This window comes from Sorangium sp. So ce1153, assembly GCF_051521595.1.
In the GTDB taxonomy this organism is placed as follows: domain Bacteria; phylum Myxococcota_A; class Polyangia; order Polyangiales; family Polyangiaceae; genus Sorangium.
This window is the reverse complement of the sequence record NZ_CP150361.1, coordinates 2,998,923-3,460,295: the sequence shown is the minus strand read 5'-3', so window position 1 is coordinate 3,460,295 and position 461,373 is coordinate 2,998,923. Positions and strand designations below refer to the sequence as shown.

General features: G+C 72.1%; 348 protein-coding genes, 1 tRNA gene and 2 pseudogenes (2 of these 351 running past the window's edge). 141 read left to right on the top strand and 210 right to left on the bottom strand.

The genetic code is table 11. The features are described from left to right. The 3 genes from WME85_RS12360 to WME85_RS12350 form a co-directional block, all read left to right on the top strand. A protein-coding gene (locus tag WME85_RS12360) for a DUF3540 domain-containing protein (RefSeq protein WP_437837917.1) crosses the window boundary here: on the top strand, window positions 1-518 show its 3' portion. The gene continues 145 nt to the left of window position 1, outside the view; only the last 518 of its 663 coding nucleotides appear in the window; its start codon lies off the left edge, out of view; its stop codon occupies window positions 516-518. Between the two features lie 12 nt (window positions 519-530). Further along, on the top strand, window positions 531-1,628 hold the full coding sequence (locus WME85_RS12355; protein ID WP_437837915.1) for a S41 family peptidase: 1,098 nt from the start codon (window positions 531-533) through the stop codon (window positions 1,626-1,628). Window positions 1,629-1,809: 181 nt separating this feature from the next. Continuing rightward, window positions 1,810-3,132: a formylglycine-generating enzyme family protein gene (locus WME85_RS12350; protein WP_437837913.1), complete on the top strand. Its 1,323-nt coding sequence runs from the start codon at window positions 1,810-1,812 to the stop codon at window positions 3,130-3,132. Here WME85_RS12350 and WME85_RS12345 read toward each other — a convergent pair. The 4 genes from WME85_RS12345 to WME85_RS12330 all read right to left on the bottom strand — a co-directional run bounded on the left by WME85_RS12345 (window position 3,121) and on the right by WME85_RS12330 (window position 8,348). After that, on the bottom strand, window positions 3,121-4,203 hold the full coding sequence (locus tag WME85_RS12345; protein WP_437837911.1) for a S1 family peptidase: 1,083 nt from the start codon (window positions 4,201-4,203) through the stop codon (window positions 3,121-3,123). The genes WME85_RS12350 and WME85_RS12345 overlap by 12 nt on opposite strands. A gap of 108 nt (window positions 4,204-4,311) precedes the next feature. Then, complete coding sequence (locus WME85_RS12340; protein ID WP_437837909.1) at window positions 4,312-4,887, bottom strand: toxin-antitoxin system YwqK family antitoxin; 576 nt, start codon at window positions 4,885-4,887, stop codon at window positions 4,312-4,314. A gap of 20 nt (window positions 4,888-4,907) precedes the next feature. Then, on the bottom strand, window positions 4,908-5,657 hold the full coding sequence (locus WME85_RS12335) for a hypothetical protein (RefSeq protein WP_437837908.1): 750 nt from the start codon (window positions 5,655-5,657) through the stop codon (window positions 4,908-4,910). Window positions 5,658-6,224: 567 nt separating this feature from the next. After that, the gene (locus WME85_RS12330; RefSeq protein ID WP_437837906.1) at window positions 6,225-8,348 is read right to left on the bottom strand and encodes a hypothetical protein; all 2,124 of its coding nucleotides are present in this window, start codon (window positions 8,346-8,348) and stop codon (window positions 6,225-6,227) included. A gap of 319 nt (window positions 8,349-8,667) precedes the next feature. Here WME85_RS12330 and WME85_RS12325 point away from each other — a divergent pair, with 319 nt between their 5' ends. After that, window positions 8,668-9,096, top strand: a complete 429-nt coding sequence (locus WME85_RS12325; RefSeq protein WP_437837904.1) for a hypothetical protein — start codon at window positions 8,668-8,670, stop codon at window positions 9,094-9,096. On the opposite strand, the gene WME85_RS12320 is transcribed toward WME85_RS12325, so the two are convergent. Together WME85_RS12320 and WME85_RS12315 are read right to left on the bottom strand one after the other, a co-directional pair. Next, entirely contained in the window at window positions 9,080-10,870 is a 1,791-nt protein-coding gene (locus WME85_RS12320; protein ID WP_437837902.1) for an ABC transporter ATP-binding protein, read from the bottom strand. The genes WME85_RS12325 and WME85_RS12320 overlap by 17 nt on opposite strands. 47 nt (window positions 10,871-10,917) lie before the next feature. Then, on the bottom strand, window positions 10,918-13,008 hold the full coding sequence (locus tag WME85_RS12315; RefSeq protein WP_437837900.1) for a hypothetical protein: 2,091 nt from the start codon (window positions 13,006-13,008) through the stop codon (window positions 10,918-10,920). Window positions 13,009-13,187: 179 nt separating this feature from the next. On the opposite strand from WME85_RS12315, the gene WME85_RS12310 reads away from it, so the two are divergent. Next, window positions 13,188-14,078, top strand: coding sequence for a sulfite exporter TauE/SafE family protein (locus tag WME85_RS12310; RefSeq protein ID WP_437837898.1), 891 nt, complete (start codon window positions 13,188-13,190; stop codon window positions 14,076-14,078). Here the strand turns inward: WME85_RS12310 and aqpZ are convergent. The 4 genes from aqpZ to WME85_RS12290 form a co-directional block, all read right to left on the bottom strand. After that, window positions 14,015-14,746 carry an aquaporin Z gene (aqpZ, locus tag WME85_RS12305; RefSeq protein WP_437842277.1) on the bottom strand — a complete coding sequence of 244 codons (732 nt, stop codon included), beginning with the start codon at window positions 14,744-14,746 and terminating at the stop codon, window positions 14,015-14,017. The two genes, WME85_RS12310 and aqpZ, sit on opposite strands and share 64 nt — an antisense overlap. Window positions 14,747-14,993: 247 nt before the next feature. Beyond that, window positions 14,994-15,386, bottom strand: a complete 393-nt coding sequence (locus tag WME85_RS12300) for a DUF4156 domain-containing protein (protein WP_437837896.1) — start codon at window positions 15,384-15,386, stop codon at window positions 14,994-14,996. A 339-nt stretch (window positions 15,387-15,725) separates the two neighbouring features. Next, window positions 15,726-17,672 (bottom strand): GNAT family N-acetyltransferase, encoded by a 1,947-nt coding sequence (locus WME85_RS12295; RefSeq protein ID WP_437837894.1) that lies wholly within the window; start codon window positions 17,670-17,672, stop codon window positions 15,726-15,728. A 243-nt stretch (window positions 17,673-17,915) separates the two neighbouring features. Next, the gene (locus WME85_RS12290; RefSeq protein ID WP_437837892.1) at window positions 17,916-18,719 is read right to left on the bottom strand and encodes a class I SAM-dependent methyltransferase; all 804 of its coding nucleotides are present in this window, start codon (window positions 18,717-18,719) and stop codon (window positions 17,916-17,918) included. A 316-nt stretch (window positions 18,720-19,035) separates the two neighbouring features. On the opposite strand from WME85_RS12290, the gene WME85_RS12285 reads away from it, so the two are divergent. Further along, window positions 19,036-19,584 carry a DinB family protein gene (locus WME85_RS12285; RefSeq protein WP_437837890.1) on the top strand — a complete coding sequence of 183 codons (549 nt, stop codon included), beginning with the start codon at window positions 19,036-19,038 and terminating at the stop codon, window positions 19,582-19,584. 161 nt (window positions 19,585-19,745) lie between these two features. Then, a complete protein-coding gene (locus WME85_RS12280; protein WP_437837888.1) occupies window positions 19,746-21,065 on the top strand; it encodes a glycosyl hydrolase family 18 protein in 1,320 nt (439 codons plus the stop codon). Between the two features lie 88 nt (window positions 21,066-21,153). On the opposite strand, the gene WME85_RS12275 is transcribed toward WME85_RS12280, so the two are convergent. Next, window positions 21,154-22,260, bottom strand: coding sequence for a hypothetical protein (locus WME85_RS12275; protein ID WP_437837886.1), 1,107 nt, complete (start codon window positions 22,258-22,260; stop codon window positions 21,154-21,156). Here WME85_RS12275 and WME85_RS12270 point away from each other — a divergent pair. Next, window positions 22,253-22,915 (top strand): hypothetical protein, encoded by a 663-nt coding sequence (locus tag WME85_RS12270; RefSeq protein WP_437837884.1) that lies wholly within the window; start codon window positions 22,253-22,255, stop codon window positions 22,913-22,915. The genes WME85_RS12275 and WME85_RS12270 overlap by 8 nt on opposite strands. Window positions 22,916-23,666: 751 nt before the next feature. Next, the gene (locus WME85_RS12265) at window positions 23,667-24,671 is read left to right on the top strand and encodes a hypothetical protein (RefSeq protein ID WP_437837882.1); all 1,005 of its coding nucleotides are present in this window, start codon (window positions 23,667-23,669) and stop codon (window positions 24,669-24,671) included. 14 nt (window positions 24,672-24,685) lie between these two features. Here the strand turns inward: WME85_RS12265 and WME85_RS12260 are convergent, their stop codons facing one another. Then, complete coding sequence (locus tag WME85_RS12260) at window positions 24,686-25,663, bottom strand: LysR family transcriptional regulator (protein ID WP_437837880.1); 978 nt, start codon at window positions 25,661-25,663, stop codon at window positions 24,686-24,688. A 214-nt stretch (window positions 25,664-25,877) separates the two neighbouring features. Here WME85_RS12260 and WME85_RS12255 point away from each other — a divergent pair, with 214 nt between their 5' ends. Continuing rightward, window positions 25,878-26,483 carry an RNA 2'-phosphotransferase gene (locus WME85_RS12255; RefSeq protein WP_437842276.1) on the top strand — a complete coding sequence of 202 codons (606 nt, stop codon included), beginning with the start codon at window positions 25,878-25,880 and terminating at the stop codon, window positions 26,481-26,483. 216 nt (window positions 26,484-26,699) lie between these two features. On the opposite strand, the gene WME85_RS12250 is transcribed toward WME85_RS12255, so the two are convergent. The 3 genes from WME85_RS12250 to WME85_RS12240 form a co-directional block, all read right to left on the bottom strand. Next, complete coding sequence (locus tag WME85_RS12250; protein WP_437837878.1) at window positions 26,700-27,812, bottom strand: lipase family protein; 1,113 nt, start codon at window positions 27,810-27,812, stop codon at window positions 26,700-26,702. A 147-nt stretch (window positions 27,813-27,959) separates the two neighbouring features. Continuing rightward, the gene (locus WME85_RS12245; protein ID WP_437837876.1) at window positions 27,960-28,220 is read right to left on the bottom strand and encodes a hypothetical protein; all 261 of its coding nucleotides are present in this window, start codon (window positions 28,218-28,220) and stop codon (window positions 27,960-27,962) included. A gap of 128 nt (window positions 28,221-28,348) precedes the next feature. Then, a complete protein-coding gene (locus WME85_RS12240) occupies window positions 28,349-29,788 on the bottom strand; it encodes a S8 family peptidase (RefSeq protein WP_437837874.1) in 1,440 nt (479 codons plus the stop codon). A 324-nt stretch (window positions 29,789-30,112) separates the two neighbouring features. Between WME85_RS12240 and WME85_RS12235 the strand changes: the two genes are divergently transcribed. The 3 genes from WME85_RS12235 (at window position 30,113) to WME85_RS12225 (ending at window position 33,788) form a co-directional block, all read left to right on the top strand. After that, a complete protein-coding gene (locus WME85_RS12235) occupies window positions 30,113-30,760 on the top strand; it encodes a hypothetical protein (RefSeq protein ID WP_437837872.1) in 648 nt (215 codons plus the stop codon). Window positions 30,761-30,857: 97 nt separating this feature from the next. Next, window positions 30,858-31,424, top strand: coding sequence for a hypothetical protein (locus WME85_RS12230; protein WP_437837870.1), 567 nt, complete (start codon window positions 30,858-30,860; stop codon window positions 31,422-31,424). A 756-nt stretch (window positions 31,425-32,180) separates the two neighbouring features. Beyond that, window positions 32,181-33,788 (top strand): response regulator, encoded by a 1,608-nt coding sequence (locus WME85_RS12225; RefSeq protein WP_437837868.1) that lies wholly within the window; start codon window positions 32,181-32,183, stop codon window positions 33,786-33,788. A 102-nt stretch (window positions 33,789-33,890) separates the two neighbouring features. On the opposite strand, the gene WME85_RS12220 is transcribed toward WME85_RS12225, so the two are convergent. After that, a complete protein-coding gene (locus WME85_RS12220) occupies window positions 33,891-35,669 on the bottom strand; it encodes a hypothetical protein (protein WP_437837866.1) in 1,779 nt (592 codons plus the stop codon). A gap of 304 nt (window positions 35,670-35,973) precedes the next feature. Between WME85_RS12220 and WME85_RS12215 the strand changes: the two genes are divergently transcribed. Genes WME85_RS12215 through mnhG form a run of 7 tightly spaced genes read left to right on the top strand, consistent with a single transcriptional unit; the run spans window position 35,974 to window position 41,842 of the window. Next, window positions 35,974-38,262 carry a putative monovalent cation/H+ antiporter subunit A gene (locus tag WME85_RS12215; RefSeq protein WP_437837864.1) on the top strand — a complete coding sequence of 763 codons (2,289 nt, stop codon included), beginning with the start codon at window positions 35,974-35,976 and terminating at the stop codon, window positions 38,260-38,262. A 3-nt stretch (window positions 38,263-38,265) separates the two neighbouring features. Beyond that, a complete protein-coding gene (locus WME85_RS12210) occupies window positions 38,266-38,685 on the top strand; it encodes a Na+/H+ antiporter subunit B (protein ID WP_437837862.1) in 420 nt (139 codons plus the stop codon). Continuing rightward, window positions 38,682-39,029 carry a Na+/H+ antiporter subunit C gene (locus WME85_RS12205; protein ID WP_437837860.1) on the top strand — a complete coding sequence of 116 codons (348 nt, stop codon included), beginning with the start codon at window positions 38,682-38,684 and terminating at the stop codon, window positions 39,027-39,029. The genes WME85_RS12210 and WME85_RS12205 overlap by 4 nt, the downstream gene beginning before the upstream one ends. Further along, complete coding sequence (locus WME85_RS12200) at window positions 39,026-40,537, top strand: proton-conducting transporter transmembrane domain-containing protein (RefSeq protein ID WP_437837858.1); 1,512 nt, start codon at window positions 39,026-39,028, stop codon at window positions 40,535-40,537. Before WME85_RS12205 ends, WME85_RS12200 begins: the two co-directional genes overlap by 4 nt. Beyond that, window positions 40,534-41,007, top strand: a complete 474-nt coding sequence (locus tag WME85_RS12195) for a Na+/H+ antiporter subunit E (RefSeq protein WP_437837857.1) — start codon at window positions 40,534-40,536, stop codon at window positions 41,005-41,007. The genes WME85_RS12200 and WME85_RS12195 overlap by 4 nt, the downstream gene beginning before the upstream one ends. Next, window positions 41,004-41,270, top strand: coding sequence for a monovalent cation/H+ antiporter complex subunit F (locus tag WME85_RS12190; RefSeq protein WP_437837855.1), 267 nt, complete (start codon window positions 41,004-41,006; stop codon window positions 41,268-41,270). The genes WME85_RS12195 and WME85_RS12190 overlap by 4 nt, the downstream gene beginning before the upstream one ends. Next, the gene (gene mnhG / locus WME85_RS12185) at window positions 41,267-41,842 is read left to right on the top strand and encodes a monovalent cation/H(+) antiporter subunit G (RefSeq protein ID WP_437837853.1); all 576 of its coding nucleotides are present in this window, start codon (window positions 41,267-41,269) and stop codon (window positions 41,840-41,842) included. The genes WME85_RS12190 and mnhG overlap by 4 nt, the downstream gene beginning before the upstream one ends. Before the next feature lie 129 nt (window positions 41,843-41,971). Here mnhG and WME85_RS12180 read toward each other — a convergent pair whose 3' ends face one another. After that, window positions 41,972-43,315: a hypothetical protein gene (locus WME85_RS12180; RefSeq protein WP_437837851.1), complete on the bottom strand. Its 1,344-nt coding sequence runs from the start codon at window positions 43,313-43,315 to the stop codon at window positions 41,972-41,974. A 315-nt stretch (window positions 43,316-43,630) separates the two neighbouring features. On the opposite strand from WME85_RS12180, the gene WME85_RS12175 reads away from it, so the two are divergent. The 10 genes from WME85_RS12175 to WME85_RS12130 all read left to right on the top strand — a co-directional run bounded on the left by WME85_RS12175 (window position 43,631) and on the right by WME85_RS12130 (window position 55,244). Continuing rightward, window positions 43,631-44,146 carry a hypothetical protein gene (locus tag WME85_RS12175; RefSeq protein WP_437837849.1) on the top strand — a complete coding sequence of 172 codons (516 nt, stop codon included), beginning with the start codon at window positions 43,631-43,633 and terminating at the stop codon, window positions 44,144-44,146. Window positions 44,147-44,162: 16 nt separating this feature from the next. After that, window positions 44,163-45,047 (top strand): hypothetical protein, encoded by an 885-nt coding sequence (locus WME85_RS12170; RefSeq protein WP_437837847.1) that lies wholly within the window; start codon window positions 44,163-44,165, stop codon window positions 45,045-45,047. Between the two features lie 197 nt (window positions 45,048-45,244). Further along, window positions 45,245-45,706, top strand: coding sequence for a macro domain-containing protein (locus WME85_RS12165; protein WP_437837845.1), 462 nt, complete (start codon window positions 45,245-45,247; stop codon window positions 45,704-45,706). Between the two features lie 182 nt (window positions 45,707-45,888). Further along, entirely contained in the window at window positions 45,889-47,406 is a 1,518-nt protein-coding gene (locus WME85_RS12160; RefSeq protein WP_437837843.1) for a hypothetical protein, read from the top strand. Window positions 47,407-47,677: 271 nt separating this feature from the next. After that, window positions 47,678-47,941 carry an MbtH family protein gene (locus WME85_RS12155; RefSeq protein WP_437837841.1) on the top strand — a complete coding sequence of 88 codons (264 nt, stop codon included), beginning with the start codon at window positions 47,678-47,680 and terminating at the stop codon, window positions 47,939-47,941. A 147-nt stretch (window positions 47,942-48,088) separates the two neighbouring features. Continuing rightward, window positions 48,089-50,659, top strand: a complete 2,571-nt coding sequence (locus tag WME85_RS12150; RefSeq protein WP_437837840.1) for a hypothetical protein — start codon at window positions 48,089-48,091, stop codon at window positions 50,657-50,659. Further along, complete coding sequence (locus WME85_RS12145) at window positions 50,656-51,156, top strand: hypothetical protein (RefSeq protein WP_437837838.1); 501 nt, start codon at window positions 50,656-50,658, stop codon at window positions 51,154-51,156. Before WME85_RS12150 ends, WME85_RS12145 begins: the two co-directional genes overlap by 4 nt. Continuing rightward, complete coding sequence (locus tag WME85_RS12140) at window positions 51,153-52,073, top strand: HTTM domain-containing protein (protein WP_437837837.1); 921 nt, start codon at window positions 51,153-51,155, stop codon at window positions 52,071-52,073. Before WME85_RS12145 ends, WME85_RS12140 begins: the two co-directional genes overlap by 4 nt. Before the next feature lie 593 nt (window positions 52,074-52,666). Then, window positions 52,667-54,037, top strand: coding sequence for an ABC transporter substrate-binding protein (locus WME85_RS12135; protein ID WP_437837835.1), 1,371 nt, complete (start codon window positions 52,667-52,669; stop codon window positions 54,035-54,037). Between the two features lie 76 nt (window positions 54,038-54,113). Continuing rightward, a complete protein-coding gene (locus WME85_RS12130) occupies window positions 54,114-55,244 on the top strand; it encodes a substrate-binding domain-containing protein (RefSeq protein WP_437837833.1) in 1,131 nt (376 codons plus the stop codon). Between the two features lie 246 nt (window positions 55,245-55,490). Here the strand turns inward: WME85_RS12130 and WME85_RS12125 are convergent, their stop codons facing one another. Continuing rightward, window positions 55,491-56,108, bottom strand: coding sequence for a helix-turn-helix domain-containing protein (locus WME85_RS12125; RefSeq protein ID WP_437837831.1), 618 nt, complete (start codon window positions 56,106-56,108; stop codon window positions 55,491-55,493). Between the two features lie 756 nt (window positions 56,109-56,864). Between WME85_RS12125 and WME85_RS12120 the strand changes: the two genes are divergently transcribed. Then, window positions 56,865-57,749: an NAD(P)-dependent oxidoreductase gene (locus WME85_RS12120; protein ID WP_437837829.1), complete on the top strand. Its 885-nt coding sequence runs from the start codon at window positions 56,865-56,867 to the stop codon at window positions 57,747-57,749. 78 nt (window positions 57,750-57,827) lie between these two features. Here the strand turns inward: WME85_RS12120 and WME85_RS12115 are convergent, their stop codons facing one another. Further along, window positions 57,828-57,950 (bottom strand): hypothetical protein, encoded by a 123-nt coding sequence (locus WME85_RS12115; RefSeq protein WP_437309278.1) that lies wholly within the window; start codon window positions 57,948-57,950, stop codon window positions 57,828-57,830. Between the two features lie 361 nt (window positions 57,951-58,311). On the opposite strand from WME85_RS12115, the gene WME85_RS12110 reads away from it, so the two are divergent. Next, window positions 58,312-58,722, top strand: coding sequence for a hypothetical protein (locus tag WME85_RS12110; RefSeq protein WP_437837826.1), 411 nt, complete (start codon window positions 58,312-58,314; stop codon window positions 58,720-58,722). A 120-nt stretch (window positions 58,723-58,842) separates the two neighbouring features. Here the strand turns inward: WME85_RS12110 and fbaA are convergent, their stop codons facing one another. Next, window positions 58,843-59,916 (bottom strand): class II fructose-bisphosphate aldolase, encoded by a 1,074-nt coding sequence (fbaA, locus tag WME85_RS12105; RefSeq protein WP_437309276.1) that lies wholly within the window; start codon window positions 59,914-59,916, stop codon window positions 58,843-58,845. Window positions 59,917-60,270: 354 nt separating this feature from the next. On the opposite strand from fbaA, the gene WME85_RS12100 reads away from it, so the two are divergent. Together WME85_RS12100 and WME85_RS12095 are read left to right on the top strand one after the other, a co-directional pair. Further along, complete coding sequence (locus tag WME85_RS12100) at window positions 60,271-63,999, top strand: glycoside hydrolase family 97 catalytic domain-containing protein (RefSeq protein WP_437837824.1); 3,729 nt, start codon at window positions 60,271-60,273, stop codon at window positions 63,997-63,999. Between the two features lie 51 nt (window positions 64,000-64,050). Further along, window positions 64,051-64,461 carry a nuclease A inhibitor family protein gene (locus tag WME85_RS12095; protein ID WP_437837823.1) on the top strand — a complete coding sequence of 137 codons (411 nt, stop codon included), beginning with the start codon at window positions 64,051-64,053 and terminating at the stop codon, window positions 64,459-64,461. 19 nt (window positions 64,462-64,480) lie between these two features. Here the strand turns inward: WME85_RS12095 and WME85_RS12090 are convergent, their stop codons facing one another. After that, complete coding sequence (locus WME85_RS12090) at window positions 64,481-65,503, bottom strand: DNA/RNA non-specific endonuclease (RefSeq protein ID WP_437837821.1); 1,023 nt, start codon at window positions 65,501-65,503, stop codon at window positions 64,481-64,483. 177 nt (window positions 65,504-65,680) lie between these two features. Here WME85_RS12090 and WME85_RS12085 point away from each other — a divergent pair, with 177 nt between their 5' ends. The 9 genes from WME85_RS12085 (at window position 65,681) to WME85_RS12045 (ending at window position 86,158) form a co-directional block, all read left to right on the top strand. After that, window positions 65,681-68,191, top strand: coding sequence for a TonB-dependent receptor domain-containing protein (locus WME85_RS12085; protein ID WP_437837819.1), 2,511 nt, complete (start codon window positions 65,681-65,683; stop codon window positions 68,189-68,191). Window positions 68,192-68,872: 681 nt separating this feature from the next. Continuing rightward, window positions 68,873-69,874 carry an alpha/beta hydrolase gene (locus tag WME85_RS12080; RefSeq protein ID WP_437837817.1) on the top strand — a complete coding sequence of 334 codons (1,002 nt, stop codon included), beginning with the start codon at window positions 68,873-68,875 and terminating at the stop codon, window positions 69,872-69,874. Between the two features lie 294 nt (window positions 69,875-70,168). Then, window positions 70,169-70,465, top strand: coding sequence for a DUF2288 domain-containing protein (locus tag WME85_RS12075; protein WP_437625280.1), 297 nt, complete (start codon window positions 70,169-70,171; stop codon window positions 70,463-70,465). Between the two features lie 86 nt (window positions 70,466-70,551). After that, a complete protein-coding gene (locus WME85_RS12070) occupies window positions 70,552-71,397 on the top strand; it encodes a DUF6544 family protein (RefSeq protein ID WP_437837815.1) in 846 nt (281 codons plus the stop codon). A gap of 261 nt (window positions 71,398-71,658) precedes the next feature. After that, complete coding sequence (locus tag WME85_RS12065) at window positions 71,659-72,555, top strand: WGR domain-containing protein (protein WP_437837813.1); 897 nt, start codon at window positions 71,659-71,661, stop codon at window positions 72,553-72,555. Window positions 72,556-72,775: 220 nt separating this feature from the next. After that, window positions 72,776-75,571, top strand: a complete 2,796-nt coding sequence (locus WME85_RS12060) for a hypothetical protein (protein ID WP_437837811.1) — start codon at window positions 72,776-72,778, stop codon at window positions 75,569-75,571. Next, window positions 75,568-82,383 (top strand): HEAT repeat domain-containing protein, encoded by a 6,816-nt coding sequence (locus WME85_RS12055; RefSeq protein WP_437837810.1) that lies wholly within the window; start codon window positions 75,568-75,570, stop codon window positions 82,381-82,383. The genes WME85_RS12060 and WME85_RS12055 overlap by 4 nt, the downstream gene beginning before the upstream one ends. After that, window positions 82,380-84,245 (top strand): SWIM zinc finger family protein, encoded by a 1,866-nt coding sequence (locus WME85_RS12050; protein ID WP_437837808.1) that lies wholly within the window; start codon window positions 82,380-82,382, stop codon window positions 84,243-84,245. The genes WME85_RS12055 and WME85_RS12050 overlap by 4 nt, the downstream gene beginning before the upstream one ends. 404 nt (window positions 84,246-84,649) lie before the next feature. Beyond that, window positions 84,650-86,158 (top strand): reverse transcriptase family protein, encoded by a 1,509-nt coding sequence (locus tag WME85_RS12045; protein ID WP_437837806.1) that lies wholly within the window; start codon window positions 84,650-84,652, stop codon window positions 86,156-86,158. 35 nt (window positions 86,159-86,193) lie between these two features. Here the strand turns inward: WME85_RS12045 and WME85_RS12040 are convergent, their stop codons facing one another. Continuing rightward, entirely contained in the window at window positions 86,194-86,643 is a 450-nt protein-coding gene (locus tag WME85_RS12040) for a hypothetical protein (protein ID WP_437837804.1), read from the bottom strand. A 260-nt stretch (window positions 86,644-86,903) separates the two neighbouring features. On the opposite strand from WME85_RS12040, the gene WME85_RS12035 reads away from it, so the two are divergent. Further along, window positions 86,904-87,146 carry a hypothetical protein gene (locus tag WME85_RS12035; protein WP_437837802.1) on the top strand — a complete coding sequence of 81 codons (243 nt, stop codon included), beginning with the start codon at window positions 86,904-86,906 and terminating at the stop codon, window positions 87,144-87,146. A gap of 122 nt (window positions 87,147-87,268) precedes the next feature. Continuing rightward, window positions 87,269-88,393 (top strand): hypothetical protein, encoded by a 1,125-nt coding sequence (locus WME85_RS12030; protein WP_437837800.1) that lies wholly within the window; start codon window positions 87,269-87,271, stop codon window positions 88,391-88,393. A gap of 337 nt (window positions 88,394-88,730) precedes the next feature. Here WME85_RS12030 and WME85_RS12025 read toward each other — a convergent pair whose 3' ends face one another. The 10 genes from WME85_RS12025 to WME85_RS11980 all read right to left on the bottom strand — a co-directional run bounded on the left by WME85_RS12025 (window position 88,731) and on the right by WME85_RS11980 (window position 101,581). Beyond that, window positions 88,731-90,125 (bottom strand): DUF2252 domain-containing protein, encoded by a 1,395-nt coding sequence (locus tag WME85_RS12025; protein ID WP_437837798.1) that lies wholly within the window; start codon window positions 90,123-90,125, stop codon window positions 88,731-88,733. Between the two features lie 289 nt (window positions 90,126-90,414). Further along, window positions 90,415-91,029 carry a hypothetical protein gene (locus WME85_RS12020; protein WP_437837797.1) on the bottom strand — a complete coding sequence of 205 codons (615 nt, stop codon included), beginning with the start codon at window positions 91,027-91,029 and terminating at the stop codon, window positions 90,415-90,417. Window positions 91,030-91,193: 164 nt separating this feature from the next. After that, the gene (locus WME85_RS12015) at window positions 91,194-93,302 is read right to left on the bottom strand and encodes a radical SAM protein (protein ID WP_437837795.1); all 2,109 of its coding nucleotides are present in this window, start codon (window positions 93,300-93,302) and stop codon (window positions 91,194-91,196) included. 83 nt (window positions 93,303-93,385) lie between these two features. After that, entirely contained in the window at window positions 93,386-93,994 is a 609-nt protein-coding gene (locus WME85_RS12010; protein ID WP_437837793.1) for a hypothetical protein, read from the bottom strand. Further along, complete coding sequence (locus WME85_RS12005; RefSeq protein ID WP_437837791.1) at window positions 93,994-95,337, bottom strand: AAA family ATPase; 1,344 nt, start codon at window positions 95,335-95,337, stop codon at window positions 93,994-93,996. The genes WME85_RS12010 and WME85_RS12005 overlap by 1 nt, the downstream gene beginning before the upstream one ends. A gap of 154 nt (window positions 95,338-95,491) precedes the next feature. After that, window positions 95,492-96,523 (bottom strand): TauD/TfdA family dioxygenase, encoded by a 1,032-nt coding sequence (locus tag WME85_RS12000; RefSeq protein ID WP_437837789.1) that lies wholly within the window; start codon window positions 96,521-96,523, stop codon window positions 95,492-95,494. Between the two features lie 363 nt (window positions 96,524-96,886). Beyond that, complete coding sequence (locus WME85_RS11995; protein ID WP_437837787.1) at window positions 96,887-98,413, bottom strand: hypothetical protein; 1,527 nt, start codon at window positions 98,411-98,413, stop codon at window positions 96,887-96,889. Then, window positions 98,355-99,422, bottom strand: a complete 1,068-nt coding sequence (locus WME85_RS11990) for a TIGR04222 domain-containing membrane protein (RefSeq protein WP_437837785.1) — start codon at window positions 99,420-99,422, stop codon at window positions 98,355-98,357. Before WME85_RS11990 ends, WME85_RS11995 begins: the two co-directional genes overlap by 59 nt. Then, window positions 99,419-100,165 (bottom strand): nucleotidyltransferase domain-containing protein, encoded by a 747-nt coding sequence (locus WME85_RS11985; RefSeq protein WP_437837783.1) that lies wholly within the window; start codon window positions 100,163-100,165, stop codon window positions 99,419-99,421. The genes WME85_RS11990 and WME85_RS11985 overlap by 4 nt, the downstream gene beginning before the upstream one ends. Before the next feature lie 3 nt (window positions 100,166-100,168). Then, window positions 100,169-101,581 carry a DUF692 domain-containing protein gene (locus tag WME85_RS11980; protein WP_437837781.1) on the bottom strand — a complete coding sequence of 471 codons (1,413 nt, stop codon included), beginning with the start codon at window positions 101,579-101,581 and terminating at the stop codon, window positions 100,169-100,171. A gap of 167 nt (window positions 101,582-101,748) precedes the next feature. Between WME85_RS11980 and WME85_RS11975 the strand changes: the two genes are divergently transcribed. After that, a complete protein-coding gene (locus WME85_RS11975; RefSeq protein ID WP_437837779.1) occupies window positions 101,749-102,936 on the top strand; it encodes a glycosyltransferase in 1,188 nt (395 codons plus the stop codon). Between the two features lie 27 nt (window positions 102,937-102,963). Here the strand turns inward: WME85_RS11975 and WME85_RS11970 are convergent, their stop codons facing one another. From WME85_RS11970 to WME85_RS11935, 8 genes are all read right to left on the bottom strand, one after another. Beyond that, window positions 102,964-103,698: an NTP transferase domain-containing protein gene (locus tag WME85_RS11970; RefSeq protein WP_437837777.1), complete on the bottom strand. Its 735-nt coding sequence runs from the start codon at window positions 103,696-103,698 to the stop codon at window positions 102,964-102,966. An 11-nt stretch (window positions 103,699-103,709) separates the two neighbouring features. Further along, complete coding sequence (locus WME85_RS11965) at window positions 103,710-105,296, bottom strand: YcaO-like family protein (protein WP_437837775.1); 1,587 nt, start codon at window positions 105,294-105,296, stop codon at window positions 103,710-103,712. Between the two features lie 3 nt (window positions 105,297-105,299). Next, window positions 105,300-107,459: a S8 family serine peptidase gene (locus tag WME85_RS11960; protein ID WP_437837773.1), complete on the bottom strand. Its 2,160-nt coding sequence runs from the start codon at window positions 107,457-107,459 to the stop codon at window positions 105,300-105,302. Continuing rightward, window positions 107,437-108,981 carry a radical SAM protein gene (locus WME85_RS11955; RefSeq protein WP_437837772.1) on the bottom strand — a complete coding sequence of 515 codons (1,545 nt, stop codon included), beginning with the start codon at window positions 108,979-108,981 and terminating at the stop codon, window positions 107,437-107,439. The genes WME85_RS11960 and WME85_RS11955 overlap by 23 nt, the downstream gene beginning before the upstream one ends. Window positions 108,982-108,988: 7 nt before the next feature. Next, window positions 108,989-110,815 carry a RiPP maturation radical SAM C-methyltransferase gene (locus tag WME85_RS11950; RefSeq protein WP_437837770.1) on the bottom strand — a complete coding sequence of 609 codons (1,827 nt, stop codon included), beginning with the start codon at window positions 110,813-110,815 and terminating at the stop codon, window positions 108,989-108,991. Between the two features lie 189 nt (window positions 110,816-111,004). After that, the gene (locus WME85_RS11945) at window positions 111,005-111,313 is read right to left on the bottom strand and encodes a hypothetical protein (RefSeq protein ID WP_437309246.1); all 309 of its coding nucleotides are present in this window, start codon (window positions 111,311-111,313) and stop codon (window positions 111,005-111,007) included. Window positions 111,314-112,099: 786 nt separating this feature from the next. After that, complete coding sequence (locus tag WME85_RS11940; protein WP_437837767.1) at window positions 112,100-113,023, bottom strand: Rieske 2Fe-2S domain-containing protein; 924 nt, start codon at window positions 113,021-113,023, stop codon at window positions 112,100-112,102. A 211-nt stretch (window positions 113,024-113,234) separates the two neighbouring features. Next, a complete protein-coding gene (locus WME85_RS11935) occupies window positions 113,235-113,435 on the bottom strand; it encodes a hypothetical protein (protein WP_437837765.1) in 201 nt (66 codons plus the stop codon). 434 nt (window positions 113,436-113,869) lie between these two features. Between WME85_RS11935 and WME85_RS11930 the strand changes: the two genes are divergently transcribed. Beyond that, window positions 113,870-114,559, top strand: coding sequence for an SGNH/GDSL hydrolase family protein (locus tag WME85_RS11930; RefSeq protein ID WP_437309243.1), 690 nt, complete (start codon window positions 113,870-113,872; stop codon window positions 114,557-114,559). A gap of 83 nt (window positions 114,560-114,642) precedes the next feature. Here the strand turns inward: WME85_RS11930 and WME85_RS11925 are convergent, their stop codons facing one another. The 3 genes from WME85_RS11925 to WME85_RS11915 form a co-directional block, all read right to left on the bottom strand. Further along, window positions 114,643-115,557 (bottom strand): alpha/beta fold hydrolase, encoded by a 915-nt coding sequence (locus tag WME85_RS11925; RefSeq protein ID WP_437837763.1) that lies wholly within the window; start codon window positions 115,555-115,557, stop codon window positions 114,643-114,645. 567 nt (window positions 115,558-116,124) lie between these two features. Beyond that, a complete protein-coding gene (locus WME85_RS11920; protein WP_437837761.1) occupies window positions 116,125-117,231 on the bottom strand; it encodes a WD40/YVTN/BNR-like repeat-containing protein in 1,107 nt (368 codons plus the stop codon). Window positions 117,232-117,240: 9 nt separating this feature from the next. Then, entirely contained in the window at window positions 117,241-117,510 is a 270-nt protein-coding gene (locus WME85_RS11915; protein WP_437837759.1) for a MoaD/ThiS family protein, read from the bottom strand. A 640-nt stretch (window positions 117,511-118,150) separates the two neighbouring features. On the opposite strand from WME85_RS11915, the gene WME85_RS11910 reads away from it, so the two are divergent. From WME85_RS11910 to WME85_RS11900, 3 genes are all read left to right on the top strand, one after another. Continuing rightward, window positions 118,151-119,161 (top strand): hypothetical protein, encoded by a 1,011-nt coding sequence (locus tag WME85_RS11910; RefSeq protein WP_437837757.1) that lies wholly within the window; start codon window positions 118,151-118,153, stop codon window positions 119,159-119,161. Between the two features lie 135 nt (window positions 119,162-119,296). Continuing rightward, window positions 119,297-120,142, top strand: a complete 846-nt coding sequence (locus tag WME85_RS11905; protein ID WP_437837755.1) for a GFA family protein — start codon at window positions 119,297-119,299, stop codon at window positions 120,140-120,142. Window positions 120,143-120,278: 136 nt separating this feature from the next. After that, window positions 120,279-121,451 carry a PAS domain-containing protein gene (locus WME85_RS11900; protein ID WP_437837753.1) on the top strand — a complete coding sequence of 391 codons (1,173 nt, stop codon included), beginning with the start codon at window positions 120,279-120,281 and terminating at the stop codon, window positions 121,449-121,451. Window positions 121,452-121,576: 125 nt separating this feature from the next. On the opposite strand, the gene WME85_RS11895 is transcribed toward WME85_RS11900, so the two are convergent. After that, a complete protein-coding gene (locus tag WME85_RS11895; protein WP_437837751.1) occupies window positions 121,577-122,989 on the bottom strand; it encodes an L-serine ammonia-lyase in 1,413 nt (470 codons plus the stop codon). A 284-nt stretch (window positions 122,990-123,273) separates the two neighbouring features. Here WME85_RS11895 and WME85_RS11890 point away from each other — a divergent pair, with 284 nt between their 5' ends. The 6 genes from WME85_RS11890 to WME85_RS11865 all read left to right on the top strand — a co-directional run bounded on the left by WME85_RS11890 (window position 123,274) and on the right by WME85_RS11865 (window position 130,060). Further along, window positions 123,274-124,065, top strand: a complete 792-nt coding sequence (locus WME85_RS11890) for an OmpA family protein (RefSeq protein WP_437837750.1) — start codon at window positions 123,274-123,276, stop codon at window positions 124,063-124,065. A gap of 16 nt (window positions 124,066-124,081) precedes the next feature. Further along, window positions 124,082-125,356 (top strand): glycosyltransferase, encoded by a 1,275-nt coding sequence (locus tag WME85_RS11885; RefSeq protein ID WP_437837748.1) that lies wholly within the window; start codon window positions 124,082-124,084, stop codon window positions 125,354-125,356. Window positions 125,357-125,516: 160 nt separating this feature from the next. Further along, a complete protein-coding gene (locus WME85_RS11880; protein ID WP_437837746.1) occupies window positions 125,517-126,059 on the top strand; it encodes a 2'-5' RNA ligase family protein in 543 nt (180 codons plus the stop codon). A gap of 154 nt (window positions 126,060-126,213) precedes the next feature. Next, on the top strand, window positions 126,214-127,776 hold the full coding sequence (locus WME85_RS11875) for a serine/threonine-protein kinase (RefSeq protein ID WP_437837744.1): 1,563 nt from the start codon (window positions 126,214-126,216) through the stop codon (window positions 127,774-127,776). An 80-nt stretch (window positions 127,777-127,856) separates the two neighbouring features. Next, the gene (locus WME85_RS11870; protein WP_437837742.1) at window positions 127,857-128,915 is read left to right on the top strand and encodes a tetratricopeptide repeat protein; all 1,059 of its coding nucleotides are present in this window, start codon (window positions 127,857-127,859) and stop codon (window positions 128,913-128,915) included. Beyond that, complete coding sequence (locus WME85_RS11865; RefSeq protein WP_437837740.1) at window positions 128,912-130,060, top strand: hypothetical protein; 1,149 nt, start codon at window positions 128,912-128,914, stop codon at window positions 130,058-130,060. The genes WME85_RS11870 and WME85_RS11865 overlap by 4 nt, the downstream gene beginning before the upstream one ends. A 55-nt stretch (window positions 130,061-130,115) precedes the next feature. Here the strand turns inward: WME85_RS11865 and WME85_RS11860 are convergent, their stop codons facing one another. Beyond that, window positions 130,116-133,475 carry a hypothetical protein gene (locus WME85_RS11860; RefSeq protein WP_437837738.1) on the bottom strand — a complete coding sequence of 1,120 codons (3,360 nt, stop codon included), beginning with the start codon at window positions 133,473-133,475 and terminating at the stop codon, window positions 130,116-130,118. Window positions 133,476-133,747: 272 nt separating this feature from the next. Here WME85_RS11860 and WME85_RS11855 point away from each other — a divergent pair, with 272 nt between their 5' ends. The 8 genes from WME85_RS11855 (at window position 133,748) to WME85_RS11820 (ending at window position 145,266) form a co-directional block, all read left to right on the top strand. Then, window positions 133,748-138,130 (top strand): NACHT domain-containing protein, encoded by a 4,383-nt coding sequence (locus tag WME85_RS11855; RefSeq protein ID WP_437837736.1) that lies wholly within the window; start codon window positions 133,748-133,750, stop codon window positions 138,128-138,130. Between the two features lie 506 nt (window positions 138,131-138,636). Next, window positions 138,637-139,422 carry a hypothetical protein gene (locus WME85_RS11850; RefSeq protein WP_437309224.1) on the top strand — a complete coding sequence of 262 codons (786 nt, stop codon included), beginning with the start codon at window positions 138,637-138,639 and terminating at the stop codon, window positions 139,420-139,422. Between the two features lie 243 nt (window positions 139,423-139,665). Beyond that, window positions 139,666-140,388, top strand: coding sequence for a hypothetical protein (locus WME85_RS11845; protein WP_437837734.1), 723 nt, complete (start codon window positions 139,666-139,668; stop codon window positions 140,386-140,388). Between the two features lie 9 nt (window positions 140,389-140,397). Continuing rightward, the gene (locus WME85_RS11840; protein ID WP_437837732.1) at window positions 140,398-140,901 is read left to right on the top strand and encodes a hypothetical protein; all 504 of its coding nucleotides are present in this window, start codon (window positions 140,398-140,400) and stop codon (window positions 140,899-140,901) included. Window positions 140,902-140,921: 20 nt separating this feature from the next. Beyond that, on the top strand, window positions 140,922-141,542 hold the full coding sequence (locus tag WME85_RS11835) for a hypothetical protein (protein ID WP_437837731.1): 621 nt from the start codon (window positions 140,922-140,924) through the stop codon (window positions 141,540-141,542). Window positions 141,543-141,839: 297 nt separating this feature from the next. Next, window positions 141,840-142,832, top strand: coding sequence for a hypothetical protein (locus tag WME85_RS11830; protein ID WP_437837729.1), 993 nt, complete (start codon window positions 141,840-141,842; stop codon window positions 142,830-142,832). Window positions 142,833-142,885: 53 nt separating this feature from the next. After that, window positions 142,886-144,334: a protein kinase domain-containing protein gene (locus tag WME85_RS11825; RefSeq protein ID WP_437837727.1), complete on the top strand. Its 1,449-nt coding sequence runs from the start codon at window positions 142,886-142,888 to the stop codon at window positions 144,332-144,334. A 467-nt stretch (window positions 144,335-144,801) separates the two neighbouring features. Further along, window positions 144,802-145,266: a hypothetical protein gene (locus WME85_RS11820; RefSeq protein WP_437837725.1), complete on the top strand. Its 465-nt coding sequence runs from the start codon at window positions 144,802-144,804 to the stop codon at window positions 145,264-145,266. A 51-nt stretch (window positions 145,267-145,317) separates the two neighbouring features. On the opposite strand, the gene WME85_RS11815 is transcribed toward WME85_RS11820, so the two are convergent. Both WME85_RS11815 and WME85_RS11810 read right to left on the bottom strand, forming a co-directional pair. Next, window positions 145,318-146,058, bottom strand: coding sequence for an integrase (locus WME85_RS11815; RefSeq protein WP_437837724.1), 741 nt, complete (start codon window positions 146,056-146,058; stop codon window positions 145,318-145,320). A 586-nt stretch (window positions 146,059-146,644) separates the two neighbouring features. Next, window positions 146,645-147,496 (bottom strand): hypothetical protein, encoded by an 852-nt coding sequence (locus WME85_RS11810; RefSeq protein WP_437837722.1) that lies wholly within the window; start codon window positions 147,494-147,496, stop codon window positions 146,645-146,647. Between the two features lie 557 nt (window positions 147,497-148,053). Between WME85_RS11810 and WME85_RS11805 the strand changes: the two genes are divergently transcribed. Genes WME85_RS11805 through WME85_RS11795 form a run of 3 tightly spaced genes read left to right on the top strand, consistent with a single transcriptional unit; the run spans window position 148,054 to window position 155,896 of the window. Further along, window positions 148,054-154,782 (top strand): RHS repeat-associated core domain-containing protein, encoded by a 6,729-nt coding sequence (locus WME85_RS11805; RefSeq protein ID WP_437837720.1) that lies wholly within the window; start codon window positions 148,054-148,056, stop codon window positions 154,780-154,782. A gap of 9 nt (window positions 154,783-154,791) precedes the next feature. Continuing rightward, window positions 154,792-155,172 carry an Imm1 family immunity protein gene (locus tag WME85_RS11800; RefSeq protein ID WP_437837718.1) on the top strand — a complete coding sequence of 127 codons (381 nt, stop codon included), beginning with the start codon at window positions 154,792-154,794 and terminating at the stop codon, window positions 155,170-155,172. Window positions 155,173-155,215: 43 nt separating this feature from the next. Beyond that, window positions 155,216-155,896, top strand: coding sequence for an SMI1/KNR4 family protein (locus WME85_RS11795; protein WP_437837716.1), 681 nt, complete (start codon window positions 155,216-155,218; stop codon window positions 155,894-155,896). A 259-nt stretch (window positions 155,897-156,155) separates the two neighbouring features. Here the strand turns inward: WME85_RS11795 and WME85_RS11790 are convergent, their stop codons facing one another. From WME85_RS11790 to WME85_RS11735, 12 genes are all read right to left on the bottom strand, one after another. Beyond that, window positions 156,156-158,570, bottom strand: a complete 2,415-nt coding sequence (locus WME85_RS11790) for an ATP-binding cassette domain-containing protein (protein ID WP_437837714.1) — start codon at window positions 158,568-158,570, stop codon at window positions 156,156-156,158. A 57-nt stretch (window positions 158,571-158,627) separates the two neighbouring features. Beyond that, on the bottom strand, window positions 158,628-158,957 hold the full coding sequence (locus WME85_RS11785) for an ArsR/SmtB family transcription factor (protein WP_437758124.1): 330 nt from the start codon (window positions 158,955-158,957) through the stop codon (window positions 158,628-158,630). 71 nt (window positions 158,958-159,028) lie between these two features. After that, window positions 159,029-159,532, bottom strand: a complete 504-nt coding sequence (locus WME85_RS11780; protein ID WP_437837712.1) for a hypothetical protein — start codon at window positions 159,530-159,532, stop codon at window positions 159,029-159,031. Between the two features lie 103 nt (window positions 159,533-159,635). After that, window positions 159,636-160,616, bottom strand: coding sequence for a hypothetical protein (locus WME85_RS11775; RefSeq protein WP_437837710.1), 981 nt, complete (start codon window positions 160,614-160,616; stop codon window positions 159,636-159,638). Between the two features lie 151 nt (window positions 160,617-160,767). Further along, window positions 160,768-161,835 carry a hypothetical protein gene (locus tag WME85_RS11770; RefSeq protein ID WP_437837709.1) on the bottom strand — a complete coding sequence of 356 codons (1,068 nt, stop codon included), beginning with the start codon at window positions 161,833-161,835 and terminating at the stop codon, window positions 160,768-160,770. Beyond that, a complete protein-coding gene (locus tag WME85_RS11765) occupies window positions 161,832-162,545 on the bottom strand; it encodes a hypothetical protein (RefSeq protein WP_437837707.1) in 714 nt (237 codons plus the stop codon). The genes WME85_RS11770 and WME85_RS11765 overlap by 4 nt, the downstream gene beginning before the upstream one ends. 93 nt (window positions 162,546-162,638) lie before the next feature. After that, window positions 162,639-164,051, bottom strand: a complete 1,413-nt coding sequence (locus WME85_RS11760; protein WP_437837705.1) for a DUF5050 domain-containing protein — start codon at window positions 164,049-164,051, stop codon at window positions 162,639-162,641. Window positions 164,052-164,692: 641 nt separating this feature from the next. After that, the gene (purK, locus tag WME85_RS11755; RefSeq protein ID WP_437837703.1) at window positions 164,693-165,889 is read right to left on the bottom strand and encodes a 5-(carboxyamino)imidazole ribonucleotide synthase; all 1,197 of its coding nucleotides are present in this window, start codon (window positions 165,887-165,889) and stop codon (window positions 164,693-164,695) included. 10 nt (window positions 165,890-165,899) lie between these two features. Continuing rightward, window positions 165,900-166,445, bottom strand: coding sequence for a 5-(carboxyamino)imidazole ribonucleotide mutase (purE, locus tag WME85_RS11750; RefSeq protein WP_437842274.1), 546 nt, complete (start codon window positions 166,443-166,445; stop codon window positions 165,900-165,902). An 86-nt stretch (window positions 166,446-166,531) separates the two neighbouring features. Then, a complete protein-coding gene (locus WME85_RS11745; RefSeq protein ID WP_437309208.1) occupies window positions 166,532-166,819 on the bottom strand; it encodes a TerB family tellurite resistance protein in 288 nt (95 codons plus the stop codon). A 266-nt stretch (window positions 166,820-167,085) separates the two neighbouring features. Then, a complete protein-coding gene (locus WME85_RS11740; RefSeq protein WP_437837701.1) occupies window positions 167,086-168,843 on the bottom strand; it encodes a hypothetical protein in 1,758 nt (585 codons plus the stop codon). 24 nt (window positions 168,844-168,867) lie between these two features. Further along, window positions 168,868-171,531 carry a HEAT repeat domain-containing protein gene (locus tag WME85_RS11735; protein ID WP_437837699.1) on the bottom strand — a complete coding sequence of 888 codons (2,664 nt, stop codon included), beginning with the start codon at window positions 171,529-171,531 and terminating at the stop codon, window positions 168,868-168,870. Window positions 171,532-171,719: 188 nt separating this feature from the next. Between WME85_RS11735 and WME85_RS11730 the strand changes: the two genes are divergently transcribed. From WME85_RS11730 to WME85_RS11720, 3 genes are all read left to right on the top strand, one after another. Then, window positions 171,720-172,721 carry an LLM class flavin-dependent oxidoreductase gene (locus tag WME85_RS11730; protein WP_437837697.1) on the top strand — a complete coding sequence of 334 codons (1,002 nt, stop codon included), beginning with the start codon at window positions 171,720-171,722 and terminating at the stop codon, window positions 172,719-172,721. A gap of 140 nt (window positions 172,722-172,861) precedes the next feature. After that, a complete protein-coding gene (locus WME85_RS11725; RefSeq protein ID WP_437837695.1) occupies window positions 172,862-173,752 on the top strand; it encodes an AraC family transcriptional regulator in 891 nt (296 codons plus the stop codon). 55 nt (window positions 173,753-173,807) lie between these two features. Further along, window positions 173,808-174,731, top strand: a complete 924-nt coding sequence (locus tag WME85_RS11720; RefSeq protein ID WP_437837693.1) for an alpha/beta hydrolase family protein — start codon at window positions 173,808-173,810, stop codon at window positions 174,729-174,731. A gap of 41 nt (window positions 174,732-174,772) precedes the next feature. On the opposite strand, the gene WME85_RS11715 is transcribed toward WME85_RS11720, so the two are convergent. Both WME85_RS11715 and WME85_RS11710 read right to left on the bottom strand, forming a co-directional pair. After that, window positions 174,773-175,561 carry an SDR family NAD(P)-dependent oxidoreductase gene (locus WME85_RS11715; protein WP_437837691.1) on the bottom strand — a complete coding sequence of 263 codons (789 nt, stop codon included), beginning with the start codon at window positions 175,559-175,561 and terminating at the stop codon, window positions 174,773-174,775. 128 nt (window positions 175,562-175,689) lie between these two features. Then, complete coding sequence (locus tag WME85_RS11710) at window positions 175,690-176,958, bottom strand: PQQ-dependent sugar dehydrogenase (RefSeq protein ID WP_437837689.1); 1,269 nt, start codon at window positions 176,956-176,958, stop codon at window positions 175,690-175,692. Window positions 176,959-177,012: 54 nt separating this feature from the next. Here WME85_RS11710 and WME85_RS11705 point away from each other — a divergent pair, with 54 nt between their 5' ends. Both WME85_RS11705 and WME85_RS11700 read left to right on the top strand, forming a co-directional pair. Next, a complete protein-coding gene (locus WME85_RS11705; RefSeq protein ID WP_437837687.1) occupies window positions 177,013-178,311 on the top strand; it encodes a hypothetical protein in 1,299 nt (432 codons plus the stop codon). Window positions 178,312-178,664: 353 nt separating this feature from the next. Further along, entirely contained in the window at window positions 178,665-179,978 is a 1,314-nt protein-coding gene (locus WME85_RS11700; protein WP_437837686.1) for an inositol-3-phosphate synthase, read from the top strand. Between the two features lie 52 nt (window positions 179,979-180,030). On the opposite strand, the gene WME85_RS11695 is transcribed toward WME85_RS11700, so the two are convergent. The 3 genes from WME85_RS11695 to WME85_RS11685 form a co-directional block, all read right to left on the bottom strand. Beyond that, on the bottom strand, window positions 180,031-181,848 hold the full coding sequence (locus tag WME85_RS11695) for a DUF4215 domain-containing protein (RefSeq protein WP_437837684.1): 1,818 nt from the start codon (window positions 181,846-181,848) through the stop codon (window positions 180,031-180,033). Between the two features lie 351 nt (window positions 181,849-182,199). After that, window positions 182,200-182,979, bottom strand: coding sequence for a calcium-binding protein (locus WME85_RS11690; protein WP_437837682.1), 780 nt, complete (start codon window positions 182,977-182,979; stop codon window positions 182,200-182,202). Window positions 182,980-183,221: 242 nt separating this feature from the next. Beyond that, the gene (locus WME85_RS11685; RefSeq protein WP_437837681.1) at window positions 183,222-184,337 is read right to left on the bottom strand and encodes a diacylglycerol/lipid kinase family protein; all 1,116 of its coding nucleotides are present in this window, start codon (window positions 184,335-184,337) and stop codon (window positions 183,222-183,224) included. A 490-nt stretch (window positions 184,338-184,827) separates the two neighbouring features. Here WME85_RS11685 and WME85_RS11680 point away from each other — a divergent pair, with 490 nt between their 5' ends. Further along, window positions 184,828-185,514, top strand: a complete 687-nt coding sequence (locus WME85_RS11680) for a hypothetical protein (RefSeq protein WP_437309194.1) — start codon at window positions 184,828-184,830, stop codon at window positions 185,512-185,514. 167 nt (window positions 185,515-185,681) lie between these two features. Here the strand turns inward: WME85_RS11680 and WME85_RS11675 are convergent, their stop codons facing one another. Beyond that, entirely contained in the window at window positions 185,682-187,196 is a 1,515-nt protein-coding gene (locus WME85_RS11675; RefSeq protein WP_437837679.1) for an ATP-binding protein, read from the bottom strand. 99 nt (window positions 187,197-187,295) lie between these two features. Between WME85_RS11675 and obgE the strand changes: the two genes are divergently transcribed. Further along, window positions 187,296-188,318: a GTPase ObgE gene (obgE, locus tag WME85_RS11670; RefSeq protein WP_437837677.1), complete on the top strand. Its 1,023-nt coding sequence runs from the start codon at window positions 187,296-187,298 to the stop codon at window positions 188,316-188,318. Window positions 188,319-188,700: 382 nt separating this feature from the next. Further along, window positions 188,701-190,428 (top strand): hypothetical protein, encoded by a 1,728-nt coding sequence (locus WME85_RS11665; RefSeq protein ID WP_437837675.1) that lies wholly within the window; start codon window positions 188,701-188,703, stop codon window positions 190,426-190,428. Here WME85_RS11665 and WME85_RS11660 read toward each other — a convergent pair. Further along, a complete protein-coding gene (locus WME85_RS11660) occupies window positions 190,420-192,483 on the bottom strand; it encodes a CotH kinase family protein (protein ID WP_437837673.1) in 2,064 nt (687 codons plus the stop codon). The genes WME85_RS11665 and WME85_RS11660 overlap by 9 nt on opposite strands. Before the next feature lie 412 nt (window positions 192,484-192,895). Between WME85_RS11660 and WME85_RS11655 the strand changes: the two genes are divergently transcribed. Next, entirely contained in the window at window positions 192,896-193,654 is a 759-nt protein-coding gene (locus tag WME85_RS11655; RefSeq protein ID WP_437837671.1) for a hypothetical protein, read from the top strand. 47 nt (window positions 193,655-193,701) lie between these two features. Here the strand turns inward: WME85_RS11655 and WME85_RS11650 are convergent, their stop codons facing one another. Continuing rightward, on the bottom strand, window positions 193,702-194,583 hold the full coding sequence (locus WME85_RS11650; RefSeq protein ID WP_437837669.1) for an NAD-dependent epimerase/dehydratase family protein: 882 nt from the start codon (window positions 194,581-194,583) through the stop codon (window positions 193,702-193,704). Window positions 194,584-195,278: 695 nt separating this feature from the next. Here WME85_RS11650 and WME85_RS11645 point away from each other — a divergent pair. Together WME85_RS11645 and WME85_RS11640 are read left to right on the top strand one after the other, a co-directional pair. Next, a complete protein-coding gene (locus tag WME85_RS11645) occupies window positions 195,279-196,664 on the top strand; it encodes a YecA family protein (protein WP_437837667.1) in 1,386 nt (461 codons plus the stop codon). 98 nt (window positions 196,665-196,762) lie between these two features. Further along, entirely contained in the window at window positions 196,763-199,426 is a 2,664-nt protein-coding gene (locus tag WME85_RS11640) for an SUMF1/EgtB/PvdO family nonheme iron enzyme (protein ID WP_437837665.1), read from the top strand. A 17-nt stretch (window positions 199,427-199,443) separates the two neighbouring features. Here WME85_RS11640 and WME85_RS11635 read toward each other — a convergent pair whose 3' ends face one another. Next, the gene (locus WME85_RS11635) at window positions 199,444-200,952 is read right to left on the bottom strand and encodes a phenylacetate--CoA ligase family protein (RefSeq protein ID WP_437837663.1); all 1,509 of its coding nucleotides are present in this window, start codon (window positions 200,950-200,952) and stop codon (window positions 199,444-199,446) included. 93 nt (window positions 200,953-201,045) lie between these two features. Beyond that, window positions 201,046-202,089 (bottom strand): NAD-dependent epimerase/dehydratase family protein, encoded by a 1,044-nt coding sequence (locus WME85_RS11630; protein ID WP_437837661.1) that lies wholly within the window; start codon window positions 202,087-202,089, stop codon window positions 201,046-201,048. Between the two features lie 134 nt (window positions 202,090-202,223). Here WME85_RS11630 and WME85_RS11625 point away from each other — a divergent pair, with 134 nt between their 5' ends. Continuing rightward, window positions 202,224-203,219, top strand: coding sequence for an ATP-binding protein (locus WME85_RS11625; RefSeq protein WP_437837659.1), 996 nt, complete (start codon window positions 202,224-202,226; stop codon window positions 203,217-203,219). A gap of 114 nt (window positions 203,220-203,333) precedes the next feature. Here WME85_RS11625 and WME85_RS11620 read toward each other — a convergent pair whose 3' ends face one another. Beyond that, on the bottom strand, window positions 203,334-203,936 hold the full coding sequence (locus tag WME85_RS11620; RefSeq protein ID WP_437837657.1) for a hypothetical protein: 603 nt from the start codon (window positions 203,934-203,936) through the stop codon (window positions 203,334-203,336). After that, entirely contained in the window at window positions 203,933-204,649 is a 717-nt protein-coding gene (locus WME85_RS11615; protein WP_437837655.1) for a thiamine phosphate synthase, read from the bottom strand. Before WME85_RS11615 ends, WME85_RS11620 begins: the two co-directional genes overlap by 4 nt. 121 nt (window positions 204,650-204,770) lie before the next feature. Here WME85_RS11615 and WME85_RS11610 point away from each other — a divergent pair, with 121 nt between their 5' ends. Beyond that, window positions 204,771-206,279, top strand: coding sequence for a hypothetical protein (locus WME85_RS11610; protein WP_437837653.1), 1,509 nt, complete (start codon window positions 204,771-204,773; stop codon window positions 206,277-206,279). 318 nt (window positions 206,280-206,597) lie between these two features. Here WME85_RS11610 and WME85_RS11605 read toward each other — a convergent pair whose 3' ends face one another. The 15 genes from WME85_RS11605 to WME85_RS11535 form a co-directional block, all read right to left on the bottom strand. Next, window positions 206,598-208,160: an acyl-CoA carboxylase subunit beta gene (locus WME85_RS11605; protein ID WP_437842273.1), complete on the bottom strand. Its 1,563-nt coding sequence runs from the start codon at window positions 208,158-208,160 to the stop codon at window positions 206,598-206,600. 158 nt (window positions 208,161-208,318) lie between these two features. Continuing rightward, window positions 208,319-209,104, bottom strand: coding sequence for an enoyl-CoA hydratase/isomerase family protein (locus WME85_RS11600; protein WP_437837651.1), 786 nt, complete (start codon window positions 209,102-209,104; stop codon window positions 208,319-208,321). Next, on the bottom strand, window positions 209,101-210,039 hold the full coding sequence (locus tag WME85_RS11595; protein ID WP_437837649.1) for a 3-keto-5-aminohexanoate cleavage protein: 939 nt from the start codon (window positions 210,037-210,039) through the stop codon (window positions 209,101-209,103). The genes WME85_RS11600 and WME85_RS11595 overlap by 4 nt, the downstream gene beginning before the upstream one ends. A 17-nt stretch (window positions 210,040-210,056) precedes the next feature. Beyond that, a complete protein-coding gene (locus WME85_RS11590) occupies window positions 210,057-210,551 on the bottom strand; it encodes a MarR family winged helix-turn-helix transcriptional regulator (protein ID WP_437837647.1) in 495 nt (164 codons plus the stop codon). 527 nt (window positions 210,552-211,078) lie between these two features. Further along, window positions 211,079-212,449 carry an STAS domain-containing protein gene (locus tag WME85_RS11585; protein WP_437837645.1) on the bottom strand — a complete coding sequence of 457 codons (1,371 nt, stop codon included), beginning with the start codon at window positions 212,447-212,449 and terminating at the stop codon, window positions 211,079-211,081. A 33-nt stretch (window positions 212,450-212,482) separates the two neighbouring features. After that, the gene (locus WME85_RS11580; protein WP_020734190.1) at window positions 212,483-212,893 is read right to left on the bottom strand and encodes a hypothetical protein; all 411 of its coding nucleotides are present in this window, start codon (window positions 212,891-212,893) and stop codon (window positions 212,483-212,485) included. Window positions 212,894-212,927: 34 nt separating this feature from the next. Then, window positions 212,928-213,419, bottom strand: a complete 492-nt coding sequence (locus tag WME85_RS11575) for an ATP-binding protein (protein WP_233561296.1) — start codon at window positions 213,417-213,419, stop codon at window positions 212,928-212,930. After that, window positions 213,419-214,408 carry a PP2C family protein-serine/threonine phosphatase gene (locus WME85_RS11570; protein ID WP_437289759.1) on the bottom strand — a complete coding sequence of 330 codons (990 nt, stop codon included), beginning with the start codon at window positions 214,406-214,408 and terminating at the stop codon, window positions 213,419-213,421. Before WME85_RS11570 ends, WME85_RS11575 begins: the two co-directional genes overlap by 1 nt. Window positions 214,409-214,456: 48 nt before the next feature. After that, window positions 214,457-215,374 carry a slr1658 superfamily regulator gene (locus tag WME85_RS11565; protein WP_012234413.1) on the bottom strand — a complete coding sequence of 306 codons (918 nt, stop codon included), beginning with the start codon at window positions 215,372-215,374 and terminating at the stop codon, window positions 214,457-214,459. Between the two features lie 24 nt (window positions 215,375-215,398). Continuing rightward, window positions 215,399-217,792, bottom strand: a complete 2,394-nt coding sequence (locus tag WME85_RS11560) for a SpoIIE family protein phosphatase (RefSeq protein WP_437837643.1) — start codon at window positions 217,790-217,792, stop codon at window positions 215,399-215,401. Beyond that, on the bottom strand, window positions 217,789-219,030 hold the full coding sequence (locus tag WME85_RS11555) for a methyltransferase domain-containing protein (protein WP_437309174.1): 1,242 nt from the start codon (window positions 219,028-219,030) through the stop codon (window positions 217,789-217,791). The genes WME85_RS11560 and WME85_RS11555 overlap by 4 nt, the downstream gene beginning before the upstream one ends. A 62-nt stretch (window positions 219,031-219,092) precedes the next feature. Further along, on the bottom strand, window positions 219,093-219,659 hold the full coding sequence (locus WME85_RS11550; RefSeq protein ID WP_436626593.1) for a hypothetical protein: 567 nt from the start codon (window positions 219,657-219,659) through the stop codon (window positions 219,093-219,095). A gap of 1,374 nt (window positions 219,660-221,033) precedes the next feature. Then, window positions 221,034-222,254: a tetratricopeptide repeat protein gene (locus WME85_RS11545; RefSeq protein ID WP_437837641.1), complete on the bottom strand. Its 1,221-nt coding sequence runs from the start codon at window positions 222,252-222,254 to the stop codon at window positions 221,034-221,036. After that, entirely contained in the window at window positions 222,251-223,813 is a 1,563-nt protein-coding gene (locus WME85_RS11540; RefSeq protein WP_437837639.1) for a SpoVR family protein, read from the bottom strand. Before WME85_RS11540 ends, WME85_RS11545 begins: the two co-directional genes overlap by 4 nt. Before the next feature lie 6 nt (window positions 223,814-223,819). Continuing rightward, window positions 223,820-224,929 (bottom strand): DUF444 family protein, encoded by a 1,110-nt coding sequence (locus WME85_RS11535; RefSeq protein WP_437309171.1) that lies wholly within the window; start codon window positions 224,927-224,929, stop codon window positions 223,820-223,822. 131 nt (window positions 224,930-225,060) lie between these two features. Here WME85_RS11535 and WME85_RS11530 point away from each other — a divergent pair, with 131 nt between their 5' ends. Together WME85_RS11530 and WME85_RS11525 are read left to right on the top strand one after the other, a co-directional pair. Then, on the top strand, window positions 225,061-226,320 hold the full coding sequence (locus tag WME85_RS11530) for a hypothetical protein (RefSeq protein ID WP_437837637.1): 1,260 nt from the start codon (window positions 225,061-225,063) through the stop codon (window positions 226,318-226,320). Window positions 226,321-226,341: 21 nt separating this feature from the next. Next, entirely contained in the window at window positions 226,342-227,346 is a 1,005-nt protein-coding gene (locus WME85_RS11525) for a hypothetical protein (protein ID WP_437837635.1), read from the top strand. A gap of 379 nt (window positions 227,347-227,725) precedes the next feature. On the opposite strand, the gene WME85_RS11520 is transcribed toward WME85_RS11525, so the two are convergent. From WME85_RS11520 to glnE, 5 genes are all read right to left on the bottom strand, one after another. Next, complete coding sequence (locus WME85_RS11520) at window positions 227,726-228,232, bottom strand: hypothetical protein (protein ID WP_437837633.1); 507 nt, start codon at window positions 228,230-228,232, stop codon at window positions 227,726-227,728. A 100-nt stretch (window positions 228,233-228,332) separates the two neighbouring features. Then, window positions 228,333-228,554 carry a hypothetical protein gene (locus tag WME85_RS11515; RefSeq protein ID WP_437309167.1) on the bottom strand — a complete coding sequence of 74 codons (222 nt, stop codon included), beginning with the start codon at window positions 228,552-228,554 and terminating at the stop codon, window positions 228,333-228,335. A 713-nt stretch (window positions 228,555-229,267) separates the two neighbouring features. Next, complete coding sequence (locus WME85_RS11510) at window positions 229,268-230,722, bottom strand: carboxypeptidase-like regulatory domain-containing protein (protein ID WP_437837631.1); 1,455 nt, start codon at window positions 230,720-230,722, stop codon at window positions 229,268-229,270. A gap of 404 nt (window positions 230,723-231,126) precedes the next feature. After that, the gene (locus WME85_RS11505; protein WP_437837629.1) at window positions 231,127-231,666 is read right to left on the bottom strand and encodes a hypothetical protein; all 540 of its coding nucleotides are present in this window, start codon (window positions 231,664-231,666) and stop codon (window positions 231,127-231,129) included. Between the two features lie 102 nt (window positions 231,667-231,768). Beyond that, window positions 231,769-234,933 (bottom strand): bifunctional [glutamate--ammonia ligase]-adenylyl-L-tyrosine phosphorylase/[glutamate--ammonia-ligase] adenylyltransferase, encoded by a 3,165-nt coding sequence (gene glnE / locus WME85_RS11500; RefSeq protein WP_437837627.1) that lies wholly within the window; start codon window positions 234,931-234,933, stop codon window positions 231,769-231,771. Window positions 234,934-235,058: 125 nt separating this feature from the next. Between glnE and WME85_RS11495 the strand changes: the two genes are divergently transcribed. Both WME85_RS11495 and WME85_RS11490 read left to right on the top strand, forming a co-directional pair. After that, window positions 235,059-235,808 carry a metallophosphoesterase family protein gene (locus WME85_RS11495; protein ID WP_437837625.1) on the top strand — a complete coding sequence of 250 codons (750 nt, stop codon included), beginning with the start codon at window positions 235,059-235,061 and terminating at the stop codon, window positions 235,806-235,808. Between the two features lie 159 nt (window positions 235,809-235,967). After that, a complete protein-coding gene (locus WME85_RS11490; protein ID WP_437309162.1) occupies window positions 235,968-236,900 on the top strand; it encodes a GGDEF domain-containing protein in 933 nt (310 codons plus the stop codon). A gap of 142 nt (window positions 236,901-237,042) precedes the next feature. Here the strand turns inward: WME85_RS11490 and WME85_RS11485 are convergent, their stop codons facing one another. The 3 genes from WME85_RS11485 to fni all read right to left on the bottom strand — a co-directional run bounded on the left by WME85_RS11485 (window position 237,043) and on the right by fni (window position 239,602). Next, window positions 237,043-237,420 carry a response regulator gene (locus WME85_RS11485; RefSeq protein ID WP_012234398.1) on the bottom strand — a complete coding sequence of 126 codons (378 nt, stop codon included), beginning with the start codon at window positions 237,418-237,420 and terminating at the stop codon, window positions 237,043-237,045. A gap of 2 nt (window positions 237,421-237,422) precedes the next feature. After that, window positions 237,423-238,268, bottom strand: a complete 846-nt coding sequence (locus tag WME85_RS11480; protein WP_437309161.1) for a GAF domain-containing protein — start codon at window positions 238,266-238,268, stop codon at window positions 237,423-237,425. Window positions 238,269-238,522: 254 nt separating this feature from the next. Continuing rightward, window positions 238,523-239,602, bottom strand: a complete 1,080-nt coding sequence (fni, locus tag WME85_RS11475) for a type 2 isopentenyl-diphosphate Delta-isomerase (protein WP_437837622.1) — start codon at window positions 239,600-239,602, stop codon at window positions 238,523-238,525. A 193-nt stretch (window positions 239,603-239,795) separates the two neighbouring features. Between fni and WME85_RS11470 the strand changes: the two genes are divergently transcribed. Both WME85_RS11470 and argH read left to right on the top strand, forming a co-directional pair. Further along, a complete protein-coding gene (locus tag WME85_RS11470; RefSeq protein WP_437837621.1) occupies window positions 239,796-240,755 on the top strand; it encodes a hypothetical protein in 960 nt (319 codons plus the stop codon). A gap of 18 nt (window positions 240,756-240,773) precedes the next feature. After that, window positions 240,774-242,066, top strand: coding sequence for an argininosuccinate lyase (gene argH / locus WME85_RS11465; RefSeq protein WP_437837619.1), 1,293 nt, complete (start codon window positions 240,774-240,776; stop codon window positions 242,064-242,066). A gap of 85 nt (window positions 242,067-242,151) precedes the next feature. On the opposite strand, the gene rpiA is transcribed toward argH, so the two are convergent. From rpiA to WME85_RS11430, 7 genes are all read right to left on the bottom strand, one after another. Beyond that, entirely contained in the window at window positions 242,152-242,850 is a 699-nt protein-coding gene (gene rpiA / locus WME85_RS11460) for a ribose-5-phosphate isomerase RpiA (RefSeq protein ID WP_437837617.1), read from the bottom strand. A gap of 7 nt (window positions 242,851-242,857) precedes the next feature. Beyond that, window positions 242,858-243,535 carry a phospholipase D family protein gene (locus WME85_RS11455; protein WP_437837615.1) on the bottom strand — a complete coding sequence of 226 codons (678 nt, stop codon included), beginning with the start codon at window positions 243,533-243,535 and terminating at the stop codon, window positions 242,858-242,860. Continuing rightward, a complete protein-coding gene (locus tag WME85_RS11450) occupies window positions 243,532-243,975 on the bottom strand; it encodes an acyl-CoA thioesterase (RefSeq protein WP_437837613.1) in 444 nt (147 codons plus the stop codon). Before WME85_RS11450 ends, WME85_RS11455 begins: the two co-directional genes overlap by 4 nt. A gap of 5 nt (window positions 243,976-243,980) precedes the next feature. Next, entirely contained in the window at window positions 243,981-244,556 is a 576-nt protein-coding gene (locus WME85_RS11445; RefSeq protein WP_437837611.1) for a DUF3501 family protein, read from the bottom strand. A gap of 29 nt (window positions 244,557-244,585) precedes the next feature. Continuing rightward, complete coding sequence (locus WME85_RS11440; RefSeq protein ID WP_437837610.1) at window positions 244,586-245,962, bottom strand: hypothetical protein; 1,377 nt, start codon at window positions 245,960-245,962, stop codon at window positions 244,586-244,588. A gap of 216 nt (window positions 245,963-246,178) precedes the next feature. Beyond that, on the bottom strand, window positions 246,179-246,607 hold the full coding sequence (locus tag WME85_RS11435; RefSeq protein ID WP_436626570.1) for a rubrerythrin family protein: 429 nt from the start codon (window positions 246,605-246,607) through the stop codon (window positions 246,179-246,181). Between the two features lie 82 nt (window positions 246,608-246,689). Continuing rightward, a complete protein-coding gene (locus tag WME85_RS11430; protein ID WP_437837608.1) occupies window positions 246,690-247,208 on the bottom strand; it encodes a Fur family transcriptional regulator in 519 nt (172 codons plus the stop codon). Between the two features lie 502 nt (window positions 247,209-247,710). Here WME85_RS11430 and rpsU point away from each other — a divergent pair. From rpsU to WME85_RS11415, 3 genes are all read left to right on the top strand, one after another. After that, complete coding sequence (gene rpsU / locus WME85_RS11425; RefSeq protein ID WP_012234386.1) at window positions 247,711-247,935, top strand: 30S ribosomal protein S21; 225 nt, start codon at window positions 247,711-247,713, stop codon at window positions 247,933-247,935. Between the two features lie 194 nt (window positions 247,936-248,129). Next, window positions 248,130-249,251 (top strand): glycosyltransferase family 4 protein, encoded by a 1,122-nt coding sequence (locus WME85_RS11420; RefSeq protein ID WP_437837606.1) that lies wholly within the window; start codon window positions 248,130-248,132, stop codon window positions 249,249-249,251. Window positions 249,252-249,441: 190 nt separating this feature from the next. After that, window positions 249,442-249,516 (top strand) — tRNA-Pro (locus WME85_RS11415). A 173-nt stretch (window positions 249,517-249,689) separates the two neighbouring features. On the opposite strand, the gene WME85_RS11410 is transcribed toward WME85_RS11415, so the two are convergent. Next, the gene (locus tag WME85_RS11410; RefSeq protein WP_437837604.1) at window positions 249,690-251,282 is read right to left on the bottom strand and encodes an amidase family protein; all 1,593 of its coding nucleotides are present in this window, start codon (window positions 251,280-251,282) and stop codon (window positions 249,690-249,692) included. An 86-nt stretch (window positions 251,283-251,368) separates the two neighbouring features. Here WME85_RS11410 and WME85_RS11405 point away from each other — a divergent pair, with 86 nt between their 5' ends. Next, on the top strand, window positions 251,369-254,104 hold the full coding sequence (locus tag WME85_RS11405; protein WP_437837603.1) for an ATP-dependent RNA helicase: 2,736 nt from the start codon (window positions 251,369-251,371) through the stop codon (window positions 254,102-254,104). Between the two features lies 1 nt (window position 254,105). Here the strand turns inward: WME85_RS11405 and WME85_RS11400 are convergent, their stop codons facing one another. From WME85_RS11400 to WME85_RS11390, 3 genes are all read right to left on the bottom strand, one after another. After that, window positions 254,106-255,143 (bottom strand): hypothetical protein, encoded by a 1,038-nt coding sequence (locus tag WME85_RS11400; RefSeq protein WP_437837602.1) that lies wholly within the window; start codon window positions 255,141-255,143, stop codon window positions 254,106-254,108. Then, window positions 255,143-256,237, bottom strand: a complete 1,095-nt coding sequence (locus WME85_RS11395) for a bifunctional chorismate mutase/prephenate dehydratase (RefSeq protein WP_437309148.1) — start codon at window positions 256,235-256,237, stop codon at window positions 255,143-255,145. The genes WME85_RS11400 and WME85_RS11395 overlap by 1 nt, the downstream gene beginning before the upstream one ends. A 132-nt stretch (window positions 256,238-256,369) precedes the next feature. Further along, window positions 256,370-256,717 carry an FmdB family zinc ribbon protein gene (locus WME85_RS11390; protein WP_437837601.1) on the bottom strand — a complete coding sequence of 116 codons (348 nt, stop codon included), beginning with the start codon at window positions 256,715-256,717 and terminating at the stop codon, window positions 256,370-256,372. Window positions 256,718-256,992: 275 nt separating this feature from the next. Here WME85_RS11390 and smc point away from each other — a divergent pair, with 275 nt between their 5' ends. From smc to WME85_RS11375, 3 genes are all read left to right on the top strand, one after another. Then, window positions 256,993-260,598 (top strand): chromosome segregation protein SMC, encoded by a 3,606-nt coding sequence (smc, locus tag WME85_RS11385; protein WP_437837600.1) that lies wholly within the window; start codon window positions 256,993-256,995, stop codon window positions 260,596-260,598. Continuing rightward, on the top strand, window positions 260,595-261,167 hold the full coding sequence (locus WME85_RS11380; RefSeq protein WP_437837599.1) for a hypothetical protein: 573 nt from the start codon (window positions 260,595-260,597) through the stop codon (window positions 261,165-261,167). Before smc ends, WME85_RS11380 begins: the two co-directional genes overlap by 4 nt. Window positions 261,168-261,324: 157 nt before the next feature. Next, window positions 261,325-262,974, top strand: a complete 1,650-nt coding sequence (locus WME85_RS11375; RefSeq protein ID WP_437837598.1) for an ATP-binding protein — start codon at window positions 261,325-261,327, stop codon at window positions 262,972-262,974. A gap of 67 nt (window positions 262,975-263,041) precedes the next feature. Here the strand turns inward: WME85_RS11375 and dnaE are convergent, their stop codons facing one another. The 4 genes from dnaE to WME85_RS11355 all read right to left on the bottom strand — a co-directional run bounded on the left by dnaE (window position 263,042) and on the right by WME85_RS11355 (window position 270,638). Further along, window positions 263,042-266,401: a DNA polymerase III subunit alpha gene (gene dnaE / locus WME85_RS11370; protein ID WP_437842272.1), complete on the bottom strand. Its 3,360-nt coding sequence runs from the start codon at window positions 266,399-266,401 to the stop codon at window positions 263,042-263,044. After that, on the bottom strand, window positions 266,398-268,275 hold the full coding sequence (locus WME85_RS11365; RefSeq protein WP_437837597.1) for a DNA polymerase Y family protein: 1,878 nt from the start codon (window positions 268,273-268,275) through the stop codon (window positions 266,398-266,400). Before WME85_RS11365 ends, dnaE begins: the two co-directional genes overlap by 4 nt. A gap of 13 nt (window positions 268,276-268,288) precedes the next feature. Next, a complete protein-coding gene (locus WME85_RS11360; RefSeq protein WP_437309141.1) occupies window positions 268,289-269,086 on the bottom strand; it encodes a recombinase A in 798 nt (265 codons plus the stop codon). Between the two features lie 355 nt (window positions 269,087-269,441). After that, window positions 269,442-270,638, bottom strand: coding sequence for a citrate synthase (locus WME85_RS11355; RefSeq protein WP_437842270.1), 1,197 nt, complete (start codon window positions 270,636-270,638; stop codon window positions 269,442-269,444). A 277-nt stretch (window positions 270,639-270,915) separates the two neighbouring features. On the opposite strand from WME85_RS11355, the gene WME85_RS11350 reads away from it, so the two are divergent. After that, entirely contained in the window at window positions 270,916-272,205 is a 1,290-nt protein-coding gene (locus WME85_RS11350) for a citrate synthase family protein (RefSeq protein WP_437837596.1), read from the top strand. An 18-nt stretch (window positions 272,206-272,223) separates the two neighbouring features. On the opposite strand, the gene WME85_RS11345 is transcribed toward WME85_RS11350, so the two are convergent. Together WME85_RS11345 and WME85_RS11340 are read right to left on the bottom strand one after the other, a co-directional pair. Continuing rightward, window positions 272,224-274,161, bottom strand: a complete 1,938-nt coding sequence (locus WME85_RS11345) for a potassium transporter Kup (RefSeq protein ID WP_437837595.1) — start codon at window positions 274,159-274,161, stop codon at window positions 272,224-272,226. A 68-nt stretch (window positions 274,162-274,229) separates the two neighbouring features. Next, window positions 274,230-274,919, bottom strand: a pseudogene (locus WME85_RS11340) (UdgX family uracil-DNA binding protein); the annotation flags it as partial. A 149-nt stretch (window positions 274,920-275,068) separates the two neighbouring features. Here WME85_RS11340 and WME85_RS11335 point away from each other — a divergent pair. The 4 genes from WME85_RS11335 to WME85_RS11320 all read left to right on the top strand — a co-directional run bounded on the left by WME85_RS11335 (window position 275,069) and on the right by WME85_RS11320 (window position 280,748). Then, window positions 275,069-275,800: a TetR/AcrR family transcriptional regulator gene (locus WME85_RS11335; protein ID WP_437309139.1), complete on the top strand. Its 732-nt coding sequence runs from the start codon at window positions 275,069-275,071 to the stop codon at window positions 275,798-275,800. 403 nt (window positions 275,801-276,203) lie between these two features. After that, complete coding sequence (locus WME85_RS11330; RefSeq protein ID WP_437837594.1) at window positions 276,204-276,587, top strand: hypothetical protein; 384 nt, start codon at window positions 276,204-276,206, stop codon at window positions 276,585-276,587. A gap of 181 nt (window positions 276,588-276,768) precedes the next feature. Continuing rightward, on the top strand, window positions 276,769-277,440 hold the full coding sequence (locus WME85_RS11325; RefSeq protein ID WP_437837593.1) for a hypothetical protein: 672 nt from the start codon (window positions 276,769-276,771) through the stop codon (window positions 277,438-277,440). Window positions 277,441-277,667: 227 nt separating this feature from the next. After that, on the top strand, window positions 277,668-280,748 hold the full coding sequence (locus WME85_RS11320; protein WP_437837592.1) for a CheR family methyltransferase: 3,081 nt from the start codon (window positions 277,668-277,670) through the stop codon (window positions 280,746-280,748). A gap of 5 nt (window positions 280,749-280,753) precedes the next feature. Here the strand turns inward: WME85_RS11320 and WME85_RS11315 are convergent, their stop codons facing one another. From WME85_RS11315 to WME85_RS11305, 3 genes are all read right to left on the bottom strand, one after another. Further along, window positions 280,754-281,107 (bottom strand): gamma-glutamylcyclotransferase family protein, encoded by a 354-nt coding sequence (locus WME85_RS11315; RefSeq protein WP_437837591.1) that lies wholly within the window; start codon window positions 281,105-281,107, stop codon window positions 280,754-280,756. 6 nt (window positions 281,108-281,113) lie between these two features. After that, complete coding sequence (locus tag WME85_RS11310; protein WP_437309134.1) at window positions 281,114-281,485, bottom strand: response regulator; 372 nt, start codon at window positions 281,483-281,485, stop codon at window positions 281,114-281,116. Window positions 281,486-281,981: 496 nt separating this feature from the next. Continuing rightward, the gene (locus WME85_RS11305; RefSeq protein ID WP_436626547.1) at window positions 281,982-282,368 is read right to left on the bottom strand and encodes a response regulator; all 387 of its coding nucleotides are present in this window, start codon (window positions 282,366-282,368) and stop codon (window positions 281,982-281,984) included. Between the two features lie 549 nt (window positions 282,369-282,917). On the opposite strand from WME85_RS11305, the gene WME85_RS11300 reads away from it, so the two are divergent. Next, window positions 282,918-284,570: a B12-binding domain-containing radical SAM protein gene (locus tag WME85_RS11300; RefSeq protein ID WP_437837590.1), complete on the top strand. Its 1,653-nt coding sequence runs from the start codon at window positions 282,918-282,920 to the stop codon at window positions 284,568-284,570. A 188-nt stretch (window positions 284,571-284,758) separates the two neighbouring features. Here the strand turns inward: WME85_RS11300 and WME85_RS11295 are convergent, their stop codons facing one another. The 4 genes from WME85_RS11295 to WME85_RS11280 form a co-directional block, all read right to left on the bottom strand. Next, window positions 284,759-286,198, bottom strand: coding sequence for an adenylate/guanylate cyclase domain-containing protein (locus tag WME85_RS11295; protein WP_437837589.1), 1,440 nt, complete (start codon window positions 286,196-286,198; stop codon window positions 284,759-284,761). After that, window positions 286,195-288,204 (bottom strand): hypothetical protein, encoded by a 2,010-nt coding sequence (locus WME85_RS11290; protein WP_437837588.1) that lies wholly within the window; start codon window positions 288,202-288,204, stop codon window positions 286,195-286,197. The genes WME85_RS11295 and WME85_RS11290 overlap by 4 nt, the downstream gene beginning before the upstream one ends. Further along, window positions 288,201-288,422, bottom strand: coding sequence for a Franean1_4349 family RiPP (locus WME85_RS11285; RefSeq protein ID WP_437837587.1), 222 nt, complete (start codon window positions 288,420-288,422; stop codon window positions 288,201-288,203). Before WME85_RS11285 ends, WME85_RS11290 begins: the two co-directional genes overlap by 4 nt. Window positions 288,423-288,535: 113 nt before the next feature. Continuing rightward, window positions 288,536-289,645, bottom strand: a complete 1,110-nt coding sequence (locus tag WME85_RS11280) for a geranylgeranyl pyrophosphate synthase (RefSeq protein WP_437837586.1) — start codon at window positions 289,643-289,645, stop codon at window positions 288,536-288,538. 154 nt (window positions 289,646-289,799) lie between these two features. Here WME85_RS11280 and WME85_RS11275 point away from each other — a divergent pair, with 154 nt between their 5' ends. Continuing rightward, window positions 289,800-291,803, top strand: coding sequence for a C1 family peptidase (locus WME85_RS11275; protein ID WP_437837585.1), 2,004 nt, complete (start codon window positions 289,800-289,802; stop codon window positions 291,801-291,803). 9 nt (window positions 291,804-291,812) lie between these two features. Here the strand turns inward: WME85_RS11275 and WME85_RS11270 are convergent, their stop codons facing one another. The 6 genes from WME85_RS11270 to WME85_RS11245 form a co-directional block, all read right to left on the bottom strand. Then, on the bottom strand, window positions 291,813-292,607 hold the full coding sequence (locus tag WME85_RS11270; RefSeq protein ID WP_437837584.1) for a TetR/AcrR family transcriptional regulator: 795 nt from the start codon (window positions 292,605-292,607) through the stop codon (window positions 291,813-291,815). A gap of 152 nt (window positions 292,608-292,759) precedes the next feature. Next, the gene (locus tag WME85_RS11265) at window positions 292,760-293,110 is read right to left on the bottom strand and encodes a hypothetical protein (protein WP_437837583.1); all 351 of its coding nucleotides are present in this window, start codon (window positions 293,108-293,110) and stop codon (window positions 292,760-292,762) included. 121 nt (window positions 293,111-293,231) lie between these two features. Next, a complete protein-coding gene (locus tag WME85_RS11260) occupies window positions 293,232-293,678 on the bottom strand; it encodes an NUDIX hydrolase (RefSeq protein WP_437837582.1) in 447 nt (148 codons plus the stop codon). Continuing rightward, window positions 293,675-295,279: a transglutaminase-like domain-containing protein gene (locus WME85_RS11255; protein WP_437837581.1), complete on the bottom strand. Its 1,605-nt coding sequence runs from the start codon at window positions 295,277-295,279 to the stop codon at window positions 293,675-293,677. Before WME85_RS11255 ends, WME85_RS11260 begins: the two co-directional genes overlap by 4 nt. Window positions 295,280-295,440: 161 nt before the next feature. Continuing rightward, complete coding sequence (pcnB, locus tag WME85_RS11250; protein WP_437309122.1) at window positions 295,441-296,691, bottom strand: polynucleotide adenylyltransferase PcnB; 1,251 nt, start codon at window positions 296,689-296,691, stop codon at window positions 295,441-295,443. 405 nt (window positions 296,692-297,096) lie between these two features. Next, on the bottom strand, window positions 297,097-298,056 hold the full coding sequence (locus WME85_RS11245) for a serine/threonine-protein kinase (protein WP_437837580.1): 960 nt from the start codon (window positions 298,054-298,056) through the stop codon (window positions 297,097-297,099). 367 nt (window positions 298,057-298,423) lie between these two features. On the opposite strand from WME85_RS11245, the gene WME85_RS11240 reads away from it, so the two are divergent. Beyond that, on the top strand, window positions 298,424-299,455 hold the full coding sequence (locus tag WME85_RS11240) for a site-2 protease family protein (RefSeq protein ID WP_437837579.1): 1,032 nt from the start codon (window positions 298,424-298,426) through the stop codon (window positions 299,453-299,455). A 12-nt stretch (window positions 299,456-299,467) separates the two neighbouring features. On the opposite strand, the gene coaD is transcribed toward WME85_RS11240, so the two are convergent. From coaD to WME85_RS11225, 3 genes are all read right to left on the bottom strand, one after another. Next, a complete protein-coding gene (gene coaD, locus WME85_RS11235; protein WP_436626533.1) occupies window positions 299,468-299,965 on the bottom strand; it encodes a pantetheine-phosphate adenylyltransferase in 498 nt (165 codons plus the stop codon). Window positions 299,966-299,970: 5 nt separating this feature from the next. After that, window positions 299,971-301,350, bottom strand: a complete 1,380-nt coding sequence (locus tag WME85_RS11230; RefSeq protein WP_437837578.1) for a tetratricopeptide repeat protein — start codon at window positions 301,348-301,350, stop codon at window positions 299,971-299,973. Between the two features lie 106 nt (window positions 301,351-301,456). Continuing rightward, complete coding sequence (locus WME85_RS11225) at window positions 301,457-302,353, bottom strand: 3'-5' exonuclease (protein WP_437837577.1); 897 nt, start codon at window positions 302,351-302,353, stop codon at window positions 301,457-301,459. A gap of 342 nt (window positions 302,354-302,695) precedes the next feature. Between WME85_RS11225 and WME85_RS11220 the strand changes: the two genes are divergently transcribed. Next, the gene (locus WME85_RS11220) at window positions 302,696-303,397 is read left to right on the top strand and encodes an HNH endonuclease (RefSeq protein ID WP_437837576.1); all 702 of its coding nucleotides are present in this window, start codon (window positions 302,696-302,698) and stop codon (window positions 303,395-303,397) included. Window positions 303,398-303,466: 69 nt separating this feature from the next. Here WME85_RS11220 and WME85_RS11215 read toward each other — a convergent pair whose 3' ends face one another. Continuing rightward, window positions 303,467-303,934: a hypothetical protein gene (locus WME85_RS11215; RefSeq protein ID WP_437837575.1), complete on the bottom strand. Its 468-nt coding sequence runs from the start codon at window positions 303,932-303,934 to the stop codon at window positions 303,467-303,469. Window positions 303,935-304,029: 95 nt separating this feature from the next. Here WME85_RS11215 and WME85_RS11210 point away from each other — a divergent pair, with 95 nt between their 5' ends. Together WME85_RS11210 and WME85_RS11205 are read left to right on the top strand one after the other, a co-directional pair. Further along, window positions 304,030-304,701, top strand: a complete 672-nt coding sequence (locus WME85_RS11210; RefSeq protein ID WP_437837574.1) for an AgmX/PglI C-terminal domain-containing protein — start codon at window positions 304,030-304,032, stop codon at window positions 304,699-304,701. Between the two features lie 28 nt (window positions 304,702-304,729). Further along, entirely contained in the window at window positions 304,730-306,340 is a 1,611-nt protein-coding gene (locus WME85_RS11205) for a hypothetical protein (protein ID WP_437309114.1), read from the top strand. A 394-nt stretch (window positions 306,341-306,734) separates the two neighbouring features. On the opposite strand, the gene WME85_RS11200 is transcribed toward WME85_RS11205, so the two are convergent. Further along, window positions 306,735-307,115, bottom strand: coding sequence for a histone H1 (locus WME85_RS11200; RefSeq protein WP_437309113.1), 381 nt, complete (start codon window positions 307,113-307,115; stop codon window positions 306,735-306,737). Window positions 307,116-307,597: 482 nt separating this feature from the next. Between WME85_RS11200 and WME85_RS11195 the strand changes: the two genes are divergently transcribed. The 3 genes from WME85_RS11195 to WME85_RS11185 all read left to right on the top strand — a co-directional run bounded on the left by WME85_RS11195 (window position 307,598) and on the right by WME85_RS11185 (window position 310,520). Further along, entirely contained in the window at window positions 307,598-308,422 is an 825-nt protein-coding gene (locus tag WME85_RS11195) for an OmpA family protein (protein ID WP_436626525.1), read from the top strand. Window positions 308,423-308,432: 10 nt separating this feature from the next. Further along, complete coding sequence (locus tag WME85_RS11190; protein ID WP_437837573.1) at window positions 308,433-309,368, top strand: Ppx/GppA phosphatase family protein; 936 nt, start codon at window positions 308,433-308,435, stop codon at window positions 309,366-309,368. Between the two features lie 645 nt (window positions 309,369-310,013). Continuing rightward, window positions 310,014-310,520 carry a CarD family transcriptional regulator gene (locus WME85_RS11185; RefSeq protein ID WP_012234339.1) on the top strand — a complete coding sequence of 169 codons (507 nt, stop codon included), beginning with the start codon at window positions 310,014-310,016 and terminating at the stop codon, window positions 310,518-310,520. Window positions 310,521-310,707: 187 nt separating this feature from the next. Here the strand turns inward: WME85_RS11185 and WME85_RS11180 are convergent, their stop codons facing one another. Both WME85_RS11180 and WME85_RS11175 read right to left on the bottom strand, forming a co-directional pair. Then, complete coding sequence (locus WME85_RS11180; protein ID WP_437837572.1) at window positions 310,708-311,220, bottom strand: hypothetical protein; 513 nt, start codon at window positions 311,218-311,220, stop codon at window positions 310,708-310,710. 80 nt (window positions 311,221-311,300) lie between these two features. Beyond that, window positions 311,301-311,819 (bottom strand): tRNA (cytidine(34)-2'-O)-methyltransferase, encoded by a 519-nt coding sequence (locus WME85_RS11175; RefSeq protein WP_436626522.1) that lies wholly within the window; start codon window positions 311,817-311,819, stop codon window positions 311,301-311,303. A gap of 208 nt (window positions 311,820-312,027) precedes the next feature. On the opposite strand from WME85_RS11175, the gene WME85_RS11170 reads away from it, so the two are divergent. Continuing rightward, window positions 312,028-313,164: a hypothetical protein gene (locus WME85_RS11170; RefSeq protein WP_437837571.1), complete on the top strand. Its 1,137-nt coding sequence runs from the start codon at window positions 312,028-312,030 to the stop codon at window positions 313,162-313,164. Window positions 313,165-313,261: 97 nt separating this feature from the next. Here WME85_RS11170 and WME85_RS11165 read toward each other — a convergent pair whose 3' ends face one another. Genes WME85_RS11165 through WME85_RS11155 form a run of 3 tightly spaced genes read right to left on the bottom strand, consistent with a single transcriptional unit; the run spans window position 313,262 to window position 314,822 of the window. After that, a complete protein-coding gene (locus WME85_RS11165) occupies window positions 313,262-313,681 on the bottom strand; it encodes a hypothetical protein (RefSeq protein WP_437837570.1) in 420 nt (139 codons plus the stop codon). Next, window positions 313,678-314,502, bottom strand: coding sequence for a ribonuclease III (rnc, locus tag WME85_RS11160; RefSeq protein WP_437837569.1), 825 nt, complete (start codon window positions 314,500-314,502; stop codon window positions 313,678-313,680). Before rnc ends, WME85_RS11165 begins: the two co-directional genes overlap by 4 nt. Before the next feature lie 26 nt (window positions 314,503-314,528). Next, a complete protein-coding gene (locus tag WME85_RS11155) occupies window positions 314,529-314,822 on the bottom strand; it encodes a 4a-hydroxytetrahydrobiopterin dehydratase (RefSeq protein WP_437837568.1) in 294 nt (97 codons plus the stop codon). 138 nt (window positions 314,823-314,960) lie between these two features. On the opposite strand from WME85_RS11155, the gene WME85_RS11150 reads away from it, so the two are divergent. Then, the gene (locus tag WME85_RS11150) at window positions 314,961-315,590 is read left to right on the top strand and encodes a hypothetical protein (protein ID WP_437837567.1); all 630 of its coding nucleotides are present in this window, start codon (window positions 314,961-314,963) and stop codon (window positions 315,588-315,590) included. A gap of 288 nt (window positions 315,591-315,878) precedes the next feature. Next, window positions 315,879-316,685: a hypothetical protein gene (locus WME85_RS11145; protein ID WP_437837566.1), complete on the top strand. Its 807-nt coding sequence runs from the start codon at window positions 315,879-315,881 to the stop codon at window positions 316,683-316,685. Between the two features lie 150 nt (window positions 316,686-316,835). On the opposite strand, the gene WME85_RS11140 is transcribed toward WME85_RS11145, so the two are convergent. From WME85_RS11140 to WME85_RS11125, 4 genes are all read right to left on the bottom strand, one after another. Next, window positions 316,836-317,870, bottom strand: coding sequence for a peptidyl-prolyl cis-trans isomerase (locus WME85_RS11140; RefSeq protein ID WP_437837565.1), 1,035 nt, complete (start codon window positions 317,868-317,870; stop codon window positions 316,836-316,838). A 33-nt stretch (window positions 317,871-317,903) separates the two neighbouring features. Continuing rightward, entirely contained in the window at window positions 317,904-318,437 is a 534-nt protein-coding gene (locus WME85_RS11135) for a hypothetical protein (RefSeq protein WP_437837564.1), read from the bottom strand. 140 nt (window positions 318,438-318,577) lie between these two features. Beyond that, window positions 318,578-319,945, bottom strand: coding sequence for a metallopeptidase family protein (locus tag WME85_RS11130; RefSeq protein ID WP_437837563.1), 1,368 nt, complete (start codon window positions 319,943-319,945; stop codon window positions 318,578-318,580). A gap of 88 nt (window positions 319,946-320,033) precedes the next feature. Continuing rightward, the gene (locus tag WME85_RS11125) at window positions 320,034-321,164 is read right to left on the bottom strand and encodes a hypothetical protein (protein ID WP_437837562.1); all 1,131 of its coding nucleotides are present in this window, start codon (window positions 321,162-321,164) and stop codon (window positions 320,034-320,036) included. A gap of 303 nt (window positions 321,165-321,467) precedes the next feature. Here WME85_RS11125 and WME85_RS11120 point away from each other — a divergent pair, with 303 nt between their 5' ends. Next, window positions 321,468-322,850 carry a sigma-54-dependent transcriptional regulator gene (locus tag WME85_RS11120; protein ID WP_437837561.1) on the top strand — a complete coding sequence of 461 codons (1,383 nt, stop codon included), beginning with the start codon at window positions 321,468-321,470 and terminating at the stop codon, window positions 322,848-322,850. A 986-nt stretch (window positions 322,851-323,836) separates the two neighbouring features. Here WME85_RS11120 and WME85_RS11115 read toward each other — a convergent pair. Beyond that, window positions 323,837-326,650: a tetratricopeptide repeat protein gene (locus WME85_RS11115; protein WP_437837560.1), complete on the bottom strand. Its 2,814-nt coding sequence runs from the start codon at window positions 326,648-326,650 to the stop codon at window positions 323,837-323,839. Between the two features lie 187 nt (window positions 326,651-326,837). Here WME85_RS11115 and WME85_RS11110 point away from each other — a divergent pair, with 187 nt between their 5' ends. Further along, complete coding sequence (locus WME85_RS11110; RefSeq protein WP_437837559.1) at window positions 326,838-327,653, top strand: SDR family oxidoreductase; 816 nt, start codon at window positions 326,838-326,840, stop codon at window positions 327,651-327,653. Between the two features lie 69 nt (window positions 327,654-327,722). On the opposite strand, the gene hemH is transcribed toward WME85_RS11110, so the two are convergent. Next, the gene (gene hemH / locus WME85_RS11105; protein WP_437837558.1) at window positions 327,723-328,625 is read right to left on the bottom strand and encodes a ferrochelatase; all 903 of its coding nucleotides are present in this window, start codon (window positions 328,623-328,625) and stop codon (window positions 327,723-327,725) included. 68 nt (window positions 328,626-328,693) lie between these two features. After that, complete coding sequence (locus tag WME85_RS11100) at window positions 328,694-329,086, bottom strand: hypothetical protein (RefSeq protein WP_437837557.1); 393 nt, start codon at window positions 329,084-329,086, stop codon at window positions 328,694-328,696. Between the two features lie 224 nt (window positions 329,087-329,310). Here WME85_RS11100 and WME85_RS11095 point away from each other — a divergent pair, with 224 nt between their 5' ends. After that, window positions 329,311-330,483: a hypothetical protein gene (locus WME85_RS11095; protein ID WP_437837556.1), complete on the top strand. Its 1,173-nt coding sequence runs from the start codon at window positions 329,311-329,313 to the stop codon at window positions 330,481-330,483. Between the two features lie 22 nt (window positions 330,484-330,505). Here the strand turns inward: WME85_RS11095 and recO are convergent, their stop codons facing one another. From recO to tsaB, 5 genes are all read right to left on the bottom strand, one after another. Next, a complete protein-coding gene (recO, locus tag WME85_RS11090) occupies window positions 330,506-331,228 on the bottom strand; it encodes a DNA repair protein RecO (protein WP_437837555.1) in 723 nt (240 codons plus the stop codon). A gap of 58 nt (window positions 331,229-331,286) precedes the next feature. After that, window positions 331,287-331,724, bottom strand: a complete 438-nt coding sequence (locus tag WME85_RS11085) for a helix-turn-helix domain-containing protein (protein ID WP_437625106.1) — start codon at window positions 331,722-331,724, stop codon at window positions 331,287-331,289. A 107-nt stretch (window positions 331,725-331,831) separates the two neighbouring features. Further along, window positions 331,832-332,671, bottom strand: coding sequence for a tetratricopeptide repeat protein (locus WME85_RS11080; protein ID WP_437309091.1), 840 nt, complete (start codon window positions 332,669-332,671; stop codon window positions 331,832-331,834). 234 nt (window positions 332,672-332,905) lie between these two features. After that, on the bottom strand, window positions 332,906-333,754 hold the full coding sequence (locus WME85_RS11075; protein ID WP_437837554.1) for a Crp/Fnr family transcriptional regulator: 849 nt from the start codon (window positions 333,752-333,754) through the stop codon (window positions 332,906-332,908). Then, entirely contained in the window at window positions 333,751-334,551 is an 801-nt protein-coding gene (tsaB, locus tag WME85_RS11070) for a tRNA (adenosine(37)-N6)-threonylcarbamoyltransferase complex dimerization subunit type 1 TsaB (RefSeq protein WP_437837553.1), read from the bottom strand. The genes WME85_RS11075 and tsaB overlap by 4 nt, the downstream gene beginning before the upstream one ends. A gap of 501 nt (window positions 334,552-335,052) precedes the next feature. On the opposite strand from tsaB, the gene WME85_RS11065 reads away from it, so the two are divergent. The 5 genes from WME85_RS11065 (at window position 335,053) to WME85_RS11045 (ending at window position 339,624) form a co-directional block, all read left to right on the top strand. Then, window positions 335,053-335,661, top strand: a complete 609-nt coding sequence (locus tag WME85_RS11065) for a hypothetical protein (protein ID WP_437837552.1) — start codon at window positions 335,053-335,055, stop codon at window positions 335,659-335,661. 70 nt (window positions 335,662-335,731) lie between these two features. Next, a complete protein-coding gene (locus WME85_RS11060; RefSeq protein WP_437837551.1) occupies window positions 335,732-337,213 on the top strand; it encodes a trypsin-like peptidase domain-containing protein in 1,482 nt (493 codons plus the stop codon). A 101-nt stretch (window positions 337,214-337,314) separates the two neighbouring features. Continuing rightward, complete coding sequence (locus WME85_RS11055) at window positions 337,315-337,551, top strand: DNA gyrase inhibitor YacG (protein WP_437309086.1); 237 nt, start codon at window positions 337,315-337,317, stop codon at window positions 337,549-337,551. After that, window positions 337,548-338,417 carry a hypothetical protein gene (locus WME85_RS11050; RefSeq protein ID WP_437837550.1) on the top strand — a complete coding sequence of 290 codons (870 nt, stop codon included), beginning with the start codon at window positions 337,548-337,550 and terminating at the stop codon, window positions 338,415-338,417. Before WME85_RS11055 ends, WME85_RS11050 begins: the two co-directional genes overlap by 4 nt. Before the next feature lie 40 nt (window positions 338,418-338,457). Continuing rightward, window positions 338,458-339,624 carry a PrsW family intramembrane metalloprotease gene (locus tag WME85_RS11045; RefSeq protein ID WP_437837549.1) on the top strand — a complete coding sequence of 389 codons (1,167 nt, stop codon included), beginning with the start codon at window positions 338,458-338,460 and terminating at the stop codon, window positions 339,622-339,624. 72 nt (window positions 339,625-339,696) lie between these two features. Here the strand turns inward: WME85_RS11045 and dnaJ are convergent, their stop codons facing one another. The 16 genes from dnaJ to WME85_RS10965 form a co-directional block, all read right to left on the bottom strand. Further along, window positions 339,697-340,782 carry a molecular chaperone DnaJ gene (gene dnaJ / locus WME85_RS11040; RefSeq protein ID WP_437837548.1) on the bottom strand — a complete coding sequence of 362 codons (1,086 nt, stop codon included), beginning with the start codon at window positions 340,780-340,782 and terminating at the stop codon, window positions 339,697-339,699. A 160-nt stretch (window positions 340,783-340,942) separates the two neighbouring features. After that, a complete protein-coding gene (gene ftsZ, locus WME85_RS11035; protein ID WP_436626493.1) occupies window positions 340,943-342,211 on the bottom strand; it encodes a cell division protein FtsZ in 1,269 nt (422 codons plus the stop codon). Window positions 342,212-342,456: 245 nt separating this feature from the next. Continuing rightward, window positions 342,457-343,779 (bottom strand): cell division protein FtsA, encoded by a 1,323-nt coding sequence (gene ftsA / locus WME85_RS11030; RefSeq protein WP_437837547.1) that lies wholly within the window; start codon window positions 343,777-343,779, stop codon window positions 342,457-342,459. A gap of 129 nt (window positions 343,780-343,908) precedes the next feature. Continuing rightward, a complete protein-coding gene (locus WME85_RS11025; protein ID WP_437837546.1) occupies window positions 343,909-344,925 on the bottom strand; it encodes an FtsQ-type POTRA domain-containing protein in 1,017 nt (338 codons plus the stop codon). Then, window positions 344,922-346,334: a UDP-N-acetylmuramate--L-alanine ligase gene (gene murC, locus WME85_RS11020; RefSeq protein ID WP_437837545.1), complete on the bottom strand. Its 1,413-nt coding sequence runs from the start codon at window positions 346,332-346,334 to the stop codon at window positions 344,922-344,924. Before murC ends, WME85_RS11025 begins: the two co-directional genes overlap by 4 nt. Then, window positions 346,334-347,560: an undecaprenyldiphospho-muramoylpentapeptide beta-N-acetylglucosaminyltransferase gene (gene murG / locus WME85_RS11015; RefSeq protein ID WP_437837544.1), complete on the bottom strand. Its 1,227-nt coding sequence runs from the start codon at window positions 347,558-347,560 to the stop codon at window positions 346,334-346,336. The genes murC and murG overlap by 1 nt, the downstream gene beginning before the upstream one ends. After that, on the bottom strand, window positions 347,554-348,876 hold the full coding sequence (ftsW, locus tag WME85_RS11010; RefSeq protein WP_437837543.1) for a putative lipid II flippase FtsW: 1,323 nt from the start codon (window positions 348,874-348,876) through the stop codon (window positions 347,554-347,556). The genes murG and ftsW overlap by 7 nt, the downstream gene beginning before the upstream one ends. Next, window positions 348,876-350,222 (bottom strand): UDP-N-acetylmuramoyl-L-alanine--D-glutamate ligase, encoded by a 1,347-nt coding sequence (gene murD / locus WME85_RS11005; RefSeq protein ID WP_437837542.1) that lies wholly within the window; start codon window positions 350,220-350,222, stop codon window positions 348,876-348,878. The genes ftsW and murD overlap by 1 nt, the downstream gene beginning before the upstream one ends. Before the next feature lie 28 nt (window positions 350,223-350,250). Continuing rightward, entirely contained in the window at window positions 350,251-351,381 is a 1,131-nt protein-coding gene (mraY, locus tag WME85_RS11000) for a phospho-N-acetylmuramoyl-pentapeptide-transferase (protein WP_437309076.1), read from the bottom strand. Further along, window positions 351,378-352,982, bottom strand: coding sequence for a UDP-N-acetylmuramoyl-L-alanyl-D-glutamate--2,6-diaminopimelate ligase (locus WME85_RS10995; protein ID WP_437837541.1), 1,605 nt, complete (start codon window positions 352,980-352,982; stop codon window positions 351,378-351,380). The genes mraY and WME85_RS10995 overlap by 4 nt, the downstream gene beginning before the upstream one ends. Further along, window positions 352,979-355,066, bottom strand: coding sequence for a penicillin-binding protein (locus WME85_RS10990; RefSeq protein ID WP_437837540.1), 2,088 nt, complete (start codon window positions 355,064-355,066; stop codon window positions 352,979-352,981). The genes WME85_RS10995 and WME85_RS10990 overlap by 4 nt, the downstream gene beginning before the upstream one ends. Next, complete coding sequence (locus tag WME85_RS10985) at window positions 355,063-355,416, bottom strand: hypothetical protein (protein WP_437837539.1); 354 nt, start codon at window positions 355,414-355,416, stop codon at window positions 355,063-355,065. The genes WME85_RS10990 and WME85_RS10985 overlap by 4 nt, the downstream gene beginning before the upstream one ends. Continuing rightward, entirely contained in the window at window positions 355,413-356,336 is a 924-nt protein-coding gene (gene rsmH / locus WME85_RS10980) for a 16S rRNA (cytosine(1402)-N(4))-methyltransferase RsmH (protein ID WP_437837538.1), read from the bottom strand. The genes WME85_RS10985 and rsmH overlap by 4 nt, the downstream gene beginning before the upstream one ends. A 20-nt stretch (window positions 356,337-356,356) precedes the next feature. After that, window positions 356,357-356,815 (bottom strand): division/cell wall cluster transcriptional repressor MraZ, encoded by a 459-nt coding sequence (mraZ, locus tag WME85_RS10975; RefSeq protein WP_436626482.1) that lies wholly within the window; start codon window positions 356,813-356,815, stop codon window positions 356,357-356,359. A 569-nt stretch (window positions 356,816-357,384) separates the two neighbouring features. Beyond that, window positions 357,385-357,789, bottom strand: coding sequence for a cobalamin B12-binding domain-containing protein (locus WME85_RS10970; RefSeq protein WP_061615710.1), 405 nt, complete (start codon window positions 357,787-357,789; stop codon window positions 357,385-357,387). Window positions 357,790-357,877: 88 nt separating this feature from the next. Beyond that, window positions 357,878-359,467: a GYF domain-containing protein gene (locus WME85_RS10965; RefSeq protein WP_437842269.1), complete on the bottom strand. Its 1,590-nt coding sequence runs from the start codon at window positions 359,465-359,467 to the stop codon at window positions 357,878-357,880. 7 nt (window positions 359,468-359,474) lie between these two features. On the opposite strand from WME85_RS10965, the gene WME85_RS10960 reads away from it, so the two are divergent. Next, on the top strand, window positions 359,475-360,068 hold the full coding sequence (locus tag WME85_RS10960; RefSeq protein WP_437842652.1) for a hypothetical protein: 594 nt from the start codon (window positions 359,475-359,477) through the stop codon (window positions 360,066-360,068). Window positions 360,069-360,079: 11 nt separating this feature from the next. Here the strand turns inward: WME85_RS10960 and WME85_RS10955 are convergent. The 9 genes and pseudogenes from WME85_RS10955 to WME85_RS10915 form a co-directional block, all read right to left on the bottom strand. Further along, a pseudogene (locus WME85_RS10955) lies at window positions 360,080-360,172 on the bottom strand (zinc-ribbon domain-containing protein); the annotation flags it as partial. A gap of 87 nt (window positions 360,173-360,259) precedes the next feature. Further along, window positions 360,260-361,960: a response regulator gene (locus tag WME85_RS10950; protein ID WP_437837537.1), complete on the bottom strand. Its 1,701-nt coding sequence runs from the start codon at window positions 361,958-361,960 to the stop codon at window positions 360,260-360,262. Between the two features lie 352 nt (window positions 361,961-362,312). Then, window positions 362,313-363,434: a tRNA guanosine(34) transglycosylase Tgt gene (gene tgt / locus WME85_RS10945; RefSeq protein WP_437309068.1), complete on the bottom strand. Its 1,122-nt coding sequence runs from the start codon at window positions 363,432-363,434 to the stop codon at window positions 362,313-362,315. Next, complete coding sequence (gene queA / locus WME85_RS10940; protein WP_437837536.1) at window positions 363,431-364,555, bottom strand: tRNA preQ1(34) S-adenosylmethionine ribosyltransferase-isomerase QueA; 1,125 nt, start codon at window positions 364,553-364,555, stop codon at window positions 363,431-363,433. Before queA ends, tgt begins: the two co-directional genes overlap by 4 nt. A gap of 9 nt (window positions 364,556-364,564) precedes the next feature. Then, window positions 364,565-364,972 carry a response regulator gene (locus tag WME85_RS10935; protein WP_437309066.1) on the bottom strand — a complete coding sequence of 136 codons (408 nt, stop codon included), beginning with the start codon at window positions 364,970-364,972 and terminating at the stop codon, window positions 364,565-364,567. 424 nt (window positions 364,973-365,396) lie between these two features. Then, window positions 365,397-366,752, bottom strand: a complete 1,356-nt coding sequence (locus tag WME85_RS10930; RefSeq protein ID WP_437837535.1) for a sigma-54-dependent transcriptional regulator — start codon at window positions 366,750-366,752, stop codon at window positions 365,397-365,399. 223 nt (window positions 366,753-366,975) lie between these two features. Beyond that, on the bottom strand, window positions 366,976-367,446 hold the full coding sequence (bfr, locus tag WME85_RS10925; RefSeq protein ID WP_437309064.1) for a bacterioferritin: 471 nt from the start codon (window positions 367,444-367,446) through the stop codon (window positions 366,976-366,978). Between the two features lie 192 nt (window positions 367,447-367,638). After that, on the bottom strand, window positions 367,639-367,851 hold the full coding sequence (locus WME85_RS10920) for a (2Fe-2S)-binding protein (RefSeq protein WP_437309063.1): 213 nt from the start codon (window positions 367,849-367,851) through the stop codon (window positions 367,639-367,641). A gap of 340 nt (window positions 367,852-368,191) precedes the next feature. Beyond that, window positions 368,192-368,956 carry an SDR family oxidoreductase gene (locus WME85_RS10915; protein WP_437837534.1) on the bottom strand — a complete coding sequence of 255 codons (765 nt, stop codon included), beginning with the start codon at window positions 368,954-368,956 and terminating at the stop codon, window positions 368,192-368,194. 164 nt (window positions 368,957-369,120) lie between these two features. On the opposite strand from WME85_RS10915, the gene WME85_RS10910 reads away from it, so the two are divergent. Further along, window positions 369,121-369,543, top strand: a complete 423-nt coding sequence (locus WME85_RS10910; protein ID WP_437837533.1) for a hypothetical protein — start codon at window positions 369,121-369,123, stop codon at window positions 369,541-369,543. 63 nt (window positions 369,544-369,606) lie between these two features. Here the strand turns inward: WME85_RS10910 and WME85_RS10905 are convergent, their stop codons facing one another. The 3 genes from WME85_RS10905 to WME85_RS10895 form a co-directional block, all read right to left on the bottom strand. Next, window positions 369,607-370,275 (bottom strand): sigma-70 family RNA polymerase sigma factor, encoded by a 669-nt coding sequence (locus WME85_RS10905; RefSeq protein ID WP_437837532.1) that lies wholly within the window; start codon window positions 370,273-370,275, stop codon window positions 369,607-369,609. Window positions 370,276-370,277: 2 nt separating this feature from the next. Continuing rightward, window positions 370,278-370,520, bottom strand: a complete 243-nt coding sequence (locus WME85_RS10900; RefSeq protein ID WP_437837531.1) for a hypothetical protein — start codon at window positions 370,518-370,520, stop codon at window positions 370,278-370,280. Window positions 370,521-370,583: 63 nt separating this feature from the next. Next, the gene (locus tag WME85_RS10895; RefSeq protein ID WP_437837530.1) at window positions 370,584-371,108 is read right to left on the bottom strand and encodes a hypothetical protein; all 525 of its coding nucleotides are present in this window, start codon (window positions 371,106-371,108) and stop codon (window positions 370,584-370,586) included. A 231-nt stretch (window positions 371,109-371,339) separates the two neighbouring features. Here WME85_RS10895 and ftsH point away from each other — a divergent pair, with 231 nt between their 5' ends. Then, entirely contained in the window at window positions 371,340-373,190 is a 1,851-nt protein-coding gene (gene ftsH, locus WME85_RS10890; RefSeq protein ID WP_437837529.1) for an ATP-dependent zinc metalloprotease FtsH, read from the top strand. On the opposite strand, the gene lepB is transcribed toward ftsH, so the two are convergent. After that, window positions 373,173-373,907, bottom strand: a complete 735-nt coding sequence (gene lepB, locus WME85_RS10885) for a signal peptidase I (RefSeq protein WP_437837528.1) — start codon at window positions 373,905-373,907, stop codon at window positions 373,173-373,175. The genes ftsH and lepB overlap by 18 nt on opposite strands. A 47-nt stretch (window positions 373,908-373,954) precedes the next feature. Between lepB and WME85_RS10880 the strand changes: the two genes are divergently transcribed. The 3 genes from WME85_RS10880 to WME85_RS10870 all read left to right on the top strand — a co-directional run bounded on the left by WME85_RS10880 (window position 373,955) and on the right by WME85_RS10870 (window position 378,223). Further along, window positions 373,955-374,815: a shikimate dehydrogenase gene (locus WME85_RS10880; RefSeq protein WP_437837527.1), complete on the top strand. Its 861-nt coding sequence runs from the start codon at window positions 373,955-373,957 to the stop codon at window positions 374,813-374,815. A gap of 154 nt (window positions 374,816-374,969) precedes the next feature. Continuing rightward, window positions 374,970-376,013 (top strand): arginine N-succinyltransferase, encoded by a 1,044-nt coding sequence (locus WME85_RS10875; protein WP_437837526.1) that lies wholly within the window; start codon window positions 374,970-374,972, stop codon window positions 376,011-376,013. A 125-nt stretch (window positions 376,014-376,138) separates the two neighbouring features. After that, the gene (locus WME85_RS10870; protein ID WP_437837525.1) at window positions 376,139-378,223 is read left to right on the top strand and encodes an FAD-dependent oxidoreductase; all 2,085 of its coding nucleotides are present in this window, start codon (window positions 376,139-376,141) and stop codon (window positions 378,221-378,223) included. Here WME85_RS10870 and WME85_RS10865 read toward each other — a convergent pair. From WME85_RS10865 to WME85_RS10830, 8 genes are all read right to left on the bottom strand, one after another. After that, window positions 378,212-378,946, bottom strand: coding sequence for an ABC transporter ATP-binding protein (locus WME85_RS10865; protein WP_437309052.1), 735 nt, complete (start codon window positions 378,944-378,946; stop codon window positions 378,212-378,214). The two genes, WME85_RS10870 and WME85_RS10865, sit on opposite strands and share 12 nt — an antisense overlap. Window positions 378,947-378,953: 7 nt before the next feature. Then, the gene (locus WME85_RS10860; protein ID WP_437837524.1) at window positions 378,954-381,110 is read right to left on the bottom strand and encodes an FtsX-like permease family protein; all 2,157 of its coding nucleotides are present in this window, start codon (window positions 381,108-381,110) and stop codon (window positions 378,954-378,956) included. Beyond that, a complete protein-coding gene (gene lysS / locus WME85_RS10855) occupies window positions 381,107-382,819 on the bottom strand; it encodes a lysine--tRNA ligase (protein WP_437837523.1) in 1,713 nt (570 codons plus the stop codon). Before lysS ends, WME85_RS10860 begins: the two co-directional genes overlap by 4 nt. Beyond that, window positions 382,816-383,959, bottom strand: a protein-coding gene (gene prfB, locus WME85_RS10850) for a peptide chain release factor 2 (protein ID WP_437837522.1) whose coding sequence is annotated in 2 segments (ribosomal slippage) — window positions 382,816-383,889 and window positions 383,891-383,959 — 1,143 coding nt in all. Because the reading frame shifts where the segments join, the coding sequence is not laid out codon by codon here. Before prfB ends, lysS begins: the two co-directional genes overlap by 4 nt. 187 nt (window positions 383,960-384,146) lie before the next feature. After that, window positions 384,147-384,521, bottom strand: a complete 375-nt coding sequence (locus WME85_RS10845; RefSeq protein ID WP_437837521.1) for a hypothetical protein — start codon at window positions 384,519-384,521, stop codon at window positions 384,147-384,149. A gap of 410 nt (window positions 384,522-384,931) precedes the next feature. After that, window positions 384,932-385,459 (bottom strand): hypothetical protein, encoded by a 528-nt coding sequence (locus WME85_RS10840; RefSeq protein ID WP_437837520.1) that lies wholly within the window; start codon window positions 385,457-385,459, stop codon window positions 384,932-384,934. A gap of 112 nt (window positions 385,460-385,571) precedes the next feature. Next, window positions 385,572-386,384 carry a hypothetical protein gene (locus WME85_RS10835; RefSeq protein WP_437837519.1) on the bottom strand — a complete coding sequence of 271 codons (813 nt, stop codon included), beginning with the start codon at window positions 386,382-386,384 and terminating at the stop codon, window positions 385,572-385,574. Between the two features lie 187 nt (window positions 386,385-386,571). Further along, on the bottom strand, window positions 386,572-388,293 hold the full coding sequence (locus WME85_RS10830) for a DUF885 domain-containing protein (protein ID WP_437837518.1): 1,722 nt from the start codon (window positions 388,291-388,293) through the stop codon (window positions 386,572-386,574). A gap of 116 nt (window positions 388,294-388,409) precedes the next feature. On the opposite strand from WME85_RS10830, the gene WME85_RS10825 reads away from it, so the two are divergent. After that, on the top strand, window positions 388,410-389,567 hold the full coding sequence (locus WME85_RS10825) for a S1C family serine protease (protein WP_437837517.1): 1,158 nt from the start codon (window positions 388,410-388,412) through the stop codon (window positions 389,565-389,567). A gap of 140 nt (window positions 389,568-389,707) precedes the next feature. Here WME85_RS10825 and WME85_RS10820 read toward each other — a convergent pair whose 3' ends face one another. From WME85_RS10820 to WME85_RS10760, 13 genes are all read right to left on the bottom strand, one after another. Beyond that, window positions 389,708-392,944 (bottom strand): efflux RND transporter permease subunit, encoded by a 3,237-nt coding sequence (locus tag WME85_RS10820; protein WP_437837516.1) that lies wholly within the window; start codon window positions 392,942-392,944, stop codon window positions 389,708-389,710. A gap of 43 nt (window positions 392,945-392,987) precedes the next feature. After that, window positions 392,988-394,289, bottom strand: a complete 1,302-nt coding sequence (locus WME85_RS10815) for an efflux RND transporter periplasmic adaptor subunit (protein ID WP_437837515.1) — start codon at window positions 394,287-394,289, stop codon at window positions 392,988-392,990. A 446-nt stretch (window positions 394,290-394,735) separates the two neighbouring features. Continuing rightward, window positions 394,736-396,334 carry a glycoside hydrolase family 57 protein gene (locus tag WME85_RS10810; protein ID WP_437837514.1) on the bottom strand — a complete coding sequence of 533 codons (1,599 nt, stop codon included), beginning with the start codon at window positions 396,332-396,334 and terminating at the stop codon, window positions 394,736-394,738. Between the two features lie 130 nt (window positions 396,335-396,464). Then, the gene (gene hemC, locus WME85_RS10805) at window positions 396,465-397,361 is read right to left on the bottom strand and encodes a hydroxymethylbilane synthase (protein WP_437837513.1); all 897 of its coding nucleotides are present in this window, start codon (window positions 397,359-397,361) and stop codon (window positions 396,465-396,467) included. 5 nt (window positions 397,362-397,366) lie between these two features. Continuing rightward, window positions 397,367-398,938 (bottom strand): glutamyl-tRNA reductase, encoded by a 1,572-nt coding sequence (gene hemA, locus WME85_RS10800; protein ID WP_437837512.1) that lies wholly within the window; start codon window positions 398,936-398,938, stop codon window positions 397,367-397,369. A 5-nt stretch (window positions 398,939-398,943) separates the two neighbouring features. Continuing rightward, complete coding sequence (locus WME85_RS10795) at window positions 398,944-399,849, bottom strand: cytochrome C assembly family protein (RefSeq protein ID WP_437837511.1); 906 nt, start codon at window positions 399,847-399,849, stop codon at window positions 398,944-398,946. A 196-nt stretch (window positions 399,850-400,045) separates the two neighbouring features. After that, window positions 400,046-400,447 carry a hypothetical protein gene (locus tag WME85_RS10790; RefSeq protein ID WP_436626447.1) on the bottom strand — a complete coding sequence of 134 codons (402 nt, stop codon included), beginning with the start codon at window positions 400,445-400,447 and terminating at the stop codon, window positions 400,046-400,048. 87 nt (window positions 400,448-400,534) lie between these two features. Continuing rightward, entirely contained in the window at window positions 400,535-401,353 is an 819-nt protein-coding gene (pssA, locus tag WME85_RS10785) for a CDP-diacylglycerol--serine O-phosphatidyltransferase (protein WP_437309037.1), read from the bottom strand. A gap of 266 nt (window positions 401,354-401,619) precedes the next feature. Then, window positions 401,620-405,153 (bottom strand): hypothetical protein, encoded by a 3,534-nt coding sequence (locus WME85_RS10780; protein WP_437837510.1) that lies wholly within the window; start codon window positions 405,151-405,153, stop codon window positions 401,620-401,622. Further along, complete coding sequence (locus WME85_RS10775) at window positions 405,150-406,322, bottom strand: hypothetical protein (RefSeq protein ID WP_437837509.1); 1,173 nt, start codon at window positions 406,320-406,322, stop codon at window positions 405,150-405,152. Before WME85_RS10775 ends, WME85_RS10780 begins: the two co-directional genes overlap by 4 nt. Before the next feature lie 60 nt (window positions 406,323-406,382). Beyond that, window positions 406,383-407,177 carry a hypothetical protein gene (locus tag WME85_RS10770; RefSeq protein ID WP_437837508.1) on the bottom strand — a complete coding sequence of 265 codons (795 nt, stop codon included), beginning with the start codon at window positions 407,175-407,177 and terminating at the stop codon, window positions 406,383-406,385. 317 nt (window positions 407,178-407,494) lie between these two features. Further along, window positions 407,495-411,511, bottom strand: a complete 4,017-nt coding sequence (locus WME85_RS10765) for a protein kinase domain-containing protein (protein WP_437837507.1) — start codon at window positions 411,509-411,511, stop codon at window positions 407,495-407,497. A 226-nt stretch (window positions 411,512-411,737) separates the two neighbouring features. Then, window positions 411,738-413,495, bottom strand: coding sequence for an AAA family ATPase (locus WME85_RS10760; protein WP_437837506.1), 1,758 nt, complete (start codon window positions 413,493-413,495; stop codon window positions 411,738-411,740). A gap of 197 nt (window positions 413,496-413,692) precedes the next feature. Between WME85_RS10760 and WME85_RS10755 the strand changes: the two genes are divergently transcribed. The 14 genes from WME85_RS10755 to WME85_RS10690 all read left to right on the top strand — a co-directional run bounded on the left by WME85_RS10755 (window position 413,693) and on the right by WME85_RS10690 (window position 436,581). Further along, window positions 413,693-418,027, top strand: coding sequence for a tetratricopeptide repeat protein (locus WME85_RS10755; protein ID WP_437837505.1), 4,335 nt, complete (start codon window positions 413,693-413,695; stop codon window positions 418,025-418,027). Continuing rightward, the gene (locus tag WME85_RS10750) at window positions 418,024-418,647 is read left to right on the top strand and encodes a hypothetical protein (RefSeq protein ID WP_437837504.1); all 624 of its coding nucleotides are present in this window, start codon (window positions 418,024-418,026) and stop codon (window positions 418,645-418,647) included. Before WME85_RS10755 ends, WME85_RS10750 begins: the two co-directional genes overlap by 4 nt. Continuing rightward, on the top strand, window positions 418,635-419,753 hold the full coding sequence (tsaD, locus tag WME85_RS10745; RefSeq protein ID WP_437837503.1) for a tRNA (adenosine(37)-N6)-threonylcarbamoyltransferase complex transferase subunit TsaD: 1,119 nt from the start codon (window positions 418,635-418,637) through the stop codon (window positions 419,751-419,753). The genes WME85_RS10750 and tsaD overlap by 13 nt, the downstream gene beginning before the upstream one ends. A gap of 298 nt (window positions 419,754-420,051) precedes the next feature. Then, a complete protein-coding gene (locus tag WME85_RS10740) occupies window positions 420,052-421,071 on the top strand; it encodes a hypothetical protein (protein WP_437837502.1) in 1,020 nt (339 codons plus the stop codon). After that, complete coding sequence (locus WME85_RS10735) at window positions 421,061-422,821, top strand: hypothetical protein (RefSeq protein WP_437837501.1); 1,761 nt, start codon at window positions 421,061-421,063, stop codon at window positions 422,819-422,821. Before WME85_RS10740 ends, WME85_RS10735 begins: the two co-directional genes overlap by 11 nt. Next, window positions 422,821-423,885 (top strand): PEGA domain-containing protein, encoded by a 1,065-nt coding sequence (locus WME85_RS10730; protein WP_437837500.1) that lies wholly within the window; start codon window positions 422,821-422,823, stop codon window positions 423,883-423,885. Before WME85_RS10735 ends, WME85_RS10730 begins: the two co-directional genes overlap by 1 nt. A gap of 384 nt (window positions 423,886-424,269) precedes the next feature. Further along, complete coding sequence (locus WME85_RS10725; protein WP_437837499.1) at window positions 424,270-425,589, top strand: PGRS family protein; 1,320 nt, start codon at window positions 424,270-424,272, stop codon at window positions 425,587-425,589. Between the two features lie 284 nt (window positions 425,590-425,873). Next, window positions 425,874-426,968: a hypothetical protein gene (locus WME85_RS10720; RefSeq protein WP_437837498.1), complete on the top strand. Its 1,095-nt coding sequence runs from the start codon at window positions 425,874-425,876 to the stop codon at window positions 426,966-426,968. Window positions 426,969-427,274: 306 nt separating this feature from the next. Further along, complete coding sequence (locus WME85_RS10715) at window positions 427,275-428,660, top strand: hypothetical protein (RefSeq protein ID WP_437837497.1); 1,386 nt, start codon at window positions 427,275-427,277, stop codon at window positions 428,658-428,660. Window positions 428,661-428,945: 285 nt separating this feature from the next. Continuing rightward, window positions 428,946-430,040 carry a tetratricopeptide repeat protein gene (locus WME85_RS10710; protein ID WP_437837496.1) on the top strand — a complete coding sequence of 365 codons (1,095 nt, stop codon included), beginning with the start codon at window positions 428,946-428,948 and terminating at the stop codon, window positions 430,038-430,040. Window positions 430,041-430,227: 187 nt separating this feature from the next. Then, window positions 430,228-431,706: a hypothetical protein gene (locus WME85_RS10705; protein ID WP_437837495.1), complete on the top strand. Its 1,479-nt coding sequence runs from the start codon at window positions 430,228-430,230 to the stop codon at window positions 431,704-431,706. A gap of 250 nt (window positions 431,707-431,956) precedes the next feature. Next, window positions 431,957-433,570, top strand: a complete 1,614-nt coding sequence (locus tag WME85_RS10700; RefSeq protein WP_437837494.1) for a protein kinase domain-containing protein — start codon at window positions 431,957-431,959, stop codon at window positions 433,568-433,570. Window positions 433,571-433,840: 270 nt separating this feature from the next. Continuing rightward, complete coding sequence (locus WME85_RS10695; protein WP_437837493.1) at window positions 433,841-434,884, top strand: PEGA domain-containing protein; 1,044 nt, start codon at window positions 433,841-433,843, stop codon at window positions 434,882-434,884. 29 nt (window positions 434,885-434,913) lie between these two features. Then, window positions 434,914-436,581, top strand: coding sequence for a hypothetical protein (locus WME85_RS10690; RefSeq protein WP_437837492.1), 1,668 nt, complete (start codon window positions 434,914-434,916; stop codon window positions 436,579-436,581). Window positions 436,582-437,190: 609 nt separating this feature from the next. Here the strand turns inward: WME85_RS10690 and WME85_RS10685 are convergent. The 4 genes from WME85_RS10685 to WME85_RS10670 all read right to left on the bottom strand — a co-directional run bounded on the left by WME85_RS10685 (window position 437,191) and on the right by WME85_RS10670 (window position 445,994). Next, window positions 437,191-439,341, bottom strand: a complete 2,151-nt coding sequence (locus WME85_RS10685) for a protein kinase domain-containing protein (protein ID WP_437837491.1) — start codon at window positions 439,339-439,341, stop codon at window positions 437,191-437,193. 117 nt (window positions 439,342-439,458) lie between these two features. Next, window positions 439,459-441,654, bottom strand: a complete 2,196-nt coding sequence (locus WME85_RS10680) for a protein kinase domain-containing protein (protein ID WP_437837490.1) — start codon at window positions 441,652-441,654, stop codon at window positions 439,459-439,461. A gap of 5 nt (window positions 441,655-441,659) precedes the next feature. Continuing rightward, on the bottom strand, window positions 441,660-443,261 hold the full coding sequence (locus WME85_RS10675) for a protein kinase domain-containing protein (protein ID WP_437837489.1): 1,602 nt from the start codon (window positions 443,259-443,261) through the stop codon (window positions 441,660-441,662). Between the two features lie 258 nt (window positions 443,262-443,519). Then, a complete protein-coding gene (locus tag WME85_RS10670; RefSeq protein ID WP_437837488.1) occupies window positions 443,520-445,994 on the bottom strand; it encodes a protein kinase domain-containing protein in 2,475 nt (824 codons plus the stop codon). Between the two features lie 399 nt (window positions 445,995-446,393). Here WME85_RS10670 and WME85_RS10665 point away from each other — a divergent pair, with 399 nt between their 5' ends. Next, on the top strand, window positions 446,394-446,735 hold the full coding sequence (locus WME85_RS10665; RefSeq protein WP_437837487.1) for a cupin domain-containing protein: 342 nt from the start codon (window positions 446,394-446,396) through the stop codon (window positions 446,733-446,735). Window positions 446,736-446,843: 108 nt separating this feature from the next. Here WME85_RS10665 and WME85_RS10660 read toward each other — a convergent pair whose 3' ends face one another. The 8 genes from WME85_RS10660 to WME85_RS10625 all read right to left on the bottom strand — a co-directional run bounded on the left by WME85_RS10660 (window position 446,844) and on the right by WME85_RS10625 (window position 458,300). Beyond that, window positions 446,844-449,753, bottom strand: a complete 2,910-nt coding sequence (locus WME85_RS10660) for a transglycosylase SLT domain-containing protein (protein WP_437837486.1) — start codon at window positions 449,751-449,753, stop codon at window positions 446,844-446,846. Window positions 449,754-450,118: 365 nt separating this feature from the next. Next, window positions 450,119-451,201: a chemotaxis-specific protein-glutamate methyltransferase CheB gene (gene cheB, locus WME85_RS10655; RefSeq protein WP_437309013.1), complete on the bottom strand. Its 1,083-nt coding sequence runs from the start codon at window positions 451,199-451,201 to the stop codon at window positions 450,119-450,121. A gap of 199 nt (window positions 451,202-451,400) precedes the next feature. Beyond that, a complete protein-coding gene (locus tag WME85_RS10650) occupies window positions 451,401-452,279 on the bottom strand; it encodes a CheR family methyltransferase (RefSeq protein ID WP_437837485.1) in 879 nt (292 codons plus the stop codon). A gap of 29 nt (window positions 452,280-452,308) precedes the next feature. Then, entirely contained in the window at window positions 452,309-454,438 is a 2,130-nt protein-coding gene (locus WME85_RS10645) for a HEAT repeat domain-containing protein (protein ID WP_437837484.1), read from the bottom strand. After that, window positions 454,435-454,926, bottom strand: coding sequence for a chemotaxis protein CheW (locus tag WME85_RS10640; RefSeq protein ID WP_437309010.1), 492 nt, complete (start codon window positions 454,924-454,926; stop codon window positions 454,435-454,437). The genes WME85_RS10645 and WME85_RS10640 overlap by 4 nt, the downstream gene beginning before the upstream one ends. Before the next feature lie 56 nt (window positions 454,927-454,982). Continuing rightward, entirely contained in the window at window positions 454,983-455,519 is a 537-nt protein-coding gene (locus WME85_RS10635; RefSeq protein WP_437309009.1) for a chemotaxis protein CheW, read from the bottom strand. Beyond that, window positions 455,512-457,776: a chemotaxis protein CheA gene (locus tag WME85_RS10630; protein WP_437309008.1), complete on the bottom strand. Its 2,265-nt coding sequence runs from the start codon at window positions 457,774-457,776 to the stop codon at window positions 455,512-455,514. Before WME85_RS10630 ends, WME85_RS10635 begins: the two co-directional genes overlap by 8 nt. Continuing rightward, window positions 457,776-458,300, bottom strand: coding sequence for a response regulator (locus tag WME85_RS10625; RefSeq protein ID WP_437837483.1), 525 nt, complete (start codon window positions 458,298-458,300; stop codon window positions 457,776-457,778). The genes WME85_RS10630 and WME85_RS10625 overlap by 1 nt, the downstream gene beginning before the upstream one ends. Window positions 458,301-458,654: 354 nt before the next feature. Between WME85_RS10625 and WME85_RS10620 the strand changes: the two genes are divergently transcribed. Further along, window positions 458,655-459,767, top strand: coding sequence for a VWA domain-containing protein (locus WME85_RS10620; protein WP_437837482.1), 1,113 nt, complete (start codon window positions 458,655-458,657; stop codon window positions 459,765-459,767). A gap of 79 nt (window positions 459,768-459,846) precedes the next feature. Here WME85_RS10620 and WME85_RS10615 read toward each other — a convergent pair whose 3' ends face one another. Together WME85_RS10615 and WME85_RS10610 are read right to left on the bottom strand one after the other, a co-directional pair. Then, a complete protein-coding gene (locus WME85_RS10615) occupies window positions 459,847-460,698 on the bottom strand; it encodes a hypothetical protein (protein ID WP_437837481.1) in 852 nt (283 codons plus the stop codon). A gap of 117 nt (window positions 460,699-460,815) precedes the next feature. After that, window positions 460,816-461,373: the 3' portion of a hypothetical protein gene (locus WME85_RS10610; protein WP_437837480.1), read on the bottom strand. The gene runs 471 nt beyond the window's last position; 558 of the gene's 1,029 nt are visible here — the last part of the coding sequence; its start codon lies beyond the right edge, outside the window; it ends in the stop codon at window positions 460,816-460,818.

Sequence of the window (461,373 nt, the reverse complement as noted above, 5' to 3'; positions counted from 1 at the left end):
GCGCGGCGCTGCCGGCGGAGTACCTCGGCCCGGCCCGGGTCACCGCGGCGGAGGGGGGCGCTGTCGCGGTGGAGCTGCCGGGCGGCCAGGCGGTCGCCGTCGAGATGGCGCTCGCGCTGCCGTACGAGCCGGCGCTGGGGGACACGCTGCTCGTGATCGGGCGGGCGGAGCGGTACTACGCCATCGGCGTGCTCCACGGGCGAGGGCGGACGGTGCTGTCGCTCCAGGGCGACGTGGCGGTACACGCGAGGGAGGGCGCGCTCTCGCTGTCCGGCGACCGGGGCGTCGAGATCCGGGGGCCGGAGCTCGACGTGCACACGGGCACGATCCGGATGGTGGCCGACGCCGTGGTCCAGAAGTTCACCTCGGTCTACCAGCGGGTGAGCGCGCTCCTGAGCGTGCAAGCGAGCGAGTCGCACACGGTCGTGGAGAAGACGTCGTTCACGAAGGCGAAGAACGCCACGATCCTGACCGAGGAGACGGTCACGGTGAACGGCAAGCAGATCCTCTTGGGCTAGGAGGCCAGCGCGATGCTCCCTGCGAACAACAAGGGTGCCGGCATGAGCGCCGGCTTCCCGGACGTGTGCCTGTCTCCTGTGTTCGGGCTGTTCCCCTTCCCGAACATGAGCCCGAACGGGATGAAGTTCCCTTTCTCGTTCAACGTGTCGTTCTCGATGATGCCCGCGCTGGCCATGGCGGCGTTCGCTATCCTGACGGTGGGCGATCAGCTGGGCACGCTGCACCCGACGTTCATGGGGCAAGCGCGGTACACGTTCGGCAACATCCGGGTCTTCATCAACTTCCTCCCGTCGACATCGCTCCTCAGCCCGAGGGCGGGCAACAACTTCAACTGCTTCATCGGCATCCAGGTGCTGCCGAGCGTGACCAACGTCTTCATCACGTACAACGCGGGGAGCGGCGAGAGCGCCCGACCGCCCGGCGCGCCGCTCCTGGCCGATCTCGACGCGCTCGTCGCGTCGCTCCACCCGTGCGCGAGCGCGTCGCCGGTCGAGAGCGCCTGGCTCGGGCCCGGGGTCGGGTACGTGCGCATTCGCCATTTCTCGCTGGACGTGCCGGCCCGGGTCCACACGGCGGTGAGCGCGCTCGAGGCGGAAGGGCTGGAGACGCTCGTGCTGGATCTGCGCGACAACCCCGGAGGGGAGCTCACGGCGTTCCTCGAGCTCGCGGGCGACTTCCTGGAGCCGGGGAGCGTGCTCGCGCGGGCGATCGACGCGGACGGGGATGAGGTGGTGTATCGCTCGAGCCACCGCGATCCGCGCCGCGCGCCGCTGTGGGTCCTCGTGGACCGCGGGACGGCGTCGGCGGCGGAGCTCTTCGCCGGCTGCCTGCAATGGCACGGGCGCGCGATCGTCGCGGGGGAGCGCACGTACGGCAAGGGGACGGCGCTGAAGGTCGCGGCGGACCCGGATCTCACGCCGGTGCTCGCCCCGGCGGCGATGGTCGTCCTGCCGGGCGGAGAGTCGATCCAGGCGACGGGCGTGCGGCCTGACGTCGAGCTGGCGGGGAGCGAGGCGAGCGAGGCGGAGGGGAAGCAGGCGTCGCTGGCGCAGTTCTTCACCAGAGACATCGCCGAGGTGCGGCGCTCCTCGCGGAGCGCGCCTGTGTGAAGGGCTGAAGCGTATCGCCTCCGGCCGCGCCCCCGGACCTCGCGCCCGGTTCCATGATGGGCGCGATACGCTATCAGCGAAAGCTGAGCGATACCCTGTAGACGCGGCGAACACCCCTCCTTCGCTCCACCGCCGGCCAGGCCGAGTTGACGCGCTGGCGCGGGTCCCTTACGCACGTGCCGTGTCATCCCGCCGGCCCTCTCCCCTCCTCCTCGCTGCCGCGCTCGCCGCATGCTCCTGCCGGTCGCAGGACCACGCGCCGCCCGCAGGCAGCGCCGCGCCTGGCCAGGCCGCCGCGGCGTCTTCGTCGACCGCCGACGCGGCGCCGCCCGCCGCGCCAGCTGCCGCCTCCGCGGGCAGCGCGGGCCCGATGGTGACCATTCCGGCCGGCGAGCTCGTCGCCGGCGCGGCCTGCGGCGACCACCCCCGCCTCCCCGCGGAGGAGCTCGCAGGCGTTTCCATCGGCGTCGGCGAGTTCACCATCGATACGTACCCTTACCCCAACGACGCTGCCCAACCTCCGCTCACCGGCGTCACCCAGGAGAAGGCGAAGCAGCTCTGCGAGGCCCGCGGGCGACGGCTGTGCACCGAGCTGGAGTGGGAACGCGCGTGCAAGGGGCCGTCGAATGGCCGCTATGAATACGGCGACAAGTTCGACGCCAAGGCCTGCCCGAGCGGGCTGGGCGCCATGCCTGCCTACGCCGCTCACGAGCGCTGCGCGAGCGGCTTCGGGGTGCGAGCGATGCACGGATTCGTCTGGGAGTGGACCTCGAGCGCGTGGAAGCGCGGGAAGGAGGAGGGCAAAGCCGTGCTCCGGGGCGGTCACGGCAACCAGCCTTACGCCCACATGCGTTGCAGCGCCGTCCGGGCGGCCGATCCGGCGACCTCGGAGGCGAACGTGGGCTTTCGCTGCTGCGGCGGGGCCGTGAACCCGGCGGAGGTGGTGATCCCCGCGCCCGAGGAGGAGCCGCCGGCGCTCGCGCTCGAGGTGGCGCCGGACGAGGCGCTGCTCGGGCGGCTCAAGCGGGCCCTCGTCAATGCCCAGCTCAAGGACGCCGCGGGCGTGACCTCTGCGTTCGCGAAGGTGTGGCGCTGGCACCCGACGCCGAACGAGGAGCTCATCGTGGCGAGCTACGAGAGCAAGAAGGAAGGCGGCGCGGACTTCGTGCAACCGCTGGTCATCCGGCTCTGCGACAAGACAGCGCAGCTGATCGGGCGGCTCGCCGGGCCGGTCGCCGACATGCAGGAGCCCTCGGTGGCGGACGACGCGCCAGGAACGGTGAGCTTCACGGTGAAGACCGGAGAGGACGCGGGCGAGGCGCGCTTCGTCTACCAGTTCGCCCAGGTGGTGACGCAGGCGCCGTCCTGGATCAAGGCGGACACGACGCTGGACGCGCCGGCCACGAGCGCAGCGCCGAGCGCGTCCGCGCCTGACGCTGCGCCGCCCGCATCCGCGCCGCCCGCAGCCGCGTCGAGCCCAGCGCCGCGCGCATCAGGGCCGTGAGGCGAACGCACTGCCAGGACCGTGCTCGTGTACCTCGCGTGTGGCGCGGTGCTCACGGCGCGACCGCCGGCACCTCAGATACGCCGCCAGCGCGAGCAGCGCGGCCAAGGTCCCCTTTCCGCTCCTTCCCCCCGCGCCACCGCGCCACCGTGTGACCGCGCAACCGACCTCCTCCGTCCGCCCTCCGGCACAGGGCAGCCAGAGCCGACACGCCTCGCCCGCCTTCACGCAGAGCCGCTCGCCGCCGGGCCCGGAGCAGGCCTCGCCGAAGCGACCGGACTCAAGGCCAGCCGCAGCGCAGCTCTTCCCCCCTCCAGGCCGGGGTGCGCAGGCCATCGCAGCGGGGCAGTCCGCGTGGACCTCGCAGGGCACCGTGCACGCGTCCACGGCCGGATCGATCGGCGGTCGCGCGGGCGGAGGCGCCTCGTCGAGGATCGCTTGCAGGAAGGCCGCGTGCACGTCGACGCGCGTGTTGGTCCCCGTCGTGCACTCCGGATCGCCGAATGAAATGACACCGATGAGGCGCTCGGCGCCGTCATCCTTCAGGAAAACCGGACCGCCGCTGTCGCCACCGCACGACATCCCCGGTTCGGCCGCAATGGTAAAGGTCCCCGCCTCGACCGCGGTCACCCGGGCAGCGCCGCTGCGCCGGCTGCCTGTCTGGCCCTCCTCGTCGATACCGAACCCCACGACGCGCGTGGGCCGCCCCAGGATGCCCGGCGGCAGCGCCGACAGGTCCAGCCGCACCGGCGCGACGGGCGCGTCCTCGGCCAGGATCAGCGCCCCGATGTCATTCTCTCCAGCGCTCCAGCCGGGATGCAGCCGGCCCGCGACGGTACGCACGCGCTCGGCCGGGGACGCCAGCGCCACCTCGGGCGCGAAGACCACCGAGAGCACCTGCGGGGCGTCTGCATTCTCCACGCAATGCGCCGCCGTCAGGACGACCCGCGGAGCGATCAGCGTGCCCGAGCAGATGACCAGCGAGGCGTCCTCCGCGTCGCCGCAGGTCGGCGCCACCGGGACGACGGCCCCCACGGCCGGAGAGCCGGGCTCGAGCGCTCCGCCGGTCACGGCTCGCCGACCCTCCCCAACGGAGGGATCGAGGGCCCCACCGCAACCGCCCGCCGCCGCGAGGAGCAGCACGACGGCAACCCCGCGCGGCCGAGGGAACGTCACACCTCATTCCTGCGAGAAATCGCCCTGCGGAACGTCCGATGGCGCGCCGTCGCTGCTCCAGTACCTCCACTCCCCGACCTTCTGGCCCTTGTCGTACTGGCCCTGCACCGCCAGCACGCCGTCCGGGTGCCACTCCGAGTAAGGGCCGTGTGCGTGGTGCTCGAGGAGCGTCCCTTCGGCCCATTTCGTCCCATCGGAGCGCCACGCGGTCCACTTCGTCTCGCGCGAGCCGCTGGAATGGATCTCCTCGCGGTTCTTCGTGCCCTCCTCGTGATAGAGGGTCCACAGGCCCTGCTTGAGGCCGCCACGGTAAGCGCCCTCGAGCTGCTTCACGCCGGTCTCGAAGTAGCTCACCCAGCGGCCCTCCATCTTGCCGTCGACGTAGTTCCCCTCGGTCTTGACCTTGCCACTCGGGTGCCACTCCACCCAGCGGCCGTGCTTCTTGCCGTCGGGCTTCGCGCACCACTGCAGGTCTCCCGCCGGCGGAGCGCGGCCATGGAGCTGCGCCCCATCAGGACAGGGGCCGGGGGACTGATCGCAGCCGAGGGCGGCGACGCCCGCGACGACAGCCAGGGTCACGATGGGCCTGCCGTGAGATCCTAGTAGCAGGTGCCGACCCCGCTACAGCTACAGTTGTTGCTCGCGAAGGTGTAGTCGTCGGAGGCTGCCTGGAAGGTCCCGAGACCGTAGTCGTGCTTCGCGCAGTCCTGAGTGTACGCCGTCGTGCCCACGCACGCGGGGGTGCTGGTGATACCGCACCCCTGACCGCAGCGGCCCTTGCAGCCGTTGCCACCGCCGCCGTTGCAGCTGCAGCCCCTGCCAGCCTGGCGATAGTAGCCGGACCCGATGTACTGATTACCACAGGCGCAGGAGATGTGCGTCCAGCCGCGCTCCGAGACGTAGTGGTAAGGCGTGAGGACCTCACCGACCGGCACGATCTGCATGAAGCTCGTCTGGCGCACCGACGCCTCCTCGACCCGCGTGCGCTGCCCGTCCGGCGGCACGGACCGCGTGATCCCCTCGAGGAGAGGGCCAAGGAGCTGGGCCTGCGCAGCGTCGAGCGGGCTGCCGCCTGGCATGAAGTCGCCGGTGCCCTGGTCGTAGTCGACATGGAAGGCAACGAGCGAATCACCGAAATCGTACGTCACATCGACGACGCCGGCTTCGGCCTCGTCCACGAGCACGCGCATGGATGCCGCGCCCGACCGGTACGTCGCTTCCAGCGTATGCGCGTCGTGCTGGATCAGCGCGAAGCCTTCCTCCCCCGGGGCCTGCTCCAGCGGCTCGCTCTCGCAGCCCATCACCATCGACAACGCCAGCGTGACTCCGCAAAAGAATAGCTTCTTCATCTGCTCTCGCTCCCGCGCTGATCGGATGAGCGACCACGCCCGGAGATGTTAAAACGGCCGCTCGTACCGGCTCAAGCTGAAATCGGGCTGTTCGACAGCGGCCCCGGCCTCGGACGTGCAAGGACGCTGCGGGTGTCCGCCGCTGGCGCGCACCACGGGCTCCCGTGCAGAGCTCACGCCCGAAGACGACAGGACCGCAATGACCACCCAAGGTGAACGGCTGTAAGATGAGGTGTGGGGGCGCCCGCCGCCATGAGCCTTGCTCCTCGGGACCCAGGTGCCGTGCGCTGCGCATGGGCGCCTGGACCCCGCAAGTGGAATCATGGTCTGTCACGCAGACGTCGCAGCACGCCCGCGATCGCGCGAAGCAGGGAGTCCAGGCGCCTCGACGGCGCAGCGCGGCGAAGACGCCGCGGGCCTCGACATCATCACGTGGACGCTCGATCGCTCGGCCCTCTTTGGGGCGGCGGCGGCTATCAATCTTAGTCGGTCGTCGACGCCATCGACAACGTCGCGCACGCCTCCACTATCCGGGGCGGCCGATCGGCCGACGCCGCCTCGCGCCGCTCAGGGGCGCACCGCGAGGTACACCGTGCTCCACAGCTGCACCGCGTTCGCCTCGTCCTGGTGCAGCCTCTCGGCCCCGAACGGGACCAGCCGGTAACGCCCTCCCTCGACGGCCCAGCTCCAGAGCTCCCACGTGCTCGCCTCGCGCGAGGCCCGGATCACCTCCCAGAGCGCGCTCCGCGCCCGCTCCAGCGCGCCCCGCGCAGCGGCCGGCAGATCGCCGCGGCCGAGCTGCCGGTCGAGGCCGGCGGCGAGCATCGCCTGCTGCCACGACCAGGTGACCGTGCCGTGGTAATGGCCCGCCGTGAACAGCCCACGCACCGCCGGGTCCGGCGCGAAAGCCGGGTTCGCGACAACGATGCCCACCGGCGTCCGGAGGCCGGCCGGGAAGGGGCGAATCAGGCGGCCCGCGATCTCCTCGAGCGCTCCCGGCGGCGGCTCCGTGAACAGGAGGACGAAGCTGTCGTCGGAGTGCATGACGGGAATGGGCCGGCCCTCGCCGTCGAGCGCGATCGCCGGGAACGAGAGCGTCCCCGAGAGCGACGCGACCACCGGCGCAGGATCGATGCCCAGCGACTCCGCATAGGCCCTGGCGCGCCGCCTCGCCTCGGCCTCCGGCAGCTCCACCCGGAAGAAACCGCCGGCGTCCCTCCACGCGCGCGCGTACCGCTCCGCCCGGGCGGCGCCTTCCTGGTCCGGCTCCGCGCCGAGCAGCGGGCTCGCGAGGAGCCGCGCCGAGGCGCGGAGGGCGGCAGGCGCGAGCGCGACGTTCACGTCGTACGGGATCCGGCCGAACGCGAGCCCCTCCTCGCTGTCGCGCCACTCGCCCACCGACGCGCCCTCCTTGAGCGCGATCAACGCCCGCGGATCCCGCGTCTCGGCGAACGGGGCGGCGAGGCGGAGCACGAGCGCCACGTTCCGCGCGAGCGCCCGCGCGTACGTCTCGCCGCCCGGCGTCCGGCGCGCCAGGAACGCCGCCGCGCGCGCCCGGCCCGGCGCGCTGCCGAGCAGGTACTCGGCGGCCAGCGGCGCGAGGAGGAAGTCGTCGTCGATCATCTTGTAGTCGAGGACGGGCTCGCGCAGCGCGTGGCCAGCCTCGCGCTGCGCGTCGATGGACTCGCGCGGCGCGCCGGCGCGGCCCGCCGCGAGGCGCAGGAACGATGCGTATTCGCCGATCGCCTCCTCGTGCGCTACCTCGCCCTCCTGGTTGAGCCGGTCGAGCACCGAGCCGATGCCCGCCTCGACCACCGCCGGCTCGAGGACCGGCAGGAGCATCCTCACCGCGAGCAGGGTGTCCCGGCCGAAGTACGTGAGGAAGCGCCACGACCCGGCCAGCAGCTTCTCCCGGTACGTGAGAAAGGCGAGCGCCTGCCGGTGGCGCGCGTCGTCGCCGGCGCGCTCGTTCACGATCTCGTCGAGGGGCACCGGCGTGAGCGGCGCCTCGTCCGAGAGCGCCGTCACGCGGACGCGGAGCCCGCGCGGCCCCGCCGCGAGCTCGACGCGCCCGTCGAGCCCGAGCGCGGCCGTCGTGCCGTCCAGCGGCTCGACAAGGAGCTCGAGGTGGTGCTCGCCGTCCAGCGTGGCGCGCCGCACGGCGATCGACACGCCGCAAGGCGCCGCGCACGCCTCGACGTCGGCGCGGAGCCAGGCCGGGAGCTCGCCGTCGCGGCCCACCTCACGGATGGTGCGGATGCTCCCGAGGACCAGCCGGTGCACGCGCAGCGCCGGGGCCGCGCTCACGAGGAGCGCCGAGACGCCGCGCATCCCGCCCGGCCGCTCCACCCCCGAGATGGGCCCCTCGACCGAGAGCTCAACCGGCGCCGGCGGCGCCTCGAACCACGCCGCGATCCCCATGTTCCCCGCCGGGAAAGCGACGATGAGCCGCGGCGACACACCCGAGGTCACGAGGAGATGGGCAGCGATATGACCACGACGGAAGAAGTGGTTGTGAATCGCGCCTTCCTGCACCGCGAAGGCCAGGAGCTCGGGAGCTCGCGGCGCGGGCGCGCCTGCGTCGAGCGCGCTGGATGCGCCGGAAGCGCAGGAGGCGGCCAGGAGCGTTGACAAGGTCGTTCCCATCATGAAGCGATCGATCTTCGTGGGGCTCGTGGGCCTCGTGGGCACCGCGAGACCCTAGCTAGCCGGGACCGTCCTGCCAAGGACTAAGGATCTTCCTGCGGCAGCTAGCTTACCTCACCTATGCGAAGGCCACATATCGTGCGTTCCGCTGGAAGTTCACAGACTGATCAGGACGCCCGGCCGGATACCGCCCAACGGCCCTCGCCGCGCCTCGCGGAGAGCCGGTGAAAGCGAGGCGAACACAAAAGAAAGAGTTCACGCTTTTGTTGCCCTGTGATAACCCATCCGAGACGTCCGTTGTTGATAGTGAGTTCACAGCAGGCGATTGGCCTGCCAGCAACGATGGCAAGGAAGGGGGTTCGAGATGGACGAGAGCATCTCCGGCCAGGGCGCGGCCGGCAGCAACGGTTCCGATCGATCGCAGCTCAGCGACCCGCGAGAGGGCCTGATCTATACATGGGTCGACGGCAGCCTCGGCGTGGTCGAGGAGGTCGTGCGCGCGGGGTTCGGCTTCCTCGAGGACGTGCGCACCGAGACGCAGGAGCGGCTCGGCGCGACGCTCGACCTGATCGAGGGCATCGATCGCAGCGTGTTCCGGGTCGCGCGCAAGGCGCTCGGGCGCATCGACGGCATCAGCGCGCGCGCCATCACGAACAGCGAGCACGGCTGGGTCGCGCTGCTCGGCGCGCTCCGCCGCACGTCGCAGGGCGCCGCGGGGCTCGCCTCGGAGACGGCTGTCTCCATCGTGGGCCAGCGCCGGGCGACACAGCAGCTCATCATGCCGTCGTCCTGAGCTCGGCGCTCACGAACTGACGCTCGACGAGCCGGCGATAGAGACCGTCCTGGGCGACGAGCGCCGCGTGCGCGCCGCTCTGCACGATCGTACCCCCATCCATCACGAGCACGCGGTCGGCGCCCATCACCGTCGAGAGCCGGTGGGCGATGATCAAGGTCGTTCGCCCCTTCATCAGCACCTCGAGCGCCCCCTTCACGAGGTGCTCGCTCTCGGCGTCGAGCGCGCTCGTGGCCTCGTCGAGCACGAGCAGCCGAGGGTCCTTGAGCATGGCGCGCGCGATCGCCACGCGCTGCTTCTGCCCGCCGGACAGCTGCACGCCGCGCTCGCCGACGAGCGTGCGATATCCCTCCGGGAACCGCTGGATGAAGTCGTGCGCGTTCGCCGCGCGCGCGGCGGCCTCGACCTCCGCGTCAGAGGCAGTCTCCCGTCCATAACGGATGTTGTCGGCCACGCTGGTGGCGAAGAGGAGAGGCTCCTGCGCGACGATGCCTATCTGCCGGCGGAGCCAGCTCGGCGACAGATCGCGGAGGTCGCGCCCGTCGAGGAGAATCCGCCCCTCGTCGGGATCATAGAGCCGCAGGAGCAGCGCGGAGATCGTCGATTTCCCCGCCCCGGACGGCCCGACCAGCGCAATCACCTCTCCGGGGCGAACCGAGAGATCGATGCCCTTGAGCACCGGCACGTCCCGGCGCGTCGGGTAGCTGAACCGCACGCGCTGGAGCTCGAGGCCCCCCTGGACGGAGGCAGGCTGGAGGCCGCCGGTGTCCGCCATGGCCGGCTGGCGGTCGAGGAGCTCGAAGATGCGCTCGGCGGCGCCGGTGGCCTTCATGAAGTCGGCCCAGAGGTCGCTGAGGCCGCCGAGCGCGAAGGCGACGACGATCGTGTAGACGAGGAACGACGTGAGCCCGCCGAGGGTGAGGCGGCCGGCGACGACGAGGTGGCCGCCGTACCAGAGCACGAGCGCGGCCGCGCTGTACCCGGCGAACATCACCACCCCCATGAAGCTGCCCGAGGCGCGGATGCGCTTCCTCGCGAGCTCGAACGACCCGGCGACGCGGCCGGCATAGCGGTCCACCTCGCGCTTCTCGGCGGCGAATGCCCGCACCGTGCGGATGCCCGAGAGCGCCTCCTCGGCGACCTCGCTGGCGCGGGCGAGCGCGTCCTGGACGCTGCGGGAGAGCCGGCGGACCCGGCGGCCATAGGCCACCGAGCCGAGCGCCACGACGGGCACCACGGCGAGCATGAGGAGCGTGAGCCGCGGGGAGGTGTAGAAGAGGAACGCGACGCCGCCGATCACCGACGCGACGAAGCGCAGGGCCATCGAGACATTGAGGCTGACGGCGCTCTGGAGGACCGTGGTGTCCGACGCGAGGCGGTTCGTCAGCTCGCCCGTCCTGTGGTCGTCGAAGAACGCCACCTCCTGCCGGAGGAGGTGCTGGAAGAGCTGCGACCGCAGCCGGGCCACGACGCGCTCGCCGGCGGTCGTGAAGAGGACGAACCGCAGCGCCATGGCGGCCGCCTGGACGACGATGAGCAGCGCCAGCCAGAGCGCCGCGTCGTCGATGGCCTGGACGCTGTTGGCGGCGTTGCCCGGGCCGAGCGCGTCGTCGATGATCTTCCGGATCGCCTGGGGGAGCAGGAGGCTGATGCCGCTGCCGATGGCCAGGAACAGGGTGCCGAGCGCGAGCGTCCCGAGCTCGGGGCGCGCGAGGAGGAGGAGGCGTCGGAGGTGCGCGCGGCCGGGGCGCCGGTCGTTGCCTGGGCTCTGCATGGCGGGCGCGAGCGTAGCAGGCGCGGCAGAGGCGGTGATCCCGCGGCTCAGCGCTCCCGGGCGCCGCGCCCCTCGGCGCCGCGCCTCGATCGGCGGTGGAGCAGGACGACCAGCGCGACCAGCGCGGCGCCCAGCCCGGCGGCGGCGAGGAGCAGCCCCCTCCCGCGCCACGGACGCAGCGGCCCCGGCGCGGCCGGCCCCGGGCGATCTGCCTCCGCTGGCCGCTCGCCCGCGCGCGCGAGCGGGACGAGCGCGCGCCGCGCCGCCGCCGCGCCGGCGAGCGCGCGGCGGGCGCCGGCGGCGTCGAGCGCCGCGTCCGCCGGGATGAGCGCGCGCAGCGCGGCCCGCGCCCTGAAGAACGGGGCGCCCTCGCTGCTCCACGCGGCGGGCGAGGTGTCGAGCGCCTCGTCGAGCGCGGCCGGGATCACCTCCTTCACGATCGCGTCCACGGCGCCGGGCGACGCCGGCCTCGCCAGCGCGATGTAACCGGCGTCCTGGATGCCGCGGCGCAGGCTCTTCAGGCGCATCGAGGGGAGCACGCCGGCGAAGCCGAGCGAGCGCGACGCGAACGCCCCGCGCTGCGTGCCGGGATAGAGCAGCATGCCGTCGCCGAGGCAGGCGTCGCCGTCCCGGTTGTGGAAGTTCTCGGCGACCGTGAACGGGTCGACCGGGCCTTTGCCGCCGCGGTTGCCGTCGTGCCAGAACGCCGTCTCCCAGAGGAACCAGCGGTCCACCTCGTGCGAGGCCGCGATCCAGCCGTCGGCCATGAGCCCGGTGAGCGGCGCGTCGATCATGAAGGTGCCGGTCCGCGGGAGCGCGCCGTTGTACACCCAGAGCCGCTTGCCGGCCTCGCGCGCGGCCCGCGCCCACGTCGAGTCGAAGCGGTTGGCGGGCGTGAGCACGAGGTCGACGTCCTGCTTCACGGGGTCGACCTCGCCGCACGAGTGCCCCACGAGGATGCGCGACGAGAGGCGCGAGCCGCGGATGAGCCGGCGCCACCCGGGCCCGCGGGGGCTCTCGCACTGCTCGTCGACCGCGTACAGCATCACGTCGTCCACGGCCGGCGGGAGGAGCTCCGCGACGGCCTCGACGCGGCGGAGCGTCTCCTCCCCGGGATCGCCGAAGCCGCCGTAGGCGCCGAGCGCCACCGCGGCGGGCGGGACGCCCGCGCCGGGCCCGCGGTAGCCGCGCTCCTTCGTGTAGAGCGAGCCGTCGATCGCCGCGCGCAGCCGCTCCACCTCGGCGGGGCTCCGGACCGACGCGAAGCCGTCCACGTGGTGCTCGTGGAGCAGCTGCCAGAGCTGCTGCTCGACGGCGGGTCCGTCGCCGACCCGCGCGGCGACCTCGTCGGCCTCATAGAACGCGATGAAGTCGACCGCGCTGTACGGCAGCGTCGCCGGGGCGACGTCGAGCCGGAGATCGAGCGACGCGAGCTCGCCGTGCGACGCCGAGCTGACCACCACCTTGCCCTCGTACGCGCCGGGGGCGGCGCCCTCCGGGACGTGGAGGTCGATCCAGACGGCCCTCGTCTCGCGCGCGCCCACCTCGAGCGGGTACGGCGCCCAGGGCGGCGCGAGCCCGACGGGGATGAGCGCGTCGGGGAGGAAGCCGAGGTGCCTGTCGTCGGGCGGCCGCGCCGCCGGGCTCCACCCGAGCGACTCCGCGGGCCGCCGCTCGTTGCGCGATCGCCGCGTGATCTCGACGTAGTGCTCGACGAAGCGGTCGATCGCGATGGCCGGCGCGGGCGCCGCGCCCGGGACCGGCGCCTGCTGCTGCGGCGCCGTCGGCGCCTGCCGCTGCGGCGCCGCCGCGGGCGCGCCTCCGCTGGCCGCGGGCCCGAGCCCCGAGAGCTCGACCTTGACGCCGCGCACGGGCTCCGCGCCGGCCTCGACGATCACCTGGAGCGCGACGACCTCAGCGCGCAGGGCGCCGAGCCGGATCGGCTCGCCGGGCCGGAAGAGCGCGTTGCCCTCGCCGCGCGAGAGCGGCAGGCCGACGTCCTCACGGCGGACGCGCGTGCCGTCGTCGGCCACCCAGACATGCGCGCGCTCCTCGGCGGCGGCCGCCGTCGGAGGCAGCGCGGCGCACAGGAGCGCGGAGAGCAGCGCGGCGGGGAGGAGCGGAACGGATCGCGGCATGGCGCTCGGCTTTCCTGAGGAGAAGCGGCCGCCTGGATCGGCGGAAGCGCCATCGTAGGAGCGCGGCCGCGCGCCCCTCAAGCGCCGCGTGGCGCTCGGCACGAGCGCGACACGTGCGACACGTCAGCTCGCGCCGGGCGGCGGTTGACAGGGCCGCCTGGCTCGGGCCATGTCGCGCCGTGGATCTCACGAGAGCCGCACTCCTCGCCGGCGGCGCCGCCGTGGCCGGCGTCATCAACGCGGTGGCCGGCGGCGGCACGCTCGTGTCGTTCCCCGCGGCGATCGCGGCCGGGCTGGCCCCGCTCCCCGCGAACGCGACCAACGCCGTGGCGCTCACGCCCGCGTCGCTCGCGTCCGCGTGGGCGTACCGCCGCGAGCTCTCCCGGGACTACCGCGTCCTGCGCGTCCTCTTGCTGCCGTCGCTGCTCGGCGGCATCGTCGGCTCGGCGCTCCTGCTCGTGACGCCGCAGCGCGTCTTCGACGCCGCGGTGCCCGGGCTCGTGCTGCTCGCGACGCTGCTCCTCTTCTGGCAGAACCTGCGCCCGGCGCGGCCCTCCGCGAAGGGTAGCGCGGACGCGGTAGAGGAGTTCGCCCTGCCCTCGCGGCCGTGGCTCGTGTTCCTGCTCCAGTTCCTCGTGAGCGTCTACGGCGGCTACTTCGGCGCGGGCATCGGCATCATGATGCTGGCGCTCCTGTCGTCGTTCGCGGGCAACGTGGACATCCACCGGATGAACGCGATCAAGACGGTGCTCGCGAGCCTGATCAACGGCGTCGCCGCGATCGCCTTCGTCTTCGCGGGCGCGGTCGACGCGGTGGCCACGCCGATCATGATGGCGGCGGCGGTGGTCGGCTCGTTCGCCGGCGCCGCGGTCGCGCGGCGCATCGAGCCGAGGAAGGTGCGCTGGTTCGTGGTGGTGCTCGGGCTGGTGCTCACGGCCAAGCTCGCGTGGGACCGGTTCGGCCCGGCGGCCGAGCCCTCTCGCGCGGCCTGCCCGGGCTCGCCCCCTCAGACCGTGGAGCGCGGCGCGACGGCGGCGCGGACAGGCCTCGCGCCGACCAGCAGCGGATAGAGCACCCCCGCGAGCGCGCCGCCGGCGATCGGGGCGAGCCAGAACAGCCACAGCTGCGAGAGCGCCCGCCCGCCGACGAACAGCGCGGGACCGGTCGAGCGCGCCGGGTTCACCGAGACGTTCGTCACGGGGATCCCGATGAGGTGAACGAGCGTGAGCGCGAGCCCGATGGGGATCGGCGCGAACCCGATCGGGGCGCGGAGATCCGTCGCGCCGAGGAACACCATCACGAAGCCGAACGTGAGGACGATCTCGGCCACGAGGCTCGCGAAGAGCGAGTAACCGCCGGGCGAGTGCGCGCCGTAGCCGTTCGAGGCGAACCCGGCGCTCAGGGAGAAGCCGGCAGAGCCGCTGGCGATGATGTAGAGGACGCCGGCGGCGACGATGGCGCCGGCGACCTGGGCGAGGAGGTACGGCAGGAGATCCCTCGCGGGGAAGCGCCCGCCGACGATCAGGCCGATCGTGACGGCGGGGTTGAAGTGAGCGCCCGAGATGTGGCCCACCGCGAAGGCCATCGTCAGCACGGAGAGCCCGAACGCGAGCGCCACGCCCAGGAAGCCGATCCCCAGCCAGGGATACGCGGCCGCCAGCACGGCGCTCCCGCAGCCGCCGAGCACGAGCCAGAACGTCCCGAGAAACTCCGCGGCCGTACGCCTGGACAACGACATCTCCATCTTTCTTCTCTCCCTGTGACCGGCTCTCTCCGACGCGGCGCGAAGCGCGGCGGCGTCCGGGCCCAGCCGCGGAGCCGCCCCGACGGGCCGGGCAGGCCGAGCGCTCGGCCGGCGGGCTGCCGCCGGGACGACGCTCCACCTGCGCTCTGTCGATGTTGGATGAGCGCCGGTGCGCCGCGTTGCTGCGCGGCGGCTCGGCGTGGAGACCATCGACCGAGCGCGGTCAGGGGATCAGACGCTCTTACAGGCCGACGAGCTGGGGCGGGCAGCTGTAGGTGTTGCCCATGTGGGTGACGTCGGTCTGCTCGCCGGAGATGCTGTCCCGGTCTCCGGAGATCGTGTTCCCTGCATTGGTGTTCTCCAGGACCACGTAGTTGCCGCCGAGGTCATGGGCCTTGTTCTTCATGTCGTTCACCGCGCCCTCCTGCAGGTTCGCGTTGCTGGTGAACTTCCCGGAGAGCGAGCCGCCCTGCTCTCCGATCACGGTCCCGACGAAGCGGCACCCCTGCGGGGCCGGCTGCTTGGTGACGATGACCCGCTCCGCGCCCGGGTTGAGCTCCACGGCGGCGCAGGCAGGCAGGATCGAGCAGGACAGGAGGAAGAGGGCAAACGCGCGGTAGATCGGGGTTTTCATGACTGGTACCTTCTGCCGATTGCTACGGGCGCGCGTCGGCGCTTCTTCCTCGCCGCGCCGAGGCGGCGGCAGGATCCCGACGCCGCGGGTTGCGGACGGCCCCGGTGTGCCGGCGGGGTGCTCCAGGCTGGTGCGCTGCCGCTTACGCCAGGCCTGTGCCCATCAGAAGAGAAGAAGATGAACCACAGAGGCACAGAGGACACAGAGGAGAGAGGAAGGGAGATCGGGAAGGAAGAGAGGGCCTCATCCTCCATCTCTCTCTTTCTCCCCTCTGTGCCCTCTGTGCCTCTGTGGTTCGTCCTCTTCTTCTCGTGACGTCAGGTCACGGCCGAGGCGAGCTCACAGGTGCTCGAGCCTCCGGAGCCGGTACGCCCGCCCGTCCCACAGCGAGAACGGCCGCTCGCCGCTCGCCAGCACGTCAAAGCCGTGGCGGGCCGCGAGCCGCGCGACGTCGGCCGCGTCGCGCGCGAGGTCGCCTCGGTACGAGTAGTTCAGGACGACGAGCTCCCCGCCCGGCCGCAGCACCCGGCGCGCCTCCGCGACGTGCCCGTCCACGACCGCCTCGCCCGCCGCGACGAGGTAAGGGAACGAGTCGACGGCGTACACGAGATCGAAGCGGGCGGGCGGCACGTCGCCGAGATCGACGCCCGACGAGACCGCGAGCACGACGTTGGCCAGCCCCGCGCAGCGGCGCCGCGCGGCCTCGACCATGCGCGGCGCGACGTCGAGCCCCCAGGCCTCGCGCACCCGCGGCGCGAGCGCCGCCTCGAAGCGGCCGATCCCGCAGCCGATCTGGAGGATCGCGCGGTCCTCCCCGAGGAGGCCCCACCGCTCGAGGAGCTCGACCACCTCCCGCGTCGCGCGCTCGAGCAGCGCCGGATCGCCGAGCGAGTACGCCGCGACGCTCGCCTCCTCCGAGCGCGCGCAGAGCTCGTCGAACAGCTGCGCGGTGCGCGCCGGCGCGTCCGCCCCGGCGCCGCCGCCCGCGTGCCGGTGCGCGCCGAGGATCTCCGCCACGGTCGCGCAAGCGGCGCGCCGCTCGTCTAGGCAGCGGCGCAGCGCCTCGAGGCGCGCCGCCGGCTCGCCCTCTCCGCCGCCCCCGCCCTGCCCCGCCGCCGCCCGCGCCGCCTCGATCGCGCGCTCGGCGGCCGCGAGGTCCCCCGCGGCGCCGAGCAGCCGCACGAGGCCGACCTCCGGCGACACATCGCCGGACATCACGGCCTCCACCGCGCCGTCGAGCTCGCCGCGCCCGGCCTCTCGCCCGCTGTCCCGGCCGACCTCGCCCGCGCCGCGGGGCCGCAGCCGCCGGCGGTACGTCCAGCGATCGACGGCGCCCCACTCGTACTTGTACGGCTCGCGGCCGCGGAGGAAGTCCACGGTCCGCGCGCCCTCGCTCGCCGCGCGCTCGATCGCGCTCGCGAACATCGCGAGCCCGGGGCTCAGGACGGCGAACTCCGGATCGAAGCCGCTGAGGTACCACGCGAGCCTGTCCCGCTCGGCGAACCCGTAGAACGAAGCGATGATCCGCCCGTCGAGCCGCAGCCCGTACAGCCGCAGCGCGCCCCGGGCGCACATCCCCGCCGCGACGGCGCGGTGGAACGGCCAGAGCGACTCGTCCAGCACCCCGCCCTCGCCGCGGGACGTCCAGCGCGCCCGGTGCGTCGCGAACAGCGCGTCGAGCAGCTCGTCCACGGTCGCCGCGTCGGCCATGTCGACGCGCACCTCGCCGGCCTTCGCGAGCCGCTTCCGCGCCCGGGCGACGCGCGCGCGGATCCCCGGGAAGAGCAGGGCGTCCGGCCCGGCGTCGTCCGGGATCGTCAGCCGCGGACACGCCTCGTGCTTCTCGACCTCGTCCGACCAGCCCGGGGGCGCCTCGACGGCGAGCAGGGGCGACGACCGGCGCAGGTCGCCGAGCTCCGCGACGTCCCAGGAGCCTTCGCGTTCGCGCAGGCACGCGAGCACCGCCTCCGCGACGGCGCGCTCGTACCCGGGCGCGGCGAGGACGTCGAGGTAGTCGGTGATGCCGGCGCCGAGCAGCGCGACGAGGCGCTCTCCGCGGTAGTGGTGGATCGCGAGGGGCGCCAGGCCGACGAGCCCCTGCTCGGACCAGAAGGCCAGGGCGAGCACCTCCTCGGGGCCGAGCTCGCGGCACCACGGGAGCAGCCACTCGGGCCGCTGGAACGTCGTCGCCGCCGGACAGCGCTCCCACAGCGCGCTCCACGGCTCCCGCAGCGCCTCGAGCTCGCCGCGGCGGTGCAGCACCTTGATGTCGAGTCGTTCGCTCACCTGGCCTCCGAGAGGCGGGCTCTCCCCGGCCAGCGCCGCGCGAGCGCGCTCGCCGGGCTCCCGGCTCCTCTCGGCGCCGTATCCTCGCAGAGGCGACCGGCCACGCAACCGCCGCGCGCTACCCGCGCTACCCCGGAGACGGCTCGCCGAGCACGCGATGGAGGCCGCCGTCCGCGTCCTCGGCGACCAGCTCGACGCCCGAGCACGAGAGGGACGAGCCGCTCGGGACGATCACCGACGGGGTCAGCCTTCCGCGCGCGCCACGGCGAAGACCAGGTGACGCAGCAGCCGGATCCCCTCCGGCGCGCGGCGGCGCTCGAGCTCGGCATCGAGCGCTCTCCTGACCCGCTCGACGTCCGCGGGGGCGAGATTGGAAAGGAAGTTGCCAAAGGAGCTGGCGAGGAAGAACGCGACGATGTCCTCCGTGCCGGCGAAGTGGTCGGTGAAGGTGCGGATCTGGAGCTTCGGATCCGGGAAGCCAGCGAGGACGAGGGTGCTCTTCAGCTCGTCGGAGGTCACCTTGTGCACGGTGCTGCCGGCCGTCTCCGCGGTGTCCGTCAGGCCGAGAGAGGCCAGCACGCCGGTCAGCACCCCCTCGAACTCGTGCGGGCGCTCCCGGACGGCCGAGCTGATCCCGAGGCGCCCTCCCCGCTTGAGCACGCGGCGCGCCTCGCGCAGCGGGCCGAGCTTCTCGGGGAGCCAGTGGAGCACGCTGTTCAGGAACACGACATCGAAGCTCCCGGCGGCGAACTGCGAGAGATCCTCGGCCTGGCCGACGCTGGCGCGGAAGCCAGGGCTGCGCTTCCCGTTCGCCAGCTCGACCCGGAGCGGCAGCGGATCGACGCCGACCACCTCGCCGGACGGACCGACGAGCTCGGCGACGTGCGCGCCGAGGCGGCCGGTCCCGCACCCGACGTCGAGGACGCGCTCGCCCGGGGAGATCTGCAGATCCTCGATGAGCAGCTTTCCATGGTTGAATTGCAGATCGCTGACGCGATCGTACGTCTCCGCCAGAGCGGCTGAATCGAGCGCAAAGCTGACCATCATGGCTCCTTCTGTCGGTGAGAGGAGGCGGCGTCCGGCGAGGGCGGCTCCGGAAGGGAGGTCTCCCCTGCGAGCACCACGCGTCTGCTATCGAGGACAATAGTCCGCCATAGCGGCACGATCAAGGGCGATCTTGGCCGATGCGCGCGATGGTGGCGAGCCGTCGGAGGCATCCGGAGAGCGCCGGTCCGTCGCGGCGCGCGGCGCGAGCGCGCCCGTGCCCCGGACGCCACCCGGCGCTCACGGGCGGATCGGGATCGTCTCGACGTTGCCGTGAGCGTGGTAGGGTGCGCGCCTACCATCAACGGAGGACCGACGCATGACCTGGCTCGAGCAATACCGCGCTCTGGCTCGCTACAATCAATGGATGAACGACAAGCTCTTTGTCGTTGTCGGCAAGCTCGACGACGTCGAGCGCAAGCGCGATCGAGGCGCCTTCTTCAAATCGATCCACGGCACGCTGAACCACATCCTGCTCGGCGACCGCCGGTGGATGGGGCGCTTCACCGGCGACGCGGACCGCTTCGCCCCTCGCGACGCGAGCGGCAGGGTCGTCGAGATCACCTCGATGGCGCAGGAGCTCTACGCCGATTTCGACGATCTCGCCCGTGAGCGCGCCAGGACGGACGCAGACATCCTCGCCTGGGTGCACCAGGTCGACGAGCGCGCGCTCCTGGGCACTCTGAACTTCAAGCCGGCCGGGGCGGCGAAGGCCCACTCGATTCCGCTCTGGTGGGCCGTGGGCCATTTCTTCAACCATCAGACCCATCACCGCGGCCAGGTGACCACACTGCTCTCGCAGATGGGGATCGACCCCGGCGTGACGGATCTTGTCGCGATGCAGGTGATCGAGGCCAGCGCGACGTGACGAGCGCGCGGGCGTAGATCGCGGCGAAATAATCCGAAGGGGTGCTCCCCATGGCGGCATCAAGTTCGGTGAGCTGCCCGGATGCGGGCGTCGTTCTTGAACTTGTGCTCTGGGTCGAGGCGCGCCGACTGGCGTCTGCCGTCGACCGGGGGAGGTCTACCATGTTGCTCAATTCTACTGTCATTGCTCCCAGGCTGTCGCTCGTCCTTGTCGCCGTCGCCGCGAGCGCGCTCGGGTGCCTCGGCGCTGGCTCGTCGCAGGGTGAAATCGACGTCGGGCGCACCGAAGCTGCCGCTTGCGCGGGCTCTCCGGAGTGGCAGGAGGGTCAGTGGTACGACGAGGGTGCAATCGTGAACTATGAGGGGGTGGCCTACATCGCCGAGCATGGCAATCCGGGCTACATCCCGACCGTCAGCACGTACTTCTGGGAGCCGTACTCCGGCTGCAGCGAGAGCCCCGACCCCGGCGGCGAGTCGTGCAGCTATCCGCAATGGCAGGAGGGCCAGTGGTACGACGAGGGTGCAATCGTGAACTATGAAGGGGCGGCCTATGTCGCCGAGCACGGCAATCCTGGCTATATCCCGACCGTCAGCACGTACTTCTGGGAGCCGCACCCTGGCTGCAGCGAGAGCCCCGATCCTGGCCCTGGTCCTGGCCCCGCCCCCGGCGGTGGGCTTCCAGCAAAGGTCGTCGCTGGCTACTACCCCAACTGGACGCCTTCGCCCATCCGCATCCGGGACATCAACAGCAATTACAACGTGATCTACCTCTTCGCCGCGACGCCCGTCGGAGGCTCGCCGGGCACGACGGGCGCCGTCGAGTGGAGGCTGCCGGACGATGGGCGGGACGCGGCAAAGAACTTCAACGCGGACGTCCAGTACGCGCGGACGGCGCAGGGTCGCAAGATCATCCTCTCCATCGGCGGCGCCCGCAATGGCATGAGCTTCCCGGACCGCCAGAAGTCACAGACGTTCGTCGACAGCGTGGTCGACATCTACAACGACCTGGGCGGGTTCGATGGCATCGACTGGAACACCTTCGAGGCCGACCAGAATCCCGACACCGCCGAGATGATCTGGATCAGCCTGGAGCTGAAACGGCGCTTCCCCGGCTTCATCATCACCGCGCCTCCCGCGCCCTGGAACGAGCGCGACAAGAAGTTCTGCGAGGACATGGTGAACGCCGGCGCCATGGATTACGCGGCCCCGCAGTACTACGACGGCCCGGATCTGGACCAGCAGTCGTACATCGTGGAGAACGTGAACGATTGGGTCAGGCGGCTCGGTCCGACGCACGTCGCCGTGGGGTTCGGGATCTGGGACGAGACGAACTACATGTCGATCGACGAGGCGATCCCCACGTGGAATGAGATCGAGGCCAACCACCCGACGCTGCGCGGGGCGTTCGACTGGCAGATCCACATCGATGAGAGCCAGGGGTGGCCGTTCGCCGACCGCCTCGGGCCCCTCGTCAAGGACTGAGGCGGACTCTCGATCTGAGCGCGGCCGCCGGCGACGGGGCCAGCGCGGCGCGGCGCGCGTCGACCGGATCGGCGGTGATCCCAGGGCGTCACCGGGCGGCGCGCCGTCGCCCGTCCTGCCGCGCCTGGGCCGCTGCTTTCGCCTCGAGGAGCGGGTTGCGCGCCTCCGCGGCGCGCAGCCGCTCGAAGCGCTCGACGCGCGCGCGGTCGCCGCTCTGCCGGAGCGTCCTCGCGAGCACGACGCTCTTGGCGAGCCGGATGAACCGCAGGCGGTGCGCTGACGTCACGTCCTCGACATCCCTCCTGCCCGCCCCGGGCCCGAACTCGAGGTCGTACGCCGCGCGCAGCCGGTGCTCGCCGTGGAGGCCGAGCGCGTCCGAGAGCCCCTCCAGCGCGGCGCGCTCCGCCGGGGTGGCCCAGGAGAGGACCCTGGAATAGGGCGTCGCCATGGTCTCGTGATCCGGCTTGTTCACGAACCGCCGCAGGAACACATCGGACGTCGCGACCGGCACGTCGCTCGTCGCCTGGTGAAGGAGGGCGTACGCGAACGCCTCGTTCATGCCCACGAACCGGTTCTGGTCGTAATCGGCGCCGTCCACGCGCTTGCCCAGCCTGTCGACGCCCGAGAGGGCAGCGAAGAAGAAGCTGCTGAAGTCGGTGTAGTCCGCCTCGTTGATCTCGGGCGTGCAGCCGGACGCGGGGCGGTCCCTCGTCGCCGCGAAGAAGCCGACGACGTCGCGCTCGACCAGCTCGCCGTCGGGCCTGCCGCCCTCGAAGAGGAGGTTCGCGAACGACCCCGAGAAGCACTGGGCCATCACGAGGACGACGGGCGTCTGGTCAGGCAGCTCGTCCATGCGCGCGGCGAGGTCGCGCACCGACAGCCCGCCGCCGCCCCAGAGGTCGAACACGTTGTTGTCGAGATCGCGCCGCGGATCCGGGCTCCCGTGGCCGGCGAAGTAGAGCAGCAGCGGGTCCCCGCGGCGCGAGGCGGCGAACCTGCGCCAGAGCGCGTCGAAGCCGGCGCGGGTGGTCGCCCCGTCGATGCGCGGCAGCCTGGGCGCGCGGTAGCGCATGCGGAGGCCGTCGAGGAACTGGACGCTCCGCGTGCCGTGGCGCCCGTCGGCGAAGAGGACGCGCCGCTCCACCGCGGCCGGGAGCAGCGACTGGAAGTACCGGATGTGGCCTTCGATGGCCACCTGGTTCATCGCCGGCCGCGGGCCGCCGCCCACGACGAGCGTGCGCCAGGACGCGGGCTCGGGCAAGGGCGCGGCCGGCGGGACGAGCAGCGGGGCGGCCGGCAGCGCCGGCAGCGGGGCGGCAGTGGCGGCCGGCAGCGCCGGCAGCGGGGCGGCAGATGCGGCCGGCGCGGGCGAGGCAGACGCGGCCGGCGCGGGCGCCGGCCGGGGCGGGCGCCGGGAAGAGGCGGAAGCACCGGCGGGCGCCGGCCGAGACGAGCGCGCCGAAGGGACCGCGGACGCGGGCCGAGGTGAACGCGCGGAAGAGGCTACCGGCGCGGGCGCCTCCGATGCAGCCGGCGCGGGCCGGGGCGAGCGCGCGGCCGCCGCCGTCGTGGTCGCCGTGGCGGCGGCGAGCACAGCAACTCGGAGGAGCAGAGGGTACGCGGCGGTCACTTCTCGGCCTCGGCAGCGAACATCGCTGCGCTCGATTCTAGGTAGCACCCGCCCGGCGATCGCGCAGCGGATGGCCGCCGTGGCGCGCTGCGGCGCGGCCATCCGCTTCGCCCGGCGGCGTCGCGCCGCGAGAGGGACCGGCCCTGCCGAGCACGTCATCGGTCCTCTCCAGCGCTCGCCGCGCGCCTACTTGACGAGCTTCATCACGACGCCGCGCTGATCCGTCCAGTAGACGCTGGTGCTGTCGACCGCCAGATCGTTCGGCGCGACGCCCGAGATACCACGGCCGACTCGCCGCCGCCGACAGGCACTCTCCGGATCTCGCCTGCGCCCACGTTGACCCAGTACACATGGGTCCTGTCGAGCGCGATGTGATACGGGGACGGCTGGTCCGTCGCGAGCGCGACCGGGGTGCCCCCCTCCTTTGGCACCTTGTTCACGGAGCCGAAGTGCCCGAGGCGAGGGCCGCACACGCGACCGCCGTCGCAGCGACTCCCCGCCCGCGGCGCGGCGAACGAGCGTACCTCCGTGCGAGGGTGGCCTGTGGTCTGTCTGATTGCATGTTCATCGCGCCCTGCGCACCGCGCAGCCTCCCGCGGAATAGCCAGGGCCCGGCCGGCGAGCTGGTCAAGCGAGCTCCCCGTGTAGACAGGCCGGCAGCATTTCGCCGCAGACGAGGCAGATTGCCTCAGCACGCCTGTGCGCGACCGCAGCTGAGCTCCCTTGTCGTCGCCTCGGTCATGGACCTGCCGCCGGCGTTCGCGCGCGCAGGTCGCGCGCAGATCGCGCGCTGTCGCGTTGCACGGCGACGGAATGGGCTCATCCAGCGCTGTAGTCGTCGTCCGTGAAAGACCCCTCAAAGGCGTCTCACGGCTGAGCTCGACCATCTCCTGCCCGGATCGTCTCATGGTCCGCTGGCACGCGGGTTGCCGCTCCCGGCGAAAACGACGTACGAGCACAGGAGAGTGACCATGTCGGCCAGTTCATCGAAGACGACCATCGATCATGACGAGATCCGCCAGTGGGCCGAGTCGCGCGGAGGCCGCCCGGCGACGGTGAAGAGCACCGAGAAGGACGGGGAGCCCGGGATCCTCCGCATCGACTTCCCCGGGTACAGCGGCGAGGGCACCCTCGAGGAGATCGCGTGGGACGACTTCTTCGACAAGTTCGAGGAGTCGAACCTCGCCTTCGTGTACCAGGAGAAGACGGCGGACGGGCAGCCGAGCAACTTCTCCAAGCTGGTGAGCCGCCCCGACGATATGGTCCAGAAGGCCAGGCCGAAGTCGGGATCGGCGAAGGGCAGCAAGGCCAAGGCGAGCAGCGCCAAGGGCGCGAAGGCGAAGGGCGGCGAGGGCGAGCTGGACGTCGAGATCGAGGTCCAGATGGATCTCGACAAGGAGCCCGGCGGCGCCGAGCAGCCGACCCGCGGCAAGCAGGCCCGCGCCAGGGGCGCCGGGCAGTCCAACGAGGGCGAGCAGGACATCGAGGTGGAGGCCCAGATTGATCTCGACGACGAGGAGTCGGGCGAGTCCGGCGGGGCCGAGCGGAAGAAGTCCCGCGGAAAGCAGGCCAGCGCCAAGGGCGCCGAGGCGAAGGGCGCCGAGGCGAAGGGCGCCGAGGCGAAGGGCGCCGGGGAGGACGACCACTCGTCCCATATGACGATCGATCACGACGAGATCCGCGAGTGGGTGGAGGCGCGCGGCGGCCATCCGGCGACGGTGACGCGCACCGAGAAGAACGGGGAGCCCGGCGTCCTCCGGATCGATTTCCCGGGGTTCAGCGGGGAGGACTCCCTCGAGGAGATCTCGTGGGACGACTTCTTCGCGAAGTTCGAGGAGTCGAACCTCGCCTTCGTGTACCAGCAGGCCAAGGCGAGCGGCGAGCCGAGCTACTTCTCCAGGCTGGTGAGCCGGCCTGACGACATGGGCGGCAGCAAGGCGAAGCAGGGCAAGTCGAAGTCCAAGAAGGCGGCCTGACGACCGCTGCCAGGTCAGCGCTGGCGTGACGGCGCTCCGGCGCTGCGTCGCGGCGTGGAGCGCGCCGGAGCGCTTCTTTCGACCGAGACGCCGACCGAGACGCCGACCGAGGCGCTCCTCCGCTGCCACGCCGCGCCGTGCGCGAGCAGCGTGTCGCGGAGCTCCGCCGCAGCGCCCTGGAGCTCGCCCGCGCGGCGGTGGACCACGTAGAAGACCTTGCGCGGCAGCTCGGGTATCGGGCGCGCGACGAGGCCGCGCGGGAGGCGGCAGCAGGCGTTGACCACCGCGACGCCGACGCCGAGCCGGACGAAGTGGAGCATCAGCTCCCAGCCGTTCGCCTCGACCGCCGGCTCCCAGCGGACGCCCGCCGAGAGCAGCGCCTGCGCGAGCAGCGCCCGGTGAGGCCGCGAGGGGCCGGGGACCACGAGCCGGGCGCCCTCGAGGTCCTGCAGCCTGATCCGGCGCTTCCGGGCGAGCGGGTGCGCGTGGGGGACGACGAGGACCTGCTCCACCTCGGTGAGGCGGTCGGCCGCGAGCCCGTCCGGCGCGCCCTCGAGCGGCGCGACGCCGAGGTGCGCCTCGCCCGTCGCGACGGCGTCGAGCGTCGCCTCGCGGTCGCGCGTGAGCAGCCGGAGCGGGGCGGCGGCGCGCGCGGTGAAGGCGCGGATCCCCTCGCCAAGCAGGTAGAGGTACGAGCCCTCGCCGGCGCACAGCACGACCGGCTCCCGGCTCTCGCCGTTGCGGAGCACGTCGAGGAACGACCGCGTCCGCTCGCCCACCTCGCGCCCGAAGGCGGCCACGCGCTTGCCGTCGGCCGTGAGCTCCAGCCGCTGCCCGCGCCGCTGGTAGAGCGCGACGCCGAGCGCCTCGCCGAGCTTGGCGATCTGGGCGTGGAGCGCCGGCTGCGAGATGTGGAGCGCCCGCGCCGCGCGCGTGAAGTTGAGGTGCTCGGTGAAGACCACGAAGGCGCCGAGCCAGTCGAGGTTGAGCATGCGGGGAGGCTATCGCGAAACGCGATAGCGTATCCAGAAATACAGCTTCCGCGTGATAGCCGGGGGTCTATGCTGTCGGTCGTATTCCTCTTGGTCGTATTCCTCTGGTCGTCCTGTCCGGCGCCTGCGCTGGACAGGGTGTCTCCCGGAGCGCCCCCGCGTGGAGGGCGGCTCCGGCTTGAACTTGAAGAGAAGAAGAGAAGGGAGCTTGACGATGGGCCGCGATCGCATGACCGACACGAGCAAGAAGCTCTCCTGGCTGCTCCGCCACGGGGCGCCCTCGCTGGGCATCGCCATGGACGCCGCCGGCTGGGTGGCCGTGGACGACGTGCTCCGGGCGCTCGGGCTACCGCGCTCGCGGCTCGACGAGGTGGTGGAGAACAACACGAAGAACCGCCTCGAGCTCCGGGGCGACCGGGTGCGCGCGTCGCAGGGGCACTCGCGCGAGGGCATGCCGGTGACGCTCGCCGGCCTCGAGGCGTCGTGGGAGGAGGTCCACGGCGACGCGCCGATCTGGCACGGCACCAGCGTGGACGCGGTCCGGAGCATCGCGCGCGAGGGGATCCGCCCGGCGGCGCGCACGCACGTCCACTGCACCGACGCGCTCGACAGCGCGGTGGGCAAGCGGGCGAACGTCGACGTGATGCTCGAGATCAGCCCGGCGCGGCTGAGGGCGCGGGGGATCGGCGTGTTCCGCAGCCAGAACGGGGTGATCCTCGCGCGGGAGGTGCCGGTCGGGTGTCTCGTGGGGCTCGTGCCCATCGTCGCGCGAGCGAAGCGGGAAGCGGAGGCGCTGCGGGGGCTGCTGTTCGGGGGGTAGCGGCGGAGTTGCCCGGGGACGCCGATGGGAGGCGGGGAGATGGGGTGAAGGTCGGGATGCTCGAGTCCAGGTCCAGGGAGGTTCCCGCCCTTGATCGGAACGCTTGGCCCCGCGGCGAGCTCTTGATGGCGCGACGGACGCGGAGCGCGCTCGAGGTGCTCGGCCGGACCGCGAGCACAAGAGCCCTGCGCGAGCGCGTGGCGGGGGCGTGAGAGCTCAGCGCTGCTCGAACTCGACGCCCGGCTGGACCGTCAGGGATGTACGCAGGTAATTCAGCGGCGAGTGATCGGCCAGGGAGGGAGGGTTCCCCGTCAACCGGGACAGGAGGTGCGCGAGATCCTTGATGACGGGCTGCTCTCGCACCCCTTGGAGCTGGTCCATCACCCAGGCGAGGCCGGCGAGGGCGACGCGCACCGACCCGACGCGCGATTGCGCCACCGCCCCTTCGCGGTACTGCCATCCCGTATCCGTCGACTCGTACTCCCGCCCGAAGTGCTCGAATTCCCCCATGGTCCACGGAGGCAGGGAGGGTACGACGTCCCACTGGTACACGTGCCGGAACATCCTCGTACCGAAATCGGCGTCGCACTTGCGCGCGAACCCCTTGCCTCCCACCATCGGTTGTCCGAACGTGTAGACGCCGCGGATCAAACTCCGGAACGGCTTGAGCTCCTCGTCCGCGTAGATGAGCGCCGCGGCCATCGCGGCCATGGCGCCGCCCAGGCTGTGGCCAGTGATGTAGAGCGCCTTGAGCTTGGACTCTTCCTCGTCCACCTTGCGCGGGGCCGCGCAGCAGCTCGCGCCGTCCGCGACGTCGGTGCCATTGATGCCGTGGCCTTCCCTCGCGTCTTCCAGCCATGCCTTGATTGGCGGGATGAGCGCCCTGACAGAGCGGACGAATCCTCCATGGACGCGACCGATTGCGTAGAACGGATCGGGCTTGGCGCTCATGTCCGTCAGCAGATCGATCAGGTTCGTGAGCTGTGTCCCGCGAAAGCACAGGATCCCGAGCCGCGAATCCGTGCTCTGGATCATGTACGCCGCCGGGTTGAGGAGGAGCGCTTCGTTCGTGAACGACGTGCCCGCGAAGAAGGCCGGGCAGATCCTGTGCTGCATCTGCCTGCGGAAGGTGTCCGGGTCAGAGTAGGCCCACGTCGAGGCGGCGGCCAGCACGCTCGCCGCCTTCGCGTCATAGGTCCCGGGCGCGAGCTGCACGAGATGGTCAATGAGCTCCTCCCCTGCGCTGGCGCAGCAGACCACCGCCTTCAGCTTGTCGACGATCAGCGCTGGATCCTGCCCGTCCCTCGGGGCGTCAATGATCCGTTTCACCTCCGTCAAGACGTCCTCGTCGCTGCGGACACCGATGCCTTCGCCACGTTTGGGATAGACATAAAAATCCATTAGCTTTCAGGAAGCATGGATCAGGAGTGCTCCTCGTCAACCTTGCTCGGCTGCGGTAGCCACGCCGCCAGACGATCAGGTGTAAGGGTAATCAGGCTGAATCTCGACGTCCTCGACCTCCGGCAGCCTCGCGATGTGCGCCGCGACGCGCCCGGCATCGCCGCCTTTGGCGACATGGACAAAATACGTGAGATCGCCGTGCCGCGAGGGGAAGAGCCGCCCGACGTTGAGGACGTCCTCCATCGCGCGGAGCTCGTCGAGGATCTCGGATCGTCGCTCGTCGGTAGACGACGGTTTGAATCGGAAAAAGATCACTTTCCGGCGTGACGGCGGCATGGGGACGATGCTGGGGCAGGAGGTCACGAGGTCAAGCGCTCTGGCGCCGTCTGCTTCTGGATGGGTACGTCCTGCTTGCCCCCTCCAGCGCATCGTCTCGCGCCGGCGCCGTCAGGGAGCTGGCCACGTCAGCGCACAGGTCCGCCGGCCTGCCCCGCCGACAGGAGCTTGTAGAGATCCAGCCGTCCATACCCATAGTCGTCCGTGCGGGGGAGACCGCGCATCCCGTGGACCTTCTCGGCGCTGTCGGCGAGCTTCTGCGCCACGTCGAGAGGGGTCAAGCCGCTCTGTTGCGCTTTCAGGACCGCCACCGCGCCCGTGACGTGCGCCGCCGCCATCGATGTCCCATCCAGCACGCCCTGCTCGATGCCGCGGGTTCGCGGCGCGCCGCACGTGAACTCCCCGCCGTTGCGTACGGCCTCGAACCCGATCTGCCCGGCGTACCGCGGCAGCGTGGATCGGATGTCCACCCCGGGCGCCGAGATCGTCATGTGATCGCCGCGGCTCGACGACGTGGCGACCACGTCGTTGGACGCCGTGGCGCCGACGGCGATCACGCCTTGGTACGCCGCGGGGTACTCCCTGAGATTGCCTTGGCCTCCGCCGTTCCCCATGGCCGCCACGACGGTGATGCCGGAACGGATCGCTCCCTCGACGAGCTCCCGGTAAAACCTGGCCGGCTCCGGGCCGCCGATGCTGAGGTTGATCACGTCCACTCCCTGGTCGATGCACTCCTGGAGCGCGCGGGCGTACATGGTCGTGTCCACGTAATATTCGAAGCAATGGTGCGCGGTGCTATGGTCGGGTATGTCGTCGAAGATTTTCCAGACGTGCACGCTGCACGTGCAGATGCCCTGGATGGCCGGTTGGCCGTACCTGACGCCAGCGATGATCCCGCTCACGTGCGTGCCGTGACCCACGATGTCCTGGTCCGACATCCCGGTGGGAGCTTCGCCGTACGCATAGGAGTACGCCTTGACATTGCTGCCCAGACCCAGGTGGTCCCGGTCGACGCCGGTGTCGAGCACGGCGACCTTGATGGCCGAGGCGTCAGGGAGGGAGGTTAACGACACCTTATCCCAGCCGATCTTCGCGAGGTTCCATGGCGGTGCCGTGCTGGAGCGTCTCGTCGGCAGAGCGTTGACGAACAGGGAGCGACTCGGTACTCGCTCTGCGTAGACGACCGCCACGTCCGCGGAGAGCCGCCGTACCGTGTCATCGATGTCAACCGAGGGGTCCAGCTCGACCACGCTCACCCCGTAGGCCGCGCTCCTCGCGCGGTCTGGAGCGCCTCCGGACCTGAGCGGCTCACGCAGGCGCTCGCGCAGCGAGTCTCTCGGACGAGGCTCGACGTCCAGTCGCGGCTCGGCGCCAGCGAGGATGGGCGTGACTCGCCGGATCAGCCCCGCTCGGTCAAGCTCGTCCAGATGCGTCATGCCAGGGTGGCCGGCTGCGCCGGCTTCCTCCGGAGTACGCCCGCCCGAAGTACGGTCGTCTGTCCCTGGCCTCTCAGGACGCATTTTCACGAAGATCTGATTGCGATGGTAGCGCTCGGTCTGGTCCGCCATGGCTCTCCTCCAAGGGGCATGCGCGACATGGATGCCGCGTTGGGGAGGGTGGAGCTCACCCCCGACGCCAGCCTTGTCTGAGCCGCCGTGTTGGCCACACCCCCGCGATGGCGCTCATGGGGCATGATGCCTCAGGCCCGCAAGGGGGTACCCAACGCGGAGCGCGCCGGATCGGCTCGGCGAGCCGGACCGCGAGCCAGAGAGCCCTGCTGCGCGCTCGCGTGCGCGTGGTGGCCTGGCCTGCTCTGTCCTCGCGGTCGCGCTTCAACCTCGCGCTGCTCCTCTGCTCCCATGCCGATACCCCGGATCCCGCACCGAATCTCCGTGGCGTGCTTCACCGCCGAGGCGCCGCGCGCCTGGTCCGGCTTCCTCGAGCTGCCGGTCGTCGCGCAGGGTGCCGTGCTACTCGCGGGCGACGAGCCGTGCCTCGCCGCGCTCGACGCCGCGACCGGGCAGCCCCGCTTCGTCGTGTCCTGGCCCGCGGAGGGCGCCGCGGCGTACGCGGGGCTGCCGCTGCCCCTCTGCAGCGGCCGGGTGCTCGTGCCGGTCTACCACAAGGAGACCGCGCTCCGGGTCATCACGATGGGCCCGGACCGCGAGGTCGAGGCGGTCGACGACCTCGGCGCGGACGCGGAGCAGGTGGGCGTGGACCTGCGGATCGTGGCCCACGACCTCTGCTGCAAGCTGTTCCTTCTGCCGCTCGCCCGCGGTATCGGCGGCGATTACCTGGTCTCCTGGACGTTCCGGCCGAGGACCGTCGACCGCCACCTGAACGCGGCGGCCATCTCGGTCGGCGATGGGCGGATCTACCTGCGCGACGGGGCCCGGCTCCGGGCGATCGGCACCCCGGACGAGGCCGGGCCTGGGTTCGCCGCTCCGCAGGCGCAGAGCGCGCGCGGAGCCGTGCGCAACCATCGATCCCCGGGCGCCCAGCAGCCGCGAGAAATATTGACGCGTCGAAGCAAGGCCTGATCGTTCTGAGAGGATCGATGTCCCGCGCGCCTCGTGCTCTTTCCCCCGCGGTCGGGCGCGGCCTCCCCCACGCCCTCCCTGTGGTACCCTCCCGCCCATGGGTACCGCGAACGCCCCCGCTCTCCGCCTGCGCTCTGCCCTGCGCTGCGCCCCTGGCGCGGCCCTCCTCCTGGCCGCCTGCGGCCCCGCGCCCGGCTTCGGCGACGCGCGCGCCCCGGAACCGCGCCCTCCCGCCGAGACCGTCTACATCGTCCTCCAGGATCCGCCCCCGGCGCCGGTGGCGGTGGCCGCCGACGGCTGGGTGCCTGACGAGGCTCGCGGCGCGAACCCGTTCGAGCGGACACGGACCTGGATTGGCGATTACGACTGTCCGCAGGGCACGACCGAGATGACGTTCCGGATCCTCCGGGTGAAGGGTGACCGCATCAAGGCCGAGTTCAGCTTCCATCATGCCGAGTCCGGCGTATCCGGCAAATACCTCATGATGGGCCGCTACGACGCCGACACGCGGACCGCTTCGTTCTCCCCCGGCGCGTGGCTCGAGCGTCCTCCCAACTACGTCACCGTGAGCATGCGAGGCGACCTCGCCCTCGACGGCTCGCTCTTCGCGGGCCGCATCGAGCACCCCGAGTGTGGCGCGTTCCGGCTCCGTCCAGCGGGCTGATCCCGCGTCCCCCGTCTCCGCCCCCGTCAGGCCCCCGGGGAGGGTGTCCGTCGCGCGGGGTGGGCACGGGCTGATGTTTGAGCGCAATTGACGTCCTGTGTCCGGCGTGCGCAGCACGACGGGCACAGGACGTCCCACGCGAGTTCTGCCCGTGCCCGCCCCGCGCGACGGACACCCTCCCCGGGGGCCGGGCCGCTCGGATCAGACTGCCTCGCGCGTGGCGTTGGCGTGCCGTGGTCCGCCTCACCATGGCTGGCGCCTCATACACGGACACCGGGTCACCTACTGCGCCGTCTCCGTGGGTGAGCGGTCGGAGCAGGTGACCGGCCTCTCCGTCTCCGCGCGCGGAATGTCGTGGCCCCCTTCATCGAGCGTCGCGACCCGCAGCGGGTTCGTGATAGGGTGCTCAGCATGGGGGGTCCCGCGGTCGGGCCGCCGCCGCGAGGCCGGCGCCCGGGCGCGCCGAGATCGGTGACTCGCGAAGGACCCTCGATAGAGCATGAAGACATCGATTGTGCGACGCCCCCCCGGCCGGCTCACCGCCGCGGCGTCGCCTGTCCTCGCCTCGGCTCGCCAGCTCGGGCCTTCCATCGCGCGGCGCGCGCCGCGAGGGGGCGCGCCGGCCGCTCCGCTTCAGCCACGGCGACCCAGGGTGGATGCCGTGGAAGGTTCACCGACAAGCACGTACGCGCTCGACGACGCTGGACGGCTCGCGCTTTGGCCATGGAGATGTGCGCGCGCGTCCTGGAGGAGTGAATGATAGATTCCAGTGAAGCCGGCACAATCCTGATCGTTGACGACAACCCGCGGAACCTGGGGCTCCTGTCCGACACCCTGACCGGCTCAGGGTTCGAGGTCGCCGCAGCGGTGGACGGGCTACGTGCGATCCGGCTCGCGAAGGAAGGGATGCCCGATCTCATCCTGCTCGACGTGAAGATGGATGGGATCGATGGATTCGAGACCTGCCGCCGGCTGAAGAGCGACCCGACCACGAGCGCGATCCCGGTCATCTTCATGACGGCGAGCACGGACCTCTCCTCGGACAGGGTGAAGGGCCTGAACCTCGGGGCCGTCGACTACCTCGCCAAGCCGTTCCTGGACGAGGAGCTGCTCGCGCGCGTCCGGGTGCACACGAAGCTCCGGAAGCTGACGAAGAGCCTCGCGGCGCAGGTGGACGAGCGCCTCGCGGCGGAGTCGGCGCTGCAGCGGCTCACCCACGAGCTGGAGCGGCGCGTCGCCGAGCGCACCGCCCAGCTGGAGCGGGCGCTGGAGGGGCTCACGCAGGCGCAAGCCCAGATGGCGACGGTCATCCGCGCCGCCCAGGCGGTCTCGGGCGAGATGGTCCTCGACGACCTGCTCGACCGGCTGATGCGGCTCACGCTCGAGCACGCCAGCGCGCGCAAGTGCGTCCTCGTCCTCTCGCGCGAGTCCGGGCTGGTCATCGAGGCCTCGATCGCGCGGGATCCGGACACGGTCCGGCTCGGGCTCTCGACCCCGCTCCAGCCGGACGCCGATCTCGCCGTGTGCGTCGTGGAGGAGGTCGCGAGGACCCGGGAGTCCGTCTTCCACTGGGACACGAGCCGCGAGGCTCGCCTCGCCGGCGCGCCTTACCTCGAGGGGAAGCCCCCGAAATCGATCCTCTCCCTGGCCATGATCTGCCAGGGCGAGCTCATCGGGGTCCTGTACATCGAGGGCGACGCGACGCCGGAGCCGCTGTTCGCGGCGCAGCTGGAGACGCTCGGGCTACTCGCCTCCCAGGCGGCGATCGCCGTGAAGAACGCCCTGCTCTACGCGCACCTGGCGGAGATGACGTCCGCGCTCCGGCGCTCGAACGAGCGCCTGGAGACGGAGGTGGCGCGCCAGACCGAGGAGCTCCGCCGGACGAACGAGCGCCTGCAGCTGGAGCTCACGGAGCGCGCCCGGGCCGAGGACGCGCGCGCGGCGCTCCAGGCGGAGATCATCCAGGCGCAGAACGCCCGCCTGGCGGAGCTCTCCACGCCGCTCATCCCGATCACCGATCACATCATGGTGATGCCGCTCATCGGCACGATCGACTCCCCGCGGGCGCAGCAGGCGCTCGAGGCGGCGCTGAACGGCGTCCAGGCGAACCGGGCGCAGGTCGTCATCATCGACGTCACCGGGGTGACGGTGCTCGACTCCGCCGTCGCGAGCACGCTGATGAGCACGGCGGCGGCGCTGCGGCTGCTCGGCGCGAGGACGGTGATCACCGGCATCCGCGCCGAGCTGGCGCAGACGCTCATCGACCTCGGCGTCGACCTCAGCACCGTCGTCACCAAGGGGACGCTGAAGAGCGGCATCAGCTACGCGCTGAAGCAGGCCGGAGACGGCGCGCAGCGGCTCTGACCCGGCGCCACGGCCCTCCACCGGACGGCCTGCTCCCGAGGAGCGCTCGATAAGACGAACGAGCGCGCCTGTCGCTGCATCCACATCGACCATCGAGACAAGTCAGCGCCCGGCGGACAGCTGCGCCGCCATCGCCGGGCCGGCGAGGGCCGCCCGGTACCCGAGGTAGCGCCCGAACCCGCGCATCGCCTGGTTCCACTGCTTGGGCTGCTTCACCCGCATCTCCTTCACGCCGACGTCGGCCAGCGCGTCTCCCACGGCGATCCACCGCGGATCGCGCGTCAGCGCGTAGGCCGCGCCGAACACGGGCACGATCAGCAGGTTGAGGTCGGCGGTCCCGCTGTCGTCGTACGCGTCCGTCTCGCAGCCCCACAGGTAGCGGAAGGCGCGCCGGTCCGAGGTGAGCGCGCGCTCCTCCAGCCAGCCCGCCGCGCGCGCGACCACCTCGCGCACCCGCGGGTCGCCGGTGAGCGCGCGGTAATCCATGAGCGCGTCGACGAGCAGCGCGGTCATGAACGGCGAGCCGCCCCGCGGGCCGCGCTCGCACTCCGACGGGTCGGCGCGGTGGATATCGTGCTCGAACGCGCCCGACGCGCCCTGCTGCTGCCACGCCACGGCGCGGTCGGCGAGCCCGCGCACCGCCGCGAGGAGCTCCGGCCGCGGGTCGAGCGCGTAGTAGCTCGACAGGGTCATCATCGCCCAGGCCATGTTGCGCTCGGTCACGCGCAGCACGTCCTCCTTGCCGCCCGTCAGCGCGGCGAGGTTCTGCCGGAGCGCCTCGCCCGTCGCGAGCACCGCCTCCTTCGCCGCCGGATCGCCGGTGAGCAGGTAGTCGTCGAGCATCCCCTGGCCGAGCGTGCGCCGGAGGACCTCCCATGCGAGGGGCTTCGCCGGCGTCCAGTCCTCCGTCGCGCACACGTGGACCGCGAGCCGGCGGTCGGGCGAGAACCTGAGCTCGTGCTGCCGGTACCAGACGGCCTCGGCGCGCGCGCGCCGGTAGCGTGAGGCGTCGCCGTTCCGCAGGAAGCGCTGGTAGAGCGCGTGCGGGCCGTCGTAGTACGTGCGGTGCGGTCCGGAGCAGCTGACGCCGTACGAGTCGTACGCGGGCGTCATGCGGTCGAGCCCGCGCTCGATGCCGCTCTCGAACCCGGGGAAGCGGCGGTCGTCCATCGCGGGCAGCTGCGGCCCGCACACCTCGCTGGCCGCGTACCACGACGGCGGCAGCACGGCGGCGATCGGGCCGTCGGGGTTGGGAAGGAGCGCCTCGTCGAGCACCGCGGCCGGGGCGACCGCCGCGCCCGCCCGCTGCCCGGGGGAGCCCGCCGGAGCGCGGGACCGCGGCGCGCCCGCCGGGTCCTCGCCGGGCGGAGCGCTCTTTGCGGGGCGCGGAGGCGCGCCGTACTCCAGCGTGTAGATCGCCCGCTCGCCCGGCGCGAGCGCGGCGCGGAACGCGACGAGCGCGCTGCGGATCGAGCCGTCCAGGGGCCAGACCGCGAGCGGCCTCGCGCGCAGCGGGATCGGGGCGCCGCGCCCGTCGCGCAGGCGGAGGAGGCGGACGTCGCGCAGCGCGCCCGGCGCGAACGGCGCGCCCGCCGATACGTCGGCTTGCGCCGGCAGCGCCGCCCCGGGCGGGCGCTTCGCCGGCGCGCTCGGCGCGGCGTCGGCGACGAGCAGCAGCGGGACCGATCCCTCGGCCGGCGGCGCCGGGCGCGCGGCGGCGTGCGCCTCCAGGACCGCCCGCACGCGCGGCTCCACACGGCCCGCCGCGGGCCCCCGAGCAGGCGGCCGGCCGCAGCTCGTCCAGAGGAGCGGCGCTGCGAGGAGCAGCGCCGCGAGCGGGCGGCGGGCGGCGGGCCTCGCCTGTACGCGCTGCGCATCCATGCCGCATCCGATGCTCCGCGCCCGCCGCGCATCGCGGCAGCGCCATCAGCGCGCGGCCGCCATGAGGGGTGGTGGCCGGATTGGAACATGAAGGCGGGGAGGCGGGAAGAAAAGATCAATAATCTTCCTGCCTTCCCGCCTTCATGTGAATCACTCCGAGGCAAATTGGGCCACCACCCCATGAGGCGGGCCGTTCGGCAAGGCGCGCTCGCCCGGTCGCGCTCGCGGTGCGTCGAGCTCGCTCGACAGGCCGTATTTTCAAGAGCCCCGGGCCCTCGACGGCATCGAAAAGGAACCTGCTGCGATGCTGTGGGGTGTCCTGAGCGTGTTCGTCGGAGCGCTGCTGGCGCCGGCCCTCTATCGCGGGCTCGGGCGCCCGGCCGGCTGGCTCCTCGCGGCGCTCCCGCTCGGCGTGCTCGCGCTCGCGATGCAGCTCGTGCCGAGGCGCTTCGCCGAGGGGGAGGCTCATCAAGCGTCGCTGCCGTGGATCCCGTCGCTCGGCGTGGAGCTCGCGGTGAGGCTGGACGGGCTCTCGCTCGTGTTCCTCGGGCTCATCTGCGGCATCGGGGCGCTGATCTTCGTGTATGCGAGCGAATACCTGCGCTCGCACCCGCGGCTCGGGCGGTTCTACGCCTATCTGCTCCTGTTCACGGGATCCATGGCGGGCCTCGTGCTCGCCGACGACGTCATCTTCCTCTTCGTGTGCTGGGAGCTCACGAGCGTGAGCTCGTATCTCCTCATCGGGTGGGACCACGAGCGGCCGGAGGCGCGCAAAGCCGCCTTGACGGCGCTCCTCGTGACGGGCGGCGGCGGGCTCGCCATGCTCGCGGGCCTCGTCCTCCTCGTCGTGGTCACCGGACAGACGCAGATCTCGCGGTTCTCGGGGGGCGTCGTCCGCGATAGCCCGCTCTACCTGCCGATCCTGCTCCTCGTCCTCGCGGGAGCTTTCACGAAATCGGCGCAGGTGCCCTTTCATTTCTGGCTCCCTCGGGCGATGGAGGCGCCCACGCCGGTCAGCGCCTACCTGCACTCGGCCACGATGGTGAAGGCCGGCGTCTATCTCCTCGCGCGCCTGCATCCCACGCTGGGCGCGACGCGCGAATGGTACCTCGTCGTGACGGGCTTCGGCGCCGCCACGATGGTGGCGGGCGCGGTGCTCGCGGTCACGCAGAGGGATCTCAAGCGGATCCTCGCCTACTCGACCGTGAGCGTGCTCGGCCTCCTCACGATGCTCCTCGGCATCGGGACCCGGGCGGCCGTCTCCGCGGCGGTGGTCTATCTGGTTGCGCATTCGCTGTACAAGGGCGCGCTCTTCATGACCGCGGGGACGCTGGACCACGAGACCGGAACTCGCGACGTCACCCGCTTGCGGGGCCTCGCGCGGCGGATGCCGATCACCGCGACGGCGGCCGTGCTGGCGGCGATCTCGAGCGCGGGGGCGCCGCCCCTCCTCGGTTTCCTGTCGAAAGAGCTCTTCTACGAGGCCGTCCTCGCGCCGCCCTCGATGGCGGCGATCCTCGCCGGGGCCGCGGTCCTGTCGAGCGCCCTCCTGGTCGTGGTGAGCTTGCTCGTCGCCCATCGTCCCTTCTTCGGGGGTCCCCCGGCGGCGCCCGCGCTCCCCCACGAAGCGCCGCTGTCCCTGTGGCTCGGCCCGGCCACGCTCGCGGCGGCGAGCCTCGTCTTCGGGGTGGCGCCGCGACTCCTCGGCGACCTCCCGGGCGCGGCGGCGACCGCGATCCTCGGCTGGCCCGCGCCGCTCGAATTGCACCTGTGGCACGGCCTGACCCCCGTGCTCGGGCTCAGCGTCGCGACCCTCCTCGCCGGCCTCGGGCTCTTCCGCGTCCTCTCCGGCCGCGCAGGGCGCCTCCTCGACGCCGCCGCGCGACTCGGAGCCTGGGGCCCTGCGCGCGTGTACGACGCTGCCTTCGCGGGGCTCCTCCGGTTCGCGGAGTGGCTGACCAGGCGGATCCAGACAGGGCACTTGCGCCGGTATCTGCTCGTCACGGTCGTGACGACGGTCGTGCTCGTCGGCACGCCTCTGCTCCGGAGCCTCCCTTTCACGATCCCGTCGCTCACCGTCGAGCTCCCGGAGCTCGTGCTCGCGGGCGTGATCCTCGCGTCCGCGGCCATGGCGACGCGCACGCAGTCGCGCCTCGCCGTCGTCGCCGCGCTCGGCGCGATCGGCATCTGCGTCATGCTCGTCTACGTGATCTTCAGCGCGCTCGATCTCGCGCTGACGCAGATCATGGTCGAGGTGCTGACGGTCGTCATCTTCGTCCTCGCCCTGCACCACCTGCCGCGCTTCGTGTCCCGATCCCCCGCGCGCGTGTGGATCCCGGACGCGATCGTCTCCGTGATCTTCGGGGCCACCGTGACCCTGTTGATCCTCATGTCGTCGACGCTCTCCCCGGAGCCGATCCTGAGCGAGTTCTTCGTGGACAAGGGATACGCCGAGGCCCACGGGCGGGACATCGTCAACGTGATCCTCGTGGATTTCCGGGCGATGGATACGCTGGGGGAGTCCACGGTCCTCTGCGTGGCCGGGATCGGGGTCTATGCGCTGCTCGCGACCCGTACACGGAAGGGAGCCTGAGCCATGCCCTCCTTGATCCTGCGTACCGCCGCGCCGGTCTTGATGGTGCTCCTGATCATCGTCTCGATTTACGCGCTCCTCCGCGGTCACGACGAGCCCGGGGGCGGGTTCGCCGGCGGGCTCATCATCGCATCGGCGTTCTCGCTCCACGTCCTCGCGTACGACGCCCCCTCGACGCGGCGGCTGCTCCGCGTCTCGCCCCAGACGCTCATGGGGCTCGGGCTCTCGACGATCCTGCTTTCGGGCGTCATCGGGCTCGTGGCCGGCGGTTCCTTCCTGCAAGGCGCCTGGGCCACCGTCCCGGTGCCAGGGCTCGGCGACGTCGCGGTGGGGACGCCGGTGCTGTTCGACGTCGGCGTGTATGCCGCCGTGATGGGCATGGTGCTCATGATCCTCCTCATGGTCGCGGAGATGAATTCATGACGGTCCTCCTCGCGATCGTCGTCGGCGGGCTCTATGCGTCGGGGCTGTTTCTCATGCTCCGGCGCAGCATCGTGAAGCTCGCCTTCGGCCTCGTGCTGCTCGGGCACGGGACGAACCTCCTCATCCTCACGGCGTGCGGCGTCGTCCGCGGCCGTCCCCCGCTGATCCCCAAGGAAGGAGGGGCCTTCCACGCGCCGCCGGCCGATCCCCTGGCCCAGGCGCTGATCTTGACGGCGATCGTCATCAGCTTCGCGGTCGTCGCGTTCGCCGTCGTCCTCCTTCATCGCGTTCATCGGGCCATCGGCAGCGACGAGTTCGACTCTCTCGAATCGACCCGCCCATGAAGGTGCTCCTCGTCCTACCCGTCCTCGTCCCCCTGACCACCGCGGCCCTCTCGCTCCTCTCCTTCCGGCGCGCGGGCAGGCAGCGCGCGCTCGGCCTCGTCGGGAGCGTCCTTCAGCTCGCCGTCGGTGTCGCCTTGCTCCGCGCCGTGCACCGGGGAGGCATTCAATCGACCCAGCTCGGAGGCTGGCCCGCGCCGTACGGCATCACCTTCGTCGTCGACCTCTTCTCGGCGCTGATGGTCCTGCTCTCGGGCGTCATCGCGGTCGTCACGTCGATCTACTCCCTGGCGGACATCGACCGGGAACGGCGGGCGCACGGGTTCTACCTGCTCATGCACGTGCTCCTCATGGGGACGAACGGGGTCTTCGTCACCGGCGACCTCTTCAATCTGTACGTCTGGTTCGAGGTGACGCTGATCGCGTCCTTCGTGCTCCTGGTGCTCGGCAACGAGCGGCCGCAGATGCAGGGCGCGATCAAGTACGTTGCGATGAACCTGATCTCGAGCGCCCTCTTCCTCACCGGCCTCGGCATCCTTTACGGCTCCGTGCACGCCCTCAACATGGCCGACCTCTCCCTCAAGCTGCCGGGCCTCGCGCCGCCGATCCGGTTCACCCTCGCGATGATCTTCCTCGTCGCGTTCGGCATCAAGGCCGCTGTCTTCCCCTTCTTCTTCTGGTTGCCGGACTCGTACCACACGCCGCCCGTGACGGTCACCGCGCTGTTCGCGGGGCTCTTGACGAAGGTGGGCGTCTACGCCCTCGTGCGTATCTTCACCCTCGTCTTCGTGGGCGACGCGGAAGCCACCCACGCGCTCCTCCTCGGGATCGCCGCCTTCACCATGGCCGTCGGCGTGCTCGGCGCGGTGTCCCACCGGGAGGTCCGGCGGATCCTCGCGTTTCACAGCGTGAGCCAGGTCGGCTACATGGTCATGGGCCTCGGCCTGTTCACGTTGTCGTCCCTCTCGGGGGCGATCTTCTTCGTCTTGCACCACGCCATCATCAAGTCGAACCTCTTCCTCATCAGCGGGATCATGCAATCCGGCGGGAAAGACGTCCGCCTGGACCTTCAGGGCGGGCTCCTCGCGCGGAGCCCTGGGCTCTCCGCCTGCTTCCTCGTCACGGCCCTCTCCCTGGCCGGCGTGCCGCCCTTGTCGGGGTTCTGGGCCAAGCTCATTCTGGTGCGGTCGGGGCTCGAGGTCGGCTCGCGAGGGGCCGCGGCCGTCGTCGCCACGAGCCTCGCCGTCGGCCTCGTCACCCTCATCTCGATGACGAAGATATGGAACGAGGCCTTCTGGAAGCCCGCGCCCGTCGACGCCGACCTCGCCCCGCGCGAGAGCGGGACGCGGCGTCGCGCGCTCCGGTACGCGCCTGTCGTCTTCTTGACCGCGCTGGGCTTCACGGTCGGGATTGCGCCCGAGCCGCTCCTCGACGTCGTCCGGCGGGCCGCCGCGCAGCTCGCCGATCCGACCCAATACGTGCGCACCGTGCTGGGGGACGGTCGCCCGTGAGAGCCCTCGTCCTCAACCTGTTCCTCGCGATCGTCTGGGTGAGCCTGACCGGCCGTGTCACCGCGGGGGGCCTCGTGTTCGGCTTCCTCCTCGGGTACCTCTTGCTCCTCGGGCTCCGGGGCCTGATCGGCCCCACGACCTATTTCGAGAAGCTGCCAGGGGTGCTGTCGTTCATGCTCTTCTACATGAAAGAGATGGTGCGGGCGAACCTCAGGGTCGCCCGCGACGTCATGTCGATCAGGCGAAAGAGCCGTCCCGGCATCGTCGCGGTCCCCCTGGATCTGACGACCGATCTCGAGATCACCGTGCTGACGTTCCTCCTCGCCCTGACGCCTGGCACCTTTGGCCTCGACGTCTCGAGCGACCGCACGGTCCTCTTCGTCCACGCGATGTTCGTGGAGAGCGCGGACGCGCTGCGCGCGACCATCAAGAACGACCTCGAGCGCCGCGTGAAGGAGCTCTTCCGGTGACCCCGCTCTTGCTCGTCGCGATCGCCGTCGTCACGGTGGCGTTCGTCGTCGCGTTCATCCGCCTCCTGGTCGGGCCGAGCCTCCCCGACCGCGTGGTCGCCATGGACCTCATGGCGACGGTCGGCGGCGGGGGTATCGCCCTCTACGCGATGGTCACCGACCATGGCGTCCTCCTCGACGCGGTGATGGTGTTGTCGCTCATCTTCTTCCTCGGCACCATCGCGTTCGCGTATTACCTCGAGCGCCAGGGGGAGACGTCGTGATCCTCGATATCGTCGAGGGCGCGCTCCTCGTGATCGGGTGCGTCTTCATGCTGCTCGCGGCCGTGGGCATCCTGCGCATGCCGGACCTGTTCACGCGTCTCCAGGTGACATCGAAGGCCTCGGTGTTCGGGATGATGTGCATCCTCTTGGCTTCCGCCCTTCATTTCGACGACCCGGCCGTCACCACCCGGGCCCTCGTCATCATCGCCTTCGTGGTGCTGACGATGCCCGTGGCGACGCACTTGCTCGCTCGCGCCGGTTACACGACCAACACGCCCCTCTCGCCCGAGACCGTGGTGAACGAGCTCGCGGGGCATTACGATCCGACGACCCACACCCTCGCCGGCGCAGAGCCGAGGACCCGCACGTTCGAGCTTGTGCCCGGGGCCGCCGTCGTCGGCAAGCGTATCGCCGAGCTCGGCCTGCCTGGAGGCGCGCTCATCCGCGCCATTCACCGGGAGGGCGGGACCGTCGTGCCCCGGGGCCAGACGATCCTCGAGGTCGGCGACAGGCTCGAAGTGCTCGTGGAGCCGTCAGAGCTCGGCCGCGTGCGCGAAATCTTCGATGCCTAGCGACGCGCGGCGCCGCGCCGGCGGGAGGCGCGGGCACGCGCCGGCGGGTTGAGCGGCGTCCTGCGCAATTCGAGCAACTCAAGGCGACGCTCGGCGCGATCTGAGCTCGTGACGCTCGTGTACCCGTCATCACGGCTTGTAGCTGGGTAGCTCGATCACGTAGGTGTCGACGGTATCACCGTTGCCCCAGTCGCTCCCGAACACGGCGCGCGTGCCGCTGGGGCTGGGCACGGTGTGCGGCTCGGCCCAGTACGGCTCACCGAGGTTGGTGTTCTCCTTGCCCCAGCTCCGGTGGCGACCAATCCGGCAGACCTTGCCCGTGCTCGTGTCGGCGATCAAATTCTCCATGTCGAGCACCCCTGCGCCCGACGCATCGCCGATCGACGACACGAGCACCCATCCCGGCTGCTTGTACGCCATCCCCGAGATGTGACCTGTCGGTGGATAGGGCCACCCCGTCTCCGGCCCGATGATCACCTTCGAGGTGCCCTCCGCAAGATCCCATGTCACGAGGAGCCCGATGTCGGCGTTGCCGCCGGGACCGGGATCGTAGACAGCCCCGTTCCAGGTGTCGTGGCCGTTCACCATGCTCAGCGACGCGTGGCCGTACGGCTCCAGCAGGTCCAGGGTACGCACCACGTTCAGCCGCGGATCGGTCACGCCGCCGCTGTCGCTCAGGAACGCGAGCGTCCCGCTCGGCGCGACCTGGGCGGGGTTCTCGTCGAGCTCCTTCCTCGCGAGCACTGTATTCTGGGCGATATCATAGATGAACACCTGTTCGTCGCACCTGAGGCCGATGCGGTTCGAGTCCCACGACATGAACAGCGGGTCGCTGCCCGCGCTCGCACCGCCCGAGCAGAAGTCAAACGTCGTCACGACCTCCTTCGTCCCGGCGCTGACGTGGTGACGGATGAAGTCCTTGCCGTCAACGTAGAACAGGACGTCGGGATCAGACGTGTGCCAGTACACCTGCTCGATGTCCGCCGGCGAGATGTCGAGCGCCTTGATGAGCCGGTACGTCTTGCCGTCGTAGAGCTGGTGCTCGCCGGCTGCGACCGAGAAGAGGATGAGCCTCGACTCGTCCGCGTTCCACGCCGAGATGGTCGAGTACATCGGCTTGATGACCGGGGCGTTCCCGCCGTCCGGCGCGACCGCCGTGATCCGGCGGATCGTGGTGCCGAACTCGGCGTCGGTGACGGCCTCGCCGAGCGCCGGCTTGGCGAGCTCTGTCATCGGGCGCGCTTCCTTGTCCTGCACGAGACCCGCGCAAAGATCGATCGGCTCGCCCGGGTCCGTGCCGCCCGCGCCCGCCGGGCCGCCCGTCCCAGTCGTGCCGGCGGCGCCCGTCCCCGCGGCGCCGCCGGATTCGGCCGTTCCGCCGGTCCCGCCGTCTCCGGCCGAAGAGCCGCCGTCGGAGCAGGCTGCGAGGAAGGATGAAGAGACAAGGAGGGTGGCAGCGACGCCGATTCTCATGGGGTTTCCTTTGCGCGCGAGCTACGGCGCCTGGCCGCGGCAGCATACCCCGAAGCAACGTCAGGCGTACGCGACAGCGGGAGGCCCTCGCGCGGCTTGGGTTCCCGCTGGAAGCTCCGGAATGCCGAGCGCGCGATCCCAAGGAAGGGATGGCGCCCCGGAGCGCAGCGCCAACGTCGCAAGGGCCGTCCGCCCGGGGCCCGTCCAGGACACCCCGGATCCGCCATCGTCACCGCGCACGCCATGCAGCGCAGGCGCCGCGGGCCGGGCGCGCTATCGTCCCGGCGCGCTCGCAGGCGCGAAGGAGAAGCGAAGATGCTCGGATGGCGATGGCTCGGAGCGCTCTGTCTCGCCGGGATGCTCTCGGGAGCGACCGGCTGCAAGAACAAGAACGAGCGCTGGGAAGGGGCGCAGGAGGCCGCCGAACAGCGCGCCGAGGAGAAGGCCAAAGGTGACGCGCCCAGGGCGGTCGAGGGCGGCAAGCTGAACGCCTTCTTCCCGGCCGACGGCGTCGATGGGCTGAAGCGCACCTTCGAGCAGGAGAAGGACGGCTTCGTGCAGGCCAAGTACGCCAAGGAGGGCGCCGAGGCCACGCTCTCGATCAGCGACCTCGTCCAGAACGAGGACGCTCGCAAGAAGTTCGCCGACGCCACCGAGAAGCTGGGCAGCGACCCGCTGACCACGGTGGGCAAGAACCAGACGACGGCGCTCGTCGCCAACCGCTGGCAGATCAAGGTCTCGTCGCAGGCCATGGATCACGCCGCTCGCAAGGCCCTGCTCGAGAAGTTCGATCTCGGCGGGCTGCGTTCCTTCAATCCCCCCACCAAGTAGCCACCGGAGAGAGCCCATGAGCGACAGCGACGACCCCATCTTCAAGCTGGTCAACGACCTGCCCGGCACCAGCGTCACCGGCGCCGTGCTCCACGCCCTGGACTGGATCGCCCCCGGCCAGTGGAAGAACATCACCAACTTCGACGAGCTCATCGCCGACGAGACGGGCGAGAGCGACCAGGGCCTCGTCCAGCAGGTCGGCCAGCGCGCCATCCAGCTCTACACCGACGCGTCGAACGGCTACCAGAAGGCGGTCTGGTGCTTCCAGATGGTGGACAGCCTGGACAAGACCATCGCCGCCGCCTCGGCGGTGAACCTCATCGGCCAGAAGCTCGATCTCGGCTTCCTGAAGGCCATCACCCCGCAGCCGGAGGCGGCGCAGGCCGTGGACGCGGGCGTCAAATTCGCGTGCGAGCTGGCCTCGTTCGTGTTCGTGAACGGCATCCCCGGCGACGGGGTGGCCGACTTCGCCAGGGCCATCGGCAGCTACGGCAAGAGTGACGTCATGCGCCTGGCGGCCTTCGCGGCCATCGACTGCGTGTTGCCGCTGGGGCCGAACTTCCTGGAGAAGATCACCGCCGCCGTCTCCGGCTCGGCGCTCACCGAGAGCAAGCTCTACAAGGCCGTGGCCAGGTTCCTGCCCGGAGGCGGCCCCGAGGAGCACAAGGCCCTCATCCAGAAGAACCTCGAGCAGGCCGGCGGCAAGGTCACCCAGCTGGTGCAGGAGAAGGGCATCACGCAGGCCGGCGTCCTCGACAAGGTGCGCGAGCACATCGCCTTCTCGGACGACAAGCTCGACGTGGTGGCCGCGGCGCTCGACGTGATGACCAGCTACTACGAGCACACCGGCATCCAGTCGGTGGCCCGGCGGGTCATCTCCCGCGCCTACTCCGAGATCTGAGCGCGACGCGGCGCGGACGGACCCGGCGCGCCGGAGCGAGAACGACCGGCGCGTCCGGGGGGCGCCGTTGCGGACGTGCCGGACGGGCCGGAACGGCGCGCTCGAGGTGGCGGGGGCACGGGCGGCTCCTCGCCATGGCGTCCGCGGGCCCGTCGGCATCTCACGAAGCGGACCGCGGCAGTGCTAGGGTGCCCCGCGTGCCGACGATCTTCACCAAGGGCGATCTCCTCAACACCCCGGACCTTCACGCGTACGCGCACGGCGTGAGCTGCGCGGGCGAGATGGACACGGGCATCTCCGTCGCGTTCAAGAAGCGCTGGCCGGGCCTGCTCCCGGCGTTCGAGCAGCGGCGCGCCGAGCGGAAGCTCCAGCTCGGGGAGGCCTTCGTCTGGAGCGAGGGCGGCGACACGGTGTACAGCCTCGCGATCCAGGAGAGCGCGACGAAGAGGCCCACGCTCGCCGCGCTCGAGCGCTCCCTCGCCGCGATGGTGACGCACGCCGCCGGGGCGGGGATCGAGCGGATCGGCGTCCCGCGCGTGGGCGCCGGCAAGGACGGCCTCGAATGGCTGCGCGTCAAGAGCATCCTGGTGAAGGTCGCCAACGACAAGCCGGTCACGCTCGTGGTCTACGAGCAGTTCGTGCGCGCCCCGGGCGCCTGACGCCAGCGTCGGAGCCGGCCTCCAGGTCGTCGCCTCCGTGCATCGCGCTCCGCGATCCACGCCGAGGGGTCGTGTGCCTCGCCGACCCTCGCGGCGCGGCGGACGCCTCCGCCGCGCGCGCTTCGCGGTCCCGTGGCACGCTGGCCGCGAAAAACTGCCGCAATGCTGCTATGGTGCGCGCCATGATCAAAGAGACGACGGTCACGGGCTTCACGCTCAAGGGACGAGAGATCCTCTCCTCGTACGCCAACTTCACCATCGAGGGTGAAGTCACGGCGAAGGTCACGCGCGGGGAGGAGACGTGGACCATCACCGAGCGCAACGGCATCCCCAAGGGGACGTCGGACGGTGAAAACGAGGCGGTGTACATCCCGAACGACAAGGCGATCGAGTCCATCGAGAAGAACATCGCGCCGCTGCTCCCGAAGAAGGTGGTGATCAAGAGCCCCAGGGATCTGCTGGACGCCGCCGCGGCGTTCGACCTGGAGCTGGTCAAGCGCGCCGGCCACAACAAGAAGGTGTGGGGCGGGAACGCGTGCCTGGCCGCGTCCACGGCCTTCTTCCAGACGTTGCTGAAGGCGAGCGGCTACGAGGCCTGGGAGATCTTCACCACGGACCAGCTCCGGACGTTCTACTTCCCCAACATCGCCTTCAACATGGTGTGCGGCGGCGAGCACGTGCCCGGCACCAAGCAGGACATCCAGGAGATGTTCTTCTTCGCCATGAAGGCCGGCTCGCTCAAGGAGGTCTTCGACACCGGCACCAAGTTCTTCCGGCAGTTCGAGAAGAACCTGGTGCGCGACGGGCTCCCGACCGGCACGGCCAAGGAGCGTGGCTTCGTGTTCCCGGTGAAGGACAACTTCGAGGGGCTGAGCCGGATCAAGGAGTGCGCGGGCCAGCTCGGGCTCGGGCTCGCCGAGTACGCGATCGGCACCGACAACGCCTTCAGCGAGGTGCAGAAGGGAGAGGAGCTGATCGCCCAGGGCATGTACGACATGCGCTTCTCCGGCACCGGCAAGAAGACGCGCGAGGAGCTCGTCGAGTTCGACGGTACGGTCGTGAACAGCGCCGACAACTTCGCCACCATGGAAGACCCCGGCTCCGAGCACGACGTGGCCGCCCACAAGCTGATGAACGCCCGCTTCGGCGATCGCGTGCAGATCGTGCTCGACGATCTGGTGGTCACGCAGCTGCGCTTCATCATTCCCTACCTCTGCGGCAAGAAGCGCGAGGAGCGCGCCGGCAACAGCGTGCTGATCAAGCTCAACCAGGCCGGCACCTTCACCGAGACGCGCCTCGCCATCGAGGTCGTGCTCGGGCTGGCCGACGCGAAGCAGGTCGAAGAGTTCCTGACCGCGCGCGGCGACCTCTCCTGGATCCTCGAAGAGTGTCAGAAGGTGGGCGTCAAGAGCCTGGGGGAGGCGCTCGACAACATCAAGGCCTGTGGCTTCTCCGCGTTCGTGTCGCATCGCTCCACCGAGGGCTCGAGCGAGTTCTTGCCCTACCTGCCGCTGATGTACGGCTCGCTCACCCGCAAGCTGTGGTTCAAGGCGGGCGCGCCGAACGGCGAGCGGAACCTCCAGAACTACAATCCCATGCTCCGCGCCGAGGAGCAGATGCGCGCCCGCGGCATCAAGACCGAGGTGGCGGGCTGGGGCGGCTTGCCGGAAGGCGTGAAGGTCCCGGCCGCCGCGCGCTGAGCGGTCCCCACGAACGCCGGGCTCCGGGTCTGCCGCCGGGAGCCCGGCGTCGGCTTCCCCGCCAGTCGTCGATCGACGCGGGAGCGGCCCCACGGGCCGTCGGTTCGCTGGCGCGATGTCGTGACATGGCCATCGATCCCGGCATGACGCCGTCTCGGCCGGAGACGGCGTGATCCTGCGATGCGCGCCCGGAGATTCCGGCTCGACGGCGCGGGGGCCGAGGTTATGGTGCGACCCCGCAGCGCAATCGGGCCGACCCGGGGAGGTGAAGATGAGCCAGGCAGAGCGACAGGACGCAGCCACCTATCGCGTCATCGTCGATCACGAGCAGCAGTACACCGTCTGCCCTGTCGAGCGCGCGATCCCGCGCGGGTCGCGGGAGGCCGGCAAGCAGGGCTCCATCATCGAGTGCCTCGCTTATATCGAGCAGGCATGGGAGCGCCTGCGCGCCCCGGTGGAGGGGTGCGCCTCGGCGGCGCGAAGCGCGGTTGCTCGAGGAATGACAAACTGCATGACGCGTGACGTGCATCCGTGACACCCGTGTCGCTCCTGATGACAGGAGCGGCGCCCCGGAGGATGAATTCGTCATCTCTGCTGGCAGTTGCGGTGCGAGCCGGTGCTGAGCGCGGTCCCGTGGATCCGAGTCACGGCGGGCCGGACCTCGTGATAAGCGTCCCGCACCATGCAGGCGCCCGACACCGACCCCACCGCGCCCTCGGAGCCGCTCCAGGACAGCGCCCCGCCAGCCCCGCCAGCGGCCCCGCTGCCGGCGGAAGCCCCCGCGCACCGCAGCCCCGAAGCCAGCCCCGCTCGCGGCGCCGCCTCCCCGCCCTCACCGCCTCGCCGCTGGGCCGTCGGCCTGCTCAGCGCCCTCCACGCCCCCGTCTTCGCCTGGGCCGCGCTCGTCCTCCCCTTCCGGTCGTGGACGCTCTTCGCCGTGGTCACCGCCGCGCTCGCGCTGCTCCACGCCGCGACCGCCGCGCTCTCGCTCCTCCCCCACCCGCTCGCGCCGCGCGCGTTCCGGGTCGCGTCGTTCGTCTCGCTCGGCTACCTCGCCCTCCTGAGCTACGGCCTCCTCTCGTCGGCCGTCTACGTCGCCTCGCTCAACCGCGGCCTCGGCACCGGCATCGCGGCCGCGCTCCTCGCGGTCTGGGCGGTCGTCGCGCTCCTCACCCTGCCCTTCGCTTGCTGGGGCGTCGCCTCGACCGGCGGCCTCCCTGCCCTCCGGCGGCGCTCTTCCCCGCGCGCCGCCGTCGCCGCGATCGCCTCCGTGGCGGTTCTCGCCGCGCTCGCGCTGCTCTTACGCCACCGGACCGCCAAGGCCGATGTCCTCCCGGTGCCCGGCGGCGCCCCGTCCGGCACCGGGGCCGCGCTGCGCGAGGCGCTCTCGGGCTTTGACGACCTCCCCGCGGCGCCGGCCAGGGCGCCGTCGCTCATGACCACGGCGCCGGCCGCGTGCGCCGCGCCCCCCGAGCCCGGTCGACCCACCCTCGTCGTCACCCACCTCGCGCACCTCGCGCACCTCGCCAAGGCGCGCGAGCCCCAGCGCGCCGACGCCACCACCCGCTGCCTCCAGCCCGCGCCCGGCGAGGACGCCGCCGCGGCGCTCGCCGACGCGCTCGCCGGCGCGCTCGCCGGCGCGCTCGCCGGCCCCCTCAAGATCGACGTCGTCTCGGCCGTGCAGCCGCTCGGCTCCCCCGGTCCTGGCCTCGCCGGCCTCTCGCTGCGCCCAGGGCTCGACGGCATCTGCCTCGCCGGGCGCTGCCTCATGCCGTGGCAGCTCATCGCGCTCGACGCGTTCAGCACGAACGCCCCGCTCGCCGGCGTCCCCGACTTCCGCTTCGGCGTGGACCTCGCGGTCCTGCGCCGCGCCCTCGGCGAGCCCGCGCCGCCCGGCGCCGGCGGCCCCGACGGCCCCGCCGTCGCGCGCGCCGACGACGCCGCGCTGCGGAGCGGCCTCCTCCGGATCGAGACGCTGAGCTACGCCGTCGATCGCGCGGGCGCGCTCCACCTGCTGTCCCGGATCGGCGAGCCCGGGGTCCAGCTCACCGAGGCGACCGCCCGGCAGGCGGCGGCCGCGGCGCAGCGCTACATCCTCGGCGCGCAGCGGAAGGACGGCATGTTCCGCTACATCGTCGATCCGTTCACCGGGCGCGCCTCGTTCGACGGGTTCTCGATCGCGCGGCAGGCCGGCACCACGCTCGCGCTGTGCGAGCTCGGCGCCGGCGCCGAGGGCGCGCCGGCGCCGGCGGAGCTCAGGACGGCGGTGCAGCGCTCGCTCGGGATGCTCGCGAAGCTCGAACGCCGGGCCGGCGCGGGCGACGCTGTCGGCGCGCTCTTCTACCCCGCGGACAGCCGCGGGATGGTCGCGAACCTCAACCCCACGGCGCTGAGCCTCGTCGCGTTCCTCTCGTGCCGCGACGCCGTCCGCGACGCGCGCGACGTCGTCAGCGGCGCGCCCGGCGCGCACGACGCCCTCATCGGCCGGCTCGCCCGCATGGTCCTCGCGACGCAGCGGGACGACGGCGGCTTCGCGCCGCAGCTCGACCTCGCGCGCGTCGCGCCCGTCCTCGGCCCGACGCAGCTCTACGAGGGAGGCCAGTCGGTGCTCGCGCTGGCCCTGCTCGAGGAGCTCGCCGCCCGCGAGCCGCTCCCCGAGCTCCCGCCCGCGGCCGAGGTGCGCGCCGCCGCCGACCGGGCCATGGACTACTACGCGAACCGCTACTGGGACCATTTCGCCAGTGATTTCGTGTACATGGAGGAGAACTGGCACTGCCTCGCGGCGCGCGCGGCGCTCGGCCGCCACCGCCGCGACGACTACGAGCGGTTCTGCCTCGACTACGTCGCGTTCAAGTCGCGGCTCGTGCTCGACGACGAGAGCGACGTGGCGCCCGATCTCGTGGGCGGCTACGGGTTCGGCAACGTGCTGCCGCCGCACAACACGGCGACGGCGGGGTTCGGCGAGGCGCTGGCCGCGGCGATGGCGGTCAAGGCGGCGCGCGGCGAGGATCTCGCGCGGGATCGAGCGCTGATGGAGCGGGTGCTCGGGTTCCTCGTGCGGCAGCAGTGGTCGCCCGCGACCTGCTTCGCGTGCAGCCGCGACGTGGTCATCGAGGGCGGCTTCAGCGAGAGCATGGCGTCGCCCCGCATCCGCATCGACTACGTGCAGCACGCCTGGGCCGCGCTCGGCCACGGGGGCAGGGAGCTGGGGCTCCTGCCGGGGCGGAGCGCCCCGCTGGCGGGGCCGCTGTGAGCGCGGGCGCGGAGGGCGGCCCGGGCCAGGGCGCGGGCGCTCGCTGGGCCGACCGCAGGGCCTACGCGTACGGCGTGACCGCGGCGCTCTTGCTCCTGATGCTCGCGCCGCTGTTCCGCCGTCCTCCCGTGGACAGCTTCCCGCTGTCGACCTATCCGATGTTCTCGTGGGGTCGCCACGACGCCCGCACCACGGTGGAGCGCGCCGTCGGCGTGGACTCCCGGGGTGGCCGGCGGCCGATCCCGCCGCGGCTCGTCGGCAGCGAGGAGGTGCTGCAGGCCAAGGCCACGCTGGCGCAGAGCATCCGGCAGGGCGCCCGCGCGACGCGCGCGCTCTGCCGCGGCATCGCCGCGCGCGTCGCCGAGCAGTCCGGCCAGGCGGATCTCGTCTCGGTGGAGATCCGGACCGACACGTTCGACGCGGTGGCGTTCTTCGAGGGGCAGGAGGCCCCGATCGACTCGAAGCTCCACGCGACCTGCAAGGTGGGCGCGCGATGAGGCGGCTCCTCGATCGCCTCGACCGCGCCTTCTTCGCCGAGGCGCCCGCCGAGCGGCTCGCGATCGTGCGCCTCCTGGTCGGCGGCTTCGCGCTCGTCTATCTCTGCGTCCGCGCGGTGCACCTCCAGCGGGTGGGCCACCTGCCCCTGGAGAGCTTCAGGCCGGTCGGCGTTGTCTCGGTGCTCTCCGCGCCGCTCCCCCTCTGGGCGGTGCGCGGTCTGCTCGGCGCTGCGATCGCGGCCGGCGCGGCCTTCGTGGCCGGCTACCGGTTCCGCGTCGCCGGGCCGCTCTTCGGCGCGCTCCTGCTCTGGGTGCTGAGCTACCGCAACTCCTGGGGCATGGTGTTCCACACCGAGAACCTCCTCGTGCTCCACGTCATCGCGCTCAGCCTCGGCGCCGCGGCCGACGCGTACTCGCTCGACGCGCGGCGCGCGCGCGCCGCGGGCGCCCAGTCGACGCCGCCGGCGCCGGACGGCCGCTACGGCTGGCCGCTACGGCTGCTCTGCGCGATCACGGTGACCTCGTATTTCATCGCCGGGATCACCAAGCTCCGGAACAGCGGCCTCGACTGGGTGATGAGCGACATCCTCCGCAACTACGTCGCTTACGACAACGTGCGCAAGATCGCGCTCGGCGACACGCACTCCCCGCTCGGCGGCGCGCTCGTCCGCTATCGCTTCCTGTTCCCGCCGCTCGCGCTCGCCAGCCTGGCCATGGAGCTCGGCGCGCCGCTCGCCCTGTTCAGCCGGCGCGTCGCCGTCGTCTTCTGCAGCGCCGCCTGGCTCTTTCACCTCGGCGTGCTGCTGACGATGGCGATCCTGTTCCCCTACCCGCTGCTCGGCATCGCGTTCGCGGGGTTCTTCGAGCTGGAGAAGATGCGCGATCTGAGGCGACCGCGCCGCGCTGGGCCTGCCTGAGGCGCCCGCGCCGCGCTGGGCCTACTTCTGGAGCGGTCTTCAGCCGAACTGGTACACCGTCCTTCGGTTACCGATCGCGGCGCCATATCGCCGATGTGTTACGAATCGTAGCCTGACGCGGCTGGACGAGGCCGCTCGCGCGCCGACGGGCGCCGATCGCGCGAAGCGCTGTCCTTCGCTTCCGCCCGTTTCGGCGCCGAGGGCGGCTCCGGTGCGGCCCAACCGGGCGTCCTGCGCCGCCGCGTCGCCCGCGGTGAAGGGCTCGCGGCATCACCGGTCCCACCGCACGACCACGCTGCACGCGCTTGTCGACATAAAGAACCTCACGCGTTCCGCTTCCGTATCTGGTGCTCGCCTCGCCTGCCCGACGCAGCGCTCCTCTCCGTGGTCGCGCTCAGGGGCCCCTCCGTCCTCGCGCATGCGCTCACCTCTCGGCCTGACAGCCGCGATCCACGGACAAACACCGCGATGCACGAGAACCGACATTGGCCCATGTAATCTCCGCTCCAGGACTCGTCGCTTGCGCTCCGGTGTGCTTGACAGAACGAAACTGGATGTGATGGCGTATCCCGCGGGGGAGAATGTACCTTCGGATGCTTGCCGAGCCGCATCACATCCGTCGAGCGGGCGTGTGCTCCGCGCCTCGCCGGCGGCGCGTGCGCTGGCTGGAGACCGGGCTGGTCGTGGGGCTCGCGTCCCTCTTCTCCGCCTCGTGCGCGCCGGAAGAACCACATCACCCGGAGAATGCGATCGTCCTCGGGACGCTCCTGCCCTTCTCCGGCAGCGAGTCGGCCATCGGCCGCAACCTCGAGCAGGCGATGTTGCTCGCGGTCCAGGATCTGAACGCCGCGGGGGGGCTCGACGGGAGGCCGTTCCACCTCCGGACCCGAGACAGCCACTCCAGCTCGGAGCGCGGGCTGGAGGGGCTGCTCGAGCTGCTCTTCACGGATCAGGTCCGCTACCTGATCGGGCCGGAAGAGAACAGGCTCGCCCGCGAGATCGCGCGGGAGGTCAAGGCGCTCGACGTGTTCCACATGCTGCCGGGCTACGCCGCGCCCGCCGTCGCGCGCAGCGAGGCGACGGGAGGCTGGATGCGGCTCGCCCCCTCCTCGTTCGACGTCGGTTGCACGCTGGCGCGCATCGCCTTCGACGAGGGCATCGATACAGTGAACACCCTGGCCTCGCGGGACGACTACAACACCACCGTCAGCAGCGAGTTCACGACGCACTTCGCGGCGCTCGGGGGGAGGATCCTCCCCTCGGTGACGTTCGCGTCGGGCCAGCACACGTATGTGAGCGATATCGAGTCCGCCTTCGGCGCCAGCGCCGGCCGGACGCTCCTGGCCTCGTATCCCACCGCCGGCTCGACCATCGTGACCGAATGGGCCGTCTCCGGGCGCCCGGGCACCTGGTTCCTCGGCCCTGCGCTGCGCACCGAGGTGCTCCTCGCCAACATCCCGACAGGCGCCCTCGACGGGTACGTCGGGGTCTCGCCGTCGCTCAGCCTGCGGAGCGAGTGCCGCACGACGACCGAGGGCCCGCAGGCGGTCGACTGCACGTCCGGGAACGCCGCCGCCTTCATCGAGCGCTTCTCCAGCTTCTGGGACGGCGAGGCGCCGCTGCCCGCGGCGCACTTCTATTACGACGGGGTCGTCCTCATCGCGATGGGCCTCGCGTACGCCCAGGCGAAGAGCGGGGTGATCCCGACCTCCGGACACGAGCTGCACGCGATCATCCGCGAGCTCAACGACCCGGCTCACGAGGCGGCCTCGTGGCGCGACCTCCCGGCGGCCCTGACCAAGCTTCGCGCGGGGATACCTCTCCGCTACGTCGGCGCGGCCGCCGAGTACCAGTTTGATGACTACGGGGCGAACAGGCATTACTTCATGCAGCTGTGGACCGTCGACGGCGACGCCTTGGTCGATCTCGCCCCGGTCGCCGTCAGCTGCTTCGGCGGGCGCTGAGCCCGCCGCGCTACAGAGCTTCACGCAAGGGTGCTGCGTACGACAGGACGAACCACGGAGCATGAGGGGGTTATTCATGAACAGGATGGGACGACGCTGGGCGGCGGCCTTCGGGCTCGCGCTGATGACGGCGGCATGCGGATCGGGCGACAGCGCCGGCGAGGGCGAGCAAGTCACGCGCATCCAGCGCGCGCCGACGCCCAGGAGCGAGTTCACCGCGAAGGAGATCGAGGCGACGCTCGACGCGCTCGTCGCCGAGGTCAACGAGGGCGGCGTCGAGCCCATGCAGATGGCGATCCTGCTGAAGGATCTCGGCGGGTTCTTCACGCCGATCACCACGGGGGCGAACCGAGCCATGGGCGAGCTCGGGGTCACGGGGAACGTCGTCGGGCCCAGCGGACAGGGGAGCGATCAGCAGCAGAGGGCGGAGGCGCAGGGCGAGCAGATTGGACAGGCGGTGGCGGAGGGCGCCGAAGGGATCGGTGTCTCGCCCTTCGGCGACGCCATCGCGGCCGGCATCGACACGGCCGTCGCCGACGGGGTTCCTGTGGTGACGCTCGACACCGATGCGAAGGGGTCGAAGCGCTCGATCTATGTCGGGACCATCAGCGAGTCGGCCGGCGTCACGGCAGGAAACACCCTGCTCGCGTTGCTGCCCCCGGCGCCGGGCACGGTGGTGATCCACGGCGCCGACGACCCGGCCTGGGTCGACGGGATGAATCGAATGCTGGGGGCTCGGGGCGTCCTCGAGGACGCTGGTTACACGGTCGTGGTGCGTGCGATCACCTGGTCCCCGCCGGGGGAGGTCGCCGACGTCGAGGCGATGAAAGCCCAGATCGAGACCGCGGACCCGCCCGTCGTGGGGCTGCTCGGCCTGCACAGCGTCTCGTACCGGTGCGCGATGGCCACGGAGGCCGCGGGCGCGACGGAGCTGCCCGTCGTCGCCTTCGACTTCGAACCGAAGACCGTCGAGTACATGCGCCAGGGGCTCATCAAGGCGACCCACACCCAGCGGCAGTATTACGCGGGGTACCTCGTGCCCTACATCCTCTACGGCATCAAGATCATCGGCCTCGACGCGACCAAGGCCATCCTCGCCCCTCGGATGGTCGACGAGAGCCGGCTCAACGTCGGCCTCGACGTGGTCATGCACAACAAGGTCGACGAGTACAACACCTTCCTCGACTCGATCGGCGTGGCTCAGTAGCGGTGCCGTGGCGCGAGGAAGGCCTCGCGCGGCGAGAGCGGGTACTCGAAGCCCGAGTACCCGAGGACCTGGGGTCCGGCCAAAGGCAACGCAGCGCCGTCCCGATGCATGTCAACGATGTCGTCCCGAGCATCCACTCGAGCTCCGGGTGTGAAGCCTCGGAGCGCGTCGCGGTGACACGTCAAACGTGGGTCGGCTCGCCGCTCCCCGGAGGCGCGGCAGAGCGCGTCTGGACCCGGTGACCTGCTACGCGGCCGCTCTCCCGCGGCGGGCTGCGCCGTTTCCCCCTTCGGTGAGCTTCGCTTCGTGCTTTGCGATCCACTTGCGGAGCCGTTGCGACAGAGGTGACCGTCCGTTCTCGTAGTTGGCGATCGAGCTGCGCGCGAGGCCGAGCTTTCCGCCGAGCTCGGCCTGCGAGAGTCCGAGCTTTTCACGAAGCACCTTCAGCGACGTCGAGCCCGTCGCCGCTTGCTCGCGCGCCGGTGCGCTCGGAGCTTGCTCGCGCGCCGGTGCGCTCGAAGCTTGCTCGCGCGCCGGTGCGCTCGGAGGGCGAGGCGGCACAACCTCCATCGGACGCACGCCCCGCTGTCCGCGCTCGACCCCCACCGGCGGCACCTCGGCGTGAGCGCTCTCTGACGCAGCGCGTCGCGTCACGGTAGCTCGGACGCTCGTCGCGCTCCCCCCGATCCCCACGCCGCAGAACGGGCAGTAGTCGAACGCGAGGACCTTGCCCGCGTCAGTGCGGAGTTCGACGCCCTGGATCGAAGCCGCGAGCCCTTGGGCGCGGCGCTCCTCGCTCGACCACCCGTAAACGAGCGAGAGCCCGGGCCCCTCGTGATTTACCGGCAGACCGGCCTGACTCATCCGAAGGCAGACCGTCCTGCCATCGCGTGTGCACTGTCGTCCGATGATGGGCATTGTCATCTCCTCTAGTCGAAGGGGGTGCGAGCGCAGGCCTACCCGGTCGAACTTTTGCGCAGTACTGTTCACCTGTCAAGGTGGATATGAACCGAGTGCGTCGGGCGGAGGCAGGGCGAGCGGTCACGGGCCGCCAGGGTGACGAGGCAGCCGCGGCGGCTCGATCTCCACTGGCTGCACTGGCTGCACTGGCGCTCGTTTTCCGCTTTCCGCTTCCGCCTTCACAGCTGCCTGGCAGCTCCTCTCTTTCCGCGATGAGCCTCCCGCGGTCATGCCCCATCGCTCCGCGAGCCCCCGTGTCGCCGACCTGCCGCGCGAGGAACAGGCTCGCTCGCGTGTGGGCCGCGTTCGCGTCATCGCAGGTCTCGCGGAGCTGCGCGCGGCTCGGGAGCATCGAGCCGTCCGAGAGGTGCGACAACCCGGCGGCCGTTCCGGCCTCCGCGGCGTCGCCGGGCCGGAAGGCCGGCGACGAGCAGGGCCGCCGAGGCGGCCGCGCCGGTGCCTCCCCGGGATGCTCATGACCTTCATGGACGCGACATTGCGCCGGCGGCGAGCGTGTGACTGACACACCGTAGGCGCGGTGGTAGATGTCGAGGGTAGCCGCTCGGACAAACGGCAATCAATTGATTGCGCCAGCGGATGGAGGGTGAGGAGCGCGCGCTCGGATACCCTCAGATTATCACAGGAAACAGGAGATAGGTCATGTCGCACAAGGAGACCGTGTCCATTGTCGGTCTGGGTCAAATGGGCGCCGCGCTGGCGCGCGCTTACATCAACGCCGGTCATCGGGTGACCGTATGGAACCGGACCCACGGCAAGGCAGAGCCGTTTCATGGCCAGGCGAAGGTGGCGGCGACGCCCGAGCAGGCGTGCAGCGAGAGCGACCTGACGATCATCTCGCTGCTCAACTACGAAGCGAGCGACCAGGTCCTCCGCACTCCCCTCGTGGCCGAGGCCGCGAAGGGCCGGACGCTGGTACAGCTGACCAGCGGTACGCCCAAGGACGCCCGCAGCGGGGCGGCATGGGCGTCGGACCTCGGGATCAACTACCTGGACGGGTGCATCTTGGCTTACCCCAGCTACATCGGTGGTGAACAGACGGCGGTGTTCTACTCGGGTCCCAAGGGGCTCTACGACCGCCACCAGGCGACGCTGCGCGTCCTCGGCGGGGCCACCTCCCACGTCGGCGAGCCGATCGGGGCCGCGGCGGCGCTCGACTGCGCTCTCCTGGAGAGCTATTACGGCGCCACGCTGTCGTTCCTGCACGGGGCGGCCATCTGCGCGTCGGAGGAGTTTCCCCTCGACGCGTATTTCGCCAAGCTCCAGGCGATCATGCCGCTCATCTCGATCACCGCCGACATGTGCAAGAAGATGCTGTCTACCGGCGATTTCAAGGGGAACGACTGCACGCTGGACATTCACACGGGCGCCATCGAGCACATCGCGCGTCTCAGCCGGGAGAACAACGTCGACCGGCGCGTCCCGGAGCTCATCCTGTCCTACTTCAAGCGGGCGTTGCAGCTCGGCCACGGCGCCGATGAGATGGCCGCCGTGTTCAACGCCATCCAGGATCAGGGCCGCGGCTGAGCAGCGGTGTAGGGCCCGCTCCTCCGCTTCGGCGAGCCAGAGCCGAGGCCGAGGGCGGCTCGGGCGGACCTGGATTCGCTACACCGCTTCGACTGCCGTGTCGGCGAACGGCTCGCACACGACATAGAATTTCTTCCCGCTCGGATGGATCGCCAGCGTCCCGAAGCGCTTGCAGGCAAAGCACTCTCGCGCGTCGGTCATGTCATCCTCTCTCCGCGGGCAGCGCACCTTCCCTGGCGTGGCGCCATCGCCCTCGACCTCGAGCCACGACAACCTCTCCGGCGCATCCAGACGACGACACATGGCGACCTCCTCCCGCGGCCCTCGGCCGATGACCGGTTCACTGCAAGCCGCGAGCCGGAGAGGGCGCGCCGCGGCTCAGGCGGCGCCGACGAGCGCCCCACGCGCCCGCGCCACGACCCCTCTCAGGAGAGCTGAAGGCGCGCGCGGGTGGGACGCGCAAAGCGTGCGTCGCCGCGCAAACCGCGCATCTCGCGGCGCGCCCGGCCGCCCCTCTCCAGGGAGCAGCGATGGCACATGGCATGCTCCCGTCCCCGACACCATGGCTTCTCCTGCTCAGAAGACGACCGCCCGCTCCGCTGGCAATCTGCCGATCGCGCTTGTCCTCCTCGGGGGCGGCGCCCTGCTCTGGCTCCGCGCCGCGCAGCGCACCCCCGGCGCGCTGGCGCTGCTCCCGGCCGTCGACGGCTGCCTGGCCGTCGGGGTCGTCGGCGTGCTGCTCGCGCTGCTGCACGGCGTCCCCTACCGGACAGCGCTCCTGTCGGTCGCGGCACCGATCGCCGTCGTGCAGCTCCTCGCCAGCGAGCTCGCGGGGTTCTCCTTCCTGCCCGTGCTCGGCGTCGAGCTCACGGCCTTCGGTCTCCTCGGCCTGCCGCTCTCCCGCCTTCCCCGCCGCCGCCGGGCGACTGGCCCGGTCCGCTCGCTCCACACGGCGCACTCGTCGCCTTCATGAGTGAGCGGCGAGCGGCCGGCGCTTCCCGGCGCTCGGCTCCGCGTCAGTCTGCGTGAGTCTGCGTGAGATCGCCCGCTCCGGCCGCGCGCAGGGAGGCGCGGCCGGAGTCGACGGCGCGGATCAGAACTCGAACTTGTCGAACGAGTTCAGGTCCTTGCACGCCTCGACGAGGCGCGCGGCCACGCCCTTCTCGCCGAGGTGGAGCCAGCCGCGCGGGTCGATGTACTTCTTGTTGGGCTTGTCCTCGCCCTCGGGGTTGCCGAGCTGCGACTTCAGGTACGCGCCCTTGTCGTCCATGTACTTCTTGATGGGCTGCGTGAAGGCCCACTGCGTGTCCGTGTCGATGTTCATCTTGATGACGCCGTAGGAGACCGCCTCGCGGATCTCCTCGCGCGACGAGCCGGAGCCGCCGTGGAACACGAAGTCGACCGGCTTCGCGCCCGTCTTGCGCTCCTTCTGGATCGCGTCCTGGGAGTTCTTCAGGATCGGGGGGCGGAGCTGCACGTTGCCCGGCTTGTAGACGCCGTGCGTGTTGCCGAACGAGGCGGCGACCGTGAAGTTGCCGATCGGCTTCAGCGCGTCGTAGGCCGCGAGGACCTCCGACGGCTGGGTGTACAGCTTGGAGTTGTCGATGCCGCTGTTGTCGACGCCGTCCTCCTCGCCGCCGGTGACGCCGAGCTCGATCTCGAGCGTCATCTTGAGGGCGGCCATCTGCCGCAGGTACTTCTGGCAGATCTCGAGGTTCTCGTGGAGCGGCTCCTCGGACAGGTCGAGCATGTGCGAGGAGAACAGGGGCTCTCCGTTCTTCTCGAAGAACTGCTTGCCGTACGCCAGCAGGCCGTCGATCCACGGCAGCAGCTTCTTCGCCGCGTGGTCCGTGTGCAGGATGACCGGCACGCCGTAGGCCTCGGCCAGGTTCCGCACGTAGTGCGCGCCCGCGATCGCGCCCGCGATGGCGGCCTTCTCACCCTTGTTGTCCAGGAACTTGCCGGCGAAGAAGTGGGCGCCGCCGTTCGAGAACTGGATGATGATGGGGCTCTTGGCCTCTCTGGCCGCCTGGAGGGCGGCGGTCGTGCTGTGCGAGCCGATCACGTTCACCGCCGGCAGCGCGCACTCCACGCTCTTCATGTACTCGAACAGTTCCTGAAGAGCGGAACCAGTGATCACGCCGGGCTTGAGCTTCATCTTGGACATGGCTGGTTGAATCCTTGTTCGTTGCGCTGGTGTCCGCCGAGCATGCAACGCGGCAACGGAAAGCGGAAGGGTGGATCGGACCCCAGGGGCGGGCGCGTCCCGGTACCATCGCCCAAGCTCCGGGAGCAAGCGGATTCTCCCGTTCGGCCCGAGCGAGGTTGAAGCGTCGCGTCACCGCCGCTGATGGGCAAGCAGAAGAAGCAGCCCCGAAACGTTCCTGAGATGTCAAGCGCAACCTGTGCGGCGGGGCCACGTCAGCACAAAAGATGTGTGAATTCAAATGGTTAGCATCGCCCGGGCGAGCGGCTGACGATTGACGCCGCCCGGGAGGTACGCCATGTCGCAGGACACTCCATGACCATCGAATCCGCAACGATCGCGAAAAGGGTTCGCTCTCGGGTCGCCTGGCTCGGCCTGGTTGCGTCGCTCCTCCCTCTGGCAGCCGGCTGCGGTGACGACGAGCCCAGTCCTCCCGGCGGCACCGGGGGTGGTCAGAGCGCCAGCGGAGGCGGCCTCGGCGGCGAAGGTGGCCTTGGCGGCGCAGGCGGTACAGGCGGCCTTGGCGGCGCGGGCGGCGCGGGTGGACTGGGCGGCGCAGGTGGGCTGGGCGGCGCAGGTGGGCTGGGCGGTGCGGGCGGCCTTGGCGGTGCGGGCGGCCTTGACGGCGCGGGCGGCCTTGGCGGCGCAGGTGGGCTAGGCGGTGCGGGCGGCCTTGGCGGCGCGGGCGGCGAAGGTGGGCTAGGCGGCGCAGGCGGCTTTGGCGGCGCAGGCGGCTTTGGCGGCGCAGGCGGCCTTGGCGGCGCGGGTGGCCTTGGTGGCGCGGGCGGCCTCGGCGGCGCGGGCGGCGGGGAGCCGGGCGAGGAGCAGCGGGTCACGTCTCCTGGTGGCGAGATCGTCGTGACGTTCGACGTTCAGGACGGCGTCCCTTCCTACTCGGTCGAGCGAGCGGGGCGGGCCATCCTCGCCGGCTCGGCGCTCGGCCTCGACCTCGGCGATCTCGGGCCGATCGGCCGCGGCGCGCGCGTCGCCGGCGCCGACCGGCGGACCGTGGACTCGACCTGGAACCCGGTCTGGGGCGCCGCCTCCACGATTCGTGAGCATTACAACGAGCTCACGGTCCACCTGGCATCGGACGCCCCGGCGAGGCGCCTCGACGTCGTCTTCCGCGTCTTCGACGACGGCCTGGGCCTGCGGTACGTCATCCCCGAGCAAGACGGCCTGAGCGAGCTCACGATCACCTCCGAGGACACCGAGTTCCGCTTCGCCTCGGACGGCACCGCCTGGTGGACGCGCGCCGATTTCGAGGGCGACGAGTCGCTGTACAACCGGGGCGCGCTCAGCACCGTCGCGAACGCCAACACGCCCATGACGGTCCGGCTCGCCGACGACCTCTACGTGGCGCTGCACGAGGCCGATCTCGACGACTACGCCGCCATGACCCTGGAGGCGCTGCCGGGGGCGCCGCACGCCTTCCGGAGCGCCCTCGTACCGGCGCGGAGCGGCCCGGAGAGCACCGCCGTCAAGGCGCGGGTCACCGTGCCCTTCGAGACGCCGTGGCGCACCCTCACCATCGGCCCCCGCGCGGGGAGCCTCATGGAGTCGCACCTGGTCCTCAACCTCAACGACCCATGCGCCATCTGCGATGGTGACCTGGCCTGGCTGCGGCCAGGCAAGTACATGGGCGTCTGGTGGGAGATCCACAAGGGCCTGTCGACCTGGGAGCCGGGCGAGCACGTCGGCGCCACGACCGAGAACACGCAGCGCTACATGGACTTCGCGGGCGAGCACGGCATCCCGTTCGTCCTCGCCGAGGGCTGGAACCAGGGCTGGGACGGCAGCTGGACCGACATGGATTACACCGCGTCGAACGACCGATTCGACCTCGAGGAGGTCGTCGCCTACGGGGCGGCGCGCGGCGTCGGCTTCGTCGCCCACATGGAGACCGGAGCCAACGTCGATGGCTTCGAGGACCAGCTGGACGAGGCGTTCGCGCTGTACGAGTCCCTCGGTATCCACGCCATCAAGACGGGATATGTCGGGAACATCCCGGGCCATCACCATTACAGCCAGCGCATGGTGAACCATTACGCCGACGTGGCGAGGAGGGCCGCGGAGCACCAGATCATGGTCGACGCGCACGAGCCCATCAAGCCGACCGGCGAGGAGCGCACGTATCCCAACTTCATGAGCCGCGAGGGGCTACGCGGCATGGAGTACGAGGCCTGGAGCGACGGCAACCCCGCCTCGCACACGCTGACATTGCCGTTCACCCGCATGCTCGGGGGCCCGGTCGACTACAACCCGGGCATCTTCGAGGTGCTCTGGGCGCCAGAGAAGATCCCCGAGAGCCCCTTTGCCGGGAACCCGCCCGCGCGGGTGCACACGACGCGCGCGCACCAGCTCGCGCTCTACGTCATCCTGCTCAGCGGGCTCCAGATGGTGACCGACGTCCCCGAGCACTACGAGGGGCGCCCCGAGTTCGCCTTCATCGAGCAGGTGCCGGTGACGTGGGACGAGACCCGCGTGCTCGACGCCGCGATCGGCGAGCACATGACCGTGGCGCGCCGGAGCGGGGACGCGTGGTACCTCGGGAGCGGCACGGACAGCACCGCCCGCGCGCTCCAGATCCCGCTCGACTTCCTCGGCGGCGGGACCTTCGTCGCCGAGACGTACACGGACGACGCTGAGGCCGACTACAACGCGCGCCCCGAGCTGGTCGCCCGCAGCCGGTTCCTCGTCACGGCCGGCGACACGCTCGTCGCGGCCATGGAGTCGAGCGGCGGCCAGGCTGTCCGCATCCGCCCGGCGACGGCCGAGGACACGGCGAGCCTCGAGGCCTACCGGCAGCCGAGCTACGCCGTGGAGAGCGTCACGGTGCCGGAGGAGGTCGTGCAGGGCGACTTCGTCCTGGTGACGGCCGAGGTGACCAACACCGGGAACCTCGTCGGCGGCGAGGCGATCGGCATCTCCGTGGACGGCGCCCTCGTCGACGCGCGCGTGGTCCGGATCAACGCCGACGCGACGGTGACGGTCGCCTTCGAGATCCAGATCGCGCAGCTCGGCGCGGTCAGCGTGGCGGTCGGCGACGCGGCGCCCGAGCTCGTGACGGTCGTCCCGCCGGACGCCGCGCCCGCCCCGCCGGACGACCTGCGCGTCACGGGCGCGAGCGCCGACACGATCGAGCTGGCGTGGGAGCCGGCGCCGGAGGCGGTCGCCTACCGCGTCTACAGGCACCTCCCCGGCGGGCTGTACGGCGACGCCGCGCACGCGGAGGTGGACGGCGCCCTCACGACGTTCACGGACACCGGGCTGACCGCCCACCAGGCCTATTCCTACATCGTGCGGGCCGTCTACGCGGACGGCGCCGAGTCGCCGGCGTCGAACGAGATCGTCCAGACGGCGACCCCCCGCACGGTGGCGGTGACGTTCCGCGTCCAGGCGCCGCTGGAGACGCCGGCCCTGTCGGCGATCTATGTGCCCGGCAGCGTCGACGCGCTCGGCCCGTGGAACCCGGGTCTCGTCGCGATGACGCACACGGGCGGCGGGCTCTGGCAGACCACGGTCGACATCCCCGAGGGGACCGAGCTCCAGTACAAGTACGCCCGCGGCACCTGGGAGCGCGTGGAGTGGTGGGGCGGCATCACCGGCACGAACAACCGCGCCGTCTCGATCCCGATCGGCAGCGGCGGGCAGGTCGTCGACAACACCTCCACGGCGTGGGACGACGGCGCGATCCCTGACACGCAGAAGGGGATCCGGTACTGGCGCGATCCGCTGGTGGCCGGCACCGCCCCGGCCGACGGGACCGTCGTCCTGGCGGCGTCCGCGATCGAGATCAGCTTCTCGCGCGACGTCGATCCGCCCGACGCCGGCGGCTACGAGGGCTCGGTGCAGGTGGCGCGCGACAGCGAGCCGGTCGCGGGCGCCGTGGACGAGGCCACGCCCGGCAGCCTGGTCTTCACGCCGGCGGGGCCGCTCGCGCCGGGCGACTACGAGGTGACGGTCTCGAACGTGAAGAGCGCGCTCGGCGTGGACGGCGTGCCCATGCAGGCGCCATACACCTTCAGCTTCACGGTGGAATGACCCTCCCACGGTAGACTCGGGCTCGTCCGCGCAGCCCGCCCGGAGATCCGCATGCAGGCCCAACCCGCGTCGCCCGAAGAGCTCCTCGCCTCCCTGGAGGAGGCGTCGAAGGACCTGCTGTTCCCCAGCGAGTCCGATCATCCACTGAGCCCATCGCGGTGGGACGTCGACGCATCCTCGCCGGCCGCGCTGCTCGCGGCGGAGGGCCTCGCCGCGGACACGGCGGTCGAGGTCACGACCGCGGGCGACTTCTTCGCGCCCGTGCTCGAGCCGCCCGAGGAGGCCGGCGAGGCGGCGCAGGCCGAGGCGGGGCGGTACCGGCGGCTCGTGGACCTGCTGGAGCGCCACCTGACCGACCTTCGCGTCTACCGCGTGGGGCGCGTCGCGATCGATGTCTACGTCCTCGGCCGCCACCCGTCGGGCGCGTGGCTCGGCCTCAAGACGAAGGTCGTCGAGACGTGATCGACGGAGGGCGCGCCGCTCAGCGGCCGCCGGCGGGTCCGTCGTCGGTGCGCGCCTCGAGCGCCCGCTGCACCGCCTCGGGGACGGCGGTCAGGACGTCGTAGCCCGCGCGCCGCTCGATCTCGTCGACCGTCGTCCGGTACTGCCCCCAGCCCTCGTCCAGGATCCCCGTCTCGTTCGGCATCACCGCCGCGATGACCCGCGTCGACGGGCCGATGTCCTCCGGCCCTTGGCCCGGCTCGAGGACCACGGCGACCTTGAAGAACGCGCCCGGCACGGCGACGTCCTTGCCGATGGTGGGCGGGCGCCCGCGCTCGTCGAAGAGGCCGCCCGCGATCAGGAACAGCACCCGCCTCTCCTTCTGCGCGAGCTCCTGGCACGCCTCCTCGAGCCGGAGCCACGGACCGGCGTTGAGGTCGTGCCGCTGCGGCAGGATGTTGGTGAGGAGGAAGGTCGCCTTGTTGTCGTCGGGGGTCCGCGTCCGCTCCTCGGAGCGGACCATGTGGCCCCGATCGAAGCCGGAGCCGGTGTAGTCGTCGTGCTGCACGCGGTACCACCCGTCCGGCAGCGCGCTGTCGGCGAGGAACTTGCCGCGATGGCGGGGCGCGTCGCCGAACGACGCGGCGTCGAGCCGCCAGCTGACCCAGTTCGCGACGTTCCGGGACCGGTTGTACGAGAGGGCGTACTGGGGCTTGATCATCAGGTGATCGTCGGGCGCGGCCTCGGCGCGGGCGGCGCGAGCTCCCGTACGGACCGGCACCCCGAGCTCGAGGTGGGGGCTGAGCGCGGGCGGGCGCGCGGTGGGCACGCCCTTCGGCGGAGCGCCCTTCGGCGGCGAGGAGCCGCTGGTTCGGCCGGGCGAGGGAGACGGCCTCGAGGGGCGGTCCTCGCCTTGATCGAGGCCGAGCTCCTTGAGCCCGCGCTCGAGGCCGCACTTGACCCCCACCGCGCTGAGCCCGGTCACGACGAGCGCGAGGAGCGCCCGGGAACCCCAGGACTTCGGTTTTCGCCTCTTCGAGCCCACGTCAGCGCTTCCAGCCATCTACCTACGGCAGCGGCGGCACGAACGTCCAGCGCCACGCGCAGAGCGCCCCGCGCGAGGAGCGATGGGATGGGCGCCTCACGCGAGGAGCGCCGCGCGCTCCGCCCGGGCGACACGTTTCGCTTGAGCATGCGGGCGCGACTCTCCATGGTTTCAGAGAGCCTGATGGTGAAACCGGTGGACAGGGCTCTGCGACGCCGGAGCGCATCGAGCGCCGCGCCCACCGCGGCGCCGCGCGCCTTCGCCGCGGCCGTGGCCGTCGGCGCGCGCCTCGCCCTCGCCCTCGACGAAGCCACGGCAGAGCCCGCTCAGGCCCAGGCACCCGCCGCTGCGGCCGAGCGACCCGCCGCTGCGCCCCAGGCCGCCCCGCAGCTCACGATGCCGTCGCCGCTCGGCCCAACGGAACCGCCCTACCCGCCCGGCGGCGTCGGCGACGGGACCGTGGTCCTCCGCATCACGGTGCACGCCGATGGAACAGTGAGCGTCGTCGAGGCCGAGGGAGAGGAGCCGTTCGTCAGCGCCGCGGTGGGCGCGGCGCCATCCTGGCGCTTCGAGCCCGCCCGTCGCGACGGGCGCCCCATCAACGCGCGCATCCTCTTCCGCGTGGCGTTCCACGCTCCTCCGCCCGTCGCGCCCGTCGCGCCCGCGGCGCCGGACGAGCCCCCGGCCGCTGCGACGGTCCTGGCGCCGCCCGGAGCGAGGGCGGCGCCGGCGCCGCCCTCGCGGCCGGCGCCCCCGGAGCCCATCGACGTCGTCGTGGTGGGCGAGCGCGCGGCGCCGATGACGACCTCGATGACGCGCGAGGAGGTGCGCCAGATGCCCGGCGCCTTCGGCGATCCGTTCCGCGCGATCGAGGCCTTGCCGGGCGTGACGCCCATCGCCTCCGGCGTGCCGTACTTCTTCGTGCGCGGCGCCCCGCCGGGCAACGTCGGCTACTTCGTCGACGGCGTGCGCGTCCCGCTGCTCTACCACGTGGCGCTCGGCCCGAGCGTGATCCACCCGGCGCTCGTGGAGCGGGTCGACCTCTACCCCGGCGGCTTCCCGGCGCGCTTCGGGCGCTACATCGGCGGCGTCATCGGCGGCGAGACGAGGGAGCCGGCGCGCCTGTTCCACGGCGAGGGCAACATCCGCCTGTTCGACGCCGGCGCCCTGGTCGAGGCGCCCTGGGCCGACGGCCGCGGCACCGCGCTGGTGGGCGGGCGCTATGCGTACCCGGGCGCGCTCCTCTCGCTGTTCTCGCCGGGCGTGGAGCTCGGATACTGGGACTACCAGGCCCGCGCCACGTACGACCTCTCGCCGTACGACAGGGTCGGGCTCTTCGCCTTCGGGTCGCACGACTACCTCGCCCGGATCGAGGACGACGGGGAGACCGACGTCGTGCTCGCCGGCGACTTCCACCGGCTCGACCTCCGCTACGACAGGTTCTTCGCGAGGGGCGGCCGCCTCAGGCACGCGGTGACGCTCGGTTACGAGGAGAGCTCGAACCAGGACGGGGAGCGGGCCGGGCGCACGCGCCTCTTCGGCACGCGCACCGAGCTGTCCGCGCCCGTCTCGGAGCGGCTGACGGTGCGCGCCGGCGCCGACGCGCAGCTGGAGCGGTACGACATCGACATCCGCGAGAACGACGGCGACTTCCCGAGCCGGAACGACAGGGCGCTCGCGCGCCTGTTCACGAGCCGGGAGGACCTCTCCGCGGGGCTCTGGGCCGACGTCGTCGTGCGCGCCGCGCCCGCGCTCGAGGTCGTCCCGGGCCTCCGCGGCGACCTCTTCTCTTCCGAGGGCGCGACCGACGCGACGGTGGATCCGCGGCTCGCGACGCGGCTGCAGGCGACGCCGAGCGTCGCCCTGCTGAGCGCCTTCGGCATGACGCACCAGCCGCCGAGCTTCCTCGGGGCGGTGCCCGGCCTTCAGATCGGCGGCCTGCGCGGGGGTACGCAGACGGGGCTGCTCGCGAGCGCCGGCGTCGAGCTCCGCCTGCCCGAGGGGTTCAGGGCGACGGTCACCGCGTTCCGGAGCGGCTTCTTCAACCTGAGCGACGCCCTCGGCAACCGGCCGCCGGGCACCGACGTCGGGCTCGCGCAGCGGGCAGAGCTGCGCGCGACGGGCAGCACCCACGGGCTGGAGATCTACGCGCACCGCAGCCTGTCGAAGCGGCTCGGAGGGTTCGTGTCCTACACCCTGTCGCGCTCGGTCCGCCATGTCGGCCGGGAGAGCTTCGACTCGGCCTTCGATCGCCGCCACGTGCTCAACGCGGCCGCCGCGGTCGATCTGGGCCGCGGGTGGAAGCTCGGCGGCAGGGCGGTGTTCTACAGCGGTATCCCGATGACGCTGGACTACGACCTCTGGGGAGGCGACGGGAACGGGCAGCGGCCCGACAACGACGACGAGGATCGCCCGGACACCGAAGAGGACATCCGGCGGCGGGAGCAGCTGCGCGAGCAGATCGCCCGGTACGTACGACGGCTGAGCCTGCCAGAGCGGCTGCCGGCGTTCTTCCGGCTCGACCTGCGTCTCGAGAAGCGGTGGGTCCTCCGGGAGGGTCGTTTGGTGTCGCTCACGGTCGAGGTGCTCAACGCGACGGCCGGGAAAGAGACGCTGCAATACGAATGCTCGATCCTGCGTGGGTGTGAGCCGGAGGAGCTCGGGCCCATCGTGATCCCCAGCCTCGGCGTCGAAGCGAGCTTCTGAGCGGCATCGCGCTGGCTCCAGCGCGAGCGCGAGCTCGACGCCGCTGGCGAGCCGAGCAGTGCGCCCGCGGCGGGGTGGGGACCGCCGCACTCCGCTGCTGGGGCGCGCCGCTGCGTGCGCCGCTGCGTGCGCCGCTGCGTGCGCCCATGAAGTGCAGCGTGACCGCTAAAATCGCATACCATCACATGGGTCCACGTCAGGGCTGCGATGAAGGCTCCTGGCCATGCTGGCGGCGAGGAACCGTGAAGCATGGCGACAAATTATCACCGACACAGCAATCGCGCCGAGGACGTCAGCTCCGGCATCTGCACGGAAATCCGGGCCCATACAGGCCTTCATCTACGCAAATCGTTGCGGCACAACGCAATGATTCGCGTGGCGTTCACGCCACGCAACGGCCGGCGCGGATCCGGTGCACACGGAGGGCGAACGGACAGCAACCAGACGGCAGCTGGCAGCAGCTGGCAGTAAACCGACGGCTCAGGGCATTACTAAATGCAGTTGCGCGGCAGCGCACAAGACGATCGTGCGCTACGTTAAGTGGTGCAGCTGCTTGCTGGTCCGGTGTTTGCGAGCTGCGAGCACTGCGAGGCGGTGATGGAGCGAAGACGCCACGGACATCGCACCGCGAGAGACGTTGCCTCACCTCCAAGCACCTACCGCAACCATGAGGGTCAAGTGATGAATTTGTATTCTCGCGCACTTAGCACGGTTCTCTTCTCGGCGACGCTCGCGGCCACCGCTCTCCCGGCGAACAAGGCCGAGGCGTCGTCGTCGAGCCAGGGCACCAAGGTCGAGCGGCTGGTCTTCCCGGTGACCCTCTCCGACGGCAACACGTACGAAGTCGTCGGCTACCTCTACTATCGCGGGCACACCAAGTACCGCCCCCTCCAGGTGCTTGTCCACGGCCTCACCTACACCCACGAGTACTGGGACATCCCGTCGGTCGGGGGACGCAAGTACTCCTATGCCGAGCACATGGCCAGGGAGGGGTATGCCGTCCTGGCGCTCGACATGCTCGGCGCCGGCGAGAGCAGCAGGCCGGACGGCGACTTCCTCGACCTCGCCGAGACCGCCGAGAGCGTGCATCAGGTCCTCACGGAGATGCGCACCAGCGGCGGGGTCTACAAGACGCCTTTCCGGCGGATCGCCCTGGTCGGCCACTCGAACGGCGCCATCATCAGCACGTTCGTTCAGAGCACCTACAATGACGCGGACGTCCTCGTCAACACCGGCTTCGCCTTCACGCCGCACCCCATCCCGGTGTCCAACGAGGCGATCTCGGCGATGCTGCAGAGCCCCTACATCTCGATCCCGACGGAGATCCGCACCGACATCTTCTATGACGCCGCGAACGCGGATCCCGCGGTCATCGCCTTCGACAACGCGAACATCGCGGACACGTACACGCGCGGCCAGTTCCTGAGCTTGCTGGCCGTCTCGGGGAACCCGCTGCTCGCAGGCATCGACGGCGTGACGAGCCCGGTGCTGATCCAGTTCGGGGAGAGCGACGAGCTGCAGCCGGCGTCGTACGTGGACTCCGACGCGGCGCTCTATACCAGCGCCGAGCGCGTCACGAAGGCGATCGTGCCGCACTCGGGCCACATCCTGAACGGCCATTTCGGCGCGCCGGCCGGCTGGGAGCAGATCGACTGCTGGATTCACCACAACATGGGCTGGTAGCGCTCGAGCTGCTCCTCCGGCGGGTCCCGGACGTCCCGCGCTGCGCGCCCCGGGGCGCGCGCGGCGCCTCACCCCACTCCACAACACGATCTGCTCGGCAGCTCATCGCGCGACAGGCACCTTCGACGCGGTGACGTGCGCTGAGCAGGATGGCCAGTCGTCATGGCGAGGTGGGATCGCTCCTGGAGCGCTCGCCGACCGCCTGGACCGCCGAGGCCGGCGGCCGCTGCCCCCGCCCGCTCGATCCGCGCCTGTCCATCTTGGCGTCCGCCGCCCGGGATCTATGCTGCGCCCATGCGCGAACGGCTCGCCAACACGCTCGGGGAGGTCTTCTGGACCGACCTCCGCGCCCACGCAGCGCGCGACGCGGTCATCCTCGTCGCCGCCGACCTCGACCTCCTGGACGTCGGCGAGGCCGTGGCGTCGAACGACGCGGCCGCGGTCCAGGCCTGGATCGCGTCCGGCAAGCTGACCAAGCCCACGGCCGAGGACCTCGCGCGCTGGCCGCTCCAGGCCGAGCTGCGGTTCCTGTCGCTCGTGGTCGCGCCGTTCGTGCTGGTGCGCCGGCCGCCCTCGCCGCCGCTCTCCTGAGGCCCGCAGAGCCCGCCGGGGGCCCGCCGCTCGGGCGGGCGGCTCGGCACGCGCGCTGCTCTGGCGTGGCCCCGATGAGGCTCCCCATGGGCAACGCACGCAATTCAAGCATCCCTCCCAGCGCAGGGCTTGCGCCCTCGCGCAGCATGCGCGCCAGGTTCCTCCGCGAGGTCGCGGAGGCCGGCCTCCCGAGCGACCCCGGGCCGCGCGAGCCGGTCACCGAGGCCGACCTCGCGGAGCTCCCCGCGACGGCGCAGCGTTACCTGCGCTTCATGAGGGTCGTCGGCCGGCCGCGCGTGTGGTCCTTCCGCGCGCGGTGGACGGGCGTGTTCCGCCGGGGACCCGACCAGCCCTGGAAGCCGTGCGAGGCGTGGCAGTACGACTCGCGCCTCGGGATCGCGCGCATCTTCCACATGCGGCTTCGCTACGGGTTCGTGATGCTGCTCGTGCGCGACACGTACGTGCGCGGGCAGGGGCGGATGCTGGGGCGGATGCTCGATACCTTCAGCGTGGTCGACGAGGCCAACGCCAAGATCGACACGGGCGAGCTCGTCACGTACCTGAACGACGCCATCCTGTTCGCGCCGTCGATGGTGCTCGGTCCGGAGACGACGTGGACAGCGGTCGATGAAGGAGCGTTCGACGTGGCGCTCACGGATCACGGGAGGACCGTCACGGCGCGCGTCTTCGTCGACGAGCGCGGCGCCGTCACCGACTTCAGCACGACGGACCGCTATGTCGAGGATCCCGAGAATCCAAAGGAGATGGTGCAGGCGCGCTGGTCGACGCCCGTCAAGGGGCTGAAGGTCATCGACGGCCGGCCGGTGGCGTGCGGCGGGAAGGCCGTGTGGCACCTCCCGGGCGGGGACTTCGCGTATGCCGCCTTCACCCTGGCCGACGGAGGTATCGAGTTCGACGTCGCGCCCGGATGACGACCGCTGCGGCCCCGGGGGATCGCGGCGGTGGATGTCCAGAGCCCCCGACGATGAGGATGGGATCGCGCGGCCCGCGCGCCCTGCGCGCCCTGCGCATGCCCGCCAGCGCGATAGCGCTCCACGCGTGGCGACCCCCCTCGCGGGGTGAGACGAGGCTCCTTGTCCATACATCCCGGCACCCACACGAGGCCGCGTGAGCCCGCCTCGTCCCGCGAAGCAGCAGCGAAGGCGCGACCGCACCGTGGTATCCTCGCCCGCATGCGTCGGTTCGAGTTCGTGCAGGGGACGAGCGCCAAGTTCTGGATGGCCGACGTGGACGACAGGACGTTCATCGTCGTCTATGGCCGGCTCGGCACCGCCGGGCAGCGCAAGGAGAAGGCCTTCCCCACCGCGGAAGCGGCGGCGCGCGAGCTCGAGAAGAAGGTCGCCGAGAAGCTCCGGGAGGGCTACCAGGAGGTGGCCGCCGAGGGCGGCGCGCCCGCCGGCGGCGCCCCGGCGGCCAGCGCCGAAGCGGCCGCGCCCCCGCCGCCGAAGCTCGATCTGCCGCCGCGCGTGCGACCAGGCGAGGCCACCGAGGCGCGACGGAAGACCGCTGTCCAGGCGCTCTCCGCGCTCGCCGCCGCGCGCGGCCGGCGGAGCTGGGCCCTCGGGCGCGCCGTCCGCCGCGCCCGGCGCGCGCTCGAGGCGCTCGGCGGGCTCGACCCCGCGACGGACGCGGCGCTGGTGGCCGCGCTGGACACGCTCATGGCCCGCGTCGTCGCGCCGAGCGCGCCCGATCGGCTGCCGCTCGTGCGCGCGATCGAGCTGCTCTCCGAGCTCGACGCCGCGGCGTTCGCGCGCGCGGTGCGCGACACATGGAAGGCGCCGCCCGCGACCTCGCCGGCCGCCGGAGCGCTCGCCATCCTGAAGCGGCAGCTCGAGGAGCTCGGCGACCCGGAGCTCGGCCTCCGGCTCGGCGCGCTGCTGGTCGACCGGCCGCACCACGGCTCGATGAGCGCCGAGGCCGGGTGGGCGCTGCGATGGAAGGCGCTGGCGCCCCACCTCGAGGCGCACCTCGGCCGCACCGGGCGGTCGCTGAGGGACTACCTCGCGAGCATCGACGCGGGCAGCGACCCGCACGTCGCGCAGCGCCTCCAGCGGATGCGCGCGGCGTGAGCTGCGCGGCGAGCGCCCCCACCGCGCCCGCAAGGACTGCGCGCCGAGCACGCGCGCGGCGCGGCGCGGCAAGGCGCGGCAAGGCGATGCGCGGACGTAGGCGCATTCGCCACACGGAGGCGCGCGACAAGGCGACGCTTCCTTCATCGCCGGCTCGACTCTGCTTGACCTGATCCGCCGGGATCGCGATTCTCTCAGGCCATCCGCCGCGGGAGGCGCCTTGGCGAGCTCACCGAACCCGATCGACATCGAGAACGTCAAGCAGCTCGCCGCGAGCGGCTCGCCCGCGCTGGCCGCGGTCCTCGAGGCTTACCTCGAGCAGCCGGAGCCCACCCCGGACGCGCCTCCCCGCGAGGGCGCGCTCACCTTCCAGGCGTTCCTGCAGCTGCTCGCGACCGCGCAGGGCCTGCGCACCCCCGAGCAGCGGCGCGAGCGGGCGACCGACGCGTGGAAGCGCTTCCTCGCGCAGGTCGATCCCGCCCCGCCGCCGCGGCTGGAGCTCGCCGACCTGCTCGTGCGCATCTACGAGGAGGGCACCGACGCAGGGCGCAGCGCGCTCTGCGACGCCGCCCGGAGCGCGCCGCTGGTCTTCGGCGCGTGGGGCGGGCTCAAGCGCATCTACAAGCTGGCCGAGGCGCGCCTCGACGCGGAGCTCTTCGGCGCGCTCGCCTTCCGCTTCGACACCGAGGTGGCGCGCGGGGGGCGGCGCGAGGTCTCCCGCGGGACGCTGATCTACATGCGGCGACGCGCGTGGCGCTTCCTGCGCGAGCTCGGCCGCAGCGTGCCGGAGCTCTACCCGCAGTTCGCCGTCGAGGTGCTCCGCCACTACCCGCCGGACACGAGGTTCGGCGACCTCTGGGTCGCGAACCACGTCTGGGCGCACGGCACGGGCAAGTACGACGGGCGCTCGTTCCACGGCGGCGTCCCGCCGAGCGACATGGTGAAGCACCGCGCCTTCGGCGACGCGTGGAAGCGATCGCCCGACCCGCTGATGCTCCTGCTCTCGACCTGCCAGGCCGATCCGCCGGCCAAATTCGCGATCCAGGGGCTCAGGAAGGACTTCCCCGAGGCGCTGCGGAGCGTCACGCCCGCGTGGCTCGCGCGCCTCGCCTACCGGCCGCTGGCGAGCGCGCACGACTTCCTGGTCGAGACGCTGCTCGGCTCGCCGGAGCTCCACCAGAGCAAGCTGCGGGGCCTCGGGCTGCACGACGCCGCGCTCGCGCTGCTCGACTCGCCGAGCGCCAAGGCGCGCGCGTTCGCGATCGAGTACGCCCGCGCGCACGCCGCGGATCTCGAGGCGGAGCGCCTCGCCGCGCTGCTCGGCTCCGCGCACAAGGACACGCGCGCCTTCGCGGCGTCGGCGCTGCAGGGCAGGGGGGCGCGCGCGCTCGGCCACGCGTTCCTCGGGCGGCTGCTCCGGCACGGCGAGACCGAGGCCTGGGCCGCCAAGGCGCTGAGCGAGAGCTTCGACCGCGCGGAGCTGCCCGAGGGCTTCCTCGTCGACATGATCTACGGCGAGCCGGCGCAGAAGCGGTGGGCCGCCGCGTACTTCAAGGCCAAGTACCGGCCCGGCGAGCCCGGGACCGGCTTCTGGGTGCGCGTGCTCGACGACCCGCGCCACGAGGACGACGACGACGCGACGGAGACCGCGCTCGACGCGCTCGGCAAGTACCCGATCGCGGCGATCGGGACGCCGTGGCTGCTCACCGCGCTCACGCGCAAGCCCCTCGGGGACACCGTGGCGACCTGGCTCCGGAAGGCCGACGCGCTGCCCGATCTGACCGCCGAGGGCGTGGAGCGCCTCAAGGGGCTCGTCTTCAGCGCCGAGACGCGCGCGGTCGCGCTGGAGGTGCTCGGCAACCCGAAGATCGTCACGCCGCGGCAGCTCACCCTGCCCTGGCTGCTCGCGCTCGCGCGGCGCGCCGACCCGGCGCTGAACGGCTTCGCGCGCAGGTACCTCCTCGCGCACATGAAGCCGCAGGACTTCGACCCGGGGCAGGACGCGAGCGGCCGCGGCGACCGCGAGGCGGGCACCGCGAAGCTGTTCGCGCTCGCGCTCGGCGAGAAGGAGCCCGAGCCGATGCGCGCGTTCGCGCAGACCTACCTGCGCTGCCACCACCCGGTGCTCGGGCCCGAGCAGGGCGAGGCGAAGGAGCTCGAGCTGAAGCCGGCGCTGAAGCGGTCGGCGTTCACCGCCGAGCGGATCTGGCCCGCGCTCTTCGACAAGCGGGAGGACGTGCGGCGGTTCGCGGCGCTCGTCACGCGCGCGGAGCTCCGGGCGTGGGGCTACCAGACGCGCGTCTACGAGCTCGCCCACAGCGACGCGAGGGAGGTGCGCAACATCGCCTTCGACGCGCTCCGCAAGGCGGGCGACCCGTCGGCGGATCCGGCGATGACGCTCGCGGTGGAGGAGCTCGATCCGGCGCAGGTCTTCGCGCTCACGGAGAGCCTGAAGAAGAGCGCGCGCGAGCTCGGCCTGTCGCTCATCCTGAAGCACTACGCGCGCATCGGCGGCCCGGAGCGCCTCGGATGGCTGATGCAGAGCGCCGACCGCGAGGTGCGCCTCTTCGCGGTGCGGATGCTCTGGGAGAAGCACCGGCCCCGCGACCTGCCGCCGGGCTGGCAGCCGCGCGCGGCGCGCGGCGAGGCGGACGCTCCGGCGGAGCCGCCGGCGGACGCGGGGAGGTTCGCCGACGTCGAGGCGCTCCGGCGCTTCCTGCGGTACGTGCTGTCCGGCATCCCCGCGGGGAGATCGCCCGAGCCGGGCGACGACGCGGGCCCGCGGCGGCGCCTCTCCGCGAGCGAGGCCAAGCGGCACGTGATCGAGATCGTGCGCGATCTCGCGGTCGAGGACGCCGCGTTCGCGGCGCTCGTCGCGCCCGTGATCGCCGAGTTCACCGGCTCGGTCGCGAAGGGCGAGTGGCAGGCGTGCCTGGCGGCGCTCATGCGCCTCAGGCGCGCGCACCCGGGGCTCGAGATCGAGGGCCTCGGCAGCGTCGGACAGGAGAGCGCATGAGCCACGCGATCGGCCACTTCGAGAAGGTCCGCGCGCTCGCGATCGGCCCGCGGCTCCTCGCCGTCGGCGGGGTGCGCGCGCCGGCGCCGCTCGGGACGGGCGGGACGTCGACCGCGCGATCGCCCGCCGGCGCGAGTCAGGTGACGCTCTTCGATCACGTGGCGAACAAACCGGCGCGCTCGATCGACGTGCCGGCGCACGTGCTGGGGCTCGCGTTCGCCGGCGACGTGCTCGCGGCGGCGTGCTCCGACGGCGCGCTGCGCCTCATCGCGGGCGGCGGGGGCGAGGCGCGGGCGATCGACGCGCACCCGGGCGGCGTCACGGCCGTCGCGGCGGCGCCAGGCGGCGCGCGCCTCGCGACCGTCGGCGCCGACGGCGCGCTGCGCGTCTTTCGCGTCGGCGCGGGCGGCGCGGGCGGCGCGCCCCCTGCCCCGCCGGCCGGGAGCGCGGCCGAGATCGCGTCGTTCGCGCTCGCGGCGGCGCCGCTCCGCGCCGTCGCCTTCGACCCGGCCGGCGAGCTCGTCGCGGCCGCGGGCGACGACGGCGTCGTCCGCGTCGTCACGCTGTCGACGGGCGCCGTCCGCGCGATGCCCGGCCACGAGGGGCCGGTCGCGGCGCTCGCGTTCACGCCGCGCGACGGGCGGCTCGCGTCGGGCGGCGACGACGGCACCGTGCGCCTCTGGTACCTGGTCGGCGACGTCGAGTGCGAGATCCGCGGCGCCGACGGGAGCGGCCACGCGGGCGGCGTCCGCGCGCTCCTGTGCCTGCCCACCCCGCCGCCGCAGGAAGACGGCAAGGAGACCGGCGACCGCCTGGTGTCCGCGGGGGCGGACGGCGCGATCCGCATCCACCGGCTCGAGGACCGGCGCAAGCCGCGCACGCTGGAGACGAGCGCGCTGCCGCTCCACGCGCTCGCGCTCGCGCCGGCCGCAGAGGCCGGCTCCGGGCGCCGAGGGTCGCGAGCGCAGGCCGGCCGCGGCGCGGCGGACGCGAAGGAGGCGCTCGGCGCCCTGTTCGCCGCGGGCGACCGGCGCACCGTGTGGCGCTTCCCGATCGACGCGGCCGGCGCGCCCGCGGAAGGCGCCGCCGAGCTCGCGCACGGCTTTGATGTCCTGGCGCAGGCGCTCTCCGGCGCGCGGCCGGGTCGCGAGGGCGCCGTCAAGACGCTCGCGGCGCTCGACGAGCCCGAGGCGCTCGAGGCCGCGCTGCGCGCGCTCCGGTCGGACCGCGACGCCGAGGTGCGCGCGCTCGCCGCCCGCGAGCTCGGGAAGAACGGGCGCCGCGGCGCGCGCGCGAAGCTCCGCGAGGCGCTCGACGACGAGCACGCGACCGTGCGCCTCTCCGCGCTCGAGGCGCTGCGCGCGATCGACCGCGACGCGCCGCTCACCCCGCTGCGGGCAGGGCTCGAGGCCCGCGCCGCGGACGTGCAGCGCCGCGCGCTCGTCGAGGTCGCGAAGCTCCACGGCAGCTCGCCGCTCATCCCGGGGCTCATCGCCGACAAGCTCGCCGGGCGCGACGCGTCGGTGCGGCTGACGGCGCTCGACCAGCTCCAGAAGCTCCACCCGGACGGCCCGGAGCCGCTCCGCGCCGCCTTCGAGCGCGGCCCGGCCGACCTGCGGGTCGAGGCGCTCATCCGCGCCGCGCTCAAGGGCTGGCTCTCCGCGCCGGCGTTCGCGCCGGTCGCGGCGCGCGCGCTCGACGACGAGGACGCCGAGGTGCGCCGCATCGGGTTCGCGGCGAAGGTGCTGGAGCGGCGGGCGCTCGCCCACGCGCTCGAGGCGCGCGACGAGGATCTCGGCCGCGCGGCGCTCGACATCGCGCGGCGCGCCGCCGAGGTGCTGCGGCGCGCGGGCGCCGGCGGCGACGAGCAGCCCGCGCCCGACGCGAAGTCGAAGACCAAGGCGGCCGACGAGGCCGCCATCGTCATCGCCGCCGCGCGCGCGCAGATCCCCGGCGTGGGGAGCCCGGGCGCCGAGCCCGCCGAGGCCGACCTCGAGCCGCTGCTCACCGCCGTGGCGTGCCGCACGCCGGACACGGCGGTGCGGGGGGCGCGCGGGCTCGCGCAGCTCGGCGACACGCGCGCGCTCGGCGCGCTGCTGCAGCTCACGCGCGAGCAGGACCCGTCGCTGCGCCGGCAGGCGGCGACGGCGCTCGCCGAGCTCCGCGACACGCGCGCCGAGAAGCGGCTCATCTGGATGCTCGACGACGCGGACGGGGCGGTGCGCGCCGCGGCGCTCGACGCCTACGCGCGGCTCGAATCGGCCCCGCTCGCCGTGGCCGAGGCGTCGCTCCGGTCCTCGCAGGAGGACATCCGCGTCCGCGGGCTCGGCCGGCTGGTGGCGCTCGCCGGCGAAGGCAAGGGCCCGAAGCCCCCCGAGGCCGAGGCGCTGCTCGCCGACGCGATCGAGGACGAGTCGCCCAAGGTCCGCGGCGAGGCGTTCCGGACGCTCTGGTCGTGGCACACCTCGGACCCGCAGACGGCGCTCGACCGCGCCCAGCTCGCGCGCTTCCCCGACCTGCGCCTGCGCGCCGTCGAGGAGCTCAAGGCGCACGGCGAGCAGCCGTGGGCCGCGGAGCGGCTGCACGCGGCGATCGGCGACCGCGACGCGAGCGTGGCCCAGGCCGCGTACGAGGCGGTCGTGAAGCTGCGCGGCAAGGCCGCCGTGGAGCCGCACCTCGCCGCCATGGCGTCGATCCACCCCTCGGTCCGGGAGAGCGGCGCCCGCGGGGCCGCGCAAGCGCCCGTGAGCGACGCCGCGCGCAGCGCCCTCATCCGGCTGCTCGAGGACGATCACGGCGGGCCGCGCACGGCCGCGATCGAGGCGCTCGACAGGCTCCTGCCCGGCGAGGCGGGGCCGCTCCACATCGGGCTCCAGTCGAGCCACCTCGACCTCCGGGTGCGCGCGGCCGAGCTCTGCGCCACGCGGCGCGACGAGCAGCTGATCAACCCGATGCGGGCGCTGCTCGCCGACAAATCTCTCTTCAACGTAGGTCGGGGATCCGCGTTCGCGGTCACCTCCGCGGAGCTGCCGATCCAGATCCTCGGCCCGCTCCGCGCCCGCGCCGCGAGCGCGCTGGCGACGCTCGGCTCGCCGCGCCTCGTCAAGTACTTCGCCGCCGAGCTGCTCAAGGACGACTACCCCGACGTGCGCGAGCAGGCGGCGCGCGGGCTCGCGATGGCGGCCCGGCGCGGCGAGGAGGGCTACCTGCTCGACGCCATGGGCCACGCCGACGTCGCGGTGCGGTCGTGGGCCGCCGACGGCCTCGCGCGGCTCGGCGACGTGCGGGCGCTGCCGGTGCTCACGGGCACGCTGCGCCACGAGCACCCGCCCATCCGCGTCGCGACCATCATGTCGTTCGCGGCGCTCGGGCCCGAGGGCTACGGGGGCATGCTGCAGGGCCTCGAGGACAGCGCGCGCGAGGTCCAGGAGATCGTCTTCGCGATCGTGCTCGCGCGCGACCTCAGGGCCTTCCGCCGCGGCGATCCGCCGGATCTGCTGACGAGCGCGCTCTCGTCGCAGCGCTCCGACGTGCGCTTCGCCGCGGCGCGCGCCCTGGAGCTCCGCGCCGAGCCGGAGGCGTACCTCGCCCACCTCATCGAGGTGCTCATGCCCGCGCGCCCGGACGCCGCGGCGCAGCCGGACCGGGACCGCGCGGCCGACGGCGAGAAGCCCTCCGGCATGAAGGACTGGCCGCCCGAGGTCGCGCGCGGCCGCATCCTCGTCGGCCTCGCCGAGGCGCTGGCCAGCGACAACCCGGAGCAGCGCTACGCGGCCGCGCAGGTGCTGCGCCTCCGGCGCAAGCCGGTCGAGTACTTCCGCGAGGCGAAGCGGGTGGCCGCGCTGCGCCCCGCGGGCGCGCCCGTCGTGGCGGACACGACGCCGCGCGCCGCCGAGGAGACCGACACGACGCCCAAGAAGGGGTGGCTCCGCCGCCTCTTCGCGTTCGCGCAGCCCGGGCAGAAGCCGGGCGGCAAGCAGGACATCGCCGCGGTCCCGGAGGGCGAGCAGCGGCGGCTGCGCTGGCTCTCGTTCGGCGCGTACATGGGCCTCCTCCGGCAGGTCGCGCCGGGCGACGACGAGGCGCACCGCACCCGCCGGGACGCCATCGACCGGATCGTCGACGTCTGCGCCAGGGGGCACGTCAGCACCACCGCGGCGGTCCCGCCGCTCGTACGGGCGCTCGACGACCCGCACCACCTCGTCCGCAGGGCGGCCTTCGCGGGCCTCAAGGCGCTCTTCCCCGCGGGGGCGCGCGAGCCGCTCGCGCTCGGGCTCGCGTCGGCGTCGGCCGACGTGGCGCGGGCCGCGCTCGACGAGATCGCGGCGCGCGGCGACGACGCCCGCCCCGAGATCGTGCGCGCGCTGAGCTCGCCGCTCCCCGACGTGCGCCGCTACGCCTTCGAGCTCCTCGAGCGGCTCTGCCCGAAGGGGAGCCTCGATCCGCTGCTCGCGGCGCTCGGCAGCGAGCACGCCGACCTGCGGCTCGGCGTGCTCGAGCGCCTCGCGTCGTCGAGCGACGCCCGCATCGTGCCGGCCCTGTGCCGCGCGATGGAGAGCGACCACGACGACCTCCGCCTGCGCGCGGCCGAGCTCCTCGCCCGCCGCCGCGACGACCGCGCCGTCGACGTGCTCGCGGCGTTCCTGCGCGACGGCGCGGCCGCGACGCCGGCGCGCGCCCGCGAGGCGCTCGTCGCGCTCGCGAGCGGCGCGGCGGTGCGGGCGCTCGCGGCGCGCATGGAAGAGGCCGACGCGCCGGCCGACCGCGCCGCGCTGGCGCGCGCCCTCGGGAGCACGCGCAACCCCGAGGCGACGGGGCCGCTCGCCGCGCGCTTCGACGACGACGCCGCCGAGGTCCGGGGCGCGTCGTTCAAGGCGTGCCTCGAGATCGTCGACAGGGGGCGCGAGCGCGAGAAGCGCGACACGGCGCGCGCGCTCGGGTTCCTCGCCGCCGCGGCGCGCGCGAAGGACCCGGCGCTCCGCCTCGCCGCGGCGCGCGAGCTCGATCTCGGCGACGACGCCGCGCAGAACGACCTGCTCGCGGCGCTCTTCTCGGACCGCGATCTCCCGACGCGCGTCGCCGCCGTGACGTCGTACGCGACGCGCGTGAAGGACAAGGGAGCGCCCTCGGGGCCGCTCGAGGCGGTGCTGCGGGCGGGCGCGCGCGAGCTCGTGCTGCCGGCCGCGGAGGGGGTGGCCGCGAGGGGCCTCGCGGCGGCGCTCCGGCCGCTCCTGCTCGTGGTGCGCGCGGGGGAGCCCGGGGAGCGGGAGCGGGCGCTGCTCGCGCTCGGCACGCTCGGCGACGCCCGCGCGCTGGACGAGCTCGAGGCGGTGGCCTCCGGCGGCACCAAGGACGCGCCGGTCGAGATGACCATGCAGGCCGCCGCCACGGAGGCGCTCGGCCGCATGGTCCCGAAGCTCGAGAGCGCCGAGCTCCGCCGGCGCGTCTCGGAGCGCGTCGAGCAGGCGCTCCACGCCGACGCGATCGACCTCCGCGAGTCGGCGGCGCGCGGCGCGCGGTGGATCGGCGGCGAGCGCGCCCGCGTGCTGCTCGAGGAGCTCGTGCGCGCCGGCGACACGCCCGATCGGCTCCGCGCCGTCGCGGTGAACGAGCTCGGCCTGCTCGGCGATCCCGCGGCCGAGCAGGCCCTCGCCCGCGCGCTCGACGCGAGGAGCGCCGAGGTCCGCAAGGGCGCGCGCAAGGCGCTGGAGAAGCTCTTCCCGGGCCAGCGGACCCGCGTCGAGCTCCTCGCGGTCGGCAGCGAGCACGACGACATCGCCAGCCCGGCGGCGAGCTACCTCGCCGCGGAGGCCGATCCCGCCGAGCTCCTGCCGCGGCTCGCGTCGCTCAAGGACGAGGAGCTCCGGCAGCGCCTCGCCATGGGCCTGCTCCGCCGCGGTCCCCTGCCCGCGGCCGCGCTCGAGCGCATGCTCGCGGACGAGCGCGCCCCGGCGCGGCAGGAGGCGGCGCGGCTCATCGCCGCCGGGAGCGTCGACGGCGATCGCGCGGCCCTCGCCGGGGCGCTCGCCGCCGCGGCGCAGCGCACCGCCGAGCGCTGGTCGGCCGCCCACGGCGACGCGCGCGACGAGGAGGCCGCGGCGTGGCGCGAGCTGATCTGGGCGGCGGCGCGCGCCGGCGCGGCCGCGATGGCGCCCGCGCTGCGCGCGCTGCTCCTCTCCGCCAGCGCTCCGGGCGACGTCCGCCGCGAGGCGGCGCGCGCGCTTGGTACGCTCGCCACGCTCGCCACGCTCGGGCCGACCGGGGCGGCCGCAGGCAGCGCGCGGTCGCCGGACACCGTGGAGGCGCTCACGGCCGCCCTCAAGGACATGGACGCGGGCGTCAGGGCCTCGGCCGCGGCCGCGCTCGCCGCGTTGGCGCCGGGCGGCTCGGCCGCGAGCGCGGCGGCGGTGCGGCCTTTCGATCCGGTGGGCTTCGAGGCGACCGCGCGCGCCGCGTCGCCCGAGGCGCTCTCCGCGCTCGCCGCGAGCGAGCCGGGCCGGCGCCTCGCGCTGCCCGCGATGCTCACGCGCGGCGCCCTCGCCCCGCTGATCTCGCTCGCGCAGGGCGCGGGCGGCGACGCCGCGGCCCGCCTCGACGCGATCGCGGCGCTCGGCCGCGCCGGCGGCGATCGCGCGCTCGAGGCGCTGGCCGCGCTCGCGTTCGACAAGGGCGCGAACGACGCCGCAACCCGCAAGGCCGCGTACCGGGCCTACCGCCGCGCGAAGCGCAGGGCGGCGGCCGATCGAGAGCGGCGGCTGACGATCGCGGGCGCCCCCGCGCAACCCGAGAACCCCGACGGAGTCAACGCATGACGGCGGCCCTCGCACGCCCGATCCACCTCCGGTACGCCGCGCCGAGCGAGCTCGCCGCCGCCCCGCTCCACTCCAGCGTGCGCCTCTCCCTCGACAGCGCCCGCGGCCCGGTCGGCGTGCGCGGCACCCTCCGCGACGCGGCGCTCTTCCGCGACGCCATGGCCGCGCTGGCGACCATCCTGGAGAGCGACCTCCGGTACAAGGGCAGGGACCGGACCGCGTACCTCGCCTACCTGATGAAGAAGGGCAAGAAGGCGACGGCGGCCATCTGGGAGGCGCAGAAGGCCTTCCTGGAGAGCGCCTACGGCGACGACGCCGCGAGCGCGAAGCAGGGCGACCCCTCGCCCGCGAAGCCCGCCGGCGCGCTCGATCCGGTGCTCACCGTGCACCCGGACGAGGTCTCGATCGAGGTCTTCTCGCGCGACGAGAGCGCCTACGCCCGGCTCGCCTTCTCCAGCGACCTCTTCGAGGGCCGCGAGGCGGCCCACGGCACCGCCTTCGTCGATCTCTCGCCGCGCATCGTCGAGCAGATCGACCGCCTGCGCGTCTACACGCGGGTGGAGCTCGACGCCGGCGCGTCCCGCGCCGGGGCGGCAGCGTTGATCGAGCGCTCGCTCGAGGTCCCCGCGACCTGGCTCCGCGGCTTCCTCCAGGTGCAGTCGGCGGCGACGCTGCCCGCGGTCTCCTGCGAGCTCGCCCCGATCGACCTCTACAACGCGCTCTTCGTGCTCCGCACCCGCAAGGCGAAGAAGCCGCCGCGCGGCCTGCGCTTCGAGCTCGTCCCCGGCAAGCCGCCGCGCCTCATCCTGGAGCCCTGGGAGACCCTTCTGGAGTGCCACGGCCCGCCGTACGAGGGCCCGCCGCGCGTCGTCCGGACCTTCGGCCGGCAGCGGCTGCTCGCGCTGTCGCGCCTCCTGCCGCACGTGAAGAGCGCGCGCGCCGAGCTCCGTGGCCCCGGGCTGCCGGTCTTCTGGGTGCTCGATCTCGGCCGCGCGACGCTGACCGTCGCGCTCACGGGCTGGACCGACAGCAGCTGGGCGAGCGCCGCCTCGTTCGACGCCCTGATGCCGCGCGGCGAGGCGCGCGCCGCGCTCGACGCGCTCGCCGGGCGGCAGCTCGCCCTGCTCCGCGAGCGCGGGCCGCTCCCGCTCGCCGCCCTCGCGGCCGGCGGCGGCGCCGAGGACGCCCGCGCGGCGCTCCAGCTCGAGTGCCTGCGCGGCCGCGTGCTCTACGACGTCGCGCGCCGCGTCTACCGCCCGCGCGAGCTGTTCGCCGAGCCGGTCGACGAGCGCGAGATCCGCTACAGCTCGCCGCGCGAGGCCGCGGCCCACCGCCTGCTCGCCGCCCCCGGCGCGGTGAGGCCGACCAAGGTGCACGAGATCGCCGGCGAGGGCACCGAGATCCACGGGGAGGTCGCGGACCGGGAGGCGCACCGCGACTTCTCGCCCCGCTTCACGATGGACCTCGAGGGCCGCGTCTCGGACGCGTGGTGCAGCTGCCCCACGTTCCGGCGCAGCGGCCTCCGCGAGGGCCCGTGCGAGCACATGATCGCGCTCCGCGTCGCCTACGCCCGCGAGCGCGCCGAGAAGGACGCCCTGCGCCAGACGGCCGAGGGCCGCTCGCTCATCCGCGCCGAGACGCGCACCTACGTGCGCCGCGAGGCCTCGGGCGCGGAGGTGGTCTATCGTGTCTCCCTGGACGACCGTGTCGTGCACCTGTCGTGGGGCACGCGCGGCAAGGAGGACCCTCGCCACCAGCGCATTTGGTTTGACACGGACGCCGAAGCGCGCGACGCGTATTTCAAGCGCCTGGATGCGTTAACATCATCCGGATTCGTCGACGCCGACGCGTCGTCTGCATGAAGAAGGGAGAGGAGGTCAAGGCTCAACTGCACGTCGTGTTGCCAGGAGAGGTTCTGAACGCACCAGCCTCCGCGCCTCGAGCGTAGGAGCGGCGTCGCGCCGCTCTGGAGGAACCGCCAGTCACTCTCCGCAAGGTAGCCTGTTCTTGGTTCTCTTCGGCTAGACCAGCGCTACGGCGCGGGGAGAGCTGAGACAACCTCGCGAACGCCGTTTCTCCCCGCGCCGTAGCGCTGGTCTAGCCGGAGAACCGGTGAGGCTACCGTGCCCCATGGAAGAAGGTGATGCGCTCGGGGCCTCTCTTGGCGACATGAGATCGCGATCCGCGACGGCCGTTCCTGCCGCTCTTGCCACGCCGGCGGACCGGCCGCGCTCGTCGTGATTCCCAACCACGCTCCCACAGAGACATGACCGCGAAGATCGACGCGACCGTTCAAGCCCGAGCCCCCGTCGTTCTCCCCCTCCCGACGTCGCCCGCGGCCGGCGCGGCGGCCGGCGTCCGCGCCGGCGGCGGCGGCGGCGACGTCGTCGACGTCGAGGCGCGCCGGCTCGCCCACGAGGCGCGCGTCGCCCGCTGGAAGGCGATCGCCGAGGCGGGCGGGATCGACGCGTGGGTGAGCGCGGAGCTCACGGCCCGCGGCGCCCTCGCGACGGGCGATCCCAAGGCGATGTCGGACCGGGAGCGCGCCCAGTGGAAGGAGCGCAAGAAGGTCGAGGCCAGGGAGCGCCGGTCGCTGCGCCGCCTCGCGTGGGAGGCCTACCTCGCCACGCACATCAACCACCTCGGCGCGGGCGTGCACTGGGCAGATCGCTCCGGGCCGGACAGGCTCGACGTCCCCGGCTTGAGCGAGCGCGCGCGGTCGCACGGCCTCCCCGAGCTGCCTGGCGCGGGCGAGCTCGCGAGCGCGCTCGGGCTGACGATCCCGCGGCTCCGCTGGCTCGCCTACCACCGCGAGGTCGACACGGGCACGCATTACCGCCGGTGGCTCATCCCGAAGCGCGACGGCAGCGCGCGCACCATCTCGTCCCCGAAGCGGGATCTGAAGCGCGCGCAGCGCTGGGCGCTCCGCAACCTGTTCGAGAAGCTCCCGGTCCACGCCGCGGCGCACGGCTTCCTGGCGAGCCGCTCCATCGTCACGAACGCCGCGGCGCACGCGGGCGCGGACACGATCGTCAAGGTGGATATCAAGGACTTCTTCCCGACGATCACGTGGCGCCGGGTGCGCGGGCTGCTCCGCAAGGCGGGCGTGGCCGAGGGGCCGGCGACGCTCGTGGCGCTCCTCTCGACGGAGGCGCCGCGCGAGCTCGTGCAGTTCCGCGGCCAGACGCTCCACGTGGCCACCGGCCCGCGCGTGCTGCCGCAGGGCGCGCCCACCTCCCCGGCGATCACGAACGCCATCTGCGTGCGCCTCGACCGGCGCGTCTCCGGGCTCGCGCGCAAGCTGGGGTTTCGCTACACGCGGTACGCGGACGATCTCACGCTCTCCTGGCGTGCGCCCGAGGCGCCTGGTCTCGCCGCGACGCCGGGCGCGCCGCGCGCGGGTGCGCCGCGGGCGCCGGTGGGTGCGCTCCTCCGCGGGGTTCGGGAGATCCTGAGCTCGGAGGGGTTCCGGCTCCACCCGAGCAAGACCGTGGTGATGCGCAAGGGCAGCCGGCAGAAGGTGACAGGCCTCGTCGTCAACCGCGCGAGCGAGGCTGTCCCGGCGGCGCGCGTCCCGCGCGAGCGCCTGCGCGCGCTGCGCGCGGCGATCCGCAACCGGGAGCTCGGGAGGCCCGGGAAGGGCGAGACGCTGGCGCAGCTGAAGGGGCTAGCGGCGTTCGTGTACATGACCGATCCGGTCAGGGGGCGCGCGTTCCTCGATCGGATCGAGGCGCTCGAGCGGAACCAGCCCGCGCCGGCGGGCGAGGCGGGCTGACGCCGGCCGCACGCGCCCTGCGCGCCGGCGCAGGGCTACTGTCGTTCCATCCTGAGCAGCGTGACGTCCCCCGGGTCCCGGCTGATCGCCGTACCCCGCTGCCCCTTGGCCGTGAGCACCCAGTCGAAGACGCTGACGCCGCCGGCCGAGTCGACCGTGGTGAACGTGCCCGTGCCGTCCTCGTCGCGCGTCCAGGTGCCCGTGAAGGTGTCCGTGAAATACTCGCCCTCGAGGCTCCCCGACTCCGTGGCGGTCAGCGTCCCATTCCGGTTGAACACGATCACCCCGTTCGCCACGAAGTTGCCGAGCCCCACGAGCGAGCCGGTGGCGTCCCAGCCGTACCTTCCATGAAAATCTCCGCGCCTGAACGCGGACTCAGAAGCCTCCTCGGCATGAGCGATCCCGGCGCCGCCTCGATCGGCGTCGACGAAGCACGCGACCGTCATCAGACCAACGACAGCAAGCCTTCCAAGCGTCTTCTTCATGGCACTCCTCCACCTTCGACGGCCGCGGCTCGCGCAGCGCGGCGCCGATGGATGGCCATGGGCTCTGCCCGTCCAGGCGCCTGCGCCACCGCGCCTGCAACGCGCCCGGGAACCGTGACAGCGCCGATGCCTCGCGCACCGCAGACCCGGGCGTCTATATCCGATTCATTTTACATGCGCATCAACAGCGCTGTCAACACGGCACATCCACGGCGATATCGGGTTCTGGCCGCCGGGCGCGCGACGCGGGAATCTTGCTGTTGGCTGATCGGGCTGACCTTCGAGCGGACAGGACCCCCGGCGTCACCTACGCCCTCGCGTCGGGCGAGATAGCGGACGACAGCGAGGCCGCGTCGGTCGCGGACGGGCTCCTGCTCCGCGGCGGCCTCGGTTTTCCGTTCCGGACCTCCGAGAGCTCCGAGGTCGCCCCCGAGGTGACGATGATGAAGAGCATTGACGGGACGAGGACGTCCTGGTCACCTCGAGGTGGGGATCCGCCGTGAGGGCGGCGAGGAACCAGGCGACGGGGACGACGCTGTTCCTTCCTACGCTACCTCGCGGTAGGGTCACCTGGTGATGCGGTCGCGCGCCGAGAGCACTGAGGCGCTCGTATCGGAGGTGAACGATGCTGGATTGGCTCAAGAAGCGCCTCGGTTCGAAGCGTCAGCCCATACATCCGGCGTGGAGAGCTGGCCAGTATGTGAGCTATTTCCTCGAGCGTGAGGACGGGAGCTGGACGGCCGTGGCGATTCGCCTCCATGGCCAGATGGAAGATGGATCCTGGGCCCTCTCCGCAGACTTCAAGACCCGGCTCGGCGAGTGCACCGCCTGGTTCCGCTCCGTTCCGGGGGCCTCACTGGACGCGCCTGACCCTCTCCCGGGTCGGGTCGAGCGGACCCGAGGTGCCCCCATGGACGGGAGCGCCGGCGTGGAGAGGCTCATTCAAGAGCCCGAGATGCAGACGTCGATGGCCATGAACCTTCTCATGGTCCGTCGCTGGGACGCCGCGAAGGAGGCCCTGCGCGGTGCTGCGCGTGAGGTCCGCTATCCGTGCGGGATCGACCGGGCGTACCCGCTCGTCACGCCCATCCCAGGGGCTGAGGTTCAGAAGCACCATGATCTCAACCCGCGCGTGATGCTGACGGGCGTGGCTTGCATGTCGATCGACGGCGGCAAGAACCCGATCACCGTGACCTCGTTCGGGTGGAGCGATCCCAAGGGGAGCATGCCCGATTCGTACGACGACTTCGTGGATTTCTCGCACCCGAAGCGCATCGATCACGGGGCGTTCTCGCTCACGTACCCGGCGACCTGGTTCCTCCACCGGGAGGAGGTCGAGAAGTCTGGTCTCCGGACCGTCACGTATTCCACGCAGCTCGGCGGCAACACCTGTGCGACGACGCTCTCCGTCACCCTGTCCCACGGCGCTGCTGGGCAGATTGCCGCCGAGCGCGACGGCATCGTGAGCAAGCTCGAGGCGCTCGCCGAGTCCAAGGAGGGCGAGGTTCGCCGCCGAACGGCGGATGTCCCCGTGGTATCAGGGGACGCCGCGGGGTTCGCGTTCGATTTCATCGGTCCGGCGATCGACGGCTCCTCCGCGAACGGCGTCTTCCGCGCCGAGGCCGGCGATCGCGTGGCGCATATCTCGCTTTTCGGCTGCATCGCGAAGGCGAACCCCCGCCGAGATCAGACGCTCGCAGAGATGCGCGCGGTGTTCCGCGAGGTCGTGGAGAGCTTTCAGTTCACCTGAGCTGGCTGCTCCGTTCAGCGCTGTGCGCTGCGGTCCGGCGGGGTCCGGACCCCCTTTTGGCACAACGAGCAGCGTCCCCGGGCGGTCGATGGCATGAAAATGCGCATTCTGGAGCAATTCTTGGCACAAGTTGGCCCCGAACAACGCTCCACTGAGCGTCGTCGAGGGGTCCGGACCCCGGTGTGTCGCAATGCATTGCGTCTGTGCCAGTCCCCGCCCCCCTCGTTTGGCACAGATCGCGGCCTTGGCGGCACAGGTTGCCGGCGCTGCTCGCTCCGGGTCAGGCAGGGTCCTCTCTCCGGGCGGTCTTGAACCGCGCGCACCCCGCGCCCGGCCGTCAGAAATTGGCGCAGAAGCTCGCGTAATCCAGCGCGACCTGGTCGGCGTAATCGAGGGCGATCGCCCGCACCTTGGCGCGGAAGCCGGCGTGGTCCCCGTCGGTGAGCGCGTCGATCTCCCCGTCGACCGAGTCCGGGAACACCGCAGCATCCCAGTCCTCGTCGGCGCGCGCGTGCTGCGTCGCCAGGAGCTCGCCCCACTGCTCTGCGAGGTTGGTGAAGCGGGTCATCGTCGTGAGGCTCGCTGTGTCGAACGTGTCCTTGTAGGGCGACCGCTCGCGCACGCTGTAGCTCTGGCCGTCGGAGAGCGTCATCCAGCCGAGCAGATCGTCGACCCGGTAGCCGAGCGCCTTGTACGCGAGCACCGTCCGGTACGCGTGGTCGCCGCCGCTCGCCGCGTTGGTCTGCGAGACGGCGGCCGCGGCGATGCCGAGGAAGGCGCTCGGCGCGCCCTGGGCCTTGACGTCGAGGATGCGGTCGTCGTCCTGTCCGGAGGTCGGCCCCTCGATGAGCACGTAATACCGCGTCGCGCCGAGCGAGCCGATGCCGCTGTGCAGTCGCTGGGCGACGCTCTTCACCGCGAAATAGGCGGCCGGCAGCCCGGCGCCGCCGCCGCTCAGGGTGGCTCGGTAAGCCGACATGTGGCCGCGTACGTCGGTATCGACGGCGGCGGTCACCGCGGCGAGGTCGGGGTTGCTCGCCGTGTCGAGCCTGCGCACGCCGCCGACCTTGACCGTCCAATCGTCGAGCATCTCGACCCGGCTGTTCGAGGACTCGACGTCGTCGAGGAAATCGTCGAGCAGGCCATAGGTATCGCTCGCCGTGAACTTCCGCGTGGTCTCCTGGCTGTTCCCGGCGTAGCTCGCGATTGCGTCGAGGTACGCCTCGGTGAACGCGTCGAGGAGAGCGCCCTGGTCGGCGAGGCTGTAGCCGCCGTTCTCGCGCGCGACGAGCGCGAGGCTCGCGGCGAGCCGCCAGACGTCGAGCTGGTAGTCGCCGATGACCGCCTCGTCGAAATCGTTGATCGCAAATACGATGTCTCCCTGGTCATCATCGAAGGAGCCCGTGTTGCTCACGTGCATGTCGCCGCCCAGCCACGTCCGGGTGGCGCTCGCGCCGCCGTACGTGGAGAGCTGGGACGAGCTCCCGAGATCCTTCCAGTAGAGGTGGTTCGAGCCGCGGAAGAACGCGAAAGGGGAAGCCTCCATCTGCGCATACTTCTCGGTCCGGGCCCCCGCGGGCAGGCCCGCGTTGGCGCTCGTGATCTCGGCGACGACATAGCTCGTGCGGCTCGTGGCCGCCGAGCCGGGCGCGGCGACGAGGCCCACAGCGGAGAAGGCAGCGACGAAACAGCAACGGCGCGCGGTGAGCGCTGGAATCGACGGATTGAACATGATCTTGCTCCTGGCGGCGAGCGTAGTTGGGGATGGGTACGTCGATCGCCGCGCGTGCAGCAAGGAGCTCACGCCGCTTGACGCGCCCTCGTCGCGCGCTCGTCGCGCCGCCGCAATGGACGCGGCGGGCGCCGCCGGGAAACGGTGAGCCCCCTCAGCGAGCGCGCTCGCGCGTCCGCTTCAGCGCCGCCGTGAGGACGTGCTCCACGACGATATGGTTGTCCGGCGCGGAGGGCGCGTTGCGGCGGGAGCTCCCGGAGCGCCGCCGCGATGAGCAGCCCCCGCCCGGCTAATCTGGCCAGACCTCGATCCAGACGAACAGCACCTGTCCGGCGGCCTGGTTGTCGACCGCCACCGGATAGACGGTACGCGCCCGGAGCGCCGCGACGAGGTGACCGTGGTTGATCGCGAACCTGCCGATGAAGTCGTCGTTGATGAGGTCCCTGTCGATGAGCTCACCGCTCACGTGGACGTCCGGCGTGAGCGGCACGCCGCGCCACGTCGGTGGGCCGTTCCATCCTGGCGTGCACGTGTCGCGCTGCCCCGATCGATCGAGCGCGCGCCGTCCGAGCGACCGCGCGCCCACGAACAGCTCCGCCGAGCCGAAGGGCTCCGGCGGCTCGGTGCCCGCCCCCGCCGCCTCCGCGGCGAACCCGGCCACGCTGGCGGCCGCCGCGGCCGGGTGCTCCGTGCGGAGGAGGCCGCCGATGGCGGTGAGCGCCCCCGGCGCGACCGCGCCCATCCCGTCCCATTGACTCCCGTCCGCCTTGGCCGGGCTGATGACGGCGCCGTCGATGGAGATGCGGACACGGGCCGGCAGCGGCTCCGCCGCCGGCTTGCACGCAGCGCAGACGAGGGCGAGCCCACACAGCGAGGCCGCCCCGAGGAGAGGACGTGACGCCATGCCTCGAGAGCGTATCCCGGCCGGCGCGGATCACCAACGCGGAAGATCGGGCCGGTGGCGCGGCGAGGGCCTCGACGGCCTGGTGCTCGGTCCGGGCCGCGCCCTGGTCATCGAGAGGTCGTGGAGCCACGATCCGGAGGTGAAAGAGGGGAGGCGCCAGCGCACTATTTCTTCCGCGCGACCTTCTGCGCCCGCGCAAGGTCGTCCTTCAGGCGCGCGATCACGGCGACGATGCGGTCACGCGGCGCCGCGTCGAGCGACATCGCCAGCCCGTGGCTGTGCGCAAAGTCGATGAGCGCAGGGAGCACGCGACCCGGCTCGCCGGTGATCACCGTGGCGCGGGGGTGGATCCATTCCTGGTCGGTCGCGAGCTCGTCCTCCGCGGTCAGATAAGGCCGCAACGCCACCTTGAGCGCCGAGGGCGCCATGCACGCCGTATCCTCCTGGGAACGCCGCCAGAACGCGGCGGAAAGCCGGACCGGCCCGCCGCCCATCCACTCCGCGGTCCCGCCAGCACGCTGGATCAGGAAGCCGTAGCGCGCCGGGATTCGCGAGGACGTGGCGATGAGATAGCGGTCCGCGAGCACCGCCCTGCCGTCGAGCGAATCGGCCATGGCGGCGGCCGTCCCGGCGTCCGGGAACGAGGCCCAGAGTCGCGCGCGATCGGCGCGCGGGGGGCGGGCGGCGAGCGCATCAGGCCAGCGGACCTCACCGGGAAGCGGGGCCAGCTCGGCGGCCAGAACGGCACCGTGCTTCTCTGCGATCGCCTCGAGCTGCGAGATGGCGCCGTGGAGCGCTCCCAGATCCGGTGTTCCGGAGGAGAGCGATACGCCGCGGACCGGGACGGGGCCGTACAGGTCGAGGCCGCGCCTCTCGAGGACGGCGACGTCGTCGACCGCCAGCGCGACCTCCGCCGCCTCCAGCGACGCCGCGTCCTCGAACCGCAGGCCCGCCACGATCTCCACCGGATCGTGCTCGTGGACGCCCGAATACACGGCTCGCCCGCCCCGCTTCCACAGGAGCGCTCGCAGTGAAGGGAAGTCGTCGTCCACGGCCATGTCGGTGTGCAACATCACGCTCCCCCCGACACGCGCGATCGAGTCCGGCGCCACCTCTCCGTCGTCCAGGCGGATCCCCTCGCGCTCCAGGAGCGATCGCCACGCTTTCCCGTACCGCTCGCCCGGCGTCCACCCCGGCAAGAGATCTTCGATATAGCGACGGGCGTCATCGAGCTCCTCGAAGCGCCCGACGAGCACGCAGTCGCCGCTGTTGTTGCCGGAGAACCCCTGCCAGATACGGATGCCGTCGGAGAGCTGTGCCTTGCGCCGCGCGGGCCTGGCGCAGCCCGGGAGCGGCGCGGGGCCGAGGAGCCGCTCTCGCTCGGCAGACCAGGCAGCGAGCACGTCGCCCGCCGACCCGACGGGCACTCCCCGCTTCTGGAACGAACAGGCCTTGAGCGTGCGGTCCGAGGTGATCGTCACGAAGTCCAGACCCGCGCCACAGTCGCCGTCCACCCCCTCGAAGAGGCGCGGCACGGGCTCCAGCCTGTCTCCGAAGCAGACCGATAACCGCGCTCGAACAGGGCTGTCGGCGATGATCTCGGCGAGGCGGCGCTCGCCGTCCCGGTCAAGGTGGTTGGCCGGATCGAGCCCTACATACCGTAGCAGCGCCACGTCGCGGCACCCGAGCCGGGCGAGCCGCGCGAGGAGCGCGGGCAGCGACGGGAGCTGCGCCGGCGTCGCGAGCACGTTCACGCCGAACGTCACGCCCGCGGCCGCGAGCAGCTCCAGCCGGTCCTCCCAGGGCGTGTCTTGATACACGGAGACCCGGATCTCGCCGATGTGCGGCGCGAGCGCACGGAGCCTCCGCTCCGTGAGCAATGTGCCGTTCGTCGTGACGTGGAGAGCGAGCCCGGTCTGCTCGGCGAGGCGCGTCAAGAGCTCGTCGAAGCCGGCAAATGCCAGCGGCTCTCCTCCGCCGAAAGCCACCTCCAGGAGGCCGCGGCGCGCGAGGCCCGAGAGCACGTCGAAGGCCCCGTCCACCGTCCACGCGCTCGCCGCGTCCAGGTCCCGCGAGCAGAACGAGCACGCGAGGTTGCACCGGTTGGTGATCCCGAACAGCGCGACGCGCGGGGCCCGCCTCGTCAGCCGGCGCGTCGCGGCCCCGTCCCAGCGCACGTTCGTCCCCGTTCGCGCATGGAACCAGAGGAGCGCCCCGTCGAGCGCGTGGGGCCGGAACACATCGCGGGACGGCAGGGGGATCGCGTCTTCCATGACACGGGGAGTCTACCCTTGCTGCGGCGCTGGATCATCAGGGGAGGGCTCTCGGCGAGGTCCATCCCTTCAGTGCAACGTAGTCAGCGGCTGACGACCATGCGATCGACGAGCTGCTGCGCGAGGACGAGGACGCCCAGGTATCCGTCTTCGGCATTCTCGACGACCCACGCCGTGAGCTCGTCCGCCGCGGTCGCGGCGCGGCGCTGGAGGTCAGTCCGCGCGCGGACACCAGCGAGCAGGCCGAGCGTGGTGGCCGTCACGAGCCGGGCGAGCAGCTCCCGGAGCACGTCAGGGAGTTCCTCGACAGTCCACTCGACGATGAGCCGCACATCGTAGCCGACGAACAGCCCCGGATGTCCCGCGCAGGCGGGCACGAGCGCAATACCGGTGTTGCACGCCGTGCTGTGGGCCCATCGAGGACCAACGCACGCCGCGTTCCCAGCGTCCAGGGCCTCGCGCGCGTCCGAGCCCATGACCGCGTGAGGCAGCCCATGGCCGAAGAGCGCCACGCCATCGAGCGCGCTGTCCTCCAGCGCGGACTCCAGTGTCCTGCGGACGGCAGCGCCGCCCTGTACGGCGATGGCCTCGGCCCCGGCGGCGAGACGGATGGTCTGCTCGGCCATCCAGCGGCTGTTCCACAGCGCGGCGTCATCCGGGGTCCAGGCCGCGAAGACCAGAAAGCGCGCCATCAGCCCGCCTGACGCTTCTTCGCCTGGACCTTGACCATGCGCACGGCGGCCCCGTGGATGTCTTGCAGGAAGTGCAGGGCCACCGCGTCGTCCTCCTGAAGCAGCTGCAGCATCTCCTTGGCCGTGACGCCCGCGCCATCGGGTCGCCGGAAGACGACCTCGTCTTCCGGCGCGTACTGGAGGAGGTGCTCCAGCGCGCGCTTCGCGGGGCCTGGCTCATAGAGGTGCTCGCGATCGATGCGCGGGAGGTCCGCACGCTCGACGACAGTGCAGCCGTCCTGGAGCGAGACGTCGTAATACCCCGTAGGGTCGAGGTCGAACAGGTTGGAGTGGGTCGCGATGAAGAGCTGGTCGATGTGCTGCTCCTCGACGAGGCGCACGAGCAACTGGCGCAGGGAGCGGCCGCTCGTCGGGGCGTGGAGGTGGGCCTCCGGCTCCTCGATGCCGACGGCGCGGGCGCCGAGCAGCATGGCGCCCGCCAGGATCGTATAAACCTGCGCGACACCGAGGCCGACGAGATCGATGGAGACGTCGCGGCCCTCGGGGTTGGGCTCCGGGAGGAGCTCGCGCAGATCGATCTCGCCGGTCCGCGGGTCCTGGACCGGGGCGAAGGGAGGGCGATGAAGCGGCTCCCCCGCGAGCAACGCTCGGAACGAGGCGAGCTTGCGGCGAACCTCGTGGCTCGGGCTGAGCTGAGCCGCGAGCAGCGCGCTCTTGAGGCGGCCGGCGCGGAGATGCCAGGCGATGACGTCTTCCCCCTCGGGCGGAGCGGCGGTCTCTTCGTGCCGGGGCTGGCGGTCCGCGCTCACGAGCGTGTAAGCGCCGGTTGATAGCTCGAAAAACAGCTTTCTCAGCTGGATGCGTCGGCGGGACTGTTCGGACTCACGCTCGGACGAGGGGAGCGACGATAAAAGCCCCCGCAGATCCTCGTCCCCTGATCTGAGGACCGACAACGAGAGGCTCGGCTGCCGCTCGAGAGTCCAATCAACGGTCACCTCCATGACGAGCTCCGGCGCGGAAAGCAGCCCAGCTGGTACCAGAGTCTCGTCTTGCGGCGCCACGAGCCGAGCCCCTAGCAGGATGACTTGTGACGGGTCATGAGCGCAGACATCGCGCCGGCTGAGCACACCCGCATCGCACGCTCTCACAGCGCCCTCAACGCTCGACAGCGCCCCGCTCTCCGTGATCACATCGGCCAGCAGGAAAAGCGTGCTCACGGCTTCCAGGAGGTTCGACTTGCCGCTCCCGTTCGGGCCATAGAAGACGTTGAACGGACCGAGATCGTCCACGCGGACATCCCGGAGGCTGCGGTAGCCCTTGGCCCAGAACGACGCGATCCTCATGACGGCGCGATGCTACACACGGCCCCCGGCCCGGGCCAGCGCAGCGCGCTACCGCAACTGCCGGGCGGACGTACGCAGCTCGCTCCACGTACCTTGCGCCTGAGGGGCGGGCTCTTCGTCGCACAGGGCCAGGATCCCCGCCCACGACCGCCGCTCACCCCCGGCTCATCCGCGCGATCGCCTCGGCCAGCGCGCCGTCGTCCGCGCCCTCCGCAGCGCCCGCGAGCGCCTCCTCGGCGGCGGCGAGGGCCGCGTCGCGGAGGCGGTAAAGGTGCGGCTCGGGGATGCGCTCGCGGGCCGCGAGGACGCCTGGCGGGACGCCGCGCAGCATCTCCAGGACCAGCCCGAGGCGGCGGCGGGCCTCGGCCGGCGGCGGCGCGCCGAGGCCGAGCCGCCGCCGCGTGGCCGGCGGCGCGGCGGCGAGGCGGCGCGAGGCCGCCTCGGCGACCTGAGCGGCGAGCGCGTGGTACGCGCGCGGCGACGGGAGCTGCGCCTCAGTCCATACGAGGAGCCGGACGAACTCGCGCGCCCCGCCCTCGAACGCCCGCCGCCCGTGGAGCATGCGCCGGTTATCGACGACCAGGATGTCCCCGGCGTCGAGCGACAGCTCGATCACCTCGCGCCGCGACGCCTCGACGGACCGCGCCAGGCGCGCCGCGATCGCGTCCCCCGGCGGCACGACCGGCGCGTGCGTGAACGAGAGCGCGCCGCCGCGGAGCGACACGGTGGGCCCGAAGAAGTCGCCGAAGACGAACGGGATGCGCCGGTACACCGTGAAGAGCGCATCGAAGAGCTCCGGATCGGCGCGCTCGATCGTCGAGAGCAGCGCCCAGCCGTCGAGCAGGAGGCACCCGCCGCCGCGCTCCGCGGGCCTGACGCAGGCCATGATCTGCACGGCCGGCGGCGCGCCCGCGAAGCTCTGGCTGTCGGTGTGGAGCGGCGCCGCCACCGAGCTCGCCGCGAACGATCTGCCCCCCGGCACCGCCTTGATCGGCTGCCGCTCGACCAGGAGCGGCCTCGCCCCGAGGAGCCGCTCGGCGAAGGTCCATGGCGCCCGCGCGGCCTCCTCGAGGGCCAGCGCGGCGGCGTCGTCGCCGCGGAGGACCGAGAAGCCGCGCGCCGCGAGCTCGTCGAGCAGGCTCACCGGACCACGCTCCGCCCCGGGCCGGATCCATCGCTCGCGCATCCACGTCCTGCGCTCGATATCTCACGACGTTCAACCTTCATGGCCACCAGCCACATACCGACTCGGAGCGCAGAGCCTCTCATCGCCCTCTTCTCTCTTCCTCTGTGCCCTCTGTGCCTCTGCGGTTCAATCTCTCTCCTTGAGGGCGGCGCTCAGCCATGCCTGGCACCGCGCTCCAGACAGAGATGAAACAAAGCCGCCAAGACGCCAAGAGAGAAGAGATAATTTCTCTTTCTGTTCTTGGCGCTCTTGGCGCTCTTGGCGGTTCATCTCTCTCTCCTCCGAGCATCGCTCCAGAGCAGTGCTCGGAAGCGTCTGGCATGGCGTTCCGGTACAGAGACCGCCCGTCCACCCCGCCCTCGCTCACCCATCGAGGAAGCGCGCCTCCCGGAAGCCGGCGCGGAGCAGGTCGCGGGGGACGGGCAGGACCCGGAGCAGCGGCGCGCCCTCGGGCACCTCGATCGGCGCTCCGATGCGGCGCACGTGGAACACCGCCGGGGTCGCGAAGAACGCGTCGGTCGCGACCACCCCGCGCATCACGTCGTAGCCGTCGCCGTGGACGCCCTCGAGCAGGCTCGACCAGCCTGGCGGCGTCCGGGTGAACGCCCACGGCTTCACGAAGAAGTGCGGCTCGCCCGGCGGGTGAGGCGTGAAGTACTTCGTCAGGTACCAGAGCGCCCCGCGGTTCGCGGCGAGGAAGTCGTCGCCGTAGACCTGGGCGAAGGTGCGCTCCACCGCGGCCGCCCCCTCGGCCAGGCGCGGCGCATCCGGCGCGACGGCGAGCGTGTGCCCGTCGAATGTCGCGCGGAACGCGACGGCGTTCCGCACCACCACGGACGCGAGCCGAGCCCCGCCGCGCCAGGGGACCGGATCCGGCCCGGCCGCGGTCGTGACCTCGGCGACCTCGTCGATCTCGGGCGCCCCCGGGCCGGCCACGACGAGCCGCGCGCGCGCCCTGCTCGCGCCCCCGGCGCTACCTGTGCCGCCCGCGGTTCCCGCGCCGCCCGCGGTTCCCGCGCCGCCCGCGGTTCCCGCGCCGCCCGCGGTTCCCGCGCCGCCCGCGGTTCCCGCGCCGCCCGCGCTCCCCTCCCCCGCCCTCGCCTTCCTCTCCCCTGCCCGCGCCCTGTCCCCCACCAGGCGCCGGTACTTGCGCGTCACCTCGCCCTTCTTCACCGCGAAGTAGCGCGCGTCGTAGAACTCGGCGTGCGCCCGCCCCACCTCGGGCGCATCCGCGAGCGCGCACCCCTCGATCTCCACGTCGGGCCGCACCGGCGCGATGCAGCCGATCTCGCCCTCGAGCCGCAGGCTCCGGGGCGCCTCGTCGCGGAGGCGCAGCTCGACCACCAGCGGGACGAAGGCGCTCTCGTCGGCGAGGTACGCCTCGCTCACCTCGATCAGCACGTTCCGGCGGTTGGCGGCGCCCGCGACGCGCAGCCAGATGCCCGGGTCCGGGCGCACCAGCAGCCCGGTCCACAGCCGCAGGCGCGGCGGCCCGAGCCCCGTCCGGCACCCCCACGCGAGGCCGGCGCGCAGCGCCCGGTGCCACGCCCCCTCCGGCGCCAGGAAGCCCTGCGAGACCAGCCGGGGCAGCGCGGCGCGGTGCGCGCGGAGGAGCGCCTCGCCCCCCTCACCCGCCGGCTCGGCGCGGAGCGACCCGAGCCGCCGCTGCACCTCGATCGGCCGCGCCAGCGCGATCTGCAGCCCGAACGCGTTGCCCTCCAGGAGCGGCACGCACGCCTTGGCCACGCGGAGCGGCACCGCGCCGTCGAGGTCGCCGGTGCGCCGGGTCAGCCGGCAGAGGCCGAGCGCGTCGAGCACCTCGAAGCAGGCTTCACCCGCCGCAGCCACCGCCACCGCCGCAGCCGCCGCCGCCGCCGCAGCCGCCGCCACCGCCGCAGCTCGACGAGCTGCAGCTCGATCCGCCGGACGAGTCGCCGCTCCGCGAGACGACGACGGGCGGGGTGATCGCGTAGACCATCGGCCCGAAGAGCGGCGACAGCGCGAGCGACGCCGTGCCGGCCGCCGCCACCGTCAAGCCGATGTCCACCGCCTCCCGGCGGCGGCCGCCGGCGACGTCGGCGCGGAGCGAGACCGTCGAGTCCTCGAGCCAGCGGAGATAGGCCGACTTCATGGAGCTGTAAGGGCTCGTGCGCGTCGCCACGATCCACGTGACGAAGAGGAGCGCGATCATCTCGATCACGAGGAACGTGTGCGGCCGGTGGAGCTCCTCCGCGCGCAGGACGCGGATCAGCCCGATGCCGAGCAGGACGAGGCCGATCGCCCACACGACGGCCGAGAGGATCGCGACGGTCCCGCGCGAGCGGAGCATCCCGGCGGCGTCCAGCTCCGCGCGGAGCTCCCGCTCGACGTCGGACGCGACCCGGTCCGCGCACGCGCGCACATTTTCCACCGAGAGCGTCGCGCTCGGGTCGCCGCCCGGGCGCAGCGCGCTGAGCAAGCCGAACAGCGCCGACAGCACCCGGTCCCGCGGCGGCGCGCCGCCCACGACCTGGAACGCCTGCGGCGCTTCCTTCGCGTCCCCCACGGGGACGAGCCACCCCGCGCCCATCGCGACGGCGATCAGCGTGGCGGCGACGCCCTTGTTCCCGTCCCGGAGGTACGCGATCGCCCAGTACTCGTCCGGCTGCGGGATCCAGCCCGCCGAGAGCCGCTGCCGCTGCGGCGGCTGCGCATGGAAGCGGTAAGGCGTGCCCGCCGCGGCGGCCGCGGCCACCGGCGCGCCGCCCGGCAGCGCCGACCGATCGAGCGACACGCCGAGGGCCTGGCGCGCCATCGCGGCGAAGAAGAGGCCGGCCACCGAGAACGCGAAGTAGAAGAGCAGGAACACCGGCCCCGACTCCACGTTGAACGGGAAGAAGTCGAAGATCTCGTGGATCATCGCGCCGCCTCCTCGTGCTCGAGCCGATCGACGTCGTCGACCGCGCGCGCGAGCAGCTCCGCCAGCGCCTCGTAGGCCGCGACCGGCGCCTCGTGCGCGCGCTGCAGCGGGGCGACGTCGGCGCCGAGGAGCTTGCCCGCGCCCGCGAGCACCGTCGCGAGATCGTCGCCCCCGTCGACCCCGCGCAGGCCGAGCAGGGCGTGCAGCGGGCCGCGGATCTGCTTCACCTTGCGGAGGACCGCGCCCCGCAGGGCGTCGTCCGAGCCCATCCCGTCCACCACCGCGCGCCGGAGCCGGATCTGCGCCTCCCGGAGCTCCTGCTCGACGCGCAGGCGGCGGTTCTTGCCGTCGATCACGAGCGCCGAGAACGGGTCGCGCCCGGAGAGGAGGACATGGCACCGGCGGATGTCGTCGTAGAGCAGCGGGAACACGTCCGCCGCCCGCGGGATCTCGGCGGCCGTCAGGATCATCGCCTCGATCCGCGCCGCGTAGCGCGCCAGCTTGAGCGCGTTGGCGATCGCGTCGAGGCCGGCGCGGGACGCCTGCTCGAGCACCACCATGAGGTCGACGTCGCTCTGCCCGTCGCGGTAATCGCCGCGCGCCGCGCTCCCGTAGACGAGCAGGCACGCAAGCTCGTCGCCGAGCGTCCGCTCCAGGCTGTCCTTGAGCTCGACCAGCCGCGCCTGCACCGGCGCCGGCAGCCTGGAGACGGCGCTCCCGTTGGCGATGGTTCCTGTCTTCATGCCCTATCCTCGCGGCTCGATCAGCCGGACCTCGGCGCTCGAGCCGATCCCCTTGATCGCCCAGATTACCCGACCTCCAGGCAGCCGCTCTCGTCGAATGAACGGCAGGCGCCTGGGCCGCACGCTCCCGTCGGCCGCGGGCCCGACGAAGCGGGCGCGGAGGAGCAGGCGATCGACGATCGCCTCGGGCGCGAGCCGCGCGTCGGCCTCCGCCGCGGCGGCGATCCGGAGCGCGTCGGCGACGGCGGTCAGGCGCGGGGCCCGCGGCGACGCCTCGACGCACCGGGCCGCCAGCCGCGCCGTGGCCTCGCGGTGCGACGAGAGCCGGGGCAACAGCGGGAGCGCGTCGTCGACGCGCTTGCGCTGGAGGATGGCGCGCGACCGGGCGACATCCGCGGGATCCAGCGGTCGCACGGCGTCCGGCGGCGGGGCGAGAGGGGCCGTGAGCAGCTCGGCCACGCGCGCCTGCACCGCGGCGAGCGCGGGGGACTCCGCGGGCGGCTCGGCGGTGGGCGCGCGCCGCAGCGCCGCGCGGGGGGCGGGCGGCGCGGGGCGAGGCGGCGCGGACCGGGCGAGCTGCCGGGCGATCGTGAGCTCGGCCGCGAGGTCGGCGAAGGGCGGGAAGTCGCCGTCGCGCTCGAGGAGGATCGGGACCGGCCCGGTGCGCGCGAGCACGGCGGCGAGCAGGGCGAAGACCGGATCGGGGACGGGGTGGGCGTGCGTGTCGAAGTAGAAGCCGTGCTCGCGGGCGCCCCCGGCGACGTGGATCATCGCGACGCGATCGAGCGGGTACGATCGGGCGAGCTCGTTGGGATCGGCGCCGGCGTTGACGGCGTTCGCGTAGACGTTGCCGATGTCGAGGAGGAGATCGCAGCCGGTGCGGTCGACGACCTCGGCGTAGAAGCGCCCTTCCTCGAGGGCCTCGCCGGGGAAGCGCAGCGTGCACGCCGCGTTCTCGAGCAGGAGGGGGATGTCCGGGAGCGCGCGCCGCGCGGCGGCGACGTTCCGGGCGACGACGCGGGCCGCCTCGACCGTGTACGGCAGGGCGGTGAGGTGGCCGATCTCGTGGCCGCCGCCGCGCACGAAGGCCACGTGCTCGCTGACGACGGGGGCCGCGAGCTCCCGGCAGAGCGCCCCGAGGCGGCGGGCGCGATCGAGGTCGATGCCCGAGGCGCTGCCCAGCGAGAGCTTCACGCCGTGGGGGACCACCGGCCAGATGCGCGCGACGGCCGAGGCCTCGCGCCGCGCGGCCGGGCTGGCGAAGCAGGCCTCGGCCACGACCTCGACGAAGTCCACGGCGTCGGGCGCGGACAGCAGATCGGCGGCGATCTCGGGGCGGAAGCCGATGCCGACGAGGCCGACGCCGGCGAGGCCGGCGCCGGAGAGGGGCGAGCTGCTGGAGGAGCGATCGAGCACGCGAGGACCTCGCCCAGTTTGCCCCGGCCGAGGGGGCTCGCGATAGGGGCGTGCGGCGCCGGCCCGGCCGCTCACGGCCGTCTCCTCGCATGGACACGCTATGTCCGCACTCCCGCCTCGAGCGTTGCGCGACCCGGCGCCGCGCGCGAGGCTCGACGTGGTGCCGAATGAAGATCCTCACCATCGCCCTCGCGCGTCATAGCCAGTTCTCCGGCATCCTCGAGGTGCTCCGCCGCGCTCACGAGATAACGCTCGTCGCGCCGGACGGCACCGGCGAGGCGGCCGGGCTCCGGTCGGTGCCCTTCACGCCGGTCCGCGTCGCCTCGGGGAGCCGGGCCGAGCGCGCGGTCGGGTCCTTCCTGGGCACGGCGCGCGCCGTCGCCAATGCGGTCGAGCCGCTCCGGCACGAGCGCTTCGATGTGGTCTTCGGACAGGCGAGCTTCGGCTGCACCCACGAGATCCGCCGCGTCACCGGCGCGCCCGTCGTCTCCCACGTCGAGCTGCCCGGGCGGGAGATGGCCACGGCGCGGCCCGAGTTCCCGCCCTCGCGCGAGGACATCGAGGCCGGCGAGGCCCACCGCGCCCTCGTCGACCAGAGCCTGCGCGGGTCCGATCTCATCATCACGCCCTCCCGCCACGCCGCAGGGCTGCTCCCGCCCGACGTCGCGCCGCGCGTGCGCGTCAGCATGGAGGGCTTCCGCGTCGGGCCGTTCAGGGGCGCCGCCGAGCGAAGAGCCCTCCGGGAGCGTCACGGGCTGCCGGCCGACGCGCCCCTGCTCGGCTACTTCGGGAGGACGCTCGAGGCCATGCGCGGCTTCGACGTCTTCGTCCAGACGGCGCGCGAGGTCCGGCGCGCCCTGCCCGGGGCGGCCTTCCTCGTCGTCGGCGAGCCGGTCACGCACTACGGCAGCGAGCAGGCCGCGCTCGGCGGCGAGAGCTTCAAGGACTTCGCCCTGCGGACCGCGGGCGTGGCCGAGCGCGAGCTGATGTTCCGCGGGCTGCAGCCGTTCCCGGTGTACCGCGAGCTCCTCGCCGCGGTGGACGCCGCGGTCTTTCCGATCTTCGAGAGCGCCGGGCACTGGAGCTTCTTCGACAGCCTCGCCGAGGGCACGCCCGCCGTCGCGGCGCGCCGCGCCTTCTTCCCCGAGGTGATCGCCGAGGGGCAGAACGGGTTCCTCCGCGACGTGCGCGACGTCGCGGGCTTCGCCGAGCGCTGCGTCGCCCTGCTGACCGATCCCGCGCTGCGGGCGCGGATCGGGCGCGCCGCGTGGGAGACGGCGCGCCGCGACTTCACCGAGGAGCGCGCGGCGGCGCGGTACGAGGCGGTCTTCGAGGAGGCCGCGCGCCGTTGTTGACGCCCCCCGCGCGGGCCGGCGTGAGCGTCAGCCGCGCGGCGCGGCGGCCGCGCCGTCGAGCGCGCGCGCGGCGTCGAGCGCGCGCGCGGCGTCGAGGTCAGCCGGGGTGTTGATGTTGATGTAGCGGCCCTCGAACCGGAGCGCCGAGAAGCGGACGCCCCGGCGCATCGCGAAGCGGAGGGCCTCGGTGATCTCCCGCTCGTTCCGGGACGGGTCGATCGGCGCGAGCGCGAACAGATCGAGGACCTCGGGGGTGAGCAGGTAGAGCCCGAGCCCGCAGGCGAGATCGCCCGGATCCGGCGGCTTCTCCGCGAGCTCCTCCACGAGCTCGCCGCGCAGCCGGACGCCGTAGTTGCGCCGCACGCTCGCGGCGTCGCCCCCGGACCAGACCGCCAGCGCGGGCGCCGGCGGCCACGGCTCCACGAGGCGCCCGTCGAGCACCAGGTCGCCGAGGACGACGAGCGCCGGACCGCGCACGAGGTGCCGCGCGCAGAGCATCGCGTTCGCGACGCCGTCCGGCGCGGCCTGGCGAACGATCGCCGCCCCGGGACACCGCGCGCGCGCGAAGCGCGCCACGTGCTCGTCGTCGCCCGCGACGACGAAGACGGGGGGCGCGCTCACGGCGTGGTAGGGCAGGAGCTGGCGCATGAGCCGGCCGACGAGCGGCTCCGCGCCGAGCGCGATCATCGACTTGGGCACCCCGGACGGCTTGTGCTCGCCGAGCCGCGTGCCGCGCCCGCCGCAGATGAAGACAAGCTGCATGGCGTCCCCCTTCACCCGATCGGGTGCGGCGTCGGATCGCCGTCGAGGCGCGGCCTGAGCGCGTCGCAGTCGAGGGGCGCGAGATCGGGCGTGATCACGCGCACGACCCGCAGCCCGGCCCGCGCCACCTCCGGCGTCGTGAGCTCGACGAAGCACGCGTCGGAGAGCCGCGCCGCGACCTGCCGCCAGGCGGGCGCCGGCGGGCGGGGCCGAGCGACGCCTTCCGGGCGCAGCCAGCGCTGCCGGCTCGCGATCAGATCCGGCCGGATCGCGTGCGCGCGCGGGTGATCGCTCAGCGTCCGGGGAGGGTACGCGGGCGGCGGCTCGCCCCGGGCGAGCCACCCCCGCAGCCAGATGTCCACCACCACGGTCTCGAGCGTCGCGGCGCGCGCCGCCTCCTCGAGCGAGCGGCGCGCCGCGAAGCCGGTCGCGGCGTACGGCGGCTCGGGCCGCTCGAGCAGCGAGACGACGACCTCGAGGCCGCTCTCGCACGGCAGCCGGCAGAGGTGGAGCCCCTCGATCGGGACGGGGCGCACGTCGACGCGCTCGACGGGCAGATGGAAGCGCCACGCGCGCATGAGGCTGTCGCGCTCGACGCGCTCCTCGAGCGCGTGCTGGATCGCCTCGTCGAGCGTGCGGCCGAGCGCGAGGCCGCAGGTCGTCTGGACGCCGAGCGACGGCTCGCCCGGCGCGCGGTGGTAAGGGAAATAGACGAACGCCGCGGGCACCCAGACCGGCCTGTCGTCCGCGAGCGACGTGGCGCGCGCCCAGCGCAGCGGCGCGCCTTCGTCGAACGGCTCGCCCGGCGCCAGGCGGCGCGGATCGAGCCAGTGGCCGTCGAGATCGCGGGCGCGCGCGAGCGGCAGATCGTCGGGCGCGAACGCGGGGCAGTAGCGCTCGACGCTCTCTCCGCTCGCCCGGACGCGGGCCGACGCGATCGTCGTGTCGGCCGCGATGCCGTCGTTGAGCGCGCGGACCGCCTGCTTTCCCCCGAGCGGATCGGTGCAGCACCCGACCGCCAGGGCCGCCACGATGCCCGGGAAGCCGCTCGGGATCTCGTTGACCCGCGTCACGACGCCGAGCCGCTCGCTCACGAGCGAGTCGATCCCCTTCGCGTCCGCGGGCGGACGCGCCGCGCCGCACCGCGGGCACCCGGGGGCCGGGGGGAAGCCGTGCGTGCGCGATCCGCCGTCGGGGAAGAGCTCGATCTGGGCCGCGCCGGTCGCGCCCTCGCCGTCGATCCACGGCCGCACCGCCGCGGCGACGCGCGCCGCCATCCCTCTGGCCGCCTCCTCCACCGGCCGGCAGCCCTTCGCCCCGTTCGACCGGCGGCGCGCGGTGAAGCAATCGAAGCAGCCCGACCCGCCGGCGCCCAGCGTCGGCCCGACGAGGACGCTCCCCTCCTCGCCGGCCTCGATCAGGATCCACGGCGACTGCGCGTGCTGATCGAGCGCCCGCAGCGCGCCGAGGTCGTCCCAGTGGCACGCGACGACGACGCTCGCGGCCGCCGCGCCGCTCGGTGCGCTCGCGCCGGAGAGCGCGCCCCGGAGCTCCCTGGCGAACGGCGTGTATCCCAGGATCTGGATCTCTCTTCGCATGGCTCATCCCCCCGCGCTCGACGACTGGAGACCGCCGGCAGGCTCCCGGCCGGCGGCGGCGCGCGCCGCGATCTGCGCGTAGATCTCGTCAGGCAAGCCCAGCGTCCCCCGGATCTGCTGCACATCCCGGATGGGGCGGTGCGCGACGAGGAGCCTCGCGGTCATGCGTGGAATACCGAAGCGCGCCGCCAGCTCGTCGGCGTCGCTCTCGTTCAGGGCGGCGAGCACACCGCCATGGCGCTCGCCGCGCTCCGGCGCGGGGCGCGGCGCGACCGGCCCCGCGTCGGGCTGCGCGGGCCTCGTGGGCTGCGCAGGCTGCACGGGCTGCGCGGGCTGCGGGCGCCCCGCGCGCGCCGCGGCCGCGCGCACGGCGGCGCAGCAGTCGATCAGGCCGGCGCCGAGCCCGGCATCCCGCGCGGGCGCCGCGGCCGCCGCCATGATCGCGCGCACCTCGGCGGGAGCGAGCGTGAGGTCCTGCGACAGGATCAGCGCCGCGACGCCGGCGACGTGCGGCGTCGCGAACGAGGTCCCGAAATCGGATCGCGCTCCCCCGCCGACCGCCGCCGAGGTGATGTTCTCGGCGGGATCGTTCGAGCCCGAGCCCCCTGGCGCCCCGAAATCGACCTCCTTGCCATAGAACGAATACCTGCCCCGGCCGCCGTCCGGCCCCACGGCGCCCACCGAGATCACCGACGGGTAATCGGACGGGTAGTGCGGCTGGTCGGCGCCATCGGGCCAGTTGCCCGCGGAGCAGACGACGACCGCGCCGCGCTCCACGGCCGTCGCGATCGCGTCCCGGATGAGGCCCACGTCGCCGCTGGTCTTCCAGCTCAGGCTGATCACGAGGCGCTTGCCTGCCGGGACGCGGCTCAGCGCATAGAGAATGGCGTCGCGCCGCCGCGCATAGCTCGCCGTCTCGCCCGAGAGCGGCACCTTGAGCGGCAACAGCCGGCAACCGCGGCAGACCCCGTGAACGGACTCCGCGCCATTGCCCACCAGGATGCCGGCGATGAACGTCCCGTGCCCGACTTCGTCGTCCGGGACCGGCGTCCCGTCGCTCGCGAAGTTCCAGTCGTCGTCGTCTCTCCGCGGCAGGATCCCGTCCTTCAGCGCCGGGTGCGCCGTGTCGACCCCGGAGTCGATGACCGCGATGATGACGTCCGGCGAGCCCTCACCCGAGCTCCACGCGTCGGGGGCGCGGAGGAGCGCCAGGTTCCACGCCGCCGCGGCCCCGCCGCCGCGCGTCGACGCGCTCGACGCGCCAGACGCGCCCGCGGCGCCGCCCTCGAGGTCGTCGAAGCCGATGAAGTTGGGCTCGGCGAACTTCACCTCTCTCTGTCGATTGAGGCCCTCGATCGCGCGCGTGAGCCGCGCCGGCTCCCGCGCGCCGTCGAGGAGGCGCAGGGTGAAGAGCCCCGGAGTGCGGTGGCGCTCCGCGATCTCGAACCCCGCGGCGGCGATGATCTCCGCCTGCCGCGCCTCGGGGACGCCGTCCGCGAACTGCACAGCGCACAGCTCCGGATCCATGTACCGGCGGTTCGCCGACGGATCGCGGAACGCGGGGGTCACCTTCTCCACGTCCGGCGCCCGCTTGAGATCGGCCAGGATCTGCGGCGCCGACTCGCTCTCGGGCACCTTGAAGAGCCGGTGGCTCGCGCGCGGCCCCGGGCGCGCTCCCTCCCGCAGCCCCAGCGCCGCGGGGCCCGGCGCGCGCGCGGCGGCCTCGGTCTCGCGGAAGCTCACCACGACCTCGGAGGCGTCCGGCGCGAGCTCGACGCGGCGCCCCGTGAGCTTGTCGCGGTAGGCCAGCTCGGGGACGTCGAAGACCGCCGCGAGCGCGTCGAACGCCGCGGCGTCGAGCTCCGGGATGCCGCGCAGCTCCGAGACGAAATAGAACGGCCGCGCCGCGACCACCGCCCGGGCGGCGGCCGCCGGGATCCCCGCCTTGCGCGCGAGCTCTTCCTCGCTCGCGGCGTTGATGTCCAGCTTCGGGAGCTCGAACGCGCGCACCCCGCGCGCCACGCGGAACGGCAGCGCGCGGCGGAGCTCGCCGAGGGCCGCGAACGGGCGCGCCCGCACGAGCGCCTCGACCTCGTCCGGCCTCAGATCGAGCAGCGCGGCGAGCTGTTGCCTGGAAGCCTCATTGACGTGGACCGATCGCATGACTTGCCTCCTCCTCCAGCACCTGAAACAGCTCGGAGAGACCGCAGCACGAGGGGTCGTGCCCCGGGTCGTGGCGCTCGGCGACATAGCGCTCGTGGGGGCACCACCCGCGGCAGTACTTGAAGTAGCGACACCCCTGTTGCTGCGCCTGCGCCGCGCGGTTGCCCGCCGCGAGCGCCTGCGCCCGCGCCCCCGCGCGCATCTCGTCGAAGCTCTGGGTCACCACGTTGCCGAGCGTGTAATCGGGGTCGCCGACGAACTTGTCGCAATGGCCGACGCTGCCGTCGGGCTCGATCGAGAAGAACGCGCCGACGCAGCTGCCGAGCAGCTCGCAATGGCCCGCCACCTCCCCCCGCGCGGCGCGCGCGGCGCTGTCGAGCTCGCGCACGTGGATCCACGGCTCGGGCCGCGCCTTGCGCGCCCGGTCGAGGTCCAGCAGAAAGCGCACGTACGTCGCCCGGTCGACCCACTCCACGCCGGGCCGCCCCGCTCCGTTGCCGGGGCGGGTCGGGAGCACGCCGACGCGGGTGAGCCCCTCTTCCTGCAGGAACCGGATGATCCGCTCCGCGCCCGCGGCGAGCGTCGCGCCGCCGATCACGAGGTAGACGTGCTTGAGCAGATCGGCCTCGCGCAGCAGGCGCAGCCCGCGGCGCACCTCCGCGAACGTCGTCCGGCCGCTCACGTGCAGGCGCGTGCGGTCGTGGAGCTCGGGCGGCCCGTCGAGGCTGACCCCGACGTGCATCCGATACCGCAGGAAGAACCGCACCCAGCCGTCGTCGATCGTGGTGGCGTTCGTCTGGATCCGATTGAAGATCTGCTGTCCGGGGCGCTGGAACCAGCACTCCAGCGCGAGCGTCCTCAGGAACGCCTTCTGGCCGAGCAGCGTCGGCTCCCCGCCGTGCCACACCACCTCGATCGTGCCGTGCTGGCCCGACCCGATCAGCTCCTGGAAGAGCCGGGCCTGCACGGGAAACGTCATGATCTGGTTCGTCTCTGCCCGCCAATCGTGGCAGTACGTGCAGCGCAGGTTGCAGAGGCGGGTGATCTTGACGATGGCGCAGGCGTAGCCCGCATAGGCCATGTCCTGCCCCGGCGCCCAGCGGAGCCGCGTGGGCGTCGCGGGCGCCTGGCTCGGCCTGGCCGCCCTGAGCCACGCCGCCTCGTCGGCGGTGAACAGCGCCTCGAGCGGCCATGTCGCCAGCGCCTCCACAGGGTCGAGGGCGCGCCGGAGCAGGACGTCGAGCGCGGCGCGCCCGGCCTCGTCGAGCCCCTCGGCGGCCGCCCAGAGCGCCGCCGCGCGCGCCTCCGAGCCCAGCGCCAGGGCGGCGCTCGCCTGGCTCCGGAGCACGACGGGGCGGCCGGCCACCGCGACGTCCGCGGGCAGCTCCGCCGGCGCCGCCAGCTCCAGCAGCTCGCGAAAGCCCCCGGCCCCGCCCTGCGCCTCGGCGAGGCCCGCGAGCGCGTCGCGCGCGCGCCCGAGCGCCTCCGGCGACAGCGTTTCTTCGACGTGCAGGCTACTCATCGGCTCCTCACCTCCCCGGGCTCGCCGGCAGGGCCAGCGCGAGGAACGACCTGCCCTCCCGCATCATCAGCCCCCTCGCGCAGAACTCGGCCAGCGCGGCCTCCACCTCGCCGGCCGGCGCGGAGATCCCGGCCTTCGCGGCGATGCTCTCGACCGCCAGCGGGCGCTCGCTCGCCGCGAGGTACAGCGAGGCCAGCGGCTCCTCGAACGAGTACGTGCCGAAGCTCGCCGGATCGCGCAGGTCCTCGATCTGGAGCAGCTCCGGCGACGACCAGTAGGTGAGCGACGGCCGCGGCGTCCGCTTCCAGGCCTCGATCCAGGCGGTCACCGCCCTCGACAGCCCCGTGTACGCGGACGCGTCCAGCGTGTCCTCGAGCTGGTAGTCGAAGAAATAAGCGACCTTGTCGAGCTCGAGGTGCCGCGGATAGACATACGCGTAGCTCTTCTCCGGCCGCACGTAGGCGGCGGGGAACGACGCGCGATCCGCGTAGATCGGGCTGAACCGCTCCATCCAGATCGGCCCCGCGCCCCCGGGCGGCTCCAGGTGGGTGAGCCGCGCGATGAGCTCGGCCTGCTCCCGGTAGTCCTCCGCCGTCTCGCCGGGGAAACCCCAGATGAGGTTCCAGCCGACGCCGATTCCATAGTACCGGGACCAGCGCATGGTGTTCACGTTCTGGATCCCGGTCACCCCCTTGCGCATCAGCTTGAGCACGTGGCTGCTCAGGGACTCGATCCCTGGCTGGATGCGCCGCACCCCCGCGTCGCCGAGCGTCTTCAGCTGCTCCCGGGTGAGGTTCGACTTCACCTCGTAGAAGAACTGGTAATCCGTCCGCTCGTCGGCGAGCCGGGTAAAGAGCGTCTTCAGGTACGACGTCGAGACGATGTTGTCGACCGCCTCGAACTGGAAGCTGCGGTGGCGGCGCGCGAGCTCGGCGAGCTCCTTCGCCACGCGCTCGGGCGACTTGGCGCGGAACGCCATCGTCGAGCCGTTCAGCCCGCAGAAGGTGCAATGGTGCTTCTCGCCCCACCAGCAGCCCCGCGCGCTCTCGAACGGGATGTCGACGACGCGCCGGCCCGCGCTGGGCAGGAGCCCGAGCGCCTCGGCCCGCTCGAAGTACTCGCCGTAGTCGGGCACCGGCAGCTCGTCGAGCTGCTCGAGCGGCGGCCGCTGCCGCGGGCTCGCCACCTCGCCGCGCCGCCGGCACGCGACGCCCGGGATCCCGGCCGGATCGCGCCCCTCGTGCAGCGCGATGAGCAGCTCCGGGAAGGCCAGGTCGCCCTCGCCGCACACGGCGTAATCGATGCAATCGACGGTCCGGCAGAGCTCGACCCCCATGTCGCCCTCGAAGTTCGAGCCTCCGAAGATCAGCGTCACGCCCGGGTGGCGCTCCTTGATGCGCCTCGCCAGGGCGAACGAGGCCGTGTTCTGCTGGAACGTCGACGTGAACCCGACCGCCCGGAAGTCCCCCCAGGCGATCGCGTCGATCAGGTGATCCAGGTAGCGGGGCACGGCCTCGTGGCGGAGCGCCCGCAGCCGCTCGGGCGACTCGGGCGAGCCCGCGGGCTCGGCGCCCGTGGCGGGCAGGAGGTCCTCGAGGAAGCGATCCTCGAGATCGGGCGCCCGGTCGCCGAAGGCCGCCAGGGAGAACAGCCATTCGCCGACCAGGCGCCCGCGATGCCGACAGAGGTGCTCGTACACGGTCGGGCTGACCTGGACCGCGAAGTCCAGGTTCAGGTGGTGGGTCGTCACCGGGAACCCGTGGGACTCCCCGATTGCCTTCAGGAGCCCGAGCTGGATGGAGGGTCTCGTCATCGACACGAACGGCATCGTCACGAGCGCGACCCGCCACGACGCGCGCGACCTCCGTGTCTCTGCGTCCAGCCTCGTCACGTCGCCCCGGACTCCCGGTGAGCCGGGCCGGGCCTCTCCCTGTCCCGTACCGGCCGCGTCGAGCAGCGATAGACGCCGCCTGATCCCAGGCGCCGTTTCGCTCGCGATTTTCCTGGGCGACGAGCTCATGGGCTAGTTAGTCCAGGTGACGGTGGCGCCGCCGACCGAGATCTCCTTGGCGGCGGCGGCCTCGCCCTCGAACTCGTACTTCGCCGCGGCGCCCGCCTTGAACGCCGACTTGAACGCGTCCGACAGCCTGGGCAGGCTCGTCGGCGCGGCCGGCTGCGCGGGCTGCGCCTTCGCCCTCGCCGCGATCGTCTGACCTGCGATGCTGATGATCGCGAGCAGGAGGCCGCGCTCGTTCTCGGTGAGCACCTCCGAGAGCTCATCCAGCTTGGTCGCGAGCTTGTCGATCTCTGCTTGTGTGGGCTTGATTTCCATCTGTTTTCACCTTTCGTGAATGGTTGACCGAAACCCGGCGGCGCCATGGTGGCCCGTCGGAGCTTGCGGGGCTCTTTCGCCGGCCGAGGGCGCCTGCGTGCGCGCCTGCGTGCCTGCGCGCCGGCGCGCCGGCGCGTGTGCTGGCGCGCGCTCCTGCGACCCGCGGGAGCCGCGTCGTATCGAGCCCCTGAGGCGTCCCTCGAGTTCTTCAGAAAATTCACAGGGAGACGGGGAGACGGGGAGGAAACTCTCGAGATGCCCCCTGTCCCCTCGCCTCCCCGTTCAATTTCTCCCCTGAAAGGGCCACAAATGACGGGACTCCTCGGATTGAGCCCCTGAGGTACATTGCTTCTGTGGTGCGGACTCTATCGCTCTGCCGGCGCTCTGAACGCCAGGCGGTCACGCTGGAAGCACTCGACGGCCATACAATGATTTCTGACTCACGTCTGGTCAAGGCAAGGGCCATGAGGCTGGCCTGCCATCCATGCCGGCGCGCCGGCGTGTCGACTCATCGGCTCGTCAGAGCCCCTCGACCCGACGCGCAATGGCGGCGCGCTCCGAACGCGGCGCGGCAAATGCCAGATGAAGTTGGATTGATGTTGGATTGATGTCAGCTTGATGTCAGCTGCTGACGAACGCTGTCGCGCGGGCACGGCCGCGGCGACGCGTCGGCGCGCCGATGGCCGGCTCTCGCGCGCGTCGCGCGGGACGACGCGCCGCGACGGCGCGACAGCAGGCCGCGACGGCGGCCTTCGTCGATCGGGCCCCGCCGCCGGGCTCAGCGGCTCAGAGGAACTGGCTGCTCCACTTGCGGAACGTCATGATGCCCTTCTCGCCGGCGCACAGGACGGGCTGAGGGCGATAGATCTTGTTCTCCCAGATCGGGATGTCCTCCTCGAGCTGCCGGCACACCTCGGCGGCGAGCGCGAGGGCGAGGCGCTGCGCCCCGTCGTTGCGCGTCCAGAAGGCGAAGCGGACGTCGATGAGGTCCTCGTCGACCGGGGTGACGGTGTTCACGAAGAGGAGCTCCACGATGCCCGTGAAGCGGATCGTCCCGTAGCCCATGCCGTGGCCTTCCCAGGTGATGGTGCCGTCGACGACCCGCCCGCCCGGGCCCTTCTGCTTCACCGCCGACCGCGAGCGGATGACGTGGCCCTCGATCTCGAGCTCGGTCCGGGGCGGCTCTGGCATGCTGTGCACGGCCACGAAGTGCGCCGGATCCACGATGTTCTCGAGCGCCTCCTGGACGTGCGTCCGGATCCTCCACCGCTTGCTCAGCGCCATGGACCACTCCGGCGAGTGCGCCTCGGCGAGCGGCGGGATCTCGAAGTCGGGGGGCTCGCCGGACGGCGCATGGTGGACAAGGATCAGGCCGTCGAGCTCGCGCGTCTCCCAGGCGCGGATCCTCGCCTTCGGGGGAATCGTGTCCGCGTAGGGGATGTGCACGCACGCCCCCTCGCCGGAGATGACCCATCCGTGGAACGGGCACCGGATCCCGCGCGGCTCGACGCGGCCCCCCACCCCGAGGTGGGCGCCCATGTGAGGGCAATGGGCGTCGAGGACGCGGACCTCACCGTCCTGCGTCCGGAACAGCACCAGGTCCTGCCCGAAGCAGCGGAGCGGGAGGGGGCCGCCCGCGGGCAGGTCCTCCGAGGAGGCGACATGAAACCAGCCTCTCGGGAAAGGCGGAAGAGGGATTCGAGCGCTCACGTGGGTCTCCTTGGCTCCGCGCCTGTCGGGTCCGCCCAGGCGCGCGTGCGGCGCCGGGGGTGCTGGCAGCGTCGTGCCGGCGGTCGCGGCACGAGCTCACCATCTTACGAGACCCGGGCGCGCCGAGGTACTGCCAAGCTTGTCCCTGCGGCCCGGCGCGCCCGAGCGGGCGGCCGCGCTCCAGCGGAGCGCGCGGATGCGGGCGATGCGATCAGGCCGGGTGGAGCGCCCTCTCGAGGCCGTGGCGCGGCCGGAGGGTCGCCTCGGCCTGGGGCGACGCCGGGTGACCGGGAACGAGGCGCGCGCGGAGCCGCCTCGGCAGGACGGCGAGGAGGACCTGCGCCGCGATCGCCGCGCGCAGCTCGCGCTCGGTCTCGGGGTGCCTGTCGAGCAGGTAGAAGAGCCAGGTCATCAGGCGCCGCGGTTTGTGGTGAACACCGAATTCGACCCTCGCCCGAATTGTTCAGTCCACCAGCGTGACGTCTCGCATCGAGGCATGGGCGGGTCTGCCTATACCTCGATCCAGCTGGCTCGGGTACGAAGTCGTGGCAGTCACCTGCATCGGGTGATGTGAGGACGGACGGCGATCCTGGGACAGAGGGGCGAGGTGCTCGGCACCGAGCCGATACTGGAGGAAAAATGCGAACAATACGTTGCCACGTTGCCACGAAGCTGAGCGTTCTCGGTCTCCTGAGCATCGGCATCTGGGCCTGTGGTGAGGCGAATGACGGTGGTACGCCCTCGACCGGCGGAGGCACCCCTGACGGGACCACCAGCGGCGCGGGGACCACGGTCACGGCCGGCACGGGCGGTACGGGACCTGGCGGTACCGGAGGCTCATCAGCCGTGGGCACCTCGGGCAGCGGTGGCGCGAGCACCGGGGAGACCAGCAGCGCGGCGAGCGGCGGAGAGACGGTCGGCACAGGCGGGGGCTCGGGCGAGTGCGTCACGGGCCAGACCAGGGGAGAGCAAGTCGCGGTCATCGGCGAATCGTTCATCGCCGCGACTCACGGCATCACGCAACAGATCGAAAAGCAGGCCAAGGCCAACGGCTCCCTCGCCGAGAACGAGCGCTACATCGACAACTCGGTCAGCGGCACGACGCTGGCCAACGATCAGATCCCCAGCCAGTACCGCAAAGCCGCGGAGAACGGCATGATCAAGTACGTGCTGATGGATGGGGGCGGGAACGACTGCTTGTTGAGAGGGGACGGCGACGCAGCCCTCGCGGCGGCGGAGTCGTTGTTCGAGACCATGGCGGAGGACAACGTCGAAAAGGTGGTCTATTTCTTCTATCCAGACCCCATCGGAAACCAGTACGCATCGCTCAAGACCTGCCTCGACGCGCTCCGACCGAAGATGAAGGAATTGTGCGACGGGCTCACAGCGCCGAAGTGCTACTGGTTGGACCTTCGTCCGACCTGGAACGGACACAACGACTATACGCAAGACGGGATCCACCCCACCTCTGCCGGTAGCGTCGCCACCGGAGATGTAGTCTGGGAGACGATGAAGGCGAACTGCGTCGCGCAGTGACGGTGGTCATGCCGCCTCGCGCTCGCGCCGGGTGGAGAGGGCCGCCGCGCGCCCGCGCGGCGGTCGCTCAGGGGCGGCGTGGATCAGCCGAGGAAGCCGAGGACATCCTCGTTGAACTTCTCGGGGTTCTCCAGCCACATGAAGTGGCTGCCGCCCTCTTCAGCGCTGAAGATGATGAGCTCGGCGCCGGGGATCTGGTCGGCGACCCACTGCTGGGAGATGGGGTTGAAGATGCTCGCCTCGCCTCCGACGACGAGCGTCGGCACGTCGATCCGCGGGATCACGTCCCTCCAGTCCTGCGAGGCCTGGTTCACGAGCAGCGTGGCGGCGTGCTCGCGCGGGAGCTTCAGGTTCTCCTCGATGACCGCGGCGAGCTTGTCCGCCGGGTAGCCAGGGCTGAAGAGGCTGGCCACGAGGCCCTGGGTCGTGGCGAGCCCGTCGGGCCCGCGCAGCGCGGCGGCCGTGTCGTGGAGCGATTGCGGGGTGAACAGCGCTCCCGCCTCGACCGTCTCCTCCTCGGACCAGTCGGGCCAGGCCGTCATCGCGGGGCCCACGTCGACCAGGATCAGGCGGTCCAGGTAGCGTCCACCGTAGTTGTCCCAGTAGCTGTAGAGCACCCCGCACCCCATCGAGTGCCCGAGGGCGGTCACGTGCCTGAGCCGCATCCCGCGGATGAACTCGTAGAGATCCCTGCTGAAGCGCGCGATGCGGTAGCCGTGGTCGACCTTCTCCGAGTCGCCGTGCCCGCGCCAGTCGAGCACGAACACGTGGTAGTGCCGCGAGAAGGCGAGGATCTGCGCCCTGTACAGCGCCGCCGACTGGGACCACCCCGGCAGGAGGAGCAGCGGCCTGCCCCTCCCCGCCTCCAGGTAATTGAGCGCCACGCCGTCCTTCGTCGTGAACGTCCCGGAGCGGATGCGCGGCGAGGCGGACGCCTCTCCGCCGAGCAAGTGCGCGGCGGCCAGCCCCGCGCCGAGGCCCACTGCCTGCTTCAACACCTGGCGACGGGTACGGTCCGAGCTGGACGAAGGTGCTCCTTGCTTCTTGTCGGTCATGGCTCTTGATCTCCACTGCAGGCCGCGCGCGCACGAGGGTGCACCCCGGACACAGCACCGCCACTGCTAAAAGGAAGCGACTCGACACAACCGCACGGCCGTCGGAATTGACGATCACCGCGGGCGCGCCACCAGGCAGAATGCTCATGGATGAGCCATGGCGGCAAGACCGTAAACTCTCTTTACAAAAAAACGTATTCAAATCTCCGACATAGGAACTTGCTTGTTTCCCGGCATGTGCTCCCCGGCATGGAGTTGGCATCACGCTGGCATCACGACGCATGTCGTCACGCGCGCGCATCCAAGCGTGCATGGCCCGACGCGCGCCCGGCTGCTGGCGCCTTGCTGCGCAGCGCGGCCCGGAGCGCCGGCGCCCGCCGTGACATGGTGGCAACAGCCCCGCTCGACGAGCGGCGTTCACCGTAAAAATGCGATGGCGCTGTGCGAGGTGGGGCTGAACGGCCGCGCCGGGGCGCGCTTCAGGCGCCGCCGTGGTGGCGGCGCGCCGGGTCAGGCCATGAAACGAACGCAGTAGATGGGCGGGAGGTGGGCGGAGATCGCCTGCCAGGAGTCCCCCTGATCCTCGGTGACCCAGAGCGAGCCTGTCGTGGAGCCGAAGGCGAGGCGATCGCCGGTGTCGTCGATGTCGAGGGCGTGGCGGAGCGTGAGGTCGTAGGCGTGGCGCTGCGGGAGCCCCTTGCGGAGCACCTCCCACGTCTTGCCGCCGTCGCGGGTGCGGGACACCACGACCTTGCCGTCCACGGGCACGCGCGTCTCGTCCTTCTGCGCGGGGACGAGCCAGGCGGTGTCGGGGTCGCGCGGGTGGACGGCGACGGCGAAGCCGAACTTCGAGGGGGCGGCGCTCGGGACGTCGTGCCAGAGGGCGCCGCCGTTCGTCGAGCGGAACACCCCGTTGTGGTGCTGGGACCAGAGGTGGTCCGGCTGCGCGGGACAGGCGACGACCCGGTGCGGATCCTGGATGACGGGGTCTTCCCGCCGCTCGGGCGGCATGTACTCGGCGTACATGCCGGTGGCGCGCGGGCTCCACGAGGCGCCGTCGTCCTCGGTCTGCCAGACGCCGCCGCTGGAGATACCGATCGTCACGCGGCCGGGGCGCGAGGGGTCGACGCACACCGAGTGGATGCCGGGCAGATCGGCGCCGCCGCCGAACCACTCCTTGCGCTTCGGGTGGTCCCAGAGCGAGCGCACGAGCGTCCACGAAGCGCCGCTGTCGTCGGAGCGGAACAGGCCCCCCGGGATGGTGCCGCAGAAGAGCGTGGCGGGCTGGCTCGGGTGGGCGGCCTCGAGCGCCCAGATCTGCTGGAGGCGCCAGGGCCACGGCTGCCCGTCGGGCAGGGAGTCCGTCACGCCCTCGGGCTGCTGGGGATAGGCCGGCGTCTGGAGCTCCTCCCAGGTCTCGCCGCGGTCGCGCGAGCGCCGCAGCTTCACGCCGAAGTGGCCGAGCCCGAGCGCGGCGTAGATGGCGCCGTCGCGCGCGTCGGGCAGGACGATGGATACAGCGTCTCCGAGGAACGACACCTGGGCGACGTCCCAGCCGGCGCTGCTCCGATCGATCCGGAACAGGCCTTTGCGGGTCGCGACGAGCAACGAGTTCATGAGTTGTCTCTACCCTCCAGAGAGCGCCTGCATGACGTAAAGGCTGGTTCGGTCGCTCACCGGCTCGCTCAGGCCGGCGCGGTCCTTGAGCTGCTGTCCGTCGACGAAGATCACGACGTGCTTGCGGAGCGCCCCCTGCTCATCGAGCACGTAGCCGCGCACGCGCGGGTGGAGCTCGAAGTAGCGCTCGAGCGCCTCGCGCACCGTCCCCCCGGCGACCTCGAGAGAGGGGCATTCCACGTGCCTCGTCAGGTTCTGTGTGAACGTGATCTGCGCCATCTCGCCTGTTCGCGCGGCGGGGCCCGCGGCGCGCTCCCTGCTCCGGCCGCATTGTCGATCTGGACGGGCGACGATGCAAGGCTCATGGCGGGCCCCGACTGCTCGTGACGGGGATCAACGCAACGTCGCGCGGTCGCCGTCGCGGTCCGCGACGATCAGGGCGCATTACGCACACGAGCGTGACATTGCCGCTGCTCTCGCCAGGGCTCGGCGCCCCGGACGAGCCCCCGGAGCTTTGTGCCAGTGTGTCCGTGTGCCAATGTGCCATCACGCCACGTGCCCGTCTCCAGGCCACGAGCGCGACGCCGCCCGCGCTCCAGCCAGCCATCGGGAACCGGTCAACGAACGACGACGGGCGCGCCGCGGCCTCAGGCCTCACGCAGGCGCCGCGGCGACGTGGCCCGACCGTTGCCTTCGCCGTGGGACGACGAAGCGTCCGCCACCTCGGCGGCAGAGGGGCTCGGTACGTTCAACGCCAGGGCCGCTCTCGCGTCAGCAGCAGATCGAGAGCGTCGAACCAGATCTCCCTGACAGTTTTGGGCGCATCACACCATCGGGGCGCAGGGCTCACCCGCTCAGGGCCTCTTCAGGAGAATTCATCATGCACCATCGCCGCTCGGTCGCGTTGACTCTCGCTCTCATGGGTGCTCTGGCCGCCATGGGCACGTCCAGCCCCAGCGATGCATGTACCCCGAACATTCCGGTGCGGGGCGACTACCTGGCGGCCGTCCCGCGGACCGTGCCGCTCGACGGGGTCGTCGTCGCCGGGGTCCGCTGCGACGTGGACTGTCCGGAGGGCACGCCTGTGCTCGTCGTGAAGGACAACGGAACGGGCGAGGTCGTCGCCGGCACGCAGGAGCTGGTCGCCGATCTGCCGGCCGCCGGGCCGGAGAGCTCGCTGGTCTTCCGCCCAGCCGCCCCGCTCGCCGATGGTCACACGTACAGCGTCACCCTCGAGGGGCAGGATCCTTCCGACACCAGAGAAGCGAAAGTCACGGCGAGCGCCGACGTCGACCTGGCGGTGGGCGCTCACGCCATGGCCGCGAGCGTCAACCTGGAGGAGAGCTGGTACGACACGGCGAGCTGCTGCGAAATCACCCCGAGCGTCTGCGGTCCGGAGCAGCTCTGCGTGGGAAAGGAAGTGGAGCGGTATGTCGTCTTCAGGCTCCGCAACAGCGAGGCGGCGCTTGAAGGGGCGGGTCAGTACGTGCAGACAGTGACCTTCCTCAGCGCCGACGGGGCGGAGCTCGACAAGCAGGCGGCCTGGGGCGGGGGCGAGTTCGTGAAACACACGTACATGGACGCGGCTCCCGAGTACTGTTACCAGGTCACGTACAAGAGCCTCATCGACGGCGCGACGATCGAGAAGGAGCGCACCTGCGTTCCGCACGGGGACGCGGGGGCGACAGGCGTCTTCCCGACCGACATGGAGGTCTTCGGCCCCCAGATCGGGAAGTGCTCTTCTCCGCCCGAGGGCTTCGAGGATGTCTGGTCCGCCGCGCGGAAGGAGTCGGCGACGGAGACAGGGGAAGCGCGCGAGACCTGCTCGGTGAGCGCGGGTGGCGGCGCGTCGTCCGGCTGGGCGCTGTCCGCCATCGGGCTCGCCCTCGCCCTCGCGGGCCGCGTGGGGCGGCGTCGCGAGCGCCGGTGAGCAGGGCGGACGTGCTGCCAGGCTCCGCCCGGCGCGGCGGCGGCGCGCCCGGCGAGACCTGGTGGCGCTGCGCGTTCTGGGCTAGACGCGTGGTGTCCAGGCTCCGAGCCGTGAGCGACGACGGGAGGTACGACCATGACCACGGGCGCGTGTCTATGCGGAACGGTCCACTACGAGATCGACGGTCCGTTCCAGACCATGTTGAACTGTCACTGCTCGCTGTGCCGTAAGTTCCACGGCTCGGCGTTCGCCACGGCCGTGATCGCGCCGCTCTCGGGCTTTCGCTGGCTCGCCGGCGAGCAGGCCATCCGCGCCTCGTGCGCGAGCCGCCATCGTTCCTTCTGCGCCACGTGCGGCTCGGCCACTCCGCTGCTCGCCCCCGAGCGGCAGCTCGCCCTGCTCCATGCCGGCAACCTCGAGGGCGATCTCGGCATCGAGCCACAGTTCCACCAGTTCGTGGGCTCCAGGGCGCCCTGGTACACGATCACGGATTCGCTGCCGCAGTTCGAGGAATGGCCGCCCGAGATCCAGGCGCCGGTGGTCTCGCGCCCCGCGGTCGAGCCCAGAGAGGGCGTCACCCAGGGGAGCTGCCTGTGCGGCGACGTCGCCTTCGAGTACGGCGGCGCGCCCATTCGCATGATGAACTGCCACTGCTCGCGCTGCCGCCGCGGGCGCAGCGCCGCGCACGCGTCCAACGTCTTCGTCGCCCTCGACAGGTTCCGCTGGGTCCGCGGCGACGCGCAGGTCGCGGACTACAAGGTGCCTGAGGCGCGGTTCTTCGCCGTGGCGTTCTGCACGCGCTGCGGCGGCGCGGCGCCGCGCCTGTCGCCCGAGCGCGGCTTCGCCGTGGTGCCCGCGGGGACGCTCGACACCGATCCCGGCGTCCGCCCTGGAGCCCACATCTTCACCGCCTCCAGGGCGAGCTGGTTCCCGATCACGGGCGACCTGCCGCGGTTCGCCGAGGCCCCGCCCCAGGCCTGAGGCAGAGCAGGGGCGCAGTACGTCACGAGCCGCTCCCGTACCTCATCGTCCCACCCCTCGAACACGCTTCCCGGACGCGCTCCGCGCACCGTACACTGCTGCTCTCTGCTCTCGACTCGAGGAGATTACGCGCCTGATGCCCCCTGACTCGAACGCGTTGCTCGTGGAGTTCTTCGCCGGCTGTCCAGACCTGCTCTTCATCGCGTCGGCCGGAGGGGCGCTGCTCCACGCGAGCGACGCGCTGCGGGAGGCGCTCGGCCCGGCGGTCGATCATGGCGAAAAGCTCGCTGAGCTCGCGCATCCGGACGACCGCGCGGCCGTCGCCGAGGCCTGGTCGAAGCTCCTCGCCTCGGGTGAGCCCGCCTCCTTCCGCGTCCGCCTGCGCGACGGCAGCGGGGCGCACCGGCCGCTCTCGTGCAGCGCGAGGCGGTCGTCGGACGGCGGCGCCGTCTTCGGTACGCTCCGGGCCGCGCCCGAGGTGACGGAGGAGGAGCTCAGGACGCTCCGGTCCAAGGCGCGCATGATGGACGGCATCGCCGAGCACCTGGACGGCGCCGTGCTCTGGGGGCTCGACCCCGACGCCACCTGCTTCTATCACGAGGGGAAGGGGCTCGCGAAGGTCGGACTGAAGCCCGGGCACTTCGTCGGGGCGAACTGGTTCGACATCTTCGCAGAGCCGGCGCGCGCGGCAGGCATGGACCTTCACGCGTGGTTCGACGGGAATCCGCGCCGCATTCGCAACGAATTCTTCGGTACCTTCTGGGATATCTCGGTCATTCCGCTCCGCGATGCTCGCGGTGAGCCCGTGGCGGGCGTGCTCTGCTTCGGAGTCGACGTCACCGAGACCAAGCTCGCCGAGCAGGAGCTGCGCACGCAGCTGCAGCAGATCGAGGCGCAACAGAAGGTCATCCGGGACCTCTCCACGCCGATCATCGAGGTCTGGGACGGCGTCCTCACGCTCCCCATGGTGGGGACGGTCGACAGCGTGCGCACCGCCGACGTCATGGAGAGCCTGCTCTCGAAGATCGTCGAGAAACAAGCGAGCTACGCCATCCTCGATCTCACCGGCGTCGAGGTCGTCGACACCAGGGTCGCCAGCCACCTCATCGAGCTCGTCACCGCGATCCGGCTGCTCGGCGCCGACGGCATCGTCGCCGGCATCAAGCCGAACGTCGCCCAGACCATGGTCGCGCTCGGGCTCGATCTCTCGCAGCTCAACACGCAACGCAACCTCCGCGCCGCGCTCAACCACGCGATCCGGGCCATGACCCGCGCGCAGGGACAGCCGCTAGGACACCGAACGGGCTGAAACCCCGAGAAAATGAACCACAGAGGCACAGAGGGCACAGAGTTTTTTTGTTGTTCCTCTGTGCCCTCTGTGCCCTCTGTGGTTCAAATCTCTTCATTCCCGGGCGTTTCAAGCTGTTCGGCGCTCTAGCACTCCGGCAGGTGGACCCCGACCTCCAGGGGAACCTCGACCACGTTCACCGCGAGGCCGCCGCGCGCCGTCTCCTTGTACTTCGACTCCATGTCCGCCCCGGTGTCGCGCATCGTCTTGATCACCTTGTCGAGGCTCACGAAGTGCGCGCCGTCGCCGTGCAGCGCCATGCGCGCGGCGCTGATCGCCTTGATCGCCGCCATCGCGTTGCGCTCGATGCACGGCACTTGGACGAGGCCCCCCACCGGATCGCACGTCAGACCGAGGTTGTGCTCCATCGCGATCTCGGCCGCGTTCTCCGCCTGCGCCGGCGTGCCGCCCAGCCCCTCGGCCAGCGCGCCCGCGGCCATCGAGCACGCGGAGCCCACCTCGCCCTGACACCCCACCTCGGCGCCGCTGATCGACGCGTTCTCCTTGTAGAGAATCCCGATCGCGCCCGCCGTCAGCAGGAACCGCACGACGCCCTCGTCCGTCGATGTGGGCACGAAGCGACGGTAATAGTGCAGGACCGCCGGGATGATGCCCGCCGCGCCGTTCGTCGGCGCCGTCACGACGCGGCCCCCGGCGGCGTTCTCCTCGCTCACCGCGAGCGCGTAGAGGCTCACCCAGTCCATCGCCGTGAGCGGATCGCGCAGGCCCGCCTCGGGGTTATCGAGCAGCTTGCGGTGCAGCGCGGGCGCGCGGCGCGTCACCTTGAGGCCGCCAGGCAACACGCCCTCGGTCCGGAAGCCGCGCCGCACGCACTCCTGCATCACCCCCCAGATCCGGAGCAGGCCCGCGCGGGTCTCCGCCTCCGGGCGAAAGACCTTCTCGTTCTCCAGCATGACCTGGCTGATCGACAGCCCGTGCGCCGCGCACGCCGCGAGCAGCTCCGCGGCGCTGTGGAACGGATACGGCAGCGGCGTCCTGTCCTCCTCGATCGGACTCTCGCCCTTCGCCGCGGCCTCGTTCACCACGAAGCCGCCGCCCACCGAGTAATACACGCGCACGCGCAGCGGCTCGCCGCCCTCGTCGAGCGCCGTGAAGCGCATGCCGTTCGGATGAAACGGCAGACTCCGGTGCAGGAAGGCGAGATGCCCTTTCACCTCGAAGCCGATCTCGTGCCGCGCGAGCAGGGACAGGCGGCCGCTCCGGCGCACGCCTTGGACGATCTCGCCCGCACGCTCCACATCGACGCCGTCCGGCGTCTCGCCCATGAGCCCGAGGATCACCGCCTTGTCGCTGCCGTGACCGCGGCCGGTCGCGCCGAGCGAGCCGAACAGCTCCACGTTGACCGACGCCGTGCGGTCGAGCAGCCCCGACTCGTCGAGATCCACCGCGAACATGCGCGCCGCGCGCATCGGGCCGACCGTGTGCGAGCTGCTCGGCCCGATGCCGATCTTGAAGAGGTCGAAAATGGTGACTGCCATGTGCCCTGGGGCGCCGTGGAGCTCTCGTCAGATGGCCTCCCTGCGCCCGTGGACACTACGAGATCGCGCCGGCGGCCGCCACCACCGCGGCGTCCTGCGTGACGCCGCAGCACGACAGCACACAGCGACTGGCCCTCATGCAAAACCGCGCTGTCGCCGGAAACGCCGAGTCGCGCGAGCACCGCCCCCGCCCGTCACACCCGCGACCGTGTGGCCCAGGCGATCTGGTGGTATGCTCGTCCCGTCTTCCCTCACTTCCCTCACCCTCGGAGATGGTGACCCCCATGCGCCACGCCCCGGCCCTGCTCCTCGCCGCCTCCCTGCTCGTCCCCACCGCCGCGCGAGGCGACGGCCCCGCGCGAGGCGACGGCCCCGCGCAAGGCGCCCAGGCCAGGCCGCCGGCGCTCGAGGTGACCATCGACAGGTCCAAGGTGGACCTCAAGGGCCGCCAGATCGAGGTCAAGCTGTCGCGCGCCGCCAGCAAGGTGCGCGTCAAGGTCCTCGGCCAGTCGGGCGCCGTCCTGGCCGAGGACGAGAAGCCGTTCAACGGGGCCGCCGCCGGCACGCCGCTGGTCGTGACGTGGACGCCCTCGAGCGACGAGACGGTCGCGCGCATCGAGGTCTACGGCCACGACACCCAGGGCTACTGGGCAGGGATCGCGATCATCCCGTGGAACGTGAGCATCCCCCACGAAGAGGTGCAGTTCGAGACCAACTCCGACGTCATCCGGGCGCCCGAGGTGCCCAAGCTGGAGGCGAGCCTCCAGCGCATCTCTGAGGTCGTCGCGAAGACCTCGGAGCTCGGCAAGATCACGCTGTTCATCGTCGGCCACACGGACACCGTCGGCAGCGAGGAGCACAACCTCACCCTCTCGCGCCGGCGCGCCCGCGCGATCGCCGCCTGGTTCAAGGGCCGCGGCCTGAAGCTCCCCGTCGCCTACGAGGGGCTCGGCGAGTCGGCGCCGCTCGTGAAGACAGCGGACCAGGTGGACGAGCCGAAGAACCGCCGCGTCGACTACATCCTCTCGGTCGAGCCGCCGCGGCTCTCGGGCAACGCGTCCTGGAAGGCGCTCTGAGGCGGAGGCGACCAGCATGAGGACCACCGTTCTCGCCATCGGCAGCCGCGGGGACGTCCAGCCCGCGATCGCGCTCGGCAAGGGGCTCGCGGCGCGCGGCCACGCGGTCCGCGTCCTCGCCGGCAAGAGCTTCCAGCGCTGGATCGAGGGGCACGGGCTCACGGCGATCCCGGCGAGCGTCGACTCGATCGACATCATGGAGAGCGACCTCGGCAAGGAGTGGGTGTCGCGCGGCACGAACCCCCTGGCCCAGTCGCGGATCCTGCAGAAGCTCATCGACCGCTTCGGCGCCGAGATGGTCCAGGACGCCGTGCGCGCCTGCGAGGGCGCCGAGCTCATCCTGAGCAGCTTCACCTCGGACACGTACGCCGCGTCGATCGCCGAGGCCTCCGGCGCGGCGCAGGTCAGCATGCCGCTCCAGCCCTCGATCGTGGCCACGCGGCACGGGCCGACGGCGCTCGCGGCCCCCGTCGCGCGCCGCGACAGCGTGCTCAACCTCCTCTTCGGCAAGCTCATGATCGAGCCGACCGTGTGGCGCTGGTACGGCGGCGTCACGAACCGCGTGCGGAAGCAGCTCGGCCTGCCGCCGCAGGACCGGCGCGCGTACATGGCCGCGCTGCGCCGCACGCTCGTCGTCCACGGCTACAGCGCCCACGTCGTCCCGCACCCGCCGGACTGGCCGCCGAGCTTCCACACGACGGGCTACTGGTTCCTCGACGAGGGCGGCGAAGGCTACCGGCCGCCCGAGGCGCTCGAGCGGTTCCTCGCGGCGGGCGAGCCGCCGGTCGCCGTCGGCTTCGGCAGCATGACGTCCCACGATCCCGGCGCCACCACCCGGCTCCTCGTCGACGCCGTCGCGCGGAGCGGCCAGCGCGCGGTCCTGCTCTCCGGCTGGGCCGGGCTCGGCGACATGGCGCTGCCGGACTCGATGCTGCGGATCGACGCCGCGCCGCACGACTGGCTCTATCCGCGCGTCGCCGCGGCGGTGATCCACGGGGGCGCCGGCACCGTGGCCGCGTGCCTGCGCGCCGGGCGGCCCGCGGTGGTCGTCCCGCACCTCGCCGACCAGCTCTTCTGGGGGCGGCGCGTCGAGGAGCTCGGCGTCGGCCCGCGCGCCATCCCGCGGCCGCGCCTCAGCACCGAGGCCCTCGCGGAGGCGATCAGGGACGCCGCGACCGACGGCGGCATGCGGCAGCGCGCCGAGGAGCTCGGCCGCAAGATCCGCGGCGAGGACGGCGTGGCGACGGCGCTCGGCCATATCGAGCGGCACCTCGCGGCGCGCGCGCGCTGACTGTCGCTCTCGCGCTGACTGCCGCTCGCGCGCAGCTGCCGAGTGCCATGCTCCTTGTGCCCAGGCCGCCACACTGTGGGAGCGGGGGATGTCCGGATGAGGTGACCAGGCGCCGCGGCGGCTTGCCCGCGCGGGCCGGCGGCGCCAGAGGATGCCGGCGATGACGCAGGAGCAGGAGGAGAAGGCGTTCGCGCTGTGGCTCATCCCTGGCGGCGCGCCGCTCGGGCGGCTCCAGCGGCTCATCGAGGCGCTCGCCCGGGAGACCGGCGGGCCGGCGTTCACGCCCCACCTCACCTTGCTCGGCGGGCTGCGCGGCGACGGCGGCGCGCTGGCCGCGAAGCTCGGCCACCTCGGCGACGCGCGCCGCCCCGTGGCGCTGCGCGCTTGCGGCCCCGCCACCGGCAGCGCGGTGCACCAGTGCGTGCTCCTCGACGTCGCGCGGACCGAGCCGCTCGCGGCGCTGCGCAGTGCGGCCGAGGCGGCCTTCGGCGCGAGCGAGTCCCCCTTTCGCCCGCACGTGAGCCTCGTCTACGGCGACCTACGCCACATGCCAGCGGAGCGCCGCCGGGCGCTCGCCGCGGACCCGCGCGTGCTGGCGCTCGGACACGAGGTGTGGTGGGCGGAGCGGCTGGAGCTGTGGTCCGTCGCGGGGGAGACCGAACGCTGGCGCCGCGTCGCGGGCGTCGCGCTGGCGAGCCCCTGAGCACCTCGCCAGCGCCGGCGACAGGATCGTCCGCGTTGTGTCCGGAAACACAATTCCACTTCGGTAGAAAAATCCACACGCTGCTTGCGTGCGGATCGCGAGGTGCGGCTCTCCGAGGTATGTGCTCCCCCCGATCTCGGCTAGCCTGGGGTACATGGCGGTGCCTCCCGTGGCTGTGGGCGACGTGCTGGCGGGCAAATACCGCGTGGAGCAGATCGTTGGCGCGGGTGCGATGGGGACGATCGTCGCCGCGTGGCACACGGAGCTCGATCAGCGCGTCGCGATGAAGTTCCTGCACTCGCCCGGCGCCGACGGCAGCGACCCGACCGAGCGGTTCCGGCGCGAGGCGCGCGCGCTGGCCAGGATCAAGAGCGAGCACGTGGCGCGCGTCCTCGACGTCGGCTCGCTGCCGGGCGGAATGCCCTACATGGTGATGGAGTTCCTGGACGGGAACAACCTCGCGGACGAGATCCGCGCGCGAGGCCCGCTGCCCGAGATGGAGGCCATCGGGTACGTCCTCCAGGCCATCGAGGCGATGGCGGAGGCGCACGCCGCGGGGATCGTGCACCGCGATCTCAAGCCGGCGAACCTGTTCCTGGCGCGCCGGCCCGACGGCGGGCGGATCCTCAAGGTCCTCGACTTCGGTATCTCCAAGGCGCTGCTCGGGATATCGCGCGACGATCTGTCCCTGACCAAGACAGCGACCCTCCTCGGCTCGCCGCTCTACATGTCTCCGGAGCAGGTGCGCTCTGCCAGGGACGTGGACGCGCGCGCGGACATCTGGTCTCTCGGCGTCATCATCTACGAGATGCTGACCGGGCGGACTCCCTACAACGGCGACTCCGTTCCTCAGCTCTTCTCCGCGCTGCTCTACGAGACGCCCCTCACGATCGCGCAGATCCGCTCCGACATCCCGCGCGAGCTGGACGCGGCGGTGATGCACTGCCTCGCCAAGGAGCGCGATCAGCGGTGGAGGAACGTCGGCGATCTCGGGGTCGCGCTGGTCGGGTTCGGCCCGCCCGGCGCCCAGGTACACGTGGAGCGGGCGCGCCGCGTGCTCGGGCTCCCGGACGCCGGATTGCCGTCGCTCAGCCGGGTCAGCGCGCTCCCCGGCGCGACCACCGGAGGCGCGCAGTCCGCCGGAGGGCGCCTGTCCATGCCCTCCGTGCCCTCCGTGCCGCAGGGCGCGTTCGTGCCGCCGCCCGGCGCGCCGGCCCCCGCGACGACGACAGCGGAGACGGGCCCCACGGTCAACTCGTGGAGCAACACGGGGCTCCCGCCGCGGGCAGGGCGCAAGGGCGCGCTCATCGGCCTGGCCGTCGCCGCGGCCGCCACCCTGGCAGGGGTCTCGCTCGCCCTCGTGCTCTTCCTGCGCTCCGGGCCCGCCCCCGACGGCGGGCAGCCCCCGTCGCCCGCGGCGGCGCTGCCCCCCGCCGGCGCGGCGCAGGAGCCCGCGCCCGCGGCCGCCCCGGCCACCGCCAGCGCCGCCGCGCCCGAGGCGGCGGCTCCCAGCGCGCCCGCGGCGCCGAGCGCGCCCGCGCCGCCCGCTGCAACGAGCGCCCCCGCTGCATCGGCCGCGCCCGCGCCGCTCGCCGGCAAGCCCGCCGCGCCGGCGAGCGCGGCGCCGCGGCCCGCGGAGCGCCCGCAGGCGGGCTCGGGAGCGCGCCAGCAGCCGCGCCAGGACAACCAGATCAGCGACTTCGGCGGGCGGCGCTGAGCGAGGCGCTCGCGCCGCGCGCCGTGGATCGACGGCCCTCGGGCCCCCTCGTGGCCAGTTCGGAGGAGAGTACGGGACGAATGAAACGTCATCAGCGAAGCATCGCACGCAGCGTCGGACTCGGTCTGTGCGCGGCCTTGATCTCCGGGGCGCTCCCCGCGCAGGCGGAGCCGAGCGCCGCCGAGAAGGCAGCTGCAGAGGCGCTCTTCGACGGGGCGCTCGATCTGATGAAGCAAGGGCGCAACGAGGAGGCGTGTCCTCGGCTGGAGCAGAGCTACCGCATCGACCCGGGGATCGGCACGCTGCTCTACCTGGCCGAGTGTTACGAGAAGACGGGGCGGACGGCGAGCGCCTGGGCCACGTTCCGTCAGGCCATGTCGGAGTCGAGGGCCTCGGGGCAGGCCGAGCGCTCCCGCAAGGCGCAGGCGAGGGCGGCCCGGCTCGAGCCGCTCCTGTCGAAGCTGAGCGTCAGCGTCGCGGCGGCGGACGCGGCCATCGAGGGGTTCTCGGTGCGCGTCGACGGCAAGGCGCTCGAGCGCTCGCTGTTCGGCATCGCCATGCCGAGGGACCCGGGCGAGATCGCGATCGAGGCGAGCGCCCCGGGCCACGAGACGTGGACGACCACCGTGAAGCTGGGGGACAACAAGGCCGAGGCGAACGTCGAGGTGCCGCCGCTGAAGAAGCTCGCGGCGCCGCCGACCGCGCCTCCCGAGGCGCCTCGCTCCGCCGCGTCGCCGGCGGAGCCCGCCGCGCCGCCGCGCGCCGCCGCGCCGGCGGCGGCGGCGGAGTCCGGGGGCGACACGACGCGCTTGCTCGGCCTCATCGTGGGCGGCGCCGGCGTCGTCGGGCTCGGCGTCGGCACGTTCTTCGGCGTGAAGGCGATCTCGAAGAACGGCGACGCGGAGGCCTACTGCAAGGGCGGCAGCACGTGCGAGGACCGCCGCGGCGTCACGCTGACCGAGGAGGCCAGCAGCGCGGCCACGGTCTCGAACATCGCCTTCGGGGTCGGCGCCGCCGCGGCGGTCGGCGGCGCCGTCCTGTACTTCGTCGTCGCGCCGAGGCAGACCTCGCGCGTGCAGGTCGGGCCGATCGTGGACGCGCGCAATGTAGGCCTGCGCGTGGGAGGTACGTTCGAATGAGGCGCAACCCCGGGCTCCTGCCGCTCGTCCTGCTCGCCCCGCTGTCGATGGCGACGTGGTTCGGCTGCCACGCGATCGCGGGCATCGAGGACCGCACCTTCGTCGATCCAGGAGGGGAGCCGGATCCTGACCCGGTGAGCGAGCAGTGCGCGTCGTACTGCGCGACCGTGATGGAGAGCTGCACGGCCGAGTTCCAGGTCTACTCCACGGTGGAGACCTGCCACGGCGTCTGCGCGCTGCTCGATCCGGGGGATCCGCTCGAGCCCGTGGACAACACGGTGGCCTGCCGCGCCCGCCAGGCGGAGCTCGCGGGGCTCACCGGCGAGCTCGCGGTGCACTGCCCGGCGGCGGGCCCGGGCGGCGCCGGGACCTGCGGGACCAACTGCGAGAGCTACTGCTCGCTGCGCGCCAGCGCGTGCACGCCCGAGGTCGCCACGCACGAGGACTGCGTCGCCATGTGCGCGGGGCTCACGGACGTCGAGATGTTCGACGTCATCGAGAACCACGAGGGCGACACGCTGCAGTGCCGCCTCGTCCACGTGAGCTCCGCGACCGTGGACCCCGACGAGCACTGCAAGCACTCGAGCCTGATGCCGGTGGAGCCCTGCATCGACCCGGAGGGGAGCGCGCCGAGCTGCGAGAGCTTCTGCCAGGCCGTCATGACCGCCTGCACCGGCGAGCTCTCGGTCTACGAGTCGACGGAGCAGTGCCTCGCCGTCTGCGCGGCGCTCCCCCCCGGCGGCGTGGAGGACCAGACCGAGAACACCGTGGGCTGCCGCAAGTACCACGCGTACAGCGCCATGCTGGCCCCGACCCCGCACTGCGCGCACACGGGTCCGGGCGGCGACGGCCACTGCGGGTCCGACGCCGAGCCGAGCACGGGCAGCACGGGCAACTGCGAGTCGTACTGCACGCTGCTCGAGGCGGCCTGCAAGGAGTACTTCGACGAGACGTTCCCGGACCAGGCCGCGTGCGCGCTCGACTGCAGCGCGCTGCCGGGGGCGGCCCGCGACTCGGGCTACTCGGTCGCGAGCGCCGAGGAGACCGCGCTCTCCTGCCGCCTGCTCCATGTCAGCCGCGCGCTCGGCGACCCGACCGAGTGCGGCGCGGCGTTCGGGGATAGCGAGAGCGCCTGCGCGCAGTGAATGTTCGCAACGTCCGAAGCGTCCGCAACAGCCGATCGCCCGCCGCGCGCCGCCCTCACGGCGGCGTGACGAACGACGCCGGCCCCGCCACCGCGGGCGACGGGTCCTTCCGGTAGCGCTCGGCGAGCAGCGCCCGCCGCTCCTCCGTCCACCCGTTCTTCGGCGACGCCGCCTGCACGAGCGCCTCCAGCGCGAGCCGGCGCAGCCGCGGATCGCGCCTCTCCCGCAGCTGCTCCTCGAGGAGCGACGGGTGCACGCAGGCCCGCACCGCGGACATCGCCGCGACCATCGCGTCGTGGTGCAGGAGGTCCCGCTCGCCGAGCTCGGAGAGCGCCTGCGCGAGCTCCCGCCACTGGAGCAGGCGCTCCGCGAGCCCGAGGTAGTGGGGCACGGCCAGGGCGTCCGCCTTCAGCGCGGCGAGGAGCCCCTCGCCCACGGCCACGTGGTGCCGCGCGGCGTAGGCGCCGAGCCGCGCGTGGAGCACGGGCAGGAACGCCACGAGGTGGCGCCGCTTCGGCGAGAGCTCCTTGAGCCGCCGGACGACGGCCGCGACCTCCCCCGGCTGCATCCTCGCGAGCACGGCGGCCAGCGCCTCGGCCGCCTCTTCCGGCGCGGACGCTTCCATGTGCCCGAGCAGCCGCTGGAAGAGCGCGCGCTGCTCGTCGCGCAGCGACAGGTGCGCGGCGCGCCGGAGCAGATCCAGCCGCGCTTCCGGCTCGGGCCGCCCGAGGATCGCGGCGAGCAGGCCCACGACGCGCTGCTCGGCCTCGGTCGACAGCCTGCCGAGCGGGATGTCCGCGAGCTTCGAGGCGACGATCCAGTCGCGATCCTGGACGGCGCGGCCGAAGACGTCCCATGTCTCGGGCCGGCCCAGGTGGTCCCAGAGCGCCCGGAGCAGCGCGATCCGCACGTCGCGGTGGGTCTTCGGGCCGTCCAGCCGCAAGAGGTCCCGGTAGGCGTCGTCGCCGCCGAGCTCGCCGAGCAGGCGCACGACCTCCTTGGCGACGGTCACCTTGGTGGTCGGCACCGCCCGGAGCTCCGCGAGCACCCGCTCCCGGGTCATCTCGGCGAACGCCTTCCGGAGCGCGTAGATCGCCCAGCGCGCGCGATCGTCGCCCAGGCACTCGATGAGGACCGGCACGCCTTGGCCGCCGTCGAGCCACGGCAGGCCCCGGACGGCCATCTCGCGCAGCGGTGGCCGCGGATCCGCGGCGAACGGGGTGATCGCCGACGCGTCGGCGTACGCGAGCCGGACCAGCGTGGCGATGGCGAACCGCAGCGTCGGGACGTCGCGCGTCTCGTCCTCGAGCAGCGCGCGCAGGGCGGCCGCGTACAGCTCCTGCTGCCGCGCCGTCCAGCGGCCGTGGCCCGCGCCGAAGTCGATCACCCAGTGCGTCCGGCCCGTCGCGAACCTGCCGGTCATGGGCCGGCTCTCGAGCAGCGGCTCGAGGAGGTCCTGGCGCTTGAGGCTCACGTGCCGGGCGACGGCGCCGACGAGGACGAAGCTCGCGTCCTCGCGCAGGAGCTCGGGCACGAGCCGGGCGAACCGCGGCCGATCGTGGACGCGCAGCAGGCCCAGCGCCGCGGCCGCGACGCCGGCGAACGGGAGCTCGCGGGCGAGCCGCTCCAGCGCCTCCAGCAGCGGCGGCACCACCTCGAGGCGGATGCCGAGGCTCTGCGCGAGCAGGAGCACCGCCCCGGCCCGCTCCTTCGTGGACCACGCGTCCGCGAGCTGGGCGAGCGCCGGGGTGAGCCGCTCGGCCTCGGCCCTCGTCAGCCCGTCCCCGAGCCCCGCCGTCGAGGCCGAGCCGCGCACGGCGAGGATCTTCGCGAGCCAGCGGGCGCCCCACGCGCCGTCGACGCGGAACAGCCGGACCACGAGGCGCTCCATGGCCGAGGCGGTGGCCTGGGACAGGTCCGCGGCGTCGAGCGCGTCCTGCGCGACGGCGCCCACCGCCTCCAGGTGCTCCGGCCCGAACCGGGCGATCGGCAGCGCGGCGAGCGCCGCGAGCATCGCGCGCCGCACCGGGTCCTGCTCGAACTTGCGGGCGCGCACGTTCGCGAGGGCGTCGGCGAGCGCCCCCCGGTCGTGCGCGACGGTCGCGAGGAGCAGCCCCTGCGCCTTCGCCCGCTCCTCGCCCTCCGGGTGCCCGAGGAGCGGCGCGAGCACGTCCCTGGCCTCGGCGAACGAGAGGAGGCGCGCGTAGGTCATCCGCCGATCGGGCCTGGAGACGAGCGAGGGGCAGCTGAACAGGTGTCGCCGCGCCTCGCGCTCGCGCAGGTCGCGGGGCAGGACCTCGAGCACCTCGGGCGCGATCGTGCCGTCGGCTGCCTGGGCGGCGCAGGACCAGCGGTCGAAGGCGCGCGCCCGCATTCCCTGCTCCTCGGCCGAGTCGGCGCTCACGTAGCGGAACAGGAACGCGCCGAAGCCCCCGCGCCCGCCGAGGAGGAAGGCCCGCAGGACGGCCTTCTGGTCGTCGGGGCAGAGGCGCAGGAACCACCGCGGGCCCCGCTTGCCGTCGCTCAGCGCGCCCCAGGCGTGGCGGATGAGGAACTCGAGGCGCTCGGCGCCGAGGGCGGGCGCGCCCTTGTCGAAGCGCACGACGGCGAAGGCGCCGGGCGGCCGCGCGGGGCGGCCGCTCTCGTGGCGGGCCTTGAGGAGGTCGAACGTGGCGGCCGGGCGCGCGACGGCCAGCACGCGGAGGGGGCCCTGGAGGAACGAGGGCTCCTCGCCGAGCTCGAAGAGGGCCTGGAGCAGCCGCAGCGCGGCGTCTGGGGCGCGCCGGGCGAGCGGGACGAGGAGCGGCGAGAGGCGATAGCGGTGGCGGACGTCGAGCGAGCGGGAGCGCGCGATCGCCTCCCCGAACCAGCGCGCCGCGACCTCGGGGTGCTTGTCGCCGAGCCGCGCGAGGCAGAGCGGGCCGCCTGCCTCGTCGATGTCGCGCCGGTGCGCTGACAGGAGCGCCTCGGAGCCGAACGGGAGCAGGTCCACGAACCTCGGATCGCGCCCTTGCTTCAGGCGCGCGCCGAGGAAGGCGTCCACGACGCCCTGGCGCCTGCGGTCAGCGAGGTCGCCCACGGCGCGCCGGAGGGAGCGCCGCTCGATGATGACGCCGAGCGCTTCCAGCGCCTGCGCGTCGTCGCAGAAGCGGGCGACCATGCCGCACGCCCGCTGCCGCACGACGCGGGAGCGGTCCGAGAGGGCCGCCACGACGCGCGCGCCGTCCCCCGAGCCGTACACGCTCACGAGCGCGAGGAGGCGCTCGTACGGCTGAGCGCTGCCCGAGAGCGCGCCGAGGAGGGCCTTTGAGTCGGCGTCGCCGCGCGCGGCGGCGCGGCCCAGCTCCACGGCGCGGCGGACGCGGTCGTGGTGCGTCTTCGGCTCGAGCTCGGCGAGGAAGGAAGCGGTGTCCATGGGAGGCGATGATAACGCCGCGAGGCGTGAGCAGGGCAACGCCGGGCGCTTCGCTGGACTGGTGCCGTGATCTTTGAAGCCGTCACATGCGCGGAGAATTGCGTAGGTATGCAGCGCACACGCCTCGGATGATCGAGATGCGTACGCGTGCGGCGCCTGCATGTGAACCGCCGCTCACCGAGCGCGCTGCCCGGCACTCGCCGTGCTAGGAATCCTGCGGCAGGTGAACGCATGCGCTCTGGTCTCTCCGCCCTCCCGTGATGCATAGGCCGATGAACCTCTGCATCATTCATCACCCCGCGGATGACGATCGGCTCAAGGAGCTGATAAACCATCTCGAAGGCTGGAAAGCAGGGCGCGATGTCAGCTGGTGGCACAGCGATCTGGTGGAGGTCGGCCAGCTGGTGGAAGACGAGGTCCATCGTCATCTCGATTCGGCCCAGCTCATCCTGCTCCTCATCAGCGCTAGCTTCATCGCTGACGGGGCGTGCTCGAAGCGGTACGCGAGGGCACTGGATCGGCATCGCCGCGGAGGCGCGCTGGTCGTTCCCATCCTGGTGCGCGCTTGCTACTGGGAGACTTGGCTCGGCGAGCTGGGACGGCTGCTGCTCCCCAAAAACCGGAGAGCCATCACGCCCTGGGACGACCACGATGAGGCATGGGACACGGTCCTCCGTGAGCTGAACGGGCACCTCCGCAACGCGACCCATGCCTGGGCCGGCACGCCGGTCGCAGCCACCACGGGGCTGGAGCACGACCGCCCGGAGGTCCACCTCGTCGAATTTGAACGCGCCTCGCAGCCCCTCCTGAGCCTGGACCCAGCGCGTTCCTCGAAGGAGTGGCTTGACCGGCCGGAACTCACGAAGCTGCTCGATGCTCTCCAGCAGGACGAGAGTAAGCCGCTCATCCTGCTGGGCGGTCCGGGCAGCGGCAAGTCAGCGCTCCTCGCCCGGCTGGCAAGCCAGCTGCAGCAGCGCGGGGAGGCGCTGCTCGCGATCCGTGCAGACAAGCTGCCGAAGGACATCGACTCGATCGAGAGGCTGCGATGCTGGCTCGACCTCTCGACGGCGCCCGTCGCCGCGTTGTCATCGCTGGCGTCGCGGCGTTCCGCCGCGCTCATCATCGACCAGCTCGACGCGCTCTGCGATTTGGTCGACGCTCACACCCAGCGCCTGTCAGTTCTCCTGGAGCTGGTCACGAGCACGGCGGGTGTTCCCGGGCTCCGCGTCGTGCTGTCCTGCCGCGATTTCGAGCATCGCCACGACCACCGCCTGCAGGCGCTGCACGCCAGGCCGATCCAGCTGGAGCCTCCCGGTTTGCCCGAAGTGGAGCGCGTCCTGCGGGCGCGCGGCGTCGAGCCCCAGCGGCTGCATAGACCGTTCCTGGAGTCGCTGCGCGTGCCCCAGCACCTCGTAACGTTCCTCGCGGTCGCGGAAGGTAGAGAGAAGATGCCGGTCTTCGAGACGTACCAGCACATGCTGGAAGAGCTGTGGACACAGCGCGTGCTCGGAGCTGACGGGGACCAGCGACGCGAGCGAGTGCTCGTGAAGATCGCCTCCTACATGGCCGGCGAAGAAGAACTCGAGGCACCGCTCGCGCGGTTCAGCCGGTTCCGGCTGCAGCTCGACCAGCTGCAGGCCGCGGGGATCCTCCGGCAGGAGGGTACCAAGGTCGCGTTCACGCATCAGACGTGGTTCGCCTTCACCCATGCGCGCTCGTTCCTCCTCGGCGAGGAGCGGCTCTGCGAGCACGTCCGGCAGCGCGGCGGCTCTCTGTTCGTCCGCGCGACCCTCTGGAGCGCCCTGGTCAACCTCCGCGGCGCCTCGCGGGGCCGCTACCGCAAGGAACTCGACGCTCTCTGGAAAATGCGGGATCTGCGTACGCATTTGCGCGCGCTCGTGCTCGATTTCCTGGGCCACCTCGACGATCCGATGGAGGAGGAGGCGGCGATCCTCCTGCCGCCCCTGAGGGAAAGCGGCTTCCTGCGCCGGGTGACGCTGGGCGCTGTGGCGGGCAGCCGGGGCTGGTTCCAGCGGCTCGCGGACCGACACCTACCTGCCTTGATGGACGGCCCGTTCGCGGACGACGTGTGCGGGATGCTCGCAATGGCGTGGCCGTTCGCACGCGAACGTGTGCTGAGCTTGCTTGAACGCCACTGGGTGTGCCAGCCAGCCCGGGCACACCTCGCGCTCTGGACCATGCGCGAGCTGAAGGTGTGGGACGACCGTGCGGTGAACGCAGTGCTCACGCTGGCAACCCACCCTGTTGTCGACGCCGAGCAGTCGCGGTTCGGACTGGGGCGGGTCGTGAACAGCATCGCAGCGGACAGGCCAGAGCTGGCAATGCGAGTGGTGAGGGCAGTGCTGGATCAAGAACTGCAGCGCAACCGCTCCATGGTCGAAGAGGAGCAGCCGAGCGGCTGGCCGCTTCAGCGGTTCCAGGAGCTCCTGGAAGACCGTCATGGTCTGCACGGGTTAAACGAACTCGCACGTAAGGCTCCCGGGCCGTTTCTGCAGGAAGTGTGGCCCTGGATGGTCACTGTGCTCGACGAGCTCAGTCGACCAGATCACGACTTGATCATCGGCTATTGTGAGGATGGCGTCATGCGCAGGCGGCGCAGCAGGAGCGGCCCCATCGACGAGCTGCCAGAAGCAATTTGGATCGCCGTGGAGTGCCTAGCACGCCAAGACGCAGACAGGTTCATTACGTTCGTACAACAGTGGGAGGTGAGCGATCTCCTCGGTGTACATAGGTTGCTCGCCGCTGGGTTGAAGGAGGTCGCCTCCTGCCGTGCGCTCGACGTCCTCGAGTACTTGCTCCGGGATCCTCGGCGGCTCTTCGTCGGAGACTACCAGGACGAGCTCTACGCTAGCTGCGAGCTGTTCGAAGCCATCTCGCCGCACCTGCGACTAGAGGACGCACGGCGGCTGGAGACCGCGATACTCCGCTCGTACCGGTACGACGAGAACCGGGCTACGGATGACGCGGAGCGGCAATGCCACTGGCAGAGGTCGAACCGATTCATCCGGCTGCGTTTGCTCCGCGCGCTGGAGGGATGCGTACATCTGTCACCGGAAGCACGGCGCCTCATCGACCATGAGGGCCGTGTGCTTGATGGCCTGGAGGACAGCCGCTTGATAAGCGACTTCGAGCTCAGGCCGATCGAGAGCCCGATGCTCGCCTCGGAGATGCTCAAGTCAAAGGACGAGGAGATCCTTAACCTACTGCGGGAGCTTCCAGACTCCACAGAAGGGCACCACCCATCCAAGTGGTTGCAGGGGGGAAGCATCCAGGTATCGGGGGAACTGGCTGAAGTTGCCAAAACGGCCCCTGCGCGCGCCCTCCGCATCCTTCCTCACCTCCACCCCACCAGCCATGCGCGGCCGGCCGGCTACATCGTAGAAGCGCTGGCGGAGGCGTCCGTGGGCCGTCCAGTGGAGGAGATAGAGGAGCTGCTCTTCCAACTCGAAGAGCGGGGGTTCGACTCCGAAGAGTACCGTGAGCGCGCGGCTTGGGCGTTCGACAAGCTTGCTCGTCGCGGCCCTGGCCTCTCGGAGCGGAGCTGTCGGCTGCTGGAAACATGGCTAAAAGACAGCCCTCCAGAGTCGGAGCGGCGTCAGAGCAATAGCTCAGAGCGGCCGCGCAGCATTCTTCGTTCGAATGGCGGACTCAGCACTCTTCCCCATGGGAACTTCACGATCCTGCATGCGCTGGTGAATGGCTACATGCGTCGTGAGCCAGAGGCCATCGACTCGCTACTCGACGTACTCGAGCGCCACCTGACGCGTCGCGAGCAGGTGCGGACGTGGCGCGCGCTGCTGAGGTACGTTGAATACATGGGACGCAGCGACCGACTCCATGATTTCGTGATCCGCCTCTTCGCGGAACATCCTCGCGTCCGAGACTGCGAGGAGGGTACACACCTCGTCGCCAGGATGTGCTCGTGGACAGATGGCCACGTGCTGCATGGATGGTTGCATGATATCCGCGACAGCCCATGGAGGAACGGCGCCCAGGCATACGGCGAGCTCCTCTTGCTCCTGGCTGTACGTCAACCCGAGCTGGGCTGGGTCAGGGAAGAGATCGATAGGGCTCTGCATGCCGACGAGGCAGGGAGAGTTGACCAGGAACGCATCTGGCTCGGGCTCGCTTACGCTGCTGGGAGTCTCTGGTCCACTCCGAAGGGACGGGCCCTCAGCACGGAGGTGCTGCTACGGCTGGTACCGCGAGCCCGCGGAGATGTCGCTGCAGCCATCATGACGGTATTCTCTCGCAGCTCTGTTCTCCTTGCCGATGACAGCACGAGCGACTTCCTGGACGCGCTCTTGGAGCATCCGTCTCTCCTGGTCGCCGCCAGTCCCTACCCCCTCGTCACAAATCTCAAGGCGATGTGCGCGGACGACTCTCGCCGCGTACTTGCTCTCTGCAAGGCCCTGCTGGATGAGTCCACGCGGATGCCTGGAGCTACGCAGAAGCTGGACAGGGCGGAGGACGAACTGATCAACATCGCAGTGACCCTCCAGCGGCTACCGGACTACCGCGAGGAAGGGCTCGCGCTCTTCGAGCGCCTCCTCGAGATGGAGCTGTACGGGGCGCGACGGACTCTGCGCGAGCTCGACGTATCGCCCCGGCTCGACGGTCATCCGGACGAGTAGGCAATCGATCTCATCAGGCACGCCTGGCGATCAGGAGAGCGAACCCCGAGCAAGGCGACCGTCGGCCACGGGACGCCCTGTCGGGCGGCCCGGAGGGCCACCCCACGCGCTCCGGAGGCCATGCCGACGGTTCCCGGAGGCATGTCGGTGGCTCCGTATAGCTTGTCGGGCGGCCGGGAGGGCCACCCGCCGCGTTCCGGAGGCCATGTCGGCCGGTCCGGAAGCTTGTCGGCCCACCTGACATGTCATCCGGGCCGCCAGATCTGGCCCAAACCCCGGCCGTTCAGCCCTCCGGGCTGCCCACGAGGCTCTCGGACGCGCCCAACATGGCATGGAAATGGCGCCCGTGGGCCTCCAGGACCGCCCGGCATGTCCTCCGGACCGGTCGACATGCCTTCGCCCACGCGCCGGGCACTCTCTAGCCGAGCGCCGCATCCGTGCGGCGACACCGCACCGGCTTGCGGGCACAGCGCGCTCCGTGCTCATTTCGCGTCAGGGAGGTTGATGTGAGCTCAGAGATCGAGATCGACGGCGAAGGTCCCAGCCGGCAGGTCCTCGCCGAGGTGCCGGGCCGCGCGCTCAGGTTCCTGTCGGCGGCGGGCAAGAACAGGCAGATCCGCGCGCTCCTCCGCGAGCGCGGCTACACCGATGAGGACCACAGGGAGGGCTGGGATCTGCTCCACCGCGCCTCCGGCTTCGGCACCGGCGAGCCCGACGAGGTCGAGGACGCCGAGGTCGGCAATGCGATCGCCGAGCTGGACGCATGGGACGAGCCGCACTTCCGGCTCATCCGCGCGGCGCTCCAGCGGCGCCACCCGGCGCAGGAGAAATTCGTGTTCGACAACCTCACCGCGCAGGTGGGCCCGGCCGCGGTCGTGTCCGTGAAGACGTTGCTCGACCGGCTCGACGCCCTCGAGAAGAGCCCGGCGCGCAAGGCCACCCGCAAGGACGACCACGCCGCGCTGGAGACGCTCTCGAAGCGCGGGATCACCAGGGAAGAGCGCACCCGGCTGCGTCAGCTCGTCGACACCGCGTCGGGCGCCGGGGCGGCGGCCGAGGAGGACGACGAGGAGGCGACCGGCGACGCGGCGACGGTGAGGGCGGTCGTCGATAGCCGGGAGCACGTCGAGGCGCTCCGCGCGCTCCACGCGTGGCACCGCGAATGGGCCGAGACGGCCCGCGCGGTCGTCAAGCGGCGGGACTTCCTGGTCCGGCTCGGCCTGGCGCACCGCAAAGTCAAGGCGAAGGTCAAGCCGAGCCCCGCCGCGCCGCCTCCGCCGGACGTGCTCTGAGCGCAGCGAAGGGGGTGTCCTCCGCGCTCGACCGGGGGGGCGCCTCGACGTGAGAGGGCGCGTCCGTTCGCGGGCGCAGAGCACGAGACTCCGGCTCCCACAGTTCGCGCTAATCCCAGCTCGCGCTGAGCCGCAACGATGAGACGCGCGGATTCAGGAAATTTCTGATGCACAGCTCGGGAGGGGCGTCCGTCGACGTCCTCTGCGCGCCTCCATAGAATGCGCCGCGTCAAGGAGGGCAGAATGCAGCTGTGGACGCGTCGTGCGATTGCGCTCGTGTTGACGGGTGGGTTTCTTGCCGTGCTGGTTCCGGCATGCACCATCCACATCCGACCGACGGATCGAGACGAGATAGAAGACGAGCCCGCGGAGAACGAGCCGGCGGAGCGCCCTGACGAGGAGAGTGAGCCCGGAGGCGGCTCGGAGCCCGATGAAGTCGACGACGAGCCGCTGTCCCCGGAGGAACAGGCGTACGAGGAGCTGCTGAACGTCGATCCCCAGGAGCTCGCCCTCAAGACCATGGCGACCTCCTACGCGGCAGTGATGGTCGCGAGCCTCGTCGAATCGCACGTGCTCGATCCAGCGACCATTGACGAGGCGGCGATCGATTCCCTGACAGAGCAGTACGCGCCGGCCGGGTGGGATGCGGCGCACGCCTGGATGGAAACGCCGGAGGCTATCACGCTGGCTGCGACGGACGGCATCTACCCTGACTTCGCGTGCTTCAACGAACCGTATGTCTGCCCCCAGACGACGGAGTGTCCATTGAGCAACGGCGAGCAGGCGTTCTGCATGGTGACATCCTGCCACAAAGGCGCGTGCCCCTGGTGCCCGTGGGAGCTCGGGAACCTCGCCTTCAAGTCTGTGTGCGTTTACGGCTGCCTCAAGAACGGCAGCCATGTCGCTGGAGCGTACATCCTCGTTTCGCACTGGGGCCATGGCGACAGGCACTGTACCTACTGGTGAGCAAAAACGATGAAGATCACCTTCGAGGACGGGAACACCCTGACATTTACTAGGGGCGATGGCGGAGAGGTCGTCGAAAACACGGCCGACGTCATCAACGTAACCTACTGGCTATGGGCCTTCGCCTCGCCTCGCGTCTACAGCAGGTTCAGCCGCGTGCCGCCTCGCGAGCACTTGCTGCGTCTGCTGGATATTTACATCGCTTACGTGAAAAAGGGCGCTCGCGTCGCGGCGCCACAGTTTCAACCTGTGCACTACGAGCGACGGCTGGCGCTCGCCATACGCCTGCGGGAACTCTTCGAACGTTGGACAGGGCCGGGTCTGGCGGAGGAGATGATGACCATCTCCCGGGCGCTCATAGAACATGAAGGGATCAAGGCGCCCGCCTGCGGGTGGGACGCGTATGAGGACCCGGAGGCAGACGGGATCAAGTTCGAGGACTCGCTTCTCTGGCCCGAAGGCGTGCCGGCGATCCTGAAAGGCCAATGGCCACCGAAGCAATCCAGTCGTTGAGCTCGATTCGGGAGCCCCCCATGCCGATAAGGTACTCAAAGACCATCGCCAGCGCCACGGTCCTCTCCGCTGCTTTCTCGGCGCTCGCGGGAGGCTGCACGACCCGTGGAGGCGGCGCGCCGGACCCGGCCGAGTCGGCCGAGCCCACCGAGTCCGGCAGCACGAACGGCGCTGGAGAGGCGACAGGCACCCCGGACGGAGGGATCGCGGCAGGAGAGGCCGCGGCAGCGCTCGCGCCCGTCGATCCCGCGCAGCGCGAAGCCATGATGGCCCGCACGCGAAGACATGGCATGGCGACCGCCGGGTTCGCCAACACTATGGCTGCCTTCGCTGCCCCGCGGGTCATCGCCAAGACGAAGAGCCTCCCGAGCCGCGAGGAGATGCTCCGGTGCATTGACGCCTACCTCGAGGTGGTCGCCGAGACGAAGCGATCTCCCTACGGGGAGGGGAACCACGCCACGCTCGACGCGGAACCCTATGCCCTCAAGCTCCGCGCTCTCTTTGCCACGTGGACCCCCTCCACGACCGTGCCGGACGAGATCCAGAGAAACGCGCGTGACGTGATCGCTGCGCTCGGCGTTCCCGAGCCGCCCGAGGGATGGGACCGGTTCGAAGGTCACGCCACGTCGAGCTCACCGTAACTAACCGCCTCGGGCAGCGCGCCCGCGTCGGCCCCGGCGCCGGGAGGGCGGCGGAGGAGGGCGACATGACAGCGACCCACCCGGTGCAGAAAAAGCTCGGGCGCGCCGACAATTTCGCGGCGTAATCCGCAATGCGGCTCGCCGCGAAAATTGAACCCTGAAGGGGGTTCAATGGGCTCGCACGACCATGCTAGGTTCCCCGCACAGGACAGCCGTGCCTGGATATCAGCCCTGAGAAAGGCGCCGCCTGATAGGGGCGCACCGCGTGAGGTCCTCGCGCTCGGGTCAAGGTGAACCGTGAACCGCTCCGCGCTGCGCTCCCTGCTCGTTCAAGCGTTCGCCGCCGCCGCGTTCCTCCTCTTCCTGCCGCCCGCCGGAGCCGAGCAGCCTCCAACGCGGCCCGCGCACATCAAGAAGCTCGTCCGCGAGGCCGAGGCCGCCTTCGACCGTCTCGACATCGCGGGCGCGCGCGCGATCTGGGCGCGGATCTACGCGCTCGAGCACACGAACGTGGCGATGTGCCAGCTCGGGCAGCTCGATCGCCGCCTGGCCCGATGGGTAGACGCGGTGGACGAGCTCGAGCGCTGCGTCGCCAAGATGGAGCCACCCGAGACGCCCCGGGAGCAACGCCTGTACGAGACGAGGCACGAGGATCTCGCCGAGGCGCGGCAGCAGGTCGCGGAGGTCGCCGTGCTCGCGCCGCCGGGGGCGATCGCCGTGCTCGTGGGCGGCCGCCGGGTCGGCGACACGGGGCGGATCTACGTGGCGCCCGGGCAGCACGAGGTGAGCGCCGCGCTCCCGGACGGGCAGGTCGTGAGCACGACGGTCTCGGCCCCAGCCGGCGAGTCGAGGACCGCCCTGCTGGCACCACCCACAGCCACACCGCCCACGGCCACGCCGCCCACGGCCACGCCGCCCGTTCCCGCCGCCGCGCCCCCGCCGCCGCGCGCGCCGCAGCCGCCGGCGGGCCAGGGAGACCCGGCGAGGTGGATCGTGCCGGCAGGCGGGGCGGCCTCGCTGGCGCTCCTCGCGACGGGCCTCGCGCTTCATGTGGCAGCGGCCAGTGAGCGGGCGGAGGTCGGAACGGTAGTGTACGCGCTGGACCAATCCACATGGCGATGGCGTACCCGTGAGAACGTGGCGAGCGCGGCCATGATGGACCAGATCAGCACCGCAACCCTGGTCGCCGGCACGACGCTCGCCGGAGCGACCTTGATCTACGCCGTGCTGCGCGACGGCACCCAGATCCGCGCGCGCGTGACCGGGGCGGAGGTGATGTTCGTATGGTAGGCGCCGGCGAGCTCTGGGAAGGGCACCAAATCCTCGGAGTGGTCCGAGACGGCATGATCCGCACGGTGCTGGCCAGACAGCTCGGCGACGCGACGGACACGGTATGGCTGCACCTGCGTGATCCCGGACCGATGGACGGAGCCACGTTCGCAGCCGAGATCGCGCGCTTGCAGGAGATCGCGCGCGCGGTGCCGCAGATCGAGCCCGTTCTCTACGGGGACGTGAGCGGATCGGTCGCCTGGATCGCGACGCGCCGCCTTGGCCCAGCGGTTCCGGTCACAGAGGACAGGCGCGGTGCCGATCTCGGGGCCGCGGCGCTCGAGACAGTGATCGCGCTCGCGGAGGTGATCGCGCGGTGTCACGACCTGGGATGGGTCCACGGCTCGCTGAGCCCCGACCGCGTCCTCATCGCTCGTGACCGAAGCCTTCTCATCACCCATTTCGGCCTTGTGCGGCTTTTCCGGCTCGGTGCCTCCGATGCGGCCCGGGAGCCGCAGGTTGCCGCCCCCGAGCTGCTGGGAGGGGGCAAGGCCGGCCCGCGGGCGGACGTCTACGGGCTTGGAACCGTGCTCTACGAGCTCGTCTGCGGGCGCGAGCTCCATGAAGGACAGGCTCGCTCGCCGGACCTCCGACGTGCGAGGCTCACGTTCCCGGACGGCACGCCGTCCGCGGTTCGCGCCGCCATCGAGATGGCGCTCGCCGAGGATCCGCGGCACAGGTACGCCAGCGTCGAGCTCCTGATCGCGGTGTTGAAGGGCTTGGTGGAGGCGTGGCCCCGGCTGGACCGCGCTCCCACCTCGCAGGACGGGGCCGCGGCGGCCGTGGAGCTTGTGCCTCCGACACTGCGCAGCGCCCAGAAAGAACGGCTCCGGGCGCTGGAGGACGAGCCGGAAGGACCCGGCACCTGTTCTCGCCCGAGCAGCGGTCCGTCCAGCTCGGGTCGGGCGATCGAAAGCGAGCTCGAACGGCCCGCCCCCCACCCGTCAGGGGCCTTTCCGGCCGAGGAGGAGGAACCGCCGGTGCCGGAGCTCCCCTCTCTGGAGCTGCTCGCACACCCAGCGCCGGCGGGGACACCGGATTCGCATCGACCCGCGCCGCCCGCGCTCCACGTAAAGGATGCGCCCGACTGCGGCGCCCGCCGAAGCGGCGCGGGGCGCTCGACCGCTGCGCTGGCCGGCCTCGGCGTCGCGGTCTCCGCCCTCGCCCTCGCGGTGTCGTGCCTGACGTTCGCCTGGCTCTCGCACCGCGCGCAGGGCGTAGCGGTTGCGCGGAAGCTCCCGATCGTGGTCGCGCCGCCGGCCGCCGCTCGCCGCGCCATGGGCGCACGCCCTGCCGGTGAGGCGCGGGGGGCACGTGCGATGCCTCCGCGTGGTACGCCGCGCGGGTCGAGCCATCCGCGCTGGACCGCGGCGCTGAGCCGAGACGAAGTGACGCGATCCACCCCGGAGCGGCCGTTTTGTGATCGCGGCGACGTGAGCTGCGGAGATGACGAGATGTATTAGGCAGGGGCCGAGCGACATGCGATTTCCCGCGATGGTATTGATCGTTTCCGTCGCCGCGCCCTCCTGTGGAAGTGAGCCGGAAGATCCCGATTGCAGTCAGAGAGGACCGCGAGAGGGCGCTCATGCCGTGTGGCTCTGGGAGGGGTCCAGGGACGACGTCCCGCCCTGCCCGGAGGCGCGCGACATACTGTGGGATGGGGTCCGGCTCCAGCCGGTGCCACCGCCGGGCGCGATGGCCAGGGCTTGCGCCGGCGTCGTGCAGCCGGAGATCCCGCCTGGGTTCGCACTGTGCGTGATCCCCAGCTTGGTAGATGGCGTGTGCTGGGAAGGGTACGAAAATCGATGGCTCTACGTGGAAGACGTAGGACGCGAACGCGTCCTGTGCTGCCCTCCAGGAGGATTGCCTCCTGTCATTCCTGCGACCTACGGTTGTCCGTCACGGTAGGTCGATCTCAAGGGAGGTGTATATGCGCTGGTCTGTGTTCGCCCTAGGGGTCGTTTCATCGTTCGCCTGCCCTGGTTGCTCCCCGGACCCGCCGAGCGTCGCAGGGAGCGTCACGGTAGTCCTGGACGGAGAAGAGCTCACCATCGACACCGGTGACGGCGGCAAGCGGCCGGTGATCGGGACGGACGATCCCGTTTCCGGGATCTGCACGCTCGGAGCTGGATACCTGGGCATGTGGATACAGCACCATACGGCGAATTTCGGGACGTTTGATATGGGGGACGAGCCGGGACATCCACACGTGACGGCGGAGATCGCCGGGACCGCTTATCAGGGCGAGTGCCCGATCGCCATCGAGGTTCAGCGCAAGGAGCCTTACGAGGCCGACGTGTCGGCCGGTCCGTGCGAGCTCTTCCGGCCGTTTGACGGCGCTGTGCTACGTCTCGAGTCAGCCTCGTTCCACCTCATAGGGTGCTGGGACGACTGACGAGGGTGCCTGCGAGCACGACGCCCCGAGGCCCTGCCGTCCGCGGCTACCTCATCTCGCGTCATTCCTTGCCCTCCGCACGCGGTTCATGACGATGGCGGCTATCCCCTCCCCCGAGAGCCATCCTCCAGGGCGCTCCTGCGCGTCGATCGCCACGAACAGCGGCCCCGTGACGAGGCACGCCCTGCTGGTCCAGGCCGTCAGCGCCCGGACGGGGCACGTCCGCTCGCTCGGTCCAAATGGGATCGGCACCGGCTGTCCCTGCAGGCGCAGCTCCAGACCGGCCTCCGCGAGGACGACGTCATCGACATCCACGGCGGCGAGCTCTGCCGGCTGGAGCCTCGCCACGTAGCCGAGCAGCACCAGGGCGCGGTCGCGGAGATCTGCGAGGCGTGCGTCCCCCATCGCGTGGAGGATCCGCCGCACCTGTGCGGGGTCCAGCAGACTACCTTCCCCGCGGCTCGCTCGCTCGCGGCCGTCCCGGAAGCGCCGCACGAGCGCGCTGTCGGTCGGTGAGGCAAGGTGCATGAGGTCGTGCGCCTTCCGGATGGCGCAGAGCGCCGCGTCGATGGCTTCCGGCGCCGAGCGCGCACGCTCCATCGCGAGCAGGTGGAGCAGCACGACCCGGGGACGCGCCGGTAACGCCAGCGAGCCACGCGCCGCGCACCACGCCGTGAAGCGCCGCCACCCCGCGCTGACGTGCCGCCGCGTGCTCTCGGTCAGGTCGGGCACGACCGCGTCGAACAGGCTGTGCAGCTCGGCGGATTGCTGGGTTGCTCGGGTGTGGTCCATCACGCGCGTCGATGTCGATGGAGACCGGAGGCCTCGGCTCGGTAGGAATCACAGGCTCTGCTGTACGGCACGCTCGACGCTGCACGGGGAGCGGCAGCGAGGCAAGCCCCCTCGGACGTCGAGCGCGCCGGCGGCCGCGCACCGAGACGAGGCGAGGGATCGCTCCAGGTACTGGGGCGCAGGGCGACCTCGTCGACGTTGCCTGGCGCGCGGGTGCGTCCGTCCGGCGACGACGGCGCGGGCGAGCGCCGGAAGGGACAGTGCGAGCGCACGCCCCATCCAGGAGGACGGCCCGCCATGGACGCGGCGCTGGGTGCTGTCGCGCGGCTGGGTGGTGGCCTAATTTGCCCCGGAGTGATTCACATGAAGGCGGGAAGGCAGGAAGATCATTGATCTTTTCTTCCCGCCTTCCCGCCTTCATGTTCAAATCCGGCCACCACCGAATCAGGGGCGAGCACAGCGGCGCGACGGCGGGAGGCGGAGGGCAACGGAGGAGGGCGCCTGACCCGCGCGCTCGATGCCGGGATACCCCGTAAGGCAGGAGCGCCGGTCGAGGTGATTCCCAGTCTTCGAGCCGCAGGCGAGCTCACAGGGGCAGCGGCGCGTCCACGATCGGCGCGTCGGCCTCCGGCGCGCCGGCCTTCTTCTTCGCCCGCCGCGCGGCCTCGGCGCGGCGCCGGCGTCCATAGGCGCTCGTCACCTCGCGCACGATGTCCGGCCGGTCGCGGAACACGAACCGCGCCGCCGCGCGCACCGCCGACACCCGAGCGAGGAGGAGCCCGATCAGCTTGTTGCGCAGGCCGAGGGCCTCGCGCGCCCGCTCGCTCAGCCCGGCGGCCTCGGTGGGGTGCGCCCGGAGCGCGGCGGCGAGCGCCCTGGCCTCGTCGAGCATGGCCGCGTCGAACCCGCCGAGTCCGTCCATCGCCTCGCGGTGCGGCGCGGCGAGGGCGGCATAGTCGTCGAGGGCCAGCGCGAGCGCGTCGGCGGTGGCCGGGTCGTCCGCGTGGGCCTTTCCGAGCCGCGCGAGCATCGCGTCGTTGTCGTCCTCGACGCCGTCGTCGAACAGCCATTCGAGCGTCGCGGTGATCTCGTCGAGGACGACCTGCCCGCGCTCGAAGGGGCTCGCCTTCTTCGGGTCGACCACGAGCAGGTAACGCGTGCCCGCCTCCACGGCGGCGCGCTGGAGCGAGAGGATCTCCTCGCCGGTCTTCGCCGTGAGCAGACTCCCCTTCTTCTTGTTCGCCGCCATCTCGAGGCCGCGGCGCACCACCTTGCCGTCCTTCACCTCCGGCTTCCAGTAGGCCTTGTGGAACCTCGCGACGTCCACCGCTTCACCGAACAGCACGTGCAGCGGCACGGGGATGGATAGCGCCGCGTCTCCCGGAGAGGCGAGCGCCTCAGCCATCCACAGGTCGAGATCGGTCTTCGCTTTGGGCATCGGAATCTCCTGATGTGCCGAGGGATAATTCATGGGGAGTGAGCTTCTCCCCAAGCCACCCTGGTTAACGAGCGCCGGCGAGGACGGCAAGAACGCTCGACAGGGATCCACGAGGAGAGCAAGAATGCGGCGGGCGACGGCGCAAGGCCGTCCAGGAACTGCGGAGTGCCGTCCAGGAACTGCGGAGTGCCGTCCAGGAACTGCGGCGCGCCGTCCAGGAACCGCGGCGCGCCGTCCAGGAACCGCGGCGCGCCGTCCAGGAACCGCGGCGCGCCGTCCAGGAACTGCGGCGCGCCGTCCAGGAACTGCGGCGCGCCGTCCAGGAACTGCGGCGCGCCGTCCAGGAACTGCGGCGCGCCGTCCAGGAACTGCGGCGCGCCGTCCAGGAACCGAGCACACGAACGTCGGCGTCCGGGAGGCGGGCCGGCACGCGTGGCTCACGCCGCGGGCACGGGATGGCGCGCACACCGGGCAGCTGGCCGATGAAGGCGCTCGATCCGGGCGTCGCTTGACGCGAAAGGTCGCGCCGTGCGCTGCTGTGCGCGAGGGAGGCCGCGATGAAGCCGGTTGCGCGAGGGGTGGTGCGGGCGCTCATCCCGCTCTTCATGTTCTTGAGCTGCGTGCTCGCGCAGGCGGGGTGTACGTGCGCGCCCGAGATCCCACAGGGCCGTCCTCGCGGCCTCGTCGCTTGCCGCACGCGCGCGCCGCGCGAGCCGGCGAAACCCGGCCGTGCGCCGGCGGTGAAGACCGTCGCCGCGGGGGCCGCCGCGGCGACCTTCTCGGTCGCGAGCTCGGGAGAGGCGACGGTGGTGATGCCCGTGAGCACCGCGCCAGGCCGCGCGGGCGTAGAACCCAGGCTCGCCCTGCGATTCGATGGCAGCGCCGGCGAGGGCTTCCTCGGCGTGGGCGTCTCCCTCGCCGGACTGTCCAGCATCGCCCCCTGCCCCAGGAACCGCGCGCAGGATGACGGCGAGATCCGCGCGGTGAGGTTCGACGGCGACGACGCGCTGTGCCTCGACGACAGGCGCCTCGTCGCCGTGGGGCGAGCGCCGGGGACCATCGAATACAGGACCTTTCCCGACACGATGGTCAAGGTGGTCGGGCACTACGGCTCGGAGGAAGACGCGCCGGCGGAGGCGCTGTTCTTCGAGGCGCACCTGCCGTCCGGGCTCGTGATCGAGTACGGCAAGAGCGAGAGCAGCCGCCCGCTCGCGGTCGGCGGCGCCCCGCGGGCGTGGCTCGCGACCAAGGCGCGCGACGGCCGCCGGAACGCGATGACCTACGATTACTGTGTAGCGGAATCCGAGGAGGGCTTCGCGGCGGAGGTCGCGATCGACGAGATCCGGTACACGAGCTTCGAAGGCGAGCCGGCGCTCGGGCCGTCGCGGGCGGTGCGGTTCGTGTACGCGACGAAGGCGCCGGAGGAGGTCCGCATCCAGTACGCGGGCGGCATGGCGCTCCAGAGCTCGCTGCGCCTGGAGGAAATCCAGATGCTCGGCGCGGGCGACGCGCTCGTGCGGCGCTACGGGTTCACCTACGAGAAGAGCCCGACGACGCGGCGGGCGCTGCTGACCGAGGTGGAGGAGTGCGCGGGCGACGGCGTCTGCAAGCCGCCCACGCGATTTCAGTACAGCCGCGGTGAGGCGGGGTTCAAGGAGATCGCGACCGGCGTCCCGGAGCCGACCTCCACGAAGGCGAGCCCGATGCTGTTCGACCTCGACGGCGACGGGCGCGACGACCTCGTCGTGCCGGACACGGTCGCCGGCCTCAGCACGCCCGGCAACCCCGTGACGAGCTGGATCGTCGCGCCGAGCCGCGGGGCGAGCGGCGCCGAGGCGGAGCTCGCGCCCGCGACGCTGGCGCTCTTCGAGGACTGGCCGGTGGTCGCCGATCCATATGGACCCGCCGATCCGACGCTGATCCGGCCGGAGCTCGGCACGGCCATCGACTACGACCAGAATGGGCAGACGGACGTCTTGCTCCACGATGTCCATGACGCCAGCGACACATGGCTCGTGCTGCTGGCCCGGCCGGACCGGACCTTCGAGGTGCACGACACCGGCATTCGCCGGCCGTTCCCACTCGGGCTGCGCCCCACGCCGCCGGGGCTCACCCTCCCGGAGGGCGCGATGCACCTGGCCGACGTGGACGGCGACGGCGCGCCCGACCTGATCCAGTGCGACGACCACGCCCGCGCGCTGACGCCGAATCCGAGCGAGGCGACGTGGACCGTGCACCTCTGGAAGCCGGCGCGCGGCGGGACGGCCGCGGGCTTCGACCGGAGCGGCGAGTCGCTCGAGCCGCTCAACGGGCTTCCCTGCGAGATGGAGATCCACACCCTCGATGTCGACGCCGATACCCAGGTCGACCTCGTGGTGGCCACCGTGGTGACGTTCATCGACAACACGGTCGTCCCCGACCCGACCTATGCCGCGCTCACCCGCCGGCACGACGGGAGCTGGGCGATCTTCGACACCGAGCTCCCTCAGGTCCGCGGGGGTCGCACGGTGTTCCTCGACGTCAACGGCGACGGCCTGCCGGACGCGGTGCAATCGGGCTTCGGCCACCACCGGCTGCGCACGGTGATGAACACGGGGGGGACCTTCGCGGAGCAGGTCGACAGCCTCGGCCCGGTCCTGTTCGATCTGGACACGTACTTCGGGCGCGCGGCCCCCCTCGACTACAACGGCGATGGAATGCAGGATCTGCTCATGCCGGTGCTGCCAGGCATCCTGCCGGGCTCATCGCTCGACCTGCCCGCCTGGGCCGTCCTCGAGGCGACGGGCGCTCACGACGGGCCGACCTTCGCGCTGGTCGACCCGAAGCTGCCGCTGCAGGCGATGCCCAGCAGCTACGCGCCGCCGCTGGCGGATCCCTACGGGCCGCGGATAGGCGACCTCAACGGCGACGGGGCGCAGGACGTGGTGCTGGTGGATGGCGGTGAGTTCAAGGTGTTTCAGAACCGCGCGGCCGATCAGGACCTCCTCGTCGCGGTCTCGGACGGGATGAACGCGCAGGAGCCCGGCGAGGCGGGGTTCGTGCCGAACGTGAGCATTGCTTACGGGCACCTCACGGATGCGTCGGTCACGAACGATCTCGGGGCGGGAGAGCCGGAGCGGGGGGGCCTGCTCTACGTGGCGCGCGATGACGCGGCGAACGGGTGCGATTACCCGCGCCGCTGCGCGGTGGGGCCGAGGCGGGTCGTCCGCGGCTATGCGCTGAACAACGGGGCGGACCGGCCGCGGCGGTTCGAGGTGCGCTACCGCGATGGGCGCTACCACCGGCTGGGGCGCGGGTTTCTGGGGTTCGGGGAGCGTACGGTGGTCGAGGTGGAGACCGGGGCGGCGGCGGTCGAGCGCTACGACAACGTGACGTTCGACGAGGAACTCCAGGTCTTTCCGTTCGCGGGGCAGGTGAATCAAGAATGGCACTGGGCCCCGGGGCTGCCGGGGCAGCCCAGGCCGGACGCGATCGAGATGTCGTTCCTTGACGTGGAGAGGGAGGTGGTGCCGGCGAGCGAGGGGGCGACGTACTTCACGCTCGCGACCGAGCGCCGGCTGCGGCGGGCGCAAGGGGTGGTTCCGCCGGAGAGCGGCGAGTCGACCACGGTGAGGGAGTACGTCGAGCAGGTCGAGCGCGGCGGCGGCGGCGGCGACCACGGCGCGACGGTCTTGCGCGACTCGACCGCGAAGGTGACGGACTTCGATGCGTTCGGCAACGTGCGGGGCGAGGAGGTCTCCTCCCGCGGCGTCGACCTGACGCTCAAGTTGACGCGCACGTACAAGAACGACACCGAGCGATGGGTGCTCGGCCAGCTCCAGACCGAGGAGGAGTGCAGCGCCGCGGCGGGGCGCGCGCAGTGCCGCACGCTCGTGCGGACGACGACGGACCACGGCGAGATCGAGACGGAGGCGTTCGACAGCGACGAGGGCATTGCGGACACGAAGCTCGATGTCGTGTACGCGCGAGACGCGTTCGGGAACATCACGGGTGTCACCGCGGACGACGCGTTCGGACACCACCGATCGTGGAGCACGAAGTACGACGCCGAGGGGCTGTTCCCGGAGAAGCACGTGAACCCCGCCGGCCACACCACGCGCGTTGCGTACGATCCGGACTTCGGGGTGCTCGTCGAGCGGGTGGACCCGAACGGGCTCGCGACCGCGTGGAAGCACGACGGCTTCGGCCGGGTCGGGCTGGAGGTGCGGCCGGACGGCACGCAGACGACGGTCGCGCTCTCGCGCACCAAGGACGGTGGACCGGCGGGAGATGCGTGGCGGCTGATCCAGCGGACCACGACGGCCGGCGGCGACGACGACGAAGTCGAGATGGACAGCCGCGGGAGGCCGATCCGCTGGTGGTGGCACGGGCCCTCCGCGGAGGGGGTCAGGGAGGCGCCGCCGCGGCTCATGCAGGAGATCGCGTACGACGCGCGCGGCGAGCACATCGCGCGGCGTTCGGTGCCGGTGCGCGAGGGGACGCCCGAGCGCGACATGCTCTATGACGTCTACGAGCACGACGCGGTCGGGCGCGAGGTGCGGCACACGACGCCGTGGAAGGCGGTGGTAGAGACCGAGTACGACGCGTTGCGGGTGGAGATCACCGACGAGCTGGATCATGTGACGGTGGTCGAGAAGGACGCGCTGGGAAGAACGGTGGCCGTCACCGATGCGGCGAGCGGTGTCATGCGGTATGGCTATGGGCCGTTCGGGGTGCTCACCACGGTCACCGACCCGGGTGGGGCGGTCACGACCACGGCGCATGACGCGTTCGGGCGGGTCAGGAACCGCGAGGATCCGGATCGGGGCACGACGGTCTCCACCAACGACGGCTTCGGGGAGGTCGTCCGCTCGACCGACGCGCTCGGGCGGGTGACGACGTTCGCGTACGACGGGCTCGGGCGCACGACCTCGCGCCTCGACGAGCACGGCGCCGAGCGAAAGACGACCACCTGGACCTGGGACACGGCGGCGCACGGGATCGGCAAGCTCGAGGAGAGCGAGAGCCCTGACGGGGAGAAGACGTATACCTACAACGACGAGGGCAAGATCGAGACGGTGACGCTCCGCATCGGCGGGGAGCGCGCGGCGCTGACGAGCAGGCTCGATTATGATGAGCTCGGCCGGCTCGAGACCATTGCGTACCCCGCGCCGGCCGGCGCGGCGCCGTTCGTCGTGGCGCACGAGCATGACCCACACGGCCACGTGGTCGCCGTCCGCGACAGCGCCACCCGCGCGGCCTACTGGCGCCTGACCGACGTGGACGACGCGGGCCGCTTCCGCGAGGAGACGTTCGGCAACGGCATCGTCACCGAGCGGAGCTACCACGCGGACAAGCAGCGGCTCAAGAGCGTCCTCACCCAGCGCGGCCAGAGCGGCGCGGACGCGGTGCAGGACCTGGACTACGGCTACGACGACCGGCTGCACCTGACGCGGCGCACCGACGCGCGGCAGCCGCAGCACCGGAACGAGCGCTTCCGGTACGATGCGCTGGAGCGGCTGACGTGCGCGTACTTCAGCGCCACGGAGAGCGCGTCGGCGCCGTGCGACCTCGGCTACGACTACGCGCCCAACGGCGACCTCACCTTCAAGTCGGACGTCGGCGAGCTGCGCTACGATGACCCGCTGCACCCGCACGCCGTCACGGGCGCGGGCACGGCCACGAGCAGCTTCGACTACGACGCTGTCGGCAACCAGATCGCGCGCCCGGGCGGCGTGACCGTGCGCTACACGCCGTTCGATCTGCCCGAGAGGATCACAGAGGGCGCGAGCACGGTCACGCTCGACTACGACGGCGACCAGCAGCGGATCCGGAAGACGACGCCAGAGAAGGAAACGCTCTACTTCGGCGACCTGTACGAGCGCGCCACCGACGCGGCGACAGGTAGGGTCGAGCACCGCTACCACGTCCACTCGCCGGAGCGGGTGGTGGCAACCGTGACCCGCGGCGGAGACGAGCCGGGCACGCGGTACGTGCACGTCGACCACCTCGGCTCGGTCGACGCGCTCACCGATGAGGACGGCGCCGTGGTCGAGCGACGGAGCTATGATCCGTTCGGCCAGCGCAGAAACCCCGTGTGGGGACGGCCGGCGCCGGCGTCGTTCGACAGCACGACGACACGGGGGTTCACCGGGCACGAGGGCGATGACGAGCTCGGCCTCGTCAACATGAAAGGGCGCATGTACGATCCGCGGGTCGGACGGTTCTTGACGACCGATCCGCTCGTACAAGCACCGATGTCTGGCCAGAGCTGCAACCCGTACAGCTACGTGCGCAACAGCCCGCTCAGCTACGTCGACCCGAGCGGGTTCCAGGAAGAGCCACGAGCGACCGAGGCGTCATCGGTTCCAGGGCTCATCGGGGATGATGGAATCCTCGACCCTTGTGAGGACGGGTGTTCGGCGACGATCAGAGGCGTTCGGCCCGTGAGGGCCAATCGCGAGTCCGTGGAGGTCGGCGCGACGACGGCGCCTGTCGACGTGGGCACCACGGGCTCCTCGTCGGGCTACACGCCGCAGCCGACGGCCACCGCGCCGGAGCACGCGGGCGCGGCCAGTGCGGGCGCGGTCGTGGGGCAGACGCTGCTGGGCGTCGCAGAGGGGACGCTCGACGTCGGAGCGGGCATCGGGCGGATGCTCGTGATGAACGCGCTGTCGCTCGGAACCTACAGCGGGTACGAGCTCGCCGACGCGATCTGGACCGGCTACGAGGAGGACGGGCTCCTCGGCGCGGTGAACGCCATCAACCCGCTCTACCACATCGGGCGGGGAACCGCGGATACGGCGCTCGCGATCGGCGGGGAGGATTACCGGGCGGCGGGCGCGGCGGGGACCAAGACGCTATTCTTGGCGGCGGCCACCGTCTTCGGCGCGGGACGGGGGCTCGCGGCGGCGGAGGAGGCCACAGCCGTGGCCGGAGCCGCCAGAGGCGCAGGCGGAACCCTTCCCGTATGGACCGCGGGTCAACCAACTCGTGGATGGCTGAACACCGGACGGGCATACGTCGAGCTGTGGAGCGGACGGAAGGGAGGTCCGCCACCTCTTCCGTTCCCAGGCCGTAACAACTTAGTTGATCTTCATGTGGAGGCCCATGCAGCTCAGATCATGCGCCTAGAGGGGTTGGAGCGTGCCACGTTGACGCTCAACCAAGCGCCGTGCGGTGCTGCCAACGGGTGTGCATCAATGCTTCCGCATATGTTGCCGGAGGGCGCTCAACTTCGTGTGCTCGCACCTAGTGGATACGATCGAGTATTTGTCGGGCTTCCGGACCCGCCGACGTATCCCTGAAGGAGAAAAATGCTGCTAACATGGGGGAAAAATCAGCATGTGCAAGTAAAGAGCGTTCGAGAGCTTGACGCGATTCTCGATCAGCTCGCAGAGCAAGCCAAAGACTATGGAATGATCGTACAAGCAACACATCTTAATGGCAGCGTTCTCGCATTAGGACTGGGCCGGGAGGAAACCGTGCTTACGTTTTTCGATCAACACGGCAAATCGTTCACAAGCGTCGGGGATCGAAATCGCGAGGACTACTTAGCATTCGAGTTCGGCGGCGATGTTAGCGAGATGATGGGAGCAAAAGCGGTCCCGATCAGCGCAGCACGAAGCGCTGCCCGTGCATTCTTCGAATGTGGTGAGATTCCAGAGCAGATCAACTGGGAGCAGGAATGGTCATGAGATAACAGGCGAGCACGACGATACGGTTGCCCGGGGAGAGCCGATGCTCAGTAGCTCGTCGATGCCGTGCTCTTCGCGAGGGCAGCCCTGCGGGCTTCGACCGGAGCGGCGAGTCGCTCGAGCCGCTCAACGGGCTTTTAGGATGTATGAAGATCGACTAATTTCCGCAGTCAGAGCGCGGGCACACAATCCGGCTACGAGAACAGATCGCCCGAGTGAAAGACACTGTGAAATTCCAGTGCCAGCCACGGCCGAGGCGATCCAAGCGGCAGAGGGTCGGATGGGCTTTCCCCTACAGTCTTTCCACCGACGCTTGTTGCAGGAGATCGGCGATGGAGGGTTCGGACCTGGAGATGGGCTCGTCGGCGTCGTCCATGGACTCGACGCACACGGTCGATCGCTTCTCGCTCTTCGCGACGTGCTGTGGCTGGATGCCGAAACGCCGCTCCCTGCTGGAGTAGTGCCTCTGTGTGATTGGGGCGATTCCATCTGGTCTTGTGTCGACGCGAAGACTGACCACGTTCTCACCTTCGACGAGAGCGGCTTGACCGACACGCGGCAGAACATTTACTCGTGGTTTGACGACTGGGTTTCTGGTGTGAGCCTCTTTGGGAAGATGTTCGTTTTGGAGGAACGCGTGATTGTCAATCCGTTCACCAACCAATTGATGACTGTGCGAACTCCGGCTTCGCCAGTCGGAGCTCCGTACAAGCCGAGCGGATGACTTGTGCACCGTGTTCCCTCCGCAGCACAGGTTACCGGCGCTCCGCAGAAACCAACGCCATCACCGGGCGGCGTCCAGCGGCACGACCATCCGTATCGGGGCACGACCACCTGCGCCGTGCGCGACAGCGCCACCCGCGCGGCCTACTGGCGCCTGACCTACGTGGACGACGCGGGCCGCTTCCGCGAGGAGACGTTCGGCAACGGCATCGTCACCGAGCGGAGCGGGCGCGCTGCTCGCGGCCTTGCCAGCAGCGCGCTTACCGGGCGCGCAACGCCTCGGAATGACGGGGACGGTCGTGCTTCCCGACGAACGCCGCCAGGTGCTCGCCGGTCAGCGTCGACCTCGCCGCCACCAGGTCGGCCGGGGTGCCTTCGAACACGATCCGGCCGCCGTCGTGGCCCGCGCCCGGCCCGAGATCGATGATCCAGTCGGCGTGCGCCATCACCGCCTGGTGGTGCTCGATCACGATGACCGACTTGCCGGCGTCGACCAGGCGGTCCAGCAGCCCGAGCAGCTGCTCGAGGTCGGCCAGGTGCAGCCCGGTGGTGGGCTCGTCGAGCACGTAGACGCCGCCGTCGGCGCCCATGTGCGTCGCGAGCTTGAGCCGCTGCCGCTCGCCGCCCGACAGCGTGGTGAGCGGCTGCCCGAGCCGCAGGTAGCCTATCCCCACGTCGGCCATGCGCTGCAGGATCGCGTGCGCGGCCGGCGTGCGCGCCTCGCCGGCGCCGAAGAAGCCGACCGCGTCGGCGACCGACAGGTCGAACACCTCGGCGATGTTGAGCCCGCCGAGCCGGTAGTTCAGCACCGACGCCTGGAAACGCCGGCCCTCGCAGTCCTCGCAGACCGTCGTGACGCCCGCCATCATCGCGAGGTCGGTGTAGATCACCCCGGCGCCGTTGCAGGTCGGACAGGCACCCTCGGAGTTGGCGCTGAACAGGGCGGGCTTCACGCCGTTGGCCTTCGCGAACGCCTTGCGGATCGGCTCCAGCAGATCGGTGTACGTCGCCGGGTTGCTCCGCCGCGAGCCGCGGATCGGCGTCTGGTCGACCGACACCACCCCGTCCCGGCCAGACACCGAGCCGTGGATCAGCGAGCTCTTGCCCGACCCCGCCACGCCGGTCACCACCACCAGCACGCCGAGCGGGATGTCGACGTCGACGTTCTTCAGGTTGTGCGCGCGGGCGCCCCGCACCTTCATCACCCCCGACGGCTTCCGCACCGACCGCTTCAGCGAGGCCCTGTCGCTCAGGTGACGCCCGGTGAGCGTGCCGCTCGCCCGCAGCCCGTCGACGGTGCCCTGGAAGACCACCTCGCCGCCGGCGGTGCCGGCGCCCGGGCCGAGGTCGACGACGTGGTCGGCGATCGCGATCATCTCCGGCTTGTGCTCGACCACGAGGACGGTGTTGCCCTTGTCGCGCAGCCGCAGCAGCAGCTCGTTCATCCGCTGGATGTCGTGGGGGTGCAGCCCGACCGTCGGCTCGTCGAAGACGTAGGTCACGTCGGTGAGCGACGACCCGAGGTGGCCGATCATCTTGGTCCGCTGCGCCTCGCCGCCCGACAGCGTGCCGGTCGGGCGGCCGAGGCTGAGGTAGCCGAGGCCGATCTCCACGAACGAGTCGAGCGTGTGCCGCAGCGCGGTGAGCAGCGGGGCGACGGGCGGATGGTTGAGATCGCGCACCCACTTGGCCAGCTCGTTGATCTGCATCGCGCAGGCGTCGGCGATGTTGATCCCCTTGATCTTGGAGGACCGGGCGGCTTCGCTGAGCCGGGTGCCGCCGCACTCGGGACAGGTGGTGAAGGTGGCCACGCGCTCCACGAACGCCCGGATGTGCGGCTGCAGCGAGTCGAGGTCCTTGGACAGCACCGACTTCTGGAGCTTCGGGATCAGACCCTCGTAGGTCAGGTTGATGCCGTCGACCTTGATCTTGGTCGGCTCCTTGTGGAGCAGGTCGTGGAGCTCCTTCTTGGTGAACTTACGGATCGGCTTGTCCGCGTCGAAGAAGCCGCAGCCGTTGAAGATGCGGCCGTACCAGCCATCCATGCTGTAGCCGGGGATCGTGATCGCACCCTCGTTGATCGACTTGCTCTCGTCGTACAGCTGCGTGAGGTCGATGTCGCTGACCGACCCCAGGCCCTCGCATCGCGGGCACATGCCACCGACGCGGGTGAAGACGACCTTCTCGGCCTTCTTCCCTCCCTTCTCGACCGTGATCGATCCGGCCGCGCGGACCGAGGGGACGTTGAAGGCGAAGGCCCCTGGCCCGCCGATGTGCGGCTTGCCGAGGCGGCTCCACAGCACGCGGAGCATCGCATTCGCGTCGGTCACCGTACCGACCGTCGAGCGGGGATTACCGACCAGCCGCTCCTGGTCGACGATGATCGCGGTGGTCAGCCCTTGCAGGACGTCCACCTCGGGTCGAGTCAGCGTCGGCATGAACCCCTGCACGAACGCGCTGTAGGTCTCGTTGATGAGCCGCTGCGACTCCGCCGCGATGGTGCCGAACACCAGCGACGATTTGCCCGATCCCGAGACGCCGGTGAACACGGTCAGCCGTCGCTTGGGGATCTCGACGCTGACGTCCTTCAGGTTGTTCTCCCGCGCGCCCTGGACGCGGATCAGGTCGTGGCTGTCTGCGGGGTGCTGACTGGAGGAGCCGTTGTTCTTGGTCATGTCATCGACACCGAAGGTTTGTGAAGTGCAGCGGGTAGCCGAGGCGCACGAAGGGAGTCATGGGTCCATCTTGTCAAGCAGCTGTTCAAGGCGATCGACGTGCTCCGTCCAGAAGGCGCGGTAGTGCGCGATCCAGTCGATGAGCGGCTTCATCCCGCGCGGCTCGACCCGGTAGTAGACACAGCGCCCCTCGCGCCGGCCGTTCACCAGACCGGCGTCCTTCAACGTGGCGAGGTGCTGCGAGACCGCCGGCTGCGAGATGTCGAAGCGCGCCGTGAGATCCTTCACCGCCGCTTCGCCGCGCGTCAGCGACTCGAAGATCGCCCGGCGGCTGGGGTCCGCCAGCGCCTGGAAGATCTTGTCTTCGACCACGGCCGCGCTCCGCATCCACGATGCATAAGCGTTTGCTTATTGATTGTCAAGCACGCCGCCTGGGCGGGGGTCGAGCCGCGCAGCGCCTACGACCACCGCTCGGAGAGGACGGCCCTCATCCTGTCGATCCGCAGCGCGCGCTCGAGGGCGCGGCCCTCGAAGGCGCTGAGGAGGGCGGGGAGCGCCTGCCGGGCCAGCGCCAGGAGCGCGCGGCGGCGGACCTCGGGATCGAGCCTGCCCTCGGTGACGATCTGGCCGAAGGCGAGGCCGAGGATCGCCTCGTCGCGGGTGAGCAGGCTGTACTCGTCCTCCTCGCCGAGCGCCTGGACCTCGGCCGCCTCCACGGCGTTCCAGTGGGCGTTCTCCACCTCCCAGCGGGCGAGGAGCGCGTCGAGGAGCTCGAGGGGGCTGCCCTTCGGGTGCTCGTCGCGGAAGTCGCGGAACGCGGTCAGGGTCTCGTGGGCGGTCTCGTTGCCGAAAGGGGCGGTCTCGTCGGTGAGCGACCAGAAGAACGGGTCGGTCAGGGCGGCGGCGGCCCTCGGGTGGCAGTCGTCAGGCGAGAGATCGGGGAGCTCGGGCGCTTCGGTCATGAGGTGAGGGCCTTCCGTCGGGTGAGGCGCTGGCGCGCAGCGCCGCTACCTTACCGCGCCGGGACGCCACGTCAGGCCGTGGCGCGCACGCCCCTCGTCACCTTCAGTGCCAGTGCCCCTTGCCCTTGTGCTTGTGCCTGTGCTTGTGCTTGTGGACGATGATGACCCGGCCGTCGTCGTCATCGTCGTCGTGCACGATCACGGTCGGCTTCACGTCGACCTTCACGGCCCACCCGGTGGCCACCAGGATGGTGATCACCGGCGCGCTCGGGCCGACCACGATGACCGAGCCCGGGTGGTAACCGCAGAGGACCACGTCCGTGTGCCCGCCCTCCTTGACCACCACCGTGATCTTGGTCGGGTTGACCTTCACGTTGAGCTTGCCCGCGAAGTAGAGCCGGTCGGGCCCGGGCGCGAGCACGATGACGTCGGGGCCCGACGCCGTCTGGACGGCCAGCTTGATCTCGCGATCGCCGATCGGCACCGGCTTGAGGTTGAGATCCAGCACGTACACGCGCAGGTCGCCCGAGTCCTTGTCGGCGACGATCTCCACGATGTCGTCGCCCACGGGCTGGAGCACGCCGCCGTTCGGCCCCTTCATCCCGTCGAGCTTGTGCGCGTCGTTCTCCTTGGCCTTCTCATGGAGCTCCCGGGTGCCGCCGCGCGGCACGTGCAGCACCCCCTTGAACGGCGCGCCCTTGACGTTGAACTCGTAGTTCACCTCCGTCAGGTCGTCCTCGAGCGGCGGGATCTTGGCGAGCAGGACCCCCCCCGACTTCGGCTCCGGCACGAGCTCCGCCGTCACGGGGGCGCCCTCCTTGCCCGGCACCTTGACCTTGACGTTGCCCGACACGCCCTCCTCGATGGGCTTCCCGTCGCGATCCTTGACGAGCACCGTCACCTGCCCGTCCTGGGCCACGGTCATGACGACCGAGCCGGGCTCGTGCTGCTCGGTCAGCGCCCAGTTGTCCTCGATGCTCTCCGCCGTGATCTGCGGCGACTTGCTGCAGGCAGGCGAGACGAGCGCCGTCGAGGCGACCGCGAGCGCGACGAGCACGGAACGAACACAACCCTGGATTCGCATACATCCCTCTCTGGCAAAGCCTGTTCGCGAGCGTTCGAGCCACGGAGCCGACCCACGGGGCCCGGGCGGGCCGGCCGCGCGCATCCTATCAGAGCGGCCGCGGCGCCCGTGGATCTGTCCCGATGTGTTCACACCGCACCTCCTGTGCGCCTCACACCTGCTTGCGGGTCACGGACCAGATGAAGCCGTCGTACCAGAAGTGCATCAGCGCCACGGTCTGCGTGATCGACCACAGCGCGCGGTCGTCGGCCGGCGCGAGCTCGGCCCAGACCCCGTAGGCGAGGACGCCCCCGAGAAAGGCGGCCGCGGCGAGCAGCTTCCCCGAGCGGAAGGCGTCGAGGCGCAGCCGCCGGCGGAGCCGGCCGCCCTCGGACCACCAGACGAGCGCGAGGTACTGCACGGCGTGGAACAGGTTCATGATGAAGAACGCCTGTCCCCAGGGGTTGAACCCCCACGTATAGATGGAGCAGAGCCCCGTGCTCGCGAACAGCCACACCTTGGGGAACGACACCCGGTATCCCCGCCGGTGCATCGCGCGGTAGGCGAGCGCGTAGTAGAGGAGGAACAACGTGCCTCCAGCGACGACGGCCCAGGTGATGTAACGATGGCCGGACGCCATCAGCGCCGGGACCGCGGTGAAGAAGGCGGCGTCCACGTCCTCGAAGGCGTCGAAGCTCTCGAAGTGCAGGAGCATCGTCGCGCCGCCGAGGATCGGGCCGACGTAGAGGAGCAGGTTGAGCCAGAGATCCAGCCGGCGGCCGAGCGCGGGCGCGTTCCCCTGGCGCGCGTCGTAGATGCGGCCGAGGCCGAACGTCTGGAGCGCCGAGTGGTAGACGTCCCAGAACACGACGAGGACCGACACGACGGCGACGGCCCACATCGACAGCATCATCGCGGCGAACACGGCGACCGGCGCCACGAGGAAGCGGAGCCGGTGCTGCCGGAAGATGTCCGCGTTGCCGTGGCTCCGGAGGAGCACCGCGCCGAGGTGGCCGTGGATGAGCGTGCCGATGCAGAGCGTCGCCCACGTGACCTTCTCCCCGCGCAGCCTGAACTTCGCCTCGGCGAACGGCGTCCCGGCGATCAGGGCGCCGGCGGCGAAAGCGAGGAGCGGCGGGAGCAGGAAGAAGGCCCAGTCGTACCCGCGGCTCACGATGTAAGCCGCCCTGTCCGCCGCGGCGAGGGGCGCAGGGGGCGCGGGCTCGGCCGGCGCGCTCATGCAGGGCGCTCGACCGCCGCGGGCCGCGGCGCCGGGGCTGCCTGCGAGAAGCCGATCGTCCACCCCTGCGCACAGAGATAGTCGACGAGGGAGAGCAGGAAGAGATTCACGCCGAGCATCTCCAGCGACTCCTCCACGAAGTCGATGAGCGCATAGACGAGGTTGTCGCTCCCGGCCTGCTCGGTCCAGTACCCGAGCGGCAGCTCCAGGACGAGGGCGCCGGCGACATAGATACAGCCCGAGAGGATAAATCGATTCCTGGTGTCGCGTGGGAGGTGCGAGAGGAACCTCAGGTACGCGAGCGCGAACACCGCCACCACGACGGCGGCCGGGATCACCCAGCTGAAGTACAGGGCGCCGCCCAGCTCGATCCAGGAGCTCGCCGCCTCGTGGAGCTCGACGACCTCGTCGAGCGAGATGTAGAGGAAGGCCGCGGCGAGCCCCCACCAGTGCCTCGCGAAAGCGCCTGCGCGGCCGGCGCCGGTGGCGATCACCGCCAGGAGGAGCGAGCACGCGAGCAGCAGGGACGATGTGTACCACGTGGGCACATTCTGCTCGTAGCTGAGCGAGAGCAGCGGGACGACGCCGCTGCGGCTACTGAGTCGAAGGATCGGCTTCAGCACCTCGACGGCGAGCCCGGCGCTCGCGACGGTCGCCATCACGGCGAACATCGCGACCCGCAGCCTGGACCTCGGGAGGGTGATCTCCATCGGACCTGAACAGATACGCGAGGACGTCGGACGCGGTCAACGCGGCCGGCTCGCTGCGCCGCGCTGCCCGCTGTCGCCGCCGGACGAGGTCGCTCAAGGAGCGTGGTACGACACGACCTGGCCCTCGTAGCGGTAATCGCCGCCGCTGGACCAGAACACGTCTTGACCTTCCGGGGCGATGACGCGCCAGGCGAAGTGCTGGCCAAGCGCGATCACGACGGTCTTGCCGCTCGCCAGGTCGTGCGCCTGGACGCTGCGGTTCTGGCTCTGGTCCGTCGAGAACAGCGTCGAGCCCCGGAGGGCCAGCCCCGCCATCGAGCCCCCCTGATGGACAAGGGTCTTCTCCCCTCCGGCGATCGGCGCCTTGAACACGCCGCCGTCGCCGGTGTTGGCCCAGTAGACGAACTCCGCGTCCACCGCGATCCCGGCCGGCTCGGCCTCGTTCTCGGCGAGGACGGTCACCTCCCCGCCCGACTTCGCCACCTTGTAGACCTTGCTGGTCGACGAGCCGCCGGTCCAGTAGATGTTCTCCGCGTCCTGCGCCAGGTGCTCCGGCACGCCGGCGTCGGCCGCGAGCACGACGGGCTCGCCGCCGTCGAGCGCCATCTTGTAGAGGTTGTGCCCGTCGCCGTCACCGAAGTAGAGGGCCGACGCGTCGCCGGTGAGGCTCAGCAGATAGCCGATCTCGACCAGCGTCTCCACCTCCAGGCTCGCCTTGTCGACGCGCCGGATCGCCGAGGGGATCACCGGATCATTGTCGCCGCCGCTCGCCCAGTACACGTGGGAGTCATTGACCCACAGCGCCGTGGGGTCCGGGTCCGCGGGGGTCATCGCCTCCGGCGCGCTGGTGCCTGGCTTGACGCGGTAGATGTAGCCGTCGTTCTTGTCCTCGGGCGCGCTCTCCTCGGTGCCGCCGCTCGCGAAGTAGAGGTACGTATCGTCGGCGGCCAGGGCCATCGGGTAGCTGTGCTGGTCCGCCATCACCGTGGGCGGGGTCATGCCGGCGTAGACGCTGGAGAGACGGTTGGTCTCCGTGATGACGTTGTCGCCGGAGACGTCCTGGCGCTCCAGCGGCGCGAATTCGTCCGAGCCCTCCTGCGCGATGAAGCCGCGGGCATCGAGGACGGTGTCTTGCCCGAGCGCCGCTTCCAGCTCGACGGTGATCGGCAACGTGAGCGTGATCGGCTTGTCGAACGTCCGGCCCTCCGGACCGAGGACATACGTGGGTCCCACCGCGCCGTCGCGGGGCTCGTCGACGCGCTCGACGGTGATCACGGTGGCCTCGCTCACCGCGCCAGGCGGCACTTCGATCTTGAAGCCGTCCTCCGCGGTGAAGACCCCGCCCTGAGCGTCGACGGAGAACTGCGAGCCGGGCTCTGGCTGCGGCTGCGGGCCGGTCCCCGACGTGGACGCGGCGTCGTCGCCGCCCGTGTCCTTCCCCCCGCACGACGCGCTGCCCAGCGCGACCGCCGCGCACGCCAACACCATCAATGAGGCTCGTTTCATCGTCTTGCTTCTCCGCGGGCGGTCGTCGCCGCCCGTTGTTCGAGAGGGTTGCGCGCAGAGGCACGGCCGGAGCTCCGCAGTCGAGACCGGGCGACGCGAACTTCCGACAGGGAGTGCTCTGCGCGAGGTGTTCGTCGCTGTCGCGAGCGCCCGTCTTCGAGCCAAACGATCTCTTTATCAACTCCTGTCTCGATGAGCAACGCTCGTGATCTCGAATCGGAAAACACTCAACTACGGTGTGGGCGGCGACGTGGTGAGCGACCCCCACACGACCACTGCCGGCGACGGACAACGCCGAGATCCCCGCGCGCGGACGCGGCGCTTTCGCCCTGGTCATGTGACAGGGAAGCGCCAGACAGGCTGACGGCGGAGCCGAGCCTGAGCGCGCGAGAGCGCACGTTCCACCCGCGGAGGTTGTCCCGGGCATGCAGTTGCACCATCGCTCGCCGGCGGCTCATGAATCGGCGGCGACTGACGAGTCGGCGGCGGCTCACGAATCAGCGCGATGAGCCGCGCGCTATCTCACGCTGACGTCCCGGTACGACCGGCGCAGCGCGGGCGAGCGCCGCGGCGCCATGCTCGCGAAGCTGGGTGTGGCGATGTGGTGAGCGCGCCGCGCGGCGCGGGGCGGTCTCCGAGCGTCAGCGCCCGGGGAGCGGCAGCCCGGCGTGCGCCGAGAGCCGGGCCATCGCGAGCTTCGCGGCGACCAGGGCCTCCTCCGGCGTGCGGCCCGTGGCCGAGAGGTGGCCCATCTTGCGGCCAGGGCGAGCGATCCGCTTGCCGTAGAGGTGGAGCCGGACGCCCGGGATCTCCAGCGCGGCCTCGAAGGCCGGCGGCGCGCCCTCGAGCCACGCGTCGCCGAGCAGGTTGACGATCGCCGCCGGGCGGACGATCTCGACCGAGCCGAGCGGGAGGTCGCACACGGCGCGCACCGCCTGCTCGAACTGGCTCGTCGCGCAGGCGACCTCGGACGCGTGGTAGCTGTTGTGCGGCCGCGGGGCGAGCTCGTTGATGAGCAGGCGGCCGTCCTTGAGCAGGAAGAGCTCGACGACGAGCAGGCCCTCGACGCGCAGGCCCACCGCGAGATCGAGCGCGATCTGCACCGCCTGACCCGTCACCGCGGCGGTGAGCGGGCCCGGCAGCAGCGACCAGTCGAGGATCTGGTCGCGGTGGTGGTTCAAGGCCGGCGGGTACACCGCCAGCTTGCCGCTCGGGCTCCGCGCGACGAGCACCGACAGCTCGGCCTCGAGATCGAGCGCCTGCTCGACGACGCAGCGCTGGCCGCCGAGCGACCCGAAGAGCGCGGCGGCCTCCGCCCCGGCGTCGCCCTTGCCGCCCTCGCCCGGCGCAGCGCCCGCCGAGAGCCGCAGCTGCCCCCGGCCGTCGTACCCGCCGACGCACGACTTCACGAAGCACGCGCCGCCCATGGCGCGCGTCGCCTCGAGGAGCTGCTCGCTCGTCGCGACCTCGCGGAAGGGGCCCACAGGGAAGCCGTTGCGCGACAGCCAGGCCTTCTGCACGCCGCGGTCCTGCACCATGGCCAGCACGTCGGCCGACGGGCGCACCGGCGCGAAGCGGGCGGCCGCCGCGAGGCCCTCCGTGGAGACCTTCTCGATCTCGAGGGTCACCACGTCGCACTGCGACGCGAGCTCGACCGCCTTCTCCACGTCGTTGAACGACGCGACGATGCACTGATCGAGCACCGATCGGGCCGGGCAGTCCGGGTCCGGGTCGAGCGCGTGGACCTTGTACCCAAGCGTGCGGGCGGCGAGCGCCGTCATGCGGCCGAGCTGGCCGCCGCCGAGAATACCGAGCGTGGATCCGGGGGCGATGGGCATTGCAGGGGACCTATACGAGGATCGCGTCGCGGAGCACCGCCGCTTCCTGCGCGCTGCGGAAGGCGGCGAGGCGCTCGCGGAGCTCGGGGTGCTTGCCAGCCAGGATCGCCGCCGCGAACAGGGCGGCGTTCGCCGCGCCGGGCTTGCCGATCGCCATCGTGGCGACGGGGACGCCCTTCGGCATCTGGACGATCGAGAGCAGCGCGTCCATGCCGTTCAGCGCCGTGGCGGGGATGGGCACGCCGATGACCGGCAGCACCGTCTTCGCGGCGACCATGCCAGGCAGGTGCGCGGCGCCGCCGGCGGCGGCGATGATCACCTCGAGCCCGCGCCCCTCGGCCGAGCTCGCGTACTCGAACATCCGGTCCGGTGTGCGGTGCGCCGAGACGACGCGCACCTCGTGCGGGACGCCGAGCTGCGTGAGCAGCTCGCTGGTCACCGCGAGGTGCTCGTAGTCGCTCTTGCCGCCCATGATCACGCCGACCCAGGGCTTCTCGGTCGAGCTCGCCTTCAATTCCGTGGGGGCCCGGCCCTCGCCGGCCCCTCCCTGCGCCATCGTGCTCATCGTTCCACCGCTCGTTCCACCGATCCCCCGGTCATCGATCCACAAACGCGCCGCGCCATCGGCGCGTCGCGACCGCGTCAGCGCGTGAGCTGCTCGAGCAGGCTCAGGCTCTCGCGCTCCTCCTCGCCGATCTCGCCGTCCGACGAGATCATCTCGCGCGCGGCGGCCAGGAAGAGCTGCCGGTGCGCGCGGGGGATCTTCATCGGATCCAGGTCGTCGGCCGCGGGGGGCACGTCGAGCCAGCTGCGCACCTCCTTGGCCTCCTCCTCGTCCAGCTGGAGCCGCAGGATCATCTTGCGCACGAACTCGCGCTCCTGCTCGCGCACCTGGAGGTCGGCCCAGGCGAACGAACAGATGAACCGCATCAGCTGGAGGCGTTCTTGGCGAGAGAGCTTTTCGAGCATGGGAGGGGACTCTAGCCCGGATCAGGCGGCGTTTTGTGTGGAAATCATTGGCCGGCCCGCCGTAAGGAGATCCCGGAGCCGGCTGCCTGGTGCCTACCCGCGCTCGCGCTCCCGCGCCGCGCTCGACTTCCCGACTTCCCGACTTCCCGACTTCCCGCGCCGCGCGCCTTCCGTGACTCGCGTCTCCGTGGCTCCGGCGGTCGCCCGGCGCGCCCGCCCGCCGCGGCTCAGCGGTACGGGCCGGCGACGCGGGGGCCGCGCAGGAGCGCCGCCAGGTGCAGCTGCGCGCCGAGCAGGTCGCGCAGGGTCGCGGGGTCCTCGAGCGGCGCCGGCACGGTGACCACGATGGCGTGCGGGGCGATCCGGAGCGCGCGCGCGCGGGCCCGGAGGCGCTTGACGGCCTCGCGCGCGCCGGGCGAGGCGGCGCGCAGCTGCTCCGGGTCGTCCGGATCGAGCGGCGCGTCGAGCGGCGGATCGAGCACCAGCGTGACCTCGGAGCACTCGGGGTGGAGGCCGCGCTCGAAGCAGGTGTCGATGTGGAACGTGGCGCCGTCGAGCTGCGCGTCCCGGATGCGCATGCGGCCCACCTCGAGGCGGCCGTGGAGCTCGGCCGCGAAGCGCTCCCAGGCCGGGCGCATGCCGGCCATCGGCGTGGGCGGCGGGATGCGCGCGGAAGCGGCCGTGATCTCGACCGCCAGCGCGGCGAGGTGCTCGAGGAACGCGCCGAGCCAGGGCTGATCGTGGCCCGGCGTGCGGGACCGGACCGCCACGTGCTCGTCGTCGAGCCGGACGTCGTCGAAGGCGAGCAGCGCCCGACGCAGCGGCCCCGCGATCACGGCGCGGACCTGGCCGGCGTCGCGCCCGCGCACGCGGTAGCGACGGCCGAAGCCCTCGTCGTCCTCGGACGAGAGCGCGAGCAGGAAGCGCTTCACGCCGACGTCCAGGTCGAGCCCCCACGACGGCCAGCGCAGCTCGCCCATGAGCGCGCCGCTCGACGACGAGCCCGCGTCGATCCACACCGACGCCGCGCAGCCGGCGAGCGCGCCCGTGAGCCGCAGCTCCAGCGGGTCGAGCGAGAGGCCGTGGCGCGCGCCGACCGCCTCCCAGACGGCGCGCCACCTCCCCGAGCCGATCTGCCGGCGCATCGAGCCGAGGTCGGGCGGCCTGTCAAAGGCGCCGAGGATGAGCGGCGTCGTGTGGACGATGCCGTCGCCGCGCGCGAGCTCGACGCGCACCTCGAGCCCCCAGACGAGGGCGACCCAGCCGGCGTCGAACGAGGGCGCGACCGAGCGCGGGATCCGGAACCGGAACGGCAGCTCGCGCCCCTCGTCGCGGCTGTCGGCGCGGCGGAAGGCGGTGAAGCGGTGCGCCTCGGTCGCGCGGTTCGACGCGCCGGGGTCGGCGCCGAGGAGGCGCTCGACGCCGACGAGCGAGATCTCGATCCCGCGCACGCTGCGGCCCTGCACGTTGCCGAGGGCCACCGCCCCGGAGATCTCGTCGCCCGGCGCGAAGACCTGATCGTCGAGCGAGACCTCGACGAAGGGGCTGTCGCCGCGCGCCGTGGTCCCGGCGACCGGCGACCGGCCGGGGCGCGTGACGGGGCGCGGCGAGACGAGCACCTCGTACGACTCCTGGACGTCGAGCCACCACGGGATCGCGATGGAGAGCGTGATGCCGTAGCGGATCTCGGCGCGCGTGCCGAGGTACGAGCAGGGCGCGTCCGGCGGGAGCGGGAAGCTCGCGCGGTAGCGCTGCTCGCCGTCCGGGAGCGTCGTCTCCCCGGCGACGCGCGCGACGAGCGAGAGGAAATGGGGGGGCACGAGGACGCGCTCCTCGACGCGGGCGACCTGCATGCCCTCCAGGTGGAGCTCGATCGAGTCGACCGGCGTCCGACCGCGGCTGCGGAGCACGAGCTCGACCAGGACGACGTCGCCCGGGTGGACGGTCCTGGACATCCGGAGCTCGATGTCGGGTCGGCTTCGCATGGCGTCCGGCTCAGCGGCGCGGGCTCACTTCACGAGCGGCGCCGGGACGGCGAGGCGCAGCGGCCCGCGGGGGGCGCCGCGCTCGAAGAGCTCGCCGCGACGGTCCGCGACGCCGAGGCGCATGAGCCCGTCCGCGCGCACGAGCGCGAACGGCGCGCGCGGCACGGGCGCGTCGCGGGCCGAGTCGCCGCGGCCGGCGTCGAACGGGACGACGAAGACAACGACGTCCTCGGCGCCGGCGGGGGGCGCGCGGTGCGGGGCGGCGCTCGCGCAACGCGCCGCGACGGTCGCGTTCCTGTCCTCGCTGGCGCAGCGGGCGAGCGCGCGCCGGTCGGGGTCGGCGCCGACCTGCGCGAGGTGGTCGGCGGCGGCGAGGCGGACCGCCTCGGCGGGGTCGCGCGCGAGCAGGTCCCTCGGCGCGGCGCCGTCGCAGCGCGCCCGGGCGACGGTGAGGCCCGCGAGCGCGTTGGCGCGCACGTACGGGCGCGCGTCCGACAGCGCCCCGCAGAGCGCCGCGGACGCGCGCGCAGGCAAGCCAGCGCGGCCCGCGATGCGCCCGATCGCGCCCGCCGCGTTGCCCGCCACGGCGGCGTCGGGGTCCCTGAGCAGCGGCGGGAGCAGCGGCAGCGCGTCCGCGGCGCCCACCGCGCCCAGCGACCAGATCGCGCTGGCGCGCACGCCGGGATCCGGATCGCCCGCGAGCTTGCGGAGCGCCGCGGCGGCCTCGGGGTGCCCCGCGAGCGCCTCGGCGATCTTGCGGCGGTCGTCGATGGGCGCGGTCGCGGCCATCCGGGCGAGCGCGGCGCCCGCGGCCTGCCCCGGCATGCGGCCGAGCCCCTCGAGCAGCGCGTCGCGCGCGGCGTCCGGCGCGCTCGCGACGGCGGCCGCCACGTCGCGGACGAGGTCCGGATCGCCCGGGTCCTTCGCGTTGCTCGCGTCGTTCGCGTCCTTTGCGTCCTTCGCGTCCTTTGCGCCCCTGCCGTCGCCGGCGCGGGAGAGCGCGCCCGAGAGGGCGATGCCGAGCGCGCCCCGGTCCTGCTCGGCGGCGACGGTGAGGCGCTGGAGCAGCGCGCGCGCGCTCCCCGGGCCGGCGACGCGGGAGAGCGAGACCGCCGCGCGGAGGCGCACGTCGGCCGACTCGTCGTCGAGCGCCTCGAGCAGCGCGGCGTCGACAGCGGCGCCGAGCTTCCCGGCGGCGCGCGCGGCCCCGAGCGCCTCGATCACCGCGAGGCGGAGCGCGGCGGAGCGGGCCTTCGCCAGCGGCAGCAGGACCGCCTGCGCGCGCGGCGAGCCGGTGCGCCCGAGCAGCTGGACCAGGGCGAGCTTCTCGTCGGGCGGCGTGGCCGGGTCGACCAGCAAGGCGCGCGCCGGGTCGACCGCGCGCCCGTCGGGCCGCGCCGGATCGAGCAGCGCTGTCGCGGTGCGGATCGCCTCGCGGCGGACCGAGGGGTCGGCGTCGCCGAGCAGCTCGAGCACGCTGGGCAGCGCCGCGGGGTCGCCGAGCGCCCCGAGCGCGCGGAGCCCGTGCCGGAGCGGGACGACGCCGCGCTGCATCCCCCGGACGAGCGCGGGGAGCCCTTCCCTCGCCTTGAGCTCACCGAGCACGAGGGCAGCGCCCGCCGCGGTGTTGCCCGACGGCGCGGCCGAGAGCGCGGCGATGAGCGACGGGACGACCGTCGCCGCCAGCTTCCCGGCGCTGACGAGGGCGTCGCGGACCGCCGACCGCGGCGCCGCCGGGTCGTCCTTCGCGAGCGCCGCCAGCAGCACCTTCACCGCCGCGTCGGAGCCGACGCGGCCGAGCGCCCGCAGCGCCGCTTCCCGCACGTCGTTGCTCGACGCGCTGCTGTCGGCCGGGCGCGCGCCGGCGAACGCGCCCGCGGCCCCCGGCGACGCCGCGACGAGATCGGCGATCGCGGACGTCGCCTCGTCGGAGCGCAGCCGTCCGAGCGCGGTCACCGCCTCGACGCGGACGTCCTGGGACGCGTCCTGCAGCGCGAGGATGAGCGCGCTGACCGCCCGCGCGTCGCCGAGCTCCCCGAGCGCCCGCGACGTGGCCCTGCGGACCTCCGGCACCGAGTCCTGCACCTTGCCGATGAGCGGCACGACGGCGCGCGCGTCGCCGATCCGGCCGAGCGCGCGCGCGACCTCGGCGCGCACCTCGGGCGCCGTGTCGTCGAGGTGGCCGAGCAGCGGCGACACGGCGTCCGGGAGCCCCGCCGCGCCCATCGCGGCCGCGGCGGCGAGGCGGACGTGCGGGTCGGGATCGCCGAGCACCCGCCCGAGCGCGACGACGGAGCGGTCCGTTGGCGCCGCGCGGATCACATCGCAGGCCGCGAGCCGCAGGCGCGCGTCGCCCTCGCCGAGCCACTCGATCACGAGGTCTCCCGCGCGAGGCATCCGGAAGCGCACGGCCGCCCCGGCGAGGTGCAGGCGCACCTCGACGTCCGGATCGCTCATGCCCTTCTGGATGAGCCCGATCGCCGTCTCCGGGGCGAGCTCGCCGACGCGGGTCGCGGCGAGCCGGCGCTCCGACACGTCGCCCGAGGTGAGCGCGCGCGCGATCTGCTCCGGCACGTTGGGCCAGAGGAAGGCGGCCGCGTCCCCGGGCGGCGCGAGCGCGGCGGCCGAGGCGGCGACGACGAGCAGGACGTGCGGGAGGCGGCGCAGCGGCGAGACAGAACGGCGCACGCCCGGAGCGTAGTACAGCGGGCGCGGCCGCGTCATGGCCGTTCCAGGTGGCTCGATCGCCGCGAGCCGGCCCGCCGGGCGGACGCGAGCGCCCGGGGGACGGGCGCCTCCGCCGGCCGCGGGGAGGACCTTTTCCTGGCGCTCCCGCGACCGTCCCCGGCGTGCAACAGTCAGGCGAGGTGCCTGATATGATTCCCTTCTCCGTTCTCGACCTTTCTCCGATTGTCCAGGGCGGAGACGCCGCCCAGGCCCTGCACAACACCCTCGACCTGGCGCGGCACGCCGAGCGGCTCGGCTATCGCCGTTACTGGCTGGCCGAGCACCACAACATGGGCGGCGTGGCCAGCGCCGCGACCTCGGTCGTGATCGCGCACGTGGCTGGCGGCACCTCGACGATCCGCGTCGGCGCGGGCGGGATCATGCTCCCGAACCACGCGCCCCTCGTGATCGCCGAGCAGTTCGGCACGCTGGCGTCGCTCTTCCCCGGGCGCATCGACCTGGGCCTCGGCCGCGCGCCCGGCTCGGACCCGCTGACCGCCCGCGCGCTGCGGCGCAACCTCGCCGGCGACGTCGACGGCTTCCCGCAGGACGTCCTCGAGCTGATGGGCTACTTCCGCCCGGCGGAGCCTGGCCAGCCCGTGCGCGCCGTGCCCGGCGCCGGCCTGGACGTGCCGATCTGGATCCTCGGCTCCAGCCTCTTCGGCGCGCAGCTCGCCGCGGCGCTGGGCCTGCCCTACGCCTTCGCGTCGCACTTCGCGCCGGGCCAGCTGATGCAGGCGATCGCGCTGTACCGCCGGGAGTTCCGCCCCTCGGCGCAGCTCGCGCAGCCCCGCCTGATGCTCGGCTTCAACGTGTTCGCCGCCGACACCGACGAGGAGGCCCGCCGGCTCTGGAGCTCTCTCCAGCAGGCCTTCATCAACCTGCGCCGCGGCCGGCCAGGGCCCCTGCCGCCGCCGGTCGAGGGCTTCGAGCGCGAGCTGGGCCCGATGGAGCGAGCCGGCCTCGAGCAGGCGCTCTCCTGCTCGGCCGTGGGCTCGCCGGAGACCGTGCGGCGCGGCCTGGAGGCCTTCATCGAGCGCACCCGCGCCGACGAGCTGATGGTGACGTCCCAGATCTTCGACCACGCCGCGCGGGTGCGCTCGTTCGAGATCACGGCGCAGGTGCGCGACGAGCTCGCCCGCGCCGGGTGAGGCGCCTCGCCGGGCCACCTCCGGCGCGGCCCGGGGACCGGTTGCCCTGAAGTTCAGCAATTTCGGTCAGGCACGGCGGGCGGCCGCTCGTTACCCTGCGCCTGCCTCACGCCGAGCCTCACTCCGAGGAGGACACCGCGTTGACCGAAGCCGCCGCGAACGCCTACATCGCCAGGTTCCGCAGGGTGCTCGAGCACATCGACGCGCACCTGGAAGAGGACTTGACGCTCGAGCGGCTGAGCGGCGTCGCCGCGTTCTCGAAGTACCATTTTCAGCGGCAGTTCTCCGAGCTGTTCGGGATGGGCGTCCACGAGTACGTGAAGCTCGTCCGCCTGCGGCGCGCGTCGTACCGGCTCGCCCTGCCGGCGCGGGAGCAGGCCCGGATCATCGATGTCGCGATGGCGAGCGGCTACGAGAGCCCCGAAGCGTTCTCTCGCGCCTTCAAGAAGGCCTTCGGGCAGACGCCGTCCGAGTTCCGGGAGCAGCCCAGGTGGGACCCCTGGCACGCGACCCACGAGCGCCTGAGAGAGACAAGGACCCTCCCCATGCAGTCCGCTCATCGCGCCGAGGAAGTGAGGGTAGTGCGGTTCGAGGAGACGCGCGTCGCTGCCTTCGAGCACCGGGGCGACCCGAAGCGGATCCTCGAATCGGTGCGCGGGTTCATCGCGTGGCGCAAGGAGAACAGGCTCCCGCCGCGGGTGAGCGCGACGTTCAACATCCTGCACGACGACCCGGCCGCGACCCCGCCGGAGGCCTACCGCGCGGACCTCTGCGCGGGGATCGATCGCCCGGTGTCAGAGAACCCGTTCGGCGTCGTCGAGAAGACGATCCCTGGCGGCCGCTGCGCCGTCCTGCGGCACACCGGAGGCGACGACACGCTCTTTCACGCCGTGAAGTACCTGTACGCAATCTGGCTGCCCGCGAGCGGAGAGGAGCTGCGGAGTTTCCCGCTCTTCCTGCAGCGGGTGCGCTTCTTCCCGGAGGTGCCCGATCACGAGGCGGTCACGGACATCTTCCTCCCGCTCCAGTGAACAGGCGGTCATTTCCCGATCTCCCGTCCCCCTGACGCCTCCCGGAGAAACGAGCATGAATCAATTCGTGGGCAGCCGCAGCCTTGTCGTTCGAGACGCGATGAAGGACCTGTCGTTTCCGGTGCTCCTGATGTACTCGACCGACGTCCCGGCCGAGGTCGTCTCGATGGGGCCTTATTCGCTCGAGGTCGCTCCGGACGCCCCCCTTCCCGCTGGCCCCTCGCCCCTCGTGGTCATCTCGCACGGCGGCGGCGGGACGCCCCTCGCGTACCGGACGCTCGCGTCCCACCTCGCGCGGAGCGGGTACATCGTCGCGATGCCGGAGCACCCCGGGGACAACCGCCATGATCGATCCCTGTCCGAGGCGCTCGAGAACCTCGAGAACCGACCTCGGCACATCCGGCTGACGCTCGACGCTCTCTGTTCCGACGCGGAGATCGGGCCTCATCTGCAGCGTGACAACGTCGCGCTCCTCGGCCACTCCATGGGCGGCTATACAGCGCTCGCCGTGGCGGGCGGCCAGCCCTGGACGGGGCCAGGCCAGAAGGTCGCGGTCACGAGCGATCCGCGCGTCAAGGCGCTGGTCCTGATGGCCCCCGCGACGGGATGGTTCGTCCCCGACCACGCCTTGCAGGACGTCAGGGCGCCCATCCTCTTGCTCGTGGCGGAGCACGACCGCATCACGCCGAGGTGGCAAGGGCAGCTCGTCCTCGATCTCGTCCCCGACCGAGCGCAGGTCACCTGCAAGATCGTCGAGAACGCGGGGCACTTCTCCTTCCTGAGCCCGTTCCCCCCCCACATGTGCAACCCGGGCTTCCTGCCCGCCACCGATCCCCCCGGCTTCGATCGCGAGGCGTTTCAACGCCAGCTCCAGCAGGACGTGGTCGGCTTTCTCGACGCGTCGCTGGGGCGGAGCGCGTCATCGTCGCCCTGTCCGTCAGGCGGCCCTCCCGTCGTCGATCCACGGTCTGCCATCTAGTCACTAGCGATGGCGCGCGTCGCAGCCCCGGCCCGCGCGGCTCAGCCCCCGCCGCCCTGCGTCGCGGGCCACACCTGCGCCAGGAAGCCGCCGTCGACCGGGATGTCCTGGCCGGTGATGAACGAGGCCTTGTCGCTGAGGAGGAAGGCGACGAGCGCGGCGACCTCCTCGGGCGCGCCGACGCGGTTCATGGCGTGCAGCGACGCGGCGAAGGCGGCGCCCTCGGGCGTCTCGAGGCGCCAGCCCGCGGTCGCCATCTCCGACGAGACGATGCCAGGGCTCACCGAGTTGACGCGGATACCCTGCTGCGCGTACTCGACGGCGGCGCCGCGCGTGAGCGCGACGAGGCCCGCCTTGGAGGCGCCGTACACCGTGATCCCGGGCGCGGCGCGCCATGCGCCCGCCGAGGCGCAGTTGACGATGGCGCCGCCGCCGCCCGCGAGCATGGCCTTGATCTCGTACTTCATGCACCAGAAGGCGCCGCGGAGGTTCGTATCCATGAGCGCGTCGTAGTCTTCGTTGGTCACCTCGGCGAGCGGCCCCATCGTGCCGTATCCGGCGTTGTTGAAGGCGCCGTCGAGCCGGTCGTAGGTGGAGCGCGCGGCGTCCACGAGCGCCACGACGTCGCGCTCGACCCGCACGTCGGCCGTCACCCAGGTGATCTCCCCGCCGCGGCGCTTGATCTCCTCGACCAGCGCGCGCCCCTGCGCCTCGCGCCGCGCGCTCGCGACCACGCTGGCGCCCTCGGCCGCGAGCGCAGCCGCCGCCGCCCTGCCGATACCCGAGCTCGCGCCCGTGACGATGATGACCTTGCCGTCCAAGATTCCCATAGACACATCTCCGTTCAACCAATGAGGAATGAGCTGCCCTCGCGGCGGTCACCTCCGCAAGAAGGAACGACCGCGGGGTCTCACCTGTCCAGCGCCGGCGCCGACGCGCCCCTGACGACGCCCGCGCCTCACCCCGGGTCGAGCCGGTAGACCCGCCCCGTGTTGAACATCACCACGTAGACCTCCCCGGCGGCGTCCTCGCCGAAGGACGCCGGGAGGCCGGGAGGGCTCAAGGCGGAGGTGAGCTCGACGCGGTCGGTCGCGGCCTTGCCGTCCCAGACGAAGGAGAAGAAGCGGCCTGTCACGTAATCGGCGTAGACGTAGCGGCCGCGCAGGCACGGGATCTTCGCCCCGCGGTAGACATAGCCGCCGACGATCGAGCCCGCCTCGCTGCGCGGGTGCTCGACCGTGGGCGGGACGCCGCGCGGCTTGCACGCGGAGCCGGGAGGATAGCAGTGGGTGCCCTCCATCGCCTCCCAGCCGTAATCGTTCCTGCCCTGGCCGGGGCGCTCCACCAGGATCTCCTCCCAGCTCTTCTGGCCGACATCACCGATGTAGAGGTCCCCGGTGAGCCGGTCGAAGCTGAACCGCCACGGGTTCCGGAGGCCGTAGTCCCAGATCATCGTATCTCCGCTCGTCATGTTGCCCGCCGGCGACCTCGACGGCTCATCGACGTTGATGCGGAGGATCTTGCCGAGCTTCGAGGTGAGGTCGGCCGCGGGGCTCGGCGATCGCGCGGAGTCGCCGATCGCGGCGTAGAGGTAGCCGTCCTTGCCGAAGGCCAGCATGCCGCCGACGTGGTTCCAGGCGCCGTGCTTCACGTCGACGAGGGAGCGGACCGGCTCGGGGTGGGCAGCGTCGCCGCCCTGCGCCGCGCGCTTCCACTCCTCGATCACGACATTGCCGCGCGGGGCCGACGAGTAGTGGAGCCAGAAGCGCCCGTTCTTCGCATAGTCCGGGTGGAAGGCGAGCCCGAGCAGGCCGCCCTCCGCGTTCGGCGCCGGGAAGAAGACGCGCGAGCGGAGGTCGAGGAAGGGCGCCGGCTGGACGGCGCCGTCCTTGATGAGCCGGATGATCCCCGGCTTCTCGAGCACCACGAGGCGCGCCGGATCGCCCGGCGGCGCGGCGACGTACGTCGGCTGGTCGAGCCCGCCCGCGACGAGGGTGAGCTTCAGCGGCGGAACGCCGCCGCCGCACTTCGCCGGGCGAGCGAGCTCCGCGGCGCTCGCCGGCGCGCTCGCAGGCGCGCCCTCCGCCGCAGGCGCCCCTCCCGGCGCCGCGGGCGCCGAGCCGTCCGTCGCCGCGCCGGCCTTCGCGGGCGGGGTCGCCTCCGCTGCCGCGGCCGGTGCGGCGGCGCTGCCCTCGCGAGCCCCTTCGGGCGGCCCGGCGACCTGCACACGCTTCTCGCACGCGGCTACACTGCCCGCGAGCAGGAGGCAGCAGGCGGCCCGATGGAACGCGCACGCTCTCGTCACGCAGGCAGCGCGCCCGACGGCGCGCCGGGGGCTCGGTCTCTCGATCAAGCGGTCACCTCCACCTCTTCCTCCATCACGAGCCGCCGGCTCTGGCAAGCCGCCACCGCAACGCTGCTGCTCGCGACCAGCGCCGGCGCGGGCTGCAGCGCGAAGGAGACGCCCCGGACCGAGCCCCTCCCCGCGCCGGACCGGCTCGCCGCCGCCGTCCCGTCCGCGCGCCGCGCCCCCCCGGACGAGCGGGCCGCCGCTGGCCCGCCCGCGGTCGCCCGGGATCTGCCGCCCTGCAAGGAGGGCGACGCCGATCCTCCCGATCTCCGCTGCACCGGCCTCTACAGCGACTTCGGCGCGCGCACGCTCGCGGAGGGTGTCCGCGAGTTCAAGCCGGCGTTCGAGCTCTGGAGCGACGGCGCCGAGAAGACGCGCTGGATCTACCTCCCTCCCGGCTCGACCATCGATGTCTCGCGGATGAACGACTGGGTGTTTCCGGTCGGCACCCGGCTGTGGAAGGAGTTCCGGTTGCCCGTCGCCGGCGCGAGCCGCCGCCTCGAGACGAGGCTCCTCTGGAAGACCGCGGAGGATCGCTGGACGCGCGCCACCTACGTCTGGTCCGAGGACGGCGCCAGCGCTGTGCAGGTGAAGGCCGGCGTTCCTCGCGTGCCGGGCGTGGAAGGCTACGCGATCCCGGCGCAGGTCGACTGCATCCGCTGCCACGCGGGCAAGACGGACAACCCGCTCGGCTTCGAGGCGATCCAGCTCGCCGCGCCGGAGGCCAGCGGCCTGACCTACGCCGAGCTCGTCCAGCGCGGCCTCCTCTCGACGACCTCCGGCGCCGCGCTCCCCGGCGCGGCCGCCCTCGCGGTCCCCGGGAGCCCCACCGAGCGGAGCGCCCTCGGCCTGCTCCATGTCAACTGCGGCGTCTCGTGCCATCACCCGCTCGGCGTCGCGACGCATTTCGAGATGCGCCTCAACATCGACGCTGCCGGTCAGGTGGGCGACGTGCGCGGCGCGCGCGTCTACCAGACGGCGATCAACCAGCCAGCGAAGCTCCGCCCGCCGGGGGCGCCGCCGGAGGCGCGCTATTACCGGATAAGGCCCCTCGATCCCGATCGCAGCACGGTGGTCCGCGCCATGTCCCGGCGCGACGCGCCCGGCGCGCCGCCCGAGCAGATGCCGCCGCTCGCGACCCACCGCGTCGACGAGACCTCCGTCGCCGCGGTCCGCGCCTGGATCGCCGCGATGACCCCCGCCGCCGGCTACCCGCCCGGCGCGCCCTGACGGCCAGCTCGCCGGCTGGAGCCGACGCCCGCCCCACGCCGGCGGACGATCGCGCGCCAGCGCCCACCCGCCGCTGCAAAGCCTCTGTCGCGCCCTGCGCCTGCCGCCCTACCGCTGCCGTCCGAGGCGCCGGGCTGAAGGGCGCTCTGCAAGCCGGCGAAGGGAGCGCGCAGGAAACGCCCTCGCGCGCGCGCCGCGACGTGGTGATCGCGCGCGCCGGGCTTCATGCTCCCGGCGATCGCAGCGCCGCGCGGCCGCGGCCGGCGTCGCGCGCGCCGGGCGCGAGGCACCGGCGGATGCCCCGCCCTTGCCCGACGAGCGCCCACGACCACGGCCGGGGGGAACAACGTCACGTGAAGCAGCCGAAAGAGATCAAGAAGGCGGAGGGCAAGCTCGGGATCCTGCTGCCGGGGCTGGGCGCCGTCTCGACGACGACCATCGCGGGCACCCTGCTCGCGCGGCGCGGGCTCGCCGCGCCGATCGGGTCGCTCACGCAGCTCGGCACGATCCGGCTCGGCCGGCGGACCGAGGGCCGCGCGCCCAGGATCAAGGATTTCCTGCCGCTCGCGGCGCTCGATCAGCTCGTGTTCGGCGCGTGGGACATCTTCCCTGACAACGCCTACGAGTCGGCGCGGCACGCGGACGTGCTCGAGCGCCGTCACCTCGATGCCGTCCGCGAGGAGCTCGAGCGCATCCGGCCGATGACCGGGGTGTTCTACCCGCAGTACGTGCGGCGCCTCCACGGCAACCACGTGAAGAGGGGCGCGAGCAAGGCGGACATGGTCGAGCAGGTCCGGGAGGATCTCCGCGCCTTCCTCCGCGACAGCGGCGCGGCCCGCGCCGTCGCCGTCTGGTGCGGCTCGACCGAGGTGTACATCGCGCCCACGGAGGTCCACGCCTCGGTCGCGCGCTTCGAGGCGGGGCTCGCCGAGGACCACCCGGCGATCTCGAGCTCCCAGATCTACGCCTGGGCCTGCCTGAAGGAGCGCATCCCGTTCGCGAACGGCGCCCCGAACCTGACCGTCGATTTCCCTGCCGCGTGGGAGCTCGCGCGCAAGCAGGAGGTGCCCATCGCCGGCAAGGACTTCAAGACCGGCCAGACCCTGATGAAGACGGTGATCGCCCCCGGGCTCAAGGCGAGGATGCTCGGCGTCGCCGGGTGGTTCTCGACGAACATCCTCGGCAACCGCGACGGCGAGGTGCTCGACGACCCGGAGTCGTTCCGGTCCAAGGAGGTCTCCAAGCTCGGCGTGCTCGAGCACATCCTCCAGCCGCACGCCCACGGCGAGCTCTATGGCAATCTCTTCCACAAGGTGCGGATCGAGTATTACCCCCCTCGGGGCGACGCCAAGGAGGGGTGGGACAACATCGATCTGGTCGGCTGGCTCGGCTACCCGATGCAGATGAAGGTCAACTTCCTCTGCCGCGACTCGATCCTCGCCGCGCCCATCGTGCTCGACCTGGCGCTCTTGCTGGACCTCGCGCAGCGCGCCGGGCTGCGCGGCACGCAGGAGTGGCTGAGCTTCTACTGGAAGAGCCCGATGACGGCGCCGGACCTGTACCCCGAGCACGACCTCTTCATCCAGTCGATGAAGCTCAAGAACACCATGCGCTGGCTCATGGGGGAGGAGCTCATCACCCACCTGGGCAACGAGTACTACGACTGATCGCGAGGAGGCAGCGCTGGCCGGGGTGGGACGCCGGCGAAGGCGCTGGCGCTCAGGGCTCGAACGACACGTCGAGCGTGTACGGCCCGGCGTCGTTCAGGCTCCGGAAGCCGTCGATGAAGATGAACAGGGGAACGCCGGCGGTGACCTCGAGCTCGAGCACCTCGTCGGCGCCGCCGGAGTGGCGATCCTCGCACGCGAGCTCGGAGGCCGCGTCCAGGCAGCTCGAGCGCACGACGATGGCCTGGTCGGTGTCGGACGACAGCACCAGCGTGAGCGTGCCGTCGGCGGGCGGCGTGAACCGGTACACGTCCTCGCGCGTGTTCGGAAGGAGGCAGCCGCCCGAGAACGAGGTGGTGCCGGTCTGCGTGTCACCCTCGTTCACGCCGAGGACCGCCTCCCTCGCGCCCTCGCAGACCACGGAGCAATCGCTGGCGCAGCCGTTGGTCTCCTCGACGTGGTTGCACTGCTCGGGTCGAGTGAGGACGCCGTCGCCGCAGACCGCTTGCGTGAACGTGGAGCGCAGGGTGTACGGCCCCTCGTCGCCCGGCACGAACGCGTCGATGACGAGGCTCACCGACTCGCCGACGCTCAGGGGCACCTCGAGCAACTCCGGGATCCAGCGTTCGCCGAGGTCGGCGCAGGCGAGCTCGAGGTCGGGGTCGGGGTCCGCGCACACGGAGCGCGCGTAGATCGCGTGGTCGGTGTCCGACTCGAGCACGACCGAGAGCGTGCCCGACTGCCCCTCGGGCGGCGTGAACCGGTACACTTCCTCGCGGCCTTCGCCCGTGCCCACGTCCAGGCAGTCGCCCTCGAACGCGTTCGTGCCGAGCGAGGTGTCGCCCGAGACCTCCGGCAGCAGGGGCAGCGCGGCCGCGCAGGCCGCCGTCGCGAGCGCGACGCAGGCCTCCTCGCAATCGTCGTCGCGGCAGTCGACGGCCGCGTCGCCGTCGTTGTCCTCGACGTCGTCGCAGGTCGCCTCGTAGATCCTGCACTGGCCGGTGCTCACGTCGCACTTGCCGAGCGCCGGGCACTGCGCGTCCTCGGTGCACGCGGGCCGGCAGCTCAGCGTCCCGTCCTCGGCCGGGAGGCACGCGTAGCCGGGGCGGCAGTCGCTCGCCGTTTCGCACGCCCCGTAGCAGAGGTGCCCGTTGCCGCCGGAATCGATGCAGACACCGTCGCCGGGGCAGGTGCCGCCGGTGTGCTCGCACGAGCTGATGCAATAACCGCCGGGCCATCCGTCGAAGGTTTCCCGGTTGCAGAAGTTTCCTGCGCACTCGGCGTCCTCGGTGCAGGCCGCGCCGTCGGGCAGGTCGGTACTTCCGCCAGCGCCCCCGGCGCCGCCCGTGCCAGCTGCGCCCCCTGCGCCGCCCGCGCCTCCTGAAGCATCGAGGCCGCCCGAGCCACCGGCGCCGCCAACGCCAGCTGCGCCGCCCGTGCCGCCGGCGCCGCCAACGCCAGCGGCGCCGCCTGCGCCACCGGCACCGCCTGCGCCACCGGCACCGCCCGAGCCTCCCGTGCCGCCTGAGCCTCCCGTGCCGCCGGCGCCACCCGCGCCGCCGGCGCCACCTGCGCCACCTGCGCCGCCCGCACCTCCCGTGCCGCCTGCGCCGCCGGCGCCGCCAGCACCGCCCTCGCCCCCGCCCCCGGTCGCGCCAGCGCCGCCATCGCCGCCCTGCCCTCCCCCGCCCCCGGTCGCGCCAGCGCCGCCATCGCCGCCCTGCCCTCCCCCGCCCCCGGTCGCGCCAGCGCCGCCATCGCCGCCATCGCCGCCGGCGCCGCCGCTTCCTGTGCTCGTGCTCGCGGCGCCGTCATCGTCTCCGCACGCCGCGGCGCTCGCTGTCAGCCCCAGCATGAGAAGGCATGTCATCCATCGTCGATTCATCCGTCGCTCCAGGGAAAAGGGGGACTCGATTGCCGAGGACGCGGAATGGCTGCCCAGCCGCGCGGCGCCATACTCGGTGCAATGGCGTCTCGTGTGAACCCCCCACGAGCGCCGTTTCCGAGTTCCGTCGGGGCCTCGCGCGGCGCCGGGCACGGTGACGATGAGCGCCCGCGCCCGCGGAGGGCGCCGGCGCGGCCGGGTCGATCGGAATCCGGGATGGCAGCGCCACGTCGAGCTCGGAGAGAGCGCGCGCCGCGTCCTGTCGCGACGACAGCGCGCCACCTCCACGAGGCAGGTGGACGCCGAATTGCGCGGTATCGCCCCCTGGCGGCGGCGTCACTGCCAGCGCAGGTGGACGTCGACGACCGCGCCCGTCCGCGTCGAGGTGCCCTCCGCGAACGTGAACGCGGCGCGCTCGACCTCGCAGTTACCGCGCCCGTCGCAGCGCCGCTCGCGCCCGTACGAGAGCTCGATCGCGACGAGCCCGCGCGACGCGAGCGGCTCGAGCTCGCCGGCGCTCGACGCGCGGTTCGCGTCGCGGTCGCTCCAGAGCACGAGCCTCGACCACGCCTCGTCCCGCGCCGTGATCCGGCCGTCGCCGTCGGTGTCGAGCTCGCGGAGCGCGGTGAACCCGTTGTCCGCGCGGGCGCCGCTCGAGAGCACCGTCGCCGAGCCGAACAGCTCCTCGCCGCCGTCGATCGCCCCGTTGCCGTCCCGATCGAGCGCGAGCCACGGCGTCGCCGCGGACGGCCAGTCGGTGGCGATCGTGGCCCCGAGCCCGCTCAGATCGAACGCGCCGCTCATCGCGGTCACGTACTCGACCGGCCGCTGCTCGAACGAGAGCACGAGCGGCGTGCTGGCGGCGCTGCCGTTCTCCTGGCACCCGGTCCAGGTCGCCACCCCGTCGATGTCCTCGCACTGCTCGAAGCCCTCCGTCCCGTTGCTGGTGCAGCTCCGGGACTCGCCGATCTCACACGCCTCCTCGCCTTCGAGCGCGCTCTCGTCGCTCCCCTCGCCATCGGCGGAGGTCACCTCGCTGACGCACCCGACACCGAGCGACGCCGCCGCGAGGAGGAGCGACAGGGAGAGAGAGCTCACGGCACCAGAACGGATCATCGAAGAATGCTTGTTCATGGCACAGCTCTGGAGCAAGGCGCGCGCCAGCTCCTCTCCGCCTGTGCCACGCGCCGCTTTTCTCGACAATCCGAGGGCGCCAGGAGCCCTCCGCTCCCTGATTCGCCAGAATGTGCCGGATCGAGACAGTGAATTGTGCCAGAATGGTCGCGCCTCGATCACGGCACTTCGGCGGGGTGAGCCAGCTGGCGCGGGAGGCCGGCTCAGGGCGCCAGCAGGTCGTCCTACCCCCGCGGCGGCGCGTAGAAGTCCACGATCCGTATCGGCTCGGTCAGCCGCACCCGGACGCGCGAGCGCTCCCCGCGGACGTCGCCGCCGATCTGGAAGCTCGTCGCCGGGTCCATCTCGATCGTGACCTCGTCGACGAAGTAGTCGAATACCGTCTCCAGATCGTCGAACTCCCCGTTCCAGATGCTCGAAAAGTTCCGCACGAACGTGAGCGGCGAGATCATCGACACGCGGAGCTGCATCCGGTCCTGGCGGTCGTCCGCGTAGGGGAACATCCGGAAGCCGAAGCCGTAATACGGGATCGTCGACAGCGCCGCGATCTTCGCCGGTCCCTCGTAAATGACGCCGCCCTTCTTGATGGGCGCCCCGAAGATCGTCCCCTTCTCGCCGACGCGGATCGCGTCGTTGCCCTCGTTGATGATGCGGCAGTGCGGCGTGCGCCGCACCAGGTAGCTCGGGATGGTCCGCGTCGTCGCGGCGACGGCGTACGCCACCGGCCCCGGCGCGAGCCGCTTCAGCGGGCCCCGCCCGAGCGCCGCCTTCACCGCGTTGTAGTCGCGGAGCATCACCGCATCGATCCCGAAGCCGCAGAACGGAGACAGGATGTCCTCGGCCTCGACGAGCCGCAGGTTCCGGCTGCCCGCCTCGGCGCGCAGCCGCTGGAGGTCCACCGCGAGCCCGGGCTTCGCGCCGGCGCCCCCGGACGCGCCGAGCACCCACGCCAGCGAGTTGCCCGTCCCGAGGCGCAGCAGCCCGAACCGCGGCAGCGGCAGCCCGCGCCGCTTCGCCTCGTTCACCACCGCCGTCACCACGACCGTGAACGTCCCGTCGCCCCCGCCGGTGAGGATCGTGCCGTAGCCCCGGTCGACCAGGATCCGCGCGATGCCCTCGCTCTCCTCCACCCGTCGCGAGACGAACAGGTCCCCCGTGTCAAGGATCTGATCGAGCGTCTCGATCACCTCGGCCGTCACGCTCTTGGCGTTGCCGTTCACCACCACGGCAATCCGGCTGCTCGCCAGCCCTCGCGGGATCTCGCTCGCACGACGCGGCGCATCAGCGGCGGCGGCCTGGGGATGATCATCGAGGCCGCGGCCGTCGGTCGGAGAGGTCATGCACCGCGATCTACCACGACCCACCCCCGCGCTTGGAGCGCGCGGGCCACCCGGGCGCCTGGAGCACGCGGGGCAGAGCAGAGAGCAGGGGGAGTTGATGAGATGCGCGCGAGGCGCGCGAGCCAGCCGCACGCGGGCCCGGGGGCGGCGCGGGACCGTGGCGTCGGGCCGTCTGCCCCCGGCTCCGCGCCCAGGCTGTGGTCAAACGTGACCAGCGCACCGACTGCCAGATGACGCGCTTCTCGAGAGACCCCTTGGCGTGCGATGCTCGCTGGTTTTGGCTCTCGGGCCGATCTTGAGTCATGCTGGCATCGGGAAAGCGAGGAGCCTCCCCGAAACTTAGTGGACGGGGTGGCCGATTTTTTGGTAAGGCGACGACCTGTCGAGCCAATTGGGCTTGACAGCCGTGCGGGTCTTTCCCCCGCGCGGGCGGCGCGCGCTTGTGGCGAAGGGCCGCGACGATCTCGTACCCAGCGGGGGACGCAGCGACATGCCGAAGATCACAAAGCAGGGCAGCTCCGAGAAGGCGACGGGCACGAAGAAGAAGTCCTCTTCGAGCGCCAAGGGGGGCGCAGAAGCTCAGCTTGCGAAACCCGTGAATCCGGTAATCAAGGAAGACTCGAAATCGTCGTCGAGCGCTTCCAAGCGTAAGCTCGGCCTCCGTGGCGCTGCGCCCTGGGCTGCCCGGCACGCCGCGAAGCACGCTGCCGAGGCCCGGGCTCGGGCCGCCGAGCCGGCGCCCCCCGGCAGCGCTCGGGCGACGATCCGCGTGCCGAGCGGCGCCGAGGAGATCAAGGCGAAGATCGCCGAGCTCCACAACCAGACCCAGAAGATCCGCACCCTGCGCAAGCGCCTCGACAAGGGGTTCTTCGATATCGGGGTGGTGCTCGCCGAGATCCAGCAGCAGGAGCTGTATCAGGCGAAGGGGTACGGCTCGTTCGAGGCGTTCCTCGAGCGCGAGATCGACCTGGGCAAGCAGACCTCGCTGCGCCTCATCAAGGTCGCCCACGTCTTCCAGCGTGAGGTGGCCCTCGATTACGGCATGGACCGGCTCTTCGTGGCGCTCGCCGCCCTCGAGGGCGACGCCGCGCCGAAGCCGGCCCCCTCGGCGATCCCGTCGGCCCCCGGCTCCAAGCCCCCGCTGCCGCTGAAGCCCCCGATGCGGATCGTCGGCTGACGAGCGGCGCGCACCCGCTTCGGATACGGGCCCACCTCGACGTTTTCGGTGCTCGGCGTACTGGAGTACGCCTGCGCGCCGAAAACGCCGATCTGGGCCCGTCTCCTGTGCGGGTGCACGCCGCTCGGGCGCCGCTGGGCGGTCGACGGGTACTTGCAGATCGGCCGTCAGATCCCGGCGCCGCGCGGCGGTGACGAGGTCGGGGAGCGCGGGACGACCTCGGGGGTGAAGCGGGGGAGACGCACGCGGACCGTCGTCCCCTTCTCCGCATGCGTGTCGACGTCCACGCGACCGGCGTGCTGATCGACGATCTTCCGCACAATCGCCAGGCCAAGCCCGGTTCCAGCCGCCTTCGTGGTGAAGAACGGGTCGAAGATCTCGGCCAGGATCGTCGGCGCAATCCCCGGACCCGTGTCCCCGATCGAGAGCCACACCTCGCTCGCATCCCCCGACGCACACGCCCGCAACGTTCCACCTTCGGGCATTACGTCCAGGGCGTTCACGACGAGGTTCAGGACCACCTGCTTGAGCTTCTCTACGTCGCCGAGCGCGAAGCAGTCGTCCGAGAGGTCGCGGACGACCTCGACGCTGTGGCTCGCGAGCGCCTCCTCCTCGAGATCGAGCACGTCGCGGACGACGCGGGCCAGGTCGACAGGCTCGCGGTGAGGTGCGCGCGGGCGGGCGAGCTCCAGGAACTCGCCGAGGAGCCGGCCCAGGCGGGCGATCTCCGCCTCGACGATGCCGACGCGCCGCTTCATGGGCTCGCGGATCGCCTCGTCGGAGAGGCGATCGATGCCGCGGCTGAGCAGGTGCAGCTCCAGGACCGCGGCGTTCAGGGGGTTCCTGATCTCGTGGGCGAGCCCGAGGGCGAGCGGGGCCATGGCGTTCAGGGCCTCGGCGTCGGCGGCGCGGCGCTCGAGGGCGCGCCGCTCGGTCACGTCGATGCCGATGCCGTACACGAGATCGGTCCTGCCGCCGCGCCCGCCGCTGCGGACGCCGGACAGGTGCCAGCGCACCCGGCGGACCGCGCCCACCGCGTCGCGGACGCCGACCTCGACCTCGGCCGCGGCGTCGCCCTCGACCACGCCGACGAACGACTGGTTGAACCGGCGCTGGTCGGGCTCGTCGACGAGCGTCTCGCAGAACGGCATGCCGATCGCAGGGTCGCCGGCCACGCCGGTCAGCGCCGAGAGGCGGGGGTTGAAGAGGGCGACGCTGCCGTCGGCGTTCAGGCCCAGGATGAGCACGTCGGCCGCGTCGACGATCGCCCGGTACCGCCGCTCGAGCTCCTCCCGCTCCCGCTTCAGCGAGATCTTCTCGATCGCCTGGGCCACCGTGGAGATGAGCTCCTCGGGGCGGAACGACTTGAGGATGAAGGCGAAGGCGCCGGCGCGGAGCGCGGCCATCGCCGTGTCGACCGTCGCGAAGCCGGTCACGAGGACGATCTCGCCGTGGGGGGCGGCGGCGCGGAGGGGGGCGATCAGCTCGAGGCCGCTCGCGTCCGGGAGCTTGACGTCGACGACCGCGACGTCGAAGCCGTCGCGGCGGGCGGCAACGAGCCCCTGCTTGCCGTTCTGCGCGAGGGCGACCTCCACGTCGAGCTCGCGCGCCCCCTCGAGGACCTCGCGCAGATTTCCGGCCAGGCTCGTGTTGTCGTCCACGATCAGGATTCGAGCGCGCACCTGAGATCTCCCGGTCGAGCGGTCCGGCGGGCGACCCGAAGCGCGGGACCGCCTTCCGCTTTGAGGTGTTTCCTGAGTTTTATGCTATGAGCCGCCACCATGCGATTTGTCGATCGGTGCCGTCTCAAGGTCATCGCGGGGGATGGCGGCAATGGAGCGATCGCATTCCGGCGCGAGAAGTACATCCCGTTCGGCGGCCCAGCGGGCGGCGACGGCGGCCGCGGCGGGGACGTCGTCTTCGTGGGCGACGAAGGCCTGTCCACGCTACTCGACTTCACGTACGCGCGCACGCTCGAGGCCGACCGGGGCGAGCACGGGATGGGGAGCGACTGCCACGGGCGCGCCGGCGCCGACCGCGTCGAGAAGATCCCCGTGGGCACGCAGATCTTCGATGCGGAGAGCGGCGAGATGATCGCCGACGTGACCGCGCACGGCCAGCGGGTCGTGGTCGCCAGCGGCGGCAAGGGGGGCCGCGGCAACCTGCACTTCAAGTCGCCGCACGACCGGGCGCCCCGGCGCGCGGAGCCGGGCGAGCCGGGGGAGGCCCGCGAGCTCCGGCTCGAGCTGAAGATCCTCGCCGACGTCGGCCTGCTCGGCTTCCCCAACGCCGGCAAGAGCACGTTCGTCGCCGCCGTCTCCGCGGCCCGGCCGAAGATCGGCGACTACCCGTTCACGACGCTCACCCCGATCCTCGGCATGGTCGAGATCGGGGGCGGAGGCCGGGCGGGCGGGTCGAGCTTCGTCATCGCGGACATCCCGGGGCTGATCCCCGGCGCGAGCGAGGGGGTCGGGCTCGGCATCCAGTTCCTGAAGCACGTGGAGCGGACGCGGGCGCTCCTTCACCTCGTGACGATCGATCCGGGCGAGGACCGCGAGCCGCTCGCCGACTACCGGGCGCTCCGCAAGGAGCTCAAGAAGTTCAGCCCGGCGATCGCCGAGCGCCCCGAGATCGTCGCCCTGACCAAGGCCGACCTGACCGAGGTCCGCGAGGCCTACCCGAAGCTCAAGGCGCGGTTCGCGAAGGCGAAGGTGAAGCTCCACCTCGTCAGCGCCGCGACGGGCGAAGGGGTGCCCGAGCTCATCAATGAGCTCGCGGCGCTCGCGCGCAAGCGCGAGGACTGAGCGCCTCCGCCGGGGGGCGGCGTCCTCTCCTCGACTGCCTGCCGGACTGCCGCGCTCGCCCGCTCGTCGCGTGTCGACGCGCCGGCGCGTGAGGGTGTCACGCCGTTCCAGGCGCGTATCGCGCCGTGAGCCAGCGACGCCGCGGGCCGCGGGCCGCGCGCAGCGCGCGAGTCCAGCGTCCGCCACACCCTCTCCCACATGCCACGATGTCCTCTTCGCACGTGTTCCTTGCTGGCAGGCAACAGGGTGCTCTCACGTGGACTGGCCATCCACATCGGTCCCGCATTGACGTCGAGCGAGCGCGCGTCGCCTGGACAAGCGAGGAAAGTTCGCGTCCACTTTTCACTTCGAATTGACGTGTCCTGCCAGGAGAGGAAGCCCGATGCGCTGGTTGACCTTCAGCAAACCATCTGCTCTGACGTGGTGTGTGTCTCTCCTGGCGGTGCTCGGCGCGAGCGCGACGGCGCGCGCCGACGTCGTGCAGCCGAACGGCACCACCGTCCCGGCGGTCCGCGAGCGGCTGAGCGACCTGCTCAACGGGTCGGCGGACAACGACAACGTCGACGAGATGATCGACGTCGTCGCCGACGCCGCGGTGGAGCCGCAGGTGTTCTCGCCGCTCTGCGAGTTCAGCGGCAAGTACATCGCCAAGGGAGGCGGCGCCAATTTCGCCGTCGGCTGGTACAACGTCGATGATACCCGCAGCAGCGCCGACCCGCCGCTGTACGTCCCGGCGAACACCGGAGCCGGCCTCAACACGCCGGCGGCGGGCAGCGATATCCAGATCCTCTTTCCCTTCTCGTCCTCCCTGCCGCCCGCGGCGATGCGCGAGCTGACGGCCGTATCGGTCCGGGAGAACCCCGCGTACGCAGGCGGCCTGATCGGCTTCGTGCTGATCCCGAACCCGAACGGCACCGGCACCGGCAATGCCACCCAGTACCATTACACCGAGCACCGGTTCAACGTGGAGTGCACGGCGTGCGAGACGCCGGGGCCCTGGTACTCGGACCTCATCTACAGGTCGAACGAGCTCCTCAACACGTTTTACCTGGGCTTCGAGGATCTCGATTTCCGGAACGCGGCCGGGGCCGCGGGCGTCAACGGCAATGACCTCGACTACGAGGACTTCCTGTTCCGCTTCTCCGGCATCACCTGTCCCGAGGCCGGCCAGCCGTGCGAGGTCGAGGAGAACATCGGCGCCTGTCGCGTGGGGATCTCCGATTGCGACGCGCAGGGACAGGTGATCTGCACGCCGTTCGTGCTGCCGGGCAGCCAGACCGAGCAGTGCGACGGCGTCGACAACGATTGCGACGATGTCATCGACGAGGAGGCGCCCTGCCCGGACAACAAGGTGTGCAGCCGCGGCCAGTGCGTGGACCGCTGCGGATCTGCGGAGTTCCCGTGCGAGCCGGGGTTCATTTGCAACGAGGGCCTGTGCGTCGAGCAGTCGTGCGTGGACGTCATGTGCGAGACGGGCGAGGTGTGCCATGACGGCGATTGCCGCGCCCCCTGCGACGGCGTCGTGTGCCCGCACGACCAGGTCTGTCGCGCCGGGCGCTGCATCGACCCGTGTCAGGACGTCGTGTGCAACGACGGCCAGGCGTGCGAAGGCGGCGTGTGCGTGCTCAAGTGCAACTGCCGCGGGTGTCCGACGAACGAGCGGTGCGCCATGGACACCGGCCGGTGCGTCGAGGCCGCGTGCGCAGACGTCACGTGCGAGGCTGGCACGTATTGCCGGGAGGGGACGTGCGTCGACGTCTGCGACGGCGTGGCGTGCCCCGTGGGCGAGCGGTGCGAGGCCGGCGCGTGCGTCGCTGAGCCGCCGCCGCCCACCACCGCCACGTCGGTCGGCGCGGGGCTCGACGCGGTGGCGTCGTCCGGAGCGGGCGACGCCACGTCGGGCTCGGGCGGCGCCGGCGCGACCGGCTCCGGCGGGGCCCCGTCCACCGGCGCTGGCGCTGGCGGCGGCGGGAGCGGCGAGTCGTCGGGCTGCAGCTGCCGCCTCGGCGCCGACACGCCCTCTGCGGGCGGGGTCGCCGCCCTGCTCCTCGCCGCCAGCCTCGGCCTCCGCCGCCAGGTCCGCCGGCCTGCGCGCCGCCGCTCACGGTGAGCCGGACGTCGGGCCGAAGAGCTCGACGTCGTCGATCTCGATGGTGCCCGAGTCGACCTCGCCCCGGCCGAGGAAGCCGTTCGCGCCGACACCGTTCATCTGCGGGCCGAGAGAGAGGCCGATGACCGACCTGAGCACGTCGTTCACGTCGTCTCCGGGGTCGCGTCCATCGTCGATGGCCCAGCCGGGAAGCGCGATGTCGGCGAACCTGAGCTCGACGAGCTTCGGCTCGGCGCTGAGCTGCACGTCCCAGCCGTGGCGGATACCAGAGAGCCCCTCGCTCTGCGCGGGGCTCTCCACGTCGAAGCGCAGCCAGCGCGCCCCGTCGGCGCGCGCCCGGAAGCGGACGCCCTCGAGCGGCGTCACGTCGACAGGGGCCTCGGCGAGGGGCACCGCGAAGTACACGTACTGCCCCCAGGCGAAGTCCTCGTCGCGGAAGTCGAAGCTGAGGAGCAGGCTCTGCGCGCCGCTCAGCGGGGCCTCCTGCGTCAGGCTCGGCACGGCGCCGGACGCGTTGTTGGTGGCGAGCAGCGTCCCGACGTAAAGCCCGAGCGTGTCCGCGGCCTCGAAGTCGTTGATCCCGGTCGCGGTGAACGAGAACGGCACGAGCGGCGTGTTGCTGACGAAGCGCGCGAGGCGCTCTCGCAGGATCGGCACTTCTTTCTTGAGGCGCTCGACCGCCGGCTCCCAGCCGGCGAGCCCGGGCCCGAGCGGGTCCTCCTCGACGGCGGTCCGGATCAGGGCCGCATAGGCGTCGACCTGCTCCTCGATCTGCCCCTCGCTGAACGGCCCCGCGAGCAGCGCCTCCAGCGCGGCCTGGTACCCCGCTGTGTCCTGGCTCAGGGCGCTGAACAGCGCGTCGCAGCCCGGCAAACGCACGTGCTCGGCGCCCATGAACACCGGGACATCCCGGGGGCAGCTCGCCGGCGTCTCCGTCCAGCGCGGCACCTGGCCGAAGTAGGTGCTCGGGCCGAGGGTCTGGTCCAGATCCCACGGGATGAGGCGGAACTTGCCCGACGAGGGCTCATCATAGATGTAGAAGTTGTGGTTGTTGGCGGAGCCCGCGCCGTCGACGTAGAAGGTCGTGACGCCGTCCCAGTTCACGATCGCCTCGTCGACGGCCATGTAGCGCTGCAGCTGCTCGATGTCCGCCCACCGCGACAGCGCGGTGAGGCGCTCCGCGCCCTCGGCAGCGGCGAGGTCCGTCGCGAACGCGACGAAGCGCTCGTGCGTGGCCTCGTCCTCGTTCGTCTCGACGCGCTCCGCGTAGTAGCTTGTGTCGTCGGTGGCCGGCCACGCCTCCTTGTAGAGATCACCGTCTGACCCCTCGGGGAAGCGGCTCTCGAGGAAGGGGCCGTCCACCTCCTCGACCATCGAGAAGAGCCCCTGCGACTCGCCGTTCACGTGCAGCGTCGCCCAGGAGCTCCTCGGGGCCGGCACGCCCATCTCCCGGTAGAGGCCATAGGCGATCCGCTCGTGGAGCCGGGTCGGATCCCACGTCATCGAGTGGAAGTTCAGGCGCTTCTGCTCGTAGAAGCGCTGCCCGTCGACGTACTCGTCGAACTTCACCTTCATGCTGAGCTTCGGGCAGGTGAGGTTCCCCTGCGCGTCGAAGCACATCTGCAGGGTGCCGTAACCGCCCTTGAAGCGCAGGCCCACGACGCCCAGGCTCTTGCCCTTGTAGCAGGCCTCGGCCTCCACGTACTCCTCGTCGCGCGCGTTCCTCTTGAGCTCCGCCCAGCGCTCCTCCGGAAGGTGGAAGTCGAAGCGCGGGACCTCGTCCGCCGCGTACAGCTCGTCCGCGTCGCGGTCGGCCAGCGCGGGGTCGGGCGGCTCGCACGGCGGCGGCGGGGCCTCCCCGCCGGCCCCGCCGGCCCCGCCGTCGCCCGCGCTGCCTCCGCCGCCGGCGCTGGCCCCACCGGCGTTGGCCCCTCCGGCGCCGCCGCCACCCGCGCCTCCCGGCCCAGCACCGCCGCCGGCGCCCTCGTCATCCCCGCAGCCAGCGCCCGCCGCCGCAGCCATCAACGCAAGCAGAGTCCAATACCCAAGCTTCATGCAATGCTCCTTCACAAGCCTCGAGGGTAGTCGCGGCCATCGCGCGCGTCGATGCTTGAATTTCACACAGCAGGTGCTTCGGCCTCGCCGTCCGCGAAGGGAGAAGGGAGCGTGTCGACGCGTCGCTTTCGTGCGCTCCCTGAGCCGGCGCTGGCGCATGATGGGGAACATGATGGGGAATGAGTGATGGCCGGCCAATGGCCGGCCATCACAGAGGCCGATCCGTCGTGGCCGCGATGGGAGATCAAGAGCTCATCGGCTGCGGTGCAGCGACGGCCAAATCCCGGCTCGAAGCGCTCGATTTGCAATTGACAGCGTGGCTCGCCTGTCCGTAAATCGATTGAATTATCTCGTGCGAGCCTTTGTCTGAGCTCAGCATCCGCTCGCGCAAGGCTGATGAGGAGGTGATGCGATGAACGGTTCGTCTGGACGAGTCCTGGTGGCCCTCTCGATCCTGGCTTCTGGTTGCGGCGAGGCCTGGCCGGTCGACGAGGAGCTGGGCGAGGCGCAGGAGGCGCTCGCGCTCTTCGCTTTCAACACGAACGCCACCAGCAACGCCACGGTGAACACCGCCAATTTGAACTTCAATCTCAGCCCCAACCGGGCCGTGATGATCGGGACGACCGGGATCGTGGGGGCCAGCGCTTCCGGCGACACCTACCTGCGCCTGTTCAGCCTCGACTCGGGCACGCCCGTGGAAGTCGCCGCGGCCAACGACGGCCCCGGGGGCTCGATGTCGGCGCAGATCCGCTACACGGCGCCGCCGACCGGCTGGAGCTTCCAGGTGCGGGCGGGCTGCGACGGCAACTCCGCGTGCAGCGGGGTCGTGGCGATCGCGCGCAACAGGTCGCTCTTCGCGTACTCGGCGAGCAACACGAGCTACGCGGCTGCGAACACGACGGATCGCTACGTCTACTTCAACGCCGGAGAGACCATCTCCTTCGGCACCTGCCCGAGCGTGCTCTACGGGGCGCGCCGGACGGGCCAGACGTACCTCCGCCTCTACGACCGGAACGGCGTCCAGGTGGCCACGGACTCCGCCGAGATCCAGGGGTGCTCCGAGATGCCGAAGACGACGCACGTGGCGGCGCTCTCGGACTACTACCTGGTCCGCGCCGGGTGCGTCGGCAGCCTGTCGTGCAGCGGGACGGTCGCGGTTTACGCCGAGTAACGCCGCGATCGCTTTGGCAACAGGGCACGGCGAGCGGCGCCCGCCGATCAGCCGCGCTCTCGCGCGGCGCGCGGCGCCGCGACAAGGGCCGGCGCCGCGGCCTCGACGGCCAGGCACGCCTCGAACCCCTCGCGGTAGCTCGGGTAGAGCAGCGCCATGCCGAGGTCGCGCTTGATCGTCGCGTTGTCCACGGCGCGGTCGTGGCGGAGCGTCTCGTGCAGGTCTTCCCGCGGCGCGCCCGCCGGCAGCTCCAGGCCGAGCCGCGCGCACAGCCAGCGGACGACCTCGATCTGCGGCACGGGCGCGTCATCCGCGACGAGGAAGGCCTCCCCGGGGGCGGCGCGCTCCAGGGCGGCGAGCGCGAGGCGCGCGAGGTCCTCGACGTGGATGCGCGAGACCACGTTCCTGCCCTGCTGGTCGCCCTCGCCGGTCATGCGGAAGTCGCCGCGCAAGAGCCGCTGGTGCAGGCCGCGGCCAGGGCCGTAGATGCCCGCCGCGCGCAGCACCACGGCGCCGCGCTCGCGGTACACGGCCTCGGCCGCGAGGCGCGCCGCGGCGCGGGGGTTGGCCGCCGACGTGGGCGTCGCCTCGTCGATGCGCCCTGTCGCGTCGCCGTACACGGCGGTCGACGAGACGTACGCGATCGCGCGCGCCCGGCGGAGCGACGGCGCGATCGCGGCGTCGGTGGCGCCGTCGGGCGGGAAGGCGACGAGCACGTCCGCGCCTTCCGGCCCGAGCTCGGCGACGGCCTCGGCCGTGAGCGCCGGGAGGACGCGCACGTCGATGCCCGCCTGCGCGAGCTCGGCCGCGCGCTCGGAGGAGCGCGTCGTCGCGACAACGCGGCCGCCGGCCGCCCGCCGCAAGCCGGCGACCACCGCGCCGGTGAAGCCGCAGCCGAGGACGAGGAGCGGGGGAGAACGATCGGTCATGGTCTTGGCGCTCTTCTACCAGCAAGCACCAGCAACAGAGGGCGGCAAGCGAGGGAGACCGCGCTGCTCCGCTCGTACGGTGGCCCGCGAGCGGCGGAAGGACACCGCTCGCGGGAGCCTTACGAGGACGAACGGGGCTGGATCCCCGTGGTCGATGGTTCGCCAGGGCAGCCTCGCGCGCGGGCCCCGCGCATGGAGACCCGGCGCTCGGGTCCGAGGTGAAGGCTCTCGAGCCTTGAAAGCGGCGGCTCGGGACCCGAGCGGGCGCTTTCAACGCCTGGAATGGGGTTTCGGGGATCCCAGCGAGCGCTCGCAAGCCTTGAAAGCGGCGGCTCGCGGGCCGAGCCGACACCTTCAAGCGTTGAAATCGCCGACTCGGCTCCCGAGTCGCCGTCGCAAGGTTTGCAGCAAGCGTTGCGGCGACCCGACCGCAGGAATCAAGCGTTGTGGCTCCAGCACACGGTCCCCGAGCTCGTCCCTGGATCCGCGCCCCTCGTAGGCCCTCGGGGAGGGGGCTCTCCGCGCGGTGCGGGAGGACGGCCCGATGTCCGAGCCACGCCGGCACGCCCTCTGCGGGGGCTGCGCGGCGCTGCTCGTCGCCGCCTGCCTCTGGGTCCGGCGCCGCCACGGCCACCGGGCCGGTGAGCGCCGGCGCCGCTTCGGGCGGTCGTCCGCGATAGGATCCGCCCGCGACCGTGGGACATCAACATCACTTCCTGTCCAGGCTCGATCGCGTCTCGCTCCCTCACGTCGAGCTCGCGCTCACGCTCTACCGCGATCACGGCCTTGTCCAGTACCTCCTCCGCTGCAGCAAGCTCCCCGACGGCGCGGAGCGGGTCGCGATCTCGCTCGACGATCCCGCGCGCGGGCCGTTCCTCGTCGTCACGCGCGAAGGTCGCTTCGTGACCTGCCTCGGCGCCGGGATGCGCGCGGGCGACCTCCCGGTCATCACCCGCGGGCAGCTCGACGGGCTCAACGAGAAGGTCGCGGATCTGCGCGCGCGCATGGCCGCGGCGAGCGCGCTCGCCGGGCCGAAGGGGCACACGGCGCAGCTCGTCGATCGCATCTTCCACGCCGGCCCGGACCTGTCGCGCGAGGAGTTCGTGGGCATCTCGGCCTTCCAGCCGCTCTTCGGCTTCGAGTTCCTGCGCGCCTTCTTCGGCGCGGTGACCGAGCTCGACGAGCTGCGCGGCGCGCTCCTCCGCATCGAGCATCCGAAGCGAGCGCTGACGCCCGTGCTCCGGCGGTACTGGGACCTGTTCTGGGCCATCGGGCACCTCGCGGTCCTCGCGTTCATGGACGGTCGCGCGCTCGTCGAGTCGCTCCCGGAGCAGCTCGATCTCTCGAGCTCCTGCCTCGCGTGGGGCGCCTCGCGCCAGGGGAGCGTCGCCCTCGCCCTGCGCGGCTTCTGGGGCGTCGCGAAGGTCGGTAAGGCGCAGCTCCGCACCTGCAAGACGGCGTTCGACGAGGCCGCGTCGCAGCTCCGGCTCGTGACCAGCGCCGGGAGCCTGATCGCGCTCGGCGTGGGTCATGCCAGGCTCCGCGCCGAGGTGCGGAAGGTGCTGTCGGCGCGGCGGGATCTCCCCGGGGCCCATTTCCCGGAGTCGCTCCTCACCCTCTTCCAGAGCACCGCCGAGGCGGCGTTCGACGAGCCCGAATCAGCGGCCACCGTGCAGCGGAGCCTCGGGGCGCGGATGGCCGTCTCGCTCACCCGCGGGCTCGCCGCGGGCGACCCGCTGCGCTTCGAGGGCGAGGGAGACGTGCCCGACGCGCTCGCGATGGCGCTTCCGGTGAACACCCGGCAGTCGTTCGTCGACGATCCGGAGGTCATGGCCCTGATGATGCTCTTCATCCCCTGGACGGTGCGCGCCGAGCCGGAGCAGCTCTTTCTCCCGCGCGAGTTCATCCGCCTCGTCCATGCCCGCTGGTCGCCGGAGGACACGATGCGGCTGCTCGCGCCGCTCCGCGAGCACTACCACCCGAAGATCGAGGCGCCCCGGCGGGAAGGACCGTCCCGCAAGGGCCCTTGCCCGTGCGGGAGCGGCGAGAAGTACAAGCGGTGCTGCGGGACGACCGCGTGAGCGGCCAGGCCACCGGGCGAGGCCTCTGGTAGCCTGGACGTCGCGGAGCGGGCGGCCGAGACGCAGCGAGCTCGCCGCCGCCGCGACGCCCTCAGCGCATGGCGGTCAACGTCTTCATCTCCTACGCTCCCGCGGACCGGTCGCACCTCGAGGCGCTCGAGGCGCACCTCGCCGCCCTCAAGCGGCAGGGCCTGGTGAGCACGTGGCACCGCGGCCGGATCGGCGCCGGCGCGGCGCGCGACGAGTCGATCGCGGCGGAGCTCTCCGCCGCGGAGGTGGTGCTGCTGCTGGTGAGCGAGGCGTTCCTCGCCTCGGACAGCTGCTACGAGCGGGAGCTCGGCGCCGCGCTGGAGCGGCATCGCCAGGGGGCGGCGCGCGTGGTGCCCGTCGTGGTGCGCGCGTGCGACTGGGAGGGCACCGCCCTGGCGGAGCTCCAGGCGCTGCCGCGGGACGGCGGCGCGGTGACGAGCTGGGCCAACCCGGACGAGGCGTGGCGGGACGTGGTCCGGGGCATCCGCGCGGCGGTGGAGGAGGCGGCCGCGAGCGCGCGGCCGGAGGCGGCGCTCGCCAGGCCAGCGATGACGGGCGCGCTCGCCGCGACGCTGCGCGAGGCGGAGGAGGCGATCCGCGCGATCGACAGGCAGATCGCCGCCGCGCAGAAGCGGCGGGTGAGGCTCCAGGCCGCGGGGGCGAGCACGGTCGAGGTGGACGAGGAGATCGTCGGCCTCCGGCGCAGGCGCCGGGAAGGCGGCCAGCTGCACGTGGGCGAGGAGCTCAGCGACGGCCGGTACCTGCTGCTGGAGCGGATCGGCCGCGGGGGGTTCGCGACGGTGTGGCGCGCGCTCGACGCGGGGCGGAGTGACCAGCCGGTGGCGATCAAGGTGCTGCACCCGAACCTCGCGGGCGACGAGGGCCGGCGAGAGCGGTTCTTCCGGGGGGCGCGCGCGATGGCGGAGCTCGACCACCCCGGCGTGGTGCGCATCCTGGAGCCGAAGGGCGAGGACGGCGGCTGGCACTACTTCGTGATGGAGCTCGTCGAGGGCGAGGACGTGTACAGCGCGGTGATCGGGAAGCGGCTGCCGGCGGAGCGGGTCGTGCCGATGCTCCTCCGCGCTGGAGAGGCGCTCTCGTTCGCGCACGGGCGGGGGCTCGTGCACCGGGACGTGAAGCCGGCGAACATCTTGCTCGACGCGGAGGGTACCCCGCGGCTCACGGATTTCGATCTGGTCTGGGCGCGCGACACGACGGGGGGCACGAAGAGCGGCGCGATGGGGACCTTCCTCTATGCGGCGCCGGAGCTCATGCACCGCCCGCAGGACGCGGACGCGCGCGCGGACGTGTACGGCCTCGGGATGACGGCGGCGTTCTGCCTGCACGGGGCGGAGCTGCCGCCGATCATGATGCGGTATCCGGGGCGGGTGCTCGAGCGGCTGCCGTGCAGCGACGCAGTGCGGAAGGTGCTGGAGCGGGCGATCGAGTTCGAGGCGTCGGAGCGTTTTCCGGATGTCGCGTCGTTCTGCGAGGCGCTGCGGGGCGCGGCGGGGAGCGGGGGCGGGGCGCCGCGGGAAGCGACTGAGAGCACGGCGGAGAGCGAGGACGGGGTGCCGCGGGAGGCGACCGAGAACACGGCGGAGAGCGAGATAGGGGCACCAGGGGCACCGTTGGTGGCGACAGCAGGCACGCAGCCGGCGCAGGACCGCCTCGCGTGGGCTGTCTGGCGCGACCTGAAGGAAGGTGGTCCTGTTCGCGATGCGATCGGACAAGCCATCCTGGAGCCGCGAGCGACGCGTGTAGAAGGTCCGGTGGAGTTGACCGCCGTGGACATCGAAGTGAACAGAGAGCAATTAGTCGTATCCGGGGACTGGAGCGCATCGTGGCCGAAGCATCCACTTCCCGGACCAGACGAGGGGCCGCTTCAGGAGCGCGGGAGCTTCCGCTGCCTCCTCGTCAGGAGGCTCGGAAGGCTCCGAGCACCGAAGGTGACGTATCAGAGCGCTTTCTTTGAAGCATTGCTACCGCTGGTGGACATCCCTGGCGGCGCGTTCCTCATGGGAAGTCCGGATGACGACACGGAGGCCCACAAGGGCGAGAGGCCCCAGCGCAAAGTGGATGTCGCACCATTTGTCATGGCCGCCACCCCCACCACAGCGGGACAGTATTCGGCAGTGCTCGGCCTCGACACCGAGAAAGATGTACGCGATCGACCGGTCGTAAACATCAGGTGGGAAGGCGCCATCGAGTTCTGCAATGCGCTCTCCCGACTGGCAGGAAGGAAGCCGTGCTACATGCTGTCTCCAGATAGCCTAGTATGGCTCGAGGACGCAGACGGCTTTCGGCTACCGGAAGAGGCCGAGTGGGAATATGCGTGCCGCGCTGGTACGACGACTCGATATTTCTTCGGCAATAGCAAGCGTCGCTTGAAGGAGTTCGCGTGGTACCGTGAATACAGGGGAGCCTCGGCTGCGCCCATGGCCCCGGTTGGTCGGAAGAAGCCCAACCCGTGGGGCCTTTACGATATGCACGGAAATATATGGGAGTGGACTTGGGACGAGTATCGGGAGCTGGGCGGAGAGGCGCCAGTCGGCCGGCACCAAGAGACGATGGTCCGTCGTCTTGGCGCCGGCACCCGGGTGGTGAGGGGTGGATCGATCATTGACGAGCCCAAGCAACTGCGCTCGGCGAGCCGAAGCGGGTACAGTGCCAGGCGTCGATACGAGATAGTCGGCTTCCGTTGCGCAGCCCCCACCCGCCGCCGGAACTGATTTTTGACGTCAGGCGCTCACCCCCCCGGCTTGCGCGTGTACCGGTGCTTCACCCCGAGCGGGAAGTACTCCGGATCCCCCGCCGCCCTCAGCGTCACCCGCGGCGCGCGCTTCCCCGCCGGCACGTAGCTCCTGAACTCGCTGTTCAACCGGACGAGGTGCTCCTCGATCGACCGCGCCGCCTCCTCGCGCCGCGCCTCGCTCTCCCCCTCCCCCGGCGCGAGCTCGACGACCACCGAGAGGTACGTGTCCCGGTCCGCGCCCTCGCGGACCTCCAGCACGAACTTCCCGGTCACCCACTCCTTCACGCCGGGCTGCTCGATGCCGACGACGACGTTCTCCGGATAGATGTTCGCCCCGAAATACGACACCGTGAAATCGGAGCGGCCGAACACGTAGACGAACGGCAGCTCGCGCGCGCCGCGCTCCCCGTCGAGCTCCCGCCGCGGGTCGAAGCCGAACCCGGCGAGCGCCGCCATCATGTCCGCGTGCGCGTAAACTCCCCCTGTGTCGAGGATCGCGTAGCGGATGAGCGGGACGCCGTTGTCGCCCGTGAAGAGGAGCGTCCCGTCACGCTGCTCGAAGTACCGCACCGCCGGGTCGTACTGCACCAGCGTCGGGAGCCGGTCCTGGCCGAAGAGGGCGCGCGCGGCGTCGGGCCTGCCAGAGAGGAACCTGCGGATCGCGACGCTGAGCGGCGTCTCGTTGCCGAGGACGCCCGCGTCCGCCGTCCCGTAGAGAGACGCCGAGTCGTAGCAGGGCGCCGTGGACCCGACGCGCTCGCCGACCAGGCTCCGCCACTCCTCGCTGAACACCTCTCCGGCCATCACGAGCTTGATCCGCAGCGGCGCCCAGTCGACCCCCCGCGCCCGGCCCGTGTCGATCACGTCCTTCAGGAAGGGCGGGTAGCCGAGCAGGACGACCTGATCGAACGCCGGCCCCAGATCGAGGACGACACGGTAGATCTCCTCTTTATTGTTGCCCGGCGTGACGACCGTGATCGGATACCCCTTCGCCGCGAGGTGACGGCAGCAAGCGGCGGTGTACATCCCGCCGACCCACGAGCCGAGCGCGAAGCACACGACGGCGAGCGTGCGGCGCGCGTCGGCCCGGAAGCTGTCGTGGAACACCTGCTCGAAGCGCCGGGCGACCGGGAGCTCGTCAGCGACAGCGCGAGGCCAGAACGTGGGCTTGCCGGTCGACCCCGACGAGACCGCGATCATGTCGCAGGACTCGACGCGCCCGCCGCGGCACAGGTCCGCGATCGGGTGTCGGAGCACGTAGTTCTGCTTCGTGATCACCGGGAGCGCGGCGAAGTCCGCCGGGGTCCGGACGGCCGCCGGATCGACGCCGTGCTCGTCGAGGAAGCGGCGGTACGCAGGGACCGTCGCGGCGACCTCGTGGAACAGCGACAGCGCGCCGGCCGCTGGATCGGCCTCGCGGTGCCGCGACAGCGCCGCGTCGAGCGGCGTGCTCAGGAAGGCGTCGATGGCCGCCAAGACCCGCCTGGTTTGCTCCTCCTGCATCGCGAGATCTCCCCTCCTTCAGGTGTTCCGCCGCGGGCTTGAGGACGGCGCAAGGCACCCCCGTCCCGCCGCCTCGCCGCGGCTCAGGTTACCTCACGCCGGGCCGGCGTTCCCCGTACCCGCCGCGCGCGCGTCGTCGAGCGACGCCGCGAGCGAGAGCTCCTCGGCGCGGCGCTCGTAGCCCGGCGGCGGCTCGGACGGCGGGTTCGCGAGCAGCGATGTGATCACCGTCTCCAGCCAGCGCCGGAGCGGCGTGTGCTGGAAGCCGAGCTCCGCCCGCGCCTTCGCGGGATCCAGCAGCGACATCCAGCGATCGCTGAACGGCGACATCGCGACCGGATCGACGCCGCGGTCCCGGAGCGCGGCCGAGGTGACCGGCACGAGGCGCGCTGGCGCGCCGAGCAGCTCGGCGACGAGCGCGAGGAGCTCCGAGAGCGTCGGCGTCTCCTCCATGCAGAGGTTGTACGCCTGGCCGAACGTCGACGGCACGAGGAGCAGCCGCGCGATCGCCCTCACGACGTCGCCGCTGTACACGTGCCGCACCGGGTGCTCGCCGCCGTCCGGGACGAGCAGCGGGCCGCCGTCGAGCACGCGCGCGATGTAGCGCTCGAGGCGCCGGTAGGGATCGCGCTCCCCGTTCACCATCGGGATGCGCAGCACCGTCGCGGGGAAGCCGTGCTCGTGCCACGCGGCCGCGAGCACGTCCTCGCAGCCGCGCTTGTCCGTGCCGTAGACCCACGCCGCGCGATCTGCCTCGTCCGCGGGCTCCGGGAGCAGCGGGCCGTCGTAATCGCGCTCGCGCGACGGCCGCGGGCACCCCTTGCGGACGAGGTACACCGATCCCGTGCTGATCATGAGGTAGTGGCCGACGCGCCCGCCGCCGAGCGCCCCGACCGCCGCGCGGCCGTCCGCGGCCGTGTACGCGGTGAAGTCCACGGCGGCGTCGAACTCGCGGCCTCCGAGCGCCTGCTCGAGGCCGCCGGCCGCGCGGTCGCAGCGGACCCGCGCGACGCGGTCGCCGAACGCGTCGGGCGTCACGCCGCGGTTCAGGAGCGTGACCTGATGGCCCGCCGCGAGCAGGCGATAGACCAGGAAATGACCCATGAAGCGGGTGCCGCCGAGCACGAGGACGCGCATGCGCGGCAAGCTACCACCGCCGCGCGCAATGCGGACGACGAGGAAGCGGTGGTGCGGCAGGCTGACGCCGCCGAGCGGCCTCGCGCGCTCGAGCCCGGACCAGGTCGCGCCGCGGCCGTGCTAGATAGCGGGCCGTGCCGTTCTCCCACATCCTCGGCCAGGACACCGCGGTCGGCACGCTCGTGCGGGCGCTCAAGACGGGCCGCGTTCACCACGCCTACCGCTTCGAGGGCCCGCCCGGCGTCGGCAAGGAGCTCGCGGCCGTCGCGCTCTCGCAGGCGCTCCTGTGCACCGCGGGCGACCCGCTCGGCTGCGGCCGCTGCGACGCCTGCCGGCGCGCGGCCGGGCGCTCCCCGGGGCGCCCCGCGTCGCCGCTCCACCCCGACGTGCAGATCGTCGCGAAGAACTTCTACCCCGCCGCCGTCATCGGCCGGAGCCGCGACGAGCTGACCGAGATCTCGGTCGACCAGGTCCGCGCCATCGTGCTCGCCCACGCCTCGTACCCGCCGCACGAGGGGCGCGCGCGCGTGTTCATCGTCCGCGACGCCGAGGACCTGAGCGTCGGCGCCGCGAACGCCTTCCTCAAGACGCTCGAGGAGCCGCGGTCCGGCACGCACTTCATCCTGCTCACCTCGCGCGGCGATCGCCTGCTCAACACGATCCGCTCGCGCACCCTGCCCGTGCGCTTCGCCCCGCTCTCCGAGCCCATCATCCGCGGCATCCTCCGCGAGCAAGGCGTGCCGGAGGAGCGGCACGACCTCGCCGTGGAGCTCGCCGCGGGCAGCGCCTCCACGGCGCTCGAGCTCGCGGACGAGGAGCAGACCGCCTCGCGCGACGCCTTCGTGAAGAGCATCCTCGCGGCCGCTGCTGCCCGGGATCTCGGGCCCGCCGTCGCGTTCGCGGAGTCGGTGGACCGCGACAAGGGCGCCCTCAAGGACGACCTGCGCGCGCTCAACGCCGCGCTCGCCCGCGAGGCCCGCGCCGCGGTGGAGGCCGATCCGCGCCGCGCCGGCCTCTCGGCCAGGCGCTACGCGGCGGTCTCCCGCGCCGTGGCGCACCTCGAGCGCAACGCCTCGCCGAGCCTGGCGATGGCGTCGCTCATCGCGGAGTTGCGCAGCGTCATCGGCTGACGGACGCCGCGAGCGCCCCGCGAGGCATGAGGGCCAGCGTCAGCCGTGGCCGTCGCTCACCCGCTCGCGGCGGCCGTCGCCGCGAGCGCCGCGCGCGGCCTGGAGAGGCCAGCGTCAGCCCTCGCCGCCGCCGCCCAGCCGCTCGTAGCCGCCTTCCTCGATGCGCCGCCCGGCCCAGGCGTGGATCCGCCCCTCGGTCGCGAGCACCACGGCCGCGTCGTACCCGCCGCTCTCGTACAGCGCGATGATCCCAGCGTCGCCCAGCGGAGGCGCGCCCTGTCCCAGGCGCGCGAGCGCCGCGGGCAGCCGCGCCCGCCGGCGCAGGGTCATGCCCGCGATCTCGAGCGTCGCCGGCGGCTCGTGCGGCGAGTCGACCGCCACGGGCGCGAGCCACAGGATCTCGCGCCGTGGCGCGGGGAACGCCGCCACCGCGCCCTGCGCCGCCCCCTCGGGCGCGAGGAACAGCGCGGCGACGAGCTCGCCGCGCTCGCGCGCGACGATCGCGCCCGTGAGCCAGCGCTCCTCGGTGCCGGCCAGCACGACGTCGCCGAGCGCGAACGGCAGCTCGTCCCAGAGCGCGTCGTCGGGGGACCGCGCCGGCTCCTGCTCTTCCTCGCCGCCCTGCCCTGCCTGCTCCTCGCGCTCGCGGCGCGCCGCCATGTAGCCCACCGTCGCGGCCACCGCCGCGGCGGCCGCCGCGAGCAGCGTGAGGCTCATCGCGCGCTCTCTCCGGGCGGCGTCGCCGGTGCGACGGCCTGCGCGAGGGCCTCCGTGAGCGCCCGCGCCCGCGCGCTCACCTCCTCGAGGGCGCGCGAGGCGGGCGTGTGCTGCTCGGGCAGCAGCGCGGCGATGATCGCCGCGGCCGAGCAGAGCGCGCCGACGTCTCGCGCCCTCTCCAGCGTGATGCCCCCGATCGCCACGAGCGGGAGCCCGGGCCGCGTCCGCTCGACCATGGCGCGCAGCGACGCGAGCCCCTCGAGGCCGACCACGGCGTCCGGGCGCTCCTTGCTCGAGGTCGCGAAGATCGGCCCCACCGCGACGTAATCGAGCGGAGCGAGCGGGTCCTGCAGCGCGGCCTCGAGCTGCGCGGGCGTGTGGGTGGACAGCCCGACGAGCAGCGAGGCGCCGGTGCGCTGCGCGAGCGCGCGCACGGCCGGCACCGGGAGATCGTCCTGCCCGACGTGCACGCCGTCGCAGCGCGCGAGCACCGCGAGATCGGCGCGGTCGTTCGCGAACAGCGGCACGCCCGCGCGCGCCGCGAGCGGCTGGATGGCGCGGAGGAGCGAGAGCGTGCGGGCTGCTCCGCCCCGCTTGTCGCGCAGCTGGATGGCCGCGGGGCGCGCGTCGAGGACGGCCTCGGCGAACGCCGCCGGATCGAGCCCGCGGCGCGCGAGCGAGTCGGTGTCGACGATGGGGTACAGGCCGCGCATGACCACGCTTCGAGCGAGGGAGAGCGCCCGGGCGCCCCGAAGGAGGCCAGGCGCGCTGGCTACGCTAAGGTTGACGCCCCCAGAAAGAAAGCGGAAGCGTTCGCTCCCGAACGGATCCTCCATGCGCACACGTCTCGTCCGGATCGCCAGTCTGTTCACGTCCGCCGCGTCGATCGCCGCGGCCGCGCTGGGGCTCGCGTCGAGCCCTGCGTTCGCGGAAGAGAAGTCGAGCCCCGCGCAGCAGGTAGAGAAGCCGGGCTCCGCCGCGGCGGCAGAGAAGCCGAAGGCTGGCGCCGCCTCCCCGTCTACAGGGGCCGGCGTCGCTGTGCCCGGGGCGAGCGCTCCGAAGGCGAACGCGAGCGCGCCCAGGGCGACTGCGGGCGCGCCCAAGGCGAGCGCCAAGAAGAAGGAGCCCGCGCCGCCCTCGCCGCCTGCGCCGGCGCGCGTCTGGCTCATCGCGCCGTCGCCGCAGGGGCCGTGGACGCTGCGGATCGACAACGCGGGGGAGCGCCCGATGCGCATCCCGGCGGACGTGCGGTTGCTGCGCCTGGAGGTCGACACGCTGAACAAGCGCACGAAGAAGACGGTGCGCTGCGCGGCGCCTGCGGGGCTGAAGCCGAGCGGTTTCCCGGAGCGGCGCGCGCTCCTGCTCCCGCCCGGGCAGTCGTACATGGAGCACTTCGACCCGCGCCTGCTCTGCTTTGGCAAGGATGAAGCAGCGCTCGCCGGCGGCTCGGTGGTGAGGGCCTGGTATGGCTGGGGCCCGCCGCCCAAGTGGTCGAGAAAGGCGCCCGCGCCGCCGTTTGCCGCCGAGTCGACGGACGATCCGCCGGCGTTCGCCCCGGCGACCGGGCTCGCGGCGCCGACGCTCGTGCTGAGCTACGGCCTGCCGGCGAGGAAGGAGTTTGCCGGGGACGAGGCTGGCGGCGCCGAGCCGCCCGCGGGCGACCGGCCAGCGCAGCCCTCGGCCGACATGACGGCTCAGCCCTCGGGTGACAAGGCTGCTCAGCCTCCGGCCGACAAGGCTGCTCAGCCTTCGGCCGACAAGGCTGCTGGCGCGGGAGCTGGGCAGCCTGCGTCGTCGGGCGAGGGTCATGGTGGTGGTTCGTCGGCCGAGCCGATCGTGGACGCCAACGCGCCTCGTTTGGAGCTCAGGAGCGAGCCCTGGTCTGACGCGTCGAGTCCGCGTTCGATCGTCGTCCGGGTGACGGCGAGGAATGCTGGCAAGCGCCCGATGACCGTCGCCATCCGGCCGCGGATGCTCGAGTTCCACGTCGCCGGCCCGAATGGCACGACGGTGTGCGAGGCGGCCCCGCCGACGGATGCGATTCCGCGCGACATGTACAGGACGTTGAAGGCGGGCGCGTCGGTTGACGTCTCGCTCCTTCTCCGGGAGGTGTGTCCGGCCGACACGTTTGCCCGCGAGGGTCTCTACGAGGTCACGGCCACGCTGCACGCGAACGAGCCTGGCACCGGCCTCCATCTGGACGCTTACACCGCGACGGTCACCGCCCCGAGCGCGACGCTCCTTCGTGTGAAGAGCGCGCCGGAGCCGTTCTATGCAGCCGCCCCGCGGGCCGTGCAGACGCCGAAGCCGGAGGCCGAACAGGAAGGCGACGACGCCGACTGACCGGCGCGCTCGCGCCGTCGTCGCCCCCCTCGCAGCACGTCGACGGCGTGAGCTTCACAGCGTCGTCCTCGAGCCGCGCCGCTGACAACGCCTCACCGCCCTCTTCTCACGGAGCGGCGCATCGACATCGAGAGGCCCCCGGCGAGGGTGCTCGTCGCGCGGGGCGGGGATGGGCTGATGTTTGAGCCCATTTGACGTCGTGTGTCCGGCGTGCGCAGCACGTCGGGCACACGGCGTCCCAGGCGAGTTCAGCCCATCCCTGCCCCGCGCGACGAGCACCCTCGCCGGGGGCCGGTGCGGCTCGGCGCTCCCTCCGTCCTAGACCGGGATGATCCCCCGCTTCTTCTCGGGCCGTTCCACCCGTTTCTTCCGCGCGAGCTCGAGCCCCCAGGCGATCGCCCTGCGTGTATCCCGCGGATCGATGACATCGTCGATGAGCCCCCACCCGGCGACCTTCATGACGTCGATGTTCTTCTGGATCATGTCCACGATCCCCTGCTTCACCTCCGCCGGCGGCGGCGCGTCTCCGAACATCTTCTTCGCCGCGATCCCGAGCATCCCCTCCGGCCCCATCACGCTGATCTCCGCGGTCGGCCAGCCGACGATGAGGTCCGGCTCGTACGCGCGCCCGCACATCACGTAATACCCGGCCCCGTACGCCTTCCGCACGACCACCGTGATCTTGGGCACCGTGGCCGCGGCCATCACGTGCAGCATCTTCGCCCCGTGGCGGATGATCCCCTCGTGCTCGACCTTCGAGCCGATCATGAACCCTGGCACGTCCTGCAGGAACACGAGCGGGATGTTGAACGCGTCGCAGATCTGCATGAACCGCGCGGCCTTGTCCGAGGCGTCCACGTCGAGGATGCCCCCCATGTGGCTCGGCTGGTTCGCCACGACGCCGACCGGCTGGCCGCCGATGCGCGCGAGGCACGTGATGATCGAGCGTGCCCACCGCGGCTTCAGGTCGAGCCGCTCGCCGTGATCGACGATCGCGTCGATCAGCTTCAGCATGTCGTAGGCGCGCCGCGGGCTCTCCGGCAGGAGGTCGAGCAGCGACTCCTCCCGCCGCTCGACCGGATCGGTGACCGGCAGCCGCGGCGGATCGTCATCGCAGCTCGACGGGAAGAACGACAGGTACCGCTTCACCGCCGCGATGCACTCCTCGTCGCTCGCGTACTCCGCGTCGCCGACGCCGCTCTTCGTCGCGTGCACCTTGCTGCCGCCGAGCTCCTGCTCCGAGATGTCCTCGCCCGTCATCGCGCGCACGAGCGGCGGGCCGCCGAGCGCCAGCGAGCCGACGTCCTTGACCATCGGCACGAAATCCGCGAGCCCCGGGATGTACGCGGTCCCCGCGGCGCCTGGCCCCACCATCGCGGCGACCTGCGGCACCACGCCGCTCATGTGGACCTGCTCGCGGAACAGGTGCCCCGACCCTGCGAACAGCGAGATGCTGTCCGGGTGCATCGAGCCGGGATCGATGCGCGCCCCGCCCGAGTCGATGAACCACACCATCGGCCAGCGCCCGCGGAGCGCCATCTGCCGCAGCCGGGTCACCTTCTCCTCGCCCGTGTGCCCGATGCTCCCGCCCTTCACGGTGAAGTCGTACGCCGCCGCGCACACCATCCGCCCGTCGACCTTGCCGAACGCGCACACCACCGCGTCGGCTGGCGGCCGGTCCTTCCCGTCGGCCCCGGCCGCGAGCCCCATCTGCGTGCCGTGCATCCCGACCTCGAAGTGCACGCCGTCGTCGAAGAACGCCGCGAGCCGCTCCCGCGCCGTCATCTTCCCGCGGGCGTGCTGCTTCGCCACCCGCTCCTCTCCGCCCATCCGCCGCACCTGCTCCCGGCGGGCCTCGAGGTCCTTCACGAGCTCTCGCATATTCACGGGCCACCTCATCCTGCGCGCCTCGCCGCCCCCGCGCGCCTCGCCTCCGTGGCGCGCGGCGGCGAGCGGCGCGCCGTCAACCGAGCGCCAGCGAGCGCCGCGGACTGCGGCGCCCTCCCGTCCTCCGCAAAGCTCTCACGCGCCCCGCTCGCCTACTTGCCCGACCAGCGGGGCTGCCGCTTCTCGAGGAAGGCCATGAGCCCCTCGCGCGCGTCGTCCGTCGCCAGGCAGCCGGCGAGCCGCTCGCGCAGGAGCGGCAGCGCCGACTCGAGGTCGAGATCGTCCTGCGCCGCGAACGCCTCCAGCCCGAGCCGCACCGCGATCGGGCTCTTCCCCGCGACGGTCGAGGTCACCTCGCCGACCGCGGCGTCGAGCGCGTCCGGCTCCACCGCCTTGTTGAGCAGGCCGCACTGCACGGCCTCGTCGGCGTCGAGGCGCTGCCCGAGGAGCATCATTTCCAGCAGCTTGCGGCGGCTCACGTGCCGCTGCAGCACCGCCATGATCATCATCGGGAACAGGCCCACGTTGATCTCGGGCGTCCCGAGCTTCGCGCCGCGGGCGCCGATGGCGAAGTGCGACGCCGCCACGAGCCCGAGCCCGCCGCCCAGCGCGTGCCCGTTCACCCGCGCCACGATCGGCTTGCTCGAGTTCGCGAGGGCGAGCAGCAGGTCCGCGTAGTCGCCCTTCGCCTCCGGCTGCGGCGCCCCCTCCGCGCCCGACATCTGCGCGAAGTCGCCGCCTGCGCAGAACGCGTCGCCCGCGCCGGTCAGCACCACGCAGCGCACCGCCTCGTCCGCCGCGCCGGCCTCGAGCGCGTGGAGCAGCTCGCTCACCATCACCGGCCCGATCGCGTTCTTGCGCCACGGGTTGTTCAGCGTGAGCCGGAGGACGCCTCCCCCGGACGCCGCCTGGACGACCGTGTACGCGCGCGCCGTCACGAGGCCGCCCCTGCCGCCGCGGCGGGCGCGTCGTCCCCTCGCAGCCCCAGGATCTGCCGCGCTTCCTCGACCGTCGCCGGCCTGCGCCCGACGTCGCGCACCATGCGCGCGGCCACCTCGCAGAGCTCGCCGTTGCTGCGCGCCATCTCGCCGTTCGGCAGGTAGAAGTGGTCCTCGAGCCCGCACCGCACGTTGCCGCCGAGCACGAGCGCCGCGGCCAGCATGCGCCACTGCCCGTGGCTGATCCCGATCACCTCCCACTCCGAGCCGGGCGGCATGATCCTGGTCTGGAGCTGGAGCGACTCCACGTGCCCTGGGATGCCGCCGAGCACGTTGACGATGAACGAGAACTGCAGCGGCGGCTTGAGGAGCCCCATGTCGATGAGCGGCCACACGCCCTGGGTGTGCCCTGTGTCGAAGCACTCGAGCTCGGGCTTCGCCCCGGCCTCGTTCATGGCGGCCAGGAGCTTTCCGATCTTCGCGTACGTGTTCGGAAACACCATGTCGAAGTCGAAGCTCTTCCGGGCGCGCGAGTACTTCGAGTAGTTCATCGTGCCCATGTTGAGGGCGGCGATCTCCGGCCGGCTCTCGCGGATGTACGTACACTGCTCGCTGACGTCCTCGAGGATGGTGCCTGTCGAGAAGTTCAGGATCACCGGGCAGCGCCGGCGCACCTCTTCCTTGATCGTCGCGAACACGGCTGGCGAGAACGTCGGCGAGCCGTCGTCGTTGCGCGCGTGGATGTGCACCGCCGCCGCCCCTGCCTCGTAGGCTCGCCTCGCCTCCTCGGCGATCTCGACTGGCGTGTAAGGGATCGCGGGGCACTGCTTGCGGCTGGCGAGCACGCCTGACAGCGCGCAGGTCACCACGCAGATATCGGGATCTCGCTCGTTCGGATTCCTCGGTTCCCCGGTGAACGTCGGCTTCTCTCTCATGGCGCCTGCCTCCCTTTTCACGTCCCGTCGCCGTCGCTCTTCTTCTGCCCGCCCTGTCCTACCCGCGAGACCACCTGCCGCTGCAGCTTCGTCAGGATCCGGAGCAGGTCGCGCAGGTCGGTCGAGCTCAGGCTGAGCAGCGCGCTCCGGAAGATCTCCATCGGCTCCACCTGGATGTCGCGGGCGAGCCGCGCTCCCTTGTCGCTGAGCCGGATGTGTACGACGCGCCGATCGGCCTTCGAGCGCTCGCGCCGCACGAGCCCTTCCCGTTCCATCCGGTCGACGATCCCGGTCACCGTGCTGTTCTGCGCCCGGATCCGTTCCGACAGCGTGGACAGCGAGAGGTCCTGAAAGGACTCGAGCAGCTTGAGGATGGTGAGCTGTGGTCCGGTGAGGCCGAACCCGCTCGCCATGCCCTTGGTGAGCCGGCGCGACTCTGTGTAGAGATAGATGATCATCTCCACGATCGCGTCGATCTCCGGCCTCTCCGGCGGCGGCAGGGTTGCAGTCACGATGCTTCGTGTACGAAATATTCGCTCCCGAAGCTCGCGTCAAGCTCCGCCGCATTCGTACCGTGTGGACGCACTCAACCGTCGAGCGGGTGCATTGCCGCTCACCCCCGACTCGCCGTCAGGCTCGAGGGCGCGCGGCGCGAGGATGTGCTGGCGCTCGACCTCTCACCGCCCCTCGACTGACGTCAGGCCCCCGGAGAGGGAGCTCGTCGCGCGGCGCGGGGACGGGCTGGCGTTCGACCTCTCACCGCCCCTCGACTGACGTCAGGCCCCCGGAGAGGGAGCTCGTCGCGCGGCGCGGGGACGGGCTTGGCGTTCGACCTCTCACCGCCCCTCGACTGACGTCAGGCCCCCGGAGAGGGAGCTCGTCGCGCGGCGCGGGGACGGGCTGATGTTTGAGCGCAATTTACGCCCTGTGTCCGGCGTGCGCAGCACGTCGGGCACAGGGCGTCCCACGCGAGTTCTGCCCGTCCCCGCGCGGCGCGACGAGCTCCCTCTCCGGGGGCCGCCCGGCTCGGAACGCGGCCCTACCCCTGCTTGGCCCGCCGCTTCCCCCGCCGCCCGTCCGCCCGGATCTCCCGGATACACCACCGCAGCGCCTCCTGGAGGTCCCGGTGCACCTGCACTGACGAGAGATCGATCCCGAGCGACGACGCCGTCTGCGCCACCTGAGGCTGGACTCCGGCCACCACCCCCTGCGCGCCGAGCAGCTCGATCGTCTGCAGCATGCTGATGAGGTGCTGCGCCGTCGTCGAGTCGACCTGTTCGACCCCGGTCACCTCGACGATCGCGTACCGCGACTTCGTCTCGACGATCGTGTGCAGCAGCTTCTCCGTGATCTCGGTCGCCCGGTGTCGATCGATGCTCCCCACGAGCGGCAGCACGAGCACGCTGTTCCAGACCTGGATGATCGGCGTCGACAGCGTCTCGATCGCGGACTCCTGCCGCTCGATCACCGCGCGCAGCGACTCCTGCTGCTCGACCACCGCGCGCAGCGACTCCTCGGCGCGCATGCGCTCCAGCGTGATCGCGAACATCTCGCCGACGACCTGGAGCAGCGCCCGGACGCTCTTGTCCCACGCGCGCTTCGACCGCACCGCGTCGATGCCCACCACGCCCACGAGCCGGCCCGCGTACGCCGCCGGCATCCGCACGAGCGACGCGATCCCGCGCTCCATGAAGGCCCTCCGCTCGCTCGCGGCCTCCTCGGGCAGGTCGGCCACGCGCGGCACGTCGCACACCTCGAGGCGGAACAGCTTCTCGACGAGCCACGGGTACACGTCCCGCGAGACGACCGCCCGCTCCTCGAGCAGCGACGGGATCCCCTCAGCGCACCACTCGTGCGTGTTCAGGAACCGCCGCCCGTCCTCCGAGAGCAGGAACAGGCTCGTCCTGTCGGCGCGCAGCGCCTTGCCGAGCTCCGCGAGCGCCGACCGAAAGCCGCGGTCGATGTCCGCGAGCTTCACGTTGATGAAGTGGGACGAGATCGACGCGACGAGCATCTTCGTCTCGATCCGCTGCATCAGCGCCCGCTCGACGCGCTTCTGCTTCCCCACGTTGCGCGCCCAGGCGTAGATGAGCCCCTCGCCCGGCACCGAGAGCAGCGACCACGACAGCCACACGTAGAGACCGCTCCTGCTCCTGCAGCGGTTCTCCAGCCCGAGCGTGACGGGCCCCTGCCGGAGCCGATCCATCTGCTCCCGGGTCGCGGCGACGTCGTCCGGATGCACGAAGTCGAGGAGATCCCGGCCGATCAGATCCTCGCTCCCCAGGCCGAGCGTGCTCTCCCAGGCGCCGCTCACGCGCAGGAACGACCCGTCGATCCGCAGAACACAGAGCGGATCGGGGCATACAGCGAAGAACCTCTCCACGTCCGCTTCGTTCGCAGGTGCGCGCATGGCCGGTCGTCTTCAGCAGCCCACACCCCACGGTTACGGCTCTTTGACGTCCTCGAACGTCGTCCGCGCGGCCACGTGCTCCTCGTTCAGGTTGAGCAAGATCGGCAGGGTCTCGTGCTGCCAGTCGTCGTCGAGGATCCTCCGCACGGTCACCCGGCCGGGCACCAGGTTGTACACGGCGTCCACGATGTCCATGATGACGTAGAAGCCGTTCGAGTTGCAGAACCGCATCTTCACGAAGTCCATCACGGTCGACGTGATCGGGTGCTGCGGGAGGACTCGCGCCAGCTCGTCGAGGTAGCTGGACAGGTACCGGTACGGGTTGTCGATCCGGATAGCGCCCTCGAAGGTCAGGACGAGGCGGTTGTCGTCATCGAGCCGGGCGACCGACTGAAAGACGCTCAGCCCGCCATCCGTGATTTCTCCATAGCTGAGAGCCTTCATACGCGACCTTTCGTGGAAAACATACGCAGCCTTTTCAAGGGAAAGTAGCCTGGACGACGAGGATTCCATCGACGTACTGCGTCGAGAGATGGAATTTGTTCTCTGCTGTCAGCCGAATGAGGCCGAGGCCGCCCCTGCGCCGGTCGTTGCGCCGCTCGCGCACCGTCCTGGCGAAGAGCTCCCTCGGGTCCTCCGCGGCGAAGATCTCGTCGAATACCGCCTTGACGGTTCGGTATTCTTCCGGCGTAACGCGGTTAGAAACCTTGATGAGTAGCCGGTCCGGGTCGATGCTCAGGTCGAGCCGGACTTCGCTTTCGCGCTCTGTCCCGTGCTGGATCACGTTGGTGACCAGCTCGGTGACCACCACGTTGACCTTCTGGCAGATCCGTCTGGGATAGAACCTTACCAGCAACGCGTCCAAAAAGTTCGCAAGCAGGCCGGCCACGTCGCCCGTGATGTGATCGATCGGAGATATGTATATCGATGCACCGACCGACGTCTGCGAATGATTCTTCTCGGGCTTCATCAGGCGCACCTTCGCAGGATGATCAGTGTGATGTCGTCGGCGTCCGCCACTCGGAACCGCGTGTAGTCCTCGATGCACCGGTCGAGGATCACCTGCACCGGCTCCTCGCTGTGCTTGACGACGATTTCGTTGAGACGTTGCACGGAATATATCTCCCCGCTCGCGTCCTGCGCCTCGAACATCCCGTCTGTGTACAAGGCGAGGACGTCATCCTCCTCGAACGGCAGCTCGAACTCGTGAAACGGCTTGATGCGAAGACCGATGAAATTGCTCACCCGATTGAACGAGCGAGGCGTGCCTCGACGGACCAGGAGTCCGTAGCCTCCGCCGGACACGTAGCGGAGGAATCGGTCAGTAAACATGACGAAGTTCACCGTCGCGTACCGGCGGACCTCCCGGAGGAACGAGTAGGCGCTCCGGTTCACCCAGTCCACGATCGCCCCCGGGCTGTCGAGCCGTTTGGTGGCGTGGGCGAACTGGGCTTTGAGAAACGCCATGATGAGCGCCGACGATACTCCGTGACCCGATATATCGTAAACCCCGATCGCGTGGCGCTCGCCGGGAAGATAGAAGAAGTCGTAGTAATCCCCTCCCACTTGCGCGAGCTGCTTGTGGAAGATGGCCATGTCGAACGCCGAGGCGATGGCGCCGCTCGCCTCGGGGAGCAGCGCGCGCTGCACCTGCCGCGCCACCGCCAGGTCGTCGTCGATGGCCCGGTTGTACCCTTCCAGCTCGTTCTCGATGCTGGTCGCGTGCTCCAGGATCGCCTCGTGCACCAGGGAGAGATCGTCGAAGTCGAGCTTCAGCTTATCGACGTACTCCAGGAGCGCGTTGCAGCGCTCCATGAAGTCTGTGAAGTTCCCCTCGTCGCGTAGCAGCGTGTTCCACGCCTGCCGCTCCTTCACGATCGCCCTGATGGCATCCAGATTGTTCTGCTTCTGTATGAAGCCTCTGGAGTGCATCGAGCTGAGGTCCTTGGGTGCAGTCATGGATCGACCTGGACGCGATTCGGGTTGGACGGAAGCTCCCATCCGCTCTCAATCACAGAGTATCATCTCGAAGTTCTGGTTGAACTTCTTGAGGTTCGGCAGCGACTTGCCCTGCCACGGGATGGACTTCGACCCGCGGACGATCAGCTGGAGCTCGCCCTTCTTCCGGGTGGCGATCGCGAACTTGTAGAGGACGTTGATCCCCGAGCTGTTCAGGAAGTTCAGGGCCCTGACGTCGAGCGTGATGGTGGGAGGATTCGTGGCCAGGACCTTGTCGAGCAGCTCCTCGATGGGGGCGTACTCGGTGGTGCCGCCAAGACGAAGGATGCCTTCCAGGTACACCACCACCTCGGAGGGATCGTACCAAACCCGGTAGTTGCCACCTTTGATTTCCATTCTCGACCTTTCGTTCAAAATAGGAATCCTGGCCATCGTCTTGATGCTGAAGCTGTTGACCGAGATCGGGTCCAGCTTCCATCCAAGACTGACACCATAATCGTTCATGATGATGAGATAGCCGAGCCCCGAGCCGGCGTTCTCTGCGTCCTCGGCGTTGGCCTCCGCCTGCCGCCGCAGGAGCTCCCCAGGGTCCTCCTGCGTGAGCTCGAGGAGCTTCTCGCGGAGCGAGGGGACAGCGGCGTTCGTGATCTGGTTGCTGACGAGGCACACCAGATCCTCACGCCCGATGCCGACGGTCACGGTGATGTCACCGTGCTGATTGAACTTGACGGCGTTCTCGACCAGCTCGTTCAGGACGTACCCGATGGCGCCTGAGACTTCGTCACGGCTGATGAGCCTGTCTTCACCGTCGATCTCCGGGAAGAGCTCGCCGAAGTACTCGGCCATGAAATTCGCCGTCAGGTTACAAAGGCTCCATCTCACCGCGAACGAGTCGGGGTACAACGTCAGCGACATGTGCTCGCTGAACGAATCGTCTAAAGAGTAGACGCCGATGATTTCGCTCATGGTAATGCCCAGTCTCCCCCTTGCTCATACCCTCTTAATGACAAGTACCGTAATGTCATCATGGATCTTGTTGTAGCCTACGTGCGCCAAGACGTCCTCGATGATAGCGTCCTTGATCTCCTTGGAGTTTCTCTCGTGGTTCCGCGAGATCACCTGACACAGCCGGTCGATGCCGTACTGCTCCTCTGAAGAGTCCTCTGCCTCGGTGATGCCGTCGCTGAAGAGCGTCACCACGTCCCCGGCCTCCAGCGCCACCTCGATGCTGCCGATGAAGTCGCTGATATCCAGATCGATGCCGATCGGCAACCCGAGCCCCATCGTCTCGACACGATCGAGCGTCCCGTCCTTCCGGACGATGATCAGGTCCTCGTGCTGGCCCGTGAGCTGGAGCTGGCCGTCGCTGTAGTCGAGCAGGGTCAAGGACAGGTTCTTGTCCGAGCGGATGCGCTGGATGTTCTGGTAGATGACCTTGTTGACGATGCTCAAGAACTTCTTCGGATCCTTCTCGTTGGCCGCGAGCAGCGTCCGGACGGCCGTCTGGACCATCAGCATCAGAACGCCGCTCTCCAGCCCGTGGCCGGTGACGTCGCCGATGCCGATCTTGACGAGCCCGTCGCTCCGGAGCACGTCGTAGTAGTCCCCGCCGACCTCGTCGGCCGGGGCCATGTAGCCGGCGATGTCGAGGCCCGGGATCTCCTGGAGCTCGCTCGGCGCCGGGAGCACCATCAGCTGGAGCTGGCGCGCGACGTTCAGCTCGGCGCCGAGGCGGATGTTCTCCTGCGCGAGCTTCGCGTTCAGCTCGCTGATCTCCTCGTTCGCCTTCTCGAGCGCCCGCGTCCGCTCGCCGACGAGCTCCTCGAGGTTGTTCGTGTAGGCCTCGATCTCGCTCGCCATCTCGTTGAAGGCGACGCCGAGCTGCCCGATCTCGTCCGCGGAGTTCACCTCGATGCGGACGCCGTAGTCGCCCTCCCGCATCCGCGTGGCGCCGGACGACAGCGCGACGAGCGTGCCCGTCATCCGGCGCGACACGAGGTAGACGCCGATCATGAGCACGAGGAGCGACGCGATCGTCGCCACCACCTGCTGCGTCACGATGCTCGTCCGGCTCTGCTCGATCGCGGCCTGGGCCGCGACGAGCGACGCATAGAGCTCCTTCTTCGGCACGACGAACGCGAGCGTCCAGTTCTCGCGGGCGATGTCCGCGCCCGGCCCCTTCCACCCGTTCACGCCCGCGAGCTGCTGCAGCGCGATGATGTGAGCCTCGCCGCCGATGCTGATCTCGTGGTAGTCGATGCTCTCGTTCTGCGGCAGCGACAGCGCGGCCACGGCGGGCTCCGAGCTGTCCTTGAGGTGCCGCTGGAGGGCGGCGACGCCCTCGGACTTCTGCCCCCCGGAGTCGGACCGGAGGCGGAGCACGCCCGCGCCGGCCTCGTTGATGGCGAGCACGTTGCCGTCCGACTGCACGAGGAACGCGAAGCCCGACTGGGCGAGCCGGACGTCCTTGATCGACTCGATGAGCTGCCCGAGGGTCAGGTCGAGCGCGGTGGCGCCGGCGAACGCGGTGCGCTCCTTGTTCCACAGCGGGTGGAACGCGGTGATGACCATGCCGCCGCCCGCCGACTCCTCGTAGGGCGCGAGCACGGTGATCGTGGACTTGAGCTTCTTCAGCTGCTCGGGGTCCTTGATCCACTTCCCCCAGCTCTCGACGAGGTTCGGGAAGAAGAAGTCGTACCAGTTCTTCTCGTTGTGGCCCGGGTACAGCTTGTCGAAGCTCGACCCCATGTCGGCCCACGGCGCGACGCGCACGTAGGGCGCCGTGTGGGGGCCCACGTAATAGACCTGCAGCTTGTCGGAGCCGTACTTCTTGAACGCCGGCAGGACGAGGTTGAGCAGCGAGGTGTCGTCGACCGAGGCCTGCACCTCGGGCAAGATCGTGCCCTTGTTGCCCAGGTAGCCCCAGACGGCCACCCCGGTGGGCTCATCAGGCCGGTTCTGGTACCAGTTCCCCTCCGGGTTGTAGACCAGGTCGTCGTGGAAGAACGGCATCGTGGCCGCCTTCTCGAAGAGCGGCTTCAGCTCATCTCCGCGGTCGATCATCGTCTGGGCGATGCCCGACAGGATCTCGAGATCCGCGTAGGCCTGGCCGAGCACGAAGTTCGTGTGCTGCGCCTTGTCGGCCAGGTGGTTCGTGAGGTATTCGCGGTTGGCCGCGTTCAGGCCCGACTCGATCTCGTACGCGGACTTCCCGCTCAGCGTGTGCATGCCCTGGCGGGCGATGACGACGTTCAGCAGCGCGCCGATCAGCACGCTGAAGCCCGTCACGAGCAGGAATTTCGTGTTGAACTTCTTGAATCTCGCGAACACGCCGGACAGCTCGGGGCCCTTGCGCGGGTCCTGCGGAGATTGGACGTCGCTCACCGAAACTCTCCCGTTCCGGAGCCGTTCTCAGCGCCGCCGCGCCCCTTCCCGCGCTGGGTTGAGCGATCGGTATCGTACTTGTCGATGAGCGGCTTGCGGCCCGAGCCGGCGTAGATCGGCCACGACGCGTAGCCCTTCGGGCTGTAGATCGCGTTGATGTGCGCCTTCAGGCCGGTCGTGATGTCCTGGTGGATGTGGGGCTCGGCGCGCGCGGTCTCGGCGACGTTCGCGGTCGAGACGATCCAGCTCTCGACCACCTTCGCGAAGTCGCCCCGATCCGTGTTCATGTTGTCGATCGCGATGAGGCTCCCCTTCGTGTCCTCCAGCCCGGCGTCCTCGAGGATCTCCATCGTCCGCACGCCGATGTCGAAGTCCATACCGACCATGCGGCTCAGCTCGAGGAACCGGCCGTAGCCCATGCGGACCACGTCCTGCTCAGGGTAGCCGGTCGTGCATGACATCATCTCGTTGGTGATGTAGATCCTCCCCCCGGGCTTGCAGATGCGGACGAGCTCCTGCATGATCTGCTCGGGCATGTGGAAGACCTGGAGAGCCAGCCGGCACGACACGAAATCGAACGAGTTGTCGGGCAGGAGGAGGGCCGCCGCGTCGCCGTACTGGTACTCGACGTTGTCGAGCCTCAGGCTCTTCGCGACCGACTGGGCGTAGCGCAGGAACGCCCGGGAGTGGTCGATGCCGAGCACGTACTCCACCTTGAACTCGTCGCTCAGCCGGATGCCGAAGTCGCCCAGCCCGCACCCGATGTCGGCGACCCGCATCCCCGGGAGCAGCCCGTGCTTGGAGATGATCGACCGCTCGTGCTCCCAGACGATCTTCTCCTGGGTGCGTAGCACCTTGAGGAAGTCCTCGTCCTCGATCACCTGCTGGATGGGGTAGAGCGACTTGTCGTAGATGACGACGGAGACGTTCGGATACAGCTGCTCTATCACCTGGAACTTGCGGATGGCCCAGGGGATGACGCTGGAGATGATGAGCTTTATCTTGAGGTTGGGGCGCGCGTCGACAGCCCAGCGTACGAACCTGTTGATCTCCAGGAACGCGATGCTGTTCATGTACTTGAGGCGCTTGAAGTCGAGACACAGCTCTGCTCTGGCGTTCTTCGCCGCCGCTTCGAGCGTCGCCCGGATGGCCTTCATGTGGTCGCCGATGAAGGGCCGCAGCATCCCGGCGAAGGCGACCTGCTGGTCGTCCTCGTCGACGCGGATGCTGAAGCTCACAGACGAGCGCCACGAGGAGATTTCCCCGGAAGACGAGGGGGGCACTACGGACTCGTAAGAAGCTACAGCGCACATGTCTCATCTACCTCAGTGAATGGAAACTCGATCGACAGGTTCAACAAGTTTCCATTCTTGGGTTTATCGATATTGAGCCTGGATCCGTAGACGACCGCCAGCTCGAGCAGCCCCAGCAAGCATATCTCCTCCTGCGTCGCGTCGTGCTCGAGCCGCTCGCGATACCAGCCCATCGGGTCCGGCTGATTGACGAGCTCGGCTGCATGCGTGTAGAACTGGAGGCTCTCGTCGTTGACGGGGACCTCCGCCTGCACCACGATGCGGTCCTGCTGGCGCTGGAAGGTGAGAGTGATGTCGCCTATACGCTCGTGGTTACGGTAGATTGCCTCGATGAGCTCGTTGAAGAACGTAGAGAGCAGAGTCGCGTAACGCTCGGCGTCCCCTTCGTTTGCGCTCGCAAACCTGGCAAGATAGTTTGCGAGTTGATGGCAATGGCTCCAACGCTTGCTGAAACCGGATGCGGAGAAGTTCGCTGAGATGATCATTCCGGTTAGATTGGCAACCGGGGCCGGTCGCAGCGTCGGAGCCGTGTCGGCCTGCTTGGAAACGGACATCAGAGCCTCGACGATTGGGTCACAGGAGAGCCATAGGTAGACTACCCGGATCGAGGGCGCCCCGTCGAGTGGAACGCGCGGCCTCCTGCACGTTTCCCCCAACCTTGTTGCCGGCCGTACCGGGCCGAGCACAGCACCCGGGCACCTCTCATGCCACGTTGCAGAGGATGGCTGTAACACGAATGACACTGGAAAAAAACACTACATGGACTTTCATGTATGCGCTTGTGTTCAGGCATCGGCCCGGCCCGGGGCGCGGCGGTCGGTGATACCGAGGATCCTCTGCATAATCCAGAGCATCCGCGCTGCGCAGCACCCCGGGCGCCCCCGGCGCACGGCACGGTCAGTTTTCCAGAGCCCCCCCTCCTGACCTGCTGCTCAGGGTGTAATTCATATTACACCATTGCCCCTGCCGCGACGACGGCGGTACGATCCCCCGCGCCGCCGCGCCCGGGAGCAAGGGATTGTGAGCGACGAGGAAGAGTCGGGGCGGGCTCGCGTCTGTCAATCATTTCTCGTGACCGGACGCAAGACGTGAATCTGCACTCCCGCTCCGGTGTGTAGTCGCGGACGGACGCGTGTTCGCGCCGCCTCACCGGCGGTCAGCGCAGCTGCGTTCGCTCGAAATTAGCAAGCAAGTACGACGGGTTACTCGGCCGTTCAGCGTTGGCTTCGCCGCTCGGGACGCGCGGGCTCCCGCGCGCTGGACGTGTCCGCTGCTCCGCAGGCGCTCGCCCCCTTGGTCACCTCTGCTCGCCGCGCCGGCCCACTCGATGGGTGAGCGGGCTCCACCGATACGCATGCTCCATCTCTCCGTCATCGAGCGCGCCCAGGCGCCACCGGAGGATCGCGGCCGCGAGGCGCCGCTGCCGCGACGCTCCGCGGCGGGCGCCGGCGCCGGCGCCGCGACTGACGACGGGCGGGGCGTCCTCCTGGACGCAGCCTGCCCTCCTCGACGCAGCCTGCCAGCGCGCTCGGCCGCGAGCGGTCGCGCCCTCGGCCGCTGTATCGGGCGGACGGGGCCGCGCGAGGCTCCCGCGAGTGGCGCGAGCCGCGGTGTGCGCAGGCGTCGTGTAGGGGAGGGGGACTGCGCCGATCGAGGCGCGTCTCCAGGCCTCATGAACCGCTGGAGTCGGCCCAGCGAGATCAGGCTTGACACGCAACCTCGGCGTGCGCTGGGCTCGCCGGCGACTCCGGCCGCGGCGCCGCCCGGCGACGGCTCGAGTCGCCGCGCGCCGGCGAGAGACCTCATGCCCCGCGCAGGGCTCGGCGACCTGCGTTGGCCCGCGGGGCTGCGCGCGGGCGGACGCGCGCCGCGTGGCTGGCCGCCGCGCGCGGCCAGCGCGGTTGTCTCACGCCGGCGTCACGCCGGTGTCATCGTGGCGCGGCGCCGCGCCGCTCGATCGCGTCGAGCTCGTCCATCACCGCCTTCACGCGCGGATCGGTGGGGTCGGCGGCGCGCGCCTTCTCGTAGGCTGCGCGCGCGTCCTTGAGCTGGCCCGACTGCGCCAGCGCGTTGCCCAGGTTGATCCAGGCGCTGCCGAGCCGGTCGTCGAGCTTCAGCGCCTCGCGGTAGAGCGCGATCGCCTTCTGCAGATCGCCGCGGAGGTGGTGCGCATAGCCCAGGTTCGAGCGGTAGGTGGCGCGCGTCGGCTCGCGCGCCACGGCCGCCTCGAGGTACGGGACCGCGCGCGCAGGATCGTTCGCGGCGAGCAGCGCCGTCCCGAGATCGTTTTGCAGGCGCGCGTCGGCGGGCGAGAGCTTCGCGGCGCGCTCGTACGCGCGGATCGCGTCGGCCGTCTTCCCCGCGGCGAGCAGCGCTGTCCCGAGGTTCGCCTGCCGCTCGGCGTCGCCGGGCGCGAGCTCTGCCGAGCGCGCGAGCTCGCGGACGGCGTCCTGCAGGTTGCCGAGCGCGAGGTGCGCCACGCCGAGCGCGGACCGGGCCTCGGCGTCGCTCGGGGCGAGCTCCGCGGCGCGCGCGAGCTCGCCGAGCGCCGCGTCGGCGCGGCCGAGGACGAGGTGCGCGCGGCCGAGCTCGAGGTGCGCGGGCGCGTAGCCCGGCTCGAGCGACGCCGCGCGCTTCAGCTCCGGGATCGCGGCGAGCAGCGTCCTGTCCCCCGGAGCTCCGTTGTACTCCGCCGACACGCCGGCCCTCGCGATCGCCGCGCGCTGGGCGCCCACGATCGCCGCGGCGTCCCTCCTGTCGAGCAGCGCGGCCGCGCGATAGGCCCTCTCCGCGGCGGGGAAATCGCCTGTCGCGTACGCGGCGTCGCCCTCCTCGAGCTTCCTGTCCGCCGCCGTGCCGGTCCCGCGCGCGACGCGCGGAGGCGGGCTCGCCGCGGCGCCCTCGCTCGTGGACGGCGCGTCGAGCGGGACGCCCGAGCCGGCCTGCGCCTCCGGCGCTGCCGCCGCGCCCGGCGCTGCCCCGACCCCGGCAGGCGGCGCGGTGGTCGGCGCGGCGGTCGCCGCGGGCGTCGGACCGAGCGGGGCGGACGGCGCGGGCGGCGGGGCGGACGTCGCGGGCGCCGGCGCGGCGGCGCAGCCGGCGAGCGCGAACACGAGCGCGAGCCGGCCGATCGATCCGCTGGAGCTCACAATTTGTACGGGGTCATCGCGTGCTCCTTGCCGTCGTACCGGAGCAGCACAGGCTTGTTATCCATCCTGGTCGCGACGCCGACCGGGCGCTTCCAGCACCGCACGAGCGCGACGAGCGTCTCGCGCGCGTAGTCCGCGCGCAGGTCGAAGCCGCCGTGCACGTGCTCGAGCAGGAGCTCCCCGCGGTTGCCGTAGTTGGCGTCGACCACGCGGATGTAGGGATCGCCGAAGTTCGTGAGCTGGAAGAGGAGCTTCTCCTTCACCTCCTTGAACTCGCGGCTCTCGATCTCGAACCTGTCGTTGCGCCCGGAGAAGCCGAACGTGTACATCTTCTGATCGATGACGAACTCCGGCGTGAGGAACTCGTCGATGAAGGTCACGTCGTTGTAGAGCGCGCGCACCTGGAAGATCTTCTCGCGGCCGAGGCCGAGCCGCATGTCCCAGGTGCGCTTCGCGTCGAGGTCGGTGCACTCCTCCCACTCGCGGCCGAAGCGGCCCTTGTTCCACCGGTCCTCGATGTAGCGGTAGAGCTCCACGCCGACCTTGTACGGGTTGAAGCGCCCCGGCGCGGTCGCCATGACACCGGCGTTGTTCTCGGCGTAGTCGATGATCTCCGACGCATCGAGGACCTTCTCGGTCATCATCTTCGAGTGCCAGTACGAGGCCCAGCCCTCGTTCATGATCTTCGTCTGCCGCTGGGGCACGAAGTAGTAGGTCTCCTCGCGGATGATCTCGAGCACGTCGCGCTCCCACCGGTCGAGCGGCGCGTGATCGAGCAGGAACTTGAGCACGTCCCGCTCGGGGCGCTCCGGCACCTTGCGCTCCGGCTTCTTCGCCTCCTGCCGCTTCTTGCGCTGCGCCTCGAGGATCTCCTCCGGGTTGATGAAGGAATCCATGTATTCCTTCGCCCGGAGCTTGTAGGTGTCCATCGGCTCTTCCGTGGGCTCCTCCTCCTCCCTGGGCGCGGGGCGGCCGGTGAACGGGGCCCACGGGTCGATCAGGTTCTCGAGCGACAGGCAGTGGTCGATGAACGCCTCGACCTTGTTGATGCCGTGGCGCTCGATGTGGCGCGCCACGCGCGCGCCGTGGTTCGCCATCTTGTCGATCCACTTGCGATCCGGGTCGTAGTCGTCGCTCCGCCGCACGGGGTCGACGATCGGGCCGCGGTGGTCGAGGTCGGTGGACCGGAAGCAGAAGTTGTTCTTGAAGAAGTCGACGTGCCCGAACACGTGCGCCATCACGAGCTTCTGGTCGGTCAGCGAGTTGCCCTCGAGCAGGTAGGCGTACGAGGGGTTGTTGTTGATGACCATCTCGTAGATCTTGGAGAGGCCATACTCGTAGCTCTTCGAGAGCTGCTCGTACTCCATGCCGAACCGCCAGTGCGGGTAGCGGCTCGGGAAGCCGCCGTACGCGGCGATCTCGTTCATCTGGTCGTACGTCAGCATCTCGAAGATGACCGGGAAGAAATCGAGCCCGTAGTCCTGGGCGATCTTCTCGATGCGCTCCTTCTCGGTGCGCAGGTAGCGGGGGAGCGCGGTGTTCAGCGCGAACTTGCTCATACCGCTCTACTTCCCCTTCCCCAGGAAATCCTTGATGCTGCCCACGATGGCGTCCTTGTCCCTGATCTCGCTGACCACGACCCGCTCGTCCTGAGAGAAGTGCTCTTTCAGGTCCTTGATGAACTGACCCGAGCCGTACGGGCTCTCGACCTGACCGTAGGCGAACATGTTGACCCGCGGCAGGATCTGGGTCTTCAGCACGTCCACGCAGGAGAGCGTGTCGTCCATCGACCAGTTGTCGCCGTCCGAGAAGTGGAACGGGTAGATGTTCCACTCTGCCGGTGGGTAATCGTTGTCGATGATCTGCGAGCAGAGCTTGTACGCGCTCGAGATCATCGTGCCGCCGGACTCGCGCGTGTGGAAGAACGTGTCCCGGTCGACCTCGCGGGCGATCGCGTCGTGGATGATGAAGCGCGACTCGAGGCCCTTGTACTGGCGGGTCAGCCACGCATCGAGCCAGAACGACTCGATGCGCACGATCTCCTTCTGCTCGTCGCCCATCGAGCCGGAGACGTCCATCATGTAGATGATGACCGCGTTCGCGACGGGCTCGGTGATCGTCTTCCACGAGCGGTAGCGCTTGTCGTCCGGGATGGGGACGACGACCGGCGCGGTCGGGCGGAACGTCCCGCTCGAGATCATGCGCTTCAGCGCCTCGCGGTACGTCCGCTTGAAGTGGCGGAGCGACTCCGGGCCGACCCGGCGGATGCCCGAGTAGCGGTCGTGGGCGTTCGAGATCTTGCTCTTGCCCTTGTCCTGGATGTCCGGCAGCTCGAGCTCCTCGCCGAGGATGCCGGCGAGCTCCTCGAGCGTGACGTCGACCTCGAGGAGGTGGTCCCCCTCGCCGCTGCCCGCCTGCCCCTGCCCGGGCTGCTTGTCGTCCGAGCCCCCCACGGGATCGCCGGGGTTGCCGTCGCCCTGCCCTACGCCCCCGCGCTGCTTGTCGCCGAAGCGGAAGCGCGGGATGTCGATCTGAGGAATGGGAATCGAGACGAGGTCCTTTCCCTTTCGCCCGATGAGCTCGCCTTGCGAGATGTACTTGCGGAGGTTCTCGCGGATGCGGCCGCGAACGATCTGACGGAAGCGCCCGTGATCCTGGTCGATCTTCAACGACACGCTGGCGAGTGTAGCATCGGAAGCGGTCTCCGGTCCGCACGTTCGGCGGGCCGCCGGGGTCCAGCGCGCCGTCTCCTGCCCCACCGTCACGCCCGCCCGTCGTGAACTGAGCTCATGGTAGCCTCAGGGACGTGCTTCCCCGAGCGGCGGCTCTCCTCCTTGTGGTCCTCGCGGCCCTCGCGGCCCCCCTCCTCGGCTGCGGCTCCCGCGAGCAGCTCGTCGGGCTGCCCGAGCCCGCGGGCGCGGGGGGCGCCCCGGACGCGCCTGTGTGCCGGGAGGACGGGCTCCCCTGCCAGAGCGCGGCGGACTGCTGCAGCGCCGCGTGCGCGCAGGGGATCTGCGGCGGCGGCAGCTGTGCGCGGGATGGGACGCCGTGCGCCGCCTCGAGCGACTGCTGTACCGGCCGTTGCACCGAGGGGATCTGCGGGCAGGGCTGCTCCCCCGACGGCGCGGCCTGCGAGGGCGCGGCGCAGTGCTGCGCCGGGGTCTGCGCGGGAGGGGCCTGCGGGGAGCGGTGCTCCCCCGACGGGGGCGCGTGCAGCTCCCCGGAGCAGTGCTGCTCGCGGAGCTGCGTGGACGGCGCGTGCGCCGCGGGCTGCACCCCGAACGGCTCTCTCTGCGTCGGGGCCCCGTGCTGCAGCGGCATCTGCGTCGAGGGCATCTGCCTCGATCCGTGCGCGCCGGACGGCTCCGCCTGCAGCGCTGGCGCGGACTGCTGCAGCCAGCGCTGCAACGCGGGCGTCTGCGGCGGGTGCAGCCCCGACGGGGACGCGTGCGGCTCGGCCGACGCGTGCTGCTCCGGCGTCTGCGAGCAGGGCGTCTGCGGGGGCGTGGCCTGCTCGCACGCTGTCTGCGCGGTCGGCGAGCCGCTCGAGGTGGGCTGCAGCGACTGCGCGGCGGAGATCTGCCGGTTCGACCCGCTCTGCTGCACGATCGGGTGGGACGAGGCCTGCGTCGACGCGGTCCCCGCGCTCTGCGGGCTGACCTGCGGCGCGTGCGCCGAGGACGGCGACGCGTGCACGTCGGGCGCGGCGTGCTGCAGCGGCGCGTGCGAGGACGGCGTCTGCCGGGCCCCGTGCACCCCGAACGGCGGCGCCTGCGCGGCGGACCGGGATTGCTGCGACGGGAGCTGCGAGAGCGGCGTCTGCGGCGGCCCCACCTGCCCGTCCGACGGGACGGCGTGCGGCGGGTGCGTGGCCGAGAGCTGCTGCGGGGAGCTCGACCAGTGCCTCGTCAGCCCCGCGTGCGCCGAGGACGTGGCGTGCTTCTTCGGCTGCCTCGACGAGGGGAACGGCCCCGCCGTCTGCGGGTTCGACTGCATCCACAGCCCCGAGACGGTCCAGCTGCTGCGCTGCGTGGGCAGGAGCTGCGGCGGCGGCACCTGCTTCTGACGGATGGAGCGAACCGCGATCGTGCGAGGCTCGACGGGAAAGGGATTGGCGCTGGCGTGGGGCGCGCTCGCGGCGATCCTCATCGCAGCCGCGGCGACGGCCGCCGGGGCCGCGCCGCCGCCGGCGCTGCCCGAGGGCTCGACGCCGCGGGATCTCGCGGTCGTGGGCCTGCTCGTCGATCTCGAGAAGATGATCGAGGTGCAGCAGTCGCTCGGCTGGACGATCGATCGGTACGAGCTCGACGAGATCATGTCGCCGGCGCTGATGAGCGTGTGCTCGGCGACCCCGGAGACGCGCGCGGCCGCGCTCGCCGCGCTCGACAGCAAGATCATCGCGCTCGGCGGGCCCGTCGAGGAGGCGTTCCAGCGCCGCGGGGGCGACCTGGACGCGGTCGAGGAACTCCTCTTCGCGACCCGGGTGCGCGCGCTCCTCGACGAGGCGATGCGCCGGGCTGGCGACACGCGCGACACGCGCGGCGCGTCGACCGAGTGCCCGTTCTGGCTCCGGCCCTCGCCGGCCTTCCGCGGGCGCGAGACCGACGCCTACCGGAGCACGCTCAACGTGGAGGGAGGCGGCATCGCGGTCCTCGAAGGAGCCGCGGGCCGGGTCCTCCCCGGCGCCGGCGGCTCGGGGCGGCTGCTGCTCGGCCACGGGCTCGACGAGCGCTGGACGTTCCTGGCCGGGGGCGAGTTCGGCGGCACAGCGCAGTTCGAGCAGACGGAGACCAAGACCCGCTTCCCGATCAGCTTCACCGTCGCGCTGCCGATGGTGCTGCGGTACCACGCCCGCACCTGGCATTACGAAGGCGAGCTCGCGTCGCTCGCGTACTTCACCCAGGACGACCTCCGCGTGAGCCCGGGGCTGCGCGTCGGCGGGCTGGTCGGCGTCTCCGCCCTGCGGGTGCGCGGCGTCATGCCGTGGGCTGGCCTCGGGATCGCTGTCGAGCACGTGCTGGAGACCTACCGGCGACCTGCCCAGTGGAACCTCAAGACCGGCGCTCGCGTCGGCTTCGACTGGGATTTCTGAGCGCTCCGGCGCGGGTCTGCGGCGTCGATCTGCCGCGCGCCTGACGCGCAATAGGCGCTTGCGCCCGGGTGGGCTACAGCGGTTCCTGATTTCGATTCCGGTACTTCCCGCCGACTTTCCGACCGGGAAAGAGGGAACGCTGTGGCACCATGAGTCCACGAGCGAGCTCATGTCGAGAGAGCTCGGGGGAGGGCTCAATGCCGAGAGGCGAGACAGCGAAGGATACGTCCAAGCAGAGGAAGCGGGTCGGGAGCGGCGAGCGGGAGCAGGCTGCGCCCGCGACGTCCCAGGGCGAGGCCGGTCGGACGGCTGCGGGCCGGCGGACCAGGGCTGCGGCAGGGGGCGCGAGGAAGACCGCGGGCCCGACCCGGCGGGCGACTCAGGCCAAGAAGGGAGCGCGCAAGGCAGGAGCAGGCGCCGCGACGCGGCCGGGCACGGCGCGGAGCACCACGGCGAGGGCGAAGAAGGCGGGCAGCACGGCGAGAAAGGCGGCCGCTGGGCAGACGAGCCGGCAGCGGAGCGCCGCCGCGAAGAAGGCGGCGGCGACGAGGAAGCGGACCGCCGCCGGCGGGGCGGCAGGAGGCGGCCGGAGCACGACGGGGTCGACCGCCGCGGCGGGGCGAAAGACGGCGCGCAAGGCGGCGGGCGCGAAGCGGGCGGCGCCGCAGCGCGCGGGGGCGACGAAGCCGCGGGCGGCCGGCGGGCGCGCCGGGCGCAGCGGAGCGCAGCGGACGAGGGCGGCGCAGCCGGGCGCGCAGCGGGCGGGCCAGAAGCGCGCGACCGCCGGAAGGCGATCGGCGGCCAGCTGAGCCGCGGCGCCGGGCGCGCCGCTCGCGCCCCTCGCGCCCCTCGTCGAAGAGCGCCCACCTCGATCATCCTTTCCCATCTCCCACCCCGGGGAGCTTCAGCCGCTCCCCGGCGCCGCGCTCTTCAGCGCCACGAGCCGCGCCTCACGCTCAGCGCCGCGGGCCATGTACCCCCGCCCTTCAGGACGACGACGGCAAGGGCTCGCCGACCACGAGGATCACCCACGTGGCGGTCAGGAAGTGGTACGACGTCCCTCCGAGGCCCGCGGTCGTGGACCGCGTGCGCCGCGCGCAGAGCGGGCAGCCCGCGTCGCCGCGCCGACCGACCAGGTACCGGCGCGAGGACTGCGGAGGTGGCGCAGGACAGATCTGAACTTCATCGCCCTCCATCACTCCGCACATCCCCTCCATCCTGCTCTGCAGCGGAAGCGCCTCCGCGCGCATGGTGCCCTGCAACGCCTCGGGCGACCGGAGCGCACGCCCGTCCTCCCGAGGCCAGCGCTCGAGGGCCCGCCATACGGCCGCTGACGTAAGGGGATGCTGGACCATCGTAGGCATGCTCCTTCGGACGAGCCGAGAGCCAACGACCCAGGCGCGGGATGCGACGCCGCACTGCGGCCTGAGTCCATCCTAGCAGGATCCCCGCACCACGCATGGATGACATTCCGTATCCGCGTGGTGCTTCCCACCGCGACAGCCTCCTGTCTTTGCTGTCGTTTTTCCTTGTCCTTTTCTCTACTTCCTCTGCTCAACCGCTGTTGGCCGAGGCACGCTGCAGCAGAGTGGCAGATGCGCTGGCACCGTGAATTTGCAGCCGAAGGAGAGCAATGGCGAGAGCCAACGTCCCGCGGCTCACGTGCGCCTCGCGATCGGGCGCGGCGGAGCGCCGCGGGATTTTCCGTAGATCATCAAGGTCAATCCCGGGGCGTCCCAGCCGTCCCGCGGCGCGAGCGAGAGGCGTTGCCGCGCGGCCGTCATCGGGGATCGCCGTCGGGGCAACTCGGGGGAAATATGACCCTATCAGGAGAACACTGGCGCCCGTCGCGCTGCCGCGACACGGCTCCGGAACTGGCGCACCGGCGCCGCTTGCCGAGGGGCGCGGCGCCCGCGGGGCGTCACTGCGGGACGGGGGTCGGGATCGGCGGCGGCTCGTCGTCGGGCACGATGCAGGACGACAGGTCGAACAGCATGAAGAGCAGCGCCTTCTCCTGGGCGGTCAGCTCCGCCGTGGAGCAGCCCTCCGGGAAGGCCGGGCCCGTGACGTCCCCCGCCGAGACATGGATGTCCGTGAACACGAGGCGACCGCACTGCTCGTCTTCCTCGGCGTCGATGGGCGTGTTGAACGTGAAGTACTGGATCCCGGCCGGCTCGGGCTGATCGTAATAGATCCACCGGGTCGAGATCTCGTCGTTCACGGCGTTCACCGTGTGCTGAGCTCCGTTGATCACGATCTGGCCGTGCACGTCGGACGCCCCGACGTTGACGAGCCAGTCCGCCAGGGCCTGCCCCTTCGGACGCGTGGTGTCCACGAGCGCCGTGAGCGGGCTCTCCGGGTCCTCGTTGAAGTTGTCCCAGACCGCGGTGTCCGGGAACGGCGCCGGCCCGCGCTTCAGCCAGACGTTGTGCCAGTGAGAAGCGAACACGCGCCCGCCGAGCGAGGTGTAATCGAACATCGCCTGACGCGCGGTCTCGGGCTTGTCTTCGGCGTGCGGGTCGCCCTCGCAGGCCAGGATCACCATGTCGTACTGGCGAAGGCTGTCCACGGTCCCCCAGAGGCTCGTGGCGGGCGTGAACTCCACACCTTGATTCAGGCCGTCCGCGTACCGCGTGGTGACGGGGTGCCCCGCGTCGCCGCGGCCGGCAAACAGGTTGATCCGGCCGGTCCCGGTCTCCGGCGTGAACTCGCTCTCCGAGATCCCGAGCTTGTGCAGCAAGCACTCGAGCGGATCGGCGCCGCCGGTCGTGAGGGCGATCTTCGGGATGTGCCCCTCGTCCTGATTGCGCGGCAGCCGGATGGTCCCGGCGTCCGTCGCGGTGTCCGTGCACTTCTCGACCGCCGGGAGGACGACCTCGCGCCGCCACTTGCCCACCTGGACCACGAGCGGGATGTTCTCGCCGACCGGCACGTCTTCCAGGACGAAGCTTCCCTTGGTATCGGTCAGCGCCGTCACGATCGGCTTGCCCGAGAGCGTCGCGCTGCACTGGTCGCAGGTCGCGCCGTCCGTGATCGGATCGAGCGGCGCATTCGGGACGTAGACAATCGCGTTATAGAGGGGCAGCTTGCCCGAGGGGTCGTAGACCGTGCCGCTCACGGTGGTCTTCGCCCCGTTCTCGCACTGGACCTGCTGGCACTCGAGGCCCCGGCACGCCCCTTCGCCGCCCGCGCCCCCACCCCCGACGTTCGTCAGGATGCCGCTGCCAGCGAAGATGCCGCCAGTTCCGTTTCCGTCTCCGCCGCTGCCGCTGCCGCCGCCAGGCCCCGCGCCGCCGGACGCCGGGGGCGCGGTGCCCCCCGTATCGCCGCAGGAGCAGCCAGCGATCATGCCTGGCGCCACAGCGATCGCAGCCATCAAGACTCCCGCCTTGCCCGACCAAGTCAACATTTCGAGCCTCCCGGGCGACGCGGGCAAAGGTGCCCTGCCGCCGCCCAGTCTCTATCGTAGGACAGGGCGTAGAAATCGGGAAGTATGTCCGTCAAAGAGCAGGAACGGAGCGATGGTGAAATAGGGCATGGCCTGATACCCGTGACTACCGCCTCCGCAGGACACGCGCGCTCCGACGCCGGACAGCCCGCATAGCGGATCTCCGCGCCTGCGACATGGTATGTGGCACGATCACACAGGGATGGACGCGCCGACGATGCGTGACGGAGGAGTCGAGCGAGAGACGCGCCGAGCGCAAGGGCGCTGCGGGCAGGGCGGCGCAGCGCGGGCCGCAGCCGACGGAGATCTGCGAGCCTTCGTACCGAGCCGGGTTACTGCGGGTCCACGCGCGTCAGCCCGAACCAGAGCAAGGCGTGCCACCGCTCTTGCCATCTCAGCAGCACCGGCCCGATCGCGATCCCGGGGCCGATGGCCCGCAGCTCGTCCTTCACGGCGCTCACGGGCCAGGGATTGCCGAACGCCTTCTCGCCATAGGTCAGCGCGAGCGTCGGCGCGCCGTCGAGCTCCGAGGGCAGGAGCTGCGCCTTGAAGCGACACACCTTGCTCCCGAGGACCACGTTCGTGCCGGAGTTGCCCCCATGGTCGAACTCATTCCCTTTCCAGGGCATCCAGCGCGACGCGAGCGCCGAGATCAGCGGGCGCGTCGCCATGTGAACCCCGGCCGTCGGCTGCAGGGCGAGCAGGCGCCCTCGCGGGGCGTCGCCGAGCTCCGCCGGATCCGCCGGCCTGCCGACCTCGTAGAACTGCCGCAGCGCATCCGGGTGCGCGCCGACGAGGCCATCGAGGGAGGTCATCTGGGTGGCGCGGCGCGCGAACGCCGGCTCTGCGTGCTGCTCGCTCTGGGTGGTCATCGTGTCGCGCTGGCATTCCACCGCGCCCCGCGAGGGTCAACGGCAACCGTCAGCGCGCCGCTCCGCCGCGCGGCGCGCTCGGCTCCCCGCCGGCTGGCGCGCTCAGCTCGCCGCTCCGCCGCGCGGCGCGCCCGGCTCCCCGCCAGCCGGCGCGCTCGGCGCCTCCCCGCGCGCGACGATCGCCTCGTAGGCCGCCCGGACGCGCTCCGTGATCTCGCCGTAGCGCGCGAGCAGCTCCCTCGCCGCCTCGGCCGCGGTGCGCCCCCGGATGCCTGTCCGCCGGGCGAGGAGCGGGACCCCGGGCGCGTTCTCCTCGAGCAGCTGCGAGGCGTCCGCGTGCACGATGCGGATCCGCTGCTCCAGCTTGCGCAGGAACGCGTGGCCGTCACGGAAGGCCTCGGCGTGCTTGGCCGACAGGTACCCGGCCGAGGCGAGCGCCTCGATCGCCGAGAGCGTCTCGGTGGTCCTGACGCGCGGATCGGCGCCGTGGCGGATCTGCAGGAGCTGCACCGCGAACTCGATGTCCGCGAGGCCGCCGCGCCCGAGCTTGAGGTCGCGCCGGCCGCGGCGCTCGTTCGAGAGCTCGCGCTCCATGCGGAGCCGGAGCCGGTGGATCTCCTCGGCGATCCGATCGAAGTCGTCCGCCTGGAGGTACGCGGCCTCGTGCGCGATCGAGATCGCCTCGGCCCCGAGCTCGGGATCGCCCGCCGCCGCGCGGGCCCGGATCAGCGCGAGGCGCTCCCAGATCGCGGCGCGGATGTGCCGCACCCCGGGCGACGAGTCCGGCCCCGCGGACGCCGACGCCGCCTCGCCCGCGCGGTGGATGCCGTGATAGCGGGCGAACGACTCGACCGACGTGACGAGCAGCCCCTGGCTTCCGGACGGGCGCAGGCGCGTGTCGAGCTCGTAGCCGGGCCCCGCCGCGTGCGACATCGAGATGAGCCGGATGATCTGCCGGGCGCGCCGCGCGTAGTACGTGCCGGGATCCGAGCCGGGCCCCTGATCGCCGGACGGCGCGCACGCCGGGTCGAACAGGAAGAAGACGTCGAGATCGGACCCGTAGCCGATCTCGCGGCCGCCGAGCTTGCCCATCGCGATCACGGCGAGCCCCCTCACCGGCTCCCCCGCCGGCGTCCCCAGCGCGAAGCGCGTCGCGGCCTCGAGCGACGCGTCGGCGAGGTCCGAGAGCGCGAGCGTCGCCTCGCGCGTGCCGACCTCGCCGCCCAGGTCGGCGAGGCCGACCTCGATGGTGACCCGCGCCTTCGCGCGCCGGAGCGCGGCGATGAGCGCCTCCTCGGGATCGTCGTCCGGCGCGGCCTCGCTGAGGCTCTCCTCGATGGTGTGCCTGATGACGTCGGGGCCCGGCGCGCCGCGCGCGAACAGGACGACGTCGACGAGCTCGGGGTACCTCACCATGGCGTCGCCGATGAACGCGCTCGACCCGAGCGCCTCGATGAGCCGGCGGAGCGCGCGCGGATCGTCGCCGAGCATGCGCGCGTAGACCGAGGAGTGCCTGACGCGGGAGAAGCACAGCCGCAGGAAGCGCGCGGCTTGCTCCGGATCGGCGGCGTCGACGACCGCGGCGAGCAGCGTCTCGGCGAGCGACGAGGACGCCTCGCGGCTGCGCGCGCCGAGCAGGCCGTCGGGGTGCCGCGACAGCTCGAAGAGGTCGTCGGCGACGTCGCGGAAGCGCGCGGCGAGCGAGGCGTTCGCGCCCGGCTCGGGCGGCGCGGCGCCGGGCGCGGCGAGCTCGGTGGCGGCGCCCGCGTCCGCGGCGGCGCCCTCCGGCTCGCCCGCCTTGCCGAGGACGAGCACGGCGTGCTTCGCGAGCGCCTCGGCGAAGGTGTCGCGGTCGCCGTGATCGAGCGCGGCCACCGCCTCGACCCACCGCGACGGCCGGGAGCTCCCCTTCGGCAGGAGCGACATGAGCCGGGCCTTGATCTGGCTCCGGCGCTGCGCCGTATCGGCGAGGAACGCCGCGGCGTCCTTGAAGCGCAGCGTCCGGGCGAGGCGCTCCATCTCGGCCTCGCTGTCGGGGAGCAGGTGCGTCTGCACGCCGGTCGCGGACTGGACCGCGTGCTCCGCGCGCCGGAGCGCGAGGTAGCCCTCCACGAGCTCCCGCCCCTCCCGGTCGGTCACGTACCCGAGCGCCCGCAGGCGCCGCAGGCCGTCGAGCATGCTCTGCGCGCGCGCCCGCGGCTCGCGCCCGCCCCAGATGAGCTGCAGCGCCTGCACGAAGAACTCCGCCTCGCGGATGCCGCCGGGCCCGAGCTTCAGGTCGCGCGAGGCTTCGTGCGCGAGCTCCGCGCGCGCGCGCTCGACGAGCTCGATCATGTCGCCGGCGAGCTGCGGATCGACCCGGCGCCGCCAGACGAACGGGGCGAGCACCCCGAGCGCCTCGGCGCCGAAGTCGAGATCGCCGGCGATCTCGCGGGCGCGGAGCAGCGCCGCGCGCTCCCAGAGGCGGCCGAACGACTCGTAGTAGCGCTCGGCGGCGGCCAGGGAGTTGACGAGCGGGCCGCTCCGCCCCTCGGGGCGGAGCCGGAGGTCCACCCGCCAGACGAAGCCGTCCTCCGTGACCTCCTCGAGCGTCGACGTGAGGCGGCGCGCGACGCGGGCCCAGAAGTCGTGCAGGGTGACCGAGACGGCGCGATCGCCGGAGGGGCCCACCTGCCCTTCGTCGGTGTCGTAGAGGTAGATGAGGTCGACGTCGGAGCCCGCGTTGAGCTCGTCGCCGCCGAGCTTGCCCATCCCGAGGACGACGAACTTCGATCGGGCGCCCGTCGCGGTGCGCGGCTCTCCGAACCTCGCGGTCACGGCCGAGACGGCCTCCGCGAGCGCGACCTCGACCGTGGCCTCGGCGAGCGCGGTGAGCTCGCGCGCGGTGACGTCGACGTCCGCGCCGCCCGCCGAGGGCGGGAGCAGCTCGCGCAGGGCGACGCGGATCCGCTCGTCGCGCGCCGCGCGCCGCAGCTCCCGGCGGACGCGATCGGCGTCCGAGACGTCGCCGACGCGGGCCCGGATCCGCGACAGGTACGTGGCGCGATCGCGGGCCGTCTGGTGGCCCTCCGCCGCGAGCCGCTCCGCGATGTCCGGATTTGCCTCGATGACCGCGCCGATCGCGGGGTAGGCGGCCGTGAGGAGCGCCGCGATGGCGAAGGCCATCGTCCCGGGGCGCAGGCGAGGCGACAGCCGCGCCGCGCGGTCCTTCACGCGTTGCTCATCGATCGCGTTCGCGATCTCCAGGAGCCTCGAGACCTGTTGCATGGCGCGAGGCTAGCAAGACCGTGGGGTCGCGAACGTCGGTTCCGCAGCGCCCGACCGCCAGTTTATCGTGCCCCGCCCTCACCTCGCGCCTTGGCGGAGCCCCTCTCTGATCCTATGCTCGCCGGGTGCGATTGCTCTGCGTCTCGGATATCCATGGCCACGCCGACGCGCTCGCGGCGGTCCTGGCCACCGCCGAGCGCCGAGGCTACACCCAGCTCCTGGTCGCCGGAGATCTCTGCTTTCCCGGCCCGAAGCCGCTCGAGACATGGCGCCGGCTCACCCAGGCCAAGGCGGTGTGCGTACAGGGCGTATCGGATCGCGCCCTGGCGACGCTGGACATCCACAACGTCAGGCCGCGGAGCGAGCACGAGCGGGCGCGGCTCGATCGCCTCGCCCAGACACGCACCGAGCTCGGCGAGCTGATCCTCGCGCGGCTGGCGCGGCTCGCCCCGACCCACCGCCTGCCGCTCGAGGACGGCGGCGAGCTCGTCCTGGTCCACGGCTCCCCTGCGGACCCGCTGGAGCCGATCACGCACGACATGACGGACGAGGAGGTGCTCTCGCTCCTCGGCGACGACCCGGCCGACGTCGTGATCTGTGGCGGCTCCCACGTCCCGTTCGACCGCATGGTGGGCGGTGTTCGCATCATCAACGTCGGCTCGGTGGGGGAAGCGCCCTGCTCGATCCGGGGCGACGTGCGGGACGTGCGGGACGTTGATCGCGTGCGCGCCGGCGCGCGCCCTTCCGCCGAGCTGGTGCGGAGCGGGCCAGTCACCACCTATGGCCCGGGGCACGCCGACGCGACGTTCGTCGAGCTCCGGGCGGGCGAGCTCTGGGTCGAGCAGCTCGTGGTGCCGCTCGGCAGAGCGGCGTGAGGGCGGAAGCCCGAGGGAGCGCCGAGGCGGGGACGACCTCCGCGGCGAGCGTGATGCGCACAGGCGCGCGCCACGCATCCTACCCGACAACGAACATCGCTCGCGCCGCGCCCTCGCGCTTGAACCTGTTTCAAGGATTGACGATCATCCTCAGGGAGCATGGGCAGCTACCCCCCCGACGATGATTTCGAGGCCACGCGTGTGGCCAACGTTGGGGAACTCCAGAAGGAGCTCCCGGCGCGCTCGCCGAAGGACCGCGCCTACCTCATCGTGCTCGCCGGCTCGAACGTCGGCGAGATGTACCGGGTCGAGGGCGCCGAGATCGTGATCGGCCGGGCGTCGGGGGCGACCATCCGGCTGAACGACGACGGCATCTCGCGGCGCCACGCCCGCCTGCTCCAGCTGGACAGCCAGGTGCTGATCGAGGATCTCAACAGCTCCAACGGGACGCTGGTGAACGGCGAGCACGTGACGCGCGTCCGCCTGCACGACGGCGACAAGATCCGCCTCGGCTCGACGACCGTCCTCAAGTTCACGTACCACGACTACCTCGATGAGTCGTTTCAGCAGCAGATGTACGATGCCGCGCTGCGCGACGCCCTCACGAAGGCCTTCAACAAGAAGTACTTCCTGGACCGGCTCGAGACCGAGGTGTCCTATGCGCGGCGGCACAGCGCTCCCCTGTCGCTGCTCATGTTCGACGTCGATCATTTCAAGAGGATCAACGACACGTTCGGGCACCTGGCCGGCGACTACGTCCTCGCGCGGATCGCGAAGATCGCGAGCAACACGGTGCGCACGGAGGACGTGTTCGCGCGCTACGGCGGCGAGGAGTTCGGCATCCTGTGCCGCGGCGTCGGGCTCGATAACGCGGGCATCCTCGGCGAGCGGCTGCGGCTGCTCATCGAGGGGTCGGTCTTCGAGCACGAGGGCGTCCGCGTGCCGACCACGATCAGCGTCGGCGTCGCGGCGCACCCCGACATCCCGGTGCAGAGCGGCCTGGAGCTGATCGCCGCGGCCGACGAGGCGCTCTACGAGGCGAAGCGCACCGGCCGCAACCGCGTCCTCCTGAAGTTCGGCCCGAGGCCGTAGGCCTCCGCCAGGCGGCGCGGGGACCGCGGGCGAGCGGCGCACCGAGGCCCGCGGGCCGAGCAGGCCGCCCACGGGCCTGCCCGACGTGCCGCGCCGGCCAGCGCTGCGCGCGCCCGTCCGCCGGTGCGGCGCGGCGCGCGCCTCAGTCGATCTTGAGGAGCTCCTTGACCTTGGCGATGACCTGGGGAGCCTGGATCGGCTTGGTGATGTACGCGTTCGCGCCGAGCTGCAGCGCGCGCTGGCGATCCTCCTGAGACCCCTCGGTGGTGATGATGATGATCGGGGTGTCCTTGTGGACCGGATCCGTGCGCACGCGCTTGACGAGCTTGAGCCCGTCCATGATCGGCATGTTGATGTCCGTGATGATCACGTCGTACTTGGTCGAGGCGAGCTTGCGGAGACCGTCGACGCCATCATCCGCCTCGGTGACGCGGAGGTTCTTCACGCGCGCGAGCGCGAAGACCAAGAGCTGCCGCATCATGGGCGAGTCTTCAACGATCAGACACGAGTACTCGGCCATGATCAGTCCTCCAGGTCCAGGAATGCCTGGACGCCGGGCACCTTCCGGCCGGCGTCGGTGAAGAGCCGCGCGTTGATGAGGGCGGGGGCGGCCTGGGCCCCGAGGAGCTTGAAGAGCTCGGTGTCCACGTTCACGAACTCCGTCTTTTGCGGGAGCGTGCTGAAGATCGCGATGACACCCACGGTGCGCCCGTTGAAGTCGAGCGGGATCACCGCAGCGGGATCCTCGATGCTCCCCTTGGAGACGTCCTTGGTCTCGTCGAAGAAGATTTCCCCCTTCGAGAATGCCTGGCCGACGGCCCCTTCGGTCACCGGCATGCGCGCGATCTCCTCCACGGCGACGCCTTCGCTCGCGATCGAGACGAGCTCCTTACCATCGGGCGACGCCAGGTACACGGAGAAGGCGCCCGCCCCGAGGAACTGCGCGAGGAGCTCCTTCAGGTTGCGGACGACGTGGCGCACGTTGCGCGCCGCGTGCAGCTGCGACAGCGCGACGTACAGGTTCGCCAGGTTCGCGAGCTCCCCCTCCGCCTCCGAGTAGCGGCTGTTGAAGCGGTCCGAGGCCGCCACCATCCGCACCGACTGCGTCACGAGGTCGCGCTTCTCCTGCTCGAGCTCCTCGATCTTGCGGAGCAGATCGCGGATGGCCGAGTCGCTCGCCAGGTGCGCGCGGAGCTTGCCGTTCTCCGACTCGAGCTCGGTGATCTTGTCACGAAGGCGCTCGTTCTCGCGGAGGAGCTCCTCGGTCAGCTGCGCCCCCTTGCGGAAGAACTGCTGAATGAAGGCATCGCGCTCCTTCTTCAGGTCCTCGGGGGGACGATCGCTCGGACGCCCTTTTTTCTCCGTCATTTTATCCCGGGGTTCTCCAGAGCTTCGGACCGTATCATGCGGGGCTGACCGGACGGAAGCGTCGAGCGCGGGCCGCAGCCGCGCCCGGACCCCCCCGCCGAAGGGGCGAGCGTCCAGCGCCCAGCGCCCAGCGCCCAGCGTCCCGTGCGCCCCGCCCCACCCCGCCCCGCCATCGTTGACGTGGGGCTGGGCCCGCTGGCCCTACCCCGGGGGCGGGTGCCCCGCCTTCCCGGCCGTCCCCCCTCCTCCACCGCTTACGCCTTCTCCATCTGCTTCAGCAGCTTGGCCCACTGGCGCAGCTCTCGGCCGAGCAGCACCGGCGTCTTCCGGAGCGACGCGACGTCGCGCGCCCCGACGAGCAGCATGACCGCCCGGAGCTCCGCCTCGATGTTCTCGAGGTACCGCACCGCGGCGTCCCGCCCCCCCGAGACGAAGGCCTGCAGCACCGGTCGCGCGATGCCGGCCGCGTGCGCGCCGAGAGCGAGCGCCCGAGCGATGTCAAGGCCGCTCGTGATGCCGCCGGTTGCAATCACGGTCTTGAAGCGAGGACGGATGGCCCGGGCGATGAGCACCGAGGCGGCGGTCGGCACGCCCCACTCGCGCAGGGCCTCGCCGAGGGAGCGGGCGGCGCCGTTGGCGCGCTCCGTCTCGACCGCGACCCAGGACGTGCCGCCGGCGCCGGAGACATCGAGGTTGCGGACCCCCGCCCGGACCAGGCGGTACGCCGTCCCCGGGCCGATCCCGCAGCCGGTCTCCTTCGCGACGACGGGCACGCTGAGGCCGTTCGCCAGCCGGCTGATCGCCTCCAGCGCGCCGGTGAAGTCGCGGTCGCCGCCCGGCTGGACCAGCTCCATGGCGGGGTTCAGGTGGACGCACAGCGCGTCGGCGCCGACCTGGGCCACGAGCTCGGCGACCGCCTCCGTGGACAGCGACCGCGCCTGCACGGCGCCGATGTTCCCGAGCAGCAGGGCGGTCGGCGCGTGCTGGCGGACCTCGTACGTCGCGGAGGCGTCGCCGTTCAGCATCGCCCGCTGGCTGCCCAGCCCGAAGCCGTACCCGCGCTCCTCGGCGATCTGCGAGAGCTCCCGGTTGATCGCCTGCGCGCGCTCGGTCCCGCCGGTCATCGCCGCGATCAGGAGCGGCGCGCGGAGCCGCTTGCCGAGCAGCAGCACCGAGGTGTCGATCGCGTCCACGGAGAGCTCCGGCAGCGCGTCGTGGATCAGCTCGACCTGTTCCAGAAGCGTGGTCTTGGCCCGGAATCCGACGTCACCCGTCGCGCAGAGCTCGATGTGGTCGGCTTTCCTCTCGGAGATGTCCTTCGCCTCTTCGGTCATGGGGGCACAACTTTACGCGGTCGCTGACCGCCGTCGAAAAGGAAGTGCCATGGACGAAAAATCGACAAAAAAGGCTCGACCTGGAGTCGACCTGGAGTCGACCAGGGCCTGACAGAGGGCCGAACCTCGCCGCGGGCGCCCCCTGCCGAAGCTACTGCGCGACCGGCGCGCGCCCGTGGCATAAAGTAGACCCATGGACCTACCGGAAGAATCGCAGATCCGCTGGATCCTTCGGACGACTGCCGCCCTCCTCCAGCACGGCGCCGAGCCGGTCCGAGGGCTCGTGCAGCCGACGGCCGAGTTCTTCCCCGATCCGTTCGACGGCTCGCCGAAGACCGTGGCCGCGCTGATGCTGCGGGTGCAGGAGCACGCCGGGCTCCAGGATCTCCCCGTGGAGCTCGCCGTGGTCACCCCGGAGGGGCAGGCCAGCACCGTGAGCTGCTCGAGCGGCGCGTGCGGCGGGGTGGCGCTGGACACGAAGCTCGAGCGCGTCGCGCGGCGCGACGAGGGCGGCTACAGGGTCGCCATCTCCGCGGGCGAGCTCCGCAACCCGACGGTGCTCACGACGGCGTTCGTGCGCGCTGTGTCGTTCATGTTCCTGAGCGAGGCCGACGCCTTCGACGCCCTCGTGCCGCCGGATCGCGAGCCCGCCGTGGATATCGCCGCCGTGCTGCTCGGCTTCGGCGTCCTCGCGACGAACGGCTCGTACCTGTACGCGAAGGGGTGCGGCGGCGTGCAGGTGCACTCGGCGACGAAGATGCCTGTCGACGAGCTCGCGCTCGCGCTCGCCGTCTACTGCCGGCTGCACGACGTGCCCGACCGGACCGCCGCGCGGCACCTCGACGTGACGCCGCGCGCCCACTTCGACGAGTCGGCTGTCTGGGCCAGCTCCAACGTGGCGCTCGTGCGCATGCTGCGCAGCGCCCCGGACCGGATCGCCGCGGACGACTTCTCGATCGGCGAGTCGAGGAGCTGGCTGGCCCGCGCGCTCGGCTTCGGCAAGCGCCGGCCGGCGCCGACGGCGGAGGACGAGCTGCGAGAGCTCGAGCGAGAGCTCGCGGCCGGCGCGGCGAAGCGGCGATCGCTGGATGAGGGCAAGGCGAAGAAGCTTGCCGAGATCCGTGCTCTCGTGGACGAGAGCCTGGAGAGCTGAGAGAGCTGAGAGAGCTGAATGAGCGTACGACTCTGGGATAAAGGGGGCGCGACCGACGCCCAAATGCTCCGTTACACCTCGCGCGACGACTGGCAGCTCGACCAGCGCCTGCTCGCGTACGACCTGCGGGCGACGATCGCGCACGTCCGCGGCCTCGCGCGGATCGGCGTGCTCAGCGAGGAGGAGCGGGACGCGCTCGTCCGCGAGCTCGAGGTGCTCGCGAAGCAGAACGAGGCCGGCGAGCTGCGGCTCACCGAGGACGACGAGGACGGCCACAGCGCGATCGAGGCCGCGCTGGTCGCCCGCATCGGCGACGCGGGCAAGAAGGTGCACACCGGCCGGAGCCGGAACGACCAGGTGCTCGTCGCGATGCGCCTCTACGAGCGCGACGCCCTGGACGAGCTCGCCGAGCACGCGACGGCCGGCGCCCGCGCCCTGCTCGATCTCGCGCGGCGCGAGGCGGAGACGCCGATGCCGGGCTACACGCACCTGCAGCGGGCGGTGCCGTCGTCGGTCGGCTACTGGGCCGCCTCGTTCGTCGAGGGGTTCGCCGACGCGGTCGACGTCGTCCGCGCGACGCGGTCGCTCGTCGATCGCTCCCCGCTCGGCGGCGCCGCCGGCTTCGGCGTGAACCTGCCGCTCGATCGCGTCGGCGTCGCGCGCGAGCTCGGGTTCGCCGGCGTGGCCCTGAACCCGCTGGCCTCCCAGACGTCGCGCGGCCTCATCGAGGCGCAGATCCTCGCGGCCGCGTGGCAGGTCGTCGCGGTGAGCCGCCGGCTCGCGTGGGACCTCAGCCTGTTCGCGATGAGCGAGCTCGCGTTCATCCGGCTCCCGGAGGCGTTCACCACCGGCTCCTCGATCATGCCGCAGAAGCGCAATCCCGACGTCGTCGAGCTCATGCGCGCGGCCTGCTCCGTGGTCCAGGGGGCGCTCGCCGAGGTGCAGTCCCTCGTGGCGCTCCCGTCCGGTTACCACCGCGATCTCCAGCTCACGAAGGGCCCCACGATGCGGGGCCTCGACGAGGCGCTCGCGACCTCGCGCCTCCTGCCGCGGCTCGTCGAGGGGCTCGCGTTCGACCGCGAGCGCATGGCCCGGGCGATCACGCCGGAGTGCTTCGCGACCGATCGCGCCGTCGAGCTCGCCGTGCAGGGCGTCCCCTTCCGCGAGGCCTACCGCAAGGTGGCGGCCGAGATCGCGGCGCTCCCCGCCGGCGACGCCGCGGCGAGCCTGCGCGCGCGCGTGTCGCTCGGCGCGCCAGGCAACCTCGCGCTCGACGAGCTGGCCCACAGGCTGGAGCGGAACGCGCGCTAGCGCCGCCCCTCCATCGCAAGCTCGGCCTGGCGGCGCGCGGGACGTGCTGCCGGGCTGCCCGGCGCTTCCGGTGGAGGCTGGCGGGCTAGCGCTGGCGGTGGAGCTCGCGGACCGCGCCCGCCTCGGCCACGAGCACGAGGGTCGCCATGTCGAGGAACAGGCCCGTGTCCATGACGCCCGGGATCTTGCGGATGCGCGCGTCGAGCGCCGCCGGGGCGTCCATCGGGCCGAACGCGGTGTCGAGGATCCAGTTGTGGTTGTCGGTCTGGAAGGGGTACCCGTCCGCGTTCTTGCGGACCGCCGGCTTGCCCCCGAGCGCGGCCAGGTGACGCGCGGCCGACGCGCTCGCGAAGGGCACCACCTCGATCGGGACGGGGACGCGTGAGCCGAGCTTCTCGACGAGCTTCTCGGGGGTCACCAGGATGATGAAGCGCGCGGCCTCGTAGGCCACCACCCGCTCGCGGAGGAGCGCGCCGCCGAGGCCCTTGATGAGGCCCAGATCGGGCGCCACCTCGTCGGCGCCGTCGACCGCGACGTCGAGGCGCTCGACCTCCTCGAACGGCAAGATCGGGATGTTCTCGCGGCGGGCGAGCGCCGCGGAGCGCTCCGACGTGGCGACGCCCTGGATCTGGAGGCCGCCGCGGACGCGCTCCCCGAGGCGACGGATGAAGGCCTCGGCCGTGCGCCCGGAGCCGAGCCCGAGCAGCATCCCGCTCTCGATGCGCGCGAGCGCAGCGACGGCGACACGATCCAGGTCGGCGGGGTCAAGTGCCGGGGTGCTCATGCGCTGCTCATCGGCCATCGCGGCCGCTAGCGCAACGGGATTTTTCGATCTGATCGAGCGGCGCGGGACAAAGCGGCCGGAGCCGGCAGCCCTTGCACTCGGCGCCCGTCCAGATGGCGTCGAACGTCGCCTGCATCTCGTCGAGCAGCAGGTCGTCGTCGGTGAGCACGCCCGCCTCGAAGTTGCGCCGCCCCTCCCCCTTCGCCCCGAGCCCGGCGCCGGTGAGGTTCGCGGAGCCGAGGTACAGGAGCGCGCCGTCGACGGCGATCATCTTCAGGTGGACCCGAGGGCAGCGCCGCATCTCGATCGGCGACCGCGGGCGGCGGCGTAGCTCGGCGCGGAAGGCGCGCGACGGCACGCCGGCGTGCAGCAAGCGCAGCTCGACCCCGCGGGCGGCGAGCGCGTCGAGCAGGTCGAGGAACGACATGTATCGGCCGCGCGCCCGCGCCCTCGACCCGACGGGCGCCTCGATCCGCAGCTCCTTCACGTTGGCCGTCGCGATCCACACGGAGACGCGCGCCTTCGCGACGGCGCCCATGACGAGCGTGTCGTAGTGGGCCCTGTCGCGGAGGAGCGTCAGGTGGACCTGCCGCTCGAGCTGGACGCGCGGCCTCGCCTCTTCGGCGGTGCGCGCGGCGCGCGCGCGCGCGCGCGGCGGCGCGCACGCCCGGGGCCGCGCGCTCACACCCGGCGACCGGCGCTGGCGGGCGCCTGCTCGGGCTCCACGTGGGCGCTGAGCAGGGCGCGGACGTCCTCCGGCATCGGGGTCGACGCGAGCTGCTCGAGATCGGTGGTCACCACCGTGTGCCGGAGCTCGGCCGACAGCACGCCGTCGTGGGCGCGGACCATGCGGTACCTGAACGTGGCGCTCCGCCTGCCGAGGTGGACGACCGACGTCTCGATCCGCAGCGTCTCGCCGTAGCGCACCGGCGCCGCGTACTCGGCCTCGACCCGCACCGCCGGCAGCCCGATCCGCCGCCCGAGGATGAGCGCGGCGTAGCCGCCCTCGAGCGGCGCGAAGAACTGCTCCATCGCCTCGTGCGCGTAGTTGAGGAAGCGCGCGAAGAAGACGATGCGCGCTGCGTCGACGTCCTCGAATTTGATCGGGCGCTCGAGGGAGACCATCGCGCCTAGAGGAGGTCCTCGGCGAGCCTCTCCAGGGTCGCCCTCCCGAGCGGCACCTTCACGGCGTAGCGCGGGTGCGCGACGACGAGCGACACCGCCGCCTTCTTCGCCTTGATCGCGGCCTGCGCCTCCGCCGGGAGATCCACCTTGAGGTAGTGCACCGCCGTGGTGCGGTCCTCCATCGCCCCCTCGCGCTTGCCGAGCGCCCGCGCGGCGACGCCGTCGACGTCGAGCGACACGGTGTCCTCGAGCCCGACGAGATCGACGAGCATCTTGTCGCGCAGCGCTCGGTCGGGGATCTCGACGAAGAGCGTCAAGCTGAGCTGCCCCTCCCGGGGGATGAGATCGTTGTACGTCTCGATCTCGTGGAGGATGCCGCTCTCGCTCGTGATGCGCTCGGTGCGGAGCATCTCCTGGATCTGGAACAGCACCGAGTCGCGGTTCTCGAACACCGCGGTCAGGTGGTCCCCGATGTGGACGCGGCGGGGCCGCTTCTCCTCGATGACGCGGCTGCGGAATCGCTCGCGGATCGCCTCGTATTCGCCGATCCCGAGCACCTCGTTGCGATCGATGGGACGCATGACGGCTCCTCTCCTTCAACCAACGTCGGTCACGACTTCGGACCGAGATACGAGGTCGGGCCGAGCCCGTACGCGTGGGCGAGCGCCTCGACCGGGTGCAGCACCTTCGCGCCGTTCTCCTTGACCATCCGGAGGCCGGCGAGGGTGCAGTCGCTGACGATGACGTCCGCGTCGGCGACGCCGCGCACGAGCTTCGACGCGTACTTGCGGCCGGTCTCGTAGTGGGCCGCCTTCATCCCCCACGTGCCGTCCACGGCCGAGCACTGCTCGACGACGCGCACCTCGGTGTCGGGGATGACGCCGAGCACCCTGGCGCCGGGGAAGCCGATCTTCTGCGCGCGCAGGTGGCACGCGGCGTGGTACGCGATCGTGCCGAGCCCCTTCTTGAACTCGCGGTTGAGCTTCTTCTCGCGCCCGAGCTGGACGAGGAACTCCATCATGTCGACCGTCGCGGCCGCGACCTCACGCGCCTCTGGCGTCTGCAGGTACTCGGGCCACTCCTTCTTCATCGTGTAGCCGCACGTCGGGCCGATCACGACGATCTTCCTCCCCATGCGCACGTGCGGGAGCAGGAGCGCGACGTTCTGCTTCACCTTCGCCATGAAGGCGTCGAGATCGCCGCCGTCGAGGTTCGGCATCCCGCAGCACGTCAGCGCGCCGGCCGGGGCGTCCTCTGGCTCGTCCGCGGCGGGGCAGCCGGGCACGTGCACCGCGTAGCCGTTGTGCTCGATGACGCGCACCGCCGCCTCGGGGACCCCGGGCGTGTTGTACTCGCCGTAGCAGGTCGCGAAGAGCACCACCGAGCCCTGCTTGCCGGCGTCCGCCGCGGCGCTGTGCTCCGCGAACCACGACGAGAACGGCTTGCGCGCCATCTCCGGGAGCGGGAACTCCGACGAGATCCCGGTCACCTTCTCCTGCACCTTGCGCAGCAGGCGGCTCGCCTGCACGAGGTTCGAGAGCGGCGCGACGGCGCCCGAGCCCAGCTCGCCGATGAGCTGCGGCTCGCCGAGGATCCTGTCGACGAGCGGGATGCCCTCCCGCTGGGCGCGCACCGCGCGCTCGCGCGCCATCACGCGCGGGTAATCCAGGAGCTCGTACGCGTGCTCGTCGGCCGTGTACGGGCACTTGATGTAACAGATCTTGCACTGCCAGCACTCGTCGCCGATCGCCTTGAAGTCGTCGTAGGTGAGGGCCTCGGCCCCCTCGGCGACGCCGGACTCGATGTCCCTGTCGACGCGGGCGAAGAGCTCCGGGAACGAGCCGCAGTACCCGACGCACATGCGGCACTCGTGGCAGATCTGGAACGTCCGCCGCAGCTCTGCCTCGAGGTCGCGGGGGTCGAGATATCGCTCGTCGTTCGGCGATGTCGCCGGTGGACGGTCTGGTGCACGCCGGATGACGCTCACTGGTCGGTTCCTCTCAACATCATCTGGGTTCGAGGCGTTTCGTGGAGGCGCTTCGTGGAGGCGCTTCGTGGAGGCGCTTCGTGGAGAATGGACGGCTCACCGACGCCCGGCGCCGGACGGCGGCTCAGGAGCGGGAGACGAAGGCGCAGGCGCCCCGGTCGAGCCACCAGCGGCTCGGCGCGATCCGGGGCGCTCGCGCTCCCTCCTCGGGAAAGATCAGAAGTCGAGCGACTGCAGGGCCTTCTGGAAGCGCCCCGCGTGGGACTTCTCGGCCTTGGCGAGCGTCTCGAACCACTCGGCGATGTCGTCGAAGCCCTCGTCGCGGGCCTCCTTGGCGAACCCCGGGTACATCGTCTCGTACTCGTGGGTCTCGCCGGCGACGGCGGCCTTCAGGTTCTTCTCCGTGCTGCCGATCGGCAGCCCGGTCGCCGGATCGCCGGCCTGCTTGAGGTAGTCGAGGTGGCCGTGCGCGTGGCCCGTCTCGCCGTCGGCCGTGTCCTTGAAGAGGCCCGCGACATCGGGGCGACCTTCCACGTCGGCGACCTTTGCGAAGTACAGGTAGCGGCGGTTTGCCTGCGACTCCCCGGCGAACGCGTCCTTCAGGTTCTGGTGCGTCTTGGTGCCCGTAAGCTGCTTGGTTGCCATGTTGATCGCTCTCCTTGGTTGAACGGCTGGGACGATGGATCCCTGGTGCCGCGCAGGTCGACTCGGCGGCTCGGCGGCTCCGCTAGACACGTTCGGGGCGCCGCGCCCCTCGAGCCCCTGCAGGGCGTAGTCGGCTGCTCGCGACGGCGCGCCCGGCGTCTCGCGCCTTCGCCTGCGCGGTGGCGTCTCGCTGGCTGCCCTTCGCGCAGGCAGCGCAGATTCCCCGGTAGATCCGCTCGACGGCGCGGACCTCGAAGCCGGGCGCGGCCGCGAGCGGCGCGGGGGCGGTCGCCTCCGGACGCTCGGTGAACGGCTCGCACGGCACGTCGCGGACGAGCCCGCAGCGGTCGCAGACCGCGTGATGGTGCGGCGCCATGTTCGCGTCGAAGCGCGACGCGCCGGGCGACAGCGACAGCGCGACGCAGAGCCCCGCGGACGCCAGCGCGTCCAGCGTGTTGTACACGGTCGCGAAGCTCATGGTCGGCAGCGCCGGCCGGAGTCGCTCGAACAGCTCCTGCGCGGTCGGATGGGTCGGGTCGGCCGCGAGCTCACGCACGATCGCCAGGCGCTGGGGTGTGAGCTTGAGCCCGGAGGACCTCACGCAGGCCAGCATCGAAGCGACCCGGGCGTCCTCCGCGAGCCCCTCTCCGCCGAAGCCGGCCGCACGCCCCCGCGGACGACGGGGTGCGGAACCCTTGGCGACAGGCGTTCGCGAGGCGGCCACGGCGAGATCGATACTTAGAAAGTTTCTCAGTTGCAAGTCCTAACAATCAGAGCCGCGCGATGAAATCGCGCGGCGACGGACCGACGGGCCGAACGGCCACGCTCCCGCACCTCCGGCGCCTCGGAGGCCAAACGGCAGCTGACCGGCGGCGACAAACCGAGGGCGACGGGCCGATCAGGCGAGCCGTGGCAGACCAGGAAACCAGGCGCATCAGGCGATATACGCGCGATGCACGCGCGCGCTCCGTCCCGCGGGATGCCTCTTGCGAGGCTGGGGGGGCTCTGCCATAGTGCGCGCCCCGCGCTGCCGGCCCCCCGCCGGCTTGCATTTCCGCCCGCCAACTGGGCCAGTTTTTTCCGAGCAGAGGACGCTTCGAGACATGCCGACAGACGCCATTCAGTGCAAACCGCTCGAGGTCGCCGTGGGCGACAAGGGCATCGAGCGCGCCATCAAACACCTCAAGAGGAAGATGGCCGCCGAGGGGATCCTCCGCGAGCTGAAGCGGCGTCGGCATTACATGAAGCCGTCCGTGAAGCGGCGGAAGAAGGCCTCGGAGGCTGCTCGCCGCCGCCGGAAGCGGTCGAAGATGGACATGGTCGCCTAGAGCGACCGTCCCTCCACGAAGAGGAACGGCCAAGACGCAGAAGACGCGCGGGGACGCTGGATCAGGCGTCCGCGGCGTGCTCTGCGTCTTGTCATTTTGTTTCATCAGTTCGCACGGCGTGACCTGACCCTTGCCGCGCGTCCGAGCGACGGGGACGCGGCCCACATGCCGCGCCCCGATCCCTGAGGCCCCCGATGCGCGCCGTCGTGGTCACGACGTCCTATCCGGTCAGCGACGAGGATCCGTCGGGCCATTTCGTGCGGTCGTCGGCGCAAGCCCTCGCGCGCAGCGGGGCCGAGGTCCACGTGATCGCCGCCGGGGGCTCGGTCCTCGACCCGCCCTCGCAGGACGGCGGGCTCGTCGTCCACCGCGCGGGCGGGGGCGCGCTGTTCGCGTGGCCCGGCGCCGTGGCGCGCGCGCGCGAGTCGCCGCTCCGGCTGCTCTCTGCGGGCCCGTTCGCGCTCTCGGTGCTCGCGCGGCTCCGCGAGATCGGTCCGGTCGACCGCGCGGTGGCGCACTGGATCGTCCCTTGCGCGTGGCCGCTCCTGCTCGCATCGCCCCGCGCGCGGCTCGAGGTGCGCGCGCACGGCGCCGACGTGCGGCTGCTGCTCGGCGCGCCCCGCGCGGCGCGCGCGGCGGTCGTGGGCGCGCTCCTCCGGCGCGACGCGCGCTTCGTCTTCGCCGCGCGCGCTCTCCTCGATGTCCTCGCGGGCGCGCTCGCCCCGGAGCAAGCGCGCGCGCTCGTCGGCGCCTCGCGCGTCGAGCCACCCGCGTTCGATCTCCCGCCCGTCGCCGACCGCGCGCGCTCGCTCCGGGGCGAGCTGGCGCTGCGCCCAAGCGAGCGCCTCGCCGTCGTGGCGTGCCGGCTGATCCCGACGAAGCGGGTCGAGCTCGCGATCGAGGCGGCGCGCGCGGCGGGCCCCGGGCTGCGGCTCGTCGTGATCGGCGACGGCCCGGAGCGCGCCGCGCTCGAGCGCCTCGCGGGCTGCGGCGATGGCGCCGCGGCGAGCGCAGGCGACGCGGTCTGCCGTCCGGTGCGCTTCACGGGCGCGCTGCCGCGCCGCGAGGCGCTCGCGTGGATCGCGGCGGCGGACGTGCTGCTGCACCCCTCGTCGCACGAGGCTGCGCCCACGGTGATCCGCGAGGCGCGCGCGTTCGGCGTGCCCGTCATCGCGTGCGACGCGGGCGATGTGGTCGCATGGGCCAAGGACGACGGCGGGATCCACGTCGCGGAGGGCACCGCAGCGAGCCTCGCCGCCGCGCTGCGCACCGTCGCGTCGCGCCGCTCGGATCGCGCGCCCGCGCCGACACCGTGAAAATTCCCCGAGGGCAGCGACATTCTTGCGAAGCGACCTGCGGACCGACCGGTGGCGCGCCCCCTGGCTTCCGTCGACGCGAGCGCCCCGTCCGGAGCGGTGCTCGATGGGCGTCGCGAAACCCTTGCAATTCGTGAGGCTTCGACTACGGTGCGCCTCGCTCCGCACCGAACGAGGCGGCGGAGTGGCTCGGGGCGTAGCGCAGCCTGGTTAGCGCACTTGACTGGGGGTCAAGGGGTCGGTGGTTCGAATCCACTCGCCCCGACTGGTCCGGCGGAGAAGGTTCTCCGGCGGACCTTTCGGCTTTGTGGGCCTTCCGTGCTGGTCGACCGTGGGAGCGCCGGGCAACAGCGGCGCGGCCCGGTGGCGGCGCGGCCCGATGCCCGATGATCGAGTCGCGGTGTCGCGCGCATCATCGGGCGCCTGACCGTCGCCGCGTCAGCCCGCGAGCGCGGGCGGCGCGACCGGTGTGAGGGGCCGATCCGGCTCGCCGGCGAGCTCGTCCTCGATGGCGATCATCGCGGCCAGCACCACGTGATCGCTGAAGGGGAAGCCGACCACCTGCACGCCGACGGGCAGCCCCTCGCTCCTCGCATCGACCTCGGCAGCCCGCTTCTCCAGCCGGTCGCGCGGCCGCTCGCGGCGCGCCTCGTCGGACCGCACGCGGGTCACGGGGACGACGCCGGCCGGGAACTGCGCGAGGTTCCAGAGCATCGCGGGGCTGCCCGCGAGGACGAAGTCGCGCGACGCCTTGTGCGGCAGGGCAGGCGTGGCGTACGGCGGGCAGAGCAGCACGTCGAGCGCCTCGGCGCGCATCGCCGACGCGATCGCGGCGCGCGCCTCGCGCAGGGCGTGCGTGACGCGCCAGAACTCGGAGACGGACTTCGGCCCGGTGACATCGAGCAGCCGCTGGAGCCGCCGCTCGCCGGCGAGCCCGGCGACACGCGCGGCGAGGCGGCGCGCGACCGGCGGGAGCGTGGCCATCGCGCGGAGCGAGCGCAGCGAGACGTCGACCTCGGCCCCCTCGCCGCCCTCCGTGAGCGCCAGCGCCGTCGCGCCGCCGTCCGCCGACAGCGCCGCGAAGTACCCGTAGACCGCGTCGGGGATGCCAGGCGGAGTGAACGGCACGACCGTCGCGCCCCGCGCGCGCAGGGCCGACGCCGCCTTCACCACGGCGCGGGCGACGGCGGTCGATGAGGGGACCAGGCCGTCGTCGCAGTAGAACCCCACGCGCAGCCGGTTCACCTCGACGCTCGGCGGCTCGGCCATCGGGAAGGGCGGCACGCGCACGTCGAGCTCGGCCATGGTCGCGGGATCGAGCTCGGACACGACGAGCGCGAGGTCGCGGGCGCTCCTGGCCATGGGGCCGACCTGCGCGCGGATCGCCTCCTGCCCGAGCAGCGCCGAGTTGCTCCCCTTGTTGGTCCAGCGATCGAGCGTGGGCTTCAGGCCAGCGATCCCGCAGCAGTGCGCGGGGACGCGGATGCTGCCGCCGATGTCCGTACCGATACCGAGCGGCGACATGCCCGCCGCGATCGCGGCGGCCTCGCCGCCGGACGAGCCGCCGGGGCTGTGCTCGAGGCTCCATGGGTTCGCCGTCTGGCCGAAGAGCGGGTTGCGCGCCTCGTTGTAGAGGAGCAGCTGCGAGACGTTCGTGCGCCCGAGGATCACCGCCCCCGCGCGGCGGAGCAGCGCCGTGACGGCCGCGTCGCTGGCCGCCCGGTGGCCTCGGCGGGACGCGACGCCCAGCGTCGAGGCCATGCCGGCCATGTCGAGCGACTCCTTCACGGTGACCGGAAGCCCGTGGAGCGGGCCGCGGACGTCCCCGCGGCGGCGCTCGTCGTCGAGGCCGCGGGCGGCCTCGAGCGCCTCGTCGTGCAGCACCTGGGTGAACGCCCGGATCCGCGGCTCGAGCGCGTCGATGCGCGCGAGGTGCGCCCGCGTGACCTCCTCGGAGCTGACCTCGCGCGCGGCCAGGAGCGCGGCGAGCGCTGTCAGGGAAAGCTGGGTCGGATCGGTCGAGGCGCTCACGGCGTCGACGAGTATCACAGGTCCGCGGCCGCCAAGGATTGCTAGGCTCCGGGGCCGCGCTCGCTCCGCGGAGGAGCACCGAAGCCATGCAGCCGCTGCCGATCGACCCGATCCTCCCCGACCTCTGCGCCACCCTGCGCGCGCGCCCGAGCGTGGTGCTCGAGGCGCCGCCCGGGGCGGGCAAGACGACCCGCGTGCCTCGCGCGCTGCTCGACGCCGGCTTCGCGGAGCGCGGCGAGATCCTGGTGCTCGAGCCGCGGCGGCTCGCGGCGCGCCTGTCCGCGCGCCGCGTGGCCGAGGAGCTCGGCGAGCGCGTCGGCGAGACGGTGGGCTACACGATGCGCTTCGAGGAGGCCGCCGGCCCGGCCACGCGGATCCGGTTCGTGACCGAGGGCGTGCTGACGCGGCGGCTCCTCGTCGATCGCGAGCTCCGCGGCGTGAGCGCCGTGGTGCTCGACGAGTTCCACGAGCGGCACCTCGCTGGCGACGTGGCGCTCGCGCTGCTCCGGCGCCTGCAGCGCGGCGCGCGCCCCGATCTCCGCGTCGTCGTGATGTCCGCGACGCTCGACGCCGGTCCGATCGCGGCGTTCCTCGGCGGGCCGTCGTCGCAGCCCGCCCCGGCGACCGACGTCGAGGTCGACGCGGGAACCGACCACCACGCGCCGACTCTCGGGGCCCCATCGGCGCCGGTCCTGCGCGCCGAGGGGCGGATGTTCGACGTCGCGATCGAGTACCTGCCGGCCGCTCGCGTGAGCGCGCAGTCCCATGGCCCGGGCGACCGCCGCGCTCCGCCGCACTGGGGCGATCGGACGCTCGAGAGCCTGGTCGCCTCGTCGGTGCGACAGCTGATCGAGGAGGGGCTCGACGGCGACGTGCTCGTGTTCCTGCCGGGCTCCGCGGAGATCCGGCGGTCGATGGAGGCGTGCGCGGCCCTCGCGAAGAGCGAGGACCTGCTGCTCCTGCCGCTCCACGGCTCGCTGTCGGCAGCGGAGCAGGATCGCGCCGTGCGGCCCGCGAATCGGCGCAAGGTCATCCTCTCGACCAACGTGGCAGAGACCTCCGTCACCATCGACGGCGTGGTGGCCGTCGTCGACAGCGGCCTCGCGCGCGTGGCCGCGCACGCGCCCTGGTCGGGGCTGCCGACGCTCCGCGTCGCGCCGATCGCCCGCTCCGCTGCGGCGCAACGGGCGGGCCGCGCGGGCCGCACGCGCCCTGGCCGCTGCCTCCGGCTCTACACGCGCGGGGACCTCGCCGCGCGGCCGGAGCACGAGGCGCCCGAGATCCGCCGGCTCGACCTCGCCGAGACGGTGCTCGAGCTCTGCGCCGCGGGCGTCACCGATCTCGAGGGCTTCGGGTGGCTCGAGGCGCCGCCTGCCGCCGGGCTCGCCGCGGCCGAGGCGCTGCTCGTGCGGCTCGGCGCGCTCGACGAGGGGCGGCGCGTGACGCCGACCGGGCGGCGGATGCTGCGCTTCCCTGCGCACCCGCGGCAGGCGCGGATGATCGTCGAGGCCGAGCGGCGCGGCGTCGCGGACGACGGGTGCACCCTCGCGGCGCTCGTCGCGGAGCGCGATCTCGGCGCGCCCGCGGGCACGCGGGATGGCCACGGGCGGCGCAGCGACGCGCGGCACAGCTCCGACCTGCTCGCGGCGCTGCAGACCTTCGATGAGGCCGACCGCGCGCGCTTCGCCGTGGACCGGCTGCGGTGGCTGGGCGTCGACCCGGCGCGCGCGCTCGCGGTGGAGCGCACGCGCAAGCAGCTCTCGCGGCTCGCCGACCACCGGAGCGCGGCGCCGCCGGAGACCGCGGACGCGCGCGAGGTCGCCCAGCGCACCGCGATCCTCGCCGGCTACCCCGACCGGGTGGGGCGCCTCCGCCGCCCGGCCAACGCCTCGGGCAGGAGCGGACGGGAGGTCGTGCTCGCCGCGGGCGGGACGGCCGCGCTGTCCGAGGCGAGCGTGATCGAGGAGGTCGATCTCGTGGTCGCGGTCGACATCGAGGAGCGCAGCGAGGGGCGCTCGGCGCGCACGATCGTCCGGGCGGCGAGCGCGATCGAGGCCGACTGGCTGCTCGACCTCTTCACGGACGCGATCCGGGACACGACGGAGGCGACGTGGAACGCCGCCGCCGAACGCGTCGAGGTCGTGCGCCGGCTCTCGTACGACGCCCTCGTGCTCGACGAGTCGCGGCCCGCCGTGGGCGCGAGCGGCCCGCTGTCCGAGGCGGCGGCGCGGGAGCTCGCCGCGCAGGCCAGGGCGAAGGGGTGGCGGGCGTTCGTGAAGGGCGACGCGCTCGAGGGATGGCTGCTGCGGGTCGCGTTCGTGCGCGCGCACTGCCCCGACGCCGGGCTGCCCGACCTCGGCGAGGACGCGGTGCTCGCCGCGCTCGAGGCGCTCTGCGCCGGACGGAGGAGCTTCGCCGAGCTCCGCGACGCGGATCTGGCGGGCGCCGTGCAGGCGTCGCTGCCCCCCGCGAAGGCGCGCGCGCTCGCCGAGCTCGCCCCCGAGTCGATCGTCCTGCCCGGCGGCCGGCGGGCGCGGCTCGAGTACACGGCGGGCGCGCCGCCGTCGCTCGCGTCCCGGCTGCAGGACTTCTTCGGCATGGCGGAGGGGCCGCGCGTCGCCGCGGGACGGGTGCCCGTGGTGCTGCACCTGTGCGCGCCGAACCAGCGCCCCGTCCAGGTCACGACCGACCTGTCCGGGTTCTGGGCGCGCCACTATCCGGCCATCGCCAGGGAGCTCCGCCGCCGGTACCCGAAGCACGCGTGGCCGGACGATCCGGCCCACGCGGCGCCGCCCACGCGCGCGCCGCTCCGCAAGGGATGAGTCAGCGCACGAGCGCCACGCTCCTCGCCGTCTCGGCGGCGCTGCGGAGGAGCATGCGCACGATCCCCTCGCCGAGCGGCAGCGTGAACGCGACGTCGCTCTCGCGCTGCGCGACCTGCATCGGAGGGACAGAGCCGTAGCCGAAGCCCCACGACGACAGCAGGCTCGCGATCCTGGCGACCTGCTCGAGGTTGCGGAGCGCGACGGCGCCGTTCGCCGCGCTCTGCGGGTCCGTGTACGTGAGGGCGCCGGCGAAGTTGACCCCGGGCGGCTGGAAGTTGCCGATCACGCGCACGTACTGGAGGCCCGCGACGAACGGGAGCTGCCCTGCCGCGGACGCGACCGCGGGCTGGCTCGTGACGTCGCCGGCCATGGCGAACGACGCGTTCTTCGTGCTCAAGAGCTCGACCATCCACGACGGCACGGAGCGCTGCAGCTTGCTGAAGCGGAGCCGGTCGAGGGCCCGCCGCATGCCGGTCTCGTTGCCGGTGAGGATCGTGTGCGGCGTGAGCACGACGAAGCCGACGTTGCCGGCCGTGAAGAGGTCGTTCTCTGCGTAGCGCGTCTTCACGAGCGGCGCGCCGATGACCGTGACCGTCCGGGCGTCGGCGGCGCGGCGGATGGCGTCGACGTCGAAGTTGCCCTGCATGACGGCGCAGAAGTCCGCGCCCTGCATCGCGTACAGGCCGCCGTAGACCTTCGCGATGTCGCGCGCCGGCACGAAGTTCGACTCCGGGCCGAGCGGGAGCAGGCTCGCGATGATCTGGTTCACCTCGCCCCCGAGGCCGGAGGCGAACAGCGCCGCCGCGTCGAGGTAGCCGACCATCACCGCGCCGCTCGGCAGGACGGCCAGCGGATCGCGATCGATCGCCGTCGCGTCGATCTTCTCTCCGCCGACCAGCACGAGGCTGTCGTCCGCGCCGCCGCAGCCGGCGAGCGCCGGGGCGGCGAGCGCCGCGATCGCGAGCGCGCCCGCGGCGCAGCGCAGGGCGGCGGCGCATCGAGAGCGCAGCAGCATCCACGTCATCGGGTTCGCCATCAGGCGCGCTCGTGCGGCGGGTCGGGGCGCTCCAGGGGGAAGGAGCCGATGATCTTCAGCATCTTGGTCTCGCGCTTCACGCCCTCGAGCGCCGCGACGAGCGCGCGATCGGTCGTGTGGCCGCTGACCTCGACGTAGAAGACATAGTCCCAGCCCTCGCCGGGGACGGGGCGGGAGTGGACGCGCCGGAGGTTGCAGCTGCGCTCCTTGAAGTGCTGGAGGATGTCGTGGAGCGCGCCGGGCCGATCGTGGACGCTGAAGAGGAGCGCCGTTGCGTCGTGGCCCGAGCGCGACGCGGGGAGGCGCGAGAGGACCGCGTAGCGGATCCGGACCTCGCCCTCGTCGCCGACGTTCTCGCGCGCGACCCGGAGCTCCTGCCCGCCGTTGAAGCCGCGGGGGACGATGGCCGCGCTGCCCTCGTTCTCGGCCGCGAGGTCCCACGCGACCTGCGGGCACCGCACGTCGAGCACCAGCGCGCGCGGGTGCTGGAGCTCGAGGTAGTTCACGCACGCCACGTGGTCCTGCGGCGAGCAGTAGACGCGCTCGACGTCGGCGAGGTTGCCGGTCCGGTTCACGAGGTCGAGCGCCTGCGCGAGCTGCCGCTCGCCGACCACCTTGAGATCGGCGCCGCCGATGGCCTGGATCGTCGGGAAGATCGGCCCTTCCTTGAACGACTCGTACGGGACGACGGCGAAGTCCGCGCGCGAGCGCGCGACCTCCTCGATGGCGGCGACGGGGCTGTCCGCGCGGACGAACTCGCCGCCGACCCCGAAGTGATCGTGCGCCGCGGTCCATCCGTAGTCGCCCTCGGCGCCCAGGTACGCGACCCGGGGCGCGACCTCGAAGGCGCGCGAGGCAGCGTCGATGGCGACGAAGATCGGCCGGACGGCGCGCTGCGGGAACGGCGGCGTGACGGCGCGCTCGAGCGTCTGTATGTGGGCGGCATCGGCCGTGGGGGCGAACCGGGCCGTGCCCGTCCTCAGCTTGGCCAGCTCGTGCGCGATGCGAGCCCGGCGCTCGATGCCTCGTAGGATTTCTTGATCCAGCTCCGTGAGCTGCCGGCGGAGCTCCTCAAGTCGCTTTCTCTCATCCATCCCGGCCACCCTAGCACCGCCCCCGGCGCAGGTGGACTCGCAGCACACCAGGCGCCGGGGCAGGCCGCGCCCTGCACGGCGCCCCGCCGCGCAGGGATGGCTACACCCCCGTCGCCGATCGGCGCGGCGGCGTCAGGCCGCCGCGGAGGCGGACGACGCGCCGGAGTCGCTCTTGGTGCTGCCGCTCGTCGAGGTGGAGCTGCTCGATCCGGAGTCGGAGCTCGTCCCCGTCGACCCGGTCGACCCGGAGGAGCTGCCCGACCCGCCCTCCGATTTCGCGGGCGGCTTGTTCGAGCCCGAGGAGTAGAGATCGGAGTACCAGCCACCCCCCTTGAGGATGAAGCCCGTGCCGCGCGAGATCTGCCGCCGGGCCGTCGCGTTCTGACACGACGGGCACTCCGTCAGCGGAGCCTCCTTGATGGACTGCTCGGCCTCCCATTCATGCGCGCAGGATGTGCAGGCGTACTCGTAAGTAGGCATGGCGTTTCTACTCCTCGAAACAACGCGAGGGATATGGCCCCGTTAGCCACCTGTCAAGGCGGCTGCCAGAAGCGGCCGTTTCGTTTTGGACGCCGCTCCGGCGGCGCGCGTCGCCGCCGGATGCGCAAGACCTGGTCCTCGATGTACGCGTGACGAGACCGGTTTCCGGTCTTGCCGCGCGGCGCCGGCGCACGTAGACCCGGGAAGCCAGATGTGACGGTACGTGGCGTGCTGTGACGATACGTTAAGCCCGCCTGGCCGGTCCCGGGGACGTCATGCGCATTCGAAAGCTCGAGATCAGCGGGTTCAAATCGTTCGTCGACCGGACGGTGGTCCACTTCGACACGGACGTGGTGGGCATCGTCGGTCCGAACGGCTGCGGCAAGTCGAACATCGTCGACGCGATCCGGTGGGCCATCGGCGAGCAGAGCGCGAAGCACCTGCGCGGTAAGTCGATGTCGGACGTCATCTTCAACGGCTCCGACACGCGCGCCCAGCACGGGATGGCCGAGGTGACGCTCACCTTCGACAACAGCGAGCCCACGGCGGCGTCGCAGCTCCCGCTCGAGTACCGCGACTACGCCGAGATCGCGGTGACGCGCCGGCTCTTCCGCGACGGGACAAGCGAGTACCTCATCAACAAGACCCAGGTCCGGCTCAAGGACGTGACCGACCTCTTCCTCGGCACCGGCGTGGGCACGAAGGCCTACTCCATCGTCGAGCAGGGCAAGATCGGGCTCATCGTCTCGGCGCGGCCGGAGGACCGGCGGATGCTCATCGAGGAGGCCGCCGGCATCACGAAGTACAAGGCCAGGAAGAAGCAGGCCGAGCAGAAGATGGACCAGACGCGGCAGAACCTGCTCCGCGTGGGGGACATCGTCTCCGAGATCCAGCGCAACCTCGCGTCCCTGAAGCGCCAGGCGGCGAAGGCCGAGCGGTACGTCAACTACCGCAAGGAGCTCGAGGACCTCGTGCTCCACGAGGCGTCGCACAAGCTCCTCGAGATCACGGTGCTCACCCAGCGCGAGTCGCTCGGCAGGGCCGAGCACGCCGAGCGCGCGCAGGTGGCGCGGACGGCGCTCGCCGCGCGCGAGGCCGAGATCGAGGTCACCCGCCTCGAGGCCCTCGCCTGCGAGGAGCGGGCCGAGAAGGCGCAGAACGAGGCGTTCGCGGCCGACAACCAGGTGCGCACCCACGAGGCGGAGATCGCGCGGGCGCGCGACCGGCTGCGCCACCTGGAGGAGCGGCTCGTCACCGCGGCCAAGGAGCAGGGCGAGCTCGAGAAGACGGTCGAGGAGCTCACGACCGAGAAGGCGCAGCTCGAGGCGCAGCTCGCCGGCGTCGAAGAAGAGGAGGCGCGGGAGAGCGAGCTTGCGCTCGAGCAGCACGAGCGGCTCGAGGAGCTGCGGCACGGCGAGCGCACCGCCGAGCACGAGGTCGCCGCGCTGCGCCGGCGGGCCGCCGAGGCCACCGCGGCGGTCGCGGCCGCCGAGGCGTCGCTCGCCGGGTTCGACCGGCGGATGACGGAGATGAGCCAGCGGCGGGCGAAGCACGAGGACGAGCTCGGGCGGCTCATGTACGAGTCGGAGGAGCTCGAGCGGCGGCGCTCGTCGCTGACGCGGAACGTGGCGGAGCTCGCGGAGGGCAAGCGGCTCTCCGCGGAGGAGCGGTCGCGGCTCGACGTCGAGATGAAGTCGCTGCGCGAGCAGGCGGTCGCGAGCGACCGCGCCGTGGAGCACGCGAAGAACGAGCTCGGTCAGCGGCGCAACCGGCTCCGCGCGCTGGAGGAGCTGCACGCCCGGCTGGAGGGCGTCGGCGCCGGCGTGAAGAACCTCCTCAAGACCAAGGACCCGGCGCTGCTCGGGCTCGTGGCCGACCGGATCGAGGCGCCGGCCGAGCTGACCGCGGCCTTCGCGGGGCTGCTCGGGGACCGGCTGCAGTGCGCGGTCGTGAGCGACGTCGAGCGCGGGGTCGCGCTGCTCGCGGATCTGTCGAAGAACAACCGCGGGCGGGCCAGCGTGATCGCGGCGCGGCCGGCGTTCGTGGCCGGCGCGTCGCGGCGGCCGCCGCGCGGCGAGGGCGTGCTCGGGCCGCTCGTGGACCGGCTCGTCTTCGCGCCCGCGGACGAGGCGCTGGCGCGGGCGCTCGTGGGCGACGCGGTGGTGGTGGCGTCCGCCGACGTCGCGGCGCGGCTCGCGGCGGAGGGCGCGGGGTGCACGCTCGTGGCGCTCGACGGCACGGTCGTCCGCGAGGACGGCGTGGTGAGCGGCGGCTCGGGCGACGCGGTCGCGGCCGGCATGATCGAGCAGAAGCGGGAGATGCGCGCGCTGCACGAGTTCGTCGCGACCAAGTCGGAGGAGGTGACGGCGCTGCTCGACGCGCAGCAGAAGCTCCGCCTGCGGATCACCGAGGTGGGGACGGCGCTGGAGCGGGCGCGCAGCGAGGCGCACGAGGGGGAGCTCGCGCTCGTGACGGCCGAGAAGGACCTGCGCCGCGCGGAGGAGCAGCTCGCCGCGGCGCAGAAGCGCGAGGGCGTGGTGCGCTCCGAGCTCGAGGACCTCGCCGACAACCTCGACGCCGGCGGGAGCGAGCAGCAGGCGGCGCGGGACAAGCTCGCGGCCGGCCGCGCGGCGCGCGAGGCGGCGGCGGCCGGCCTCGAGCACGCCGAGCAGGTCGCGGCCGAGTGGCGCGAGCGGGTGCTCGGGCAGCAGTCGGTCGTGACCGAGCGCAAGGTGAAGCTCGCGCGCGTGCGCGAGCGCGCGGCGGCGGCGCGGGGCACGGTCGAGCGGCTCGCGCGGTCGTGCAACGAGCTCAGCGGCCGGATCACGCGGCTCGACCAGGAGCGGACGGAGAGCGCGATCGGCGCGGGGAAGGCCGCGGCGACGATCGTGATCGCGCGCGAGGCGCTGGTCCGCGCCGTCGCCGAGGCGCACGCCGCGCAGGCGGCGCTGACCGAGGCGCGGCGCGCGCTGGACGAGGCGCGCCAGGCGCACGCGGGGCGCGAGGCCGACCTGCGCGGGCTGCGGCAGGAGCTCGCCGACGTGTCGGCGCAGCTCAGCAAGCACGAGCTCGCGCTGGAGCGGCTGCGCGTGGAGCACAACCACCTCATCGAGGGGGTGCGCGAGCGCTTCCGCGGGCTGGAGCTCGCCCGCGTGGTCGGCGACTACCACAAGCGGCCGCCGGTCGACGCCTCGCACCGCGCGCGCATCCAGGAGCTGACGGAGCTGCTCGACCGGATGGGCCCCGTCAACCTGGACGCCGTGCGCGAGCACGCCGAGGCCGAGGAGCGGTACACGTACTACTCGGGCCAGAAGGCCGACCTCGAGAAGGCGCTCGACGACCTCGAGAAGGCGATCGCCCAGATGAACCGCGAGTCGAAGCGGCTCTTCAAGACGACGTACGACGGCATCAACACGCGCTTCAAGGCGCTGTTCCCGAAGATGTTCCGCGGCGGGCAGGCGGAGCTCAGGCTGACGAACCCCGACGACATGCTCGAGACGGGGATCGAGATCCTGGCGCAGCCGCCGGGCAAGAAGCTCGGGAACATCGAGCTCATGAGCGGCGGCGAGAAGGCGCTCACCGCGGTGTCGCTGATCTTCGCGATCTTCCAGTTCAAGCCGTCGCCCTTCTGCATCCTCGACGAGGTCGACGCGCCGCTCGATGAGGCGAACGTGGCCCGCTACAACGAGGCGATCCGGAGCATGACGAGCCACTCGCAGTTCATCCTGATCACGCACATCAAGCGCACGATGCAGTCGGTCGACGTGCTCTACGGCGTGACGATGCAGGAGCCCGGCGTGTCCAAGCTGGTCAGCGTGCGGATCAACGAGACCGCGAAGCGTCCGGAGCGCGAGGTCGCGCCGGCGGCGGCGGTGGCGTGAGCGCCGGCTCGGCGGCGGAGGGGGCGGCCGGGCGGCGCCTGTCGCGCGGCGCCTCGGGGCTGCGCCACCTCCGCTGGGGCCGCGAGGTGCTGGCCACGCTCGAGGCGCACGTCGAGCACAACCCGGCGCTCGACGGCGCCGATCGCGAGGCGCTCCGGGGCGAGGCGCGCGTGCTCGCGGCGGCGGTGCAGGCGCTCAGCGAGGCCGTGAAGCCGTACCGGGACTTCCTCGAGCGGACGCGGGTCCGCTACCGCGGGCGCGTGCGCGTCGCGGAGCACCTGGTGCGGGAAGCTGACGCAGGCCACGCGGACGAGGGGGCGCGCGCTCGCCTCGACGAGGCCGTGACCGAGCTCGCCGGGATGGAGGCGACGCAGCGAAGGCCGCTCAAGGCAGCGCTGTCGGCGGAGATCGACCGGCTCCGCGAGGCGATGGCGCGGATGGACGCGCGCCTCGAGGCGCGGCTCTCCGCGGCGTTCGTCGAGAGCCTGTACCCGCCGCTCACGGACGGCGCGTCGCGGGTCGCCGACGACGGCGACCCGGACGACGACGCGGCGGCGAGCCCTCGCTAGCGCCGCGCGACGGGCGAACCGCCGTCGCGCGAGCGGCTCGAACGAGGGCCGGCGGCGCGGCGAGGCGCGTGGGCGGGCGGAGGGGATGGATCACCTGCCTGCACGCCGGGGTGGAGATGCGGTAAAGGGGCTGCGAACACACGCTGAGAGGACGTCGATGGGCTGCGCGGAATCGGCCGCTATCCTGCTCCTCCGCGGGCGCGCCGCGGCGAGCGAGCGATTCGAAGCGCTGATCCGACGCCACGTGCCGGACGCCGGGGTCACCTCCGATCCCGAGCGCGCGCTCGAGCGATGCCTGCGCGAGCCGCCGCCGGTGCTCGCCGTCGACTGGAGCGACCCGGCCGGGGCCGCGGCGTTCTGCGGCCGCGTGCGCGCGCAGCCTGGCGGCGAGGCGGTGCTCCTCCTCGCGCTCGCCGAGCGCGGCGCGGACGTCGACGGCATCCTCGCCGCGGGCGCGAGCGACTTCGTGATCGTGGGCGATGAGCGCGAGGACGCGGTCGCCCGGGCGCGGCTCGCCGTCGCCCGCGAGCGCGCCGCGCGCGAGGCCGCCGCGCGCCACGCGCTCGCGCAGACGCAGGCCCGCCTCGTCCTCGCCGGCCGCATGGCGAGCGTCGGTACGCTGGCCGCAGGCGTCGCCCACGAGATCAACAACCCCCTCGCCTTCGTCATCACGAACGTCGACGCGGCCATCCGGCGCATCGGCGCGATCGAGCGGCGGAGCTACCCTGCGCGCGGCGGCGCGTGGGGTCGCGCTCAGGGCGACGGCCGCGGGCCGTCGAGCGAGCTCTCCGAGGTGCTGAGCCTCCTCGAGGACGCCCGCGAGGGCGCGGAGCGGGTGCGGCTCATCGTGCGCGATCTCCACACGTTCTCGCGCGCCGAGGAAGACCGCCGCGGGTCGGTCGACGTCCGGCGGGTGCTCGACTCCTGCGTCCACATGGCGATGAACGAGATCCGGCACCGCGCCCGCGTCGTCCGGAGCTTCCAGGAGGTGCCGCCGGTCGAGGCGAACGAGCCAAGGCTCGCGCAGGTCTTCTTGAACCTCATCGTGAACGCCGCGCAGGCCATCCCCGAGGGGCTCGCCGAGCAGAACGTGATCGAGCTCTCGACGCGACGCGACGCCGCCGGATGGGTGGTCGTCGAGGTGCGCGACACGGGCTCCGGCATCGCGCCCGAGGCGCTCGGGCGGATCTTCGACCCGTTCTACACGAGCAAGGAAGCGGGCGAAGGGCTGGGCCTGGGGCTCGCGATCTGCCACGCCATCGTCACGGAGCTGGGGGGGCGGATCGAGGTGGAGAGCTCCCCCGGCAAGGGGAGCACGTTTCGCGTCGTCCTCCCCGCGATCAGCGAGGCGCGCGCCCCGGCTGCGCCCGGCGCCGGCGCGTCGCGCTCGCCGCACGAGAGCAGCAGGCTCGCCGCGTCCGAGCCGCACGCCGCGCCGCGACGGCGGGTCCTCATCATCGACGATGAGCCGCTGCTCACGCGGGCCATCGCGGGGACGCTCGAGCCGCGGCACGAGACGACCGCGACGGCGAGCGCCCGCGACGCGCTCGCCCGGATCCGCGCTGGAGAGCGCTACGACGCCATCCTGTGCGACCTCATGATGCCCGACATGACGGGGATGGATTTCTACGCGTCGCTCGCCGAGCACGCGCCCGAGCAGCAGCGCCGGGTCGTGTTCCTGACCGGCGGCGCCTTCACGGAGCGCAGCAAGGCGTTCCTGCAGCAGGTCAACGCCCGGCTGCTCCTGAAGCCGTTCGACGCCGCGACGCTGCTCTCGCTGGTCGACGAGGTGGTCGCCTCGCGCTGACGCGCGCGCGGGGCTCTTCGATCGCCGCGTCGCCGCCCCGCCCTGCGCCGCCGCCGCCGCCGCGCGCTCAGTGATAGTCGCGCGACTTGAGCGCGACCTCTTCCCCGCTCGGCAGCTCCAGCCGCTCGAGCTCGCGCGCCACCACGTGGATCACCTCGCCCTGCCGCTCGACCCGACCGGCGACGAGCAGGAGCGCGGCGTGCCGCGCCACCTGGTAGTGATCCGCGAAGACCTGCTTCTGGACGATGACGTTGACCACGCCGGTCTCGTCCTCGAGCGTCACGAACGTCACGCCGCTCGCGGTCGCCGGCCGCTGGCGCCCGACCACCATCCCGGCGACCCGAACGGTCTCCCCGTTGCGCGCCGCCTTGATCTCCTCGGCCGTCCGCACGCGCCCGGCCCCGCGACGCCGCTTGAGCGCCGGCCGCAGGTGCCGCATCGGGTGGTCGTGCAGCGACAGGCCCACGCGGCCGTAATCCAGCGCAAGCTGCTCCAGCGGCCTGAGCGGAGGGAGCCCCACGTCCCTGTCCTTCTCGATGGGCACGCCCTCGAACAGCCCCTCCACGCGCGGCGCGCGCGCCCGCCAGAGCGCCTCTCTCCGGGCGGGCACCAGCGCGGCGAGCGCGCCCGCCTCGGCGAGCGCTTCCACCTCGTTCTTCTTCAGCTCCGCCCGCCGCACGAGATCCGGGAGGCTCTTGAACGGCGCGTCCTCGCGCGCCGCCATGATCGAGGCCACGGCCGCCTCGCCGAGCCCCTTCACGAGGCGCATGCCGAGCCGCAGCGCCGGGCCCGCCGACGGCTCGGCGCCAGGCTCCAGGGTCGCGTCCCAGGCGCTGCGCGCGACGCACACCGGCCGCACCTCCACGCCGTGCCGCTGCGCGTCCTGCACCAGCGCCGACGGGCTGTAGAACCCCATCGGCTGCGCGTTGAGCAGCGCGCAGGTGAACGCCGCCTGGTGGTGGACCTTGAGCCAGGCCGACGCGTACACGAGCAGCGCGAAGCTCGCCGCGTGCGACTCCGGGAAGCCGTACTCCCCGAAGCCCTGGATCTGCTGGTAGAGCATCTCCCCGAACTTCGCCGAGATCCCCCGCTCGGCGAAGCCCTGGACGAGCCGCCCGCGGTGCCGCTCCAGGCGGCCGTGCTTCTTCCACGCCGCCATGTCGCGGCGCAGCTGATCGGCCTCGCCCGGCGTGTAGCCCGCGCCGACCATCGCGATCTGCATCACCTGCTCCTGGAAGAGCGGCACGCCGAGCGTGCGCTCCAGGATGGGATCCAGGCACGGGTGCGGGGACACCGGCGGCTCCTGCCCCGTCCGCCGGCGCAGGTAGGGGTGCACCATCCCGCCCTGGATCGGCCCGGGCCGCACGATGGCCACCTCGATCACCAGGTCGTAGAACTTGCTCGGCTTGAGCCGCGGGAGCATCGCCATCTGCGCGCGGCTCTCGATCTGGAACACCCCGACGGTGTCGGCCCTGCCGATCGCCTCGTAGACCGCCGGATCCTCCGGCGGGATCTGCGCGAGCGCCGCGATCGGATCGAACGCGGCTCCCCGGCCTGCATGGCCCCAGGACGCCGCGGGCGCGTGGGCTCGCTCCGCGCCGCCCGAGGCTCCCTCCTCGGGCGCGGCGCCCCGCCCCGCGTCGACCGCGGCCGGCTCGGGCGCGGCGTCCCGCGCCGCGCGCTGCGCGTGGGCCGCGGGCCCCGCGAGCTCGGCGTAGCGATCCGTGTGGATCAGCGCGAGCGCCTTGCGGATCGCCGTCAGCATGCCGAGGGCCAGGACGTCGATCTTGAAGAAGCCGAGATCGTCGAGGTCGTCCTTGTCCCAGGGGATCACCGTGCGGCCCTCCATGCGCGCGGGCTCGACCGGGGCGACCCGGTGCAGCGGCTCCGACGACAGCACGAAGCCGCCGACGTGGATCGAGAGGTGGCGCGGAAAGCCCTCCAGCGCGCTCGCCATCAGGACCGCTTGCCGGACGCGCACGTCGTCCGGATCGAGGCCCGCCTCGCTCACCCGCTGCTCGGTGATGTCCGCCTCGTGGTGGAGCACGAGGCCGCTCAGCCTGTCGACCTGGTCCGGCGAGAAGCCGAACGCCTTGCCCACCTCGCGCAGCGCGCTCTTGCCCCGGTAGGCGATCACCTCCGAGACCATCGCCGCCCGATCGCGGCCGTACATCTCGTAGATCGCCTGGATCACCTCCTCCCGCCGCTCGTGCTCGAAGTCGACGTCGATGTCCGGCGGCTCGTTGCGCTCCTCCGACAGGAAGCGCTCGAAGAGCAGGTTGGACCGGGCCGGATCCACGGCCGTCACGCCGAGCACGAAGCACACCGCGCTGTTCGCCGCGCTCCCGCGGCCCTGGCAGAGGATCTGCCGCGCGCGGGCGATCTTCACGACCTGCTGCACGCTGAGGAAGTACGGGGCCACGCCGAGCTTCGCGATGAGCGCGAGCTCCTTCTCGATCTGCGCGCGCACCTGCGGCGGCGTCCCCTCGGGGTAGCGGTCGCGGCAGCCCTCGTCGGTGAGGCGGCGGAGCGCCTGGTCCGACGTCTCCCCCGGCTTGCACAGCGCGTCGCTCGGGAAGCTGTAGCGGAGCTCGGAGAGCGAGAAGCGGCAGCGGGACGCGACCTCCACCGTGCGCGCGATCCAGGCCGGGTGATCGCGGAACAGCGCCGCCATCTGCGCGCCGGACCGCACGTACGCCTCCGCGTTCGGCGCGATCCGCGTCCCGGCCTGATCGAGCGTGGTCTTGGTCCGGATGCACGTGAGCACGTCGGCAAGCGGCTTGCGCGACGGGTGGTGGTAGAAGGGGCGCGCGGTCGCCACCACGCAGGGGCCGTAGCGCCGCTCCGCCGCGAGGGCCGCCGCGACGCGCTCGCCGTCCCGGCGGTCGAGGTGCTTCCAGGTCGCGACGAGCGCGCGCTCACCGAACGCGTCGCGCAGCGCGCCGATGAGCGCGCCGGAGACGTCCGCGGGCACGATCGGATCGAGTGGCACGATCGCGGTGAGGCCCCGCGGCGCCGCCGCGATCGCCTCCGCCGAGATGCTCGCCGTCCCCTTCTCGCAATCGGCGTGCGCGATCGTGAGCAGGCGGCAGAGGTTCGCGTACCCCTCGCTGTCCTCGACCAGGAGGACCACCGACGGCTGCGCCTCCGGCGCGCGATCGGCGCGCTGCGCGGCGCGATCGGCGGCCGCGCGCGGCGTGCCGATCGTCAGCTCGGCCCCGACGATCACCCGCTGCTCGATCTTCTTCGCCGCCGTGTGCGCGCGGACGCTGCCGTAGATCCCGTCGCGATCGCAGAGCGCGAGCCCCTCGAGGCCGAGCTCCTTCGCGCGGTGCACGAGCTCCTCGGGGTGGGAGGCGCCCTCGAGGAACGAGAAGCAGGAGCGGCCGCAGAGCTCCACGAACGGCACCGAGGCGCCGGCGCTCACTCGCACCACCCCTGCAGGAACGCCTCGCCCGTCGCGCGGTCGACGTAGATCCACGCCTCACCGCAGGAGCTCGAGCTCGCGCCGTCGCGCGAGGGGCGCAGCTCGCCGAGCCGCGGGGCCCTGCCGGAGGGAGCGCCGGAGACCAGCCAGGCGCGCGCGTAGTCGCGCGAGGCCGGCGTGGGCGTCCACCACTCCACCGCGTCGATCCGCATCACGAAGGAGAGCCGCTCGATCGCATAGAGGTGCCGATCGACGGCCACGATCGCCCCGCGCCCCACGCGGCCGAGCGGGATCGGCTGCGCGAGGAGCCGCGCGGGCTCCGGCGCCGGCTGCTCCGCCCCCTCCGCGCCCGCCCCCTGCTCCGCCGCGGCCCGCTCCGCCGCCGCGCGCGCGCGGGCGGCGGCCGACGAGCGCGCCGTGGCTGCCTCGTCGGCGACCGGCGCGAGCCGCGAGCGCGCCTCGGGGCGGTGCGCGTCGGCGATCTCCAGCACGCCCACCCGCTCCGCGCCGATCTCGGCCGAGAGCTCGGCCAGGAGCGCCGGCAGGCTGTCGGGATCGACCGAGCGATCGCGCGACAGGTCGAGCTGCACCTGGCGGGCGCGCGCGATCCGGGAGGCGATGAGGTGGACCCCGACCGCGGGCGCCGCGAGCTCGATCCGCTCGAGCTTCGCCTTGATCGGGCGCAGCAGATCGCCCGCGTCCGAGAGGGGCACCGGCATGTCGACGTGGAAGCGCAGCGAGGGGCCGCGCTCCTCGTCCTCCAGGAGCAGCGCGGCGTCGTCCTCGCGATCGCCGAGCCGGAGCCGCGCGATGGAGCGATCGTAGGCGATCGCCACGTTGAGCCGCCCGCACGCCTCGCCGCGCGCGGAGAGCCGCGACGCGATCCGCGACGTCATGCCGCGCAGCACGAACAGGAGCGACTCGGCGTTCTCGACCGGCTCGTCGAAGAGCACCTCCTCCTCGATCAGCCGGGGCACCTCGAACGGCAGGAGCGGCACGGGATCGCGGCCGGCGAGGAGCTCCATCACCTCGGTCGTCCGCGGGCCCAGCCGCGCCGCCACCTGCGCCCGCGGCAGGCGCGCGAGGTCCTCGACGCGGAGCACGCCGAGCCGGACGAGGAAGCTCGCCACCTCGCGCTCGACCGGCAGCGCCTGCACCGGCAGCGGCCCGATCGCCTGCGCGCCCTTGCCGGGCGGCGCGATCAGGGCATCGTCCCCTCGCCCTCCGTCCAGCGCGCCGAAGCGCGCGAGCGCCTGCGCGAGCCGCGGCCCGTCGGCGATCGCGAGCCGCGCCCGGTGGCCGAGCGCCGCCACGCGCTCGCCGAGCTCGTCGAGCAGCGCCTCCTCGCCGCCGACGAGGTGCGACGCCCCGGTGATGTCGAGCCACACCGTGTCGTACGGGCCGTCGCCCCAGGGGCTCCGCGCCTCGCTCGCGGCGCGCTCTCCGGCGCGGCTCGCCCGCGACGCCCCCGAGCGCGGCGCGCCGGCGCGCGAGCCGCCCTGCTCGCCGAGCTGGATCGCCGCCGTCGCCCCGAGCCCGAGCGCCACCTCGGCGACCCGGCCGAGCGCCGCGTCGATCTCGGCGAACGTCACCCGGTGGATCGCCAGGTGCGCGACCAGCGCCGCCGCCTCGACGACCTTCTGCCCCGGCCTCACCCCGTACCGCCTCGCCTCGTCATCGACGACGTCGATCACCGCCGCGGGCGCCTGCGGCTCGCGCTCGGCCCCCGCCGCGAGCGCCGCCCGGCGCTCCTCGTCGCCGCCGATGATCACGGCGAGCGGCGCCTTCCCGCTCGGCGAGACCGGTCCACGCTGCTTCACCAGCTCGCACGCGAGCTGCGGGAGCACGATCGCCACAATGCGCCTCACCGCCATCGCTCCTCCTCCTTCACACCCGCGACAGCGCGGGCCGCGGCTCGCTGCTGACCGCCGCCCGCTCCGCCTTCGATCGCTGCCCCAGCACCACCGGCGTCGGCGAGGTCACGCGCCCGCGGCGATCCTTGGCGACGCGGACCATCAGCCGATCTTCGGCGACCTGCTCGAGCTCCAGCCGCATCGCGACTGGCAGAGGCATCGGCCGTGCCGCCTGGCGGTCGGTGAGGAGCAGGATCGTCCCGTCGCTCCCCTCGGTCGCCAGGGCGAGCTTGCGCACCACGTTGACCCAGCGCGCGAGGTCCTCCTCGCGGCGCCCCGCCGCGGGCGCGCTCCGCTCCCCCTTCACCGCGCCCTGGCCGAACGCCCCCGGGACCCCGGCCACGTCGATCACGAGCACCGCGAACGCCCGGCTCATCGCCATCCGGACCGCGACCTTCGCGAGCATCTCCGCGGGGGGTCGCGCCACGAGCAGGCGGCTCAGGTCGACCCCCGCCCGCGCGACCGCCGGCGCGAAGAGCGAGCCGCTCGGGTCGATCCACGCGCACCAGGCGCCCGCCGTCGCGCTCGTCCCGCGCAGCCGGGCCTCCGCCTGCGCCGAGGCGCACGCGGAGAGGGCGATCGAGGTGGAACGCCCCAGCCCCCGAGGCGCAGCGAGCTCGACCACTCCCCCACGCGGCAGACCCCCTTCCGGGAGCGCGTCATTAATTTCCTGTATGCTGAGCGGGAGCGTCTTGGCGCGCGCTTCAAACTCGGGGAGGGTGTGGCGAAGAAGGTCCCGGGCGAGAGGAGCGGCAAGAGCGACGGGCGACATACTGAACATGGTAACAGTACCACCGCGAAGCTGCCAACTTTGCCGGACGAACAACGTCCTAGCTGCGCTCGGCGCGTCCGCCTTTCGCCTTTCCTGCGCGGCGGAATGACCTGACCGGCGATCTGTGGTCGGCGGGGATGACAGGACGACGGGGATGAGGGGAATGCCCGTCCTGGACCTTTAAATAAGTCCGGTCCGCGGCGTGTCGACCCAGGGCAACCGGCGCCCCTCCGGCGCTGGGCGTCGGGGCCCCGGCCAGGACGGCGAGGGCCCCCGCCAGGACGGCGAGGTCCCTGGGTCGGGGTGTCTATGAGCTCTGCGGCGTAAGGACGGCGAGGTCCCTGGGTCGGGGTCTCTACGAGCTCTGCGGCGTCAGCGCGGCGGAGCGGACGCCCGCCGCTCCGGGGACGCCCCCGATGTAGCGGGAGCTCGGCCGGATGAGCCGCCCGGCGCGCCGTTGCTCGTCGATGTGCGCGCACCAGCCGGCGACCCTGCCCACCGCGAAGGTCGGCGAGAACAGCGTACGCGGCAGCCCGAGCGCGTCGAGCAGCACCGCCGTGTAGAACTCGACGTTCGCGCGCAGCGGCCGGTCCGGGTGCCGCGCGCGGAGCGCCGCCTCCGCCGCCCGCTCGACCGCGCGCGCCAGCGCGAGCCGGGCGCCCCGCGCCCCGCCAGAGGTCCGCCCGAGCCGCTCGATCGCCCGCTCGAGCACGGCCGCCCGCGGATCCCTCACCCGGTAAATCCGGTGCCCCATGCCCATGATCCGCCGACCCGCCCCGAGCTCCGCCTGGATCCAGCGCTCGGCGCCGCCGGCGGGCGGCGCGCCGCCCTCGCCCGTGGCCGCCGCGATCGCGTCCAGCATGTCGAGGACCGGCCCCGGCGCGCCGCCGTGGAGCGGCCCCTTCAGCGCGCCGATCGCCGCGACGACGGCCGAGATCGCGTCCGACCCCGTCGAGGTGACCACGCGCGCGGCGAAGGTGGACGCGTTCATGCCATGGTCCGAGACGGTTGCGAGGTACGTGTCGAGCTCGCGCGCCTCGGCCTCGCTCGCCGCCGCCCCGCGCACCATCCGCAGGTAGTCGGCCGAGAGCCGGAGCGCCGGATCCGGCGCGACCGGAGCCTCGCCCGCGCGGCGCCGCGACCACGCCGCCGCGAACGTCGCGACCGCCCCGGCGATCGACGCCGGTGGGGCGTCGCTCCCGAGGTGCGCGACCGCGGCGCGGAGCGCATCCATGCCGTCGCCAGCCTGGAGCGCGTCCCCGAGCCGGCCGAGGAGCGCGAACGCCCGCGCCCGCCCCTCGGCGATCGCCCCCCGGATCGCCTCCCGCTCCGCCGCGGCGGGCAACGCGCCGCCCCAGAGCAGCCCGCACACGTCCTCGAAGGTCGCCCCGCCGTCGCCGGCGAGCTCCTCGACGTCGTGGCCGGCGAGGGTGAGCTTCCCCCGCTCTCCGTCCACCTCCGAGAGCCGCGTCTCCGCCACCACCACGCCTTCCAGACCGCTCGCGAGCGGCGCCGCCACGTCCTTCATCCCGATCACCTCCGCCATGGACATGTTGGGCATCGCATGGAGTTGATCAACCTTGATTGTACAATCAACCATGCACGCTCTCGAGGTGCGTCGAGGTCGCCGCCGGCGCGCTGTCGATGGGCCGCCCCGCCCTGGCCCGGGAGGCGAAGCGCGCGCCGCGAGGAGACCGCGCGCGTCCGCCACATGAAGAATCCCGAGTTGGACCGAGAGTCGCGGTGCTAGGAGGGACAGAGGTCGTCCAGCGGTTCTCGGCGCCGCGCCTCAGGGGTGGACGGGATGGATCGAACGTTGATGGGCTATCATGGTTGATCTACCTGGCTCGGAGCAGCGGGCCTCGGCGTACGTGACCGGCGCCGAGGCCGCAGCGCTGCTCGGCGTGAAGCGGGAGACGCTCTACGCGTACGCGAGCCGCGGCGTGCTCCGGGGCGTGCCCGGCGGGCGAGGGCGCGCGCGGCTCTACCTCAGGGCGGACATCGAGCGGCTCAAGGCGCGGCACGACGCGCGCGCCGGCCACGGCCCGGTCGCCGCCGAGGCGCTCCGGTGGGGCGAGCCGGTGCTCGAGTCGGCGCTCACCGCGATCGGGCCGCGCGGCCCCATCTACCGGGGCAAGGAGGCGGTCGCGCTCGCGCTCGAGGACGTGCCCTTCGAGGCGGTCGCCGAGCTCCTGTGGACCGGCGAGCTGCCCGCCGAGGGCGCGCCGGCCGCGCGGCCGGCCCGGCTGAGCGTGCGCCCGGCGAAGCTCGCGGCGCTCCTGCCGGAGGGCGCGCCGCCGCTCACCGCGCTCGCGCTCGCGGTGCCAGCGCTCGGCGCGCACGACGCGACCCGCCACGTGGGCGCGCCCTCGGGCGACGGGCGCATCCCCACGAGCGACGCGGAGCGGGCCCGGGCGCGCGCGCTCGTGCGATCGCTCGCGGCGCTCGTCGGCCTCGGGCGGGACGCGCGCGGGGCGACCGACGCCCTCGAGGCCGAAGGCACGGCGCGGCGCCTGCTCATCGCCCTCGGCGCGAACCCCACGAAGAAGGCCGAGCGCGCCGTGAACCGGGCGCTCCTCGTGTCGGCCGATCACGAGCTGAACGCCTCGGCGTTCGCGGTCCGGGTGGCCGCCTCCACCGGGGCCGACCTCTACGCCTGCGTCAGCGCGGGGCTCGCGGCGCTCTCCGGCCCGCGGCACGGCGGCGCCGCCGACAGGGTCGAGGCCCTGGTCGCCGAGGCGGGCCGGCCCGAGCGCGCCGCCGCCGCGGTCCACGAGCGGCTGCGCCGCGGAGAGCCCATCGCCGGCTTCGGGCACCGCCTCTACCAGGACGGCGACCCCCGCGCCCAGGCGCTGCTCGACACGGCGCGCGCGCTCGCGCCGCAGAGCGCGGCGCTGCGCACGGTGCTCGCGCTGGTCGACGCGCTGCGCGACGCCGGCCACGATCCGCCGTCGCTCGACATGGGCCTCGTCGCGATCGCCGCCGCGCTCGGCTTGCCGGCCGGCTCGGCGGCGGCGCTCTTCGCGGTGGGGCGCGCCGCGGGGTGGATCGCCCACGCGTTCGAGCAGCGGGAGGCGGGGTACATGCTGCGGCCGCGGGCCCGGTACACCGGGCCCTGATCGCCGCGCTGTCGCGCCCTAGAAATTGACCTGCATGCCGAGCTCGACCACCCGGTTCGGCGGCAGCCCGAAGTACGCCGTCGCGGGCCGCGCGTTCCGCGAGATGAAAGCGAACAGCGCCTTTCGCCACCGGGACATCTTCGAGCTCCCCGTCGTCAGCAGCGTCTCCCTGCCGAGGTAGTAGCTCGTCCTCCCGAGATCGATGTTGAGCCCGTGCCGCTTGCACCCCTCGAGCACCGACGGGGCGTTCGGCGTCTGCATGAAGCCGTAACACGCCGTGACCTGGTAGATGCCCTCCCCCCGCGGGATCACCGTCGTGCGCCGATCCGCGGGCACCTCCGGCACGTTCAGCACCTGGATCGAGAGCAGCACGACCTGCTCGTGCAGCACCTGGTTGTGCTTCACGTGGTGCAGCAAGATCGGCGGCGTCCCCTCCGGGCTCGACGCCATGAAGACCGCGGTCCCGCGCACCCGGTGCGGCTTCGTGCGCTTCACGTCCTCGAGGAACATGTCGAGCGGCAGGATCGCCGACTTGATCGCCGCCGCGAGGTGCTTGCGCCCCGTCTTCCAGGTCGTCATCACCGTGAACGTCGCCGCGCCCATCACGATGGGCACCCAGCCCCCGTGGAAGAACTTGGCGCTGTTCGCCGCGAAGAACGCGAGATCGATCACCAGGAACAGCCCGGCCAGCGGGAGCGACTTCCAGACCGGCCAGCCCCACGTCTTCCGGGTGACCACGTAGTAGACCACCGTCGTGATCCCCATCGTCCCCGTGACGGCGATGCCGTAGGCGGCCGCGAGCGCGCTCGAGTTCTTGAACGTGAGCACGAGCACGAGGCACGAGATCAGCAGCCCGCTGTTCACCTCGGGGATGTAGATCTGCCCCGCCTCGTCCTTCGAGGTGTGGACCACGGTGACGCGCGGGAAATAGCCGAGCTGCACGGCCTGCTGGGTCAGCGAGAACGCCCCGGAGATGAGCGCCTGGGACGCGACGACGGTCGCCGCTGTCGCGATCGCCACCGTCGGGTACAGCGCCCACGACGGGACCAGCGCATAGAACGGGCTCGCCGCGGCGGTCGGGTCCTCGAGGAGCTTCGCGCCCTGGCCGAAGTAGTTGATGAGCAGCCCCGGCCAGACGATCGTGTACCAGGTGTACTTGATCGGCTCGCGGCCGAAATGGCCCATGTCGGCGTACAGCGCCTCGCCGCCGGTGATGCAGAGGACGACCGCGCCGAGGATCAGGAAGCCGTGCACCTTGTTCGCGACGAAGAAGCTCACCGCGTACTCCGGTGAGACGGCCCGGAGCACGCCCGGGCTGTGGAGGATCTCCTTCGCGCCGAGCAGCGTGAGCGCGAGGAACCACACGAGCGTCACCGGCCCGAAGACCGTCCCGATCCCGGCCGTGCCGCGCTTCTGCACGAGGAACAGGGCCAGCAGCACGGCGCACGTGATCGGCACGACCGCGGGCTTCAGGGTCGACGTCGCGACCTCGAGGCCCTCCACCGCCGACAGCACCGAGATCGCGGGCGTGATCACGCCGTCGCCGTAGAGGAGCGCGGCGCCGAAGAGGACGAGGAGCACGAGGAGGCCGCGGCCGTCGCCCTTGCGCTCGCTGTTCGGGACGAGCGCGAGGAGCGCGAGGATGCCGCCCGCCCCCTCGTTGTCGGCCCGCGTGATGAACGTCACGTACTTGATGGTCACCACCAGCATCAGCGACCAGAACATCAGCGAGAGCACGCCCAGCACGTTGGCCGGCGTCGGATCGACGCGATGCGGGCTGGCGGGGCTGAAGCACTCCTTCATCGCGTAGAGGGGGCTCGTCCCGATGTCGCCGTAGACGACCCCGAGCGCCGCGAGCATCAGCGGCCACATCTTCTTCGAGCCGTGGGCGTGCTCGGCCGACGGAGTCGGCGCGGGCTGCGCTGCGCCCGGGACCGGTTGTGGGCTTGTGGTCATCGGGGCGAATCCTACTCCATCGCGAGCGCGCGCCGCGAGAAGGCGGCGCGCGCCGCCGCGGCGAGGACTCAGCCGAGCGCGCGCGCCACCGCGGTGAGATCCTCGATGAAACGGGAGAGCTCGGCTTGCCTGGAGTCCTCGTCCGGCACGCGGAGGATCGACGCGGGGTGCACCGTCGCGAGCGTGCGCGGCGCGAGCGGCGACGCGAGGATCCGGCCGCGATCGCGCGTGACCCGGAACGAGCTGCCGAGCAGCGCCTGCGCCGCCGTCGCGCCGAGGCATACCACGATCTCCGGCTGCACCACCGCGATCTCCGCGGCGAGCCAGGGGAGACACGCGCGGATCTCGCGCGCGTCGGGCTTCTTGTGGATGCGCCGCTTGCCGCGCGGCTCCCACTTGAAGTGCTTGACCACGTTGGTCACGTACGCCCGGCCTCGATCGATCCCCGCCGCCTCGAGCGCGCGATCGAGCAGCTGCCCCGCCGGGCCCACGAACGGCTTGCCGGCCAGGTCCTCCCTGTCGCCCGGCTGCTCGCCGATGAGGAGCACGTCCGATCGCGCCGCGCCTTCGCCGAACACCGTCTGCGTACCCCGCTCCCAGAGCGGGCACGCCCGGCAGCCCGCGGCGGCCTCGCGCAGGCCCGGCAGCGAAGGACGGCTGGGGACCAGGCCCGCCGCCGTCGATTCCCCGGCCGATTCCCCGGCCCTGGCGTCGCGCCCTGCTGCATTTCGTCTCGCCACGGTCGCCATGGTTCTCCGGGGAGCACCGCTCGTGCCAGCACCGGCGGGAGGCGCCCGAACGCGTCGCGTCGCGAGCGTCGCGGCTTGGTGCGGCCGAGCCGGCTTGACGGCCTCTGGCGACCTTCCCATAGTGGCCGAGTCCCCCCGACTTTGACCGACCAGTCAGAATGCCCCGCCTCGCCGATCGCCGCGCCAGGATCGAGTTGCTCCGCGCCGCCGAGGCGGCGTTCACCGAGCGTGGCCTCGCGGCCGCGAGGGTCGAGGACATCACCGAGCGGGCGGGCGTCTCGAAGGGCGCCTTCTACCTGCACTTCCAGAGCAAGGACGACTGCTTCAAGCAGATCGTCGAGACGTTCATCGCGCGCCTCGCGGGCTGCGTGGAGCCGCCGCCCATCGTCTTCGAGAGCGAGCGAGCGCCGATCAACGAGTACCTGAAGCGCGTGCTCGCCCACGACGTCGAGGTGCTCGAGTTCTGCTGGCAGAACCGGGCGCTGCTCAAGATGATGCTGGCGGGCGGCGGCGGGGCGCCCTACGCCTACCTCATCGACGAGTTCGCCCAGCGCGTCGCGCGCCAGGTGGAGAGCCGCGTCCGATACGCGATCGACATCGGCCTCTACCGGCGCGATCTCGATCCCAGCGTCATCGCCGCGCTCATCTCCGGCGCCTTCGATCGCCTGGTGCGCAAGCTCATCGACGCGCCGTCCAGGCCAGACATCGGGGCCTGGTGCTCGCAGGTGCTCCAGCTCTTCACGCACGGCCTGCTCGCCCCGGAGGTGCGCGCCGTCGCTGACCCGTCGGTCACGGAAGCGCCTCCGCACAGCGCGCCGCAAGCCACAGGCGCTGCCCCGGCCTCGGCGCCGGGCGTCGAGCGCAGGCGCTCGAAGACCAGGGCGACCTGAGGCGCGCGCGCCGGCCCCGCGGCGACCGGAGCCCGGGCTGGTGAGGTGAGGGAGCAGTGTGGCGCCGCGAGGCGGACCGTAGGGAGCTTCCCGAATAGGTGCCTCCGACCGGGCAGTGAAAACGTACAGGCAATCCCTGATACCTGATTCCTCATCGCCCTAACGTCGGTCGGGCAACAGCTGAGATAGAACTACCTGTCAACGAGGACGTTGGCTTCGGGGTAGTGAGGGGGTGGATCGGGGGAGCCAGAGGGGGAGCCGATAGAGCGACCCGGAGGAGCGCGATCTTGGGGAGCGGTCCCGATCGTCCAGGCGCGCCACGTTGACCGTCGCGCGCTCTGGCCGGCAGCGTGCCCTTCCCCGGACGGTCCTGAGCGGGGGATGGAAGCTGTGGAGGGGCTGAATGAGCACACAGTGGGGCCGTGATAGACAGTTGATCCAGGAGCTGCTCCTGCAGACATGCCGCTCGATCCAGTGGCGTGCCCACGTCGAAGCGCCGATCGCGGACAGGATCGAGGTCGCCCTCGCCGAGCATGCGCTCCACGTCTCCACCCCGGACGTCGACCTTCGCGTCCAGCTGACCAGGGACTTCGGTCTCACCATCGCGATCCGCGTGCTCTCCTTCGGCGACGATGCCGAGGCGTGCCTGTGCAAGGCGCTCTGCCAGGACAGGTCGCTCATGGCGGAGCTCGTGAAAGCAGAGTGGCAGCTCGTGCGCACAGCGTGCAGGACCGCCGAGCGAACCGCCGGGAGCCTGGTGCTGCTGACGACGGTGCCCGAGGCGTGAGAGCGGAGCAGAGGCGCGCCCCGGGAGCTCCAGCGAAGGCTCGCGGCGAGGCCCGGAGGGGATGTGACGGGCCGGGCAATCGCTCGTTCAACCCGGCGCCCTGGCGAGATGAGCCTGAGAGTTGAACTCCAGAAGACCGATGAACCCAACATGACGCGATCGGGCCTACGAGGCGAAGCCAATGGCGCCCCAGACCAGCTACAGCATCTACGTTCGCTTCCGGGGCAGGCGGCTCGCGCTCATGAAGCACATCCGCTCGCTCGAGACGGCGTGCTCCGCGCTGAGGGCCTTGCGAGCAGAGCGGTTCCACGACGCGGATCAGGTGTTTCTCGTCAACGACGCGACCAAGCAGATCGTCGACGAAGACAGAGTGGAGGACGCCCGGGAGCCCGGTGCGAGCCGGGAGATCAGGGTCAGCATCTTCACCCGGTCCGATGAGCAGCGCCGGAAGCGGAAGCACGGCGCGGAAAACGAGGCGCGAGCGCTGCGGGGAGGCAAGGTGCCCGCGCTGCTCGAGCCGCACGAGGCCGCCTCCGTGGTCGCGGCGCCCGCCGAGCGGTCGGCGCGGGCTGACGACGGGGCGCGGCGCGATCAGCCGGAGAGGAGGTGGTCCAGGATCGAGAGCCTCGAGCCCCCGCGCACGCGCCTGCGCCGCGCGATGGCGGCAGCCCACGTCGCCCGAGCGCGCCACGGCGCCGCGCTGGAGGCCCTGGCCAGGCTCCAGCCCAACGGGACGCTCGACGAGGCGACGCTGATCAGGCTCAGGGATTCCGCCCGCGCGGTGTCCATTCAGTCCACGCGCGTCCTGGAGCAGCTCGAACAGCTGCTGGCTCGCCTGGATGGGGCGCGTTGACGGGCTCGATGGTGGGCCGCAGCTCCACGCCCTTCACCGTGCTTGCGCCCTCCTGACCTCACAGAAAGGTGATTGCGGCCGTCAGACGCGGTGTCCAGCGCTCAACGGGTACAGTGGAGCCTGGCGGCAGGGTCATTGACCGTTCGCACACCGCAACCATAGCTCCGTCGTCTTCAGGCCCCCGCGGCGGCGCGGCGCCGGAGGAGGCCACAACCGTTCAAGCCACAATGCCCGAACACAAGAAGACACGCCGGACGCAATTCAGGGCAACGGGACAGCGCGATTCCGCGCGTTCGCTCGGCGGGGGGGCTGCGTCGAGGCGCGAGCTCGATCCGTCCCCGGGCGCTGGCGGGTCCTCCGCGGCGGACGAGCCGTATTCCGGGGGCGATCTGCGCTGTCTCGTCGTCTGCGTCGTCGCGGCGGCCGGCGGGCGCGGCGCGGTCGCCGAGCTCCTCCGGCGCCTGCCGAGCAGGGACACCTGCCTCGCCCTCGTGCTGATCTACAGCGCAGATCCGGGGGAGACCCCGATCCTCGAGCTCGCGACGCAGAGCAGCCCGCTCCCGGTGATCGAGCTCCGACAAGGAACGAGGCTCACGCCGGGTCACGTCCATGTCCTGCCGCCCGGTACACGCGCGACGCTGGCCGGGCCGAGCGTCGAGCTCGCGCCGCGCGGCGAGGGCGGCGCGGGCCCCGCCGACGTCTTCCTGCGCTCGCTCGCGAGCGAGCTGGGCTCGAGCGCGGTCGCCGTCGCGCTCTCCGGCGGCGGGAGCGACGGTGTCCTCGGGCTGAAGGAAGTGAAGGCGGAGGGCGGGGTCACGTTCGCGGAGGATCCGCGCAGCGCCGACCGGTCGGCGCTCCCAAGGGGCGCCATCGCCGCCGGGGGCGTCGACTTCACCCTCGGCGTCGAGGAGATCGCGGCGGAGCTCGTGCGGATGGGCCGCCCCGGAAACGCGCTCGCTCCCTGGGCCGCGCAGGGGCCGTCGCTCGGGGTTGAACCCGCTCTCGGCAAGCTCTTCGGGCTGCTCCACGCCGCCGTGGGCGTGGACTTCAGCCACTACAAGAAGACGACGCTGAGGCGCCGCATCCAGCGGCGCATGACGCTCCACGGGCTCGCCAGCCTCCAGGGATACCTGGATCACCTGCAAGCGCACCCCGGCGAGATCGAGGAGCTCTACCAGGACCTCCTGATCAAGATCACGACGTTCTTCCGCGACCCAGGCGCCTTCGCCGCGCTGAAGACGCGCGTGTTTCCGGTGCTCATGCACAACAGGCCGCGCGACTGGCCTGTTCGCATCTGGGTGCCCGGCTGCTCGACGGGCGAGGAGGTCTACTCTCTCGCGATCTCGCTGCTCGAGTTCCTCGAGGTCGACGCGAGCGACCACGCCATCCAGATCTTCGGCACCGACCTCAGCGAAACCGCAGTCCAGCAGGCGCGGGCCGGGATCTACGTCGAGAGCCTCGCGAGCGACGTAGATCCCGGCCGGCTGCGCCGCTTCTTCGTCCGGGTGCAGGGCGGCTTCCAGGTCAACAAGTCGCTCCGGGATCTCTGCATCTTCTCGCGCCACAACGCCGCGGCCGACCCGCCGCTCTCGAAGCTGGATCTCATCAGCTGCCGCAACCTGATGATCTACATGGAGCCGAGCTTGCAACGCCGGCTGCTGCACACCTTCCACCAGGCCCTCAAGCCCACGGGCTTCCTGCTCCTCGGGTCGTCCGAGGGCATCGGCAGCATGCCCGACCTGTTCGGGATCGTGGACAGGACCCACAGGATCTTCTGCAAGCGCGCCGCCTCCGGCGCGACCCCCGGGCTCGCCGCGCCCGCTCCGCCGAGCGTGGCCGCGCCGGCGGCAGACAAGCAGAAGAGCCCCGAGGGGCCCAGCATGGACGCGGTGCGCAAGGAGGCCGACGCCATCGTCATGGCGCACCACGCCCCGGCCGGCGTGGTGATGGACGAGGACATGCAGATCCTCCAGTTCCGGGGCAAGACAGGGCCTTACCTCGAGCCGGCGCCGGGCGACGCGAGCCTGCACCTCTTCAAGATGGCCCGAGAGGGGCTCCTGCTCGACCTGCGGGGCGCCATCGACGCGTCGATGAACTCCTGGGCGATGGCCCGCCGGGAGCAGGTCAAGGTCAGGCAGGGAGAGAAGCTCCGGTACGCCGACATCGAGGTGTGGCCGCTCAAGGTGCGGCTCCCGCAGGGGCGCTGCTTCCTCGTCCTCTTCTCCGAGTCCCGCGCGGCCGGGCTGGACGCGGGCGGCGAGCCGACCCAGAGCGCCCCCCACAGGGACATGGAACTCGTCCAGCTCCGCAGGGAGCTCGTCGCCACGAAGGAGTACCTCGAGTCGATCATCGACGAGCTCGAGGCGACGAACGAGGAACTCCTCTGCGCGAACGAGGAGCTCCTCGCGAGCAACGACGAGCTCCACAGGATGAACGACGCGCTCGAGTCCTCGCACGAAGAGCTCCAGTCGTTGAACCAGGAGCTCACGACCATCAACGAGGAGCTCCACAGCAGCAACGTCGCGCTCAGGCTCGCCAACGACGACCTGCAGAACGTCCTCGCCAGCACGAACGTCCCCGTCGTGTTGCTCGACGCCGATCTCCGGATCCGCCGCGTCACCGGCGCGGCGGACAGGCTGCTCGGCCTCGCCGCTGGCGACGTGGGCAGGTCGATCCTCGACGTGAAGCCGAGGAGCTGGGCCGACATCGCGCCGGTCGTCGCCGAGGTGCTCGACACGAGGAGCACCGTCGAGCGGCAGGTCGAGGAGCGCGACGGGCGCTCCTACGTCATGCGGGTTCGCCCTTCCCGGACCGCCGAGGCCGAGGTCGACGGCGCGGTGATCTACTGGCTGGAGAGCGACGCGCCGAGGCGCGCCGGACGCGAGCTCGCGGGCACGCGCGAGCGCATTTCCGCCGTGTTCGAGGTCCTGCGCCACCCGTTCCTCCTGCTCGACGGCGAGCTCCGGATCCGGGCGGCCACGCGGCGCTACTGCGAGCTGTTCATGGTCGCGCTCGGCGACATCGAGGGACGGCCGCTCTCGGCCATCGACGCCGGCTGGAACACCCCGGAGCTGGAGCAGCGGCTCCGGGACGTGCTTCGACGCAGCGCCTCCCTGATCGACCTCCGCGTCGACGCCGTGCTCGCGCGCGCCGGGCGCAAGACGCTGTCGCTCTCCGCCTTCCGCCTCCAGGCCGACGAGGGCGAGCTCCCGGCCCTGCTCCTCGTGGTCGAGGACAGGACAGGCGGCGAGAAGGACGCGGGCGGCCCACCTGGGCTGCGCTCAGCGCGCCGCGCCGGCCCGGGCTGACGCGCTCATCGCTGCCACGCCCGCCAGTCCCCCGACGCGATCCGGGGACGCCCCAGCGCCTGGGTCGCGGGCATCAGGTACGCCTCACAGCGCGCGCCCCCCTCCAGCGCGATCGCCTCGCGCTGGAAGAGGTCCGGGCAGCCTTCGTAGAGGTCGAGCGAGGCGAGCGTCTCCCGGTCAGGCTCGTAGAGCTCGCCGAGGACCGCGACAGAGCCCCCGCGCACGAGCGCCGGGTAGGCGCCGAAGTCGGCGAGCTCGAACGAGCGGGGCGTGCGAGCGAGCCCGAGGTAACGCGCGCCCTCGAGCAGCGCGTGCGAGCGCTCGCCGCGCATCAACGTGCCATAGACGAACAGCGGCACTGCGCGTCACCGGCAGTGCTGTTCGACCGCGGCGAGCAGCTGTTCGAGGTTGATCGGCTTCTTCAGGAACTGCGCCGCGCCGAGCGAGGACACGAACTCGTCGCGCCCGGTCGCCGAGATGATCACCACCGGGATCGAGGCGAGCTCCGGATCCTTCTTCTGCTCTGCCCTGAACTGCCACCCATCCATGATGGGCATCATCAGGTCGAGCAGGATGAGACCGGGTCTCGGGTCCGTTCGGAGCGCGCTGAGCGCCTCGCCGCCGTGCGCCGCCGAGGAGACGGCGTACCCCTCCTCTTGCAGGAGCTCGGCAAGGGTCTCTCGAATATCCGGATCGTCATCGACAACGAGGATCCTCTTCAAGGGAATGGCAGGCACGGTGCATCAACCACTATGCGAAAGCCTGACGTCGCGGCGAAACAGGGAAAGCCCTGAATCCCTGCTCGGGGTCTGCATGACGAGGCTTGTTCTGCGAGAAAGGGGGCGCATGAAGGTCTCTCTGCGGCAACTGGTGACGCGACGACGCGGTGACGCTGCGAGGCGGGGCTCGCCCGCGCGGTCACCCGTGAAGCCCTGGAGCCCCGGTTGGACGGGGCTCGCTCCGGACAGCTCTGGCGGGAGGATTCATGCGTGCGCATCGCGGGTGTTCGCGGGCATCGAGCGTCGTCGTCCGTCGTCGAGCCGCATGGTACAGCACGGGAGCGCTCCGGCGAAGCCACTGTGTGTCCGGATCTGCGGCCAGCCGGCGTGAGCGTCGCGCGGCCGGCAGCGCGCCGCCACGCCGCGTGCGGATCGTACCACCGCGCGCTGGAGCGCAGCGGTACGGCGCCCGCCGGAGCGGCGTCCCGGGCGTCTGCGGCGCCGACGGGCAACGTCAACCACCCTCGCGCGAGGAGCCGAGCACCACCTGCGAGAGGGCGCTCAGCAGCACATCGATGTCCACCGGCTTCGGGATGAGCGCGGCCGCATTCAGCCGCTCGGCGATCGCGCGCATCTCGTGCGGCAGGCGGGCCGAGAAGATCATGAGGGGAGAGGGCGTCCCCAGCCCGGCGATCTCGGCGACGAACCGGTCGGTCGTCATGCCCGGCATCGTCAGGTCGAGGAGGACCGCGTGGAAGCGCCGCTCCGCGAGCGCCTCGAGCGCCGCGCGCGCGGTCGCGGTCATCTCCACCTCGTACCCTTCCAGCGTCAGGAGCTCCTCCAGCATCGCCGCAGTGTCGACGTCGTCCTCTGCAACCAGGATCACGTGCTTGCCACGCATGGCTCCCCTCGGCTTTCTTCGGCAACGGGGGCCGCTCGCCGGGCGGCATGTCCCTGTCTCCGTGCTGGCTGGAGCGACGCTCGAGCGGCGCGGGCCCCCACTGGCCAGCAGCCGGCGCGGCGCGGGCAACCGCGATGACACGCCGGCGCGACGGTGACCGTCGCGAAACGATCTACGCGCGTCGGCTCACGCGCTCCCGAGCGCGCGCTGCGTCGCGCCACGCCGACGACGCAGCGCGCACGCAACCCTACAGACCGCCGCTCCCGCCGGTCCGGTACGCTCCTTTACCCCTCTCCCGCCCTGGGCAGTATGAAAGCCCGACGGCGCTCCGGATGCAAGGAGGGCGGACGGGAAGCCGAGCCAGCGCCGAGCAAGCCGAGCAAGCCGAGCAAACAGAGAGCGCGAACGGACTCCCGACAGGGGAGACACCCTGGTAGACTCCCATGGATGCCTGGCGAACGCCGCGTCGCGCTACTCGCGATGGAGCCAACCATGCCGGACGGGGGGGGAGCGCCGTCCAGCCATGGAATCCGTCGTGTCGAAGCCTCATTGCTCGCCGATCCGGAGCTCGCCGGCGTGCCGATCCACGTGGTCGACGCGCAGACGAGGGATCTCGACGCGTGGGTCGCCGAGGTCGAGGCCGTCGACGCGGACGTGGTCGGCCTCGCCGCGCACGTCTGGTCTTTTCCCACGTTCATCGAGCTCGCGCGCCACCTGAAGCGCAACCGGCCAGGGCGCACGGTCGTCCTCTGCGGTCCCCTCGCGCGCCCCGCGATGTTCGCGCTCGCGCCCTGGCGCGACGCCGCCGCCAGCATCGACGCCCTCGTTCACGGCAACGAGCTCACGTTCCGGAACATCGTCCGCCTGAGCGAGCGCTCGCCCGAGGCGCTGCGCACGGTGCCGGGGCTGCACATCTCCACGGCGGACGGCTGGGTCTCCACGGGGGAAGCGCCTTACGTCGCGCCCGACGAGCTCCCCTCGCCGATCCGCATGAAGCTGCTCCCGACCGACCGCATCGTCCCGCTCGAGATCAGCCGCGGCGGGGTCATGAGCTGCCCGACCTGCGGCCTCTCGACGGGCGACGCGGCCGCCGGTGTCTTCTCGGAGGCCTACCTCGTCGAGGAGCTGAGCGCGCTCCTCGCCGCCGGCGCACCGGGCGTGCAGATCGTGGACGCCCCGCTCAACCTGAACACGGACGCGTTCAGGAACCTCGTGGCGGCGGAGAAGCGCGTCGGCTTCTTCAAGCAGGCGACGCTGATGGCGTCGATCGATCCGGAGCACGTCCATGACGAGCACCTCGAGTTCCTCCGCGGCGCCGCGCGCGTGTCCCTCGAGGCGCGGCTGCCGCCGCTCACCAAGGACACCGGCGACGGCACGCAGCGCCCGTTCCGGGAGTCGAAGTTCGCCAAGGTGATCGAGGAGCTCTCGGCGTTCACGGACGTCGAGGTCGAGATCCTCCTCGGCCTGCCGGGCGACGGGCCGATCACGTTCCGGCGCACGCTCGAGCGCGCGCGCGAGCTCCCGTGCAAGGTCCGCATCTTCCACAGCCTCGTCCTTCCGGACGACCTCATGACGCGCGCGCCCGCGTCATTCGAGCTCCGCTTCGACCCGTTCACGCTGATGATGCGCTCTTGCCTCGGCTGGTCCGAGGACGCCCTCTCTCGCGAGCGCAGCCGCCTCATCGAGATGGCGTACCGCGAGGGCGGGGAGATCACGCCGGACATGTGGTCGTTCCCCGGGCCTCGCGAGATGCGGCGGCCCGCGATGCCGCTGGGCAGCGGCGTGGTCCCGCCGGGCGGAGAGATCCGGGTGGAGGGCGCGACGACGCTGGCGCCTGCGGGGCAGGACCTGCAGCGCGTGCTCGAGCTCGGGATCAAGGAGGCGACGTCCGGCGGGTGGACCTTCGTCGAGGCCTCGGCGCGGCCGGGCGAGATCGTCGTCATCATGAAGACGCGCGACGGCGCGCTGGTCGTCGAGATGCGCCCCGCCTCGCCGACGGAGAACGCCTACAAGGTCGTGGACGGCGTCGCGTTCGGCTACCGCTCGCCGCGCGGCGCGAAGATGAGCGACGGCGCGCTCCGCCTGCTCGATCGCGTCCTCCAGCGCCTCCACGCGCCTGCGCGCACGGCGCTCGGCCTGTCGACGCAGGACGGCGGCCCCGGCTCGGCGCGGGTACGGCGCTTCCGCGCGACCCCCTCGTGACGCCCTGGAGCAGCCCGCGCAGCGCCTGACGCCGGGCGCTGCGCGCGCGCCTGCTCTCGGCCCGTCACGGCCTGGTCTGCGCGGTCCAGGTCGCGCGCGCGTCGCCGTCCGGAGGGCTCAGCGCGAGGGCTCGCTCCGCTGGCCCGCGGCCTGGAGCCGCCGACGCCGCGGACAGGGACGTCCCTGCGTCATTGCGCTCCTTCACGATCCGTGCTGCGCCACGCGGCCGGAGCGCGCGCCACGTCGGGCCGCGGCGGCATCGACTCGATGCGGCGGGGCGCCTGGAGCAGCTCTCGCCGGAGCTCCTCCAGGCGCTCCGGCGAGAGGTCCTGGTGGTCCACGATGTAGGGGTGCACCTGGCGGCTCTTGCCGCGGATGCTCAGGGCGCCGGTCGGCTGCGCCGGGATGCAGTCCTCGAGCGTCGCGTACGTCGCCTGGCAGATGATGATCTTGGAGCCGAGCTCCTTGTTGAACTGCTCGAGGCGCGAGGCCGTGTTCACCGTATCCCCGATGCAGGTGTACTCCATGCGCTGGAGCGAGCCGATGTTGCCGGAGATGACGGTGCCGGTCGCGATCCCGACGCCCATCCTGATCTCCCCGGAGCCGAGGAGCTTCCGCTGGTTCATGCGCTCGAGGGCCTGCACCATCTCGATCGCCGCGATCACGGCGCGCTTCGGCGCGTCCTCGACCGAGAGCGGGGCGCCGAAGACCGCCATGAGGCCGTCGCCGATGTACTTGTCGAGCGTGCCGCCGTAGCGGAACACGATGGCGACCATCTCCGTGAAGTACTCGTTCAGGAACGAGACCACGACCTCCGGCTCGACCGACTCGGTGAGCGGGGTGAAGTTGCGGATGTCGGTGAACATCACCGAGACGTGCCGGCGCGTGCCGCCCAGCTTGAGCCGCCCCGGATCGGAGAGGACGAAGTCGACGAGGTCCTTCGAGAGGTAGCGCCCGAGCTCCTGCTTCTCGCGCTCGAGCCGGAGGCGGGCCATGGACTCCACCTCGGCGCGCAGGAGCAGGTTGCGCGAGATGCGGGCGATGATGCCGGCGACGACGCCCGGGAGCGCGATGAACAGGACCTGCTGGCACTGGTCCGCGATGTTGATCGCGTTCTGGCCGTAGACGGACACCGCGCTGATCGGGATCGCGCCGGTCAAGACCGTGGCCGCGAGCACGACCGTGTTGAAGAGGGCCGACAGCCCCGCCGAGTACAGGCACGCCGCGAGGCTGTAGCGGAAGCCCGACATCAGGTTCCAGAGCACGTAGACCGTGGCCAGGTAGCTCGAGAAGTACTCGATCATCCCGGAGTGATTCCTCGCGTTCGCGAGCGCCGTGAGCGTCAGGAGCGCGAGGTCGACGAAGATGCTCACGTACTTGAGCCAGCCCACGTAGGCGCCGGGGCGCAGGCGGAAGAACGCGTAGAGCAGGAGCGAGAAGGCGAGGTAGCCGCCGATCTGGATCGCGAAGATCTGGTTGGCGGCCGGCGTGTTGACCGTCCACACGTGCGCGAACGTGAGGCCGGCGAGCAGCCCGAACACGAACCGGATGTGGTTCACGATCTGCTCTCCGCGCATCTCCTGGGCCTGGATGATCCGCACGATCTCCGGCGACTTCTCGTTGCTCATGCGCGCCGCTCTCCTCCGCGCCGCAGCCGGGACAGCGCCGCGGCGAACCCGCGCGCGCAGAGCGCGGTCGTCAGCGCCCTGCCCTCGTGGTGCCCCTCGCGGCCGTGCTTCATCGGCGCTCGGTAGAGCGGCTCGGCCGGCCAGGAGCCGTCCACGAGCTGGCGCTCGCCGAGGTAGCGCAGCCCCCGCTCGATCAGCAGCGGATCCGGCGAGTCGGCCATCGCCGCGGCCTCGAGGCACGCGGCCGTGCGGAGCGGCGACCCGAAGCCGCCGTCGAGCCGCTGCGACCCGAGCATCCGCGACAGGACCGCGGCCTCGACCGCGGCGATCTCGGCCGCGCGCGGCGCGTCCCCTGCCCTCCGCCGGTACAGGCGCGCGAAGCGGAGGAACGCGAGATCCGTGTACGCGCCGTCGTAGAAGCAGGCGCCGCGGATGCCGTCCTCCGAGGCGGCGTCGAGCGCGCGCCGCGCGTTCGCGTCGATGAGCCGCGCGAACCGCGCCGCGTCGAACAAGAGCAGGCCCGCGAGCAGGTTCAACCGGACCGCCGTGCAGTCGTCGCCTGCCCACGTCGCGCCCGGCGTGGTCGGCCCCGCGGGCCCGCGGTAGAACCAGGTCGGGACCGCGCCGTCATCGCCCACGTTGGCCAGCATGACCTCGATCCACGTCTCCGCCCGCTCCCGGGCGGCGCCTGTCTCGGCGGCCAGCTGGAGCATGATCGCCAGGTCGTCCGCGTCGGGCGGGAGGTCGCGGAAGTCGCCGAAGTAGCGGAGCTCTCCGGCCGGGATCTCGTCGAGCAGCGCCGCGGCGTCGGCGCGCACGTCGCGCCCGACCTCCCCGATCTCGACCAGGGCCATCAGGATCGTCGCCCGCACGAACCAGTGCCCGACCGGCTGCTCGCGCGATCCGAGCACGCCGAAGCGCTGCACCTCCCAGGACTCCGGCCACGGCGCCGACGCGAGGAGCGACGCGACCGCCGCCCGCAGATCCGCGCGCGCGACGTCGGGCAGCGACAGGTCGCCCTGCGCGCGCGCCGGCCCGAGCGCCGCGCCGGCCCCGAGGACGTCGCGGAACGACATCAGCCCCTCGAAGAAGCGGAGCCGCTCTGCGAGCGCGTCGAGGAACTCGCCCTGCGCCTCGGCGAGGCCCCGCTCCGTCGGGCGCGACCGAGGAGCGCCCGCCACGACCTCGCGCGCCGCCGCGAGCGCGCCCCGCACGCTCGCGGCGAGCGCGGCCCGGTACGGGCGGGTCGCGAGCAGGGCGTGGATCTCGCGGCGGCGCACCGGCGACACGCGCTCGCCCGCGAGGGCGAGCAGCAGCGGAGGAGCGAGCTCCACGCCGCGTAGCCAGAGCGCGAGGAGCGGCGTGAGCGTCGGCGCCGCGAGGTCCGGCGCGGCCGGATCGAGCCAGAGGCGCACGAGCCCGTCCAGCAGCCAGAGCGGCGCCGCCAACGCCTCTCCGAAGCGGCGTGCGGGCGCGAGATCGTCGCCGGCCAGGAGCGCCGGCGCCGTCCAGAGGGCGACGACCTCGCGCGCGCCGGCGGCGGCCGCGCCCGCGACCAGGTCGTCCGCCGCGGCGCTCGCGGCGCTCGCGTTGCGCTGCCACGACGCCTCCGCGAGGTCGGCCAGGCCGAACAGCCAGCGGTGCGCGCGCGCCTCGCCCACGTGCTGCGCCAGGAGGCGTCCGGCGAGCGCGCCCCGCGTGAGCGCGTCAGGGGCGCCCTCGACGCCGCCGGCGGCCACCGCGGCGACGGCCACCGCGGCATCACCGGCCGCGGCGGGCGCGCCCACGCGCCCACAGAGCCGCAGGGCCCAGCTGGCCCAGGGGATGCTGCGCCCCGCCGGCGCGCCAACGCCGCGCTCGATGGCGAGCGCGCCCCACGCCGCGTCGCCGCGCTGGAGCGCTCCCGCGAGCAGCAACGCTGACCAGGAGCGCTCGCACACCGCCTTGTCGTCCGGGTCGAGCCATGGCCAGGCGGCGGCCGCTCCCGAGGCAGCGGCCAGCGTCACATACCGACTCCACCCTCGCGCGCCGCGGTCGCGATGGCCGCGTCGACCGCCTCGGGCGTCGAGGTCGCGGCGTCCCGGATGCGCTGGAGCGTCTCCGGTCCGACCTCGTACCCCTCCGCCTGGATGGTGCGCTCAGGCTCCGCAAGGAGCTGCTGACGGAAGCTCGAATCCACAACGGCACGACCGATGAGCTCTGCCTCTGTTTTCTTCGATGTCATGACTCCTCACTTTCTCGCTCGGGAGGCTAGGAGACCTCCAAACGGCTAGCAAGGGGAAGCGGGCGCTTCGCCGCGCCTTCATGGAGCGCCGCGACCGTGCGCGGCGCGGCGCCTCAGCGCGGCGCGCCAGCGTTCGCGGCGGGCTTGCCGGCGAGCGCGCTGAAAAAGGCGAGGAACACGCGCCGCTGGATCTCGGTCATGTAGCGCGCGCGCGCCTTGCAGAAGCGCACGGCCTCCGGTAGCCCGAGCGCCCCGGCCGCAGCCTCGGCGCGAGCGAGCTCACAACGCGCCTCGTCCAGGATGGCGTCGAAGCCCCCGCGCACGAACAGCTGCGCGCGCAGCGCCGTCGCGCCGCGCCCCTCGGGATCTTGGCGCGGCTCGTCGTCCGGGGGCGCAGCCCCCCTCGGCCGGGGCTGCCCAGCGTTCCTCGCTTCGACCTGCGCACCGAGCCGGGAGAGCACGTACGTCATGTTCCCTAGCGAACGATCTTTCTCGGCGTGCAGCAGGTCCACGAACAGCTGGTGCGCTGCGGCCAGGGCGGCGACGAACGCCTCGAGGTCGGCGAGGTGCTCTGGTCGCGACAGCGCGAACAGCGCCGCGGCCGCCGGTAAAACGAGCGGGCGAGTGCGGGCGAGCACCTGGCGGAACGCCTCGGCGTCGCGCGGGCCTCCGCCCTGGTGCAGCCGCCGCTCGAAGAGCATCGCCTCGCCGTACCCGAGCCATACCTCCTCGAAGAGGCCCCAGAAGGCGCTCCCGCGATCGAGCGAGCGAGCGAGCAGCGCCTGATGTCGGGCGAACAATGCCCCGGACAGCAGCACCGCCGCGCCGGGATCGCCGAGCCCTTCGTCGAGCAGGTCGTCTTCGATCCGGACGTGCAGGTACCCGACCGCGGCCGCCTCGGCGAGCTCCACGGCGAGCGGCGGGAGCCCTCGCGATCCGTCGTCCAGCGAGGGCCCCGGCGCGCCGAGCCGCGTCGCGACCCAGAGCGGCAGCTCGAGCACCGGGAGCGCCGTCGGGTGCGAGAAGTAGCCCTCGCCCGGCGCGCCGTCGAGGAGCCTGAGGCGCGCGGCGAGCTCGTCGAACAGCGCCCCGAGCTCGCTCCCGAGCTGGCCGCGGAACGACGCGAGGCGCTGCAGCACCTCGGCCTCGAGCGACGCCTCGACGACGCTCCGCGCGCCCTCTGCGCTCTCGCTCTCTCCCGCTGCGCAGCCGCCTTCGCTCATCCCACCTCCAGCCCTCCACGGTCGGCGCGGGCGGCGCCGGCGCCGACCGTGGAGAGCGACGCTAGCATGAGCAGGCTCGACCGCGGGCGGGTGCCGCCGACTTTGCCCGGAGCGCTGCCCGTGCGACACTCGGCGACTTACGAGATCGGAAACCATGATCGATTCCGAGCGTTTCGCCGAGCGTTACGGGGAAATCACGACCGACGCCCGCGCTGACGTCCTCGATTTCCGGGACACCCTCTATCGCCCCACGATGGTGGAGGTGCCTCCGGTCATGCCGCCCGAGCGCTTCATGGACTTCGGCGTGCCCGTGCTCGACCAGGGCAGGAACAACGGCTGCACCGGCTTCACGGTCGCCACCATGGCGCACTACCTGCTGCGCAAGCGCAAGGTGTTCCCGGACTACGGCCTCGTGAGCCAGAACATGGTGTACACGATGGCGCGCCGCTACGACGAGTACCCGGGCGAGGACGACGCGAGGGGCTCCAGCCTGAGGGGCGCCATGAAGGGCTGGCACAAACACGGTATTTGCGCCTATGAGCAGTGGCCGTGGGACGCGAACGATCTCCACGGGACGCTCACGCCGGAGCGCGCGTCGGACGCGATGCTCCGGCCGCTCGGCCTGTATCAAAGGGTGAACCACAAGGACCTCCCGGCGATGCACAACGCCCTCGCGGAGGTCGGGGTCATCGCGGCCTCGGCGCTCATCCCGTTCAATGGCTGGTACTACGGGACCCAGAAGAGCGGCATCATCCCGCCGGTCGACAAGACGAACCCTTTCATCGCCCCCTGGGGCGGCCACGCCTTCACGATCGTCGGATATGACGCGGAGGGCTTCTGGCTCCAGAACTCCTGGGGTCTCGGCTGGGGCAAGGGCGGCTTCGGGCGGCTCTGTTACGACGACTGGCTCCAGTACGGCTTCGACGCCTGGGTCGGCCGGCTCGGCGTGCCCATCCGCCTGAACCAGCCGCGCTCGCTGCGCCCGCTCACCTCCGCGAGCCGGACGTTCGCCAGCCTGCGGCCGCACCTCATCAGCGTCGACATGCACGGCCAGCTCCAGCAGCGCGGGGCCTACGGCACGTCGTCGGAGGACGTCCGCATCATCATGGAAGAAGACTTCCTGAGCGCGACCGAGAGCTGGCGGCGCCGCCGCCTCCTGCTCGTCGCGGGCGGCGGCCTGCGCCGGCAGATCGACGCGATCAACCGGATGTCGCGCCTCCGGCCGAAGCTCCTCGGGCACGAGATCTACCCCCTCGAGCTGCTCTGGGAGACCGATCACTACCCGCGCCTGCTCGAGATCCTCCACCGCGCCACGGAGGGCCGCCGCCACGACGGCTACGATCCCAGGGCGTTCGGGTTCATGATCGACCGGCGCGACGACGCCCTCGAGCCGCTCGTCCGCCGCATGGGCGGCAAGGCCGAGTGGGATCGCATGAAGCTCGCCGCGGGCGACGCCACCATGGACGCCGACCACGGCGGCCTCCGCGAGATGATCGGCCGCCTCGCGTCGCTGATGGACAGGGATCCGAGGATCGAGCTGCACCTGGTCGCCCACTCGAGCGGCACGTTCCTGCTCGCGCCGCTCGTGCAGCTGGTCACCTCGGAGAAGGGCAAGCGCATCGAGGGGGGTCCGATGCGAGGCCAGCTCGGGCTCGGGCTCCCCATCGAGTCGCTCTCCCTGCTCGCTCCGGCGAGCGCCATCGACGCTTTCCGCGACACGTACATGCCGTCGATCAGGAGCGGCATGGTCCGCCGCTTCGCCCTGTTCACGCTGACGGACGAGGCGGAGCTCCAGGACCACTGCGAGGTGTACGGCAGGTCGCTCCTCTACCTGGTCTCGAACGCGCTCGAGCGGCGCCCGCGGGTGCCAGGCACGAGCGGGGTCTCGCTGCTCGGCATGGAGGCGGGGCTCCTCGACCCGGAGAACGCCGATGTCCTCGCGCTCCTCACCGAGGAGGCGGAGGACCGGCCCATCGTGTTCCCGAGGGCGGAGTGGATCAAGGGACCCAACACGCGGCCCCCGCCCCACGGCTCCGAGGCGCGGCGGCACGAGGACTTCGACAACGACGCGACCACGTGGAAGTCCGTGATCGCCCGCATCCTCAACCAGCCGTTCGCGGACCACCTGCCGCCGATGTCGGCGCGCGATCCCTGGTGAGCGCGCCCCTCACCCTTCCGGGCGGCGCCGCTCCACCGGGCTCATCCCGTGGAGGACCGTGGCGCCGAGCCGCTCGGCGCCGAGCGGCGGCGTGATCGCCCCGCTCAGGAGGATGGCAAACGAGGCCCGGAGCTCCTCGCTGAAATCGATCCGGAAAAGGCCCATGTCCGGCCGGCTGCGGATATCGCGGATCACGTCGCTGGGGTCACAGACCTGCCGCAGCCCGATGAGCAGGGCGTACATGCGGATGAGGATCGGCCCGCCGTGCCCGGGCGCGAGCGAGGGCACGCACCGCTCGAGCAGCGCCCCGGTACGCTCGATGTGCGCGAGCAGGGAGAGCTTGAAGCGGAGCGCGGCCTCGTAGCTGACGTTCTGCTCGAGGACGCTGTGCAGGATGGAGAGCAAGCGCGTCATCGCGTCCCGGGCGGCGAGGGTCGTCGCCAGGATCGAGGCGACGCTGGCGACTGCGTCGTTCCCGGTCTCCGCGGCGCCGCGGCGCCCCCGCGACGGCCGGGGGCGCGCTGCGCTCGGCTCGCCCTGGGAAGCGCCGAAATGCGCCAGGTGGCGATTCACATCATCGAACCATTTCACGAGCTCCTGATCGACCACCGCGAGGAAGAGCTCCTCTTTGGTGGTGAAATACAGGTAGAGCGTGCCCTTTGCCAGCCTGGTGCGCTCGGCGACCTGAGCCATGGTGACCTCGGGATACGGGGTCTCCTGGAACAGCTGCCAGGCTGCGTCGATGATGAACCGCCGCCGCTCCTCTTTCTGCTCCTCCTTCCTCGCTCTTCGCGTCGAGCTCATAGATAGATCGGTCTACGACGTCTCCAGAAACTCCGCAATCCGGACGCCGCGTGAGTCACACCGCGCGAAGGTGAGTCGATCGGCGCGCATTCGGCGCTCAGGCGTCGCGTTCGCTCATCCGGCCAGCCGCGATCGTGGGGTAGCCGCGCTCATCACATTTCACCGGACACGGTCACACCGAACCCGTGCACGCCGAGGAACATCGGGGAAATACCCGAGCGCATCACCCGCTTGACGGTCCTCGAGAGAGCGCGCGCGGCCCTCGCCGGGAACCAGCTTGAGCCCCCGGGCGCCCCGGACAGCGCGGCACGCATCGAGGCGCGCGGCGCGGGCAACACGAACAGGCCGGCGCCTTCCTGGCCGGGCCCAGCGAAGCAGAGAGGAGACGAGAGCAGGGTCGCCGCCACGACGACCGCCATGCCCTTCACGATCGCCGGTACAGCGCTCATCGCGACACCCACGTGGAACCTAGCGCCGTCGCTGGCGGACGTCGTGAGCAGCAAGGCAATAAAATAACACCGTCACTGCCAGCGCTTCAGGCTCAACGTGGAGAGTCGCTCTTCGGGCGACATCCCGCCTGGCCGCGGGCGGCGCCGCGCCGGGCTCTCCCTGAACCGCGCTGTTTCAGCCCGTGGCCGCCATCGCCATGGCCCGGTGGATCACGCGGACCGCGGCGTCGGTGAGGCCATAGGCCGGCAGCTCGGGGACAGGCACGAGGGCCGCCTCGGACGCGTCATCTCCTGGAGAGAGGGCGCCACCGACCGGCTCGCACAGGTAATCGAGGATCACGTAATGATAGGGAGTCGCCACGATCTCCACGACGTCCACGAGCGGGCCGACGCGGATCTCCAGGCCCGTCTCTTCGCGGATCTCGCGGGCGACGGCGTCGGCGAGCCGCTCTCCGGGCTCGACGCGGCCGCCGGGGAGCGACCAGGAGCCCTCGAGCGGGGGGCGAGCGCGCCGGATGAGGAGCACGCGCGGCGCGCCGGACGCGTCCGGGCGGCGCTCGATCACGACGGCGCCGACCGCCACGCGCGGGGGCTCCAGCGGGCGTCCCGGCGCGTCGCTCACGGAGCGGCCGTGTCCGTGCGGCCGGCCTTGCAGCGAGCGTCGCCCGGCGTGGCGACCACGAGGTCGTACTCGCCGAGCGCGACCTCGCGGGGGACGATGACGGCGTCGTCGTAGCGGCCCTGCGCGTCGGTCGACAGCGAGCCGACCGTCACGCCCTGCGGCGCCGCGTCGCCCGTCAGGATCACGTCGACGCGGACGTGCCCGCACGGCGCGCCGTTGCTGCTGACCTGCCCCTGGAGGTGGAGCGGGAAGCCGCGACGGATGTCCTTGTCCAGCGCGGTCACGACGATGTCGGTGCGCTCGGCCGCGCGCTCGTTCGGATCGCTCGCGGGGGTGGGCGGCGCCGAGGGCGGTGGCGCGGCGGGGCTGCTGCCGGAGCCGGCCGGGCCGGCGGGCCCCTGCTGCTGCGCCTGCTCGGCGCGCGTCCTCTCCGCGAGGTCCTGGCCCGAGTCGCGCTGCTCCGGCCAGCTGTAGGGATCCGGCGGCGGCACATAGGGCGGGCGGTTCGGATCGATCTCCTGGTCCATGTTGAGGGCGGCGCCCCCGAGGTCGATCCGGTGCCAGAGCGAGCCGTCGTGGACCTCGACCCAGGCGTGCGCCTCGTTGACGATCATCCGCGCGGGGATCCCGATGTGCAGGGCCGTGACGAGGAACGCGAAGGCGCGATGGCGGCAGACGCCTTTTCGCGAGAGCGCGAGGTCGAGGTAGATGTCGCCGTGCCCCTTGGGCGGGTCGTCCGACGGGGCGAACGACCGGAAGTACTCGACCATCTTCTGCACGACGTCGCGCGGGCGCATCGCGGTCGAGATCCCGATCGCCTGCGCGACCTGCTTGAACGCCGCCTCGTGGGCGGCCTCCTGCGGCGCGCGGTAGCGCTCGAGCTTGCCCCAGTCGACGTCGGCGAACCCGCTGCCGAAGGTCGCGCGCGCGATCGCGAGCTGCACGATGAGCCGGACGCGCGCGCTCTTCGTGCCGCGCACGAACCAGTTGTCGGCACCGTCGCGCAGCACGACGACGGGGGTATCGGGGTTCACGTGCATCCGCACGAGCCGCGTGTCCGGCCCGACGGTCGGGATACGGACCGGCTCGTTCGGCACGAGATCGACCGCGATGTCCCCGTAGAACGCCTCGTCGCCCCCGGAGACCGTGGCGTCCGCCTTGACGGTCTTGAGGCTCTTGTCGCGGACGACGAGCGAGTAGTCCGCCCTCACGGCGTCGTAGGCTTGCAGCCGCTTGAACGGGGCGGTCGCGGGGGAGAACGGATCGTCGTAGCGCTCGACGTTCGGCCGGCGGGTGTCTCGATCCGGCTCGTACGAGGCTTCAGGGCCCGCGTCGGATCCGACGTTGCTGTAGACCTGCTGCTGGGTCGACGGCGGGCGCTGCGGATCCGGGGCCGTGGCCAGGCCGCTCGGCGTCTGGATCGCGGCCGGGAGCCCTCCGTCCAGCGTCGTCGTGGCGAGCGAGACGTCCTCCGCGGGATCCGGCGCGATGAACTCGTGCAGGAGCGACCCCTGCGCATCGGCGAGCGGAGAGACGGCGCAGGCGAGCGCGAAGACGAGCAGGCTGCGCGCCCAGCCGCGCCGGCGCCGGGAGACGGACACATCGGGCGGAGGAGCTGAGCGCTGGCGCGCGGCCGGAGGGGACATCGAGGGTGGTTATGAAACCAGAAACCCCGGCGATGTTCCACGCCGGCCGGTCAATCGGCGGCGTTCCCCGTCATCCGCGGCCGTTCGCTCGGTGCGCCATCAGCGCCGCGCGCCGGTCAGCGCCGGTACTGCGCGGCGTCCGCGTGGTGGCGTCGCGGCTGCGGGGCGGAGCGGAGCCGGTCGATCGCTTCGGTGGATTCCCCGCGCGCGGTCAGCTCGGCGGCCAGCACGTCGAGGGCGGGCTGGAAGATGTCTGTCCGGGCGAAGCGGCCGGCGCGGCCGCCGGCCAGCCTCGGCAGGACGGCGACGATGCGCCGCATGCCGTCGGCGTAGCGGCGGGAGATGGCCAGCCGGTCGATGAGGGGCTCGAGGAAATCGGCGGCCGCCGCGGCGCGATCGCGGACGCCGTCGCAGGCCTCCTTCATCGGCTCGAGGAGCAGGAGCGTCCAGAGGACCGTGTCGTCGAGCGGCCGATCCGCGGCGGTGCGCCGGTCGACGTAGTCGAGCACGCGCCACAGGCGCTGGCCCGGCCCGTCGTCGCCGCGGTCGTCGTAGAGCAGCGCCGAGACCTCCGGCAGGAGGACGTCGAGCACCCCGGTCTCCCACGCGAGGTAGATGGTGCGGCGCGCCTGGCCACCGCGCATGAGGCGCAGGATCTCCTCGGAGAGGCGCGGGCGCGCGGCGAGGGCGAGCGCGTCGCGGCAGTAGACGACCGCGTCGTAGACGTCGGGGGTGATCGCGAAGCCCAGCCGGCCGGCGAATTTGAGCGCGCGCAGGATCCGGATCGGATCCTCGCGGAAGCGCGTCTCCGGATCGCCGATCGTGTGGACCACCTGGCGGCGGACGTCCTCCATGCCGCCGACCCAGTCGAGGATCTGCCGCGCCTCCACGTCGTAGAAGAGCGCGTTGATCCGGAAGTCGCGGCGCAGGGCGTCCTCGTGCGCGACGCCGAACGCGTTGTCGCTCCGGATGAGCAGCTCGCTCCCGTCGTCGGAATCCTCCTTCGGATTGCGGCGGAAGGTCGCCACCTCGATGACCTTCCCGCCCTGGAAGAGGACGTGCACCAGGCGAAACCGCCGGCCGATGATGCGCGAGTTGCGGAACAGCTCGCGGACCTCCTCTGGCCGGGCGCTGGTGGCGACGTCGAAGTCCTTGGGGCGCCGATCGAGCAGCAGATCGCGAACGCAGCCGCCGACCAGGTAGGCCTGAAAGCCATGGCGGACGAGGCGCCGCACGACTTTCTGGACGTCCGGATCGATCCGCGCCTCGTCGAAGACGACCTGATAGCGCCGCGGGGTGGGGATGTCCTCGGCGACGAACTCGACCCGGAACGGGTCGTCGTCGAGGGCGCCTGTGTCCGTCGGCATGAGCTCGCCGTCGGACGCAGCGCGTGGCCCCGGGGCAGCGCGGGTCTCGTAAAGCGGGAGTTCGGCGTCGTGAAACGCCGCTGTGCCGTTGTCAGGAGATGGGGTCGTGCGACCCATAATCAGCAACCGAGAAAGCGGCCAGGCAGAGCCTGGAGGGAGTGGAGGACGACCGGCGCGCGATTCTGGGAATCCAGTTGCTCCTGGAGAACCGACCCGCGCTGATGAGGTCCGCGCCCGCGGACCCCCGAACCACGCCGGCTCGCTCGCCGTGCGTGAAACGGCCTGACGAGCGGATCCGGCTGTCGCCCGGAACAAGAGATGCTAACGGCCGTCTAGCAGGGCTTCGCCGTGAGAGCAAAGCCGAGGCGCAGGGAGGTCGACGGAAGCCTCCGGAGCGAGCGGGCGTCACGGCTTGGCACCCCAGTGCCCGATGCCGGAATGCGGCGCGGCGGCGTCTGGCTGGACGGCGAACGCCGCCCCGGCGCCAGCCTCCGGCGCGGCGAGCAGCGCTTGCCGCAGCTCCACCATCGAGGGGAACCGGCCGCGGGGATCTTTCACCAGCGCCTTGCGCACGACGGCGTCGAGCTCGCGCGATATGAGGAGCCCCGGGTGGACCCGGTGCAGCGGCGGCGGCGGCTCGCGCCCGTGCTGCTCTGCGATGGCCGGGTATGGGCCCTGGAATGGAACACGGCCCGCGAGCATCTCGTAGAGCATGATGCCCAGGGAGTAGACGTCGGCGGTGGGCGCCGCCGGAGCGCCCTGCGCCTGCTCGGGCGCCATGTACTCGGGCGTCCCCACGACGCGGGGGAGCAGCGAGCCTTCGGCGCCCGGCTCCTGGATGGACGAGAGCCCGAAGTCGAGAAGCTTGACGATCTCGCGCCCGTCGGCGGCGTGCACGAGGAAAACGTTCTCCGGCTTCACGTCGCGGTGGATCACGCCGGCGCGGTGCGCGGCGTCGAGGCCCGCGGCGAGATCGGCCGCGATCCGGACCGCACGCGAGGGCACGAGCGAGCGGACGAAGGTCAGCGTGTCGGCGAGATCGAGCCCGACGAGCAGCTCCATCGCGAAGCACGGCGCGTCGCCGGCGCGCTCGAGCGCCTCGACGCAGAGGACGTTGGGGTGACGGACGCGCGAAGCCGCGGCGGCTTCCCGCTCGAACCGCGCGACGAGCAGCGGATCGTCGCGGAGCTCTGCCCGGAGGACCTTGACCGCGACGCGCGAGGGCGCGGCTTCGAGAGGCCTGCCGATCCGGTCCGCGAGGTAGACGTGCCCGACCCCGCCGCTGCCGAGCAGCTGCACGACGCGGTACTTGTTGCAGAGGAGCTTGCCCACGAGCGCTTCAGCGGCGACGCGAGCGGGAGGCATGGGATCGATCGTAGCGCAGCCGCGCCCGCCGGAGGGCAAAGGCGCGCGGACGCGGCGCAGAAAGGGCGCGCGGACGAGAGCGCTGGCGGCCCGCGCAGCCCGGAAGGTTCGCGTGCGCACCGAAGGAGCCCGCTGCGCGCGAGCTCCTGGGCGCAGGCCGTGGCCGCGGCGACGGCGCTCACCGACGGGTCCGCTCACGGGCAGCCGCGTCTGTCGGGGATGACGCGCAAAGTCATCACGGTCGCGCGAGGCCTGGCATGCCCGCCGGCGCTTCCCGGCAACGCGAGGAGGCGAGCGGCCCGCCCGGAGCGCAAGAGCGCGCGGATAGCTTGAGCGGCGACGAGGAGACGGCCACGCTTAGCGGCGCATGACCGATGATCGACTCTCCTCCCCGAGCACGCTTGACCTGGGGGCCGAGCTCACGCCAGCGGCGACGAGCGCCACGGGGCCGCGCGCTGCGGCCGCGCCGCGGCCGGCGCCGCTCCGCTGGAAGAAGAACCTCGCGCTCTTCTGCCTGACGGTCGTCTCCGTGTTCATCGCCGGCACCCTGTGGGCCCCGATCACGCCGGAGGACGACAGCGTGCTCTCCCTCGTGAAGGCGCTGCCGCAGACGTGGCCGTTCGCCGTGCCGTTCCTGTCGATCTTGCTGGCGCACGAGTTCGGGCACTACTTCGCCGCGCGCGCGCACGGCGTCGAGGCATCGCTCCCCTACTTCATCCCGCTCCCGGTCGTGAGCCCGCTCGGCACGATGGGCGCGGTGATCTCGATGAAGGGCACGATCAAGTCGCGCAACGCGCTGCTCGACATCGGCGCCTCCGGGCCGCTGGCGGGGCTCGCCGTGGCGCTCCCGGTCCTCTTCGTGGGCCTGATGTACTCGGAGGTGCACGCGACGTCGGGCCCCGCGCTGCAGGAGGGGCGGAGCCTGCTCTACCTCCTGCTGAGGCGGCTCGCGGTCGGCCCGATCCCGGAGAACCATGACGTCTTCCTGGGCCCCACCGCGATGGCTGGGTGGGCCGGGCTGCTCATCACGGCGTTCAACCTGTTCCCGGTCGGCCAGCTCGACGGAGGGCACGTCGCGTACGCGCTCTTCGGCAAGCGGCAGGATCGCTACAGCCGCGCCGCGCACTACCTGATGCTCGCGCTCTTCCTCGGCAACGTCGCCTACTTCACGCGGCACTTCATCGCCGACGGCCTGTCCGAGGCGCTCCGCGCCGCGGTCGCGAACGGGATGCCGTGGCTCACGTGGTTCGGCGTGGTCTACGTGATGCTGCGCGTGGGCGGGCGGGAGCACCCCCCCACGGAGCCCGGCGAGCTGTCGCCCGCGCGCAAGGCGATCGCGGTCGTGACGCTGGTCTTCTTCGTGCTGCTGCTGATGCCGACCCCGTTCGGGACCTACTGAGCGCGCGGGCGCTCAGGGCTTCGCGGCGGCGAACTTCGACCGGAGCGCGTCGCAGACGACGGCAGGCGCGTAGTGGCTGACGTCGCCCCCGTGGCTCGCGATCTCGCGGACGAGCGACGCGGAGACGAAGCCGTAGTGGGTGCGCGTCGGCAGGAAGACGGTGTCGACGCCGGGGAGCATGTCCGCGTTCGCGTGGGCGATCTGCAGCTCGTATTCGAAGTCGGTCGCCGCGCGCAGACCGCGGACGATCACGCGCGCGCCGACGCGCTGGCAGTACTGGATGAGCAGCCCCTCGAACGAGTCGATCCGCGCGTTCGTCACCTCGCTCGTGGTCTGGCGCAGCAGCTCCAGCCGCTCCGAGTACGTGAAGAGCGGGTGCTTCGTCGGGTGCCGGCCGACCGCGATGATCACCTGATCGAACAGCTTCGACGCCCGCTGGATCAGGTCGAGGTGACCGAACGTGATCGGATCGAAGCTCCCTGCGTAAACCGCCAGCAGTTCCTTGGACATGACGCTCACCGGTCCGGCGTCCGCTTGGGCGTGCCCGCGGACGGTGTCGCTCGGGGAGCGGCCGCGGGCGGCGCCGGCGCGGGCGCCTGGGGCGCCTGCATCGCGGGCGCCTGGGGTGCAGGCGCCTGGGGCACAGCGGGCGCGCCGCTGCTCCCGGCCGGAGGCGCGGCGGGCGCCTGCCCTTCGTCGGCCGGCGCTGGCGCGCCGCCCTGGAGCACCTTGTTCATGGCCGTGTCGTCCTCGATCCACATGAGCCGACCGCCGTCGCCGAAGGTGATGCGGAAGTAGGCGAGCAGCCCGGCGCCGATCACGCCGTCCAGGTCCAGCTGGAGCTGCTTCTCGACCGCCTGGAGCGGCGCTCCGTACACGCCCGGGACCTTCGGGATCTCCAGCGCGCCGAGCCGCAGCATCGGCACGACGCCCTGCTTGAGCTTCTGCTCCGGATCCTGCTCGACCCGCTTCAGCCCGTCGGCATCGAAGCCGGCCTTCTTCCATCCCTCCTTGTCGAGCGCGATCGGGAACGTCATCGACGTGTCGATGAGCAGCGGGCCCTGCACCGTCTTGTCGGGGCCCAGGCTGCTCCGCAGCACCATGCCGCCGCCCTTGATGAAGGCGAGGTCGACGCGCGTCGCGTCGGGCGGCGCCGGCGGGGAGAAGCTGCGCACCACGAACTGCCGGCCGCTGTAGTCGATCGTCGCGTTGAGGTGACGGAGCAGGTTCACCCCGAGCAGCGCCTTGATCGGCGCGCCCATCTGCTTCGAGATGCCCGAGAGGTCCTGCGTGAGCGCGGGCACGTCGTTGACCTCGAGCCTCCTGTCGAACCGGAGGGAGACCCAGCTCGGCTCCTTGCGCGTGCTGCTGTCGAGGACCACCTCGCCCGTGCCGGTCGACACCATCGCGAGCGCCGACTCGCCGTCGATCTCGACCGGGACGACGAAGAACGGGGCAGCCGGGCTGACGTGGGGCATCTCGACCGCCGCCAGGAGCCCGCCCGAGATCGTGAACGGCGCGCGCCCCGCCCCGCGCCGCGCCAGCTTGGCGATCGACTTCGCCCAGTCGTCGACCACATCGGGGTCGTCGAGCATCGCCTCGAGCTCGTCGGCCGCCGCGTCGAGGTCGCCCTTGTACCAGAGCGCGCGCCCCCGGAGCCCTGCCGCCTCGGACCCGGCGACGCCCTTGAGGAGGCGCAGCGCCTCGCCGTAATCGAGCCGCGCCAGCGCGATGCGCCCCGCGAGCAGGCGGGCGTCGGTGTCGGCGGGGACGATCGTCAGCGCCTTCGCGACCGCGTCGCGCGCGTTGTCGATGTCGGCGGACTGAAACTCCTGCCGAGCGCGGGCGAGCCACTTCTCCGCCGCCGGCGGGCGGGCCGAGCCCGGACCCATCATGGTCGAGCACGAAGCGAGGAGTGTCGCGGCGAGCAAGCTGCCGAGGCGAGCAGCAAGGGAGCTCCTCGTCAGCGCGGTTCGGTTCGAATGGATTCGCACGTGGATCTCAGGCCCTTCGCGCGGTGCCGTCGGGGTCGAGCTCTCCCGGCGAGACCGGCTCGATCGCCAGGATGCGATCGGCCCGTAGCTCGCGACGGCTGCGCGACGGGAGCAGATAGCCGAGAACCCGGGGTGGGTCGAGGTCCGTTCGCACCCCCGTTATCCGTACCACGAGCTCCTCCGGGCCCCGGCGCGCGGGGCGGTACCGCATGCGCACGGTGGCGGCGTGCTCCGCGGCGCGCACGGCCGCGGCGACCAGCGCCGGGCGAGCGTGGCGCTCCCCGATCCGGACGTGCCACAGGTCGCGCGGCGTGCGCGGCGCGAGGACCTCCACGATCTTGCGGAACACGGCGCGCAGGGCGTGGACGTCGTCCTCGGCGCGGTGGGCGCGCTCGCGGTGCACGCCGAGCTCCCGGCAGAGCGAAGCGAGGCTGTGGCTCGGCAGGGCGAACGCCCGGCGCGAGAGGACGAGCGTGTCGAGGTAGTGCGGGACGCGCCTCGCCCGGCCCGCCCGCGCGAGCTCGGCCTCGAGGAAGGCGACGTCCCACGCGGCCGCGTGGGCGACGAGCACCGCGCCCTCCATCACCTGCTCGATGCGATCGCAGAGCTCGGGGAACGTGCGCGCGCCCGCGAGCTCCCGCGGATCGATGCCGTGCACGTGCGCGTTGCCAAACACGCCAGGCTCGGGCCGAACGAGCGCGGTGATCGCGTCCTCGCAGGTGTCTCCCCGCATCCGCTCGGCGCAGACCTCGATCACGCGGTCGCTCTCGGGGCGGAGGCCCGTCATCTCGAGATCGAGGAACACGAGCGGCGCGCGCTCGATCGGATCGTCCCAGGGCGAGCCGGCGGGCGGCTCTGCGCCGGTCGTCCGCTCTGGCTCGGCTCCTTCGCGCTGCTCCGTCATCCGACCTGCTTCCCCACCACGGCGTCTCGACCCCGGAGGCGACCGTCCCTCGGCATGGATGCGTCTTAGCGAAACCCGCGCCCGACTGAAAGCGCTCCGCCGCGCGCGTCGGGCGGCGCCCTCGGGAGGCGCGCCCGACGCCGTGGGTCAGCCTCCCGGTCTCCCGCCGGCCGCGCGACAGGGCGACGGCGCCGGACGCTGGCGAAGCGGACCCGGGTTTGAGGCGAGGCCCTAGGGAGCGTGGCGCGTCGCGCGCGGACCGGGACCGCGCGCAGCGACAGCGGCAGCGGCAGCGGCAGCGGACAACGGACAGCCAGCAGGATTTCTGCCGCGCGGCGGCGGATGTTCAAGCGAGCTTTCGTTGCTACACTCGTCGACGTGCCGAACGGGGTAGAGACAGTCCCGGGGGGCGCTCCTCATGAGGAGCCCGATCTCGGCGACGGGTTTTCTGGGTTCCGCCGCGACCGCAGGGCCGAGCCGCTCGATCTCCCGGTCCTCGTAGTGAACCGCTTTTTTCAGCCTGTGCAGATCACGACGGCGCGCCGCGCCTTCCTGCTGCTCTTCGGCGGCGCGGCCCTCGCCATCGATGAGGCCGGCGATCTTCACGATTTCTCGGCCTGGCGGAGCTTGCCGGTGCGAGAGAAGGACGATGGCCTCTCCGTGGTCGGCGGCTCGCTCCGCGTACCGCGCGTCCTGCACCTCCGCCGCTACGACCGCATGCGGCGCCCGACGATCCGACTCACGCGGAAGAACGTGATGCTCCGCGACGCGCACCAGTGCCAGTACTGCGCGCGCCGTCCACCCGTCCGCGACCTCAACATCGACCACGTGCTCCCTCGGTCGCGCGGCGGCGAGGATTCCTGGGAGAACCTCGTGACCGCCTGCCGCACGTGCAATCTCCGCAAGGGCTGGCGCACGCCGGACGAGGCCAGCATGCGGCTCATCCGCCAGCCGCTACCGCCGCGGTGGTCGGCGACCATGCAGATCCTGCTCGGCTTGCCGCACCCGTTCGACGAGTGGAGCCCGTTCCTCAAGGCCGGCTGACGCCCCCGCGCCGAGCTCACCGCGGCGCCGCGCCCGGCCGCCGGCAGCCGATGTCAGCGAGGCGGGCGCTCACGGCGCCGCGGTGAGCTGCCCCTGCTCGTCGCAGTACGCGACCGCTCTCCACCCCTCGTCGGTGCAGAGGAAGAAGTCGGTACAGCCGGTCCGGCACGCCGTCTCCGCGCACGTCTCGGCGGCCTCCGCCGGGCAGTCCGGATGCTGCAGCGCGGGCGTGCAGCGCGACGCCTCGCCGGTGTGATCGAGCGTCACCGCCTCGCAGCCGGCGTCCGGACCGCCGCCCGCGCCCGCGTCGGAGGAGGGCTCCCCAGGTCGATCGCAGCGCGTGACCGCCGTCCATGCTCCCTCGACGCAGTCGTAGAGGGCGCGGCACAAGGGATCGTCGCAGGTCCCCCCCCGGCCGATCGGGCACCCTCCCTCCGGGATCTCCCCGCAGAGCAGCGGCTCGGCCACGGGATCGCAGCCTGCCGGCGCGAGGGCGGCGAGGGCGGCGCCGGCCATGAAAAGCAGCGGGATCTTCAAGACAGCCCCGAGGAGAGCTCGGATTGTCGGCGCGTGGGGGAGAAAAACGCAAGGCGCCTCGCCTCCGCTCAGCCGAACCGTTTAGTATGCGCGCCATGCGTCCTTGCGCCACCGCCAGCGCCGTGTTCACCGGAGTCCTCGTCGCCGCGACCCTGTTCGCGGCCTGCTCGAGCGGCACCACGCCGCCTTCGCCGCCGGAGAGCGCATCGCCCGGCGCGTCGCCTCCGCCTGCGTCGCAGCCGACCGGCGCGACCGAGTCGCAGCCGAGCGCCGCCGCCGCGCCGGGCGCCGCCGATCAGGGCACCGCCGCGTCGGGCGCGGCCGCGCCATCACAGCCGGCGGCGGGCCGCAAGAAGGCCCCGGAGACGGTCGAGGACTGCAAGGCGATCGCCTCCGAGATCACGAACGAGCCGCCGGACGGCGGCGTCGTGATGAACAACGCGACGACCTCCGCCGACGCGGGCTCGAGCGATCGCTTGCAGCCGCTCGTCGATGCGATCAAGGCGCGGCGCGACGGCTTCCGCTGCTGCTTCGACCTGTACGCGCGCAAGCACCCGGGCGCGCAGGGCAGGGTCACCTGGCAGCTCAAGCTGAAGCCCGACGGGACCTTCGAGGAGGCCACCATCGTGCGCGACAAGAGCGACGTGACCGCGCCGCAGGTGGAGTCCTGCATGGAGGAGCTCGCGAGGTCGGTCACCTGGGCGCGCTCGCCGAGCGGCAAGGAGACCGTGCTGACCTACCCGTTCGATTTCAAGCGACGCAACTAGCCGCGCATCGCCGGCGAGGAGCACGTCTGTGTCGAGCGACGCTTCGGGGATCCTGCGCGGCTCGGGCCACCCCGGCCGCAATGCCTACGCCGAGCTGCTCCGCGACACGCGCGGCTTGCGGCGGGAGCAGCAGCAAGCCCGCGAGGCGTGGTTCGCGCGCCTCGCGGCGGACAAGAAGGAGGAGACGCTCTTCGAGCTCGAGATCCTCCTGAAGGGGCTCGCCTGCTTCGCCAACCCGCGGAACCACCCTGGCGCCGGGCGGCGCCAGACGATCGTCAGCCACGACTTCCACGAGCACCTGCAGCACGCCCGCGACGGCATGGCGCGCGTCGTCCAGCTGACGCGGACCATGCTCGGCGATCGCGATCGCGCCCTGGTCTTCCAGCGCTACCTCGAGACGGTGCTCCCGGAGGACACCGCGCGCACGCGCCTGCTCCACGCGACGATGGCGCAGGAGTCGCCCGAGTCGAGCCTCTTCGTGCTGCGGCACGGCTTCACGAACCTCATCGAGGTCGCCGGCGGCCTGCTCCGGCTGCCGCGGGTCAACTTCAGGCTCTTCTACGCCCACCTCGCGACGGCGATGCGCGAGATCGCCCAGAGCACGTTCTTCAACCCGCTCCACGCGCTCGAGTTCCGCCCGGAGTTCGATCGCATCGCCTCGACGCAGGTGCTCGAGCTGATCCACCGCGTGCCCGGCGAGCACGCGCACCGCCTCGTGGCGCTCACGTTCCTCGCGCTCTTCAGGATGCTCCGGTACCTCCGGCTGCTTGACGTGATCGCGCTCGATCACTCGGATCACCGCGTCGCCGGCCGCGGGTACCTGGTGCTCGCGGTCCTGCGCAGCGACGCGCGCGCGCTCTCGAACTACCTCCGCCGCCGCGCGGGCGCGCTGCTCGCGGACAGCTTCGAGCGCGATCTCCTGCGCGTGCCCGCGAGCGATATCGTCGCGCGCCACGACGACCTCGCCGCCGAGGGCCACCGCCTCCTGTCCACCAAGGCCGCGCTGACCGGCCTCGCCGCGAACTTGCGGCTCGAGATGCGCCGCGCGTTCGAGCACGACCTCCCGCCCGCCGACGCGCTGGTGAGCGAGTCCGAGTACCGCGTCCGCCTCCGCGCCGTCTCGCACGGCCTCCGCCCCGCGCTGCAGAACGCGATCCTGTTCCTCGGCCGGTCGCTCGGCGCGAAGCTCGAGGAGGGCCGCGTCTTCGACGACCAGGCGGCGCGGCGGGCGACGAGCGATCGCCTCCGGCGCGACGTGTGGATGTTCGCCCAGATCGCGCGCGCGTTCGCGAGCAAGGCGCGCACCACCGGCCCTGCGCCCGATCGATGGACGGGCATCGCGAGCTTCGCGTTCGTGCGCGAGTTCCTCTCGTACTTCCGGGCGATGGGATACCCGCTGCTCCGCGTGGGCGACTACCCCCGCGTCGACGCGTTCATCTCGGCGATGACGGCGCTCGAGGACAGCGATCTGCTCGACCCGCAGCGGCTCGACGCCGCCATCCGCGAGTGCGAGGCGTTCTTCGAGTTCCTGATGAAGCTGTTCGAGCAGATCTCGAAGCGCGAGGACCTCGCCGGCGTCCCGTTCGATCGCAAGGGCGCCGCGCGCGCCCTCCGGCTCTACCTCGGCGAGCGCACCTGAGCGCCGTTCCGGGCGCGGCGCCGCCCCCCTCGGCGCCGCGACGCAGCTCCATCGCGGCGGCGCGGAGGGCGCGAGCGCCGTCGCTCGCGCCTCGCGCGGTCCAGCTGCGCCGAGCAGGCGCACGCGCGTCGCGCGGCGGTCCGGCGTCGCGTTGATCCAGCGCGGCGAGCCGCACACCGGGACCGGTCACCGCGGCCGGCCACCGCGGTCCTAGCGCGGCGGCGCCGTCGCGGGGACGTCATCAACCCGCGCGCGCCATCAGCCTGGACCAGCGTGCCGGAGCCGCGGCGTGCTCACCCTCGAGCATCCTGTGGAACAGATTGTCTCTTCGCGGCCGGCGGGCCCGCGCGCGGCGCCTCAGCTATCGAGAGGCGCGAGGCGCGCCCTGTGCGCCTTATTCCGACTCGTCGGACGGCCCGGTGCTCGCGGGCGCCGGCGCCGGCGTGCTCTTGCGCGCCCCGCGGGTGCTCGCGCCCTTGGCCGGCGCGCGCTTGGCAGCGGCCCGTCCACCTCGCGGAGCGGCCGCCTTCTTCGGCGCAGCCGCCCGCTTGCCGGCGGCCTTCGCCTTGCGCTTCGGAGCCGCCTTCTTGGCGGCGGGCTTCTTGGCGGCGGCGCGCTTCGGCGTCTTCTTGGCGGCGGCGCGCTTCGGGGCGGCCTTCTTCGCTGCCTTCCGCGCCGGCTTCTTCGCGACCTTACCGGCCTTCGCGGCGGCCGGCTTCTTGGCCGACTTCGTCACCTTCTTCGCAGGCTTCTTCGCGGTCTTCTTAGCAGCCATTGGAAATCCTCCTGCATTCGCCCCGGCCTGGCGGACGTCGCTCGACGTCCTCGCCACTACAATTTCCTCACCGAGGCAACAGATGTTGCACGACGTATATTGCCACGCATGGTGATGGTCAAGGAAAATCTTGCGGGCCCTAAACCGATGTATCCCATGTGTTCCAGGCAAACTGGTCCGCAAGCGTTGCGAGGGTAAACGCCGGATCAGGCCGTGGTGAAACAACCAGACCGAACCGGGCGCCAGATTTTCGTTGACAAGCTCCGGAATGTCTGTCTTGGCCCTCTGCGCTTCTTTCCGGCGATCGCGCGCCTGCACGGCGCGGCGAACAGCGCCGGAGAGCTCATGGTCGCATGGAGCATCAGCGTTGCGCAGGCTCTAGAGAGCCTTGTGCGGCGCCATTCGCCTCGCTACGGTCGCGCCGCCCGCGCGGCCGCCGCCCCCTCATGGGCCGAGCGCCGCGCCGCTCTAGGAGGAAAGGTATGTTGGTTCGTCGCTCGACGTCGTGGTTGTTGCTGGGCACAACGCTCCTTGCCGGCTCGGGGGCGCTCGGATGCGGCTACTCGGAGGAGGAGATGCAGGCGAAGGTCCGTGAGATCGAGGGCCTGAAGACCCAGCTGAGCGCCGAACAGGCGCAGAACAAGAAGGCCAGGAGCGAGCTCGACGAGGCGGCGGCCCGGATCGAGCAGCTCAAGTCCCAGCTCAAGGCAGCGGGCGTGGACATCTCCAACCTGAACGCGAACCTCGAGCAGCAGGCCCGCGCGCTCGAGGACTTCCGCCGCCGCGCCCAGCAGCTCGAGGACATCAAGAAGCGCTTCGAGGTCCTGCGCGACAAGCTCCAGGCCCTGACGAAGCTCGGGCTCAACGTGACCGTCCGCAACAACCGGATGGTCATCCAGCTGCCCGGCGACGTCCTCTTCGACTCGGGCCGGGAGACGCTCAAGAAGGAGGGCCAGGACATCCTGCTCAAGGTGGCCGAGGTCATCCGCAACGACGCCGGGCTGTCGTCGCGCTCGTTCCAGGTCGCCGGGCACACGGACAACGCGCCGCTGGCCGGCGGTCGCTTCAAGGACAACTGGGGGCTCAGCGTCATGCGCGCCCGCGAGGTGCTCGCGTTCCTGCTCCAGCCCCAGGACAAGGGCGGCGGCGGCCTGAAGCCCGAGCGGTGGAGCGCCTCCGGCTACGGGGACACCGACCCGGTGAAGGCCAACGACACCCCGGAGAACAAGCAGGCGAACCGGCGCTGCGAGCTCGTGGTGCTGCCGAACGTCGAGGAGATGCTCGACCTGAAGACGCTCACCCAGTAAGGCCCGCAGCATGAGCGTCGCGGCCATCGACATCGGGACGAACTCGGTCCTCCTGCTCATCGCCGAGCGCCGCGGCGGTGAGCTCGTCGCGCTCGTCGAGCGCGCGACGATCACCCGGCTCGGCCAGGGGGTCGACGCGTCCCGCGCGCTCGCCCCCGAGGCCGTGGAGCGCACGCTCGCCTGCCTCGCCCGTTACGGCGAGGAGATCAGGTCGCGGGGGGTCGAGCGGGTGGATGCCGTCGGGACCAGCGCGATGCGCGACGCAGCCGGCGGCGAGGCGTTCATCGCCCGCGCCCGCGAGCTGATCGGCGTCGCCCCGCGCGTGATCTCCGGGCCGGAGGAGGCGGAGCTCACGTACGCCGGCGCGCTGACGGGGCTCGACCTGCCGGCCCACGGTCCCAGGATCGTGTTCGACGTGGGCGGCGGCAGCACGGAGATCATCGTCGGCGGCGCCGGCGGCGCGGTGGAGCGGGCGGTGAGCCTCGACGTCGGGAGCGTCCGGCTGACCGAGCGTCACATCCGCGCGGACCCACCGGTCGGAGCGGAGATCGAGGCCGTCCGCGCGGATGCCCGGGCCGCCCTGGCGACGGTCCCGGTCGAGCCCCTGTCCGCCGTGCCCACCCTGGTCGGCGTCGCGGGGACGGTGACGACCCTCGCCGCGCTCGTGCGCGACGTGGACCCTTACGACGGCGCCCGCGTACACGGCGCGCGTGTATCCGGGGCAGAGGTCGTGGAGATCACGTCCCGGCTCGCGTCCCTGCCGCTCGCCGCGCGCAGACAGCTGCGCGCCCTGGATCCAGCGCGCGCCGACGTCATCGTGGCCGGCAGCGTGCTGATCGAGGAGATCCTCGCGTGGGCCTCGCGGCTCGCCGGAGCGCCGGTCGATCTCATCGCGTCGGACCGCGGCGTGCGCTGGGGGCTGGCCGAGCGCCTCTGCGACGCCTGAGCCTCCTCCCTCGCCGACCGGTTCTCGTCAACCTTCTGTTGAAGCAGGGACGGACACAGCAGCTACCGTGCCGTTGTGTCCGTCATATTTTTACATCATCCCACCCAGGTCAGGTCCGCCACCTCTCCCGGAGAGGCCCGCTCTGCCCTAAACTAGGCGGGTGGGCCCGCGTGCATCCACGCTGATGCCTCCACCGCTACACACCGTGACCCCGCCCGATCCTGAGAAAAAAAGCAGAATGATCACGCGACGATGGGTCAGCCTCGGGGATTTTCGTTGACGTATCTGGGCCGGCTCACTAGAGTGCGCGCGCCTGGCGCAAACTGGCCCTTTTTCGGGAGGGCCGTTCCCCCAACCTCAATCCCTTCCGCCCGGAACCGTCCGCTTCTACCGCTGCTGCTCAAGATTCCACTGTGCACGCCCGAGCACCGACCCCTCGCGGGTCATGGCGGTGGTGCTCGCGCCGCTTCTCGCACAGCGGTCTCGAGTCGCGACTCATTGCTCTTTTCTCGGAATGCGCGACGGTGTGTGTCGGTTCTGCGGGTCCAGGTTCAACCGCATGTTCAACGTACGCTTCCCGGAGAGGATTTCGGGAAGCAGACGAAAAAATAAAGAGACGGCGGGGTGGAAGGCAAAGGAGACGATATGCAGGCTCGTTCGGAGATCCAGTTCAAGGTGGGCGACAAAGCCGTCTACCCGGCCCAGGGCGTGGCCGAGGTGGTCAACATCGAGGAGAAGGACATCGCTGGCAACCGTCAGCGATTCTATGTTCTCCGCATCTTGGACACGGATCGAAAGATCATGGTTCCAGTCAGCAACGCGAGCGCGGTCGGCCTTCGCCAGGTCATCTCTGAACAGGAAATCCGGGAAATCTTCGACATCCTCCGCGAGCGCACCATCGCGTTCGACAACCAGACGTGGAACCGCCGTTACCGCGGGTTCATGGACAAGATCAAGACGGGCTCGATCTACGACGTCGCGGAGGTGCTCCGCGACCTGTATCGCTTGAAGACGGACAAGCAACTCTCGTTCGGTGAGCGCCGCATGCTCGACACCGCCCGGACGCTGATCGTCAAGGAGATCGCGATCGCCCGGGGCCAGACGGAAGAGCAGGTGAAGACCGAGATCGAGGCGATCTTTCTCGCCAACTGAGGCGTTACCTCATGGTGAGCGGCCCTGAGGCCGCTGCCGATGGAGGCCGGCACCGCCGGCCTCCGGGCTTTTGTGGGTCGAGGCCGGCACCGCCGGCCTCGGGACTTTTGTGGGTCCGAATTAGCGGGGTCCAGCGCGGGGTCCACGGCTCCGAGGGCTCGGCCAGCGACGCCGTGGCCAGGCGCGTTCAGAGCTCGCTGCCCGGCCGCTTCTGCACGGGAGGGAGCGGAGGCAACGCCAGATCGACGCGCCACCCAGCATCCTCGTACACGCAGGGAACCTGGACTCGCTCCCCCGGGAGCAGGCCGGCGACATCCACCAGGGCGTGCGCGCCGGCGATCTGGGCGACGTAGCGCTGCGGCTCGAAGCGCAGGAGGAAGCGGGACGGCGTGATCATCGCCTCCGGGGCGATGGCCTTGCCGGTCGCGGCGCTGTAGCGCTGCGCGCGCGACGCCAGGTTGTCCCGCGCGCGCCGGGACAGGAGCTCGAAGGCGGCCTTGGCGTCGGCCGGGTCGCCGTGCAGCTGGCGCAGGCGCGCGACCAGCTCCTTGACAGCGCCGTCGGGCGTGCCGCTCGGAGGGCGCCTGCTGCATCCGACCGACGCGAGCGCCGCGACCGAGAGCGCGAGCGCCACGCCGGCCCAGGCCGGGCGCGCGACCGAAGGGCCGCTGCGTCGCGCTCGATGCCGGTGCGTGGCCATGCCTCCGCCCTTAGAACGAGCCCTCGCCGGCGTCCACAGCGCGCGGCTTCACCCGCCGGATGCCGCGGAGCATCGAGCGGTCACGCCGGCGCTGCGCCCGAGAGCGCGCCCACCTGGCGGAGCGCCTCGTACAGGACGATGGACACCGCGTTGGCGAGGTTGAGGGAGCGCACCGGACCCAGCGTGGGGATACCGAAGACGTCGTCCGGCATGCGGGCGAGGAGGTCGGGGTCGAGGCCGACGCTCTCCTTGCCGAAGACGAGGGCGTCGCCCGGCCGGAAGTCCGCGTCGAGGTAGCTCCGCGACGCCACCGCGCTGAACAGACGCAGCCGCGCGTTCGGGTGCCGGTGGCGGAAGTGGGCGATGTCGAGGTGCTGCTCGAGCGTCACCAGGTGCCAGTAGTCGAGCCCCGCCCGGCGGACGCTCCGCTCGTCGATGCGGAACCCCAGCCTCCCGAGCAGGTGCAAGGGGCTCTGCGTCGCCGCCGCGAGCCGCGCGATGTTGCCTGTATTCTGCGGGATCTCGGGCTCCACCAGCACGATCCGGAACGGCGGATCGAGCGGGGCCGCGCGGAGCCGGGGGCGACCGTCTTTGAGCACGCCCTCTCTTTCCGCGACGCGCCCGGCGCTGCAACCCCCGAGCGAGGGGATCGTCCGCGCGGCCTGGCTGATGGCCAGCGCACCACGCCTCGACGGGCAGCCGGCCCACGCGGAGCGCGCAAAAACGCGATCGGAACCGGCGGAGGCGCCTCTGTCCGCTTGACGGCTGTACGAGCGGACACGTAGCCTCCCGCCTCGGAGACACTGAATGCGCGCATCGTGCTGGATCGCCTCGGCAATCGCCCTCGCAGGGGTGGCCTCGTCCTCGCTCGCGGCCGCCGACACCATGGATCCGGCGCTCGCGCGGCTCGTGCGCGACCCGGCCTCGAGCGTCGGCGCCGTGCCCTGCCGCATCACGGGGCCGAACAACGGTCTCTATTACAACCCCGCGTCGCGCTATCAGCGCTGCCAGACCGACGACGCTGCGTTCGCGAAGCTCATCGCGCAGTACGGCTTCGCGGTCGCGCCGTCGGCGATGCACTCGGCGCGGACCACGGGGTACGGCGGGTTCGAGATCGGCATCGAGGCCGACTACACGAAGATTGACAGCGACGCGGACTACTGGCAGCGCGGCACGCAGGGGCCGCAAGACCCGACGACCGGGGACTTCTCCATCGAGAACCGGACCCCGGACTCCTTCCTGCAGCACTACTCGCTCAAGGTGCGCAAGGGCTTCCCGTTCGGCTTCGAGCTCACCGGCGCCGTCGGGTTCCTCGCCAACACCAACCTCGTCAGCGGGGGCGCCGACGTGCGCTGGGCGCTGTTCGAGGGGTTCCGCAGAGGGATCCCCGCGATCTTCCCGGAGGTGGCCGTCGGCGGCAGCGTCCGGACGGTCACCGGCACCGAGGAGTTCCAGCTGACGGTCGCCGGCTTCGACGCGCAGATCTCGAAGCCTCTGCCGATCGGCGGCACGGTGGTCGTCACCCCCTACGTGGGGTACCAGTGGCTCCGGATCTTCGGCGACTCGGGGCTGATCGATCTCACCCCGAACACCGATGCCGTGAGCTACTGCAATTTCCGCGGGTTGAACTCGCCGGCGAACCCCGTGCAGGGACAGAACGGCGAGACGATCCCCCATGACGGCCAGCCCGTGTGCTCGGGCGGCTCCCAGGCCGACTTCAACAACACCGTCGTGTTCGACGCCGTGCGGATGACGCGCCACCGGCTCCACTTCGGCGCGCAGCTCCGGTTCCAGATGGTCAAGCTCGGCGGGCACTTCATCACCGACATCGTGAGCCCCGAGGAGGCGAACCAGGACGCGGACAACCAGATCAACGGCGAGAACAAGTTCGCCGGGCTGGGGTCCCAGTGGACCCTCGCGATCGATCTCGGCGCCGTGTTCTGAGGCGAGGAGCGCCGCGCCGGTGGGCGCGGCGCGCCCCTCCGGCGCTCGCCCGCGTCGACCGGCGCGCACCGGAGGCCTTCGCGCCTCGCCGGTCGCTTCAGCGCTTCGAGCTCAGATCGGGCAGCGCGTAGCCGAGCTCGGTGAGGAGGGCGCGAAACGCGCGGTCCTCGTTCCGAGCCACGGTGAGGTGCTCCATGAACTTCTTGAAGTTGCCCTGCGCGGCGGCGTCGGCGGCGCGCTCGCTGTTCTCGAGCACGAGCAGGAGGTGCGGGTGCGCCCTGCTGACGGAGGCAGGGCACTCCATCTTGCTCGCCACCTTGGCGCGCGCCTCGGCGAGCGCGTGCACCACCATGATGAGCTCCTTGTCGTGCGTCCGCGGCAGGAGCATGTCGCCTTCCCTGCGCGCCTCGTCGAGGAGCAAGCTCGCCCTGTCCAGGTAGCTCCCGGCCCAGGCGGGCAGCGCGACGAAGAGCGAGCAGAGCGCGAAGGTGAAGGCAATCAACAGGTGACGGATCATCGACTGGGTCCTCGGTCGTTCACGGGTCGCTCGGAGGATGCCCCGCCGGCCGGCGGGGCGCCTCTGCTTTCGGGCGCGCCTTCGAGGGGCTCGGCGGCCGCCCGTTCATCGGATGCTGTCGCGGGCTCCGGCGCCGCGCACGCCACGAGCGCCGCGCGCGCGGCCGCCTGCTCCGCGAGCTTCTTCGATCGGCCCCGGCCGGTGCCGATGACCTTGCCATCGACCTCGACGGCGACGAGGAACGCGCGGTCATGGTCCGGCCCCTCCGTGCCCGTCAGCCGGTAGCGCGGCGACGCCGCGCCGCGCGCCTGCACGCGCTCCTGCAGCTCGCTCTTCGCGTCGCGCCCCAGCATGCTGCCGCTCGCGAGCTGGGCGAGCGGGCTGGCGACGATCTTCCGGCTCAGCGCTCGCGCGCTCTCGAAGCCGCGATCCAGGTACAGCGCGGCCACGAGCGCCTCGGTGGCGTCGGCGAGCACGTTCGTCTGATCGCGCTCCCCGGCGACCTCCGCGCCGCGCCCGACCCGGAGCGCCGCGCCGAGCTCGACCCCTCGCGCCCACGCCGCGAGCGCGTCCGTGTTGACCAGCGCCGAGCGCATCATCGAGAGCTCCCCCTCCCGGGCCCCCGGAAAGCGCTCCATGAGGAGCTCCGTCACGCACAGGCCGAGCACCGCGTCCCCCAGGAACTCGAGGCGCTGGTTGTCGACACGCCGGCCGCCTCGCTGCTCGTTCGAGAAGCTCGGGTGCGTCAGCGCCTCCTCGAGGTGCGGCAGGTCCCCCTCCAGCCCCAGATCCAGACGCTTCAGCAGCTCGCTCGGGAGCATTGCCAGGACCTTGCCCACGCGCGGGGTCAGCCTGCGTTGAGGCGGTCGGTCAGCCCGGCCAGCTCGAGGTCAAGCGCGGTCAGGCCGCCGGCGTCATGCGTGGACCACGCGACGCGCACCTTGCCCCACGACAGCGCGATGTCCGGGTGGTGGTCGCGTCGCTCCGCCAGGAGGGCGACCCGCATCACGAAGCCCACACAGGCCCCGTAATCTGGAAACGAATAGCTCCGCTCAATCCGCTCGCCCGCTCGCACCCAGCCGGGGTGAGCAGCGATGAACCCGGCGATCTCATCGTCCGGGAGCCGATCACGCTTGCCCATGGGGAGCAACTATGAGCTAAGCCCCGCCCTGGTGGAACCCCGGAATGAGGCTCCCGACCGAGCGCGCAGCTCGCCGCGCAGCTCGCCGCGCGCTCGTCCCCCGTGCGCTCGTCCCCCGTGCGCTATCCTCCCGCCGCGATGACCGGGCTCACCGCCTGCCCTTTTTGCCGGGAGATGTTCGAGGCGAAGGAGGCCCATACGTGCCCCGCCTGCGGCCTCCGGCTGGAGGCGCTCTCGAAGCTGCCTCCCTCGTACGACGCGCTCCACGAGGAGCCTGACGAGCCGCTCCCGCCGCACATGGAGCCGCTCCCGTGGACCTACGCCGGTCGCGGCAGGGGGCCTTTGCTCGCGCTCGCGGTCCTCGGGCTCGCGGCGTTCTTCGCGCCCTGGGTCCATGAGACGGCGCCCGAGCTCCGCGATCTCAGCGGCTTCGGGCTCGCGCGCAGGCTCGGGTGGACGTGGGCCCCCGCGGTCGCGTTCTTCGTGATGATCCCGCTCGTGCTGACGCGGCGATCCATCCACAAGATGCGCGGCGCCCGCGTGGCCGTCGCGTTCCTCGCCGCGGTCGCCCTCACCACCGTCGCGATGCGCCTGCTGTTCACGCCGGCCAGCTCGCCGCTCCGTCCGGTCCGCTTCGCGTGGGGCTACGGGCTCTACGCGACCGGGGCGATCGCGCTCCTCGCGCTGATCGCCGCTGCGTTCTTCGGGGGCAAGATCGACGACCTGCCCACGGGGCAGCAGCGGCGGGGCGACGAGGTGCTGCACTGATCGCGCCGTTCCGTCGGCCGATGGCCGTCCTCCGGCGTCGCGCAGCGATCTGATCCACGGGCCGCGCCGATCCGCGATCCGCGAGGACGAAGCACCGCGTCCAGCGCGCGGGACGGCAAGCGCGCTGCGCGCTGAACGAAGGACGCGCTGCGCGCCGACCGAAGGAAGACGGATGAACGACGAACGGCAGGACGATGAGCGCGCTCAGGGGCATCTCGGGTCGACAGGCCCGCTGGCGCGACGTAACCTTGGTAGGAGTGGCCTTTGTCCGCTGCTCGGAGGTGCGCGATGGCCCGGAGATCTGCCAGCGTACGCCGTGAGCTCGCGCGGGATGACGAGGCGTTCGACGTTCCCGCGGCGGTCCTCTGCGCTTGCTGCGGCCAGCCGGATTGCGCCGGGTGCGCCGCGGCGAGCGACGAGGGGTCGGGGGTCGTCGCGATCATCCCGTGGGAGCGCCCGTTCGGCGGCGTCTGGTCGCGGCTCTGGGCCACCTCGAAGGCCACCACGCTGGGGGCCGAGACATTCTTCGCGACCATTCCCGACGGCGCGATCCCGGCGGCCATGCGGTTCGCCCTGCTGGCGGAGACGCTCGCGATCCTCTCGATGGTGGCCGCGCTCCTGCCGATCATCGCGCTCGCGCTCCCGAGCCTGACGCTGGAGCTCGCCCGGAACCCGGTCGCGCGCGCGAGCGCCCTCCAGTGGCTCGCGATCGGCATTCCAGCGCTCACCGTGTGGATGGTGCTCGCGCACGCCGTGCACGGGGCCGCCCTCGAGCTCGGCGCGCGCCGCCAAGGCGCGCGGCCGGAGCGCCGGCGCGCGCTCCGCTTCGGCCTCTACGCGTGCGGCTGGGATCTCATGGCCGGCCCGCTCGGCGCGCTGGTCATGCTCATCACGGGCGGCATCAAGGGCGCCGAGCAGATCCTGTCGGCGTCGCTCCGGGTACCGGGCAGGGCCTCCACGGCGCTGCTCCTCGGCGTCTACGCCCTCTCCCCCGACGCGGCCGAGCGCGCTCGTCGCGCTGGGAGCATCGCCGCGCTCGCGGTCACCATCGCCTCCGGCTTCGCCGCCGTCGCGCTCGTCATCGCCCTCAGCTGACGCCACGACCGGCATCGTCCTCAGTTGACGCCACGACCGGCATCGTCCTCAGCTGACGCCGCGACCGGCATCGTCCTCAGCCTCAGCTGACGGCGCGACCGCCGAGAAGCAGCGGCGACCTGACCGCGTCGGGGCCGGCGGTCGCCGGCCTCAGCGCATGTCCTGGCGCGGCACGGGCGAAGGCGGGGGCGCGCCCGGGCGACGGCTGCTCGCGAGGGTGCCCGGGCGCCTCAGGGGCTGGAGATCGCCCGTCGAGGTGATGTCGATGAGATCGACGAGCTCGGGCGCATGACCCGATACGTCCTGCGCCCGCAGGCGCTCGAGGAGCTGCTTCACCTGCGCCTCCGCCTTGCCGTGCGCGAGGATCTGGCGGATGGACGCGGCCTCCTGCTCCAGCGAGCGGCTCACCGGCCTCCGGCTCTGCCGCCGCCACAGCACGGCGAAGCGGTCGCCCTCCGGCACCGGCTCGGGCACGAGCTCCGCGTCCTTCACGCGGGCGGCAGCCTCCATGAGCCCCGGAGCGATCTTCAGCCCCGGCTCGGCCGTGGTGCCGTCGGGCGCCACGAAGCCGAGATCGCCGCCGCGCATGCTGGTCGCCTTGTCGAGCGATCTCTCGCGCGCGATGTCCTTGAAGCGCTGAGGCGACGGGTCCTTCTTGAGCTCGGCCAGGATCGCCTCGGCCTCCTCGCGCGTGGCCACGAGGATGCGCCAGAGCGCCACCATGGGCGGCGCGCTGAACTTGTCCCGGTTCGCCTCGTAGTAAGCGCGGACCTCGTCGTCCGTCACCGGGGAGCTCGCCACCGCCTCCGCCTGGATCCTCTGCAGCAGCGCGGCGCGCAGGACGCCGCGGATGCGATCCTGCACGTCGGCGCGCTCGGTGAGCTTCTGCGCGGCCGCCCCCTGGGCGAGGAGCAGCTCGCGCACGAGGACCTGGCTCACGAAGTTCTTCCGGATCTCCTCCGGCGTGCGGCCGAAGCTCTGGAGCTGAAACGGCGGGATCTGCGCGATCCTGCGCTCGACCTCCGACGCCGTGATGACCTTGTCGCCGACGCGCGCCACCACCGCGTCCGCAGCGGTCGCGCCCGCCGGCTGGGCCTCAGCGCGGAGCGACAGGCCGGCGGACGCCGCGCACACGACCGCCGCCGTGGCAGCGGCGATGAGGAGCTTCACCGTTCTCGCGCGCATCGGAGCGGGTTATCCCCGCGCCGGCAGGCAAGGTCAAGCCGCGCCGCGGCGCGCGGCCTCGGCAGAAGCGCCGCCCTGGTCCCCCCGATCGCCGCCCCGCAGCACCCCCGCCTTCCGCAGCGCGTGCGCGTCGAGCCCGACGAAGCGGTATACGTCCGCGGAGAAGCCGTAGGCGCGGTGGAGGTGCCTCAGGCCCTCCACGAGCTCGGCGGTCACCTCGACAGGAGGCGGCGGTGGGTACGCCTTGCGGATCGAGGCGAGCGGCTCGCCCAGCTCGAGGAGCTCCTCGACGCGCGACAGCACGTCGATCGGCTTGAGCGCCCGCTTGCCGCGCCGCGCGACGCCCTCGGCCAGCTCCGTGAGCAGGCGCCGGCGGCGGCGCTCGGTACGGCCGTCGCCGGCGCGGCCTCCGCCGCCCAGGAGCAGCTCGTTGAACCTGCGCGCGGCCCGGCGCTTCTCGACCGCATCCGGACTTCCCCGGCGGTTCTGCGCATCGCCGCCCCGCTTACCTGGACGTGGCGCCTTGGTGGAACCGGCCGTGGCGGCCGGCGAGCTCTTCGTCTTCACGATCCTCGGCAGGAGCACAGCGGCGCTCGAGGAGCCGGTATTCCCCGGCACATCTACTGGCTGTCGCCGCAGTATAGACAGCTCATCCCCCGGCTTCGAAGAAAGCGGCGGCCGCACGGTCGCGCTCGCGGCGCCGGACCTCAGCGTCCGCCCTCACACCACGCGAGGGCTGTCGCGACGGCCGCGATCAACCAGGCCGGCCACGTCGCCCGAACGAAGCCGCCGAGATCCGACAGGGCGCCGCGCCGCGCGCGCCGCAAGGCCTCGGCGTGCCCGATCCGGCGCCGCTGCTCGCGCTCGATGTGCTCGTGCTCCTCGTCGTCGAGCGGATCGCTCCCGGCGAGGTGGTGCAGGTGGTGGGTCACCTCGTGATCGATGGTCTCGACGATCTCCGCGTCGACGTCGAACCCGGGATCTTCGCGGGCCTCCGTTCGAAACGTCCGATAGAAGATCCGGATCTCCGGGGGACGGGCGATCCCGAGCTCGTCCGCGGGCGTCCCGGGCGTGTAGCAGCCGAGCAGCGGCTCGCCGCCGTCGTCGCAGGCCGGCACCCCCGCGTCGATGAAGAGGTCGATGTTCCGCACGCCGCGCGCTTCGTAGACGCGCTCGGCCGCCGCGCGGACGCGCGCCTCGAAGGCGTCGAGATCCGGGAAGGCGCCCGCGGCGCCCGCCGTGACGCCCGCCGCCGCGGGACCTTCCGGGTCGGCTTCATGGACTCGGAGCGGCGCGCGCTCGAGCTCTCGCTCGAGGGGCACGTCGAGGTCGTTGCGGGCGCCGCAGCCCTGACAGCGGTGGACCGCGACGAGCCGCGCGGGGTAACGCGCCTCGTGGTAGAGGTCGACGATCGCCGCCCATGCCTCGTCCGGCGCCCTGGCGAGCGCGTCGGCGATCACCGGGGCGCGCCGCTCCCGGCCCAGCGCCGCGATCCCCATGGCCACGACCAGCGACGGCGTGATCCGGAGCGCGCCGTCGGCGGGCAGGCGGAGCAGCGGCAGCGCCTCGTCGACGGTCCGCTCGACGAGCCGCACGCCGCGACAGACGGCGCGGCCCACGCGCAGCGCCGGGATCGGGTGCGAGGCGTCGAAGTCGAACGGGCGATCGAGCTCGGGGTCGTCGAGCTCGCCGTCGGTGAACGGGCCGATCTCCAGCAGGCTCGACGGGGCGACCTCGAACGGGGCGCCGCAGTTCTCGCATGTGTATTTGCCAGGCTCCTCCGGCACGACGCCTGCGAACGCGAGGAGCGCGCGCAGGACATGGGCGTCAGGGAGCGGGAGGCCGAGCGGATCCAGCGGCGCGCCGCGCGCGTCCGCCAGGACCGATGGGCCCGCGAGGACCTGCACGTCGCGGGCGCACCTGCCGACCGCGGCGCGCCCGTCGCCGCCGCGGCCTTCGGGGGCGCCGAAGACGGCCGGCGCGTGGGCGCGGGCGGCGACATCCGACAGGCGCACGACGCTGCCGGAGGGGAGGTGAACCTGCGCGGGGAGGAGGCGTTGCGCGGAGCTCGGCATCGCTCGGCGGCCTATAAGGGAGCGTGCGCGCGCCTTCCAGCGCGGCGCGGCCTCGTCTGGGCTCTTGCCCCGCCGCCGCGCGCGGTCGTCAGGGATCCTCGGGGATCGACGGGCCGCCAGAGGTGCCCTCGTCGGCCGGGGCAGGCGAGCCCCACGCGTCGCGATCCCTGTCGGTGCCGGAGGACTCGCGCGGCGCGCGACCGCCGTCGATGCCAGCGGCGCTGGCGAGCTCGGCCGCGACCGCGGCGGAGAGCGAGCCGCCGCCGAGCGGAGACACCCGCGCGACGGTCGACGCGGGCGACGGCTCCGAGGACACGCGGTCGCGGCGGCGACCTCGCCCGATCACCGGCGCACGCTCGCCGTCGCCCGCTGGATCGGGCGCGGCGGCGCCCTCGCGGTGCAGGGTCGGGCGGAGCTGCATGCGCCCGAGCGACAGGCTCGCCGCGCTGGCAGGCGGCACGCTCGACGAAGGCTCCGCGCCGAGCGGCATGCCTTTCCCGAAATCGAGGTACCGGGTGAGGGCCAGCGCGTAGATGAGCTTGCGCACGATCGGCTCCGGCGCGACCCCGGACCTGATGAGCCCCGCGAGCGTGGGCGCGGAGCTCTGGAGCATGTCGATCACGGCGAGCTCCCCCTCGCCGAGGCCGAAGCGACCCGGCTCGAGGGCAGCGTGCACGCGGAGCGGCACCCCCTCGATCCGCTCGAGGGTCCGCTCGAGCCGCGTCGAGCGCTCGCCGTGCTCGCGCAGCCCCGCCCAGAGGAGCGCGAGGGGATCGACCCTCGCGGGATCGCCGCCCCAGTCGGCCAGCACGTCCAGGCCGTCGAAGTAGCGGTACCTGGTTGCGGGGGGCAGCTCGAAGAGGTGCACCATCCGCCGCACGAACTGGACATGGGCGAGCCAGTTGAGCGTCGCGGCGTCGAGGCACCCCGAGAGCAGGAGCACGTCGCCGAGGAGTCCCCTCGTCGCGAGCGCGTCCGCCAGGATCTCGGCGGTGATCACCCGCTCCTCGAGCAGGATCTCACCGAACCGCGCGTAGCCGTCGCTCGGGCGGACCTTGACCGGGAGCCCGCGGACGATCCGCACCGTGTGCTCGGCGCCCGTGGGCTCCAGCAGGATGAGCGCGCCGGTCAGCCGGTGCTCGACGGCATAGACAAAGAGATGAGCGAACGGCGTGCGCTCCAGATCTCCTTCCGCCGTCGCGGAACCGTCGGCAGACATTCTACGCCAAGCTACCATAGCGCCCGCGCGCTGGAGCCCCTTTCTCGGCGGATCTCCACGCTTCTTCACGCACGGGTTCACGCACGGGCGCGCCGAGGTGGCGCTGGCGTCGCGCTGTCACGGGGCGGCGGGCGCCGCGAGAGGCCGGGTCGGCTCGTTGCCATCGTTTGTTGCCCCGGCCGACGCCTGCTCGACGCATTCGCATTGGCCACCGGGTGCGCGCCGCGCCTCGACGTCGGGTGAGGAGGCGCGGACGGCGGTCAGCGGCCTCCGCCGCGGCGGTTCCGCGCTACGGTGGCAGACATGCCGCGCGGACATGTGCTGGTGCTCGATGACGAGCGGGCGATCTTGACGACCCTGCAGAAGGCCCTGTCGCTCGAGGGCTACACGGTCGACGTGGCTGGCGGCGTCGGGGTGGCCGAGGAGAAGCTCGCGAAGCGGAGCTACGACATCGCGCTCTTCGACGTCTCGCTGCCCGACGGCGACGGCGTCGAGCTGCTGCAGCGGATACGCACCGCGGGGTCGGAGCTGCCGGTCGTGATGATGAGCGGCCATGCGACCATCGACGCCGCCGTCCGCGCGACGCGGCTCGGCGCGATCGACTTCCTGGAGAAGCCGCTCTCGACCGACCGGCTGCTGCTCGTGCTCGACAACACCCTGCGCCTCGTCCGGGCCGAGGCCGAGGCGAAGGCGCTCCGGACGCAGGCCGGCCAGGTAGGCGAGCTCATCGGGGAGAGCCGGGCGATGCTCGATCTACGCGAGCAGATCGCGCGCGCGGCGAAGGCGACCGCGACGGTGTTCGTGACGGGCGAGCGCGGCACCGGCAAGGAGCTCGTCGCGCGCGCGATCCACGGCGCGTCGAAGCGGGCGCGCGGGCCGCTGGAGAAGATGAACTGCGCCGCGGTCCCGAGCGAGCTCATCGAGAGCGAGATGTTCGGCCACGAGGCGGGCGCGTTCACGGGCGCGACGAAGCAGCGACGGGGGAAGTTCGAGCGCGCGAGCGGCGGCACGTTGTTCCTCGACGAGGTCGGGGACATGCCGCTCGCGATGCAGGCGAAGCTGCTCCGGGTGCTGCAGGAGCGGGAGATCGAGCGCGTGGGCGGGCACGAGACGATCAAGGTCGACGTGCGCGTCGTGGCGGCGACGAACCGCGACATCGAGGCGGCGTGCCGCGAGGGGCAGTTCCGGCCGGACCTCTACGACCGGCTGAACGTGCTGCCGCTGTCGCTGCCGCCGCTGCGCGCGCGGCGCGAGGACGTACCGCTGCTCGCGCGGCACTTCCTCGCGCTCGCGACGCAGGCGAACGACCGGCCCGGGATGGCGTTCACGAGCGGCGGGATGGGGATGCTCGTCGCGTACAGCTTCCCGGGCAACGTGCGGGAGCTGCGCAACATCATCGAGCGGCTGGTGATCTTGACGCCGGACGAGACGATCGACGAGGGCGACGTGAAGGTGTGCCTCGGGGGGCAGCAGGCCGCGATGAAGGGAGGGCTCTTCCGGCCGGGCGTGCCGTTCCGGGTGCTCGCCGAGGAGGCGGAGCGGACCATCCTGGAGGAGGCGCTCGGCCACCACGGCGGTCAGATGGCCGCGACGGCGCGCGGGCTCGGGCTCGAGCGGAGCCACCTCTACAAGAAGTGCAAGGCGCTCGGGCTGCGCGGGGACAAGGCGGAGGCCGAGGACGAGTAGCCGAGGGCCGCGCCGAGGGGAGGGTCTGCGCGGCGGCCGCGGGTGGGCGCTCACCATCCGCCAAGGCGGGAGCGTGGAGCTTGCGCATGAGACACCACCCGGCATGTCTCCCTTCGGGCCTTGCCACCTGGGACGTTTCGTCGCGCGCCACACAAGGCGCGCCTGGGACGCGGTGCCCGCTGGGACCTCATGGCACCTCGGTCGGTGCTGGATCGCGCCCACCCGCGGCCGCCGCGCAGACCCTCCCCTCGGCGCTACGCGTATTGTGAGGGGGCGGGGATCAGTGAAGACCGTCCCCGGTTCCTCGAGGGCTCCCAGCTGCCTCCCCCGGACCGTTTCCGGTTCCTCGAGGGCTCCCCAGCTGCCTTCCCCAGACCGTTTCCGGTTCCTCGAGGGCTCCCCGGCTGCCTTCCCCAGACCGTTTCCGGTTCCTCGAGGGCTCCCCGGCTGCCTTCCCCAGACCGTTTCCGGTTCCTCGAGGGCTCCCCGGCTGCCTCCCCCAGACCGTTTCCGGTTCCTCGAGGGCTCCCCGGCTGCCTTCCCCAGACCGTTTCCGGTTCCTCGAGGGCTCCCCGGCTGCCTTCCCCAGACCGTTTCTGGTTCCTCGAGGGCTCCCAGCTGCCTTCCCCGGACCGTTTCCGGTTCCTCGAGGGCTCCCAGCTACCTCCTCCAGACCGGACACCGGGGTTGTTCCGGCGACGCCGCGAGCGCCGGAGGGGGTCTCTGCGCGGCGGGGCGCGGGTGGGTGCGATCCAGCACCGACCGAGGTGCCATGAGGTCCCAGCGGGCACCGCGTCCCAGGCGCGCCTTGTGTGGCGCGCGACGAAACGTCCCAGGTGGCAAGGCCCGAAGGGAGACATGCCGGGTGGTGTTCCATGCGCAAGCTCCGCGCTCCCGCCTTGGCGGATGGCGAGCGCCCCCCGCGCCCCGCCGCGCAGAGACCCCCTCCGGCGCGTGCAGCCCGGATCACCCCCGGTGGCCTCACCTCAATCCGGCATCGCCCGCGGCGCAGGCGGCGACGCGCCCTTCATCGCCTTCTGGTACTCCAGCGCCTGCTTCGCGTAGTCGTCCCGCTTCATCTTCGCGTACGCCTTGGCGAGCTCCCCGTAGATCTCCGCCGCGTCCCCGGGCCTCGGCCCGGATAGCAGCGCGCTGTTCAGCTCGTAGATCGCCGACACGTGCCGCCCGGTGCGCGCCAGCGCCCGCGCGTAGAGCCGGTGGATCTCCGGGTTCGCCACGTCGACGAAGATCGCGCTCTCGCCGACCTTGCGCGCCTCCTCCCACGCGCCGCGCTCCACGAGCAGCCGGAGCAGCCGCCGCCAGACCCGGCGATCGTGCTGGTCGAGCAACGCGAGCCGGCGCAGCGCCGAGAGCTCGCCCGCCACATCCTTCTGCCGGCGCGCGAGGTCGTAGAGCCCCTGGAGCGGCTCGGCCTGCGAGGGGTCCAGGCGGGACGCCGCCTCGAGGTTCGCCTTCATCCTCGCCGCGTCCCTCTTCAGCTCGGCCAGATCGGCGAGCTTCATCCGCACGACATAGCCGTCGTGGCCGTCAGCCACCATCTTGCTCAGCAGCCTCGCCGCCTCGTCGGGCTTCTTCTCGGCGAACGCCGCCCGCACCTTGAGGTAGGTCGCGTCGGGCTGCTTCGGATCGACCCGGAGCGCCTCGGCGAGCACCGCCTCGCCCTCCTGCCGCTGCCCATCCTCGAACAGCGCGAGCGCGAGCTCGACCAGCCGCTTCGCGTCCTTCGGGGCCCGCGCCGCCGCCTTGCGCGCGTCGTCGAGCGGCGGCGCGTGCAGATCGGGGACGTACTGCTTCTCGTAACGGTCGAGGCGCGGCTTCAGCCACGCGCGGAAGCGCCGATCCAGCTCGTCGGCGCTGATGCCGAGCGACTCCTTCACGACCTCCGGCGTCCGCTTGCCCGCAGCCCACCGGGGCAGCATCGAGACCACCTTCGGGAAGCCGAACTCGTCCACCATGAAGACGACGATCTGGCTCGCCGCGAAGTAGGCCATCGTGACGTCCTCGATGTCGTCGACGTGCGTGAAGGCCCGGTTGAACCCCTCGACCGCCGGGATCCTCCCGCCCTTCAGCGCGGCGAACAGCGCCGGATCCTCCTCACGGTGCCACTCCGGCCGCCGCACGATCGTCTCGTACTCGCTGAGCCCCTCGGTGAACCAGCGCGGGACGTGGTTCTTCGAGAGCTGGATCGCGAAGACGTGCCCGAGCTCGTGCCACAGCACGTTCCCCCAGTTGAACTCCGCCGCCGCCGGGCTCAACGCCGCGAGCGTCTGGCCGAAGCAGACGCCCTGGATCCCCACGTTGGGCAGGCCGCTCGTCCTGACGCTGAAGTTCTCCGTCGACGCGTACAGCTCGATCGAGACCGGGACCTTCGGCGTGAAGCCGTACCGCTTCACCATCGAGCCCCACGCCTCCTCGAGCATGCGCGGCACGTACCGCTCGAGGATCGGCTTCTCCTGCTTGTGGTAACGGACGCGGAACGTCTGCCCCTCCACGGTCACGTACTGGGTGGAGATGTCCTTCTCGTAGAGGTTCAGCGTGTTGAAGACCCGCACGTTGAAGCGGTCCTTGTCCCACGCCTTCTGGAGCGCGAGGACGCCGTTCTTCTCGTCGCCGGCGCGGATCAGGTTCAGCCCGAGCGTGGCGTACGCCTTGGCGTCGTTCGGATCGACCTGCGTCGCCGCCTCCATCATCTTGATGATGTCGTCGTAGCGGTGCTCCCACTCCGCGAACTCGCCGACGATCTGGAAGAACCTCGAGAACTCCGGGTTGAGCCCGAGCACCTTCGCCCTGAGCGCGTCGAAGCCGACCGCGTCGTCGGCGAGGAAGCGGGCCGCCGCCTTGATCGAGAGCAGCTCGAGGTCGTTCGGGTTGACCTTGAGCCCACGGTCCGCCGCGGCGTCCGCGGCGTCGATGTCCATGTCGCGGAGCGCGAGCCCGGCGCGCACGAAGTACGCCTCGGCGAGGTTCGGGTTCACGGCGAGCGCCTGCGCGATCTCGCTGTCGGCGCCGCCGAAGTCCATCGTGCTGTCCAGCGTGACGCGCGCCATCGCGACGCGGACCAGCGGGTCCTTCGGGGCGATCTTGAGCGCCTCCTTCACCACCTGCCCGGCGTGGCCGGGGTCGTACTTGTCGAGGAACAGCTCGGCTCGCCAGAGCAACGTCTCCACCCGCCGCTTGCCGCCGACCTTCTCGGCCGCGTTGAACGCGTCGTTCGCGTCGCGCGCGCTCCGGAGCAGGTGCGCCGCGCGGCCCACGAGGGACAGCCCCTCCGGGTCGCTCGCGGTGATCTTGTCGTCGTTGTAGTCGTCGATGATCGTCATCAGCGGCGCGCGCGCCTCGCCCCGCTTGCCCGACTGGATCAGGAGCTCGCCGAGCACGAGCCGCGCGCGCCGGGCCTCGTCCTCCCGCTCGACCTCGCGCGCCGCCGCGATCGCCTCGGCCATCTTCCCGCGGCGCGCGAGCGCCTCGGCCCGGAGCGGCGCGGCGGCGATCCGCGCCTCCTTGCCGAGCGCGGCGACCGCCTTCGCCGTCTTCGCCGCCTCGTCGTAGCGGCCCGTCAGCAGCTCGATCCGGGCCTTCGCGAGCTGCGCCGCGGCGCGCTCCGCCCCGCCCTGGATGGAGAGGAGCACCTTCTCTGCGCCCGCATAGTCGCCCTGCGCGAGCAGCGCCTCCGCGCGCGCGAGCGAGGACGGCGGCTCGGCGGATGCAGGAGCCTGGACCGCGAAGGCGGCGGCCACGAGGAGAGCGGCGAGAGAGCGGCGGATCGAGTGGCTTCGCATGACACCCCGTGCGCGAGCGTACGCAACCATACGTGACCGAGCGTGCCCACGTGACCTACGTGGGCACAGCGGCGCCCGGTCGAGCCGGGCAAGGCAATCCTAGCCGAGCGAGGAAGGGCCGAGCATGAGCGAGCGCCCGGGGGCGCGCCAGGGCTCGCTCGCGCGCGATCGTGGTATGCGGGAGGCCATGGCAAGCCGGCTCGCAGGGCAGGTCGTTCTCATCACGGGCGCGTCGTCGGGCATCGGCGAGGCGCTCGCCCGGGAGGTCGCCCGGCGCGGCGGCCGCCTCGTCCTCGCGGCACGGCGGACCGAGCGGCTCGAGGCGCTCGCGGCGGAGCTCCGCGCTTCCGGCGGCGAGGCGCTCGCCACCCCGTGCGACGTCACGCGCGACGGCGACGTGGAGCGGGCCGTCGAGGAGGCGCGCGAGGGGTTCGGTCGCCTCGATGTCGCCATCGCGAACGCGGGGTTCGGCGTGGCGGGCCGCGTCGAGGAGCTCTCGCTCGACGACTTCCGACGGCAGTTCGAGACCAACGTCTTCGGCGCGCTGCGCACCGTGAAGGCCGCGCTGCCGGAGCTGAAGCGATCGCGCGGGGGCGTCGCGCTCATCGGCAGCGCGAGCGGCTACCTCGCGTTCCCCACCATGGGCGCCTACTCCATGAGCAAGTTCGCGGTGCGCGCCCTCGCCGAGACGCTGCGCGGCGAGCTCCACGCCGACGGCGTCGCGGTGACGCACGTCGCCCCTGGGTTCGTGGCGAGCGAGATCCGCCGGATCGACAACGCGGGCAAGCTGCGCGAGGGCGCCAGGGAGCCGGTGCCTCCCTGGCTCATCATGCCGACGCCCAAGGCGGCGCGGCAGATCATGGACGCCATCGTCGCGCGCCGCGCCGAGGCGATCATCACCGGCCACGCGAAGCTCGGGGTGTCGCTCTCGAGGCACGCGCCCGGGCTCGTCCACGCGGCCGTCTCGAGGCTCGCGCGCAGGCCCAGCGGCGCGGGTCGCTGAGCCGGCCGCCCGCGGCGCGGCCGTCGCCCGCCCACCTGGAGCGGTGCTCGGCCGCGTCGGGTACATGCGTCACAGAGCGGCCGTGCCGAGCTCGCGACGGACGGGCGCCTCCAGGGCGTCGATGAAGCGCGGCCGCGTGTTGACCGCCGGCGCGCGCTCCAGCCGCGCGAGGCCCGCGTCCCGCGCGAGGACGTGCGCCTCCACGTCGAGGTCGTAGAGCGTCTCGACGTGGTCCGCGACGAAGCCGATCGGCGCGACCAGCGCCTCGCGCGCGCCGCCCGCGGCGAGGCGCTCGAACGTCGAACGGAGATCCGGACCGAGCCACGCGTCGCCCGTCATCCCCTGGCTCTGGAACGCGACGAGCACCGGGTTCCCCCGCGGCGCGACGCGGCGCTCCACCTCGGCGGCCATCGCACGGAACTGGCGCTCGTACGGGTCGCCCGCGTCGATGATCCGCTGCGGGAGGCTGTGGGCCGAGAGGATCACCGTCACCTTCGCCCGGCCCTCCTCGGGGAAGCGCGCGAGCGCCTCGTCGATCACCTCGACGAACGCGTCGATCAGCGCCGGCTCCAGCCCCCACGCCGGCACGCACCGGACCTCCATGCCGTCTTGCCTCCCGGCCGCCTCGCGCACCACGGCGTGGTAGACGTCGACGGACTGCGGCGCGAGCGGCAGCGAGATGACGCGCCGCACGCCGCGCTGGTGGAGGCCGCCGAGCACCTCCGCCGGGTACGGGTGCCAGAGCCGCCCCGAGATCGCGACAGGGAGACCGAGCCGCTCGGCGAGCGCATCCGCCTGTGCTTGCGTGATCCGCAGGAGCGGCGAGCCGCCGATCGTCTGGAAGCGGCGCCGCACCTCCTCGATCAGCTCCGGCGGGGCGGGCCGACCGCGGCGGATGTTCGAGAGGAAGGCGGGCAGGTCATCGAGCCGCTCGACGGTACCGTGGCAGCTGAGGAGGACGGCGGTGGTCACGGCGCCACTCTACAACGCCTCGGCGCAAAGCAGCGCCGCCCTCGCCTGCGCACAGGGGCGACGCCGGCTCACTCCGCGTCCCAGACCACCGCGATGCGGTCATGGACGATGAGGCCGTTTTTCTTGCGGGCGAGGTGCTGGGCGACGACCCGATCGCCCGCGGCGTAGACCCGCACCTCCATGAACGCCAGCCCGTCGTCGGTCTCGACGCCGTCCAGGATCTCCGTCGAATCGAGCTGGCGCGACCACCCCGAGACCGGATCGCGGAAGAGCTCGTTCTTGAGCCGCTCCATGATCGCGTGCCTTCCGCTGGTGACGCTGGGATGGGCCGGAGGATTGCGGCTGCTCATCTCCTCGATCACCGCGTCCTCGGCGTAGATCCGGGAGAGCGCCTCGATGTCCCTGCCCTTCAGGGCGCGGTCGATCTCCGCGAGCAGTCCATCGCCCCCCCGATGCGCCAAAGGTCGCGTCCGCGCCGAGCCTTCCATACATGGCTGCATGGGACGCAGCGGTGCGCGCGTCGAGCCCGGGGCCAACGTCACCCACGGCGACAGCACAAAGAAGCCGAGCTCTGCAGGGCGCTCTCCGCTGTACCGCCGCGATCGCGGCGGACGGCGTCCCGCCGCGATCGCGCGGCGGGTGGCGAGTTGCAGCGCCCGGACGGACGTGATGAATATGGTGGGTTATGACGCAGCGCCGCACGGTCGTGCTCGCCGATCTCCATCTCGTGCGCCAGACGCCGCGCGACGTGACCACCGACCTGGCGCGTTTCGTGACGGCTCACCCGGGCGCGCGCATCGTGGTGGCGGGCGATCTGTTCGACCTCTCCTCCGAGTCACCCTGGATGCCGAGGCCGATCGCGCTGCGCGAGGCGCTCTCCGCTCACCCGACCGCGCGGGCGGCGCTCGCCGAGCACGTCGACCGAGGCGGAGAGCTCTGGCTCGCGGGGGGCAACCACGACGCCGAGGTCGGAGCGCCCGATTTCCCGCTGGCGCTGGCGGAGGCGCTGGGGGTGGGCGGTGACGCCCGGGCCCGGATCCGGACGACGCCCTGGTTCTTTCGCGAGGGGGCGATCCACATCGAGCACGGGCACCTGTACGACCCCGACAACGCCCCCGCTCACCCGCTCGTGGTGGGCGAGCGCAGCCTCGGCGTTCACTTCGTCGAGGAGTTCATCGCGCCGACCGGGGCGCACCGCTACCTGCAGGCGAACGACCAGACGCCGCTTCACCTGTTCCTTTCCGCGTTCACCTGGTACGGCCCCCGCGCGCCCTACGTGATCTATCGCTACTTCCACGCGGCGATCGGCGCGATGCTGAGGAGCGGGCCGCTCTACCGCGCGCGAGGCGAAGCGACCGTGGGCGCCGCGACCGTCGAGCGCTTCGCGCACGAGCTCGGCGTGCCCCGCGCGATGGCGGACGAGCTGCTCGGGCTGGCGGCCACGCCGACGCTCGAGAGCGCGGCGAGCACGTTCACGCGGCTGTACTTCGATCGCGTGATCGCGACCCTGTCGATGGGCGCGGGGCTCGCGGCGCTCGGGCTCGGGGCGCGCGAGACGGGCGCCGCGGCGATCGGGCTCGGCGCGCTGCTGATGGGCGTGAGCTGGGCGAGCGGGCACAACCGCTACGCCGGCACGGTCGCGGAGCGGCTGGCCGAGAGCGCTGGCCACGTGGCGAAGACGACCGGCGCGAAGCTCGTCGTCTTCGGCCACACGCACCGCGAGGCGCTCGGCGACGGCTACGCGAACACGGGCAGCTTCTCCTTCCCGCGCAACGCGCCGGGCAGGCCGTACGTCGAGATCGAGGGGTCTGCGGAGGCGCCGCGCGCGGTGAGCCGCTTCTGGAAAGCCGTGGCGTGAGGCGACGCGGAGCCCGCCCGCGCTAGCTCCCGCTCGCGTGCGCGGTGAGGGCGCCCTCCACGAGATCGAGCGCGGTCGGGACGTCCTCTTCCGGGATCTCCGGCGCATCGCCGAGCATCGCGGCGAGCAGGCGCGCCCTCGGCTCCGGCCGCAGGAAGAGGGGCCCGCCGCCGCACGCCCGGCACACGAGGCCGCCGCGCGCCGGGTCGACATAGGCCGACTGCGTCGCGTCACAGGCGCGCCCGCACCGGACGCACTGCATGAGCTCGAGGCCCCAGCCGAAGGCGACCAGCAGGCGCAGGCCAGCCTCCGCGAGCAACGCCTGCGGGGACACCGAGGAGGCCTCGTCGAGGCGGTCGAGGAGCCCGTTCAGCTCCTGCCACGCCGCCTGCTCGGCTGTATGCGCCGGGGCGATCTCGCGCACCCAGCGCAGCGCGCGTCCGGCGACCTCGAGACGCCCGAGATCCCCCGCGAGCCGCAGGCGCGGGCGTTCGATCGCGGCCTCGGTGAGCTGGGCGAGCTCGGCGCCCGGGCGGATCTCCAGGGTCACGCGCAGCAGGTGCATCGGTTCGAGCGCCGGGAAGCGCTTGGACGAGCGGCGCCCGCCGCGCGCCGTGGCAGAGATGATCCCGCCCTGCTCGGTGAAGAGCCCGACCAAGAGGTCGGCCTCACCGAACGGGACACGACGGACCAGGAGCGCCGCGGTGCGGAGTCGCTCCGTCCGCGGGCGAACGGATCGAGGCATGGGCAGAGAAACGGGTTACAGCGCGCGCCGCGGCGAGCGCGCGGTGAAAACTTGGCCCTCAGGTCGAGAGGGAGGTACGAGCCCTCGCAAGGGTGCCCTCCGACAGCTCCGGCGGCATGTCGTGGCCGCGGGGCCGGAGCACGATGCTGAGCGCCAGCGTGAACAGGATGAGCAGCAACACGAACGCGATCGCGACCCCGAAGCGCCTGCTCTGCTGCGTGCGCCGCGCGGGCGCCGCGATGGGCAGCGGCGTCACCAGCGCGATCCGGCGGCTCGCCGTGTACCGGGCCAGCACCTCCTCCATCGGGAGCGAGACGGCGCGGGCATACGCCTTCAAGAACCCGCGGACGAACACCTCGCCCGGAAGGTCATCGAAGTGATCTGCCTCGATCCGCTCGATGGAGATCACGGGGATGCGCGTGGCGCGGGCGACCTCCTCCACGCTCATGGCTCGGGCCTCACGCGTGCGTCTCAGGTAGCGTCCGATCGACTCCATCCCATTCCACCCATCGTCATTCGGTCGTCACTCTACTCACCCCGAGAACCGTTGCTCAAGCCCTAGCGTGCCCCGGAGTCCCTCTCGGACAGAGAGGCGCTGCGGGCTTACTGCAACGTCTGTAACTGTGCGGCGCAGCGCTGCCCTACCGGCGTCGTCGCGGCGATCTCGCGGCACCGCTCGAGGTCGGCACGCGCCTCATCCACAAGCCCCCTCTTCTCGGCGACCCGGGCGCGAGCATCGAACGCGTCCTGTAGCCGCCTGCACTCCGGCTGGTCGGTCTCGACCGCCCTGGTGAACGCCTCGCGCGCCAGATCGAGCTCACCCCGCTTCTCGTAGGCGAGGCCGAGCCGGTACTGCCCCACGCAGAAGAGCGGCTGCGCGGCGACGGCGCGGCGGAGCGCGTCGATCGCCTCGTCGTTGCTGCCCTTGAGCAGGTACGCCCAGCCGAGGTTGCCCCACGACTTCTCCGGCGAGGCGTAGAGGATGTCCTCGGTGAGCGGCTTGAGCACCGCGATCGCCTCGTCGTAGCGGCCCTGATGCACGAGGATGACCCCGAGCGTGTTCTTCGCGTCCCGCATCTCGGGGTTCGCGTCGAGCGCCCGCCGCGCCATCTTCTCGGCGCTGTCAAAGCGGCAGTCGCTCGAGCGCACGTCGCCCGCGCAGAAGCCGAGCAGGATGACCGCGCCGAGATAGGCCGCCTCCGCGTTGTCGTCGTCGAGCGACAGCGCGCTCTCGATGTGCGCCAGCGCCTCGCGCAGGCGGCCGTGCTGGAACGCGTCGCGCGCGAGATCGTACTCCGCGAGCGACCGCGTCTCGTCCGCCTGCGCCGCAGGCTGCGCGCCGCCGCACGCAGCGAGCGAGAGCGGCGCGAACGGCAGAAGCGACCAGAGCGACAGGACAACAGCCGCGCCGCGGATGCACCCCGCGCGGGTCGCTGCTGTCATGTGTCGCTGCGATGTCATGTGCGATCTTGAGTCCGCTGCTGAGCAATGCCGCAGCGCGGCAACACGTCAGGGCGGGATGTCACCTGCCCTGCGGGGACCCCTGAGTAAACCAGGCCGCTGGTCACGTCAACCCGCGAATCTGCCGAGAAGACGCGGCGCGTCCTCGCGATCGCCATTCGGCTTCCCGCAGGAGTCAGGTCGGCGTAGGATGAGAGAGCAGGCGATTCCTGCCCATCACTGTTCGCCGCGGATCTCGTCCTTGAGGCCGAGCAGGCTGAACAGCCTCCGCAGCGCGTCGATGTCGGGGATCTCGAGGCGCTCGTCGGCGACGCGCAGGTACTGGCCCTCGCGGAGCTGCTGCACGGCGCGCTTCACCGTGTCGACGTCGAGGCCGACGCGCGTGGACAGCTCCATCGGCGAGATCGCGAACGAGGCGCCGTTCGAGGAGGAGCCGCTCGCGGCGCGCGACTGCTGCGCGAGCTTGAGGAGCGCGTTCACCACCTTCGACTGCGTGTCGGTGAGCATCATGATCTCGATCTGGTCCTCCGCGTCGCGGAGCCGACCCACGAGCTGCTTGATGATGCGAAGGGCGACCGCCGGGTTGCGCTCGACGAGGTTCTGCAGCGTGCCCTGATCGAGCGCGAGCGCGACGCCGCGCGACAGCGCGATCGCCGTCGACCAGCGCGCCGCGCCGCCGAGGAGCGCGGACTCGCCGAACAGATCGCCCGGCTTCAGGACCATCAGGCTGCGCTCGGCGCCGCGGACCTTCTTGATGAGGCGGATCCGCCCCTCCTCGAGGAGGTACGCCTCCGTCCCGGGCTCGCCCTCGCGGAAGATGACGTCCCCCGCCTCGAAGGGGCGGCCGAACCTGGCGCGGAGCCGCTCGGGATCGGGCCCCGACTCGACCGGCCCGGCGCCGGCAGCGGGCTCGTCGGGCTCGTCGGGCGCTCCGGCGATCGTGGCGGGAGAGCGCGCAGGCTCCGCTGCCGCGGAGGGCAGCGGCGCGCGCTCGGCGTCGTTGGCGCTCGGGGCCTCGCGCTCGGCGTCCGGTGCGACGCCGTCCCCTTCAGACGAGCTGGTCATCGGGGCGGAGTGTATCCCAGCTCGGCTGGCTTCGCGTCCGGCGCGCGCACGTAGAGCGGCTCGAGGAGCGCCGGATCGTGCTCGGCCGCCCCTCGCCCGCGCTCGCCGCCCGCGAGGGCCGCCCGGAGCCGGCCGATGGCGACGCGGCCGATCCAGACAGCGTCGGGAAAATCCAGCGCCTCGCCGCGCGCGGCGAGCGGCCGGAGCGCCTCGATCTCGTCGGCGACCGCGCCGACGACGACGACCCGGCGCCCGGCGGCGAGCGCGGCGATGGCCTCGAGCGCCGCGTCGCGCGGCACGTGCCGCGGCGGCGCCTCGGGCGGGGCCGCGGGCCTGTCGAAGGCGGCGAGGAAGACCTCCCCCTTCTTGGCGTCGATCAGCGGGACCAGCAGATCGCCAGGGCTCGCCGCGCCGCCGGCGAAGGCGGCGGCGGCCATCGCCTCGAGCGAGGTGACGCCGGCGGCCAGGACGTCGAGCGCGAGCGCGACGCCCTTCGCCGCCGCGACCGCCACCCGGACCCCGGTGAACGAGCCGGGCCCCACGTCGCAGCCGAGCGCCCCCACCGCGGCGGCGGGCATGCCTGCCGCAGCGAGGACCTCGTCGATGGCCCCGAAGATGCGCTCCGCGTGCCCGTGCAGATCGGCGTAGGTCGTCGACGCGAGCAAGCGCGCGCCTGCGTCCGGCGCCGCCGCGGCAGGGCCGCCGCTGCTCGACAGGGCGTGGCCGTCCAGATCCGCGGCGTCGAAGAGCGCTGCGCTGCCGCGCGGCGTCGAGGTGGAGAGGGCGAGGAGCTTCACGGGGCGCTCGGGAACGTTGCAGCCGCGGTGCTGTCTGGCAGAACCACGGGCGACGGGCAACGAGCTTCAGCGAAAGGCCAGAGGCCGAGGCCCCTTCGACCGGGTCCCAGGGCGGAGAGCGATGCGATGCGCGATGCGATGCGCGGTCAACGAGCGATGTTGCCGGCGCTCCTCGTCTCGGGGCTCGTCCACCTGGGCGCGTGGGGATCCGCGGGGCTGTCGCGGCGAGAGGCCTCTGCCCCTCCCGCCACGCCCGCGGAGGAGCGCGAGCCCATCGATCTCTGGACCGGAACCACGGCGGCGCTGCCAGGCAGCGGTGGCTCCTCGCGGCCGGCTGATGACCGCGCCGGATCGGAGAGCACCGCGGCCGCGCCCGCTCCACCGGCGCACGCTCCCGCAGGTGCCGCCGGGCCGCGAGCGCCCGAGGTGCGCGGCTCAGAAACCGGCCGCGACCCAGCGCCGCCAGCGACCGCCGCGCCGCGCAGGGAGGCGGCGCCTCGGGTGCCTCGGACCAGCGCGGCGCCTCGGCCGGCAACGCGCGCGGAGCCCGAGGCCAGCGAGCAGCCCGGCGACAGGGCGCGCACCGCCGCCGCGCGGACGAGCGCTGGCGCGGGCGAGGGCGGCGAGGGCGACTTCGGCGCGGCCGGCCCGAGCGCGGTGCGCAGCCTCGGGCGCGCCTTCACGAGGGCCATTCCGCCTGCGTGCCAGGCGGATCCGAGCTGGGCGACGCTCCCGCTGGGGAGCGCCGGCAAGGCGCGCTTCGTCATCGACATCGACGACGCCGGGCACATCGCGTCGTGGCGTCCGGAGGGGGAAGAGCCGATCGCGCGACACCTCGGCAACCTGGCGAAGCGGACGATCGCGCTGCTCGGGAGCGGGACGTTCGCCGTGGCGCGCGGGGCCGTGACGGCGGGGAAGCAGACGCTGGAGGTCAGCGCCGTCATCCGCGCTGGCGCGGACGACGGGGAGACGGGCGCCCCGGCCGATCTGGCGTGGCGCTTCGAGGGCGGCCGCGGCAAGGCGTCGTTCGCCCAGCCCGGCGGCCGCCTCGTGGAGATCGTCGTCCAGGTGGTGCGCACGGAGGTCGCGCGAGGCGCGCCGCCCGGCTGAACGCCAGGCGCGCCGCCTCGTCCAGGCCAGGCCGCCGCGTCGACCTCGCGGAGGAGGCTCCTCCAGGCGCGTGTCCCGCGCTCCTTGCGGTCCCGCCTCGAAGCTCTACGTCCGGCGCGTGGGACGGCTCCACGCTGCCGCATGGGCGTGCGTCGCGCTCCTCGGGGCCGCACCGCTCGCAGCCTGCGACGACCGGGCGGCCGCGCTCTCACCGCCCGCGACGCCGCGCCGCGAGGCGGGCGCGCCGTGCTCGATCCAGCGCGCGGAGCTGCCGCCGGCGCCCCGATCTGCTCCGGCCGCGGGCGGCGCGATGCCCCTGCCTGCGCTGATCGAGCTGGTGCAGCCCGTGGTGGTGACCGTCGCCACGCTGCGCGCGTCCTCGCTGCCGGACGGGCGTGCGACCCCGAGGTACCCCTTCGGCGGCGGCGCGCCGCGGGTGGAGCGGGCGATCGGATCAGGGCTCGTCATCGCCGCCGAGGGGCTCGTGCTGACGAGCGACCACGTGGTCGGCGACGCGTTCGGCATCGAGGTGCAGCTCTCGGACGAGCGCGCCTTCGATGCGACCGTGGTCGGGCGGGATCCGACGCTCGACGTGGCGCTGCTGAAGCTGATCGGGGCGGAGCCGCTGAGGGTCGCGTCCCTCGGCTCGAGCGCCGCGGTCCGGCCCGGCGATGACGTGATCGTCGTCGGCAACCCGTTCGGCCTCGGACCGACGGTGACCCGGGGCATCATCAGCGCGACCTTGAGGCCCATGGGCGCGGGGAGCCTCGACGGCTTCCTCCAGACCGACGCCGCCATCAACCCGGGAAACAGCGGCGGGCCGCTCTTCAACGCGGCGGGACAGGTGATCGGCATCGCGACGGCGATCCACGCCGACGGCCGCGGCATCAGCTTCGCCCTGCCGATCGACGAGGTCCTGGAGGTCCTCCCCGAGCTGCGGGCGACGGGCCGCGTGGACCGCGGGCGCATCGGGATCAGCTTCCAGGAGGTGACCACGCAGCTCGCGCGGGTGCTCCGGCTGCCAGGCCGGATGGGCGCGCTCGTCACGGAGGTCGAGCCGGAGAGCCCCGGCTCGCGGCTGGGCTTCAAGCCCGGCGACGTGATCACGTCGCTGGAGGGGCGCCGGGTCGAGCACGCCCGCGAGCTCGCGCGCGCGCTCCGGCGATCCAAGCCCGGGGACGAGGTGACGCTCACGTACAAGCGCGGCGGCGCGGACCGGCGCGCCACGGTGCGGCTCGAGCGGCCGGCCGGGCGCGAGCCCTCGCCGAGACCGCGCCTGCCAGACGATCGCGGAGGCAGGGAGGCCGAGCAGCCGTCGCTCGGCGTGCTGGCGAGCGACGCGCTGGAAGGGGCGCGCATCGAGTCGATCGCGCCGCAGAGCCCGGCGGCGGGCCGCCTCGAGGCGGGCGACGTGGTGCTCGACCTGAACGGCGTGCCGGTGCGCAACGGCGCCGACCTGGCCGAGCGCCTGCGCGCCGCGGGGCGCCAGGACCTGCTGTTCCGGGTCCGGCGCAACGGATCGGCCCGATACGTCGCCGTCCCGGCGCGCTGAGCGAGCGTCGTCCTCTCGCGGCGGCTCGCGGGCGGCTCGCGGCGGCTCGCACGCCGAGCGCGGGCTACATGCCCGCGAAGGACGCTGCTACGTTACGCCGCATGGGAGCTTTGGCAGGCGCGAGGTGCCCGATTTGCCGCAAGGCGGCGGGGCCCAGGCCCGAGAACCCGGCCTTTCCGTTCTGCTCGCCGCAGTGCAAGCTGGTGGACCTCGGCCGCTGGCTCGAGGGCAGCTACCGGGTGCCTGGCCCACCGGTCTCCTCGACAGACGCCGAGTCCCTGGAGTCGATGGGACGAGTGGACGGGCTCGACGGGAACACCCAGGAAGAGGACGAATGATCGCTCGCCGCGCGCTTTGCCTGCTCACGGTCCTCACGTCAGCCGCCGCGGCGTCCACCGCCGCGGCGCAGCCGGCCCCGGGGACCACGCCCTACGGCGCCAGCGACCCCTCGACCTCCGGCGCCGCGCCCGCGCAGACGAACCCGTACGATCCATCGATGCAGGCCGGAGGACTGGCGCCGCCCCCTCCGATGACGACGCCCGAGCCGGAGCCCGTGTCCCCCGACGACACGGAGCAGCGCCTCGAAGAAGCCAAGAAAGAGGACTCCGGCCGAGGTCTCGAGCTCGTCTGGCTGAACGTCGAGGGAGGCTACGAGAACGTCGGCCTCCAGACGTTCAACATCGACGAGGAAGAGCTCACGGCCGGGTTCATCTCGAGCTCGGCCAACGGCGGCGTCGTCGGCGCCGGGGTCGGCGTCCGCCTGCTGTTCCTCACGCTGGGCGCGCGCGGACGGGTGGGCTTCTTCCACGACTGGCAGCTCTTCAGCGCCGGCGGCGAGGTAGGGATGCACCTGCCGCTCGGCAAGCTCGATCCACACATCGATCTGGGCTTCGGCTACGCCGGCCTCGGGAGCTTCAAGAGCGCGGTGAGCGGCGCGGCCGACGCGATCGCCATCCGCGGCTTCTACGGGAGGATCTCCGGCGGGCTCGATCTCTACCTGTCGCCGGTCTTCTCGATCGGCGCGAGCGCGAGCTGGGAGCTCCTCGGGCTCACCAGGCCGGGGCTCACCTCGGCACAGATAGATCGGATCAAGGGCGAAGCCGCCACCACGCCCCAGCAGGCCAAGGCCGACCTGCTCGCGGCCGAGGGCTCCAGCGTCGGCTCGGCGCTCGCCCTGACCGCCGTCGCCGGGCTCCACTTCTAGGGGCCCCGAGGCGAGCTCCGCCGCCCCTGCCCTCGCGCCCATGAACGCCGCCGCCGCGCTCATCTGGATCGCCACGATCGCCGCGCCGCTCGGGGGCCTCGCCGCGCTCCTCCTCGGGTCGCAGCGCCTCTACGGGAGGCGCCGGTTCGTGGTGGGGACCGCGCTGCTCGGCGCGCTCGTGTTCGTGCCAGCGCTGCTGCTCGAGAGCTTCCTCCAGCGCTGGCAAGGGCTCGACAAGGCCGCCAGCACGCTCGACACCGTCACGCTCATCTACCTCTTCGTGGTCGTGGCGCCGCTGGAGCAGGGGCTCAAGGTGGCGGCGGTCGCGCCGATCGCGCGGCTGCGCGCCGTGGACGAGCCGTTCGATGGCCTGGTCTACGCCGCCGCCGCGGCCCTCGGGTTCGTGTCGGCCCACAACGCCGTGTACCTGTGGGGCCGATCGCTGTCGTCGATCGACGTCGTGCGGGCCTTGCTCGCCGTGCCGGCGCACCTCTTCTTCGCCTCGCTCTGGGGGTACGCGCTGGGCCGCGAGCGCAAGCGGCCGCTCGGGGGCCGTCGCTTCAACGCGGCGTGGCTCGTCGCGATGCTGCTCAACGGCGCCTACGACTACATCGTCTTCGCGTGCCGCCCGGCCGCGCTCTTCATCGCGGCGCCGATGCTCCTCGGCATCGGCTTCCTGACGTTCCTCGCCGCGCGCGACCTGCTCCGACGGAGCGCGTCGCCGCACAGCTCGCAGCGCAGGGAGCGCCGCTTCCTCCCCCACATCGCCCCGCCGTCGCTCGGCACGATGCGCGAGGCGCTGCGGCGCACGGAGCGACCGCTGATGTTCACCTGGATCGCCTTCGGCGCGCTCGTCACGGTCGGGGTCATGACGACCACGCTCGCGCTGGCGGTCGCGCTCGGCCACCGCTTCGGGGTCGACTTCGCGGCGGTGGATCGGGGCGACGCCTCGACCGCCGCGGCGGCGCCGCTCCTGCTGCTCGTCGCGGCGGCCATCGCGGCGTTTCCGTTCGCCGGCTACCTCGTCGCCCGCGCCTCATCGACGGGCAGCGTGCTGGAGCCGGCGGCCTCCGCGGCGCTCGCCATCCTCGGCTCCCTGGTCCTGCTCGGCCTGGCAGCGCCCGTCGCGGTCGTGTTCGCGACCGCGCTCGCCCCGATCGCCTTCAGCCTCGCGTGCGCGGGCGCCTGGATCGGCACAACGCGCTGAGCGCGACACGCTCTGGCAACGCGCTCAGCGCGACGCGCTCTGGCGTCGCGCTGCAGCGCTCGTCCACCAGCCCTACGCCGTCGCCGCCTTCGCCGCCGGCTGGTGCTTCGCCACCTCGTCCTGGAACCTGCGGAGCAGCTCTTGCGCCGCGGGCGTCAGGTTACGCGGCACCTCGACCTGGATGATCACCTGCAGCGCGCCGCGGCCGCGGCCATCGATCCGGGGCGCGCCCTTGCCCTTGACCGAGATCACCTCGCCGGGCTGCACGCCCGCCGGGATCTCGACGTCCACCGCCGTGTCGTCCGGCAGGTCGATCTTCACCGTGCTGCCGAGCGCCGCATCGACGAAGGAGACCGGCGCCCTCGTGATGAGGTCGAGGCCGTCGCGCTCGAAGCGCTCGTCCGCGGCGAGATCGACATCGACGTACAGATCGCCGGGCGGCGCGCCCTGAGCGCCCGGCATCCCCTGCCCCGGCACCCGCAGCCGCTGGCCTCCGTCGATGCCGGCCGGGAAGTTCACCACGACCTTCCGCGTCTTCTCGACCGCGCCGAACCCCTTGCAGGTGGCGCACGGCGTCTTGATGACCGACCCCTCGCCCGAGCATTCCGGGCAGGTCTGGGTGAACATCACGAAGCCGCGCGAGGTCGAGACCTGACCGGCGCCGCCGCACGTGCCGCACGGCTTGCGCTTGGTCCCCGGCTTGGCGCCCGAGCCGGAGCACTCGTCGCACGCGACCGGCGTGCGCAGGACCACCTCCCGCTTGCAGCCGAGCAGGGCGTCGCGCAGCGAGAGCCGCTGCTGAACCCGGATGTCCTGGCCGCGCGCCGGGCCCCGCCGCCGGCGCTGCCCGCCGCCGAAGCCGCCGAAGAACTCCGAGAAGATGTCCTGGAAGTGGGAGAAGATGTCGCTATCGGCCCCGGCGCCCATCCCCTCGAGGCCGGCGTGCCCGAACTGATCGTACCGGCGGCGCTTCTCCTCGTCGGAGAGGACCTGGTACGCCTCGGTGGCCTCCTTGAAGCGGGCCTCCGCCGACGCGTCGCCGGGGTTTCGGTCCGGGTGGTACTTCAACGCAGCCTGACGGTAGGTCTTGCGAATGTCGTCAGGCGTCGCGTCCCGCGCGAGGCCAAGAACTTCGTAGAAGTCGCGCTTTTCACTCATGAATCGTGGACCGCCGCGTCGATCCTGCCCGACAGGGGGCATAGGCGCCGGCTGACCATAAGTCCTCGCCCGCGCCTGTCAACGCGCAATACAGCGTGAACGCCCGAACGCCCATCAAGCGCTGTGCGTCGCGAGGTCTTCCGTGCAGGCTGAGACGCTGCTACTGGCCCCGGCGCTGGAACGCGGGCGTGTCCCAGTCGGAGTCGAGCGGAGGGACGAAGCTCGCGCGGTCGCGCGGGCCGTTGCCGCCGCCCGCAGACTGCGCCTGCGGCGCGGGCCGGCGGGTGGTCGGGTACGCGACCTCTTCATGACGGTGCGGCTGGCGCTGCGTCATGGGAGGAGCGCTCGGGGCGGAGCGGGCCGACATCGGCCCGGCCGCGGCGGCGAGCGACGCGCCGATGGAGTGCGCTGTCGCGCGGGGCTGCGCGGCGCTCGCGAGGTGCTGGGGGACCTCGGCGACGAGGTGGTCGAAGCCGGTCGCGATGACCGTGACCTTGATCATCTCGCCCATGTTCTCGTCGATGGTCGCGCCGAAGATGATGTTCGCGTCCTCGTGCGCCTGCTCCTGCACGAGCGTCGCGGCCTCCTCGATCTCGCGCATCCGCATGTCGGGGCCGCCCACGATGTTGATGAGCACGCCCGTCGCGCCCTCGACCGAGATGTCGTCGAGCAGCGGCGAGCTGACGGCCATCTCGGCGGCGAGGCGCGCGCGGCCCTGCCCCTTCGCGCAGCCGGTGCCCATGAGCGCGCGGCCCATGTTGGACATGACCGTCTTCACGTCCGCGAAGTCGACGTTCACGATGCCGTTCTGCGTGATGAGATCGCTGATGCCCTTGATCGCCTGGTAGAGGACCTCGTCCGCCTTGCGGAACGCCTCGACGAACGAGAGGTCCTCGTCGCCCAGCGAGAGGAGCTTCTGGTTCGGGATCGTGATGAGCGTGTCGACGTGCTCCGCGAGCATCGCGAGCCCGAGCTCGGCGCGGCGCGAGCGCTGCTTGCCCTCGAAGAAGAACGGCTTCGTCACGACGCCGACGGTGAGGCAGCCCTCCTCGCGCGCGAGCTGCGCGATGACCGGCGCGGCGCCCGTGCCGGTGCCGCCGCCCATCCCCGCGGTGACGAACACCATGTCCGCGCCCTGGATGCACTCCTTCACCCGGGTCACGTCCTCGAGCGCCGCCTTGCGCCCCTTCTCGGGATCGGCGCCGGCGCCGAGACCGCGCGTGACGCTCGCGCCGATGTGGAGCTTCGTCGGAGCAAGGCTCGCGCCGAGCGCCTGGGCGTCCGTGTTGACGACGATAAACTCCACGCCCTCGAGGCCGAAGTTGATCATCGTGTTGACTGCATTGCCGCCAGAACCGCCACAACCGATGACCTTGATCCGGGCGTCGTACCCGGTGTGCTCGTCGGCAAACTCGATGGAGAAACTCATGAACTCCTCCCGGGGATATTCAGCTAGTCGCTCGGCCCGGCGTCGACCCCCGCGAAGGTCGAGCGGCGCGGAACCCTAAGTGCGCGAGGATGTCCTCGCTCCGGACGGTGCTCAGAGGGGCGCCTCTTCCCCTTTGAACGCCATTTTTCAAACCCTCTTGACTTCAACTTCAAGGGGGATCGCCGGTGCGTTCTTCGACCCTCTCAAACCCAATTCTCTAACAACTTTCTCTTGCTACGTCATGCTCAGAATGCTGCTCGAAGCCAGTTCCAGAACCTCCCGCTCGACCGCTTTTCAATCTGCATTTCTTCTACGACTTCTCGGCGCGACTCGCGCTCGCGGACCTTCTCGCGGCGGCTCTCCCCGCGCGCGGCGTGGCCGACGTCGAGCGCGACCGGCGCGAGCGCGCGCGCCTGCGCGAGGGCGTTGGCGCCGTACTGAACGAGGCCCACGCCGGTCGCGTACTGCGGGCCAGCGACGAGCTGCGTGATGCCGCGCACGCCGACGGGCACGCCGAGTCGCACCGGCATCCCCAGGATCTCCTCGGCGAACTCGGTCATGCCCTCCATCAGGACGCCGCCGCCGGTGAGCACCGCGCCCGCCGAGAGCTGCTCGAGCATCCCGGTGTCCTCGATCCGCTTGCGGATGACCGCGAAGATCTCCTCGACGCGCGGCTCGATGATGTCCGACAGGACGCGGCGCGCCGCCTTGCGCGGCATGTGCCCGCCGACGCCGGGGACCTCGATCTCCTCCTCGTCTCCGACCATGCGGCCGAGGGCGCAGCCGGCGTTGCGCTTCAGGCGCTCGGCCTCGCCCATCGGCGTGCGCAGCCCGGCGGCGATGTCGGCGGTCACGTTGTTGCCGCCCGCCGGGATCACGCTGGCGTGCGCGATGCCACCGTCCACGTAGAGGAGCAGGTCGGTCGTGCCGCCGCCGATGTCGATGATGGCGACGCCGATCTCCTTCTCGTCCTCGGAGAGCACCGCCTCGGCGCTGGCGAGCGGCTCGAGCACCACGTCGGCCACGGTGAGGCCGCAGCGCTCCGCGCAGCGGACGACGTTCTGCACGCACGAGGTCGCGGCGGTGATCAGGTTCACCTTCACCCCGAGCCGGACGCCGCTCATGCCGACCGGGTCGCGGATGCCGTCCTGGTTGTCGACCGTGAACTCGCGCGGCAGGACGTGCAGGATCTGCCGATCGGCGTCGACCGGGATCGCCCGCGCGCCCTCGAGGACCCGCTCGACGTCCACCCGCGTGACCTCGCCGCCCGAGACGGCGGCGACGCCGTCGGACTGCTGGCAGCGGATGTGGCTGCCCGCGACGCCGGCATAGACGGTGCGGATCTCGACGCCCGCCATCGTCTGCGCGGCCTCGATCGCCTCCGAGATGGAGCGCACCGTCCAGTCGATGTTGCTCACCACGCCCTTGCGCAGGCCGCGGCACGGGACGTTGCCCACCCCGAGGATGGTGATCCCATCAGCGTCGATCTCGCCCACGACCGCCGAGACCTTGGTCGTCCCGATGTCCAGGCCGACGACGATCTCAGAAGTCTCCATCCGGCTCTTCATTGCGTGCACCACCTCATGAGGGGACGAGCCCCCTGCGCGTGTCAGGCGGGCACGACGCTGCCATGAGCCAGCGGAGCCGGCCAAGTTTTGCTCGGCGAACGCCGGCGCTGGCAGCGAGCGCGACGCGGCTCATTTCATCCTCACCACGACGCGCTCGGGGTGCGCGTCGTTGTCGAGGAAGATCACCGACGCGCTCGCCTTCCGCTGGGCGAGCTCGGTGAGCACCCGCGCTGCCTGGCCGACCTTGTCGCGGTAGGGCGGCTGCCCGAGGTGGAGCGCGATCGCCTCCTTGCCGATGGTGACGACGATCGACCCGTCCCGCTCGACGTGGAGCTCCTGGATCGGGTAGCGGCGGGCGACGCCCGCGCGCCCCATGTCCTCGACCACGTCGAGCAGGCGCCGGACCGCGATGATGACGCCGGCGCGATCCCGCGCGACCTGCTCGCCGGTGATCCCCGTGACGATCGGGAGGTCGACCGGGTCGTCCTCGGCGAGCTCCTTGAAGAGCTCGCCGTCGCGCGTGGCGAGGTAGAGATCGCCGCCGATGGCCACCAGGGCCTGCGCCTCCCGCTCGACGACGTTGACCTGGATGGTCGAGGGGAGCTTGCGGGTGACCGTCGCCTTCTCGATCCAGGGATCGGTGGAGATGGAGGCGCCGGCGAGCTCGAGATCGAGCGTGAAGATGTTCTTGCCCACCTCGATGCCGCCGGCGGTCGCCACCTGCTCGGCCGTGCGGCGCTGAACGCCGTCGACGAGCACCGTGCGCACGGCGAAGCGCGGGCTCGACACGATGTAGCGGCGCGCGCCCCACGCGACCGCGGTCGAGGCGACGAGCACGACGGCGGCGCCCGCGAGGAGCTGCAGCGCGCGGAAATGGCGCGACAGCGGCCGCGCGGGGCGCGCCTCCCCGGGCGCGCCGCCCTTCCCCGGCGGGCGCGGCGGGCGCACCGAGACGCTCGTCGCGGGCGGGGCCGGCGACTCGTGTGACGACGGGGTCGCGGCGCGCACGCGCTCGTTCTTCGGCGCCGGCGCCGCGGCCACGGGCTCCGGCTTCGACGCGCGCGCCGCGCTGCCCGACCCCGCCGGGAGCGAGGCCGTCGCGCGCCGGCGGTTCGGCGGCGGCGGGGCGCTCGGACGCTCGGTCATGAGCTGCCCTCCTGCGACGGCAGCGCCTTGGCCTCGAGCCGCGCCTTGAGCTCCCGCACGCAGGCGTTCACGTCGCCCGCGCCGAGCGCGATGACCACATCGCCCGGCCGGACGATCTGCTCGAGCGCCTCGGGGAGGTCGGCCTTGTCCGCGACGTAGCGCGCGTCGTGGTGGCCGTGCTCGCGGATCGACTGCACGAGGCGCTCGGCGGTGACGCCGGGGATCGGCGCCTCGCCCGCGGCGTAGATGTCCGTCACGAGCAGCACGTCGGCCTGGTTGAAGGCGCGCGTGAACTCGTCGAACAGATCGCGCGTGCGGGTGTGGCGGTGCGGCTGGAAGGCCACGACGATGCGGTGGTCCTCGCCCGGGAACGCGCGCCTGGCCGCGTCGACGGTGGCGCGGATCTCGGCCGGGTGGTGGCCGTAGTCGTCGACCAGCGTGATGCCGCCGAGCGAGCCGACGATGGTGAAGCGGCGCGCGACGCCGCCGAACGTGGCCAGCGCCTGCTTCGTGACGTCGAGCGGCACCTCGAGCTCGTCCGCGACCGCGATCGTGGCGAGGCAGTTCAGGACGTTGTGCGCGCCCGGCATCTTCACCGTGAACCCGCCGAGCGGCTCGCCCCGGCGGTAGGCGTTGAAGCTCGTCTCGAGGCCGCGGAACTGGATGCCGCGCGCGGAGTAGTCCGACTGCGGCGAGACGCCGTAGGTCACGTGCCGGCGCGGGATGCGCGGGAGCAGGTCCTGGACGTGCGGGTGGTCGAGGCAGAGCACGGCGAGCCCGTAGAACGGGACGCGCGCGGCGAACTCGACGAAGGCGTCCTTGATGCGCTCGTGCGTGCCGTAGTGATCGAGGTGCTCGGGGTCGATGTTGGTGACCACCGCGATCGTCGGCGTGAGCCGCAGGAACGAGCCGTCGCTCTCGTCGGCCTCGGCGACGAGCAGGTCGCCGGCGCCGAGCCGGGCGTTCGTGCCGAGGGCCGCCATCTTGCCGCCGACGACGACCGTGGGATCGAGGCCAGCGGCGCGCAGGACCGTCGCCACCAGCGAGGTCGTGGTGGTCTTGCCGTGCGAGCCCGCGATCGCGACGCCGTACTTCACGCGCATCAGCTCGGCGAGCATCTCCGCGCGCCCGATCGCCGGGATCCCGAGCGCGCGCGACTCGGTGAGCTCGGGGTTGTCGGGCCGGATGGCGCTCGAGTAGACGACGACGTCGACGCCGCGGACGTTCTCGGCGCGGTGGCCGACGTCGATCCGGACGCCGAGCGACGTGAGCCGCCGCGTCGTCGAGCTCTCCTTGAGATCCGAGCCGGAGACCTCGAACTCGAGCGAGCGCAGGATCTCGGCGAGGCCGCTCATCCCGACGCCCCCGACGCCGACGAAGTGAACGTGGCGAACGCGACCGCGGAACATCAGCCTGCCTCCTCCTGACCGAGGGCAGCGCCGGACGGCGCGGCCCCCCTCATCGCGGCGCGACGCGGCGCCTCGTCTGCGCGCGCCGCGCGGCCGCCGGTGGGGAAGCGCAGCGCGCGGTGGCGGGGGGCTCGCGCGAGCTCCAGCAGATCGGCGGCGACGCGCGCGGCGGCGTCGGGCGTGGCCAGGGCCGCCGCGGCGTCCGCCATGCGGGCGCGGAGCGCCGGGGCGGCCGCGAGCCGGGCGATCTCGCCCGCGAGGCGCGCCTCGGTGGCGTCTGCCTGGGCGATGGCCACCGCGGCGGAGGCCCGCTCCAGGGACTGCGCGTTCTTCAGCTGGTGGTCGTCCGCCGCGAACGGGTAAGGAATCAGGATTGAAGGGCGGCCCACGGCGCAGAGCTCGGCGAGCGTCGACGCGCCCGCGCGGGCGATCACCACGTCGGCCGCGGCGAGCGCCTCGGCCACGTCGTCGATGAACGGGACGACGCGCGCGCGCTCGGCCAAGCCGAGCTCGGCGTAGAGCGACCGGACGGCGGCCTCGCGATCCCTGCCCGTCTGGTGCACCACGTCGAGGTCGACGCCGCGCTCGCGTCCCTGCGCGGTCTGCGCGGTCTGCGCGATCGCGCGCGGGAGGATGTCGTTCAGCGCCAGCGCGCCCTGGCTTCCGCCGAGCACGAGCAGGCTGAGCTTGCCCTCGCGCGGCGCGTACGGCGCGCGCGCGAAAGCGCGCCGGAGCGGGACGCCGAAGAGGCGCACGGAGCTCGGGCGCAGCGCGCGCGTCGCCTCCGGGAAGGCGACGTACGCCCGGTCGACGAGCGGCGAGAGGAGCCGGTTCGAGAGCCCGAGGACGCTGTTCGGCTCCAGGATCGCGACCGGCACGCCGAGCGAGCGCGCCGCGAGGGACACCGGGCCGCCGGCGTACCCGCCGAGCGAGAGCACCACGCGCGCGTCGAGCCGCTCGACGAGCCGCCTCGCCTCCGGGAGGACGCGGCCAGCGCGGGCGGCTCCGCGCACGAAGCCGGAGAGCCCGCCTCCGCGCAGCGGCAGGACGTTGAGCAGCTCGAGGCTGTCGCCGCGCTCGCCCATCACGCGCACCTCGATGCCGCGCGCGGTGCCGACGTAGACGACGCGCGCGTCGGGCGCCGCGGCGCGGACGGCGTCGCCCACCGCGATCATCGGGAAGACATGGCCGCCGGTGCCGCCGCCGGCGATCAGCACGGTCACCATGCGCCGCCCTCCTCGGCCGACGCCGCGACGACGGCTGACGCGCTCGGCGCGTGCGGCGCGGACGAAGCGCCCGCCTCGCCGCGCTGTTCGGGGGCGGCCACGGTCCGCGACCGGCTGATGCTGAGCAGGATGCCGGCGGCCGCGGCGTTCACGAGCAGCGACGAGCCGCCGTAGCTGAGGAACGGCAGCGTGAGCCCCTTCGTCGGGAGGATCGCCATCGCGACGGCGAGGTTCGTCATCGCCTGCACGCCGAAGAGCGTCGCGATGCCGAAGGCCATGAAGCTGCCGTAATCGTCGGCGGCCTCGAGGGCGATCTTCACGCCGCGCGAGACGATCGCGAGGTACGCCGCGCACAGGCCGAGGATGCCGATGAAGCCGAGCTCCTCGCCGACGATCGCGGACACGAAATCGGTGTGCGCCTCCGGCAGGTAGAGCACCTGCAACCCCCGCCCGAGGCCCAGCCCGAAGACCCCGCCGGAGCCGAAGCTCATGACCGACTGGAACGGCTGGTACGCGAGGTCGGCGCGGTTGTTGTCCATGTCGATCCACGCGAGGTAGCGCGCGTAGCGGTAGCCGCTGAACCGGACGAGCGCGGCGCCGGCGAGCGCGAGCAGCATGGAGAACGCGGCGATGTACGGGACGCGCGCGCCCGCCACGAACAGCAGCGTGAACGTCAGGAACAGCAGCACGACGGCGCTGCCGAAATCGGGCTGCTTGAGGCAGAGGAGCATCAGCATCCCGACCACGATGAGGTGCGGGAGGAAGCCGACGGAGAACGACTTGATGCGATCGGCCTTCTTGGAGAGCGAGTAGGCGAGCCAGAGCACGATGCCGAGCTTCGCCACCTCGGCTGGCTGCACGTGGACCGGGCCGAGCGCGATCCAGCGGTAGGCATTGCCCGCCTTGTGGCCGAGGCCCGCCACGCAGGCGAGGAGCATCCCGGTCACGGTGATGAGCACCGGGTACGTGAGGACCTTGAGCCGGCGATAATCGATGCGGCTCGTGACCCACATCGTGGCGATCGACAGGACGGCGTAGACGGCCTGGCGCTTGAGGAAGAACTGGGCGTCCTTGTAGCGGACCGTCGCCTCGACCGCGCTCGCGCTGTAGACCATCACCACGCCGAAGCCGATGAGCGCCGTGACGATGGCCGCGAGGAGGGCGTCGACCGGACCCGAGGGGCTCGATCGCACCTTCCAGAACGCCTCGGCGGCCGCCGCGACCCCGCCCGGCTCCGGCTTGTCCTGCTCCGAGGGACCGATGTGCCGGTTCCTGGGTGCACCGGCGCCCGCGCCGAACCCTCCGCGCCACGACATCACGACGCCACCTCCCCGGCGGATCCGCCGGTCGATCTCTGGAGCTCACGGACCGCGCGGACGAAGGCGTCGCCGCGGTCCTTGTAGTCGCGGAACATATCGAAGCTGGAGCACGCAGGGCTGAGCAGCACCGCGTCGCCTGGCCGCGCGAGCGAGCGCGCAGCGACGACCGCCTCGTCCATCGAGGCCGCCCGCGCGATCGGCAGGACGCCGCTCGCCGCGGCGGCGATGCGGTCGGCGGCCTCGCCGAGGACGACCAGCGCGCGCCCCCGGTCGCGCAGCGCGGCCACGAGCGGCGCGTAGTCGCCGAGCTTGTCGCGCCCGCCCGCGATCAGGACGGCCTTCTCCTCGCGCAGGCCGGAGAGCGCGGCGACCGACGCGCCGACGTTGGTCCCCTTGGAGTCGTCGTAGTAGCGGACGCCGTCGACGTCGGCGACGAGCGCGGTGCGGTGCGCGAGCCCCTCGAAGCGCGCGAGCGCCTCGCCGATCGCCCCGGCGGGCGCGCCGAGCGCCGCGGCGAGCGCCACCGACGCGCAGGCGTTCGCGAGGTTGTGCGCGCCCGTGAGCCGGACGCGCTCCAGCGGGTAGCTCCCGCCCGCGACGCGATCGACGATGGCGCCGCCCGCCACGGCGACGTCGGCGCGGGCGTCGCTCGCGCTGAACGTCACGACGCGCGCGCGTCCCCGCGCCGCCTGGCGCGCCACGAGCGCGTCGCCGAGCGGGACGACCGCGACATCGTCCGGCGTCATGCGCTCGAACGGGTTGCCCTTCGCGTCGGCGTACGCCGCGAAGCTCGGGTAGCGGTCGAGGTGATCGTCCGTGATGTTCAGCAGGGCGTGGGCGCGGGCGTGCAGGGTCGGGACGCGCTCCGCCTGGAAGCTCGAGATCTCCAGGACGAGGACGTCCCACGCCTCGCCGACGACCTCGGCGAGCGGCGTCCCGAAGTTGCCGCCGACGAAGGTGCGGAGGCCGGCGCGCTCGAGCATCGCGCCCGTGAGCGCCGTCGTCGTGCTCTTGCCGTTGGTGCCGCCGATGAGCGCGATGGGCGCCGACACGAAGCGCGACGCGAGCTCGAGCTCGCCGATGACCTCGCGCCCGGAGCGCTCGAAGGCGTCGAGGGCGGGGAACGACGGCACGCCCGGCGAGACGACCACGAGATCGGCGCCCTCGAAGAGCGCCGGATCGTGCCCGCCCACGGCGAGCGCGGCGCCCTCGGACTCGAGCGAGGCGGCCGCGGCGGAGAGCCGCTCGCGCGGGGCGCCGTCGTTCGCGATGACGCGCGCCCCGCGCTCGATCAGGAGGCGCGCGGCCGCGACACCGCTCCGGCCGAGACCGACGACGATCACTGTTCGTCCGCGGACGTCCATCATGCCCTCAGCGCAGCTTCATCGACGCCAGCGACACCAGCGCCAGGAGGATGGAGATGATCCAGAAGCGAACGATGATCTTGGGCTCCGCCCACCCCTTCTTCTCGTAGTGGTGGTGGATCGGCGCCATCAAGAAGACGCGCTTGCCGGTGAGCTTGAACGAGAGGACCTGCGTGATGACGCTGACCGTCTCGATGAAGAAGATCCCCCCGAGGATGATCGACAGGAGCTCGTTCTTGGTGAAGACGGCGAGCATCCCGAGGCCGCCGCCGAGGGCGAGCGACCCGACGTCCCCCATGAAGACCTGCGCGGGGTACGTGTTGTACCAGAGGAAGCCGATCCCGGCGCCGATGACCGAGCCGCAGTACACCGACAGCTCGCCGGCGGACGCGATCGCCGGGATGTCGAGGTAGGTCGCGAGCGAGAAGTTCGCGATCGACGCGCCGACGATGTACGCGAGGATGAGGTACGTCCCCGCGTTGATGATCACCGGACCGATCGCGAGCCCGTCGAGGCCGTCGGTGAGGTTCACCGCGTTCGACGTCGCGACGACGACGAAGACGGCGAACGGGACATAGGCGTACAGCGGCAGCTCGATCGGGTACTTCGAGAACGCGACGAACGGGATCGAGAGCCGCGTCCTGATCTCCGCCCAGTCGGGCGGGAGCTTCGAGGCGATCAGGAACGTGTAGGCCACGGCCGCGCCGCCGATGAGCACCTGGCCGATGAGCTTGTAGCGGCCCGGCAGGCCGCCGCTGTTCCTCCGCTTGATCTTGAGGAAGTCGTCCAGGTAGCCGATGACGCCGTAGCCGGCGGTGACGGCCGTCGTCGCGAGGACGAAGGGGTTCCGCAGGTCGGCCCACAGCACGGTGGGGAGCAGCAGCGAGAGCAGGATGAGGGCGCCGCCCATCGTCGGCGTGCCCGCCTTGATCTTGTGCGTCTCCGGCCCCTCGGCGCGGACCACCTGCCCGATCTGCTTGCGCCGGAGCTCGCGGATGAACCACGGCGCGAGCACGAACGTCAGCACCATGGCGGTGATCGTCGCCATGATCGTGCGGAACGGGATGTACCGGAGGACGTTGAGCCAGCTCAGCCAGCCGTAGTGGAACTTGAGCGGGTAGAAGAGCTCGTAGATCACGCCGCGCCTCCGTGCGATCGCTGGTCGACCATGGACCGCGCGCGGCGAGCGGCGAGCGCGCGGCGCGCCTCGTCGCGATCGTCGAACGGCAGCGTGACATCGCCGATGATCTGGTATGGCTCGTGGCCCTTGCCGGCGATGAGGACGAGGTCCCCCGGCTCGGCCTCGAGCACCGCGCGCTCGATCGCGCGCGCCCGGTCGAGCTCGACGACGACGCGCGCGCGCCCCCCGACGAGGCCCGGCAGGATGGCGTCGGCGATCGCGCGCGGGTCCTCGCTCCGCGGGTTGTCGTTGGTGACGATGGCGACGTCGGCGGCGCGGCCGACCGCCTCGCCCATCTGCGGCCGCTTCAGCGGATCGCGATCGCCGCCGCACCCGAAGACGCAGAGGACGCGCCCCTGGCTGAGCGCGCGGACGCTCGCGAGCACGCGGGCGAGGGCGTCGGGCGTGTGGGCGTAGTCGACGAGCACGATCACATCGTCGTCGCCCGGCGCGTCGCAGCGCTCCAGGCGGCCCGCGATCTGGATCGGCGACGAGAGCGCCGACGCGGCGTCCTCGACGTCGAACCCGAGCAGGTACGCCACGGCGAGCGCGGCGAGCAGGTTCGACGCGTTGTGCGCGCCGAGCAGGTGGGAGCGGACGGTGACCTCGCCGGCGGGGGTGCGGGCGCGGATGAAGATGCCGCTCGCCGAGTGCGCGAGCTCGACGGGGGCGATCTCCGCCGTGTCCGGGCCGGCGCCCACCGCGGTCGAGTAGCGCGCGAGCGTCGCAGCGGCCGGGCGCGACAGCCCGCCCGGAGCGAGCATCTCGACGAGCTGCCGCCCGAAGGGATCGTCGACGTTGATGACGGCGGCGCCGGGGCCGAGATCCACGAACAGCCGCGCCTTGGCCGCCGCGTACGCCTCCATCGTGCCGTGGTAGTCGAGGTGATCCTGCGTGAGGTTCGTGAAGACCGCGATCCGGAAGCGGATCGCGTCGGCGCGCTTCGCCGCGAGCGCGATCGACGAGACCTCCATCACGAGGTGCGTCGCGCCGCGCTCGACCATCGCGGCCGCGACGCGGGCGAGCTCGTCGGCCTCGGGGCTCGTGTGCGACGCGGGGACGTCGAGATCCTCGAAGCGGTAGCCGAGCGTCCCGACGATCCCGGCCCGCCCGCCGCACCGGTCGACGCAGGCCTGGACGAGGTGGGCCGTCGTCGTCTTGCCGTTCGTGCCGGTGATGCCGACGACCTCGAGCGTGAAGGTCGGGTGCCCGTAGACCACCGCCGCGGCCTGCGCGAGCGCGAGCGGCACGTCGGGCACCTCGACGCGGGCGGCGCCGAGCGTGTCGGCCGCGCTCCCGCGCGCGAGGATGACCGCCCGCGCGCCGCGCGCGACCGCCTCGGGGATGAAGCGCTCGCCGTGCGCGCGCGCCCCTGCCCGCGCGACGAAGATGTCCCCCTCCGCCACCTTGCGCGAGTCGAGGTGCACGCCCGTCACGGGCATGTCCGCGGCCTCCGCCGGAGAGAGCGCGGCGCCCGGGATCTCGCGCAGCACGTCGCCGAGCCGGAGCGCGAGCTCGGCCTCGGTGAAGGCGGCCTCTGTCTGGTCGCGCTCTGTCATGTGGGGGGCTCGAAGATGAGCTTCAGCGGCGATCCCTTGGACAGCACGGTCCCCGCCGGCGGCTCCTGGCGCGTGAGCCTGCCCGTGCCCTCGACGCTCGGGTCGAGCCCGAGCGCCGCGGCGCTCTTCACCGCCTCGCGCTGCGGCAGGCCGGTGAGATCCGGGACGCGCAGCTCCCCCGTCTTGAGCGGCGCGGAAGGCGTGACCACCGCGGCCGAGATCGGCGCGGCCGCGGCGCGCGCCTCGCTGAGCACCTGGTAGGTGTTCGCCGCGATGTCCTCCCCCGACTGCTCGCCGATCTCCGACAGCTTCATCGGCACGCTCCCGCGCGGGGTAACGCCCAGGTAGCGGAGCGCCATCTCGCCGACGCGACGGAAGACGGGCGCCGCGACCGAGCCGCCGCCGTAGGTGCCGCCCATCGGCTCGTCGAGCACCACGGCGATGGCGAGCCGAGGCCGCTCGGCCGGGACGAACCCGACGAACGACGCCACGTAGTGGGTGTCGGTGTACCTGCCCGTCGCGGGATCGATCTTCTGCGCCGTGCCCGTCTTCCCCGCGACGCGGAAGCCCGGGATCGCCGCCTCGACGCCGGTCCCGTCCCCCTCGGTGACCGCGACGAGCATCTCCGACGTCATCCGCGCGATCTGCGCGGGCACGGCGTCGCGGCGCACGCGCGGCGACGCCTCCGACAGCGTGACGCCCGTGCCGTCGGTGATCCGCTTGATCAGGATGGGCTCGAGCAGCCGCCCGTGGTTGGCGACCGACGCCATGGCCATCGCGAGCTGGAGCGTCGTCACGCTGATCCCCTGCCCGAACGCGGCCGCGGCCGTCTCGACCTGGACCCAGGGGCGACCGCGCGGCCGGAGCACGCCCACGGACTCGCCCGGCAGCGGCACGCCCGTCAGGTCGCCGAAGCCGAACCGGCGGAAGCCCTCGTACAGCCGCTGCTCGCCGAGCCCGAGCGCGATCTTCGCCGTGCCGATGTTGGACGACTGGCCGAGGATCTGCGGCAACGTCAGCCACTTGTGCACGTGCGTGTCGTGGATCACGACGTTGTCGATCGCCATGTTCCCCTCCTCGCAGTAGATGGTCGCGCTCGGGGAGACGCTCTTCGCCGCGAGCGCGCTCGCGATGGCGAACACCTTCATCGTGGATCCAGGCTCGAAGCGATCGACGACGCAGCGGTTGCGCCGGGCGCCCGGGTCGCTCTGCGAGTAGTCGTTCGGGTTGAACCCCGGCGCGCTCGCCATGGCGAGGATCTCGCCGTTCTCGGGATCGACGACGACGATCGAGCCGCCGAGCGCCTCGTACGTCTTCATCGCCGCCTCGAGCTCGCGCTCGGCGGTGAACTGGATGCCCTTGTCGATCGTCAGGTGGACGTTGTGCCCGGCGAGCGCCTGCTCGTCCTCGATCCCCTCGGAGAAGATGAGCCTTCCCGATCGATCGCGGAGCCCGCGCACCTCGGACGCGTTGCCGCGGAGCTCGTGCTCGAGGCTGAGCTCGATCCCCTCCTTCCCCTCGCCGTCGGTGGCGACGAAGCCGAGCAGCGGGCCGGCGAGCTCGCGGTTCGGGTAGAAGCGGCGCCCCTCGCCCTCGATCACGAGCCCGCGCACCGGGTAGCGCTGCTTCCGGTCCGAGAGCGCGCGGACGTTCTCGACCTCCTGCTCGGAGATGCGGCGCTTCAGCCACGCGAAGCGTCGCCGACGGCCGAGCTTCTCCACGACCTCCTCGACGGGCAGCGAGAGCGCCTGCGCGATGCGCTCGGCGTACTGCTGGATCTGCGTCGGGATGTACTTCTCCTCGATGCCGCGGAGCATCTCGACCGCGTCGACCGAGACGCTGGGCACCTCCACGCTCTCCGCGAGCGGCGCGCCGTTCCGGTCGTAGATGGTGCCGCGCTTCGGCGTGATGTGGAGCCGCCGCTGGCGCTGCCGCTCCGCGAGGTCGTACCAGGCGTCCCCGTCCTCGACCTCGATGCGGTACGCGCCGGACACGACGCCGCCGAGGCCGAGCGCCATGAGGCCGCAGAGCAGCCCCATGCGGATGCGGATCCACCGCGCGCGCCGCGGGTCGAGGTTCTTCATTCCTGCTGCCCTCCGCCCGGCGGCGCGCTGCCGGCCTCCTCGCTCGCCGGCTCACGCTCCTCCGGCAGCGCCGCGTAGCCCCGCACCGGGATGACCCGCTCGGGCGGCGGCGGCGTCATGCCGAGCAGCGTGCGGGCGACCATCTCCACGCGCTGCGGCGTCTCGTAGCTGGCCGCCTCGAGCGACAGCACCCGCTTCACCTCGCGCAGCCGCGCCTGCTCCGCGCGCGCCCGCCCGAGCTTGTAGCCGAGGTCCACCGTGCGCCCTCGCAAGGCGAGGTGCACGACGAACGCGGCGACCGTCGCGGCCACCGCGAGCGTCCAGAGCACGAGGAACGGGCGCTGCCTCACGCGCGCGACTCCGGGCGGCCGATGCGCCGCGCGGCGCGGAGCTTCGCGCTGCGCGCCCTCGGGTTGTCGGCGATCTCGTCGTCGCCCGCGGTCACCGGCTTCTTCGTGAGCGGCTGCCACACGTCCGGCTCGCGCAGCGCGCGCTTCACGATCCGGTCCTCGAGCGAGTGGAACGCGATGACGGCGAGCACGCCGCCGGGCGCGAGGATCCGCGGCGCCGCCGCGAGCAGCGCCTCGAGCTCGTCGAGCTCTCCGTTCACCGCGATGCGCAGCGCCTGGAACGTGCGCGTCGCCGGATCGACGCCGCCGATGCGCGCCGGCCCGACGGCGCGCACCACGGCGCGCCGCAGGTCGAGGGTCGTCTCGAGCTCGCCGCTGTCGGCCGCCTGCTTGATACAGCGCGCGACCCTGCGGCTGCGGCGCTCCTCGCCGTAGCGGTAGATGAGGTCCGCGAGCTCCTCGTCGCTGATCCGCTGGATGAGCTCGAGCGCCGTCTCGCCGCGGCTCGGGTCCATCCGCATGTCGAGCGGCCCTTCGGCGCGGAAGCTCATGCCGCGGGCCGGGTCGTCGAGCTGCATGGAGCTCACGCCGATGTCCGCCACGAGGCCGTCCACCCGCGCGACGCCGAGGGCCTCGAGGTGCCGCTCGATCTCGGAGAACTCGCCGTGAACGTAGGTCACCCGCTCCCCCATCCGGGCGAGCCGGGCGCGCGCGATGGCGAGGGCGCGCTCGTCGCGATCGATCCCGATGACCCGGGTGCCGGGCGTCTCGAGGATCGTCTCGGCGTGGCCGCCGGCGCCGAGGGTGGCGTCGACGTAGACGCCCTGGCTGACCGGCGAGAGCGCGGCGAGCACCTCGCGGCCGAGGACGGTGACGTGCGGCTCGCCTCGCGGGCGCGGCGGCGGAGGGGGGAGGTGCATGGGGACTACATTGACGACGTTCATAGGCGGAACTGCTCCGCGATTGCGGCCTTGAAGCTCTGGAGCTCGACCTCGCTCATCTGCTGAGCGGCCTTCCACCGCTCCTGCGACCAGAGCTCGATCGTCTGTCCCATCCCTGCCCACAGCACGTCCTTGGTGAGGCTGGCGTGCTCGCGGAGAGACGGGGGGATGAGGATCCGGCCCTGCTTGTCGAGGTCGCACTCGACGGCCGCGGACAGGTAGCGGCGCCGGAATGCGACCACGTTGGAATCAAACTGCGGCAACGCTGCAATTTTGGCCTCCAGCTCCTCCCACGCCTTCATTGGGTAGGCATGTAGGCAAGGGTCGAAGAGGGCCGGCGTGATGACCATGCGCAGGTCGTTCGCGGCTGCGAGCACGTCACGAAAGCGCGAAGGGAGGCTCGTGCGCCCCTTCGCGTCGATCGCGTGCTCGAAGTGACCGCGAAACATCGTGCTCATCGACCCCAGCTGCGGCTGGCCTGTCCCGCCGAGGGCTTGGTGGCGCGTTGCGCCACCGGGTGCACGCCGCCTCGTGACATTCTCTGCCACTTCTTCCCACGAAGCTCCGCCACGCTACGGAGGGAGGTGCCGAGTGTCAACAGTTTGGGAGATTTCTGGACCCCAACGGCCACCTATGTAGGACATTCACCGCCAGAGTATTACCCCACAAAACAGCGCAAATTACCGCAAGTTGGCGGCTCCGGTCGGTCCGTGGGGCGAAGTGGGGAGCCCTCTGGGGGGCGCGAGCACGTCTGGCGGAGTCCTGGCAAGCCGGAAAGGAAGCAAGACGGATCGCCGCAGCGGGCGCGGCGATCCGCGGGCGGGAGGTGGGGCGGCATCCCGGGGAACCGAGCGGGCTCGGCTTCTGGCCGAGGGGGTACGGTGGGAGGCGTGTCAGGTCCGGCGGGGAGGCGTCCGGCGAGGCGGTGGGGGAGAGTGGGGAGCCGAGCCGCGGGGCCGGTCAGCCGGGGAGGCCCGGCGGGGGCGCGGGCGGTGGGGGAGAGTGGGGAGCCGAGCCGCGGGGCCGGTCAGCCGTGGGGGGTCACGTTGGTCTGGACCCACTCCACGATGCTCTTCAGGGTGGTCCCGGGGGTGAAGACGCCCTTCACGCCGGCGTTCTGGAGGCGCGCGATGTCCTCGTCCGGGATGATGCCCCCACCGAACACCACGATGTCGTCGGCCCCGTGCTTGCGGAGGGCCTCGATCACCGCGGGGAAGAGGGTGTTGTGCGCTCCGGACATGATCGACAGGCCCACCGCGTCGACGTCCTCCTGCACGGCGGCGGAGGCGATCATGTCGGGCGTCTGGTGCAGGCCCGTGTAGACGACCTCGAAGCCGGCATCGCGGAGTGCCCGGGCGACCACCTTGGCGCCGCGGTCGTGGCCGTCCAGGCCGGGCTTCGCCACGAGGATTCGGACTTTGCGCTCTGCCATGAGCGCATCGATTACCGCCTGCCCGGGCAGGCGTAAAGCGCAGCGCCCCGGCGGTGCGGCCTCGCCTACACGGCTACATGGCGCGCCCTTACTGGGCGGCGAAGACGAACGGGATGGTCACCGGCGTGGAGCCCGAGGATGGCGGGAACCGCCAGGACTTGATCCGCGAGGCGATGCAGCTCGACAAGCCGGGGTAATCCTTCTCCGACCCGCCGGCCGAGACCGACTGGACGGCGCCGGAGGCGCCGATGACCACCGACGCCGAGACGCGGGCGGTGGTGGACGCGTTGCTGGCGCGCGCATCGAGGGCGGGCTGCCAGCAGTGGCGCCGGACGCTGGGGCGGTTCGACTCGACGACACTGGAGATCTCCCCCTGAGAGAGCTGGCTCAGGCCAGAGCCGGCACCCTGGGCGCCCGGCCCTGACGAGGGACCGGGGACCCCGGCGCCGAACCCGGACCTATCGATCGGGGCAGAGCTCCCCGAGGCGACCGGCTTCTCCGGCTGGGTGCGCTGGCTCGCGGCGCTGCCCGGTCTGCCCGGCGCGGCGACCTCCGGCCTCGGCGACGCTGTCTCGGCCGCCGGAGGCGTCTCGGGATCGACGCTGGGCGGGGGCGGAGGGGCCGCTGTCGGCAAGCTGGCCGGCTGCTGGACCGGCGTGACGGGGGCAGTCACGACCTGCACGGGCGGCGGCTGCTTGGGAGACAGCAAGACGTAGGCGGAGACGCCGCCGAACGCCGCTGCCATCGCGATGAAGGCGTAAGCGAGCGGGCTCATGCCCGACCGCCGCCTCGGCGCGACCGTCTCGACCAGGCTGCCAGGCGTGGCCACCAGGGGGGCGGGCTCCACGGAGGCGAGCGCGGCGGCCGGCGCCGTCACCGGCGGCGAGCCGCCTGCGTGCGCCGGCGCGAAAGGCGAGCCGCCCGCCGCCACGCCGCCCCCAGCGGACGCCGCGGCGAACGGCGAACCGCCGGCGGCCACGCCGCCAGGGGCGCGACCCACACTGGCCGAGGGGGGCGCCGCCAGCTCGGGCTTCAGCGCGGAGGCGACCGGGGCCGCCGGCTCGGCCGCGAACGGGTCGGCGAGCACCTCGAGCGGCGCGCCCGCGGCCTGGCCTCGCGCGGCGCCGCCCGGGGCGGCTGGCCACGCGGCCGGCGCGCTCACCGCCGGCGTGGCCGGCGCGGGGCGCGCTGCAGGCGTGGGCTGGGTCGGTGCGGCCGGCGTTCCCGCCGCCGTGAAGGCAGCGACCGAGCCTGCGACCGCCGGAGGCGGATCGTTCACGCCGGGAGGCTCGGGCTCGCGTACGACAGGGCGCGCGGGCGTGGACACGGCCAGCGGAGGGACCCTCGCCGAGGAGGGCACCCTCGCCGAGGGAGGGACCTGCGCCTGAACGACGGCGAAGCCCGTGCTGCTGATGCGGCGCGCGGGCGTGGAAACGCGGGTCGACTGGGCCTGGGTGACGATCTCGAGCAGCTCCGGGAAGTTCTTGAGCGGCAGCCACTCGTCGAAGCCCTCGCGCCAGACGAGCGAGTCGCCGTCCACGGCGCCGGCCAGCGCCTTCTCGCGGATGACGGAGAGCCTCACCGGGCCGAGCGGGACACCGCCGACCCCGACATACCAATCCTCGCTCGACGTGGAGCGCACGGCCGGCGCCTTGCCGAGCGGGCGGTCATCGGACATCGACCGCTTGAACACGCCGGCGACCCCCGCCGGCGACGTGGGCTCTGCCCCTCGAGCGGCGGCCGGCGCGGGGTCTGCCCCCCGGGAAGCCGGGGCAGCGGCGGTCGCGGGCTTCGCGGGCGCCGGCTGGGCGGCCCGAGCTGCCGGCGGCGCCTGCGGCACGGTCGCGGGGCGCGGGCTCGACGCGCCTGAAAGGCCCGACGCGCTCGCCGTCCCGGAAGGGCTCGACGCGCCTGAAAGGCCCGACGCGCCCGACAGCCCCGACGCGCCCGACAGCCCCGACGCGCCCGACAGCCCCGACGCCGGCCGCGCGACGGGGCCGGGGACGGAGCGCGGGGCGACCGGGGGTCGAGGTGCCCCTCCGGGGCGCGGGAGGGGCTGCGAGGCCGGCCGGGGCGGCGACGGCGCAGCGGCCTGGCCGAGGGACGATGCGGGCGGCACCTTCGCGCGGCTCGCGGCGCCGGCGGCCGGCGCGCCTGTCGCGGCGGCCGGCGCCTCGTCGCTCGGCGGGGCGAGGTGCGCGTCATCGCCTGCCGCGCGCGGCGGCTCCACGGGGAGCGCCTGCGCCACGGAGCTCTCGGTGACGCTCGCGCTGACCTGAATGAGGTGCCCGCATCGCCGGCACTGCATCCGTACCGACTTGCCAGCGACCTTGTCGTCGCCGATCTGGTACTTGGCCTTGCAGTTATCGCAGAGGAATTTCATCCAGGGATGCGCCTGCCGGTGGAAGCTGCCGGTGGAATCCGCGCAGTCTACGACAGCTTGACCCCAAACGACATGGGATAGGCGCGGTCAGAGCAACCCGAGCAGGTGCTCCTTGATGGATTGCCGCGTCGGGTCATCGGGGGCGACGCCGAGCGCGCGCTCCCACGTCTCGATGGCTTTGTTGCGGAACCCGGCCTTCTGGTACAGCACGGCGAGGTTTTTCAGCGCGGGGAAGTGCTTGCCGTTGATGTGCAGCGCCGTCTCCAGCTCCTGGATCGCGTCGTAGAGCTGGCCCTGCTTGCCGTAGAGCAGGCCGAGGTGGAAGTGCAGCCGGTAGGCGAGCGGATCGATCGCCGTGCCCTCGCGCAGGTGGCGCACGGCCTTGTCGAAATCGCCCGCGCGGTACGCCGCGATCCCCGCGGCGAGGAGGCGCTCCGCCTCGGCCGAGATCCGGTCCTGATCCCCGCGGATCGAGCGGGCTTGCAGCGCGTTCTCCACCGCGGCGACGACGTCGGCGACGCGGAACGGCTTCTCGATGTAGGCCTCGACGCCGTAGCTCGACTTCAGGTCCTCGGCGAAGCGCCACCCGCGGTACACGGCCGAGATCATGATGATCGGGATGTGGCCGTAGCGCTGGGTGCCCTTCATGCGGCGGGCGATGTCGAAGCCGTGCACCTCCGGCAGCATGGCGTCGAGGATCATCACGTCGGGCGGATTCTCCTTGACCATGCGCAGGGCGAGGAGCCCGCGGTCGGCCTCCTCGACGCGGTACCCGCGCTCCTCGAAGATGCGGCGGAGCAGCTTCCGGATCTCCGGCTCGTCGTCGACGACCAGGACGGTGGTCTGATCGCCCTGCGGGGCCTTGCCCGCGCCCGGGAGCGACTCGACGACGGACAGGTCGCGGTCGGCGGTGCCGAAATCGGTGTCCGTCAGCTCGTCGGCCGCCGCTGCCCTCCGCATGGCGTCGTCGACGACGAGCGGCGGGCCCGCCGAGGAGATGCGCGCCGGCGAGGGGGCCGCTGGCGGGCTCGGCTCGTCGGTGAGATCGGCGAACGAGATCTCCGCGTCGTCGCGCGGACGCTCCGGCGCGGGCCGCGCGGCCGGCGCGGGCGGCGCGGCGCTCGGAGCCGGCGGGGCGGGCGGCGCAGGCGGTGAAGACGCCTGGGACACCGTCGACGGAGGCACCGCGGAGGGAGGCCGGCGCGCCGGCTGCGCAGGTGCGGGCGCGGGCGTGGGCGTGGGCGCGGGCGGCGCCTCGGTGGTGGACGCCGCCGAGGCGCCGAGCCCGGCCCGCTTCAGCACCTCGGGCGGGCACTTCGCGCCGACATAGAACGGCTCGCCCTGCTCCTTCATGTCGTAGGCGGCCGCGATGGTCCGCACGAGGGGACCCGCGAGCGCGATGTACGGGAAGACGCGCTTGCCGGTCACGAACTCGAGCTCGTCGATCACCTTCTTGTCGGCGGGCGCGGCCATGGCCACGAGGATGCGATCCTCGCGGACGAGCACGGGCAAGAGCTTGTGCTTCGCGGCGATCTCGCGGGGCAAGATCGAGAGGTCGCTCAGCTTGATGCAGACCTGGTTGAGATCGATGCCCGGAACGCCGCTCTGCTCGGAGAGGGCCTTCAGCGCAGCGACCTCGGAGACAGTGCCGCTCTCGATGAGGTTCGTGGCGAGGGGAACCCCCTTCGCACGCGCGTCGAGGAGCGCCTGTTCGAGCTGGGGCTGAGTGACCGCCCTCTGCTGCAGGAGGATGCGTCCGAGCGGCTTCTTGTTGGCGTCTTGCGTCATTCCGCGGGCCGAGTTCGAAGGCTAATGGACGAGGATTGCGCGGGCAAGCACGCGGCCCGCGCGCGGAGACGGCCGTTCGGCTGGCACGACCGGCGCGGGCTGCTCGGGCTGCGCGGGCTCATGAACCGGCAGATCGACCCCATGGCCTGGTCGAGCGCAGCCGCGGCGCGCGGCTGCGAGCGCGCGGCGCGCGGCTGCGCGCGCGCGGCGCGATGCCAGCGGCGAGATCTCACCATCCGCTCATGGTACTCCGGAACCCGCGCCGGGCAGCGCGGACGTTGCGCCCGCCGGCGAGGGCGCCGCCCCGCGCCGGCCCCGAGCCCGGCCAGGACCGGATGGCGACGATGTAGGGTCACTCGCTTGCGTCGGGCGCGCCGAGCCACGCGCGGGCGAACGCCGCGTACCGCTTCTCGGCGATGGCCGCGCGCGCTTCGCGCATGAGGCGGCCGTACAGGTGGAGGTTGTGCTCCGTCAGCAGGCGCAGCACCAGGATCTCGCCCGCCATGTAGAGGTGCCGCAGGTACGCGCGGCTGTAGCCCCCGGCGCAGGTCGGGCAGGCGCAGGTCGGGTCGAGCGGCGACGCGTCGTCCTTGTAGCGCGCCTGCTTGATGACGATCTTGCCGTGCTGCGTGAGCGCCTGCCCGTTGCGGGCGTTCCGGGTGGGGAGCACGCAGTCGAACATGTCGACGCCGGCGCCGATGGCGTGGACAAGGTCGAGCGGCGTCCCCACGCCCATGAGGTAGCGGGGGCGCGCGGGGTCGAGGTGCGGGGCGATCTGCGCGACGACCTCGTGCATCATCGCGATCGGCTCGCCCACGGAGAAGCCGCCCAGGGCGAGCCCGTCGAACGGCAGGGCGCCGAGCTCGTCCGCGTGCGCGGTGCGCAGGGCGACCGAGGTGCCGCCCTGCACGATGCCGAAGAGCGCCTGGGTGGGGCGCTTGGCGGCGAGGCAGCGCTTCCCCCAGCGCGTCGTCAGGCGGCACGCCTCCTCGACCTCCGGGAGCGGCGCGCCGCCGGGCGGGCACACGTCGAGCTGCATCGCGATGTCGGCCCCGAGCAGCCCCTGCACCTCCATCGCGACCTCGGGCGTGAGCGCCTTGCGCGCGCCGTCGAGGTGCGACCGGAACACGAAGCCGTCCTCGACGAGGGTGCGCCGCTCGGCGAGCGAGAAGGCCTGGAAGCCCCCGGAGTCCGTGAGCATCGCGTGCGGCCACCGCGAAAACGCGTGCAGCCCGCCGAGCTGCGCGACGAGCTCGGGCCCCGGGCGGAGCCACAGGTGATACGTGTTGCCGAGGACGATCCTCGCGCCGGTCGCCGCCACCTCGCCGGGGGTCAGCGTCTTCACGCTGCCCTGGGTGCCGACCGGCATGAACGTCGGCGTCAGGACCTCGCCGTGCGGGGTGGACAGCACGCCCGTGCGGGCGTGACCGTCCCGCGCCAGCTCGGAGAAGGAGAAGCCAGGCGTCCGGCTCATGGCGCGCTCGCTCCGCGGATCAACATGGCGTCCCCGTAAGAATAGAAGCGGTAGCCGGCGTCGATCGCCGCGCGGTACGCGAGCTGCGTGCGCTCGCGGCCGGCGAAGGCGAACACCAGCGCGAGCAGCGTCGAGCGCGGCAGGTGGAAGTTCGTCAGCAGCGCGTCGACGACGCGGAACCGGTAGCCGGGCTGGATCAGGAGGCGCGTCTCGCCGGACTGCGCCCGCACGAGGCCGGCGCGCGCCGGGTCGGCGGCCGTCTCCAGCGCGCGCACCACCGTGGTCCCGACCGCGACCACCGGCGCGCCGCGCTCGCGCGCTCGCGCGACGGCGTCGGCGGTCGCCTCCGGGACCGAGTAGACCTCGACGTGCATCGGGTGCTGATCGAGGTCGTCGACGGTGACCGGCTGGAACGTGCCGAGCCCGACGTGCAGCGTGACGCTCGCGATCTCGACCTCGTTCGCGCGGAGCCGCTCGACGAGCGCGGGCGAGAGGTGGAGGCCCGCGGTGGGCGCGGCGACCGCGCCCGGGACGCGGGCGAAGATGGTCTGGTACCGCTCGCGATCGGCCGCGTCGTCGCCGCGGCCGAGGTAGGGAGGGAGCGGCACGTGCCCGTACGCCTCGATCGCAGCGGCGACGGACAGCCCCGCCGGCGACGAGAGCAGCACCGTGAGCACGCCGTCCTCCGCGCGCTCCAGCACCTCCGCCACCAGCGCCCCGTCGCGCTCGAGATCGAGCACCGCGCCCGGGCGGATCGGCTTCGACGCGCGCCCCATCGCGCGCCAGCGCTCGGGGCGCGCCGCGCTCTCCCGCGGCCCCGCGGCGAGGTCCTCCCCGCCGGCCGGCGCGTCGTCCAGCCGGTGCAGCAGGAAGAGCTCGACCTGCCCGCCGGTGCCGCGCTTCTTGCCGAACAGGCGAGCGGGGACGACCCTCGTGTCGTTGACGATGACGAGCGCGCCGCGCTCGATGTACCGGTCGAGATCGCGGATCGCGCCGTGCTCGACCTCGCCGGCGCCGCGCCCTCGATCGATCAGGAGGAGCCTCGCGCCGTCCCGCTCCTCGGGGGGCCGCGACGCGATGAGCGCCTCAGGGAGTTCGTAGTCGAGCAGCTCGCAGCGCACGCCGCGCTACTAGCACGACGCGGGCGAGTGCACGCTCGTCTTGGAGCGGAGGAAGCGACAGATCTCGCCGACCTTGTACGGCTTCGGGACGAAGGCCACGGCGCCGCAGTCGGCGCGCTCGACCTGGCGCGCGGAGAGGTGATACGCGCTGGAGAGCACGACGCGCACCCTCGGGAAAGCGCGGCGGATGTGGCGGGCCAGCTCGAGGCCGTTCAGGTCCGGCATCATCAGGTCGATCATGGCCACGTCGACCGGAGACGAGCCGAGGATGCGCAGCGCATCCTGGAACGAGGCGGCGAACGCGACCTCGAACCCCTCGACGCTTAGCCCAGCCGAAAGAGCGCGACGCTGGGAATTCTCACCGTCCACGATCAGCATGCAGGCCATTAAGCGTCCTCCTGCGGCGCACGCCGCCATCCACTACGCCTACCTGTTTAGCAACTGCCGGGCCAAGCTACCGAATCACCGCGTTGCGGTCCTCGACGCCAAAGTGAAACAGAAGAACACAGTCTACATCAGCCGCCCCATTGCACTAAGGCAAATCCCGACGCTCCCCCATTGCAAAGATGCAATCCTTGGTGGGCTAGCTGCCCTGAATTGCTGCTGAGGCAGGTGGCTTGCTGAGCCGGCAGGTACGTGCCGGATGAAGTCGGGCGGCAGCTTTCTGCTGAGCCTGGCGGGCAGGTAGCTGCTGAGCCCGGCGGGCAGGTGGTTGCTGAGCCTGGCGCGCACGGCCCCGTTGGGCACGGCGGTTCGCGCTTGCTGTACCCCGCGGATACGTGCTGCTGACCCTGATCGCCAGGCGGTCGCGCAGCCCGCCCGGCACGGGGAGCGCGAGGGCTCAGCCCGGGGGATAGGTGATCGTGAGGCGGGTCATCTTGCGCCACAGGGTGGTCGCGCTGATCCCGAGCACCTCGGCGGCGCGCTCCCGGCTGCCGTCGCACTCCCGCAGCGCCGCCTCGATGGCCTGCCGCTCCGCGCAGTCGACCACGTCGGCGAGCAGCCTGCCGCCGCCTTCGGGCGGCCGCTTCGGCTGCACCGCGGCGGGCAGCACGTCGTCGACGCTGATGACGCCGCCCCCCGAGAGGGCGACCGCCTGCTCGACCATGTTCTCGAGCTCGCGGATGTTGCCGGGGAAGTCGTACTGCGTCAGCGCCTCGACGACGCCGTCCGCGGCGCGGGCGCGACAGCTCATCTTCCGGTTGTACTTCTCCAGGAAGAACTCCCAGAGGATCGGGATGTCCTCGCGCCGCGAGCGCAGCGGCGGGAGCACGAAGCGCGCGACGTTCAGCCGGTAGTAGAGGTCCTGGCGGAACCGCTTCTCCGACACCGCGGTCAGGAGCTCCTGGTTCGTCGCGGCGATGATGCGCACGTCGACGTGGATGGGCTTGTTCTCGCCCACCCTGCGGATCTCGTTCTCCTGGATCGCGCGGAGCAGCTTCGCCTGGAAGGTGAGCGGGGTCTCGGCGATCTCGTCGAAGAAGAACGTGCCCCCGTCGGCCTCCTCGAACAGCCCCTTGCGCGCCGAGATCGCGCCCGTGAACGAGCCGCGCGCGTGGCCGAACAGCTCGCTCTCGAGGAGCGTCTCGCTGATCGCGGCGCAGTTCACCGGCACGAACATGCGGTCCGCGCGCTTGCTGTTCGCGTGGATGGCCTTGGCGACGAGCTCCTTGCCGGTGCCGCTCTCGCCGGTGATGAGCACCGTCGCGTCGGTCGGCGCGACCTTCACGATCCGGCCCAGCACCTCGCGGACCGCCTGCGAGCGGCCCACGATGTTCTCGAACCGGTAGCGCTCCTTGAACTCGCTGGCGAGCAGCTGCACCTCGCCGGTGAGCTTCCGGTTCTGGATCGCGCGCTCCACCTTCACGAGGAGCTCCTGCTCCGAGAACGGCTTCTGGATGTAGTCGAAGGCGCCGAGCCGCATCGCCTCGACCGCGCTCTCGATGGTGCCGTACGCGGTCATCACGATGACCTCGGTGTTCGCGTTCGACTCCTTCACCGCGCGCAGCACGCCGATCCCGTCGAAGCCGCCCATCCGCAGGTCGGTGAGCACGGCGTCGTACGCGCCCTTGGCGCCCAGGTCGGCCCCCTGGCTGCCGTCCGCCGCTTCATCGACCTCGTACCCGGCGCCACGCAGCATCATCGCGAGCGTGGTCCGCATGTTCCGCTGGTCATCGACGACAAGAATCTTCGACATGGATTTCCCCCGCCGCCCTCATCCTCCCGGTGGGACCTCCCGGGTGGACGACAGCGGCGCGACGATCACGACCGACGCGCGCCGAGCTGGCGCAACACCGCGCGAGCGCGGTCGTCCGCGGCGTCTTGGACATGCGTCCAGCGTATCGTACGTCAAGCACGCCCCTCGCCGCCAGGAGGCCCGCGGGGCGCGCCGGCGGAGCGGGTGCGACCCCTACCCTACCCTACTTGCGGATCTGCTGGGACAGGTAGGCGGTCTCGCCGAGCTTCTCGATCAGCCCGATCTGCGTCTCGAGCCAGTCGATGTGCTCCTCCTCGGACTCGAGGATCTTGGCCAGGAGCTCCTCGGTGGTGCGATCGCCCTTGTCACGGCAGAGGGCGATCGCCGTGTTGAGCCGCTTGACCGCGTGGTACTCGAGGTCGAGGTCGCTCTTGAACTGCTCCGGCACGGTCTGCCCGATGTGAAGGGTGTCCAGGCGCTGCAGGTTGGGCAGCCCCTCCAGGAAGAGGATGCGATCGATGATCGCATCGGCGTGCTTCATCTCGTCGATCGACTCGGCGCGCCCGTGCGCGGCGAGGGTGACGAAGCCCCAGTTCGCGCACATCTTCGCGTGAAGGAAGTACTGGTTGATCGCGACGAGCTCTCCCGCGAGCACCTCGTTCAACGCGTCGATGACATCTTTCGCACCCTTCATCGCACCCTCTCGCGCTCGTGCCTGTCGTGCTCGCCTCGCCCCTGCAGGCGTGGCGGCGCCGGCTGGAGCGCCAGCGCCCAGGTCAAATGCGCGAGGTCGGCGCAGGTGCGCAAGAAATTTCGAAGCAAACGCGCGACGACACCGGCCGCCTCCCCGGCGAAGCCGGGCCGCGGCCGGAGAGCGCCCGGAGAATCAGGCTGCGCTGGAGACGGGCGCCATGGTCAGGCGCCGCGGCGGGGAAGCAGCCTCACCCTCGCCGACGAGCTTGGCGATCGTCGGACGGCAGGAGCCGCACCGCGTGCCGGCGCCCGTGCACTCCATCACCTCCGAAACGGAGCACGCCCCCTCGTTCATCGCCTCGCGAATCTCTCGATCACAGACGCCCATGCAGAGGCACACGTACATGCAGCAGACCCCCGGCTACGTTGACGGCTAGGATTGATATTGAACATAGCTTTCAATATCGACGCGTCAAGCAGGAACGTTCCCTCAGCAAATCCTCCGCGCTGCCCTTGCGACCCGGGTGCCTCCCGGGTCGCACGCGCCGGAGGCGCTGGCGGAGCGAGGCGTCGGGCCGGAAAAGGAAACGCGGCGGGGGGCCGCCGGGCGGGTTGGTTGTGCGGAGGGAGTCCCGTGACGAGCGCCGGCGAGGCGCGCAGGCGGCGAGGCGCGCAGGCGGCGAGGCGCACAGGCGGCGAGGCGCACAGGCGGCGAGGCGCGCGGGCGGCGGAGGCCGCCGGCGGCGTCACATCGTGAGGCCGCCGTCGACGTCGATGCAGCGGCCGTTGAAGTACTCGCACTCGATCACGAAGCGCACGGCCTGCCAGATGTCCTCGGGCACGCCGATGCGGCCGACGGGGATCATGGCGACCAGGGCGTCACGGGCCTTCTGGTGCATGCCCTGGGTCATCGGCGTCTCGATCATGCCCGGCGCGACGGCGCCGACGCGGATGCCGAACGGCGCGAACTCGAGCGCCCAGGTCTTCGTGTTCGCCGCGAGCGCGCTCTTCGCGGCCGTGTAGTTCGACTGACCGCGGTTGCCGTGGCGCGCGATGGAGCTGATGTTGACGATGACGCCCTTCTGCTCGGCCTCGACCATCTTCGCGACGACCTCGCGGACCATGAGCGTGGCGCCCGTCAGGTTGACGTCGATCACGGCCTGCCACTGCGCGGCGCTCAGCTTGACCACCGCCCCCGTCTGGCGGTCCTTCTTGACGAGCAGGCCGTCGCGCAGGATGCCGGCGTTGTTGACGAGGCCGTTCAGGCCCCCCATCGCCTCGTGCGCGAAGCGGACGAACGCCTCGACCTCCGCCTCCACCGCCACGTTGAACGGCCGCGCATGGATCTTCCCGGGGAGGTCCTTGCCCGCCTCGACGAGCGACGCGAGCCCCTCCTCGTTCACGTCGCCCGCGGCGACCTGACCCCCGAACTCCGCGAGCCGCAGCGCATAGTGGCGCCCCAGTCCCTGGGCGGCGCCTGTGACCACAAACTTCGTGTCCTCGAGTCGCATATCGCATTCCTCCAGGGATCGCTCCCGATCGCTGTCCCGAACCTCGGAACGCGCCGTCTACCACGAGCCGGCGAGGCGGCGGGAGACGTTGCGACGCGCGGGCGCGCCCGCGCTGCGACGCGCTAGCCGCTTGCGCCGGGTCGCATCGATGTTATTCAGCGCCCATGAGGTCGATCGCGCTCGCCGTCGCCGTGTGCGCCGGCACCCTGACGCTCGCGCCGGCCTGTGACCGCGCGCCCCCTGTCCCCGAAACCTCCGATCCGACGGGCAAGGATCTCGTCGTCGGCGCCGTCGTCGCGGCCACCGAGAGGAGCGGAGGGATCCGCATCTACAAGGTCGTCGAGGTGGAAGACCTGCCCGAGCCGTTCGGGCGAGACCTGCACATGATCGCCTACGATCCCAAGGTGCAGACCTTCCAGGAAGCCGCGGAGCTCCGCCGCAAGGGCAAGCTGACCGTCGCGAAGGACCACATGATGGTCCGGCTCGTGAACTTCATGCCGCGCGACCACCGCGTGATCAGCAACGAGCCGGTCAGCGACGAGGAGCGGGCCCCCTACCTCCGCTCGGTCCAGAGCCGGCAGCGGTGACCGCCGCCGCCCATCCGCCAACGGACAACGAACAACGAAGGGCGATGCGCCCGCGCAGCGCGATCAGCGCGCTGCGCGCAGCCGCTCGCCGAGCCGCTCGATGGCCTGGCTGTGCAGGCGGCTCGCCCAGCTCTTGCTGATCCCGAGATCCTGCGCGATCTGATCGAAGCGCTCTCCGTCGAAGTAGTGGCGCTCCACGAGGGCGCGCTCGCGCTCGGGGAGCTCACGCACGGCGTCGCGCACGAACCGCGCGAGCTGGGCGCGCGAGGCGCACTCCTCGGGGCTGTCCGCGGCGTCGGGGACCGCAGCGACGTCGCCGTGGGCCGAGACCAGGCCGAGCGCCATCGCGGCCGCGTGCCCGGCGAGCAGGCCGCCGAGCCGCGCGGCGTAGGCCTCCTGCGTGGCAGGCACGTCGGCGTCATCGTCCGCCCCGCGCCCCTCCGCGAACCGCGCCGAAGCGGCGAGCGCGCTGGCGCGCGCCGCCGCGGAGCGCCAGCGAGTCTCCCGCCGGATGCCGTCGAAGATCGCCCACCGGATCTTCCGCTTGGCGTACGCCTCGAACGTGGACCGGGCCGGGTCGTACGTCCGCGCCACCTCGAGCAGCGCCGGGTGCCCGAGCGCGACCAGATCCTCGACCGGGATGCGGCGTCCGAGGCGGCGCGCGATGCGCCTCGCGACCAGGTGCAGCAGCTCGAGCCCCTCGGCGATCAGCCGGTCCTCCGGAGCGCGCACCGCTACCCCGCCTTGACGCGGCCGGCGGCGCCGAGAACCCCGAAGGCCCGCTCGCCGCTCTCGTCGACCTCGCGCGGGTGCGCGCGCCGGAGGAGGCGGATCGCCTCCTCGTCGTGCAGCAAGACCTCCGCGAGCTGCTCGCGCATCCACGCGACCTCGTGCGCCGGCAGGCGGTCCACGTACGGCGCCACGGCGGCGTCGACCTGAGCGGCGATCCAGGGGTCATCGAGGAGCGAAGCGTCCATGGGCGCAGCATTATATCCGCATCGAGCGCGCCGTCACCCGGCGCGCGCCGGTCCGCAGACGCGTCACTTGTGCGGCGGCGACGCGTTGAGGCAGGCCTCGAAGGCCTGGACGGTCCGCGCGTCGAACGCGCACTTGAGCGACCCGGGATCCACGTGCTTGCCGACGTTCTGCTCGCACATCTGCGCGTACTGATCGCCCAGCTTGGCGGCGACGACGTCGATCTTCTTCTCCGTCTCGCCGCGCTGCTCCGGCGTGAGCTTGGCGCTCAGCGCCCCGACCTGCTCCGTGCGCGTGAGCACCGTGAGCTTCTTGCCGAGCTCGACGCAGTCGCCGTGCATGAGCGAGTAGTCGTCCGGCACGGAGTCGTCTCGCCGCGGCGCTGCGGACGCCGAGGCAGGCGCCGCGGCGACCGCTTCGGCCTCCGGCGCCTCGGCGCCCGAGGCGGCCTCTGGCGTGGGCTCCACGCCCGCCGCGGGCTCCTCCTGCCGCTCGGGCTCGGGCTGCTCGGCCGGAGGCGGCGGCGCTCCGGCGCACCCGAGCAGCAGCATCGATACAGGACCGGTGATCAAGACAAGAGCTCTCCCCATGCGACAAGGGTTGATCGGTTCGCGGCGTGCGTCCATGCCGCGCCGGACGCGCTCGTCCCTGTGAATCTGTGAAGCGGTGCTGTGAGGCGGTGGCGCGGTGAAGCGGAGCGGGCGGCCATCGATCGACCTCCACCGACCTCGACACCGCCTTGGCAGGCTCCGTGCAGGGCGCACCGTGGCGACAGGCCCGGGCTTGCCGGCGAAGTCGCCTGTCGGCGCGGAGGCGCGCGCATGCGGTCGCTCTGGATTGTTCTCGTCCTGGTGCTCGGATCGGCGCTGCTGATTCACGTGGTGATGGCCTCCGACAGCCGCATCCCGTACGCGCGTTTCCGCGCGCTCGCGGAGAGCGGAGAGCTCGCCGAGGTCGAGATCCGCGACGACGTGTACATCGGACGGCAAGCGTCCGGCCTGAGCGCGGGCGCGCTGCAGAGCTACCGCACGGGGCGCATCGAGCAGACCGAGAAGGATCTGCTCGCGGCTCTCGATCGGCGCCGGGTCCCGTACACGCGCGTCGCGGACGGGCGAGGGCTCCTGCCGTACCTCTGGCTGGTGCTGCCGCTCGCCGGGCTGGTCGCGGCGGTCCAGCTCGCCTCGCGCCGGGCGACCACGGTGGGGAACGTTCCGAACGCCGCGACCACGTTCGGCAAGAACCGGGCGCGGGTCTACGAGGAGCGAGGGGCGACGACGACCTTCCGCGACGTGGCCGGCAGCGCCGAGGCGAAGGCCGAGCTCGCCGAGATCGTCGACTTCCTGAAGGCGCCCGAGCGGTACGAGAAGCTCGGCGGCCGCATGCCCAGAGGGGTGCTCCTCGTGGGCCCGCCCGGCACCGGCAAGACGCTGCTCGCGCGGGCGATCGCGGGAGAGGCGAGCGTCCCCTTCTTCAGCGCGTGCGGGTCGGAGTTCGTGGAGATGTTCGTCGGCGTCGGCGCCGCGCGCGTGCGGGATCTGTTCTCCCAGGCGCGCGAGAAGGGGCCGTGCATCGTGTTCATCGACGAGCTCGACGCGGTCGGCAAGGCCCGAGGCCTGGGCGGCTCCGTCGGCGGCCACGACGAGCGCGAGCAGACGCTCAACCAGCTGCTGACCGAGCTGGACGGGTTCGACGCGCGCACGGCCATGGTCGTGATCGCCGCGACGAACCGCGCCGAGATCCTCGACCCAGCGCTGCTCAGGGCGGGGCGGTTCGACCGCCGGGTGCACGTCGACAGGCCCGATCACTGCGAGCGGAAGGAGATCCTCGCGGTGCACGCGAAGAAGGTGGCGCTCGACCCGGACGCGGATCTCGACGCCATGGCCGCGCAGACATCCGGGCTCGTCGGCGCCGATCTCGCGAACATCGTCAACGAGGCGGCGCTGCTCGCGGCGCGGCGCAGGGCGGCCACGGTGGGGCAGAGCGATCTGGAGGCCGCGATCGAGCGCGGGGTGGCGGGGCTCGAGCGGCGCGGGCGGCGGCTCGGCGCGCGCGAGAAGCTGGTGGTCGCCTACCACGAGGTGGGGCACGCGCTGGCGGCCACGCTGCTGCCGACGCAGGACCCGGTGCGCAAGGTGTCCGTGGTGCCGCGCGGGCCGGGGGCGCTCGGGTACACGATGCAGCAGCCGCGCGAGGACCGTTACCTGTGGAGCCGGCAGGAGATCCTCGACCGGCTGGTCGTGCTGCTCGGAGGGCGCGTCGCCGAGGAAGAGGCCGTCGGGGACGTGTCGACCGGCGCGCAGGACGATCTGCTGAACGCGACGGAGCTCGCGCGGCGCATGGTGCGCGAGCTCGGGATGGGCCAGGGGGTGGGGCTCTCGGCGCTGGAGCCGCGCCGGGCGCTGTCGTTCCTCGACGAGGCGCGGGGCGGGCCGCCCGCGAGCGCGGGGCCGCGGGAGTGCAGCGACGTGACGGCGCGCGAGGTCGACGCGGAGGTCGCGCGGCTCCTCGCGGACGCGGAGGCGCGGGCGCGGGCGATCATCCACGCGCACCGCGCGGCGCTCGAGCGCATCGCCGCCCGGCTCTACGAGGTGGAGACCCTGAGCGGCGAGGAGCTCAGGGCGATGATGGCGAGCGGCGGAGCGCCGAGCGCGCGCTCAGTCGACGCTCCGTAGCGCGCGGGACATGTCGAAGCCGGCGGCGTCGTGGTGATAGACCACGCGGAGCACGCGGCCGCGGACGAGCTCCCGCGGCACCGCCCCCATGATCCGGCTGTCGAGCGAGGCGGCGCGGTTGTCGCCCATCACGAACAGGTGGTCCGGCGGCACGACGACCGGCCCGAAGGCGGCGAAGTCAGGCTCGCCCGCGGCGTGCGTGACCGGGCCGAGGTGCTCCACGCGCGAGCCGTCGCCGAGCTGCTCGACCGGCTGCGCGACGCCATCGACGTACAGCACGCCGTCGCGGAGCATCACCGTCTGGCCGGGGAGCGCGATCACCCGCTTGACGAGGAGGGTGGAGCCGCCGCGCGGATCGGCGAAGAGCACCACGTCGCCGGCGCTCGGCCCGCTGCCGTCGAACAGGGTACGATGGGTGAGCGGGACGCGGACCCCGTAGGCGACCTTGTCGACCAGGATGCGGTCGCCCGGGGCGATCGTCGGCCACATCGAGCCGGTGGGGACATGGTACTGGTCCGCGAGGGTCGAGCGGCCGAGCGTGAGGATCGCGAGGGCCGCGAGCAGCTTGAGGAGGCCGCGCGCGAACGGCGCGACCGTCTGGTAGGCGCGCCGCGCGAACGCGCGATCGGACCGGGGCGTGAACAGGCCTGCCTTCGCGGGCTCGAGGCACGCTGTCGCAGCCTCCGCCGCCGGCCGGGGGGAGCCGGGATCGCTCATCTCCGCCGGGGCTAGCATCCGCGCTCGAGACAGGCCAGCTTCGCCGCATGCACCGCTGTACTTCATCGACTGCACCATTCTCCCGAGGTCTGGGCCGCCTCACACTCTGCGGATCAATGTCGCTTCATCCGGTATCGACAGGTGCCGCGATGCACCTCGCCGGCTACCGCGCGCTGGGGCTCGACTTTACCTATATCCCTTTTGCGGTGACCGATGTTGAAGGCGCGACGCGCGGGATGCGGGCGCTCGGAATCCGCGGCCTCGGTGTGTCGATGCCCTACAAGCAGGCGGTAATTCCGCTGCTCGACGAGATCGACCCGGTCGCCGCGCGGATCGGCGCGGTGAACACGATCGTCAACGAGGACGGGCGCCTCCGGGGCTACAACACCGACTGGATCGGCGCCGTGCGGGCGCTCGAGGAGGTGACGCGGCTCGGGGGCGCGCGGGTGCTGCTCCTCGGCGCCGGCGGCGCGGCGCGGGCTGTGGCGTTCGGGCTGGCGGAGCGCGGCGCGACCGTCACGGTCGCGAACCGCGACCTCGAGAAGGCGCGGCAGCTCGCCGCGGCGGTCGGCGGGACGGCCGTGCCCCTCGACGCCGGGGCGCTCTCACCCGAGGCGCTCTCGCCCGAGCACAGCGTCCTCGTCAACGCCACGTCGCTCGGGATGGCCGAGGTCGACCCGCGGAGCCCCGTCCCGGAGGAGGCGCTCCGGGAAGATCTCCTGGTCATGGACATCGTGTACAAGCCGATGGTCACGGAGCTCGTGGAGGCAGCGCGGCGGCGCGGGGCGAGCGCCGTTCACGGCGGGAGGATGCTCCTCCACCAGGCGGCAGAGCAGTTCCGGCTGTACACCGGGCACGAGCCGCCGCTCGACGCCATGGATGAGGCGCTGCGCGCTCAGCTCGGCTGACGCGCGCGCCGCCGGGCCCGGTCGCGCTGTCCGCGCCAGGTGCCGCCCAGCCGGCGCGAGACGCGCGGCGAGCTCTGTCGTACGTCTCACTGCGCCTGGCGCGCCCCCTAAGGAGCAATGGCGAAGGGCGAGCGCCACGCGTAGTCTTCAGGCGATGATCTCGTTCGAAATACGCGCAGCCGTGACCGGCGACGAGGAGCAGCTCCTCGATGTCGCGCGCCACCTGAACTCGGTCAACCTGCCGAACAACCGTGACGCAATCCACGAGATCGTCGCCGAGAGCCATAAGAGTTTCAGCGGGGCGATCCAGGACCCTCGCCTCCGCCAATACGTCTTCGTGCTCGTCGATCTGACGAAGGGCGGCAGGGGGACCATCGTCGGGACGTCGATGATCATCGCGCAGCTCGGGCGGCGCGGCATCCCGTACATCTTCTTCGACGTGCTCGACGAGGAGAAATACTCGGCCACGATCGACAAGCACTTCCATCATACGGTGCTGCGCATCGGCTATTCGTACAACGGCCCCACGGAGATCGGAGGACTTGTGCTCATGCCAGGCCACCGGCAAGGGCCCGAGCGGCTCGGCACCATGATCTCCTATGTTCGCTTCCTCTACATGGCCGCGCGCCCCGAGCTCTTCCAGGAGGAGATCCTCGCGGAGCTGATGCCCCCGCTCGAGCCGGACGGCACAAGCCACCTCTGGGAGGCGCTCGGGCGCAAGTTCACCGACATGAGCTATGCCGACGCAGACCTCCTCTCCAAGAAGAACAAGGAGTTCATCAAGGGCCTCTTCCCGGAGGGGACCATCTACGCCTCGCTGCTGCCCGAGGACGCGCAGCGCGTGATCGGAAAGGTCGGGTCGCAGACCCGAGGGGTGGAGAAGCTCCTGCGCCGCATCGGCTTCCGCTACGCCCACCGGGTCGATCCGTTCGACGGCGGGCCGCACTTCACCGCCCGCATGGACGAGATCTCCCTCGTGAGCGACACGCGCCGGGGGAAGGCGGGCCGCCCGTTCGCGCCGAGCCCGTCGGACCCGAAGGGCATCCTCGCGCTCGAGCGCCCCGATCCCCCCTACTTCCGCGCGGTCACCGCGTCCTTCCGCGATGAGGGCGCGCGCGGCCTCGCGATCGCCGAGGACGCCTGGGAGCACCTCGCCCTACAGCCACTCTCGCCTGTCTGGGTCCTGCCCATGCCGTAGCCACAGCCGCGGACGCCTGCGCGCTTCGTCTGGAACGCGCGCGCCCTGCGGCTCAGGTCGCCTTGCTCCGTGACGATTCTGTTGCTACAGAATTAACAGAAGTTTTCGCACGGGAGTTCGACGACATGGCCCTGGGATTGGACTTCGATTTCAGGCGCTTGCCCGCGCTGGAGCGGAGGGGGCTCCGGCCCGGGGCGGCGACGCAGGACGAGCGCGGCGCGGAGAGCGCGCCGGTGGCAGCAGCGGGCGGCGCGGAGGCCGGGCTCTCGGAGCGGGAGAGGCGCATCGCGGCCGCGCTCGCCGAGGCGGCCATGCCGCCCGGCCGCTTCCTCGAGGGCGCTGGCGCCGCGACCGCCAGCCGCCTCGCGGGATGGCTCTCCTCGATCCCGCCGCACCTCGCGCAGGGGCTGCGCGCGGCGCTGTGGGCGATGGAGCTCGCCCCCATGGCGACCCGGCTCAGGCCGCTGTCGGCGCTGCCGCTCGAGGAGCGGATGGAGGTGCTCCGCGGCTTCGAGCAGAGCCGCGCGCGGGCGCTGCGCTCGCTGCTGCGCGCCGTGCTCACGCCGCTGCGGTTCCTCCACTACGACCGGCCCGAGATGTTCCAGCACGTCGGCTGCCGCTACGAGCTGCCCACGGTCCGCAACGAGGAGCCCCGCTGGCTGGCGCAGGTGACGAGCGGGCGCGAGGTCGAGGAGGACATGGAGCTCGAGTGCGAGGTGCTCGTGATCGGCACCGGCGCCGGCGGGGCGGCCGCGGCCTACGAGCTCGCGTCGCGGGGGCACGCGGTGCTGATGCTCGAGGAGGGCGACTACCACCGCCGCGCGAGCTTCACCGGGCGGCCTGCGCGCGCGTACCGGGACATGTACCGCGATCACGGGCTCGACATGGCGGTCGGCAACGTGAGCATCCCGGTGTTCGCGGGGCGGGCCGTCGGGGGGAGCACCGTGATCAACTCCGGCACCTGCTACAGGGCGCCGGAGAGCACCTTCGCGTCCTGGCGAGACGGCATGGGGTTGCCGGCGGAGTTCTCGTCCGACGGGCTCGCCCCCTATTACGAACGCGTCGAGCGCATGCTCCAGGTCGCCCCGGCCAACCCGCTGCACCTCGGGGCGATCGGGCCGATCGTCCAGCGCGGCGCGGAGCGGCTCGGCCTCCGGCACGGGCCGCTCCAGCGCAACGCGCCGGACTGCGATGGGCAGGGGATCTGCTGCTTCGGCTGCCCCACGGGGGCGAAGCGCTCGACCGACGTGAGCTACGTGCCCGAGGCGCTGAAGCGCGGCGCGCAGCTCATCACGGCGGCGCGCGTCAGGACGATCGACATCGTGGCCGGGCGCGCGCGGGGCGCGACGGCGATCCTCGGCGGCGACACCAGGGCCGGAGCGGCTGGCGGCGGGGGCCGAAAAGGACGGCGGCGACCGCGGCTCGTGGTCAGGGCGGAGGCGGTCGTGGTGGCCGGCGGCGCGCTCATGACGCCGCTGCTCCTGCGCCGGAGCGGCGCGTGCCTCTCGAGCGGCATGCTGGGGAAGAACCTCTCGATCCACCCGGCGTCCAAGGTGATGGCGCTCTTCGATGAGCGGATCGACCAGTGGCAGGGCATCCCGCAGGGCTACCAGATCGACCACTTCGCCGACGAGGGGCTGATGTTCGAGGGGGGCTCGCTCCCGTTCGACGTCGCCGCGCTCGCCGTGCCGTGGACGGGGCGCCGCTACACCGAGCTGATGGAGCGGTATCCGCACCTCGCGACGTTCGGGTTCATGATCAAGGACACGAGCCGCGGCGAGGTGAGGCCCGGGATCGGCGGCACGCCGCTCGTGCTCTACACGATGAACGACGAGGACGTCGCGAAGATGCAGCGCGGGATCGAGCTGCTCTCCGAGGTGTTCCTGGCCGCCGGGGCGCGGCGGGTCCTGCCGCTCGTCGCGGGCTGCGACGAGGTGAACGGCCCCGCGGACCTGGAGCGGCTCAGGGCGCGGCAGATCAAGGCGGGGGACCTGGACATCGCCGCGTTCCACCCGCTCGGGACGTGCCGTATCGGGGTGGATCCGCGGACGTCGTGCCTCGGGCTGGACCAGCAGGCGCACGACGTCGCCGGGCTCTACGTGTGCGACGGGAGCGCGATCCCCTCGTCGCTCGGCGTGAACCCGCAGATGACCATCATGGCCATGTCGCTGCGCGCGGCCGAGCTCCTGAGCGAGCGGCTATCCGGCTGAGCCGGCGCGGTACCCGATGGCGGCGGCGCGCTCGCTGCCGATGCGATCGCTCTCGATGGCCCCGTCGCGCATGGTCACCACGCGCGGCATCGACTCGGCGAAGCTGAGGTTGTGCGTCACCACCACGACCGTGGTGCCGTGCTTGCGGTTCATCTCGAAGAACAGCTGGTGGATCGAGTCGCTCGTCGCCGTGTCGAGGTTCCCCGTCGGCTCGTCGGCGAGGAGGAGCTTCGGCGACAGGACGAGCGCCCGCGCCAGCGCCACCCGCTGCTGCTCGCCGCCCGACAGCTCCCCCGGCCGGTGCGTCGCGCGCTCCGCGAGCCCGACCTCGGCGAGGAGCGAGCGCGCGAGCGGCTCCATCTCGCGGCGGGTCTTCCCCTGGATGAGCCCCGGCATCATCACGTTCTCGACCGCGTTGAACTCGGGGAGCAGGTGGTGGAACTGGAAGACGAAGCCGATCGTCCGGTTGCGGATCGCCGCGAGGCGCGAGCTCGGGAGCCCGGTGAGCTCGTCGTTGCCGAGGCGGATGCGGCCGCTCGTCGGGAGGTCCAGCGTGCCGATGCAGTGGAGGAACGTGCTCTTGCCGGCGCCGGAGGGGCCCACGAACGCCACGACCTCGCCCTGGTTGATGACGATGTCGATGCCGCAGAGCACGTGGAGCTCGCGCCCCATGTGGACGAACGTCTTGCGGAGGTCTTCGACGACGACGAGCGGAGTGGACATGGGATGATTACTCGTAGCGGAGCCCGTCGACCGGAGAGAGCTTCGAGGCGGCGCGGGCCGGGTAGAGGGTGGCGATGGTGCAGATGAGCAGCGCCGCCGCGGCGACCATCGCATAGTCGGAGCCGTTCACGTTCACGGGCAGCCGGTCGATGTAATAGACGTCGGGGTCGAGCCGGACGCCGAACCAGGACAGGCCCGTGCAGGCCGCGAGCGCGGTGCCGACACCGTAGACGGTGCCGATGGCGCCGATGATGACGCCCTCGAGCATGAAGACGCGCATCACGGCGTTGTCGGAGGCCCCGAGCGCCTTGAGGACGGCGATCTCCTTGCCCTTCTCCGTCACCATGAGGAGCAGCGTGCAGACGATGCAGAAGCTCGCGACGGCGATGGCGATGGACAGGATGATGAACGTCGCGATCTTCTCCAGCTTGAGCGCGCTGAAGAGGTTCTTGTTCATCTCCATCCAGTCGCGGACGCGGAGCTCCGGAGGCGGCTTGCCTCCCTCCGGCGGCGGCTCGTCCAGCGCCGCGCTCGCGGCGATCGCCGCCTCCACGGCCGGGCGGACCTCCTGCACCCGCTCGGGATCCGGGACCCGGATGTCGATGTGGGTGATCTTGTCCTCGAGGCTGAAGAACTTCTGCGCCTCTTCCATCAAGACGTACGCGTGCGTGACGTCGTACTCGTACATGCCGCTATAGAAGATCGCCGCGACGCGGAACCTGCGGGAGCGCGGCATGACGCCGGTGGGACCGAGCTCGCCCATGGGCGACAGGAGGGTCACCTCGTCCCCGACGAGCACGTGGAGCGACTTCGCGAGCTCGCGGCCGATGATGACGCCGGGGTACACGCGCGTCTGCTGCTTCAGGATGTCGCGCACCGACGGGTCGACGTCCGACGGCTGGCGGAAGTCCGGCCCCTTGAAGTACGGCTCCCCGCCGGGGCCCCGGCCGATGATCTCCTCGGGAGGCAGGCTCGTCAGCTTCTCGGGGTCGCGCAGGTAGTCGAAGCTGCCGACCTCGATGTTCTTGGCGAGGTCGATGACCTGTCCGATGGTGTCCGGATCGATGCCGCGGACGAGGGCGCCGGCGGTGTTCGAGGCGCTGGAGCCCATCGCCTCGCCCGCCACGACGGGCGTCGCGGCGGCACCGTAGGGCGCGAGCGCGACGCGCACCTTGGTGAGCTTGTCGTCCCAGTCGCCGAAGCCGCCGGGGCGGGAGACGTCGACGACCATGTGCGCGTTGTTGCCGAGGATCTTGCGCTTCAGGTCGGCGCCGAAGCCGCCCATGATGCTCGTCACCGAGCACAGGGCGCACGAGCTGACGCCGACCCCGGCCATCGACAGGACCGAGATCACCGTGAGGAAGCCGCTCTTCGAGGCGCGCACGTGGCGCGCGCCGACGTAGGGGACGAAGCTCCGGCGCTCGAGGGTGTCGAGGATGATCGGCAGCAACGCCGACAGCACGAAGAACAGGAAGACGACGCTCGAGATGACGGCGGTGAAGCGGATGACCTGGTCGGTGGCGTTGACCGACGCGAGCCGCCCCGTGGGCATCCTGGCCGTGAGCGCCGCCGTCACCCCGAACGTCACGCCCACGAGCGCGCCCCACCACCAGAGGAGCGCGCGGAATAGACCTTTCCGGACAGGGCGGCTCCCGGCGAAGGCGTAGCCCATGCCCACGCCGACCAGGGCGCCTCCGAAGATCCACTTGGAAGTCGGCTGGATGGGCAGGACCGCGCCCCAGAGGACGACGATCGCGAGCGCGGTGAGCAGGGACGCCGCGCCGAGCGTCCTGAGCACCTTGCGGGCCGTCAGCCCGCGAGCGCCGAAGAGCGAGGCGGTGTCCGTTCGGGCCCGTACCAACCGAAGGACGCCCCCCACGATCAACCCGGCCACGAGCGCCCCTATCCGCGCGGCGTTCGTGGAGAAGAAGGCGGCGATGAGCCCGAAGGTCTTCGAGCGCTCGCCGGACGCGAAGAACGTGAGCGCGAGCAAGCTGACGCCCACGGCCGCGCACACGAGCCCGATGCGCGTGACCGTGGGCCGCCGCGGCTCCAGCTCCCCCTTCTGGCCGAAGCGGGTATGGCCGCGCCAGACGAGCAGGAGGACGCCCAGCGCGACGGCGGCGAGGAGCGCGATCTGTAGCGGCTTCGAGAGCTCTGTCACGTGTCGGTCTCGGGGCGGAGCAGGGGGAATAGGATGACGTCGCGGATCGACGTCGCGCCGGTGAGGAGCATCGTCAGCCGATCGATCCCCATGCCGAAGCCCGCCGTGGGCGGGAGGCCGTGCTCCAGGGCGCGGACGTAGTCGGCGTCGTAGTCCATCGTCTCCTCCTCGCCCCGGGACTTCTTGGCGACCTGCGCGCGGAAGCGCGCGTCCTGGTCCTCGGGATCGTTGAGCTCGCTGAAGGCGTTGCAGAGCTCGCGGCCGTCGATGAAGAGCTCGAAGCGGTCGACCAGCGCAGGGTCGCTGTCCTTCTTGCGCGCGAGCGGCGAGACCTCGAAGGGGTAGTCGATGATGAAGACAGGGATGCTCTTGTCGCCCGCCTCGGTGCGGTAGTCCCTCGTGAGGAACGGCTCCACCACGTACTCGTAGGCGGAGAAGACGAGCTCCCCGGGCGACTCGCACTTCTTCGCGCCCGCGCGGAAGTTCGTCCAGTCGATCTCCCGCCCGCTCGCCTTCGCCGCCTTCGCCCACTCCTTGATGGGGGCGTCGTCCGCGGCGATGCGCTGCGGGACGTCGGCCGGCAGGCCCGACTTCGAGAGGGCGCGGGCGATCCCCTCGGCCATGGGGACGCGCGCGAAGCGCTCGAGCGAGTACGTGCGCTGCGCGGTCCACGCCGCGTGCTCGGCCGGGAGCCGCTCGGCGAGCCGGGCGTCGACGTGGCGGAGCATCGCCTCGGTCCCGTCCATCAGGGTCTCGTACGTCGCGTACGCCTGGTAGTACTCGATCATCGTGAACTCGGGGTTGTGCCGCGTCGACAGTCCCTCGTTCCGGTAGCAGCGGGCGATCTCGTAGACGCGCTCGAAGCCGCCGACCACGAGCCGCTTCAGGAAGAGCTCGGGCGCGATGCGCAGGAAGAGCTCGAGGTCGAGCGCGTTGTGGTGGGTCTTGAACGGCTTCGCCGTCGCGCCGCCGACGAGCGTGTGCATCGTCGGGGTCTCGACCTCGAGGAAGCCGCGCGCGTCGAGGAACTCGCGGAGCGCGGCGACGATCGCGCTGCGGGCGCGGAAGACCCCCGCGACGTGCGGGTTGGCCACGAGGTCGACGTACCGCATGCGGTAGCGCGACTCGACGTCCTTGAAGCTCGTCTTGGTCGGCAGCGGGCGGTAGGCCTTCGTGAGCAGCCGGAGGCGCTCGGCGCGGATCGAGAGCTCGCCCTTCTGCGTCGCCATCGCGACGCCGCGAGCCTCGATGAAATCGCCGAGGTCGATGTCCTCGAGCCGCTCGAACTCGGCGAGGCTGCCCTGCTCGCAGTAGAGCTGGAGCTCGCCGGTGCGGTCGCGCAGCCGGACGAACGTGACGCCGCCGAACGAGCGCACGAAGAGCACCCGGCCAGCGACGCGGAACGGGAGCGGCTCGACGCGCGCCGGATCGTACCGGTCTGCCGCCGGCCGGTCCGGCGCCGCGCCCTCGGCCTTCGGCTCGGCCGCGGCCCGCGCGCCGTCGAAGCGCGCGCGGACGGCCGCGAGCTCGGTGAGCGGCTCGCCCGCCGTGACGTCGTTGGCGAACGGATTCTCGCCGCGATCGCGGAGGCGCGCCGCCTTCGCCTTGCGGGTCGCGATCAGCGTCTCCTCGGCGCGCGCGGCCTCGGCGGCCTCCTTCACGAGCCGCTCGGCCTTCCTGTCGTTCGGCCTGTCTTTTTGCTGGCTCACTGAGCGTCGTCCTCCGAGAGCGAGCCGCCCTTCCGGAGCGAGCCGCCCGCCGCGGCGAGCAGGTAGGCCTCGATGAAGCCCTCGAGATCGCCGTCGAGCACGGCGTCCACGTCGGTGGCCTCGGTGGAGGTGCGGACGTCCTTGACGAGCCGGTACGGCGCGAGGACGTAGTTCCTGATCTGGCTGCCGAAGTTGATGGCGCTCTTCGAGGCGTTGTAGGCCTGGACCTCGGCCTCCCGCTTCTGGAGCTCCATCTCGTACAGCTTCGCCTTGAGGACCTTCATCGCCATCGCGCGGTTCTGGTGCTGGCTGCGCTCGGCGCGGCAGACGATGTTGAGGCCGGTCGGGATGTGCCGCAGACGAACGGCCGTCTCGACCTTGTTCACGTTCTGCCCGCCCTTGCCGCCGGCGCGCATCGTCGTGATCTCGATGTCCTTCTCGTTCACCTGGATGTTGATCTCGTCGTCGCTGTCCGGGGTGACCTCGACGGCGGCGAACGCTGTCTGACGCGTGTGATCGGCGTTGAACGGGCTCATCCGGACGAGCCGGTGGACGCCGGCCTCGGAGCGGAGGTAGCCGTAGGCGGCGTCGCCGCCCACCGTGAAGGTGACGGCGTCGATGCCGGCCTCGTCCCCGTCCTGGTAGTCGATGATCTCCGTCTTGTAGCCCCGGCGCTCGCAGAAGCGCAGGTACATGCGGAGGAGCATGGACGCCCAGTCCTTCGCGTCGGTGCCGCCGGCCCCCGGGTGGATGCTGACGATGGCGTTCCCGCGGTCGGCGGGGCCGGCCAGCATGCGGTCGAGCTCGGCCTTGCGCAGGCGCGCGGCGATCGTGTCGGCCTGCGCGTCGGCGTCGGCGATGACGCCCTCGTCGCCCTCGGCAGCGCCGAGCTCGAGGTACTCCGCGAGATCCTCGATCTCGCGGCCGAGCTTCTGCGCCATCTCGAGCTTCGACTCGACCTGGGCGCGCTTGCGGAGGACGGCTTGGGCTTTTTCCTGATCGTTCCAGAACCCGGACGACAGCGTCGTCTGGGTCAGATCCTGGAGCATCCGTTCGAGCTTGGGGACGTCAAAGATGCCCCCTTAGCGCCTCAAAGCGCCGTTTGATGTCCAGGACTTTCTCGCGGGTCTCGGAGAGCATGGCGGGGGATCTATTCGATCCGGGCGGCGATCGCCAGGAGAGACCGCCGCGCGTGAACGGACGCCAGCGTCCCCCGCCCGGGGCGCTGGCGAGGCGCTCCTCGACGCAGCGCACGCAGCGCACGCAGCGCACGCAGCGCACGCAGCGCACGCAGCGCACGCAGCGCGTGGGCGTGGCCGCCCGCTCCTCACGCGGGCGTCGGCGCGGGGGCAGACCTCTGGAAGGCGCGACGGATCGCGGGCCAGACACGCCGGGATCCCCGCGCGCCGAGCGGTTGCCGGAGCGCGTCCTTGATGGCCTTCATGGTGACCTCGGGAGGCGACGCCGGGCTGCTCAGCGCGCGGTCGAGGTAGCGTCCCAGGAGCTCCGTCAGGGCGATGGCGGTGACCGCGTTGGAGAAGAGGCCGGCCACGGGGATGAGGCCGAGCGTGAAGTTGGCGAAGAGCCGCACGGCCGCGCCGCCCCAGATGATCTTGCTCACCTGCAGCCACGGGGCCTCGAGGAGCGGGACGCCCCGGTGCCGTGTCATCGACACGGAGAAGCAGTATTGAATGGGAACCACGATCAACTCATCTGCACCTGGGATGGGCTGCGTGACGAAGCTCGTCACTGCGGCCACGGCAGAATACGCGTTGGTCATGCGGCGGGTCTTCGCGTCCATCGACGGTATATACGGCGCAGAGCCAGCTGCCGGGAGGTCGGGACGAGCCTGTCGGCCCGGGGCGCCGCGCGCCAGATCGAGCGCAGATCACGCCCGACCTGGACGAAGCAGGGGAGTCTCCGCGCGCCTCGGTGTCTTCAGGATCTGGCGGTCTCCGCGAGAGGCGGACAACAGGGGATCTCCCCGACGAGCGGGAGCGACCTGCGCGTCGAGCTACCGAGGGCACAGGGATCGCCGTCCTCTCTCCCGCGCTCGCGGCGCGTCGGCCTCTTCCTCTGCAGAGCCGCCGGCGCTCTCCAGCGCCGCCGGCGCTACGGATCGAGCCCCTCCCGGCACGCGACCCTGAGCTCGGCGAGCGCGGCGACGAGCGACTCCCGCTCGCTCCGCCACGCCGGAGAGTCGTCCTCGGCGTCGCGCCGGCGGAGGTGCTCGCGCGCCTCGTCCCAGAGCGGGCGGGGAGGCTCCTCTGCGGGCACGCGCTGGCGCAGGGCGTCCACGAGGCGGAGCACGCGCTCGACGCGCGTCAGCGCCTCGCCGAGCGGCACTTCGCCCGCCTTGCAGCGCCGGAGCAGGCCGCACTCGTAGCTGCTGCACACGGCGAAGCGCGTCTCGTAGACGGTGCATTTCCGGTCGCGGTGGCAGGGGCACGGCAGCCTGAAGGCGTCGTGGTACTGGTTGCAGGCGAGCGGCAGGCGCAGCTTGTCCGCGAGCGGGAGCTCTTGCTCCTCGAGCGGCGCGACGTCGAAGAGCAGCCCCGTGCAGCAGAGGCCGCACGCGGTGCAGAGGTCCGAGCCGCTCGGCCGCGCCTCGGGGGCGTCGCTCGCTGGGGGAGAGCTCACCCGTCTCGATTGGCACGCTCGCGGCGGGGCGTCGAGCCGGGAGGCGGGCGGGCGCGGCGCGCCCGACGTGCCCGGAGGCAGGCACGGGCGCGCGCACGTCGGCGAGCGAGCCTCAGTACACGATCTGCGAGTAGGGACAGCGCGCCTGGATCTCCTCGACGTCGCACGGCTCGGGCGGCATGCAGTTGAAATACTCCGGGCAGCTCGCGTCCTGCTCGCAGCCACAGCCGCACGCGTTCCCGAAGTAGTCCGTATTTTCAGGGCAGATGAAGTCGATGACCTGGCACTGCTCCGGGCTGTCGGCCACGTAGCTGCGCCACCACTCGGCCTCCGGGTCGCACGCGCAAGCGCGCTCGGTGCACGCGATGGCGCCGTCGGCCGTGCACGTGCATGTGTTGCAGCCGTCGGGGGACGGGAACGACTCGCCCGGCTTGTAGTCGATGCCATCCTGGGTGCAGCCCTCGGCGCAGAAGACGTCCGTGCAGATGAGGTTGCCGTCGGCGTCGCACGTGCAGCTGTTGCAGCCGTCGTTCGCCGGGAACTCCGCCCCAGGCTCGCACCCGTGGCACGCGATCTTGGTGCAGCCGACGTTGCCGCTGCCGGAGGGGTCGCACGTGCACGTGTTGCAGCCATCCGAGGCGGGGAAGGACGCGCCGGGGGGATGGTCGACGCCGTCGTAGGTACAGCCGGCGGCGCACGCCACGTCGGTGCACGCGACCGCCCCATCCTCGTTGCAGAAGCAGGTGTTGCATCCGTCCCCGTCCGGGAACGAGTCGCCAGGGTCGTGGACGACCCCCTCCCACTCGCAGGTGGTCCCGCCACCCACGACGTTGATGTTGCAGCCCGCGAGCGCGCCCGCGGAAGCGAGGGCAGCGAACGAGAGCAGGCCGCTGACGTGGAACCAAGAAAGACGGTGGGCTGTCATGGGATTCGCTCCTGTGCCAGAGAATGCCAGCGCGACGCCCGGAGGAACCTGCCTCCGCGGCGCGGTGGAAGGCGCTGGGACCCGGGAAAGAAAGGACCGTGCCAGACGCACCCGGCGGCGCTCGGCGTGCGGCCAGCGGCGAGGCGCTCGCCGCCCCGCGCGCTCCGCGGCTCCGCGGAGCGCGCCCTCAGCTCGCCGCCTCGCCCTCCGGATCCTCGAGGACGATCTCGCGCAGGTGGTCGAGCCCGACCGACCCGGAGCCGATCACCCTGGCGTGGAACGCCTTCAGGTCGAAGGCCTCACCCTGCCGGCGCCGGAGCTCCTCGCGCAGCTCCAGGACGACCCGCTCACCCACCTTGTAGCAGATCGCCTGCCCCGGCCAGCCGAGGTAGCGCGTCGCCTCGCTGTGGGCGTGCTCCAGCGTGAGGAAAGCCCGGCGGTGAAGGTACTCGACGGCGGTCTCGTAACTCCATGGCTCCCCGGCGTGGAGCGGGGCGTGCGAGGGGATCGGCAGATCGAGGTGCATGCCGATGTCGAGCACGACGCGGTAGGCGCGCGTGAGCTTGCCCGAGAGCATCCCGAGCACGTACTCCGGGCGCTCGAAATACCCGAGCTCGTACATCAGTTGCTCGGCGTAGAGCGCCCACCCCTCGGCGTGACCGGAGTTCGTCACCAGGAAGCGATGGAGCCGGCTCAGCCGGTCCTCGAGGTGCACCTGGAGCCCGCACTGCAGGTGATGGCCGGGAAAGCCCTCGTGGTACGCGATGGTGATCTCCTCGTAGAGCGGGAACTCGCGCTTCGCGCCCGGGGCGTACCAGACGGTGCCGGGCCGCTTGAAGCCGTCGCTCGGGGGCACGTAGTACGCGCCGAGCGCGCCGCCCGGCGGGGCCATCTTCACCTCGATCTGGCGGATGGGCGCCGGGATGTCGAAGTGGACGCCGTCAAGCTCGGCGAGCGCCCGCCGCTGGCGCTCGGACATGATGCGGAGGAACTCGTCCGCATCATGCGCGCACCGCGCCGGGTCGGTCGTGAGCCGCTCGATCACCTCGGGCAGCGACGCGCCCGGGAGGATCTCGTCCGCGAGGCGGACCATCTGGGCCTCAATGGCGTGCACCTCGGACCAGCCCCATGCGTACGTCTCGATGGGGTCGATGCTCGCCCCGAGGAAGCGGCGCGAAAGGCGCAGGTAGCGCTCCCGCCCCACCGCGTCCACGGCGCGGGCGCTGGGCAGGTAGGTCTGCTCCAGGTACCCGGCGAGCGCGCCGAACGCGGCGCGCGCCCGCTCGGCCCCGGCGGCGAGGCGCTCGCGGCCAGCGCCCACGGCGAAGCCGGACGCCTCGTAGGCGGCCGGCAGCGTGAGGAAAAACGACGCCTCGCCCGCCTGGTAACGCGCCTGCTCGATGACGGCGACCACCTGGCGACGCGCGACGACCTGGCCCGTCCGGCGCCCCTCCTCCAGCGACGCGCGGTAGCTGTCGCAGGCGTGCGGCAGGCCCTCGAGGCGCGACGCGACCGCGTCCCAGCCGGCGGCGCTCCCGAGATCCATGAGGTCGAAGACCATCCGGAGGTGCTGGAACGGCGACTCGATGTTGTTCAGATCGCGCAGGTGCTCGCCGTGGCGGAAATCGTCGAGCCGCTCGTCCAGGTAATCGGCCATGACACGGCGTGCGAGGCGCCCCCACCGCGCCTCTGGCCCGCGAGGAGGCGGCAGCGACCGGAGCCGCTCGCGGAAGGACGCGAGCGTGGAGGCCCAGTCCGCGGCGCCCGCCGGGCTCCAGTCGTTCCAGGCGCCCTCGTCGCACGAGATGCCTGCCAGGGTGGCGTGAGCGGGGCAGCGGGCGGCGAAGGCTTCGACGAACTCGTCGCTCAGGGCGAAGATCGGATCGCGCGCGTCGTGGTTGTGTTTCACCGCGACAGCATATGCGGCCACGCCTGAATTTTCTCCGTGCGCGCGAGACGATCCGGCGGGTCTTCGTTACGCTTGGTGGAGGGAGACCGCTCACGCGCGGCGCCCCGGGGAGCGACATGAACCACCGCAGCCTGCCAGGCGAGCTCCATGACGACGACCGGCGCCCCGGCGCCGCTCCTCCCGCGCGCCCCCATCCCCCGCGGCGGCCCGTCTGGCCGCGCCTCGCCGGGCTCGTCGCGGCGGCGGCGCTGGCGGCGCTCGGCTGCGGCGCCGGCTCCTCCGGCCAGCACGCGAGCGCGGCGTCGCGGGAGGCCGCCGCGATGACGCCGGCCCAGATCGCGGCGCGCGCCACGCCGGCGGTCGTCACGATCCGCGGCGACGGCTCGCTGGGGGCAGGCTTCCTCGTCCGCGAGGACGGGTGGATCGCGACGAATTTCCACGTCATCGCCGGGATGCCGGACCTCCAGGTGGTCCTCTGGGATCAGAGCGAGCACCCGGTGCTCGAGGTGCTCGCGTTCGACGAGGATCGGGACCTCGCGATCGTCCGGATCCACGCGCCGCGGAGGCTCCCGCTGCTGCCCCTCGGCGACAGCGGCGCGGTCCGCCCGGGCGATCCGGTCGTCGCGATCGGCCACCCGCTCGGCCTCGCCGACACCGTGTCGAACGGCCTCGTGAGCGCGGTGCGCGTGGTCGACCCCGCGCTCACGTTGCTGCAGATCTCCGCGCCGATCGCCCCGGGCTCCTCGGGCGGGCCGCTGTTCAACGAGCGGGGCGAGGTGATCGGCGTCGCCGCCGCGGTCGCGACGCAGGGGCAGAACCTCAACTTCGGCGTGCCCGCGGCCTACCTCAAGAAGCTGCTGGTGCACCCGGATCCCGTCCCGCTCTCGACGTTCGCGGCCGAGACGGCCGACGAGGAGCCGTCGCTCCCGGCGGTCAAGCGCTCGGTGCCCCACCACGCGCTCTCGCTGCTCCGCGGGTGCACGGAGGGCGACCTCCTCGTGCTGGCGCGGACGATGGACGGCGCGATCCAGGTCGGCTCGCCGCTCTACAACGAGGGAGATTTCGCTTCCTGCTATCACATCTACGAGGGCGCCGCGCTCGACATGGAGCGCCGGCTCGGCGCCGCGTGCAGGGGCCCGAAGCAGGCGCTCGCCGAGGGCCGCCGCAAGGCCGCCAGGCTCGACGACAACGCCGCCCAGGCCTGGGCGATGCGCGACGCCTTCGACGGTCTTCTCGATGTGATCTTGCGCAAGGTCCACGGCGACGCGGAGTGAGCGGCGCCTGATCGCGGCGCGCTCGTCGGCGAGCGCTCGGCGCTGGTCGGCGAGCGCTCGGCGCTGGTCGGCGAGCGCTCGGCCATCGCTCCAGCGCCGGGCGCGTGCGCGCCGCGGCCCTGGAGCGCAGCCAGCCGCCGCTAGTCGAGGTGAGCCGGCGCCGGCCGGCCCCCCTCGTGCGCGACCGCGGCGCGCGCCGCAGCGCCGTGGTGCCCCGCGTGCCCCGCCGCGACCATCCCATCGCCCGCCGGAGCGACGCCGCCATCCCCCGCCCCGCCAGGCGCGCCCTGGTCGTCGCTGCCCCGCATGAAGGGCAGGACCCGCTTCAGCCACGACGAGACGTCGTCGAAGAGCGAGTAGGCCACCGGGGTCGCGAGCAGCGTCAGGAGGAGCGCCAGCGTCTGCCCGCCGATGATCACGAAGCCGGTCGCGCGGTTCGTCCCGGAGCCCGCGCCGCTCGAGGCGACGAGCGGGATCATGCCGGCCACGAACGCGAGCGTGGTCATGAGGATCGGCCGGAGCCTGTCGCGGTTCGCCTCCAGGATGGCCTGCGCCCGCGGCAGGCCGTGCTCGCGCAGCTTGATGGTGTGATCGATCTGGAGGATCGAGTTCTTCTTCACGACGCCGAACAGCACGACGATGCCCAGCAGCGAGAAGATGTTGAGCGACTGGCGGAAGATGATGACCGCCAGGAACGCGAACGGCACCGTCAGCGGCAGCGACAGGAGGATCGTGATCGGGTGCAGCCACGACTCGAACTGCGCCGCGAGCACGAGGTACATGAAGACCAGCGAGAGGAGGAGGGCGACCATGAAGCTCTTCATCATCTTGACGAGCTCCTTCGACGCGCCGACCGGGCCGGCGGAGTAGCCGGAGGCGAGGTTCATCTGCGCCGTGGCCTTGTCGAGCTCCTGGACGATGGTCTGCTGCGAGTAGCCCGCCTCGAGGTTGGCCGTCAGCATGATCTGCCGCTGGCGGTTGTACCGCTCGATGCGCGACGGGCCCGTCCCCTCGGAGAACGTCACCACGTTGTCGAGCGTGACCGCGCCGAGCTTGGTCGACGGCACCGTGATCTTCGCGAGGCCCTCCTTGTCGGAGCGGAAGCTCGGCAGCGCGCGCGCGCGCACCTCGTACTGCTCCCCGCCCTCGTTGTAGGTCGACACCTTGTACCCGCCCACGAGCAGGCGCAGGGTGCTGGCCACGTCGCCGACCTGCACGCCGAGATCGGCGGCCTTCTTGCGATCGATGAGCACCCGGATCTCCGGCTTGCCGACGAGCAGCGTCGTGTCCGGGTCGACGACGCCCGGCATCGCCTTCAGCTTCTCGAGCAGCGCGCCGGAGTACTGGCCGATCCGCTGGAGGTCGGGGCCCTGGATCTGGTAGGCGATCTGGACGTTCTGGCCGCCGGAGAAGGCGGGCACGGGGCCGATGCTCCCCCGGAGCTTCTCCGCGTCGATCTTCGGCTTGAGCTCTCGCCGGGCGCGATCGATGAGGTCCTGCTGCGACAGATCGCGCTCGCTCGCCGGCTTCAGCTTCACGTAGATGCTGGCGACGTTCGGCGTCTTCTGCGGGTCGTCGCCGATCGTCGTCAGCGTGTAGAGCACGCCCGGGAGCTTCTCGAGATCCGTCGCGAGCCGCGTGGCGATGACGCGCGTCCCGTCGAGGCTCACGCCCTCGGGCGCGCGCATGGTGACCTGGAACTGCGACTCGTCCTCGATCGGGAGGAAGTTGAACTTCGCGAGGCCGCCCAGCACCGGGATCGAGACCAGCGCCAGGAGCGAGGCGAGCACGATCACCCAGCGGTGCGCCATCGACCAGCGGAGGAGCGCCATGTACGTGCGCTCGATCGGCCCGTAGAAGCGAGACTCCTTGGAGCTGTGCGCGTCGTGCTTCTCCGGCTTCTTCAGCCACCGCGCCGACAGCATCGGCGTCAGGGTGAAGCTCACGATCAGCGACACCAGGATCGAGAACGCCATGGTGAGGCCGAACGAGTTCAGGAACCGGCCGACGATGCCGCTCATGAACGCGACCGGGAGGAACACCGCGATCAGCGAGAGCGTCGTCGCGAGCACGGCGGGGCCGATCTCCCGCGTGCCCTGGAGCGCCGCCTCCCACGGGCTCACGCCCTTCTCCTCGATCCAGCGGTAGCAGTTCTCGAGGACGACGATCGCGTCGTCGATCACGATGCCGACCGCCAGGGTCAGCGCGAGGAGCGTGATCCCGTTGAGCGTGAAGCCCGCCACCTTCATCAGGGCGAAGGTGGAGATGATGCTCGTCGGGATCGCGATCGCGGAGATGAGCGTGCTGCGCGCGTTCGCGAGGAAGAGCGCGACGATGATCGCGGCGAGCAGCGCGCCGAGCACGAGGTGCTCCTTCACCGCGTTGACCGAGTTCTTGATGAACTCCGACTGATCGCGCGCGATGACGATCTCGTAGCCCTGGGGGAGGCGCTTCTCGACCTCGCTGATCCTCGCCTTGAGCCCGTCGATGACCTCGACGGTGTTCGTCCCGCTCTGCTTGCGGATGCTGAGGAGCACGGCGGGGTTGAGGCCGCGGAAGCCGGCCGACTCCTGCTCCGCCATGCCGTCCTGGACCTCCGCGACGTCGCCGAGCCGGACGGAGTAGCCGTCGCGGTTCGCGAGCACGATGTCCTCCATCTGCTCGACCGATTGCACGCGGCCGCGCGTCCGAAGGGTGAGCGCCCTGCCGCCTTGCTCGATGCGTCCGGCCGGGATCTCGACGTTCTGGCTCGCCAGCGCCTGGGCCACGACGCCGCCCGTCAGCGAGTACTTCTCGAGCTTCTCCGGATCGATCCAGACGTTGATCTGGCGGCTCCGGCCGCCGATGACGAGCACCTGGCCGACGCCGGCGAGCGACTCCAGCTCGCGCCGCAGCGTCTTGTCGGCGAACTCGGTCACCTCGCGGACGTCCGCTTTCTGGGACGAGACGGCGAGCGTGAGGATCGGGGCGGCGTCCGGGTCCATCTTGCTCACGATCGGCGGCTCGATGCCCTCCGGGAGCTCCGCGAGGACGCTCTCGACCTTGTCCCGGACCTCCTGCGCGGCCACGTCGACGTCCTTCTCGAGCTGGAAGCCGATCATGACCTGGCTCAGCCCCTCGACCGAGACCGAGCGCAGCTCGTCGATGCCGCTGACGGTGTTGACCGCGGACTCCAGCTTGTCGGAGATCTCCGTCTCCACCTCCTCGGGCGCGGCCCCGGGGAGGACCGTCGTCACGACGATGAACGGGAACTCCACCTTCGGGAAACGATCCACGCCGAGGCCGAAATACGAGAACGCCCCGAGCACCGTGAGGAGCAGGACGATCACCGTGGCCAACACCGGCCTACGGATGCAGATTGCCGCGAGCCATTGCATGGTCGCTACCTTTCTTCAGTGATGAGACGCCGGTGCGCAGGGCTCACTGCGCCGCCGCGACCTCGATGCCGTCCGCCAGCTGGTCCACCTTGTCGATCGCGACCTCTTCGCCCTCGGTGAGCGGACCGATGACCTCGACGAGACCCTCGATCTTGCGGCCGGTCTTCACCAGCCGCTCGGTCACGCGGTCGCCCGACCGCACGAACACGCGCGCGCTCGTCCCGGAGGTGCCGACCGCCGCCTCGGGCACGAGGAGCGACGTTCTTGACTCGCCGGTCAGCGTCAGCTGACCCTGCGCGAAGAAGCCGGGACGGAGCTTCCCCTCGCTGTTGTCGAACTCGGCCTCGACGGGCAGCGTGCGCGAGGACTCCTTGAGGCTCGCGCCGATGCGCTTCACGACGCCCGGGAACAGGCGACCGGGGAACGCGGCGACCGAGACGCTGACGGGCTTGCCCACCTCGATGTGCGCGATGTCCCCCTCGGGCACGTCGATGCGGAGCCGCAGCGGGTTGTCGCGGACCACGACCGCGACGACGCGGCCCGGGCTCGCGAACTCGCCGACGCTGATCCGCTTCTCGGAGACGGCGCCGTCGAAAGGCGCCCGCACGGTCGTGTCGGAGACCGACTTCGAGGCGAGCCCCGCCTGCGCCTGCGCGGACGTGAGCGAGGCGACCGTCGCGCGGATGCCGTTGACCGCGGCGTCGTACTGCGCGCTCGCGTTCTGGGCCTGCGTGCGCGCCGCGTCCCAGGTCGACTGGGCGACAGCGCCCTGGTCGTAGAGCTGCTTCACGCGCTCGGCCTCGGACTTCGCGAGCTCCATGCTCTGCTTCGCGGCCCGGACCTCCGGCACCTGGTCGGGATCGATCCCCTTCGGCGACGCCCCGTCGGGCAGCGCGAGCCTGGCGCGGGCCTGCGCGACGGCGGCGGAGGCCGCCTGCGACTGGAGCGCGGCGTTGCGCGCGTCGAGCACGACGAGCGGGTCGCCCTTCTTGACCCGGGAGCCCACGTCGACCTCGACGCTCAGGACCGAGCCGGCGACCTGCGTGGCCACCTCGCTGGTCTCGTCGGCGACGAGGGTGCCGCTGATGTCGAGCGTCTGCGCGAGCGGGCGCGCGGTCACCTTGTCGAAGCGCACGGCGGGCTTCTCGCGGGGCGCCGCTGTGTCGCGCGCCGGCGACGGCTGCGTGCCCGCGTCCGAACGGCGGCAGGCCGCCAGCGTGGGCGCCGCGAGCGCCGCGAGCAGCGCCGCGATGACGGCGGCGCGAGAGTGGTTCGAGGCGGCGCTACGAGCGCCGAAGGCCCTTCGAGCAATACGGCGCTCGGGTCCGCAAGGAGGATGTGTCATGGGGAGTCCGCCCGGTTTTTTGCCAGCGCCTGCCGGTGCGGTCCAGGAGCAAAGCCGGCGGGCACCACAGTAGGGCGCTGACCGGCCGGTCATCAAGGGGGTGATCCTCGCAATGTCTGCGTCCTCCTCGCACTTCGTGCCGCCATGCACGAGGAAAACGTGCTTCGCAATGTGCTCGGGGTTGTCTCGGCCGGCAACCGGCAATGAATCGGTAAGGTGAACGGCCGGTCATCTTCCTGAAAGACAGCCCGGAACCAAGGCGCCAGGCGCCCTGCGGACGAGCGCCGCGTCCTCCACGGATCGGACGGGGGTCGCGCCTCGGAGCAGGTTCGATTCACCGTGGCGGGAATACCGTCACAGAATAATTCAATACGAGCAAAATCGACTGCTCCGGAGAGGGGTCGAGTCCGTCAGCCGCGGGAGGTGTCCAGGGGCGGGGCGGCGACTCAGCGCCACGGATCGAAGGCGTCGCGGAGCGCGGGGCCCGCGAGCTCGGCGAGGAAAGGGTCGAGCGCGCAGAGCGCGTCGAGCCAGGCGACGTCGGTGGCCGAAACGGAGGGCTCCTGGGCGAGGCTCGCGAGCCGGCGAGCGCGGGTCGCGTGGGCGCGGGCGCGCGCTTCCGCATAGGGGACCATCTCCCCGACGGACATCATGAACGCCCAGTCGCTCGATTGAAGGAGGAGGAGCTCGCGAATGGCCTGGTCCAGCGCGCGGCCGGGCAGGCCGACCGCGTCGCGGCAACGCGACAGCGCGCCGAGCACCGCGCGCTCGGCGTGGTGGGCGTGGCGCCAGAGGCGCGCCGCGCTCGGGCCGGTCCAGAACGCGCCGTACCCGCCTTCGCCCCACGAGGAGGCGGCGGGCTCGACGACCGCCGCGGGCGGGTGGCGCTCGAGGTATGCGCCCAGCGCGATCGGCACAGCGCGCTCCGAGGCCGCGAGGCGCCGCAGGGCGTGCTCGAGGAACTCGGGACCTTCGAGCCACCAGTGGCCGAAGAGCTCGGCGTCGTACGGGGCGACGAGGATGGGCGGGGCCGGCGCCCCGCGGATCGACCCGAGCGCGGCCTCGCGGCGGGCCACGAACGCCGCGGCGTGCGCGCGCGCCTGCGCGGACGCGCGGGCCGGGTCGTAAGGCGCCTTGTCGGGGCCGGGTCCGGTCACGCGGTGGAGCTTGAGACCGGTCATGAGCCGGACGCCGTCGGGGCCGATCTCGCCGTCGAGCTCGCGCTCGGGCAGATCGAGCCCGACGTCGCGGTAGAACTCGCGGTAGGCCGGGTGTCCCGGGTAGCCGACGTCGCGCGACCAGACCTCGCGGGCGCTGTCGCGATCGCGCCCGAAGCAGGCGACGCCGGAAGGCGAGAGGACGGGGACGGCGGCGTTGGCGGGCGCGGGCGGCGCGGCGAGCGTGAGGGCGTGGGCGTCGAGCACGGTGAAGCGGACGCCGGCCGCCGCGAGATCGGCGTCGATGGGCGGCGCGTAGGCGCACTCGGGCAGCCAGAGGCCGCGAGGCGCCGGCGCGCCGGTGAGGGCCGCGAAAGCGCGGCGGCCGAGCCGGAGCTGCGCCCGGATCGACGCGGGCGTGGGGAGCAGGCCGGGCAGGTAGGCGTGCGTCGCGGCCGTGGTGAGGAGCTCGAGGCGCCCCGCCGCGGCGTGGCGGACCAGGGCGCCCGGGACATCGCCGCCCAGCGCCTCCCAGGCGCGCGCCGCGTCGGCGAGCCGCGCGCGGTAGGACGCGGCCGCCGGCGCAAAGCCGCTCCCGGCGAAGCGGGCCTCGACCCGGGCGGCGAGCGCGGTGAGCCGGCGGAGGTGATCCTCGAAGCGACGGAGGAGCAGTTTGTCGCGCAGCATCGCGAGGAGCGGCGGCGAGATGGAGAGGGTCAGCGGGGCGGCGACGCGATCGGCGGCGAGGCGATCGAGGACTCCGAGCAAGGGGAGGTAGCACTCCCAGAGGGCCTCGAAGAGCCAGCGCTCCTCCAGCGAGCGGGCGTGCTCGGGGTGGCGCACGTACGGCAGGTGGGCATGGAGGACGAGCGCGACGTAGCCCGGCATGGAGCGCTGGGCGGCGGGAGACCGCCGGCAGGCCTCCGATCTGGCACGGACACGCCGGCGCGAGAAGCGCGGGGCGGTCTCGGCGTCGGAGCGCCCGGGAGCGCCCGTGCGCTTCCGGCCTCCGTGCGCCTCAGCGGTCCTTGAGCTCCGCCCCGAGATCCGCGCCGAGGCGCGCGGCCTCGCGCGCGTCACCGGGCCACGCCACGCGTCGCTCCGCCTTCCGCAGCCGGGTGCCGTCGGGCTCGGCGAGGAGCGCCCGCAGCCAGAGCGCGCCGCCGTCGCGCACCGCGTACGCGGCCACCGGCGTCCGGCAGCTGCCTTCGACGGCGGCCATCACGGCGCGCTCCGCGGTGACGCACGTCGTCGTCTCGGCGTCCACGAGCGCCGAGAGGACGTCGCGCACGCTCTCGTCGTCTGTCCGGCACTCGATGCCGAGCGCCCCCTGGCCGATCGCCGGCAGCGACACCTCGGGGGACAGGACCTCCGTGGCGCGGTCCGCGAGCCCGAGCCGCTTCAGGCCAGCGAGCGCCAGCACGATCGCGTCGAACGCCCCGTCGGAGACCTTGCGCAGCCGGGTGTCGACGTTGCCGCGGACCGGCTCGATCACGAGGTCCGGACGCGCCTCGCGCAGCGCGACGGCGCGGCGGAGGCTCGAGGTCCCGACCCGGGCGCCCGCCGGGAGATCCGCGAGCGGCGCGCCGCTCCGGGTGACGAGCGCGTCGCGGGGATCCTCCCGCGCGGGGATGCACGCGAGGCACAGCGCCGGGGCGATCTCGGCGGGGACGTCCTTGATCGAGTGGACCGCGAAGTCGGCGCGCCGATCCAGGAGCGCCTCCTCGAGCTCCTTGATGAACAGCCCCTTGCCGCCGATGTCCTGAAGCGAGCGATCCTGCGTCCTGTCGCCCGAGGTCACCACCTCGAGCTCACGGAGGGAGAGATCGGGCACCGCCGCCTCGAGGGAACGGGCGAAGGCGCGGGACTGGGCGAGGGCGAGCGCCGAGCGGCGCGTGGCGAGGGTGAGCTCCATGGCGGTCACGCTCCCTTTAGCCCAGCTGCCCGCACGGCCGCGGCCGGATTTGCGACGGCCATGACGCCGGCCTCGGCGGGCTGGGGGCGCGCGCCGGGCTGCCGGGCATAGAGGCCGTCGTCCGCCGGCCGGGGCGAGGCGCCGCCGCGCTCGCCGGAGGCGGGCGGCTCCGCCCCGCGGGCCGACACAGGCGTGCGAAGGCTGTCCGGTGTTTCGCGCAGCTCCCCCTCGGCGAGCGCCCGGGCGACGCCGCAGTCGGCCGGCGCGTCGTCGATGGCGAACAGCTCCCGGAGCGAGTCGACGTGATCGGCGACGCGGGGGTCGCCGGCCATCGCGCGGAGGCGGGTGGTGGGCACGTGGAGCAGCTTGTTCGTGGCGGCGTCGATCATCAGCGCGAGCGCCTGGCGCTCGGCCGGGCCGAGGTGCCGGAGCTTGCCGGCGAGGCTGCGCTCGACCTCGCCCGCCAGGATGGAGCGCGTGCGGGCCCGCAGGCCCACGATCGTGGGCGTCAGGGCGCGCTCGAGCGTCCACGCCTCGAACGCCTGCGCCTCGTCGACGACGATCGCCTCGGCCCGCGCCGCCTCGGCGGCGCGCCCCTCGACGGACTGCGCCACGATCTGCGAGAGGTCGTCGACGTCGTACAGGTAGACGTTGTCGAGCTTGTTGACGGCGGGGTCGATGTCGCGCGGGACGGCGATGTCGATGAGGAACAGGCTCCTGCCCCTCCTGGCCTTGCGGGCGCGGCGGACGAGGTCGAGGGTGACCACGTAGCTCGGGCTCGAGGTCGACGAGACGACGATGTCGGCCTCCACGACGGCGCGCTCGAGCTCGGCCCAGGGGCGCGGCTCGCCGCCCACCTCGCGGGCGAGCGCGGCGGCGCGCTCCGGGCTCCGGTTGACGACGACGAGGCGAGCGCCGGCGCGGACGAGGAGCTTCGAGGCGGCCTCGGCCATCTCGCCGGCGCCGATGAGCAGCGCCGTGTGGCCGGCGAGATCCGTGAAGATCTGGCGGGCGAGATCGATGGCGACGCTGGAGACCGAGACCTGGCCCGCGCCGATCGCCGTCTCCGTGCGCACGCGCTTGCCGACCTTGATCGCCCGGTGGGCGGCGCGGCCGAGCCTGGCGCCGAGGGTCTTCGCCCCGCGGGCGACCTCGATGGCGTCCTTCATCTGCCCGAGGATCTGCGGCTCACCGACGACCATCGAGTCGAGCGAGGCGGCGACGCGGAAGAGGTGGAGGACGGCCTCGCTGCCGACGCAGCCGGCCAGGTGGCCCCGGACGGCGTCCCCGCCGATGCCGACGAGGACCGAGGCGGCGGCGCGCAGCGCCTCGTTGTCGAGCGAGGCCTCTTCCTCGGACGGCGGCGCCGCGCTCCCGGGGCGGGTGAGCCCCGGCGACATCTGCCGCGGCGAGGCGTAGACCTCGACGCGGTTGCAGGTGGAGAGCACGAGCGCTTCCCCGATGGCGGGGTGGGCGGTCAAGCGCGCGAGCACCTCGGGGAGCTGGCTGCGCCCGATCGCGAGCCGCTCGCGCACCTCGATGGGCGCGGTCTTGTGGGAGAGCCCGACGAAGATCACCTGCGCTAGCCTCCGAGCCCCGCGGCGGGACGGACGAGGTAGATGACGAGCACCGCCGCGGCGCAGGCGAGCCCCGCGATGGTGCCGTACGCCGCGCGCCGGCCGCGCCAGCCAGCGGCGGCGCGCAGGAGCAGCACGAGCGCGATGAGGAGCCAGGTGGCGTAGCCGAAGATGGCGCGCATCACCTCCTCGGTGTTGCCCATCTCGAGCCGGTGCGCCCAGTAAGTCCCCGTGACGATGCCGAGCGTCAGCAGGGGGAAGCCGGCGCTCAGGAAGCGGTGGACGGCGCGGTCGAGGGTGTCGAGCGGCGGGAGGCTGCCCAGGCGCTCGACGTGCCGCTTCTGCTTGAGCCGCTTCTCCTGGACGAGATAGAGCGCGGCGGAGGCGCCGGCGAGGAGGAAGAGCGCGATGCCGAGCAGGTTCGCCATCACGTGCGCCGCGATGAACAGCGGGCTGAGCTTCGGCTCGGCGTGCGGCTTCCCGAGGAAGAAGGTGCCGAGCAGGAAGGCGAGCCCGAGCGGCCCGATGAGCAGCCCGAGCGCGTCGATGCGGAAGCGGCGGCGGGCGATGAGGTAGACGCCGATCGCGAAGAGGGACGCGACCGAGAGCATGAAGTGCATGGAGTGGACCGGACAGACGCGCGCGACGAAGCTGGCGAGCGTGACGTAGGTCGCGTGCCCGAGGGCGCCCAGGCCGAGCAGCAGGGGCGCGTGGCGCGAGGCCGGCGCGGCCGCGGCGCTCGGCCGCGCGGCGGGGTCGTGGTGGTGCGGCCCGGCGCCCAGCCCCGCGAGGTCGGCCGCGGAGGGGAGCCGCGTGCGGCTGCGGGCGACGTCGAGGAAGAAGAGTGCGCTGGCGGCGCCGTAGAACAGCAGCGCGAGCACAAAGCTGATCCCGGAGAGGGCCTCGGGCATGGCCCCCGTTATAGCCTGCCTCACCGGGGATGGCCCGCCGGCCGCAGAGGCGGAGGCGTACTCTCGTAAGAACAGGCCCGACAGGGCAGGAGAGCCGGGGTCAACGCCCGGGAGCCCCCGACCGGCGGCGCGTCGCTCCCGCCGGTGCCGCTCCGGGGAGGAGCACCACCGGGGAGGTGGTACCGGCGCGACGCCGCTACATCTCGCTCGTCAGGAACGCGGCGAGGAGCTCCTCGTCGCTGGTCAGGCTGCTGTTGGTCGCGGTCGCCGCTGTCGCGGCCTTGCGGTGCTCGGCGAACGTGCCCACCGGCGCGCCGATGAACCCCGGGACCACGTCGTAGGCGTTGTCGCCGATGATCATGGAGCCCTCGAGGATCTCTGCCCCGAGCTCCCGCAGGAAGGCGCGCGTCTTGACCCTGCCGAGCACCTCGTGGATGTCCGCCGAGCCCGTCACCTCGCGGAGCACGCGGATCGCCTCGATGATCTTGTAGCGGCGGCCCTCGGTCTTGATCAGAAGCTCGTCGTTGTTCAGATCGACGCGGTCGCTCGCGATCCACTCGTCGAGCGCGGCCTGCGGAAAGAACACGCGGTTCTTCATCGCGCCCAGTCTACTCAAAAACAGGCCCGAGCGGTTGGGCCGCGTCGGCGAGCCACGCGCGGGGGTGGATCCGGGGGCGGGCCCGCTTCAGGCCGGCGGGGGTACCCGGGGCGGAGGCACCGAGTCCCGCGGCAGGCCACGGAGGCGCGCCGGCAGGTGCCAGAGCGACTCGAAGATCCCGAGCAGCACGTAGAAGCCGAGCAGCCACACGAGCACGAACGCCGGCTGCAGCTGCGTCGAGATCACCGCGCTCGACCCGACCGCGAAGGCGACGAAGAGCACCGTCCGGACGTTGAGCTTGAGATCCTTGAAAGAGCGGAACCGGATCGTCGAGACCATCAGCAGCGACAGGATCGTCGTGGTCGCGAGGATCGCCGACGCGTAGCGCTCGCCGCCGATCGCGCCGGCGGCGGCGTGGTTCGCGACGACGATCGAGACCAGGATCCCGGCGGCGCCGGGGATCGGCAGGCCGACGATGTACTTCGAGGGCTTCGTGGGCTTGCCCGCCTCCCCCATCGAGAGGACGTTGAAGCGAGCCAGCCGGACCGCGCCGCAGGCCGTGAAGATGAACGACACGAGCAGCCCCGCGAGGTCGAAGCGGTGCAGCGTCCACTGGTAAACGAGGATCGACGGCGCCACGCCGAACGAGACGACATCGGCCAGCGAGTCGATCTGCAGGCCGAAGGCGCTCTGGGTCTTCGTCATCCGCGCGACACGACCGTCGAGGGTGTCGAAGAACATCGCGAAGACGATCAGCAGCGCGGCGCGGTAGAAGTCATCCTCGGACTGCGCCGTCGCCGAGCGACGGATCGAGTCGAACCCGCAGAATATCGATGAGAGCGTGATCAGGTTCGGAAGCAGGAACAGCGTCTTCCTGAGCTCGAACCGCCGTCGCTTCCGGATCATGCCGCCTCCCTTTCAGGGGCGTCAGGCTATCGCCGTGGCGACCACGAACGCAAGCGCCGCGGCGCATGCGGGAGCCGCTGAAAGCTTACCGCGAGCTCGGATCCGGGATCGTTTCATCGCACCATCTACTTCGTTTCACGCCTCGCTTCGATCGCTCAGCCGCTCAGCCGCTCAGCCGCTCAGCCGCTCAGCGGTATTCATCGCTTCGGCCGCTCAGCGGGCCCGTCCTCTGCTCGACCGCGCACGGCGGCTGATCACCGAACCTCTCAGCGGTCGAAGCGCGACGTGGCAGGCTCGTTCCATACCGCCTCCGGCACCTTGGCCCCCGGATCGAAGCGGCACGCCATCGGGCGGAGCTCGACGGCCGCGCCGCTCGGCGAGGAAGGGCCCGCCACGACCCGGAACAACCAGGCGTGCGCGAGATCGGCCGGGACGATCGCAGAGAGAGGAAGAGGAGCCCGCCCGATCGATCTCGCCTCCCAGCCTGCCACGCACGGCGCGGCAGGCGTGCCGTGGAGCACGACGGAGGAGGTCAGGAGCACCATCGCCTCGGGCGCGCCAGAGGGGCCGGCGGCGTCGGTGACGAGCACAGGGTGGCGCGTGCCGGGAAACAAGGCCTCGCTGCCCAGGGAGAGGGGCGCCTCGTGGCGCGCGGTCGCAGCGCGCTCGGCAGCAGAACAGGGGCGCGGCACGTCGCCGAGGTCGAACGGCGTTGGCAACGGCTGCGCCGGGCCGAGAGTTCCGTCCGCACGGAACGGCTGGAAGAGCGCCCAGGCAGCCGCGTGCCCAGGATCGGCGACGAGCGTCGTGACGCCGATCGATTTGCCAGCGTAGGTCCAGTCGGTGTGCACGAGCCGATCGCGGCCCGCCGGCGGCGCGACCGTCACGGCCTCGATCGCCCACGCGGCGCCGGGATCCGGGGCAGAGGACGGCGCCGGGGCCGGGCGGTGCGCGAGCAGCATCGCGGTCACCGGGCCGTTCGACGCCTGCCGGACCATCCCCACGCCGACAGGCTGGCCGTCGGCGAGGACGGCGTCGGCGCGCACGTCGAGGCTGCCGCGGAGGCCCGACGCAGGCCAGGAAGGGAAATCGAAGCGCTGCAGCTTCCCGGAAGGCTCGTAGAAGAACGTGAGCGCCGAGTGCGCGCTGCCGGAGTGCGGGCGGAGGAAGAGCCCGCGCAGCGACACGGACAGGAGCGCGGGATCGAAGAAGTCCTCGGGGGGCGGCGCGGGCGCGCCGGTCTGAGGGCGCGCGGCGGCTGGCGCGCCGGGCCGAGGGCCCGTCGCGGCCGGAGGGGGCTGGCGCGCGGCGTCCGGGACGGGCTTGACGTCGCCGAGCTCGAACGGGCCAGCGTCGGGGATCGCGCCGCGACCCGAGGTGCCCTCGATCCAGTTCTCCCACGCGACCTCGACGTTGCGCATCGGCGCGCCCGGCTTCGCCGCGCCGCCGGGGAGCCGCACGCGGGCCGCTGCATAGCCCTCCATCTGGGCCGTGACGTTGGTGGCCACCCGCGCCCCGCCGGCCCCCGCCGGGACCGCGGGCAACAGCGAGCGCGTGACGACGCGCGCCTCGCCGGCGCCCGACTCGGGGAGCATCGCGGAGACGACGTCGACGGCGCCGCTCGGGGCGCGCGTGAGCAGCGACCAGACCGACCGGCCGCGCAGGAGCTCGTCGCCGTCAGGCAGGCCGAGGCCGCTCGAGTCGACGTGATCGACGCGCGTCCACTTCGAGGACGGCAGCGTCTCGCAGACGATCGGCGTGCGCACGGCGGGCTGAGCGCGCGGCGCCGGCTCCGGCGCGCGCGGCGGCGCGCCCTCGGCCTGGCCGCCCCAGCCGACGCGGGTCGCCACGTCGCCGAAGAGGCAGCCGCTCGCGCCGCACGCGACCGCGACCGTACCCTGCGAGAGCTCGCGCGAGAGCGCCGGCATCTCCGGGAGCTCCGCCCAGCTCACGCCGCCGTCGAGCGACTCCCAGAGCACCGCGACTTCCTCGCCGTCGGCACGCGCGCGCGACGCGAGCGCGACGACGCGCCGCCCGAAGCCGGCCAGCGCCGCGCCCTCCGCCGGCGGAGCCGCCACCGTGAGCACCCGGCCGTCCTCGTCGGCGGTCAGGTACGTGAGCGCGTCGCGCTCCCAGAGCAGCAGGCCCACGGCGCCGTCGTCCGAGGCGCGGAGCGCGCTCTCCCCCGAGATCTCGAGCCCCTCGGACGGCGAGCCGTCGCCCGGCCCGCCCTCGCCCTCCTCGTCCTCGGCGCCGTCGGGGCGCGGCGCGGGCGGGGCAGCGCTGTTCGTCTCGAGCGGCCGCGGCGCGAAGGTCTCGCCGCCGTCGTGCGAGACGAACAGCGCGAGGCGCTCGTCCTTGCCGCGGTAGCCGACGAAGTAGGCGGAGCGCCCGTCCGCCGAGAACGCGGGCAGCGCGGCGGGGGCGCTGAGCGTCGGGGCCGCCGCGAGGGCGACCGCCGCGCGCTCGGTGTCCTGGGCCCCTTCCTGGGTCAGGAGCAGCGGCGCGGTCGGCTTGCAGCTGCCCGCGCCGTCGCTCGGCTTGCAGACGCCGGTCAGGAGCGCCGCGCCCTCGGGCGCCACCGCGACGCCGACCTGGTCGATGTCCGGCGTCTCCAGCGTGGCCGCGGGCGACCACGTGCCGCCGCCGTCCGCGCTGCGGAGCACCCGCGCCGCGATGCGGTCGCCGTCCGGCTCGGCGCACACGGCGACGATGCGCCGGCCGTTCGCGCCGAGCTTGATGCTGCCGCACTCGCCCGTGCCCGGCAGGGGCGCTTCCTTGAGCGGGCCCTCGATGGGCCCGCTCGCGAAGAGCCACGGCGCGCCGGCGTCGTCCGGGCGGACCGCCTCGACGTAGCGATCGCCGACCATCGCCGCCCGGCCGAGCCACACGACGGCAGCGGACGGAGAGCGCGGGGCCGCGACGGCGAGCTCGACGTCGGCCCGCGGGAGCATCGCCGCGCTGCGCGAGAACGCCGGCGCGCGCCGCGGATCCCAGGTCGCCGACGCGAGGAGGCCCTCGGCCAGGAGCTCGCCGCCGAGGACGCCGACCCGCGAGAGGCCCATCGCGGGGAGCGGCGCGCGCGCCCAGGTCGCCCCGCCGTCCTCGCTCGCGAAGAGCGCCTCCGGCAGCGCCAGCGCGAGCGCGCGGCCCCCCTCGGCCATGGCGACGCCGAAGGCGCGCGGCGGCGGCGGCCCGCCCTGCGCCGCGGCGCCGTCGAGCGGGACCGGCTTCCAGCCGACGTCCTCGCGCCACCGGAGCACGCCGCCGCCCCGGGTCACCCCGAGCAGCGCGCCGGAAGCGCCCGCGACCTGCGCGAGCGGCTCGGGCGGCGAGAGCGTCCGCGTGAACTGGCCGAGCGGCGAGGAGGCCTCGTAGATCGCCCCGCTGGCGCCGACGAACATCCAGGAGGCCGGCGAGCGCCGCACGATCGCGGTGAGCTCCTCGGGCGCGGGCGAGGCGCTCGTCCTGCCCTGGCCCGCGCAGCGCGCGGCCGGCGCGGCGCCCGAGGCCGCCTCTGGCGCCTCGGGATCGGGCGTCACCGTCCAGCGCTGGCCGCCCTGGGCCACGACGACGCAGCCGGCGCCGACGAACGGCGCCCAGGCGACGGCGGCCTCGGGCGCCGCGGGGTGGTAGCTCCAGCGCGCCGGCGAGGCGTAGGCGGCGCCCGCGATGTCCGCCGAGGGAGCGGCGGCCTCGGCGGGGCGGGCCGGCTGCGCCGGGGCGCCGGAGCAGGCCGCGAGCGCGCACGCCGACGCGAGCGCGACCGGCGAGCGGGTCCGCGACGGCAGCGCGGTCATTCGACCCAGCGGGCCACGAACAGGTTGGTCTCGCCGGGCTTCGCGCCGTACCGGTTCGAGGCGAAGACGACGTGCTCGCCGGTCGGCGAGAACATCGGGAAGCTGTCGAAGCCCTCGTAGAAGGTCACGCGCTCGACCGGCGGCACGCCGTCCGCCGTGGGCGGGGCCTCGGTGTCGACCAGGTACAGGTCGAAGTTCGGCATGCCCCGCGCTCCCTGCGGGGTGCTGAAATCCGAGGCGAAGACGAGGCGCCGCGAGTCCGGCAGGAAATAGGGGGCGAAGTTGGCGCGGCCGTTCCTCGTCACCGGGCGCGGGTTCTGCCCGTCGGCGCCGGCGATGAAGATCTCGAGCGCGCTGGGGCGCACGAGCCCCTTGGCGAGCAGCGCGCGGTAGTCGTCGAGCGCGGCGCCCGTCGGGCGGCTCGCGCGCCACACGAGCTTGGTCGCGTCGGGGGAGAAGAAGGCGCCGCCGTCGTAGCCGGGCGTGCTCGTGATGCGCCGGACGTCGGAGCCGTCGAGCTTCGACGTGTAGAGCTCGATGTCCCCGTCGCGCGTGCTCGTGAACACGAGGCGCGAGCCGTCGAACGCGACGGTCGCCTCGGCGTCGTAGCCCTTGCCCTGGATGAGCGGGCGGAGATCCGAGCCGTCGAGCTTCGCCGTGTAGATGTCGAACTCGTCGAGCGGCCACACGTAGCCCTGCGAATGATCGGGCTTCGGCGGGCACGCCTCGCCGGCGGCGTGCGTGGAGGCGAAGAGGACGCGCGCGTCCGCGGGGGCCGCGGGCGCGGGGAAGAGGAAGTACCCGCAGGTCGTCTTGCCCTGGCCGTTCGAGACCCGGCGCACGTCGCCGCTCTCCAGATCGATGACGTACTGCTGGTCGCACGTGTTGCCGTCGCGGGTCGACTGGAACACGAGCTTCTTGCCGTCGGGCGACCAGTACGCCTCGGCGTTCTCGCCGGCGAAGGTGAGCTGCCGGAGCTCGGCGAAGTGCTTCTCGCGCGGGTCGGCGGCGACGCTCTTGCCGGCGCGGACGCGGAACGGGAGCCACTCGGGCTTCGCGGTGGTCGTCGCCTCGGGGATCTGGCCGAGGGGCTCCTTCGGCCGGGGCTCCGGGGAGGCGCAGGCGGCGAGCAGCAGGCAGGCGAGGACGGCGGGCAGCCTTCGGTTCATGGCGGCGCGACTCTAGTACGAAAGCGGGGAGGCGTCGCGCGCGCAGCTACCGGAGGGAGATCACTCGCGGAAGATGGTCACCGTCGTCGGAATCGTATGGCCGCCGCCGACGCAGTTGGGAAAGCTGCCGTCCGACGCCGGCCGGCCGCAGACGTCGTCGCACTCGCCGAGGACGTCGACGATGCAGCCCTCCGTGTCCACGCCCGTGCCGCCGCACACGCGGCGGATGAGCGTCGAGCCGGGCGACCTGCACGCGAACCGGACCTGCTCCGCGGCGAAGAGATCGCCGAAATAGGCGCCCTCCCGGTTCGGGAAGGTCTCGCTCTCCTCGGGATCCAGGTCAAGAGCCTTGTTCTTGCCGCGCATCGAGATGGGGAGGCTCTCGCCGAGGTAATTGATCCTGGCCAGCATGCAGGCCGAGATCCAACCCTGGCAGCGGGCGTTGCACTGCCCGTGGGCTCGGCCCCACTCGGGGGAGAGGCCGATATCCCCCTTGAAGACGTGGGTCACGCCGTCGATGGACACCTCCACGGATTGCTCCGCCGGGAGCCCGCAGCCCGCCGCGTAGGTCAAGAACTCGCGGGCCAGCGGGTCCCCGAGCGCGCTCATGACCTCGGGGCTGCGCGCGAGCGCGTCGCTCGTCAGCGGGTTGCCCGTGAGCGCCGCCGTCGCGAGCCTGTCTGTCGTGAGCGCGTTGGCCTTGAGAGCGTTGTTCGTGAACGCATTGCGCGTGAACACCTCTTGCGCCGCCGTACCGCTGTCTTCCTCCTCGGAATCTGCTTCACCGATACAGGCCGGCAAACAGACGCTCACCAGGCCGAGGATCGAGATCGCTAGTTCGATACGATTTCGCATAGCCCCCTCAACCCGAATGAAACACGCATCAGGGTTTTCCTCAACGGGTTTTCAGGCGAAAGCTGAAGAATCTACGCCTGCGTTGACGTCGTTAGGGCAGCGCCGTAGCGGTCGGGCAGGCGCGGTCGTGGGCTGCGCGCAGACCCCGGAAGAGACGTGAGCAGGGAATCCTACGTACCGCGGATCGCAGCGTTACAGCTGCTCGCGATCGCAGGGACACGTCGGGGACATCCTCTGTACGCTAGATCGCAGTCTCACGGCGCGTCTGCGACTGCGGAGATGCAATCAGAGAATCCCATGTACGGTGGATCGCAGTCTCACGGCGCCTCGCCATCGCCGATCCACCGCGCCGCCAGCGCGAGCGTCTCGCTGTTATCGAGCGCGGCGAGGAAGCGGTCCCGGTAACGAGGATTCGAGAGCTGCCCGGCGCGGGAGAGCACGCTGTGGCGCGCCTTCGCGATCGCGGCGATCGCCTCGTCTCGCCTGCCGCTCGCGAAGAGGGCCTCGGCGCGCACGAGCCGGATCAGCGTCTCGCCCTCCTCGACGGCGCCGAGCGACTCGAGCAGGGAGAGCGCCTCGCCGGACAGCGCGAGCGCCTCGTCGGCGAGGCCCTTCCGGAGCAGCACGCGCGCGGACAGGGCCCAGGCCGCGGCGCGCAGCGGCGGCGCGCTCTGGAGGAGCTCCGACGCCGCGCGGGCCTCGGCCTCGGCGGCGCCGAGATCTCCGCCCAGCAGCGCCGCCCTCGCGAGGTAGGCGCGGGCGACGCCCTCGGCCCTCGGATCGCCCAGCCGCTGGAACGTCGCGATCGCCTCCGCCACGACGCGGCGGGCCTCGTCGAGATCGCCGCGGGCGATCATCACGTTGCCCAGGTTGCTGCGGGCGAAAGCGGCCAGATCGGTGAGCTCCATCTGCTCCGCCGCCCGGAGCGCGGCGCGGAGCGCGGCCTCGGCCCCCTCGTAGTCGCCGAGCTCCATGGTGATCGCGCCCAGGTTCACCCGCAGCGAGCAGGCGTTGCGGCGGTCGCCGCTCCGCTCGAACACGGCGAGCGCCGCCTCGATGCCCTCGAGGCAGGCGCCGGGGTCGCCGGAGGTCATCGCGCGGATGGCGCGCGCCTCGTAGAGCCTGGCGAGCACCTCGACGTCGAGCCGACGGCCCTCCTCCTCGCTGCGCTCGAGCGCAGCGACGATGGCGTCCGCCGCGGCGTAGCGGCCGCCGAAGACGAGCCAGAGGGCCCCCTCGACGAGGCAGATGTCCCTGCCCGTCAGCGCGCCGCCCGCCGGCGCCGCGCCGCGCGCCGTCATCACCCACGACTCCACACGGTCGAGGGCCCCCTGCTTGCCGGCGGCCATGACCACCTGCGTGACCGCGGCGTACCACGACGGCGAGCCCGGCTCGAACAGCGCGGCCGCGTCGAGCGCGCGCTGCTCGGCGATGGCGAAATCGCCGCGCCAGACGCGGGCCTCCGCCTCGACAAGGAGCAGCCCGCCCGCATCCGCCCCGAGCGCGCCGCACGCGACGCCGCGCTCGGCGTGGCGCACCGCCGCGAGGAGGTCGTTGCCGCGCAGGGCCTGCTCCGCCGCGCGCCGGTACCATGCCGACGCCCGCCCCGGCTCGGCGCCGCGCTCGAAGTGCTCCGCGAGCTCCGCCGCGTCGCCCTTCCCCTCCCCCTCCAGCCACTCGCCCGCCAGCCGGTGGCCGAGCTGCCGGTCGTAGTCCGTCAGCGCCCCGTACGCCGCCTCCCGCACGAGCCCGTGCCGGAAGCTGTACTCGGCCTCGAGCGCGCCCGCCTCGCCCGGCGGGCTCTGTCCGAGAGGCTCCGCCTCCACGCAGGCCGGCGGGGCCTCTCGGGCAGACTCGTCGCCGACAGCCCCGCGCGCCGACGACGCCGGCGAGAGGAGGCCGGCGCCGCGCGCGCCGACCCGGCCAGGCTGCCGCCTCGGGAGGATCACCTCGCGCTCGACGAGCTCGGCGAGCCGGTGCGCCACCTCGGCGTCGGCGCCGCCGAGCAGCGCGGCGACGCCGCCCGGCCGGAAGCTCTGACCGAAGACGCTCGCCGCGCGGAGGACGCGCCGCGCCTCGGGATCGAGCGCCTCGAGCCGCGCCTGCACCATCGCGAGCACCGTCTCCGGCAGCGCGGCCCCTCGCCCCTCGGCGGCGGCGCGGATCTGCTCCTCGAGGAAGAACGCGTTGCCGTCGGCGCGCTCGACCAGCGTGGCGACGACCTCCTCGGTGGCGGCGCTGCCGAGCGCCTGGCGCGCGAGGCGCTCGCTGGCGCGGCGCGAGAGCCCGGTGAGCTCGACCTCCTGCACGCCGCGGCCGGCCCACAGCTTCGGGAACATCTCGCGCACCTCGGGCCGGCCGAGCGCCAGCACCATGAACGGCGCGTCGCGCAGGTTGCGGAGGGCGCTGTTGATCATGGCGACCGTGGGCAGGTCGCCCCAGTGCATGTCCTCGAGGACGAGCAGCACCGGCTGCGCCGCGCACTCGGCGCGCAGGAACTCCTCCCAGACGAGGTGCAGCTGATCGCCCATGAGCAGCGAGCTCCGGCGCGCCGCCCGGAGCGCCTCGCTGTCCTCGTCCGGGAACGGCGCGCCCAGGAGCTCGCCGAGGAAGGGCGCCATGCGCGCGCCGTCGTCGCCATGACGGCGGAGGCGCTCGCGGATCGCGCGCTGCACCGCGGGCGCCGGCGCGCCGTCGGCGACGCCGAGCGCGCGCCGGAGCACCTGCGCCAGCAGGCCGAAGGCGGCGCCGGCGCTCATCGGATCGCCGCGCGCGATCCAGACCTCCATCGGCTCGCCGCGCGCCCGGAGGCGCCGGAGCAGCTCGGTGCGCAGGCGCGACTTGCCCATGCCGGCGGGGGCCGTGACCAGCACCGCGGACGGGGTCTGCTCCTCGATGCACTGGACGAACGTCGCCTCGAGCAGGGACAGCTCGCGGTCGCGGCCCACGCACGACGTCGGCTTGCCGAGCAGGCGGGGCACGACCTCGAGGTCGTCGCGCTCGCCGCGCAGGAGGTGGCCGGCGTGGTCCGCGCCGACATCGAACCGCGCACCGAGCAGGGCGGCCGTGACCTCATCGGTGCGGACGACGCCGGGCCGCGCCGCCTCGCCGGCGAGGAGCGCGGCGGCCTGATCGATGAGCTTGCCGATCGGGGAGCGGGCGGAGATCTCGGTGCGCCCCGAGACCAGCGCGACCGGCGCGCCGCCGAGCAGCACCTGCATCGCCAGGGCGCACCGCGCGCCGCGGGTGGCGAGGTCGGTGGGCGCGATCGCGCCGGACAGCACGACGACGGGCGAGCGCGACTCGATGATCTCGAGGCGGCCCTGGTGGCGCTCGGCCAGGGCGCTGAGCGCGCGCACCCGGAGCGCGTCCTCGCCCTCGGACCGGGTCGCGTCGCTGTCGAGCGCGCCGTCGCGGGCGAGGATGAGGCAGATCATCCGGCGCTCGCCGGTCGTGAGCTCCGGGGTCGGGCCGCCGGCGGGCGACGGGATGCCGCGCCGCGAGCCGGGCGCGAGGTCGCCGAGCGACGCGAGCTCGGCGGCCACCGCCGCGCCGTCGCGGGGGCGATCGCGCGGCGCCTTGGCGAGCATGCGGGTGACGAGGTCGTCGACGGCGGCGGGGACCTCGCCGCGGAGCTCCCGGAGCCGCGGCGGGTCCTCGAGGAGGACCTTCACGAGGACGGAGAGGCCGTCGTTGCCGACGAACGGGGGCCGGCCGGTGAGGCAGCGGTAGAGGACGCAGCCGAGGGCGAAGACGTCGGCGCGCGCGTCGATGGCGACCTCGCCGCGCGCCTGCTCGGGGGCCATGTAGCCGGGGGTGCCGAGCATCACGCCGGGCATGGTGAGCTCCTGGCCGCCCTCCGCGACGCGCGCGACGCCGAAGTCGAGGAGGGTGACCTCGTCGACGGAGCCGCCGACGAGCAGGAGGTTGCTCGGCTTGAGGTCGCGGTGGACGATGCCGAGCCGGTGGAGCGCGCCCAGCGTGGACGCGACGCGCACGCCGAGCGCGAGGCTCTCGGGCACGGTGAGCGGCTCGCGGAGGAAGCGCTCGGCGAGGGTCTCGCCGGCGAGCCACTGCATGGCGAGGTAGAGCTCGCCGCCCTCGGTCGTGCCGTGGGCGACGTACGCGACGATGCCCGGGTGCCGGAGCGCGGCGAGCGCGTGGGCCTCCCGGATGAAGCGGTGCGTCTCCTGGGGGCCCGTGCGCTGCAGGACCTTCAGCGCGACCTGCTCGCCCGTGAGCCTGTCGCGGGCGCGGAAGATCTGCGCCATGCCGCCGGCGCTCGCGTGCCCCTCGATCTCGAAGCGGTTTCCGACGACGTCACCTGCGCGCATCAGCGGTACCCCTGCGGCGGCTCAGGGAGCCGCAGCGCTCGCCTGTGCGGTGCGTCGGACCAGCCCATCGCAGGGGCCCAGGATAGCCAGAACCGGCGGTCCTCCAGGCAGCAAATGTTGCTGTGAGCGAGGCAACCTCCGCAGGGCGGCGTGGAGTGTGTCGACCGGCGCCGGCGTGAAGGCGGGCAGGTGGTGAGGCTTCGCACGTAACGTGCGTCCGAAGCGGTCAGTCCTGCGAGCGTCCTTTCATTGCACCGGAGAGGGCCTCATCGACATTCCTCACCCACGCGCGTTTTCCATCGAAGACGGCGACCAGCTCGTGCACGGGCGTTGCGCCGGCGGCGACCAGCTCCGCCGCGTAACGGCGGTCGCGGACCTGCCGCGCGGCGGCCGCGAGCGCCTGCTCGGGGGTCTCGTCCCGCTGGGGCACCTTGAGCTCCAGCACGACCCCTGGACGCCCCGGCGCCCGCGGCCGCACGAGGACGTCCGCGCGGCCGAAGCCGGACTCGCGGTGAGAGCGGACGTCGTACTCGCCTTCGAGCTGCACCAGGAGGCCCAGGACGAAGCCGTGATAGAGCTTCTCCGGCTCCCGGCCGGCGGGGTCCTGATAGGACATCACCGTGACGAGCAGCCGCTCGAGCAGCGCCTCGAGCGTCGGCGCGTCGCCGCCGAGCAGCGCGCGGAGCAGCTCCTCCGCGTGACGCCGCTCCGGCAACCCTCGCCGGAGCCAGGAGCGGAAGAGGTCGCGGTACGCGACGCGGACCTCGATGTTGGGAATGGCGAGCGAGGCGGTGATCTCGCCGAGCTCCTCCCGCACCGCCGTGGTCGTGAGATAGCCGGCGAAGAGGAGGAAGCTCCACAGCGCCTCCGGCTGCTGGTCCAGGTCGCGCAGGACGAGGTTCTCGTCGATGCGGGCCTCGACCGGCTCGCCCCGCAAGAGCGCCTCGGTCTCGCCCGAGAACCCGAGTCCCCGCCGGGCGATGAGATCCTGGAGCAGATCGGTCGAGGCGGTGTTGACCCAGTACGGCCGGAGGGCGCCGCTGGCCACACAGTTGAGGATCGACCAGGGATTGTAGATGACCTGGCCGCCGAAGAGATACCCGTTGTACCACGCCCGGACCTCGTCGAGGCGCGGCGGCTCGGGCGGAGGCGCCGGCGCGGATTGCCCTGCGGGGCCGCCGTCGGGCCTCGCCTGCTCGAGGACGGTGGCGACCTCGGCCTCGGTGAAGCCGAAGGAGGTCGCGTAGCGACGATCGCTCAGAATTGACGACACGACGATGTTGTTCAGGCCGGAGAAGAGGTTTTCCCGGGCGACCCGCAGCACCCCCGTGAGGGCGCCCTTGAAGAGAGAGGGGTTGTCCTTGAGCGCGGCAGAGAAGAAGTTCCGGAAGAACAGCGTCACCTCATCGAAGAAGCCGTTCAGGTAGCCGGACTGGATCGGGGTGTCGTACTCGTCGATCAGGATGGCCACCTTGCGGCCGTGGTGGCGCGCGAGGTAATCAGAGAGCTCCCTCAGCGATTGACGGCAATCTTCCTCGGTTATCTCGCCGACGAGCATGTGCTCGTAGTGTCGCTTCTCGTCGGCACGGAGCACATCGGCCTGCAGCAGATCCTGATGCTGGCTGTAGAGGCGCCGCACCTCCGTACGGATCGCATCCAGCGTGGTCTCGTAGGAGCGGGTCTTGATGTCCTTGAACGTGAGAAAGAGGACGGGGTACTGCTGGAAATGCGCCCGGGCCGCCGGGTCGCTCCAGACGGCGAGATCCTGGAACAGCGGCGACAGATCCTCATCGCGTTTCCCGAGGAAGTACGCGAGGGTGGAAAGGTTCAGGGTCTTTCCAAAGCGGCGCGGCCGCGGGAACAGGACGACGTGCGCAGGATCGGCCAGCAGCTGTCCTATGAAGGAGCTCTTGTCGACGTAGCCGGCGCCCGCCCGGCGGAGCTCGCGAAAGTCGGACTGACCGAGGGCGGGGACGAAGGACATGGGAGGCTCGCGGCGCGCAGGGACTGTCCCCGGCCGCCCCCTGCGCGTCAAGCGCCCCGCCAGGATGGCGGGACGCGCCAGCTGAGCTCAGCAGTCCGGCCCCCGGCGCGCCGCTCTGCCGACATCGCGCCCGCTCCTTGAAGGCGCCGCCGCCGCTCCGGATGGCCCGCCGCGCACCGCCGATCTACCCTAGCCCGGTGCGATCCCACGTCCTGGCCGGCTGCCTCGCGGTCCTGATCCCCGCAGCCGCGACGCTCGCGATCCCGCGCGCCGAGGCCGCGGACTTCGATCCGTCCGGCCGCGGCAAGCGGCCCAAGCCGAAGGCCCCGAAGCCCGGCGTCAGCAAGCCGGGCCCCGCCGGAAGGCCACAGCCCGGGCGGCAGCCGCAGCCCGGGCCGCGGCCGCAGCCCGCCGCCCAGGAGCCGCAGGCGAAGCCCGACCCGGCCGAGGCCGGCGACGCGAAGCGGGGCGGCCCGTCGAACGACGCGCTGATCGCCCGCTACACGGCCATCGTGATGAGCCAGCCGAGCGCGCCGTTCCCCCTCCAGCGCCTCGCCCAGCTCTACCGCGAGCGCGACGGGAACCTGAAGAAGCTCGTCGAGGAGTTCGAGCGCCGCGCGGCGCAGCCAGGGGCCGACGCCTGGGCCTCCAAGGTCGTGCTCGCCGGCGTCTACAAGCAGGACGGGCGCTACGACGACGCCATCAAGACCTACGAGGCCGCGATCGCGGACCGGCCCCAGGACCCGGCGGCGATCATGGCGCTCGCCCAGCTCGAGGCGGACCGCGGCGACAAGGCCCGCGCCCGCGCGCACTACGAGAAGGCGCTGCCGCTGCTCAAGGTCCCCGCGGACGTGGAGCAGACCCGGCGCACGCTGCTCGCGCTCAGCCTCGACCTCTCTGACTTCGACGGGGCCAAGGCGCAGCACGAGGCGCTCGTGAAGAACGCGCAGGGCTCGCTCTTCGTGAAGGCCGAGCTCGGGCGCGAGCTCGCCGCGCGCGGGCACCACGCGCGCGCCGAGGCCGAGTTCCGCGAGCTCGTGAAGGCCGCGGCCGGCGACAACCGCGCGCTCGCGCCGGCGCTGCGCGATCTCGGGCAGGCGCTCGCCCGGCAGAAGAAGATGGACGAGGCGCTCGCCGTGCTGAAGCGGGCGCTCGCCATCGCCGGCAGCGCCGCGGGCGTGCGGGCCGAGATCCTGCTCATCATGACCGACGCGTTCCGCGCCGAGGGGAAGCTCGCGGAGCTCATCGCGATCCTCGAGGCCGAGCGGGGGCAGGACTTCCAGCGGCTCGCGACGCTGGGCGCGCTCTACGAGGAGACCGGCGACGTCGACAAGGCGATCGCGATCTACAGGAGGGCGCTCGCGCTCGACGGCAAGCACATCGACACGCGGCTCCGGCTCGTCCACCTGCTCCAGACCGCCGGCGAGCTCGACACCGCCATCCGCGAGTACGAGCTCCTGATCAAGGCGGCGCCGAACAACGCGGACTTCGTGTTCGAGCTGTGCGAGACGCTCATCCAGCGGGGCGACCGGCCCAAGGCGCTCGCCCTGCTCACCCAGCTCGAGGGGCGCGTCGCGAGCGACCCCGAGACGCTCGCGGCCGTCGCCGACTTCTACGAGCGGGTCGAGGAGAAGGACCGGGCCCTCCGGGTGCTCCAGCGGCTCGCGGGGGCCGCGGGCGGCGATCCGAGCCACCTCGTCGACCTGGGCGACAGGTACTTCCAGGCGGGCGACAAGAAGAAGGCGCTGGAGACCTGGGCGCGCATCAAGCAGGTCGTGCCGAACCGGGCGCGCGCCGCGGCCACGCTCGGCGAGGTGTACCTCGACCACGACATGGTGGCGGAGGCGCTCGCCTCGCTCCGGGAGGCGGCGCAGCTCGAGCCCGCGAACAGCCGCCACAAGAAGGCGCTGGCGATCGCGCTGGAGCGCACCGCGAGCTCGCTCGGCAACGCGGGGCCGCGGTACACGGAGGCGCGCGAGCTCTGGGAGCAGCTGCTCGCCGGCGCGGGCAACGACAAGCTGCTCGCGCGCGAGGCGCGGACCCACATCGTCAGCCTCTGGTCGCTCACCCGCGAGCTGCCGAGCCGCGTCGCGCCGCTCGCCGCGCGCTTCAACGCGACCCCGCCCGACCTCGAGGCGGGGCGGCTGCTCGCGGAGGTGCAGCGCAAGCTGCACCGGCTGCCCGACGCCGAGGCCACGCTCCGGAAGCTCATCCAGGCCGCGCCGGGCGACGAGGACTCGCTCCTCGCGCTGGAGCGCGTGCTCGTGCTCCAGCAGAACCTCCTCGGCGCCATCGACGTGCTGGGCAAGCTCGTCGAGGTGAACCCGAAGCGCGCGCGCGAGTTCTACCAGCGCATGGCGCAGTACGCCGCGGAGCTCTACCGCGACGACGACGCGATCCGGTACGCCGCGCGGGCCGTCGAGCTGTCGCCCGAGGACGCGAGCGGCCACCAGAAGCTCGGCGACATGTACCGGCGGCGGCAGGATTTCCCGCGCGCCATCGCCGAGTACCGGCAGGCGCTCGCGAAGAACGACCGGCTGTTCCCGGTGTACTTCGACCTCGCCGAGCTCCTGCTCACGGCGGGGCAGTCCGACGAGGCCGACCGGCTGTTCCGGCGGGTCGTGCGGGCGTCGAACGACGAGGAGCTCGTCGCGCGCGCGGCGCGCATGTCGATGCAGGTGAACCTCGGCCGGGGCTCGCTCGAGGTGCTCGAGCGCGAGCTCCTGCCGGTCGCGGTCGGCAACCCGCAGAAGCCGCTCTACCGGCGGCTGCTCGTGGAGCTGTACGGGGCGATGACCTTGCCGCTGATGCAGAAGGTCCGCGGCGAGGGCCGCGCCGCGAGCGCGGGCGCGCGCGCGGAGCTCGCGAAGATCGGGGCGCGCGCCGTGAAGCCGCTGCTCGACGCGCTCGCGGACGAGAAGGAGTCGCAGCAGAAGATCGCGATCGAGGTGCTGGCCTACGTGGAGAACAAGAGCGCCGGTCCGGCGCTCTACAACTTCGCGATCGGGCAGGCGGACAAGGGCCTGCGCGCCCGCGCGATGATCGCGTGCGGCGCGCTGCGCGACCCGGCGATGCTGGAGCGCTACGAGCAGATGCTCGCGCCGAGGGACGCGGCGGCGAGCGTGCTGCCGAACGACGCTGTCGCGGTCGCCGCGGCCTGGGGCGTGGCGCGGCTCGCGGCGGGCGGGGCCCGGCCCGCGGCGGCCCGGGCGGAGGCGCTGCTCGCGCGGCTGCTCTCGTCGCCGGCGCCGGAGGTGCGGGCGATCGCCGCGGTCGGCCTCGGGCTGACGCACGACCGGAAGCACGCGGCCGCGCTGTCCGCCGTCGCGCGGGCGCCCGAGGCCGGCTCGATCCCGCGCGCGGCCGCGGTGCGGGCGCTGGGCGAGCTCGGGGGCGGGGGCGAGGGGCCGGCGCTGTTCATGTCGCTCGCCGACTCGAGCGAGCCGGAGCTCCGCCGCGCGGCGCTCCTCACGCTCGCGCGGCTCGGCGGGGGCGCATCAAGGGGCGGCGGCAGCGGCGGCGGGCCGGGCGAGGCCGAGGCGTTCGCCTCGGGAGGGGCCGCGCAGGCGATCGCGGCCGGCGCGTTCTCGTCGGACGAGGCGCTGCGCGCGGCCGCCGTGTCGGCGGCGGTCGCGCTCACGCGGCGGGTGTACCCGCGCACGCGCGAGCCGCTGCCGGTGCCGGACGGGGCGCTGACGGTGAAGGACGTGCTCGCGGGGCTCGATCCGGATCCGTTCGGCCCCGAGGATCGCGCGGCGGCGCTCGTCGCGCTCGGCCCGGCGCTCCAGCGGGCCGCGGTCGCCGCGGTGGCGACGTCGCCGGAGCGGGCGCTGGTCGTCGCGGACGCGATCCTGTCGAGCGGGTCGCGCGGCGCGCGGGCGGCAGCCGCGGGCGCGGGAGGCGAGCGCGTGGCCGGCGTAGGCGGGGCGGCGCTCGGGCTCGCGCCGTTCACGGACGGGCGGGCGGAGCTCGGCGCGGAGCTGAGGAAGCAGGTCGAGGCCGCCGTCGAGGGGGTCGCTGCCGCGGTCGTGAGCGGGTTCGTGGCGCTCGTGCGGCACCCGGCGATCGAGGTGCGCACGCGCGCGGTGGAGCTGCTCGCGACCCGGCCCGAGCCGGAGGCGCAGGCCGCGGTGGTCGACGCGCTCGGCGATCCGGAGGAGAGCGTGCGGCGGGCGGCGCTGTCGGCGCTCGGCGCGGTCCGGCACGGGCCGACGATCGAGGCCGTCTCGGAGCTCCTGCGCAGCTCGACGAGCTGGCCGCTGCGCGTGCGCGCGGCGGAGGCCCTGGGCCGGCTCGGCGCGCCGGGCGCGGGCGCGGGCGCGGCCGGTGGCAGGCCGAGCCAGGTCGCGGAGACGCTCGGCGCGGCGGCGCGCTCCGACGCGTATGCCCTGGTCCGCGAGGCGGCGGCGCGCGCCCTCGCCTCGGCGGACCGCGCGGCGGCGGCGCCGGTGCTGAAGCAGCTCGCGGCGCGCGACCCCGAGCCGCGCGTACGCCAGGCCGCGGCGGAGCTGATGCGGAGCGCCGCGCCTTGAGCAGCGGCCCCCTGCCCGGGCCGCGGCGCGTGGCGCTGCGGCTCGCCTCGCTCGCGCCGCGGCTCGCCTCGCTCGCGCCGCGGCTCGCCTCGTTCGCGCTGGCCGGCGCACTCGGCGCGGCCGGCTGCGACGACGCGAGCCGGTTCTCGACGGCCGAGGGGGAGGCCTACTGCGGCGCGATCACGCTGGGCGGCGCGTTCCGCGCCGGCCTGAGCCCGCGCGTGCAGATGCGGCTCTCGCTCGACGCGGAGGCGCTCGACGGCCCGGACCCGCCGGGCGCGCTGTGGACCTACGAGGCGCCCGACGGGACCACGCCCGAGCGGCGCCTGCTCGACGGCGCGCCGCTCCGGCCGATCGGCGCGCTCGCCCACGACCCGCTGTCGCGGCTGGAGTTCGGGGAGGGCCGGGAGCGCAACGCGATCTACGCGGTCAGCGCGGCGGATCCCGGGGCAGAGTCGCTCGTCGCGATCCTGTCGCTGCGCACGGACGAGTCGGTCGAGGTCCGCCTGCTCCGGCCGGGCCAGGCGCCGCTCCCTTCGGGCGAGCCCCTTGCGGCGGGGCAGCGGCAGGTGTTCGGCAACTTCAGGCTGACGCGGCGGACGGGGACATGCGGGTTCTAGGGATCGAGACATCGTGCGATGAGACGGCGGCGGCGGTGGTCACCGAGGGCGGCGACGTCCTCTCGGACGTCGTGCGCAGCCAGGTGGCGCTGCACGCGCCGTACGGGGGCGTCGTGCCCGAGGTCGCGGCGCGCGATCACGCGCGCGCGGTGGTCCCGGTCGTGCGCGAGGCGCTGGCGCGCGCGGGCGTGACGGCGGCGGACCTCGACGGCGTCGCGGTGACGTCGCGGCCGGGGCTCGCGGGGGCGCTGCTCGTCGGCCTGCAGACGGCGAAGGGGCTGGCGTGGGCGGCGGGCAAGCCGCTCGTCGGCGTCGATCACCTGGTCGGCCACCTGCTCGCTGTGTTCCTGCGGCGGGACGGCGCGCGCTCGACGCCCGCGCCGGACGCGCCGCCCGCGCCGGACGCGCCGCCCGCGCCGCCCGCGTCGGACGAGCGGCCGGCGTTCCCGTACGTGGCGCTGCTCGCCTCGGGCGGGCACACGGCGATCTACCGGGTGGATGGTCCGGCGCTCGGCGCGATCCGGGAGCTCGGCGCGACGCGCGACGACGCGGCGGGCGAGGCGTTCGACAAGGTGGCGAAGCTGCTCGGCCTCGGGTATCCGGGCGGCCCGGTGGTCGACCGGCTCGCGGCCACCGGGGACGCGGCGGCCGCGGCGGAGGCGGTGCCGGCGGTGATGGCGCGCAAGGAGTCGCTGGAGTTCAGCTTCTCGGGCATCAAGAGCGCGGTGGCGCGCCACGTGGCGAAGCGCGGGCGTCCGGAGGGGCAGGCGCTGAACGACCTGTGCGCGGCGTTCCAGGGCGCGGTGGTCGACGCGCTCGTGCAGAAGACCGTGCGGGCGGCGCGGGCCGAGGGGATCGAGCGGGTGGTCCTCGCGGGCGGCGTCGCGGCGAACCGCGGGCTCCGGGCGCAGATGGCGGCGGCGTGCGCGCGGCGGGGGCTCGGGCTGTTCGTCCCGCCGTTCGCGAGCTGCACGGACAACGGGGCGATGATCGCGTATGCGGGCGCCCTGCGGCTCGCGGCCGGGGAGCGGGACACGCTCGATCTCGCGCCGGAGACGAGGACGGCGCTGCCGCGGGTGACGCGCAAGGGCGGCGGCGTGCGGTGAGCGGGAGAGGCTGGCGGTGGCGCGCCTCCGGCCGGCGGCGGGGCGTCGCCGGCGAGGCCGCGGTGGGGTGCGGGGCTGGCGCACGCTGGCGTCACGGGCGCGGGGCTGCGGTGTGTGGGGCCATGCGGGGCGGTGCAGGGGCGGCTCGTGTCGGGGATTACCGCGGACTTGTACGCTGCGGCGAGCCGTGGTCTGATGAGAGCTCAGGATTCAGGCCGGCCCGCGCTGGCCGTTCTTCCGGCCGCACGGGACAGGACAGCTTGGGAGAGCCGCCCGGCGGGGCGCGAGGGTTGTGAGCATGCAAGTTGTTCTACCGATTGTGCTCGGGTTGATCGCGGTGGCGTGCGGCGCAGGCGCCGTGTTCCTGCTGATACAGGCCACGCAGCTGAGGCGGCAGCTCCAGGACGCGAACCAGCACATCGAGGCGCTCCGGCAGGCGAAGAGCCAGCTGGATCAGGTGCGGTCGCAGTACGGGCAGCTCCAGCAGTCGCTCGACATCGCGCGGAGCGAGGACCGGCAGAAGGTCGACTGGCTCGACGCCCAGCAGAAGGAGATCGACTGGTACAAGAGCGAGCTCGAGAGCCGGCCGAAGATCACGCAGAAGCGGTACAAGATCCTGACCCTTGGCATCAAGTGGACCGGCAAGACGTCGCTCACGCTCAAGTGGGCGAATCCGCTCGTGGATCTCGGCACGCTGCAGGGGACGAAGATCGAGCGTTACGAGCGGACGGTCAGCCATGTGCTCACGAAGGAGGTGCTGACCGAGCACGTCTTCGAGGTAGGCGACTGGGGCGGCGAGCACATCGTGGACGCGCAGCAGGAGCTCATCATGGAGGAGATCCATGGGCTCTTGATGGTCGTGGATCTGGCGGGCAAGGACGGGCAGAAGCTCGAGCCGTCGCGGATCCAGGAGCAGCTCCGGGAGTTTCAGCCGCAGTCGCTCCAGTTCTTCTTCAGCCCGAAGACGCTGGCGTCTTGCAAGGCGGTGGTGCTGTTCATCAACAAGTCCGATGTTCTGTCCGGGACGCCGGCTGAGGTGGAGCGGGAGGCGCGCGGGTATTACAAGCCGCTCATCGACAGCCTCGAGCGGTACAAGAACCACATTGACATTCGCGTGCTCGTCGGGTCGGCGAGCTACGGGCACAGCACACATCATCTGTTCTCGCACTTCGTGGAGCGGATCCTCCCGAAGAACGCGTATGATCCGCAGCTGCTCCAGCGGATGAAGGCGGACATCGGTCCGAATCCGGCGCTGTCGCGGACCGCGCAGCTCCCTGCCCCGCAGCTGCCGCAGCAGGTCAGGCCCAATGTACGGTAGCGAGGGCGCCTCGGGGTATGTGATCCCGCGGTACCGCGCGCCGGCGGACGCGCCGTGGTATCACGTGCTGCACGGGAACATCCCGGGGCACCAGATCGATTTCATGTACTGCCCGGAGGTGCCTCAAGGGCCCCTCACGACGACGCATTTCAGCCACCTGGCGCGGCTGATGAAGTACATCGAGCCCGCGACGGGGGCGACGCACGCGTTCGCGATCGGGAACCTGTCGCGCGACGACACGCAGCACGAGCCTGGTCACGGGGCGGTGGGGCTGATCTTCGGGTTCCGGATCGGCGGGGCGGTCGACCACGCTGGGCGGGGGAATCCGCCGTTCGCGCACGGGCTCGTCGCGGTGGACCGGGACCTCGGGTATGCGACGCTGCTGGAGGCGTCGGCGACGTTCTACCGGCACGTGATGAACGCGACCGAGCTGAACTCGTCCGCTGGCATGTTCTACCGCGAGTATGTGGGCGCGGTGCGGGAGGCGCCGGAGCGGGTGCCGCACGTGCTGGAGCGGTACGTCGAGGAGTACGGGGATCTGCCGTACCTCCGGCGGAGCAACGCGACGTGGGACTGGGTGGCCGACGAGGGGACGCTGCCGAAGCGGGTGGTGATCGTGCACAAGCACGATGAGCCGTTCGGGGCGATCGCGCATGCGGCGGCGCGGATCGCGACGGTGCTCTACCGGTCGAACATCAAGTGGACGTCGATCACGAGCGGGCGCGAGGCGGACATCCCGGGCGGGGTGTCGGTGCGGTTCGTGAGGGAGCGCGATGTCTCGATGGAGGAGCGGCACGGGGTGCTGATCCGGATCGAGGAGGTCGCGGAGGACGAGGGGGAGATCGCGCGGGGGATGTTCGGGGCGCGGCCGCAGGGCGAGCAGGAGGAGAAGCCGCAGTTCGGAGGGGGGTGGCGGGAGCGGTTCGCGGCGCAGCACGCGGGGACGGGGCCGGTGCATGGCGCGGGGGGCGCGATGCCGGGGGCTGCGCTGCAGGAGCGGCGGGCGGGGGGGTCGGTGCCGCCGTCGCAGCGGGGCGTGGGGCTCGGGCGGAACGACGCGCACGCGCCGGGAAGGGCGGGCGGCGGATGGGCGGAGGCGGGGGTCGGCGCGGCGGCGGGGTCGGCGGGGCCGGCGTCGATGTCGGCGGCGCAGCAGGTTGGGCCGAAGGGCACGCTGGTCATCGATACGGAGAAGCTGCTGGGGGGCACGGTGCGGGCCGCGGCGCCCGCGGGGGTGGGGCTGGCGGCGCCAGCGGTGCCGGTGCTTCCGGCGCAGGCGGCGCCGATGCGCGGCGATCTGGCCGATGAGATCCCGGTCATCATCGAGAAGCCGGCGTCGTCGAGGAAGTGGCTCTGGGCCATCGTCGGGCTCGGTCTGGCGAGCCTGGCGGCGGTGGCGGCGGTCCTGGTGCAGCGGATGCCTCCGGCGAACCAGGATGGGGGCCCTGTGGCAGGGCCGGCTGAGACGGCGAGCACGCCGGAGGTGCGCACGGCCCCGACGGCCAGCGCCGCGCCGGGGGCGAGCTCGCCGGTCGAGGAGAAGAAGCAGCAGCCGTCGGCGGCGCAGCCTGAAGCTCAGCAGCAGCAGGATCCGGGGAGCGAGAAAGCGCAGACGACGCAGGGGCGGCGCGGCAACACGAAGGCGCCAGGTGCCTCCACCGCGAAGCAGCCCTCGAAGAGGACCCCTGGTAAGACGCCGTCCTCTCGCCAGCCGTCGACAGCGTTGCCCGAAGAGGAACTGGAGTTCTGATGCGGATGAGAAAGAAGCCGTCTCTGCTGAGCATGACCGGCGTGGCGCTCGCCCTGCTCGCCTCGCCGAGCCTTGCTCAGCAGCCGACGTCCACGGCGCCTGCGGCCGAGACCGAGAACGATGCGCTGACGGACAAGGTGCGGGAGCTCTTCGACGAGGGCGTGAAGGCGGCCAATGCATCGAAGTGGAGCGACGCGCACGTCTCGTTCCTCGCGGCGTGGAGGCTCAAGGAGCACTATCAGATCGCCTCAAACCTGGGCGTCGCGGAGCTCAAGCTGGGCAAGTACCGCGAGGCAGCGGAGCACCTCACGTGGTACCTGCGCGAGGCCCCCGCGTCGAAGGTGGAGCAGCGGCGGCGCGCCGAGCAGTCGCTGAAGGAGGCGCTGGCGAAGGTCGCGCAGGTGACGGTGGAGGTGGAGCCGGCAGGGGCCGACGTGACGGTCGACGGGGCGGCGGTGGGGAAGGCGCCGCTGCGGATGCCGGTGTTCCTGAACCCGGGCGAGCATGAGGTAGGCGCGCGGCTCGACGGGCATGTGCCGGAGAAGCGCGGGGTGACGGCGAAGGCGGGGGCGACGGCGACGGTGAGCTTGCGGCTGGTTGCGCAGGCGGCAGCGCCGGCAGAGCAGGCGGGGAACGGGCAGATCGCGCCGCGGATGCCGGCGAATCCGGGGGATACGAGCGGACCCAGCAAGCCGCTGCTGTATACCGGCATCGCGCTGACGGGTGTCGCTGCGGGCCTCGGGGCGGTGTTCGGGATCGTCTCGCTGAACAAGGAGAGCCAGGCGGAAGACTTGCACGTCGTGCTGGAGAATAAGGATGGCCCGTCCGCGTGTGCGAATGGCCAGAACGCCGCGCAATGCGGGGAGCTCTGGAGCGCGCGCAAGGATGCGTGGACCTATACCAAGGCTGCGTGGGGCTGCTTCGGGGGCGCCGCGGCGATCGGGGCGGCGACGCTCATCTACTACTGGACGGCGCCACGGCAGGCCAGTGGGGTAACGCGGGCGCAGGTGATCCCGCATCTCGGTCCGACAGGCAGCGGTATCGTGATCACGGGTGCGTGGTAAACCCAGCGCAGACGGTTTCGATTTGGCTTGGGCTGACTGGAGACGAAGGTGATGCGAAAGGGTCAGGGCAGATCGTGGGCGGCTGGGGTTCTGGTCGCGCTCGGCCTCGTTGGCATGTGTCACGCACTGGGATGCTCGGATTCAGCTGATAAGCATGAGAATGAGCTAGGTCGTCAAGGGAACACCACCACGACCACCAGCAGCAGCAGCGGCGTCCCCCCGGGATGCGAGAAGCATCCAGAAGACGACCCCAGCACGATCACCGAGCAGTGTGGCGTGTTCGTGCGCGCGAGCGCGCCCGTCGGGGGGAATGGGACCAGGGCACAACCGTTCAATAGCTTCGCCGAGCTAGCTGCGAGCGACTCGCAGAAAAGCAGAGTGTACGTGTGCCACGAGTCCCAAGACGAGAACAGCAACAAGGTCGCTGAATCATACAACGAAAGCAGTGGGATCGTCTTCCGTGACGGCGTCGAGATCTATGGCGGGTTCACCGGATGCTACGACGAGTGGACATGGTCGACGAACAAGACAAAGTTGACCGTTGCAGTCACGGAAGAGCAGCCAGAGACGCCGGACACCATCGCGCTCACGCTGAACGGCGGCGACAATCGGCTTGAAAACCTCGAGATCATCGCCAGCGGGCCACTCGTCCACGGCAGTTCGTCGATCGCTCTGCTGGTGAACGGAGGGAAGGCCGACATCGGCAACAGCGATCTCACGGCAGGCGATGCGGGTGACGGAGATCCGGGAGTTGCCCCCATAGATGAAACGGATCTGAACGGCGTCGCTGGGACCAAAGGCCAGGCGGCATGTGATCCGGGTGCGGCCCATTCTGGGAAGGACGGCCCCGTCAAGCAATGCCCTAGCGGCGAGAGTTCCGCAGGAGGCAAGGGAGGCGCGGGTTCGACGTCTGGTCCTGCTGGCAGCGGCGGAGACGGCACGCCTGCGTCCGGAGGAGGGGCAGGAGGCAAAGGAGCCCAAAGCGCTGGCAACGCGTGCGCAGTAGGCGCGGATGGAGAACCGGGGGAAGACGGTACACCAGGTGACCCCATCGAAGCTCGCGGCCTCGGCACAATCGACGCAACCGGGTATCAAGGGGTGAATGGGGTACAGGGTAAGCCAGGTGCGCCCGGTCAAGGGGGTGGCGGAGGTGGAGGCGCCATCGGCGGAACCGCAACTTGCCCAGGAGCCGACGACGCGGAGTTGCTGGCTGGCGCGAGCGGCGGGACCGGCGGCAGCGGCGGTTGCGGCGGGCTCGGCGGTGAAGGTGGCAAGCCCGGCGGCTCCAGCATCGCCATGATCATCCTGAACGCGGAGGTCGCTTTCAAGGGCGTGCAGCTTACGGCCGGCAACGCGGGCAACGGCGGCCTCGGCGGCGATGGCGCAACAGGTGGAACAGGCGGAGCGGGCGGGGACCTCGGAGCTGGTGTAGCACCGACCTTGCGCGCAAGCTGCAGAGGTGGAAGCGGCGGTGCCGGCGGCCTGGGCGGCCCGGGTGGCGGTGGCTCCGGCGGCCACTCGCTCGGCATTGCCTTCAACGGCAACAGCTCTCTCCGAGGTGACGTCCCCTCCTTCATCCCGGGCAACGAGGGTCAAGGCGGCCTGGGCGGCGCCGTTCCCTCCGCCGGTGCGGAAGGCGCCCCCGGCCGCTCCGGAGCATGCCTGAACTTCGACACCCGCGACGACCAGGATTGCCTCCAGTAGCGATAAACATCCGTGAGGTTCGTCGGCAACTCCCCAGCGACCCAGCTCCCACGGATGTCTCGTGTACAAGTCCGACCGTGTCTCATGCAGGCTCCGCGCTGGCAGCGCGAGCGACGCCAACCTACCGTCATGAACGCCGCTCCTGCGGCACGGACGTCAGCAAGGCCATACCGGCAGCGAGCCCAGGCGGCTGGCCTCTCGGCGTGTCCACGGCCGAGCCATCAAAGCGAAGCGCAAAGCCCGAACTCGTTGCTGCATCTGGCAACTCTTCGCTCGGAGCAACGATGCATTCTCGACGTCTCCTGATCGGTGCGTTGTCGCTTGGTGTGCTCGTTGCGACTCCCGCAGCAGCGGAGGAACAGGCGCCAACTGCGCAAGTGAAGGCAGCCGCCCGCTCGCTCGCGGACGAGGGCTGGAACCTCTATACAGCGGGACGTTATGAGGAGGCGCTCGAGGCCTTCAGCCGAGCGGAGGCGAAGGTTCACGCACCCACGTTCCTGCTCATGATGGCGCGCGCGAGCAACAAGCTCGGTAAGCTGCTCGAGGCGCGAGCCCTTTACAAGCGCATCGCCGAGGAGAAGCTCGCCGCGAGCGCAACACCAGGGTTCGTGCAGGCCCAGACCAGCGCAAACGAGGAGCTGGCCTTGCTGGCACCGCGCATCCCGGCGCTGAGGGTCGTCGTGACGGGTGCGCCCAGCGACGCCATCAAGCTGACACTCGACGGTAGCAGCATCGAACCTTCATCGTTCGTGGAACGAAACCCTGGCGACCATGTGCTGACCGCGTCGATGGCGGGCCGCCGCGCCGTGGCCAGGACGATCCACCTGACCGAATGGGCGCGGGAGCAGTTAACGCTCGATGCCTCTTCGCTTGCCGTGGAGCATCCTTCAGGGGCGCCAGCGCACGCTGCCGCGGGTGCCCCGCCGCGCAGCGCGGCTGAAACACGGGCAAGTCATGCTGGCGTTCGTACGCCCGCGCAACGGGACGACGCCAGCGGCCTCAATACGACGGTGGTGTATGCAGGCATGGCCCTCGCCGGCGTGGCTGCGGTCACCGGGTCGGTGTTCGGGATCGTGTCGCTGAACAAGGAGAGCGAGGCGGACGACATGCACGTCTATCTGGAGAAGAATGACGGCCCGTCCGCGTGTGCGAATGACAAGAACGCCGAGCAATGCGGAGAGCTCCTGAGCACGCGCAAGGATGCATCGACCTATACCAAGGCTGCGTGGGGCTGCTTAGGGGGCGCCGCGGCGGTCGGGGCGGCGACGCTCATCTATTACTGGACGGCGCCCCGGCAAGCCAAGGAAGGGACGCGCGCTCGGGTGATCCCGCATCTCGGTCTGGCAGGCAGCGGCATTTTGATCACGGGTGCATGGTAAACAGAGGGCAGACGGCTTCGATTTTGCTTGCGCTGACTGGAGACGACGGTGATGCGAAAGCGTCAGGGTAGATGGTGGGCGGCTGGGACGTTGGTAGCGCTCGGCCTCATTGGTATGTGTCACGCACTCGGATGCTCCAGCTATGATCCCCATGAGCTTGATGCGGGGAGGACCACCACGACCAGCAGCAGCAGCAGCGGCGTCCCCTCGGAATGCGAGAACTCTCCAGCAGACGACCCCAGCACGATCACTGAACGATGTGGCGTGTTCGTACGCGCGAGCGCGCCCGCCGGGGGGGATGGGACCATGGCTCAACCATTTAACAGCTTTGCCGAAGTAGCTGCGAGCAATCCGCAGAAAAGCAGAGTGTACGTGTGCCACGAGTCCCAAGACCAGAACAGCGACAGAATCGCTGAATTGTACAACGAAGGCACTGGCATCGTCTTCCGTGATAGCGTCGAGATCTATGGCGGGTTCACCGGATGCTACGACAACTGGGTATGGTCAACGAACAAAACGAAGTTGACCGTCGAAGTTACGGAAGAGCAGCCAGAGACGCCGGACACCATCGCGCTCACGCTGAACGGCGGTGACAATCGGCTTGAAAATCTTGAGATCGTCGCCAGCGGGCCACTCGTCCACGGCAATTCGTCGATCGCTCTGCTGGTGAACGGAGGGAAGGCCGACATCGTCAACAGCGATCTCACGGCAGGCGATGCGGGTGACGGAGATCCGGGAGTTACACCCGCAGGCGAAACGGATCTGAACGGCATCGCTGGTATCAAGGGCCAGGCGGCATGTGATCCAGGTGCGGCGCATCCTGGGAAAGACGGCCCCGTCAAGCAATGCCCTGGTGGCGATAGCTCCGCAGGAGGAAGAGGAGGAGCGGGTTCGGCATCTGGTTCTGCTGGCAGCGGCGGAGACGGCACGCCACTGTCCGTAGGAGGGGCAGGTGGCAAAGGAGCCCAAAGCGCCGGCAATGTGTGCACAGTAGGCGCGAGTGGACAACCGGGGAAAGACGGTACACCAGGTGACCCAGTCGAAGCTCCCGACCTCGGCACAATCGACGCAACCGGGTATCAAGGGGTGAATGGGGTACAGGGTAAGCCAGGCGCGCCCGGTCAAGGGGGTGGCGGGGGTGGAGGCGCCATGGGCGGAACCGCAACTTGCCCAGGAGCCGACACCGCAGCGTCGCTGATTGGCGCGAGCGGCGGGACCGGCGGCAGCGGCGGTTGCGGCGGGCTCGGCGGTGAAGGTGGCAAGCCCGGCGGCTCCAGCATCGCCGTGATCATCCTGAACGCGGAGGTCGCTTTCAAGGGCGTGCAGCTTAGCGCCGGCAACGCGGGCAACGGCGGCCCAGGCGGCGACGGCGCAACAGGTGGCAGAGGCGGAGCGGCCGGAGATCCCGGAGCCGGTGTGACGCCAACCTTGCGCGCAAGCTGCGCGGGTGGACGCGGCGGTGACGGCGGCCTGGGCGGCCCGGGTGGCGGTGGCTCCGGCGGCCACTCGCTCGGCATTGCCTTCAACGGCAACAGCTCTCTCCGAGGTGACGTCCCCTCCTTCATCCCGGGCAACGAGGGTCAAGGCGGCCTGGGAGGCACCGTTCCCTCCGCCGGTGCGGAAGGCGCCCCCGGCCGCTCCGGAGCATGCCTGAACTTTGACACCGGCGACGTCCAAGGTTGCCTCCAGTAGCGACCGGCCTCCGTGAGGTTCGTCGGCAACTCCCCAGCGTCCAGGCTCCCACACGATGCCTCGTGCACATGTCCGACCGTATCTCATGCAGGCTCCGCGCTGGCAGCACGGGCGACGCCGACCTACTGTCATGAAAACCGCTCCTGCGGCACGGACGTCGGCAAGGCCATACCGGCAGCGAGCCCAGGCAGCTGGCCTCTCGGCGTGTCCACGGCCGACCCATCAAAGCGAAGCGCAAAGCCCAAGCTCGTTGCTGCGTCCAGCAAATCCTGGCGCGGAGGAACAATGCATTGTCGATGTCTCCTGATCGGTGCGTTGTCGCTGGGCGTGCTCGCTGCGACTCCAGCAGCAGCGGAGGAAAAGGTCCCGACCCCGCAAGCGAAGGCAGCCGCCCGCTCGTTCGCGGACGAGGGCTGGAACCTCTATACCGCGGGACGGTACGAGGAGGCGCTCAAGGCCTTCCGCGAAGCGGATGCGAAGGTTCACGCACCCACGTTCCTGCTCATGGTGGCGCGCTGCTACGTCAAGCTCGGCCGCCTGCTCGATGCGCGCGCCGCGTATCAGATCATCCTGGACGAGAAGCTCGCCGCCAGCGCGCCGCCGGCTTTCACGGAGGCTCAGGTCACCGCAAGGAAGGAACTGGCCGACCTGGAGCTGCGCATTCCGACCGTGGAGGTCGCGATCAAGGGCGCCGTCCAGGAGGTACGGGAAGTGACGCTCGATGGCCTGCCGATCCCCCTCTCGACCCCTGTACAGCGTGATCCAGGCGAACACACCTTGGTCGTTCACGTATCCGGGCGCCGTCCCCTGACGAAGCGTATCCGACTGCAGGAGGAGGCGAGGGAGCGGGTGGAGCTGGATCAGGCTGCAGTCGACGCTCTGCCACGAACCGGGCGACTGGAACCCGAGTCGGGCCACCGGAGCGCTGGTCCGGGTCAGGTCCAGGGTGGTCGGTCCACCGATGGCACAAGCGGTACTGCGGGCTGGTTCAACCCGGACCGGAGGACCGCCGTGCTGATCGGTGGGGGCGCGGCGGCAGGGCTCGGGCTCGCGGCGGGGGCCGTTTGCACGATGCTGGCCAACGGGCGAGCCAGCGATGCAGCAAGACTCAAGGCGGAGCTGGTGAATGAACGCGATGGATCGGCGTCATGCCCCGGCGCAGACCCGGCCCGATGCGCACAGCTGAAGGATGCGACCCTCGCCAAAGTCGAGCTCAGCAACGCCGCGTTCTGGAGCTTCGTGGCGGGCGGAGCTATCGGGGTCGGGACGCTGGCTTACGGGATCGTGACCATGCGGCCCGCAGCACCGACCCCGAGCATACGGCTGACGCCCCTGCTCGATAGAGACACCGCCGGGCTCTCGCTCGCAGGGAAGTTCTGATCTGGCGCACGTGAACAACAGGAGTTTCAACATGCATCGCCGTGCTCGTCTTGTTTCCGTGCTTGTCCTGGCGATGGTGGCCGCCGGCGCCAGTGGGGCGGGATGCGGCCCGTGGTCAGCACGTCCGAGCGAGTACTGCGAGGGCACTCCGTGCGGTGAAAGCGATGGCGTGGGAGGTGGCACGTCGATGCCACCACCGCCGCCGCCGCCGCCGCCGCAGTGCTTGCCCAGCGAAGGACAGGACTGGGCCGCAGACGAGAGCTGCGGCGTGTTCGTTTCCGCCACGCGGGGCGAAGACGAGAACGGCGGAGCGCCGGGCGCGCCGGTCAAGACGCTCGCGAGGGCCATCGAGCTCGCGCTGGAGCACGAAGGACGCGTGTACGCATGCGCCGAGACGTTCGAGGAAGCCCTCACCTTGACCGCGGGGGTGACCCTCTACGGTGGGCTCGACTGTGCTGCGAGCTGGCGGTGGGACGGCAAAAAGAGAACCACCTTGACGACGCCGCAGGATGCGGCGGCCGGGACCGTGCCGCTGACGATGCGCGCGGTTGGCGAGACGGTGTGGCTCGAGGACATCGACGTCACCGCCCCCTCGATCGAGCTGAGCAACTTCGGCGTCTCGTCGATCGCGGCCATCGCCGATCGCTGCCAGTTCAAGCTCACGCGGTGCACCCTCACGGCCGGCGAGGCGGCGCCGGGGGTCAGCGGCGCCTCGCCTGAACCAGCGCGCGCCACGAATGGCGGCGAAGGCAGCGACGGGAACGAGGCGTGCTCGGCGGATGTCGTGAAAACCGACGATCCGCCCGTGAATGAATGCGGAACACCGGATAATGCCAGCGACGATTCGCGCGGCGGGCTGGGCGGCCCAGGGGATTCCTCCATAGCAGGCAATGGCGGCCACGGCTCTCCTGGCGAGCAAACCAATCCGAATCGCGGCACCTACACTCCTGGCGCGGGCGCGGACGGACGCGGACGGTGCACCGACGGCATGGAGGGCGCCGCCGGCAGCCACGGCGACGGCGGTGCAGGGGCACGTGGCATTGGCTCGCTCAACAGCACTGGTTACACCGGCGTCTCGGGAAACGACGGCACCGACGGGAAGACCGCCCAGGGCGGCGGAGGAGGCGCCGGCTCGAGGGCAGGCACCCCACCATGCCGGTATTCGAACTCGAATGGCGGTGCCAGCGGCGGAAGCGGCGGCGCTGGCGGCTGCGGCGGCAAGGCCGGCAAGGGCGGCGGTCCTGGCGGGTCGAGCATTGCTCTCGTGAGCCTCGACGCAAAGCTCAGCTTTCAGGACGTCCGCCTGGAAGCCCAGCGCGGCGGGGACGGCGGCAACGGCGCCTCCGGCCAGCAAGGCGGAAGAGGCGGTCCTGGCGGACAGGGAGGGATCGTTTCGGACGAGTTCAGCATGGATCCAGACTTCCCCATCAAGCCTGGTTGCAGCGGCGGCGCGGGCGGCAACGGCGGCAACGGCGGCTGGGGCGGAGGCGGCCTCGGCGGCCACTCCCTCGGCGTTGCTTTCCGCGACCCGGCGGGCACGCCCCCGTCCCTTGGCAATACCGTCATCCAGGTCGGCACGCCCGGCGCTGGCGGCACAGGCAGCGACAGCGACGCGACAGGCAACGCCGACCCGGGCATGACGCTCGAAACGCTCCCGTTTCCTTAGATGCCGCACGCCGCCTCATCGTCATGAGCCCCAGCGACAGCTCAGCTCGGGTCTGCTCCTCGGGGTTCACGCTCCCCGATCCTCCCGCCTCCCTCATCGCCCGGCGAGCCCAACCCGCTGCGCAGCTCAGGCTGCGGGGGACCCGGCAGCCTCCCGACCGCCCCGACCGAAATCGCGCTCCCCGCCCCGCCCCACTCCTCTCCCGCCATCGAATCCGCTAGGCTGCTTCCGCCCTCCTCCCTGCCCCGTCATGCACCTCGGCGCCGGCTCCGTCCTCATCGGCAAGTACCGCCTCGAGCGCCCGCTCTCGCGCGGCGGCATGGGCTCGGTCTGGGTCGCGCGCCACCTCCAGCTCGGCACGCCGGTCGCCGTCAAGTTCATGGACCCGGCCTACGCGAGCTCCCCGGCCTTCCGCACCCGCTTCGAGCGCGAGGCGCGCGCGGCCGCCCAGCTCAGGACCCCGCACGTCGTGCAGGTGCACGACTTCGGCTTTCACGAGAGCATCCCGTACCTCGTCATGGAGCTCCTCCAGGGCGAGGATCTCAGCGCGCGCCTCCAGCGGCGAGGCCGCCTCCCGCTGCTCGAGGCGCACCGCATCCTCGCCCAGACCGGCAAGGCCCTGCGCAGCGCGCACGACGCCGGCCTCGTCCACCGCGATCTCAAGCCCGCCAACCTCTTCCTCGCGCGCGTCGACGGCGAGGACGAGGACATGGTGAAGCTCCTCGACTTCGGCATCGCCAAGGAGACCACCTCGAAGCTGGTCGCCGACGCCTCCACGACCGGCGAGGTGATGGGCTCGCCCCACTACATGAGCCCGGAGCAGCTCCGCGCCGAGCGCGACCTCGACGCGCGCAGCGACCTCTGGGCGCTCGGGGTCATCCTGTTTCGCATGGTCACGGGATACCTCCCCTTCCCCGGCGACGTGCTCGCGCAGGTCATGACCAGGATCCTCGTCGATCCGATCCCCTCCGCGCTCCAGCTCGCCCCCGACCTCCCCCCGGCCATCGACGGCTTCTTCCACCGGGCGCTGGCGCGCGATCGAGCCCACCGGTTCCAGACCGTCCGCGAGCTGGTCGACGAGTTCGCGCGCATCGTGGGCGCGCCGAGGTTCACCAGCTCGCTCTCGGACGCGCACGGTCCGTTCCTCCAGCCCCCCACCGGCTTCATCGCAGCCACAGCGACGCCGCTGCACGGAGCGCCCCCTGGACACGGAGCTCCCCCTGGCCCCGGGGGCACGGCGCCTGCCGCGCCGCTTCCAGCGCCGCTGATGGGTCCTGTCTCGGCGGGCACGCTGACCGGCGCGATCGATGCCGCCAAGCCACAGGGCGGACGCCGCTTCTCTGCGCGGACGGCATGGGTCGCCGCTGCGGGAGCAGCCGTCGCCCTCAGCGGCATCGGCGTGACCATGGGAGCGCTCTACGGCCGGTACGCCGAGCCCTCGTCCCCAGCAGGTGACCAGGCGACCGCCGAGCTTGCTGCCTCCGGCCCAGCGATGCCCCCCCGCGACGCGCTCTCCGCGACCGCCGCGAATCCCGCCGCGGCGTCGGCGAGCGCTCCACCCGGCATCGTGCCAGCCGCGCCGCTGATGGATGCCGGCTCGGACGCAGCCTCCGAAGCCTCGGCGCAGGAGCCGACGCCGAACGGCGCGCAAGCAGTGGAGCGCACCCCTCCCGCAGCAGCCACGAGCGCCCCGGCAGCGGAGCGCAGCCTTCCGGCAGCATCGGCCAGCACACAGCCCAGCGCGCAGCCTCGGCCTCGCCCTGCCGGCAGCAGCACCGCCGCCCCGCCATCGCAGCGGCCGGCCAGCGGCACCGGCGCGCGGCGGTCGTCCGGGGAAACGAAGCCGAACTGGGGTATCCCCTAGCTTCGGCCACCCTCGTCGCTCCTCCGGGGGCGCGCTCCTCACCGCGCGAGACGGCGGCCCGAGCTCGCGGTGACCGCAAGACCTCAGGAGCTCCGCAGCAGCGCGGGGGGTGCCGCGGAGCCAGTCTTGTCCTCGCACCCCGTGTGCAACCGGACCACAAAAGCACCCTGCCCCACGCAGAAGGGGTATGGTTCGCGTTCCGGGGTGGCTAAGGTGCTCCCGTCACCTCCACCCTCAAGCGCAGCTTCCTGAAGCAACGCCGGATTTTCGATGATGACGAAGCGCCCGCTGCTGTGGACCTGGAGCGTAGCCATCGCCTTGCTGGCGCCGGTCGCCGGTGCTCAGCAGGCGTCCCCGCAGGCCGCGGCGCAGGAGAGCGACGCGCTGACAGACAAGGCGCGCGAGCTCTTCGAAGACGGAGTGAAGTCGGCCAAGGCGGGGAAGTGGTCCGATGCGCACGCGTCGTTCCTCGCGGCATGGGGGATCAAGCCGCACTACCAGATCGCCTCGAACCTCGGCGTGGCCTCCCTCAAGGTGGGCAGGCCCCGTGACGCCGCGCAGTACCTCTCGCTGTACCTCCGCGAGGCCCCTGCGACGAAGGTCCAGGAGCGGGAGCGCGCGGAGGCGTCGCTGAAGGAAGCGCGGGCGCAGGTCACGGCCATCACGGTGCAGGTGACGCCGGAGGGGGCCGAGGTGACGGTCGACGGGACGACCGTCGGGCAAGCGCCGCTGGTAGATCCCGTATTCCTCGATCCGGGCAAGCACGACGTGGGCGTGAAGCTGGAGGGGTACGTGCCGGAGGCGCGGGTCATCGAGGCCACGGCGGGTGCCACGGAGATGATCAGGCTCCAGCTGAAGCGCAAGCCGGCGCTCAGCGCGGCGGTAAGTCCCGGGCCGCTCGCTCCGCCGGCGCCGAGCGACTCGGGAAGCGGAGCGCGAACGGCGGTGCTCGTCGGCGGAGGGGTCGTGGCAGGCGCCGGCGTTGCGGCGGGGGTTGTCCTTACCGTGCTGGCCAATTCGCGGGCAAGCGAGGCTGAAGAGCTGAGGAAGACCCTGATCAACGAAAAGAACAGTCTCTCATCATGCCTTGGCGTGTTCGAGGATAACTGCCGGAAGCTGAAGGACACCGTGAACTCAAACGTCGATCTCAGCAATGCGGCGTTCTGGAGCTTCGTGGCGGCCGGAGCGGTCGGGGCCGGGACGCTGGTGTACGCGCTCGTGACGAGCAAGCCTGCGGAGCCGGCGCCGAGCATCCGGGTGGCGCCGCTCCTTGCGCCTCGCGCCGCCGGGCTTTGGCTCAGCGGACAGCTCTGAGCTGACCTGCCAGGAAAGGAGATCGCCCCATGCGTCGTCGCGCCCATCTCGCATCCGTGCTCTGGTTAACGACCATGGCCCTGGCGGCCAGTGAGGCCGGATGCAGCAAGCTTGGTTTTCCTTATACCCATCCCGAGGAGGAGCAAGCCAATTGCGAGGACATCCTCAGCTGCCAGGATAACGGCGGAGGCGGCGGAGGCGGCGGAGGCGGCGGAGGCGGCGGAGGGGGAGGGCAGACGTCCATGCCGCCGCCGCAGTGCGTGCCCAGCGAAGGACAGGACTGGGCCGCAGACGAGAGCTGCGGCGTGTTCGTGTCCGCCACGCGGGGTAACGACGAGAACGGCGGAGCGCCGGGCGCGCCGGTCAAGACGCTCGCGAAGGCCATCGAGCTCGCGCTGGAGCACGAAGAGCGCGTGTACGCATGTGCCGAGACGTTCGAGGAAGCCCTCACCGTGACCGAGGGGGTGACCCTCTACGGTGGGCTCGACTGTGCTGCGAGCTGGCGGTGGGACGGCGAGAAGAGAACCACCCTGACGACGCCGCAGGATGCGGCGGCCGGCACCGTGCCGCTGACGATGCGCGCGGTGGGCGAGACGGTGTGGCTCGAGGACATCGACGTCACCGCCCCCTCGATCGAGCCGAGCAACTTCGGCGTCTCGTCGATCGCGGCCATTGCCGATCGCTGCCAGGTCAAGCTCACGCGGTGCACCCTCACAGCCGGCGAGGCGGCGTCGGGGGCCAGCGGCGCCTCGCCTGAACCAGCGCGCGCCAACGGTGGCGGCGAAGGTAGCGACGGGAAAGAGGCGTGCTCGGCGGATGTCGTGAAGACCGACGATCCGCCCGTGAATGAATGCGGAACACCGGACAATCCCAGCGAGGAGTCGCGCGGCGGGCCGGGTGGCTCAGGGAATTCCTCCATAGCAGGCAATGGCGGCAACGGCTCTCCTGGCGAGCAAACCAATCCGAATCGCGGCACCTACACTGCTGGCCCCGACGGACGCGGACAGTGCACCGACGGCATGGAGGGCGCCGCCGGCAGCCACGGCGACGGCGGTGCAGGGGCACGTGGCATTGGCTCGCTCAACAGCACTGGTTACACCGGCGTCTCGGGAAACGACGGCACCGACGGCAAGACCGCCCAGGGGGGCGGAGGAGGCGCCGGCTCGAGGGGAGGCACCCCACCATGCCCGAGGGCGGACTCGAATGGTGGTGCTAGCGGTGGAAGCGGCGGCGCTGGCGGCTGCGGCGGCAAGGCCGGCAAGGGCGGCGGTCCTGGCGGGTCGAGCATTGCCCTCGTCAGCCTCGACGCAAAGCTCAGCTTTCAGGACGTCCGTCTGGAAGCTCAGCGCGGCGGGGACGGCGGCAAGGGCGCCTCCGGCCAGCAAGGCGGAAGAGGCGGTCCTGGCGGACAGGGAGGGTTCGTTGCGGGGGAGTACAGCATGGATGTAGACTTCCCAATCCGCCCTGGTTGCCGTGGCGGCGCGGGCGGCAGGGGCGGCAATGGCGGGTGGGGCGGAGGCGGCCTCGGCGGCCACTCCCTCGGCGTTGCGTTCCGCGACACGGCGGGCATGCCCCCGTCCCTTGGCAATACCGTCATCCAGGTCGGCACGCCCGGCGCTGGCGGCACCGGCAGCGACAGCGACGCGACAGGCAACGCCGACCCGGGCATGGCGCTCGAAACGCTCCCGTTTCCTTAGATGCCGCACGCCTCATTGCCATGAGGTCCTGCCGCTCGCTCAGCTCGCGACCGCGCTCCCGGACCTCCCAGTCGCCGCCATCACCCATCCAGTCCAGTCAGCGACGTGCTGGACTTCTCTCCCCCACAGCGTGCTCCGGCGCCGTGAGGTCCTGCCAGCCTCTCCGCCTCGGTCTGCTCCTCGCCCCCACGCTCCCGGCCATGCCGGCCACCGCGGTAGCTCACCCGCCACGCCGGCGAACGCGACCGTCGTCGCCCTGCTGCCACGCGCTGAGGTTCGACGCTCCTTCGCGGATGTCGCACGTCGCTCTCTCGCGGTCCGCCATCGATCGAGCGATGTGCCAAATCGCTCTTCCGTGGTTCCACCTCGGTTTCTGGCAGCCGCACATCGATTTTTCGAAGTCCCGCCTCGATTTCTCGCCACCACCCCCCCAATATTCCACCGTAGCGGTACAAGCCCCGCGGAGGCGCCCTCCGAGGTATCGGCCCGCGCTCCGCGCACCGCACGCGCGCGCGCTCGTGCCATCCAGCAGCGCAGGACCGGCTCGGACCGCGCCGCCCGCACCACGAGGACGAGACCCCCGTTCGTCGACGTGAGCCGCGCGCTTCCTCAGAAAGGCCGAGCTGGCGCCGGGCGCTTCTTCTCCGGCGCAGTCGTCTCGACCGGCGATACGCCACGTGCAGCGGGCGCCGTGGATCGCTGCGGCGCCTCGTACACCGATTCGTCCAGCGACGGCTTCTTTCCAGGGCCCGACACCCCACCGGTCTGCTGCGCCCGTCCTCCCGGCGTCGCCGCCGTCCCCTCGTACACGGACTCATCCAGCGACGGCTTCTTTCCAGGGCCCGCCCCCCCGCCGGACGGCTGCGTCCGCCCTCCCGGCGTCGCTGCCATTCCCGCCGCGTGCGACGGCAGGCTCGCCTGGCTCGCTGTTGTCGCCGGGGCGGGCGACCTGGCGCCCGCTTGCGGCGCCTGCTCCGTCTCGACCGCCTTGACCCCGCCGCGCTCCCCCGGCTCGACCGCCGCGGGAGCCCCTGTCACCGCCGGCCGCTCCGGAACGGGTACGGCACCAGGCGTTCCTGTCGCCGCCGCCCGCTCGGCGTCTCGCTGTGTCGCTGGCATCGTGCCCGTCGCCGGCACGCTGCCGCCGTCAGCGCCGGCAGGCGCGGCTGGCGGCTTTTCCCGGCCGACAAACCACGCCGTGGCCAGCACCCCCACGAGCAGGACCACCGCGAGCGTCACGGCCACGCCCACGGCCCTGGCTCTCCCTGCTCTTCGCCTCGCCTCGCCGCGGGTCCCCACCCCGGCTGAAGCTTGCGCGATCGCGCCATGCGCTCCGGCCCGCTGCGCCAGCGCCTGCGCTCTCGCCGCGTCCATCATCGCCATCGCCGCCTGCCGCTGCGCCTCGGCGGCCTGACCTTGCATCACGAAGGTCCCACGAAGCGTCACCACCGGCCTGGCCCCGGCGACAGGCGCCCCGGCCGGCGCCGCCGTGCGCAACGCCTCGCTGACCGGCACCCCGGCGACCGGCGCTCCCGTCGGCGCCCCGGTGCTCGACGCCCCACCGACCGGCCTTCCCGCGACCGGTCCACCGATGCTCGACACGCCGCTGGCCGAGCTCCCACCCCAGCCCGACACCGCGCTCGCCGCCGCCAGGCCCTGCCCCGCCGCGGTCTTCCCCCCGCCATTCCCCGGCTCCGGCCGCCCCACCGGCACCGTCGTCGCGAGCTCCTCCGCGCTGACCCAAGACCCCTGCCCTCGAGGCGGAGCCACCGCCGTCTCCTGCTCCGCCTCGATCCTCGGCGGCGGCGCGGCGCGCTCCCCTGTGATGCGCAGCTCTCTCCACTCTGCCTCCGCAGCGCTCTCCCCGCGCGCCGCCCCCGCTTCCGCCGCGCCCACCCCACGCACCACGAACGCCGCCAGCTCCCCCGCCACCTCCTCCGCCGACGCGAACCGCTCCCCTCTCTCCCTGCGCAGGCACCGGTCGACGATCCTCACGAGCCGCTCGTCCACGCGCCGCAGGTAGCGCGACACCTTCGGGATCTCGCCCGACAGGATCTGCGAGAGCAGCTGCGGCCCCTCGCCCTGGAACGGCCGCACGCCGGTGAGCATCTCGAACAGCACCACGCCGAGCGCCCACAGATCCGCCCGCGCGTCGACGTCCCCGTCGGCGCGCACCTGCTCCGGGCTCATGTAGAACGGCGACCCGACCGCCGCGTCCATCGTCGATGACACGCCGCGCGCGTCCGCCAGGTTCTTCGCCACCCCGAAGTCGAGCACCTTGACCACGAAGTCGCTCGCCTCCGGCGGCCGGTGCAGGAAGACGTTCGCCGGCTTCAGGTCGCGGTGCACGATCTGCACGGCGTGCGCCGCCGCCAGCGCGCCCGCGACGTCGTGCGCGATCCGCGCCGCCAGCGGCGCGTCCAGCCGCCGCCTCGCCTCGAGCAGCGCCGCGACGCTCTCGCCGACGAGCAGCTCCATGATCATGCACGGGTCGCCGCTCTCCGTGCGGGCCACGTCGATCACGTCGACGATGTTCGGGTGCTGCAGCGCGCCGCACGACTGCGCCTCGCGCAGGAGCCGCTTGCGCAGCGAGGGATCAGGCCGGGCGATCACCTTGAGCGCCACCTCGCGCCCGGTGGCCTCGTTGCTCGCGGCCCAGACGACCCCCATCGCGCCCTGCCCGATCTTGCCGATCAGACGGTACTTCCTGGCGAGCAGCATGCCCGGAAGCAGCCTGTACGCCTCGATCACGTCCGACATATGCCCCCGGGTCCCACCGCCTGCGCGGGGGCTTACCATTGCGCCCGCGCGGCCGGAACCACGGAAGCCACGCTCTCGCCGGGACGGGACGGGCCCGCGACAGCCCGTCAGCGCGGATCAGGGGGCGTAGGGGTCCTTCTTCCTCGCGTTCTCGCGCAGGCAGTTCGTCCGGATGAACCCTGTCTTGCCCGCGCACGGATCCGCGGGCGGCTTTCGAGCCGCGGGTTGCTGTGCAGCTCGCGGCGCCGCCACCGCGGCCGGCGCCACGGGAGGCTTCACCGCGGGCTGCGTCGCAGCGACCGACCGCACCGGCTGCGGCGCGGCAGCGACCGACCGTACCGGCTGCGACGCCGCCGCAGCCACCGGCGCCGCAGCCGCCGGCTCCTTCCGCTCCGCGACCGCTGGCTCCTTCTGCTCCACCACGGCCGCCGTCTCCGCGCCCGCCGCGCTGTCCGCTCCGCCCGCGTCCACAGGCTCATCGACCCTGGGCGACTCGGGCGTCGCGGCAGCCTGAGGCGCCGCGGTCGCCGGCGGGGGTGGCGCCTCGACCGCCTTGGCGGCGCTCACCTCGCCCTCGATCCCCGCCTCCGGCAGCACCTCGGGCGCCGCGGCGCTCTCCGGGGGCGCTGGCGAGCGCAACGCAAAGAAGAGCACGATGCCCACCAGGCCAGCCGCGCCGGCGGCCATCGCCGCCAGGACCGGACGGGGAACGCGATTCCAGATCTCCTGCGGCCGCGACTGCCGCAGCTGCAGCGTCGGCGCAGGGAGCGGCGTCGCTCGCGCTGCCCACGGCGACGGCTGCCCTGCCCGAGCCGCCTCCGGGCCCGGCACGAGCGGCGCGGTGGTCGACCTCCCGAAGTCGTTGTTCCCCCCTGGCGCCCCTGGCGGCGGCGCCCCCATCCCCGGTTCCGCGCTCGGGGTGGCGTCAAACTCGAGCTTCTGGGTCAGCTCGGCGTTCCACTCCTGCTCCGGCGCCGCGCTCCCCATCCGCGCCGGCTGCAACCCGCCCGGCGCTACGCTCGCCCTCGGGGACAGCGGCGGCCCTGCCAGCGCCGCGCTCCCCATCAGCGGCAGCGGCGTCGCCACCGGCGCCGCGCTCGCCGTCAGCGCCGGCTGCGATCCTCCCGGCGCCGCGCTCGCCCTCGGCGACAGCGGCGGCCCTGCCGGAGGCTCGCTGTGCCGCGGCGCCCCGGCCATCATCCCGCCGGGCACCGGCGACAGCAGCGCCCCCGCCAGCCCTCCGCCGGGAAACGCCGGCGCCTCCGCCAGCGCCATCTGCCCGCCGCCCCCGGCCATCCCGGGCCCCCCGGCCATCCCGGGCCCCCCGGCCACCCCGGCCATTCCGGGCCCCCCGGCCATCCCGGGCCCCCCGGCCACCCCGGCCATCCCGGGCCCCCCGGCCATCCCGAGCCCCCCGCCCCCCACGGCGGCGCCGGTCCCCGCGCCCGACCGCGCGCCCGCGCCCGTGTAGCCCTCGAGGAGCTCCGCCAGCTCCGCCGCCGACCCGATCCGGTCGTCCCGGTGGCGCGCCATGCACCGCGCCACGAGCTCCACGAGCCCCGGGTCGATCCGCCGCACGTACCGGGAAATCTTCGGGATCTCGCCGGTCAGGATCCCGGTGAAGACCGTCCTCGCGTCCCCCTGGAACGGCCGCATCCCGGTCAGCATCTCGAACAGCACCACGCCGAGCGCCCAGATGTCGGCGCGGTGATCGACGTTCGGCTCGGCCCGCACCTGCTCCGGGCTCATGTAGAGCGGCGACCCCACCGCGCCGCCGGTCGCCGTGCGGACCCCATCGTTCACGGCGAGGTTCTTGGCGACCCCGAAATCGAGCACCTTCACCACCGGCTCGTCCGCGTCCGGCTCGCGGTGCAGGAAGATGTTCGCCGGCTTCAGATCGCGGTGGACGATGTGCAGCGCGTGCACCGCCGACAGGCCCCGCGCCACGTCGCGCCCGATCGACGCCGCCACGTCCGCGTCGAGCCGCCGCCGGCGCTGGAGCAGCTCCGCCAGCGTCTCGCCCGCGAGCAGCTGCATCACGAGGAAGGGCTCACCGAAGTCGGTCTCCCCCATGTCATACATGTCGATGACGTTGCGGTGCCGCAGCGCCCCGCCATTGCGCCCTTCCCGCTGCAGCCGCCGCCGGAGCTCGGGATCCGGGCGGTGAATCAGCTTCAGCGCCACCTCGCGCGACGTGGACAGGTTGAGCGCCGCCCACACGACGCCCATGGACCCCTCCCCGATCCGCCGCACCAGCTTGTACTTCTCGGCGATCACCAGGCCAGCAGCGATCTGCGTGAAGGACTTCGACATCGAGCTCAACAGGGTTGTTCTACGCGCAGCACCGCGGCGCGCGAGGTCTCTTTGCCCACCACGAGCGCGAGGGCGCCACGGAACGTAGCACGCTCTCCGCCCCGGCCACTCGGCCTCTCCGCCCCGGCGCGCAGCAGGAGATACCCCGCGGCCATGCCGATCCCCACGAGGAGCGCCGCCGCGAGCAACGCCGCCGCGATCCAGAGGACCGGCGACCGAGCGCGCTCGGGCGACGACCGCCTCGGCGCAGGGATCGGCCCGAGCGGCACCGTGCCGTTCACCGGCACCCCCGGCGCCGACACCGCACGTTGCGCCGGCCGATACACGGCCGCCTGCCCCGGGGAGAGCTTGATCGTCCCGTGCTCCCCCAGCAGGGGATTGCTCGACGCCGACCTCCCGCCAGCCGGCGCCGCCGGGCCTCCGCTCGCCGGAGGCGGCAGCGCCGGCGACGAGCCCGCCGCCCCGCGCGGCGATGGCGATGAAGCCGGCGTGCTCGCGTGCGCCTGCTGGGCCTGCAGGCGCGCCACGGACGCCGGGAGCGGCGTCGCTGTCGCCGGCGACCGCCCCGCTGCCGGCAGCGGCGTCGCTGTCGCCGGCGACCACGCCGCAGCCGGGAGCGGCGTCGCTGTCGCCGGCGCCGGCCCGGCCGCAGCCCCGCCCCACGACCCGCGCCCGAGGTGCTGTGGAACCTCGTACCGGAGGTCCGGCGACGACCCCGGCGACGAGTTGACGCGCGGGGGCGTCGACGGCGTGACGAACGACTCGAGCGCCACCGCGACGTCCGCCGCCGAGCGCGGCCTCTTCTCGCGATCGCGCTGGAGACACTGCGAAACGAGCGCGTCGAGGCCGGGATCGATCTGCCAGACGAACTGGGACACCGTCGGGATGTCGCCCTGCAGCACGTTCCGCAGGAGCTCGTGCGCCTTGCCCTGGATCGGCCGCCTGCTGGTGAGCATCTCGAACATCAACACGCCGAGCGCCCAGAGGTCCGCGCGCGTATCGATATCGCCCTGCGCCCGCACCTGCTCCGGGCTCATGTACGCCGGCGAGCCGATGAGGATGCCAGTCGCGGTGCGCGCCTGTTGAGGCCCCGTGAGGAACTTGCTCACGCCGAAGTCGAGTATCTTGACGACGTAATTGCTCTCGCCAGGCTCGGTGTGCAGAAAGATGTTGGACGGCTTCAGATCGCGGTGGATGATGCCGCGCTCGTGCGCGGCGGAGAGGCCGCGCGCGACGTCCCGGGCGATGCGCGATGCCTCGGGGGCCTCCAGCTTTCGCTTGCGCTTGAGCAAGGACGAGAGCGTCTCGCCGGAGAGCAGCGGCATGACCAGGAACGGATCGCCGCTCTCCGCCTCGTCAGCGTCGTAGATATCGACGATGTTCCGGTGGCTCACCGCGCCGCAAGCGCGCGCCTCCCGGAGCAGCCGGACGCGGAGCTCCGGGTCAGGGCGCACGAGCAGCTTGAGCGCCACCTCGCGCGAGGTGGCCTCGTTGTGCGCTGCCCAGACGACCCCCATCGCGCCCTCGCCGATCCGGCGAAGAAGACGGTACTTGCCGCAAACGAGCGCACCTGGCGGCGGCGGCGCAGGAGGCGAGGGAGGCGACATGGGTGGACTCGCTGAAGGGCGGACGCAGAAGGCAGATGGAGCGCGGTTGGGCGCAATTGTCGCAGGTGAGGCAGCGCACCGTCAAGCAAAGGCGCGCGGGGCCATGAGCGCGCAGGAGCGCGGGGCAGGCTCCGGTGCTCCCGAGCGCGAAGCGCGCTCAGCACACCTGAACGTCACGCCCGCGTCGCACCATGCGAATCCGGGCGCGACCTTGGTGTCATCGGTGAGGCGTGGCCGAGGTGCGGAGAGAGAGCGAGCCTATTTCTTGAGCCTCTCCTCGCACTTCTTCCTCTCCATGAACTTGAGCGCAGCGCAAGGGTTCGCCCCTGACGGCGGCTTCGCGGGCTGCGACGCCGCCGGCGCGGGCGAGCTCGGTGGAGTGCGCGGCTTCGCGCTGGTCGCCGTCGCCACCGCTGCACCGGCGCCGCGGCCGGTCGCCGCACCGGCGCTGCCGCCTGGCGCGACGCCAGCGCTGCCTGCCGGCGCGGCGACGGGGCTGTTCACCGGAAGGGCGCTCGCCGGCGGCACGGGCGTCGCGGACGCCGCGGAGCCCGGCGGCGCCTCCGGGGGCTGCGCCGTCGGCGCCTGGTCCTGCAGCGGCGCGCCCCCGCGCTCCGGCACGGCGGGCGTGTCGCCACCGGCGCTGTTCGCCGGCGGCGTCACGCTCCCGGGCAGCTCTGGCGCCGCGGGCAGCTCTGTCGCCGCGGGCAGCTCTGTCGCCGCGGGCGAGTCTGGCGCAGCGGGCGACGTCTCGCCCGATCGCAGGGCGATGAGCATCCCCACGACGATCAGCGACAGCGCGGCGGCCGCGATCGCCAGCGTCGCGGCCGTCCTCCGGCGCTTCTGATCGTCACCGCCGTGCAGCGTTGAATCCCGGGCGTCCTGGGCCGCATACGCGCCGGTCTGATGGACCGACGGGTGGTTCGAGACGAGCGGCGTCGTCGACGAGCTGCCCGTCTGCCGCGGGGCGCCCGTCCGCGAGTCCGACGCGCTCGCGCCAGGCCGCGAGTCCGAGGCGCTCGCGCCAGGCCGCGAGTCCGACGCGCTCGCGCCAGGCCGCGAGTCCGACGCGCTCGCGCCCGCCTCCGCCCCGAGCTTCACCGTCGACTCGAGGACCCCACCCGACGGCGCGGCCGTGCCTGCGGTCGTCGGCGCGACCGCCGGGCCGCTGCCGCCCGCCCCCGCCGGGCCGCTGCCGCCCGCCCCCGGCATGCGCTCCGGTAGCGACGGCGGGTGCGCCATGCGCACCGTGCTCCCCCAGCCTCCGCGCTCCGGCATCGACACCGCCGCGGGCTGCGCCGCGCTCGCCTGGGCCAGCCCGGGCACCGCGGACGCCACCTGCCCCGAGGGCAGCGGCGTCAGCAGCGCGGCCGCGGGAGACCCCGCTGCCGGGTACTGTCCCGATGATCCGGCGCGCTGCCTCGCGGCCCCTGCCGCATCCGCGCTCCCCCTCGCCAGCGGCAGGGTCGCCACGTCGTCATCCCACGCAGCGCGCCCCGTGGGCGCCGCGGCGAAGAGCTGCTCCGAGCTCCCCGCGCGCCGGGGCGCCGCGCCCGCCGCGTCCCGCGCCCCCGCCGGCTGGCCCAGCGCCGCCGCCACCTGCCCCGGGTTCAGCGAAGGCAACCTCGCCGACCCCGGCGCGTCGTGCAGCGGCACCGGCGCCCGCGGCCCGCCGCCGAGCAGCGCCAGCGGCAGGGCGCCCGCGCTCACCGAGCTCGGCTCCGCGATCGCCGCCTGCCCCGCGAGGCCCGCGACAGCGCTCCCCGACCCGGGTTGCGCCCCCTGCCCTCCGCCGCCCGCCCCGCCCGCGCCATCCGCCGGCTGCAGCGCGTAGCCCTCGGACAACGACTGCCGTGACGCCGCGTCGATGCCCCGCCCGGCGTACCGGTCGAGCTGCGCCGCGATCTCCGCCGCCGACCCGATCCGATCCGCGCGATCCCGCCGCATGCACCGGGCGATCAGATCGACGAGCCCCTGGTCCACGCGCCGCAGGTACCTGGACACGGTGGGGACCTCGCCCGTCAGGATCCCCATGAACACCGCCTGCGCGTCCCCCTGGAACGGCCGCACGCCGGTCAGCATCTCGAACAGCACCACGCCGAGCGCCCAGATGTCGGCGCGATGATCGACGTTCGGCTCGGCCCGCACCTGCTCCGGGCTCATGTAGAGCGGCGACCCCACCGCGCCGCCCTGCACCGTGTGCAGGCCGTCGTTGACCGAGAGGTTCTTGGCGACCCCGAAATCGAGCACCTTCACCACCGGCTCGTCCATGTCCGGCTCGCGGTGCAGGAAGATGTTCGCCGGCTTCAGATCGCGGTGGATGATGTGCATCGCGTGCGCCGCCGCGAGCCCCCGGGCGACGTCGCGCCCGATCGACGCGGCGACCGCCGGCTCAAGCTTGCGCCGCCGCGCGAGCAGCTCGGCCACGGTCTCGCCCGTGAGCAGCTGCATCACCAGGAACGGCTCGCCGGCCTCCGTCTCCCCCATGTCGTAGATGTCGATGACGTTCCGGTGCCGCAGCGCCCCGCAGTTGCGCGCCTCGCGCTGCAGCCGCAGCCGGAACTCGGCCTCGGGGCGGTGGATCAGCTTCAGCGCCACCTCGCGGGCGGTCGCCACGTTCACCGCCGACCACACGACGCCCATGGCCCCCTCGCCGATCTGGCGGACGAGCCGGTACTTCCTGTCGATCAGCACGCCGGACGCGAGCAGCGTCGAACTCTTCGATGGGGACATCAGCGACTTTCCAGCGGCGAAGCGCGCCTCGACCTCGCGGAGCGCGCCCGGACGATCGCGGCCAGCGGAGCGAGGCGAGCAGGGCCGTGCCCTGTTCCCCCCGGATGCCCACGCCGCCCCGCGCTCGCTCCGCGCGACCGCTCCTGCGCGCGCTCCCGCGCAACGTAGCATCCGAACCCCAGGTCCACGGGACGCGCCTCCTGAGCGATCCATCCTACAGCAGTTCGGGCGGTCGCGATACGTTCTCTGCGACGAGAGGCCGACGAGGAGCGACGGACCAGGAAAGCGGGAGAACCCCGATTCGCTCCAGCCAGGCTCGAATCCACGATCGCACCCACGCTTCTCGACGAACCGGGCAGATGACCGGACGAATCGATCGAGGATGAAAGCGAGGCGCTGATGAGCGACACAACCATCATGAAGGTCTCGTCCGGCCGCTCTCCGAAAGGCCAGATGGGACAAAAGTACCTGGCCTCCGGAATCCAGGTATCGATGCGGCTCTGGGAGCGCGAGCCGCCGGGCGACGAGAAACAGCCGACCGCCCGCGATTATGAGACCGTGGGGTTCGTGATCGAGGGGCGCGCCGAGCTGCACATCGAGGGGCAGATGGTGCGCCTCGAGCCGGGCGACTCCTGGACGGTGCCCAGGGGCGCATTGCACTCCTACAGGATCATTGAACCGTTCACTGCGGTCGAGGCGACCAGCCCGCCCGCCAGCGTGCACGGGCGCGACGAGACCTGAGAAAGCCGTCCGGCAACGCCCGATCACCGACTCGGGTACGCTGCGCCCTCTTCATAAAAATGCGCCCTCTCTACAATGAGGAGCGCGCCTCCGCGCGGCGACTCGGCCTCAGAGCGCGGTGCCGCCGGCGGTCGCGGGCTTCTCCTTGCCCTGCGCTCCCTTGGCGCGCCCCACTGGGGCCTTCTCGTCCGCGCCGCCGGGCGCCGGCTTCTTCTCGCCCTCGGCCGCCTTCTTCTCCTCCGGCGGCGCTCCAGCCTGACCGCCCGCGCCCGCCGCGCCGGGCTTCTCGCTCGTGCTGCCGGGCTTCTCGCCCGCGCCCGCCGCGCCGGGCTTCTCGCTCGCGCTGCCGGGCTTCTCGCTCGCGCTGCCGGGCTTCTCGCCCGTGCCCGTCTCGACCTTCGCCTCGGCCCGCGCCGGCTTCGTCTCGCCCGCAGCCTTGGCCTCGGCCCGCGCCGGCTTCGTCTCGCCCGCGGCCTTCGCCTCGGCCCGCGCCGGCTTCGTCTCGCCCGCTTCCGCCTTCGCCTCGGCCCGCGCCGGCTTCGTCTCGCCCGCTTCCGCCTTCGCCTCGGCCCGCGCCGGCTTCGTCTCGCCCGCTTCCGCCTTCGACTCGGCCCGCGCCGGCTTCGTCTCGCCCGCAGCCTTGGCCTCGGCCCGCGCCGGCTTCGTCTCGCCCGCTTCCGCCTTCGCCTCGACCCGCGCCGGCTTCGTCTCCCCGCCGCCCGCCTCGGCTGCACCGCCGCCCGCGTCCCTCGCGCCGGTCGCCTTGCGGCCGTCCTGCGCGCCGCCCGCGCGCTGTGCGTCCGCCGATGCCGCCAGCCCCGCCGGCTTCACCGGCACGGCCGCGGCCGCCTTGTCGCCGTCGTCCACCGGGCCCGCGGCCTCGGCCGACGCCACGCGGACCTCGTCCTCGCGCGGCTCCACCGGCGGCGGGTCGTCCGGCCGCGCGGTCGGCACGTACACGACCAGCCGGTCCCCCGGCATCAGCACGCTCCGCCGCGAGCGCTGGTTGATCCGCTCCAGGCTGCCCACGCTCAGGCCGTAACGGGTCGCGATCTTGCTGAACGAGTCGCCCTCCCGCGCGGCGATCTCGATGCGCTTGCGGCCCTTCAGCCCCTCGAAGTGAGCGAAGAAGTCCTCCGAGCCGACCTCCATGACGCGCGCCTCGGCCTCGTCGAGCAGGAAGACCCCGTCGTAGCGGTGCGACCTCGGGACGAACAGCTGGAGCGTCATCCCCTCGTGGAGCGACGCCCCGGGCGCGAGCGCGTTCCAGCGGCAGATCTCGTCCGGCGTCACCGACAGCACCGCCGCGAGATCCCGCAGCCCGTCGCCCGCGACGACGCGGTAGAACACGCGCCGGCGGCCCTCGTACGAGAAGCGCTGCGCCGGGACCACGACGACCGGCTTCGCCTCCGACGACAGGGGCGCGCTGTTCGCGAGCAGGTGCTCCGCCGCCGCCACGCCGACCCCCTCCGCCGCCGGGACGAACAGCAGCGACCCAGGCCGCACCGGCTCGCCGGGCCGCAGGCCGTTCAGCGACTGCAGCGTCCAGCGCGTCGTCCCCCGGAACGTCGCGATATCGTCGAGCGACTCGCCCCAGCGAACCAGGTAGCGCTCGAGCTTCGGCTCGCGCTCCAGGAGCTTCGGCATCGACTTCGCCGCGCGCGCCCCGGCGCCCGCGGGCACCCGGATCTCCCAGCGCGCCTGCTCCCTCGCGTCCACCGGCAGCGGCGGCGTGCGCTTCGCCACGAGCTGCGGGTTCAGCGCCTCGATCTCCGGCGCCCCCGCCCCCGTCGCAGCCGCCACCGACTGCAGCGACACCCCGGAGCCGAGCGAGATCTTGTCGAACGTCACCGCCGGATCGAGCTCCAGCTCGTCACAGCCGAACACCTTCAGGTTCCGCGCCACGATCGCGATCGCGAGGATCTTCGGCACGTAGAGCGCCGTCTCCAGCGGCATCCCGGCCTCGAGCCGCGACAGCTCCCAGAAGTCGTTCGTGTTGTACTTCCGGATCGACGCGAGCAGCCCCCCGTAGCCCATGTTGTAGGCCGCGAAGGCGAGCTCCCAGCTGCCGAAGCGCCGCCGCAGATCCGACAGGTACCGCGCCGCCGCCAGGGTCGAGCGCTCCGGATCGAGGCGCTCGTCGATCCAGCGATCGACGGTGAGGCCGTAGATGCGCGCGCCCTCCGGCATGAACTGCCAGAGCCCGGCGGCGCCCGCCGGGGAGTGGATGGTCGGGTCGAAGCCGCTCTCGACGAGCGAGAGCCAGAGCAGGTCCTCCGGCAGCTCCTGCTCGCGGAGGACGCGGCGGATGGCGGCGCCATAGCGGCCGCTCTTCTTGATCCAGGAGACCACGGCGGAGCGGCCGCGCGGGTCGTCCTTGTAGTACTCGAGGTAGCGCACGACCCGGCCGTCCCAGCGGACCGGGATCTCGGGCAGCTCGAGCTGCCGCAGCCAGGAGATGTCGCGGGTCTCCTCGGCCTGCACCGGCGGGGCGGGCAGGCCCGAGGGCGGCAGGCCCGAGGCCTCGAGGCGCGGCTCGCCCGCGCCGAGGAGGAGCGTGCCGTCGACCGGCCACGCGGGCCCGGCGCTCGGCGCGGCGCCGGGAAAGAGGGTCCGGTCGATCTCGCGCAGCGTGCGGAGCTCGGGCGACTCGCCGACGCTCGACCCGGCCGGCGTCGCGGTGCCCGCGATGACCCGCCGCGCCGCCTCGTCCGGCGCGCCGGGCTCCCCCGGCTTGCGCGCGATCTTGGCCGCGCCCTTCTTCGAGGGCGCCTTCGAGCGCGCCGCGGGCTTGGCCTGCGACTTGGCGGCCACGCGCTTCGCGCCGCCGCTGGACGCGCCCGCAGCGCGCGCGGCCGGCTTGGCCGGCGCAGGCTTCTCCGCCTTGCCCTCGGCCGCCCCGCCCTTCTTGGCTTCCTTCGGCTCGGCCTTCGCGGGCGCGGCCGCGGCCGGCGCCGCCGTCGCGGCCTCCGGAGGCGCAGCGACGCCGTCGAGAGCGACGCCCGAGAGGGCGGCCATCCAGCCAAGACATACAAGCCTGCGTGCGGCGCGTCGGATCCGCATGTCAGGGACCGACCTGTCTCACGATGCGCCCGGGGGGTCAACTTTGGCAATCAGCCGGGAACCGCCGCGGCACCCAGATCCCGGGGGGCTGGAGCACACAGCACCGGCACGGGTGTGATGAAGGAAGAGATTTGAACCACAGAGGCACAGAGGGCACAGAGGAGGAGAGAGCTCGGAGACAAAGAGAGCGCAGAGCGCTCGGACAGAAGGAGGGTTCAGATCGGGGAGGGGCTGAAAACTCTCTCTCCTCTGTGCCCTCTGTGCCCTCTGTGCCTCTGTGGTTCAATTTTCTCGGGGCTCCCGAGGAACCACCGTCTTGGCTAGGAGAGCAGCGCGATGAAGTCGCCGATCGCCGTGAACGGCAGGCTCTCGTTCACGACCCCCGCCCGCACCGCGGCGCCGGGCATGCCGTAGACCACCGCCGAGTCCTCGCTCTCGGCCACCACCGTGCCCCCGGCCGCGCGGATCGCCCGCGCGCCGTTCACCCCGTCGTCGCCCATCCCCGTCAGGATGATGCCCACCGCGCGGCTGCCGCCCACCTGCGCCACGCTCCGGAACAGCCGGTCCGCGCTCGGCACGTACCGATCGCCAGGCGCAGGCGCCCCGACGCGGATCCGGATGTCGCCGCTCAGCCCCACCCCGCTGCCCGGCGTCACCGCGATCTCCATGCACATCCGGCCAGGGCACACGTACGCCTTGCGGGCCACCACCTGGTCGCCGTTCTGCGCCTCCACCACCCGGAGCCCGCCCTTGCGATCGAGCCGCTCGGCGAACGTGCGGGTGAACTTGTCCGGCATGTGCTGCGCGATGAGGATCGCGCCGGGGAAGCGATCCGGGATCCGGTTGAAGATCTCGAGGAGCGCCGTGGGCCCGCCCGTCGACGAGCCGACCGCCACGAGGTGGCGCAGCGACACCCCGAGCCGCGACGCCTCCGGCGCCGCGCGCGGCGACGTGGGCTGCGACGCGCGCGCCGGGGTCGTGGCCGCCGGCATCGGCGACCGGGGCCGCAGGTAGCGCACGAGCAGGACCTTCTGGATGATCTCCCGGCGGATCTGCGCGTCCGCCGTGAACTGCCGGTCCGGCTTCGCCACGAAGTCGACGGCGCCGAGCTCGAGCGCCTTGAAGACGTTCTCCTTGTGGCTGTAGCTCGAGACGATGATCACCGGCGTGGGCTGCCGCGCCATCAGGATGCGCAGGAACGTGAAGCCGTCCATGCGCGGCATCTCGAGGTCCAGCGTGATCGCGTCCGGCCTGAGCTGAGCGGCCTGGCGGAGCGCGTCGTCGCCGTCACCGGCCTTGCCCACGACCTCGATCTCGTCGCTTCCGCTCAAGATCTCGGCGATGTTGCGCCGGTTGTACGCGGAGTCGTCGACGACGAGCACGCGCAGGGGAGCGAATGTCATGAGCGCAAAACCTTCCGCCGGAGGTTCATTCTAACCCACCAGGAGCGCCATGGGACCACCCGTCGCCTGCACTGCCTCCACTTCGTCGGCGCCTCATCCGGTCCCCGCTCCTCTGCCCCCGGCTCATCCGGTCCCCGCTCCTCTGCCCCCGGCTCATCCGGTCCCCGGCTCATGCGCCCCTCGCTCATGCGCCCCCCGCTCATCCGCCCCCCTCCCCGCCCCCCCGCTCCGGCGGGCCCTCCGTGAGCCCCAGACGCAGCGTGGCCGCCGGCTTGCGGTACACGAGATCCTCCCGCAGGTGCACGAGCTCGAACGCGGTCGTCACGTTCAGGAGCGACTCGGAGTGGCCGAGCAGGAGGAAACCGCCGGGCAAGAGGCGCTCGTAGAAGATGTCGATCACCCGGCGCCGCGACTCCTCGTCCAGGTAGATGAGGACGTTGCGGCAGAAGATGACGTCCACGCGCCCGACCACCGCCGCGCGCGACGAGTCGAGCAGGTTCAGGTGGCCGAACTGGCAGAGCGCCCGCAGCTCGTCCACCACGTGGAACCCGTCCGGCCGCTCCGTGAAGTAGCGCCGCTTGATGTCGGGCGGCGTGACGCGGAACGACGACGCGCCGTAGACCCCCTTGCGCGCGGCCACCACGCAGCGGCGCGAGATGTCGCTGCCGAAGACGCGGACCTCGCGGCGATCCGTGGCGCCGGACTCCCGCGCGGTGATCGCGATCGAGTAGACCTCCTCGCCGGTCGAGCAGCCCGCGCTCCAGATGGACAGCCGGCCCTTGGCGCTCCCCGCCTTGACGAGCATCGGCACGATCTCGGTCATGAGGGCGCGGAGCTGGTAGTCCTCGCGGAAGAAGTACGTCTCGTTGACCGTGATGACCTCGAGCGCCTCGTCGAGCTCGGCGCGCGCGCGGCTGTGGAAGCGCAGGTACTCGTAATACTGCCCGAACGACGAGAGCCCGAGCACGACCACCCGCTCGCGGAGCCGGCGCTCCATGGACGTGCGCGCCTCGGGCCCGAACTGGAGCCCGCAGTGCTTGTTGAACAGCTCCCTCAGCCTCTGGAATTCGTCGGGCAAGAGGCGGATCTCGTCGTCCCGCCGCCGGTTCACAGCACCTTCCCCGACGGCGGCCCGCCGGACGTGCCCGAGGTGGACGCGGAGCCCTCGCCACCCTCGATGGAACCGGGCGCGCTCAGCCGATCCCCCGCCTCGCTATAGGGGGGATCCGAGCGGAACGGGGCGCCGCCCTGCGCCGCGGCCGTGACGAGCTCGGGCTCCCCCGAGGCGCGCACGAGGCCGAGCAGCTCGCGGGCGCGGGCCCGGTCGTCGCCGGCCGGGCTCGACTCCGTGAGCGACGCGTACAGCCGGCCGAGCGCGCGCGCCGCCGCGAGCCGGACCTCCCGCTCCTCGTCGGCGAGCGAGAGGCTCAGCACCTCGAGCGCCGAGGCGCCCGCCGCCGCCGCGACCGCCGTCACGGCCGCCCGGCGCGCGCGCACGTCCCCCGCCGACGCGACGCCGGTGAGGAACGCGATCTCCTCGCGATCCGCCGAGCCGAGCGCCTCGATCACGATCGCCGCGGCGAGGTGGGTCTCCTCCGCCTGCATCAGCCGGCGCGCGAGCGCGCGCGCCGCCTCGGGGTAGCGCTCCGAGAGCCCCGCGAGCGCGCTCTCCGCCGCGCGCGCGACCGGGAGCGAGATCGCGCGCGTCTGCGAGACGACGAGCGAGAAGTCGTCCGCGGTCCCGATCTTCGCGAGCCCGTAGAGCGCGCTCGTCGCCACGAGCGTCGAGGGGCTCTTCACCGACCGCCGCACCGCGCCGAGCAGCTCGTCGAGTTGTGGGTCGAGGCGGTCGAGGCGGTCGACGCCGGGCGCCCGCGGCTCGCCCTCGCGCGCGCGCTGCCGCGCGATCGCCACGGCGCCGTCGATGAGCGCGGCCGTCGCGTCGTCGAGGCCCTCCCAGAGATCGGGATCGGGATCGATGTGCCGATCGAGGTAGGCGAGCACCGCCGGCAGCGCCTCGCCGCCGAGCAGGCCGAGCGCGCGCTGCGCCGTCTCGACGAGCGCGGGCTCGATCATGGCCTGCACCGCGGCGTCGGCCGCGCCCGGCGCGCGCGCCATCGCCGCGAGCACGAGCGCCTGCGCGCGGCCGCTCACCGGGTCGGCGCCGAGGCCGCGCCACGAGGGGGGCTCCGCGCCGCCCGGGCCCTGCGCCGCGGCGGCCTGCACGAGGCGGGCGCCCACCTCGATCGGCGCCGCCTGGAGCGCCTCCACGGCGTGCTGCGCGAGCGGGCCGTCCGCGAGCCGCGCGAGCGCGCGCACGAGCTGCGCGAAGGCGCCGCCGCGCGCGGTCGCGAGCGCCGCGACGAGCGCCCGCGGCGCCTCCGGGCTCTCCGCGAGCGCCGCGGCGACCAGCGCCGACGAGCGGAGGATCGGGTCGTCGATGAGCGGCGACAGCACCCGCCACGGCACCGGCGCCTCGAGGCCGTTCAGCCCGTTCAGCGCGGTCAGCCGCACGAACCGATCGCGATCGGCGAGCCGCTCGTAGAGGATGTCCGTCACCCGCTCGCGCGCGATGAGCCCCATCCCGGAGATCGCCTCGATCGCGCTCTGGCGGAGGTTGTCGTCCTGCTCGGCGAGCGCCGCGTAGAGCGCGTCGAGCGCCGCCGGGTCGCGCGTGCGGCCGAGCGCGTCGACGACGAGCTTGCGCTCGTCGCCCGTGAGCTCGCCGAGCGCCCCGACGAGCGCCGGCGTGGCGTCGCGGCCGCAGTAGCCGAGCACCTCGATGGCCGCGTTCCTGAGGCCCACGTCGTCGCTGGTCCGCAGCGCGTCAAGGAGCGCCCCGACGAGGAGCTGCGAGGCCGACGGCCGCTCGCCCTCGGCGCCGCCCGGGGGCGCGGGCGGGCGCTCGCCCTCGGCGCCCTGGATCGACCCGGCCGGCGCGGCCTGGATCAGCCGGTGGCAGGCGTAGGTCGCCTCCTTGCGGACGCGCCAGTCGGGGTCGCCGAGCGCGCGCAGGAGGAGCGGCAGCGCCTCGGTGACGTCGGCCCTGCCGAGCCGCGCGGCCGCCTGGCGGCGCTCCTCGGCGTCGTCGGCGGCGAGCGCCGCGGCGATGGCCGAGATCGGCATCGGCGTGCTCCGCACGCTCGGCGAGATGGAGTCGGGCTCGGTCGGCCAGAGGTTCGCGTCGCTCACGCGCGGGCCGCTGAACGGACCCAGGTCGTCGGAGGCGCGGCTCACGGGGCCTCCAGGAGGGCGCCGGACGCGGCGAGCGCGAGCGCGAGCTCGATGAAGCGCCCGACGTCGAGCACGAAGATCATCCGCTCGTCGTGGGTCGTCACGCCCACGATGCCGCGCAGGTCGCTGCTGCCGCCGACCGGCGGCGTCGGCCGGTAGTCGCCGCTCGTCCCGAAGACCTCCGTCACGGCGTCGACGACGAGCCCCACCGTGTGCGTCCCCACGTCGACCAGGATCCACTTGGTGCTGCGGCTCGGCTCGACCGGGGGGAGCCCGAAGCGCACGCGGAGCTCGATCACGGGCACCACCTCGCCGCGGTGGTTCGCGACGCCGGAGACCTCGGGGGGCGTGTGCGGCAGCGTGGTCACTTCGAGGGGATTCACGATCTCGCGCACCCGCGTGATGTCGATCGCGTACTGCACGTCGCCGACCACAAAGCCGACGAGGCTCTTCTGCGGGTCGGGACGGCTGCGCTCTCCAGTCAACGGCATCTGAGCCTCCGAGCGTCCGGGCGCTGCGAGCCGCCCGGGCGCGGACGAGTCGTCCGTTAGGACGCGAGTATGGCCTGCAGGTCGAGCAGGATGATGACGCGCGGCTGCGCCTCGCCCTGCGTGCCGTCCGACGCGCTCGCCCCGTGCAGGGGCCGGGCGATGCCGGCGATGTAGCCCGCGACGTCCCCCCCGAGCGCCGTCGCGGCGTGCTCGATCTCGGCGTCGGCGAGCCGGTAGACCTGCTGGACCTCGTCGACGAACAGGCCGAGCGTCTCGCCGTTCGCCGCGTCGACGAGCAGGATGCGCGCCCGCCGCTGCGGCGCGCCCTCGTGCAGCCGCATCCGCCGCCGCAGATCGATGACGGTGACGAGCTGCCCGCGCACGCTGACGATGCCCATCGTCGAGTCCGGTGCGCGCGGCACCGGCGTGAGCGGAGGCGGCTTCAGGATCTCGCGCACGAGCGAGACGGGCGCGGCGTAGGTGTCGCCCGCGAGCGTGAAGGCGAGGTACTCGGTGCGCGGGCCGGTCGCCTGCGCGCGCGGGCTCCGCTTCGAGACAGGTATCCGGGCGGGCCTTCGGGAGAGGTTAGCCATGGGTGCTCCGCGGATCGTTGCGCTGCCGGTCCCCGCCCCCGTGCATGATCTCCTCGATGAGCGCCGGGGCGTCGAGGACGAGCGCGATGCGCTGATCGCCGAGCTCCGTGGCGCCGGAGAAGCCGCGCACCGAGGAGAGCGACGGGCCAAGCGCCTTGATCACGACGTCCTGCTGGCCGATGAGCGTGCTCACGACGAGCCCCAGCCTGCGCGCGCCGACCGACGCCACCACGATGTACTTGCGCTTGTTGCCCCCCTGCAGCCCGAGCGTCGCGCGGCCGTCGGACCCGCGGCGGCCGCCGACGGCGGGCCGCGCCGCCGAGCCGCCGCGCGCCGCCCCGCCGAGCAGGCCGGCGATGCGCGCGCTGAGCTCCTCCTCCTCGTTCAGGCCGAAGAGCCGCGCCAGGTAGCAGAGCTGGAGCGTGCTGTTGCGCAGCGTGATCATCTCGCGGCCGTCGATCTGGCGCACCGTGGCCTCGTCGAGCGCGACCGCCTCCTGCACGTTCGTCAGCGGGATCGCGAAGAGCCGGTCGGCGACGCGGACGATGAGCGCGCTGATGATCGCCAGCGTGATCGGCAGCGTCACCGTCATCTTGGTGCCGATGCCGGGCTCGCTGTGCACGTCGATGACGCCGCCGAGCTTGCTGATGTTCGTCTTCACGACGTCCATCCCGACGCCGCGCCCCGAGATCTCGCTGACGTCGGTCTTCGTCGAGATGCCCGGCTGGAAGATGAGGTTCAGGACCTCGCGGTAGCTCGTGGTGCGCGCGTCCTCCTGGGTCATGACGCCGCGGCGCAGGGCGGCGTCGAGGAGCTTGTCGACGTCGATGCCCTTGCCGTCGTCCTCGATCTCGATGACGACGTGGTTGCCCTTCTGGAAGGCGTTCAGCGCGATCGTGCCGACCGCCGGCTTGCCCACCGCCTCGCGCATGCTCTTCGACTCGATGCCGTGGTCGATGGCGTTGCGCATCATGTGCATGAGCGGGTCGCTGAGCTCCTCGACGATGAGCTTGTCGACCTCGGTCTCGGCGCCCGTGATGACGAGGTTCACGAGCTTGTCGGCGTCGCGGCTGATCTGGCGGACGACGCGGGCGAGCTTGTCGAAGACCTGCCCGAGCGGGACCATCCGGACCTCGAGGATGCCCGCCTGCATCTGGGCGAGGTGCCGGTCGAACGTGCGCTGGAGCCGGTGGAGGTCGAGGGAGAGCTCGCGCTCGGTCGGCGCCGCCCGGAGGCGCTCGACGAGGCGGCCGAGCGCCGATCGCACGAGGGCGAGCTCGCCGACGATGTTCATCAGGCGGTCGAGCTTGTGGATGTCGACGCGCACCGTCTGCGCGACGGAGCGGATCGAGCTGAGCTCGCCCTTGCGGGTGCCGCGCGCGCTCGACGGCGGGCTCGCCGCCATCGAGCCGGTCAGGTCGACGGCCCGCGACACGCCCGTCGGCGCGCCGCCGCGGAGCGCGGCCGACATCGACGGCATGCCGGGCGGCGCGACCCGGCCGTGCCCGTTGTTGTTGCGCCGCGGGATCTCCTCGACCGCGGCGCCGGCCTGGTGCAGGGCGCGCTGGAGCTCCTCGAGCGGCGCGCGCGAGGCCATGAGGATGTCGAGCTCGATCGAGTCCTGGTCCGCGCCCGCGCCGGTCGGCAGGTAGGTGATGATCTCGCCGTACGGCTTCGCGGTGATCTTCAGGTCGTCGAGGGCCTGGTCGATCGTGGCGAGGTGGAACTGCACGCGGAGCCGGAACAGGGTCATCCCGCTCGCGATGTTCGTGCGCAGCCGGTGCTCCTCGTACTCGGTGAGCACGGAGAGCAGCCCCGGGTCGAGGTCGTAGTTGTCGTCCGGGAGGCCGGCCGCGCTCGGGCCGGCGTCCTGGTGGAGCTGGCGGAGGAGGTCGTCGACCTCGGGCATGGGCGCGTCGCGCCCGTCCTTCTCGTTCTGGAGGATGCGCCCGTAGAGCTCGACGCTGCGGAACAGGAGGTCGAGGACGGACGCGCTGATCTCGATGCGCCCGAGGCGCAGGTTGTCGAGCAGCTCCTCGAGCTCGTGCGACAGCGTCGCCATCCGGGTCGCGCCGAAGAGCCCGGCGAGCCCCTTCAGGGTGTGCACGGCGCGGAAGACGTCGTTGATGACGTCGGGGTCGACCTTGTTGGTCCGCACCGCCTCGTCGAGCGCGAGGAGGTCGCGCCCGAGCCCCTCGACGATCTCCTGCGCTTCCGAGAAGAACTCCTCGCGCGCGCGATCGCCGCTGTCGACCATCAGCCCCCGCCTTCCTCGCCGGAGCCGGGCTGCTTCGTGCGCGCGGCGGGCTCGTCGGCGCGCGGGGGCACCGGGGACCCGCCGTCAGCTGACGGAGAGGCGCCGTCGGCCGGCGGCTCGCCGTCGAGCGCGCGCTGGGGACGCCCGTCGAGGCAGGCGACCACCGCGTCGCGCAGGGCCTCGGGCGTGAACGGCTTCGCGAGGAAGCGGTCCGCGCCGAGGCGGAGCCCGCGCTGCACGTCGCGCTCGGCAGCCTGCGTCGAGATGATGAGGATGCCGACGCGCCGGTAGCGGTCGCTCTGCCGGACGAAACGGATGAGCTCGAGCCCGTTGATGTCGGGCATGTTGATGTCGGTGATCACGAGGTCGAACGCGCCGCGCGGCAGGAGCCGGAGCGCGTCGAAGCCGTTCATGGCCTCGACGATATCGACGTCGCCCTCGAGCCCGAGCACGCAGTCCTCGAGCGTCGAGCGTACGTACGCTCGCATTGCCGGGGAGTCCTCGACGATCAGGATGCGTGCCATGCGGCGACAGGGTAACGGAAATCCACTGGGAGGGAGCAACTCGCTGAATGCCCGGGGCGCCTCGCGCGCTCTTTCGCGGCGCGCGGCGCGCGGCGCGCCGGCCTATGTACGGCGGTCTCCTTCCCGGTGTAAACCGGCGCGAGCGCCGTCCGGCGCTGGCCGGCGAGGGGGCCGCGCCGGAGGAGGGCGCCGCGCGCGGCGATCGGACCGGGGGCCGAGGGGAAAACGCCGCGCCCGGGTCGACGCGGCGGTCGACCCGGCGGTCGGCCCGGCCGGGCCCGCCCGGCGCGTCCGGGCCGGCAGCCTGCGGCTGTGAATTGACACGGCGCCGCCCGATGCGCGCTAATCGCGCCCGTGAAAATTCTCCTTTGTTCTCCAGCGTTCCGGATCCTCCTCGCCGCCCTGTTCGCGCTCTCGAGCGTGGCCTGCGGCGGCGGGCTGCGGGTGAACCGGATCAACTCCGCCCAGAAGAAGCCGAACAACGTCTGGGTGTTCTTCAGCGTCGACGCCGGCGAGGACGAGCCGGTGGGCGGCCTCACCGCCGAGGACTTCGAAATTTACGAGGATGGTGATCTCGTCTCGAAGTTCGAGAGCAAGCAGACCATCCAGAACCCCGAGGTCGCGGCGGTCATGTACACGATGCTGCTCGTCGACATGAGCGGCAGCATCACCGAGTCGGGCCAGGCCGACGCGCTGGTCGACGCCGCGCAGTCGTTCAGCGACCGGGTGGGCAAGAGCCAGAAGGTCGGCGTGTACGCGTTCGACGGCGAGGTGAAGATCCACTCGGTCGTCCCGTTCACCGAGGCGCAGGGCTCGGTGCAGGGCGGGCTCGAGGGGCTCCGGAGCTACAAGCCGAAGGACACGTCGACCAACCTCCACGGCGGCGTCGTCGAGGGCATCCGCGAGCTCAAGAAGCAGCTCGACAAGGACCGGCGTCCGCTCAAGTTCGGCACGCTCGTCGTCTTCTCCGACGGCACCGATCGCGCGAACCGCGTGAGCCGGGAGGACATGCTGAAGGAGCTCGACAAGCAAGACTACGAGAACTACCAGATCTTCGTCGTCGGCGTCGGCGCCGAGATCGAGAAGGCGCGGCTCGACGAGATCGGGCGCGACGGGACCGAGCTCGCGGCGGACCAGGCCAAGGTCAAGGAGTCGTTCGACAAGATCGCGGCGAAGATCGAGGCGCACATGAAGCGCTTCTACCTGCTCTCGTACTGCACGCCGGCGCGCGCGGGGGAGCACGAGGTGGAGATCAAGGCGATCAGCAAGGACCCGTCGGCCTCCGGGTCGCTCGAGTACAAGTTCAACGCCGACGGGTTCGGGCCGCCGCCGGAGTGCGATCCCAACACGCCGCCGTCGTTCGATCTGAAGGCGACCGCACCGGCGCCGGACAGCGACGGCGGCGGGAGCGGCGGCGCGAAGGCGAGCTTCAAGGCGAGCGCCGGCGCGAAGGTCGAGGCGAAGTGAAGGCCCTCGCGGCCGCCGGGCGCGGCCGCGACGCTGCTCCACGGGCGGTCGCGCGCCCGGCGCTCCTCGCGGCGGACCGCTAGCGGGGCACCTCGGGGACGAACTCGGCGCCCAGCCGGAAGATGAGGAAATCCTTCGTCACGTTGCCGTCGCCGCCGGGCCACAGGAACGGGCTGCCGCTGCTGCGGTCCGGGTCCCACTCGAACCACATCCACCGCGCCCCCTCGTCGATGCCGCAGACGATCGGGAACTCGTTGCCTGGCTGCGGGTCGTCGCGGGCTGTGTCGTTCGCTTCCCCGAAGGCGACATGGCCGAGCGCGGACGGCTCGGCGGTCACCCAGCCGGCGCTGGTCGTCTGCGGATCCAGGCCTCCGCGGTTGCAGCTCGCGATGTGCTCGTTGATCGTCTCCAGCGCCGGCCCGTGCGAGCCGAGGTCGTAGTCCTCGCCCGTCGCGCAGACCTCCCACGCGCCGCTGCCGGTGAAGACGGGCTCGGCGCCCTCGCGGAAGAACTGGCCGAGCACGCCCTGGGTCGTGAGCATGTCGGCGTAGGTGATGATGTAGAGATAGTTCCCGGCGTCGGCGGACCCGGCCGGCACCCGGTACGACTCGGGGCCGTGGCCGATGGGACAGGAGAAGATCTCGTCGGCGAGCAGGTTCTCGATGCCGCCGAAGTAATTCAGGAGCTTGTCGCCGGTCCCGTAGCCGAAGCCATAAGCGTTGTCGGCCGTGATGATCACGTTCACGTCGGTCGAGAGGCCGCTCCCCCCACCGACTCCGGCGCTCTCACCGGGGCCGATCTCGCCGCCGCCCGCGCCCCCGGAGCCGGAGCCGGAGCCGGAGATCCCTGGGTCGGCGGTGCCAGCGTCCGAACACGCGGAGCCATGAAGCGCGAAAGCAAGAGCCAAGCTCGGGACAAGACGTAGGTTCATCCCATCAGGATCGGCGAAGTCGCGCTCTCTGTAAAGTTACAACGGAACGCCCGTTCGGGGCATCCCGCGCTCGCGGCGCTGGCCGCGCGACGTTCAGGGCACGATCCCGCGCGGCGCTCAGGGCACGATCTCCCGGACGCTGCCCTTCTTGTACAGGAGCCCATCGGGGCCCACCCCGTCGCTCCGGAAGTAGACGCTGATATTGGGTTTGCCGGTCTCCGAGCCCGGTCGGGTCGGCTCCCGGGTGAGCCGCATCGCGGGATCGGCGCCCGGCGCGCAGGGCTCGCCGCCCACGCCGAAGTCGGTCCCCTGGTCGACGTGCTCGTGGATCTTCACCCAGGCGCCGCCGTTGGCGCCGTCGGTCTCATCGATCCAGAGCTCCTGCTTCACATCGCCGTTCGGCAGGTCGTAGACGAGCTGCTTGTAGCCGATCCAGACCTGCTCCGGCATGCCGCCCTCCCAGTAGGTCTTCCCGAGGATGGCCACCGACGCGGGGTGACTCGTCTCCTTCTCGAAATCGATCTTGCCGTCGTAGCGCATGCGGGCGGCGATCCCGCGCGTATCGCACCTGTTGACATCCTCGTCACCGATCGTGCCGTGGTTGGTGCGCGCCATGGCGACGAGGCCCCCATAAGCCGTCCCGTCATCGTCGGCGCGCAGGAAATACATGGTCAC

What these genes read in the sequence shown, in the direction of transcription:
- WME85_RS10875 (WP_437837526.1), top strand. Translation starts at nt 374,970, where the DNA reads ATGATCTCGTTCGAAATACGCGCAGCCGTGACCGGCGACGAGGAGCAG.
- WME85_RS12210 (WP_437837862.1), top strand. Translation starts at nt 38,266, where the DNA reads ATGCCCTCCTTGATCCTGCGTACCGCCGCGCCGGTCTTGATGGTGCTC.
- WME85_RS11635 (WP_437837663.1), bottom strand. Translation starts at nt 200,952, where the DNA reads ATGCAGGAGGAGCAAACCAGGCGGGTCTTGGCGGCCATCGACGCCTTC.
- fbaA (WP_437309276.1), bottom strand. Translation starts at nt 59,916, where the DNA reads ATGTCCAAGATGAAGCTCAAGCCCGGCGTGATCACTGGTTCCGCTCTT.
- WME85_RS10790 (WP_436626447.1), bottom strand. Translation starts at nt 400,447, where the DNA reads ATGAAGAACCGCGTGTTCTTTCCGCAGGCCGCGCTCGACGAGTGGATC.
- WME85_RS12100 (WP_437837824.1), top strand. Translation starts at nt 60,271, where the DNA reads ATGACCATCGAATCCGCAACGATCGCGAAAAGGGTTCGCTCTCGGGTC.
- WME85_RS11825 (WP_437837727.1), top strand. Translation starts at nt 142,886, where the DNA reads ATGATCCGCACGGTGCTGGCCAGACAGCTCGGCGACGCGACGGACACG.
- bfr (WP_437309064.1), bottom strand. Translation starts at nt 367,446, where the DNA reads ATGAAGGGTGCGAAAGATGTCATCGACGCGTTGAACGAGGTGCTCGCG.
- WME85_RS11870 (WP_437837742.1), top strand. Translation starts at nt 127,857, where the DNA reads ATGAAACGTCATCAGCGAAGCATCGCACGCAGCGTCGGACTCGGTCTG.
- WME85_RS12110 (WP_437837826.1), top strand. Translation starts at nt 58,312, where the DNA reads ATGGCTTCTCCTGCTCAGAAGACGACCGCCCGCTCCGCTGGCAATCTG.
- WME85_RS10640 (WP_437309010.1), bottom strand. Translation starts at nt 454,926, where the DNA reads ATGCCGTTGACTGGAGAGCGCAGCCGTCCCGACCCGCAGAAGAGCCTC.
- WME85_RS11220 (WP_437837576.1), top strand. Translation starts at nt 302,696, where the DNA reads ATGTTCAAGCGAGCTTTCGTTGCTACACTCGTCGACGTGCCGAACGGG.
- WME85_RS11295 (WP_437837589.1), bottom strand. Translation starts at nt 286,198, where the DNA reads ATGAGCAACGAGAAGTCGCCGGAGATCGTGCGGATCATCCAGGCCCAG.
- WME85_RS11505 (WP_437837629.1), bottom strand. Translation starts at nt 231,666, where the DNA reads ATGACCACCCAGAGCGAGCAGCACGCAGAGCCGGCGTTCGCGCGCCGC.
- WME85_RS11190 (WP_437837573.1), top strand. Translation starts at nt 308,433, where the DNA reads ATGAGCGTCGCGGCCATCGACATCGGGACGAACTCGGTCCTCCTGCTC.
- argH (WP_437837619.1), top strand. Translation starts at nt 240,774, where the DNA reads ATGAGCGTACGACTCTGGGATAAAGGGGGCGCGACCGACGCCCAAATG.
- WME85_RS11200 (WP_437309113.1), bottom strand. Translation starts at nt 307,115, where the DNA reads ATGGCTGCTAAGAAGACCGCGAAGAAGCCTGCGAAGAAGGTGACGAAG.
- WME85_RS10920 (WP_437309063.1), bottom strand. Translation starts at nt 367,851, where the DNA reads ATGTACGTGTGCCTCTGCATGGGCGTCTGTGATCGAGAGATTCGCGAG.
- WME85_RS11665 (WP_437837675.1), top strand. Translation starts at nt 188,701, where the DNA reads ATGCGCTGGTTGACCTTCAGCAAACCATCTGCTCTGACGTGGTGTGTG.
- WME85_RS11835 (WP_437837731.1), top strand. Translation starts at nt 140,922, where the DNA reads ATGCCGATAAGGTACTCAAAGACCATCGCCAGCGCCACGGTCCTCTCC.
- WME85_RS11420 (WP_437837606.1), top strand. Translation starts at nt 248,130, where the DNA reads ATGCGCGCCGTCGTGGTCACGACGTCCTATCCGGTCAGCGACGAGGAT.
- WME85_RS12205 (WP_437837860.1), top strand. Translation starts at nt 38,682, where the DNA reads ATGACGGTCCTCCTCGCGATCGTCGTCGGCGGGCTCTATGCGTCGGGG.
- WME85_RS11480 (WP_437309161.1), bottom strand. Translation starts at nt 238,268, where the DNA reads ATGACGGAGAAAAAAGGGCGTCCGAGCGATCGTCCCCCCGAGGACCTG.
- rpiA (WP_437837617.1), bottom strand. Translation starts at nt 242,850, where the DNA reads ATGAGCACCCCGGCACTTGACCCCGCCGACCTGGATCGTGTCGCCGTC.
- WME85_RS11680 (WP_437309194.1), top strand. Translation starts at nt 184,828, where the DNA reads ATGCCGAAGATCACAAAGCAGGGCAGCTCCGAGAAGGCGACGGGCACG.
- aqpZ (WP_437842277.1), bottom strand. Translation starts at nt 14,746, where the DNA reads ATGTCGTTGTCCAGGCGTACGGCCGCGGAGTTTCTCGGGACGTTCTGG.
- WME85_RS11145 (WP_437837566.1), top strand. Translation starts at nt 315,879, where the DNA reads ATGGCCCGGAGATCTGCCAGCGTACGCCGTGAGCTCGCGCGGGATGAC.
- WME85_RS10935 (WP_437309066.1), bottom strand. Translation starts at nt 364,972, where the DNA reads ATGGCGGCGTGCGCCGCAGGAGGACGCTTAATGGCCTGCATGCTGATC.
- ftsA (WP_437837547.1), bottom strand. Translation starts at nt 343,779, where the DNA reads ATGAAGAGCCGGATGGAGACTTCTGAGATCGTCGTCGGCCTGGACATC.
- WME85_RS11720 (WP_437837693.1), top strand. Translation starts at nt 173,808, where the DNA reads ATGAATCAATTCGTGGGCAGCCGCAGCCTTGTCGTTCGAGACGCGATG.
- tsaD (WP_437837503.1), top strand. Translation starts at nt 418,635, where the DNA reads ATGCGGGTTCTAGGGATCGAGACATCGTGCGATGAGACGGCGGCGGCG.
- WME85_RS10820 (WP_437837516.1), bottom strand. Translation starts at nt 392,944, where the DNA reads ATGCAATGGCTCGCGGCAATCTGCATCCGTAGGCCGGTGTTGGCCACG.
- WME85_RS10660 (WP_437837486.1), bottom strand. Translation starts at nt 449,753, where the DNA reads ATGGCCGCCCTCTCGGGCGTCGCTCTCGACGGCGTCGCTGCGCCTCCG.
- WME85_RS11275 (WP_437837585.1), top strand. Translation starts at nt 289,800, where the DNA reads ATGATCGATTCCGAGCGTTTCGCCGAGCGTTACGGGGAAATCACGACC.
- WME85_RS12170 (WP_437837847.1), top strand. Translation starts at nt 44,163, where the DNA reads ATGAGCGACAGCGACGACCCCATCTTCAAGCTGGTCAACGACCTGCCC.
- WME85_RS10685 (WP_437837491.1), bottom strand. Translation starts at nt 439,341, where the DNA reads ATGTCGGACGTGATCGAGGCGTACAGGCTGCTTCCGGGCATGCTGCTC.
- WME85_RS12070 (WP_437837815.1), top strand. Translation starts at nt 70,552, where the DNA reads ATGGGCAACGCACGCAATTCAAGCATCCCTCCCAGCGCAGGGCTTGCG.
- WME85_RS11155 (WP_437837568.1), bottom strand. Translation starts at nt 314,822, where the DNA reads ATGGGCAAGCGTGATCGGCTCCCGGACGATGAGATCGCCGGGTTCATC.
- WME85_RS11080 (WP_437309091.1), bottom strand. Translation starts at nt 332,671, where the DNA reads ATGACAGCAGCGACCCGCGCGGGGTGCATCCGCGGCGCGGCTGTTGTC.
- WME85_RS11280 (WP_437837586.1), bottom strand. Translation starts at nt 289,645, where the DNA reads ATGAGCGAAGGCGGCTGCGCAGCGGGAGAGAGCGAGAGCGCAGAGGGC.
- WME85_RS11905 (WP_437837755.1), top strand. Translation starts at nt 119,297, where the DNA reads ATGACCACGGGCGCGTGTCTATGCGGAACGGTCCACTACGAGATCGAC.
- WME85_RS11760 (WP_437837705.1), bottom strand. Translation starts at nt 164,051, where the DNA reads ATGAAACGAGCCTCATTGATGGTGTTGGCGTGCGCGGCGGTCGCGCTG.
- WME85_RS11230 (WP_437837578.1), bottom strand. Translation starts at nt 301,350, where the DNA reads ATGATGGGTCCGGGCTCGGCCCGCCCGCCGGCGGCGGAGAAGTGGCTC.
- WME85_RS11355 (WP_437842270.1), bottom strand. Translation starts at nt 270,638, where the DNA reads ATGTCCATGGCGGAGGTGATCGGGATGAAGGACGTGGCGGCGCCGCTC.
- WME85_RS12220 (WP_437837866.1), bottom strand. Translation starts at nt 35,669, where the DNA reads ATGGATGCGCAGCGCGTACAGGCGAGGCCCGCCGCCCGCCGCCCGCTC.
- WME85_RS10900 (WP_437837531.1), bottom strand. Translation starts at nt 370,520, where the DNA reads ATGGACGCTTCGCTCCTCGATGACCCCTGGATCGCCGCTCAGGTCGAC.
- rpsU (WP_012234386.1), top strand. Translation starts at nt 247,711, where the DNA reads ATGCCGACAGACGCCATTCAGTGCAAACCGCTCGAGGTCGCCGTGGGC.
- WME85_RS10870 (WP_437837525.1), top strand. Translation starts at nt 376,139, where the DNA reads ATGGCCCTGGGATTGGACTTCGATTTCAGGCGCTTGCCCGCGCTGGAG.
- WME85_RS10880 (WP_437837527.1), top strand. Translation starts at nt 373,955, where the DNA reads ATGCACCGCTGTACTTCATCGACTGCACCATTCTCCCGAGGTCTGGGC.
- WME85_RS11390 (WP_437837601.1), bottom strand. Translation starts at nt 256,717, where the DNA reads ATGCCTACTTACGAGTACGCCTGCACATCCTGCGCGCATGAATGGGAG.
- WME85_RS10835 (WP_437837519.1), bottom strand. Translation starts at nt 386,384, where the DNA reads ATGACAGCCCACCGTCTTTCTTGGTTCCACGTCAGCGGCCTGCTCTCG.
- WME85_RS11935 (WP_437837765.1), bottom strand. Translation starts at nt 113,435, where the DNA reads ATGACCTGGCTCTTCTACCTGCTCGACAGGCACCCCGAGACCGAGCGC.
- WME85_RS11595 (WP_437837649.1), bottom strand. Translation starts at nt 210,039, where the DNA reads ATGAGAGAGAAGCCGACGTTCACCGGGGAACCGAGGAATCCGAACGAG.
- WME85_RS11180 (WP_437837572.1), bottom strand. Translation starts at nt 311,220, where the DNA reads ATGGCCACGCACCGGCATCGAGCGCGACGCAGCGGCCCTTCGGTCGCG.
- WME85_RS11515 (WP_437309167.1), bottom strand. Translation starts at nt 228,554, where the DNA reads ATGTGCGGAGTGATGGAGGGCGATGAAGTTCAGATCTGTCCTGCGCCA.
- WME85_RS11845 (WP_437837734.1), top strand. Translation starts at nt 139,666, where the DNA reads ATGCAGCTGTGGACGCGTCGTGCGATTGCGCTCGTGTTGACGGGTGGG.
- WME85_RS10995 (WP_437837541.1), bottom strand. Translation starts at nt 352,982, where the DNA reads ATGACAGAGCGCGACCAGACAGAGGCCGCCTTCACCGAGGCCGAGCTC.
- WME85_RS12015 (WP_437837795.1), bottom strand. Translation starts at nt 93,302, where the DNA reads ATGGAAGACGCGATCCCCCTGCCGTCCCGCGATGTGTTCCGGCCCCAC.
- WME85_RS10635 (WP_437309009.1), bottom strand. Translation starts at nt 455,519, where the DNA reads ATGGCTAACCTCTCCCGAAGGCCCGCCCGGATACCTGTCTCGAAGCGG.
- WME85_RS11890 (WP_437837750.1), top strand. Translation starts at nt 123,274, where the DNA reads ATGCGCCACGCCCCGGCCCTGCTCCTCGCCGCCTCCCTGCTCGTCCCC.
- WME85_RS11225 (WP_437837577.1), bottom strand. Translation starts at nt 302,353, where the DNA reads ATGACGGAGCAGCGCGAAGGAGCCGAGCCAGAGCGGACGACCGGCGCA.
- hemC (WP_437837513.1), bottom strand. Translation starts at nt 397,361, where the DNA reads ATGGAGCTCACCCTCGCCACGCGCCGCTCGGCGCTCGCCCTCGCCCAG.
- WME85_RS11245 (WP_437837580.1), bottom strand. Translation starts at nt 298,056, where the DNA reads ATGCCTCCCGCTCGCGTCGCCGCTGAAGCGCTCGTGGGCAAGCTCCTC.
- WME85_RS11210 (WP_437837574.1), top strand. Translation starts at nt 304,030, where the DNA reads ATGCGTCCTTGCGCCACCGCCAGCGCCGTGTTCACCGGAGTCCTCGTC.
- WME85_RS11955 (WP_437837772.1), bottom strand. Translation starts at nt 108,981, where the DNA reads ATGAGTAGCCTGCACGTCGAAGAAACGCTGTCGCCGGAGGCGCTCGGG.
- WME85_RS12075 (WP_437625280.1), top strand. Translation starts at nt 70,169, where the DNA reads ATGCGCGAACGGCTCGCCAACACGCTCGGGGAGGTCTTCTGGACCGAC.
- WME85_RS12290 (WP_437837892.1), bottom strand. Translation starts at nt 18,719, where the DNA reads ATGATGGTCAGCTTTGCGCTCGATTCAGCCGCTCTGGCGGAGACGTAC.
- WME85_RS11805 (WP_437837720.1), top strand. Translation starts at nt 148,054, where the DNA reads ATGAAGCCGGTTGCGCGAGGGGTGGTGCGGGCGCTCATCCCGCTCTTC.
- pssA (WP_437309037.1), bottom strand. Translation starts at nt 401,353, where the DNA reads ATGATCCGGAAGCGACGGCGGTTCGAGCTCAGGAAGACGCTGTTCCTG.
- WME85_RS11900 (WP_437837753.1), top strand. Translation starts at nt 120,279, where the DNA reads ATGCCCCCTGACTCGAACGCGTTGCTCGTGGAGTTCTTCGCCGGCTGT.
- purK (WP_437837703.1), bottom strand. Translation starts at nt 165,889, where the DNA reads ATGCCCATCGCCCCCGGATCCACGCTCGGTATTCTCGGCGGCGGCCAG.
- WME85_RS12325 (WP_437837904.1), top strand. Translation starts at nt 8,668, where the DNA reads ATGGACGAGAGCATCTCCGGCCAGGGCGCGGCCGGCAGCAACGGTTCC.
- WME85_RS12160 (WP_437837843.1), top strand. Translation starts at nt 45,889, where the DNA reads ATGATCAAAGAGACGACGGTCACGGGCTTCACGCTCAAGGGACGAGAG.
- WME85_RS10715 (WP_437837497.1), top strand. Translation starts at nt 427,275, where the DNA reads ATGGCTCAACCATTTAACAGCTTTGCCGAAGTAGCTGCGAGCAATCCG.
- WME85_RS11435 (WP_436626570.1), bottom strand. Translation starts at nt 246,607, where the DNA reads ATGGCAACCAAGCAGCTTACGGGCACCAAGACGCACCAGAACCTGAAG.
- WME85_RS11470 (WP_437837621.1), top strand. Translation starts at nt 239,796, where the DNA reads ATGGACCTACCGGAAGAATCGCAGATCCGCTGGATCCTTCGGACGACT.
- WME85_RS10950 (WP_437837537.1), bottom strand. Translation starts at nt 361,960, where the DNA reads ATGACGCAAGACGCCAACAAGAAGCCGCTCGGACGCATCCTCCTGCAG.
- WME85_RS10720 (WP_437837498.1), top strand. Translation starts at nt 425,874, where the DNA reads ATGCATTCTCGACGTCTCCTGATCGGTGCGTTGTCGCTTGGTGTGCTC.
- murG (WP_437837544.1), bottom strand. Translation starts at nt 347,560, where the DNA reads ATGGTGACCGTGCTGATCGCCGGCGGCGGCACCGGCGGCCATGTCTTC.
- WME85_RS11775 (WP_437837710.1), bottom strand. Translation starts at nt 160,616, where the DNA reads ATGCGAATCCAGGGTTGTGTTCGTTCCGTGCTCGTCGCGCTCGCGGTC.
- WME85_RS12320 (WP_437837902.1), bottom strand. Translation starts at nt 10,870, where the DNA reads ATGCAGAGCCCAGGCAACGACCGGCGCCCCGGCCGCGCGCACCTCCGA.
- recO (WP_437837555.1), bottom strand. Translation starts at nt 331,228, where the DNA reads ATGCCTCGATCCGTTCGCCCGCGGACGGAGCGACTCCGCACCGCGGCG.
- WME85_RS11695 (WP_437837684.1), bottom strand. Translation starts at nt 181,848, where the DNA reads ATGACATGCCTTCTCATGCTGGGGCTGACAGCGAGCGCCGCGGCGTGC.
- WME85_RS11185 (WP_012234339.1), top strand. Translation starts at nt 310,014, where the DNA reads ATGCAGGCTCGTTCGGAGATCCAGTTCAAGGTGGGCGACAAAGCCGTC.
- WME85_RS12240 (WP_437837874.1), bottom strand. Translation starts at nt 29,788, where the DNA reads ATGGCGGACCAGACCGAGCGCTACCATCGCAATCAGATCTTCGTGAAA.
- WME85_RS12010 (WP_437837793.1), bottom strand. Translation starts at nt 93,994, where the DNA reads ATGGCGCGCTTTCTGGTCTTCGCGGCCTGGACCCCGGATGACGCCGCG.
- WME85_RS10765 (WP_437837507.1), bottom strand. Translation starts at nt 411,511, where the DNA reads ATGCGCGCAGGTGACGTCGTCGGAAACCGCTTCGAGATCGAGGGGCAC.
- WME85_RS10695 (WP_437837493.1), top strand. Translation starts at nt 433,841, where the DNA reads ATGATGACGAAGCGCCCGCTGCTGTGGACCTGGAGCGTAGCCATCGCC.
- WME85_RS11885 (WP_437837748.1), top strand. Translation starts at nt 124,082, where the DNA reads ATGAGGACCACCGTTCTCGCCATCGGCAGCCGCGGGGACGTCCAGCCC.
- WME85_RS11620 (WP_437837657.1), bottom strand. Translation starts at nt 203,936, where the DNA reads ATGAGCCTCACGCTGCTCGCGGCGGCCGCCGCGGCGGTGGCCGCGACG.
- WME85_RS11115 (WP_437837560.1), bottom strand. Translation starts at nt 326,650, where the DNA reads ATGCGAAGCCACTCGATCCGCCGCTCTCTCGCCGCTCTCCTCGTGGCC.
- WME85_RS12285 (WP_437837890.1), top strand. Translation starts at nt 19,036, where the DNA reads ATGACCTGGCTCGAGCAATACCGCGCTCTGGCTCGCTACAATCAATGG.
- WME85_RS10675 (WP_437837489.1), bottom strand. Translation starts at nt 443,261, where the DNA reads ATGTCGCCTCCCTCGCCTCCTGCGCCGCCGCCGCCAGGTGCGCTCGTT.
- WME85_RS11565 (WP_012234413.1), bottom strand. Translation starts at nt 215,374, where the DNA reads ATGAGCGAAATCATCGGCGTCTACTCTTTAGACGATTCGTTCAGCGAG.
- WME85_RS11050 (WP_437837550.1), top strand. Translation starts at nt 337,548, where the DNA reads ATGATCGCTCGCCGCGCGCTTTGCCTGCTCACGGTCCTCACGTCAGCC.
- WME85_RS12000 (WP_437837789.1), bottom strand. Translation starts at nt 96,523, where the DNA reads ATGCGCGAGCGATGGATCCGGCCCGGGGCGGAGCGTGGTCCGGTGAGC.
- WME85_RS11610 (WP_437837653.1), top strand. Translation starts at nt 204,771, where the DNA reads ATGCGCACACGTCTCGTCCGGATCGCCAGTCTGTTCACGTCCGCCGCG.
- WME85_RS11360 (WP_437309141.1), bottom strand. Translation starts at nt 269,086, where the DNA reads ATGTCGCCCGTCGCTCTTGCCGCTCCTCTCGCCCGGGACCTTCTTCGC.
- WME85_RS10865 (WP_437309052.1), bottom strand. Translation starts at nt 378,946, where the DNA reads ATGTCCACTCCGCTCGTCGTCGTCGAAGACCTCCGCAAGACGTTCGTC.
- WME85_RS11780 (WP_437837712.1), bottom strand. Translation starts at nt 159,532, where the DNA reads ATGACCGAAGCGCCCGAGCTCCCCGATCTCTCGCCTGACGACTGCCAC.
- WME85_RS11790 (WP_437837714.1), bottom strand. Translation starts at nt 158,570, where the DNA reads ATGACCAAGAACAACGGCTCCTCCAGTCAGCACCCCGCAGACAGCCAC.
- WME85_RS10680 (WP_437837490.1), bottom strand. Translation starts at nt 441,654, where the DNA reads ATGTCGAAGTCCTTCACGCAGATCGCTGCTGGCCTGGTGATCGCCGAG.
- WME85_RS10970 (WP_061615710.1), bottom strand. Translation starts at nt 357,789, where the DNA reads ATGGCAGAGCGCAAAGTCCGAATCCTCGTGGCGAAGCCCGGCCTGGAC.
- WME85_RS11585 (WP_437837645.1), bottom strand. Translation starts at nt 212,449, where the DNA reads ATGCGCGCACCTGCGAACGAAGCGGACGTGGAGAGGTTCTTCGCTGTA.
- WME85_RS11405 (WP_437837603.1), top strand. Translation starts at nt 251,369, where the DNA reads ATGCAGCCGCTGCCGATCGACCCGATCCTCCCCGACCTCTGCGCCACC.
- WME85_RS12215 (WP_437837864.1), top strand. Translation starts at nt 35,974, where the DNA reads ATGCTGTGGGGTGTCCTGAGCGTGTTCGTCGGAGCGCTGCTGGCGCCG.
- WME85_RS12335 (WP_437837908.1), bottom strand. Translation starts at nt 5,657, where the DNA reads ATGAAGAAGCTATTCTTTTGCGGAGTCACGCTGGCGTTGTCGATGGTG.
- WME85_RS12225 (WP_437837868.1), top strand. Translation starts at nt 32,181, where the DNA reads ATGATAGATTCCAGTGAAGCCGGCACAATCCTGATCGTTGACGACAAC.
- WME85_RS11965 (WP_437837775.1), bottom strand. Translation starts at nt 105,296, where the DNA reads ATGCGAAGAGAGATCCAGATCCTGGGATACACGCCGTTCGCCAGGGAG.
- mraZ (WP_436626482.1), bottom strand. Translation starts at nt 356,815, where the DNA reads ATGAGCACGATGTTTCGCGGTCACTTCGAGCACGCGATCGACGCGAAG.
- WME85_RS11765 (WP_437837707.1), bottom strand. Translation starts at nt 162,545, where the DNA reads ATGGAGATCACCCTCCCGAGGTCCAGGCTGCGGGTCGCGATGTTCGCC.
- WME85_RS12115 (WP_437309278.1), bottom strand. Translation starts at nt 57,950, where the DNA reads ATGACCGACGCGCGAGAGTGCTTTGCCTGCAAGCGCTTCGGGACGCTG.
- WME85_RS11330 (WP_437837594.1), top strand. Translation starts at nt 276,204, where the DNA reads ATGAGCACACAGTGGGGCCGTGATAGACAGTTGATCCAGGAGCTGCTC.
- WME85_RS11075 (WP_437837554.1), bottom strand. Translation starts at nt 333,754, where the DNA reads ATGACCAGCTCGTCTGAAGGGGACGGCGTCGCACCGGACGCCGAGCGC.
- ftsH (WP_437837529.1), top strand. Translation starts at nt 371,340, where the DNA reads ATGCGGTCGCTCTGGATTGTTCTCGTCCTGGTGCTCGGATCGGCGCTG.
- WME85_RS11960 (WP_437837773.1), bottom strand. Translation starts at nt 107,459, where the DNA reads ATGCGATCGGTCCACGTCAATGAGGCTTCCAGGCAACAGCTCGCCGCG.
- WME85_RS10760 (WP_437837506.1), bottom strand. Translation starts at nt 413,495, where the DNA reads ATGTCCTTCGTCCCCGCCCTCGGTCAGTCCGACTTTCGCGAGCTCCGC.
- WME85_RS11975 (WP_437837779.1), top strand. Translation starts at nt 101,749, where the DNA reads ATGAAGATCCTCACCATCGCCCTCGCGCGTCATAGCCAGTTCTCCGGC.
- ftsZ (WP_436626493.1), bottom strand. Translation starts at nt 342,211, where the DNA reads ATGAGTTTCTCCATCGAGTTTGCCGACGAGCACACCGGGTACGACGCC.
- WME85_RS11915 (WP_437837759.1), bottom strand. Translation starts at nt 117,510, where the DNA reads ATGGCGCAGATCACGTTCACACAGAACCTGACGAGGCACGTGGAATGC.
- WME85_RS12255 (WP_437842276.1), top strand. Translation starts at nt 25,878, where the DNA reads ATGGGCCGCGATCGCATGACCGACACGAGCAAGAAGCTCTCCTGGCTG.
- WME85_RS11715 (WP_437837691.1), bottom strand. Translation starts at nt 175,561, where the DNA reads ATGGGAATCTTGGACGGCAAGGTCATCATCGTCACGGGCGCGAGCTCG.
- WME85_RS12230 (WP_437837870.1), top strand. Translation starts at nt 30,858, where the DNA reads ATGGGTACCGCGAACGCCCCCGCTCTCCGCCTGCGCTCTGCCCTGCGC.
- WME85_RS12065 (WP_437837813.1), top strand. Translation starts at nt 71,659, where the DNA reads ATGCGTCGGTTCGAGTTCGTGCAGGGGACGAGCGCCAAGTTCTGGATG.
- WME85_RS12175 (WP_437837849.1), top strand. Translation starts at nt 43,631, where the DNA reads ATGCTCGGATGGCGATGGCTCGGAGCGCTCTGTCTCGCCGGGATGCTC.
- WME85_RS11445 (WP_437837611.1), bottom strand. Translation starts at nt 244,556, where the DNA reads ATGCGTCCCATCGATCGCAACGAGGTGCTCGGGATCGGCGAATACGAG.
- WME85_RS11810 (WP_437837722.1), bottom strand. Translation starts at nt 147,496, where the DNA reads ATGCCCAAAGCGAAGACCGATCTCGACCTGTGGATGGCTGAGGCGCTC.
- WME85_RS12045 (WP_437837806.1), top strand. Translation starts at nt 84,650, where the DNA reads ATGACCGCGAAGATCGACGCGACCGTTCAAGCCCGAGCCCCCGTCGTT.
- WME85_RS12155 (WP_437837841.1), top strand. Translation starts at nt 47,678, where the DNA reads ATGAGCCAGGCAGAGCGACAGGACGCAGCCACCTATCGCGTCATCGTC.
- WME85_RS12080 (WP_437837817.1), top strand. Translation starts at nt 68,873, where the DNA reads ATGAATTTGTATTCTCGCGCACTTAGCACGGTTCTCTTCTCGGCGACG.
- glnE (WP_437837627.1), bottom strand. Translation starts at nt 234,933, where the DNA reads ATGCAACAGGTCTCGAGGCTCCTGGAGATCGCGAACGCGATCGATGAG.
- WME85_RS11705 (WP_437837687.1), top strand. Translation starts at nt 177,013, where the DNA reads ATGGAACGCGCACGCTCTCGTCACGCAGGCAGCGCGCCCGACGGCGCG.
- WME85_RS10740 (WP_437837502.1), top strand. Translation starts at nt 420,052, where the DNA reads ATGCAAGTTGTTCTACCGATTGTGCTCGGGTTGATCGCGGTGGCGTGC.
- WME85_RS11630 (WP_437837661.1), bottom strand. Translation starts at nt 202,089, where the DNA reads ATGCGCGTCCTCGTGCTCGGCGGCACCCGCTTCATGGGTCATTTCCTG.
- WME85_RS10690 (WP_437837492.1), top strand. Translation starts at nt 434,914, where the DNA reads ATGCGTCGTCGCGCCCATCTCGCATCCGTGCTCTGGTTAACGACCATG.
- tgt (WP_437309068.1), bottom strand. Translation starts at nt 363,434, where the DNA reads ATGAGCCGGACGCCTGGCTTCTCCTTCTCCGAGCTGGCGCGGGACGGT.
- WME85_RS12150 (WP_437837840.1), top strand. Translation starts at nt 48,089, where the DNA reads ATGCAGGCGCCCGACACCGACCCCACCGCGCCCTCGGAGCCGCTCCAG.
- WME85_RS11745 (WP_437309208.1), bottom strand. Translation starts at nt 166,819, where the DNA reads ATGCGGTTCATCTGTTCGTTCGCCTGGGCCGACCTCCAGGTGCGCGAG.
- WME85_RS11575 (WP_233561296.1), bottom strand. Translation starts at nt 213,419, where the DNA reads ATGAAGCCCGAGAAGAATCATTCGCAGACGTCGGTCGGTGCATCGATA.
- WME85_RS12125 (WP_437837831.1), bottom strand. Translation starts at nt 56,108, where the DNA reads ATGAGTCAGGCCGGTCTGCCGGTAAATCACGAGGGGCCCGGGCTCTCG.
- WME85_RS11920 (WP_437837761.1), bottom strand. Translation starts at nt 117,231, where the DNA reads ATGAACTCGTTGCTCGTCGCGACCCGCAAAGGCCTGTTCCGGATCGAT.
- pcnB (WP_437309122.1), bottom strand. Translation starts at nt 296,691, where the DNA reads ATGCCGACGGACACAGGCGCCCTCGACGACGACCCGTTCCGGGTCGAG.
- WME85_RS11540 (WP_437837639.1), bottom strand. Translation starts at nt 223,813, where the DNA reads ATGAGCAAGTTCGCGCTGAACACCGCGCTCCCCCGCTACCTGCGCACC.
- WME85_RS12200 (WP_437837858.1), top strand. Translation starts at nt 39,026, where the DNA reads ATGAAGGTGCTCCTCGTCCTACCCGTCCTCGTCCCCCTGACCACCGCG.
- WME85_RS10810 (WP_437837514.1), bottom strand. Translation starts at nt 396,334, where the DNA reads ATGCCGGGCTACGTCGCGCTCGTCCTCCATGCCCACCTGCCGTACGTG.
- murC (WP_437837545.1), bottom strand. Translation starts at nt 346,334, where the DNA reads ATGTTCCGCGGTCGCGTTCGCCACGTTCACTTCGTCGGCGTCGGGGGC.
- WME85_RS11800 (WP_437837718.1), top strand. Translation starts at nt 154,792, where the DNA reads ATGCTGCTAACATGGGGGAAAAATCAGCATGTGCAAGTAAAGAGCGTT.
- WME85_RS10625 (WP_437837483.1), bottom strand. Translation starts at nt 458,300, where the DNA reads ATGGCACGCATCCTGATCGTCGAGGACTCCCCGGCAATGCGAGCGTAC.
- WME85_RS11865 (WP_437837740.1), top strand. Translation starts at nt 128,912, where the DNA reads ATGAGGCGCAACCCCGGGCTCCTGCCGCTCGTCCTGCTCGCCCCGCTG.
- WME85_RS11880 (WP_437837746.1), top strand. Translation starts at nt 125,517, where the DNA reads ATGACGCAGGAGCAGGAGGAGAAGGCGTTCGCGCTGTGGCTCATCCCT.
- WME85_RS11615 (WP_437837655.1), bottom strand. Translation starts at nt 204,649, where the DNA reads ATGCGCGGCCTGTACCCCATCGTCGACACCGACTCGCTCGCGCGCCGC.
- WME85_RS10665 (WP_437837487.1), top strand. Translation starts at nt 446,394, where the DNA reads ATGAGCGACACAACCATCATGAAGGTCTCGTCCGGCCGCTCTCCGAAA.
- WME85_RS11740 (WP_437837701.1), bottom strand. Translation starts at nt 168,843, where the DNA reads ATGCGAAGCCGACCCGACATCGAGCTCCGGATGTCCAGGACCGTCCAC.
- WME85_RS11285 (WP_437837587.1), bottom strand. Translation starts at nt 288,422, where the DNA reads ATGACATCGAAGAAAACAGAGGCAGAGCTCATCGGTCGTGCCGTTGTG.
- rsmH (WP_437837538.1), bottom strand. Translation starts at nt 356,336, where the DNA reads ATGCACCTCCCCCCTCCGCCGCCGCGCCCGCGAGGCGAGCCGCACGTC.
- WME85_RS11170 (WP_437837571.1), top strand. Translation starts at nt 312,028, where the DNA reads ATGCGCGCATCGTGCTGGATCGCCTCGGCAATCGCCCTCGCAGGGGTG.
- WME85_RS11325 (WP_437837593.1), top strand. Translation starts at nt 276,769, where the DNA reads ATGGCGCCCCAGACCAGCTACAGCATCTACGTTCGCTTCCGGGGCAGG.
- WME85_RS12135 (WP_437837835.1), top strand. Translation starts at nt 52,667, where the DNA reads ATGCTTGCCGAGCCGCATCACATCCGTCGAGCGGGCGTGTGCTCCGCG.
- WME85_RS12140 (WP_437837837.1), top strand. Translation starts at nt 51,153, where the DNA reads ATGAGGCGGCTCCTCGATCGCCTCGACCGCGCCTTCTTCGCCGAGGCG.
- WME85_RS11655 (WP_437837671.1), top strand. Translation starts at nt 192,896, where the DNA reads ATGAACGGTTCGTCTGGACGAGTCCTGGTGGCCCTCTCGATCCTGGCT.
- WME85_RS10825 (WP_437837517.1), top strand. Translation starts at nt 388,410, where the DNA reads ATGAACCACCGCAGCCTGCCAGGCGAGCTCCATGACGACGACCGGCGC.
- WME85_RS11795 (WP_437837716.1), top strand. Translation starts at nt 155,216, where the DNA reads ATGCTCAGTAGCTCGTCGATGCCGTGCTCTTCGCGAGGGCAGCCCTGC.
- WME85_RS10895 (WP_437837530.1), bottom strand. Translation starts at nt 371,108, where the DNA reads ATGGGGAGAGCTCTTGTCTTGATCACCGGTCCTGTATCGATGCTGCTG.
- WME85_RS10795 (WP_437837511.1), bottom strand. Translation starts at nt 399,849, where the DNA reads ATGCCCGAGGCCCTCTCCGGGATCAGCTTTGTGCTCGCGCTGCTGTTC.
- WME85_RS11120 (WP_437837561.1), top strand. Translation starts at nt 321,468, where the DNA reads ATGCCGCGCGGACATGTGCTGGTGCTCGATGACGAGCGGGCGATCTTG.
- ftsW (WP_437837543.1), bottom strand. Translation starts at nt 348,876, where the DNA reads ATGTCGTGGCGCGGAGGGTTCGGCGCGGGCGCCGGTGCACCCAGGAAC.
- WME85_RS12300 (WP_437837896.1), bottom strand. Translation starts at nt 15,386, where the DNA reads ATGAAAACCCCGATCTACCGCGCGTTTGCCCTCTTCCTCCTGTCCTGC.
- WME85_RS10700 (WP_437837494.1), top strand. Translation starts at nt 431,957, where the DNA reads ATGCACCTCGGCGCCGGCTCCGTCCTCATCGGCAAGTACCGCCTCGAG.
- WME85_RS11110 (WP_437837559.1), top strand. Translation starts at nt 326,838, where the DNA reads ATGGCAAGCCGGCTCGCAGGGCAGGTCGTTCTCATCACGGGCGCGTCG.
- WME85_RS12040 (WP_437837804.1), bottom strand. Translation starts at nt 86,643, where the DNA reads ATGAAGAAGACGCTTGGAAGGCTTGCTGTCGTTGGTCTGATGACGGTC.
- coaD (WP_436626533.1), bottom strand. Translation starts at nt 299,965, where the DNA reads ATGTCCAAGGAACTGCTGGCGGTTTACGCAGGGAGCTTCGATCCGATC.
- WME85_RS11140 (WP_437837565.1), bottom strand. Translation starts at nt 317,870, where the DNA reads ATGCGCGCGAGAACGGTGAAGCTCCTCATCGCCGCTGCCACGGCGGCG.
- WME85_RS11490 (WP_437309162.1), top strand. Translation starts at nt 235,968, where the DNA reads ATGGGCAGCTACCCCCCCGACGATGATTTCGAGGCCACGCGTGTGGCC.
- WME85_RS11045 (WP_437837549.1), top strand. Translation starts at nt 338,458, where the DNA reads ATGAACGCCGCCGCCGCGCTCATCTGGATCGCCACGATCGCCGCGCCG.
- WME85_RS11855 (WP_437837736.1), top strand. Translation starts at nt 133,748, where the DNA reads ATGAACCTCTGCATCATTCATCACCCCGCGGATGACGATCGGCTCAAG.
- WME85_RS12055 (WP_437837810.1), top strand. Translation starts at nt 75,568, where the DNA reads ATGAGCCACGCGATCGGCCACTTCGAGAAGGTCCGCGCGCTCGCGATC.
- WME85_RS11510 (WP_437837631.1), bottom strand. Translation starts at nt 230,722, where the DNA reads ATGGCTGCGATCGCTGTGGCGCCAGGCATGATCGCTGGCTGCTCCTGC.
- WME85_RS10670 (WP_437837488.1), bottom strand. Translation starts at nt 445,994, where the DNA reads ATGTCCCCATCGAAGAGTTCGACGCTGCTCGCGTCCGGCGTGCTGATC.
- WME85_RS11130 (WP_437837563.1), bottom strand. Translation starts at nt 319,945, where the DNA reads ATGCCGAGCTCCGCGCAACGCCTCCTCCCCGCGCAGGTTCACCTCCCC.
- WME85_RS11570 (WP_437289759.1), bottom strand. Translation starts at nt 214,408, where the DNA reads ATGACTGCACCCAAGGACCTCAGCTCGATGCACTCCAGAGGCTTCATA.
- WME85_RS12025 (WP_437837798.1), bottom strand. Translation starts at nt 90,125, where the DNA reads ATGTTCAATCCGTCGATTCCAGCGCTCACCGCGCGCCGTTGCTGTTTC.
- WME85_RS11660 (WP_437837673.1), bottom strand. Translation starts at nt 192,483, where the DNA reads ATGAAGCTTGGGTATTGGACTCTGCTTGCGTTGATGGCTGCGGCGGCG.
- WME85_RS11860 (WP_437837738.1), bottom strand. Translation starts at nt 133,475, where the DNA reads ATGGACACCGCTTCCTTCCTCGCCGAGCTCGAGCCGAAGACGCACCAC.
- WME85_RS11580 (WP_020734190.1), bottom strand. Translation starts at nt 212,893, where the DNA reads ATGAAGGCTCTCAGCTATGGAGAAATCACGGATGGCGGGCTGAGCGTC.
- WME85_RS11520 (WP_437837633.1), bottom strand. Translation starts at nt 228,232, where the DNA reads ATGGGAAAGGATGATCGAGGTGGGCGCTCTTCGACGAGGGGCGCGAGG.
- WME85_RS11910 (WP_437837757.1), top strand. Translation starts at nt 118,151, where the DNA reads ATGGGTGCTCTGGCCGCCATGGGCACGTCCAGCCCCAGCGATGCATGT.
- WME85_RS11085 (WP_437625106.1), bottom strand. Translation starts at nt 331,724, where the DNA reads ATGGAGTCGATCGGACGCTACCTGAGACGCACGCGTGAGGCCCGAGCC.
- WME85_RS12315 (WP_437837900.1), bottom strand. Translation starts at nt 13,008, where the DNA reads ATGCCGCGATCCGTTCCGCTCCTCCCCGCCGCGCTGCTCTCCGCGCTC.
- WME85_RS11195 (WP_436626525.1), top strand. Translation starts at nt 307,598, where the DNA reads ATGTTGGTTCGTCGCTCGACGTCGTGGTTGTTGCTGGGCACAACGCTC.
- WME85_RS12050 (WP_437837808.1), top strand. Translation starts at nt 82,380, where the DNA reads ATGACGGCGGCCCTCGCACGCCCGATCCACCTCCGGTACGCCGCGCCG.
- WME85_RS10780 (WP_437837510.1), bottom strand. Translation starts at nt 405,153, where the DNA reads ATGACCGCGCTGCCGTCGCGGACCCGCTCGCCGGTCGCGCTCGCGTCG.
- WME85_RS11895 (WP_437837751.1), bottom strand. Translation starts at nt 122,989, where the DNA reads ATGGCAGTCACCATTTTCGACCTCTTCAAGATCGGCATCGGGCCGAGC.
- rnc (WP_437837569.1), bottom strand. Translation starts at nt 314,502, where the DNA reads ATGCTCCCGAGCGAGCTGCTGAAGCGTCTGGATCTGGGGCTGGAGGGG.
- WME85_RS10915 (WP_437837534.1), bottom strand. Translation starts at nt 368,956, where the DNA reads ATGCGACTCGAGGACACGAAGTTTGTGGTCACAGGCGCCGCCCAGGGA.
- WME85_RS11150 (WP_437837567.1), top strand. Translation starts at nt 314,961, where the DNA reads ATGACCGGGCTCACCGCCTGCCCTTTTTGCCGGGAGATGTTCGAGGCG.
- WME85_RS11690 (WP_437837682.1), bottom strand. Translation starts at nt 182,979, where the DNA reads ATGATCCGTTCTGGTGCCGTGAGCTCTCTCTCCCTGTCGCTCCTCCTC.
- lepB (WP_437837528.1), bottom strand. Translation starts at nt 373,907, where the DNA reads ATGAGCGATCCCGGCTCCCCCCGGCCGGCGGCGGAGGCTGCGACAGCG.
- WME85_RS11650 (WP_437837669.1), bottom strand. Translation starts at nt 194,583, where the DNA reads ATGACCGATCGTTCTCCCCCGCTCCTCGTCCTCGGCTGCGGCTTCACC.
- purE (WP_437842274.1), bottom strand. Translation starts at nt 166,445, where the DNA reads ATGGCGCAGGGAGGGGCCGGCGAGGGCCGGGCCCCCACGGAATTGAAG.
- WME85_RS11395 (WP_437309148.1), bottom strand. Translation starts at nt 256,237, where the DNA reads ATGGATGAGAGAAAGCGACTTGAGGAGCTCCGCCGGCAGCTCACGGAG.
- WME85_RS11025 (WP_437837546.1), bottom strand. Translation starts at nt 344,925, where the DNA reads ATGACCGAGCGTCCGAGCGCCCCGCCGCCGCCGAACCGCCGGCGCGCG.
- WME85_RS10730 (WP_437837500.1), top strand. Translation starts at nt 422,821, where the DNA reads ATGCGGATGAGAAAGAAGCCGTCTCTGCTGAGCATGACCGGCGTGGCG.
- WME85_RS11640 (WP_437837665.1), top strand. Translation starts at nt 196,763, where the DNA reads ATGGCGGTCAACGTCTTCATCTCCTACGCTCCCGCGGACCGGTCGCAC.
- obgE (WP_437837677.1), top strand. Translation starts at nt 187,296, where the DNA reads ATGCGATTTGTCGATCGGTGCCGTCTCAAGGTCATCGCGGGGGATGGC.
- WME85_RS12265 (WP_437837882.1), top strand. Translation starts at nt 23,667, where the DNA reads ATGTCGGCCAGTTCATCGAAGACGACCATCGATCATGACGAGATCCGC.
- WME85_RS12355 (WP_437837915.1), top strand. Translation starts at nt 531, where the DNA reads ATGCTCCCTGCGAACAACAAGGGTGCCGGCATGAGCGCCGGCTTCCCG.
- WME85_RS11350 (WP_437837596.1), top strand. Translation starts at nt 270,916, where the DNA reads ATGGTTGATCTACCTGGCTCGGAGCAGCGGGCCTCGGCGTACGTGACC.
- WME85_RS11840 (WP_437837732.1), top strand. Translation starts at nt 140,398, where the DNA reads ATGAAGATCACCTTCGAGGACGGGAACACCCTGACATTTACTAGGGGC.
- WME85_RS11605 (WP_437842273.1), bottom strand. Translation starts at nt 208,160, where the DNA reads ATGCGAGAGCTCGTGAAGGACCTCGAGGCCCGCCGGGAGCAGGTGCGG.
- WME85_RS10965 (WP_437842269.1), bottom strand. Translation starts at nt 359,467, where the DNA reads ATGTCCGATGACCGCCCGCTCGGCAAGGCGCCGGCCGTGCGCTCCACG.
- WME85_RS11095 (WP_437837556.1), top strand. Translation starts at nt 329,311, where the DNA reads ATGACGCAGCGCCGCACGGTCGTGCTCGCCGATCTCCATCTCGTGCGC.
- cheB (WP_437309013.1), bottom strand. Translation starts at nt 451,201, where the DNA reads ATGACATTCGCTCCCCTGCGCGTGCTCGTCGTCGACGACTCCGCGTAC.
- WME85_RS10910 (WP_437837533.1), top strand. Translation starts at nt 369,121, where the DNA reads ATGAGGTCGATCGCGCTCGCCGTCGCCGTGTGCGCCGGCACCCTGACG.
- WME85_RS12130 (WP_437837833.1), top strand. Translation starts at nt 54,114, where the DNA reads ATGAACAGGATGGGACGACGCTGGGCGGCGGCCTTCGGGCTCGCGCTG.
- WME85_RS12020 (WP_437837797.1), bottom strand. Translation starts at nt 91,029, where the DNA reads ATGGCGTCACGTCCTCTCCTCGGGGCGGCCTCGCTGTGTGGGCTCGCC.
- WME85_RS11970 (WP_437837777.1), bottom strand. Translation starts at nt 103,698, where the DNA reads ATGCAGCTTGTCTTCATCTGCGGCGGGCGCGGCACGCGGCTCGGCGAG.
- WME85_RS12005 (WP_437837791.1), bottom strand. Translation starts at nt 95,337, where the DNA reads ATGAGGATCGCGTCGTTCTGGGCCAAGGGCTACCGCAGCCTCCGGGAT.
- WME85_RS11375 (WP_437837598.1), top strand. Translation starts at nt 261,325, where the DNA reads ATGGGCTGCGCGGAATCGGCCGCTATCCTGCTCCTCCGCGGGCGCGCC.
- WME85_RS11165 (WP_437837570.1), bottom strand. Translation starts at nt 313,681, where the DNA reads ATGATCCGTCACCTGTTGATTGCCTTCACCTTCGCGCTCTGCTCGCTC.
- WME85_RS12120 (WP_437837829.1), top strand. Translation starts at nt 56,865, where the DNA reads ATGTCGCACAAGGAGACCGTGTCCATTGTCGGTCTGGGTCAAATGGGC.
- WME85_RS10630 (WP_437309008.1), bottom strand. Translation starts at nt 457,776, where the DNA reads ATGGTCGACAGCGGCGATCGCGCGCGCGAGGAGTTCTTCTCGGAAGCG.
- WME85_RS10990 (WP_437837540.1), bottom strand. Translation starts at nt 355,066, where the DNA reads ATGAAGAACCTCGACCCGCGGCGCGCGCGGTGGATCCGCATCCGCATG.
- WME85_RS10770 (WP_437837508.1), bottom strand. Translation starts at nt 407,177, where the DNA reads ATGCGAAATCGTATCGAACTAGCGATCTCGATCCTCGGCCTGGTGAGC.
- WME85_RS11730 (WP_437837697.1), top strand. Translation starts at nt 171,720, where the DNA reads ATGATTCCCTTCTCCGTTCTCGACCTTTCTCCGATTGTCCAGGGCGGA.
- WME85_RS12090 (WP_437837821.1), bottom strand. Translation starts at nt 65,503, where the DNA reads ATGGCTGGAAGCGCTGACGTGGGCTCGAAGAGGCGAAAACCGAAGTCC.
- WME85_RS12260 (WP_437837880.1), bottom strand. Translation starts at nt 25,663, where the DNA reads ATGCTCAACCTCGACTGGCTCGGCGCCTTCGTGGTCTTCACCGAGCAC.
- WME85_RS10710 (WP_437837496.1), top strand. Translation starts at nt 428,946, where the DNA reads ATGCATTGTCGATGTCTCCTGATCGGTGCGTTGTCGCTGGGCGTGCTC.
- WME85_RS11240 (WP_437837579.1), top strand. Translation starts at nt 298,424, where the DNA reads ATGACCGATGATCGACTCTCCTCCCCGAGCACGCTTGACCTGGGGGCC.
- WME85_RS11815 (WP_437837724.1), bottom strand. Translation starts at nt 146,058, where the DNA reads ATGGACCACACCCGAGCAACCCAGCAATCCGCCGAGCTGCACAGCCTG.
- WME85_RS11550 (WP_436626593.1), bottom strand. Translation starts at nt 219,659, where the DNA reads ATGTCCGTTTCCAAGCAGGCCGACACGGCTCCGACGCTGCGACCGGCC.
- WME85_RS11685 (WP_437837681.1), bottom strand. Translation starts at nt 184,337, where the DNA reads ATGACCTCTCCGACCGACGGCCGCGGCCTCGATGATCATCCCCAGGCC.
- smc (WP_437837600.1), top strand. Translation starts at nt 256,993, where the DNA reads ATGCGCATTCGAAAGCTCGAGATCAGCGGGTTCAAATCGTTCGTCGAC.
- WME85_RS12095 (WP_437837823.1), top strand. Translation starts at nt 64,051, where the DNA reads ATGCAGGCCCAACCCGCGTCGCCCGAAGAGCTCCTCGCCTCCCTGGAG.
- WME85_RS11785 (WP_437758124.1), bottom strand. Translation starts at nt 158,957, where the DNA reads ATGCGGAGCGCGGCCGTGGTCGAAGACAAGATCTTCCAGGCGCTGGCG.
- WME85_RS11875 (WP_437837744.1), top strand. Translation starts at nt 126,214, where the DNA reads ATGGCGGTGCCTCCCGTGGCTGTGGGCGACGTGCTGGCGGGCAAATAC.
- WME85_RS10775 (WP_437837509.1), bottom strand. Translation starts at nt 406,322, where the DNA reads ATGAACCGAAGGCTGCCCGCCGTCCTCGCCTGCCTGCTGCTCGCCGCC.
- WME85_RS12030 (WP_437837800.1), top strand. Translation starts at nt 87,269, where the DNA reads ATGCTGGATTGGCTCAAGAAGCGCCTCGGTTCGAAGCGTCAGCCCATA.
- dnaJ (WP_437837548.1), bottom strand. Translation starts at nt 340,782, where the DNA reads ATGAGTGAAAAGCGCGACTTCTACGAAGTTCTTGGCCTCGCGCGGGAC.
- WME85_RS11985 (WP_437837783.1), bottom strand. Translation starts at nt 100,165, where the DNA reads ATGAAGACAGGAACCATCGCCAACGGGAGCGCCGTCTCCAGGCTGCCG.
- WME85_RS11450 (WP_437837613.1), bottom strand. Translation starts at nt 243,975, where the DNA reads ATGGTCTCCCTCGAGCGCCCGATCAAATTCGAGGACGTCGACGCAGCG.
- WME85_RS12280 (WP_437837888.1), top strand. Translation starts at nt 19,746, where the DNA reads ATGTTGCTCAATTCTACTGTCATTGCTCCCAGGCTGTCGCTCGTCCTT.
- WME85_RS11055 (WP_437309086.1), top strand. Translation starts at nt 337,315, where the DNA reads ATGGGAGCTTTGGCAGGCGCGAGGTGCCCGATTTGCCGCAAGGCGGCG.
- WME85_RS11320 (WP_437837592.1), top strand. Translation starts at nt 277,668, where the DNA reads ATGCCCGAACACAAGAAGACACGCCGGACGCAATTCAGGGCAACGGGA.
- WME85_RS11365 (WP_437837597.1), bottom strand. Translation starts at nt 268,275, where the DNA reads ATGGCGGTGAGGCGCATTGTGGCGATCGTGCTCCCGCAGCTCGCGTGC.
- WME85_RS11270 (WP_437837584.1), bottom strand. Translation starts at nt 292,607, where the DNA reads ATGAGCTCGACGCGAAGAGCGAGGAAGGAGGAGCAGAAAGAGGAGCGG.
- WME85_RS12180 (WP_437837851.1), bottom strand. Translation starts at nt 43,315, where the DNA reads ATGAGAATCGGCGTCGCTGCCACCCTCCTTGTCTCTTCATCCTTCCTC.
- WME85_RS11485 (WP_012234398.1), bottom strand. Translation starts at nt 237,420, where the DNA reads ATGGCCGAGTACTCGTGTCTGATCGTTGAAGACTCGCCCATGATGCGG.
- WME85_RS10615 (WP_437837481.1), bottom strand. Translation starts at nt 460,698, where the DNA reads ATGAACCTACGTCTTGTCCCGAGCTTGGCTCTTGCTTTCGCGCTTCAT.
- WME85_RS12270 (WP_437837884.1), top strand. Translation starts at nt 22,253, where the DNA reads ATGGCCACCTGGTTCATCGCCGGCCGCGGGCCGCCGCCCACGACGAGC.
- WME85_RS11335 (WP_437309139.1), top strand. Translation starts at nt 275,069, where the DNA reads ATGCCCCGCCTCGCCGATCGCCGCGCCAGGATCGAGTTGCTCCGCGCC.
- WME85_RS10815 (WP_437837515.1), bottom strand. Translation starts at nt 394,289, where the DNA reads ATGACACATCCTCCTTGCGGACCCGAGCGCCGTATTGCTCGAAGGGCC.
- WME85_RS12245 (WP_437837876.1), bottom strand. Translation starts at nt 28,220, where the DNA reads ATGCCGCCGTCACGCCGGAAAGTGATCTTTTTCCGATTCAAACCGTCG.
- WME85_RS11945 (WP_437309246.1), bottom strand. Translation starts at nt 111,313, where the DNA reads ATGGAAATCAAGCCCACACAAGCAGAGATCGACAAGCTCGCGACCAAG.
- WME85_RS11125 (WP_437837562.1), bottom strand. Translation starts at nt 321,164, where the DNA reads ATGTCTGCCGACGGTTCCGCGACGGCGGAAGGAGATCTGGAGCGCACG.
- WME85_RS10705 (WP_437837495.1), top strand. Translation starts at nt 430,228, where the DNA reads ATGCCACCACCGCCGCCGCCGCCGCCGCCGCAGTGCTTGCCCAGCGAA.
- WME85_RS11820 (WP_437837725.1), top strand. Translation starts at nt 144,802, where the DNA reads ATGCGCTGGTCTGTGTTCGCCCTAGGGGTCGTTTCATCGTTCGCCTGC.
- WME85_RS11990 (WP_437837785.1), bottom strand. Translation starts at nt 99,422, where the DNA reads ATGATCCACGAGATCTTCGACTTCTTCCCGTTCAACGTGGAGTCGGGG.
- WME85_RS11770 (WP_437837709.1), bottom strand. Translation starts at nt 161,835, where the DNA reads ATGAGCGCGCCGGCCGAGCCCGCGCCCCCTGCGCCCCTCGCCGCGGCG.
- WME85_RS10930 (WP_437837535.1), bottom strand. Translation starts at nt 366,752, where the DNA reads ATGTCGAAGATTCTTGTCGTCGATGACCAGCGGAACATGCGGACCACG.
- WME85_RS10735 (WP_437837501.1), top strand. Translation starts at nt 421,061, where the DNA reads ATGTACGGTAGCGAGGGCGCCTCGGGGTATGTGATCCCGCGGTACCGC.
- WME85_RS11400 (WP_437837602.1), bottom strand. Translation starts at nt 255,143, where the DNA reads ATGGCGAACCCGATGACGTGGATGCTGCTGCGCTCTCGATGCGCCGCC.
- WME85_RS11345 (WP_437837595.1), bottom strand. Translation starts at nt 274,161, where the DNA reads ATGACCACAAGCCCACAACCGGTCCCGGGCGCAGCGCAGCCCGCGCCG.
- fni (WP_437837622.1), bottom strand. Translation starts at nt 239,602, where the DNA reads ATGACCGAAGAGGCGAAGGACATCTCCGAGAGGAAAGCCGACCACATC.
- WME85_RS11305 (WP_436626547.1), bottom strand. Translation starts at nt 282,368, where the DNA reads ATGCGTGGCAAGCACGTGATCCTGGTTGCAGAGGACGACGTCGACACT.